We start from the raw sequence: 421,223 nt of genomic DNA on the forward strand, positions 1-421,223 counted from the left end.
ATTGCGAAAGTGGGTTCTGGCAATGATTCTGGTCGAACCCAACTCGGCAAAACGTCTTGGTTTCAGGGCATTCGCGGCCGTTTTTGCCAAGTTCTGGGGCTACCCTCTGCTTCTAGCTGCTTCACGTCAACAGGCAATGGAGATGGCAAGAGAACTGCTTGCAAAGGATAGAAAGTCATCTCATTGATGGCCCATCCTGGCATCCGCTTGCTCACGCTGTGCGCTTCGATCACCCGGCCAAATCCAAGGCAAAAAAAGCCTGCATCTCTGCAGGCTTTTCTCTATCTGACTCCACGACCTGGACTCGAACCAGGGACCCAATGATTAACAGTCATTTGCTACCGATTGGTCGCAACGGGCCCACGGAAAACGTGCTGGAGACACTGAAACGCTGCACAGCGTGAGTACATGAATGCGTCACGCCAGGAGAGTTAGTCGGGGTGGGTTGGGTTGTCAAAGCGTGGCAAAACAATGACCTGTAGGAAAAGGAGGCGCCCTTTGTCAGCATTCACCCGGCAATCCTGCAAAAATCTGGCAATGCAATTCATTCGGGTCTCAGCCCCCCCTAAGCAATCCGTTTGTCCCATGGGTGCCTATCGTCCTGGTTCGACGGTCACCGCATAGGCTGAGGAGGGTTCAACCGTGTGTCGAGAGCAAACCGCTCTTGGCTGATCAATTCGAATAAATCGTTCGCTGCAGAGGGATTCATCAGCACATTCCAGCTATGCCGGGAAACGGCTGAAGGAATCAACACGAAGGGATGCTCTGCTAAGAGGCTGTCACCAAACTGCTGCTGACCTCGCCCGGGTGAACCCGGGAACAGCCAGTTTGCGTTAGGTACCGAGTCAGGCATGACCCGATGGACGAGCTTGAAGTCCTTGACCCGGGCACACGTGAGTACATGCGCAATCGTGTCCAGTGCCTGAAAACCTTTGTGCACGGCCACCTCAAGGATCGCAGTAGACGGATCTGCGGAGCAGTACACCGCTTTGATACCTTTAGAGTTCCACCGGCCGCCAGCGATTTCAGCCCCAATACCGGACGACCAAGTGGATGCATGCTTCTCTTGATCCAATCGCCACAAATACAACTCACCATTCCCTGGCACTATCGTCATCAGGAATACACCCCGTATTCCATGCGGGTCAGAAAGTCCTCTACCAACTCAAATCCCATCTGAGTCGTCAGCAGATCCAGAGGCGTCTTTCCCTCGAGCCCCATAGCAGGAGAGGTCATCCAGTTGAGCGCCTGCTGGCGATCTCCCAACACCTCCTCTGCCTTACTCAATACGCTAGCCAGACGCCACGTGCTGTTGGTCTGCTCAGCCGTCAGGGGTTCAGGTTTTTTGATACGCCGCTGCACCGTTCGATCCGAAAGCCCGAGCACCTTAGAGAACACATGGTGATCTCGTAGTTGGCTGTATGACTGAACAAACGCAATCACCAGCTCTGACGGAAACCCCTTCTCCATCATGGAATGAAGCTCAAACGCACTCGTAACCTTGAGTTTTTTGCCTTCGCCAAACAGCAGCTGTAGCGGCCGCGCTGGATCGTATGTTGTCGCTTGTAGGCTTTTGCTTGCAGGAATCATGGTCGCCCTCCTCTGCCATATGGCCAAAATATATCGCCAGATGGCAGAGAAAGCCAACCTATCCGACGATGGGTATTTTTCGCCTATCGCACACTGAAACTGGCAGATTGAAAAGAGGCATTTTCTGCAAGTCCAATTCAAGCTAGGTGAGCATTGTCTGTCATACGTCATGCCTGGAAAGTTAGTCGGGTTAGGTTGACTTGGCTTGTCAAAGCGGCGCAGAGCAATGACCTGTAGGAAAAGGAGGTGCCCTCTGTCAGCTACCGAGTAACCTTTATGCCTGACTTAACTTCCTGACCAGCGTAGCCGCCATTAGCTTCAATGTTCTGCTCTCTACCTCAAACTCCTCATCTAGAGCGCGTATGACCTGCGCCCTGTCAAGAATGTAGCCAGCCAAAAAAACTGATTCAATTGATTCAATTGCATGAATGACAACCGACTCCTCTTCAGCTTTTAGAAGCGCTAGCAAAACGCGCAAAGCCCGCTCATCATCCGAGTCACCGAGAGACTCCGCGCACCGACCTCGCCAGACTTCAGACTTCGCCAGAAAAATAGATTCAAGTTCGTTCCAGCTTGAATTATCAAACTGAGAGATCTTGGAGGCCGCGGTATCAATTCCTACATCCGACCAGTAATCTTCTGAACTTATTGAATCCAGCAAAAATTCATAGTCCTTCAACATACTACACCTATCAGAATTCGTCGGATCCGGAGCCGTGCATCGAAAACAATCGCAGTGACTTTAGGATAATTCGCCAGAACTTGCCCCTTGCTTCACGCAATCGCTGAGCTTACATGAGCGTCGCCGGTTTCTACAGCGACACTAGAAAATCCTTCCAACCTCGTAAAGCCTTTTCGAAGTCGTCCAAGCTAATGGTGATTGAGAAATCTTCATCATAAAGCGAATAGATTTTCACTCCATCTTTCGATATATGAGCAGCCCAAGCATCACGAGCCCATTCCGTAAAGACTTTCTCGTCGCGTCTCACTGCCAATAGTCTATTCACCCCTTCATCCAACCAAGGAATGGTTTCGTTAAAAGGCACTCCGCCATTGTCGATCAATAAGCATGCGAGAAGATCTACACCATCAACTCTCACCACATCAGTGCCGCACCGAGGACTTGAGACTTCGGCTGACTCTTTCATATAAAAACGAATGTTCATTTTAGCCCTCACTCCAATGGATGAAAGGTGCATGGGCAGGACCTGTCCACGGTGAGTGAGCAAAGAGGTCGGATTAACTTAGTCAGAAATTTAAATCCGCCCCCTTTTTTGTCCTTTTCGAAACACATCGTTGATACGGGAGAAACTATCGAACCGAGCATGATGCTGGATATCGAATCCATACATCTAGATCGCCGGCCTGCGCCATGCAGTAGCATCGACATTACTGTTCGTACCAACTTTAACAAATGCCTAACAATCGAAGATCCTCAACAAGGTCTGCTGCCTCTTCCGGAGGCAGCTCTTTCAGCATAGAGGAAAGGTCAATCTGCTCGATCAGCTTTAAGGCAGCATCCATATGATATTTCTTGACACTCTCGGAAGATCGACCCGCAGAAAGAACAAGGGCTAATATTTCAAGCATCAACTTCTCAACTGGTAGATCGAAGGAATTTTCGAGTTCGCTATAGGCAAAGCCTACCTCGCTTTCACCTTCGACCCAAGCACTTCGATGCCTAAGCTTTACTCGGCAGTAACTGTAGTAGCTGCCCAAAAACCAAGCCCTGATTTCAGCGTAAGTCACTCTTTCTTCCATCACGGAGTTTTCCTTGGCGGACGCAACCTGACGCCCTGATTATCGAAAATATTCACAGTTACATTAGGATACTTCGCCCTGATCAGGGACAGATTGGGGATACAGGTCTGAGAAATGATCTCGTCAGGCCGAGTCTCATTGCTCGTGATCAACTGATAGGTACCGCCAGGCGCTTCATACGCCAGGTTGTAAAACGAGGACAACGACGGCTGATTATCAAGATCGATGAACAGGGTACGAACACCTGCATCGGCGCAGAACGCGCCCAGATTGGCGCCAACCGTGGTCTTACCCGGTCCGCCTTTGGTTGAAACGACTGCAGCGACTTTCATGGGGCTTACCTCTGAATCGTAGGATTAAGAGACGTCTTCATGCCTGCCACGCTGTGCGCTTCGATCACCTCGGCCAAATCCAAGGCAAAAAAAAGCCTGCATCTCTGCAGGCTTTTCTCTATCTGGCTCCACGACCTGGACTCGAACCAGGGACCCAATGATTAACAGTCATTTGCTCTACCAACTGAGCTATCGCGGAATGCGCCGTATGTTACTGATTAAAAAGAAGAAGTCAAGCATTCAGTGCGAACGTACCGGATGATCGGTTGTGAGTGGCTGTTCCTTGGCCAAATCCAGCCAGGCCCGCGCGGCGGGTGGCAGGTGGGCGCTGGCGCGCCAGGCCAGGGCGATGTGCCAGTCGGTGTGGGGTTCGTCCAGCGGGATCAGGGCGATGCCGGTGTGTTGATGCTTGTGCGCCAGCATGCGCGGCAGGAAGGCGACGCCCAGGCCGGCCGAGACCAGGTCGACGATAAAGTCGATCTGCCCGCTGCGGGCCGCGACCCGAGGGGTCACGCCTTTGCGTTCGCACGCGGCGAGGATCTTGGCGTTGAGGGCGAAGCCGGCTTCGAACAGGATGAACGGCGAGTCCGCCAGGTCGTTGAAGTCGATGCGCGTGTTTTGCGCCAGAGGGTGCTCCACGGGTAGCACGGCCATCAACGGTTCGTTGCGTACGGGCTGGTAGTCGAAACCTTCGTCCATCGGCAGCAGTAGCGCCGCCAGGTCGACCTCCCCCGCTTCCAGGCAGTCGCGCAGTTTTTTGCTGCCGTATTCGGTGAGTTCGATCTCGATGTCCGGATAGCGGCGGCGGTAGGTCGCAAACATCGCTGCAAACAACACACCGCAGCCCACTGGCGGCAAGCCGATACGCAGTACGCCGCGCTTGAGGCCGCGCAAGTCGTTGATCTCGGCCAGCAGGTCATTGTGCTCGGCAAGCAGCACCTGGGCGCGGCGGTAGGTCATTTCGCCAGCGGCGGTGAGTTCGTTCTTATGCCCGAGGCGATTGAGCAGCGGCATACCCAGTTCATCCTCCAGGGTCTTGACCGCCTTGCTCACCGTGGATTGGGTCAGGGACACAACCTCAGCCGCCTGGGAGAAACCGCCCTGGCGCACCACTTCGACAAAGGTGCGCAGTGTTCTGAGGTTCATCAGTATTCCTTTAGCGACTGAATGCTAGTTGAAAAAGTTGTTTTTATCATGCCAGAGCTTTGCTTATCGTGAACCCCCTTTGACCTGTGGAGTTTACGCTGATGATCATTTCGTCCGCTTCCGATTACCGTGAAGCCGCCCGACGCAAGCTGCCGCGCTTTCTGTTCGATTACATCGACGGTGGCGCCAACGCTGAGCACACGATGCGCGCCAACGGCACGGACTTGGCCGACATCAGCCTGCGCCAGCGCATCCTGCGTAATGTCGACAACCTGAGCCTGAAAAGCACGCTGTTCGGCCAGGAATTGGCGCTGCCGGTGATCCTCAGCCCGGTTGGCCTGACCGGCATGTATGCGCGTCGCGGTGAAGTGCAGGCGGCCAAGGCGGCGGCGAACAAAGGTATTCCGTTCTGCCTGTCGACAGTGTCGGTGTGCCCGATTGAAGAGGTCGCGTCGCAAAGCCCACAGGCGATCTGGTTCCAACTCTATGTGCTCAAGGACCGCGGTTTCATGCGCAATGCCCTGGAGCGTGCGCAAGCCGCCGGGGTCACGACGCTGGTATTCACCGTCGATATGCCCACGCCGGGTTCGCGTTACCGCGATGCGCACTCGGGCATGTCCGGGCCGTTCGCCGCTTCGCGCCGCATACTGCAAGCCGTGACCAAGCCGCAATGGGCCGTCGATGTCGGGTTGATGGGGCGCCCCCATGACCTGGGCAACATCTCCAAATACCTCGGCAAACCCACGCACCTGGAAGACTACATCGGCTGGCTGGCCAACAATTTCGATCCGTCGATCAGTTGGAAAGACCTGGAGTGGATCCGAGAATTCTGGAAAGGCCCGATGATCATCAAGGGCATCCTCGACCCGCAAGACGCCAAGGACGCCGTGAGTTTCGGCGCCGACGGCATCGTGGTCTCCAACCACGGCGGCCGGCAGTTGGATGGCGTGTTGTCCACTGCCAGGGCATTGCCGCCGATTGCCGAAGTGGTCGGTGACGATCTGACGGTGCTGGTGGACTCGGGTGTGCGCTCCGGGCTCGACGTGGTACGTATGCTCGCCTTGGGCGCCAAGGCGTGCCTGCTGGGACGTTCGACCGCCTATGCGCTGGCCGCCGAGGGTCAGCATGGCGTGGAAAACCTGCTGGATATCTTCGCCAAGGAAATGCGCGTGGCCATGACCCTGACCGGTGTGACCTCGATCGATCAGATCGACCGTACAACGCTGGTTAACCCATAGCCAAATAAATGGCGTCACTGGGCACCGTTGCACGTTGGCTTTATTGACAGCCATTTGATTTAAAAGGACTTTTATAAAAACAAAGGATTTGGCATGAATCTCGCTCTAACTTGTCTCAAGCAGGTTAGGCGATGACAAGACGTGTGGCAGTGCCCAGGGGTTATAACCCACTGCAAAGCGGTCTAAACTGTTTCCAATGTTTTACGGAACTGAGGGAACAGTACGACGCATGGCACTCGCCGCTCTTATCGAGCCTGTAAGACAGTTCTGCGCTTAGAGGCTGATAGTTTATGAAAACACCGACCCATACCAACGCAATTGACTTCGACAGTGCCAAATTGCAACGCCTGGGTTTCGGTCAACCGTCCTCCCTGCCACGACGCCCCACCACAGTCGCGCAGCTGCGCCAGCAGTTGAGCATGCACTTGCAGACCAGCCTGGAACCGGAGCGGATCCTCGGCCTGTTTTTCCGCGAAATCCAACGCCTGGTCCCCCTGGACGCCCTGCAATATCACCACCAGGCCAGCGACCTGCGCCTGGAATTTGGCCATCGCGGCCATCACTCGGTGAGCTACACACTGAGCCATGAAGGCGAGCACCTGGGCGAGTTGGTGTTCCGCCGCAACCAGCGCCTGCTGGAAGACGAACTGAGCCAGCTCGAATCCTTGCTGGCTACCCTGCTCTACCCGATGCGCAATGCCCTGCTCTATCGCGCGGCCACCCGCAGCGCGCTGCGCGATCCGTTGACGCAAACCGGTAACCGCATCGCCATGGACCAGACCCTGCAACGGGAAATCGACATGGCGCGCCGGCATTTGAACCCACTGTCGCTGCTGATGCTGGACATCGATCACTTCAAGGTCATCAACGACACCCATGGCCATACGGCCGGCGACAGCGTGTTGCGCACCGTGGCCCAGGCCCTCAAGAGCCAGTTGCGTAACGTCGATATGGTGTTCAGGTTTGGCGGGGAAGAGTTTCTGATCCTGCTGTCCAACACCGGCCGGGATGCGGCGGCGCTGGTCGGCGAACGCCTGCGCAAGGCGGCACAAGCCCACGACTATTGGGCGGATGGGACAAGAATCGAACTGACCGTGAGCCTCGGTTGCTCGACCCTACTGGCCGCAGAATCGGCCGACAGCCTACTGCGCCGGGCCGACAGCGCCTTGTACGTGGCCAAGCGCGAAGGCCGCAACCGCTTGGCAATGGCGGGGTAAGCACCCCGCCATCACGTGTTACATCACGCCTCGCTGGCGACGCGCATCGGGCGCTCACGCACGGCCGCAGGCGCTTTCTCTTTCTCCAGGTGCATGCAGCTTTCCAGGAACAGATACATGTAGTCGTAGCTCTTGCATACGGCTTGGCGCAGCTCGACCTGCAAGGCCTTGCTCGGATTCATCCCGGCCAGGGTGCAGATGATTTCCAGTGCTTCCCACGGGTGGGCATCGTCGTACTGGGCATGCATCTTCAGCCACTTCATCGCACGCTTGCGTTCTTCTTCGGGGAAGGCCGCCGCGTAGACACCTGTGGAACACACCACGGCCGACCACTCCCCCGTCGCCCCTTCGATTGCATAGTTGGTCGCGGCCACGGCCACGATCAGCGAATCGGCCGAGCTGGTGTGCCAGCACCAATGGCTGAGCGCATGCAATTCAGGCGGCACGTTCTGCGCCTGCAACTCCTCGAGGCTGACCCCATGGGCACGCGCCCAATGCACCCAATAATCGGCGTGGTTCAACTCGACGCGAATATTGCGCATCAGCCAACGTCGCGCCATATCCTCCCCAGGATGGCGGGCAAACTTGGTCTTGGTGAGGTTCTGTGCCATGTACAACGCAAACTGTTCAACCACCGGCCAGCCACCGATCAGGTAGTGGCGCATGGTCTTGGCGCTGAGCGTGTTGTCACGCATGCGCTGGTACAGTTCGTGCTCGACAACTCGGCGCTTGCTCTCGCTACAGTCCTGGATCAATTGCTGTGCCCAGGCTGGGTAACTTGAGGCTTCCATTAGCGGGCCGGTTCTGTTGAATGTGTCGATCACTATAAGGCTCCTTTTTAGTGTGATAGTACAGACCAGCGTATGTTTCAGCGGAATGTGCCGGGCGCCCTGAATAACAGGGGCTGCGGTCGCACAGGTCGACACTGCAAGCTATCAAAGGTAAACAATTGCGGGCGTTCTATCAGGTAGCCCTGAGCGTAATCCACACCAATCTCAAGCAACGCCTGTTCGATGTGCGGTGTTTCAACAAACTCGGCAATTGTGCGCTTACCCATGACGTGGCCGATGTGATTGATCACTTCGACCATGGCGCGGTTAATCGGGTCGTCCAGCATATCCTTTACGAAACTTCCATCGATCTTCAGGAAGTCTACAGGTAAATGTTTGAGATAAGCGAATGAGGACATTCCGGCACAAAAGTCGTCGAGCGAGAAATGACAACCTAAGGCTTTGAGTTCATTAATAAAGCGAATTGCACTGCCCAGGTTGGCGATAGCACTGGTTTCGGTTATTTCAAAACAGATCATCGCCGGCGGTATACCGTAGCTATTGAATTTCTCACGTAAAAAACCGAGGAAGTCGTCATCGCCGATGGTAATACCCGACAGATTGATCGCACACATCGCCATGGGCAGGCCCGGCCGCTCGCGCATGCAGTCGGCGATGATCTTGAACACATTATCCACCACCCAACGGTCCAACGAGGTCATCAAGCCATAGCGCTCGGCGGCCGGGATAAAACTGTCGGGCAAGATGATGCGACCGCCTTCGTCATGCAGGCGCAGGAGGATTTCAATATGCCCGGTGCCGCCATCGGTATACCCCAGGGGCGCGATTTCCTGGGCGTACAAGCAAAACCGGTTTTCCTCCAGGGCCATGTGCAAGCGCTGCACCCAGGCCATCTCGCCAAACCGCAGGGACAGTTCCGAATCGTCGGCATGATAGACCTGCACCCGGTTGCGGCCCTTTTCCTTGGCCATGTAGCAGGCCATGTCCGCCGCCCGCAGTGACGTCTCCAGGGTGGTCGGGACCTGGGAGATATGCACCAGGCCAATGCTGACGGTGGTCATGAACGGCCGGCCCTTCCACACAAAATGCAGGCTTTGCACGGTATGGCGCAGGCTCTCGGCGATTTTCTCCGCCACCGGCGCCGGGCAGTTTTCCAGCAGGATGCCGAACTCGTCGCCGCCCAGGCGCGCCAGGGTGTCGCCGTCGCGCAGGTCCGATTGCAGCAGCGCGCAGATGTGCCGCAGCAGTTCATCGCCCGCCGCGTGGCCGCAGGTGTCGTTGACCAGCTTGAACTGGTCCAGATCGAGGAACATCAACGCATGCCGTGGGTTCTGCTGGCGCCCCACGTGATGCAGCACCTGCTCCAGCCGGAACTCGAATTCGCGACGGTTGGCCAGGCCGGTCAACGCATCGTGGGTGGCCTGCCACGACAGGTTGGCAATGTACTGGCGCTCCTGGGTCATGTCGTGCAGCACCAGCACCGCCCCGCTGACCTTGCCGGCACTGCAGATCGGCGCCCCCACCAGCGTCACCGAAACCGTACTGCCGTCCAGGCGCTGGATCAGCTTGGAATGCTCGCTGCCACCACTGAGCCGGCCCTTGATGATGTGATCGATCAGGGTAAAACCGTCGGGCTCGGCGTTTTCGTCGAGCAGTTTGAACAACGCGGCCAGGGGCAGGCCCTGGGCCTGGGCGGACTTCCAGTGGGTCAACGCCTCGGCCGCCGGGTTCATGTAGGCAATGGCGCCATCGACGTCGGTGGTGATCACCCCATCGCCAATAGACTCCAGGGTGATCTGCGCACGCTCCTTTTCCGCCTGCAAGGCGTCGGCGAACGCATGACGCTGGGCCAGCAGTTTGTGGGTGCGCAACAGCGCCAGCACGATCAGGCCCAGGGCGGTCGCCAGGTTCGTGATCAGCAGCAGGCGCAGAATCATCCGCGAACCTTCGCCCAAGGCGTCGCTGAAGGCCTTGGCGGCCGGCGTCACGCCTTCATTGATCGCAGTGATGCGTGCCTTCCATTGCCGCACGTCGTTGCCGCTGACGTGGTCGGCGCGGATCGCGCGGTGCATTTCCTGGGCCAGGTCATCCAGTTGCAGCAGGTAGCCGTCGCCGACCGTCCACAGCTCGATGGCTTTTTCCAGGTAGCTGAAATGGCGGAAGTTGAGGTACAGCCAGATCAGGCTGGAGACATCGTCGGGATGGTTACCGCCCTTGAGGATGCCCTGGCGGGCGGCGGCGATGTCGGGAGCGGGTTGGTCGAGGGCGATGCGCAGTTCATGCCCGCCCTGGGGCACGGCGATGGCTTGCTGGTACTTGAGGTAGGTGGTTTCGTCGCGGTTGTCGGCGTAGAGGGTCAGGTAATAGATGGCATCTTTCTGGCCCTTGGACCACAAGCTTTCGCCTGCCACGTAGCCGCGCACGGCCGAAAGCACGTAGAGACTGACGCAGCCTAACAATGCCTGGAACAGCACGACGGCGATAAAGGGCCACACAATGCCCAACAGCCGAGGCGTTCCGAGAGTCCGCTTTTGCTTCATGAAGTCCCTTGCACATGCACCGCTGGATACGCACGCGAAAAACCGCTTCCGATAGCTCAGCCTAGGCTAAATCAACGCACTTGTTGCAAGTGTCCATAAAGTTTTGCGTACAGCCCACCGTCGGCGATCAGTTGTTGATGATCACCATCCTCGGCAATGTGCCCGCCGTCAAACACCAAGACCCGGTCTGCCTGCTTAACCGCCGACAGACGGTGGGCGATGATCAGTGTAGTACGCCCGCTGAGAAACCGCGCCAGCGCCTGGTGCAGGTTGTACTCGGTGGCGGCGTCGAGGGCGGAAGTCGCTTCGTCGAGGATCACCACCTTCGGCTCGGCCAGGACCATCCGCGCAATCGCCAGGCGTTGCCGCTGGCCGCCGGAAAACCGCACCCCGGAACGCCCCACCACACTGTCCAGGCCCATCGGCAGTGCCTTGACGGTAGCATCCAGCTGGGCAATTTCCAGGGCCTGCCAGCAGGCCTGGTCGCTGCGGGTGCGCCCCATGGTCAGGTTGGCGCGCACGGTGTCGTTGAACAACGCCGGGTGTTGCAGCACCACGGCGACGTTCTCGCGGATGGTCTCCAGGCCGATTTCCTGCTGGGTCGCACCGCCGAAGCGGATGCTGCCCGCCTGCGGCGTGTACAACCCCAGCAGCAACTGCACCAGGGTGCTCTTGCCGCCACCGCTGGCGCCGACGATCGCGACCTTCTCGCCCGGCGCAATGGCCAGGTTCAGTTGGTCGAGCACCAGGTCTTCGCCATAGCCGAAATTGAGCCCGCGGACTTCGATACCGACCGTTTCCCGCCCGCTGAACGGGTCTTCGCCGCCGGCGTATTGCGGCTCGTCGGCCCGTGCCAGTAGCTCGTTGATCCGCGTCAGCGCGCCGCCCGCCGCGTAATAGGCGTATTGCAGGTTAAGCAGTTGCTCCACCGGGCCGATCATGAACCACAGGTAGCTGAACACCGCGAGCATCTGGCCGATGGACAGGTCGGAAAACAGCACGGTGAGCATCGCCGCCGCGCGGAAGATGTCGATGCCGAACTGGAACAGCAAGCCACTGGCGCGGCTGGACGCATCGGTTTTCCACTGCGAGTGCACCGCATAGTCACGCACTTCCTGGGCGCGCTGGCCCAGGCGGCCGAGGAAAAACCCCTGGCGGTTGCCGGCGCGCACTTCCTGGATCGCATCCAGGGTTTCGGTCAGGGCCTGGGTGAACCGCGAGGTGCTGTCGTTCTCGAGTTTCTTCAGGTGTTTGACCCGTTTGCCCAACTGCACCGTGGCGTAGATCACCAACGGGTTGAACAGCAGGATCAGCAGCGCCAGCTGCCAATGCATCCACACCAGGATCGCCGACGTGCCCACCAGGGTGAGCATCGCCACGAGGAAACGGCTGAGGGTTTCACCGACGAATTTGTCCAGGGTGTCCAGATCGGTGACCAAATGGGTGGTGACCGTGCCGCTGCCCAGGCTTTCGTATTCCCCCAGGGAAATGCGCTTGAGCCGTTCGATCAAGCGCACGCGGATGCGGTACACGATGTCCTTGGCCAGCCGCGCAAACAGCCGCGCCTGCACCACGTTGAACACCAGCGCGCCGCAGCGCAGGAACAACGTCACCAGCAGCATCAGGCCGATATAACCGGCGGCTTTCTGCCAGCCCAACGGCAGCGCGTGGTTCATCACCTTGAGCGCGGCGTCGCCGTGGCCGAGCAGCACTTCATCGACCAGCAGCGGCAACAGCAGCGGGATAGGCACGCTGCACAGGGTCGCCAGGACGGCGACGCCATTGGCGATCCACAGGGATTTCTTGTGACGCAGGGCCAGGCGGCGGATCTCCGCCCAGGTCAGTCGATCAGTGCGCTGGGCCGGTTCATGCACAGGTGGCTCGCTCCAGCCATCGGCCCAGTAGCGGCGACAGCTCGGCCAGCGGCTGGTAGCCGTTGGTCAGCAAAGCCAGCTGGCCATTGCGCTCGGCCAGCAGCGTCGGAAAACCGGCGATGCCCAGGTCCTGCACCCAGGTGAAATCGGCAGCCGTGGCCGCGTGCTGCTCGGCACGGTCGAAGGCACCGGCAAACTCGATACGCGGGATGCCCGCCTGTTCGGCCAGCTCCACCAGCACGCTGGCGAGGGTCACGTCGCGGCCCTCGACATAAAACGCGCGCTGGATCAGCCCCAGCAATGTCCATGCACAATCCGGCGCCAGGCTGCGCGCGGTGACGATGGCGCGACACGCAGGCTCCGTGTCATACACAAAACCGTCGGGCAACGCGCCTTCGCGCTTGAACGGCTGGCCGGTAGCGTCGGTCACCGCCTGCCAGTGTTCGAGGATGTAGCGCCGCGTGGTCGGCTCCAGCGCCGCACCGCTGCCGGTGCGCAAGCCGCCCACCACCAGGTGCAGTTCCACACCGGCGGCCCGGGCCTGCCCCACCAAGGCTTCGGCTACCGGGGCAAACCCCCAGCACCAGGAACACATCGGGTCCATTACATAGAGCAAGCGCGCGGACATGGCTCAGGCCTCGGAAGGGGATTGCTTGTAGTTGAAGCCAATCGGGTGCGGCATATTGCGGGCCTTGGCCAGCTCGATCTGCTTCTGCCGGTCGATCGCGCTACGGCGGGTCTTCTCCGGCAGCTTGTCCCAGCAATGCGGGCAGCTGATGCCAGCCACGTAGTGCTCGGACGCGCGGTCTTCGACACTCACGGGTGTGCGGCAGGCATGACATTGATCGTAGTCGCCTTCGCTCAAGTCGTGGCGCACAGTCACGCGATTATCGAAAACAAAGCAGTCGCCCTGCCACTTGGTTTCGGCCTGCGGCACCTCTTCGAGGTACTTCAGGATGCCGCCCTTGAGGTGATACACCTCATCGAAGCCTTCGCTGAGCATGTAGCTGGAGGCCTTTTCGCAACGAATACCGCCGGTGCAGAACATGGCGACTTTCTTGTGCTTGGCCGGGTCGAAGTTGGCTTTGATATACTCGGGAAATTCGCGAAAACTGGTGGTTTTCGGGTCGATTGCGCCTTCAAAGGTGCCGATCGACACTTCGTAGTCGTTGCGGGTGTCGATCAACAGCACTTCCGGGTCGCTGATCAACGCGTTCCAGTCCTGCGGATCCACGTAGGTGCCGACCTTCTTGTTCGGGTCGACGCCTTCGACGCCCAGGGTCACGATCTCTTTCTTGAGCTTGACCTTGGTGCGGTAGAACGGCTGGTCGTCGCAGTAGGATTCTTTGTGGTCGATGTCGACCATGCGCGGGTCGTTCTTCAGCCAGGCCATCAGGCCATCAATGCCTTCGCGGCTACCGGAAACGGTGCCGTTGATGCCTTCTTCGGCGATCAGCAAGGTGCCTTTGATGCCGTTGTCGACCATCGCCTGCAGCAGTGGCTCGCGCAGGGCGACGTAATCTTCGAGGGTGACGAACTTATACAGTGCCGCCACGACAATCGGTTGAGTCACGGGTGTTCTCTCCAGGTGGCTACCCTCGTAAAGGGTGAACCGGATGCAAAAAAAAACGCGCCGACTGAGCGGCGCGTTGCGGATTCTAACAAATGCCCGGTGTCAGAGACACCCGATCATCAATCATGCCCGCCGGCGCAGGTCGGCGAGGCCGGGGCTGCGTCGATTTTCGCCCATTCTTCAGGCGTGTAGGTATGCAGCGCCAGCGCATGAAACTCGCTCATCAGGTCACCCAGGGTGGCGTAGACCTTCTGGTGGCGCTTGACGCGGTTAAGCCCCTCGAACTGTGGACTGACCAGCACGGCCTTGAAGTGGGTCTGCAACCCACGGCTGTGCATGTGGCTTTCATCCAGCACGCTCAAGTGGTCCGGGCCCAGGGCGGCGAGCGCCGTTTCGATACGCTGTTGCATGGTCATTCCTGCTTACTTCTTCTTGGCCGGTGCGGCGGCTTTCGGCGCCAGCTCGTTGGTCATGTCGTCCAACAGCTTGTTCACCACCGGCACGGCGCTTTCCAGCTTGGCCTGGGTCATCTGGGCCGATTGTTGGGTCAGTTGCGGCATTTTTTCGAGGACTTTCTTGCCCAATGGCGATTGGTAGAAAGCCACCAGGTCCTTGAGTTCGGATTCGCTGAAGTTGGTGGTGTAGAGCTTGACCATGTCCGGTTTCAGCTTGTCCCAGCCAATGGCCTTGTCCAGGGCGGCGTTGGCCTTGGCCTGGTAGCTGTCCAGCACGGACTGCTTGGCGGCAGGTGCCTTGGTCTGTTCGAAACGCTGGGCGAACATTTGCTGCACTTGCATGTACACCGGGGTACCCAGCTTGTCGGCGTGGGCCAGGGTAAGGAAGGCTTCGGCACTGGCGTTGTGGCTGGCGGTATCGGCAAAAACCTGGCCGCTGGCGCAAACCAGAGCAACCGCGGTACAGATGGCACGAAGACGAGTCATCGAGTTTCCTTTTCTAGCAGGCGAGGTAAGACCCCAAGGGCGCCCATTCTGCGCCTAAAAAACCTCGCGGCTCAACCCCGGGCCTTGCCGGGCAAGGATTCTGCGCGGATGAATCCGATGAAAAGTCTTTTAGGGAACCCCACCGGCCGATCACGGCCTAAACTGCGCAAACCGATCTCAAGGAGTGTGCCCGATGAGCCGTATCGAAACCGACAGCCTGGGAGACGTAGAAGTCCCGGATGACGCTTACTGGGGCGCGCAGACCCAACGTTCACTGGTGAATTTCGCCATCGGCGAGCAACGCATGCCGCTGGCGGTGTTGCACGCCCTGGCGCTGATCAAGAAGGCCGCCGCGCGGGTCAACGACCGTAACGGCGACCTGCCCGCCGACATCGCCCGCCTGATCGAACAGGCCGCCGACGAAGTCCTCGCAGGCAGGCACGACGACCAGTTCCCGCTGGTGGTCTGGCAGACCGGCAGCGGCACCCAGAGCAACATGAATGCCAATGAAGTCATCGCGGGCCGCGCCAATGAGCTGTCGGGCAAAACCCGTGGCGGCAAGAGCCCGGTGCATCCCAACGACCATGTGAACCGCTCCCAGAGCTCCAACGATTGCTTTCCCACGGCGATGAGCATTGCGGCGGTCCAGGCGATACACCAACGCTTGCTGCCAGCCATTGCCGCACTCTCCGGTGGCCTGGCCGAACAGGCTGCACGGCATATGAAGCTGGTGAAGACCGGCCGTACCCACATGATGGATGCCACGCCGATCACCTTCGGCCAGGAGCTCTCGGCGTTTATCGCCCAGCTCGACTACGCCGAACGCGCCGTGCGCAGCGCCCTGCCCGCGGTGTGCGAGTTGGCCCAGGGTGGCACGGCGGTGGGCACCGGGCTGAATGCGCCCCATGGCTTTGGCGAGGCGATTGCCTCCGAGCTGGCGGCGTTGTCCGGGCTCCCTTTCGTCACCGCGCCGAACAAGTTTGCCGCCCTCTCCGGCCATGAGCCGCTGGTGACCCTGCACGGCGCTCTGAAAACCCTCGCGGTGGCGTTGATGAAAATCGCCAACGACCTGCGCCTGCTGGGCTCCGGCCCGCGTGCCGGGTTTGCCGAGGTCAAGTTGCCCGCCAACGAGCCTGGCAGTTCGATCATGCCGGGCAAGGTCAACCCGACCCAGTGCGAAGCCCTGTCGATGCTGGCCTGCCAGGTGCTGGGCAATGACGTGACCATCGGCCTCGCCGCCAGCCAGGGTCACTTGCAGTTGAACGTGTACAAACCGGTGATCATCCACAACCTGCTGGAGTCGATCCGTCTGCTGGCCGACGGCTGCAACAACTTCCAGGAGCATTGCGTGGCTGGGCTTGCGCCCGACGCCGGGCAAATGGCCGAACACCTGGAGCGCGGGCTGATGCTGGTGACAGCGCTCAACCCGCATATCGGCTACGACAAATCGGCCGAAATCGCCAAGAAAGCCTACGCCGAAGGGCTGACGCTACGGGAAGCCGCCCTGGCGCTGGGCTACCTCACCGATGCCGAGTTCGATCTGTGGGTGCGCCCGGAAAACATGCTGGGAGCCTAAGACGCCATGCGCAACCGCCGGGCCTTGAGCCCGGCCATCAATGAAGGCGCCAGCGCCACGGTCGCCGAGCCCAGCACCACCACCAACGCCCCGGCATACCCCAGGGCGTTGATCTCTTCGGCCTGCACATAATCCGGCCACCACCACGCTGCCACCGCCACCGCAACAAAAGTCACCAACGGCGTGAGCGCCAGAGTCGCACTGACCCGCGAGGCTTCCCAGTGCGCCAATGCTTCGGCAAACGCACCGTACGCCACCAGGGTATTCATGCAGCACGCCAGCAACAGCCATGCTTGCAGCGGGCTCAGGTCCAAGGCTTCCAACGGGTGTGCCCACGGCGTAAGCAACACGGCGCAACACAGGTAGATCACCATCATCACTTGCAGCGAATTCCATGCGGTGAGCAATTGCTTCTGGCCCAAGGCGTAGAACACCCAAATGGTGGTGGCCAGCAGAACGGTCAGAACGCCCGCCGTGTAATCGCCAAGGGACGTCAGCAACTCCTCCAGGCGTTGATTGAAGAACAAACCAAAGCCACAGATCAGCACGATCAGGCCGAGCACTTGGCCCAGGCTGAAGCGCTCCTTGAACACAAACACACTGGCGACCATCAAAAAGATCGGGCCCATCTGCACCACCAATTGCGCGGTGCCGGGGCTGAGCAGTTGCAGGCCCACCAGGTACAACACGTAGTTGCCCACCAGGCCACACACGGCCATGCCCACCAGCCAGCCGCCCTTGGGGCCGAGCACCTTGTGGCTGGGCAGGCGCTTGGTCAGTGCGAGGTAGAAGAACAGACACCCACCGGCAACGGTGAGGCGAAACCACGTGACGGTGATCGGGTCCATCACCTGCAGCACCTGCTTGAGTTTGATCGGCAGGATGCCCCACAGGAACGCGGTCAGCAGGGTCAACAGAAAGCCATAGACCCAGCGGCCGGAAGAGATGTGCATGAGTGCCCCAGAAGCCAGAGGAAGTGGAGCCGCATTCTAGGGGCAAGAACACGACTCGCGATACGCTGCAGTTCAAATGTGGGAGCGGGCTTGCTCGCGAATGCAGGGTGTCAGTCGCTGCATGTATTGGCTGACACACCGCATTCGCGAGCAAGCCCGCTCCCACAATTTGATCCGGTACCTTCAGTAGCTTTAGCGTACGGCTTCGAACAGGCCGGTGGCCCCCATGCCGCCGCCCACGCACATGGTGACGATGCCGTAACGCAGGTTGCGCCGTTGCAGTTCACGCACCAGATGCCCCACCTGCCGCGAACCGGTCATGCCGAACGGATGCCCGATGGAGATCGAACCGCCGTTGACGTTGTACTTCGCGTTATCGATTTCCAACCGATTGCGCGCATACAAACACTGGGACGCAAACGCTTCATTCAACTCCCACAGATCGATGTCCGCCACCTGCAAACCCTTGGCCTTGAGCAACTTGGGCACCGAGAACACCGGGCCGATGCCCATTTCGTCCGGCTCACAACCGGCCACGGTAAAACCACGGAAAAACGCCTTGGGTTTGAGCCCCAGTTCCAGGGCTTTTTCCAGGCTCATCACCAGGGTCATCGACGCACCGTCGGACAACTGCGACGAGTTACCCGCCGTCACCGAACCGTCGTCGGCAAACACCGGCTTCAAGCCTTGCAGGCTGGCCAAGGTGGTATCGGGGCGGTTGCAATCGTCGCGGTCGACCACACCGTCGAGGATCTGCACCGCACCGGTGTTCTTGTCCTCGACCTTGTACTTGACCGCCATCGGCACGATCTCATCGTCGAACAAACCATCGGCCTGGGCCTGGGCCGTGCGCTGCTGGCTTTGCAGGGCGTACAGGTCCTGCTCTTCACGGCTGACGTTGTAGCGACGGGCGACGATCTCGGCGGTCTGGCCCATGGGGAAATAGATACCCGGCACCTGCTCTTTGAGCAGCGGGTTGATCAGGTTGTCGGTGTTGACGCTTTTCATGGTCAGGCTGATGGACTCGACGCCACCGGCAACGATGATGTCGCTGCACCCCGAAGCAATCTGGTTGGCCGCAATCGCAATCGCCTGCAAGCCCGACGAGCAGAAACGATTGAGGGTCATCCCCGCCGTGCCGGTGCCCAGTTGCGACAATACCGCCACGTTGCGCCCGATGTTGTAGCCCTGGGCGCCCTCGTTGGAACCCGCGCCAACGATGCAATCTTCCACGGTGGCCGGGTCGATGCCGTTGCGGCTGAGCAGCGCGTTGACGCAATGGGCCGCCATGTCATCGGGGCGGGTCTGGTTGAACTTGCCGCGAAAGGATTTGGCCAGGCCGGTTCGCACGCTGTCGACGATCACTACTTCACGCATGGGCTACCTCGATCTTGTCGTTGTTGGGAGATGGATCGAGCATAGATCCAGCTGATTCCAACCGCGACGATCATTCACCCGGCGTATGCAAAAGCATGGAGACAAAAATCATCCCCTGCTGAACTGCCATCCCCGTAGTGAGCGGGCTTGCCCCGCGCCGGGTGGCGAAGCCGCCCAAAATCGATCCGCCGCGGTGTATCAGGAAGACCGAGGTGCCTGGGTTTGGGGCGGCTTCGCCACCCGGCGCGGGGCAAGCCCGCTCACTACAACAGGCAAGGTGGGGGCCCGTCACGAGTCGGTTATTTGTGTTTCTTTTTGGCGTGCTTATCGGACTTGGCAAACGCCTCCTCCAGCGCCAGGTTGATGGTGCGCAGCACCTTGACCCGCGCCCAGCGTTTGTCGTTGGCCTCCACCAGCGTCCAGGGCGATACTTCAGTGCTGGTGCGGTCGACCATATCGCCGACGGCCCCACGGTAGTCATCCCATTTGTCACGGTTGCGCCAGTCGTCGTCGGTGATCTTGAAGCGCTTGAACGGGATTTCCTCGCGGGCCTGGAAGCGCTCCAACTGAGTGTCCTTGTCGATCGCCAGCCAGAACTTGACCACGATCACCCCCGCGTCGCGCAGTTGCTCTTCAAAGTCATTGATTTCGCCATAGGCGCGCATCCAGTCGGCGGAGGTGCAGAAGCCTTCAATACGCTCCACCAGCACGCGGCCGTACCACGAGCGATCGAACACGGTGAACATGCCGCGCGCCGGGATCTTCTGCCAGAAGCGCCACAGGTACGGTTGGGCGCGTTCGTCCTCACTCGGCGCGGCGATCGGCACGATGTGGTACTGGCGCGGGTCGAGCGCGGCCGCGACACGGCGGATCGCCCCGCCCTTGCCGGCCGCATCGTTGCCTTCAAACACCGTGACCAGCGCGTGCTTGCGCATGCGTTTGTCGCGCATCAGGCCGGAGAGCCGCGCCTGCTCGGTGATCAGCTGTTCTTCGTAATCGTCCTTTTCCAGGCGCTGGCTCAGGTCGAGGCTGTCGAGCAGGCTTTTCTTGTCCACCGACGCAATCAACGGCGCCGGGTTCATGCCGCTGGCCTTGCCCTTGGGCAGCTTCAGGGCGTTCTGGATGCCTTCGAGCAGCAGCTTGCCCACGGTGAGGCTGCGGTAATTGGCGTCGACACCTTCGATCACATGCCACGGCGCATAGTCGCGGCTGGTGCGGCGCAGCACGCGCTCGCCAAAGTGCACGAACTTGTCGTAGGTCTCGGACTGCTGCCAGTCCAGCGGGCTGATGCGCCAGCTGTGCAGCGGGTCGTCGGCCAGGGCCTTGAGCCGTGCCTTCATCTGCTTCTTGGAGAGGTGGAACCAGAACTTGAAGATCAGCGCGCCTTCATCGCAGAGCATTTTTTCCAGGCGTTCGGCGCCGGCGATGGCCTGGTCCAGGCGGGCGTCCTTGATCTGCCCGTGCACCCGGCCTTGCAGCATCTGGCTGTACCAGTTGCCAAAGAACACGCCCATGCGCCCCTTGGCCGGCAACTGTCGCCAGTAGCGCCAGGCCGGTGGGCGGGCCAGTTCTTCATCGGTCTGCTGGTCGAAGGTGCGCACCTCGATCAGGCGCGGGTCCATCCATTCGTTCAGCAGCTTGACGGTCTCTCCCTTGCCGGCGCCTTCGATGCCATTGATCAGGATGATCACCGGGAAGCGCTTTTGCTGTTGCAGCTCGTACTGCACCTCCAACAAGGCTTCGCGCAGGGCGGGCACTTCGGCGTCGTAGGTGTCTTTGTCGATGGCGTGACCGATTTCGGCGGATTCGAACATGGGCAGCTCCGTTTCAAGATGGCTCAAGACTAGCGGATTGGGCAGCAACACGCGGGAGGAAATTCCACCGGCGCTTGCCGTGGGTCAATTCATTCCCCATTGATCGGCTAGAATGACGGCCTTGTGTTTACCGAGCCGCCCATGAACCCCATCACCCACGCCCAGCTCGACTGGGACGAACAAGGTCGCCCGCACTCGCGGGTCTTCGACGACGTGTACTTCTCCGACCAGTCGGGCCTTGAAGAAACCCGCTATGTGTTCCTCGAACAGAACCGCTTGCAGGAACGCTTTGCGGCCTTGCCGGTGGGTGGGCGGTTGGTGATTGGCGAAACCGGCTTCGGCACGGGCCTGAATTTCCTGTGCGCCTGGCAGCTGTTCGAACAGCACGCGGTGGCCGGGGCGCGGCTGCATTTTGTCAGCGTGGAAAAATACCCGCTGAGCCACGCCGACCTGCAACGCGCCCTCGCCCTCTGGCCTGAGTTGCAGCCGTTCGCCGAGCAACTGCTCCAGCAGTACGTCGCCATCCACCAGGGTTTCCAGCGCCTGGTGCTGGACAACGGCCGCGTGACCCTGACCCTGTTGATCGGCGACGTACTGGAGCAATTGCCGCAACTGGATGCGCAGGTCGATGCATGGTTTCTCGACGGCTTCGCACCAGCGAAGAACCCCGAGATGTGGACCGCCGAGCTGTTTGCCGAACTGGCACGCCTGGCCGCGCCGGGCTCGACCATCAGCACCTTCACCAGCACCGGCTGGGTGCGACGACTGATCAACGCCGCCGGGTTCAAGATGAAGCGCACGCCGGGCATCGGCCATAAGTGGGAGATCCTGCGCGGCGAGTTTCTCGGCTGGCCCGAAACTGCCCCGCCGCCCACCCGCGCCAAACCCTGGTTCGCCCGCCCTGCGCCCGTGGAAGGCGAACGCAAGGCCCTGGTCATCGGCGGCGGCCTGGCCGGTTGCGCCACGGCTGCCAGCCTGGCCGCGCGGGGTTGGCAAGTAAGCCTGCTGGAGCGGCATGCCGCCCTCGCCCAGGAAGCCTCGGGCAACCCCCAGGGCGTGCTTTACCTCAAGCTCTCGGCCCATGGCACCGCGTTGTCGCAAATGATCGTCGCCGGTTTCGGCCACACGCGCCGCCTGCTGGAGCACTTGCATCGCGGCGTGGACTGGGACGGCTGCGGTGTATTGCAACTGGCCTTCGACACCAAGGAAGCCCAGCGCCAGGCACAGCTTGCGCAAGCCTTCGCGCCAGACCTGTTGCACCTGCTTGACCGCGACCAGGCGCAAGCCAGAGCCGGTATTGCGCTGGAACACGGTGGCTTGTTTTTCCCCGAAGGCGGTTGGGTACACCCCCCCGCGCTATGCGAATGGCAAGCCAGCCAAACCGGCATTACGGTGCTGCCCCACACCCATGTGCTCGACCTGCGCCGCGTCGACGATCACTGGCAAGCCTGGGACGGTGAACACCTGCTGGCCAGCGCCCCCGTGGTGGTCCTGGCCGGCGCCGCCGAGGTCCAGCGTTTTGCCGACCTGCCCCTCAAACGCATTCGCGGGCAGATCACGCGTCTGCCACAGACTGCCGAGAGCCAGGCCCTGAGCACCGTGGTGTGTGCCGAAGGTTACGTCGCCCCGCCGCGCCTGGGCGAACACACCCTGGGGGCCAGCTTCGACTTCAAGAACGCAGACCTCACCCCCACGGCTGCCGACCACGCCGGCAACCTGACGATGCTGCACGACATCTCCACCGATCTGGCCCAGCGCCTGCACGCCGACACGCTCGACCCCAGCGTATTGCAAGGCCGCGCTGCGTTCCGCTGCACCAGCCCGGATTACTTGCCGATTGTCGGGCCGCTGGCCGACAGCATGGCGTTCAACCAGGCCTACGCAGTATTGCGCAAGGACGCACGCAGCGTTCCGGACACACCCTGCCCTTGGCTCGACGGCTTGTACGTCAACAGCGGCCACGGCTCCCGCGGCCTGATCACCGCACCACTGTCTGCCGAGCTGCTCGCGGCCTGGCTCGATGACGAACCCTTGCCCGTGCCCCGCAGCGTAGCTGACGCCTGCCACCCCAATCGGTTTGCCGTGCGCGGGCTGGTGCGCAGCAACGCGAACAAGGCCTGACTAGATGCAGCCCTTCAGTTCGCCTTGCTTCAAGGCGTCCAGGGTCAAGCGCTCCAGCTCGGCGTTCTCGGCTTTCTCCTGCTCATGGAGAATGATGTTCCTCTGCTCGCGGTAGCTGCTGTCGTCCATCGTAAGGCTCATTCAAGCCCTCGAACCTGGCCCCATGGGTGCACTTGATAATCCCTGTGCATCCCCCTGCCCTGCGGCCCGCGCAGTCTCGAAGGGCGGGCAGGCGCGGGCCAGGCCAGCAGACTTATAACTTATTGATCTAAAACTCCCACCATAGCCCCGTGTCAGTTTCTGGGTACGCGCCCTCCGGGCGTATTGAGTGTTTCCCCCTCCCCAACGGAAAAACCGGTAAGGAATTTATGTGCGGATTAGCTGGCGAGCTACGTTTTGATCAACAACCTGCCGACCTGGCAGCGATAGAACGCATCACCCATCACCTGGCCCCCCGTGGCCCCGACGCCTGGGGCTTCCACGCTCAGGGGCCGATTGCCCTGGGCCACCGACGCCTGAAAATCATGGACCTGTCGGACGGCTCGGCCCAACCGATGGTCGACGCCCACTTGGGTCTGTCCCTGGCCTTCAACGGCGCGATCTACAACTTCCCGGAACTCAGAGAAGAGCTGGCAGCCCTGGGCTACGCCTTCCATTCCGACGGCGACACCGAAGTGCTGCTCAAGGGCTATCACGCCTGGGGCGAGGCGCTGCTGCCCAAGCTCAACGGCATGTTTGCCTTCGCCATCTGGGAGCGCGACACCCAGCGCCTGTTTATCGCCCGTGACCGTCTCGGCGTGAAGCCGCTGTACCTGTCGCGCACCGGCCAGCGCCTGCGCTTTGCCTCGGCGCTGCCAGCGCTGCTCAAAGGCGGCGACATCAACCCGATCCTCGATCCGGTAGCGCTCAACCACTACCTGAACTTTCACGCCGTGGTACCGGCGCCGCGTACCTTGCTGGCGGGCATTGAAAAATTGCCGCCCGCAAGTTGGATGCGCATCCACGCCAACGGCACCACTGAACAGAAAGTCTGGTGGACCTTGCCCTACGGCCCACATAGCGATGAGCAAAACCTGACGCTGCAAGACTGGACCGACCGCGTCCTCGACAGCACCCGCGAAGCCGTGGCCATTCGCCAACGTGCCGCCGTGGATGTGGGTGTGCTGCTCTCCGGTGGCGTCGACTCGAGCATGCTCGTCGGCCTGCTGCGTGAAGCCGGGGTAAAGGACTTGTCGACCTTCTCCATCGGTTTTGAAGACGCCGGCGGCGAGGCTGGCAACGAATTCCAGTATTCGGACCTGATCGCTAAGCACTACGGCACCCGTCACCACCAACTGCGCATCGCCGAAAGCGAGATCATCGAACAACTGCCGGCGGCGTTCCGCGCCATGAGCGAGCCGATGGTCAGCCACGACTGCATCGCCTTCTACCTGCTGTCGCGGGAAGTGGCCAAGCATTGCAAGGTGGTGCAAAGCGGCCAGGGCGCCGATGAGTTGTTCGCCGGCTACCACTGGTATCCGCAGGTGGATGGTGCAAGTGACCCTTACGCCGCCTATCGCGAAGCGTTTTTCGACCGCAGCTACGACGACTATGCGGCCACCGTCGCGCCGCAATGGTTGACCGCCAATGACGCCGCCGGCGACTTCGTACGCGAACATTTCGCCATGCCCGGCGCGACTGCCGCCGTGGACAAGGCCTTGCGCCTGGACAGCACGGTGATGCTGGTGGACGACCCGGTCAAACGCGTCGACAACATGACCATGGCCTGGGGCCTGGAAGCCCGTACACCGTTCCTCGACTACCGCCTGGTGGAGCTGTCGGCCCGTGTGCCCGGCAAGTTCAAGCTGCCCGACGGCGGCAAGCAAGTGCTGAAGGAAGCCGCGCGCCGAGTGATTCCAAGTGAGGTCATCGACCGCAAGAAAGGCTACTTCCCCGTCCCTGGCCTCAAGCATTTGCAAGGCGACACCCTGAACTGGGTACGCGACCTGCTGCTGGACCCCAGCCAGGATCGTGGCCTGTTCAACCCGGCCATGCTCGACCGCCTGCTCACCGACCCGCAGGGCCAACTGACCCCGTTGCGCGGCTCCAAGCTCTGGCAACTGGCGGCGCTGAACCTGTGGCTCAGCGAACAAGGAATCTGATTGATGAAACCTCATGCAGCGGCTTACAACCAACGCCTACTGAGGGGCCAGGCGCCATCCTACGAGCGCCTGCAAGCCCGACTGGCCGAAGATGGCAGCCCGCAGAGCCCTGACCCCATCGCCGTGCATTGCGGCTGGGGGCGCCTGTTGATCGGGCACACCTTTGCCGACCCGTCGAGCCTGGCCCTGGAGTTGCTCAATGAGCAGGCCGGCGAACGGGACATCGCCCTGTACGTGGCTGCGCCCCAGCAGATCCTCGGCATCGATCCGCAGCAGCTGTTCCTCGACCCGTCTGACACCCTGCGCCTGTGGTTCACCGACTATCGCCCGGCGACCCGTGTGTTTCGCGGCTTTCGCATCCGCCGCGTGCAGAGCGACGCCGATTGGGAGGCGGTCAACCAGTTATACCAAGGGCGCGGCATGTTGCCCGTCGACCCCGACCGCCTGACGCCGCGCCATCAAGGTGGCCCGGTGTATTGGCTGGCAGAGGATGAAGACAGCGGCGCGGTGATCGGCAGCGTGATGGGCCTCAATCACCAGAAGGCGTTTCACGACCCGGAGAACGGCTCCAGCCTGTGGTGCCTGGCAGTCGACCCGCGCTGCACGCGCCCCGGCGTCGGCGAAGTGCTGGTGCGTCACTTGGTCGAGCATTTCATGAGCCGTGGCCTGAGCTACCTGGACCTGTCGGTATTGCACGACAACCGCCAGGCCAAGAACCTCTACGCCAAACTGGGCTTTCGCGCGCTGACCACCTTTGCGATCAAGCGCAAGAACGGCATCAACCAGCCGCTGTTCCTCGGCCCTGGTCCGCAGGCCGGCTTCAATCCGTATGCGCGGATCATTGTCGAAGAGGCGCATCGACGCGGCATCGACGTGCAGGTGGATGACGCCGATGCAGGCTTGTTCACCTTGAGCCACGGCGGTCGCCGCGTACGTTGCCGCGAGTCGTTGAGCGACTTGACCAGCGCCATCAGCATGACCCTGTGCCAGGACAAGAGCCTGACCCACAAGGTGCTCAAGGCCGCCGGCCTGCAACTACCGTCGCAACAATTGGCGGGCAGCGCCGATGACAACCTGGAATTCCTCGACGAACACCTGCGCGTCGTGGTCAAGCCGCTGGATGGCGAGCAGGGCCAGGGCGTGGCGGTGGATTTGCAGACCATCGAGCAAGTGCAGCAGGCGATCGAAGCGGCGCAGCGGTTCGACAGCCGCGTGCTGCTGGAAAGCTTTCACGAGGGCTTGGACCTGCGCATCCTGGTGATCGGCTTTGAAGTAGTCGCCGCCGCGATCCGTCGCCCGGCTGAAGTGACCGGCGATGGGCATCACAGCATCGGTGCGTTGATCGAAGCGCAAAGCCGTCGCCGCCAGGCCGCCACGGACGGCGAAAGCAAAATCCCCATGGACGCCGAAACCGAACGCACCCTGCACGCCGCCGGCTACGACTACAACAGCATCCTGCCACGCGGCCAGACCCTGGCCGTGCGCCGCACCGCCAATCTGCACACCGGCGGTTGCCTGGAGGACGTCACTGCAATCCTGCACCCCACGCTGGTGGACGCCGCCGTGCGTGCCGCCCGCGCCCTCGACATCCCCATGGTGGGCCTGGACCTGATGGTGCCCGCCGCCGACCAGCCCGAGTACGTGTTTATCGAAGCCAATGAACGGGCCGGGCTGGCCAATCATGAACCACAACCGACGGCTGAGCGGTTTGTGGATTTGTTGTTTCCGCACAGTTAGCTGATGGCTTGAGAGGTGCATTGCCTGACCTGGCGCCTTCGCGAGCAAGCCCGCTCCCACATTTAGACCGCATTCCCCTGTGGGCGCGGGCGTGCTCGCGAAGGCACTGGCACAAGCACCACCTGACCATAAGCACAGAGGAGTCTTTATGAGCCGAACCATCCCCGAGCCGGACCTGAACTACCTGCAAAAAGTCCTACTGGAAATGCTCGCCATCCCCAGCCCCACCGGGTTCACCGACACCATCGTGCGCTACGTCGCCGAGCGCCTGGAAGAGTTGGGTATCCCGTTCGAAATGACCCGGCGCGGCACGATCCGCGCCACCCTCAAGGGCCAGAAAAACAGCCCCGACCGCGCGGTGTCCGCGCATTTGGACACCATCGGCGCCGCCGTGCGGGCGATCAAGGACAACGGGCGCCTGACCCTCGCGCCAGTAGGCTGCTGGTCGAGCCGCTTTGCCGAAGGTAGCCGTGTGAGCCTGTTCACCGACAATGGCGTGATCCGTGGCAGCGTGTTGCCGTTGATGGCCTCCGGGCATGCGTTCAACACCGCCGTAGATGAAATGCCGGTGAGCTGGGACCACGTGGAGTTGCGCCTCGACGCCTACTGCGCCACCCGTGCCGATTGTGACTCCCTGGGCATCAGCGTCGGCGACTACGTGGCCTTCGACCCGCTGCCCGAATTCACCGAGAGCGGGCATATCAGCGCCCGCCACCTCGACGACAAAGCCGGCGTGGCCGCCCTGCTCGCCGCACTCAAGGCCATCGTCGACAGTGGCGAGCCGTTGCTGATCGACTGCCACCCGCTGTTCACCATCACCGAAGAGACCGGCAGCGGTGCGGCCGCCGCCCTGCCCTGGGATGTCAGCGAGTTTGTCGGCATCGACATTGCCCCCGTCGCCCCCGGCCAGCATTCCAGCGAGCATGCGGTCAGCGTGGCGATGCAGGATTCCGGCGGGCCGTACGACTATCACCTGTCGCGGCACCTGCTGCGGCTGGCAGCGGACAACGATCTGCCGGTGCGCCGCGACCTGTTCCGCTACTACTTCAGTGATGCGCACTCGGCCGTGACCGCCGGCCACGACATCCGCACCGCCCTGTTGGCGTTTGGTTGCGATGCGACCCACGGCTACGAACGCACCCACATCGACAGCCTGGCGGCGTTGAGTCGCCTGCTGGGCGCGTACATCCTCAGCCCGCCGGTGTTCGCCAGCGACGCGCAACCGGCCCAGGGTTCACTGGATCGGTTCAGTCACCAGCTGGAACATGAAACGCAAATGGAGAGCGACACGCGGGTGCCGTCGGTGGACAGCCTGGTCGGTCAGAAATCCTGAGACTGGCAACCTGGGTCCCGGCGCAGTAGCATCGCCGGGATTCTCCAGCCGAGGCTTGTATGCTGATTCCCTACGACGCACTTGAAGTCGACACCCTGACCCGCCTCATTGAAGATTTCGTCACCCGTGACGGCACCGACAATGGCGACGACACGCCCCTGGAAACCCGCGTATTACGCGTGCGCCAAGCGCTGACCAAAGGCCAGGCGCTGATCGTGTTCGACCCGGAAAGCGAGCAATGTCAGTTGATGCTCAAGCACGACGTGCCCAAGCATCTGTTCGACTGAGAAGGTTATGGGTTGCTAACGGCGGGGGTTTCTGTGGCTTGGCGTTCGAGGATTTTCTGATACACCTCGGCACGATGCACATTGACCCCCACCGGCGCCTGGACGCCGAATTTCACCTGTGAGCCATTCAACTCGACGATGTGCAAGGCGATGTCATCGCCGATGGAGATGATTTCGCCTACAGCGCGGCTTAGTACCAGCATGGCGGTTGTCCTTTGAGAGTGACAGGACCTTGACCATGCGCGCTTGCAAGGGAGTGCAGCAATGGCTCGCGGCAAAATCAGGCGAGACCTACATCAACAGGTAATTTTACTGACAGACCACGGCTAAAAATGTGGGAACGGGCTTGCTCGCGAATGCGGTATATCAGCTACACATTCAGCGACTGACACTCCACTTTCGCGAGCAAGCCCGCTCCCACACAAGCCCGCTCCACATTTACATCAGGGCTGCGCTCAGGCTTTGGTGGCTTGCGCCTTGGCGCGCATCTTGTCGGCCATGGTGGTCATTTCGTCATACAGCAACTGCGGGTTCTTCTGCTTCAACGCCCAGGCCATCCGCCCCTGTTCGTGGGGCAAGATCATGAATTCGCCTTCAGCCACACGCTGGTAGATGTAATCGGCAATGTCCGCCGCCGAAATCGGCGAGCTTTCGAGCAGTTTGCCTACCTGGGCCTTCATCGCCGGGGTCGGGCCACGGAACGAGTCCAACAGGTTGGTCTGGAAGAACGACGGGCACACCACATGCACCCCGACGTCCTGTTGCTTGAGCTCCACCAGCAGGCTTTCCGACAACGCCACCACACCGGCCTTGGCCACGTTGTAGTTGCTCATGGCCGGACCCTGCATCAGCGCGGCCATCGAAGCGATATTGATGATGCGGCCCTTGCTCTTTTCCAGCAGCGGCAGGAACGCCTTGCAGCCCTTGACCACGCCCATCAGGTTGATTGCGATCTGCCAGTCCCAGTCCTCCAGGGACAGTTCGGCGAAGAACCCGCCCGAGGCCACACCGGCATTGTTGACGATCACATCGATGCCGCCGAGCTTGACTTCGCAAGCCTGGGCGAACGCGGTGAGCTGGCTGTAGTCGCGCACGTCGCAGCGTTGCACGAAGCCGTCGCCACCCGCCTCGCGCACCAGCTTGAGGGTTTCCTGCAAGCCCGGTTCGCTGACATCCGACAAGGCCAGCTGCCAGCCCTCGCGAGCCCAGCGCAGAGCGATTTCACGACCCAAGCCGGACCCGGCGCCAGTGATCATCATGCGATTTTGCATAGGAAGTAGCCTTGTGGTTCACGGAAGAAGTGATCGGCAGTGTAGCGAAGGTTATTCCTGCACCCACGCACCATCAGATTGATGAATGCCCCAGGCAAACCCACGGCCGGGTCGGAGCCTGGACGCAGGGGTAAGTTCAATCTTTTTCAACTAAGTCGATGGTTTAAAAGAAATAAGCAAGTTTGCGAAAAGCTTTAAAAAAACTTGGAATTTTCCGCGCAACAACACAGTCGGAGTTGTTAAGGCGCCTGCAATTAAACGTGCAAGCCTATCGCTCAATAACCAGAAGGAAGTAACCCATGAGCCTTATTCTGATCATCATCCTGATCCTCCTGCTGGTCGGCGGCCTGCCGGTATTCCCGCACTCCCGCAATTGGGGTTATGGCCCGTCGGGTATCCTCGGCGTCGTCCTGGTAGTGTTGCTGGTGCTGTTGTTACTCGGCCGGATATAAACACCAGGCAAAAAAAAGAGGCCCTCTAGAGGGCCTCTTTTTTATTGCCGGTTAGTTAGTCCGGTTTGCCATCCACCACGCCGGCGGTGTTATCCAACAGGCTCTTGGTGGCGGTCTGCAGGAACGACTCAAGTTTCTGCTTGAGTGCGGCCTCGTCCGGCGAATCGGGAATCACTTTACCAGTCGGCTCGGCGCCCAGTTCGTATTCCCACAGCTTCGGTGGCATTTCCTTGGGCAGTACCAGGATGCGGTCTGCGGTGACCAGGGCCACGGTCTGATCGCTGCCCGACGGCTTGATCACGCCGAAGCCCTTGTCGCCTTCCGGCAGGTTCAGCAGGTCACGGCCCCAGCACTGGTGCAGGGTGTCGCCACCCAGGCGGCCCATGATGGTCGGCACGATGTCGATCTGGGTACCCACGGTGTGGTCACGCTCGCCGAACTTTTCCTGCACGCCCGGTGCGATCATCAGCATCGGCACGTTGAAGCGGCCCAGGTCCATCTCGGTGATCTGCTGTTCGTTGCCGAAGCCGTGGTCGCCCACGATGACGAACAGGGTTTCCTTGAAGTACGGCTCCTTGCGGGCCTTCTCGAAGAACTGGCCCAGGGCCCAGTCGGAGTAGCGCATGGCCGTCAAATGCTCGTTGAGGCTGCCACGGTCGGTGACCTTCTCGACCGGCAATGGGGTCGGCAATGCGTACGGCGTGTGGTTGGACAGGGTTTGCAGCAGGGCATAGAACGGCTTGCCGCCTTCGCGGGCTTTCAACTCTTCCAGGCCACGGTTGAACATGTCCTGGTCGGACACGCCCCACGTCGGGTCGGAGAACACCGGGTTGACGAAGTCGTTACGGCCGATGAAGTTGGTCATGCCCTGGTTGCTGAAGAAACCCGACTGGTTGTCCCAGGCGAAATCGCCGTTGTAGACATACACGTCGTCAAACTTGCGCGCGCTGAGCAGCTGCGGCAGGCCCGACAGCTTGTGGCTGCCTTCCGGGGTCTGCATCAGGTATTCGAAGCCCGGCAGGTTCGGGAAGCAGGCCATGGTGGCAAACATACCCTGGTGGGTGTGGGTGCCGTTGGAGAAGAAACGGTCGAACAGCAGGCCTTCCTTGGACAGTTTGTCGAAGTACGGCGTGATGTTGCCCGGACGGCCCAGGGCGCCCACCGAGTGACCGGCGAAGCTTTCCATCAGGATCACGACCACGTTCTTGATCGGCAGCGTCTTCTCGGCCGGTGGCGTGTAGTCGCGGCGCACGGCAGCGGTGTCGGTATCCACCAGTTTTTCCTGCGGCAGTACCAGCATATCGCGCACGGTCTGGGTCGCCAGCGGCTGGTCCAGGGTGGCCTTCCAGATATTCGAACGCTCTTCGGAGAAGCGCGACTTGGCCGCCGCGATCAGCGACAACGTGCCGTTGAGGCCCAGTTGGTTGGCGAAGTTGGAGTCGGTGGTGTACACGTCACCCCAACGCAGCGGCGGGCCCTGGCGCAGGGTGCCGCGGGCGGCGACCACGGCGATCAACAGGCAGACCACGAACACCGCGATGCGGCTGTACCACGGCGCCACCTGGCGGGTGCCGATGCTGCCGCCGCTGAATGGGCCGCGTGGGCGTGTCGCACGGTCGGCGCCTTTGAAGGCGATGCTCAGGATCAGCGTGCCCACGGCCCAGGCCAACAGGTAGCGCACCACCGGGAAACCGTACCAGAGCATGCTCATCACGGTTTTCGGGTCTTCCTTCACGTACTGGAAGACCAGGCCGTTGAGGCGCTGGTGGAACTCGCGGTAGAAGTCCATTTCCATCAGGCCGAGGAACAGCGCGATGCTCGACGCCACCGTCAGCCAGAACCGGAAGAACCCGCGCGCGGCCATGGCCCGTACGCTGAACAATGCCAGCAGCAGCGGGATGATCAGGTAGACCACCAGGCGGATGTCCAGGCGCAGGCCATTACCGAACGCTTCGAGGAAGGTCGAGGCCGGTGTGTCGAGGATCATCTCGCGGTTGTACACCAGCAGCGCCAGGCGCAGCAGCGAGAACATCACCATCATGACCAGTGCGCAGAGCAGCGTGTACGCCAGATGGGATTTGACGGTCGGTTGCAGCAGGCGAGTTGAAGCTCGCTGCTGATTCAGGGCGTCCGGGTTTGCCATGTCGTTTCAGGACCCATTGGAAGTTTAAGTGGCTGGATAATGCAGTGGCGCGAATGGTGCCCGATCAACAGCAGCAAGGCTATTAATTACTGAGCGCGCGCACCTGCTCCACCGTGACGGCACTTGAGATAGAGCCCCGGCGGGAAGGAAATCTGGCGAATTGTCTTGGATGGAATGTGAAAATTGTGTGTAGCGAATATTTCGATACACAAATCTCATGACTGCACTGAAACTATTGTGGGAACGGGCTTGCTCGCGGATACGGCGTGTCAGTCACAGATGCTTGGACTGGCACACCCCATTCGCGAGCAAGCCCGCCCCCACATCGACGCTGCTTGCTCTAGATCCTTTGAGTGATCAGATCCGCACGTTGCCCCGTGGCCCGGCGATGGCCCAGATGATCAAGCCCAGTACCGGCAACAACAGGATCAACAGAATCCACAGCACTTTGGCACCGGTGCTCGCGCCGCTTTTGAACACGTTGATGATCGCCCAGATGTCCAGCGCAAGGATGATCAGCCCGATCAAGCCATTAAAAGTGGAACCCATGGTGTCGCTCCTTAAGTGAGGGCATGCACTTGTAGGATAGTCAGCCCTGCCGGGGGTTCCGTTTTATTTCAGACGTGTAGGGCGATTCGTAGAGCTTCCAGCGAAGGCTCGGCCTTGATGCCGACTTCGGCACACAGTTCCAGCACGCGCGGCAGGTCGTTGCCGTACACCAGCACCGCCTGGATCTCGTCATCCAGCAATTCGCTGAAGTTGAGCAGCACGTAGCCACCGTCTTGTGGGCTCAGGGCGCTCATCTGGATCTGGATGCGGTTCAGTGCGGTCAGGGCTTCAGTCTTGGCCAGTTGCTTGGGCTTGAGGTTGAACGCCACGCCCGGGCCGAACGAGGCGACGATCTGCGCGAACAGGTCACCATAGGTGTCGGCCTGGAACAGCACGGTGTCCGGCAGGCTGCCGACCACAACCCATTCACCCAGTGGGATCGGGAAGCTGTCGTCGTAGTTGATGTCCGGATTGGCCGCCAGAAACGCCGCCGGGTCCGCGTAGGCCTGGGCCGCTTCGTCGGCGATACGTGCCACCTCGTCCTCGCCCATGACGCCGGCGCTGATTTTACTGATGAGTTCGACGAGGGCGGTTTTCATGGCAATGGTCCTGTGGCGGGCGGGTTTTCGAGGGCGCGTAGCCTACACCAGTTTCTGCAAGCGCGCCGCCGTATCCACCGCGCCCATGGTGTGCGCCGCCGCCAGTGCGGTGGCGCCCTGGGCGTCAGTGGCCTGGGGGTTGGCGCCCTGGCCGAGCAGGTAGTCGAGCATTTCGACGCGGTTGAACATCGCCGCCAGCATCAACGCGGTACGCCCATCGGCAGACGCCGCATCCACCGGCGCGCCGCCTTCGATCAGCGCCTTGACCACGTCCAGGTTGCCCTTGAACGCGGCGCCGGCAATCGGCAGTTGGTTCTTGTCGTTGGGGATCTGCGGGTCGGCCTTGAATTCCAGCAGCACTTTTACCGCTTCGGCATGGCCGTGGTACGCCGCGAGCATCAACAAGGTGTCACCATTGTGGTTGCGCAGGTTGGCCGGCAGGCCCTTGGCCAGCAGCGCGGCGAGCATCGCGGCGTCGCCCCGGCGCGCGACATCGAAGACCTGCTCGGCAAATTCGGCGGCTTCGGTTTCGGTCATTTGTTTGGACATGTGAGGGGCTCCTTGTCTGATGCTGTATAGGGCGCCAGTGTCGCTACGGAGTTCCTCACTGTCATGGTTTTTTTGCCAAAAGCCGCCATAGGCAGAATCAATAACGCGGCTTTTAATAACGGAAGTGGCCGCCCTGGATCTGCGCCAATAACTGCCCGGTCACCGGCACATAGCAGTCGGAGCCCGGCAACCAGGCGTAGACCGGGTCGTTTCCGGCTTTGTCCGGGTCGAACGCCTCCTCCTTGAGCTTGACCTTCTGGTACTTGAAGGTCCCGGTGGTCTCCATCTTCACCTTGATCCGCAGGAACAGCGGCACCGCATAGTGCGGCAACTGGCCGTGGGCGAATTGCAGCAACTCGCGCATGTCCAGCGAAGCCAGCGACTCACTCGGGGTAATCGCAACCATGCCTGCGCGGCCGTTGGTGTTTTCGATCTCCACCCCGTAGGCCACCACCTCGGCGATCTGCGGGTGTTGCAGCAGGATGTTCTCGACCTCGGTGGTGGAGACATTCTCGCCCTTCCAGCGATAGGTGTCCCCCAGGCGATCGACAAACTGCGCATGGCCAAAGCCGATGCTGCGCAGCAAATCGCCGGTATTGAAGTAACGGTCACCCTTCTCGAACACGTCGGTGAGGATTACCTTGCGGTTCTTTTCCGGGTCGGTGTAGCCATCGAACGGGGATTTTTCATCGATGCGCGCCAGCAACAGGCCCTGCCCGCCCGTCTGCACCTTGCGCATAAAGCCATCGCTGCCACGCAACGGCTCACCGCTGTCGTGGGCGTAGTCCACCAGCGCCCAGTGTTGCAGGCAAAAGCCGATGGTGTTGTCGAAATTCAGTACGTTGGTGAAGCCGATGTTACCGTCGCTGGCGGCATACAACTCGCAGATATGCTCGACGCCATAGCGCTGTTTGAACTGCGCCCACACGCCGGGACGCAGGCCGTTGCCGACCATCTTGGTCACGCGGTTGTCGCGGTCGTTTGCGCTGGCAGGCTGGTCGAGCAGGTAGCGGCACAACTCGCCGACATACCCCAAGGTGGTTGCGTTGAACTTGCGCACATCGTCCCAGAACTGGCTGGCGCTGAATTTGCGCCGGATGGCGAAACCCGACGCGCCGACAATCGCCGAGCCCCAGCACACACACAGGCCGGTGGCGTGATACAGCGGCAAGGTGCAATAGAGGACGTCGTCCGGGCCCATGTCCAGGGCAATGCTGCCGAAACTGACGGCGGTCTTGGTCCAGCGCCCGTGCTTCATGATGCCGGCCTTGGGCAGGCCCGTGGTGCCGGAAGTGTAGATATAGAAGCAGGGGTCATTGAAAAAGATCTGCGCGGTGCTGGCCGGGTTGCCCTCCGGGCTCTCGGCGCTGGCGGCCAGCAGGTCGACATAACCCGCGGGCAGCGCACTCGAGGCCTGATCGGCGACAAACCAGGTGCGCTCGACCGGGATCGCCACCTGTTCACGCACCGCGTCATAGGGCCCTACCAATTCCGCCCCCACCACAATCGCCACCGGCCTCACCAGGTTCAGGCTGTGCACCAGCGCGGCCTGGGTCTGCGCGGTATTCAGCATCGCGCAGACACCGCCGATCTTGGCCACGGCCAGCACGTTCAGCAGCAATTCGGGACGGTTTTCGATAAACAGCGCCACCACGTCACCCTTGCGGATGCCTTGGGCCTGCAGGTGATGAGCGATACGGTTGGCGCGGCGGTTGGTTTCGCGGTAGCTGAGCACCTGATCGCCGTACAACAACGCGATGCCGTCCGGATTGCGCAAGGTGGCCTGCTCGAAGTGCCAGCCCAGGCCGCAGGGCTGCGCCGGGTCGGTGACGTTGGCGGCACGCATGCCACGCAGGACCCGCGGCAAGGCGCGAACAATGGCCGGCACCTTACGCAGCAGCATGCCCCAACTGATCATGTCGTTTTGCGGGTGGCTCATGGAGGAACGTCCTTTTTCTTATTGTTCGTATGCGTTGCAGGAAAATACGTCAGCCGTTCTGGCGCTGTACACGCGGGATTTGAAAAGTTTTGTATCCCATCGGGCGGGGCATGGAAAAAAGGAATTTAGCGACGCGCAGGCAGTCTTTAAACATATCGGCACGCCAAACCACCCCCCTGAGCAGCGCAAAATGCAGGATGCATGATGGCCATTCATGCAAATTGCACGAAAACGAAAATTTCCATTTTTTGTATCTCGTTGATTTATAACGATATTTTTCAATATCACTAGATGGCACAATCACTGCACCTATCACTCCATGCTTGCCAACTTGAGCCAACGGAGCTGATAGACATGAGCCTGATCCAAGATAAATTCGCTTCAGTATTCTCCAACTACGACGTCACCACTCAGCCACGTCCCGACGGCGGCATCCTGTTGACCCTACGCAACAGCGAAGGCAAGCAGGTCAAGCGCTCGATCTCTTACCAGCAATTGCACACCGCCGACCAACTGACGTGGGTGATCAGCGCGATTCGCCGCGACCTGGCCGAACAAGCCAGCGATCTGCCGCAGATTTCCATGCTGCAAAGCCAGAACCGCTTTGCCTTGCCGACCTATCACTCAGCCTGAGTGACAGGTACAAAAAGGCCGCGACGCCCCCAGGTGTCGCGGCCTTTTTTTTCGGTTCAGCACAGCCCTTGGCGTGCCGCTGCATTCAGCGCCTGTACGCGGTTGTTGACGTCCAGCTTGCCGTAGATATTGCGCAGGTGGAACTTGACCGTGGCTTGAGAGGTGCTGCGAATCTGGCTGATCTCCCAGACGGTCTTGCCCTCCGAAGCCCATCGCAGGATGACCCGCTCCGTGGGCGTCAAGGGCTTGCCGGACAAGTTCAGACGTCTTCTCACAGCGGTGGGCACGGAATACGGCAACGATTCCTCGGGGACGCTCATGGGGTGCTCTCCTTTTTATTAGCTGATGCTCCATCACCCTTCGGATTGCTCCTATTGACAGGCGATATAAACATTGAGGCCGGAGAGCGTTACATAACGAATAGTATTAGTGCGTAGGGTCAACAATAAACATCCGAACCCTACAACTAAATAAGGCACTTCCCACAGAAACTTCCACCTTGCCAGGGTTGAACATTCAAGGATTAGTGCTTAGTCATCCAAACCGGGAAACCGTCGGGCAATGTCATCGCCGCTGAACTCGGGGACCCGGACGGTCGTTGCATTGAACAAACGCAGTGCCACTACGTGCGGGTTCTCCCCCATGTCAAACCAATGTGGCAATCCGGCCGGGACGACCAGCAGGTCGTTTTTCTCACAACGCACGGCGTACACGTAGTCGCCAATGTGCAGGCTAAACAAGCCTTGGCCGGCGAGGAAAAAACACGCGGCGTCTTCACTGTAACGATGCTCATCGAGGAACTGCGCACGCAGCTGCGCCTTTTGCGGATGATCGCCGCTGACACTGAACACTTGTGCGCCGGCATAACCCGAAGCGTCGATCTGCGCCTGGTACGCCGCGATCATTTGCGCGTCGCTGGCGCCCTTTTCGATAGGGCTCGGCTGCCAACGCTCGAAACGTACGCCATGCTCGGCCAACGTCGCCGCGATGTCATCGAGGTGGGTCAGGACTTTGTTCGGGGTATCCGGCGAAGCAACGTGGTAGACGGCGACATAACTCATTGCACGGTTCCTTTGTTGGGCTCTTGCAATCGAAGGCCAATGATAATGGCGGCGGCCAGCGCCGCGATGCTGGCAATACTAAAGGTCAGGGTCGGCCCCAACAGGTTCCAGCTGTAGCCGGAGTACAACGCGCCCAGCGCGCCGCCGGTGCCAGCCAGTGCGGCGTACAGCGCCTGGCCCTGGCCTTGTTGTTTGGCGCCGAAGCTGCGTTGCACAAAGGCAATCGCCGCCGCATGAAAGCTGCCGAAGGTGGCGGCATGCATCACCTGCGCCAGCAACAGCACCCAGAAAAATTCGGCAAACGTGCCCAGGAGCAACCAGCGCAGCGCCGCCAACAAAAAGCTCGCCAGCAGCACCCGACGGATGGAAAAGCGCATGAGGATGCGGCTCATGCCCAGGAACATCAGCACCTCAGCCACTACGCCCAACGCCCACAGCAGGCCGATCACACCACGGGCGTAGCCCAAATGTTCAAGGTGCAGCGTAAGAAAGGTGTAGTACGGGCCATGGCTCATTTGCATCAGCGCCACGCAGGCATAAAACGCCAGCACGCCGGGGCTGCGCAATTGCTTGAGAAAACCATCGCCAGCCAAGCGGTTGCCGTGGCTGGCGGGTTGCGCGTTCGGCACCCACAGGCTGGCGCCGATGATGCCGACCATGATCACCACGACCACCACCGGGTAAATGTCCAGGCTCAGCCAGTCGAACAGGCGCCCCATGATGACCACGGTGAGGATAAAGCCGATGGAACCCCACAGGCGGATCTGGCTGTAGCGCGCGGTCTGTTGTTGCAGGTGGGCCAGGGTGATCACTTCAAACTGCGGCAGCACCGCATGCCAGAAGAAGGCGTGCAGAGCCATAACCAGGGCCAGCCAGGCGTAGGTCTTGCTGACGAAGATCAGCGAAAAACTGATAAGGGTGCACACCGCGCCGAACCGCACGATGGCCAGGCGCCGCCCGGTGTAGTCGCCGAGCCAGCCCCACAGGTTGGGCGCCACGCAGCGCATCAACATGGGGATGGCCACCAGCTCGCCGATGCGCGCGCTGGTGAATCCCAGGTGGTCGAAGTACAGGGCCAGGAAGGGCGCGGTCGCCCCCAGCAGGGCGAAATAGAACAGGTAGAAGCTGGAGAGGCGCCAGTAGGGGAGCGTCATGTCTGTTGGGGTTGGGGCTGCTTCGCAGCCCACAGAGAGCAAGCTCCCTCGCCGCAACAGGCTGTCACAGTTGGCCCAGCACCGGGGTGTCGACGCGGACGTCGGCGTTTTGCCCACGATTGCGCAGCAGGTGGTCCATCAGCACGATGGCCATCATGGCTTCGGCAATCGGCGTGGCACGGATGCCGACGCACGGGTCATGACGCCCCTTGGTGATCACGTCCACCGGGTTGCCGTGCACGTCAATGGAACGGCCCGGCGTGGTGATGCTCGACGTGGCCTTCAGCGCCAGGTGCGCCACGATCGGCTGGCCGGACGAAATGCCACCGAGGATGCCGCCGGCATTGTTGCTGAGGAAACCTTGCGGGGTCAGCTCGTCACGGTGCTCGGTGCCGCGCTGGGACACGCAGGCAAAGCCGGCGCCGATTTCCACGCCTTTCACGGCGTTGATGCTCATCAGCGCATGGGCCAGTTCGGCGTCGAGGCGGTCGAAGATCGGCTCGCCCAGGCCCGGTTTCACGCCCTCGGCAACCACGGTGATCTTGGCGCCGACCGAATCCTGGTCGCGGCGCAACTGGTCCATGTAGGCTTCCAGTTCCGGCACCTTGTCCGGGTCGGGGCTGAAGAAGGCGTTGTCTTCGACGCTGTCCCAGGTCTTGAACGGGATCTCGATCGGGCCCAGCTGGCTCATGTAGCCACGGATCACGATGCCTTGGGTGGCCAGGTATTTCTTGGCAATGGCACCCGCGGCCACGCGCATCGCGGTTTCGCGCGCCGAGCTGCGGCCGCCGCCACGGTAGTCGCGCTCGCCGTATTTGTGGTGGTAGGTGTAGTCGGCGTGGGCCGGGCGGAACAGGTCCTTGATCGCCGAGTAGTCCTTGGACTTCTGGTCGGTGTTGCGGATCAACAGGCCGATGGCGCACCCGGTGGTACGGCCTTCGAACACGCCGGAGAGGATCTCGACTTCGTCCGGCTCCTGGCGCTGGGTGGTGTGGCGGCTGGTGCCGGGCTTGCGGCGGTCGAGGTCACGCTGCAGGTCTTCCAGGGACAGCTCGAGGCCGGGCGGGCAGCCGTCGACAATGGCGACCAACGCCGGGCCATGGCTTTCGCCCGCGGTGGTGACAGTGAACAGCTTGCCGAAGGTATTGCCGGACATGCAGGGCGCTCCGTGAAATCAGTTGTAATCACTCAGGGGTGATAACCAAGCGCGCCAGTATACGCGGGCCAACCGACTAGTTCATCCTCGAAACCTTCCGGGTAGACATTGGTCGAACCGGCACCTCCTACGATGATGGCGCGATGATGCTTCGAGTTTTACTGCTGACCCTCACCCTGTTTACCGCCGTGGCCCACGCCGCCTCCCCCGTGGTGCTGCAACGGCCGATCAGCCTGGACACCGGCAGCGGCGAGCTGTTTGGTTCATTGCTGCTGCCCCAATCCGACAAACCGGTGCCAGTGGTGCTGATCATCGCCGGTTCCGGCCCCACCGACCGCAATGGCAACAGCGCCGACGGCGCCCGCAACGACAGCCTCAAGCGCCTGGCCTGGGTACTGGCGCGGCATAACATCGCCAGCGTGCGCTACGACAAGCGCGGCGTCGCCGCCAGCCTGGCCGCCACCCCCGACGAACGCAACCTGACCCTCGACGCCTACGTGGCCGACGCCGTGGCCTGGGGCAAGCGGCTCAAGGCCGACCCGCGCATGGGTCCGCTGGTCGTGCTGGGGCATAGCGAAGGTGCATTGGTCGCGGCCCTCGCCGCGCCGCAGCTGGAACCGGCGGGAGTGATTTCGTTGTCCGGCAGTGCAAGGCCAGTCGATCAGGTGATCCGCCAACAGTTGGCCGATCACCTGCCCCCTGCCCTGCTGCTACGCAGCAATCAAATCCTCGACCACCTCAAGGCCGGCCAGGTGGATGCGGACGTACCGGACCCGTTGCAAGGTATTTTCCGACCGAGTGTGCAACCGTATCTGATCAGCCTGTTCCGCGCCGACCCATCGGCCGCCTTTGCCAGACTGGATATGCCGGCGCTGATCATCCAGGGCACCAACGACATCCAGGTAGGCGTGGCGGATGCCCGGCAACTGAAGCAGGCCAAGCCCGACGCGCAGCTCGTGCTGATTGAGGGCATGAACCACGTGATGCGCATCGTGCCCAACGACGTGAAGCAGCAATTGGCCTCCTACAACAACCCGCAATTACCCCTCGCCGCCGAGCTGGGCAACCGCGTGGTGCGCTTTATCGCCGGACTTCAGCCCCGTTAAGCGACAATTTGCCTCCAGTCCTGCAGAACGCGGCCGATAAGCGGGTGTCGACCGCAAAAAGACTGTCGACTAGCAGGGCTTGGACAGGATCGCGCCGCATGACAACCACAGAAGCAACACCGGAACCCACCGCCGACACCAAGGCTGAAAACACCGAGGCCGTCGACGCGGCGCCCCTGCCGTGGGCGGATGTTCAGGCCGAGCATTTCAAGATGCTGCGCCTCGCGCCCCTGGCCACCGACCGTGCCACCGGCGTGCGGCCGCTGCGTTTCGTGCAGTTTGGCTATGCCGAGCGCAATGACGCGCACCACAGCCTGTTGCGCATGGTCATCCAGTTGCCGGGGCAACGGGTGCGCCGCGAGCAGAATCACCTGGATGTGTGGGTTGATCACGATAAACACCGCGTGCACTTCGGCCCGGGCAACAGCCTCGAAATCGAACCGCCCAACCGCGGCCTGGGGCGCTTCCTGGTGGCCCAAGGGGCGGCGTGGGCGAAGAAACGATGGGCCAGCTACCGCATCGACGGCGTTGACCTGTCCAACAAGGACGCGCTGAACGAAGCCACGCGCCTGCGTCGCGACCACTTCCTGCGGGTCCACGGTTTTGATGTGGCCTACGCCGATGTGCAGCACCTCAAGGGCAACGTGCAGCCGGGCAAGGTCGGCGATGTGCTGGAGAGCTGGAACACCGAGAAGGTGCAGTTCGTCGAGATCCTTGAAGCGGCGCAGATGCTGCAACAGGCCGAGCAGAACCTGGCGGAGCAGGAAATCAAGCTGCGCAAGGAAGAGGAAAAGGTCACCAAGTTCAAGCGCGAAGACAGCGGGCTGCGCTTTACCATTACCTGCCTGGTGGCGTTTACCGTGTTCCAGGCGGGGCTGCTGATCTGGATTGCCACGCACCGCTGACAGCGGGGTGAAATGCAATCAACCTGTGGAAACGGGCTTGTGTGGGAGCGGGCTTGCTCGCGAAAGCCGTAGATCAGCCAATACATCCGATGACTGGTCCACCGCATTCGCGAGCAAGCCCGCTCCCACACTGACCCTGTTCCTACAGGGATAGACGGGTCAGACCCTGGCGGCAAACACCGCCTGATGCTGGCGGCACTGCTCCGCCGTCAACATGAACACCCCGTGCCCACCGCGCTGGAAGTCCAGCCAGGCAAAGTCGACTTCCGGGTACAACGCCTCGACATGCACCTGGCTATTGCCCACTTCAACGATCAACAGGCCCTTCTCGGTCAGATGATCCGCCGCCTCGGCCAGCATGCGCCGCACCAGGTTCAAACCATCGTCACCGCAGGCCAGGCCCAACTCAGGCTCGTGCTGGTATTCGTCGGGCATGTCGGCGAAGTCTTCAGCGTCCACATACGGCGGGTTCGACACGATCAGATCAAAGCGCTGGCCCGGCAGGCCGTCGAAACCGTCACCCTGCACGGTGTAGACGCGCTCATCGACGCCATGGCGCTCGATATTCTGGTTGGCCACTTCCAGCGCTTCGAAGGACAGGTCAGCCAGTACCACTTCGGCGTCCTGGAACTCGTAAGCACAGGCGATACCGATGCAACCGGACCCCGTGCACAGGTCGAGAATGCGTGCCGGCGCCTGGGCCAGCCAGGGTTCGAAACGGTTTTCGATCAGCTCGCCAATGGGTGAGCGCGGGATCAGCACGCGCTCATCGACGATAAACGACATGCCGCAGAACCACGCCTCCTTCAACAGGTAGGCGGTAGGAACACGCTCGTGGATACGGCGATGCAGCAAGCGCTGCACATGGGAGACTTCCTCTTCTTCGAGATTGCAGTCCAGGTAGCTGTCGGCAATTTCCCACGGCAAATTCAAGGCACCAAGCACCAATTGGCGGGCTTCGTCCCAGGCATTGTCGGTGCCATGGCCAAAAAACAGGTCTTCCCCATGGAAACGGCTGACAGCCCAACGGATGTGGTCGCGCAAGGTGCGCAGGCGGGAAGTGATCACGGGGGCAGACTCCTGGAAAAAACGACTGGCGATTCTAGCAGCCTTCGCCTGTACCGACGATGTACGAAACGCCGCCGCCATCCGTCGGATTTCATCCAAATTGCCATCATTGCGTTAAACAAGCCCACCTCTTGACATCGCTGCACGTCAACAACGGCGTACCTTACGATGGTAGCGATTCACAGAACCGCTCAGCCAGTGGACAATGTCGCAAAAGCCCCCCTCACAGGAGCCCCAGAATGTCCGTTCCAAAGACGATGTTTCAACTCAGCGGTCGCGGTTACGCAGCAGCCAATCTCAACCATGCGACCCTCGTGATCATCGACGCCCAGAAGGAATACCTCAGCGGCCCGCTCGCCCTCTCGGGCATGGACGCCGCGGTCGACAACATCAAGCAACTGGTTGCAGCGGCGCGCCACGCCGGGCGCCCGATTGTGCATGTGCGTCACCTGGGCACCGTCGGCGGCCTGTTCGACCCTCAGGGCGAGCGCGGCGAGTTCATTCCTGGCCTTGAGCCAGTGGGCGACGAAACCATCATCGGCAAGCTGCTACCCAGCGCCTTCCACGGCACCGGCCTGGAAAAACACCTGCAAGACCTGGGGTCCCTGGACTTGATCGTGGCCGGTTTCATGAGCCACTCCAGCGTCAGCACCACCGTGCGCGCCGCCAAGAACCTGGGCTTTCGCTGCACCCTGGTGGAAGATGCCTGCGCCACCCGCGACCTGCCCTACAAAGGTGGCATCCTGAGCGCCGAACACGTGCAGCAAACCGAAATGGCCATCATGGCCGACAACTTCGCCACCCTCGCGTTGACCAAAGATCTGATCTGATCGTCCTGCCGGTGAGCGGTGTGTTTATGGCCCCGCTCATCCACAAAGCCTTCTCATTTGGCGCATTTAGCCCTCCCCCCGGAACAACCTGTGTATTGTCCGGTCGAAGGGCCGATACCCTGGAGGAAAGGTCGGAATGAAGATATCCGATGGTTTTGATGCTCGTCGCTTGCGCCCCAAGGGCCCGAGCAACTGGCGTCTGCGCCTGGTGGCGGGCTTTGCTGCGCTGCTGGCGATCGTAGGTCTGTTGTTGGCCGGTGCTGGTGGCGCCGGTTTATTTGGCCACTCACCGGCCCTTGGCGAACTGAATGCCAGCCCCGGCGGCTCGGCAATTCTGCTGGGGACCGGGCTGCTGGTACTGTGGTTGGGAGTGTGGTTGTGGCGACGCAGCCGTCGGAAAATGCGTCAACCGTTGTCGCTGAACATCTCCGCACACCTGATGAAAAAGCACGACTGATGGCGCTTGGATAGCGTTTCCTGCGCCCTGGCCGCCGCGATTTAGGTAAACTGCCCGCCCTTCGCGGAGGCTGACATGCAAGACGACGATTTTTCCCTGTTCAAAAACGAGCTGCGCGGCGTCAAGCCGATCAAGCACGACCGTGCCGACACCGGCAAACCCAAGGCCGACCGCGCGCAGATCGCCAAGCTGCGCCAGGCCGCGACCGTGCGCACCGATGCCACCACCGTGGATGGCCTGTCGGACCAGTTCGTGATCGATGTCGGCCCCGAAGACGAACTGATGTGGGCCCGCGACGGCGTGCAGGAAAGCCAGATGCGCAAGCTCAAGGTCGGGCAGATCCCCTTCGAAGGCAGCCTCGACCTGCACGGCATGACCGTGGAGAAAGCCCGCGAAACCCTCTGGGCCTTCCTCGCCGAAGCGACCAAATTCGAAATCCGCTGCGTGCGCGTCACCCACGGCAAGGCCGTGCGGCTCGATGGCAAGCGCCCGATGATCAAAAGCCACGTCAACACCTGGCTGCGCCAGCATGCCCAAGTGCTCGGCTTCACCTCATGCCAGGCCCGCCACGGTGGGGCCGGTGCGGTGTATGTGATGCTCAAGCGCACCATGATGGAAGGGCGTGACGAGTAACCGGTGCCATCGTCAGGCTTGCAGCGTTGTGTCCGCCACCGTAACCTTGCGCTTTGCAAAAATCCCACAGGTAGTTTCATGTCCCTGGAACAGAATTACACCGCGATCCTCGGCCAACTCGGCGAGGACGTTTCCCGCGAGGGCCTGCTCGACACGCCAAAGCGTGCCGCCAAGGCGATGCAGTACCTCTGCCGCGGTTATGAGCAGACCCTGGAAGAAGTCACCAACGGTGCCTTGTTCAGCTCTGACAACAGCGAAATGGTGCTGGTCAAGGACATCGAGTTGTACTCGTTGTGCGAACACCACCTGCTGCCGTTCATCGGCAAGGCCCACGTCGCGTATATCCCGAGCGGCAAAGTGCTGGGCCTGTCGAAGGTCGCGCGGATTGTCGACATGTACGCGCGCCGCCTGCAGATCCAGGAAAACCTCAGCCGCCAGATCGCCGATGCGGTGATGCAAGTCACCGGCGCCCTGGGCGTGGCCGTGGTGATCGAGGCCAAGCACATGTGCATGATGATGCGCGGTGTGGAGAAACAGAATTCGTCGATGATCACTTCGGTGATGCTGGGTGAGTTCCGCGAAAACGCGGCGACCCGCAGCGAATTCCTCAGCCTGATCAAGTAAACGGCTGGGTAGGAAAAAACCGGCGTTCATCGTCGGTTTTTTTTCGCCTGCAGAAATCAGGTAAGCTGCGGCCCCTTCTTCATGGGCAAGAGGTTTCAGCCATGTTCGTCAAAGCACTTCGTGTGGGCCTCGGCCACATCATCATCGCGGGCGACTTTCTAACGCGCCCAAGCAAAAAGCAGCGTTCGGCCGAGCAACAGGCTCAGGTCAACGCAGCGGCCAAGGAGTTGACGCTGTATCAGTTCCACGCCTGCCCGTTCTGCGTGAAGACCCGCCGCACCCTGCACCGCCTGAATGTGCCGGTGGCGTTGAAGGACGCGAAAAACAACGAACAGGACCGCCAGACCCTGCTGGAGCAAGGCGGCAAGATCAAGGTGCCGTGCCTGCGCATTGAAGAACATGGCCAGGTCACGTGGATGTATGACTCCAAGGTGATCATTGATTACCTGGACAAGCGCTTCGCCGCTATCTAACAGGCTGGCACAGATCAAAATGTGGGAGCGGGCTCATGTGGGAGCGGGCTTGCTCGCGAATACGGTGTATCAGCCATAGATGTATCAACTGATCCACCGCCTTCGCGAGCAAGCCCGCTCCCACACAAGCCCGCTCCCACATTTAGTTCGGTGTTATCAGATCAAGATCAAGCAGCGCCGAGCCCAGGCACTTGCCATGGGCATCCAACGCCAGCGAGCGGGTTACACCGCCGCGCAAGATCCCCGGCAACACAAAGTTCAGCGCCTGCACATTCGGCAACTCATAACGCCGCACCGGCGCCGCACCCGGCGGCAGCAACCCTGCAAAGAACTGCGCCACGCGCTCAGCCGTCAGCTGCTCACAGAGCAGCGGATAATCCTCGGCCCGATACGCAATGATCGAAATGTTCGACGTGTCGCCCTTATCCCCGGTGCGGGAATGGGCCAGTCTCTGCAACTTCATGCTTCAATCCTCGGGTTGACTGCGTCACGGGGCAGCAGCAGCGACGCCACCGCCACCACTTGCCGCACACTTTTGCTCGCGCCACCGCCGCCGGACGGGCCGTTGGTGTAGAGGGTTTCCACTTCATTACCGACCCGCACCGCTTCGCTGCGCGCCTCACAGCGGGCGGCCACGCGCAGGCGCACCTCCCAAGGCTCGACGCTGCTGCGCGGGCCGTGCAGCGAGTCCATGCCGATCAGCTCGGCGCGTACGTCCTGCATCTTTACGCCCATCAACTCCAGGCGCTTGAGGACGACAGCCCGAGCCAACTCTGCACGTGCGACCGCGCCAGGGCCGCCGTAGGACATCTGCCCTTCGCCAATCCAACCGTCCAGATAGCCGACGCTGACTTTCAATTGCTCGGGACGCGCGCGGCCACCGGCGCCCTGGGCACGCACGCGGTCAACGCCCTCCTCGACAAACCCCACCCGGGAAAAATCCGCGGTCACATCCGGCGTCAGGTATGCCGCCGGGTCATGCACTTCATAGATCAATTGTTCGGTGCAGGTGGCGCGGCTGACCCGCCCACCGGAGCCGCCAACCTTGGTGATCACTGCTTCACCGTCCGCATCGATCTCGGCCAACGGGAAACCCAGGCGCGCCAGGTCGTCCACATCCTTGAAGCCCGGATCGGCAAAATACCCGCCGCTGACTTGCCCGGCACACTCCAGCAAATGCCCGACCAGGGTGCCGCGCCCCAGGCGTTGCCAATCGTCCGCGGCCCAGCCGAATTCGAACATCTGCGGCGCCAGGAACAGCGACGGGTCGGCCACACGCCCGGTGATCACCACATCGGCCTCGGCACGCAGCGCATCCAGGATGCCTTCGACGCCCAGGTAGGCATTCGCGGAGATCAGCCGATCGCCCAAGGCACCAACCGTCTGGCCGTTATCCAGCAAAGAACCGGGCAGCAACACGTCCAACACGTCGTCGCCAACCACGGCGACCACCTTGAGTTCCAGGCCCAGCTCGCGGGCAATACGCCGCACTTCAAGCGCCGCGGACACGGGATTGGCAGCGCCCATATTGGTGATCACCCGCAGGCGACGCCCGCTCTTGTCGCCGACAAACGGCAACACGCGACGCATGCGCTCACTCAACAGCGGGTCATAACCGCCTTCGGGGTCGCTGATCCGCGCTTGTTGCGCCAGGGCGATGGTGCGTTCGGCCAGGCACTCGAATACCAGGTAATCCAGGTCGCCCTGCTCGGCCAACTCGACGGCAGGTTCGATACGGTCGCCGGAATAGCCGGCGCCGGAACCGATGCGCAAGGTTTTCATCTCAAATCACTCCCAGGAGCAGCGCAGTCAGGGTCATCAACACCGACGCGGCAAACAGAAACGGAATGGTGAAGCGCTGGTGATCGGCCAATTCGATCTTGCACAGGCCCACCAACAGGAAGGTCGCGGGGGTCAGCGGGCTGACCGGGAAGCCGGTGGTATGCACACCAAGCAATGAGGCCTGGGCCACTTGCAGCGGGTCGACGCCCAGGGCCTTGCCCACTTCGGCGATCACCGGCATCACGCCGAAATAGTAGGAATCGGGGTCAAACAGCATGCTCAACGGCATGGAGATGAAACCGACCACGGCCGGGATCAACTTGCCGTGGCCCGCCGGAATCTGCGCCACCGCCACTTCGGCAATCGCCTTGAGCATGCCGGTGCCTTGCATGATGCCGGTGAACACCCCGGCGGCGAGCAGGATGCTGGCCATGGTCAGCGCGGTCTTGGCATGCGCATCGATACGGGCGCGCTGGGCGTCCACGTTCGGGTAGTTGATGCACAGCGCCACCACGGTGCCGAGCATGAACATCACCACCGGATCGACCCAGCCGGCGATCATCACCACCATCACCAGCACGGTGAGCATCAGGTTGACCCAGAACAGACGCGGGCGGCGCAGCTTGATGTCATCCTCGCTGAGCACCCGTTGCGGCATGGCATCGACGCGGGTGCCGGCGCCCAGGCCCAGGCGTTTTTCTTCCCGGCGGCCGAGCCACCAGGCACAGGCGAACACAAAGATCAGGCCGACGATCTGCACCGGGATCAGCGGCTGGAACAGGTCCGCGACGGGCACATGCAAAGCAGCGGACGAGCGCAGCACCGGGCCGGTCCAGGGCAGGAAGTTGACCCCGGCAGCCATCGCGCAAACACAGGCGAGAATACGTTTATCGATGCCCAGCCGCGTATACAGCGGCAGCATCGCCGGTACCGTCACCAGGAAGGTCACCGCGCCGGAACCGTCCAGATGCACCAATAAAGCGAGGGTCGCGGTGCCGACGACAATCCGCGTAGGACGTGTGCCGACGGTGCGCAGGATGCGGTCGATGATCGGGTCAAGCATGCCGGCGTCGGTCATGATCCCGAAAAACAGGATCGCAAACACAAACATGCCCACCACGGGGGCGACGTTCTTGATACCGGTAATGATGAAGGCACTGGTTTGCAGGCCGAACCCACCGAGCAGTGCGGCAATGATCGGCAAGGCGATCAGGGCCACCAGTGGCGAGAGGCGTTTGCTCATGACGGCAGCGAGCAGGCACAGGATGGTAATGACACCCAGGGTAGCGAGCATGGGTTACTCCAGAGCGGCCTTGTTGGCCGGTTATTGTTTTCCCTGGAGTATTGGAAGCAGGTTAGTCTTTGTAAATTGGAATATTCAGCCGAGCACATTCGGAAAAACAAAATGAAGAACAGTATCCAACATATTCAAGCGTTCCTCGCGGTGGCCCGCACCGGCAGCTTTACCAAGGCGGCCAACGAGCTGCACCTGTCACCGTCGGCGCTGACCGTGCAGGTGCAACAGCTGGAAGACTGGCTCGGCGTCGCCCTGCTCGACCGCAGCCCGCGTCACGTGAGCATCACGGCCGCCGGCGAGGAAGCGCGCGGACCGATGGAAAAGCTGCTGCTGGACCTGGATAACATCGTCACCGGCTCCCGCGACCTTGCCGCCCTGCGCCGAGGCGTGGTCACCATCGCCGCCCTGCCCTCCGTCTGCGCTGGCGCCCTGCCGCCAGTGCTGCGCCTGTTTCGCGAGCGGTTTGCCGGGATCGAAGTGCGCCTGCATGACCTGGTGGCCCATCGCATTCATGCCCAGGTGCGCTCCGGCGAGGTGGATTTCGGCATCGGCGTGCGCGCGCGACTCAGCCACGGCCTAGCGTTCGTCCCCGTCCTGAATGATCGTTTGTGTGCCTTTGTGCCGCTGGATCATCCCCTCACCCGCCATCGCCAGCTGACCCTGGAGCAACTGGCGGACCAACCGATCATCCTCACCGGCCGCGACAGCAGCGTGCGTGAGCAGGTAGACGCGTTGTTCGATGAAACGCGGCTGACGATGAACGCGGGAATGGAGGCCAACTACATGTCGACGGTGTTGGCGCTGGTGCGCCAGGGGTTGGGGATCAGCGTGCTGCCGGAGTCGGCGGCGGACAGCCTGGAGGGGTTGAAGCGGATCAACATCGATCATCCTGGGGTGAATCGGGAGATCGGCTTGATCAGTCGCAGCGGGATCGGTTTGAGCCCTGCGGCACGGCGCTGTTTCGATATGCTCAATGAAACATTACCTGACACACCGCAGAGCTAAATGTGGGAGCGGGCTTGCTCGCGAATGCGGTGTATCAGTGACAGATATAGTGCCTGACACTCCGCTTTCGCGAGCAAGCCCGCTCCCACATTTTTACCTCATTGTCAGTCCAGCATCGTCACATGTCTTGGATGGCTGGCCACTCGCGCCAGCCACGCCTGCACCGCCGGATACGGCGTCAGATCAAACCCACCCTCATGCGCCACATGCGTGTAGGCATACAACGCAATATCGGCAATCGAATACTGCTCACCCACCAGGTACGGCGTGGCTTGCAACTGCCGCTCCATAACCTTCAACGCTTTGTGGCCGCGCTTGTGGCAGGTTTTGTATTCCTCCAGGCGATCCTCCGGCATGTTCAGGTAGAACTGGATAAACCGCGCCACCGCGATGTACGGCTCATGGCTGTACTGCTCGAAAAACTGCCACTGCAACACCTGGGTGCGCAAACGCGGTTCCGTCGGCAGGAATTCGCTGCCGTCGGCGAGGAAGTTGAGGATCGCGTTGGATTCCCACAGGCAGGTGCCGTCTTCCAGTTCCAGTACCGGGATCTTGCCGTTGGGGTTCTTGGCCAGGAACTCAGCGGTCTGGGTATCGCCGTTGAGGATGTCCACATCGATCCATTGGTACGGGAGGCCCAACAGGTTGAGCATCAATTTGATCTTGTAGCAGTTGCCCGATTTGTAATCGCCATAAACCTTGTACATGGGGCTCCCCTTATGCCGCTTGCGCGTGCTGTGCTTGACGGACCACCGCGGCCAGGCGCTTGAGGCCTTCATCCAGGCGGGCCGGGTCGATATGGCTGAAATTGAGGCGCAATGAACCCAGGTGTTGGTCGGGCTCGGAGAAGAACGGTTCACCGGGCATGAACGCGACGTCCTGATCCAACGCTTGCGCCAACAAGGTGCGGGTGTCGAGCGGCTGTTTCAAGGTCAGCCAGAAGAATAATCCGCCCTGGGGCACTTGCCAGTCGGCGAGGTCGGCGAAATGGCGCTCCAGCGCAGCCTGGAAAGCGTCGCGGCGCTCGCGGTAGAAACTGCGCAGTTGCTCCAGATGCTGCTGGTATTTTGGCGTGCCGATCCACTGCATCGCCTGCCATTGGCCGACGCGGTTGGTGTGCAGGTCGGCCGACTGCTTGAGCTTGAGCAGGTGCGGGAACAGGTCCGGGCTGGCGATCAGGTAACCGACACGCAGGCCCGGCAACAGGGTCTTGGACACGGTGCCGGTGTAGATCCAACTGGCTTTTTTCAGGCGCCCGACGATGGGTTTGGCGCTGCCGCCGTCGAAGCTCAGTTCGCGGTACGGCTCGTCTTCGATCAGGGTCACACCGAACTCATCGAGCAACGCGGCGACCGCTTCGCGCTTGGCTTCGCTGTAGCGTACGGCCGACGGGTTCTGGAAGGTCGGGATCAGGTAGATGAACGCCGGACGATGGCGTTCGAGGTTGGCGCGCAGGGTGCTCAAGTCGGGGCCGTCGGCTTCCAACGGGACGCTGAGGCAGTCGGCGCCGAACAGCTGGAAGATCTGCAACGCGGCCAGGTAGGTCGGGCCCTCCAACAGGATCGGTGTGCCTTTGTCGATGTACAACTTGGCCGCCAGGTCCAGGGTTTGCTGCGAGCCGCTGACCACCAGCACCTGGCTGGCCTGGCACGGCACGCCCAAGGCCCGTGCTTGGGCGGCGAGCAATTCACGCAGCTGCGGTTCGCCTTCGCTCATGCCGTATTGGCCAATGTTCGACGGCATGTCATCCCAGTTCAGCGCCGGCAGCATGGCTTCGGCCGGCAGGCCACCGGCGAACGACATTACTTGCGGGCGCTGGGCTGCCGCGAGGATTTCACGGATCAAGGAGCTTTTGAGGCGCGTAACACGTTCAGAGAAGGCCATGGGGTCACCGGTAGCGAAGACTGTGGGAAATACGTCAAACTGGTTGACCGAAATTACGACAGCGCCCACGGATACGTCAATATGCTTGACCTTAAAAACCCCACCGCCCAGCAGGAAGCCATGCAAGCGTTCTTCTTCGGTTACCAGGCGTTTACCGCCAAGGCCGACGAAATGCTCGAACGCCGGGGCCTGAGCCGGGTGCACCAGCGCATTGTGTTTTTTATCGCGCGTTACCCGACCTTGAGCGTGAAAGAACTGCTGGAACTGCTCGGCGTGAGCAAACAGGCGCTGAACATGCCGCTGCGCCAATTGCAGGAAATGCACCTGGTGCACAGCGTTGCGTCCGCGACCGACAAGCGCAAACGCTTGCTGGAATTGAGCGAGGAAGGCCTGCGTTTCGAGCAGTCGTTGCGCCGCGAACAGGTGAAGCTGCTGCAACGCGCGTTCAGTGAAGCCGGTGAAGAAGCGGTGGCCGGATGGTTGGCCGTAAACCAGGCATTGAGTGCGGCGAACTAGCCCAGCGCAAAGCTATTCGAAAACATTATTTGCTTTCTTTGTATACAAAAGCATAATTCGCCTCGTGCGAGTTCCTGACCTATCGGTCAACAAAACCCGCCAGTACCTCAAAGCGCTGTTGCCCACATCTGTGACCGGCGCTGGAAATAACAATAAAACTCTTGAGGAGTACTCGCTGTGGATAGCCGCAAATCCGAAGCCCCTACGCTGGACGTCGCCCCGCCCACCAACAGCTGGCTAGAACGCCTGTTCAAACTCAGCTTGCATGGCACCACAGTGAGGACCGAGTTGATCGCCGGTCTCACCACCTTCATCACCATGGCCTACATCATCTTCGTCAACCCCAACATCATGGCCGACGCCGGCATCGACCATGGCGCGGCATTTGTCGCCACCTGCATCGCCGCCGCGCTCGGTTGCCTGTTGATGGGCCTGTACGCGAACTGGCCGGTAGGCCTGGCGCCGGGCATGGGCTTGAATGCGTTTTTCACCTACACCGTGGTCGGCACCATGGGCTACACCTGGGAAACCGCGCTGGGTGCGGTGTTTATCTCGGGCGTGCTGTTCATGGGCCTGACGCTGTCGCGGGTGCGTGAGTGGCTGCTCAACAGCATCCCTGTGAGCCTGCGCCACGCCATGGGTGCCGGTGTCGGGCTGTTCCTCGGGGTGATCGGCCTGAAAACCGCCGGGATCATCGTCGACAGCCCGGCCACGCTGATCAAGCTCGGCTCGCTGCACGAACCGGCACCGCTACTGGCGGCCGTGTGTTTCCTGCTGATCGCGATCCTCAGCTACCACCGCGTGTTCGGCGCAATCCTGATCAGCATCATCGCCGTGACCCTGGCCGGTTGGGGCCTGGGCCTGGTGCATTACAACGGCATGATCTCCACCCCACCGAGCCTGGCGCCGACCTGGATGGCCATGGACGTAAAAGGTGTATTCAATGTCAGCATGATTAGCGTTGTATTTGCCTTTCTTTTTGTACACATGTTCGACACTGCAGGTACACTGATGGGCGTCGCGCAACGCGCCGGACTGGTCAATGCCGATGGCAAGATCGATAACCTGTCCCGTGCGCTGAAAGCCGACAGTGCGTCCAGCGTGTTTGGCGCCATGGTCGGTGTGCCGCCGGTGACCAGCTACGTGGAAAGTGCCGCCGGTGTTGCCGCGGGAGGCCGAACCGGGCTGACCGCCGTGACCGTGGGCATCCTGTTTGTGGCAGCGATGTTTTTCGCGCCACTGGCCGGCATGATTCCCGCGTATGCCACCGCCGGTGCGCTGATCTACGTGGCGATGCTGATGATGGCGAGCATGGCCCATATCAATTGGGACGAAGCCACCGACAGCATTCCGGCGATTGTCACGGCGATCATGATGCCGCTGACCTTCTCGGTGGCCGACGGCATCGCCCTGGGCTTTATCACGTACGTGGCGCTCAAGGCGGGCACCGGCAAGTACCGCGAGATTTCCGTCAGCCTGTGGGTGCTGTGCGCGATCTTTATTGCCAAATTCATATTTCTATAAAAGGAACACATGATGAACCTGGAAACCTGGCTACTGTTCAGCGGCGCGGCATTGGTGGTGATCCTGATCCCGGGGCCGCTGTCACTGTTGATGATCAGCAACAGTCTGAACTACGGCCTGCGCCGTTCGTATCCAGCGTTTCTCGGTGGGGTGTTTGCCTCGATCTGCCTGCTCAGCGCCTCGGCCCTGGGGCTGGGCGCGCTGTTGCTGGCCTCCGAGCAACTGTTCAGCGCCCTGAAGATCGTCGGCGCGGCGTACCTGTTCTACCTCGCCTGGCAGAGCTGGCAGCAGTCGCGGCAACCGGCCCAGGGTGCCGAAGTACCGCAACTGGCCGCCGTACCGCGCTTTCGCACACTGTTCGGGCGTGCCTTTGTGCTGGGCGCCAGCAACCCAAAGGACATCCTGTTCTTCGCCGCGTTCCTGCCGCAATTTCTCAGCAGCCAGCAGCCGTTCCTGCCACAGCTGCTGATCATGATTGCCACCTGGACCCTGCTCGACCTGCTCTGCAAGCTGGCCTACGGTCTCGGCGCACACGGAGCGGCCCGGTATCTGCGCAGCGGCAGCGGCCAGGGCTGGTTCAACCGGGTCAGTGCCGCTTTTTTTGGTAGCGCGGGCGTTGCTGCCTTGCTCCGGGCATAACGTTGCCGAACCGGACGAAATACACCGAAGGGTCACGCCTGGGCGTCCATTGCACACCGGCAATGATCTTCACCAGGCGCCCTTCTCTCATCGCCGCAGCGATCGGCGCATGGGCAGCAGCGATGGGTGTGGTGAAAAATCGTTGCCGGAACCATTCATCGGTCATTTGAATGCCCACGCGGGCCTTTAGATCCAGCGAGCTGCCACTCGACCAGCGCGTCATGACGAAATACACCGTGTCGGATTGTGGGTGCGTGCAGTAGAAATCCGATGCCAGCAAGGCGCCGGGACGTTTTTCCACCCTGTGCAAACTGAACCCCATCTGCTCAAGGTGCCTTCGAACCTGGCCCTGGGCCAAGTGACGTCGCTCGCTCAGATTGTGCTGCGTCGCGACTTGCAATGAAGCCTCGGGGGCCTGTGGCAAATGGAAGTCCAGGCGATCAAACCCTGGGGTCAGGCCTTCGTCGCCAATGAAGATACTGGTTCTGGTCGAGCTCTCGATGGGTCGCAACAGCCTCAACAAATCGTCCGTCTGCCCAACGGCCGACGGGGCCAGCCATTTGTCGAGTGTCGCCCTGAGATCGAACCACTGGGTGGCGGTCAGCGTGCTGCGGCTGGAGTCCGACAGATGCAGCAGACGCTCCAGCAGAAAATGCCGACTGCCACGGGTCATCAAGGGAAAGGCCCGGTTCAACGACGCCGACACCGGTTCCGTAAACAACCCTTGATGCAACGTCCACACGCCATTGGCCCCCAGGGTCGCCGGGATCGGTTGGTGTGCAATGCCGGGCCCGGTCCAGTAGTACACGTCGATCGAGGCCGGGTGGACCACGGCATGGTTGGGCGTGATGAACACCAGGCGCTGCGACACCCCCTCCTGCGCCTCGGGCAATAGCCGGTAATAACGAGTTCCCAGCCTCAACACGCTGAAGGCCTGGTCGGGCGTCGCGCTGGACACGGTAAAGATATTTCTTGGCGGGGTTGCTTCAACCAACGTCATTTCCGTCACGAACCCCCACGCCTGCCAACCGCCAGGCGCCTCTGGCGATTGACGTATCACTTGTTCCAGCAACGCTTGCGCGGGTCGGGCCCATTCAGTGGCAGCCGAAGACGAAGCCCAAGGTCGCCACGGGGCTGCACTGGGGCCTGGCTGCGGCTGCGGCGCATCGGCGCCCAGCAGCCACTCTCGCGGCTCATCGATGTACAGGATCAATTCATCCTGGCCGTCAGCTTGCTGGTTTCTGAAACGCAGCACCTGCTCATCCTTGCGCCGGTAGACCGGGTAGCGCTCGCTATCGATAACCACAAACTGCTCACCGTCCGTGATGTAGCTGCCTCTGTTCCCCGGGCCGTGCAACCGCAGCGCATCACTGGGCAAGCCATCTTTCCTGTAACGCTCCAACAGCTTCAGCGGCCTGGGCATTGATCGCTTCAGGCCCGTCAGTGCCGGGCGCTGCGAAAAGCGCACCATGGCATTGCGCATCGTCGCCCGTGCGGTCGCGGAGCCGGCGCTGGACAACCCCTTGGGGCCAGGCACCAATGCCGTCAGCACATCGACAAAGGCGATCAACGTCAAAAAGGCCACGTCCACCGCCACCTTGGGATCGCCACTGTGGTGATAGTGCCGTGCGGCCAGCAGCAGCTCGTACACACTGATCCCTACGCCAATCAACGGAATAAACGACAGTACACCGCGCACCAGCGCCGAGCGCTGCTCACCCAGGCGCCGCTCGCGATACTCCGCCAAGGCCTGGGCGGAGCGGGCACTGGCCTGGCTACGATGCTGGATTTCAAACAACCGCGCATGTACCAGCAGCGCCACTGCATGGCTGTGGTCAGTGACGGCGATGTCCAGCCAACGTGGCGCAACCGCCTGGATCTGCTCGCGAATCTGCGCCTCGATCTCCTCCGGCAACACGGACGCCACGCGATGCTGCACCTTGAACGAACGCACAAATCGGGCAACGGCCTCGCCTATCGTCAAGATAAAAAGGCCCTTCATGCGCAATCGCCTAAAGGTGCCCCGCGCCGATTCGGTTGACGGCGGCGCCCCGGGATAACTGGCCAACGCCTCGTGCGCCCAGCCAGGTGCAACCTGGCGCGCCAGCACCTTGATCGGCGCGGGCAAAGCACAGTCGCGGTTGAGGCTGTCCCTCATGGCATCCCAGTCCGGGTATTCGCTGATCACTGGAAACCCCTGCGCCGCCGGCCAATACACCACGCAGCGTTGCGATACCCGGTCAAACAACACCAGCATCCCGGCAATGTGCCGGTCATGCTCAAGGGTGTAGCCCACCAACCGGACGAAACACAGTTGCACGCAATGACCGTTGCGCGTCAGGTCGTCGGGGACGCGGGCGGCGATGGCGGTATTGAACAGACTGCGCCCCTGGGGGCTCAGGCCTTGCTGTTCGGCCGAAAACAGCTGCCATCGTGCGTGCTGCCGAACGACCCGGTAGCTGAGTGCAGGGCAAAGGCCAGGGTTGTCCGACTCCGGGTAAAACACCTGGCGGATGCGTGCTTCGTAATGCCCGCCGATGTCCAGGGCGGACAGGGTCTTGATCAGGTAGCGCACGCTCAGGCGGTCTTTCCAGGCGGGGTCCAGATAGCGGGCACGGTTCAGCCGCCACTCGGTCCATGGCGCCTGGGGGTCAAGGTTATGCAGGGCCAATTGCAGCAGGCTGTAGGTGCTGCGTTGCACGCTCACGACCTTTTTCACGTGCCGGTCACCCACCGCGCACTGGCTCGACAAGCCACAAAAATGCGCGCTGACATCGTCGGGAATATCGAACAATGGGCGGTCGACATCCAGTTGCGGATAGAAGCCATCCAGGGTCAGCTGTGCGATCAGTCGCTCGCGGGCAAAATCTTCCAACTCTGGCAGCAGGCTCCAGAGTTTTTCCTCAAACGCCACGGCGCTGGTCAGGTAGTGGTTTTGCAAATGCCGGTAGCGCTGGCGCAGGGTTGCGGTGGCGGTGCCGAGCCATGCCGGCAGTTTTTTCGCCTGTGTCGCGGCAACGCGCAACAACTGTACATTGGCCAATGCCAGCATTCGGGCGTCGTCCACCGGCACCTGCACATGTTCGCGCAGCTCATCGGCCAGCAACAGCCGAGCCAGGGCGGGGTCGCTGACCTCGCTGTACAGCCGGACCTTGTCATCGAGTTGCGCGGCGAGCCGGGCATACAGTTTGACCAGCCCATTGAAGCCTTCATGCAGGACATTGCCCGTGACCGGCGCGTAGGTCACTTCCACCCCCGCTGCGCGCAGGGCACGCTGATCCCGCGCAACGCTGCACCACAACGGCGATCGGTCAGGGCTTTGCAGGCTGGCCTGCAGGCTGTGGCTCAAGTCAGCCAGGCAATTGAACGCCGACATCCCACCGTGCGCACCGCCCACCACCAGCAATACCGGCTGTTGCCGCGTGGGACGGCTGTGCCCCTTGCGCGTGGTCACCACAAACACATCGTGCAACGGCACGCCGCGGTCTGCTTCGCGCCCCACTCGGATACGCAACACACACGCGTCACTGTCGGTGCGTTGGCCGGCCAGGGGAGTCTCCAGCACATCGACGAGGCACTGCTGATGCGCCGCACTGATCAGTTGTGCACGTCGCAGCAACTCGGCTTCGGCAAGCAGCGCCTGGCGCCGGGCCTCAAGCATCAGGGTCGCCCGCTTGCGGGTGCCGTCCGGGCGCTCCAGCCAGAATGCGGGGTCGAAAGCACGCTCGGGCGCAACCTCGGCCCACTGCCGCACGCGTTCGCGCTGCACCTGCCAGCGCGCTTGCAGGGCCACAAATGCCAGATAGGGTTCCGTGTCTTTTGCCAGGTCCTGGCTATCGAGCAACGCGAACAGGCCTTTTTCATGACGGCGCACCCGGTGTTCGCGAGCGGCCAGTGAAAGCCCCGGGCTAAAGCGCCCCAACATGACCTGCGCCGCCTGCCGCTGCCCGTCCCATTTCAACAAGGCCGCCATTGACGGCACCAGGCGCGGCTCGCCCACCAAGTGCTTGCGGGCCTTTTCGATCTGGACAAGAAAGCGACGGGGCTGGGGCGGTGCTTGCCCAGATGCGGCGACCGCGCGGTGATTGATCGTCAGGGCGCATGCCAGCTCGTTGTGCCACTGCCCGTCCAGCAGCGCCAATGCACTGTGGGCCAACGCGTCGTCATGCACGATCGGGCCCTGTTCAAGGACGGCGTCGCGCCGCCGCAGCGCCAGGCACTGCCACAACAGGGTGAACAAGCGCCCCTGCAGCAACGCCCCCACTCCTTGCTGCATCTGCGTCCAGGACTGATATTCATAAAACCCACGCGCCAGGCCGGGCAGATAGGCGACGTGCAGCGATCCCCGTGAAACATACAGCGCCCCCGGAACCGCCAGCGCCGCCTGGTTGGTCCCCGGCCAGAACAACTGACGTACCTGCATCCCCGTCCATTCGCCACCGGCAAGCCGCCGCGCCTGGGGGGTGGGCGCGTCCGCCAATTGCCGGACCATGGCAAACGCCGGTTCCGACAACTCATACAACTGACACGCGATAAACGCCTGGTCGGCAAACTGCGCCGCATACAACTGCACCCAACGCTCGCGCCGCGTAAGCCAGGAACCATAGGCCAGGCGACTCCAGTACGCCGCCACGCCCTGGTGGAACCGTTCCAGCAAACCCAACGCCTTGACCTTCTCCAGTACCTGGAAGGGGGTATAGGGCAGTTTTCTCGCGCTGTCGTCCTTGACGCTCAACTGGGTGAATTGGTTGATATTGGCCGGTATGAATGGATCGACCAGCAAGGCCAATGCACGCTCGGTGAGGCTATTGACCTGGCCCGGCTCGGTAAACAAGAGGTGATCGGGGTTCAGGGCGAAGGCATCCTGCAATGCCATCCGCACCATCCGTGAAATACGCGGCGCACGCGCGATCAAGCGCTTGAGCCCTTTGCCGGTTGCGGCGCAGCGCGCCTGGGCCGCGTGCAACTGATTGATCAGCCTGCCGGGCTCGCCAACGGCATTGATCCGCCGGGTCAGCAGCGTCTGAACATATTCTTCAGGTTGAGCGTCGATAAGGTTGCTCATGGCTGGCTCCTGTCCACACAAAAGCCCAGCCTAAGCAGCTTGCTGCGCGCAGTGCTTTACATACTTGCCGCGCCTTTGAGCAGACGAAAAAAAGCCCGCAGTGTGGGCGGGCAAAAAACCAACGAAGAGCTTTGGGGGTGTGAAGCGAGGTGACGCTAGCTACCGCGATAGGTGGAGTAGCTATAGGGCGAAATCAGCAGCGGGACATGGTAGTGATCCTGTTCGGCGCTGATGCCGAAGCGCAGCACCACCACGTCTAAAAAGGCCGGTTCCGGCAATGGCACGCCACGGGCGCGATAGTAGTCGCCGGCGTTGAATTGCAGTTGGTACACACCGCTGCGGTAGTCGTCGCCTTGCAGCAGAGGTGCGTCGCAGCGGCCGTCGCTGTTGGTCAAGGTAGTGGCGACCAGTTCCAGCTGCGCGCCTTCGACGCGGTACAGCTCAACCTTGATCGCGCTGCCGGGGCAACCGTGTGCGGCATCCAAAACGTGTGTGGTCAAACGTCCCATGGCGTCTACGCGCCTCCCGAAGTCAGTAGAAGAGAGATCCGCACTTTTTCAGGGCAGCGAAAAAGCCGGCGATGACTGATTAAGACACTTTTCAAAAAAATTGTACACAATAAAAATCACAAACCTTGCGATCCACCCGCGCTCATTGCTTGTGCAGGCGATTGACCTGTGATCCTTGCTTTTAAACGACCTTTTGTCCATTAGCTGACCAACTGGGCAAGTTTCTTGCTACACCCTTTACACAGAGGCCTGCGGAAAAAATGCAGAAATGTAGGCTTACAAAGTGACAGATAAGTTGTATACAATCACTCATCGCTGTGACGCCACCCAGTCATTTCGCTGCCCGGCCGCCACATGAATGATCACGAACAAGAAGGAAGACTGCAGTGAGCGCTGACTACCCACGCGACCTGATCGGTTACGGCAGTAACCCTCCTCACCCCCACTGGCCGGGCAAGGCACGCATTGCGTTGTCTTTCGTACTCAACTACGAGGAAGGCGGTGAGCGCAACATTTTGCACGGCGACAAGGAGTCCGAAGCGTTCCTCTCGGAAATGGTCTCGGCCCAGCCGCTGCAAGGCGCACGCAACATGAGCATGGAGTCGCTGTACGAATACGGCAGCCGTGCCGGCGTATGGCGCATCCTCAAGCTGTTCAAAGAATTCGATATTCCGCTGACCATCTTCGCCGTGGCCATGGCCGCCCAGCGTCACCCGGATGTAATCCGCGCGATGGTCGAGGCCGGCCACGAAATCTGCAGCCACGGCTACCGCTGGATCGACTACCAGTACATGGACGAGGCCCAGGAGCGCGAGCACATGCTCGAAGCGATCCGCATCCTCACCGAACTGACCGGCGAACGCCCGCTGGGCTGGTACACCGGGCGCACCGGCCCGAACACACGCCGGCTGGTGATGGAGGAAGGCGGCTTCCTCTACGACTGCGACACGTACGACGACGACCTGCCCTATTGGGAACCAAGCAACCCCACCGGCAAGCCGCACCTGGTGATCCCCTATACCCTCGACACCAACGACATGCGCTTCACCCAGGTGCAGGGTTTCAACAAGGGCGATGACTTCTTCGAATACCTCAAGGACGCGTTCGACGTGCTCTACGCCGAAGGCTTGGATGCCCCGAAGATGCTCTCCATCGGCCTGCATTGCCGCCTGATCGGCCGTCCTGCCCGCCTGGCCGCGTTGAAGCGCTTTATCGAATACGTCAAAGGTCACGAACAGGTGTGGTTCACCCGCCGCGTCGATATTGCCCGCCACTGGCATGAAACCCACCCGTTCAAGGGAGCGGCCAAATGACTGCGTTCAAGACCCTGAAACCCTCGACCCTGAGCCGCGACGCATTCGTCGAGGCCTTCGCCGACATCTACGAACATTCGCCATGGGTGGCCGAAAAGGCCTTCGACCTGGGCCAGGACCCTTCGATCGACGAGATCGAAACCCTGCACCAGCGCATGAGCGACATCCTGTTGAGCGCCGATCATGCCAGCCAGCTGGCCCTGATCAACGCTCACCCGGACCTGGCCGGCAAAGCCGCCGTCCAGGGCCAACTGACCCAAGCCAGCACCGATGAGCAAGCTGGCGCGGGGATTCACCAATGCACGGCCGAAGAGTTTTCTCGCTTCACCGAGCTGAACGACGCCTACAAGGCCAAGTTCAAGTTTCCCTTCATCATGGCGGTAAAAGGCAGCAACCGGCACCAGATCCTGGCCGCGTTCGAAACGCGCATTCACAACTCGGTGCAAGCCGAGTTCCAATGCGCTTTGGCCGAGATCAACAAGATCGCGTTGTTCCGTTTACTGACCCTTTAAAGCAACCCTGGCCCGAGCGCTCATGACGCCCAGGGCCGGGCAAGCATCCCAAGCCACTCTATCTAAGGCAGACAAGAAGAATGAAAGCTTACGCCGTACCTTTCGAGAAGTTCGTCAACCTGGCCGACGCCCGCCTGGGCACCAAGATCATCTCCGTGACCGATGACTGGTTCGCCGACGCCAACCGCCTGTTCCAGCCGACCCCGGCCGTGTGGAAGGAGGGCGTTTTCGATGACAACGGCAAGTGGATGGACGGCTGGGAGTCACGCCGCAAGCGCTTCGAAGGCTACGACAGCGCGGTGATCCGCCTGGGCGTGCCGGGCTCGATCAAGGGCGTGGACATCGACACTTCATTCTTCACCGGCAACTTCCCGCCATCGGCCTCCCTGGAAGCCTGCTTCCTCGCCTCGGGCGAGCCAGACGCCAACACCCAGTGGGTGGAAGTGCTGTCGGCCGTCGAGCTGCAAGGCAACAGCCACCACTACCACGAGATCAGCAACGACCAGGCGTTCAGCCACCTGCGTTTCAACATCTACCCGGATGGTGGCGTGGCCCGTCTGCGCGTGTACGGCGTGCCGTTCCGCGACTGGTCGTCGGTAGGCGACAACGAACAGGTCGACCTGGCTGCCGCCCTCAACGGTGGTCGTGCCCTGGCCTGCTCCGATGAACACTTCGGCCGCATGAGCAACATCCTCAACCCGGGCCGTGGCATCAACATGGGCGACGGCTGGGAAACCGCACGTCGTCGTACGCCAGGCAATGACTGGGTCATCGTCGCGCTGGGCCATCCGGGCGAGATCGAGAAAATCATCGTCGACACCCTGCACTTCAAGGGCAACTACCCGGACACCTGCTCCATCCAGGGCGCGTTCGTGAAAGGCGGCACCGACAGCCAGATCGAAACCCAATCGCTGTTCTGGCGCGAACTGCTGCCGGCGCAGAAGCTGGAAATGCACGCTGAACACAGCTTCGCTGAGCAGATCAAGGCACTGGGCCCGATTACCCACATCCGCCTGAATGTGTTCCCGGATGGTGGCGTGAGCCGCCTGCGCGTTCTCGGCAAGGTCGCTAAATAAGCGGTGAGTCCATTCGCGAGCAAGCCCGCTCCCACATTTGAAATGCATTCCCCTGTGGGAGCGGGCTTGCCCGCGATGGCGGCAGAACAAACAACACAACATTCGGATAAGAAGACAGCCATGCGCACATTAGTGATCGAACCCCTGACCAAAGAAGCCTTCGCCCCTTTCGGAGACGTTATCGAAACCTCTGGCCGCGACCACTTCATGATCAACAACGGGTCGACCATGCGCTTTCACAAATTGGCCACGGTCGAAACCGCTGCGCCGGAAGACCACGCCATCATCAGCATCTTCCGCGCCGACGCGCAGGACATGCCGCTGACCGTGTGCATGCTGGAACGACACCCGCTGGGCAGCCAGGCTTTCATTCCGCTGCTCGGCAACCCCTTTCTGATCGTGGTCGCGCCACTTGGCGATGAACCTGTATCGGGCTTGGTCCGCGCCTTCGTCACCAACGGCAGGCAGGGCATTAATTACCATCGCGGCGTCTGGCACCACCCGGTGCTGACGATCGAAAAGCGGGATGACTTCCTGGTGGTTGATCGCAGTGGCACAGGCAATAACTGCGATGAGCATTTTTTCAAAGAGGATGAGCGGTTGATCCTCGCCCCCCACCAATAAGAGAAGGCTTGATCACCCGACAACAAGGGTGACAGGCGAGAGGTAAAGACTGTGGAAGCACATCTGTTGGAATGGCTGAACCTTAGCGTGCGCTGGGTTCACATGATCACTGGCGTCGCGTGGATCGGCGCTTCTTTCTACTTCGTCTGGCTGGAAAACAACCTCAATCGCGTCAACCCCAAGAACGGCCTGGCCGGTGACTTGTGGGCGATCCACGGTGGCGGCATCTACCACCTGGAAAAATACAAACTGGCCCCACCGACCATGCCGGACAACCTGCACTGGTTCAAATGGGAAGCCTATTTCACCTGGATGTCGGGCGTCGCGCTGCTGTGCGTGGTGTTCTACCTCAACCCGACGCTGTACCTGCTTGCCCCCGGCAGCAGCCTCAGCGGCACCGAAGGCGTATTGCTGGGCATCGGCTCACTGTTCGCCGGCTGGTTCATCTACTCCTTCCTCTGCGACTCGGCCCTGGGCAAACGCCCTGCCCTGCTCGGCTTCATCCTGTTTGTGCTGTTGATTGCAGCGGCCTATGGCTTCAGCAAGGTGTTCAGCGGCCGTGGCGCCTACCTGCACGTGGGTGCAATCATCGGCACCATCATGGTCGGCAACGTGTTCCGCATTATCATGCCGGCGCAACGCGCCTTGGTAGCGGCCATCGCCGAGAACCGCACGCCGGACCCGGCACTGCCGGCCAAGGGCCTGCTGCGTTCGCGTCACAACAACTACTTCACCTTGCCGGTGCTGTTCATCATGATCAGCAACCACTTCCCGAGCACCTACGGCAGCCAATACAACTGGCTGATCCTGGCGGGTATCGCGGTGGCGGCGGTGTTGGTGCGGCACTACTTCAACACCCGGCATGACAGCCAGAAGTACGCGTGGACCCTGCCGGTCGGCGCATTGGCGATGATCAGCCTGGCGTACGTGACCGGTCCCAAGCCGGTGGCTGAAGTCGCCAAAGCCCCCGCGGCCATCGAGTACCAGCCATTGCCGGAAACGGCGTTGGGCGGTGGCTTGAAACCCGCTGCGCCCGCCCCTGCTCCTGCTGCCGAACCGGCACCCGCCCAGGCCACGATTGATTTCGACAAGGTCCACGGGGTGATCCAGGAACGCTGCGCCGTGTGCCATTCGGCCAAGCCCACCAGCCCGCTGTTCAGCACCGCACCGGCGGGGGTGATGTTTGATACGCCAGCACAGATCCAGCAGCAGGCCGCGCGCATCCAAGCGCAGGCCGTGGCCAGCCAGATCATGCCGCTGGGCAACATCACCCAGATGACCCAGCAGGAGCGGGATTTGATTGGCACCTGGATCAATCAGGGGGCTCGCACAAATTAACTGATTGATGCAAATCCAAATGTGGGAGCGGGCTTGCTCGCGAAAACGGTGTGTCATTCAACCAAGCATTGACTGAACGACCGCATTCGCGAGCAAGCCCGCTCCCACAGGGGATTGGCAGTGTTTGAAAGATCGCGCTCCAAATGGCAATTGAATGCCAAACAACACAACAATAAAAAAGATCCGAGGTGTTGCATGACCGAGTTAGCCGAACCGCAGATTCCTGCCGCACCCGCCATGGTGCGGCTGCCCCTCTTGCAACTGATTCTGGTAGGCCTGCAACACGTCTTGCTGATGTACGGCGGCGCCGTCGCCGTCCCCCTGATCATTGGCCAGGCCGCCGGGCTGAGCCGTGAAGAAATCGCCTTCCTGATCAACGCCGACCTGCTGGTGGCCGGTATCGCCACCATGGTGCAGTCGTTCGGCATCGGCCCGGTGGGCATCCGCATGCCCGTGATGATGGGCGCCAGTTTCGCCGCCGTCGGCAGCATGGTCGCCATGGCCGGCATGCCCGGTATCGGCCTGCAGGGGATCTTTGGCGCGACCATCGCCGCCGGGTTCTTTGGCATGATCATCGCGCCGTTCATGTCCAAGGTCGTACGCTTTTTCCCGCCATTGGTCACCGGCACCGTCATCACGGCGATCGGCCTGTCGTTGTTTCCGGTGGCCGTGAACTGGGCCGGTGGCGGCAGTGCGGCGGCCACCTTCGGCTCGCCGATCTACCTGGCGATTGCTGCGCTGGTGCTGGGTACCATCCTGCTGATCAACCGCTTCATGCGCGGCTTCTGGGTGAATATCTCGGTGCTGATTGGCATGGGCCTGGGCTACATGCTGTGCGGCCTGCTCGGCATGGTCGACCTCAGCGGCCTGGCCCAGGCGCCGTGGGTGCAGGTGGTCACGCCGCTGCATTTCGGCATGCCCAGGTTCGAGCTGGCACCGATCCTGTCGATGTGCCTGGTGGTGGTGATCATCTTTGTCGAATCCACCGGGATGTTCCTGGCGCTGGGCAAGATCACCGGTCAGGACGTCACCCCGAAGATGCTGCGCCGTGGCCTGTTGTGTGATGCCGGTGCGTCATTTTTTGCCGGGTTCTTCAACACGTTTACCCACTCCTCCTTCGCGCAGAACATCGGCCTGGTGCAGATGACCGGCGTGCGTTGCCGCTCGGTGACGATCATGGCCGGGGCCTTCCTGATTGTGCTCAGCCTGCTGCCCAAGGCTGCATACCTGGTGGCGTCGATCCCGCCGGCGGTACTGGGCGGCGCGGCAATTGCGATGTTCGGCATGGTCGCGGCCACCGGGATCAAGATCCTCCAGGAAGCCGACATCGCCGACCGGCGCAACCAGTTGCTGGTGGCGGTGAGCATCGGCATGGGCCTGATCCCGGTGGTGCGTCCCGAGTTTTTCGCGCAACTGCCGCTGTGGATGAGCCCGATTACCCACAGTGGCATTGCCATGGCCACCCTCAGCGCGTTGTCGCTGAACATCCTGTTCAACATCCTCGGCGGTGCTGAACGACCTGCTGTCGAGCATGCCCACACCTGAGGCATGCCCCATCGTCGCCCGGTGCGCGCTGTAACGGCGCACTTGAGCGCAGACGTGGGAGCCAGTATTCTCCGCGCCCGCTTAAATCGACGGTTTCTTACCGCCTTGGCGCGGCTTTTGCTGTAGCAATAAAGCTGACCAATCAGACGAGTTTTTCAGCGAATCCAAAGGCGCCACACCAGAGCGCCCCTTAGAAAAAAACATAAAACCTTAACTCGGGAGCACCGAATGAAACCTATGTTCAAAGGCCTGATGCTGGCGGGATCGCTGCTGGCCGGTGGCCAAGCCATGGCCGGCGATTTGTTGCAGTGGCAGAACAACAGCCTGACCTACCTGTGGGGCAAGAACTTCACCGTCAACCCGCAGATCCAGCAGACCGTCACGTTCGAACATGCCGACGCGTGGAAATACGGCGACAACTTCCTGTTCGTCGACCGCATCTTTTACAACGGCAAGGAAGACGGCAACGTCGGCCCGAGCACCTACTACGGCGAGATCAGCCCACGCTTGTCGTTCGGCAAGATCTTTGACCAGGACCTGTCCTTCGGCCCGATCAAGGATGTGCTGCTGGCCTTCACCTACGAGTTCGGCGAAGGCGACAACGAGTCGTACCTGCTCGGCCCAGGCTTCGACCTGAACGTGCCGGGCTTCGACTACTTCCAGCTGAACTTCTACCAGCGCCAGACCGAAGGCAATCGCGCGGGTGACGGCGTTTGGCAGATCACCCCGGTGTGGGCATACACCATCCCGGTGGGCAACTCCGACGTGCTGATCGACGGTTTCATGGACTGGGTGGTGGACAACGACAAGAACGCCCGCGGCACTTACCACGCCAACCTGCACTTCAACCCGCAGGTCAAATATGACCTGGGCAAGGCGATGAACTGGGGCGCGAAGCAGTTGTATGTCGGTTTCGAATACGACTACTGGAAGAACAAGTACGGGATCGAAGATTCCGGTGCGTTCAAGACCAACCAGGACACCGCGAGCTTCCTGGTCAAGTACCACTTTTAACTGGCGGTGCCAGTCTCCTGTGGGAGCTGGCTTGTGTGGGAGCGGGCTTGCTCGCGAATGCGGTAGGTCAGTCGAAATACCTGTGACTGACACACCGTCTTCGCGAGCAAGCCCGCTCCCACCCCAACCCTGCCCACATTCAGTCTGGTGTGAGGCCCAAAAACTTCGACAGTTCCTCGCGCTTGGCCAACGCATCCTGGCGCCCCAACTCGATCAATTCGCTGCAATACCCCGCCTCGAACAGCAAGTAGCTCAACACGCCTGCCCCGCTCGTCTTGGTCGCCCCCGGCCCACGCAAGAACAATCGCAACGCCGCCGGCAACTCCTGGCGATGCCGTGCCGCGATTTCATCAATCGGCTGGCTCGGCGCGATCACCAGCACCTCCACCGGCGCCAAGCCCCGGGCCGCGCTGTCGGCCGGCTGGAAATGACTGAACTGGTTAAGGCGTTCGAGCAATTCGATGTCGCTTTCCAGGCTGTCAATGAACGTGCTGTTGAGCATATGCCCGCCGATCTGCGCCAGGGTCGGCTGCTGGCCGGTGAAGGTACGCTGCACCGCCGGCTCGTTGCCGCGCGGGTTGCCGCTGACACCGACCACCAGCACGCGGCTGGCGCCCAGGTGCAGCGCCGGGCTGATGGGCGCGGATTGGCGCACGGCGCCGTCACCGAAATATTCCTCGTCGAGTTTGACCGGGGCGAACAACAGCGGGATCGCCGAGCTGGCCAGCAAGTGCTCTACGGACAGCTGGGTGGGCACGCCGATACGTCGGTGGCGCAACCAGGCATCAATGGTGCCGCCGCCCTGATAGAAGGTCACCGCTTGCCCGGATTCGTAGCCAAACGCCGTGATCGCCACGGCATGCAGGTGTTTGTTGCGGATGGCTTCGTCGATGCCGGCCAGGTGCAGCTTGTCCTTGAGCAGCGCCTTGAGCGGCGTACTGTTGAGCAGCGCTACCGGCACTTGCGCGCCCAGCCCCAGCAGGCTGTGAATAAAGAAGCGGCTCGCCTGGCGAATCACCCCCGGCCAGTCACTGCGCAACACCAGATGGCTGCGAAAGCCCTGCCAGAAGGCGGTCAGGCGTTGGATCGCCGCAGTGAAGTCCATGGCGCCACTGGCCAGGCTCACCGCATTGATCGCCCCGGCCGAGGTGCCGACAATCACCGGGAACGGATTGGGCGCCCCCGGCGGCAACAGCTCGGCAATCGCCGCCAATACCCCTACCTGATACGCCGCTCGCGCCCCGCCGCCGGAAAGAATCAAGCCTGTAACCGGTTCAGCTGGGCGCATCGCGTCACTCCATGTGGGGAAAGGTCAGTCTTATTTTGTGGCGAGGGCGCTTGCTCCGTCGCCACAAGTGCTCTCACGTCTTATCGACGGCGTTTTTCGTACAGCTTCGGCTCACCCGGCGGACGACTCTTGAACCGACGGTGGGTCCACAGGTACTGCTCGGGGCATTGGCGTACCGAGGCTTCGACCCACTGGTTGATACGCAGGCAATCGGCTTCATCGCTTTCACCCGGGAAGTCGGTCAACGGCGGATGGATCACCAGTCGGTAACCGCTGCCATCGGCCAGGCGCTCCTGGGTGAATGGCACCACCAGCGCCTTGCCCAGCTTGGCGAATTTGCTGGTGGCCGGCACGGTAGCGGCCTGGATGCCGAACAGCGGCACAAAGATGCTTTGCTTGGCGCCGTAGTCCTGGTCTGGCGCATACCAGATGGCACGGCCGGCGCGCAGCAGCTTGAGCATGCCGCGCACGTCTTCACGTTCGATGGCCAGCGAGTCGAGGTTGTGACGCTCGCGGCCACGGCGCTGGATAAAGTCGAACATCGGGTTGCCGTGTTCGCGGTACATGCCATCAATGGTGTGCTTCTGCCCCAGCAGCGCGGCGCCGATTTCCAGGGTGGTGAAGTGCAGGGCCATGAGGATCACGCCCTTGCCGTCCAGTTGGGCTTGCTTGAGATGCTCCAGCCCTTCGACATGGGCCAGGCGCGCCAGGCGCTGGCGCGACCACCACCAGCTCATGGCCATTTCAAAAAAGGCGATGCCGGTGGAGGCGAAGTTTTCCTTGAGCAACTGCTTACGCTCTTTGGCGGACTTTTCCGGAAAGCACAGTTCCAGGTTTCGCGCGGCGATACGGCGACGTTCGCCGGCCACACGGTACATTCCCGCACCCAGAATGCGACCAATGGTCAGCAGCGCACGGTACGGCAATTGGGTGACCAGCCACAGCAGGCCGAGCCCCAGCCATAACAGCCAGAAACGGGGGTGAAAAAATACAGCTCGAAAACGCGGGCGATCCATTACAGATTCCGGTAAAGACAGGGCCGCGCATTCTACAACGGTTCGACTCGGCTTGCGGCCAGTGGATGTTCTCGTTATAAGTCTCGACACTTTTCGTGACAAGCCGCTTTATGCCGACCATGAGCCAAACCGAACCGCTAGACCAAGATCCCGTGTTCCAGCTGAAAGGCAGCATGCTCGCCATCACCGTGCTGGAACTGGCGCGCAACGACCTCGACGCCCTGGACCGCCAGCTCGCCGCCAAGGTCGCCATGGCGCCGAACTTTTTCAACAATGCCCCGCTGGTGCTGGCCCTGGACAAACTCCCGGCCGGCCAGGGCGTTATCGATTTGCCCGGCCTGATGCGCGTGTGCCGCTCCCATGGCCTACGCACCCTGGCGATCCGTGCCAGCCGCATCGAAGACATTGCCGCAGCCATCGCCATTGAACTGCCAGTACTGCCACCGTCCGGCGCACGGGAGCGTCCGCTGGAACCATTGGTCAGTGAAGAGAAGAAAAAACCGGAAAAACCGCCAGAGCCGACGATCAAGCCTACAAAGATCATCACCTCGCCCGTACGGGGCGGGCAGCAGATTTACGCCGAGGGCAGCGACCTTGTGGTGATCGCTTCGGTCAGTCCCGGGGCGGAACTTCTCGCCGATGGCAACATCCATGTATACGGCCCGATGCGCGGCCGTGCCCTGGCCGGCATCAAGGGTGATACCAAGGCCCGGATTTTTTGCCAGCAGTTGACCGCTGAGCTAGTGTCCATCGCGGGCCGGTACAAGGTTTCCGAAGATTTGCGCCGCGATCCACTGTGGGGGGCCGGGGTGCAGGTCAGCCTGTCGGGCGATGTGTTGAACATCATCCGGCTTTAACGGATACTGCCGCATTTTCCAAGCATCTCTAGACTCTGATAGCACAGCGAAACCGGCAATACTTGTGTAGGAACATCTGAAGGCTGGCGTTTTTCGTACGCCAACCCGTCTTTTCCCTACAAAGGCTGTCCGCCTGCGGCGAGTTCCAAGAGATGTTTTTCAGGGACTGAAAAGTCCTTTTTCCTTAGGGGTGAAACACCTTGGCCAAGATTCTCGTGGTTACATCCGGCAAGGGTGGTGTGGGTAAGACCACCACCAGCGCCGCTATCGGTACCGGCCTCGCTTTGCGCGGCCACAAGACAGTCATCGTCGACTTCGACGTCGGTTTGCGTAACCTCGACCTGATCATGGGCTGCGAACGCCGCGTGGTGTATGACTTCGTCAACGTGGTCAACGGTGAAGCCAACCTGCAACAGGCCCTGATCAAGGACAAGCGCCTTGAGAACCTGTACGTACTGGCCGCCAGCCAGACCCGTGACAAAGATGCGTTGACCAAGGAAGGCGTAGGCAAAGTCCTCGCTGAACTGAAGGAAACCTTCGAATACGTGGTCTGCGACTCCCCGGCCGGCATCGAGACCGGTGCTCACCTGGCGATGTACTTCGCCGATGAAGCCATCGTGGTGACCAACCCGGAAGTCTCCTCGGTACGTGACTCGGACCGCATGCTCGGCCTGCTGGCCAGCAAGTCCCAGCGCGCCGAGAAGGGTGAAGACCCGATCAAGGAACACCTGCTGCTGACCCGCTACAACCCTGAGCGCGTCAACAATGGCGAAATGCTCGGCGTTGAAGACGTCAAGGACATCCTCGCCGTGACCCTGCTGGGCGTGATCCCGGAATCCCAGGCCGTGCTGAAAGCGTCCAACCAAGGTGTGCCGGTCATCCTCGATGACCAGAGCGACGCAGGCCAGGCTTACAGTGACGCGGTTGATCGCTTGCTCGGCAAGACCGTGGAACATCGCTTCCTCGATGTAAAGAAGAAGGGATTCTTCGAGCGTATCTTTGGAGGCAACTAAACAATGAAATTTCTCGACTTCTTTCGCGCCAACAAAAAGCCAAGTACCGCGTCGGTAGCGAAAGAGCGTCTACAGATCATCGTGGCGCACGAACGCGGCCAACGCAGCACGCCGGACTACCTGCCAGCCTTGCAGAAGGAACTGGTGGAGGTGATCCGCAAGTACGTCAACATCGGCAACGACGACGTGCATGTCGCCCTGGAAAACGACGGCAGCTGCTCGATTCTGGAACTCAATATCACCCTGCCTGATCGTTAATCGACAAGGCGGTCGCCACGGCGGCTCGCACACCTTGATCCCGTTTCGGGAACCGGGTGGGCGAGCCGCCGTTGGCGTTTGTTACGAGGCTGTTTAATGCCGCTGTCCAATATCCATATCCTCCATCAGGACGACGCTGTCCTGGTGGTGAACAAGCCGACCCTGCTGCTCTCGGTGCCCGGCCGCGCCGACGACAACAAGGACTGCCTGATCACCCGCCTGCAGGAAAACGGTTACCCCGAAGCCCGCATCGTCCATCGACTGGACTGGGAAACCTCGGGCATCATCCTGCTGGCTCGCGACGCCGACACGCACCGCGAACTGTCCCGCCAGTTTCACGACCGTGAAACCGAAAAGGCCTACACCGCCCTGGCCTGGGGCCAACCGGAACTGGACAGCGGCAGCATCGACCTGCCGTTGCGCTACGACCCGCCGACCAAGCCGCGCCATGTGGTCGACCACGAGTTCGGCAAGCACGCGCTGACCTTCTGGAAAGTGCTGGAGCGTTGTGGCGACTGGTGCCGCGTGGAGCTGACGCCGATTACCGGGCGCTCGCACCAGTTGCGTGTGCATATGCTGTCGATCGGGCATCCGCTGTTGGGGGATGGCCTGTACGCCCACGAACAAGCCCTGGCCGCCTGGCCACGCCTGTGCCTGCACGCCAGCATGCTCAGCTTCACCCATCCGCAAAGCGGCGAGCGTTTGCGCTTCGAGTGCCCTGCACCGTTCTAAAGCTGGCAATACAATCAAAATGTAGGAGCGGGCTTGTGTGGGAGCGGGCTTGCTCGCGAAGGCGGCCTGTCAGTACCAAAAATGTTGACTGACACACCGCATTCGCGAGCAAGCCCGCTCCCACATTTGTTCTGTGCACTTTTCGCCACCGACGGTAAACTCCGCGCATTGCTGTCTGGAGCTATTTATGCGCGAAGCGTTGAATCAAGGCCTGATCGACTTCCTCAAGGCCTCCCCTACTCCTTTTCATGCCACTGCCGCCCTGGCCCAACGCCTGGAGGCCGCCGGTTACCAGCGTCTCGACGAGCGCGAAACCTGGGCCACTGAAGCCAACGGTCGCTACTACGTGACCCGTAACGACTCTTCAATCATCGCCTTCAAACTCGGCCGTCACTCGCCGTTGCAAGGCGGGATCCGCCTGGTCGGCGCCCACACCGACAGCCCGTGCCTGCGGGTCAAGCCCCAGCCCGAGCTGCAACGCCAGGGTTTCTGGCAGCTGGGTGTGGAAGTCTACGGCGGCGCGCTGCTGGCGCCGTGGTTCGACCGCGACCTGTCCCTGGCCGGCCGCGTGACCTTCCGCCGCGACGGCAGGGTCGAAAGCCAGCTGATCGACTTCAAGCTGCCCATCGCCATCATCCCCAACCTGGCCATTCACCTGAACCGTGAAGCCAACCAGGGCTGGGCGATCAATGCCCAGACCGAACTGCCGCCGATCCTCGCGCAATTTGCCGGTGACGAACGCGTGGACTTCCGCGCCGTGCTCACCGAACAACTGGCCCGCGAACATGGCCTGAACGCCGACGTGGTGCTCGACTACGAGCTGAGCTTCTACGACACCCAGAGCGCAGCGGTGATTGGCCTGAACGGCGACTTCATCGCCGGCGCACGCCTGGACAACCTGCTGTCGTGCTACGCCGGCCTGCAAGCCTTGCTCACCAGCGACAGCGATGAAACCTGCGTGCTGGTGTGCAACGACCACGAAGAAGTCGGCTCCTGTTCCGCCTGTGGTGCCGATGGCCCGATGCTGGAACAGACCCTGCGCCGCCTGCTGCCGGAAGGTGATGAATTCGTACGCACCATTCAGAAATCCCTACTGGTATCGGCGGACAATGCCCACGGCGTACACCCGAACTACGCCGACAAGCACGACGCCAACCACGGCCCCAAGCTCAACGCCGGGCCCGTGATCAAGGTCAACAGCAACCAGCGCTACGCCACCAACAGCGAAACGGCCGGGTTCTTCCGCCACCTGTGCATGGCCGAGGAAGTGCCGGTGCAGAGCTTCGTGGTGCGCAGCGACATGGGGTGTGGCTCGACCATCGGCCCGATCACCGCCAGCCACCTGGGCGTGCGCACCGTGGACATCGGCTTGCCGACGTTTGCCATGCACTCCATTCGCGAGCTGTGCGGCAGCCATGACCTGGCACACCTGGTGAAAGTGCTCGGCGCGTTCTACGCGAGCCACGACCTGCCCTGAGACCGAGGTGCGGCCATCGCAGGCAAGCCAGCTCCCACATTTTGATTTGTGAACACATTCAAATGTGGGAGCTGGCTTGCCTGCGATGGGGCAATGTCAAACACCCCAATGCTATCTGACACACATCAACGCCATTTCCCGTATTCCGACCTAGACTTGTCACTATTCCCACTCCGACAAGGCCGTCGCACCATGATCTCCATGTCCTCCTTCCACGCCATGCTTATCCCGATCCTCATCGGCATGATCATGCTGGCTGTTGGCTTCAACTTTCGCGACAAACCCCTCGGCGTGTTCGGCATGTGGATCGGCATGCTGCTGATCCTGGGCACCGTGGTGTACAAAATCCTCGCCAAACTGGCCGAATGACCCCTTCACTCGTACACTCGGTCGATCCGTCGCTTTCAAGGTTGACCGCCTCGTGCTCTCCCGCCTGTTTGCCCTACCCTGCTACCTGCTGATCGCCCTGCTCACCCTGCTGCCGCTCGCGCCCGCCCACGCCGTGGGTTTGCCCGGCCTGCTCGGCAGCGGCAACAAGACCCAACCCCAGGCCGAAGTGCCGTTGGGGCAGTCGTTGGACGAGGTGATCAAGACCCTGGAAAACGATCAGCAGCGTACCCAGCTGCTGAGCGACCTGAAAAAGCTGCGTGCCGCTACGCAAAAAGCCCAACCGGCCGCCGAAGAGGGGGTGCTGGGTCTGATCGGCGGCACCCTGGCCAGCCTCGAAGCACAGTTTTCCGGGGACGACAGCCCGCTGGGGCGTTGGTCGAATGAGATCGACCAGGCCAAGGACGAGCTCAGTGCCCTGATCCTGCCGGCCAACGAATGGCTGCCAATCATTTTCGGCTTTGCCCTGATCCTCGCGCTGTGGAGCCTGCTGGCCTACGCGCTGATCTGGCTGAGCCACCGCGTGCGCGAACGTTTCGGCCTGCCCGAAGAACTGCCGCAACACCCGCGCACCTGGGACATGGTGCGCTTCGCCCTGCGCAAACTCGGGCCGTGGATGATCGCCCTGGTGATCACGGTGTACCTGAGCTACGCGCTGCCGTCGTCCCTGGGCAAATCCCTGGCGATGGTGTTGGCGTACGCGCTGGTGGTCGGCACCTGCTTTTCGGCGATCTGCGTGATTGCCTTCTCGGTGCTCGACGGCCCCCATCGCCATCGCGCGCTGTATATCCTGCGCCACCAGGCGTTCCGCCCGTTGTGGTGGATCGGCAGCTTTGCCGCGTTTGGTGAAGCCTTGAGCGACCCGCGCCTGGTCCAGGCCCTGGGCCAGCACTTGTCCCACACCGCCGCGACCGTGGCCAATGTAATGGCGGCGCTGTCCACTGGTGTGTTCATCCTGCGTTTCCGCCGGCCAATTGCCCACCTGATCCGCAACCAGCCGCTGTCGCGCCGCCTTACGCGCCGCGCCCTGAGCGACACCATCGAAATCATCGGTTCGTTCTGGTACATCCCGGCCTTGCTGCTGGTGGGTATCTCGCTGTTCGCCACTTTTGTTTCGGCCGGCGACACCAGTACCGCCCTGCGCCAATCCCTGTTGTGCACGGTTTTGCTGGTGTTGTGCATGGTGATCAACGGCCTGGTGCGCCGCCATGCACTCAAGCCGCACCGTGGGCACAAGCGTCATGCGTTGTATTCCGAACGGCTGAAGAGCTTTTTCTACACACTGGCCCACCTGGTAGTGTGGCTGGCCTTTATCGAATTGGGCCTGCGGGTGTGGGGCCTGTCGCTGATTCGCTTTACCGAGGGCGACGGCCATGAAGTCAGCGTCAAGCTGTTCGGCCTGGCCGGGACCTTGCTGTTTGCCTGGCTGATCTGGATCCTCAGCGACACCGCGATCCACCACGCCCTCACCCGCTCGCGCAAAGGCCTGGCCAATGCGCGCGCGCAAACCATGATGCCGTTGATCCGCAATGTGCTGTTCGTGACCATCTTTATCATCGCCGCCATCGTCGCCCTGGCGAACATGGGGATGAACGTCACGCCGCTGCTGGCCGGTGCCGGTGTGATCGGCCTGGCGATCGGTTTTGGCGCACAGTCGCTGGTGGCGGACTTGATCACCGGCTTGTTCATCATCATCGAGGACTCCCTGGCCATCGATGACTACGTGGACGTCGGCGGCCACCTCGGCACCGTCGAAGGCCTGACCATCCGCACCGTGCGCCTGCGCGACATCGACGGCATCGTGCACACCATCCCGTTCAGCGAGATCAAGAGCATCAAGAACTACTCACGGGAGTTCGGCTACGCGATCTTCCGGGTAGCGATTCCGTACAACATGGAAATCGACGACGCGATCAAGCTGATACGCGATGTCGGCCAGAAAATACGCAATGACCCGTTGCAGCGTCGCAACATCTGGTCGCCGCTGGAGATTCAAGGGGTGGAGAGTTTCGAGTCGGGCAGCGCGATCCTGCGCGCACGCTTCAAGACGGCGCCGATCAAGCAATGGGAAGTGTCGCGGGCGTTCAACCTGTCGTTGAAGCGGCATCTGGATGAGGCAGGGCTGGACCTGGCCACACCGCGCCTGAGCGTGCAAGTAGTCACCACCACACCACCCCAGTAGTGAGCGGGCTCGCCCGCGCTGGGGGGCGAAGCCGCCCCAAACCCTACCGACACGGTTTGACGGGATAACGCGGTGCCTGGATTTGGGGCGGCTGCGCCACCCAGCGCGGGCAAGCCCGCTCACTACAGTCAGGCGAGGGCGGTGCCGTCCATTTTCTGGCGCAGGCTCAGTGGACGCATATCGGTCCAGGTTTCTTCGATATAGGCCAGGCATTCTTTCTTCAAGCCGCTCTTGCCCACGGTGCGCCAGCCTTCCGGCACAGCCTTGTAGTCGGGCCAGATGGAATACTGCTCTTCATGGTTGACCACTACCTGAAACAGGATGTCGTCGCGGTCAAATACTGAGGTCATTGCTGTTCTCCATCGCTCAAAGGCCGGCTGCGCACCGTGCGCAGCGCTCATATCTGTAGAAACGTACCAAGCCGCCAAAAAATTAGAGGCTGGCGACCGCTGCCGCGACGGCGCGGCCGAAGCGTTCGGCGACGCGGTCGACTTCAGCCGCGGTGATCACCAGCGGCGGCAGGAAGCGCACCACGCTGCCATGGCGGCCGCCCAGTTCCAGGATCAGCCCGCGCTTGAGGCATTCGCGCTGCACCAGCGGCGCCAGTTGGCGATGCACCGGCGGGTGCCCCTGAATATCCGGGGTGCCATCCGGGTCGACCAACTCCACGCCAAGCATCAACCCACGCCCACGAATGTCGCCCAGGTGCGGGAAATCGCGCTGCAGGATGCGCAGGTGTTCACCCAGGCGCTCGCCCATGGCCGCCGCATGACCGGCCAGGTCGTGTTCCTTGAGGTAGCGCATCACCGCCGAGCCGGCCGCCATCGCCATCTGGTTGCCACGGAACGTGCCGGCATGGGCGCCCGGCAGCCAGGTGTCGAGCCAATCGCGATACACCACCACGGCCAGCGGCAGGCTGCCGCCGATAGCCTTGGACATCACCACCACGTCCGGAAGGATGCCGGCGTGCTCGAAGGCAAACATCTTGCCGGTACGACCGAATCCGCTCTGGATTTCATCGACGATCAACGCCACGCCCGCCTGTTCGGTGATACGGCGCAGGCCGCGCAACCAGTCGAGGTCGGCCGGGATCACGCCGCCCTCGCCCTGCACCACTTCGACGATCACCGCCGCCGGTAGCGTTACGCCTGCTTCCGGGTCATTCAACAGGTTTTCCAGATAATGCAGGTTGACCCGCACGCCTTCGGCACCGCCGAGGCCGAACGGGCATCGGTAGTCGTAAGGAAACGGCAGAAATTGCACGCCACTGCTGAGCAACGCGCCCAAGGGTTTTTTCGGCCCCAGGCTACCCATCAGGCTCAGTGCGCCCTGGCTCATGCCGTGATAGCCGCCCTGGAACGACAGCACCGTGCTGCGCCCGGTGGCGGTACGCACCAGTTTCAATGCGGCTTCTACCGCATCGGTGCCGGTCGGGCCGCAGAACTGGATCTTCGCCTGCCGCGCCAGCTCTGGCGGCAACAGGCCGAACAGGTCCTGTACAAACTGATCCTTGACCGGCGTGGTCAGGTCGAGTGTATGCAGCGGCAGCTCATCGCTGAGCACTTGCTGAATGGCGGCGATCACCACCGGGTGGTTATGCCCCAGCGCCAGGGTGCCGGCACCCGCCAGGCAGTCGATGAAACTGCGACCTTCCACGTCTTCCACGTAGATGCCCTTGGCGCGTTTGAGCGCCAGGGGGATGCGCCGTGGGTAGCTGCGGGCGTTGGACTCCTGCTGGCGCTGGCGGGCCAGCAGCGGGTTTTCGTCAAACTGGTACAGCGTTTCGTGAAGCTGGGTGTCTTCGATATGGCTGATAGCGACGGACATTGCTCGATCCCTCATCTGATTCCTGTTCTGGAAACGCACCAGCGTGGAAAGGATTTAGGCCGCACGGTCGCTAACTGATGGATGCACCTCCTACCTCTCGACCAGGCATAAGGTCACAGGCCTCGGTACTTTTCATTCAGGGCATACAGGATCGCGCAGGTCTGCGCATCGAGAAAACCGCAATAATCCCGCGGCCGAAAGTGCATCTGGAACGCTCGCGTGCGCTGTTCAAACGCTCGCCGATTCTGCGCAGGCTTGTACCCATAACGCTGAAACGCCCGCTCGACCTCAACCTCCGGCGGCAAACCAAGGCAAAACCGGCGCTGATACATCGCACGGGTGGCGTCATCGAACCAGGCGCCTACGCCCGCCTCGTGCAAACGCTGCCACGGCAGACGCGGGCCGGGGTCGCTCTTGCGCCAATAGGCCACATCGGAGTGCCCAAGGACCTCGCTCGGGCCGATCTGCGGGTGGCGCGCCAGGATGTCCCGTGCCAGTGCAATCAGCACTTCGACCTGCTCCTCAGGGTACGTCGGGAAGGTAAACACCCCGGCGTCATCCCGTGCCAGGTTGACCAGTTCGATGCCGATCGCGCGGCTGTTGAGGTTGTCCTGCCCGCCCCAGTGGCTGACCCCGGCATGCCAGGCGCGCTTGCCTTCATCGACCAGGCGGAACGCGCGCAATTCGTCATACCCGGCGGCGCGGTAGCTCGGCTCATCCGGGTCGGGCACCAGGTAGTGCGCGCTGACGCCATCCTGGGTGAGGGCGCGCAGGGATGCGCCGAAGGGGGCGGCGGTGTAATGCAGGATCAACTGGCGCACAGGCTCGCCATTGCGTTCGTTGAAATCCTTGGCTGGGAAACTGGTATCGATCACCAACATAAGAGCTGTCCTTTTCAATCCAGGCCGAGTCGTTCGGCCCGTTCAAGCGCAAAAAACCAACGCCATCCTGAAGGGTTCACCTTCAGGCGGGCGGTAACTATGTGGCGCTTGAAAGAAAAAGATCAGTGCCGCAGCGGCATGCCCAGGTCGACGCGCAGGCCATCGGCCTGGCTGTCGAATTTCAACGAGCACGAGCAGCGCTGCACAATCGCTTGCACGATCGCCAGGCCCAGGCCGCAACCTTCGCTGCTGCCGTTGCGCCAGAAGCGTTGGGTCAGGTATTGCAGGTCTTCACTGGAGATCTGCTGGCCATGGTCACGTACGCGAAATACCACATGGTCGGCGTCGGTGAACACGCGCAGTTCCACCCGGGTGTGCGCCGGGGTATGGCGCAAGGCGTTGTCCAGCAGGTTGCGCAGGGCCGCAACGGCCAGGCCCACGGGCATTTCTACCGGGGTGGTACGCAGGTTGTCCGCCAGGATCAGGTCGATACGCCCGTTATCGCCGGCGTTGGCGTCCTGGATCGCCAACCGCGCCACTTCCTCGGCGCTGGACTGCAAACCATCGTCAAACGACAAACTGCCTTCGACCCGTGCCAGCAGCAGCAATTGTTCCAGGGTGCGATGCAGGCGGTCGGCGCCCTCTTCGGCGTGGGCCAGGGACTGGTCGCGGGCCGCGCCGTCGGTCATGCGCGCCACTTGCAGGTGGGTCTTGATCGCCGTCAGCGGGCTGCGCAGCTCATGGGCAGCATCGCCGGTGAGCCGACGTTCGCGCTCGATGGTCTTGGCGATGCGCTGCAACAGTTGGTTCTGGGTGTCGAGCAGCGGCTTGAGTTCACTGGGCAACGGGTGGATCTGCAACGGTTCGAGGGAGTCGGCGCTGCGCCGCATCAGCGCGTCACGCATGCGGTTGAGCGGCAGCAGGCTCTGGCCGATGCCCAGCCACAACAGGCACAGGCAACCGAGCATCGCCACGCCCACCGGCACCGACGCGGCGAGCAGGATCGACAGGTTCAGCGCCTCGCGCTCCACCTGGCGGTCGGCGGTGGTGATCAACAAATCGCCCCGGGACAGGGTAAAACTGCGCCAATTCACGCCATCGATCACCTGGTCGCGAAAACCGCTTTTGCGCGACTCCAGGCCTTCGTCCGGCGTTGCGTGGCTGCGCGCCAGGACTTCGCCGCGCAAGGAACTGACCTGACAGGCCATGCCCCCCGGCACATTCAGTTGCTGCGCGCTGAAATGCGCACCGCCGCTCATGCTGGCCAGGCCCGGCATCTGCTCGGTCAGCCCGGCGACCATGCGCGCCGATGCCACCAGGCGCTGGTCGAGGGAAAACATCATCTGGTTGCGCAAGTCGTTGAGCATCCACGCTGCCGCCAGGGCCCAGATCAGCACAAAGGCGGCGCCAAGCTTGAACGTCAGGCGCAGGCGCAGGCTTTTCACGACGCGTTCTCTCCGTCATCCGCCGGGCCCAGGCGGTAGCCAAGGCCGCGCACGGTCTCGACGATGCCGTTGCCCAATTTGCGCCGCAGGTGGTGGATGTGCACGTTCAACGCGTTGCTTTCCAGCTCGTCGTTGAAACCGTAGACGCTGTCCTTGAGTTGCTCGCTGGACAGCACGCGGCCCTTGTTGTGCAGCAGCGCCTGCAACAGCGCCTGTTCGCGGCGGGACAGGTCCACCGGCTGGCCGCCGAGGAAGGTTTCGCGGCTGCTCGGGTCGTAGGCCAGGCGTCCGTGTTCGATCAGGTTGACGCTGCGCCCCGCCACCCGGCGCAACAGGGTTTGCAGGCGTGCGGCCAATTCGCGCAGGTCGAAGGGCTTGAGCAGGTAGTCGTCGGCACCGGCTTGCAGGCCGTCGACGCGATTGGTCACAGAATCCCGTGCCGTGAGGATCAGCACCGGAATCTCCAGGCCCTGGCTGCGCTGCTGCTGCAACAACTTGAGGCCATCTTCATCGGGCAGGCCAAGGTCGAGCACCATGATGTCGAAGGTCGCCGCCTTGAGCATCGCCCGCGCAGCCGCCGCCGTGCCCACGCGCTCGACCGTGAAGCCCTGGGCGGTGAGGCCGGCCACGATGCCGCTGGCGATCAGTTCATCGTCTTCGCAGACCAGTACGTGCATGCTGAACCCTTCATAAAAGATGGGGGAGATTAAAGGTGCCACGGATTAAGCGCAGATTATGCCGTGAAAAGAGGCGCGCTCAGACACTCCCTACACTCTAGAATAGCGCCGGTTAATCATCGGTTAATCAACGCCACACATTGTGTGCCTCACTTGCATCGAACTAAGGCTTGACCATGCGGCATCTGTTTATCTTTCTGCTGGTGTTGTTCGCGGGGTTCGCCCAGGCCGCGCCGGGCAATCCGTTTGAGACAAAACCCGACTTCCTCCCGGTGGGCAAGGCCTTCGCCTTTACCTCCGAGCGCCTGGAAAGCGGCGAAACCCAGCTGTATTGGCAGATTGCCGACGGTTACTACCTGTACCAGCAGCGCATGAAATTCGACGGCCTGGCCGAGAAACCCGTGCTGCCCCAGGGTGAAGCCCATAGCGATGAGTTCTTCGGCGAGCAGCAAGTGTATCGCCAGGGGCTGGAAGTGAAGATCCCCGCCGGTGTCACCGGCAAGGTCAAGCTGGGCTGGCAGGGTTGCGCCGATGCGGGCCTGTGTTATCCGCCGCAGTCAATGACGGTGGACCTGGGTGGCAACCCGGCCGTGGCCGCCACCGCCGAAGCCAGCGACCAAAGCCTGGCCAGTGGCCTGCAACAACGCAGCCTGGGTTGGAGCCTGCTGGTGTTCTTTGGCCTGGGCCTGCTGCTGGCATTCGCCCCGTGTTCGTTGCCGATGCTGCCGATCCTCGCCGGGCTGGTAGTCGGCAGTGGCGCCAGCCCGCGTCGCGGCTTTGCCTTGGCCAGCAGCTACGTGGTGTGCATGGCGCTGGTGTACGCGGCGCTGGGCGTGTTGGCGGCGCTGGCCGGCGGCAACCTTGCCGCACTGCTGCAAACCCCGTGGATTCTCGGCAGTTTCGCCGCGTTGTTCGTGTTCCTCGCCCTGCCGATGTTCGGCTTCTTTGAACTGCAACTGCCCGCCTTCCTGCGTGACCGCCTGGACACCGTCAGCCGCCAGCAAAGCGGCGGCAGCCTGGTCGGCGCCGGGGTGCTCGGCGCGCTGTCCGGCCTGCTCGTCGGCCCGTGCATGACCGCCCCGCTGGCCGGTGCCCTGCTGTATATCGCCCAGAGCGGCAACGCGCTGCACGGCGGCCTGATCCTGTTCGCCATGGGCATTGGCATCGGCATTCCGTTGTTGCTGCTGGTGACCGTGGGCAATCGCTTCCTGCCCAAGCCGGGCAGTTGGATGAGCGTGCTCAAGGGTATCTTCGGCTTCCTGTTCCTCGGCACCGCCGTGCTGATGATTCGCCCGGTGGTCGATGAAAGCCTGTGGATCGGCCTGTGGGGCGCACTGGCGTTGATCATGGCCTATTGCGGCTGGACCCTGGCCCACGAATACGGCCTGACCGCCAAGGTGTTCGGCTCCGGCTCCCTGGTGTTGGGCCTGTGGGGGGCGGTGCTGGTGGTGGGCGCGGCCGGTGGCGGCGACGACCTGTGGCAACCGTTGAAGGTCTACGGCGGTTCACAGACGGCTGCCGCGCCGACGGCCCACGACGCCTTCATGACCATCAACGACCCCGCCGTGCTGCAAACCCAACTCGACAGCGCCAAGGCCCAGGGCCAATGGGTGCTGGTGGACTACTACGCCGACTGGTGCGTGTCGTGCAAGATCATGGAAAAACAGGTGTTCGGCAAACCCGAAGTCCTCGACGCCCTGAAAGACGTGCGCCTGCTGCGCCTGGACGTCACCGCCGACAACGCCGCCAGCCGCGAACTGCTCGGCCGCTACAAAGTCCCCGGCCCGCCGAGCTTCGTATGGATCGGCCCGGACGGTGAAGAGCGCCGCGCCCAACGCATCACCGGCGAAGTGGATGCCGCCGGCTTCCTGCAACGCTGGACGCAAACCCGGGACGCGCGCTGATGCTGACCCTGACCATTGGCACCTTTGCCATCGCCCTGAATCACCTGCTGCTGATCAGCGCGCTGATTTTCGCCACCCTGGTGGGCTGGCGCGTGGCCAAGCGTGGCGGCGAGAACCCGGAATCGGTGCTGTTCAGCCTGTTCCTGCTGGGGATGCTCGCGGCGCGGGTCAGCTTTGTGTTGATGTACTGGAACGACTACAGCAACGACTGGCTGCAAATGGTCGACGTGCGCGACGGCGGCTTCCTCGCCTGGCCCGGCGTGATCGCCCTGGTCCTCGGCGCCCTGGCCTATGGCTGGCGCCGCCCGCCCCTGCGCAAGCCACTCGCCGCCGGGGTGGTTACCGGCCTGGTGTTCTGGGGGCTGGCCAGCCTGTCCCTGAGCCTGTACGACAAAGGCGTGCAACTGCCGGACATCGCCTTGCGCAATGCCAACGGTGAAACCGTGCAACTGGCCGACTACAAAGGCGGCCCATTGGTGATCAACCTGTGGGCCACCTGGTGCCCACCGTGCCGCCGGGAAATGCCGGTGCTCGAACGCGCCCAGCGCCAACGCCCCGACGTGACCTTTCTGTTCGTCAACCAGGCCGAAAGCATGCAAAGCGTCAGCACCTTCCTCGCCACCCAGGGCCTGACCCTCGACAATATGCTGTTCGACGCCAGTGGCCGCCTCGGCCAGGCCGTGGGCTCCATGGCCCTACCGACCACGTTGTTCTACCAGGCCGACGGGCGCCTGATCCACAGCCACCTGGGCGAACTGTCCCAGGCCAGCCTGGCCCGTTCGCTCGAAGCCTTCGACACTGCCCCAACAAGGAAACCCACATGCCAAGCCTCCGCCACCTGCTGACCCTGCTGCCACTGACGCTGGCGGCTACCCTGGCCCACGCCGAAGACTGGCCCGCGCCGATCAAACAGATCGAGGCCAAGGGTGCCAAGATCATCGGCAAATTCGACGCCCCCAGCGGCCTCACCGGCTACGCCGCGCAATACCAGAACCGTGGCATGGCCCTGTACCTGACTGCCGACGGCAAAAGCGTGCTCGCCGGCAACCTGTATGACGCCCAAGGCAACGACTTGAGCAGCGCACCGCTGGAGAAGCTGGTGTACGCACCGATGGCCAAGGAAGTCTGGGCCAAGATGGAAAAAAGCAGCTGGATCCAGGACGGCGACGTCAAGGCGCCACGCATCGTCTACCTGTTCAGCGACCCCAACTGCCCCTACTGCAACATGTTCTGGGAACAGGCGCGGCCATGGGTGAAGGCCGGCAAGGTGCAGTTGCGCCACATCATGGTGGGCATCATCCGCGAAGACAGCGCGGCCAAATCCGCCGCATTGTTCGCCGCCAAAGACCCGCAAAAGGCGTTGCAAGAACACGAAGCCGCCGGCAAGGGCAGCAAGTTGCAGGCACTGGCGAAGATCCCGGCGGATATTGAAGCCAAGCTGGATGGGAATATGAAGCTGATGGATGAGCTGGAATTGTCGGCGACGCCGGCGATTTTCTATCTGGATGACAAAGGTGGGTTGCAGCAACAGCAGGGGGCGCCGTCGCCGGAGAAGTTGGTGAGGATTCTTGGCCCGCAGTGATTTTCAGTGATAAAGGTGACCATTCAAATGCATGGGCACCTTTATCGAGCCCCAGTCCTACGTCAGATAGAAAGTAAACGTATCAATCATCAGCCAGTCTTTGACGCTAGTTTCTAAACTAATTGTTGAGAAGCTCGTGTTCAAGGGAGCGGAGAAATCGATCCAATGAACATCTGATCCGCCCTCGTTTGTGCCGCGTAGCACCCTTCTCCCTACTGAGAAATGACTGCTGTCGAAAAACTCCATCGTAAAGAAACCATCAAGCCATACCAGCGAAAAGGTTACGCGTCGACACGAGAATTTTAAATCCAACTCTATATGCTGAGGGCCACTGTGCAGGTAACCGAACATAAAACCAGGGCCCGACGTGGAGGATGGGTTATGCATAATACCGGACTCACCGGGACCACTTATGTGCCTGATGGTCATGCGTGGAGTTTCAAGACTGCCGCCAGCAGTCATCATTTGAGGATTGGGTACATCACGAACATCGAAGTTCTCATAGAGAATTAAAGCTGGCGTAACCATTCTCAGCATCCGCTTTGGACATACCACATTCTCATTTGAACTACCGTCCGTTGCGACGCTGAATGTGAGGGACAAGTTGGTTGTGTCCTTTAGCTTATCCAACTCGGATCGCAGTACAGGAGCCGCCACCCCTGCAGTCAGCTCTGGCGACGTAATGGTTCTGGCCGAGTACACATTAAACGAGTAGGCTTTGCCGTTTTTGTCCGTACCCTCCGCTCGTAACCAGCACTTCTGCCCTGCCCGCAGAAACCACATCGGATCTTCGAGAGAATTGGCATCCCCGGTAAATGTCCTCAGGTCCAGAACGGCGTTCTGAGTCCTGGGTGGCGTCGCCTCCAGCACGTTCGGCGTTTCCAGGCGCACAGGCAAACTGACGCTCAAGTTCAACGGCAGTGAGGTCTGCACCTTGCATGCAGTGGTGACCGTGTAAGTGATCTGCACCACTTTCCCCATACTCTCGATCACGGCTTCCGACGGCAGAAGGAAGATGACCGGCCCCGAAGCGCTGCCGGATTGGGAAGCCAGAGGCCAACACGCTCCATCAGCCTTTTTCCAGCAGACGCTGATGGTGTGCTTGGGGTTCATGCCGACGTAATTCACTTCAACGTGTACGCCATTGCGCCCATTGTAAGCAGTCAAGTTGGAGCCCACCGCCTCTGTAACGTTGGGCTCAAGCAACACCAGCGGCTCTTGCTCGATAGTGAACGTCTGCGAAGGAAACTCAATGGCGGTCGCCCGATTGCATTTGCCATCAAAACCCACTGCGAAATGCAGTTGGAATTCGCTGCAATCCGCCAGTTTTTTCAACTCACCGCGTGAGATGGGGGCATCCACCCCCCTCTGCACCCAATCTGCGGTAAGGGGCTTACCCGCCAATACGTCGAACTCATGGATGTTGCCATTCTCAAGCTCACCGGTTACCCACATCCAGCAGCATTGACCCACGGCGGCGTAGTCAAAGAGAGGAACGATACCTGTGCCGTCACCAATGAATGTGCTCAGATCCACCGTACTCGCGGTTGCTTGCTCAATGCCCGGGTGTGGAAGCTGTGGCGCCAGTACGTCGATATGGCGCAGCGGCGAAGGTTGCGGTGCGTAATCATTGAATTGGAGGGTATAGCCCAGTCTCAGCGTCTTATGGAATAGCGCAGCAAAGACCTCGGGAGGAACCTCAAATGACAAGCTGCTTTCGCCCGCGCTTACGTGCTGACAACCAAGCGATATAGGTCCATAGTCGCCCCCTTCAGCCCGAGCGCAAACAAGATCGCCTTTAGTCATGCCCTCATAATTGACAATCGCATGTCCGCCGTTGACCGTGTTGGTTGGGTTGACCTCCCAATGCCCGGGACGCAGCTCGACCGACTCTCGCAGATTTGGAGGGTTCAGTTCCTGGTACGGGTCCACCTGCAGCAGTGTGGTGGTACGCAAGTGGAAATCCTGGGCGTTGATAGGCAGTGGATTTTCAAGAACAGGGTCGCCTGGCTCAGGGAATACAGGCTGGCTTCTATCCCAGATGACACCTAAGTGGGCCGTCAGCGCCGAGTAGTCATCCAGCCTGGACATCCATGGGCGTGAAAGAGGAAACCTGAAGACATATCCCGCATGAGCCTCATGGGGCTGTACCACATAATCCAGCGCAACCCAGATGAAGCGGTACGGCGCGACGTGCTGGTTGCCGGCGACGGTAATAAACAACCGTTGCCCTGCATAGATAAGGGGCCAGGCCTCGACTTCGATGGTTTCATTACCAGTGAAACTCTGCATCCTCAGCCACAATGTGTTCCATTCATTCTTGGCGTGCGTATACACCGGCCTCGATACAACCAGATCCTCCTCCCGCAACAACTGAACTTCCAGCTCCAGCACGTGGGAAGCCTCCTCCTTGCCCCCCACCATAGCCGTGTACCACATCTGCACCGTGTGTCCGATCATCAAACTGACTGACTGCGCAGAAATCGGAACGACATCATCGCCGTCATCCACAGAAACGGGCTCGAATGCAGGCTCGGCCTGATCCTTGATAGCGATAAAAAATGTGCAGCCCGTGGCACCCGCAGGCAGCGTCAACTTGGCCTGCGTCCCGTCAATCGCATCCATGGGGTACAGCACGCTGTTATTGGCTGCGAACTCGACAACAGGAACGGGGAATTGTGCCTTGGGCCCTTTCGGCGAGCGCGGTGGAGTGCTGGCCGGTTGAAGAGATGAGGTATTTTCAGGGATCGGTTTTTTAGCCACGATAAGACTCCTGTCAAGCGTTAGATCACCGTCATAGCTGGCCATATCGGCCAGAGCCTTCGGTGATCTAACGCTTGGATCAGGAGCTTTGCCTACTGTCAGATCTGACAGTTCGGACTAGCGGCCCGCTCAAATCCCTTCCAACTGCGCCATCAAATCACTCAACCGATCCACCTTCTCGGCGCTGACCTCATTGGCCGCCAACCCATCGATATACTCGGCCAACTCCGCCACCGTGCTGCACTCGAACATCGCCCGCAACGGCACATCACGCTGCAAGCTCTTTTGCACCCGCGAGGCAATCTGCGTGGCCAGCAACGAGTGCCCGCCCAGTTCGAAGAAGTTATCCTGCACCCCTACCCGCTCAACCTTCAGCACCTCGGCCCAGATCGCAGCCAGGGTGGTTTCCAGCGGGTTGCGCGGCGCCAGGTAATCCTGGCTCTGGAGCTGGCCGATTTCGAGCAAAGGCAACGCCTTGCGGTCGAGTTTGCCGTTGGCATTCAACGGCAGACGCTCAAGCCACAGCCAGTGCAGCGGCACCATGTATTCCGGCAGTTCGGCGCGCAGGCGTTGCTTGATGCGGTCCAGGCGTTCGCTCGGGTTGAGGGTTTCATTGGCAGCGACCAGATAGCCAACCAGGTGTTTGCCGTTGACGCCGTTCTGCACGCCAACCGCCCCGTCGCGCACTTCCGGTTGCTCGTGCAGGCGTGCTTCGATTTCACCGAGTTCGATGCGGTAGCCGCGAATCTTCACCTGATGGTCGATACGCCCGACGTACTCCAGCACGCCATCGCTGCGCCGACGCGCCAAGTCGCCGGTGCGATACAGACGCTCGCCCGGTGCACCAAACGGATTCGGCACAAACACCGGCGCGGTGCGCAGCGGGTCGCTGACGTAACCACGCCCGACGCCCGTACCAGCTACGCACAACTCGCCGACCGCGCCTTGCGGCACCAGCTCCAGCGCACCGTCCAGCAGGTACAAACGGTTGTTGTCGGTCGGTGTGCCAATCGGCAGGTAAGTGCCACGGGTCGAGGCCAGGTCGACGCGGAAGAACGCCACGTCATCCGAACATTCCGCCGGGCCATAGGCGTTCACCAGGCCGATCCCGGGGTAACGCTGCAACCACTGATGCGCCAGTTCCGGTGGCATCGCTTCGCCGGTCGGCAGCATCCAACGCAGGCCGTCGAGGTGGATGCGATCCTGGGCGAGCATGCCCTGGATCAATGACGGCACGCTCTCCAGCACCGTGATGCCTTGCACCTGGACATGCTCGAGCAAGCCTTGCGGATCATGGGCCAGGGCGTTCGGCACGATGTCCACCCGTGCGCCAACCAGTGGCGCGGCGAGGAACTGCCAGACGGAAATATCGAAACTTTGCGAGGCGGTCTGGGCGATCACATCCGCGTCGCTCAGGTTCAGGTACGGCACCTTGCTCAACTGGTTGTTGAGCATGCCGCGCTGTTCGACCATCACGCCCTTGGGCAGCCCGGTGGAACCCGAGGTGTAGATCACGTAGGCGAGGTTGTCCGGGCCGCTGTAGACCCCAGGGTTGGCACCGCGAGCCGGCACTTCTTGCCACACCAGCAACTGGCAGTCGAAGCCTTCGAGCAATTCGATGGCCTGCTCGCGGCACGCCTCGCTGCACACCAGCAATGGCGTACGACTCCGCTCGATAATGCTGCGCAACCGCTGGCTCGGCAGGCCCGGGTCCAACGGCAGGTAACCGGCACCGGCCTTGAAGCTGCCGATGATCATGCCCAGCAGATCCAAGTTGCGCTCGCCGAGCAAGGCAACCGGTTGATCAAGGCCGACACCGGCTTCGATCAACGCATGGCCCAGGCCGTTGCTGCGCCGGTTCAGCTCGTCATAGCTCCAGTGCTGGTCCAGGCAACTGGCGGCGACTCGCTGTGGATGCGCCGCCACCTGGGCTTCGAACAGCTCCACGTAGCTGCTTTCCAGCGGGTAGTCGTGGCCGCTCTGATTGCAGCCCTCCAGCAAAAACTCACGCTCCTGCTCGCCAATCAGCGGCAAGTCGGCCATGTCGCCATGGAAGCCCTGCACCAGCGCCAGCAACAGACGCTTGAACTCGCCGAGCATGCCTTGCACGGTGGTTTCGTCGAAGTAACGCTGGTCATAGGACAGGTGCAAGCCCAGGTCATCGCCCGGATAACACACCGCCGTCAGTGGGAAGTTGGTGTGGGTGCGGCCGGAGTCCGAGGTGGCATTCAGGCTTTGCGCACGGTCCAGCACCGAGACTTCCACCGGCGCGTTTTCGAACACGAACAGGCTGTCGAACAGCGGCTGGCCCTTGGGTAGTTCGCTGTGTTCCTGGATCGTCACCAGCGGCAGGTATTCGTACTCGCGCAGTTGCATATTGCTGTCGAGCAGGCCGTTCAACCATTGGCGCACGCTGCACGGCTGACCGTCCTCGGGCAGCTTCACCCGCAGCGCGATGCTGTTGATGAACAGGCCGACGGTGCGCTGCATCTCGGGCATTTCTACCGGGCGACCGGCCACGGTGACGCCGAACAACACGTCGCGCTCGCCGCTCAAACGCCGCAGTACCAAAGCCCATGCGGCCTGGGCAAAGGTGTTGACGGTCAGTTGATGGGCCTGGGCCAGCTCACGCAATTGCGCCCCATCGCGGGCATCCAGACGGGTGTAGCAATCCCCCACCACCATGCCGCCGTGGCCCGCGTGGTCACGCATAAAGGGGCGGTCGCTCGGGATCGGCGTGGTGCGTTCAAAACCTTGCAGGTTCTGCTGCCACCACTGGCGTGCCTCGTCGAGGTTCTGGCGTTGCAGCCAGGCGATGTAGTCGCGATAACGCGGCGGCGCCGCCAGTTGCGCCTCGCGGCCTTCGCCGAGGGCCATGTAAATGTCGAAGAAGTCGTTCATCAGCAGCGACCGGCACCACGCATCGATCAGGATGTGGTGGTTGCTCATCATGAACCAGTAGTGCTCGGCGCCGACGCGGATCAAACGCAGGTGGAACGGCGCCTGGTTGAGCAGATCGAAACCGGCTTCGCGCTCGGCCTTGAGCAAGGCTTGCAGGCGCGGTTCCTGCTCTTCTTGAGGAGCGTTGCTCCAATCCAGGTATTCAATCGGCGTGCTGCCCGGCTTGTGGATCACTTGCAACATGTCTTCGCCGACGTTCCAACAGAACGACGCACGCAAGGCTTCGTGACGGGCGATCACTGCCTGCCAGGCCTGGGCGAAACGCTCGGGGTCCAGGGCACTGTTGATGCGGTAGCGATCCTGCATGTAGTACAGGCCGGTGCCCGGCTCCAGCAGGGTATGCAGCAACAGGCCCTCCTGCATCGGCGTCAGCGGGTAGACGTCTTCGATGACGCTGGCCGGTACGGGCAAGGCATCCAGTTGCACCTGGGTCAGCTGTGCCAGTGGGAAATCGGACGGCGTGAGGCCGCCGGCATCGTCCTTGAGGCAGTGGGCGATCAGGCTGTGCAGTTCGGCGAGGTAGGCGTCGGCCAGTTCGTGGATGGTTTGCGGGGCGTGGCGTTCGCGGCTGAAGGTCCAGCGCAACACCAGTTCACCACCGTACACCTGGCTGTCGACGCTCAGTGCGTTGGGCAGCGGCGCGTCCGGGTCGTGGGCGAGGCCGGCGGATTCGTCCAGCGGGTGGAACAGCGCATCGCTGCCAAAGCTCTGGTCGAACTGGCCAAGGTAGTTGAAGGTGATCTCGGCGCTCGGCAGTGCCGCCAGGGTCTGCTGGGTCACGTCGTCCGCGAGATAGCGCAACACGCCATAACCCAGGCCTTTGTGCGGCACGCCGCGCAGTTGCTCCTTGATCGCCTTGATCGAGGCGCCCTGCCCGGCGGCTTCTTCGATGTGCAGCGGGGTCAGGCGCAGCGGGTAGGCGCTGGTGAACCAGCCGACGCTGCGGGTCAGGTCGATGTCGTCGAACAGGCTTTCGCGGCCGTGGCCTTCCAATTGGATCAGCGCCGAAGCATGCCCGCTCCAGCGGCACAGCACGCGGGCCAGGGCGGTCAGCAGCAAGTCATTGACCTGGGTGCGGTAGGCGCTTGGCGCCTGTTGCAGCAACTGGCGGGTGCGCTCGGCATCCAGGCGCACGCTGACGGTCTCGGCATCGCGATGGCGCAGGCTGCCGTGTGGACGGTCCACCGGCAAGCTCACCGCGGGCCCGGCCAACTGCGCCTGCCACACGCCCAATTCTTCGCGCAGGGATTCGCTGCCGGCATACGCCTGCAAACGTGCTGCCCAATCACGCAACGCGCTGGTCTTGGCCGGCAGGCTGACGGACTGGCCGTCGCTCAACTGGCGATAGACGTTTTGCAGGTCTTCGAGCAAGACACGCCACGACACGCCGTCCACCACCAGGTGATGGATCGCGATCAGCAGGCGTTGTTGCCCCTCGGGGCCGTCCACCAGCAAGGCACGCAGCAACGGGCCGTGTTCCAGGTCGAGGCTGCGCTGGGTGTCGGTGAACAGCGCGGTGCAATCTCTCATGTCGCGCACTTGCTCCTGCATCAGCACACCGCCTTTAGGCACTGCCAAGTGCTCGGCGTGCCACTGCGCATCGCGCTGGGTGAAGCTCAGACGCAGTGCATCGTGGTGCTCCAGCACCGCCAGCAGCGCTTGCTCCAGGCGATGTGGATCGAGCAACTGCAGCGGCTGGAGCAGCAGCGCCTGGTTCCAGTGCTGGCGCTGGGCAATCTCGGTATCGAAGAACCAGTGCTGGATCGGCGTAAGGCCCGAGCTGCCGACCAACACGCCCTGCTCCGCGGTGACCTGTTCGGAGCGGGTGGCGACGGCGGCGAGGGTTTGCACGGTCTGGTGCTGGAACAGGTCCCGCGGGCTGAAATGAATCCCGGCCTGGCGCGCACGGCTGACCACCTGGATCGACAGAATCGAGTCGCCACCCAGCTCAAAGAAGTTATCGTCGAGGCCGACCTGCTGCACGTTCAACACTGCGCACCAGATCGCCGCCAAGGTGCTTTCCAGTTCGTTGCGCGGCGCCACGTACTCTTGACGATTGGCCTGCGGGTCCGGTTGCGGCAAGGCGCGGCGGTCGAGTTTGCCGTTGGCGGTCAGCGGCATGCTGTCGAGCACAATCAGGTGCGCGGGCACCATGTAGTCCGGCAGTTGCGCTTTCAGATGGGCCTTGAGTGCTTCGCGCAATGGGGCGTGGTCGGCATCGCTGACCAGATACGCCACCAGCTGCTTGCCGCTTGGCGCGTCCAGCGCCAGCACCACCGCTTCGCGCACCGCGTCGTGTTCCAGCAGGCGGGTTTCGATCTCGCCCAGTTCAATGCGAAAGCCACGGATCTTCACCTGATGGTCGATACGCCCCAGGTACTCGGCCAAACCGTCGGCGCGCTGACGCACCAGGTCGCCAGTGCGGTACAGACGCCCGCCATTGCCGGCAAACGGATCGGCGACAAAACGCTCCGCCGTCATCCCCGCACGCTGGTGATACCCCTGGGCCAAGCCTGCGCCGCCAACATACAGCTCGCCAGTCGCGCCTTGCGGCACCAGGGCCAGGTCGGCGTCGAGAATGTACGCCACGCGCTCGCCGATAATGCTGCCGATCGGCACGCTGGCGGCGCCCTCTTCCAATTGCTCGGGGGCGAGGCTGGCCAGCGGCATGACCACGGTTTCAGTCGGGCCGTAGGCGTTGAAGAACACCTCGGGCTGGAACGCCGCGCGGATCCGCTGCAAGTGTTCGCCGGTCAGCGCCTCGCCGCCGGTGATGCACATGCGCACCGGCAAGGTCTGCTGCTGGGTCGCCAGCCACTGCGCCAACTGGCTGCCGTAGCTTGGGGTGAAGCCGAGGATACTGATGCGATGGGTGCGGATCAGCGCGCAGATTTCTTGCGCGTCCCACTGCCCTTGCGCCCGCAACACCACCTGCGCACCACTGAGCAACGGTACCAACAGGCGCTCGGTGGCGGCGTCGAAGTTGATCGAATAGAAGTGCAGCTCGCAGTCATCCGCGCGCATGCCGAAACGTTCGATCACCGCCTGGCAATGCATGGCGATTTCGCCGTGGGCCACCACCACGCCTTTGGGTTTGCCGGTGGAGCCGGAGGTGTAGATCAGGTACGCCTGATGCTGCGCCAGGCTGAGCAACGGCAGCTCGTCCACCGGGTAGTTGCCAAGCACTGGCAGGTCATCTTCCAGGCACCAGCAGGCCACCGTCGCCGGCAGTTCACCGAGGGCTTCGAACATCGCTGTGTCACTGAGCAGCAGGCCGATGTCGCTGTCTTCGATCATGTAGTGCAGGCGGTCCAGCGGGTATTCCGGGTCCAGCGGCACGTAGGCGCCGCCGGCCTTGAGGATCGCCAACAGGCCGATGACCATTTCCAGGGATCGCGGCAACGCCAGGCCGACCCGCACCTGCGGGCCGACGCCACGCTCGCGCAGCATCCAGGCCAGGCGGTTGGCGCGCTCGTTGAGTTCGCGGTAGCTGAGGGTCGCACCGGCAAAGGTCAGCGCCGGCGCATCACCGCGGGCCAGCGCCTGCTGGCTGAACAACTGATGGATGCACTGGTCGAGACGGTGTTCGCCCGGCTCGCTGCCCAGGCTGTGCTGCAAGGCGCGCTGCTCATCGCGGCTGAGCAACGGCAGTTCGCTCAGCCGCTGCAGCGGGTCGGCGATCAACGCTTCGAGCAGGTTGCGCCAATGTTCGGCCATGCGCGCAATGCGCGGCTCGTCGAACAAATCGGTGCTGTAGGTCAGGCAGCAGCCCAGGCGATGGTCAAGATCGGTGACTTCCAGGTTGAGGTCGAACTTGGTCGCCCGTGCATCGTTGGCCAGGTACTCGACGGTCATGCCGGCGAGTTCGCGGCTCTGCTGGAATTCCCAGCGCTGCACGTTGCACATCACCTGGAACAACGGGTTGTACGCCGCACTGCGCGGCGGTTGCAGGGCTTCCACCAGGTGGTCGAACGGCAGGTCCTGGTGGGATTGGCCTTCGATCACGGTGTGGCGCACCTGCTCAAACAGCTCGGCGACATTCATCTGCCCGCTGAGTTGGCAACGCAGCACCTGGGTGTTGAGGAACGCGCCGATCAGCCCTTCGCTTTCCGGGCGGATGCGGTTGGCCACGGGGGCGCCGATGCGCAGGTCGGTCTGGCCGCTGTAGCGGTAGAGCAGCACGGCGAGGGTGGCGGTCATGGTCATGAACAGGGTCAGGCCGCGTTCGGCATTGAACGTGCGAACGCGGGCAGCCAAGTCGTCGCTCAAGTCGAAGCGGTACAGCTCGCCCTGGTGGCTTTGCACCGGCGGACGTGGACGGTCGCCGGGCAGTTCGAGCAGCGGGTGTTCGCTGCCCAGTTGCGCGGTCCAGTAGTCCAGTTGGCGCTGGCGTTCGCCGGACTCCAGCCACTGGCGCTGCCACACGCTGTAGTCGAGGTACTGCACCGGCAACGGTGCCAGCGGCGAGGTACGCTCGTCGATGAACGCCTCGTACAGCGCGCTGAGTTCACGGGCAAAGATGTCCATGGCCCAGCCTTCGGTGACGATGTGGTGCAGGGTCAGTACCAGGTAGTGCTCACGCTCGCCGGCCTTGACCACACAGGCGCGCAGCAACGGGCCGGTTTCCAGGTTGAACGGGGTGTGGGCTTCGTGATCCGCCAGTTGCTGCAAACGTTGCTGGCGTTCGCTCTCGTCCAGCGCCGAGAAGTCCTGCCAGCCCATGCGCAGGCCGGTCTGCGCCGAGACTTTTTGATAAGCCACGCCGTCGACACTCGGGAAGGTGGTGCGCAGGGTTTCGTGACGCATGATCAAGGCCTGCAACGCCGCCTCGAAACGCCCCACATCCAGCACACCGCGCAAGCGCGCCATGCCGCCGACGTTGTAGGCCGGGCTGTCCGGTTCCATCTGCCAGAGGAACCACATGCGCTGCTGGGAATAGGACAGCGGCACGGGTTGGCTGCGGTCGACCTGGGCGATGGCGGTCTGTTGGTTGCGCTGCCCCGAGGCCTGGATCAAGCCGACCTGCTCGGCAAACGCGCCCAGCTCGCTGGCTTCGAACAAGGTCCGCAGCGGCAACTCGACGTCACAAGCCTGGCGGGTGCGCGAGATGATCTGTGTGGCCAGCAACGAGTGCCCGCCGAGGGCGAAGAAATCATCGCGCAGGCCAAAGCGTGGCACGCCGAGCACCTCGCGCCAGATCGCGGCGATCTGCTGTTGCAGCGGCGTTTGAGGTTCGACATGTTCGCGGGTTTGCCACACCGGCTCCGGCAAGGCACGGCGCTCGAGTTTGCCGCTGGGGCTCAGGGGCATGGCATCCAGGCGCATCAACAGCGCAGGCACCATGTACTCCGGCAACTCGGCGGCCAAGGCGCTTTTCACGTCCTCTTCGTCCAATGCGGTGTGGGCGGTGTAGTAGCCGATCAACTGCGCGTCACGCACCAGCACCACGGCTTGGGCGATGCCCTCAAGGGCGAGCAGGCGCGCTTCGATTTCTTCCGGTTCCACGCGAAAGCCGCGCAGCTTGACCTGCTGATCGAGGCGGCCGAGGTAGTCGAGCACACCGTCGGCGCTCCAGCGCACACGGTCACCCGTGCGATACAAGCGTGCGCCCGCCTCGCCCAGCGGGTCGGCGATAAACCGCTCGGCGGTCAAACCGGCACGCCCGAGATAACCGCGCGCCAGGCCGATGCCGCCGATGCACAGCTCGCCCGGCACGCCGACCGGCAGCAGGTTCAGGTGTTCGTCGAGCACACGGCAGATCACATTGCCCAACGGCCGACCAATCGGCGAACGCTCGCCGTCTTCGGCGTGGCAATGCCAGTGGGTCACGTTGATCGCGGTTTCGGTCGGGCCATAACGGTTGTGCAATTGCACCGCCGGCAACTGCGCCAACACGCGGTTGCGCAGCTCGGCGGGCAACGCCTCGCCACCGGAGAACAGGCGACGCAGGCTGGTGCATTCGGCTGCCAGCGGTTCGTCGATAAACAGCTGCAACAACGGCGGCACAAAGTGCAGCGTGGTCACGCCGTGTTGCTGCACCAACTGCGCGATGCGGTGCGGATCGCGATGCTCGCCGGGGCCGGCCAGCACCAGGCGGCAGCCGCTGATCAGCGGCCAGAAGCATTCCCACACCGACACGTCGAAACTGATCGGCGCCTTTTGCATCAGCACGTCGGTTGGGTTCAGTCGGTAAGTCGCCTGCATCCACTGCAAGCGCTCGGCCAGGGCTGCATGGGTGTTGCCCACGCCCTTGGGCTGGCCGGTGGAGCCGGAGGTGTAGATCACGTAGGCGAGGTTGTCACCGTGCAGGTGCAGGCCCGGCGGCTGGGTCGGCCAGCTGTCGAGGTGCAGGCTGTCCATGGCGATCACACTGACGCCGTCCGCCGTGGGCAGTTGTTCCAGCAGTGAGGTTTGGGTCAGCAGCAGTTCAACGCCGCTGTCGTTGAGCATGTAGGCCAGGCGCTCGGCGGGGTAATCCGGGTCCAGCGGCACGTAGGCGCCGCCGGCCTTGATGATCGCCAACAGGCCGATCAGCAGTTGCGGCGAACGCTCGGCGGCGATGGCCACGCACACGTCCGGGCCGACGCCTTTGTCGCGCAGGTAGTGGGCCAGGCGGTTGGCCTGGGTGTGCAGTTGGGCAAAGGTCAAGGTGCCGCCCTGCCACACCAGTGCGGTGTTGTCCGAGGTCTGCGCGTTGAGCAATTCGGGCAGCCACTGTTGGGCAGGTGTGCACGGCGCGGTGCCCCACGGCTGGAGTTCGGCTTGCAGCAGTTGCAGATCGCCGATGGCTTGATGCGGTTGTTCGCAGGCGGCCTGCAGCAGGTGGGTGAAGTGCTCGGCCAGGCGCTGGATGGTCGCGGTATCGAACAGCTCGTCGGCGTAGTCGAACGACAGGCTCAGGCGCCCGTTGCGGTCTTCTTCGCTGTGCAGTTGCAGGTCGAACTTGGCTTCGCGGCTATGCCACGGCAACTCATCGGCAAGCATCCCCGGCAGGCGGCGCAAGGCGCTGAGGTCGCGTTGCTGATGGTTGAACATGACCTGGAACAGGCCTTGTTCGCGGGCCTGGGGGAAGGCTTCGAGCAACTGTTCGAAAGGCAGGTCCTGATGGGCCTGGGCGCCCAACGTCGTCTGGCGGGTTGCGGCCAACAACTGGTTGAACGGCAGGCGCCCGTCCAGTTCGGCGCGCAACACCAACGTGTTGATGAAGAAGCCGATCAGGCCCTGGGTTTCCTGGCGCGGGCGGTTGGCGCTGGGCACGCCGATACGGATGTCGCGCTGGCCGCTGTAGCGGTAGAGCAACGTCTGGAACGCCGCGAGCAGCAGCATGAACGGCGTCGACTCATGGGCTTGGGCGGTCTGGCGGATCGCCGCACTGAGGCGGGCATCCAGGCGCACGCTGTGGCGCGAAGCGCTGTGCAGGTGTTGCGCCGAGCGCGGGTGGTCGGTGGCCAGGCCGAGCGGCGGATGCTCGTCGCCGAGCTGGGCTTTCCAGTACGCCAGTTGACGCTGGCCTTCCCCTTCGGCCAGCCATTGGCGCTGCCAGCTGCCGTAGTCGGCGTATTGCAGCGCCAGGGGCGGCAGCTCCAGGGCCTGGCCTTGGGCGGCGGCGGCGTACAGGCGTGAGAACTCGTCGATGAGGATATTCAGCGACCAGCCGTCCGCGATGATGTGGTGCAGCGTCACCAACAACTGGTGATCTTCATCGTCCAGACGCACCAGGGTGACCCACAGCAGCGGGCCTTGTTCCAGGTCGAACTGGGTGCGTGCTTCGTCCTCGCGCAGCTGCCGGGCACGGGCTTCGCGGTCGGCGGCGGGCAGGTCGCTGAGGTCGATGATTTGCAGGTCGAACGCCGTGTTTTTATCGACACGCTGGAAGGCTTGGCCGTCGCGTTCGTAGAAGCGCGTGCGCAGGGCTTCGTGGCGCTGGATCAGGTGTTCGAAGCTGGCGCGCACGGCGTCTTCATCCAGCTCGCCACGCAAACGCAAGGCGCCGGGGATGGTGTAAGCGCTGCTCTGCGGGTCGAGTTGCCAAGTGATCCACAGGCGGTTTTGCGCCAGGGACTGCGGCAGCTCGTCCTGGCGTGACAGAGCGTGGATGGCGCCTTGGGCGACGCCGCCGTCCTGCTGCAATTGCGCAACGCTGGCGGCAAAGGTCGAGAGTGTCGGCGCTTCGAACAGCAGGCGCAGGTTCAGCTCCAGGCCGAGGGTTTCGCGCAGCCGGGCAACCACTTGGGTGGCGGTGATGGAGTTGCCGCCGAGCAGAAAGAAGTGGTCATCGGCGGCAACGCTGGCCAGTTGCAGCTGCTCGCACCAGATCGCGGCGATCTGGTGTTGCAGGTCGGATTCCAGCGCCGTAGTGCTGACTGAGGCGCCCGCGTCGGGGAACTGCGCGTAGCTGTCGAGGCTGCCATCGGCATGGCGCAGGCCACACGCGGCACGTTGCACCTTGCCGCTGGAGGTCTTGGGCAAGGCGCCGGGGTTGAGCAACACCACCACGCTTGGCGCTTCTTGATAGGCCTCGGCGACGGCTTGGCGGATCGCCTTGATCAGCGCTGCGGGCGGCAGGATCTTCTGCACGCTGCGGCTGATTTCCGCCGCGATGCCGATGCCTTCCAGGCCACCGTCATTCACCGCGAACGCCGCAACCCGCCCCTTGCGCACCACTTCCACCTCGCGCTCGATGGTTTGTTCGATGTCCTGGGGGTACAGGTTGTGGCCACGCACGATCAGCAGGTCTTTGAGGCGCCCGGTGATGTACACCTCGCCAGAACGGATAAAGCCCAGGTCGCCGGTGCGCAGCCAGGTACGGCCGTTGTGTTGGACGAAGGTGTTGGTGCTGGCTTCGGGGTTGCGCCAGTAACCGTGGGCGATGCTCGGGCCGCTGGCCCAGAGTTCGCCGACGCTGTTGTCCGGCAGTTCGACGAGGGTGTGCGGGTCGGCGATCAGCACCGCGTGCTCCGGTTGGCTGGTGCCGCAGCTCATGATCGCCCTGCCCTGCCCCGGCTCGGCGCGGTTGGCGGCCAGCGCTTGCTCGTCGACGTGCAGCGCGGGGATGCCACGGCCACGGCTGCCGCCGGCGACAAACAAGGTCGCTTCGGCCAGGCCGTAGGAGGCGAAGAAATTGTCCGCACTGAAACCGCACACCGCGAACTTCTCGGCGAAGCGTTCCAGGGTGTCGAGGCGGATCGGCTCGGAGCCGGAATAGGCCACGCGCCACTTGCTCAAATCCAGGCGTTCCAGGGCCGACTCGCTGACCCGTTCGCTGCACAGGCGATAAGCGAAATCCGGGCCGCCGCTGATGGTGCCGCCGTATTCGCTGATCGCTTCAAGCCAACGCAACGGCCGCCCCAGGAAGTACGCCGGCGACATCAGCACGCACGGCACGCCGCTGAAAATCGGTTGCAGCAGGCCGCCGATCAGGCCCATGTCGTGGTACAGCGGCAGCCAGCTGACGATCACGTCGTCGGGGTTGAGGTCGATGCCAAAACCACGGCGGATCAACACCTCGTTGGCGACCAGGTTGCCGTGGCTGACTTGCACGCCCTTGGGCAATGCGGTGGAACCGGAGGTGTATTGCAGGAAGGCGATGTCGTCTGATTGCAGGTCGACGGCGCTCCAGCGGTCGGCGAGCGTTGCCTCCAGGGTGTCGACGCTCAACACCGGCGGCGCGTTTTCGATCTGAGCCAGGCCGTCGCCGAGGCTGGCGATGGTCAGCAGCAGGCGCGGTTCGGCATCGCTGATGATCGACAGCAGGCGCTCCTGATGATGGCGACGGGTCGACTCCGGCGGATAGGCCGGCACCGCGATCACTCCGGCGTACAGGCAGGCAAAAAACGCCGCGACGTAGTCCGGGCCGCTGGGGAACAACAGCACCGCGCGGTCGCCCGGTTCGGCATTGGCCTGCAAGGCGGCGGCGATGGTACGTGCGCGCCTGTCGAGGTCGCGGTAACTGAGCACGACGCTGTGCTCGGCGGACTCGGCGAGGAAGCGCAGGGCAACCTGGTCCGGGGTCTGCGCGGCGCGGCGTTGAAGGGACTGGACCAAAGTGCGGGGGAGTTCGAAGGCGTCCATCATGGGGTTCCTGCCTGGAATCGGCTTACGGGAAATTCGGGAAGTCGGGTGCGTTCAGCCAGCGATCAATTGCCGCGCCGCGCCATTGCGCCAGCGGGCCAGGTGTTCGTCGGCGTAACGGCGGATGCAACGCAGCACGGCGCTTTCGTGCTGCACGAGGAAGAAGTGGTGGCCGTCAAACATGTCCAGGGAGAAGCCGCTGGCGGCGTCGTCCTGCCAGTCGAGCAGTTGATCGGCGCGCACGCTGTCTTGCTTGCCGCCGAACACGTGGATGGGCATGCGCAGCGGCGCGCGTCGGCCGTAGCTGAAACTGCCGCAGAGCAGAAAATCCGCCCGCAGGATCGGTAGCATCAACGCCATCAATTCGGGGTTGGCCAAGGCTTCTTCGGCGGTGCCTTGCAGCTCGCGCAGGCGGGCGATCAGTTGCTCATCGGTCTTCTCGATGGCGTACTCGCTGACGTCACGCCGCGCCGGGCCGGCGGTGCCGGAGGCGAACAGCGCAAGGGGCGCAGGCAGGTTGCGGGCGCTGAGCGCGTGGGCCAGTTCGAATGCCAGCAGGCCGCCGAGGCTGTGGCCGAACAAAGCGTAGGGACCGTTCAGGTCGCGCCCGATTTCCTCGGCGAGCTGCGCGGCCAGGGCCTGGATGTCGCGCTGCAACGGCTCGTCCATGCGCATGCCGCGCCCGGGCAATTCCAGCGGACAGACCTGCAACCAGTCCGGCAAAGACCGCCGCCAGCGGGCGTAGACCATGGCGCTGGCGCCCGAATAGGGCAGGCAAAACAGGCGCAGGCGCGTCGGCGTACTCATCTGGCGAGCACTCCACACTGAAACACGCTGTGTGCACGATAAAAACCCATTTCGCCCTCCTGCGGGTGCTGATCCTTGGCCGTTTTACGAACGGACCTGTCACCCATGAGAACGGACGGAGCCGGCAAATAATTAGTCGCAGGCTTTGCGCCAGACGTGCTTCACATCGAACCAGAAAGCATAAGATTAGTTCGCCTTCTCATTTGACAATCATTATCATTCAGCATAATTTGTTGCCCGATGTGTAGGAGGCCTCAGCAAGGACGCCCTCCCCTAACCTCTTTGCGACAAGGTGATTTTCCATGACGGAACAAGTATCCACAGGCAGGTGCGACTCACCCCTTCTACAGGCATTTGTCGACAATCGACTGATCCTGGTGAAGATCGCGGCACGTATTACCGGGTGCCGTTCCCGTGCCGAAGACGTAGTGCAGGATGCCTACTTCCGACTGCAATCGGCGCCGACGATCACGTCATCGTTCAAGGCCCAATTGAGTTACCTGTTTCAAATCGTGCGTAACCTGGCGATCGATCACTATCGCAAGCAGGCCCTGGAGCTCAAGTACTCCGGGACAGAAGAGGAAGGCTTGAATGTGGTTATTCACGGCGCTTCACCGGAGACGTCCCACATCAACTTCAACACCCTGGAAAACATCGCCGACGCGTTGACGGAGTTGCCCCAGCGCACCCGCTACGCATTCGAGATGTACCGCTTGCACGGCGTGCCGCAAAAAGACATCGCCAAGGAACTCGGCGTGTCGCCGACGTTGGTGAACTTCATGATCCGTGATGCGCTGGTGCACTGCCGCAAGGTGTCGGGCAGCCATAGCGATACGTTTGCACGGCGGGTCTGAACACAGCACAAAACTGACTGTGTGGGCTTTTGTGGGGGTTGCTGGGGAGTGAGTGCTCGGCTGCAGATCCCAGGCACTGCCAATCCCCTGTGGGAGCTGTCGAGCTTTAGCGAGGCTGCGAAGGCGGCGGCATTGCTGGTAGAGGTGTTGGCTGAACCACGGCTTTCGCGGGCAAGCCCGCTCCCACATGTTGGTCCGCGTTGCGCCTGTCAGGGCATCGGCATCACATCGATGCGATAGGGCTCGAATATTTTCAGCATCTGCCCACTATCGCGCAAACGCTTGAGCAACTCGGCAAACGCCTGCGCCGTAATCGGCGCTTTCGGCCGCAGCAACGCATAGTGGTGATACACCTGGTCAATGCGTTGCGAAACCAGGAACTGCCCGGCCATCTGTGCATTGCGCACCATGAAATCGCTCAGGTACGAACGGGTCACCAAGGCAATATCGGCACGCCCGCGTGCAACCATCAGCAGGTTGCTGTCATGGGAATAGGTCAACGTCGCGTTGAAGTGTTCGACCAGGTACTTGGGGTCGGGGTTGAAGTTGGCGAAGGCATAGTGATAACCACTGAACACCGCCAAACGTTTGCCATCCAGGTCGGTGAAATAGCTTTGGTCGCGTGCAGGCAGGCGTTGAGCGACGAACACTTCGGCGTCTTCCAGCCCCATGTCGACGCTGGTGTGGGCAATCTTCTGCCAGCCCCAGTCGGGGTTTTCGAAGATCGCCATGTCGACCCGGCCCTGCTCGAAATCACGGAAGCGCCGCGGAATGGAGGTGGGTACCAGCACGAACTGGTAGTCGGTTTGCGACGTGTTCAAGGCCTCCACCAGTTGCGGCAGCAGCCCGGTGTCGGCGCCTTGCTCAGGGCGTACGGTGTAGGGCGGAAAGTGTGCCGCGCCGATCCTCACCAATTGCGCAGCCGAAGCCGGCACCCAACATGCGGTGCCCAGTGCCAATAAAGTAACTCCTGCAGCCAGCCGCCATGGCGAAAACATTGAGGCACGCACCGTTTCATACTGTGATGGCGATAAGCTAGGCGTTTTTGTCGAGGGAGACAACTTTCCACCGCCAAATTAATAGCTTGCGCCTCAATCGGCCTTCAGAACCATCAGCAGCGCTTGCTCGGCCAATTGCTCCAGGGTCAGGCTGCCCTCGGCGCGAAACCAGGTGGTGGTCCAGGACAAGGCCCCGGTCAAAAAGCGCCGGGTGATAAACACATCGCCCCTGATGTAGCCAGCCGCCTTGGCCTCGCCGAGGACCTGCAACCACAGGGCTTCATACACGTCGCGCAGCGCCAGCACCTGGGCCTGGCCTTCGGCAGACAGCGAACGCCACTCGTACACCAACACCGCCATGGCCTCGCCGCTGCCGCCCATGATCGACTGCAATTCACAGCGGATCAGCGCCAGCACGCGTTCGCGCACCGTGCTCGCTTCTTCCAGCGAAGCGCGCATCATCGCCGTGTTGTAGTGGATGGTTTCTTCCATCACCGCGCGCAGGATCTCGTCCTTGCTCTTGAAGTGATGAAAAATGCTGCCGGACTGGATGCCCACGGCACTTGCCAGGTCACGCACGGTGGTGCGCTCAAAGCCTTTGTTGCGAAACAGGTGCGCCGCGGTTTGCAGCAACTTGCCCCGAGCACTGTCGGGGTCGGTCAACTGGCCGGCGTCGACCATGGTGCGCATCACCCCCAGGGCTTTGTGCTCATCCATGCCTCTCTCCTCTACTTCTACTGACGTCTTGGCCGGCAATTTAGGCCGTGGCCGCTACCCAAGCAAGCGCTTGGGCAAAATCTATGTCCAGAGTTTACAAACCAAGCGCTTGCTTGGTAGTCTCGGCAACAGCCATCAGAGGAAGGATTTCTCATGAGTGACACGGTTCGTATCGGCTGCGCCAGCGCCTTCTGGGGCGACACCTGCACCGCCGCCGCCCAACTGGTGCATGGCGGTGCGCTGGATTACCTGGTGTTCGACTACCTGGCGGAAGTCACGATGTCGATTCTTGCCGGAGCGCGGATGAAAGATCCCCAGGCCGGCTATGCCACGGATTTTGTCGAGGTGCTCACACCACTGCTGGCAGACATCCAGCGCCAGGGTATCCGCGTGATCAGCAACGCCGGCGGCATCCATCCCCAAGCCTGCGCCGCCGCCCTGCAAGCGGCCTGCGACAAGGCCGGCATCGCGTTGAAAATCGCCGTGCTGCTGGGCGACGACCTGCAACCCCAACTCAAAAAACTCGAAAACATCACCGACATGTTCGACGGCACGCCCCTGCCCCCCGTGTGCGTGTCCGCCAACGCCTACCTCGGCGCGCCCGGCATAACCCAAGCACTGGGGTTGGGCGCAGACATCATCATCACCGGCCGCGTGGTCGACAGCGCCGTGGTCAGCGCGGCACTGGTGCATGCCTTCAACTGGTCATGGCACGACTACGACCGCCTCGCCCAAGCCGCGCTGGCCGGGCACATCATCGAATGCGGCGCACAGTGCACCGGCGGTAACTTCACCGATTGGCGCGATGTGCCGGACTACGCACACATCGGGTTCCCCATCGTCGAGGTCAGCGCCGACGGTCAGTTCACGGTGAGCAAAGTCGAGGGCACCGGCGGCCTGATCAGCGAACTGAGCGTGGCCGAACAACTGCTGTATGAGATTGGCGACCCACGCGCCTATTTACTCCCGGATGTGATCTGCGACTTCAGCCAGGTCACCTTGCAGCAACAGGGTGGCAACCGCGTGCGCCTGCTCGGCGCCAAGGGCCTGCCGCCCACCGACAGATACAAGGTCAGCGCCACCTGGCCGGACGGCTTCCGTTGCACCGCCAGTTGCCTGATCGCCGGGATCGACGCCGTGGCCAAGGCCGAGCGGGTCAGCCAGGCGATCATCGACAAGACCGCCGAACTGTTCCGCCAACGCGGCTGGGCGCCGTATACCGAGGTGAACATCGAACTGCTCGGCAGCGAAGCCACCTACGGCCCCCACGCCAGGCGCCACGACTGCCGCGAAGTGGTAGTGAAACTGGCGGTGCGTCACCCCAGCAAACAGGCGCTGGTGCTGTTCGCCCGCGAGATTGCCCAGGCCGCCACCGGCATGGCGCCGGGGTTGACCGGGATCGTCGGCGGACGGCCGACGGTGTATCCGCTGATCCGCTTGTTTTCGTTCCTGGTGGATAAATCCGTGTGCGCGCCGCTGATCGATTTCCAGGGCCAGCGTCACAACGTTGAACTGCCCGCCGCCACCCGCCCCTGCACACCCACCGCAGCGGTTGCGCCCCCCAAACCCGAGGGCCAGGCCGACGCGAGCGTGCCGCTGGTCAAACTCGCCGTGGCGCGCTCGGGGGACAAGGGCAACCACAGCAATATCGGCGTGATCGCCCGTGCGCCCGAGTACCTGCCGTGGATCGCCGAAGCGCTGACCCCCGAGGTGATCGTCGAGTGGATGGGCCACGTGCTCGACCCACAGCGCGGCCGCGTTCAACGCTGGTATCTGCCGGGCAGCCACAGCCTCAATTTCCTGCTGGAAAACGCCCTGGGCGGCGGCGGTATCGCCAGCCTGCGCATCGACCCGCAAGGCAAGGCCTTCGCCCAGCAACTGCTGGAAATCCCCATCGCCGTGCCGCAACACCTAGCTGACCAACTCAACTGACAGGAGCGTGGCCATGGCCTTCGATTCGATCTTCAAAGCCGACCTGTTCCAGGGGCACACCGTGATAGTCACCGGGGGTGGCAGCGGCATCGGTCGTTGCACCGCCCATGAGCTGGCGGCGCTCGGTGCGCGGGTGATCCTGGTGGGACGCAAGCCCGAGAAGCTGGAAAAAGTCGCGGCAGAAATTGCCGAAGACGGCGGCAACGCCCATTGGCTGGCCTGCGATATTCGCGATGAAGAGGCGGTGAAGTCGCTGGTCGCGCAGGTCCTCAAGGAGCACGGGGCGATCCACGGCCTGGTGAACAACGCTGGCGGCCAATACCCGTCGCCGTTGGCTTCGATCAACCAGAAAGGCTTCGAAACCGTGCTGCGCACCAACCTCGTCGGCGGCTTCCTGATGGCCCGGGAAGTGTTCAACCAATCCATGAGCAAACAGGGCGGCGCCATCGTCAACATGCTCGCCGACATGTGGGGCGGCATGCCCGGCATGGGCCACTCGGGCGCGGCGCGCGCCGGCATGGACAACTTCACCAAGACGGCCGCCTTCGAGTGGGGCTGCGCCGGGGTGCGGGTCAACGCCGTGGCGCCGGGGTGGATTGCGTCCAGCGGCATGGACACCTACGAAGGTGCATTCAAGGCGGTGATCCCGACCCTGGGCGAACATGTGCCGCTCAAGCGCATCGGCACCGAATCGGAAGTCAGCGCGGCCATCGTGTTCCTGCTCAGCCCCGCCGCTGCCTTTATCAGCGGCAGCACCCTGCGCATCGACGGTGCCGCGAGCCTGGGCAGCCGCGCCTGGCCATTGCACAAGGCGCAACCGCCGAGCGAGCCGTTCAACGGCTTCCACCGCGCGTATTTGCCCGATGTGCTCAAGGCGGAGCAATAAACCATGCCAGTGCTTGAATCCTTGATCGACCCCCACAGCGCCCAGTTCGCGCAGAACCGTGAAGCCATGCTGGTGGGCATCCAGCACCTGCGCCAATTGGAGCAGAACCTGCTGAACAAGGCCGAAGAGGCCAGGCCCAAGTTCGACAAGCGCGGGCAACTGCTGCCCCGTGAGCGCCTCAATCTGCTGCTGGACCCGGGCGCGCCGTTCCTCGAACTCGCCAGCCTGGCCGGCTACAAGCTGCACGACGACAAGGACGGCAGTGCCGCCGGCGGTGGCTTGATCGCCGGTATCGGCTACGTCAGTGGCGTGCGCATGCTGGTGGTGGCCAACAACAGCGCGATCAAGGGCGGCACGATTTCCCCCACGGGGCTGAAAAAATCCCTGCGCCTGCAACAGATCGCCATGGAAAACAAACTGCCGGTGGTGACCCTGGCCGAGAGCGGCGGTGCCAACCTCAACTATGCCGCCGAAATTTTCGTCGAAGGCGCGCGCAGCTTTGCCAACCAGGCGCGCATGTCAGCCATGGGCTTGCCGCAGATCACCGTGGTGCACGGTTCGGCCACGGCGGGCGGGGCGTATCAGCCGGGGTTGTCGGATTACGTGGTGGTGGTGCGCGGCAAGGCCAAGCTGTTCCTCGCCGGGCCGCCGTTGCTCAAGGCGGCCACCGGCGAAGTCGCCACCGATGAGGAACTGGGCGGTGCCGAAATGCACGCCCAAATCGCCGGCACCGCGGAATACCTGGCGGAAAACGATGCCGATGGCGTGCGCATCGTGCGTGAGATCGTCAGCGCTTTGCCATGGAATGATCAACTGCCGCAGGTGCCCAAGCGCGCCTACGACGAACCGCTCTACCCCATCGAAGAGCTGCTGGGCCTGATCCCGGACGACCCGAAAAAACCCTACGACGTGCGCGAGGTCCTCGCGCGCCTGGCCGACGCGTCGCGCTTGCTCGAATTCAAAGGCGAGTTCGATGCCCACACCGTCTGCGGCCACCTGCACATCCAGGGCCGCGCCGTCGGCGTGATCGGCAACAACGGCCCGATCACGCCAAAAGGCGCGAGCAAGGCTGCGCAATTTATCCAGCTGTGCGACCAGAGCCGCACGCCACTGCTGTTCCTGCACAACACTACCGGTTTCATGGTCGGCACCGAATCCGAACAGCAAGGGGTGATCAAGCACGGCGCGAAGATGATCCAGGCGGTGGCGAATGCGCGAGTGCCTAAACTGACGATTGTGCTCGGCGGCTCCTACGGCGCCGGCAACTATGCCATGTGCGGCCGTGGCCTGGACCCGCGCTTCATCTTCGCCTGGCCCAACAGCCGCACGGCGGTGATGGGCGGCGCGCAGGCGGGCAAGGTGCTGCGGATCGTCACCGAGGCCAAGCAATTGAAAGACGGCCTGGTGCCCGATCCCAAGGTGCTGGACATGCTGGAGCAAGTCACCGCGCAGAAGCTCGACAGCCAGTCCACCGCCCTCTACGGCAGTGCCAATCTGTGGGACGACGGGCTGATCGACCCCCGGGATACACGGACCCTGCTCGGCTTTCTGCTGGACCTTTGCCACGAGGCCCAGATGCGTGAACTGCAACCCAATACCTTCGGCGTAGCGCGCTTCTAGGAGAACAATAAAAATGCTTTTTACCCAGGAACATCAGGAACTGCGCCGCACCGTGCGCGCCTTCGTCGACCGCGAGATCAACCCCTATGTGGATGAATGGGAAAAAGCCGGGCGCTTTCCCATCCACGAGATCTTCCGCAAGGCCGGCGACCTCGGCCTGCTGGGCATTTCCAAGCCGGAACAATTCGGCGGCATGGGCCTGGACTACAGCTACTCCATCGTCGCCGCCGAAGAATTCGGCAGCATCCGCTGCGGCGGCATCCCCATGGCCATCGGCGTGCAGACCGACATGTGCACCCCCGCCCTCGCCCGCTTCGGCAGCGATGAACTGCGCGACGAGTTCCTGCGCCCGGCCATCAGTGGCGAGCAGGTCGGCTGCATCGGCGTGTCGGAAGTGGGTGCCGGTTCAGATGTGGCGGGGCTCAAGACCCATGCGCGCAAGGACGGCGACGACTACGTGATCAACGGCAGCAAAATGTGGATCACCAACTCGCCCAGCGCCGACTTTATCTGCCTGCTGGCCAACACCTCCGACGACAAGCCGCACATCAACAAATCGCTGATCATGGTGCCGATGAACACACCGGGGATCAGCGTCAGCCAGCCCCTGGAAAAGCTCGGCATGCGCAGCTCCGAGACCGCCCAGGTGTTCTTCGACAATGTGCGCATACCACAGCGCAACCGCATCGGCCACGAAGGCGCGGGCTTCATGATGCAGATGTTGCAGTTCCAGGAAGAACGCCTGTTCGGCGCGGCCAACATGATCAAGGGCCTGGAGTACTGCATCGACAGCACCATCGAGTACTGCAAGGAACGCCAGACCTTTGGCAAGGCGCTGATCGACAACCAGGTCATCCACTTTCGCCTGGCCGAACTGGCCACCGAAATCGAATGCCTGCGCGCGCTGGTCTACCAGGCCACCGAGCAATACATCAAAGGCCAGGACGTCACGCGCCTGGCGTCCATGGCCAAGCTCAAGGCCGGGCGCCTGGGGCGTGAAGTCAGCGACAGCTGCCTGCAATACTGGGGCGGCATGGGCTTTATGTGGGACAACCCGGTGGCGCGCGCCTATCGCGATGTGCGGCTGGTGTCGATTGGCGGCGGCGCCGACGAAATCATGCTGGGCATCATCTGCAAACTGATGGGCACCTTGCCGGGGAAAAAACCATGAATACCCTGTTGCTGGAATCACACAACGGTGTGCTGCACATCACCCTCAACCGCCCGCAATCGCGCAATGCGATGAGCCTGGAGATGGTCAACGAACTGCATGCCGTGTTGGCACAGCTGGATGGCCACACCCGGGCGCTGGTGATCAGCGGCGCCGGTGGGCATTTTTGCGCCGGCGCGGATGTGAAGGACCTGGCCGCCGCGGGCAGTGATTTGCAGGCGCTGAACCGGGCGTTCGGCACCTTGCTGCAAGCCGTCGAAGCCGTGCCGCAGGTGGTGATCGTAGTGCTGCAAGGCGCGGTGCTCGGCGGTGGCTTTGGCTTGGCCTGTGTGAGCGACATCGCGTTGGCTGATCATCAGGCGCAGTTCGGCTTGCCGGAGACAGGCCTGGGGTTGCTGCCGGCGCAGATTGCGCCGTTTGTGGTCAAGCGTATCGGCCTGACCCAGGCACGGCGGCTGGCGCTGACGGCAGCGCGGTTCGATGGGGTGGAGGCGCAGCGATTAGGCGTGGTGCACTTTACCGAGCGCGATCCCCAGGCATTGGCCGAGCGCCTGGATGAGGTGTTGGGCCAGGTGTTGCGCTGCGCGCCGGGGGCGAATGGGCGGACCAAGGCGTTGTTGTTGGCCAGTGTGGATGAGCCGCTGGAACGTGTGCTGGATCGCGGGGCGCAGTGGTTTGCCGAAGCGGTGCGCGGGGAGGAAGGAATTGAGGGGACGCGGGCGTTTGTGCAAAAGCGCAAGCCTGGGTGGTGCGAATGACGCCTTCGCGAGCAAGCCCGCTCCCAGATTTTGAAATGCGTTCCACCTGTGGGAGCGGGCTTGCTCGCGATGAGGCCCGAACCAACACCCCATCAGCCGAGGGATAACCCCATGCCCACATTCAGCAAAATTCTCATCGCCAACCGTGGCGAAATCGCCTGCCGCATCCAGCGCACCGCCCAAGCCCTGGGCTATCGCACCGTGGCCGTCTACAGCGACGCCGACGCCGACGCCCTGCATGTGCAGATGGCCGATGAAGCGGTGCCTATCGGCCCCGCGCCCGTGCAGCAGTCCTACCTGAATACGGCGGCGATTCTCGCAGCGGCTCGAATAACCGGCGCCGATGCGATCCACCCCGGCTATGGTTTCCTCTCGGAAAACCCCGACTTCGCCCGCGCCTGTCTGGCGGCCGGCCTGACCTTCATCGGCCCCAGCGCCGAGGCCATCGAGCTGATGGGCAGCAAGCGTCGGTCCAAACTTGCCATGCTCGACGCCGGTGTGCCGTGCATCGCAGGTTACCAGGGCAGTGCCCAGGACGACGCCACCCTGCAACGCGAAGCCGAGCGCGTCGGCTACCCGCTGATGATCAAGGCCAGCGCCGGCGGTGGCGGGCGCGGCATGCGCCTGGTGCACAGTGCCGAGACGTTGCTGGAGAACCTCCATACCGCACGCTCCGAAGCCAGCAACGCCTTTGGCAGCGACGAACTGATCCTCGAACAGGCACTGATCGAGCCGCGCCACGTCGAGATCCAGCTGTTCGGCGATAGCCACGGCCACTTGATCTACCTGGGTGAACGCGACTGTTCGATCCAGCGCCGCCACCAGAAAGTCATCGAAGAAGCGCCCTGCCCGGTGATGACGCCCGACCTGCGCCACGCCATGGGCGAAGCCGCGCTGAAAGCCGGGCGCGCGGTGAATTACGTGGGTGCCGGCACTGTGGAGTTCCTGCTCGACCGCAATGGCCGGTTCTACTTCCTGGAAATGAACACCCGCCTGCAAGTGGAGCACCCGGTCACCGAGCTGATCACCGGCCTCGATCTGGTCGACTGGCAATTGCAGATCGCCGCCGGCCAGCCACTGCCGCTGACGCAACAGCAGGTGAGCCTGACCGGCCACGCCATGGAAGTGCGCCTGTATGCCGAAGACCCGACCCAGGGCTTCCTGCCGCAAACCGGCGAAGTGCTGCGCTGGACGCCAGCAGCGGGGGTACGTATCGATCACGGCGTCAGCGAAGGCCAGCGCATCAGCCCGTTCTACGATCCGATGCTGGGCAAAATCATCGCCCACGGCGCCACTCGCGAAGAAGCACGGCGCAAGCTGCTGCGGGCGGTGGAAGACACGCTGTTGCTCGGCGTGACCACCAATCAGCGGTTACTGGTGGCGTTGCTCAGGCATCCGGATTTTATCGGCGGCGATTTCAGCACCGGTTTTATCGCCGAACACTTCAACGACATCGCGCAACCGCCCGTATCAGCCGAACAACTCGCCCTGGCCGCCGCGCTGTTCTATCAGCACAGCGCCGAGCGGCATCCCCCGGGCCTGGCGGGCTGGCGTAACAACGTCGGTGTGCCGGGCACTTACCGCCTGGAGGTCAACGACACGCTGCATAGCGTCAGCGTTGCCCCGCTGGCGCTGACCAGCGACGGCCGCCACGTCAGCGCCGTACTCAACGGCATCCGCCGACGCATCGCCTACCACCTCGACGGCGACCAACTGTGGCTGCCGGGCCTGAGCGTGACCAACCGCACCCAGCAAGTCGCCCGCCGCCAGGCCGACGCGCGCAGCGGCACGGTCAAGGCGCCGATGGATGGGGCCATTGTCGATGTACGCGTCTGCGCCGGTGACAGCGTCAGCAAAGGCCAACTGTTGCTGGTACTCGAAGCGATGAAAATGGAGCATCCACTGCTGGCCGGCATCGACGGGGTGATCAAGGATGTGCAGGTGATCGCCGGCGATCAGGTGCGCAACCGCCAGGTATTGCTGGAGATCGAATAACGCCTAGGCGGAACTACGCGGCCGGGCTACGCTCTATCCCCATCAAGAAGGGAAGAGACGGGAACCTGCACGATGCCTCATTGGCTTGTTATTGACCTTGAAGCCACCACGGATGACGGCGGCTGGCCCGTGACAGAGATGGAAGTCATCGAGATCGGCGCGAGCCTGGTGAACCGCCAGGGCCGCGAACTGGATCACTTCCAGCGCTTTGTGCGGCCCCTGCGCCGGCCCTTGCTGACGCCCTTCTGCCGCCAGCTGACCCACATCACCCAGGCCAATATCGACGGCGCCGCGCCGATCACCGAGGTGTGGCCGCTGTTCGAGCGCTGGCTGGCCCAGCATCAGGCGCGCCTGGAAGGTTGGAGCAGTTGGGGTGACTACGACCGCAAGCAACTGGAGCTGGAATGGCAGCGCCATGGCCTGGCCAGCGCACTGGCGCAAACGCCCCATGTGAACCTCAAGCAACGCTTCGCCAAGGCCCGGCGGCTGGACAAGCCGCTGGGGCTCAACGGCGCACTGCAATTGGCGGGGATGCAGTTCCAGGGTCAGCAACATCGGGCCCTGGAGGATGCGCGTAACACGGCACGCCTGCTGCCGCTGATTTTGCCGGTCTAGGCAGCTCCCCTGCCCTTGGGCATACTGGCCGACCTTTCCAGACCCTTTTTCCGAGGATTCACCCATGTTTAAAGTCAACGAGTACTTCGACGGCACCGTCAAGTCGATCGCTTTCGGCACCGCAGAAGGTCCGGCGACCATCGGCGTGATGGCCCCGGGTGAATACGAATTCGGCACCGCCCAAGCGGAAATCATGCACGTGGTGTCCGGCGCGCTGACCGTCAAGCTGCCTGAAGCCGGCGAGTGGGAAACCTTCGCCGCCGGCAGCCAGTTCAACGTACCGGCCAACAGCAAGTTCCAGCTGAAAGTCGCCGTAGACACTGCTTACCTGTGCGAATACCGCGGCTAAGCCGTCGCGTGCGGAAAAAAAAGCCCGTCTCGCAGGAGACGGGCTTTTTTTATTCCAGGATCGTTACCGGCATCCCGACGGCCAGTTGGCCGATGCCATCGTTGACCAGGTTCTGCCCGAAGATCGCGCCGTTCTCGGTCTTGCGATAGGTCTCCAGGGTGGCGAAGGGTTCACGGTCGGCGCTGCGCTCGCCGGTCTGCGGGTCGATGGTGGTGAGGATGCAACGTGAGCAGGGCTTGACCGCACGAAACTCCACATCGCCGATGCGCAGGCGTTTCCAACCGTCTTCGGCAAAGGCCGCGCTGCCTTCGATCACCAGGTTGGGGCGAAAACGCAGCATTTCCATGGGACGGCCGATGCGTTGCGACAGGTCGTCCAGGGACGCCTGGCCGATCACCAGCAACGGGTAACCATCGGCGAACGCGACCTGGTCATCGTCCTTGCCGTAACCCGCTTCGGTGGTGCGGGCGCGTTCCAGGGGGATCTGTACCAGGCGTGTGGGCTTGCCGATAAAACGGCTGACCCAGGCCGCCGCGGCATCACCCGCATCCGGCACGCGCAGGGTGTCGCGCCAGATGGTCACGCCGCGCAACTCGGCGTCGCTGCCGGGCAGCGTCACGTCCAGCGCGGGGTGGCCGGGTGAGCTGAGGGTCAGGCCACCGGCGCTGTTCCACAGAGCCGACAGCTGGCTCATCTTCGCCACCGCCCGCTGGGTGAGGAAACGCCCGCTGGCCTCGTCCACCAGCATCCAGCGTCGGTCGCCGTCCAGCCCGAGTTTATCCAGGCCGATCTGTTGCAAGACCTCGGCCTTGCCGGACTTCAAGGGGTAACGGTACAACGCGCTGAGACGAAGCATGGGCCTGCGTTCCTTGGGACGAAAGCCACTACCCTATCCCAATCCCCACCTCCTGGCACCTTGTGCTGAACCTGTGGCGACAGAGCTTGCGCCCTCGCCTCAGGTCAAACGGGCGCTTCGTCCAGCATCAGGCGCTGACGCACGACGTCCACCAACTTGTCGGGCTGGAATTTGGACAGGAAGTTGTCGCAGCCGACCTTCTTCACCATCGATTCGTTGAAACTGCCCGACAGTGAGGTGTGCAACACCACGTAAAGACTGCGCAGACGTGGGTCATTGCGGATCTCGGTGGTGAGGCGATAACCGTCCATCTCGGGCATTTCAGCGTCGGTGAAGATCATCAGCAGCTTGTCGGTCATCACATGGCCGGCGTCGGCCCAGGCCTTGAGCATGTTCAACGCCTTGAGGCCGTCACTGGCGATGTGCATCTTCACACCCAGTTGGCCGAGGGTATCGCGCAGTTGCGACAGGGCCACGTTGGAGTCATCCACCAGCAGCACTTCGCGGCCACGTGCACGCTCCAGCACCGGGTCTTCGAGTTTTTCCCGCGAGACCTTGGCGTTGTACGGCACGATTTCGGCCAGGACTTTTTCCACGTCGATGATTTCCACCAACTGGTCGTCAACCTTGCTGATGGCCGTGAGGTAATGCTGGCGCCCGGCGCTGGTCGGCGGTGGCAGGATGGCTTCCCAGTTCATGTTGACGATGCGGTCCACGCCGCCCACCAGGAACGCCTGCACCGAGCGGTTGTACTCGGTGACAATGATGGTGCTGTTCGGACCCGGCACCAATGGACGCATGCCGATGGCCTGGGACAGGTCGATCACCGGCAACGTCTGGCCGCGCAGGTTGACCACGCCGCAGACAAACGGATGGCGCTGGGGCATCAGGGTCAACTTGGGCAATTGCAGGACTTCCTGCACCTTGAACACGTTGATTGCGAACAGTTGCCGCCCGGCCAGGCGAAACATGAGGATCTCCAGACGATTCTCACCGACCAGTTGCGTACGTTGATCTACCGTGTCGAGAATGCCGGCCATTAAAAGCTCCTGATGCGCTAAGGGTTTGTGTAGCTCACTTATGGCTGTTTATCGGCGGCGACCGCCAGATCTTGACCCCGTTAAAATGCCACGTAATTTAATTGATGTCACACTGACATCATGCTTTACTGGCCTGACGCTTCATATGGCAATTTTGCGACCCGCGGCGACACTCAAACCGACGCAAGGTTCCGTCATATAAGGGATTCCCCTATACGCAATCAGGCCCAACCTGATATTCGCAATATCTAATAGCCATTAATGTGACGCCATTCTCACTTGCATGAATGGAGTCAGGCTTTTGTTTGCTATGCCAAGCCCCCCGCCCACGGGTCTTCCAGACATTTACATGCTGGCAACCAAAGCCGCGCAAACGCCGCCAATGATGTGGGCAATGCGCGGTTTTTGTGTGCATTCAAATAAACGTCCTACTAAAAGTTCAGACGCCCCCTACAGACCCAAGTCATATTTCAGCGCTAGTTTTACGCCATTCACCCGATGCGGCATCTCATCGCCCGACCTTACGACCTTACGTTGTGGAGACTTGCATGATGAATAGCGCAAACGAATGGCAAACCGCACTTCCAGAGTTTCTGCTCGAAGCGGAAACACTGCTGGCCAAGTCGGAAGAATGCCTGAGCCACCTGCATCTGATCCGCAACGACAGCGATGCGATCGACTGCATGAAACTCAGCCTCACCAAACTAGCCGAAAAGGCCGATAGCCTGGCCCTGCAGGCCATCAGCGAATTCTCGCGGCACATCCAGTACCTGATCGCCAACGCCGTCAACCCGCTGCAACTGCATGATCAGGCCCTGGATGCGTTGCATGCCTGCCTGACGTTGTTGGCCTGGCAACTGGAGCTGATCGACACGCGTACCGGCGAACTGGGCCTGGACGAAAGCGAACAAACCACTTTGATTGCGACGGTGGCCTTGCAGATCCCGCAGAAAAACTTCGGCCATAAACCACAGCAGCGCCTGCATCACGCGTCATGACTGCATGCTGATTGGGTAAAGTTGTCGCTTTTAATCAATGACTTATCCAAAAACGACAACATTAACTAATACGCGACGTGCACTTATATCCCGGCAAAATAACGCCGGTTATAAGCACACGCTTATACAGCGCGAGCGGCGATATATAACCTTCGTTGCTAAAGTGACGTTTGGCGACCAACGGTAATCAAAGTGTTACCATGCAGCCCTCGAAGTGACTCAACTTCATGATGCATAAAAACTGAAAAAGCATCCGCTATGTACGCCAGCCTCAAGTCACTCCTCGCCAAATCCATTTCCCGCAGTCAGGCACGCCGCATCATTCTCGCGTTGTGCCTGTGTTCGCTGCTGATCAGCCTCTGGGCCTACAGCCGCTCTGCGCCGGTGCCGCTGGCGCTGCTCCTGCTCAACCTGAGCACCTTGAGCATCGTTGCCCTGCAACAGTGGTCCTCGCGTAAATCCATCAAGTTCCAACCCCAGGAACTGGCGGACCGCCTGCTGCAAGTCCAGGAAAACGAACGCCACCGCCTCAGCCGTGAACTGCACGACGACATCGGCCAACTGCTGACCGCCGCCAAGCTGCAAAGCGAATGGCTGCAACGGCGCATGCCCCAAGAGCTGCAAGACCAATGCACGGTGCTGTGCAACACCCTGAGTGAAACCCTGGCGAAAGTGCGCGATGTGTCCGCCATCCTCAACCCGCGCCAGCTGGCGAGCCTGGGCCTGGAAGCGAGCCTGCGCGCGCACCTGCTCAAGACCCTGGAAAACACCCCCATCCACTGGAGCCTGGAGTGCCAGCAACGGCTCACCGGCATCCCCGAAGAAATGGCCGTGGCCGCGTTTCGCATCACCCAGGAAGCGGTGACCAACATGTTGCGCCACGCCCAGGCGCGCAACCTGCGGGTGCGCCTGCAACGCTTGCCGGAAGGCCTGTCGCTGAGCATCTGCGATGATGGCCAGGGTTTTTCGCCCGCCTCCAACCCCGGCCTGGAAGGGCAACGGGGCATGGCCGGGATGGCCGAGCGCATCGATCAACTGGGGGGCACCTTGGCGGTGCTCAGCCAGCCAGGCTGCGGCACGCGGATCGACGCCCTTTTCCCCTGGGCACCCCGCGCCCTCGAACGGGCCAGCGCGCCTAAGGTGCTAGAGTGACGTGCAATTTACTGCTGGTGGATGATCACGCGCTGATCCGCGCTGGCGTGCGCGCGCTGATCATGGATATACCCGGCTATGCGGTGGTCGGCGAGGCTGGCGACGGCGCGCAGTTGCTGGCGCAGTTCGACGCGCTGCAACCGGACATCGTGCTGCTCGACCTGTCGATGAAGCACATGGGCGGCCTGGACGCGTTGCAGCAGCTCAAGCGCGCCCATCCCAAGTGCAAGGTGTTGATCCTGTCGATGCACACCGACCCGGAGCTGATCATGCGCGCCCTGGAGTCTGGCGCCCACGGCTACCTGCTCAAGGACACCAGCGCCAGCGAGCTGGAACACGCCCTGCTGGCGCTGCGCAACAACGAACGCTACCTGAGCCCGGCAATTGCCCATACGGTGATCAACCAGGCGCTGGTGCGCAGCCAGGCGCCCGCCGCGGCCATCGCCCACAGTCATAACCTCACGGCGCGTCAGTTGGAGATTTTGCGTTTGATCGTGCGCGGCAAGTCCACCCGGGAGATCGCCCACGGCCTGGGATTGAGCATCAAGACCGTGGAGGCGCACCGTTCGCAGATCATGAAGCGCCTGCAGATTTTCGACGTGGCGGGCCTGGTGTTATTCGCGGTGCGCGAGCAAATCATCAGCCTCGACGACTAGCGGCGAACCCACCGGCAGGTGCACGCGCAAGGCCTTGGGCAGTGCACTGAAACGCAAGTCGTCGCCCTTGAGCGGCTCGCCGTCGAGGTTGATATACAACCCGTCGGCCACCTTGATCTCGACCCACGGCAACCGCGCCCGTACGAAGATATTGTCCAGACCGCCGTCGGTCATCAGGGTCAGCAACGTGCCGACCACTTCCTGGGGTGCCGGCAGGATGCTGATGTCGAGCAGCCCATCGTCGGCCATTGCCCCCGGGCACAGTACATGCCCACCGCCCGCCTGGCGACCGTTGCCGATGCCCAGCGCGAGCAGGTCGCCCTTCCAGTGGAAGCCCGGCCCTTCCAGTTCGCCATAGGCCGCCTTCAGCTCGCTGAAGCGCGTCAGCCCGGTGAACAGATAGGCGGCGCCGCCCAGCACTTTTTTCAAGTCTTCGGAGGTGTTGGCGGTGACCTGGCTGCCGAAGCCGCCGGTGGCCATGTTCAGGAAGATCTGTTCGCCGGCCTGGCCGAGGTCGATGGCCTTGGGCGGCACGTCCAACAGGGCCAGGGCCTCGGCTGGCGCCAGCGGCACACCGGCGGCGCGGGCGAAGTCATTGGCGGTACCCAGGGGCATCAGCACCAGGCTCGCGTCGGTCTTGGCCTGGGCCATGGCTTCGGCGACATCGCGCAAGGTGCCGTCACCGCCGCCGGCGATCAGGTGGGTGTAGCCCGCGTCCAGCGCCTCATGCACCAGGCGCCTGGCGTCGCCGCCCTCCCACGTGACGCGCACCGCCAACTCCCAGCCCTGCTCACGCCGAGCCAGCACCGCGGCGCGCACGTCCTCGTTGAGGGCTTGCTTGCCGTGAAGGATCAACAGTGCCTTGGGGCTGGTCATAGCGGGCTTACTCCTGGATTCAAAGGTGCATGAAGGATGTGGACCTTTGGCAACCGGAAAAAAGCCATCGGCGAGGCAAATTAATCTGCCGCCCTAGAAATTATCCATCGCGTTGCACATCGGGACTTTGCCCACCGGGGTCGGTTCGATCCGCAGCCATTGCTTGCCGTCCACCGGCAACTCGTCGAGCAGGATCGAACAATCTGCCGACATGGACGCCTGCACCATGTAGTCACGCCCTGGCTTGGGGACAAAGGTCATGGTCTTGGCGCACTGGCGAGGGTATTGCAGCCGGCCCAGATAATGGAACGCGATGGGTTTGTTCGCCGGCACCACCAACTCCGACGTGACCGCACCGGCCCACGAGTAGATCGGCCCGGGCATGCCGAGGTTTTCGCCATTGTGATCGGGAAAACCGGCTTTCACCGACGCCATCACCCCGGCGCCCGGTACGTTCCAGTCCAGGCAATCACGCCCAGGCACGGCGCGCACCAGGCCGTCGGTGACAATGCGCACCCGCGCAGTCTCGCCGCTTTGCGGCGGTACATAGCCGGTGGACAACGAACGGATGTTCGCCACCTGGCCGCAGCCGCTTAGCGCGAACAACACAACAGCAATAACGCTTGGATACTTCATCAGCACATCCTTGTAGTGAGCGGGCTTGCCCCGCGCTGGTTGCGAAGCCGCCCCAAAACCTGGCGACACGGTTTAACAGGATAAACGCGGTGTATGGATTGGGGCGGCTTTGCCACCCAGCGCGGCAATCCCGCTCACTACTGGGGCTGGCGGCAGTTCTGGTTGACCGACAGGTGCGGCGCCGGTTCGTAGCTCACGCGCTGCAAGCCGTCGGCGCCCTGGAACAGGAAGTACTTGGCGCGGCAATCCTTGAACATCGGCGAATAGCCCTCGGCGCGAAAGCCCTGGCCATCGACTTGCTTGGTCACGGTGTTGTTACGGCTGACCACGGCGAGCACCTTCTGGTAGCTGTCACCCATGTTCACTCCTGGCTCGCCAGTGACGGCGGCCGACGAGGCGCAACCGCCCAGGGTGGTTGCCGCCAGCACCAATGCGGCGCCGTACAGTCCTTTGCGTAGATCGATCATTCCTTGGTTCCTTTTAGTGATGGATTAGCGGCGGCCTTCGCACACCGGCGATTCGCCGATGCGGCCTTCCTTGCACAGGTCCAGGTTGTCCTTGCGGGTAAAACCTGCATCCTTCATGCAGTAGAAGCGCGTCAGCACCACATCAATTGGCGACTTGTCTCCCACACCATCAAGGTTGGTGTACCCGCAAGCACGCATTGCGTCGTCGACGCCCTGCTGGGAGACCCCCTTCTTTTTCCATTGGGTGTAGGACCCAGGCGGAGGCTGGAAGGGCGTACACGCGCCGAGTGCCAAAAGGCACAGACTCAACATAACGGTAATCTTGAACATATTCGGATTCCTCATGATTGCGGGACCTTGACGAACTCTGGCTTGCCCGTGGGGGAGTGGTTCCAGTATTTGCGGCACGCTTCTCCGCCATTGGCGTAGCAGTTATGCACGGTGTTCTCAGCACCAAATACCTTCAACCACTCCCACAAGCGATTACTGCCATCGGGAATGTTGCCGCCAGTCCCCGGGTTGAACCCTACGCCCGGTGTGCGGGCAACGGGGTCGAAGTCATGGTTCTGATACTGCAAGATCAACCCGTCGCGCTGTTCCGCCGAGGTGATTTTTGTACGGTCCTGCAATATCCCCAATAGCGTATCGGCCTTTTTCACCCCATACGCCGCCCCGAAGAAGTTCATCGATGTATCACCCAACAGCCCAACGTTCGCTTGATCACGTACCAACGACTCCATGGCATTGCCCGTGGTCATGGTGCCACGGCTATGCCCGTCGATATGCAACCCGCTCTGACCGAACTGGACCATGTATTCCTTGGTCTGCACCGTCGCGTTGGACAGGCCCCAGAAATCGTTTTCCAGGTTCTTCTGATACGCCGCGATCATCAACTCCGACGTGAAGTTGTTGGCCTTCTCGAAATGGATCAGATACTGCGGCCCAGTGTCGGCCGAACTGTGTTGCTCGGCATATTTGGCGGCACCGTCGGCGTCGTTGAAAATGCCGTTGTTGGCGATATGTACCTTGCCGTCCGGGCCAGGCTTGAGGTGCTGCTTTTCTTCGTCGCTCAACTCGCGGTACTGAACCTTCTTGCCATCGAGCAGCAGCGCCTTGCCATTCTCATCCTTCAACACCTCATACACCCGCGCCTTCTCAAGGAAGATCTTGCGATACGCCTCATCCGCCAGCAACGACACCTGGTTGTAGAACTCACGCTTGATCTCCTGCTCAGCCTCGACCTTGCGCCCCATTTCCGCCACGTCCAGACGCTCCACGGCAGCATGGGCAGCCTCGGTATTGCGGTTGAGGTTGGCAATCGTCTGGTCGACGCTCATGCCGGCGACCACGCGCTGGCGCTCGGCATTGGTGATGACCAGGGTGCCGGCGCTGATGGCGCTGCGGGTGTCGCTGGCGGCGGAGTCGGAGTCCGAGCCGTTGGCGAGGCTGTTGGCGAGCAGCGCCTTGGCCGTGCCGAGCTTGCCGTCGAGCATGTCCGAACTGAGCTCCACCCCTGACGTCTTGACGCTGGCTTCGGAGGTGTTGTGGATGTCGGCCACGGTCAGCGTACCGGTGGTCAGGCTGTTCTTGCCGTCGGCGATGGCCTTGTCGGTGCTGGAAATCACGCCGCCCTTGAGGCCGGTGTTGCCGCGTACGTTGAGGTCGAAACCACCGTCGCCGGCGCGAATGCCCGATTGCTCGATGACGCTGGCAAAGTTGGACTTCTGCTTGGTGTTGCTCGAACTGAAGCTGGCCGTCGCCGCGCCGGCGCAGACCGGCGGAATGCAGATGCTGATGCCGGCACTCATGCTCTTCTGCTCGGAGGCAAATGTGCTGGTGTCTTGCAGGCTCTCGATATTCAAGTCGCCGCCGACGTCGGCCTTGACCTTGTCAGCCGAGACCACCGCACCGCGCAGGGTGGTGTCCTTGCCGGAGATCAGGCTGGCCTGGTTGCCCGCTGTCACGTGGGTGTTGCTCCAGACCAGGTCGTTGCCATCGGCATTGCCGCGGCTCTGGGAGGCGGAAGCGTTGAAGCTCAGGCCGTTTTTCTCGCTGCCGAAAGAGATACCAATCCCCAGGCTGCCGTTCACGCTTTTGTTGGTGCTGTGCTGCTCGATGGTGTTCTGCGCACCCGCCAGCAGGATATTGCCGTCGGCCTTGAGCAACGCATCGTTGCCTGCAGTGATCTGGCTGCCCTGCACGGTCAGGTCGTTGTTGCGCTTGCCGCCCGTGGCCACAATCGACACATCGTGCCCCGCCGCCACCGTCGAGCCGGCCGCTGTGTTGGAAGTCTGCTCGCTTTTGTTCTCGCTCTTGTTCATGCCCAGGGCGATGCTCAAGTTGATCCCGCCCGCCGCTGCCGGGTCGGCCATCACTTGGGTATGGGCTTCGCTGGCGGCCCAGGCGGTGTTCAGCGCGGCGAGGGCTTTCATGCGCTTGTCGTCGGTGCGCTCGGCGGCCTTGTTCATGCGCTGGCCGGTTTGCACCGCGTTCACGATGGGGTTGGTCAGGGTCAGGCTCACGCCGGTCTGCTTGAAGCGCTGCTCCTGTTGCTGCGCGGCGAGATTGCGCGCTTCGAGGATATTGACCTCGGATGCGTCAATCGACACATCGCCCTTGGGCGCACTCACATTGCTGCCAACCTGGCGGTATTCGCCGCCCGCGCTGATCAGCACATTGCCGTCGGTGGACCCGACGCTGCTGGCGGCGGCCGTGGTCTGCTGGCTGCTGTCCTTGTTGGTCTGCTGCTGCGAGCCGATGGTGACGGCAATCGCGCCACCGCTGAACATGCCGCTGGTCTTCACGTCCTTGGTGTGTTTTTCGTCGAGGGTCTCAGTGGCCGCCAACACCTTGATGTCATTGCCCGCCACCAGCGCCGTGCCCGAGGTCGAGACCACGTTGCTGCCGGTGAGGGTGATGTTGTTGCCCGCCTGCATCACCGTCTGCTCGCCGCTGAACGTCGAGCCTTGCGCGGTGGTCTGGGCCACCGTGTCGCGGGTGGTGGTGGTCTTGCTGGAGAACATGCCGTTGCTGCCCTTGACCTTGTGCGCCTCGTCCGCACTGTTGAAGCGCTCGCTGGCCTCGACGTTGATGTCGCGCAGCGCGCTCACCGACACCGCGCCGGCGTCACTGTTGACCAGCGCACCGCGTGCCTGCACGTCACGCCCGGCGCCCAGGCGAATGTCGCCGTTGGCTTGTACCGAACTGCCGACCTCATTGCGCCCGGCTTCCTTGCGCCAGTTGTCGCCGTCCCACTGGTTGGCCTGGGTATAGGACTCTTTGACCGTGCTCAAGGTGATGTCGTTGCCCGCCACCAGCGCGGTCTTGCCGCCGACACCCGTGTTGCTGACCTGGGCCGCTTGCAGGTTGATGTCACGGCCCGCCGTGGCAATCAGGTTCGCCGCCGGGGCCGACACGTACAGCCCGGCCACCCGCGACAACGCGGTGCGGATGCCCTGCTCGCTGGTGCTGTCGGTGGTGATCGAACGCACGTTGATGTCATTGCCGGCGCTCAACGCCAGGCGACTGTTGGCGCTGATCAGGCCACCGATGTTGTTCAGGTCCTGGCTGGCATTGAGCGACACGTCGTTGCCCTGGATGCGCCCGCCGAGGTTGTCGAGGTTCTGCACGCTGATGGTCACACCGTCGCGCCCGGCCAGGCTGCCCGAGTTGACCAGGTCACCGCGCACATCCAGGTTCAGGGTGCGCCCGGCCATCAACGCGCCCGAGCCATCCACATCGCCTTCGCGAACCCGCACATACACCTGCGGTACCAGCACCTGGCGCACTTCGCCGCTGGCCAGGGTGACGTCCTTGGACACCAGCCACACAATGTCGCTGGTCAACTGCGCCATTTGCTCGGCGGTCAGCGCCACGCCCGGGATCAGTTTCCACTGGTCGGCCAGAGTCACGGCGCTGTCGATCATGCCGCGGTATTGCGCTTCGTCGCTGGCATAGCCGTCGACAAACCGGCGCCCGGTGAGCTGCGCGACTTGTTCGCGGATCAGCTTCTGCTCGTAGAACCCGTCGCCCAGGCGTTGCTGGGTGCCCGCCGGGTCAAGGTTCAGGCGTTCGAGCATGTAGTCCGACGACAGCCACTTGCCGTAGTTGGCAAACCGCGGGTCGGTCTCCACCAGGTAACCGGCGGTGCTGTTCGGGTTGATCTGGTACAGGCTGCTGTTGGGCAGGTCCGGGTTGAAACCGCCGGTACGGATCTGCTCCACCGCGCCGGTTGCGTTCTGTTGGGTCAGCGCCTGCACCTGGCTGATCGGGCTGACCGCATAGGTGCGCCCGGCACCGGCCAGGTCACCTGTACCCGCCGCGCTGTCGGTGACCTTGGCCAGCACCAGCGCGCCGACCTGGGTGCCCGTGCCGTTGATGGCCGCGTACTCGGTAAAGACGGTCGGCGTCAGCGAGATCTGCTCGATCAACGGCGCCGGGGTATAGGCCGTGACGTTCAGGCCCTGGCGGTCACGGCCTTTGCGCTGGATGCGGTAGTAGCTGGACAAAGTGCCGCTGTCGGACGTGACTTTCTGGCCGCTCAATTCGGTGTTGATTACCGAACCGACGCTGGCGTTCAACGCCTGGCCGGCGATGATGCGGCTCTTGTCGTTGTACACCTGGTCGGCGATCAGGTTGATATTGCCGCCGGCGAGCATTTGCGCCGGGTCTGACGCGACGATCTGCGTCTGGGTGACGGTGCGGGTGTAGTCATAGCGGTTCCAGCGCGTGCCGTAGCCTTCCGGGGTGACGAGGTGCAGCACCTCGTCGTTGTACAGCGAGATCTGCCCCGGCAGGTAGCGGTTGGTCGAGCCCGACAGCAGGTATTCCTGCAACGCCTGGGTGGACACCTGCACCTGCTGGGTGGCGAAGTGTTCGTTGGTGTTGTTGATCTGCCTGGCGTTGACAGTCATGCTGCCCAGCGCTTCGACGGTGGCACTGGCGTTGTTCAACACCTGCGCCTGGCCGCTGGCCTGGTCGTTGGCATCCAGTGCACCGCCGATGAACAGGTTGCCGGTACTGAAGATCAGCCCGTGTTCACGGTTGTTGAGGACCTGCGCGCCGATGTCCAGGCGGTTGCGTGCGGCAATGGTCGCGGCCGATGCGCCTTCGAGGGTGTTGTTGAGCGTGCCGGCGGCAATCGCCAGTTGATCACCGTAGATGCGCCCGGTGCCAAGGTTGTTCAGGGTTGCGGTACCCAGGCGAGTGGTCTCGGCGTCGATCAGGCCACGGTTGTCCAGTTGTGTGGCCGCGTTGGCCTGCACGCTACGTGCGCTGATCACGCCAGCGGCGCCGTTGTCGATCACGTTGGCGTCGAGGCGCAGCAGGTTGCCCGCCTGCAAGGTGCCCACGTTGGTCAGCCGCCCGGCGGTCGCCAGTGCCACATTGCCGTTGGCCTGGAACAGGCCGCTGTTGATGAAGTCCTGGGTCAGGCGGAACGTCAGGTCGCCCAGGCTCAACACCTTGCCACTGCCGGTGTAGTTGGCACTGTCGATCAACAGCGATTGGCCGGCAATCAAGGTGCCTGCGCCATTGTTGATGACCTGGCGTTTTTGCGCGAGGTCGCGGTCGGCCACGGTCAGGTTGCTACCGGCCGAGAGAATCCCCTGTTCGTTGTCCAGGGTACCGCTGCCGGTGACGCTCAGGGTGGTGTCGGAAACAATCGAACCACTGCGATTGCTGACAGTGCCTGCATCCATCGCGACAGACTGGCCCTTGATGCCCTGGTTGGCGCCCTGGGTGCTGCTGTTATCCACGCTGGCGCTGCTCAGCAACAGATGCCCGTCGGCCCGCAACAGACCGGCCTGGTTACTCAGTTGCTGGGCGTAGACCTGCAAGGTGCTGGCGCTGCCGATAAAGCCACGGTCGTTGAGCAACTGCCCGGCGCGCACGGTGACGTCGCGCTGGCCGAGGATGCCGCCGGTGCTGCCCGAATCGCGGTTGGTCAGCAACTGGCCGTGGGTGTCCACCTTGAGGCTCGACTTGGCCTGCACGATGCCGCCGTCGTTGTTCAGCGCGCCGCTGTCGAGGGTCAGGGTGTCGCTGGCGTTGAGGGTGCCGCCGCTGTTGTCCAGCTGTTGGCCGTGGGTGTCGACGCGCAGTTGCGCGGCGGTGACCACGCCACCGCTATTGGTCAACCCTTGGGCGTTGACGGTCAATGCCTTGGTCGCCTCGAGGCGGCCGCCGGTGTTGTCGAGCGCTGTGGTGGTGCTGTTGAGCAGCAAATCGCCGGCCACCGAACCAAGCGTACCGCCCTGGTTCAATACGCTACCGGCGGTGACGGTCAGGTTTTGCGTGGCGGCGACGGTGCCCTTGGCGTTGTTCAACTGCGCGGCGTTGATACCCAGCGCGCCGCCTGCGGTGATCTGCCCGCTGCTGTTATCCAGGGTGCCGCCATCGAGGGTCAGTTGCGCGGCGGTCACCAGCTTGCCGTTCGCGTTGTCCAGGTGCTCGCGCGCAGTGACGGCCAGGTCGCCCTGCGCACCGGACTGCACCAGGCCGCCCCGGTTGCCCAGGGTGTTGGCACTCACGTCGAGGCGCCCGCCGCTGGCGAGGGTGCCGCCGGTGTTATCGAGGTTGCGCGTGACGGTCACACGCATGCCGCCGTTGCCGGTCTGGACCCATTTGCCGGCGGCGTTGGACAGGTCCAGCGCGGTAACGCTGATCTGCGCCGCGCCCACCTGGGCCGCATCGCTGAGCAAGCTCTGGTTGGCGTTGGCGGTCAGCGCCTGGCCTGCGGTGACGCGGCTGCGGCGCAGGTCCAGGTTGCCATTGGTGCTGGTCAGCTCGACGCTCTGGGCCGAGGTCTGGCTGTCGCTCAGGTCGACCTGGGCGGCGTTGGCGGTGAGTTTTTGTGCCGCGAGGTTCTGCCCCTTGGCCGTGATCGTGCCCGCCGAGGTCAGGGTCAGCGAGCCGCTGTTGCCCAGCTTGCCGGCACTGTCGACGCCCGCCGCCAGGGCCGAACCTGTGTGGCTGCGAATCGCTCCAGTGGCGCTCAGGCGTGCATTGCCTTGGGCCGACGCGATGCCTTTGTTGTCGATATCGGCGCCAGTGGTCAGCGCCAGGTTGCCCTGGGCGAACAGCGTGCCGCTGTTGTCGATGCCCTTGTCGGCCGTCGCCGTCAGGTCGGTGGCGCTGCTGATCTGGCCACGGTTTTCGATACGCCCGTCGCTGCTGATCACCACTTCACCGGCACTGGAGCCGATCTGCCCGGCGTTGCGCACGCCCACACCGGCGCCGTTGCCGACCAGGGTGATCTTTCCGGCATACATGCCGCCCAGCTGCGCCACGTCAATGGCCACTGCGGGCGTGTCTGCCGGCGGCTGGCCGCTGGTGCCGGTCTTGATGGTCAGGTCTTTCGACCAGATCCCGGCGTTCACCTCGACGGTGCGCGCGATGATCTCGGTGTAGTCGGCGCGGGTACTGTCCATGCCTGCGCCGCCGACCGTGACCTTGCCGCCCGAGACTTGATAGCCGCTGATCAAGCCATTCTCGAACTGCGCGCGCCCAGTGGTCAGCGTGGCGCGGTCGGCGTTGATAAAACCGCAGCCTTCACAGGTGATGCCCGACGGGTTGGCAATCACCACCTGGGCCTTGGAACCGGCAACTTCGACAAAGCCGCGCAACTGGCTCGGGTTGTTCGAATTGACCTCGTTGAGAATCACCCGTGCGCTGCCGTTGGCCAGCGCGCGGTTGCCTTCGATCCAGCCGCCCAGTTGAGTCTGGCTGTTGGTCGCGCCGTTGTTGAGGATCACCCCGCGCTTGTCCACATCGAACTGCGAATAGGTGTTGCGCGACACGCCCGCGCCGCTCGGCGCCGTAATGTTCACCACGGGCGCACCGTTACCGGCGGCGCCGATAGTCGGGCGCTGGCCCGCAGGCGCGGAGCCGTCCGCCACGACTTGAGCCTGGACGGGCGCGACCAGCGCGACCCAGCCCATGCCCAGCATCAGCGCAAAGCGCAGGGGCGTGAGCGTCGCCACCAGCGGGCCGGCCTGGGCCACGGCGCGTGTGGTGCCGGGGGCCTTGCAGGCACTCTTGACGTTCTCGGCCACCACCATCAGCAGGCCACGGGCGCGGTTGAAGACAACTCGAAATAGATGCTTGTTCATGCAAGTCCTTTGCGCGGTGGCTGATCAGAGCGCGTCGCTGGGTAACGGGTGAGTGGCAAACCAGGCTTGCGCCTCCAGGTCCAGGACGGCGATACCCTGGAAGTTCAAGACGCGCAAACCGCGCTCTTCGCCTTTGTGGTGCAGCGCGCGGAACACCTTCGTGGGCCACAGACGCCGCAGCAGCAAGCGGCTGATCCGCCGGGTATGGCCGAACGGCGCAACCCAGTCGTTGACCCACAACCGATCGCCGCTGTCCCAGTCTTCTGCCGGCAGGCACACCGCCGGTGCACGCAGGTAGCGCGCCTCGGCCTCGGCACTGAGGTTGAGCCATGACAGGAAAAACACCGGCCGCCCTTCCTCACTGATCAAGATGAACTGACGCCGCTTGATCGCCGGCAACAACAGGCTCGACAGGCTGTGCAACGGCGCATCGCGATGGGCTGCCGAGTGCATCCACAGCCACACCGCCGAGCCCAGCACCTGGGCTTCGTCGATGGCGCTGTCGGCGCGCTCGGGGGCGAGCACCTCCAGGGTGTCGTGGCGCATGCTGGGCTCCTTCAAAACGACCAGTTGGCGCTGAAGCCACTGGTCACGTCGGCGGTCTGGAAACCCTTGGGTTTTTCCAGGGGTTTGCCGGTGTAGATGTCATAGGAAAACTGCTTGTAGCCGCCGCGCAGGCCCACCACCGCACCAGCCAGGCGTCGGCCCGCGAGCTGCTGGGTGGAATGCCCGCCGACTTCGCCGTAGTCCACGCCCAGGTACAGCTCCTGGCCGGTGTTGGCCAGGCTCAGGCCCAGGTCGTTACTGAACGTCCAGCCGCGTTCGGCCGACAGGATCTGCTCGCCGTCAAAGCCGCGCACGGTGTAGCGCCCGCCAATCGAAAAGCGGTCCTGAGGGATCAGCGGCGTGCGGTTCCACTGCCCGCGCCAGCCCGCGACGTAACGCAGGCGTTGATCGGCCAGGGTGAACGGCACCTGCAATTGCGCGTTGGCGCTGATGATCTGCGAGCGCGAGGTGCCTTCGCCGGTTTCTTCTTCGGGGGCACGCAGTGCATCGCGGGCGCCGGTGCCACGGCGATAACCCACGCCAAGGTCGAGGGTGCTGGCGCCGATGAATTCACGGTGATTGATCCCGGCCTGCCAACCGGCCATGCGCCGCCGTTGCGATTCGATTTCGGTGTCTTCGACGTAGTTGCTGGAGGTGCGGCTCCAGCCGCCGACCGACACGGTGGTCTTGCGCACTGCGTCGCGGTAGATCACCCGTGACAGTTGCACCTCGTTGGTCCGGCTGCGGCCACTGTAGGAATAGGCCTGGTTCACCCCGGCGATCGTCTGGTGGTAGTCGTATTCGCTGGACGTCAGGCTCAACTGCCAATAGTCGTAGGGCACCGAGTAGTGCACGGTGTGGCCCTTCGAGCCGCGATCGCCGCTCTGACCGCCGCCCAGGTCGTGGTTGAAGCTGATGTAGAACAGGTCGTTGAGGCTCGCCAGGTTATCCAGCGACAGGGCGACGTTGCCCTGGTATTTGCCGGTCTGTTTGCTGCCGGAGTCGTCCACCGACAGGCTGACGCGCACCGGAATCGCCTGCTTCCAGGCAATCACCACATCGCTCTCCCCTGGCTGTGCGTCCGCGCCTTCGGCCGGCGTGATCTGCACGTCGGCTTCGGCGGTGGGCACGCGCTTGAAGTTTTCCAGCGCCTGTTCGATGTCGCGCAGGTTGAGCACATCGCCAGGCGACGCGGGCATGGCGTTCCAGTAGTTGGCGCGGCTGGAGGTGCCGGGGGCGAAACGGATGTGCTTGATGCGCCCCGGCACCAGCACCAACGCCAGCGTGCCCTGGTTCAAGTCCTGGGCCTGGGCGAGGACGCGGGTGGTGATGAAGCCCTTGGCGATGATCGCGTTCTGGATGCGTTTCATCGTCAGGTTGATACCGGCAGAGCCGATGCATTGGCCCAGCACCGGATCGTCGCTCGGGTTGGCGGCACGCAAGGCCCACTGGAAATCTTCGGACTGCTCGCCGGTGAGGACCACGCGCTCGATCTTGAAGCACGGCGTTTCATTGCGCGGCAGACGCAGGGTACCGGTGCTGTCTTGCGGGGCTTCGAGACGCACGTCGGGGGACGGCTCCAACTGCTCGCGCTGGGCACGTTCACGTTGTTGCTGCAGGAGCAATTGCTGGGCAGGCACTTGGGGTTCAGCCGCGAGTGCCGCCGCGCTGGTTAGAAAACCGACAAGGGAGCAGGTGGCGACGCAAGACTGCAGCAAAACAGAGGGTTTTGTTCTAGGTAGAGCGTCGAAAGACATTTCGCATCCTTGTGAGTGAAACTTCCTACATGCGCAGGTTGGTCACCACAAAGACATAAAAGTGCCATCGGGATGTATGGCCTTGTGACACATTTCGCAAAAACGGGGGGGTGGGAAAGGCTTGGATTTTAGTGTTGAAGGCTCTATCTCGAGGCCTAGAGCTGATTTCTCCAGACTCGACAAAAATTCAACTTTTGTACAGTTTCATATCCCCATCTACAGTAGCCGTCACAGGTCGCGGCACCACGGACGACCTGATACACCGCGGCGGCCCGTTTGGGGCGGCTTCGCCACCCAGCGCGGGCAAGCCCGCTCACTACGGTTGGGATGAAACCAAGGATCAGTTCTTGTGCAACTTGCTCATCAACTGCGCCTCGGCCTGGGTCAGACCGCAAGACTGGGTCAGCTCATCCACCGTCGCGCCCATGCCCACCAGCTTCGCCGCCTGGGCAAACGACAGGCTCGACGGATCACGCTGTTCGATCTGCGCCAGCTTGTCCGGCAACGGTGCGAGGATCGCGCGCAATTCATGCACCTCGTCCCCGACCCGCACCGCACTTTGCTGGAAGTGATCGACACGCTTGGCCAACTCGACCACACGCCGGTCGCGCACGGCGTCGCGCTCGGCCTGTTGCAGGGCCACTTCCCGTTGCTGGCGCAAATAGCGCAGCAGGAAGGCCAACGTCCCGACCCACAACAGGGCCAGGACGATCACCGCCGCTTCAAGAAACAATCAGATGTTCTCCAGATCCGACCATTCTTCTTCGCTCATCATCTTGTCCAGCTCAACCAGAATCAGCAGTTCGCCGTTCTTGTTGCACACGCCCTGGATGAACTTGGCAGACTCTTCGTTACCGACGTTCGGCGCGGTTTCCACTTCCGATTGGCGCAGGTAAACCACTTCGGCCACGCTGTCGACCATGATCCCGACCACTTGCTTGTCGGCTTCGATGATGACGATACGGGTGTTGTCGTTGACTTCGGTCGGCACCAGACCAAAACGCTGGCGGGTGTCGATCACCGTCACCACGTTGCCGCGCAGGTTGATGATGCCCAGCACGTAGCTCGGCGCACCCGGTACCGGCGCGATCTCGGTGTAGCGCAGCACTTCCTGCACGCGCATTACGTTGATGCCATAGGACTCGTTGTCCAGCTTGAAGGTTACCCATTGCAGGATCGGATCATCCAAACCTTGTGCGGACGCTGACTTGTTGTTCATACCCCTGACCCCTTCAAATGCCGTTGAAACGGCGTGTGTACTTCGTTGGCCGCACTTGCGCGCGGCCCTTATTGTTCAATCAACTGCGTGTGTTACCGGGCATCGACTTGACGGCCCCACTGGCGATCAGCTCGGCCAATTCGGACACGTCGAGCAATGCGCACATGTGTTCGATCACGGTGCCCGCCAGCCAAGGCCGCTGGCCCCGGTGGCTGCGCCATTTGATTTCGTTCGGGTCCAGGCGCAACGAGCGGCTGACTTGATGCACCGCCAGCCCCCACTCGTAGCCCTGCACCGAGATCACGTATTGCAAACCCTGGCGGAAGTCGTCGCGGTAGCGGTCGGGCATCACCCAGCGCGCTGTGTCGAGCACCTTGAGGTTGCCGGCCTGGCTGGGCAGGATGCCGAGGAACCACTCCGGTTGCCCGAACAATGGCGTCAACTCCTGGCCTTCCAGGGAGTAGATCGAGCCCAGGCACACCAGCGGCACCGCCAGGGTCAAGCCGGCGACGTCGAACAGCAGGCACTCGAACGGCTCGGCAGCCCAGCTTGGGCGACCATCGCCAGTGACCGGCGGTGGCGTGATGCTCGGCGGCAGGTGCACTTCGACCACCGGCTCGACCACCACCGGGGCGACCACCACGGGCTCAAATGGCGCTACAACCGGGGCAACGTGGGCATCACGGGCTTGTTCTTCGAGCACTGCCAACTGGAATTCATCCAGCGTGCTTTCTGGCTCAAGCACCAGAATCGGCTCGGGCAACTCTTCGGCGGTCGCCTCCTGCAGCAGGGCATCCAGGTAGGATTCCAGTGCCAGTTGCGGCCGGGTCTTAAGTTCGACAGGACGGTTCATCAAGCCACCTGCGCCACAAGTTGCTGGGACAACAGGTGCTTGAGCAGCGCGCGGTAGGCCATCACGCCACGGCTCTTGCCGTCGAACTGTGACGGCGTGAGGCCGGCGCGGCTGGCGTCACGCAGGCGCGTGTCCACCGGGATATAGCCGTTCCAGATGGTGTCCGGGTAGGCATCGCGCAATACGCGCAAGGTGCCGAGGGACGCCTGGGTACGGCGGTCGAACAAGGTCGGCACGATGCTGTACGGCAGCGCCTGCTTGCGCGAGCGGTTGATCATCGCCAGGGTGCTGACCATGCGTTCCAGGCCTTTGACCGCCAGGTGCTCGGTCTGTACCGGGATCACCAGTTGCTGGCTGGCCGCCAAGGCGTTGACCATCAGCACGCCGAGCAACGGCGGGCTGTCGATGATGGCGTAGTCGAAGTCCTGCCACAGCTGCGCCAAGGTCTTGGCGATCACCAGGCCCAGGCCGCTCTGCCCCGGCGACTGGCGCTCGAGGGTGGCCAGCGCGGTGCTCGACGGCAACAGGGAAATGCTGTCGTTGCTGGTGGGCAGCAGCAGTTGCCCCGGCAGGTCGGCCGGCACACTGCCTTTATGCAGGAACAGGTCGTAGCAGCTGTGTTCCAGCGCATCCGGGTCGTAGCCGAAGTAGCTGGTCATCGAGCCGTGGGGGTCGAGGTCGACCACGACCACACGCTTGCCCGCCTCGGCCAGCAAGCCGGCTAAAGCGATGGAGGTGGTGGTCTTGCCGACTCCACCTTTTTGATTGGCAACTGCCCAGACTCTCATTCGGTTGGTTCCTCCCGGTGGGCACAGGCGCGACCGAGACATTGCATAGGTTATTGAGCCGGTGACGGAGAATTGACGGAGCTCTGACGCACCGGCGGCTTTGCAGGGGCCGGTGCAGTTTGTGTGCCAGCCCGCTTCAAGGCCGCATCCGGTGTTGCATTGGCGGTGCCGGTGCCGGTCAGGCTGCGGCGCACATCCAGGTTGCGGGATACCACCAGCACTACCCGGCGGTTCTTGGCGCGGCCTTCTACCGTGGCGTTATTCGCCACTGGCTGGAACTCACCATACCCCACCGACGCCAGGCGTCCGGGGTTCACCCCCTGCATCGCGAGCATGCGCACGATGCTCGACGCCCGCGCCGAGGACAGCTCCCAGTTGGTCGGGTACTGCGCGGTGCTGATCGGGAAATTATCGGTAAAGCCCTCGACGTGGATCGGGTTCTCGAACGGTTTGAGGATCGCCGCGACCTTGTCGATGATGGTGAACGCCTGGTCGCTGGGCAGCGCATCGGCACTGGCGAACAGCAGGCTGGAATTGAGTTCGATCTCGACCCACAACTCATTGCCGCGCACGGTCATCTGGTTGGAACTGATCAGGTCGCCAAAGGCGGCGCTGATGTCGTCGGCGATGCTCTTGAGTGGATCACTGGTGCCACCGACGCCGGCGGCGGTTTCGTCGCTGTCGTTGACCAGCGGCTTGGCCGGGGTCACGGTCCTGGGCCGCTCTTCGCCAATGGGAATCGGCTTGAGGGCGCGATCGGCATCATTGAACACCCCGATCAGCGCCTGGGAAATGACTTTGTACTTGCCTTCGTTGATCGACGAGATGGAGTACATCACCACGAAAAACGCGAACAGCAAGGTGATGAAGTCCGCGTAGGACACCAGCCAACGTTCGTGGTTGACGTGTTCTTCAGGCTCGCGACGGCGACGGCTCACTGGCAGTTACCTCTCTGAACACACAATTCCCTGTGGCTGGCGAGCGTGTTGTGGTGGTGACGGGCGAGCTTGCTCGCTCGCCACCAAAGGCCAGTGCGCCACAGATCGATAACCATCGCCATCAGTCCATGAAGCCCTGGAGCTTCAATTCGATGGAGCGTGGGTTTTCCCCCTCGGCAATCGACAGGATGCCTTCGAGCAACATCTCGCGATAACGCGACTGGCGCTGGGCAATGGACTTGAGCTTGCTCGCCACCGGCAGCAACACCAGGTTGGCGCTGGCCACGCCGTAGATGGTGGCGACGAACGCCACGGCAATCCCGCTGCCCAGTTGCGACGGATCGGCGAGGTTGCCCATCACGTGGATCAGGCCCATCACCGCACCGATGATGCCGATGGTCGGCGCGTAGCCGCCCATGCTTTCAAAGACTTTGGCGGCATTGATGTCACGGCTCTCCTGGGTGTAGAAATCCACCTCCAGGATGCTGCGGATCGCTTCCGGTTCGGCGCCGTCCACCAGCAATTGCAGGCCTTTGCGCGCATAGCTGTCGGGCTCGGCATCGGCCACGCCTTCCAGGCCCAGCAGGCCTTCCTTGCGGGCGGTGAGGCTCCAGTTGACCACGCGGTCGATGCCGCCGGCCAGGTCGACGCGCGGCGGAAAAATGATCCACACCAAGATCTGCATGGCGCGCTTGAACGAGCTCAACGGCGACTGCAACAACGCGGCGCCCACGGTGCCGCCAATCACGATCAACGCAGCCGGACCGTTGGCGAGGGCGCCGAGGTGGCCGCCTTCGAGGTAGTTGCCGCCGATGATTGCGACAAACGCCATGGTGATGCCGATCAGGCTCAACACATCCATTAGAGGCAGGCCTCCACCAGATGCTTGCCGATGTCGTCCAGGCTGTACACGGCGTCGGCCAGCTCAGCCTTGACGATGGCCATGGGCATGCCATAGATCACGCAGCTGGCTTCGTCCTGCGCCCAGATCGCGCTGCCGCCCTGCTTGAGCAGGCGCGCGCCTTCACGGCCGTCGGCGCCCATGCCGGTGAGGACCACCGCCAGAACTTTGTCGCCGTAGGACTTGGCAGCCGAACCGAAGGTGATGTCCACACAGGGTTTGTAGTTCAGGCGCTCGTCGCCCGGCAGGATTTTGATCGCACCGCGCCCGTCCACCATCATCTGCTTGCCACCGGGCGCCAGCAGCGCCAGGCCAGGACGCAGGATGTCGCCATCCTCGGCTTCCTTGACGCTGATGCGGCACAGCTTGTCCAAGCGTTCGGCGAACGCCTTGGTGAAGGCCGCTGGCATGTGTTGGATCAACACAATCGGCGCCGGGAAGTTGGCCGGCAACTGCGTCAACACGCGCTGCAAGGCCACCGGGCCGCCGGTGGAGGTGCCGATAGCGACCAGCTTGTAGGCTTTGCGTTTCGGCGCTGGCGAGTGCGCCGTGGCGGCCGCAGCACGCGTCGGTGCTGTCAGCGCAGGCCGGGCAACCGGAGCGGGTGCCGGGCGGCCGAACGTGCTCGCCGATGCGGCAGCCGCCGGTGTCGGCGCAGGCGCGGGGGCCGGTGCGCTGAACAGGCTGCGACGGTTGCTGCGGGAAATACTGTGGACTTTCTCGCACAGCAGTTGCTTGACCTTCTCGGGGTTGCGCGAGATGTCTTCGAAATTCTTCGGCAGGAAGTCCACCGCACCAGCGTCCAGCGCATCGAGGGTTACCCGGGCGCCTTCGTGCGTCAGCGAGGAGAACATCAATACCGGGGTCGGGCAGCGTTGCATGATGTGTCGAACTGCCGTGATGCCATCCATCATCGGCATCTCGTAGTCCATGGTGATCACGTCCGGCTTCAACGCAATGGCTTGATCAATCGCCTCTTTGCCGTTGGTGGCCGTGCCGACCACCTGGATGCTTGGATCGGCGGAAAGAATTTCCGAGACGCGGCGGCGGAAGAAACCCGAATCGTCCACCACCAGGACCTTGACTGCCATAAACACTCCGTTAGGCGGGGCGGGCGAACCGCCCTACCCCACCAGAATCAAATACGCCGAGCGGCGTAACGCTTGAGCATGCTCGGAACATCGAGAATCAGCGCGATCCGACCGTCACCGGTGATGGTCGCACCCGACATGCCCGGGGTTCCCTGCAGCATTTTGCCCAAAGGCTTGATCACCACTTCTTCCTGGCCAACCAGTTGATCGACGACAAAGCCGATACGCTGGGTGCCCACGGAAAGAATCACCACATGGCCTTCGCGCTGCTCTTCATGGGCAGCCGAAGCCACCAGCCAGCGCTTGAGGTAGAACAGTGGCAACGCCTTGTCACGCACGATCACCACTTCCTGGCCGTCGACCACGTTGGTGCGCGACAGGTCGAGGTGGAAGATCTCGTTGACGTTGACCAGCGGGAAGGCGAACGCCTGGTTGCCCAGCATCACCATCAGGGTCGGCATGATCGCCAAGGTCAACGGCACCTTGATCACGATCTTCGAACCCTGGCCCTTGGTCGAGTAGATATTGATCGAGCCGTTGAGCTGGCTGATCTTGGTCTTCACCACGTCCATGCCGACGCCACGGCCGGACACGTCGGAGATCTCGGTCTTGGTCGAGAAGCCCGGGGCGAAGATCAGGTTGTAGCACTCGGTGTCGGTCAGGCGGTCGGCGGCGTCCTTGTCCATCACGCCACGCTTGACCGCGATATTGCGCAGGATGGTCGGGTCCATGCCTTTGCCGTCATCGGTAATCGACAGCAGGATATGGTCGCCTTCTTGCTCCGCCGCCAGGATCACCTTGCCGCCACGGGACTTGCCCGAGGCTTCGCGTTCTTCCGGGGTTTCCACGCCGTGGTCGACGGCGTTGCGCACCAAGTGGACCAGCGGGTCGGCCAGGGCCTCGACAAGGTTTTTGTCGAGGTCGGTTTCTTCACCCACCAGTTCCAGGTTGATTTCTTTCTTGAGCTGGCGCGCGAGGTCGCGAACCAGGCGCGGGAAGCGACCGAAGACTTTCTTGATCGGCTGCATCCGCGTTTTCATCACGGCGGTTTGCAGGTCGGCGGTGACCACGTCGAGGTTCGACACGGCCTTCTGCATGGCCTCATCGCCGCTGTTCAGGCCCAGGCGCACCAGGCGGTTACGCACCAGCACCAGTTCGCCGACCATGTTCATGATGTCGTCCAGGCGTGCGGTATCAACCCGCACGGTGGTTTCGGCTTCACTGGCAGGCTTTTCAGCGCCAGCCGGTGCAGGTGCCGCGGCACGTGCTGGGGCAGCGGCGGCGGGCGCCGCAGCAGGCGCGGGAGCCGGTTTGGCGGCTGCCGGAGTCGCAGCTTTCGCCGCCGCTGCTGGCGCCGGCGTGGCGACCTTGGCCGTCGCGCCCACTTCGGTGAACTTGCCTTTGCCGTGCAGTTCGTCCAGCAACGACTCGAACTCGTGATCGGAGATCAGTCCGTCGCCGGCAGGTGCGGCAGGTGCAGCAGGCGTGGCAGCCGCCGCGGTTGGCGCGGTGGCTGCGACGGCGGGCAAGGCGTCGGCTGCAAACGTGCCCTTGCCATGCAGTTGGTCGAGCAACGCTTCAAATTCGTCGTCGGTGATGTCGGTGCTGGTCGAGGCGGCTGGCGCTTCGGTAGGCGTTTCGGTCGGCGCGGCAGGTGCCACCGCGTCGGCGGCGAACTGGCCTTTGCCGTGCAACTGGTCGAGCAGCGATTCGAACTCAGCGTCGGTAATGTCTTCGCCCGTCGGCGCCGCAACGGGCGCTGCCGGAGCTTCAGCCTCGGCCTTGACCGCGCTGAGGGAGTTGAGCAGTTGCTCGAACTCGCTGTCGGTCACGTCCGCTTCGGGCTCTGCCACAGGTTCCGGCACAGCTTCAGCCACCGGTGCCACCGACATGTCGGCAGGCTCGGCATAGCGCGCCAGGGCGGCCAGCAGTTCCGGCGTGGCTGCGGTGATCGGGGCACGTTCACGCACTTGGCTGAACATGCCGTTGACCGCATCCAGTGCTTCGAGAATCACGTCCATCAACTCCGAGTCGACGTGCCGCTCACCCTTGCGCAGGATGTCGAACACGTTCTCGGCGATGTGGCAGCACTCCACCAGCTCATGGAGCTGGAGGAAGCCGGCGCCCCCTTTTACAGTATGAAAACCGCGAAAAATTGCATTGAGCAGGTTCGCATCATCCGGTCGGCTTTCCAGCTCGACCAGTTGCTCGGACAACTGCTCTAAAATTTCGCCGGCCTCTACAAGGAAATCCTGAAGGATCTCTTCATCGGCGCCGAAGCTCATGTGGGTGCTCCTTAGAAGCCTAAACTGGATAACAGGTCATCGACATCATCTTGACCCGATACAACGTCTTCACGTTTATCGGCATGAATCTGCGGACCTTCACCCTTGGCGAGATGTTTTTGTGGATCTTTTTCCGAGAGGATCGCTTCGCGGTCATGTTCGATGCCGGCAAAACGGTCAACCTGGCCTGCCATGAGCACCAATTTGAGCAAATTGCTTTCCACTTCGGTGACCAATTGGGTCACACGCTTGATCACCTGACCGGTGAGGTCCTGGTAATCCTGGGCCAGCAGAATGTCATTGAGGTTGCTGGAAACCATGCGGTTTTCCTGCTCACTGCGTGACAGGAAACCTTCGACCCGACGTGCCAACTCACGAAACTCTTCGGCCCCGACTTCGCGGCGCATGAAGCGACCCCAGTCGTGGCTCAAGGCCTGGGCTTCGGTGGCCATGCCGTTGACCAGAGGCGTGGCGTTTTCCACCAGGTCCATGGTGCGGTTGGCCGCCGCCTCAGTCAGCCTGACCACATAGGACAGGCGCTCGGTGGCATCGGTGATCTGCGAGATCTCTTCGGCCTGGGGCATGTGCGGGTCGATCTGGAAATTGACGATCGCACTATGCAGCTCACGCGTGAGCTTGCCCACTTCCTGGTACAGGCCGCGGTCACGGGTCTGGTTGAGCTCATGGATCAACTGCACCGCGTCGCCGAACTGGCCTCTCTCAAGGCAGTCGACCAACTGGTGAGCATGCTTTTTCAGGGTCGACTCGAAGTCTCCCTGTGATGTTTCTTTATGCTCCATAGCTCCCCCGCGATGGCATTAGCCGTGGATGCGTTCGAAGATTTTTTCGATCTTCTCTTTCAAGGCCAATGCAGTGAAAGGTTTGACCACGTAACCGTTTACCCCGGCTTGGGCGGCTTCGATGATCTGTTCACGCTTGGCTTCGGCGGTCACCATCAGCACGGGCAGGCCGCGCAGCTTTTCGTCGGCACGCACGTGACGCAGCAGGTCGATACCGGTCATGCCCGGCATGTTCCAGTCGGTTACCAGAAAGTCGATGCTCCCGCTGTTGAGGATCGGAATCGCCGTAAGGCCGTCATCCGCCTCGACCGTGTTTGTGAACCCAAGGTCACGCAACAGGTTTTTAATGATCCGCCGCATCGTTGAGAAGTCATCAACGATGAGGATTTTCATGTTCTTGTCCAATTCGACCTCCAAGCAGTCTTAAACGCGCCCAGCACCTGGACGCGCCATTTCAATCAACAGGCGTTACACAAAAAGGACTGCCCAGGGCACCACGGCGCAAAACCGCAAAAGCGTCACGCCTTCACGGTCTCGTCTGCAGTGTCCCCACACTGCCTGTCAGCGCGCGCGCCACTCTCCCAACCGCCCCCGCAAGCGGGCTGCGCACTGGCTATGCAGCTGGCTGACACGCGATTCGCTGACCCCCAGGACCTCACCGATTTCCTTGAGGTTCAGCTCTTCGTCGTAGTACAGCGCCAACACCAGTCGCTCACGCTCCGGCAAATTGGCAATCGCGTCCGCCAACGCGCCCTGGAAGCGTTCATCCTCCAGGTCGCGCGACGGCTCAAGATGTGCACTCGCGCCGTCCTCGTGCAGCCCTTCGTGTTCGCCGTCCTGTAGCAGGTCGTCGAAGCTGAACAGGCGGCTGCCCAAGGTATCGTTCAAAATCCCGTAATAATCGTCGAGACTCAATTGGAGTTCGGCCGCAACTTCGTGATCTTTAGCGTCGCGACCGGTTTTTGCTTCAATTGCGCGAATTGCGTCACTGACCATGCGCGTATTGCGGTGTACCGACCGCGGCGCCCAATCACCTTTACGCACCTCATCGAGCATCGCGCCACGGATACGGATGCCCGCGTACGTCTCGAAACTGGCACCCTTGCTCGCATCGTATTTGGTCGACACTTCAAGCAGGCCGATCATGCCGGCCTGGATCAAGTCTTCGACCTGCACACTCGCCGGCAGGCGCGCCAGCAGGTGATAGGCGATGCGCTTGACCAGCGGCGCATAGCGCTCGATCAATTCGCCCTGGCTGTCACGTGCCGACTTCTTGTAAAGGTTGTAGCCGCTGGATGTCATAGCACAGGTCCCGCGCTCGTCTGATGCACCAATCGCTCGACGAAAAACTCCAGATGCCCCCGGGGATTGGCGGGCAATGGCCAAGTATCGACCTTCTGAGCAATAGCCTTGAACGCCAGTGCGCACTTCGAACGAGGGAACGCTTCATAGACCGCACGCTGCTTTTGCACGGCCTTGCGCACACACTCGTCATAGGGAACTGCGCCTACGTATTGTAAGGCGACATCGAGAAAGCGATCCGTGACCTTGGTCAACTTGGCGAACAGGTTGCGCCCTTCCTGCGGGCTCTGGGCCATGTTGGCCAGGACGCGGAAGCGGTTCATGCCGTAGTCACGGTTAAGCAATTTGATCAGGGCGTAGGCATCGGTGATCGAGGTGGGTTCATCGCAGACCACCAGCAAGACTTCCTGCGCGGCGCGCACGAAGCTGACCACCGACTCGCCGATCCCGGCGGCGGTGTCGATCACCAGCACGTCGAGGTTGTCGCCAATGTCGCTGAACGCCTGGATCAGGCCGGCATGCTGCGCCGGGCTCAAGTGCACCATGCTCTGGGTGCCGGAGGCAGCCGGTACGATGCGGATCCCGCCAGGACCCTGGAGCAGCACATCACGCAGCTCGCAGCGGCCCTCGATCACATCGGCGAGGGTGTGTTTGGGCGTCAGCCCCAGCAGAACGTCGACATTCGCCAGACCCAGGTCAGCATCCAGCAACATGACCCGACGGCCAAGCTCTGCCAGGGCCAGGGACAAATTCACTGACACGTTAGTTTTCCCGACGCCACCTTTGCCGCCGGTCACCGCGATCACCTGTACGGGATGCATGCTGCCCATTTTATTTCTTTACCTTGTCTTGCTTAGACGCAGGCTACATGGCTTGGCCGCGTGAATCGCTTGCAGACCAACGATGTAGATACATTTCACGGTGTTCGCCCTGCCCTCAACCCACCCGCTTTGCCGGGTTGTGGTAGAGGTCGGCGAACATATCGGCCATCGCTTCCTCGCTAGGCTCTTCTTGCATTTGCACGCTGACAGCGCGGCTGACCAACTGATGACGGCGCGGCAGATGCAAATCATCCGGGATCCGCGGCCCGTCGGTCAGGTAGGCGACCGGTAATTCATGGCTGATCGCCAGGCTCAATACTTCGCCCAGGCTCGCCGTCTCATCCAGTTTAGTCAGGATGCAGCCGGCCAGGCCGCAACGTTTGTAGCTGTGGTATGCAGCGGTAAGAACCTGTTTCTGGCTGGTGGTTGCAAGCACCAGGTAATTTTTCGACTTGATGCCACGCCCGGCCAGGCTTTCCAGTTGCATGCGCAGCGCCGGATCGCTGGCCTGCAGGCCGGCGGTGTCGATCAGCACCACGCGCTTGCGCAGCAGCGGATCGAGGGCGTTGGCCAGGGACTGGCCCGGGTCGACGTGGGTCACCGACACATTGAGGATACGGCCCAGGGTCTTGAGCTGCTCCTGGGCGCCGATGCGGTAGCTGTCCATGCTCACCAGCGCGATGTTGTGCGCGCCGTACTTGAGCACATAACGCGCGGCCAGCTTGGCCAGTGTGGTGGTCTTGCCCATGCCGGCAGGGCCGACCATGGCGATCACACCGCCCTCTTCCAGGGGCTCGATTTCCGGGGTGACGATCATCCGCGCCAGGTGCGCCAGCAGCATGCGCCAGGCCTGGCGAGGCTCGTCGATTTCGGTGGTCAGTGCCAGCAGGTCGCGGGACAACGGGCCGGACAGGCCGATGCGTTGCAGGCGGCGCCACAGGTTGGCCTGGGCCGGCTTGCTGCCTTGCAACTGTGTCCACGCCAGGGAGCCCAGCTGCACTTCCAGCAGCTCACGCAGGCCATTGAGTTCAAAGCGCATCGAGTCAAACACACGCTGGTCGACTGCGCCCGCCGGTGGCGGCGCTGCAGGACGCGGTGGTTCGGTGAAGGTGGGCTCAACCAAGGGCTCCGCAGCGGTCAACGGCAGGCCGGCGAACAACTGGCGATTGGTGGTGGCATCGCTGTCGCCGCGCATGCTCAGTTCGGCCTGGGCCGACACAATGCGCGAGGCGGTCTTGCGCAGCTCGTCTTCGAGTTCCATGTTCGGCACACGCGGCGCCAGCGCCGAAGGCGTGTAATCCAGGGCAGCCGTCAGCTCGACACCGCCGGCAATACGACGGTTACCGATAATCGCGGCATCGGCGCCCAGCTCATCACGCACCAGTTTCATGGCCTGACGCATATCGGCGGCGAAAAAACGCTTCACTTGCATAACCCACTACCTCAGCCGTTGGGCCCTACTGTCGCGACGATAGTCACTTGCTTGTTGTCAGGAATTTCCTGATAAGCCAAAACGTGCAAATTCGGAACTGCCAGGCGTCCAAACCGCGACAACATCGCCCGGACGGGGCCGGCCACCAGCAGAATCACCGGATGGCCCTGCATTTCCTGGCGTTGTGCGGCGTCGATCAACGAACGCTGCAGTTTTTCAGCCATGCTTGGCTCCAGCAGAACGCCCTCTTCCTGGCCTTGTCCTGCCTTCTGAATACTATTGAGCAATATTTGTTCCAACCTTGGCTCCAAGGTGATCACAGGCAGCTCAGACTCAGTCCCTACAATGCTTTGCACGATGGCGCGAGACAATCCGACACGCACCGCCGCCACCAGCGCGGCGGTATCTTGACTCTTGGCGGCATTGTTGGCGATGGCCTCGGCGATGCTGCGAATGTCGCGCACCGGCACCTGTTCGGCCAGCAGCGCCTGCAACACCTTGAGCAACTGCGACAGCGACAGCACGCCCGGCACCAGCTCTTCGGCGAGTTTTGGCGAAGCCTTGGCCAGCAAACCCATCAATTGCTGGACTTCCTCGTGGCCGATCAGCTCGTGGGAGTGCTTGTACAAGATCTGGTTAAGGTGGGTGGCGACCACGGTGCTGGCGTCAACCACGGTGTAGCCCAGGGACTGCGCCTGGCTGCGCTGGCTGATTTCGATCCACACCGCTTCCAGGCCAAAAGCCGGATCTTTGGCGGTAATGCCGTTGAGGCTGCCGAATACCTGGCCGGGGTTGATCGCCAACTCGCGGTCCGGGTAGATCTCGGCTTCGGCGAGGATCACGCCCATCAGGGTCAGGCGGTAGGCACTGGGGGCCAGGTCGAGGTTGTCGCGGATGTGCACGGTGGGCATCAGGAAGCCCAGGTCCTGGGACAATTTCTTGCGCACGCCCTTGATCCGCGCCAGCAGCTGGCCGCCCTGGTTGCGGTCCACCAGCGGGATCAGGCGGTAGCCGACTTCCAGGCCGATCATGTCGATCGGGGTCACGTCGTCCCAGCCCAGCTCCTTGGTTTCCGAGGCGCGGGCCGGGGACGGCAGCAGTTCCTGCTGGCGCGCCACCTCTTGCAGGGCCTGGACCTTGACCGCATTTTGCTTTCTCCAGAACAGGTACGCCGCGCCGCCTGCCAGGGCCGCCATGCTCAGGAACGATACGTGGGGCATGCCCGGCACGATGCCCATGATCGCCATGATGCCCGCCGCCACGGCCAGGGCCTTGGGCGAGGCAAACATCTGCCGGCTGATCTGCTTGCCCATGTCTTCGGAGCCCGAGGCACGGGTCACCATGATCGCGGCAGCTGTGGATAACAACAGTGATGGCAATTGCGCCACTAAACCGTCACCGATGGTCAGCAAGGCGTACACCTTGCCCGCATCGCCAAAGGTCATGCCGTGCTGGAAGATACCGACGGCCATGCCACCGATCAGGTTGATGAACAGAATCAGCAGGCCGGCGATGGCGTCACCGCGCACGAACTTGCTGGCACCGTCCATGGAACCGTAGAACTCGGCTTCCTGGGCGACTTCCAGGCGGCGCGTCTTGGCTTGGTTCTGGTCGATCAGGCCGGCGTTGAGGTCGGCGTCGATCGCCATCTGCTTGCCGGGCATCGCATCGAGGGTGAACCGTGCGCTCACCTCGGAAATCCGCCCGGCACCCTTGGTCACCACGACGAAGTTGATGATCATCAGAATCGCGAACACCACGATACCGACCACGTAGTTACCGCCGATCACCACCTCACCAAAGGCCTGGATCACCTTGCCGGCGGCGGCGTGGCCGTCCTGGCCGTGAAGCATCACCACGCGGGTCGACGCCACGTTGAGCGCCAGGCGCAACAGGGTTGCCACCAGCAGGATCGTGGGGAATACCGCGAAATCCAACGGCCGCAGCGCGTATACGCAGACCAGCAGGACCACGACGGACAGGGCGATGTTGAAGGTGAAGAACACGTCCAGCAGGAACGGCGGCATCGGCAACATCATCATTGCCAGCATCACCAGTAACAGCAACGGCACACCCAGATTGCCCCGCGACAGGTCAGTCAGGGTGCCACGGGCCGTGCTGAACATTTGAGAGCGATCTACCACCGGTATTCCTCGTGTTCCTTGAAGCAAAGTTTTGACGCCAGGAGGCGACTTGAAGGCGGTATTGCAAGAAGCCTTCCAACTTTTACCCAAGTCAGACGAGGAGCGTTTTTTTACACGACCCGTACGTTTGCAGCCTGCGGTCCTTTTTGTCCGGGCGTTATCTCGAACTCGACCTTTTGCCCTTCAGCAAGGCTCTTGAATCCGCTGGCCTCGATCGCCGAATAGTGGACAAAAACATCCGTACCATCTTCCTGCTGGATAAACCCAAAGCCCTTTTCCGCGTTGAACCACTTCACCGTGCCTGTCGCCATTGCCGCTCTCCCGACATCTCATTCAAAAACCCGAGATCAGTGTGACGCTGACTGCAAAGATGCCCCGGGGACGATGAATCCTGCCAAATCGCACCCGCTGCCCAACCTTGAGCCGAACCCCGGCCGAGCTGGTGAGGTCTACCCGCACCTGCTCACTCCCGCCATCCATTGCGATGACCCCTTCCCCTGTCTCACTGCTGTAAAACCTGACGGTTCCGGTCACCCACTTCATTGCTGCCTCGCTGCTTGTTCCTACACGCAGTTTCTGCTGCCATGGAAACGCGGGACGCGCAGGCTGGCTACTGTCAGAGTTGACAGGTCAGCAAGGATTTACGACGAACGGTATGCATGCGATTTCCGTAGTGAGCGGGCTTGCCTGCGCTGGGTGGCGAAGCCGCCCCAAACGGGACGCCGCGATGTTTCAGGAAGGCCGAGGTGTCGGGATTTAGGGCGGCTTCGCCGCCCAGCGCGGGGCAAGCCCGCTCACTACAGGGTAAGGGGAATATCAGGAGTCGCGGCGTAAATCCGGGGGAATCGGCAGGTCCTTGAGCGGATCAGGCCGCTTGCCTTTGCCCGCGCGGTATTGGCGGATCTGATAGACATAGGCCAACACCTGCGCCACCGCCAGGTAAAGCCCGGCCGGGATTTCCTGGTCGAGGTCGGTGGAGTAGAAGATCGACCGCGCCAGTGCCGGCGACTCCAGCAGCAGGATGTCGTTGGCCACGGCGATTTCGCGGATTTTCAGTGCGGTAAAGTCACTGCCCTTGGCCAACAGCATCGGCGCGCCGCCTTTCTCCGGGTCGTACTTGAGCGCCACGGCGTAGTGGGTCGGGTTGGTGATGATCACGTCGGCGTCGGGCACCGAGGCCATCATCTTGCGCTGGGACATTTCCCGCTGCAGTTGGCGGATGCGCTGTTTGACCTCGGGACGCCCTTCCTGGTCCTTGTGTTCATCGCGCACTTCCTGCTTGGTCATCAGCAGTTTCTTGTGGCTTTCCCACAACTGGATCGGCGCATCCACGGCAGCAATGATGATCAGCCCGGCGGCCATCCACAGCGCGCTCCACCCCACCACCTGCACGCTGTGGATGATCGCCGACTCCAGCGGCTCGTGGGCGATGCGCAGCAGGTCGTCGATGTCAGAGGTCAATACCATCAGCGCGACGAACAGGATCAGGATGAATTTGGCCAAGGCCTTGAGCAACTCCACCAGCGCCTTGGCCGAGAACATGCGCTTGAGCCCGGCAGCGGGGTTCATGCGGCTGAATTTGGGCGCCATGCTGCCGGCCGCGAACAGCCAGCCGCCAAGGGCGACCGGGCCGATCAGCGCGGCCAACAGCAAGGTGATCAGGATCGGCTGCACCGCCAGAATCGCGATCTTGCCCGAATGCAGCAGGTACTGGCCCATCGCGCCAGGGTTCAGCAGCACTTCGCGGGGCAAGCTGAAGTTGTGTTTCATCAACTCCATCAAGTCCAGCGCCAGGCCACCGCCGTAGATCAGCAGGGCGCCGGCGCCGGCCATCATGGTCGCGACGGTATTCAGCTCTTTCGAGCGGGCGATCTCGCCCTTTTCCCTGGAGTCCTTTTTGCGTTTCTCCGTGGGGTCTTCTGTCTTGTCCTGACCGCTCTCGCTCTCGGCCATGGCTCAGCGCGCCCGTGCCAGATCACGTAAGAACTGCAAGGCGTCGGACGCCAGCGGTTGATACTGATTGAGAATGTCGGCCAGGCCGATCCAGAAAATCCCCATGCCCAACACCAGGGTCAACGGGAAACCAATCGAGAAAATGTTCAGTTGCGGCGCCGCGCGGGTCATCACGCCAAACGCGATGTTGACCACCAGCAGCGCAGTGATCGCGGGCAACACCAGCAGCAGCGAGGCGCCCAGCACCCAACCGAGACGCCCGACCATCTCCCAGAAATGGTTGACCACCAGCCCCGAGCCCACCGGCAAGGTGGTGAAGCTCTCCGTCAACACTTCGAACGCCACCAGGTGGCCGTTCATGGCAAGGAACAACAAGGTCACCAGCATGGTCAGGAATTGCCCGATCACCGCTGCCGACACGCCGTTGGTGGGGTCGACCATGGACGCGAAGCCCATGCCCATCTGGATCGAGATGATTTGCCCGGCAATCACAAACGCCTGGAAGAACAGTTGCAGGGAGAAGCCCAGCATGGCGCCGATCAGCACCTGCTCGGCGATCAACAGCAAGGCGCTGAGATCGAGCGCATTCACAGGTGGCATCGGCGGCAAGCCGGGGACCAGCACCACGGTGATCGCCACCGCGAAATACAGGCGCACCCGGCGCGGCACCAGGGTCGTGCCGAACACCGGCATGGCCATCAACATCGCCGTCACGCGAAACAGCGGCAGGATGAAGGACGCCACCCAGGTACTGATCTGGGTGTCGGTCAATGCCAGCAAAGATTGCATCGGCTCAGCCGATCAACTGCGGAATACTGCCGTACAACTGCAGGATGTATTCCATGAAGGTTTGCACCAGCCACGGGCCGGCGACGATCAGGGTGATCAGCATCACCAGCAGGCGCGGCAGGAAGCTCAAGGTCTGTTCGTTGATCTGGGTCGCGGCCTGGAACATCGCCACCAATAGGCCCACCAACAGGCTTGGCACCACCAGCACAGCAACCATCATGGTGGTCAGCCACAGCGCTTCACGGAACAGGTCAACGGCGACTTCTGGCGTCATGGCGCTATACCCCTCCGAAACTGCCGGCGAGCGTGCCGATAATCAGCGCCCAGCCGTCCACCAGCACAAACAGCATGATTTTGAACGGCAACGAGATGATCAGCGGCGACAGCATCATCATCCCCATGGCCATCAGCACGCTCGCCACCACCAGGTCGATGATCAGGAACGGGATAAAGATCATGAAGCCGATCTGGAACGCGGTCTTCAATTCGGAGGTGACGAACGCCGGCACCAGGATGGTCAACGGCGCCTGGTCCGGGGTGGCGATGTCGGTGCGCTTGGACAGGCGCATGAACAGCTCCAGGTCGCTGGAGCGGGTCTGCGACAGCATGAAGTCCTTGATCGGCCCCTGGGCCTTGTCGATCGCGACTTGGGCAGTGATGGTTTCGGCGAGGTAAGGCTGCAGGGCTTGCTGGTTCACCTTGTCGAACACCGGCGCCATGATGAACATCGTCAGGAACAGGGCCATGCCGGTGAGGATCTGGTTCGACGGCGTCTGCTGCAAGCCGAGGGCCTGGCGCAGGATCGAGAACACGATGATGATCCGCGTGAAGCTGGTCATCAGCATGACAAACGCCGGGATGAAACTCAGCGCAGTCATGATCAGCAGGATCTGCAGGCTGACCGAATATTCCTGGGCGCCGGCGGCGTTGGTGCCCAGGGTAATCGCCGGGATCGACAACGGGTCGGCGGCGAACGCCAGTGGCGCAGCCAGCAACAGCATGAGCGTCAAGAAAACGCGCATTACTTCTTATCCTTCTGATCCTTGCCCAACAACTCCATCAGGCGCTGGGCGAATTCTGGCGTGGCGGACTGGGTCTGATCCACGTTGACGGGCGTCTTGAGCACATGCAGCGGGGTGATGCGGCCGGGGGTGAGGCCGAGCAGGATCTGCTCCTCCCCCACCTGCACCAGCACCAGCCGATCACGCGGGCCGAGGGCGCGCGAGCCGATCAGTTCGATCACCTGGGCGTTGCCCGGGCCGACGTTCTGCACGCGGCGCATCAGCCAGGCGAGCACGAAGATCAAGCCGACCACCAGCAACAGGCCCAGCACCAGTTGGGTCAACTGGCCACCGACGCCACTGCCGACCGGTGCCGCCGCGGCCTGGGCCACGGGCTCCGCCGCCAACACACTCAACGGCAGCGCGAGCAACAGTCCGAGCATCAGCCGCTTCATATCAGCGCAACTTCTTGATGCGTTCGCTCGGGCTGATCACGTCGGTCAGGCGGATGCCGAACTTTTCGTTGACCACCACCACTTCGCCGTGGGCGATCAGGGTGCCATTGACCAGTACGTCCAGCGGCTCACCGGCCAGGCGATCGAGCTCGATCACCGAACCCTGGTTGAGTTGCAACAGGTTGCGGATGTTGATGTCGGTGCTGCCGACTTCCATGGAGATCGACACCGGGATGTCGAGGATCACGTCCAGGTTCGGGCCATCGAGGCTCACCGGCTCGTGGTTCTTCGGCACGCTGCCGAATTCTTCCATCTGCAAGCGGTTGCCGGCCGGCGCGGTGGCGGCGTCAGCGGCCAGCAGCGCGTCGATGTCGTCCTGGCCGACTTCGCCAGTTTCTTCCAGGGCCGCAGCCCATTCGTCAGCCAGGGCCTGGTCTTCGGCGGAAGTGTTTTCGTGTTCGGTAGCCATTACATGTCCTCGGCGGAGCAAGCATTCATAAATTAGGGTTGGATCAGCGACGGTTGATCGGCTCGATCACTTGCAGTGCCAGGTTGCCCTTGTGGGAACCGAGCTTGACCTTGAATGACGGCACGCCATTGGCGCGCATGATCATTTCTTCCGGCAATTCCACAGGGATCACATCACCCGGCTGCATGTGCAGGATGTCCCGCAGGCGCAATTGGCGACGGGCCACGGTGGCGCTGAGCGGCACGTCCACATCCAGCAGGTCTTCGCGCAGGGCCTTGACCCAGCGCTCGTCCTGGTCGTCCAGGTCGGACTGGAAACCGGCGTCGAGCATCTCGCGCACCGGCTCGATCATCGAGTACGGCATGGTCACGTGCAGGTCGCCGCCACCGCCATCGAGTTCGATGTGGAACGTGGACACCACAATGGCTTCGCTGGGGCCGACGATGTTGGCCATGGCCGGGTTCACTTCCGAGTTGATGTACTCGAAATTGACTTCCATGATCGCCTGCCAGGCTTCCTTCAAGTCGATGAAGGCTTGCTCCAGCACCATGCGCACCACCCGCAGTTCGGTGGGGGTGAATTCACGGCCTTCGATCTTGGCGTGACGGCCGTCGCCGCCGAAGAAGTTGTCCACCAACTTGAACACCAGCTTGGCGTCAAGGATGAACAGCGCAGTGCCGCGCAGCGGCTTGATCTTGACCAGGTTGAGGCTGGTGGGCACGTACAGCGAGTGCACGTATTCACCGAACTTCATCACCTGCACGCCACCGACCGCCACGTCCGCCGAGCGGCGCAGCATGTTGAACATGCTGATGCGGGTGTAACGGGCGAAACGTTCGTTGATCATCTCCAGGGTCGGCATACGTCCACGGACGATGCGATCCTGGCTGGTCAGGTCATAACTTTTGACGCTGCCGGGTTCGGCAGCCATTTCGGTCTGCACCAGACCATCGTCGACGCCATGCAGCAGTGCGTCGATTTCATCCTGGGACAGCAGGTCTTGCACGGCCATGTCGTGATCCTACTGCAATACGAAGTTAGTGAAGAGCGCCTGCTCGATCACGACTTTGCCGAGCTCTTTCTGGGCCACTTCCTGCACGCTGGCAGTGACCTTCTGGCGCAGCATTTCCTGGCCGACCGGGGTGGCCAGGGCATCGAAGCTCTGCCCGGAGAACAGCATCACCAGGTTGTTGCGGATCACCGGCATGTGCACCTTGAGGGCTTCCAGGTCAGCCTGGTTGCGCGCGAGCAAGGTGATGCTCACTTGCAGGTAGCGCTGGCGGCCGTTCTGATTGAAGTTGGCGACAAAGGCCGGGAGCATCGGCTCGAAGATTGCCGGTTGCTTGACGTTGCTGGCGGTTTCAGCCGCAGGCGCCGGTTTGCTCGCGCTGCTGTGCATGATGTACCAGGTGCCACCCACCGAGGCGCCAATGGCCAGGATCAGGCCCACGACAATCATCAGGATAAGCTTGAGCTTGCCTTTGCCTGCGGGTGGTTTTGCTGCGTCGTCGCTCTTCGCCATGCCAATAATCCGTCACTATTCGGGGATTCATAGATCTACGGAAAGGCAAGAGCAAGTGTTATGCCAGAGTTGTCTGGTAATTGGGCAGAGCCAGCACCACCAATCAAATGTGGGAGCGGGCTTGCTCGCGAATGCGGTGTGTCAGTGACAGATGTATTGACTGACACACCGCATTCGCGAGCAAGCCCGCTCCCACATTTTGTCCCGCGACAGGTTCAGGTCAGGCGTAGTAGTCGACGGCGCTGGAGCCGATGACGTTGGAGATCACAGGCGTCACTGCTTCAGCCACTTCGGCATGGGCAGTGCTGTCGCCACTGTCACCACGTCCGCTGCTACTGATGCCCCGCGCCTGATTCTGCTGTTGCTGCTGCTCCTGGCCACGGGACTGGTCCGACACGTTCACATCCACCTGCCCCATGCCCTGCTGGGCAAACATCTCACGCAAGCGCCCGGATTGGCTTTCCAGCGCCTCGCGCACCACCGCATGGCCGCTCATGAAGCTGACCTGGGCTTGCTGGTCCGCCGTCATATTGACTTTGATGTCCAGGCGCCCGAGTTCGGCCGGTTGCAGTTGGATCTCCGCCGACTTGAGGTTGGCGCTGGACAGGTACATCACGCGGTTGACCACTTCCTCGGTCCAGCCGCTCTGGTGCATGGCCAGCGGTGCGTTGATCACCGGCGGCAGGGCGTTTGCGGTTTTCGGCGTGGCGGCCTGGGTCAAGGCAGCCAGGCGATTGGCGAAGTCATCGACGCGGGTGTCGCTGCTGGCGCCCTTGAGGTCTTTGAGGCCGTCTTCGATCAGCCCGCCGAAGGCTTTGTCACCGCCCTGGTCAGTGCTGTCCTTGGCGGCTTGCTGGTCGACCATATTGGCCAGGCCGGCACTGAAATTCTGAGCGGCGGTCGGCTGGTCCAGGTCCGGCGGCGGCGCGCTTTTCTGGGGGGCCTGGCTACTGGCGGAGACGTGACCGCCCTGCTCCATCGCCAGGCGCACGGCCGGCATTGCGTCGAGAGGGTCGCTGGCAGGGTCGAACGCTGGCGCCTTGACCTCATCGGTCACGGCAAGCGGTGCTGCGGCCACGGGCTGGGCCTTTTCATCAACCACAGGCGCGACGGTTGCCGGAGCCACCGGCACTGGCACTGGCACGGCGACTGGCGTGACCGTCGCCACCAACGCCGGGTCTACGACCGGGTCAACCACCGGCTGTTGCACCAGGCTTGGGTCGGCGGGCTTGTCGTCATCACTCTTGCTGGCGCTGTCATCAGCCTTGGCCGGCGGGTTGGCAGGCAAAGGATTGCCGCTATCGGCAACTGCCGGTGTGCTGGCGGCAGGCTTGTCGCCGCCGGCCGCAGGCTTGGCGCTGCTGTCGGCAGACTTGTCACGGCTGGTTTTCGACGGGGTATCGTCGGCCTTTGCCACAGGTTTGGAACCCTGATTGGCGAACACCTGAGCAAAGCCGGCGCCCTTGTCACGCGGCTCCGCAGCCGCTGCCGGCGGGTTGGCGGCAGGCGCTTGAGGCTTGGCCGCAGGGGCAGCCTGAAGAAGCGAATTAGGGGCGACTGGCATAGGTAAAGGTCTCCACTGCATGAGGGTCGGGGATGCAGTATCTGGAGGTAGAGCAAGAGTCGGGCCAGGTTGCCGAGCGCAGCTGAAAAATGTGGGAGAGGGCCCGTTCCCACATTTGGATCTTCATATCTCTATCAGCACATCAGAGCTGGAAGCGCTGGCGCTCCGATTCGTACAGCGGGCGCACCAAGGCAAACTCATGATCAATCTGATCCACCAGAACCCCCAGGTCAGCGCCAGGCGCTTGCGCAGACTCAGCCTCCAGCCGCTGGCACAACTGCGCCAACCGCACCGCACCGAGGTTGCCGCTGCTGCCCTTGAAGCTATGGGCGATACGCCCCAGCGCCTTGGCGTCATCGCGCGCCTTGCGCAAGGCTTCGACGCGTTTTTGCGAATCATCGAGGAAGGTATCCAACAGCCTGGGGTACTCGCCCTCCATGACTTCCTGCAAACCCGACAGCACGTCGGGGTCCAGATGAATCTCAGCCACTTGTTCGCTCCTTGATCAAGAATCGGCGGATTATGCCTGAGCCGGCCATGAAAACTCCACGCAGACACTGCGCCCGCCATCGGACCAGCGCACATCGCCGCTCAATTGACGGACCAGATTCAAGCCGCGACCGGACAGCCGATCAACGTCCAGGGGCCGCGCCAACACTTGATCCACGTCAAACCCGGCGCCACTGTCTTCGATGCGCAAGGACAGCTGCCCGCCGCCTAGCGTCGGCACCACCTGCACATGCACGCGCACATAGCCACTACTGAGCTGCGCCAGCCGCTCGTTGCGCTGGCGGTAGTAGTCGGCAAAACCGTGCACGTCGCGCTTGAGACGCGAGTCCAGGCCCAGCACGCCATGCTCCAGGGCGTTGGAGTACAACTCGGCCATCACGCTGTACAGCGCCCCGCTCTGCTCGCGCAGGCCATGGACCTCCAGCAGCAGCTGCAACAGGTAGGGCAAGGGGTTGTAACGCTTGAGGGTTTCGGCGCGGAACTCGAAACTCACCGACCAATCCAGCGGGCACGACTGGCCACTATCGGTATACAGCGGCCCCGTCGCACGCAGGGATGGCCCATCTTGCAGGGTAATTTCCACCATGCTCACATCGTCGCGCGCCTCACCGCGAAACGCGGCCAAGGCCTGCTCGATCTCTTCAAACAGCCGGTCGGGCTCGCGATTGGCGGCGAATACCTGATGTAAACGTTCGACGCCAAACAGCTGATCAGCGGTGTCAGCCGTGTCGAGTACGCCATCGGAGAGCAAAAACACCCGGTCACCCAGGGCCATCGGCCAGACTTCGGTGCTGTCGTCAAACGCCTCGGCCGACAACACGCCCAACGGCAAATGCCGCGGCTCCAGCGCCGTACGCTTGCCGCTGGCGACTTCATGTACATAACCTTCGGGCATGCCACCGTTCCACACCTCCACCGCACGCCGCTGGGCGCTCAGGCACAACAGGGTGGCGCAACAGAACATGTCCACCGGCAGGATGCGTTTAAGCTTGACGTTCATTTCCCGCAGGATCTGGGCCAAGCCGTAGCCCTTGGCGGTCATGCCGTAGAACACCTCCGCCAGGGGCATGGCGCCGACCGCCGCCGGCAGGCCGTGGCCGGTAAAGTCGCCGAGCAGCACATGCATATCGCCCGACGGCGTATACGCGGCCAGCAGCAGGTCACCGTTGAACAACGCATAGGGCGATTGCAGGTAGCGGATATTCGGCGCGGCGTTGATACAGCCCGAATGTGCGACTTTGTCGAACACCGCCTTGGCCACCCGCTGCTCGTGCACCAGGTAGTCGTGGTGCCTGGCGATCAGGTCGCGTTGCTGCAGTACCGTGGCCTGCAAACGGCGCAGGCGGTCCATGGCGTTGATCTTCGCCGCCAGGATCAGTTGGTTGTAGGGCTTGGCCAGGAAGTCATCACCGCCGGCATCCAGGCACTGGGCCAGGGCCGCGCTCTCGCGCAGGGAGGTCAGGAAGATGATCGGCACCAGCGCCTCACCGGCCAGTTGCTTGATCTGGCGCGCGGCTTCAAAACCGTCCATCACTGGCATCAGCGCGTCCATCAACACCAGTTGCGGGCGTTCGCGGGCAAACACCTGCACGGCATCGAGGCCGTTGCTGGCCGTGAGCACGCGGTGCCCCTGGCGCTTGACGATGGTCGACAACAACAGCACGTCGGCGGCGCTGTCTTCGGCAATCAGCACCGTCAACGGCTCCAGCACGGGGGCCAGGCCGCTCAACTGATGTCGAACAGTTTGTCGAAGTTGGAGATGGCGAGGATCTTGCGCACATCGGAGTTGCTGTTGACCACCTGCACTTCCGAGTTGTCACCGCCGGCATGATCGCGCAGCAGCAGGAGCATGCCCAGGGCCGAGCTGTCCATGTAGGTGGTTTCCTTGAGGTCCACGACGTACAGCTCGGGCACCTTGTAGAAACGCTCATAGGCATCACGAAACACTTGGTGGCTGCCAAAATCGAAACGACCTCGGATCGCGATCGTCAACTTCTTCCCATCCAGGGATACTTCGGACTCGACTGACATGTGACTGCTTCCTTGTCATAGGCGGTAGACAAAGGTTTAGCAGCTGAAGTGAATAGCAGCAACACAGCAGTTCAAATGTGGGAGCGGGCTTGCTCGCGAATGCGCTGGATCAGTCAATGAATTTTCCAACTGATACACCGCATTCGCGAGCAAGCCCGCTCCCACACAAGCCCTCATCCACATTCAGTATTGCGACGGGCGGGGCAGGCGCTGGGAGAGTTCATCCAGCAGCTTTTGCTCGCGCTTGTCTTCCAGCGCCCGCGCTTCGTCGATATAGCGCTGCACCAATTTGCGCAAGCCCTCGACCCGCGCATAGGCCTGCTGCCAGCTGTCGCGGGCCTTTTCGAAGTTGTTCTGGTGCCAGAGCAGGCTTTGGCGCTGCTGGTCGACGGCGGTCTCCAGCTGGTTGAGGAAGCCCTGGTAGCCCATCAACCACTGGCCCGACACACCTTGGGTCCCGCGCTCGATCCACTGCTGCTGGTACTCGCTGCGAAAGCGCTCCAGGTCGCCCAGCTTGCTTTCCGCCAGGCGCACCTGGCCCTGGAAATAGCCCAGACGTTGCACGGCGGTTTTTTCGGCCTTTTCGGCCATGTCCACCACCGGCGCCAGGCGTGAAGAGCGCGTACTGGCCATGGCTTAGCCGCCTGGCGCCGGGGCGAAGATCGAGCCCAGGTGCGCTTCGCTTTCACCCATGCTGATCTTGTCGTTGAGACCCTGGCGCAGGTAGGTCACCAGCTGCGGTTGCAGGGCAATCGCCAGATCGGTGTCACGGTCGCCACCGGCCACATAGGCACCGACGCTGATCAAGTCGCGGCTCTGCTGATAACGCGACCACAACTGCTTGAACTGTTGTGCGCGGGCCATATGCTGCGGCGTGACCACCGATGGCATCACCCGGCTGATGGACGCTTCGATGTCGATGGCCGGGTAGTGCCCCTCCTCCGCCAGGCGCCGCGACAGCACGATGTGGCCGTCAAGCACGCCCCGCGCCGAGTCGGCGATGGGGTCCTGCTGGTCATCGCCTTCGGACAACACCGTATAAAACGCAGTGATCGAGCCGCCACCGGCCTCGGCATTACCGGCACGCTCCACCAGTTTCGGCAGCTTGGCGAACACCGACGGCGGATAGCCCTTGGTCGCCGGCGGCTCGCCGATGGCCAGGGCGATTTCCCGCTGGGCCTGGGCGAAACGGGTAAGCGAGTCCATCAGCAACAGGACGTTCTTGCCCTTGTCGCGAAAATATTCGGCGATGCGCGTGCAATACATCGCGGCGCGCAAACGCATCAACGGCGCATCGTCCGCCGGGGAGGCGACCACCACCGAACGCTTGAGGCCTTCTTCGCCAAGGCTGTGCTCGATGAACTCCTTCACCTCGCGCCCCCGCTCGCCGATCAGCCCGACCACGATGATGTCGGCCTCGGTAAACCGGGTCATCATGCCCAGCAATACCGATTTACCCACACCCGTACCGGCAAACAGGCCCAGACGCTGGCCGCGCCCGACCGTCAATAATCCGTTGATGCTGCGAATGCCCACGTCCAGCGGCTGGCTGATCGGGTTGCGCTTGAGCGGGTTGATCGTCGGGCCGTCCATCGGCACCCAGTCTTCGGCCTTCATGCCACCCTTGCCGTCCAGCGCACGACCGGCGCCGTCGAGTACGCGGCCGAGCATGCTGATGCCCATCGGCAGGCGGCCGGTGTCGGCCAGGGGCACCACGCGGGCGCCGGGGGCAATACCGGCCAGGCTGCCAACGGGCATCAGGAAAATCTTGCTGCCGGAAAAGCCCATCACCTCGGCTTCAACCTGCACCGGGTGGTAGCTGTCGTCGTTGATCACCAGGCAGCGACTGCCCATGGCGGCACGCAGGCCTTCGGCTTCGAGGGTCAGGCCGACCATGCGCAACAGGCGCCCTTCGAGGATCGGTTGGCCGGGCAACTCGGTGGCCTCGGTGTAACCACTCAGGCGCTTGGCGAAGCTGGTGCGATCAAGGCGCATCGGGGGCGTCCAGGTCAACGCTCAGGTCGGGTTCGGCGGGGTTGAGCACCTGCTCGTGGGCTTGATCGAGCAGCTTGGCCATGATCTGGCTGACGCGCGTCTCCACGGTGGCGTCGATGCGGCTGTGCTCGGTCTCGACCCGGCAGCCACCGGGCTGCAACGCCGCATCTTCAACGATGCGCCAGGTTTCCTCATGGCGCTCGCGCAGGGCTTTGACCTGCTCGAAATCCTGCGGGTTGATGTACAGACGCACATTGCCGACGCCCAGAGGCAGCAGCTTGAGAGCTTCGCGCATGACGCTTTCGATTTGGCTGGAGTCGAGCACCAGTTCGCGCTGGATCACCTGGCGCGCAATGTGCTCCACCAGGCCGACCATGGTTTTTTCGATCTGCGAATCCTGCTCGGCAATCGGGTCGAACAACCCGACCATCAAGCGCTCCAGGCTGGAAAGCTTGACGGCCAGCGCAGCCTCGGCCTCCTGGCGCACCTTGAGCGTGGTGGCGCGAAAGCCGTCCTTTTCCCCGGCGGCAAAGCCTTCGTTGTAGGCTTCCTGGCGGATGCTTTCCAACTCTTCGAGGGTCAGTGGCTGGACTTCCTCCAGCGGCACTTCTTCCATTTCCGCCGGCACTTCGGGTTCCGGCTCGGGCTCGGGTTGCGGCACATGCGGATCGAAGCTGGGCAGCGACCAGATGTCGAACCCGCCGACATCCCGTGCGCGAATCAGATCGCTGGGTGCCTCATCTTTGTTCGACATCAGGGGCGCCTTAGATCATTTCTTCGCCGCCCTTCCCGCCGAGAACGATTTCTCCGGCTTCGGCCATACGGCGGGCAATGGTGAGGATTTCTTTCTGTGCGGTTTCCACGTCGCTGACGCGCACCGGGCCCTTGGCTTCGAGGTCGTCGCGCAACAGTTCGGAGGCACGCTTGGACATGTTCTTGAAGATCTTCTCTTTGACGCCTTCGTCCGAGCCCTTGAGGGCCAGCACCAGCACGTCGGAGGAGACTTCGCGCAGCAACGCCTGGATGCCACGGTCGTCGACATCGGAGAGGTTGTTGAACACGAACATGAGGTCTTCGATCTGGCCGGACAGGGTGTCGTCGATCTCGCGGATCGAGTCCATCAACTGGCCTTCGACCGAGCTGTCGAGGAAGTTCATGATGTCGGCGGCACGCTTGATACCACCCAGGGTGGTGCGCGCGGCGTTGGAGTTGCCGGAGAACTGCTTCTCCAGGATGGTGTTCAATTCTTTCAAGGCCGCCGGCTGCACAGTGTTCAGCGACGACACGCGCAGGATGATGTCCAGGCGCACTTTATGGTCGAAGTGGCCAAGCACTTCACCGGCCTGGTCCGGGTCGAGATACGCGACGACGATGGCCTGGATCTGCGGGTGCTCGAAGCGGATCACGTCGGCGACGGCGCGCGGTTCCATCCACTTGAGGCTGTCGAGACCACTGGTGTTGCCACCCAGCAGGATGCGATCGATCAGGCCGTTGGCCTTGTCTTCGCCCAAGGCCGAGGTGAGCATCTTGCGGATGTAGCTGTCGGAGCCGACGCCCAGGCTGGTCTGGTCGCCGACGATCTCGACGAACTCGCTCATCACCTGCTCGACTTGCTCGCGGTGCACATTGCGCATCTGCGCCATGGCCACGCCAACCCGCTGGACCTCTTTGGGGCCCATGTGGCGCAGCACTTGGGCGGCGTCGGTTTCACCGAGGGACAGCAGCAGCACGGCGGCTTTGTCGACCTTGGTCAGTTTGGCAACAGCGGCTCGATTATCACTCATCTGCGTTGATCCACTCTTTCACGACCTGGGCCACACGACCCGGGTCTTCTGCTACCAGACTTTTGATTGCGTTCAGCTGAGCGTCGTAACCTTCGCTCGGGCTTGGCAACAGGATGCTTTGCGGGCCGCCGAGGCTGACGCGGTCGTTGGCCAGTTCGCCATCCAGGCCGCCCATGCCACCCAACTCCACGTCGCCGCCACCAAAGGCCGCCAGTTGTTTCTTGCTGCCATTGCCGGTGATGTTGTTGAGCACCGGGCGCAGCACGCCGAACACCAGTACCAGGATGAACAACACACCCAACACTTGCTTGACGATGTCCCAGAACCACGGCTGCGTATAGAACGCCGCTTCGGCAATCACTTCGCCACGCTCGGCGGAGAACGGCATGTTGATCACGCTGACGCTGTCGCCACGGCTTGCGTCAAAACCGACCGCGTCCTGCACCAGGCGGGTGAAACGCGCCAATTCATCGGCGCCCCATGGGGCACGGGTAATGGTGCCGTCAGCGGCATTGACCTTGACCTGGTCATCGACCACCACCGACACCGACAGGCGATTGACGCGGCCCTGCTGTTGCTTGGTGTGGCTGATGGAACGGTCGAGCTCGAAGTTCTTGGTGGACTGGTTACGCTTGTCCGCCGGGTACGGTGCGAGCATTGGCTGGCCGGTGGCCGGGTCCATGATCTGCTGGCCGTTGGCGTCCAACAGCGGTTGGCCCGGGGCGATGGCGCCTGCGGTGGCTGCGGCGCCGCCGGTGGTTTGCGGGGCCGAGGCCGGGGTTGGTGGCTGGTTGCTCAGGGCACCCGGCACACCTTGCGGGCCACTGCTGGCGGTGCGTTGTTCGCTGGTGGACTGCTCGCTGCGCAGCGCCGGCTGGTCCGGGTTGAATTGTTCGGAAGTCGACTCGACGGCACTGAAGTCCACATCGGCTGACACTTCAGCCTTGTAGCGGTCGTTGCCCAGCACAGGTTGCAGGATGTTGTGCACACGCTGGGTGAGCATGCTTTCCATGCGGCGGCTGTAGTCGAACTGCTTGCCTGCCTGGGTCAGTGCCGAGTTTTCGGCCATGTCCGACAGCAGGTTGCCCTTCTGGTCGACCACGGTGATTTGCGACTTGCTCAGCTCGGGAACGCTGGTGGCCACCAGGTTGATGATCGCCAGCACCTGGCCAGGCTCCAGGGAGCGGCCGGAGAACAGCTCCACCAGGACCGAGGCGCTTGGCTTGCGTTCGTCACGTACAAACACCGAGCTCTTCGGGATGGCCAAGTGCACGCGGGCGCCCTTGACGTTGTTCAGGCTGGAGATGGTGCGGGCCAGCTCGCCTTCCAGGCCACGACGGTAGCGGGTGGCTTCCATGAACTGGGAAGTGCCCAGGCCCTGGTCTTTGTCGAGAATTTCAAAACCGATGTTGGCGTCGGACGGCGTCACGCCGGCAGCGGCGAGCTTCATGCGCGCACGGGCCACGTCGTCGGCCTTGACCAGCAAGGCGCCGGAATTGGGCTCGACGGTGTAGGCGATGTCGGCGGCGGCGAGGGTTTCCATGATCTGCTTGGAGTCCATGCCCGCCAGGCTGCCGTACAACGGCCGGTAATCCGGTTGCTGCGACCACAGCACCACGGCAAAACCAATCGCCACGCTGGCAGCCAGGCCGACCATCAGGCCTACCTGACGCAGCATGGTCATTTCGGAGAGGTTTTCCAGGAACGACAGGCCAAACAGCGGCGGTTTGCCGTCTGCCTTGGCGGGTGCGTTGTCCACGACTGCTTCTGCCATGACTTAAATCTCGTCCTTAAACCGGCATCTGCATGATGTCTTGATAAGCCTGAACCAGCTTGTTACGCACCTGGGTCAACGCCTGGAACGACACGCTGGCTTTTTGCGAGGCGACCATCACATCGGTGAGGTCCACGCCGCTTTTGCCGATTTCGAACGCGCTCGCCAATTGGTTGGACGCTTGTTGGGTGTCACTGACTTTATTGATTGCCGAACCGAGCATGTCGGCGAAACTGCTTTGGCCCAATTCCGGCGCTGGCGCGACGGATTTCGGTTGAGCCATGGCATCCATTTGCATGGAGCGCATATCCAACATCAACCGATTGAACTCAATACCCTGGCTCATGACCTTCTCTCTCCGACAACCCGCATTTTTTTTGACACTACGCCGCAATTACCAAGGGAAGTAGCAACAAGGGTGCCAGCTCTGTATCGATTCGTAAGAAAAGGCGACAAACCTTGTCGGTCTTAATACCGACTAGGTGGCAAACAGATAAGCTTCCACATCCATCCCCGCATCGCGCATTTGCGCCAGCTTGTAGCGCAGGGTGCGCGGGCTGATGCCCAGGCGTTCGGCAGCCTCTTTGCGCCGGCCGCGCTCGGCGCGCAGGGTGTCGATGATCATCTGAAATTCGCGGCGGCGCAGGTCGTCGCCCAACGCTCCGGCAGACTCGGCCTCGGCCACCACTGGCGCGGGCGCCAAGGTCGGCAGTGGCGCGGCACCGCTGCCCATGGCCAGGCAGAAATCCTGGGGTTGGATCAGGCCGCCCTGTTGCAGGATCAGCGCGCGCTGGATCGCGTTATCCAACTCGCGCACGTTGCCGGGCCACGGGTAGGCGATCAGGCAGGCCTGGGCCTCGGCCGACAAGCGCGCCTGGGCGTGCTTCATTTTTTTGACGTGGTTATTCAGCAGGCGCTCAGCCAGCGGCACGATGTCGGCCGGGCGTTCACGCAGCGGGCGCCAGGCCAGGGGGAACACCGAGAGCCGGTAGAACAGGTCTTCACGGAAGCGCCCCGCCGCCACTTCACCCGCCAGGTCGCGGTTGGTGGTGGCGACCACGCGAATATCCAATTGGATCGGCTTGCGCGCGCCGACCCGCTCCACCTCGCGCTCCTGTAGCACCCGCAGCAATTTGGCTTGCAGACCCAGGGGCATTTCGGAGATTTCATCGAGCAGGATGGTGCCGCCGTCGGCCTGTTCGAACTTGCCGGCCTGGGCCGCGATGGCGCCGGTAAATGAGCCTTTTTCGTGGCCGAACAGGGTGGCTTCAAGCATGTTGTCCGGGATCGCCGCGCAGTTGATCGCAATGAACGGCTGGCTGGCGCGTCTGGATTGCTGGTGGATGTAGCGCGCCAGCACTTCCTTGCCGGTGCCGGACTCGCCGGAGATCAGCACTGTGGAATCGCTGCGCGCGACACGGGCCGCCAGTTCCAGCAACTGGGCGCTGGCCGGCTCGAAGGCAATCGGGCCTTCGCCGTCGCTGGCCGAGATCATCCCAAGGGCATGGCGCGCGACCAGGTCGATCAAGGCCTTCGGCTCAAAAGGCTTGACCAGATAGTCTGCCGCCCCCTGACGCATGGCATCCACCGCGCGCTCTACCGCGCCGTGGGCGGTCATCAGCAACACTGGCAGCTGTGGCTGGCGCGCGCGCAGCAGGCCGAGCAATTGGTGACCATCCATGCCAGGCATGTTGACGTCGCTGACCACCAAGCTGAAGGACTCCTGCTCTACCGCCTCCAAGGCTTCCTCGGCCGAGCCGACCGCCCGATAGTCATGGCCCGCCAACAGCAGCGTGTCAGCCAGTGCTTCACGCAGGGCGCGGTCGTCTTCTACCAATAAAACCTTGATTGCCATGTTCGTTTACTCCGTGCTTGCCACGCCTGAAAACAGCGGCAAGGTCATCAATGCACAGGTGCCACGCCCCACACGGGAACGCAGCTGCAATTCTCCCTGATGGGCGCGTGCCACGGCCTTGACCACGGTCAGGCCGAGGCCCGTTCCGTTGGTCTTGGTGGTGAAAAAGGGTTCGCCCAGGCGCCGCAGTACCTGCGGGTCGATGCCGCTGCCACTGTCGCTGATGCACAGGCGCAGGGTTTGTTCGCGGCAGTACAGGTGAATCTTCAGGCGTGCGCCGGGGGCGCTGGCCTGGGTGGCGTTTTCGATCAGGTTGAGCAGCGCGCCGACCAGGGTGTCGCGATTGCACAGCAGTTCGCCGAGGTGGCTGTCGCACTGCCAGCGCACCTGGACGTCCTGGATATGGGTACTCGCAGCCGCTTGCAGGGCACGCATCAGCTCGGCCGGGGTGATGCGGTCGGTGAGCGGCAACTCGCCACGGGCGAACACCAGCATGTCGCGCACTTGGTGTTCCAACTCGTGCAGGCGCTCCTTGAGACGCCCGGCAAACCGCTGCTGGGTCTGTGGTGGCAATTGCTCATCAGTCAAATGACTGGCGTAGATCAACGCGGCCGACAGGGGCGTACGGATCTGATGCGCCAAAGAAGCGACCATCCGCCCTAGCGACGACAAACGCTCATGCCGCGCCAACTGGTCTTGCAGGTGACGGGTTTCGGTCAGGTCGTTGAGCAGCACCAACTGGCCGGGCTCGGCATCCAGGGAGCGGGTGGCGATGGACAGGCGGCGCCCGTCTTTCAGGGAGATTTCATGGCCATCGTCTTCACGCGGGGCGAAACAGCGGGTGATGACGTGGCGCCACAGCTCGCCTTCCAGTGGCAGGCCGAGCAGGTCGCAGGCGGCCGGGTTGGCCTCGCGCACGCGGCCGTCTTCGTCGATGACGATCACGCCACCAGGCAACAGCGACAACAGGTTTTGCAGACGGTTGGCCAGGCGCTCTTTTTCGGCCAGCTCTTGCATGCGCTGGGCGCTGACCACTTCCAGCTCGCCCTTGAGCTCGGACACCCGGGCTTCAAGCAGGCTGTAGGAGTCCGTCAGTTGGCTGGACATCTGATTGAACAGCGAAAAGGCCTGTTCCAGGCCATTGCGACTGAGCTGCTCGGCGTCAGGCACCGAAGATAGTTGGGCGGCGTGGGGCATCATGCTCTCTCGCTTGGCTGACCGTCAGTTAAACGGAACGTTGCGAGGGCTGTAGCAATACTTGTGCCGAAAAAAAACCGCTGATTAATCAGCGGCTTGGAAAACAGGCGTCAATCATCCGCCTGTTCATCACCTTCTCGACGGCTCATGCCGTACTTGCGCATCTTCTCCACCAGGGTGGTACGGCGGATACGCAAGCGCTCGGCGGCGCGGGCGACGATGCCGTTGGCGTCGTCCAGGGCCTGTTGGATCAGGCCTTGTTCCAGGTTGCCGAGGTAATCCTTCAGGTCGAGGCCTTCCGGCGGCAGCATGGCGGTGGAACCGAAGTCCGGGGTATGGCCGTTGATGGCTACACGCTCTTCCATGTCGCTGCGCAGGCTGTCGAGTTGCTCGTCTTCGTCGTCGACGTAGCGGAATTTCTTCGGCAACTCGACCACGCCGATCACACCGTAGGGATGCATGATCGCCATGCGCTCGACCAGGTTGGCCAGCTCCCGCACGTTGCCCGGCCAGCCGTGGCGGCACAGGGACATGATCGCCGCGGAGTTGAACCGGATCGAGCCGCGCTTTTCGTGCTCCATGCGCGAGATCAGTTCGTTCATCAGCAGCGGGATGTCTTCGACGCGCTCGCGCAGCGGGGCCATCTCGATCGGGAAGACGTTGAGGCGGTAGTACAGGTCTTCGCGGAAGCTGCCGACCTCGATCATGCTTTCGAGGTTCTTGTGGGTCGCCGCGATGATGCGCACATCGACGCTCTGGGTCTTGTTGCTGCCCACGCGCTCGAAGGTGCGCTCCTGCAACACGCGCAGCAGCTTGACCTGCATCGGCAGCGGCATGTCGCCGATTTCATCGAGGAACAGGGTGCCGCCGTTGGCCAGCTCGAAACGCCCGGCACGGCTGGTGATCGCCCCGGTAAAGGCGCCCTTCTCGTGGCCGAACAATTCGCTTTCGAGCAGCTCTGCCGGGATCGCCCCGCAGTTGACCGGCACAAAGGGCCCGTCACGACGCTTGGAGTGGTAGTGCAGGTTGCGCGCCACCACTTCCTTGCCAGTGCCCGACTCGCCGAGGATCAGCACGCTGGCGTCGGTATCGGCCACTTGCTGCATCATCTGGCGCACGTGCTGGATCGCACGGCTGGTGCCGACCAGGCTGCGGAACAGGTTGGGTTCACGGTGGCGACCGCGCTCGCGGGCCTGGTCGTACATCTCGCGATAGACCTGGGCGCGGTGCAGGGAATCAAGCAATTTGCTGTAGCTGGGCGGCATTTCCAGGGAGGAAAGTACCCGGCGACGCTGGTCTTCGGGCAGGTCGACGGGAGAAATTTCGCCAATTAGCAAAACTGGAAGGAACTCATCCCAGGTGGACAGTGTCTTTAACAAGCCCAAAACAGCGCCAGGAGCGTTTACCGTCCCGATCAGCACACAAATGACTTCACGGCTCGATGACAATGAGCTGACCGCCTGCTGCCAGTCATGGCTGCCGCAGGGCAGATTTTCTTCGCCAAGAAAATTCAAAATCACCGCTAAATCGCGGCGGCGGACGCTATCGTCATCAATCAGCAGAATTTTGGTTTCACGCCACATGCAATAGCAACTTCCCTAGTAAAACTTCCTGCCCAAGAATGAGGGCAATCAAGACGCTTGTACGATTTTGTACCTTACTAGACGTCTGAAATCTGAAAACAGCACTAGTTAAGTCAAAAATGCTGGCACAGTCAAATATATGACGCACCGTTCGGACCAACTGACGCTATTCAGCCGAACAGATGGTAAACCTTTGACGCATTTTTAGCTTGGTTGATCTGCGACATCTCTTCAAAAATCGCCTGTCTTTCGCCCGTCGTCACTTCCAGCAACTGCTGATATACCGCCAGCAGACTTTCGAGTTTTTCGCGCAACATGCTCTCGTCTTCCGGCGCTTCGCTGAGCGCCTCATCGATCACACTGCGGCAACCCAGATCGAGCTCGCCAATGGCGTCCCAATTGCGCTCCGCCAGCGCGCCCATCAGCGCCTCGCGAGTTTCATCAATGCGTTGCAGTGCATGGCTCATGACGTGATCCTCAAGGCCCTCAGGCCTTATTCAGCGGCGGCCTGCGGCGCGCCAATAGCATCCCAGCCTTCTTTTACGGTAATCAGCAAACGGGCGACTTCGTCGATCATGTCCGCATCGTTATGCAGGTTCGCTTCCATCAGACGGTTGGTCATGTAGGCGTACAGGCTTTCCAACTGCTGGACGTAAGCCGGGTTGTCACTTTTCTGGGCGTCGAGCCCATCACGCAGGCCGATCACGATGTCGATGGCCTTGCCGAGCATCAAACCCTTTGCCGCGATGTCACCACGTGCCAACGCGCCTTTGGCCTGGGCCATGCGGTCGAGCCCACCTTCCATCAGCATCTGCACCAGACGATGAGGGCTGGCTTCGGAGATCTGAGCATGGGAATTGACCTTCTGGTATTGGCGAAGGGCTCTCATGGGATTCATGTTTCTACCTCGTGACGGGCGACAGCGGAAAGTGGTTGAGTAACCAATATGTCGACTGGCTCGCAAAAAGCTTTAGCGCCAGTCGTCTCTCGATAAAAAAGGCCAGGCAGGTCGCCTGGCCTTTTTTTATGACGCGGGATCAACTATTGGTCTTTACGTTGTTCAGCGCATTGAGCGTGGTCATGACACTGGTGCTTTGCTGGCGCAATTGGGCGACCAGGGTGTCCATGGCGTTGTATTTGGCCGACAGGCTGTTGGTGAGCAAGGTCATGCGCTCGTCCAGGGTGGACTGCTCCTTGGTCAGGTCCTTGAGCGTGTCCGACAAGGAGGTCGAACGCGTCGCCAGGATGCCGGTGCTGGCCTTGGCGAAATCGTCGGTGGCGCTTTTCATCCGCGCCAGCATGCCGTCCTTGCCGGAGAACATGCTGTTGATGTCAGCCGCGTTGGTTTTAACCGCTGCATCCCACTTCTTGTCATCGATCGTCAGCAGGCCAGTGGTCGAACTGGTGCTCACGCCAAATTGTGCCAGGGACTTCAACGCCCCTGTGCCCGACAGCGTGTTGAACTCGTTGCGAATCGCGCTCTGCAGGGAGCGCATGGTCGAGTCGCCCGTCAGCGTTGCCGCCGTGGTGCTACCGTCCAGGTTCTTGGTGACCTTGGTTTCGGCGTTCATCGCAGTGATCAAGGCGTTATAGGTATCAATGAAACCCTTGACCCCGGACTTGAGCGCCGTGGTGTTGGTGCTCACCGTGATCAGCGTGGCGTTTCTCACCGGGTTATCACTGACATCACCTGCCGTCTTGAGCGCCGAAACCGACACCAGCTTGATGTTCACACCACTGAGTGCCCCTTCAATGTTGTTGGTCTTGGACACCGAAGAAACACCATCGATGCTGTACAACGCATCCTTGGGCTCATCAACGACACTAGCCCCGACATCCAATCCCGAATCACCCGAAAGCGTCAGGTCAGAGCCCGTACCCATCTTGGTCGACGTCAGGATCAACCGGGAACCATTGGAGTCGGTCTGGATGTTGGCGCTCAATCCCGACGTACCAAACTGGGTGTTGATCGAATCCCGCACCTGCTGCAAGGTCGCACCGGCCGGGATATTCAAGTCATAGTTTTTGCTGGACTGGGTAATCGTCAGCGTCGTCGACTTGTTGGTGGCATTCACCACCGAAGAAGTACCACCGGAAAAATTGGCACTCGACAGCTTCGACGCCTGGGCCAATTGGTTGACGATCAGTCGGAAGCTACCTGTCGAGGCGGTATTGCTGGAGGTCATGGTCGCGACTTTTTCATCCGAGGACGAACCGGTCAGGCCGGTAAAGCTGCTGTCCTTGGCCATCGTGTCGAGCGCACCACGAAACGCGTCCAGCGCCGCTTGAATCTTGCCGATCGAAGACAGCGTGGTGGTCGCTTTCGCTGATGCGGTATTGATCTGCGTCTGCTTGGGCACCTTTTCGGCGTTCACCAAGGACGTCACGATCGCCTGCGTATCGATATTGGAACCGATACCACTTACCGTTGAACCCGCCATCTTCGTATCTCCTGTTCGGTGGCTGCCGTTATCTTGACTTATTGCGCCTCAAGACCTGACAACAACAAGTTTCATGCCAGCTCAGGCCTTGTCGTCGAACAACAAGCTGCTGGCGCTGGAAAGGCTCTGTGCCAGTTTCAATGCCGTTTCCGACGGAATCTGGCGAATCACTTCACCACTGTCGGTGGCGATGACCTTGACCACCACGCGATGGGTGGAGTCATCAATGGAAAAATCCAGGCTGCGCTGGGCAGCTTGAACGAATTCTCGAATATCGGTTACTGCTTGTTCCAGGTCGGCACGCTCAGGCTGTTTTGCTGTGGCGGCGGCTTCCTGGGCTTTTGGAACGGCTTTATCAGTCACTACCTGGGCAGATGCGCTTAGGGGTGCAACCGGCGGATAAGACTGGTTCAGCTTTACACTCATGTCCATGTCCAATCTCCTCTAAACCGAAAAAACGGAAGGGCACGTAGACGCACCCTTCCGTTAGTTACCAAGCGCTGGGATTACTGAAGCAGCTTCAGTACAGCGGATGGCAGCTGGTTAGCCTGCGACAGGATCGCGGTGGAAGCCGACTGCAGGGTTTGTTGCTTGGTCAGTTCGGCGGTTTCGGAAGCGAAGTCGACGTCCTGAACGGTGGAACGTGCAGCGGTGGAGTTCTTCTGAATGTTCTGCAGGTTGTCTGCAGTGGTAGTCAGACGGTTCTGAGTAGCACCCAGGCCCGAACGAACGCCGTCGATGGTGCCGATGGCCTTGTCGATAACAGCCAGCGCGTTTTGAGCGTTGGTAGAGTCGGTCACGTCGGTGTTAGAGATGGTGGTCTTGGTCGACGAAACGGTAGCAGCCGCGAACAAGTCCGATACACCAGTACCAGCGTCGCTCAGGGAGTAGCCTTTAGCCGAATCCAGGGAAACCTCACCGGTCACAACGATTGCAGCAGCACCCAGAGCAGCCGGGGTGGCGAATGCGCCAGCGCCGTCTTTAGCGCCAACCAGGATGTTGGTCTGGGCGTTGGCATCAGCACCCGAGAACGACAGGTTTTCGCCGGAATCCGACTTAACCGACAGGGTTTTGTTGGATTCGTCGTAGTTAACGCTGATGCCCAGTTTGGCAGCGTTCGATTTCAGCTGGTCAGCCAGGCCGGCCAGGTCCTTCACGCCGACGAAATCAACAGCATTACCGCTACCTACAGCCAGTTTGAAGTTCGACGGAGTGGCAGCGCCTACATCCAGTTTGACTTCAGTGCTGGCGGTAGCGGTCAGGCCACCGATCGAACCGTTCAGGCCCGCAGCGATGTCTTTAGCCGAAGCGCCTGCAGCGTAGTTTACGGTTTTGGTCTGACCGTTGCCGGTAACAGTGATGGCGCCGCCAGCCAGGCCAGTGGCGCTAGGTACGATGGCCTTGGTTTTGATCTGCTGCGAACCAATGTTGTTGGCTGCAACGTTTTCCAGGCTCAGGTTGATGGTTTCGTTAGCGTTGGCGCCAACCTGGATGGCTTTGGTACCGTACGAACCGTCCAGCAGCTTCTGGCCACCGAAAGTAGTGGTTTGCGAGATACGGGTCAGTTCCGAAGTCAGAGCCTGGTATTCGTCGTTGTTCGACTTACGGTCGTCAGCGCTCAGGGAACCGGTAGCGGAGGACAGAGCCAGGGTACGCATTTTTTGCAGGATGTCGGTCGAAGCCTGCATCGCGCCTTCAGCGGTCTGAGCGATGGAGATACCATCGTTCACGTTTTTTACTGCTTGGCCCAGGCCGTTGATTTGGCTGGTCAGGCGGTTAGCGATCTGCAGGCCTGCAGCGTCGTCTTTAGCGCTGTTGATACGCAGGCCGGAAGACAGGCGCTGCATGGAGGTGGCCAGGGCGCCGCCGGCTTTGTTCAGGTTGCCCTGAGTAGTGATCGAAGCAATGTTGGTGTTTACTGTTAAAGCCATGACGAAATCCTCGTTGGATGGATACTGCGGCTTCCGGCCCTGGCAACCGCCGGGTGTGGCCTGAGAACCTACGTAATAGTTATCGTCGTGCTGGGCAGTTGCTTGAGGATTTTTTTTGATTTTTTTGCTGGCGACGTGCCACCCCTTGCAATTCAAGGGCTTACGCAGGCAAAAAACCCCGAATTCATTGGCTTTTCTGGCGCCAAATAAAAAACGCCGATGATCTTTCGATCATCGGCGTTTTTTTGTGCTACGCGTTAAAGGCTCACGGACGATGCAGAATCGCCGAACCCCACGACAGGCCCACTCCAAAACCGCTGATGGCCACGCGCTTCCAGGTCGCATCCATCACGTGCTTTTCCAGCAGCAATGGAATGCTCGACGACACGGTGTTGCCGGTCTCGACCATGTCCTTGATGAACTTGTCCACCGGCGCATCTTCAAACCGACGCGCCACGGCATCGACAATCGCCGCACTGCCCTGGTGGATGCAGAACGCATCGATGTCGTCCGCTTGCAGATCCGACTCATTGAGCAGCTCGTGCAGATGCGCAGGCACTTTAAGCAGGGCAAAGTTGAACACCTGGCGACCGTTCATGAAGAACACACCGTCGCTGACCTTCAGGTGCGGCGCGCCGGAACCGTCGGTGCCGAACTTGGACTTGCCCAGCAGCCAGGACGCGTCTTCGCCCATCCAGGTCGCGGTGGCAGCGTCACCGAACAGCATGGTGGTGTTGCGGTCTTCCGGATCAACGATCTTCGAATACGGGTCGGCGGTGATCAGCAGGCCGTTTTTCAGGCCAGTGGCTTCCATGAAGCCCTTCATCGCGTAGATGCCGTAGACGTAGCCGGAGCAGCCCAGGGAAATATCGAACGCCGCGACGTGAGTCGGCAAGCCGAGCTTGTCCTGGACGATGGCGGCCGTGTGGGGCAAACCCTCTTCATCACCGTTCTGGGTGACGACGATCAGCGCGTCGATGGACTCACGCTTCAAATCGGGGTTATTGGCAAACAAAGCGTTGACCGCCTCGACACACAGATCGGAGGTTTCCTGCGCGGCTTCCTTGCGCGGCAGGAACGCCGAACCGATCTTGCCAATGATGAACTCTTCATCCTTGGCGAATTTGGCACCCTGGGCGTAGTTATCGATCCCGTCGGCCGGCACGTAACTGGCGATGCTTTTTATGCCAATCATTGTGGCTTCCCAATACTAAATAGCTGGAGATCACCCCGCGAGTCGCCTCGCCGGGTGCTGACAATAAAGGGGGCAACCCCGCAAAAAACTCGCTGAAAGCCGCTGCGCAAGGACTCTGAGACGACTTATCCTTTTCACACGATACAGTGAAGATGCGCTTTATGACTCACAGGTCACTCAATTCTGTGTGGTTTATGCAAAACCTTCAAACAATTAAACCGCGTAAACGACAACGGCCCAGCCTGTTTCCAGGCTGGGCCGCTGGGGATGACGCCGTTTACATCTTGTTGAACAGGCTCAACTGCGAGACTTTCACAAATGCCAGCTGCGAGGCTTCGAGCATGGTTTGCTGCAAGGTCAGGTTGATCGCGGCCTCACCCATATCGACGTTGGCCAGGGCACTCATAGTGCTGGTATTGGCCAGGCCGACACTGGTGTTTTCGCTGGACTGCACATTCAGCGCATTCTGCCGCGCACCGATGGAACCACGCACGTTATCCACCTGGTCGGTTGAGCTGGTCAGGTTACTGACGGCAGCGTTCAAGGCGTCCTGCAGCTTGACCCGTGCACCGGGAATTCCATCCGCCGGTTGCTCCAGAGCAATGCGCAGCTGACTCAAGGTATCGAGGGCGCTCTGGGTTTTGTGGGTACTGGCACCGACCGAAAACTGATCGCCGACGTTCGGCGCACCGCTCAGGCTGAACGTAACGCCCGCCGCCGTGATCGTCGGGCTCGGCGTGGCGGTCGCATCGATGACACCCGAATCAATCGCCTTGCTGTTGGGGGTGTAGGGCTGCGAAAACACCTCGTAGGCGTTCGGATCGGTATCGCTGAACTTGATCAGCACGCCACTGTTGGCCGGGAAGGTGCTGGCGTACTTGGCCGGGCTACTGACCGTGGCATTGGTCAGTTGCGTCGGCGACGTGTTACTCGCGGTGCGGGCGACGTTGAACGTGTCCGGCTTGGCCGAGAGCGTGAACTCACGCCCCTTGACCATCGCATCGGCATCCGGCCCGGTGGCCTTGTCGGTCAGGTCGACACTGATGTCGAACTTGACCCCACGCAGGTTGACGCTGGCACTGCCCTCCTTGGTAGAGTCGAACGTCCCGTTGCCCGGAAGCTGCGAGGTAATGTCGTTGCCGCCTTTATCCGTCACCACATACTGGGTGCTGCTGGTGAAGGTCAGCTTGTAAGGCTGGCCGTCGGCGTACGACTTGTTGTATTCAATACCCGACGTCACCAGGCCCGCCGAAATGGCGACCTTGTGATCGTCCACTTGCGACGGAGTGGTCGCGGGCGGCACGGGTGCAGGCGTGGTGTACGTGGACTTCGTGCGGCTGTTGTTGACCGCGCCTTCCAGGATCGTCTTGCCCGTATCGCCGGTGCGTACGGTCAGCGTCTCGGACACTTGCAGGCTCAGCTCATTTTCGTCGCCCTGATAGTTGTAAGTACCATCATTGTTGCGCGAATACGGCGGCGTGTCGGTCTTGGAGCCGGAGAACAGGTATTTGCCCGCCGCGTCCTTGCTGTTGAGCAAGCCCAGCAACTGATCCTCAAGAGCACCCACTTCAACGGAAATGGATTTGCGGTCCGCATCGCTGGTCACGCCACCGGCCTTCAAGGCCAACTGGCTGGCCGCCTGGAGGGTGGTGTTGATCGCATCCAGCACGCTTTCTTGGTTGGTCAGCGAACTCTGGATATTGGTGATGTTGCCGCTGTACTGCGCCAGCATGTCTTTCTGTTGTTGCAGCATCAGCAAACGCTGCGCGGCAACCGGATCATCGGCGGCGGTCTGCACACGCACGCCTGAACTCGCCTGCTGCTGCGCCTTGACCACGCTGGAATAGTTATCCGTATAGCGAGTCGCGCTGGTGTCGAAATACTGCTGTGTCGAAATGCGCATCGTCCCAGGCTCCCTTAAAGACTATTGATCAGCGTGCTGAAGGTTTCTTGCGCGGCCTTGATGATCTGCGACGACGCGGTGTAGTACTGCTGAAACTTGATCATGTCGCCCGCCTCTTCATCCAGGTTGACCTGGGACACCGAGTTGCGCGCATTTTTGTTGGCCGTCAGCAGCGCGTTGGTCGCGGTGGTGTCGGTGGTGGCCGCGGCCGCCTTGGCGCCGACGGTGGACACCAGCTTGCTGTTGGCCCCCACCAGGCTGGTGCCACCGCTGCCATCAGCGGCTGTACCGACGGTCGCCTTGGTCTGCAGGTCCAGCAGTTTCTGGGCGTTGCGGTTGTCGGAAACGCCCGTGGCATTGAACGAAAACGAGGTGCTGTCACCGTCGGTCGGCGAGCCGCCTACCGTGGTGTCGAAGCTGAAGCTCTTGGCCGGGCTCACCAGCGTGCCATCCGCAGCGCGCATCGGCACGTTGATGGTGATCTTGTTGGCCTGCCCCGGGACGATGCTGCCGGAGCCGATCGGATCGCCCTGGGCGTTATTGATCGTGTAGCTCTGGGTGCCATCGGCCGCCGGTTTGCCAAAGACCATTTTCACTGGCATCGAGTGCTCGATACCCACTTGCAACTGCGCGGTCGCGGCACCGCCGGCGATGTCCAGAGGCACCGTCAGGGTTGGCGGCGTGAAGGTGCCGGTGCCCTGGTTGGTCTTGCTGCCCTCGCCGGACAATGGCGCGGCAAAGGCAATCTTGCTCGGGTCGGTAAGGACCGTGCCGATTTCCTTGGCGCCGTTGGCGGTCGGGCTGACCTTGAAGCTGTCGCCCGGCTGCATGGTGCCGGTCTTGAGGGTCAAGGCGAAACCGTCGATCACCGGCGCCGGCTGGGTCGGGTCCAGGGTGAAGTTACCCATGGCCTTGCCATCGGAACGCACCACGCTGTACTTGTCGGCTGCGGTGAAGGTCACCTTGTAATCGAAGTTGGTCAGCTTGCTGCTGTCCTTGATCGTCACGTTCAGGCCACCGTCGCCGGTGTTGGACGCCGATGCGACACTGCGCTGGGCAATCGAGGCGACACTGTTGATGTCCTTGAACATCGCGGCACCGAACTCGCCGTTGAGGTCCAGGCCCTGGCCCAACTGGCTGTTGATCACGTCGGACGTCACCGTGGCGATGCGGCCCAGGTCATTGATGGCCGGCGTCAACACGTCGCTGCGATACCGCAGCAGGCCGCCGATGCTGCCACCACTGATCACGTTGCCCAGGTCGACCTTGGTGTTGCCGGCCATGTTCAACTGGATCGTGTATTGGCTTGCATCGCTGTCGCTCGGCACGGCGGAGATAGTGTTGGACTGGTCGCCCATCACCAGCGATTGGCCAGTGCCGGTGCTGACGCTGAACACGCCGTTCTTCTCGCTGGCGGTCACGCCGATCAGCTCATTGAGCGAGCGCACGGCTTCGGCACGCGCGTCCAGCAGGTTGGCCGGGGTAACGTTGCTCGAACCCTGAACCTGGTTGATCTGTTTGTTGAGGGACGCAATCGACGAGGTCAGCTGGTTGACCTGATCGCTCATGGAAGTCAACTGACCGTTGATGGTCTCTTTCTGCGTGCTCAACTGGGTGGAAATCGCGTTGAAACGGTTGGTCAGGGTCTGCGCATTGGTCAGCAGGATCTGGCGCGCCGACGCATCGCTCGGGTTCGCCGAAGCCGTCTGCACCGCGGCGAAGAACGAACTGAGCACAGCGGACATGCCGGTGGTCTTGTCCGACAGGGTCTTGTCGACCGCACTTACCTGGTCCAGGTAGGCCTTGGCATCGCTGTTGAGCGAGGTGCTGTTCTGGTAGGCCGCGTCGAGGTATTCGTTATACACCCGGCGCACGTCGGCCAGGGTGGTGCCGCTGCCGATGAACACGCCGCCGTAAGGGTTGGACGCGTTGGCGCTCTGGGTAGTCTGCTGACGCGAATAGCCCGAGGTATTGGCGTTGGCAATGTTATTACTCAAGACCGACAACGATCCTTGAGCGGCATTGAGCCCTGACATCCCGATACTGAGCAAACTCATGGTTCAGACCTTATAAATGTGTGGTTGCGCCAGCGGCAGCGTAATTCTGGTAACTGTTCATCGTTTTGGCGATCTGCGAAATCTTGCTGGCATAGGCCGGGTCGGTTGCGTAACCGGCTTTTTGCAACTCGCGTACAAACTGTTCGGGGTTATCGGCCGATTTCACAACTTCTTTATAGCGATCATTGCTTTGCAGCAAGGTCACGAGGTCGTGGAAGCTGTCCTGGTACGAGGCGTAGGAACGGAACTGCGCCGTTTCCTTGACCATCGCGCCATCGCGGAACTCGCTGGTGATCGCACGGGCCTGACCGCCCTGCCAGCTCTGGCCGGCCTTGATGCCAAACAGGTTGTGGCTGCTGCTGCCGTCTTCGGCACGCATTACCGATTTGCCCCAGCCGGTTTCCAGGGCGGCCTGGGCCACCAGGTACTTCGGATCGACGCCAATCCGCGCAGCGGCGGCCTTGGCCATCGGCAACATGGTGGCGACGAACTCATCCTGGGAACTGAAGGCTTTTTTCGCTGGCGCCAGCGGCGGCTGGGCGATGGCGCGGCTGTAGATCTGCATGCGATCGCTGGGCACGGCAAAGCTGCGCGTGGTGCTGTTGACCACATTGTCATCGGCAGCGCTGTTACGCAGCGGTGCCGCCTTGGCGACCGTGGTGTCGGTGCTGGGCACGATGCCGGCCAGCAGGCGGTCGGTGAGTTTGCTCGGCAAGGCGATGCGGCGCTGGTTCATCAACTCCATATCGTTGACGTGAGCGCTGGCAGTGCCTTCGGGCACCGCGACGCGATAGGCCCACAATGGACGCTGGCCATTGGAGCGACCGAGCGCACCGTCGGCCTGGGTACCGGCGCCAATTTCCGTCGGCACATCGACCTTCTTCACCGGCTCTGCCGCCGCCGGGCCCTGCAAGGTAGCCGCCTGGGCGTCCACCGGCTTGTTCTTCTGCATCTGGCGCATCAGCACATCGGCCAGGCCGATACCACCGCCTTCGCGGGACATCGACACCGCCAACTGCTGGTCGTACATTTCCTGATACTGCTTGGCCGCCGGCGTGTTCATCGGGTTGTCCTTGCCCAACGCCTCGGTGGCCGAACGCATGGACTTGAGCATTTCGCTGACGAACAACGACTCAAACTCCTGCGCCACCTTGCGCATGTTGCCTTCGCTGTTCTTGTCGGCGCCGACCTTGAGCTGGTTAAGCCTGCCCAAGTCGGAATAAGACCCCGAGTCCGCCGTGCTGCTGATCCCGCTCTTGCGCATATCCATGGCCATGGCCTCAGATCACGATCAGGTCGGCTTGCAAGGCGCCGGCCTGTTTCAATGCTTCAAGGATCGCCATCAAGTCGCCGGGCGCTGCGCCCACCTGGTTCACCGCACGGACAATCTCATCCAGGGTGGTGCCGGGGCCGAATTTGAACATCGGCTTGGCTTCTTGCTGAGCGTTGACACGCGAGCGCGGCACCACTGCCGTCTGGCCGTTGGACAACGGCCCAGGCTGGCTGACGATCGGGTCTTCGGTGATGGTCACGGTCAGGCTGCCGTGGGTCACCGCCGCCGGCGAAACCTTGACGTTCTGGCCGATCACGATGGTGCCGGTGCGCGAGTTGATGATGACTTTGGCCACCGCCTGGCCCGGGTCGACTTCAAGGTTTTCCAGGATCGACAGGTAGTCCACCCGCTGGCTTGGGTCCAGCGGCGCGGTCACGCGGATCGAGCCGCCGTCGATGGCCTGGGCCACGCCAGGGCCGAGCATGTCGTTGATCTTGTCGACCACACGCTTGGCGGTGGTGAAGTCGGAACGGTTGAGGTTCAGGGTCAGGCTATTGCCCTGGTTGAAGCCGCTCGGCACGGTGCGTTCCACCGTGGCGCCGCCAGGAATCCGCCCGGCCGACGGCACGTTGACGGTGATCTTCGAACCGTCGCGACCTTCGGCGTCAAACCCGCCCACCACCAGGTTGCCCTGGGCAATGGCGTAGACGTTGCCGTCGATACCTTTGAGCGGCGTCATCAACAGGGTGCCGCCACGCAGGCTTTTCGAGTTACCGATGGACGACACGGTGATGTCCACCACCTGACCAGGCTTGGAGAACGCCGGCAGGTCGGCACTGATCGACACGGCCGCGACGTTTTTCAGTTGCACGTTGCCCGAACCCGCCGGCACCTTGATGCCGAACTGCGAGAGCATGTTATTGAAGGTCTGCAAGGTGAACGGGGTCTGGGTGGTCTGGTCACCCGTACCGTTGAGCCCCACCACCAGGCCGTAACCGATCAACTGGTTGGAACGCACGCCGGAGATGCTCGCGATGTCTTTCAGGCGCTCGGCCTGGGCGACGGCGCTCAGGGACAGCAAGAGTGCCGCTGCCATCAGCTGTTTGAGGTTCAAAGTCATCACCTAGAAAGGGAACAGCGGGCTAAGGAAGAAACGGTCGAACCAGCCCGGCTGACTTGCATCCGCAAACGAACCCGTACCCGAGTAGGTAATGCGTGCATCGGCAATCCGTGTGGACGGCACAGTGTTGTCGGTGGAGATGTCATCGGCACGGACCATGCCGGCAATGCGCACCAGCTCGTCACCGGTGTTGAGGGTCATCCACTTTTCACCGCGTACGGCGATGATGCCGTTGGGCAGCACATCGGCCACGGTGACGGTGATCGAACCGGTCAGGCTGTTGCCCTGCCCCGCCGAACTCTTGCCGTTGGTGGCGCGATCACCGCTGTAGCCGGCGCTCAGGCTCAGGTCGCCATCGCCCAGCGGGTTGTTGGTGTTCGGCACGGCGCCAAACAACGAGGTCAGGCCGATACCGGTCTTGCTGGTCTTGCCCACCTGGGAGTTGGCATTCTTGCTGGCCTGGGTCTTCTCGTTCAGGGTGATGGTGATGATGTCACCGACCCGGAACGCCTTGCGGTCGCTGTACAGGTTCTGTTCGAAACCGGCCTGGTAGATCGAGCCATTGTTGGCCGCCGCCGGCAGCGGCGTGCGTGGCAACACCGGCGCGTAGTACGGGTCATTGGGTTTTGGCGTTGGGGCGACACAGCCCGCGAGCACGGTGATCCCACTCAATGCCAGAACAGAAACGTAGCGATTCATGACCCTTACCTCACGGTGTTGCAGGCGCCCTCAAGAGCGCCCCATAGACTTGATTACAGATTCTGCGTGACAAACGAGAGCATCTGGTCGGCGGTGGAAATCACCTTGGAGTTCATCTCGTAGGCGCGCTGGGTGGTGATCATGTTGACCATCTCCTCAACCGTGCTCACGTTGGAGGTTTCCAGGGTGCTTTGCAGCGTGGTGCCGAAACCGTTCAGGCCAGGGGTGCCGATTTGCGGCGCGCCGCTGGAGGCGGTTTCGAGGAACAGGTTGTTGCCCATGGCTTGCAGACCGGCCGGGTTGATGAAGTCGGCGGTTTGCAGGTTGCCGATCACTTGCGACGCCGGGTTGCCGGCTACGGTGATCGACACGGTGCCGTCGTTGCCGACGGTGAAGGTCTTGGCATCTGCTGGCACGACAACCGCAGGCTCCAGGGCGAAACCGTTGGCGGTCACGATCTGGCCGTTGGAATCCAGGTGGAAAGTACCGTCGCGGGTGTAGGAGGTAGTGCCATCCGGTTGCAGGATCTGGAAGAAACCACGGCCGTTGATCGCCATGTCCAGCGGCTGGCCGGTCTGTTGCAGGTTACCGGCACTGAAGTTCTTCTGCGTGCCGACGATCTGCACACCGGTACCCAGTTGCAGGCCCGATGGCAGTTCGCTGTCCTGGGTCGACTGGGCGCCCGGCTGCTTCTTGATCTGGTAGAGCAGGTCCTGGAACTCGGCGCGGTCACGCTTGAAACCCGTGGTCGACACGTTCGCCAGGTTGTTGGAGATGGTGGTCAGGTTGGTGTCCTGGGCGGACAGACCGGTTTTGGCAACCCATAGAGCCGGAAGCATGCTGTTCTCCTCTGTGCGCCTGTTTGTTGGCGCGGCGTGGCAAATTAATTAGTGGGCTGCAATCAGCTCATCTGCATGACGCGAGTCATGGCCTGGTCGTCTTCTTTGGCGCTGTTCATCATCTTGATGTGCAGCTCGAACTGCTTGGAAAGCGCGAGCACTGCGGTCATTTCTTCCACCGCATTGACGTTGCTGGCCTGCAAGAAGCCCGAGGTCAGCTTGACGCCCGCATCGGCCTGGGCCGGCTGGCCATCCTTGGTGTGGATGGTGCCGTCGAGGCCTTTGGTCATATTCTTCAGGTCAGGCTGGACCAGCTTGATCCGGTCCACTTCAGCCATGACGCGCGGGCCTTCGCCCATGGCGCGAATGCTGATGGTGCCGTCGGCGCCCACTTCGATTTTTTGCTGGGGTGGCACGGCAATCGGGCCACCGTTGCCCATGATCGGCATGCCGTTGCCGGCACGCAGCACGCCCAACGCATCGACGTTCATGCTTGCGCTGCGCACGTAGGCCTCGCTGCCGTCAGGGGTTTGCACGGCCATCCAGCCGTCGCCGCTGACGGCCACGTCGAGGTCACGGCCGGTTTCGATCATCGCGCCAGGGGTGAAGTCGGTGGCCGGGCGTTCGGTCAGGGCAAACGCCCGCGCCGGAAAGCTGTCACCAAACACCGGCATCGAACGCGCCTGTTCCAGGTCGCGTTGGAAACCATTGGTGGAAATGTTCGCCAGGTTGTTGGCATGGGCCTTCTGCGCCAGAGCATTCTGGCTGGCGCCGGTCATTGCCACATAAAGGTACTTGTCCACGCTCTATCCTCTTTCTGACGGACGCTTGCCGCCCACCGCTGTACTGATGAGGCTTAAGCAATTTGCGAACCAACTTTCAAAACCGCCGGAAAACCCAATGGATACGGGGCATCGATGGCTTGACGCCGTCGAGACGGCCGGCAGGCGAGTCGAAAAAACGGCGGTGTCATGCCGCTTACGGCAAAGACCGGCGATGGCGGTGACCCGCATCACAGGCACAAGGTGCTGGCCCTGCGCCCTGCGCCCCCCCTTGCCCATTCGTTTAAATGTAACCGCGGCCTCTTGAAATAAAACGCTGCACTCACGCCATTTATCATTTCAAAATTCACGCACTGCGCGCCAACCGCAACACCTCGCGCGCCACCCAATTAGTTAACGCGTGTGTTTTAACTTGAAGTTTTAAAAAAAGCCTGACGACCAACTACTTGAAGATTACTCCGACATACATTTACAAATACTCAACAATACCAACTTGTCGCCCCACCCTTACTTACGCAACTCTCGCACCTCGCAGAACTGCACTCACCAATCAACTTTGACTGAATGACTCTGCGACCTACATTCTTATCAATAAAAGGCCAGTAACATGTTTAGAACCAACGACGCATACACGACTTACTTCAGAGACCCCACCTCCCTATATGAACGGGACCGAGAGTATGAATCACGCCCCTCCCGGCGTCCGCCTGCCGAACCCCACTATCACCGCTGCAATCACGACCATCGAGCCGACTTTAATCGTCCGGGCTCCCGCAGGGATTTTGACTACCGCTCCGACCGCAGGCTCCCCGACGCCCGCCGCGACTGGGACTACCGCCCCGACCGGGGATTCCCCGACACCCGCCGCGACCGGGACTACCGCCCTGACCGCGGATTCCCAGACGCCCGCCGCGACTGGGCCTACCGGCCTGACCGTGGATTCCCCGAGACCCGCCGCGACTGGGACTATCGTCCTGACCGTGGATTCCCCGACGCCCGCCGCAACTGGGACTACAACCCCGACGGTGGACGCCCCGACGCCCGCCGGGATTGGGATGTGCGCTCGGATTTCAAACCAAGCCCACCACAGGGAAACCCCACAGTGGGCGCACTGCGCCAACTCCTCGACAGCTTGCCAGACCACAGGGTACAGACCGACCGTGGTATCACGGCCAATGACATCCGCGCGGGTAAATTCGGAACGCTTTCGCCGCAAGCCATCAAAGAGCTTGAAAAGTTGGATAAAAATCAGGACTACCGCCTGATAACACTGGACAGTCCCTCAAGTACAGCATCGGCCTGGATACCCACTAACAGCGACACCCCTGTATTAATCCAGGCAATGGCAAGTGAAGGCCCTCTGACTCACGACAGCATTCATCCACTGTGGCGACTCCCGAAAATAATGTCTGCGCCGATAAAGTCCATTAATGAGGGAATAACCTCCGACGCCTTGAAAGCCGGCGAATATGGTGCCCTGCACCCGGAAGTCAAAAAAAGTCTCGACGCACTGGAACAAGATAAAAGTTACACGCTGACTTCATTCCCGAAACATAACGATAACAGCGAGACGCTGCTCGCCTGGGTGGAAAAAGGCAACGGAAAAATCATACCCATTGGTACTGAGGAGGATCGACCGTCCTGACAGCCTTCACCGCAACTTGGGCCGAACACTGCGCCATTCAGTGCAGTGTTCGGCCTATGAATGTACAGGGCACTATTTGCTCACGCCAAAGTCCCGCAACTTATTGGCAATCGTGGTATGAGAAACCCCCAGGCGCTTGCCCAGTTGTCGGCTGCTGGGGTGTTCTGCATAGAGTGCTTCCAACACCGCCTTCTCAAACCGCCCGACAATTTCGTCCAAACCACCCTCCAGGGAAAAATCGCCAAGGGGTTGACGCACACCATAGTCCGGCAAGCGAATATGCTCAGCCTTGACCGTACCGCCATCACACAACGACACCGCCTGGAACAGCACGTTTTCCAGCTGCCGCACGTTGCCCGGCCAGTGGTAATGGCTGAGGCGCTCCATGGCCGCCGGCGCCAGCTTGGGCAGCGGGCAACCAATCTGGCGGCTGGCCTGGTCGAGGAAGTGATCAACCAATGGTGCCAAGCCATCCAGGCATTCGCGCAGCGGCGGGATATGCAGCGACAGCACGTTGAGCCGGTGGTAAAGGTCCTGGCGGAATTCACCACGGGCGCAGAGTTCCGACAAGTCCACTTGAGTCGCGCAGATCACCCGCACATCCAAGTAGACCTCTTCATCACTGCCCACACGCCGGAAGCAACCGTCCTGCAGGAAGCGCAGCAACTTCACCTGCAAGCGCGCACTCATTTCCCCGACACCATCGAGAAACAACGTCCCCCCCGCCGTCAGCTCCAGCAGCCCCAGCTTGCCTTCGGCCCGTGCGCCTTCAAATGCACCTGGGCCGTAACCGAACAATTCGGTCTCGGCCATCGACTCCGGCAAACCCGCGCAGTTGAGTGCCATCAACGGCGACTGCCCACGCGGGCTGGCCAGGTGGCAGGCACGTGCGAGCAATTCCTTGCCGGTGCCGGTTTCGCCTTCTATTAATAGCGGCGCATCCAGCGGTGCCATGCGCCGGGCCTCGCGGACCACGGCGGCCATGACCTTGGAGCTTTGGAAGATACTGTCGAAACCGCGCAGCTCCTGCTTGCGCACGTTATAGATGCGCTCACCGACCCGATCGGCGCGGTGCAGGGTCAACACGGCACCGGCCATGGCTTCGCTGTCATCGTGCTCGGAAGATTGCAGCGGCGCGATGTCCGCCAAAAACACGTCGCCCTTGACCTTGACCCGCAGCCCGTTGATCCGCGACTTGCTCGCACGCACCAGTTCCGGCAAGTCGAAATCCTCGGCGTAACGCGACAATGGAATGCCCGGCACCTCATCCACCCGCACGCCCAGCAACTGCGCCGCAGCGCGGTTGGCGGCGACGATGGAGCCGCCCATGTCGATGGACAGCACCGGGAACTCCAGGGCGCCAAGCAGCGCATTGAGCTCCATATGCCGACGTTCGCTGGGCATCAGCCCTACCCTTTTCACACCAAACACCCCGGCAATCGCCTCGAATTGCGGGCGCAAGGCCTGGAACTGCATGTTCACCAGGTTCGGGCAGAACAGATAGATGGCGTTGCCATGCTCACCGCCCACCTCGCCTTTGGCGACGTTGACGCCGTACTCCACCAGCAGGTTGAGGATGTCCCGCAAGATGCCGATGCGGTTCTGGCAGTGCACTTTGATACGCATGAAAAGACCCGAAAGGTGGGAAGGCGCCGCGTCTTTTTGTCGCTGAGCGCAGATAGTCGTCAAGATTATGTGACAGCTTGTGAGCTTTTCCCAGCCCAATGCAGCGCCAGACGCCACAAGCGTAACGATTACTTTACGAAAACCAGGGCATTTTCCTACACACCCTCGTCAGAGGCGGATGGATTCTTGCCCACGCCGGGTTATCAATAGAGGCACAGCAGGACATAACAAGAACGAATGCCTAGCAGGAGAGCCGTATGAAGCAGACGCAGTACGTGGCCCGCGAGCCCGATGCGCAAGGTTTTATCCACTACCCGCCGGAAGAACACGCGGTGTGGAACACCCTGATCACGCGCCAGTTGAAAGTGATCGAGGGTCGCGCCTGCCAGGAATACCTGGACGGCATCGACAAGCTCGGCCTGCCCCTGGACCGTATCCCGCAGTTGGGCGAGGTCAACAAAGTGCTGGCCGAGACCACCGGCTGGCAAGTCGCCCGCGTGCCGGCACTGATCCCCTTCCAGACCTTCTTCGAATTGCTCGCCAGCAAACAGTTTCCGGTGGCGACGTTCATCCGTACCCGTGAAGAGCTGGACTACCTGCAAGAACCGGATATTTTCCACGAGATCTTCGGCCACTGCCCGCTGCTGACCAACCCCTGGTTCGCCGAATTCACCCACACCTATGGCAAGCTCGGCCTCGCGGCCACCAAGGAGCAACGGGTGTACCTGGCGCGGCTGTACTGGATGACCATCGAGTTCGGCCTGGTCGATACGCCCGCCGGCCTGCGCATCTACGGTGGCGGCATTTTGTCGTCGCCCAAGGAGACGGTGTACAGCCTGTCGTCCGAACCCGAGCACCAGGCCTTCGATCCGCTGGAAGCGATGCGCACGCCGTATCGCATCGACATCCTGCAACCGCTGTACTTCGTATTGCCCGAGCTCAAGCGCCTGTTCGAAGTCGCGCAGGAGGACATCATGGGCATGGTCGAGCGCGGCATGCAGCTGGGTCTGCACGCGCCCAAGTTCCCGCCCAAACCCAAAGCCGCCTAAACCTCGGTTTTTTGCGCCAGGTGAGTCTGTTCCCTGGCCCCGCGTTGCTTTAGGGTGACGCCACTGACCTTCAAATACTCGAATTCAGGACACTTTCACATGACCACCTTGAACCAAGCCCACTGCGAAGCCTGCCGCGCCGACGCCCCGCAAGTCAGCGACGAAGAACTGCCGGTGCTGATCAAGCAGATCCCCGACTGGAATATCGAAGTGCGCGACGGCGTGATGCAGTTGGAAAAGGTCTTCCTGTTCAAGAACTTCAAATTCGCCCTGGCCTTCACCAACGCCATGGGTGAAATATCGGAAGCCGAAGGCCACCACCCAGGCCTGCTCACCGAGTGGGGCAAAGTCACCGTGACCTGGTGGAGCCACTCCATCAAGGGCCTGCACCGCAACGACTTCATCATGGCCGCGCGCACCGACGAAGTGGCCAAGGACGCCGAGGGCCGCAAGTAATGCATTTTGATGCGATTGACCGCGTGCCCGGCGACCCGATCCTTGGGCTGATGGACCTGTATGCCCAGGACAGCAACCCGCACAAATTCGACCTCGGCGTAGGTGTGTATAAAGACGACCAGGGCCTGACGCCGATTCCCCACTCGGTAAAACTCGCCGAACAGCGCCTGGTGGACACGCAAACCACCAAGACCTACATCGGCGGCCACGGCAATGCCGCCTTCGGCACGTTGATCAGCCAACTGGTGCTCGGCAGCGACTCCACGCTGATCCACGCCCGCCGCGCCGGCGCTACCCAGACCCCGGGCGGCACCGGTGCCCTGCGCCTGAGCGCCGACTTCATCGCTCACAGCCTGCCTGGCCGTGGCGTGTGGTTGAGCAACCCGACCTGGCCGATCCACGAAAGTATCTTCGCCAAGGCCGGGCTCAAGGTCAGCCACTACCCCTACGTGGGCGCGGACAATCGCCTGGATGTGGCAGCGATGCTCGCGACCCTCGCCACCATCCCCCACGGTGATGTGGTGCTGCTGCACGCGTGCTGCCATAACCCGACGGGGTTCGACCTGTCCCAGGATGACTGGCGCCAGGTGTTGCAGATCGTGCGCGAACGCCGGTTACTGCCCCTGATCGACTTCGCCTACCAGGGCTTTGGCGATGGCCTGGAGCAAGACGCCTGGGCGGTGCGATTGTTTGCCGCCGAGCTGCCGGAAGTGTTGATCACCAGTTCCTGCTCGAAAAACTTCGGCCTGTACAGCGACCGTGTCGGCGCGCTGATCGTGTGCGCGGCGGATGCCGAAAAGCTGACGGATGTGCGCAGCCAACTGGCGAATATCGCGCGCAACCTGTGGTCGACACCACCGGATCACGGTGCCGCGGTGGTCGCGACCATCCTCGGTGATGCTGGCCTGAAACAGCAGTGGAGCGAAGAAGTCGAAGCCATGCGTTCACGGATCGCGCACCTGCGCTCCGGCTTGGTCGAGGCCTTGGCCCCCCATGGTCTGGCCGAGCGTTTTGCTCATATTGGTGCGCAGCGCGGAATGTTTTCCTACACCGGTTTGAGTGCCGAGCAGGTCAAGCAGCTGCGCGAGAAGCACAGCGTGTATATGGTCAATTCGGGGCGGGCCAACGTTGCCGGGATTGATGCGACGCGCTTGGCGCTGCTTGCCAAAGCGATCGCCGACGTTTCCAACTGACAAAACCCGGAGCTGGCCTGTGTGGGAGCTGGCTTGTGTGGGAGCTGGCTTGCCTGCGATAGCGGTGTGTCAGCCCCACATTTTTCACTGATAGACAGCTATCGCAGGCAAGCCAGCTCCCACATTTGGACCGAGGACAACCTTTCAGCCAGCAACCATTTCGGCCTTGAGCTGCGCCTCTTTGGCCTGCGCATCCGCCAACCGATACAACTCGATCTGCCCATCCCAGTGCTCGATCAGCGCCGTGCACGACTCCACCCAATCCCCGCAATTGAGGTAGTCCACCTCGCCCACCTTGCGAATCTCCGCATGGTGGATATGCCCGCACACTACCCCGTGCAACTCACGCTTGGTGACCTCATGGGCGATGGCTTCTTCGAAATCGCTGATGAAGTTCACGGCCGTCTTCACCTTGTGCTTCAAATACGCCGACAGCGACCAGTAACCGTAGCCATACCGCGCGCGCCAGTGATTGAGCCAGCGGTTCAGCGTGAGGGTGAATTCGTAGGCCGAATCGCCAAGGAACGCCAGCCAGCGGTGATAACGGGTGATCACGTCAAACTGGTCACCGTGGATCACCAGCAGATGGCGACCGTCGGCCGTCACGTGCACCGCTTCGTCGACCAACTGGATATTGCCCAGGATCAGCTTCGAATAACGGCGCAGGAATTCGTCATGGTTGCCGGTGACGTAGATCACTTCAGTGCCACGCTTGGCCATGGTCAGCAGGCGACGGATCACATTGGTGTGAGCCTGGGGCCAATACATGCCGCCGCGCAGTTTCCAGCCATCGATAATGTCGCCCACCAGGTAGATTTTGTCGGCCTGGTAGCCCTTGAGGAATTGCGACAGATGTTCGGCCTGGCAATCCCGGGTGCCCAGGTGCACGTCGGAAATCCACAGGGTACGCACCCGTTGCTTGCGGCTGGGCTTGATCAACTCGGCACTGGTCATGGGTGTCCCTCGACGGTGTTTTCGCGAGCTTGCGCCAGGGCGATTAATAGCCCATGACAACTGTGCGTCAGTCTGATGACAGCGCCCGTAAGCCGCGAAGCGTTGTAGACTGCGACAGCCTGCCCCAGGAGACCGCGATGAGACCGATCCTCACGCTACGCCATTACACCACCGCCCCGATTGCCCACAGCCACGAGCATGCGCAACTGGTGTTCGGCCTGTCCGGGCACCTGGATTTCGAGGTCGATGGCCGTGGCAGCCAGGTGCGGGAAAGCAGCGTGATGGTGCTGCCCTACGACGCCCACCACGCCTGCGACAGCCGCGACGGCAGCCGCTGCCTGGTGCTGGACGTGCCCACCGAACACTGGGTGCTGCAATCCTTGGGCGAGCACGCCGACGCCAGCCGCCGTCTGCTCGATCAACCGGCGCGCCTGGCCTTGGACGCCCGGCAACACCAACTGGTGCAATGGCTGGCCCGCAGTCCGGTGGACGACCCGCTGATCGTGCAGCAAGGCGCGGTGTTGCTGCTGGCCAGTCTCAATCATCCCCAGGAGCAGCCGCTGGCGGGCAAGCGCTTGCCGTATGCCGCGTTCAATGCGCACATCGAACGCCATGTCGCCCATCCCTTGCAGGTCGCCGACCTCGCGCGCATCGCCGACCTGTCGGTGCCGCGCCTGCATGCGCGGTTCGTGGCCGAATGCGGGCAGACGCCCATGGACTACATCCGCAGCCGACGCCTGCAACTGGCCCTCGGTTTGCTGCGAAGTACCCCGCTGCCCATCGGCGAAATCGCCGAGCGAGTCGGCTACAGCTCGCAAAGCGCGTTTGCCGCCGCGATGCTGCGCGAGTTTGGCGCTTCGCCAGGCGCGCTGCGACGTTCAGCGTAGAAGAGTCCTGCGCTAAAAATCGCGAGTCGTACGACAGACACCCACGCCTGCAACCCCCTAGACTGGGCTTCTGTCACCTCGTTGTTTCAAGGATCGCAATGACTCCCCGTTCAGCCCTCGGCGCCCTGCATATCGGCGCATTGATGTTTGGCCTCACCGGCGTATTCGGCAAGCTGGCGGCGGCGTCGCCGGCCATTATCGTGTTTGGTCGCGCCGCGTTCGCCGTGCTGGCCCTGGCGGTGTTCGCGCGTTTCGCCAGCAATGCCCCCTGGAAACACCTGGAAAGCCGCGACTGGCGCCGGCTGCTGGTCAGCGGCGTATTGCTGGCGGCGCATTGGGTGACGTTCTTCATGGCGGTCAAGGTCGCCGGCGTGGCCGTTGCCACGCTGGGCTTTACCGCGTTCCCGGCGTTTACCGTGATCCTCGAAGGGCTGATCTTCCGTGAACGCATCCGCGCCAACGAAGTGCTGCTGGTGGTGCTGGTCAGCATCGGCCTGGTGTTGGTCACGCCAGACTTCAACCTCGCCAGCGCGGCCACCGGCGGCTTGCTCTGGGGCATCGCGTCGGGGCTGCTGTTTTCCCTGCTGTCGCTGAACAACCGCGCCAGCTCCGGACGGATTCCGGCGGTGCAGGCGGCGCTGTGCCAGAACGTGGTGGTCGCCGCCCTGCTCTTGCCCGTGGCGGCGCCTGGTCTGGCGGACGTGCGGGGCATTGATTGGCTGTGGATCGGCCTGCTCGGGGTGTTCTGCACCGGCCTGGCCCACAGCCTGTTTGTCGCCAGCCTCGCGGTGATCAAGGCGCGCACCGCGTCGGTGGTGTTCGCCATGGAACCGGTCTATGGCATCACCGTGGCCTGGCTGCTGTTCGCCGAAACCCCGACCTTACGCATGTTGCTCGGTGGCCTGCTGATCATCGTCGCCATTGTGCTGTCGGGGCTGATGGGCAGTGCGAGCCAGGCCAAACAGCCCGCGACAACGGCCTGATCTATACTTTAAACATCCGCAACAGCCAGTAGTCGTTCAACGGGTACCCGACAGCTCGATGACAGCCCTGGTGTTTTCCGAAGTTGCTGCAAGCGAGTGGTCACCCCATTAACGCGATGCAGGAGCTTTACCATGGAAATGCTCATCAACTTGTTGGTTCAAATCATCAGCGGCGCAGTCGGTGGCAACATCGCCGGCATGACCAAACAAAGTATGGGGACCGGGCTCAACACCTTTCTCGGCGGTATTGGCGGATTGGTACTGGGCCAGATTGTTTCGGCACTCACCGGCACCGCCGGCACCGAAGCACTGGATGTGGCAGCGGTCGGCAGCAATATCGTCGGCGGTGGCGTCGGCGGGCTTGTGCTGACGTGGGTCATCGGCTTCATCAAGCAAAAGCTCGACGCCAAATAGGTGCCCGGCCACCGCCCTCAGGGGCGGCGGCCTTTACGACGTGCGGTCGTTGTGCCCGAGGTCGCGTTGCGGGTCGATCCTGTCGCGCACGCGCTGCTTGAGCACCTTGGCTTCGGGGAAACCGCCATCAAGCTTGCGCTCCCAGATCTGCACGCCGTCGCAGGTGATGCGAAATGCGCCACCTGTGGCCGGCTCCAGCGCCACCCTGCCCAAGTCATCGGCGAACGTGCTCAACAGTTCCTGGGCCAGCCACGCGGCGCGCAACAGCCACTGGCATTGGGTGCAATAGGTGATGACGATCTCGGGTTTGCGCGTGGACATTGTTTGACAGGCTCCTGGCGTAACGGGCTTGGGGGTTCGGGTGGCTATAATACCGGCCTTTATCGCCCAGCCCCGAGATTCACGATGCGCCGCCTGTTGTCCTGCCTACTGCTGTGCCTGCTCCCCCTCCTCGCCCAAGCCGTTGAAAGCCCACGCCCGAAAATCGGCCTGGTGCTCTCCGGCGGCGCCGCCCGAGGCCTGTCGCATATCGGCGTGCTCAAGGCCCTGGAAGAACAGGGCATCCAGATCGATGCCATTGCCGGCACCAGCATGGGCGCGGTGATCGGCGGGCTGTACGCCTCCGGCTACAAGATCGACGAGCTGGAAAAGCTCGCGCTGAGCATCGACTGGCAACAGGCCCTGTCCGACGCGCCGCCACGGGAAGACGTGCCGTTCCGGCGCAAGCAGGATGACCGCGATTTCCTGATCAAACAGAAACTCAGCTTTCGCGACGACGGCAGCCTGGGCTTGCCACTGGGTGTGATCCAGGGCCAGAACCTGGCGTTGCTGCTGGAAAGCATGTTCGCCCACGCCAGCAACACGCGAAATTTCGACAAGCTGCCGATCCCGTTTCGTGCCGTAGCCACCGACATCACCACCGGGGAAAAGGTGGTATTTCGCAAGGGCCATCTGCCCCAGGTGATCCGCGCCAGCATGTCGATCCCGGCGGTGTTCGCCCCGGTGGAACTGGACGGCCGACTGCTGGTGGACGGCGGCATGACCGACAATATCCCGCTGGATGTGGCGCGGGAGATGGGCGTGGATATCGCCATCGTGGTGGACATCGGCACCCCGCTACGTTCGCGCAAACAACTGGCAACGGTGGTGGACGTACTCAACCAATCCATCACCCTGATGACCCGGCGCAATTCCGAAGAACAGCTCAAGGACCTGCACCCCAAGGACGTGCTGATCCAGCCGCCCCTGGCCGCCTACGGCGTGACCGACTTCGGCCGCGCCAAGGACATGATCGACGCCGGCTACCGCGCCACCCGCGCCCTCGACTTACGCCTGGCGCACCTGCGTCCCGCCGCCCCCATCGACGCGCAATTGATCGCTGCACGCACGCCGGGCGAGCGCACGCCAGTGATTACCGCGATCAACGTGGAAAACGACTCCAAGGTCAGCGACGACGTGATCCGCTACTACATTCGCCAACCCTTGGGCGAACCGCTCAACCTGGGGCGCCTGCAAACCGACATGGGCACCTTGTACGGCCTGGATTACTTCGAGCAAGTGCAATATCGCGTGGTGAAAAAGGGCCAGGACAACACCTTGGTAATCAGCGCACGGGGCAAGCGCGCCGGCACCGACTACCTGCGCCTGGGCCTGAACCTGTCGGACGACATGCGCGGCGACAGCGCCTTCAACCTCGGCGCCAGCTACCGCATGAACGGCATCAACCGCCTCGGCGCCGAATGGCTGACGCGCGTGCAGATCGGTGATCGCCAGGAGCTGTACAGCGAGTTCTATCAACCACTGGATACCGGTTCACGCTACTTCGTCGCACCCTACATCAGCGCCCAGGCGCAGAACGTGGAATTGATCCTGGACAACGACCCTATCTCCGAATACCGCCTGGAACGCTACGGCTTTGGCTTGAACCTGGGACGCCAGATCGGCAACAGCGGCGAAATCCGCTTTGGCGTCGGCGAAGCCTGGGGCAAGGCGGATGTGCGCATCGGCGACCGCGACCTGCCGAGCGTGAGCTTCAGCGAAGGCTTCTATGAGCTGAAGTACTCCTTCGACTCCCTGGATAACGTGTACTTCCCCCATACCGGCGAAGACATCGGCCTGGCCTACCGGGAATTCGAACCGGGGCTCGGCTCGGACCAGCGCTACCGCCAGTGGGAGTTCAAGCTGGACAAGGCCATGAGCAGCGGCCCGGACACCCTGATCCTGGGCGGGCGCTACGGGCGTACGCTGGATAAATCCGACGTGGTGATTTCCAGCTTCCTGCTGGGTGGGGCGCGACAGTTGTCGGGGTTTCGCGAAGATGCCATCTCGGGACAGAACATCAGCCTGATGCGCGCGGTGTATTACCGCCGGCTGACACCGCGCTCGTACTTGCCGCTGGATTTCCCACTGTACCTGGGTGCGTCAGTGGAGCGCGGTCGGGCGTGGAACAACGACAACGAGTTCGACAGTGGGTATATCAACGCGGCGAGCGTTTTCCTGGGCTTCGATACGCCGTTGGGGCCGCTGAATTTCAGCTATGGGTTCAATGATGACAATCAGAAGGCGGTGTACCTGAACCTGGGCCAAACCTTCTAGAAAGCCGAACACAAAACCAAATGTGGGAGCGGGCTTGCCCGCGAAGGCGGTGGATCAGCCAATGAATCTGTTGACTGACACACCACATTCGCGAGCAAGCCCGCTCCCACAGTTTGATCTTAGTCGTATCCGCAATCAGGACTTTTCCAGGTTCGCCAGGATGTGCCCGTGCACCCGCATGCACACGCGCATATCCTCTTCATCCACGCCTACAAACAGCTCACGGCGCAGTTGCGTGGCAATTGTCTCGATCTGGTCGATCAACGGGCGCGCGGTATCACACAGCAGGATGCGCTTGGCACGGCGGTCTTCGACCACCGCCTGGCGTTGCACCAGGCCTTGGCTTTCCAGGCTGTCGAGCAGCCTGGCCAAGGTTGGCCCTTCTACGCCGACACTTTGTGCGAGCTCACGCTGGGTAGGGGCTTCTTCGAACCGGGCCAGGTGCAACAGCACCAGCCAGCGTGCCTGGGACAACCCCAGCCCCGCCAGACGGCGATCCAGTTCGGCGCGCCAACCTCGGGACATTTGCGCCAACTGCATGCCAAAGCGGTGTTGATCGGTTAACGGCATAAAAAACTCATGGTTTAGACTGAAAATAAAGTGTGGCTAATTATTAGTCAGCTAAGCATGAGCCCTGCCAACAGGCAAGAGGTGCTATGTACTGATTCGTTACATTGTCGTAATTGGCACACTAAATTTCGAATTCAGACTGCAAAGCGGCACGCACGCAGTACAAAACCCCTTCAGGCACACGCCCGGTGAACAACGGCGCGATCTCCGCCACAGGTGGCAATTCGCCCTCTCCGTCAAGGAACGCGTCCTGGATTTCGCCGAGCAGATCCTCCGGCAGATCAAGTGCCTGTTCCAGCGACAGCTGCTGGGCGCCAATGGACTCCGCCAAAAGGGTGTAGACGTTCTTCTCCGAACATTGCAACTGGCCGGCGATCTGGATCGGCGTCATGCCGGCGCGCGCCAGGCTGATCAGTTCGTGGCGAATATCCGCGACTTCCTTCGGCGCTTCGGCCTGGCCACCGAGCACTTCGAGAAACGCCTGCCCATAACGCTCCAGCTTGCGCGCACCCACGCCACTGACCCGGGCCATTTGCGCCATCGTTGTCGGCTGCTCGCGCAGCATCTCCAGCAAGGTGGAGTCGGGGAAGATAACGTACGGCGGCACGCTGTGTTCCTGGGCCAATTTGCGCCGCAGGGTGCGCAAGGCTTCCCACTGTTCACGCTCTTCGCCACGCACCAGTTGGCTGGCCTGGCTGGTGCTGGTCTTCGCAGTGGTTTGCGGCTTGAGGTCGCGGCGCAATTCAAGGCTGACTTCGCCCTTGAGCAGCGGCCGGCAACTGTCATTCAAGCGCAGGCCGCCATAGCCCTCGATGTCGATGTCCACCAGGCCACGCGCGACCATCTGCCGGAACAGCGAGCGCCACTCCCCTTCGGCGCGGGCCTTGCCAACGCCATAGACCGAGAGTTTTTCATGACCGAAGCTGCGGACCTTTTCGTTGTCCTTGCCCAGCAGCACATCCACCAAATGGCCGACGCCATAACGCTGGCCGGTGCGATAGATGGCGGACAAGCCCTGGCGTGCCGGCTCGGTGGCATCCCAGGTCTGCACGCCATCGGTGCAGTTGTCACAATGGCCACAGGGCTCGGGCATGTCTTCGTCGAAATAGGCGAGCAACGTCTGGCGGCGGCAGCGGGTTTCTTCACACAGCGAGAGCATGGCGTCGAGCTTGTGCTGTTCCAGGCGTTTGTGACGCTCGTCGCCTTCGGAGTTTTGCAGCATCTGCTTGAGCATCACCACGTCTTGCAGGCCGTAGACCATCCACGCATCCGCCGGCAGGCCGTCACGGCCCGCACGACCGGTTTCCTGGTAGTACGCCTCAAGGGACTTGGGCAGGTCCATGTGTGCCACAAAGCGCACGTTGGATTTGTCGATCCCCATGCCAAACGCGATGGTAGCAACCATGATCAGGCCTTCCTCGTTGAGGAAGCGCTTTTGGTGCGCCGAGCGCGTTTCGTTGGGCAGGCCGGCGTGGTACGGCAACGCCGGGTAGCCCTGCTCGCAGAGGAACGCCGCGACTTCATCGACCTTCTTGCGCGACAGGCAATAGACGATGCCCGCATCGCTGCGCCGCTCGGAGAGGAACGCGAGCAGCTGCTTGCGCGGCTGCTCCTTGGGCACGATGCGGTAGAAAATATTCGGGCGGTCGAAGCTCGACAGGAAGCGCTCGGCGTTCTGCAAATGCAGGCGCTCGACGATTTCTTCGCGGGTGCGTTTGTCGGCAGTGGCGGTCAGGGCGATACGCGGCACATCGGGAAACAGCTCGGCCAACTGGCCCAGTTGCAGGTATTCGCGCCGGAAATCGTGGCCCCATTGCGATACGCAGTGGGCTTCATCGATGGCGAACAGGGCGATTTCCAGGCTCTGCAGGAACGCCAGCATGCGCGGCTGTACCAGGCGCTCGGGCGCCAGATAGAGCATCTTCACCTCACCGCGCTTGATCCGCGCGGCCAGGTCGCGCTGCTGTTCGGCGCTGAGGGTGGAGTTCAAGGACGCTGCGGCGACGCCCAGTTCTTCCAGGGTCGCAACCTGGTCGTCCATCAACGCGATCAGCGGCGACACCACCACCGCCAGCCCGTTGCGCAACAGCGCCGGCACCTGGAAGCACAACGACTTGCCGCCGCCGGTAGGCATCAGTACCAGGGCATCACCGCCACTGGCCACGCGCTCAATGATCGCACCCTGGCGGCCACGAAAACTGTCGTAGCCGAAGATGTCCTTGAGGACGCGTTGAGCCTGCTCGAGCATGTAAAACTCCAAAATATCGCCGAAATCCCTCTGTACAGGCTGGCCGAAAAAATCCGTCCTCACGGGAAATAATCCGTAAGCGAAGTTTTCGCGGGTTGGCGCTTGGCCTGCAGGGGCATCACAAAACGCGGCAGTATACCCGAGCGACACCCGGCAAAGGGCGCGGCTGACGAATAGCGGCCGCGATCTAATCTGCCATGCGGCTGGCCTGGGCGCTCAAGAAAGCCTAGAATTCAGCATCGTTTATTCCCAAGGTAGTCCTTCAATGTCCTTCGCTGAGCAACTAACCCGCCTGCAAGCCTTCCTCGACGCCGATGAGCTGCATGACGAGGCGCTGGACTACGTGGCCGCCCACGGCTACCTGACCGCCCTGTCCATCTGTGCCGAGCCTGTTCCTGATCGTGAATGGATCGACGCCCTGTTCGCCGAAGAGCCGCACTACGCCGACGCCGCCCAGCGCGAAGAAATCGAATCGACCCTGATCGCCCTCAAAGCCCACATCGGTCGCCAACTGGCCTCCGACGAGGAATTCGAGCTGCCGTGCGACCTGGACCTGGGCGAAGAGCCGGACGACTCCGACTTGCGCGGCTGGTGCATCGGCTTCATGGAAGGCGTGTTCCTGCGCGAAGCCGCCTGGTTCGAAACCGCCGAGGAAGAAGTCAGCGAGATGCTGCTGCCGATCATGGTCGGTTCGGGCCTGTTCGACGACCAGCCAGAGTTCGCCGACATCGCCTCCGACGCCAACCTGATGGACGACATGATCGTACAGATCCCGGAAGCCCTGACCGCCCTGTACCTGCTGTGCAACGCCCCTGACGAAAAACCGGCGATCCTCAAGCCACGTCACCACTGAGTCGTTTGCCCGTGACACCCATGGGCAATCGCTCGCCTCTCCTGCGTTACGTGCTGCTGGCCATCGGCTGGCTGAGCGTAGCGCTGGGGGTGATTGGCATTTTCCTGCCGGTGTTGCCAACCACGCCCTTCCTGCTCCTCGCCGCCGCCTGCTTCGCCCGCAGCTCTCCGCGCTTCTACCACTGGCTGGTGGAACACCCGCGCCTGGGCCCGTGGATTCGCGATTACCTGGACGGCAACGGCATCCCCCTCAAAGGCAAGGTCTACGCCATCGGTTTGATGTGGCTGAGTATCGGCCTGTCCTGCTATCTGGTACCTCTACCGTGGGCACGCGGCTTCATGCTGACCAGTGCCGTGCTGGTGTCGATCTACATCCTGCGCCAGAAAACCCTGCCGCCGCGCTAGACACACCCTGCGACATTCTCCCTCACACGACCTTGGTCGACACTGACTAACCCCATGCATCATGCGAGACTGTCCAACCGGGCCTGAAATGCCCGGGCGTTCTTATGCTCGGAGTTACCATGACGCTGTCCAGCGGGCTGATCGCCGCCGTTGCCCTGGCCTATATGGCCATTATGTTCGCCATCGCCTTTTATGGTGACCGCCGCCGTGCGCCGCTGCCGCCCCGCATGCGTGCCTGGGTGTACAGCCTGTCGCTGGCAGTCTACTGCACCAGTTGGACCTTCTTTGGCTCCGTAGGGCAAGCTGCCGAACAGTTGTGGGCGTTTTTACCGATCTACCTGGGACCGGTGCTGCTACTGGTGCTGGCACCTTGGGTGCTGCAAAAGATGATCCTGATCAGCAAGCAGGAAAACATCACCTCCATCGCCGACTTTATCGCCGCACGCTACGGCAAATCCCAATCCCTGGCCGTGGTGGTGGCGCTGATCTGCCTGGTCGGCGTACTGCCCTATATCGCCCTGCAACTCAAAGGCATTGTGTTGGGGGTGAACCTGCTGATCGGCGCAGGCGCCGACACCACCGGCACCCGCGCCCAGGACACGGCGCTGATCGTGTCACTGGTTCTGGCCCTGTTCACCATCGTCTTCGGCACCCGCAACCTCGACGCCACCGAGCACCACCGTGGCATGGTGCTGGCGATTGCATTTGAGTCGCTGGTCAAGCTGTTCGCCTTTCTCGCGGTCGGCGCGTTTGTGACCTACGGCCTGTATGACGGTTTCGGCGACCTGTTCAGCCAGGCGATGCTTGCACCGCGCCTCGACGAATACTGGAAAGAGACAGTCAACTGGCCGTCGATGGTGGTGCAGACCGGCGTGGCCATGATGGCGATCATCTGCCTGCCCCGGCAGTTCCATGTGACGGTGGTGGAGAACATCGACCCGCAGGACCTGCGCCTGGCCAAATGGGTATTCCCCGCCTACCTGATCCTCGCCGCACTGTTCGTCGTCCCTATCGCCCTCGGCGGCAAGATGCTGTTGCCCGGTTCGGTATTGCCGGATTCCTATGTAATCAGCCTGCCCATGGCCGAAGCGCATCCGGCCCTCGCCGTGCTGGCGTTTATCGGCGGCGCCTCGGCAGCCACCGGCATGGTGATCGTGGCGAGCATCGCCCTGTCGACCATGGTCTCCAACGACATGTTGCTACCCTGGCTATTGCGCCGTTCCAGCGCCGAGCGGCCGTTCGAAGTGTTCCGGCACTGGATGCTCTCGGTACGCCGGGTCAGCATCGTGATCATCCTTCTGCTGGCCTACGTGAGCTATCGCTTGCTGGGCTCCACCGCGAGCCTGGCGACCATCGGCCAGATCGCCTTTGCCGCCGTGACCCAACTGGCACCGGCGATGCTGGGTGCGTTGTATTGGAAGCAGGCCAACCGGCGCGGCGTGTTTGCCGGCTTGGCGGCGGGGACTTTCCTGTGGTTCTACACCCTGGTCCTACCTGTGACGGCGAAAAGTCTCGGCTGGTCGCTAAGTCTTTTCCCTGGCCTGACGTGGATGCACTCCCATCCGTTTGGCTTGTCCGTGACCTCATTGACCCTGGGCACCGTGTTCTCCCTGGCAGGCAACTTCACGCTGTTCGTGTGGGTGTCGATGCTGTCGCGCACACGAGTGTCCGAGCACTGGCAGGCCGGGCGTTTTATCGGCCAGGAAATCAGCCAGCGCGCCAACGCACGCTCGATGCTGTCGGTACAGATCAGCGACCTGCTCAGCCTGGCCGCACGTTTTGTCGGTGAAGAACGCGCCCAGCAGAGTTTCATCCGCTTCGCCTATCGCCAGGGCAAAGGTTTCAACCCCAACCAGAACGCCGACAACGATTGGATCGCCCACACCGAACGCCTGCTGGCCGGTGTGCTCGGCGCTTCGTCGACACGTGCTGTAGTAAAAGCCGCGATTGAAGGTCGGGAAATGCAACTGGAGGACGTCGTACGTATCGCCGACGAAGCCTCCGAGGTGCTGCAATTCAACCGGGCCCTGCTGCAAGGTGCGATTGAAAACATTACCCAGGGCATCAGCGTGGTGGACCAGTCTCTCAAGTTGGTGGCGTGGAACCGACGCTACCTGGAGCTGTTCAACTACCCGGAAGGCCTGATCAGCGTCGGCCGGCCGATTGCCGACATCATCCGTTACAACGCCGAGCGCGGCCTGTGCGGGCCGGGTGAGGCCGAAGTCCATGTGGCGCGTCGCCTGCACTGGATGCGCCAGGGCCGCGCGCACACCTCAGAGCGCTTGTTCCCCAACGGGCGGGTGATCGAGCTGATCGGCAACCCGATGCCGGGTGGTGGTTTCGTCATGAGCTTCACCGACATCACCGCGTTCCGCGAAGCCGAGCAAGCGCTCACTGAGGCCAACGAGGGCCTTGAGCAGCGGGTGACCGAGCGCACCCATGAACTGTCGCAGCTCAACGTGGCACTCACTGACGCCAAGGGCGTGGCCGAATCCGCCAGCCAGTCGAAGACCCGTTTCCTCGCGGCGGTCAGCCATGACCTGATGCAACCACTCAACGCCGCCCGGCTGTTTTCCGCAGCGCTGTCACATCAGAACGACGGCATGTCCAGTGAAGCCCGGCAATTGGTGCAGCATCTGGACAGTTCGCTGCGTTCCGCCGAGGACCTGATCAGCGACCTGCTGGACATCTCGCGCCTGGAAAACGGCAAGATCAACCCGCAGCGCCAACCCTTTGCACTCAATGAGCTGTTCGACACCCTCGGCGCCGAGTTCAAGGCCCTGGCCCAGGAACAAGGCTTGCGCTTTCGCGTGCGCGGCAGCCGTTTGCGGGTGGACAGCGACATCAAGCTGCTGCGGCGAATCTTGCAGAATTTTCTCACCAACGCCTTCCGCTATGCCGACGGCCCGGTGCTGCTTGGCGTACGTCGCCGCGAGGGCGAGTTATGCCTGGAAGTCTGGGACCGTGGCCCCGGCATTCCACTGGATAAACAGAAGGTGATCTTCGAAGAGTTCAAGCGTCTCGACAGCCACCAGACCCGCGCGGAAAAGGGCCTGGGCCTGGGCCTGGCAATTGCCGATGGCTTGTGCCGCGTACTGGGCCACCCGTTGCGCGTGCGCTCCTGGCCGGGCAAGGGCAGTGTGTTCAGCGTCAGTGTGCCATTGGCGCGCAACCAGGCCAGCCCACGGGTGTTGGCGACACCGGAGAACGGCCAGCCGCTGAGTGGCGCGCAAGTGCTGTGCGTGGACAACGAAGAGAGCATCCTGATCGGCATGCGCAGCCTGCTGAGTCGTTGGGGCTGCGAAGTGTGGACGGCTACCGACCAGGCGCAATGCGCGGCACTGCTGGCAGACGGCGTGCGTCCGCAACTGGCCTTGGTGGATTACCACCTGGACCATGGCGAAACCGGCACCGAGTTGATGGGTTGGTTGCGCGCGCAATTGGCCGAGCCGATTCCCGGCGTGGTGATCAGCGCCGATGGCCGTCCGGAGATGGTGGCCGAGGTGCACGCGGCCGGGCTGGATTACCTGGCCAAGCCGGTGAAGCCGGCGGCGTTGCGCGCGTTGCTGAGTAGGCATTTGCCACTGTAGCCAGGCCGTGCTCGATCTGAATTGTGGGCGGGGTTTATGTGGGAGCGGGCTTGCTCGCGAAGGCGGTGGCTCAGTCAATTATTCGGTGACTGACACTCCGCCTTCGCGAGCAAGCCCGCTCCCACAGATGCGTCCTGTGTTTATTCAGGCAGATGGGCAACGCCATCGGAATCGGTCATTGCCCGTTCCAGCAGGTCGGCAGGGAGACTTTTGCTGGCACGCGCACCGAGCAACTTTAACTGCTCGGTACGGCTGACCAGATTTCCGCGGCCATCTGTAAGCTTGTTCCGCGCCGAGCTGTAAGCCTTATCCAACTGCTGCAGACGATTGCCTACTTCATCCAGGTCCTGGATAAACAACACGAACTTGTCGTACAGCCAACCGGCACGCTCGGCGATTTCACGGGCGTTCTGGCTCTGACGCTCCTGCTTCCACAAGCTGTCGATCACCCGCAAGGTGGCGAGCAAAGTGGTCGGGCTGACGATCACGATATGGCGGTCGAACGCTTCCTGGAACAGGTTCGGTTCAGCCTGCAGCGCGGCGGAAAACGCCGCCTCGATCGGCACGAACAACAACACGAAATCCAGGCTATGCAAGCCTTCGAGGCGCTTGTAATCCTTGCCGGCCAAGCCTTTGACGTGATTGCGCAGGGACAATACGTGTTGCTTGAGCGCCGCTTGACCGATCACTTCATCGTCCGCGCCGACATACTGTTGATAGGCGGTCAGGCTGACCTTCGAGTCGACCACCACCTGCTTGTCGCCGGGCAACATGATCAACACGTCGGGCTGGAAGCGCTCACCGTCCGGGCCCTTGAGGCTGACCTGAGTCTGGTATTCACGGCCCTTCTCCAGGCCAGCGTGTTCCAGCACCCGCTCAAGGATCAGTTCGCCCCAATTGCCCTGGGTTTTCTGGCCCTTGAGGGCGCGGGTCAGATTGGTGGCCTCGTCCGACAGACGCAGGTTCAGTTGCTGTAGGCGCTCCAGTTCCTTGGCCAGGGAAAAGCGCTCGCGGGCTTCATTCTGATAGCTTTCTTCCACACGTTTTTCGAAGGATTGAATGCGTTCCTTCAACGGGTCGAGCAACTGGCCGAGGCGTTCCTGGCTGGTCTCGGCAAAGCGCTGTTCGCGCTCATCGAAAATTTTGCCGGCCAGTTCGGCGAACTGCGCACGCAGCTCGTCACGCGAACCTTGCAGGTCAGTGAGGCGTTGCTGGTGGCTGTCCTGTTGCTCGCGCAACTCGGCGCGCAAGGCCGCCGACAGCGCATCGAGGCGGCGTAGCTCGGTGTCCTTGGCGTTGCGGTCGAGGTTCCAGGCGTGGGCGGCGTCGCGGGCATTGTCGCGGTCGATCTGCAACAGTTCGACCTCACGGCGCAAGGCGGCCAAGTCAGCTTGCTTGGCGGCGTTGGCGTGGCTCAGGTCGCTGATTTCGTCGCGACTGGCGTCCAGTTGAGCCGCCAGGCCTTCCTGGGCCAGTTGCGCAGTCGCCAGGCGCTCTTCGAGCAGCTCCCAGCCGGTGGTGCGGGCGGTCAGCCGCCGTTGAAGTTGCCAGCACACGGCCAACAGAGGCAACGCGGCGCCAGCAAGGCCCAGGGCAACACTGGTCCAGTCAAAAACCATAGCCATTTCTGCCATTACCGAAAAAGAGCAAGGTTAACGGAGCACAGGGTCTGACGACAGCTCAGTCTTCGACCTGGCCGAGTTCGCGTTGGGCGCGACGATCACCGGCGCGGGCAGCCTGGCGCAATAGGTCATGGCCGATGCGGCGGTCGCGGGCGTTACCGCATTCACGGCACATCAGCTGGCCCAGGCGGCTCTGGGCGGCCACCACGCCATCACGGGCAGGCTGCTTGAGCAAGCGCCCGGCGAAGTGTTTGACGTTGGTGCTGTGCCCCAGGCGCGGGCTGTCGAGCAGCCACAAGGCAACCTTCAAGGAGAAACGCTTGGGTGCGGTAACAGTCTGGGGAGTGTCGGTAACAGAAGGTGATACTGAGCGAAACTTCATAAAGCACTGTGGGGCAGATCGGAAGGCGCGCCACTCTACTCTTTTTTTCGTACAGGTAAAGCTGAAAAATCTCAGCACGCCCGTTCTAGAGCAAGCGCTAGGGACAATCCACAGAAGCTGTGGATAACTCAGTGGACAACCCCCCTTTAACCCGCGCAAAGGCCCGTGGAACGGGGGCCGCAGTCAAACTGACGATTTTTTCACCAATTAAAAAAAGCGAGATTTTTCATTGACTTAAATTTCCATTGCAGGCTAAAGGCGGCCCTGCGAAGGAGTTGACAGGTTGGTTACACACTCCGCAACTAATGTGCACAAGTCCCGATCAGACGGTTATATCGGCGGCTTTTTTTGCTGCGACTTCTACGAAAAACGTTACCGGCGAGTCGCGCGGGAGGACTTTTCAAATCGATACGGGCTGGCCACACTGCTCTACCCATAACGCAAGCGTGCACCGCCGATGAAAGGAATTCTGTTATTCGCACTCCTGCTGCTCGCAATCTGCGCAACCGCCCTGGGCATCAACGCGGCCCTGCCCGCGCCTGACGGCGCGTTGTTTGCCATCGCCATCCTGCTGTCGGCCGCCTTTACTGCCGTAAGCCTGTGCATCGAGTTGGGTGACGGCAGGATCAACGACATGCGCGACGTGATGCAAGTGATTGAAGCCGGCCAGTCCTGGCGCCTGACCCTGGCGGCCTACGCCTTGGGTTGCTCCCTGGCCGCAGCCGCTACGGTGCTGATCTATCGCAGCCTGATAGGGGGTTGATTGAAGTTTTTTGGCTAGCACACTTTCTTTCCTTGTTTCAATCCGTTACTATCCGCGGCGTTAGTACCAAGCTGAAAGTCAATTCTGGTCGAACAACTCCCCCGAACAACGCGGGACCGACCACCTCGATGGTTTCCAGGTATCACTTGCGACGACACCGCCTTTGAACAAGCAAAGGGTGCCGCGAAGTTTCAATACTCTGACCGAACCAACCTGCAAATTGATCAGGATCTTCACCCTGGGCCCAGAACCTTTGCCCCTGTTGTGTTGCCTGCCCTCCTAAGTACCTACCTGCCAGCCCAAGCGCGCCTAACTTATTAGCGCTTCAAACTGGCTGCTTTGTTCCAGTCGGGTTCTTCGTTTGATCAATGGTGATCAACGTTACTGGAACGTTTTAACGTTGCACGGTTCTTATCCGTGTCATTTGTAGGAACACCAATAATATGAACGCTCAAATCCATACTCAGGATGCCATTCGCACCCTCACCAACGCTTTTGCACCAATGAATTGCCTGATCATGGCTGCTCGCAAAGGCTGCTTCAGCTTCACCCTGGTCAACGAACACGGCATCGCTCGTCACAGCGAACGCCTGTACCCCGATCAATACTCCAGCGCCGAGCCGCTGCAGGCCGTGATCGAGCGTACCCGTCAGGCACTGACTGCCTGATCGACCCGAGTCGCTGAAACACAAAAAACCCTGTTTAAAACACAGGGTTTTTTATTGTCTTGAATGTGTAGATTCAGCTTTTTTACTAAGTTCAAATAGATATAAACGATATAACTAAATGAATAAGATGTTTTAAAAACAGTCCTTTACATCATGAATATGACACTACACTTCAACTCAAGCGGCATGATCCGCTTCCGGCGAGCCTGAGATCCGATCCACCGCTGCCAAGCCCCCACCTCTCAGGCCTCGTCGACCACTTCCGTCACGGATTGAGGCTTGTATGGGTATCGCTGCCAGCGAATTGTGTCGTTATGTGATCCGGCCAACGTTGATGTACCTGGGCCGCCACAACCAGACAGCTGAAGCCCTGCTGCTGGGCATCGCGGCCAGCCAGTCGGAACTCGGCTCCGCCTTGCACGACCGGCGCGGCCATGGCCTGTACAGCATCACCGAACCTCGCCATCGCGCCCTGTGGGACAACTACCTGGCGCTGGACCCCGAACGCGCCAGCCTGGTACGCGGCTTGGCCAGCCAACATGCCTTTCTCAGTGCTCCCCAACTGGAACTCACCGTAAACCTGCGTTACGCCACCGCCATTGCCTGGCTATTGGTGGAACAACATCACCCCGCCCTGCCCCCTCCCGGCGATGTTTTAGCCATGGCACGTATCTGGAAAGAAATATTTCATCCCCAAGGACGGCTGCGCGATTTCACGCAAACCTGGCAAACCTGTGTTTCACCCATGAATCACGCGGTTTGCTGACCGGGCGATTTGCAAGATTCGCCAAAAACCCCGAATTTTGGTCGGATTGTCCTACAAAACCGCTCTATCTCCTGCATTACAGCCTATAGCGCGATGTGAGATTTATTGATACTTTCCGCAGCGGTGATCACCACGGAGTTCTAATAATGAAAAAAGTAATGCTCAAGACCACACTTAGCCTCGCCGTTGCCATGGCATCCTCCCAACTGTTCGCAAGCGGTTTCGCACTCAACGAACAGAGCGTCAGCGGGATGGGTACGGGTTTCGCAGGTCGCTCCTCTTCTGCCGATGATGCAAGCACTGTCTACGGTAACCCTGCCGGTATGTCCCGCCTGAATGGCCAGCAAGTCACCGGTGGTGTTGCGGCTATCGATGCGTCGACCAATATCAAGGATACGGGTGGCGTTTCCAGCGGCTCCAACAAAGGTGACATGGTTCCATTCACCGCCGTACCTTTCGGTTTCTACACCAACAAACTCAACGATCAGTGGGCTGTCGGCTTCGGCGTGTACGCACCGTTCGGCCTGGTCACCGACTATGAAAACGGCTTCCAGGGCCGTGGCTTCGGCAGCAAGAGCGAAGTGAAGGTGATGACCTTCCAGCCAACTGTCAGCTATGCCTTCAACGACCGCGTGTCCATCGGTTTCGGTCCGACCATCAACCGGATCTCCGGGGTACTGGAATCGGAAAAAACCCTTAACGCGACACTTCCCGACACCAACGTCAAGATCAAGGGTGACGACACCGCGCTGGGCTTCAACATCGGCGTGCTGGTCCAGGCGACCGATACCACCCGCGTCGGCCTGACCTACCACTCCAAGGTCAACTACAAGCTGGAAGGCCACACCACCGTCAGCGGCCCAGCGCAGACTCAAGGCTTCCTGCGTAACAACCGTTACGACGCCTCGCTGAAAATCGAGACTCCGGAATCCTACGACCTGTCGGTCACTCAAGACCTGACTGACGCCTGGAAACTCTACGCCGGTACCACCTGGACTCGCTGGAGCCGCCTGAAAGAGATCACCGTCAACAACGAAGGCGTGACCGGAGCCAACGGCGGCATTCTCGCCCCGAGCCGAATCAGCAGCATCACCGAGAAACAAGACTGGCACGACACCTGGGCTTACGCCGTGGGCACCTCGTACCAGCTGACCAAGCAGGTTGTGCTGCGTACCGGCCTGACCTTCGACCAGTCGCCAACCAACAACCAGGATCGCTCGCCACGTATCCCTACCGGCGACCGGACGATTTTCAGCGTTGGCCTGGGCTACGCAGTCATGGACAACATGACCATCGACCTGGCGTATTCCTACCTGAAGGAAGAGGACGTGAAGGTGAACAACACCGCCGCGCCGTCGAGCTACCGCGCCAAGTATGAAAACAGTGCCAACGGTTTCGGCCTGGGCATGACTTACAAGTTCTGATTCAGAACCGCGTAAAAAAGCCCCGCTCTCCTGCAAAGGAGGCGGGGCTTTTTAATGGCTGACGATCAGGGCTTCGAAGCCAACGCCTTCTCCACCGCTTCGATCAGATCCGGGCTGTCCGGCTTGGTCAGGCTGGAGAAATCAGCAATCACCTTGCCCTGGCGGTCGACCACATACTTGTAGAAATTCCACTTCGGCGCATTACTCTGCTGCGCCAATACCTTGAACAAATGCACCGCATCCGGCCCCTTGACCTTCTGCGGTTCGGTCATGGTGAAGGTCACGCCGTAATTCACGTAGCAGACCTTGGCAGTCTCCTCGCCGGTCTTGGCCTCTTGCTTGAAGTCATCTGAAGGCACACCGATCACTTCCAGCCCTTGATCCTTGTAACGTTGATACAAGGCTTCGAGGCCTTTGAACTGCGGGGCGAACCCACAGAAGCTCGCGGTATTGACGATCACCAGGGGCTTGCCAGCAAAACGCTGGCACAAGTCGATGGATTCCTTGGCCCGCAGCTTGGGCAATTGGCCCTCCAGCAACGGCGGGCAATCGGCGGCCATTGCGGCACTGCCAATCGCCATCAGCACGGGTACAGCGAGCCAGCGCATATGCATGTCGTGTGTCCTTGAAAAAGTCAGAGTCCGAACTTAACAGATCGACATACCCAGTTGCATCAACGCCAGGCCACCGTGCTGCCAACCCCACCAGGCGAGCAGCGTCAGGACCAACCCCGCCGCGATCAGCAACCCCCTTGCCGCTATGCTCATGCCGCCTCCATCTGCGCCTGCAAACGTGCCACCGGCCGCTCGCGCACGGGCCAATTCAATGCCGCCGCGAGCAGGCTCAACGCGATTGCGTCCTGCCAGATCAAATCGTAGTTACCGGTTCGATCATAGACCACCCCGCCCAGCCAACCACCAAGGAAGGAACCGATCTGATGGAACAGGAACACAATCCCGCCAAGCATCGAGAGATTTCGTACGCCAAACAGCGTCGCGACCGTGCCGTTGGTCAGCGGCACGGTGGACAGCCACAACAAGCCCATCGCCATGCCGAACAGGTAGGCGCTGACCTGGGTCACCGGCGCCCACAGGAACAAGACGATGACCACGGCGCGCAGCAGATACAACGCGGTCAACAAGCGCGGTTTGGACATACGCCCACCGAGCCAGCCAGCGGTGTAGGTGCCGATGATATTGAACAGGCCAATCAACGCCAGCACCGTGGTACCTGTGGTTGCAGGCAGATGTTGGTCCACCAGGTAGGCCGGCAGATGCACGCCGATAAACACCACCTGGAAGCCGCAGACGAAAAAACCAAACGCCAGCAGCCAGAACCCTGAGTGGCCGCACGCTTCTTTCAACGCTTCACCCAAGGTTTGCTGACCAGCCATCGACGGCAGCGGGCGATCCTTGAGCATGCCGACCAGCGGCAGAATCAACGCCACCATCAGGCCCAACGCCAGCAATGCAGCGGACCAACCCAACCAACTGATCAAGCCCAAAGTGCCTGGCACCATGGCGAACTGGCCAAACGAACCGGCCGCGCTCGCGATCCCCATCGCCATACTGCGCTTTTCCGGCGCGACGGCACGGCCAACCACGCCGAGAATCACCGAAAATGAGGTGCCGGACAGGCCGATACCAATCAGCAAGCCTGCACTGAGGGATAACGACCACGCCGAGTCGGACAAGCCCATGAATACCAGGCCCACGGCGTACAGCACCCCGCCGACAAACACCACTTTGGTCGCACCGAAACGGTCCGCCAACGCACCGGCAAACGGCTGCGCCAGGCCCCACACCAGATTCTGCAAGGCGATAGCCAGGGCGAAGGTGCCGCGCCCCCAACCGAATTCGGCGCTCATCGGCGCCAGGAACAGGCCGAAGCCATGCCGCACGCCCAAGGACAACGCCAGGATCAGCGCACTCCCCACAAGGATCCAACCACTGGTGCGCCACATCGAGGTCATTTCTTATTCTCCGTTCACGGGTATATACCCGCTTGTATTGGAACAAACCTGCCGTCAGGCGAGTTCGTCCAGCAAGGCCAACAAGGTTTCGCGTTTATCTGCGCCGAGTTGATCGATCAATTTCTGCTGTGCTGCTTCCCACGCCGGTAACGCCGCGGCCAATCGTTGCGCACCGGCCTCGGTCAACAGCACCAGGCGGTTGCGCAGGTCATTGCCTTCCACCAGTTGCACCAGGCCTTCGCCTTCCAGCACCCGCAGGTTGCGCCCCAAGGTGCTGCGGTCCAGACCCATGGCTTCCGCCAGGCTGGAAATGCTCGGTTGATCCAGACGCTGCAAGTTGCACAGCAAAGAATACTGGGCAACGTTGATCCCGAAGCCGTCGAGAGCGCCGTCGTAATGCCTGCTGACGCCACGGGCGGCACGTCGCAGGTTGGTGCATAAACATTGGGAGGCAAGCATGGAACGTGTATATACCCGCGATTAAGGATTTGCAAGAAAGTGTTACAGCGCTAAACCGACCAGAACCGCGACTTCCAGCAGTTCCAGCAAGGCCCCGGCAGTGTCGCCCGTGGTGCCACTGAGGCGCTTGACCATCAGGTGGCGCAAACCGACAAAACATAGCGCCGCGAGCAGCACAGCGATCCCGCCGCTGAAACCACCGATCAGCAGGCACGCCAGGCCACTGAGGATCAGCACCTGTTGGGCCACAACTCTCGGTAAATGATCCGACAGCGCCTGCCCCAACCCGCCGGCACGCACGTAGCGCGTGGTCAAGAACAAGCCCAGCATCGATGCGCGCCCGATCAATGGCGCCAGGATCAGCGCTACGCCGTTATGCTGTTCGATCAACGCCACCAGCGCGGTGAACTTGAGCAGCAGCACCAGCCCCAGCGTGACCACGGCAATCGGCCCACTGCGCGGGTCCTTCATGATGGTCAGCGTGCGCTCGCGGTCGCCGAAGCCACCAAGCCAGGCGTCGGCGCTGTCGGCCAGGCCATCGAGGTGCAAGCCGCCACTGAGCAACACCCAGGCGGTCAGCAACAACGCGGCATGCAGCAACAACGGGGCGCCCATCAACAACGCGTTCAAGCCCCACAACAGCGAGCCGAACAACAGGCCGACCAGCGGATAAAACAGCAACGAGCGTCCCAGCTCCTGCGGCTGTGGCATGCCCGGTAGGCGAATCGGCAAGCTACTGAGAAATTGCAGGGCGATCCAGAACGGCAACATCGTCAGATTCCTTCCTTCAGCACGCCGTCAGCCGCGACCTGCAGATTGAACAGCGCGCCATGGCCGACTTCGACATTCAGCAATTGCTCACGGGGCAAGCCCCGCGCCCGCGCCAGCAACAAGCGCATCACGCCGCCGTGACTGACCAACAACACCCGCTCACCGGCGTGCGCTTGCTGCAAGCGTGCGACGGCAGCGAGAACGCGGTCGGAAAAGTCGCTGACCGCCTCACCCTCAGGCGGTGTAAAGCTGTAGGGATCTGCCCAGAACAAGCCGAGCGCTTCGGCGTCGGTCTCCATCAGCGCCGCAGCACTTTGGCCTTCCCAGGCGCCGAAGTGCAGCTCTTGCAGATCCGGCTCCAGGCTGACCGGCACCTGCAGCTGAGCGCCCAACTCTTCGGCAAAACGTGCGCAACGCTGCAAAGGCGAGCTGACCAGCCGATGCCACGGCCCCTGGGCCACCACGGCGGCGCGCATCTGTTCCCAGCCCTTGGCGGTCAGCGCGTCGTCCAGGCTGCCGCGCAGGCCGCCGCCCAGCTCGGTCTCGCCGTGGCGCAACAGGTCCAGGTGCAAAGTCATGCCGGGCGGTCTGCCACGGCGGCTTCGGCGAAGGTGGCCATCTGGCCGTGCAAGGCACACGCCAGGCGCAACAATGGCACCGCCAGGGCCGCGCCGCTACCTTCGCCCAGGCGCAGGCCGAGCTCCAGCAGCGGCTGTGCGTCGAGGTTTTGCAGCACGAGACGATGGCCTGGCTCGGCGCCCCGGTGGCCGAACACCAGCCATTCGCGGCAGCCCGGGTTCAGGCGTGTGGCCACCAGTGCGGCGACGCTGCAGATAAACCCGTCCACCAGCACCACGATGCCTTCCTGGGCGCAGGCCAGGTAAGCGCCGACCAGTGCGGCAACTTCAAAGCCGCCGAGATTGAACAGGGTGTGCAACGCGTCATCGCGCTGCCCGGCGTGCAACGCCAGTGCCCGCTCGATCACCGCAACCTTGTGACTGACGCCTTGGGCATTCAAGCCGGTGCCCGGCCCCGTCAGATCGCTGACCGGGCAATCGAGCAACGCACACGCCAGCGCACTGGCGGCAGTGGTGTTGCCGATGCCCATCTCACCGCCGATAAACAACTGCGCACCGCTCGCCAGCGCGCGACGCGCACTGTCACGACCGGCTTGCAACGCCAACCGCCCCTGGGCTCCAGTCATCGCCGGGCCGTTGACGAAGTTGGCGGTGCCCGCGCCGATGTTCAGGTGACGTACCCCAGGCAGATTCAGCGACGGCGTGACCGTGCCGAGGTCGATCACTTCCAACTGCGCGTCCAACTGCCGCGCCAGTACGCTGATAGCAGCACCGCCGGTGACAAAGTTATGCAGCATCTGCCCGGTGACTTCCTGGGGAAACGCCGACACGCCTTCGGCGACCACACCATGATCACCGGCAAAGATCGCGATCCACAGTTGATCTACCGAAGGTTTGACCTGCCCCTGCAAGCCGGCCAATTGCACGGCCAACGCTTCCAGCTGGCCAAGGGAACCCGCCGGTTTGGTCAGTTGCTGCTGGCGCGCCAAGGCTTGTTCGTACGCCGCAGTGTCAATCGCCTTACATGGGTTGAGCCACCAGATGTCAGTCATAACGCAGTACCTTTCAAAGTCAGGGGCAGGCCGGCAACCGTCAGGACAACACGCTGACAACGCTCAGCCAAAGCTTGATGCAGCCAACCGGCTTCATCCACATAGCGGCGAGTCAATTCGCCCAGCGGCACGACACCGAGGCCGGTCTCGTTGCTGACAAAAATGATTTCACCCGGCAGCGCGGCCAGGGTTTCCAGCAGTTGATCGCGCTCGAACCCCAGGCGCTGGGGGTCTTCGAGCATCAGCAGGTTGGTCAGCCACAGCGTCAGGCAATCCACCAACAGGCAGCGCCCGACGGCGGCGTTTTCGCGCAGGACACGGGCCAGTTCGACGGGTTCTTCGATCAGCCCCCAGTGGTCGGGGCGACGCTGGCGATGCAGGGCGATGCGTTCGTTCATCTCACCGTCCAGCGGCTGGCTGGTGGCGATGTAGATGACCGGCAACGCGCTGTCGCTGGCGAGCTTTTCGGCGAGACGGCTTTTGCCGGAGCGGGCGCCGCCGAGGATCAGTTGCAGCATAAGGTCACACCTTCCTGTGGGAGCAGTGCAGCAGTTGAAACCCACATACAGTTAAATCCCACACAGCGTGCGCAGCAATTCAGTGTCCAGGTGGTTCTCCACCAAGTCCGCCAAGCGCTCGATGTCACGCTCGCGCAACGCGTGGTAATCCACGCTTTGCACATCCTGCAAGCCCGCCCAGCGCAGCAACGCGCTGCACGCGGCCGGGGTTTCGAACAGGCCGTGAAGGTAGGTGCCGAGGATCTGCCCGTCCGCACTCTGGGCGCCGTCGCTGCGCCCGTCATCCAACAACACGGCGGCGTTCGCCAGCGCGCTGCCGGAAGTCACGCCCGCATGGATCTCATACCCGCTGACCTCGGCGTTTTCCAACAGCAGGCGCCCGCGCACGTTGCGCAACTGCTTTTCTTCTTCCAGCGTGGTGCTGAAGGCCAGCAGCCCCAAGCCATGGCTGGAGCCCGACGGCCCTTCCAGGCCCAACGGGTCGTGAACCTGCTCGCCGAGCATCTGCAAGCCGCCGCAAATGCCAAGCACTTTGCCGCCATAGCGCAAATGTCGCGCCACGGCGCTGTCCCAGCCGTTGGCACGCAAGTAGGCCAGGTCGCTGCGCACGCTTTTCGAGCCCGGCAGGATGATCAGGTCGGCAGGCGGAATCGGCTGGCCCGACCCGACAAATTGCAAATCCACCTGGGGATGCAGGCGCAGCGGGTCGAAATCCGTGTGGTTGCTGATGCGCGGCAACACCGGCACCACCACCTTGAGCGCTTGGGCGGCCTTGTCGATCTGGCGCTTGTCGATGCCGTCTTCGGCTTCCAGGTGCAGGTCCATCACGTAGGGCAGTACGCCCACCACAGGCTTGCCGGTGCGCGCTTGCAGCCAATCCAGGCCGGGTTGCAACAACGCAATATCGCCGCGAAAACGGTTGATGATGAAGCCTTTGACCCGCGCCTGTTCGCTCGGCGACAGCAATTCCAGGGTGCCGACCAGGTGCGCGAATACGCCGCCACGATTGATGTCGGCGATCAGCAGCACCGGGCAATCCACGGCTTCGGCGAAGCCCATGTTGGCGATGTCGTTGGCGCGCAGGTTGATCTCCGCCGGGGAGCCCGCGCCCTCCACCATCACCACCGGATAGGCATCGCTCAGGCGTGCATGGGAGGCCAGCACGGCTTGCATCGCGATGGCTTTGTAATCGTGATAGGCCACGGCGTTCATACTGGTGACGGCACGGCCGTGGATGATCACCTGGGAACCGGTGTCACTGTTGGGCTTGAGCAGCACCGGGTTCATGTCGGTATGGGGCGCCAGGTTGGCGGCCTGGGCCTGCACGGCTTGGGCGCGGCCGATCTCGCCACCTTCGGCCGTCACGGCGCTGTTGAGGGCCATGTTCTGCGGCTTGAACGGCGCCACGGCCACGCCCTGGCGGACCAGCCAACGGCACAGCGCGGTGACCAGGGTGCTCTTGCCGGCATCGGAGGTGGTGCCTTGCACCATCAGCGTACTCATGCAGCGTCCTTGTAGGCCGTCAGCGCTTCGTCAAGGCGCAGCCAATCGGTGGCGCTATCAGGCAAGCCAAAACGCAGGCTGCTGTCGTGAACGAACAGGCGCAGCAAGATGCCGCGCTGGGCCATGAATTCGTGCATGCGCTCGGCATGCGGGGTGATCAGCCATTGGAACAAGGCACAGCCGCCGTGGGGTTGGAAGCCGTGGCGCTCAAGCAGGTCGAACAGCCGCTGGCTGGCCTCGATACAGCGCTCGCGCTGGCGCGTGTGCCCGGCCGTATCCGCCAGGCAGACTTGGCCCAGCACGCGGGTGGGGCCGCTGACGGCCCAGGGTCCCACCTGTTCGGCAAGCAGCCTGAGCAACTTGCGCTCGGCCAGGACAAAACCGAGGCGCACACCGGCCAGTCCAAAGAACTTGCCGAACGAGCGCAACACAATCAACCCGACCTGATGGGCCTGGCTCGCCAGGCTCAGGTGCGGCGTGACGTCCATGAAGGCTTCATCCACCACCAGCCATCCGCCCCGCTGCGCCAGCCGCGCGTGCCAGTCCAGCAGGCGTTGCGGACTCAGGCTGAGGCCGGTGGGATTGTTCGGGTTGACCACCACCAGCACGTCGAGGTTGTCGAGAAAGAAGTCGACTTCCTGCTCCAGCACTTCGCGCACCACATAACCGGCGCGGCGCCAGGCTTCGGCGTGTTCGGCATAGCACGGCGACAGGACGCCGACCTTGCCCGCCCGCCGCAAGCGCGGCAACAGTTGGATCGCCGCCTGGGAGCCCGGCACCGGCAGCAAATGGGCGGCGCCGTAATATTCGCTGGCGGCGCGTTCCAGGCCGTCGTCGGTTTCCGGCAAGCGTGCCCAGGCCCGCAGCGGAATTTCCGGGATCGCCCACGGCCACGGCGCGAGGCCGCTGGACAGGTCGAGCCAATCGGCCTCGGCAATCCCGTATTGAATCGCTGCCTTGCGCAGCCGGCCACCGTGCTCAAGCATAGAATTGCGCCCCCGCGCATAGGATCAGCAGCCACAACCATACGCCGCGCTGCACCAGTTGCCAGCCTCGGTCGATGGAGTCCGCATCCGCCGCCGGGCCTTCGCCCAGTTGCGGGCGTTGATGTACTTCGCCGTGATAAATCGCGGCACCGCCCAATTCGACACCCAGCGCACCAGCGCCGGCCGCCATCACCGGGCCGGCGTTGGGGCTGTCCCACGTCGGGCCCTGGGTACGCCAGCACTTCAACGCCAGGCGGGTTTTGCCCAGCAGCGCGTAGGTCAATGCCACCAGGCGCGCAGGAATATAGTTCAGAACGTCGTCGATCTTGGCCGCCGCCCAACCGAAACGCTCGAAGCGTTCGTTGCGATAGCCCCACATGGCGTCGAGGGTGTTGCTCAGGCGGTACAGCACCACGCCCGGCACACCGGCAACGACAAACCAGAACAGCGCGGCGAATACCGCGTCGCTGCCGTTCTCCAGTACCGACTCGGTGGCGGCGCGGGCGACTTCGGTACGGTCCAGTTCGCTGGTCTGACGGCTGACAAGGTAACTCACACGCTTTCGCGCTTCGTCCAGGTCATCACTGCGCAGCGCCTGGGCGACCGGGATCACATGCTCGCCAAGGCTGCGCATGCCGAGGGCGCAGTACAACGCCAGGATCTCCAAGATCCAGCCGATATACGGTGCCCACGACAAAGCGGTGGCCAGCAGGGTCAACGGCACCACGGCGATAAACCACGCGGTCACGCCATGGCTGCGCCAGCCCCGGCCACCGCTGTTGAAGCGTTGCTCGATGCGCCCGGCGAAATTGCCGAACGCCACCAGCGGATGCCAGCGCCTGGGTTCGCCCAGCAGCGCATCCAGCGCGACTGCGGCGACACACAGCAAGGCCACACTCATTGACTCACTCCCCAAGAATTTTCGTACAGCATGTCACTCAGCGGCCGCGGCTCGGTCCAGCCTTCGAGTTGCAACATCGGTGCCGGGTAGAACGCAGCGACCGGGCCCAGGCACAGCACAGCCAGGGGTTTGGCGCCGGGCGGCAGGCCCAGCAGGTCGGCCAGGGCCTGGGGCTCGAACAGCGAGACCCAGCCCATGCCCAGGCCTTCGACGCGGGCAGCCAGCCACAGGTTCTGGATTGCACAGGACAGCGAGGCCATGTCCATTTCCGGCAAGGTGCGACGACCGAAGATGTGGCGCTCGCGGTCGTCCATCAGCGCTGCTACCAATACCTCGGCGCAATCGTGGATGCCTTCGACCTTGAGCTTCATGAATTCGTCGGAGCGCTCGCCCAGGGCTTCGGCGGTGCGGATGCGTTCTTCTTCCACCAGTTGCTGGATTTGCCCACGCAGTTGGCGGTCACTGATACGGATGAAGCGCCAGGGTTGCATCAGGCCGACGCTGGGCGCCTGGTGTGCGGCCTGGAGCAGGCGCTGCAGCAGTTCAGGCGCGACGGTGCCGCCGCTGAAGTGGCGCATGTCGCGGCGTTCGGCGATGGCGCGGTAGACGGCCTGGCGGTCGGCCTCAGGGAAGGCGTTGTCGGTCATGGCCTCTTCGCGGGCAAGCCCGCTCCCACATTGGATTGGGTTTCGACGTGATCCCCTGTGGGAGCTGGCTTGCCTGCGATGGCACCCTCCCGGTCTGGCGCAAACAGTGCCGCCACCGCCGCCGGATTCGACGGAAAGTAAAAGTGCACGTAGGAAGCCGTCATCCGCCCCTGTCGGAAAACCGCCTCGGCACCACGCCCACCGTTGGGGCTCACGCCACGGGCAATCGGCGTGCAGTCGGTGCTGGTCAGGGAGTGGTGATAGGTGTGACCGCGCAATGTGCCTTCCGGCAGTTCGACATTTTGCAGGGCCAGGGCGGCCAGTTTCTTTTGCATCACGGCATCGCCCTGCAGCAGACCGAGCAACTCGGCACGCTGGCCGTCGACATCGGTGAGCGAGTCCAGCAGGTACAACATGCCGCCGCACTCGGCGAGCAGCGGTTTGCCAGCAGCGTGATGAGCACGGATCGCATCGAGCATCGCGGTGTTTTCCGACAGCGCCTGGTGATGCAATTCCGGGTAACCACCCGGCAGATACAGACTGTCGGCGTCAGGCAATTCGCGGTCATGGATCGGCGAGAAGAAGTGCAATTCGGCGCCCATCGCCCGCAACAGGTCGAGGCTGGCGCCGTAGGTGAAGGCGAAGGCTTCGTCGCGAGCCACGGCAATGCGCACGCCGTTGAGCAACGGCTCGGCCTCAATGATCTGCGGCGCAGCGAACGTCACCGGCGGCGGCAATGCGACTTCGCAACTGCTGCCCAGGGCTTGGGCGGCGGCATCGAGGCGCAGGTCGAGGTCATTCAGTTCGCTGGCTTGTACCAGGCCCAGGTGGCGGCTGGGCAATTCGATGCCGGTCTCGCGGGACAGCGCGCCGTACCAGCGCAGGCCCTCGGTCAGACTGCCTTCGAGCAATTGTGCGTGGCGCAGTGTGCCTACGCGGTTGGCCAGCACGCCGGCGAACGGCAGGTCCGGCTGATAACGCGCCAGGCCCAGCGCGAGGGCGCCGAAGGTCTGGGCCATGGCGGTGCCGTCGATCACACCGAGCACCGGCACGCCAAAGTGGCGCGCCAGGTCAGCGCTGGATGGCGTGCCGTCGAACAGGCCCATCACGCCTTCAATGAGGATCAGGTCAGCCTCGCCGGCGGCTTCCCACAACAGGCGACGACTTTCCTGCTCTCCCACCATCCACATGTCCAATTGATACACCGGCGCACCACTGGCGCGCTCGTGGATCATCGGGTCGAGAAAGTCCGGCCCGCATTTGAACACGCGCACCTTGCGTCCCAGGTTGCGGTGCAAACGGGCGAGCGCGGCGGTGACGGTGGTTTTGCCCTGGCCGGACGCCGGTGCGGCGATCAAGACGGCCGGGCAATGACGGGGCTGATTCAAAGTTCGACGCCCTTCTGTGCCTTGATACCGGCCTGGAACGCGTGCTTGAGCATGCCCATTTCGGTGACGGTGTCGCCCATTTCGATCAGCTCGGGCTTGGCGCCACGGCCGGTGACCACCACGTGTTGCATCGGCGGACGGGCTTGCAGGTCGCTGAGCACTTGGTCCAGATCGAGGTAGCCGTGTTTGAGGGCGATGTTCAGTTCGTCAAGGACGACAAGGCCGATGGCGGGATCTTGCAGCAGCTCGCGGGACACCGCCCAGGCGGCTTCGGCGGCGGCGATGTCACGTTGGCGGTCCTGGGTTTCCCAGGTGAAGCCTTCGCCCATGACGTGAAAACGCACTTGCTCAGGGAAGCGGCGGAAGAACAGCTCTTCGCCCGTGCTGTTGCGCCCCTTGATGAACTGCACCACACCGCACTGCATGCCGTGGCCCATGGCCCGAGCCAGCATGCCGAACGCAGAACTGCTCTTGCCTTTGCCGTTGCCGGTGAGCACCAGCAGCAAACCGCATTCGTTGGGCGAGTTGGCGATGCGCTCGTCGATCACGGCTTTTTTGCGCAGCATGCGCGCCAGGTGGCGTTCGTCGCGTTCAGGGGAATCGGTCATGGCAGCTCTCCGTTGGGGCTGGACAAAAAACGGCGGGCAGGAAAAAGACAAAACAGACAGCCAAGCATCGCCCACCGTGATGCTGTTGGATGTTTCAGGCCGGTCTCCGGGCTCATGAGTGGCGATCGCCGACGCTGCGCCTTCCCATATCGCGGGGCGATACAGTGGCAGAAAGCAGGGTCTTGACTCATTTACCGTTGCGGGGGCAGCGCCGGGATCGCGGCAGCACTGTGTACAAGTGCGCTCACTCACCGGCTTCCCTGTTTCACTCGGTCGACCCGTGGGTCACAGAGCACCTGGAACAAGTCGCGAAGGGTAGAGGGTTGGGGGTGGAGCGTCAATTAAAGCCGGCTTCGCACTTGAACCATCGGACCGCTGCATGCCTCTACCCTTGCAGGTACCCAGGAGAAAAACATGCACAAGACCCGACTTGCCCTACTGATCATGTTCGCAGGCGCCCTCGCCGCCTGCGGTGAAAGTTCGACCTTGCAAGTGTCTGACGGAACCGGGCCTTCCCCTAAGCTACCGGAGCCGAACAAGACCCTGATCCCCACGGTAAACATCGCGCCAGCCATCGGCTGGCCTGCGGGTGCGAAGCCAACTCCCGCCGCGGGCACCCAGGTGGCGGCGTTTGCCGAGGGCCTGGACCACCCGCGCTGGCTGTATGTGCTGCCCAATGGCGACGTACTGGTGGCAGAAACCAATGCGCCGCCCAAACCCGATGACTCAAAGGGCATTCGTGGCTGGGTGATGGAAAAGGTCATGGGCCGAGCCGGTGCGGGCGTGCCTAGCCCGAACCGCATCACGTTGCTGCGCGATGCCGACCACGATGGCATCGCCGAGACCCGGACAGTATTTCTTGAAAACCTCAATTCGCCCTTCGGCATGACCCTGGTGGGCAATGATCTGTATGTGGCGGACTCGGACAAGCTGCTGCGCTTCCCCTACCAACCGGGAGCAACCGCGATCAAGGCAGCCGGTACCAAGGTGGTCGACCTACCCGGCGGCAGCATCAACCACCACTGGACCAAGAACGTGGTGGCGAGCAAAGACGGCCGCAAGCTGTACGTAAGCGTAGGCTCCAACAGCAACGTTGGTGAAAACGGCCTACAGGCAGAAGAAGGCCGGGCGGCGATCTGGGAAGTGGACCGCGCCAGCGGCCAGCACCGCATTTTCGCCTCGGGCCTGCGCAACCCTAACGGCATGGCCTGGGAACCACAAAGCGGCAAGCTGTGGACGGCGGTGAACGAGCGCGATGAAATCGGTAGCGACCTGGTGCCGGACTACATCACCTCGGTTCAGGATGGCGCCTTCTATGGCTGGCCGTTCAGCTACTACGGGCAGCATGTGGATGTGCGAGTCAATCCGCAAAACCTCGACCTGGTGGCCAAGGCGATTGCACCAGACTACGCCGTAGGCCCGCATACCGCCTCGCTGGGACTGACGTTTGCCGAGAACAGCAAATTGCCCGCCCCTTTCACGAATGGCGCATTCATCGGCCAGCATGGTTCGTGGAATCGCAAGCCCCACAGTGGTTACAAGGTGATCTTCGTACCGTTCGAGGCTGGCCAGCCCAAGGGACAGCCGGTGGATGTGCTGACCGGGTTCCTCGACAAAGACGAGAAAGCCATGGGCCGGCCGGTGGGCGTGGTGATTGATCAGCAGGGGGGGTTGCTGGTGGCGGATGACGTGGGAAATAAGGTGTGGCGGGTTTCAGCAGCTAAGTAGATAGGCTTCAGACCACCACAAAACCCATGTGGGAGCGGGCTTGCTCGCGAAGGCGGTGTGTCAGTCACAGATGTGTGGTCTGATCCGGCGCCTTCGCGAGCAAGCCCGCTCCCACACTCAGATCTCTGTCAGCTCAGGGATTACGTGCCAGACTCCCTGGCAACACGCGCTTGGCGCTCAGGTAAGCATTCTGCCAATACGCCTTGGACAAGGTGTCCAGCTTCACCGTGCCGCCGGTTTGCGGCGCGTGGACGAAGCGGCCCTCGCCCACGTAGATGCCGGCGTGACTGACCTGTGAGCCGCCGCCGGTGGCAAAGAACAGCAGGTCACCGGTTTGCAGGTTCTCTTCACTCACATCCTGGGCGCGCATCACGATCAGTTCGCGGGTGGTGCGTGGCAGGGAGATGCCGGCCGCATCGCGGTAGACAAAACCGATCAGGCCGCTGCAATCAAAGCCTGAGTCCGGCGTGTTGCCGCCCCAGCGATAAGGCGTACCGACCAGGCCGAGCGCGCGAAAGAGTACGTCTTCGGCGACAGGCGAGAAATTCTGGGTGGAATAGTTGAACACCGGCTTGGGCTTCACCGCTACGGGAGCGGGCGGTGGACGGCTGGCGCAGGCGCTGAGGAGCGCGGCGCAAACAATAAGAATCAGGCGGGCCGAGGTCGACATGTGCAGAACAATCCTGGTCTGGATGCGGCTTTCGCTGCCGAACGCTGAAAACCAGAACGCGCAAGCAGAGCTCGCGCGTACGGTTTCCAACAATATCCAGGGATTCTAGCGCTTACACGTCAAACTTCAAGTATCACTTTAAGTTTACTTGCTAGCGGTAACCGTCGTCGGGGCCATGGCGAGTGCACGCTTGGCTTCGATGAAGGTTTTGCTCCAGTAGCTATCGCCCAGGTTGTCGACTCGGACACCGCCACTGCGACGGCTGCTGGAGTGGATAAACTGGTTGTCGCCCAGGTAGATACCGGCATGGCTTACGCGACCACGGCCAGCAGTACTAAAGAAAAGCAGATCACCGGGCTTGAGGTTGTTGCGTGCGACCAACGGTGCATTCACGTTGATCATTTCGCGAGTGGAGCGCGGCAGGTTCATGCCAGCTTCTTCACGAAACAGGTAGCCGATGAAGCCGCTGCAGTCGAAACCGGCTTCAGAGGTACCACCGAAACGGTAACGTGTACCGATCAGGGACATGCCGCGTTCGAGAATGCTGTCGGCCAGGACTGGAAGCTGGTAAGGCTTGTTGCCGGAGAAGGCGCCCAGTTCCTTTTCAGTCGCCAGCTCTTCTTCATAAACAGAAGCAGACTGTGCAGCGACGAATTTTGCCTGATTTTGAACCTGCGGTTTTTGCTGCTCGGCCACCTGTTGAGGGTGGGAGGCGCAACCAAACAACAGGGTAACGAGTGCGAGAGGCACGAGGGGTGCGAAGCGATTTAGCATGGGCACGACCGTGGCTGATGTGTAAAGAAGCCGAGACTATGCCCGCTATCAGATCGATTTGCAAATTCAATCGTGATCTATGTGACTTCTTGTTTGGACGATGACATCTAAGCCCTTAACACCCTATGCAACCGATTTGCGTGGCCAACCCGGCCCAAACGCAGGTTTTCTGGCGCCTGGAATTTGCCGAAAGCCCCGAAAACAAAGGGCTGGCTACCAGCCGAGGGTTTCCTTGAGGAAAGGAATCGTCAGCTTGCGCTGGGCTTGCAGAGAGGCCTGATCGAGCTGTTCGAGCAAATCGAACAACGCGCTCATGCTGCGGGTGCCGCGGGTCAGAATGAAGTGCCCGACCTCATCGGTGAGGTGCAAACCGCGACGGGAGGCACGCAATTGCAGGGCACGCAATTTGTCTTCGTCAGACAGGGGACGCATCTGGAAGATCAGCGCCAGGGTCAGGCGAGATTTGAGATCCGCCAGCTTGACCGGCAGTTCCCGCGGCGAAGCGGATGCAGCGATCAGCAAGCGCCGGCCGCTGTCACGCAAACGGTTGAACAGATGAAACAACGCCTCTTCCCACTCCGCCTTGCCGGCGATGGCCTGCAGATCGTCCAGGCAGACCAGCTCATATTGCTCGAGGTGGTCGAAGATACCGATACCGCGATCCATCAACTCGGCCAACGGCAAATAAACCGCCGGCTCGCCCATCTGTTCAAAACGCAAACACGCGGCCTGCAACAGGTGAGTACGCCCTACGCCGTGCTTGCCCCACAGATAGATCAGGCTTTCGGTCCACCCGGCGTCGGCTTCGCAGAGCCGCTCGACATAGCCGAGTGCAGCGGCATTGGCGCCTGGGTAGTAGTTGATAAAGGTGGCGTCGTCACGCAGACGCACACCCAAGGGCAGCTGAATCGGTTTCATGCTGACTGAACGGCTCCAAACGAACCGCTAGTGGCCTCTGTGTAAAGTTTGCAAAGTTTATACCCGTGACGCCGGGCGCACAATGCAGCAGACCACAAGCAAAATCAAAGGTTTGCGTTAACTTACCGGTTTTGCGCGGATTGTTTGACGCCCCACCCCCAGAAACAACAAACCCGACCAAGGCCGGGTTTGTGACGCAACGTTTACAGATCAGGGTCTTCGACCCCCGTGTACACATCCGAATCCTTGTACAAGTCATGCACATGGCGCACCAGCACCATGATCACCGCCGCCACCGGCAACGCCAGCAGGATGCCAGTAAAGCCGAACAGCTCTCCGCCCGCCAGGATCGCAAAGATCACCGCCACCGGGTGCAGACCGATCCGATCCCCCACCAACAACGGCGTGAGCACCATGCCTTCGAGCGCCTGGCCGACCATGAACACCGCGACAATCCCGAGCATCGGGTACAGGTCGCCACCAAACTGGAACAACCCGGCCACCAGCGCCGCGCCGATACCAATCACAAAGCCCATGTACGGCACGATGGCCGCCAGGCCGGCGATCAGGCCAATCAACAAGCCCAGTTCCAGGCCGATCGCCATCAGGCCGGCAGCATAGATAACCCCCAGGGCCAGCATCACCAGCAACTGACCGCGCACAAACGCACCCAGCACCTCATGACACTCCTCCGCCAGCGAGACGATGCGCTCTTCACGGTTGCGCGGCAGCAGGCTGCGGATCTTGGCCATCATGATGTCCCAGTCGCGCAGCAGGTAGAACGCCACCACCGGGATCAGCACCAGATTGGTCAACCAGCCGATCAGCGCCAGGCTGGACGCCGTGGCCTGGCTGAGTACGACGCCGACAATGTCGGTGGTCTGCCCCATATGCTCGCTGATCGCGGCCTTGACCTTGTCGAACTTCCAGAACCCATCCGCCAGCCCCAGCTTGGCCTGGGCCCACGGCATCGCCGTGTGCTGCAGCCAATCCAGCATCTGCGGGGCCAGTTCATAGAGGCGGAACAATTGCTTGGCCAACATCGGCACCAGCACCAGCACCAGCGCCGTGATGATCAGGGTGAACAAGGCGAAAACCGTCACCACGCCCCAGGTCCGTGACAAGCCGACCTTCTCCAGGCGATCCACCACCGGATCAAACAGGTAGGCCAGCAGCAACGCAACCAGGAACGGCGTCAGGATCGAATGCAGCAAGAAAACAAACGCGCACAGCAGGACCAGCCCACCAAGCCACACCCAACGACGCGTATCCGCCATAAACCACTCCATTGCTTCTATATAAGGAAGAACTGTTACCAACGAAACCGCAGTTGCGCCGCAGGCGTTGCTGCCGCCGGTGCTTCACCAGGCCCAACCTCCTGCAACTTGGCCAGGCCCAACTGGGTACGCAATTGATCGACACTGCCGTTGACGCGATAGACGATGCGGTCGCCATCCACAGACTGCGGCTGGCCACCAAACGGCTCGAGCAGATGCCCCAGGGCGGCATAGCGCTCCAGGTTCATGCCTTGTACTTCGAGCAACTGCTCGCTGCTTACCCCGGCCTTGACCGCAAAGCGCGGTGCCAGCTTCTGGCTGACCGCCAGCATGACGGCATCGGCCACCGCGCCCGTATCGGCGCCTTGGACGCTGCCCTGCTCGCTCTTGTCGCCCAGCCACAAGCGCCACTTGGCCTGCCACTGGTTGCCTTCCTGGCGCGCATGCACGGCCAACAGGGCATCCGCGCCGTAGCGCTCGGAGGCGGCGCGCAGTGGCGTGGCGTCGGCGCTTTCCAGGTTGGGCGCGGTGGCCACCACCTGCTCTTCCAAGTCACCCAGCGGCAGCCGCAACGGCAGCCCACGGTGCTGTGCCGCGCGACGCAATGCCTGGGCGACGCTTTGGCCATCACCGACCAGACTGCTGCCTTCGGTAGAGTCATTCAGCCACCAGCCAAGGATCGACGGCCGGTTGCTGCCCCAGATCGACAGACCCGCATCACGCAAGGCGCGGTCGGTGCTGACCGGGTCAAAATCCACTTGCAGGCTTTCCGGCGGGCCGGCGTCGTAGCCGTATTGCGTGATGATTTGCTGCGGGTCCTTGCGAACCGCCGCCAGGCCCGGGCCATCGGCGGCCTTGGCGTCGCCGGTCAGGCGGATCACCAGGGTTTGCACGGCACGCTGGGTCGCCTGGTCGCGCTCTTGCGGCGACTGGCTACTGACGGGTTCGAGCACTTGATACAGGCCATTGAGGGTTTCGGCATGACTCGCCAGGCTGACCAACGACAAGCAGCCTACAAAGAAGAATTTACACAGACGCATGGAAGATTCCCGAACAACAAATTTAGCGGCTGGAACAGACCGCGTGAATTCGGCTTACCAGGGCTGTGACCACAGCGGCTGGCAAAACATTCACGGGTATCGGTAAGTTTTCGTACTGTCATAACGATAGCGGGTTCAAGGCTATACCTTAATACGTACCAAAGCAGACCGGATTAGCATTTTTTTAACCCATATGCCTCTGCCCGTCGGCCCGAGGATGGCCGCTGCCCCTCAAGCCTGATAAAATCGCGCGCCTTCGCAGACCGTCAACGGCGTGGCCTTTATAAAAGCCCCCGCCCGCTCGGTCGTTACCCCTGAATCCCCCCTAAAGGCCTGGATCATGAGCAAGCAACCCTCCCTGAGCTACAAGGACGCCGGTGTAGACATCGACGCCGGTGAAGCATTGGTCGAACGCATCAAGAGCGTCGCCAAGCGCACTGCGCGCCCCGAAGTCATGGGCGGCCTGGGCGGTTTCGGCGCCCTCTGCGAGATCCCGGCCGGCTACAAACAGCCAGTGCTGGTCTCCGGCACCGACGGCGTGGGCACCAAGCTGCGCCTGGCACTGAACCTGAACAAGCACGACAGCATCGGCATCGACCTGGTGGCCATGTGCGTCAACGACCTGGTGGTGTGCGGCGCCGAGCCGTTGTTCTTCCTGGACTACTACGCCACCGGCAAGCTCAACGTCGAGACCGCCACCCAGGTTGTGACCGGCATTGGCGCCGGTTGCGAACTGTCGGGTTGCTCCCTGGTCGGCGGCGAAACCGCTGAAATGCCAGGCATGTACGAAGGCGAAGACTACGACCTGGCCGGCTTCTGCGTCGGTGTGGTCGAGAAAGCCGAGATCATCGACGGCTCCAAGGTTGCCGCCGGTGACGCCCTGCTCGCCCTGCCATCGTCCGGCCCGCACTCCAACGGCTACTCGCTGATCCGCAAGATCATCGAAGTGTCCGGCGCCGACATCGAAAACATCCAGCTCGACGGCAAACCGCTGACCGACCTGCTGATGGCCCCGACCCGCATCTACGTCAAGCCACTGCTCAAGCTGATCAAGGACACTGGCGCCGTCAAGGCCATGGCCCACATCACGGGTGGCGGCCTGCTGGACAACATCCCGCGCGTGCTGCCAAAAGGCGCCCAGGCGATTGTCGACGTGGCCAGCTGGCAGCGTCCTGCAGTCTTCGACTGGCTGCAAGAGAAAGGCAACGTCAACGAAAACGAAATGCACCGCGTGCTGAACTGCGGCGTCGGCATGGTCATCTGCGTGGCCCAAGAGCACGTTGAAACCGCGTTGAACGTACTGCGTGAAGCGGGCGAACAGCCTTGGGTCATCGGTCAGATCGCCACCGCACCGGAAGGCGCGGCCCAGGTTGAACTGAAGAACCTCAAGGCTCATTGATGTCCCAGACCTGTGATGTCGTGGTGCTGCTCTCCGGCACCGGCAGTAACTTGCAGGCCCTGATCGACAGCACGCGCACCGGCGACAGCCCGGTGCGCATCGCTGCGGTGATCTCCAACCGCAGCGACGCGTTCGGCCTGCAACGCGCCAGCGACGCGGGTATCGCCACCCGCTCCCTGGATCACAAGGCCTTCGAAGGCCGCGAAGCCTTCGATGCCGCCTTGGTCGAACTGATCGACGCCTTCAATCCCAAACTCGTGGTCCTCGCCGGTTTCATGCGCATCCTCAGCGCTGATTTCGTGCGGCACTACGCTGGGCGCCTGCTCAACATCCACCCTTCCCTCCTGCCTAAATACAAAGGCATGCACACGCACCAGCGGGCGCTCGACGCCGGCGACAGCGAGCATGGCTGCAGCGTGCACTTCGTCACCGAGGAACTCGATGGCGGGCCTCTGGTCGTACAGGCAGTGGTTCCGGTAGAGTCGGATGACTCAGCGCAGAGCCTTGCGCAACGGGTTCACGCCCAGGAACACAGGATTTACCCGCTGGCAGTGCGCTGGTTTGCCGAGGGGCGGTTGATTCTTGGTGAGCAGGGTGCATTATTGGACGGTCAGTTACTCGCGGCCAGCGGCCACTTGATTCGAACCTAGGAGATTTTATGCGTCGCGCCTTGCTCTTCGCTTTTGCTCTGTTTGCCTTGCCTGCGGTGCAAGCGGCAGACCTTCACCCTTTCTCCGTTAGCTACACCGCCGACTGGAAACAGTTGCCCATGAGTGGTTCGGCTGAACGCAGCCTGGCCAAGAATGGCGACGGCACCTGGACCTTGAACTTCAAGGCTTCCATGATGATCGCCAGCCTCACCGAAACCAGCGTGATCCTGTTTGACAAGGACACCCTGCAACCGAAGAGCTACATCTTCGAACGCGGTGGGCTGGGCAAAGCCAAGAAGATCAACCTGGACTTCGATCAAACCGCCAAGAAAGTCACCGGTTTTGAAAACAAAGACCCGGTCAACGTGGCCCTGCAAAGCGGCATGCTCGACAAGTCGACCTACCAGTTGGCCCTGCAGCGCGACGTTGCCGCTGGCAAGAAAAGCATGAGCTACAACGTGGTCGAAGGCACCGACGTCGACACCTACGACTTCCGCGTGATCGGCCCGGAAAAGGTCCAGACCAAGGTCGGCTCCATCGACGCGATCAAGGTTGAGCGCGTGCGTGACCCAACCCAAAGCAAGCGCATCACCCAGATGTGGTTTGCCAAGGACCAGGGCGGCATCCTGGTTGCCCTGCGTCAGGTCGAGACTGACGGCAAGGAATACAACATCATGCTGCAAGACGGTACGGTTGACGGCAAGGCTGTCAAAGGTAGCTGATCGGCTGATGAGTCAAAAAAAGAGCCTCGCTGACTGCGGGGCTTTTTTTTGCCTGCGGATTCTATATAGAGGCTTGTGCAGTCATCGCAGGCAAGCCAGCTCCCACATTTGAAATGCATTCCCCTGTGGGAGCGGGCTTGCCTGCGATGGCGATAGCGGGCTCTCAACATGAAACTTCTGTCATAAAACTCCAGCACCCATACCGCAAACCCCCACTCCTCAAGGCCTGCAGCACTGTTGCAGTTCCTGCAATGAATTGTTGCGCGAAAAGTCGGTTTACTTAGCAAGCTAACAAAACATATAACAAAGGCCTGCGACGACTTGCCGCAGACCCACCAGAGATTGGAGCAAGCAGATGACTGTAAAAGTAACTGAACGCGACGATGCACATATGTCCCATGAAGCGCTGGGCCATGGGATTCACATCTGGGATGTACACCAACAAGACCTGCTGGTCGGCATGTTTCACAACGAGAGTGACGCTCACAATTATAAGAACGAGCTCGAGTCGCTTGAGATGAAACGCCAGGCAGAAAGCTCCTGAGTATCGAAATCCTATAGGTGCTCCAGCCCACGCAGCCGGAGTACCTATCAACAAAAACCCCGCCTTTTGAGCGGGGTTTGTTGTTTCTACAGCCTTACCACATCAGATCATCCGGGATCTGGTAGGCCGCGTATGGATCATCCTCGTCCGGCACCTGGCTTTCGGTGAGGATGTTGAGCTGCACGATGCGCTCTGGCGCACGCTCCTGGATCTTCAGCGCCGCTTCACGCGGGATCACCTCGTAACCACCACCGTGATGCACGATCGCCAGGGAGCCGTTGCTCAGCTTGTTGCGCATCAACGTGTTGACCGACAGGCGCTTGACCTTCTTGTCATCCACGAAGTTGTAGTAATCCTCGGTGGTCAGCTTGGGCAGGCGCGAGGTCTCGATCAGTTGCTTGACCTGGGCCGTGCGGGCCTTGGCCTCGGCTTTTTCCTGCTGCTGGCGATTGAGTTCCTGATCGCGCTTGACCTTCTCGGCCTTCGCTTCGGCAGCCAGGCGGGCCTGGGTGTCGTCGGCCTCGATCTGGCCCTTGTGGACCAGGCGCTGCTGCTTCTGTTTCTCTTTGCCGACCTGCTTGGCCTGCTTTTGGTTGACCAGACCTGCTTTGAGCAACTGATCGCGAAGGGAAATGCTCATGGTGCTTACTCACTTAGGCAGCCGCTCAACCGCAGCTGGACATGTTCTTTTCCTGGCGTTTGGCTTCACCCCACAGGGCGTCCAACTCTTCGAGGGTGCAATCTTCTATGGATTGATGCGTATCGCGCAATGCCTGTTCGATAAATCGGAAACGTCGTTCGAACTTGGCATTGGCGCCACGCAGCGCGGTTTCCGGGTCGACCTTGAGGTGACGGGCCAGGTTGACCGCGGCAAATAGCAGGTCGCCAACTTCATCGGCGATGGCGGCGGGGTCGTTGTCAGCCATGGCTTCGAGTACTTCATCCAGCTCTTCGCGGACGTTGTCCACCACCGGCAAGGCGGATGGCCAGTCAAAACCGACCTGGCTGGCGCGCTTTTGCAACTTGGCGGCACGAGACAAGGATGGCAGCGCCGTGGGTACGTCATCGAGCAAGGACAGTTGCTCCGGTGCGCAGGACTTTTGCGCACGCTCCTCGGCCTTGATCTGCTCCCAACGGTGCTTGACCTGCTCTTCGTTCAACCGGGGGGTATCCAGCGGTGCGTACAGATCGCCGCTGGGGAACACGTGGGGATGACGACGGATCAGCTTGCGCGTGATGCTGTCGATCACGCCGGCAAATTCGAAACGCCCTTCTTCCCGGGCCAGCTGGCTGTAATACACCACCTGGAACAACAGGTCGCCGAGCTCGCCTTGCAAGTGATCGAAGTCACCGCGCTCGATGGCATCGGCGACTTCGTAGGCTTCTTCAAGGGTATGCGGGACGATGGTGGCGTAGGTTTGCTTGATGTCCCACGGGCAGCCGTATTGCGGGTCGCGCAGGCGGTTCATCAGGTGCAGCAGGTCATCTAGTGAATACATCAGTTTCTGTCCGATCAAGTGGGCACGCAGAAGATCAAATGTGGGAGCGGGCTTGCTCGCGAATGCGTAGTGTCAGCCAATGAATCTGGCACTGACACACCGTATTCGCGAGCAAGCCCGCTCCCACAAAAGCCCTCCCACATGTTAGCCCGCGTTCATCCAGCTAATCATGGCGTACGGTTACGCCGCGTCTCGATGATGTTCGGCAACTGGGAAATCCGCCCCAGCAACCGCCCCAACGCGTCCAGGCCCGGGATCTCGATGGTCAAGGACATCAACGCGGTGTTGTCCTCTTTGTTCGAGCGGGTGTTGACCGCCAGCACGTTGATCCGCTCGTTGAGCAGCACTTGCGACACGTCCCGCAGCAGACCGGAACGGTCGTAGGCACGGATGACGATGTCCACCGGATAGGTAAGCACCGGCACCGGGCCCCAGCTGACCTGAATGATCCGCTCCGGCTCACGCCCGCCCAGTTGCAGCACCGAAGCGCAGTCCTGGCGGTGAATGCTCACGCCACGGCCCTGGGTGATGTAGCCGACGATCGCGTCGCCCGGCAACGGCTGGCAGCAGCCGGCCATTTGCGTCATCAGATTGCCCACGCCCTGGATCTGGATGTCGCCGCGTTTGCCCGGCTTGTAGCCGGTGGCTTTGCGCGGGATCAACTCCAACTGCTCGCTGCCGCGCTCCGGTTCGACCAGTTGTTGCGCCAGGTTGACCAGTTGCGCCAGGCGCAGGTCGCCGGCACCGAGGGCGGCGAACATGTCTTCGGCGATCTTCATGTTGGCCTTTTCGGCCAGCTTGTCGAAGTCCACCTGCGGCAGGCCCAGGCGGGCCAGTTCGCGTTCGAGCAGGGTCTTGCCGGCGGCGACGTTCTGGTCGCGCGCCTGCAACTTGAACCAGTGCACGATCTTCGCCCGCGCCCGCGACGTGGTGATGTAGCCCAGGTTCGGGTTCAGCCAGTCGCGGCTCGGCGTGCCGTGCTTGCTGGTGATGATCTCGACCTGTTCACCGGTTTGCAGGCTGTAGTTGAGCGGCACGATGCGCCCGTTGATCTTGGCGCCCCGGCAGTTGTGGCCGATCTCGGTGTGTACGCGGTAAGCGAAGTCCAGCGGCGTGGCGCCCTTGGGCAGGTCGATGGCATGGCCGTCAGGGGTAAAGATGTAGACCCGGTCCGGCTCGATGTCCACGCGCAACTGTTCGGCGAGGCCGCCGATGTCGCCGAGTTCTTCGTGCCATTCCAGGACTTGGCGCAGCCAGGAGATTTTCTCTTCGTACTGGTTGGACCCGGCCTTGACGTCGGTGCCCTTGTAGCGCCAGTGCGCACACACGCCCAACTCGGCCTCTTCGTGCATGGCGTGGGTGCGGATCTGCACTTCCAGCACCTTGCCCTCAGGGCCGATCACGGCGGTGTGCAGCGAGCGGTAGCCGTTTTCCTTGGGGTTGGCGATGTAGTCGTCAAACTCCTTGGGAATATGCCGCCACAGGGTGTGGACAATGCCCAGCGCGGTGTAGCAGTCGCGCATTTCCGGCACCAGCACACGCACGGCGCGCACATCGTAGATCTGGCTGAAGGCCAGGCCCTTGCGCTGCATTTTGCGCCAGATGGAATAGATGTGCTTGGCGCGGCCGCTGATGTCGGCATCGACGCCGGTAGCCTGCAACTCGGAGCGCAGCTGGTTCATCACATCAGTGATAAAGCGCTCACGGTCCAGCCGCCGCTCGTGCAGCAGCGTGGCGATCTGTTTGTATTGATCGGGTTCGAGGTAGCGGAAGGACAAGTCCTCCAGCTCCCACTTGATATGGCCGATGCCCAGGCGGTGTGCCAGCGGCGCGTAGATGTCGAACACCTCGCGGGCCACACGGTTGCGTTTTTCGTCGTCGGCGGTCTTCACCGCCCGGATCGCGCAGGTGCGTTCGGCCAGCTTGATCAGGGCGACGCGCACGTCATCGACCATCGCCACCAGCATCTTGCGCAGGTTTTCCACCTGGCCCTGGGTGCCCAGCACCATCGACTGGCGCGGGCTGAGGCTGGCGCTGATGGCGGCCATGCGCAGCACGCCGTCGATCAGCTTGGCCACCACGGCGCCGAAACGCTGGCTGACCAGCGGCAACGCGATATGCCCTTCACGCACGCCGCGATAGAGCACGGCGGCGATCAGCGAATCCTGGTCCAGCTTGAGATCGGCAAGGATCTCGGCGATCTCGAGCCCGGTGCGAAAGCTCGAAGTGCCTTCGGCCCACAGGTTCTTGGCCGCATTGTCTTGTTGCTCAGACTCGCGAGCGAACTCGCAGGCTGCCTTCAAGGCTTCACGGTCCAGTGCCGGGTCGACACTGACGGCATGATCCAGCCATGCCTCGAGATTGATACTGCCGTCGGTGTTGATCGGCTGGTGTGCTCTCACCTGTACCATCTTGCTTACCTTCCCTACGACGCACCTCTGATGCGCCAAAATCATCGCCGACTTTACTGCGAACTCCGTGGCAGATCACAGGCCCTGGAGAACGCAGGCCAGTCGGATTAAACGGGCATCCTAGCCCGCTTCAAATAACGCCATGGCCTCGACATGCGCTGTCTGCGGAAACATGTCGAGGATCCCGGCACGTTTTAGCCGGTAGCCTTGCTTGACCAACTCAACCGTGTCCCGCGCCAGCGTCGCCGGGTTGCAGGACACATACACCAGGCGCTTGGCCCCCAGAGTGGCGAGCTTGCGCACAACCTCTTGGGCACCATCGCGGGGTGGGTCCAAGAGTACCGCAGAAAAGCCCTGTTTGGCCCATTCTGCGTCAGTCAAAGGCTGGGACAAATCGGCCTGAAAAAACTGCGCATTATGCAAATTGTTGCTGACGGCATTAAGCGCCGCCCGATCCACCATGGTCTGCACGCCCTCCACCGCGACCACTTCGCGTACTTGTCTGGCCAGTGGCAGGGCAAAGTTGCCCAGGCCACAAAACAGGTCCAATACGCGTTCGTCAGGCTGTGGGGCCAGCCATTCCAGGGCCTGGGCCACCATCGCCGCGTTGACAGCGGCGTTGACTTGCACGAAGTCGCCGGGACGGTAGGCCAGTTCCAGGCCCCACTGCTCCAGCTGAAAACCCAACGCGGCATCGGCATCCACCGGCTCCGGCTGGCCCTCGCCATGCAGCCACAACTGGGCTTGATGGAACGCGCAGAATTCTTTCAATACCAGCAGGTCCGCGTCCGACAATGGCGCCATATGCCGCAGCAGCACGGCGACGGATGTACCGCTGAACAGCTCCACATGCCCCAGGGCCTGGGGTTTGCTCAGGCGGCGCAGCATGTTCGGCAGACGCTGCATGATCGGCTGCAAGGCCTGTACCAGCACCGGGCAATCATCGATGGCGACGATGTCCTGGCTGGCCACGGCACGCAAACCCACTTCGAGTTTTTTCGCCTTGGCATCCCAACGCACCGCTACACGGGCACGGCGACGGTAGCCAAATTCCGGACCGCTCAAAGGTGCGGCCCACTCCTGCGGTTCGACACCCGCCACGCGGGACAGTTGCTCGGCGAGCATGCGCTGTTTCAGGGCAAGTTGTTCGCCATGGGGCAAGTGCTGCACGCTGCAACCGCCACAGCGGCCAACGTGGGCACACGGCGCCGGGCGGCGCAGTTCGCTGGCCTTGAACACCCGCTCGGTGCGCGCCTCGACCACTTTGCCGTGGGCCCCCAACACCCGCGCTTCGACTTCTTCACCGGCCAGCGCACCGTTCACGAACCAGGTGCGGCCTTCGAAGAACACGATGCCACGGCCATCGTTGGCCAGGCGCTCGATGGTCAGGCGTTGTTTCTTGCCCACTGGAATCTGCGGGGCCCGGCTGCCACCCGTCGGTTGGAAGCGCAGGCCTCTCTCGTGCTTGGCCATCAGTTGGGTTCGTCGAAAATGCCGGTCGACAAGTAACGGTCGCCACGGTCACAGATGATCGCGACGATCACCGCGTTTTCCACTTCTTGGGACAAGCGCAACATACCCGCCACGGCGCCACCGGAGGACACGCCGCAGAAGATGCCTTCTTCACGGGCCAGGCGCCGGGTGGTGTCTTCGGCTTCACGCTGGGCCATGTCGATGATGCGGTCCACGCGCGTCGCGTTGTAGATCTTCGGCAGATACTCTTCGGGCCAGCGGCGGATACCCGGGATGGCTGCGCCTTCCATCGGTTGCAGGCCGACGATCTGGATCGCCGGGTTCTGCTCCTTGAGGTAGCGCGAGTTGCCCATGATGGTGCCGGTGGTGCCCATGGAACTGACGAAATGGGTGATGGTGCCCCCGGTCTGGCGCCAGATTTCCGGGCCGGTGCTGGTGTAGTGCGCCTCGGGGTTGTCGCCATTGGCGAACTGGTCCAGCACCAGGCCACGGCCTTCGGCGGCCATGCGCTCGGCGAGGTCGCGGGCGCCTTCCATGCCTTCTTCCTGGGTCACCAGCACCAACTGGGCGCCGTAGGCGGTCATCGCCGCCTTGCGCTCGGCGCTGCCGTTGTCGGGCATGATCAGGATCATCTTGTAACCCTTGATCGCGGCGGCCATGGCCAGGGCGATCCCGGTGTTACCCGAGGTGGCTTCGATCAGGGTGTCGCCGGGCTTGATCTGCCCGCGCAACTCGGCGCGGGTGATCATCGACAGCGCCGGGCGGTCCTTCACGGAGCCGGCCGGGTTGTTCCCTTCGAGCTTGAGCAACAGGGTATTGCTGGTTTCTCCCGCCATGCGTTGCAAGCGGACCAGGGGCGTGTTGCCGACGCAATCGGCAATTGTAGGGTACTGCAAGGTCATGGCGTATTCGCAATCCAGACTGCGGGGGCGGACATCATACCGGGAAAGCCCGGCGGGCCATATCACGCAAAGTAAGGTACTTATTGCTGATAGGTATAAGCAGCATCGGCGGCACCTGTGAAGTTGGCCCACTCACCTTCTGTCAACGCCAGAAACAAGCGGTCCTCATCGACTGAGCGCCGGTTGGACAGGTCATTGGCCAACGCCAGGTAGGCCCCATCGCTCAGCTCTGCACGGTTGACTCTGTCCAAGGCGTCCTCCAGCGCCTGATCGTAATGCCCCAGCGTGGCTTGAAGACGCACCTGATACTTGGCTTGCAGGAACTGCCGCCAATACGTCTTCTCAATCAGCCACCCAGGCCAGTCCAACCTCGTCTCGCCCGCCAGGATGCCGTTAAGCATCGCGGCAACGCTCTCGGGGCTGGGGGTGCCCAACGTCCGATCCAGCCGTTGATCGAAGCCCAGCGGGAGGTCCAGGGCCGCGGACAAGGCAATTCGGTAAGCCAGTATGCGTGTGCCCGCCAGCTCCGGCGTCTGATGCGGTTCGAACAAAAGCACAGCGTTCGTGATGGCCGCCAAGCGGCTGCTGGCCCGCAAACAATTGAGCAGCGGCATCCCATCGCCGTCGCCCCCGGTGAGCAGTTCGAACATTCTGAATTTGAGCTCCAAATTGTTGAGCGACACCATGCAACCGTTCACGCCAGCGCTCATGTCGTACGGATGCTCGAACAGGATCGTCGCCAGTTGCGGGGTGTTGGCAGCCCCTTCGATCAAGCGCCAGACTCTGCCGGTGAGGTCTTCTCTCAGGGCTCGATAACCCGCGGCAACAAACTTGGGATCAGCGGCAACACGCTCGATCAGCGTGAAAAAACGCGCAAAAATCTCCCGCCCCTGCAAGTCCTGCCAAAGCGCGAGGTGCGACGGTACGTCCCTGACCGCCAGCACCGCCAGCCAGCGGTCGGGGCCGGCAGTGACGGGAATATCATGCGGGTGCAATCCGAAATGAATGCCAGAACGCCCCGGTTGCTCGCGATAAACACGAAGCATCTGAAGCGTGCCCTGCGACAAGGGGTTGCCGGACAGGTCCATGGCGCGATGGACATCCGCGTAGATAAACAGGTCAGACCGAGTCAGCACTTGGATGCGGTTGTTTGCGAGGTCAAACACCTCCAGCCATTTCAGGGTGACAGCCCCCTTGGGCAGGCTTTCCAACTGAGTGTTGCGCAGGTTCAGATAGCGCAGGTGTTTCAAACCCGCCAAGTTCAGTCGCTGCCCTTGGCGAAGGGGGTTCGAGGACAAATCCAACACGCGCAATTGCGTCAGCTCACTCAGCCGGATCACATCGCCCAGCCTGAACTTGAGTCGATTGCTACCCAGGTACAAGGCCCTCAGCCGCGGGACCTCGGAAAGCCCCGGCGGCATCTGCTCGAACCTGTTGTCGCTCAGGTAAAGCCGCGTCACCCCCGGGAAACAGCGCAGGAAACGCGTAGGCAATTGAGACAGCTGGTTTTGCTTCAGGCTCAATACCTCCACGTGCCCGAAATGCGCGCCCAACGTGGGCAAATCGGTCAGGTCCAGGCCATCGAGATTCAGTTCCTTGACCATGGCCGTCCCGTGACTGGAGGCCTCCCTGGCCCAACATCGCTGGATACGTACAACCGCCTGCGCCCGGGCCTCCCGCGCAGGGCCGGTCGCCCCATGAAGCCATTGCCCCAGCGCAACGTTCATCGCCTCACGTTCGTTGTAGAGATAGTCGATCATCCCATCGCGTTCTCGAACCGAGTCGCCCGCGTCCCGCCACAGCTGTAGAACCTCGTCGTCGGTTCTCGCCGGATACAACGCGCGCAAGCGCGCCACCTGGGCGCGCTCCATCGGCCTCAATCCTCTACCACTCAGCGGATAAGCGATGCGCCCATCCGCAACACGCTGTGGCGGATGGAAATGCGGACGGCGCCCCACACGCCTCTGGGTCTCGGCAAACTCCCATATGCGTTGCAAACGCCAACGCACCTGCTCGAGCAATTCCCCCTCCCCGGCGCCCTGGGTGAACCCCAATGACTGCCGCTCGGCCAGCGGCAGCGCGGCCAGTAACACCTCAAGGAATGGACCCGGGCGTCCCACTGGCTGTCGCCGCCCGTTTGCCTGGGGGAGATAGGCCTGATACTGGTGGGATACCCGCTCCACCATGCACTTGAGCGCCGCATCGAACGGGCCGACGCTGGTCTGCATAAAACCGCCTTGCCAGACTTCAACCCGAAGGTGCGCCGGCCAACCGTCTATTTGCGCCAATGCATGCAGGAGCGCGGTCGCACTGTCCTCGTCGGCGCTGGCCGGCAGGTGCGCGCTCTCCAGAATCCTGGTTTTGCGCAGGTATTGCACCCACCATCGGACCGCCGAGGTCAGCGTCAACGGGACCACCCCGCTCTCCAGGCTGCGGCGCTCGGCCGGGGTGACAGCGCGCACCAGGTCTTCGGCGACCCGGTTGGTCAAATCGGGGTAGTCACGCTGCAGTACTTGCGCCAGCGGGTCATTGGAATGCCGGCGATCAGGGCATAACGCCTCGAAGAACAGGTGTTCCATCTGCGGCTTGTCCAGCGCCACTTTTGCCTCCAGCACGGTGATCTGATCGGAATGCGCGACGTCCTTGCGCCCCACCAGTGCATCGGCGCGATCGGCACCGACTTCGCCCAGCATCCGTTCGAAAAAAGCCGCACCAACGTCCATACCGGCCTTGACCCGCTGATGGACCGTGAAGCGCTCAAGGGTATCCAGCAGGACGGCGGGGGGAAGCTCATTGCGTACATGCACCCGGCGCAGCATGTCTGTTGTCACCCCGCTGATCCGCAGCACCTGCTCAATCGCATCCGGCCCCAGCGCACGGGCCAACGGCCCCAGTCGATAAAACGGTCGTTGGCCGTCCCAAGTCAGCGGGTCTTCCCATTCATGGCGCCACGCACCAGCGCCGTTATGGGTGAGGGCCGGGGCGTAAGCGTCGTTCAACGAGGGGTGCTGGATGCGCCACGGCTGTGCCGGGTCCGCTTGGGCCACCTTGAAACAGTCGCCTTCGATAAACAGGTAGCGCGCCGAGCCGAGGGCATACAGGCCCAGCGCGTCGGGTTCGGCGCCGATGCGTGAAGTATCGTCGCTACGGGCGTACGCCGCGATCTCACGTCGATACGGATAGAACGTGCCGTCGGGCGCACGATTGCGCACCAGCGCCTGGGCGACTTGATGACGCAGATCGCCGATGGCCTGCGCCGCCGAGAGCCCCAGGCGGGCACGGTCTTGCTCAGACAACTGGCTCACGATGAGGGCATAGAAGCTGTCGGCGCCAGTGAACATCTCGCCGCTGCGGTGCGCCTGTACGTCATACGCCGCGAACCGCCCCAGGCGATGATCGATCACGACCAGGGTTCGATCTTGAGTGCCCTTGGAAACATAAGGCACCGGCTGCTTGGCCCAGCTGACGACCAGTGCTCGCCCGAGCCCATCACTCAACACGCCATGGGCATACGCGGCCGCCCAATTCTGGGTTTGCCGGTCAAAGCGGCGGCGGTGGAACAGGCCATCGACAATGGCCTCCCGACGCGCTCCCCGACGGGCCGCGCGCAAGGCGTCATACAGCGCTTCAGGCTGCAATTGCGAAGTCAGCAACTGCATCTGTTGGTGTGCCGACAACGGATGTTCGCGCAGCACCTCAAGCAAGCGCGCCAGGCTCACCTGTGGGTGCAGTGCCTGCAATTGCGCAACCACCGCCGGCATAGACAACTCGTGGCCGACGCGATCAGGCAACAATTGCCGCACGCCCCTGCTGGCCGCCTTGGCCGTCGAGCGACTCGCCCCGGCAAAGCGCGTCAGTGCCTCAAACAACTCGATGCTCAAGGTCTTGGCCAGCGCCGCCAGTTGCTGGCGAATCAGCGGTGCGCCCGCGGCAAAAACTGTCGGCATCAGCGCGGCGATGGCATTCGGCAGATGCACGACGCGACGGTTCGTGGGCCCATAGGCGAATTGATAGTTTTCCAGGGCGATGACGGTGACCGTTTCTGTCGGCGGCCCCATCGTATTGGCGCTGTAGCGTCGCAGCTCCAGGCCTTGCTGATTGGCAATGCTCAACGCGGTGTTTGCCGGCCAGTCCGCCAACTGGGTGAGCAGCGGCGCCATGACCTCAACAGCACCGACGGGCGCAGGGTGATCGGGATTGGCGCCCTGGCTTACCCAGTCGATCAACCGGTCAGTGTTGAAACGCTGCACCGCCTCAACCAGTGACGCCGAAGGCGGCGCGCCCTCCCACACTTGGTTCAGGGCAGCATGCGAGGTGGCACTTGAATCGAGCACGGCGTCCAGCGCACGGGAAGGCACATCCTTCGCGCCGAGCATTCGTTCGAGCAACTGCGGGCCCGTCGGGCGCTGAGGGTCGATGACCGTGTGCGACCGCGAGAGTTGCTGATAAAGACGCTGATGCCGACGCTGCGCGGTGAACGCCAGCCGGGTATGCATGCGGCCGCTGATCAATAAATCGGCCAGATCGACAAATGCCTGCAGCAGTTCGCCTGGCCGCCCCTGCAACGCCTGATGGCCCCCGCCGATCAAGCCCTGGGTCAACGCGACGAACATGCCAAACGCGCGTGCCCGCCCCAGCCCGGTGGGTGCTCCCGGCACCGGAATCAACAACAGGTTGAGGATTTCATTGAGCAAGGCCTGGAACACCTCGATCACGCTCGGCATCAACCCCGGCATCTCGTTGGCCAGTTCTTGCAGGTTGGCGCGGCAACGCTTGATGTAGAAGGCACTCAAGCTGACCACGGGCACCTTCTGCACCGGGGTGCGCACACTGCCAATGCTCTGGGCCTTGTCGAGCGAGGGAATGGACTGCGCCAATGTGTAAAGCAGGTGGGCGACGTCATTGAGGCCCTGGGGGCGGACAGAAGCGTTGGCAAGCTGCTTTACGCGTGCACAGTCACGCAGTGACATCATCTGATACAGCCAATCGACCTCGCCTCTGCGGTAGAAACCCTGGAAGGCGACGTGAAATTCCTCACAGGCTTCGCGGTGGCTGGCATGGTGACGCAACGAGCCACCAGGACGATTCGGGAAGAAGCTGAAGGCGCCCCGGCAACCACTGACGGAAAACACGATATGGGGAATGCTCAGGCTGTCGCCGGGGGGCGGGCCGACGTATTGCCCGGTGAACCCCAGGGATTGCGGCAACCAACTGAGGTTGTCCACCCCATGGGGGATAAACAGCAGCATTTCCTCAACGTTCTCCCAGCGCGCCCCTCCCACCAACGCTTGCTTCACGGCCCGATAACACGCCCTGTCCACCCGGCTTGCGGCAGTGGTTCTCAGGGCCTCGATCAGCGCGAATTCGAACTCAGCCGCGGCCAGTGCCATGACCCGCCCGCCCAACTCGGCGGAGGCCGACAGTGCCTGATCCAGACGCGCCTTGAGTTGCCCGCCGAGATCCAGCCTGCGCACCAGCGTTATGAAATCAGCCGCGTTGGCATTGATACCCTCGTCAAGAAAGCTGGCGTCAGCCAACCCCGTGCGGCCGGGATAACTCCAGCCGGTCAGCCCGTCGTAGTTAATGCACGCGGCGTCCCACAGCGTGAGGCTGGCGGTTTTTATCACATCGCCATCGGCGCCACGGCGAACACGATTGGCCGATTGAAGGTAACGCGTATGGATCTGTGCAACTTTTGGGTCGATGTCCTGACCCGTCAGGGATTTCAGGCCTTGGCGCAGCGACGCCAGGGCCTGTTGCTCGAAAGCCAGGGTCAGTTCATGAATGCCTTGTTCCAGTGCGTATTGCGCAGAAACCCACGCCCGTTGCAGACGTACGTATTCAAACCGCTCGTCGTCGTTGAGTTCACCGAGAAAGGCATCGAACTTTACCCGGTATCCGTCCAGGGCCTGCAAGGCAGACCACTGCGCACGCGACATCAGCGGCCCGGGATGCTGCGCCATAAACGCGGCCAACGTGTCAGGGGAATTCGGTTCAGCCATAGGTACGCTCCTTAAATGAACGAGCCTACCCAGTCGCCATCAGCCGCTCCGGTAGCTATGTAGCGCCACGCATCAAGCGTGGTTTTTGGCGAAGACCAAAGGCCCCATCGCGGCGATCTGCCCTTCGATCAACGCCTCGAACGGCTGGAGCAACGGCTCGAACGAGGTCGGCGCCTCCAGCACCTGCAAGGCCTGCACAATCGCCTCGACCGTCGACAACGCCCCCGGTCCCGGCGCCTTGCGCAGCCGATAACGGGAGACGGCGCCTTCGGCCAGGCTCACCCTGGGCAACGCCGCCAGCAACGGGTTGAGGTGCAACAGTTTGCGCGCCTTGCGCCAGGTGCCGTCAGGCACCACCAGCAACAACGGCTGATCGTCAGGTGTATACCCTTGCAATGGCTGGGCATCGTCGCCGGGGAACAACAACCGCGCCTGATAACCCGGCGGGTTCAACAACGCCGGCAAATCAGCAAACACCTCGCCCACCACCAACTGCGCATTGTTCAGCCCCAACGCCGCCAACCGTGCCGTGTTGAGTGCGTGGTTGACCTCGCTCGGGTGCTGCAACAGCAACACCCGGGTGCGGCTGTCGAGGCTGGGTATCAGTGGGCACAGGCAATGGGCCAGAGGCCTGAGGCAACGGGAGCATTGGGGTCTGGACATGGTTTCAGGCCTGGTTGAGCTGGGTTTTGAGCAAGTCGCGAAAGGTCTGGATCAGGGGCTCACGGCTGCGACCTCGGCGCATGATCATCGAGAACGGCGCCTGGTAGCCGAAGGTCGCCGGCAGCAAGACGCGCAAGTCGCCCTTGTCGGCCCAGGCCTGGGCGTAGTGTTCGGGCAGGTAGCCGATGTAGGCACCGGACAGCACCAGGATCAGTTGCGCCTCCATACTTTCCACCGTGGCGGCGCTGTGCTTGAAGCCGTGGCGCGCCAGTTCCGCCTGGCTCCAGTAGCCGCGCCCGACCATGCGCTGCTGGGTGATCACCTGCTCGGGGATGCGCCGCTCGTTGAACAACGGGTGGCGGGTGCTGCAATACAACCAGTGCTGTTCGCGGTACAGCGGCATGTAGATCAGCCCGCTCATGCGGTTGGAGAAGGCGCCGATGGCCAGGTCGAGACGGTTGTCCTGCACGCCCAGTTGCAGTTCGTAAGGGCTCATTACCGACAAATGCAGGTGCACCGCCGGGTGTTCGAGGCTGTAGGCGCCGATGACTTCGGCGAACGGCAAGGCTTTGTCGCTGACGGTGGAGTCAAGCACGCCGAGCTTGAGGGTACCGCGCAACTCGCCTTTCAACGCCGCGGCGTACTGCTCGAAGCCTTCCAACTCGCCGAGCAGGCGCAGGGTTTCCTGATGGAACAGCTCGCCCTTGCTGGTCAGGCTGAACCCGCCCCGCCCACGGTGGCACAACACCAGACCCAGCGCCGACTCCAGCTGGCTCATATAGGTGCTGATGGCCGACGTGGACAGGTTGAGCTCGTGCTGGGCACTGGCGAACCCCTGGTGGCGTACGACGCTGACGAAGATGCGCAAGAGTTTCAGGTCGGGCAAGGCGTTGGCCATGGGGTCTCCGAAGGCACACACATAATCCTGTGGGAGCGAAGTTTACCTCAGGGATTAGTTTAGAAAAATCTGAACTAAGTATTTGCCCCTGCCGATTCTTTCGCCTCGGGGTATTTCGCAGAATCGGCCTCCAATAAACACAACAACGATGAGGCACTCCCGTGGACAAGATTTTCCACCAACCACTGGGCGGCAACGAAATGCCGCGCTTTGCCGGCATCGCCACCATGATGCGACTTCCCCACCTGCAAACCGCCAAGGGCCTGGACGCCGCCTTTATCGGCGTGCCCCTGGACATCGGCACCTCGCTGCGCGCCGGCACCCGTTTCGGGCCACGCGAAATCCGCGCCGAATCGGTGATGATCCGCCCCTACAACATGGCCACTGGCGCGGCACCGTTCGACTCGCTGTCGGTGGCCGACATCGGCGACGTGGCGATCAACACCTTCAACCTGCTCGACGCCGTACGCATCATCGAAGAAGCCTACGACGAGATCCTCGAACACAATGTGATCCCCATGACCCTGGGCGGTGACCACACCATCACCCTGCCGATCCTGCGGGCGATCCACAAGAAACACGGCAAGGTCGGGCTGGTGCACATCGATGCCCACGCCGATGTGAACGACCATATGTTCGGCGAGAAAATCGCCCACGGCACCACCTTCCGCCGCGCCGTGGAGGAAGGTTTGCTTGATTGCGACCGCGTGGTGCAGATCGGCCTGCGCGCCCAGGGCTACACCGCCGAAGACTTCAACTGGAGCCGCAAGCAGGGCTTTCGTGTGGTCCAGGCCGAAGAATGCTGGCACCACTCCCTTGCGCCGTTGATGGCCGAAGTGCGGGAAAAAGTCGGCGGCGGCCCGGTGTACCTGAGCTTTGACATCGACGGCATCGACCCGGCCTGGGCACCGGGCACCGGCACCCCGGAAATCGGCGGGCTGACCACCATCCAGGCCATCGAGATCATCCGCGGCTGCCAGGGCCTCGACCTGATTGGTTGTGACCTGGTAGAAGTTTCGCCGCCCTACGACACCACCGGCAACACCTCACTGCTCGGCGCCAACCTGCTGTACGAGATGCTCTGCGTACTGCCTGGCGTGGCGCACCGCTGATGAGCACGCGCGAGGTGCTGCAAGCCGCCGCCGACCTGGTGGCGGCCTTCGCCCGCAATGACCGCGCCGCCTACTTCGGCGCGTTCACGGCCGATGCCAGCTTTGTGTTCTACACCCTGCCCCAGCCACTGCTCAGTCGCGACGCCTACCAGGCGTTGTGGAACAGCTGGCGCCGGGACGAGGGCTTCGAAGTGCTCTCCTGCACGTCGAGCAACGCCGTGGTCAGCCTGCAAGGTGACGTGGCGATTTTTATGCATGACGTGGCCACCGAGCTGCGCATGAACGGGGAGCAATTTTTTAGCCAGGAACGCGAGACCATTGTCTTCAAACGGCAAGGGAATCGCACAGAACAAAAACAAGGCCTGTGGCTGGCCTGTCACGAACATTTGTCCGCTATGCCGGAAGGGCTGCCGCCCCCTTAGCCAATGTGATCGGAGCTGATCATGAATAATAAAAACAACGATAAAAGTATTCGCAAGATAGAAACCAACGGGGTCGAGCAGATCCCGGACCATGAACGTACCGCCGGGCCCAAGGATCTGTTCCGCCTGATCTTCGGCGGTGCCAATACCTTTGCCACCGCCGTGCTGGGTTCCTTTCCCGTGCTGTTCGGCCTGTCGTTCCAGGCCGGGGTGTGGGCGATTGTGCTCGGCGTGCTGGTGGGGGCGCTGATCCTGGCGCCCATGGGCCTGTTCGGGCCGATCAACGGCACCAACAACGCGGTGTCGTCCGGTGCGCACTTCGGCGTGCACGGGCGGATTGTCGGCTCGTTTCTGTCACTGCTGACGGCGATTGCCTTCTTCTCACTGTCGGTGTGGAGTTCAGGCGATGCGCTGGTGGGTGGTGCGAAACGTCTGGTAGGCCTACCGGAAACCGACCTGACCCTGGGCCTGGCCTACGGCGTATTCGCGATCCTGGTGCTGACCGTGTGCATCTACGGCTTTCGCTTCATGCTGTGGGTCAACCGCATCGCGGTGTGGGCGGCGAGCCTCCTGTTTTTACTCGGGATCTTCGCCTTCGCGCCGACCTTCGACAGCCACTTCACCGGCACCGTCGCCATGGGCCAGAGCGGCTTCTGGGCGGCGTTTATCGGCGCGGCGCTGGTGGCCATGAGCAACCCGATTTCCTTCGGCGCGTTCCTCGGGGACTGGTCGCGTTACATCCCGCGTGAGACGCCGAAAATGCGCATCATGCTGGCCGTGGTCCTGGCCCAGATCGCCACATTGATCCCGTTCCTGTTCGGCCTGGCCACCGCGACCATCGTGGCAGTCAAGGCACCGGACTACATCGCGGCCAACAACTACGTCGGCGGTTTGCTCGCGGTGGCGCCGAGCTGGTTCTTCCTGCCGGTGTGCCTGATTGCGGTGATCGGCGGCATGTCCACCGGCACCACATCGCTGTATGGCACGGGGTTGGACATGTCCAGTGTGTTCCCGCGCCTGCTGTCGCGGGTCAAGGCGACCCTGCTGATTGGGCTGATGTCGATTGCCTTCATCTTTATCGGACGTTTCGCCGCCAACCTGGTGCAGAGCGTGTCGACCTTCGCCGTGCTGATCATCACCTGCACCACACCGTGGATGGTGATGATGATCATCGGCCTGATCGTGCGTCGCGGCTTCTATTGCCCGGATGACTTGCAAGTGTTCACCCGTGGTGAAAGTGGCGGCCGCTACTGGTTCAGCCATGGCTGGAACTGGCGCGGGCTGGGGGCCTGGATTCCGAGTGCGCTGGTGGGCCTGTGCTTCGTCAACCTGCCGGGGCAGTTCGTTGGGCCGCTGGGCAACCTGGCCGATGGCATCGACATCAGTCTGCCGGTGACGCTGGGGCTGGCGTCGGTGGTGTACCTGACCTTGCTGCGTGTGTTTCCTGAGCCGGCTGCGGTGTATGGGCCGGCCTTTGTGGCGAGGGAACTTGCTCCCGCCGGGGTGCGAAGCGGCCCTAAAACAGCAGCCTCCAGCTTCGCAGGCGAGCGGGAACAAGCGCCCTCGCCACACCAAGCTTCGTCATCACAATAAGAAATCGGAGAATCGCCGTCATGGCTTTGGATTTATTCGTCGTACTCATCTACGCCGCCGGCATGCTCGTGCTCGGCTATTACGGCATGCGTCGCGCCAAGACCCACGAAGACTACCTGGTGGCCGGCCGCAACCTCGGCCCGTCGCTGTACATGGGCACCATGGCCGCCACCGTGTTGGGCGGTGCCTCCACCGTCGGCACCGTGCGCCTGGGCTATGTGCATGGTATTTCCGGCTTCTGGCTGTGCGCCGCATTGGGCATGGGGATCATTGCGCTGAACCTGTTCCTCGCCAAGCCGCTGCTCAAGCTGAAGATCTTCACCGTCACCCAGGTGTTGGAAAAACGCTACAACCCCATGGCCCGCCAAGCGAGCGCGGTGATCATGCTGGCCTACGCGCTGATGATTGGCGTGACCTCGATCCTGGCCATCGGCACCGTGCTGCAAGTGCTGTTCGGCCTGCCGTTCTGGATCTCGGTGCTGCTCGGCGGTGGCGTGGTGGTGGTGTACTCGACCATTGGCGGCATGTGGTCGCTGACCCTCACCGACATCGTGCAGTTCGTGATCAAGACCGTCGGCCTGATGTTTATCCTGCTGCCGATCTGCCTGTACCGCGTCGGCGGCTGGGATGAACTGGTGGCCAAACTGCCCGCGTCCAACTTCAGCTTCACCGCGATTGGCTGGGACACGATCATCACCTACTTCATGATCTACTTTTTCGGCATCCTGATCGGCCAGGACATCTGGCAGCGCGTGTTCACCGCCCGCGACGAAAAGGTCGCCAAGTACGCCGGCACTTTCGCCGGTTTCTACTGCATCCTCTACGGCCTGGCCTGTGCGTTGATCGGCATGGCTGCCCATGTGCTGATCCCGGACCTGGACAACGTGAACAACGCGTTTGCCGCTATCGTCAAAGTCTCGCTGCCCGATGGCATCCGTGGCCTGGTGATCGCTGCGGCACTGGCCGCCATGATGTCCACCGCCAGTGCCGGCTTGCTGGCCGCCTCCACCGTTCTGACCGAAGACCTGCTGCCACGCCTGCGTGGCGGTAAACAGTCGAGCCTGGCGATCAACCGTTTGTTCACGATGCTGACCGGTGTTGCCGTGCTGGGTATCGCGCTGGTGGTGAATGATGTGATCAGCGCGCTGACCCTGGCCTACAACCTGTTGGTGGGCGGTATGTTGATCCCGCTGATCGGGGCGATTTTCTGGAAGCGTGCGACCACCTCCGGCGCGATCACCTCGATGACCCTGGGCTTTGTGACGGCGCTGGTGTTCATGTTCAAGGATGGCCTGGATGCGAACACGCCGATCTACTACAGCCTGGCGATAGGGCTGGTGAGTTTTGTACTGGTCAGTGTGCTGTCGCGCAAGCCACAGGCAGCAACGGCGCGCGCGGTGTGATGCGCAACCGGTTTTAGAGCGGTTTCTTCAGCGGGCACGACGTCGGATGTCGTGCCCGTTTTTTTTTACCTGCAACGGGCGCCTTGTGGTCGACCAGCGTTTATCTGCGACGCGGCCGGCGCTGCTCATCATCCGTGCGGATCGGCACCGGCTGCAGGGGCGGCTCGATCAGGCCCAGTGCAACACCGAGGTCATGGAGCCAGTTTTGAATTTTCTCTTTCATGGTTGCCCCCTTTGAGGGTAATGCGGGTCGGCGGTCAATTCTTTCGCCTCTTCCTACAGGATAGTAGCCCTAAGTCCTACGCATTGCTTGTACGAAACCACAACGAACTATTACTGAATTCATCGAAATCCTGACGAATCGCTCAAGCACTTGCGCGTGTGTCTTGCTCGAGCCCGACCTTGCCTTCTTGCTGCAGGTCGATCCATGCATTGAGGTTAGCGCCGAGCATACCCTTTCGCCACATCAGCCAGGTGGTCGCAGTGGCAAAATGCCCTGTCAGCGGATGAACGGACACGCTGTCCTTGCCCGGCAGGCTGTCGAGCATGGATTCGGACATCAGCGCCACCCCCGAACCGGCGATCACACAGGCCAGCATGCCCTGATAGGACTCGATCTCGATTGCCCGCCCCATGGCTACGTGTTCGTGGGAAAACCACGTTTCCAGCCGTGTGCGATAGGCGCAACTACGTCGGAAGGTGAACACCGCACGCCCCGCCACATCCTGCGGCCCACGCACAGGTGGGTGGTCAGCCTCGCAAATCAACACCAAGCGTTCTTCGCACAGGGCCACACCTTCCAGACTCGCGATGGTAATTGGGCCGTCCACAAAGGCGGCATCCAGGCGACCGGTAATCAACCCTTCGAGCAACTCACCGCTGGGCGCCGATTGCACCTGAAGGTTCACCATCGGATACGCCTTGTGATAGCGGGCCAACAGCTTAGGCAAATGCACCGCCGCCGTGCTGTACATGCTGCCCAGCACAAAGTCGCCGGCCGGTTGTCCGCCCTGGACCGCGCCGTGAGCTTCGTCATGCAGCGCGAGCAGACGAGTGCTGTAGTCCAGCAGCACCTTACCCGCAGGAGAAAGTTGCAAGCGCTGGCGTTCTCGCACGAACAGTTCAACGCCGAGTTGCTCCTCCATCTGCTTGAGCCGCGTCGACAGGTTCGACGGCACACGGTGCAGGCGCTCAGCTGCGCGGGTGATGGAGCCCTCCTCTGCCACCGCCTGGAAAATGCGCAATTGACTGAACTCCATACCTTTCTCCAAAACTGAACAAGTTACTCACTATTATTCAATTTTACAGAAAGTCAATGCGCTTTAGGCTGAAGATCACTCGCTAACCCGCAGGAACACAGCATGTCAGCCCGCCCCCGCCTACTCGCCAGCTTTATCGCCTTGATGATAGCCATGGGCATTGGCCGCTTCGCCCTCACCCCACAAATGCCGCACCTGCTGAGTGAGGGGCAGATCGACCTGACCGGCGCCGGCCTGATCGCTGCTGCCAATTACCTGGGCTATTTCGTCGGCGCGGTGGATTCGATCTTCGCCCGCAGCCATCACCACGTACGCGGCCGCCTGTATGGCGGGCTGTGGCTGTGCGTGCTGCTGACACTTGCGTCGTACTGGGCCCACGGTTTCTGGCCGCACGTGTTGTTGCGCTTCGGCACCGGCGTTGCGAGCGCCTGGGCGCTGGTGATGATCACCAGCCTGAGCCAACCCCTGGCGCTTGCCGCTGGCCAGCCGCGCCTGGGGGCGTTGGTATTTGCCGGTCCGGGATTGGGGATCTTGCTGACGGGCTTGCTGGCACTGGTCTCGAACCTGCTGGGACAGGATAGCGCCACCTTGTGGCTGGTGTATGGGGCCGTGGCGCTGGTGATGTTGCTCGCCGTGCTGCCCTACCTGCCCCGGCCGACAGCCAACTCTGCACCCACTGCCAGTGCTGGCCGCAACCAGAGCATCGCCCACTTGGGCTGGATCTACTTTCTGTTCGGCTTGGGCTACATCATCCCGGCGACCTTTCTGTCACAGATGGCCAGTGCGCAGTTCAGCGGCGCCTGGCAGGCCGATCTGTTCTGGCCGTGTTTCGGCCTGGCAGCAGCGCTAGGCGTGGTTGTCGCCAGCCTGCGCCGCAAGGACCCGAACACCACGCGGCGCTGGCTGATGACCACGCTGTGGCTACAGGGTGCCGGTGTGTTCGCCTGCTTGCTGGGCAATGGCTGGGGGCTGGCGCTGGGCGTGTCGCTGTGTGGTGCACCGTTCCTGGCGTGTATGCAATTGGTAATGGCGCGCTTGAGAGAAATCGCGCCCCACGGCTACCAGCGCAGCACCGGTTTGCTGACTGCCAGCTTTGCCATGGGCCAGTTGAGCGGGCCGTTGCTGGCTTCAGTGAGCAGTCATCTGAGCGGCGGCCTGCACCCGGCGTTGGTGATCGCCGGATGCGGCCTGCTGGTGGCAGGTGCGCTGCTCAGCCGGCAACCAGGGGTACAGGCACACGAAGCTGTTCACGACGCGCCAGCACCAGGAAGAACAGCCCACCCAGGAAGCACCCGGTGAACCAGGCGAAATTGGCCATGCCTTGCAACGCCGGGGTGAAGGTGATCGCGACACCGACCAATGTCGCCGGCACCAGCGCCTTGACCGCCGTCCAGTTCACGCCGCCATCGAAGTAATAACGACCGCCTGGGCTGTCGTCGAACAGCGCATCCACGTCGATCTGCTGCTTTTTGATCAGGTAGAAGTCCACCAGCAGGATGCCGAACAACGGCCCGATAAACGCAGCGAGGATGTCCAGGGTGTAGTGGATCATCAGCGGGTTGTTGAACAGGTTCCACGGGGTAATGAAGATCGATGCGACGGCGGCGATCATGCCACCGGCGCGCCAGCTGATTTTGCTCGGCGCGACGTTGGCGAAATCGAACGCCGGGGAAACAAAATTGGCAACAATATTGATACCGATGGTGGCGGTCACAAAGGCAAAGGCGCCGAGCAGCACGGCCATGCTGTTATCGATGCGCGACACGGTGGCAATCGGGTCGTGGAGCATTTCACCGAACACCGGCAAAGTGCCCGAGACGATCACCACGGTGACCAGCGAGAACGCCAGGAAATTTACCGGCAGCCCCCAGAAATTGCCGCGTCGCACGTCGTGCATGCTGCGGCAGTAGCGACTGAAATCGCCGAAGTTCAACGTCGGGCCGGAGAAGTACGACACCACCAACGCCGTTGCCACGATCACCTGACCAAATGCCTGCCAGCCCGACAGGGATTTTTCCGACAGGGTGAAGCTGATATTCGCCCAGCCCGCCTTCCACACGATCCACCCCGCCAGGGCAAACATCACCGCATACACCACCGGCCCGGCCCAATCGATAAAGCGGCGGATGGACTCCATGCCGGCCCAGAACACCGCCGCTTGCAGCACCCACAAGCTTAGGAAACCAAACCAGCCGAGGTAGGACAGGCCCGCAAAATGCGGCTCTGCATACACCGCCATTTGTGGGAAAAAGCGCAGCACCACGATGATCAGGGCGCTGGAAGCCAGATAGGTCTGAATCCCGTACCAGGCCACGGCAATCAAGCCACGAATCACCGCAGGAATATTCGCGCCAAACACCCCAAAGGCCAGTCGGCAAATTACCGGATACGGTACGGCGGCTTGCTGGCTCGGCTTGGCCACCAGGTTGGCGATCAACTGCACGATGCCGATACCGGCGAGCAAGGCGATCAATACCTGCCAACTGGCCAGCCCCAGGGCGAACAGGCTGGCGGCGAACACATAGCCGCCGACGCTGTGCACGTCGCTCATCCAGAACGCGAAAATGTTGTACCAGGTCCACTTCTGCGGCAGTGGGCCCAGGTCCTGGTTGTACAGGCGCGGGCTGTAGCCTTTGGGCAATTGTTCGGTCATCGCTGGGCTCCTCGTAATACCGGCCTGCGCTGCCGTAGCACTGTGCATACGGTAGGCGGCATGGTTTGTATACGAAGCAGTCAGCAGAATGCGTGCCAATGGCACACAATCCCCAGCGAATCACGCCCCAAACAGCTTGACCAATGATGGGATGCGGGGACTTCGCTCAGCAACGGTGCACAAAAATCCTGTACACAATCACTGGCGCACCCGATCTGCACACAAATACCCAAGCGTGCAGCATGCCGCCGTCAGGCAGGTGCCCCAGGCCATGTCCATCAGCGCCAGCCCGCCAGACCAGCCGTGCAGCGTGGCCCAGTTGCTCAGGTCATAAGTGCCGTAGGCGACCAGGCCCAACAAGGCCCCCAGACGCGCCGCACGCTGCCAACTCGCGCTGGGCAAGACGACAAACACCACGCAGCCGAGGACATACAGGAGATAGAAGAGTACTGCGGGCACTAACCGTGGCTGATCAAGCATCAGCGGGCCCAGCAGGGATTTGTAGGTCGGGCCCATGAGGACGCCGAGCCAGAGACCGTCAAGCACCAGGAACGCGAGCAAGGTGCCGAGGTAGGCGAATACTGATTTTTTGGACATGACACACCTCTGGCAGAAGACAGCCTGTCGTGGCGAGGCCACCACCTCCCTCGCCACCACAAGCCCTTTCATACAAAGAGGAACGTCGATCAGCTTAGTTCAATGCGATCCGCATGAATCACGATCTGGCCCTGCTTGTAGAGGGCACCAATAGCCTTCTTGAAGTTGCCCTTGCTCACGCCGAACAAGTTGCTGATCACCGCCGGGTCGCTTTTGTCGCTGACCGGCAAGGTGCCGTTGTTTTCACGCAACTTGGCGAGGATCTTGGAGTTCAGGCTGGAGGCCGCTTCCTGGCCCACCGGCTGCAGGCTCAGGCTGATGTTGCCATCGGCGCGGATCTCTTTGATAAAGCCTTTTTCTTCCTTGCCCGGACGCAGGAACTTGAACACTTCGTTCTTGTGGATCAGACCCCAGTGCTTGTTGTTGATGATCGCCTTGAAGCCCATGTCGGTGGCTTCGGCCACCAGCAGATTGACTTCCTGGCCCACCTCGTAGTTGGCCGGCGTCTTGTCCAGGTAGCGATCCAGGCGTGCAGTGGCGGTGATGCGCTTGGTGTGTTTGTCGAGGTAGACGTGCACCACGCAATATTCACCGGCGGTCATCTGGCGCTTTTCTTCCGAATACGGCAGCAACAGATCCTTGGGCAGACCCCAATCGAGGAAGACGCCGATACTGTTGACTTCGACGACTTTCAAACTGGCAAATTCGCCCACTTGAACTTTCGGTTTTTCAGTGGTGGCGATAAGTTTGTCATCGCTGTCCAGATAAATGAAAACGTTCAGCCAATCTTCATCTTCACTGGGAATATCTTTGGGGATATACCGATTAGGCAAGAGGATTTCACCGTCTTGCGCACCATCCAGGTACAAACCAAAGTTAGTGTGTTTAACCACTTGCAAGCTGTTGTAGCGCCCGACTAAAGCCATTTCCAATACCCTCGTTACGTGGGCGGCATTCTACCCGAGTTGTGCCCGCCACGCGCGCGCGCCTGAAAAATCGAGGGCTGGCGTGGCGCGGTGGTGGCAGCGCCCCGCTCGTCTGATCATTGCGCTGAATTTCACTGGTGCACATGCCACTCACCACCCAATGGTTTCGAGTTAAAACAGTAAGTTAGGGGCTTATTTCAAGGATAAACTTTGCTTATTTCCTGGCGCAGCACTTATTCCCGGAGGATATTTACCAAGCAATTGTCAAGTATTTCCTGTACGATGCCTGGCCAAGTTAATTTTCTACAGGTTAGTGGCCGCCATGCGTGTAAAAGCATCCAACAGCAAAGCAAAGCCAGCTCCCGCCGTTGAAACCAGCGAATCGATCAACAACCAGATTGCTGCATTCCTCAAGTCCGGTGGCGAAATCCAGCAAATTGCCAAGGGCGTGAGCGGCCAGACTTTCGGCCCGTCCAAGCAGATCAGCCTGGGTAAAAAGTAATACCGCGCAACACACCTGGTCCCTAAGCGCCTTGCCATCAAGGCGCTAGGACTAGAGCCCGAAGCACCCTCCCGACACATCCAACATTGCGTCAATCGACGAACGGGGCTCAACCCCGCGCATTCGCCGGTATGCTTGCACACGTCTAGCACGGGCATCTGCCCGATTTTCCCCCGGTTACTGCTCCTCGCTTTTCATGGAGTGAAGCATGTTCAAAGCGTGCATTTTCCTGCTCACTGCCCTGGCAGCCAGCCCCCTCGCCCAAGCGCAGATCTTTCAGCGCGAATTGGGCGACTTCGACCTGAAATTGGGCACCACACCCAGCCGCAGCATGGCCCAAGGCCTGGTCAAACCGACGTCTCCGGGCAGCGACTCATTCCACGGCGGCCTCGACCTGAGCCACGACAGCGGCCTGTACTTCGGCCAATTCTCCCCCAGCATGGGCCTGTCGCCGGACAGCACCCTCGAAGTCGACTCCTACATGGGCTTCAAGCACCCGTTCGACCAGACCCTGGGCTACGAAGTCGGCCTGATCCACTACAGCTATCCCAAGCTAAGCCCTCTCGACAGCCAAGAGTTCTACGGCGGCCTGAACCTGCTGGGCAATCGCTTCGGCGCCTCCTTCAGCAACGACCCGGACCGCCAGGACAGCACCCTGTTCGCCGACCTCAGTGGCACCCAACCGTTCGGCATCGGCGTCAGCCTGAAATACACCACTCATCAGTTGGGCACCCCGGCCTCCGTCGACGGTGGCTCCATCAGCAGCTTCAGTGATTGGTCGGTGCAATTCTCCCGACAGTGGATGGGCGTTGACCTGAACCTGATCTACAGCGACTCCAGCCTCAGCGGCAGCAATTGCTCGGCCTACTCCGGACACAACTCGCAATGCGATGGCCTGTTGACGTTGAAGGCAGTGCGGTCGTTTTATTGATGGGCTGAACTGTTGCATCCCATGCGGGTTCACATACCTCAATCCCTCGCGCGAAAGGACCCGCCCATGCTGCAACGGCTCAAACTCCTGACGGTGCTGCTGACCCTAAGCCTGGTGCTGGCCGGCTGCAATCGCGTCGGCCTGGCCTACCGCAACCTCGATGTGATCATCCCCTGGACCCTCAACGACTACCTGGACATGAATGCCGGGCAGAAGAGCTGGTTCAACGACACCCTCAAGGAACACCTGGCCTGGCACTGCAGCACACAACTGCCGGGCTACCTCGACTGGCTCGACCGCCTGCAACAGATGGCCGACAACCATCAGGTCAGCGATGCCGCGCTGCAAGCGCGAACCGCCGAAGCCAAGCAGGCCATCACTCAAATCGCGCGGCAGATCACCCCGTCGGCCATCGAGTTGCTGCAAGGCCTGGACGACCAGCAGGTGCGGGACATGAACGCGGCCCTGGCCAAGGACCTGCGCAAACGCCAGGACGAGTACCTCAAACCGCCACTGGCCGAGCAAATCAAGGACCGTGCCGAGCGCATGAACAAACGCCTGGATGCCTGGATCGGCCCGCTCAGTGCCAGCCAGCAGGCGCGCGTCAGCGCCTGGTCCAGCGCGCTGGGCGAACAGAACCAGGCCTGGATCGGCAACCGCGCCCAGTGGCAGGCGCAGTTCAGCGCCGCCGTGAGGCAACGCCACAGCGCCGGCTTCGCGCCGAAGATCGAGCAACTACTGGTGGACCGCGAAAGCCTGTGGACCCCGCAATACAGTGCCGCTTACGCACAAACGGAGGCCGAGGCCCGCAGCCTGATTGTCGACGTGATGGCCGAGACCACGGTGCAACAACGCCAGAAACTCATACAGAAAATCGCCAAGGTGCGCAGCGACTTGCAGGCACTCAAATGCCTGCAAAGCGCAAAAGGTTAATCCGGCGCCAAGGTGCCCAGCCAGGCGACCAACCCGAGGATCAACACCACGGCGCCAAACTCCACCGCGATGCTGCGGCGCAATGCCCGGGTCGCCGTCGCGTTGTCGCCTGAGGCCAGGGACCGCTGCAACCATGGCGTCAGATGAAAGCGATTGAGCGCCGCCAATCCCAGCATCAAGCCGAACACCGCCAACTTGAGGCCCAACAACAGTGCATAAAGCCCTTCGCTGAGCCCGTCCGGATTCAGCCCGACCACCAGCAGGTAATTGGTCACGCCCGTCACGATCAGCACCGCGACAAACCCCATGCCGACCCGCTCGAAGCCCACCAACGCCTGCGCCAACGCCTCGACATGCGGTGCGCCGGGTAACGACGGGCGCATCAACAACAGCCCGAACGCAGCCAGCGCCCCGACCCAACCCGCCGCCGCCAGCAAATGCGCAATGTCGCTGACCAGATGCCACACCCCCAGCGCGCCCTCGTGCATCACCCCATGCCCGGCCCATGCCAGCGTCACCAGTGCGACGCCGCCGCACAACGTGGCCAGCCGGGGGCTGAGCAGCACCACGACCAGCGCCACAAGACGCAGGCACCACGTCCATCCCAGTTCGGTGTGCGCCAGCATCATCTGCACATGCGGCCACAGCGTTTGCCAGTCCTCGGCACCACTCATGGCTTGGGTCATGGACACCATCGACAGCACCGACAGCAGCACTCCCAGGCTCGCCATCCACCGCAGCAGCCGCCTCACATCCAATCGGCAGTGCCTTGCGTAGAGGCCAAACAAACCCAGGCCAAACACCAGCATCAAGTCCAGGTACAGCACAAACCGCAACAACACCGGGATCATTTCACTCATGGCTGGACGCTGAACACCACGTTGCCGAGGATCGGATGCGTATCCGACGACACCGCACGCCAGTCCACCCGGTAGGTGCCGGGCGCCAACAGCGAAGCGGGCTTGATCAACATCACCTTCGGGTCGCTACTGGCCGCGACACTGGCTTTGACCGGCATCGGCGCATGGGTCATGCCGGGCATTGCAGTCATGCTCAGCTTGGCCCCGGAAAACTGCGTCAGCAGGTTTTCCGAGAAGTGCAGCTCAATCACCGCCGGCGCGGCGCCCTGGGCACCGTCCGCGGGGATGGAGGACAACAGTTTAGGGTGCGCCGAGAGCGTAAAACTGGCGCCCCATCCGACCGACAGCACAGCGCCCACCAACAGCGTTTTCAACATCGACATGCAAGGCTCCAAGCCGCTCATGGCGGCAAGTTATAAGAAGAGTGAACGTCAGAACCACAGGCGCACGCCGACTACCCAGCGCAGTTGGCTGACGTCCTCGCCGTCTTCCCGGGTGTATTGCGCGGTCTGGCCATAGCGGCGGTTCCAGGTGACGCCCACGTAGGGCGCGAATTCACGTCGCACTTCGTAGCGCAGCCTCAGGCCCAGCTCGCTGTCCGACAGCCCCGAGCCGACGCCGCGCTGCGGATCGTTGCGTCCATACAGATTGAGTTCGGCGGTGGGCTGCAGAATCAGCCGGTTGCTCAGCAGAATGTCGTAGTCACCTTCCAGGCGTGCGGCGGTGTGGCCGGATTCACCGACAAACAGCGTCGCTTCGGCCTCGAAGCCGTACAGCGCCATGCCCTGCACGCCAAAGGCGGCCCAGGTTTGGCCGTCGCCGGGTTTGAAATCCTGGCGTACGCCGCCGACCAAGTCCCACCATGGGTTGATGGCATGCCCCCACAGGGCCTGGGCCTCGGCACTTTCCGTGCGCCCGGCACTGCGCTCACCCTCGCTACGCAACCACAGGCGGTCGATGTCACCGCCGACCCAACCCTTGATGTCCCAGTTCAGAACACCGTCACCCTCGCCGCCCTGCCATTCCAACTGGTTGACCAGCAACATCGAATGCACGGCGCTGTCGTGCACCATATGCCCGCCCGGCACGTTGTACACCGCCGCGCGGTCTGCGTCGGTCAACGGCGGGATCGGCGTGCGGCTCTCGGTGAGAGCCGGGGAGGCAGGGCTCATGCCCTGAAACTCGTCCGCCAACGCCAGCGGGCCAAACGTCAGTGCGATGAACCCAGAGGCCATCCAGGCACTTCTATTCACATGCTTATTCATGCACGCGCACCTCACGAAACATGCCCATCTCCATGTGGTACAGCAGGTGGCAGTGATAAGCCCATCGGCCCAGCGCATCTGCCGTCACGCGGTAGCTGCGCCGCGACCCCGGCGGCATGTCGATGGTGTGTTTGCGCACCTGGAACTGGCCGTTCTCGTCCTCCAGGTCGCTCCACAGGCCGTGCAGGTGGATCGGATGGCTCATCATGGTGTCGTTGACCAACACCAGCCGCACCCGCTCGCCGTAGGTCAATGCCAGAGGCTCGGCATCGGAAAATTTCACGCCATTGAACGACCAGGCGAACTTCTCCATGTGCCCGGTCAGATGCAACTCGATCGTGCGGCTGGGATCGCGGCCGTCGGGGTCTTCGAAGGTGCTGCGCAGGTCGGCGTAGGTCAGCACGCGCCGGCCGTTGTTGCGCAGGCCGATGCCGGGGTCGTCGAGCTTGGGCAGCGGGTTCATGGCCTGCATGTCCACCAGCGGGTTATTGCGTTCGCTGGCCGGGTGGCTCTGCATCGCCATGGCACTGTGGTCCATGCCGGCCATCTGCGGCATATCGGCCATGGCGCCGTGGTCCATGCCACCCATGCCCATGTCGTCCATGGTGATCCAGGGGCGCGGCTCCAACGTCGGCACTGGCGCCGTGGCGCCAGCCTGGCGGGCCAGCGTGCCGCGGGCGAAACCGCTGCGGTCCATCGACTGCGCAAACACCGTGTAAGCCTGCGCCGTAGGCTCGACCAGCACGTCGAACGTCTCGGCGACGGCAATGCGAAACTCATCGACCCTGACCGGCGTCACCGGTTGGCCATCGGCGGCAATCACGGTCATTTTCAACCCCGGGATGCGCACATCGAAGTAGCTCATGGCCGAGCCGTTGATAAAGCGCAGGCGAACCGTCTCGCCCGCCTCGAACAACCCGGTCCAGTTGCGCTCGGGCGGCTGGCCATTGAGCAGGTAGGTGTAGGTCTCGCCGCTGACGTCGGCCAGGTCCGTGGGGTTCATCTTCATCTGCGCCCACATCAGGCGGTCGGCGGCCGTGGCTTTCCAGCCCTGCGCCCCCACATCGCGGACAAAATCGCCGACGGTGGGTTTGTGCAGGTTGTAGTAATCGGACTGCTTCTTGAGGGTTTTCATCAGGGCGACGGGATCTTCGTCGGTCCAATCCGAGAGCATCACCACATAGTCACGCTGCACCGTGAACGGCTCGGGTTCACGGGGATCGATCACCAGCGGGCCATACACGCCCTGCTGTTCCTGAAGCCCGGAATGGCTGTGATACCAGTAGGTGCCGTGCTGCTTGAGGGTGAACTGGTAGACAAACACCCCGCCCGGCTCGATGCCCTCGAAGCTCAGGCCAGGCACGCCGTCCATGGTCGAGGGCAGCAGGATGCCGTGCCAGTGGATCGAGGTCGGCTCGGCCAGGCGGTTTTTCACGCGCAGGGTCACGGTGTCGCCTTCGCGCCAGCGCAGCAACGGGCCGGGCAGGCTGCCATTGATGGTCAGCGCGGTGCGGTTGCGGCCGGTGAGGTTGACCGGGGTCTGGTCGATGAACAACTCAAACTCGGTGCCTGCCAGCACAGTAGGCTGGCCGGGACTGGTGAGGGCCCAGACCGGGCTGCGCCAGAGCCCGAGCCCGCCAAGCAAGCCGCCGGCGGCGAGGCCTTTGACAAAGGTGCGTCGTGAGGGGGTGAAGTGCATGCCGATTCAAGTCCGTCAGTTGAATGGCCGCAGATTAGGCAGGGATGGCTGTCAGCCACCTTAGCGCCAGATTACTGATCTGACAGGTTCGCCCGGCGCCGCAGCGGGCGCCGGGACGTGAAGGGTCTCAGGCGATCTGGGCTTTTGCGGCCACCTCGGCAAATGTCGCAGGGTCCAGCGCGTCGGCCTGCTCATCCAGCACCTGGCGCGGGTGGTCGTTGCCCGGGATCGAGCTGTCGATCAGCGCCAGCAATTGGGCACCCAGCGGGGTGAGAATGAAGTTCTCGCCGTTGCCGCCCTCCTCCTCAGGCCGCGATTCAATAAAGCCGCGCTTGAACAACAGCGCTTCATAATCCGCAGCAGTCTTTTTCAACGCATCCAGATTGCCGGTGGACTCGCCTGCCGTAGCCTTCTCGGCGGCCTCTTGTTCAGCGTATTTGCGCGGCGCGAAGCTGCCTTCGCCGTTCTGTACTTCATGCAACAGGCGTTCGATCAGATCCCAGTTGTAAGTCGTCATCCCTATTCCTCCTGCAGGCCGACGGAAAAGTGGCCCGATACGCGGTGGACAGGCCTCGGTAAGCGCCGTTCAGTCCAGCCGACGAAGCTGCATAACCGGCGGACATAAAAAAACCGGACAATCGTCCGGTTCTTTCACATCACCCCTGCCTTACTCGGCAGCCGGTGCTTCTGGCTTGCGGCGCTTGAGCGGCGCCATGCCGTCCTTGCTGACGAGCGACAGGTTGTCGGTCTTCGGCCGGTTGGCGATCTTGCGCTTGGTCGGCGACTTGGCACCGGTTTTCTTTTTGTCACCCTTGGCGTCGGTCTTTTTCTTCTTCACGCCAACGGCCTTGCCCGACGCCTTGACCTTCTTCGGCCCGGTGTAGGTGCCTTTGACTTCCTTGATGGTGCGGCGCTCGAACGACTGCTTGAGGTAGCGTTCGATGCTCGACATCAGGTTCCAGTCGCCGTGGCAGATCAGCGAGATGGCCAGGCCATCGTTGCCGGCACGCCCGGTACGGCCGATACGGTGCACGTATTCGTCGCCGCTGCGGGGCATGTCGAAGTTGATCACCAGGTCCAGGCCATCCACGTCGAGGCCACGGGCAGCAACGTCGGTGGCCACGAGGATCTTCACGCCGCCGGCCTTGAGGCGGTCGATGGCCAGCTTGCGGTCCTTCTGGTCTTTCTCGCCGTGCAGCACGAACGCCTTGTAATCCTGGGCAACCAGGCGACCGTAGATGCGGTCGGCGGCAGCGCGGGTGTTGGTGAACACGATGGCCTTCTGATAGGTCTCGTTGGCCAACAGCCAGTTGAGGATCTGCTCTTTGTGCACGTTGTGGTCGGCGGTGACGATCTGCTGGCGCGTAGTCGCGTTCAGGTCGCTGACGTTGTTGACCTGCAAGTGCTCAGGGTTGTTCAGCACCTTGGCGACCATGTCGCGCAGGGTCGAACCGCCGGTGGTGGCGGAGAACAGCATGGTCTGCTGGCGGTTGACGCACTCGCCCACCAGACGCTGCACGTCGTCGGCAAAGCCCATGTCGAGCATGCGGTCGGCTTCGTCCAGCACCAGTACTTCGACTTCCTTGAGGTCAAGGTTGCCGGCGTTGAGTTGCTCGATCATGCGGCCCGGGGTGCCGATCAGGATGTCCGGCACCTTGCGCAGCATGGCGGCCTGCACCTTGAAGTCTTCGCCGCCGGTAATGATGCCGGACTTGATGAAGGTGAACTGCGAGAAGCGCTCCACTTCCTTCAGGGTCTGCTGGGCCAACTCGCGGGTCGGCAGCAGGATCAGGGTCTTGATGCTCACGCGGACCTTGGCCGGGCCGATCAGGCGGTTCAGCACCGGCAGGACAAAAGCCGCGGTCTTGCCGCTGCCGGTTTGAGCTGTCACCCGCAGGTCACGCCCTTCGAGCGCGAGCGGGATGGCCGCTGCTTGCACAGGCGTTGGCTCGACAAATTTAAGCTCGGCCACGGCTTTGAGCAGGCGTTCGTGCAGGGCGAATTGGGAAAACACGGGTGCTACCTCGAAGAAATACAAAATATCAGCTGCATAGGGTAACGGTTTCGGGCGTCCAAACCGAGTTTCTTTACGCGAACGGTGCTAATCAGCCACTTTTTTGTCAGGACTTTTGTCCGTGACGCCAACTTTGTAGCACTTCAATGCTCTAATCGCCCCGTCTTGTCCCACAGAAGAATCGGTTTCACCCATGGATATAAAACAGCTCTGGCTCAACGTCCAAGACCTTTGGGGCGCCCTCGATGAACACCCGTTGCTGCACGCCAGCCTCGGCCTTCTGGTGTTGCTGGTGGTGGCGCTCTTGCTCGGACGGATGGCGCGCTACCTGATCCTGCACACCATCAAGTTGCTTGGCCGGCAACCGGCCCTGCACTGGCTCAATGACCTGCGACACAACAAAGTCTTCCACCGCCTGGCGCAGATGACGCCATCACTGGTGATCCAGTTCGGCCTGTATCTGGTGCCGGACCTGAGCAAGACCGCGATCCTGTTCATCGGCAACGTGGCCCTGGCGATCAGCATCCTGTTCCTGACGCTGGCCATGAGCGCCCTGCTCAACGCCCTGCTGGACATCTACGCGCGCACCGAACATGCGCGCACCCGCTCGATCAAGGGCTACGTGCAACTGGCGAAAATGGTTCTGTATGTGTTTGGCGCGATCATCATCGTCGCCACCCTGATCGACCGTTCGCCGCTATTGCTGCTGTCGGGCCTGGGTGCGATGTCGGCGGTGATCCTGTTGGTGTACAAGGACACCCTGCTGTCGTTCGTCGCCAGCGTGCAACTGACCAGCAACGACATGCTGCGGGTCGGCGACTGGATCGAAATGCCTCAGGTCGGCGCCGATGGCGATGTGGTGGACATCACCCTGCACACGGTCAAGGTGCAGAACTTCGACAAGACCATCGTCTCCATCCCCACCTGGCGCCTGATGTCCGAGTCGTTCAAGAACTGGCGCGGCATGCAGGCCTCGGGCGGGCGACGGATCAAGCGCAGCCTGTTTATCGACGCCAGTGGCGTGCGCTTCCTGCGCGACGATGAAGAGGTACGCATGACCCAGGTGCACCTGCTCACCGACTACATCGGGCGCAAGCAGGCCGAGCTCAAGGCGTGGAACGAAGCCCAGGGCCACAGTGCGCAACTGTCGGCCAACCGGCGGCGCATGACCAACCTCGGCACCTTTCGCGCCTACGCCCTGGCCTATCTGAAAAGCCACCCGGACATCCAGCCGAACATGACCTGCATGGTGCGCCAGATGCAAACCACCGCCCAGGGTGTGCCGCTGGAGATCTACTGCTTCACGCGCACCACGGCGTGGGCGGATTACGAGCGGATCCAAGGGGATATTTTTGATTATCTGCTGGCGGTGTTGCCGGAGTTTGGCTTGAGCCTGTATCAGCAGCCGAGTGGCAATGACTTGCGGGCGGGTGTGTTGCCGGCGGTGCTGGGGGCCAGTCACCTGCCGGCGGTGTAAACCGCCGCCAATGTGAGGGGGCGGTGCGACAATTCGGCTTGCCCCCCGGCAACTTTAACTTATCTAGGCAGCCCAGCGGGCACCGATCACTTCAAACAGCAAGTCCAGCTCGAAGTCTTGCGGCGTTACTTTGTTATTGCTGATCCAGTCAAATAAGTAGGCGACCTGTTGTCGATTTTTCTTGTCCATCTGCCAAAGGCAATCAAAGTTAAACCCGCCATAAGTATCAGAGTCGTACCAAGCCATCAGAAAAGCGGCAACGGGTTCTGCATCAGAAGTGCCGTCCAGCGCTAAAACGACAAGCGCCCTGATGACATGTAAAACATCATCATTGACATCAACCTTCGGCACAGGAACTGGCCTGCCATAGTGGTTCATTTTTATTTGTTTCCTTCACTCTCTAAACCACCGTGCGAGTAAAAGAGCAGACAATCATCTGCCCTTTTAACGCCGCACGACAAAGCACTTTGTCCGTCACACTCAGGGTCATACGTGGGACATCAGCGCGAACGATCAGGTACGAAAGCGTCCCACAAGCCCGCTCAGTTGCGCGGCCAACTGCGACAGCTCATTGCTTGCCGCGCTGGTCTGCAAGGCGCCCGCTGCCGATTGCGCAGACAGGTCGCGGATTGCCACCAGGTTGCTGTCCACTTCACGGGCGACCTGGGCCTGCTCTTCGGCTGCACTGGCAATCACCAGATTGCGCTCATTGATCTGGCCGATGGCCGCAAAAATGTCCTCCAGCACCGCCCCTGACGCCTGGGTGATCTCCAGTGTGCCCAGGGCACGCGCGGTGCTGCTGCGCATCGAGTCCACCGCCTGTTCGGCCGTGCTCTGCACGCTGGCAATCATCTGTTCGATCTCGCGGGTCGACTCCTGAGTGCGGTAGGCAAGGGTGCGTACCTCGTCGGCCACGACCGCAAATCCGCGACCGGCTTCACCCGCTCGGGCTGCCTCGATCGCTGCGTTGAGGGCCAGCAGGTTGGTCTGCTCCGAGACGGCGCGTATCACGTCCAGCACCTTGCCGATGTTGCGCACTTTGTCAGCCAGCTCGCGGATCTGCTCGGCGCTGCCCTGAATCTCGGCGGTCATCGATTGCGTACCGCTGATGTTCTCGCGTACTTGCTGGCGGCTTTTTTCCGACAGCGTATTGGACGCCGTCGCCGCTTGTGATGTGGACACTGCGTTGCGCGCCACTTCTTCGACCGCACTGGTCATCTGGTTAACGGCAGTAGCGGCCTGCTCCAATTGCATGTCCTGCTGCTGGAGGCCGCGGTTGCTTTCTTCGGTCACGGCATTGAGTTCTTCCGCGGCTGAGGCCAACTGCATGGCTGAATCAGCGATCTGGATCAGTGTTTCGCGCTGGCTGGCCTGCATGCGTTGGAGTTCAACGAACAACTCGCCAATTTCGTTGCGCCCAGGCGAGACAACCTCGCGAGTCAGGTCGCCCCCGGCGATGCGCTTGAAGTGCTCACCCGCCGCGCGCAATGGACGCAGGACCGTGCCCGAGATAAATACCCAGCAGACAACGGCGAGGGCCAGGGTCAGCAGGATCAAGGCGACGGCCAGGGTTTGCGCAGTTTGCAGCCGCGCAGCCGCCTCCAAGTTGATCTCCTGTGCACGGGCATCCAATGCGCCGACCAGCTTCACGCGAATCTCCTGAAGCTTGGTCATGCCGTTGCCAGCAGCGATGTTGACTTGAAAATACTGTTCTGGGGAACGCGCGCGCGTGGCAGCGCGCTGACCGACGATGGCCTGGCCGTACTCGGTAAACGCCCCTTTGAGATCTTCGGCCAAGGCGTTCAACTGCGTATCACGCAAGTCTTTGGTAGAAACGTCCAGCTTGGCGATTGCTTCATTCCAGATAGCCTCGCTGCGCACCAAGCGTGCCTCTGCTTCGTCGAAACGCCCGCCGGTTGTCTCAATAAACGCCGAGGACACATTGGCGCTGGTGCGGATGGCCAGCAGTAACGCGTTGTTGATGCCGTCGATTTGTCGTGAAGTACGACTCAACTCGTCAATCTGATTGTGACTGCTCACCGCCGACCACCAACTGTTCAGCGTCGAAAACAGCAATGCAACAATGAATAGCAGTAGCACCCCAATCATGCCGGTACGTATTTTCAGATGGGCAAACATTGCAGCACTCCTCACAAGCCAGACTAATTAACAGTGACATTAATATCGGCGTTGTTTCAGGAGCTTAAGTAACAGAAGTCCGAACTGGTTCGATTACCGAACGGTAGATGTGCAATCTTGGAACATTACTTCACAGCCCCCAACCGACTGATCCACACCGCCCCCAAAATCACCAACCCACCCAACGCCAAGCGCCCCAGCGGCTCATGCTGGTTCCAGATCAGCAAATTCAGCAGCAACCCCACCGGCACATGCAGGTTGTTCATCACCGCCAGCGTGCCGCCCTGCACCAGGCAGGCGCCCTTGTTCCACCAGTACATGCCCAGTGCCGTACTGACCAACCCCAGGAATAACAGCACGCCCCATTGCAACGGTGCATCGGGCAGGAAGTTGGCCTTGCCGAACAGCAGGAACGCCGGCAACACCACCAGCAATGCGCCCACATAGAAGAAACCGAAACGCCGGTAATGCGGCAGGTCGCTCGGGTAGCGCTGGACCAGATGCTTGTACATCACCTGCCCGGCGGCATAGGTGAAGTTGGCCAGTTGCAGCAGCAGGAAGCCACCCAGGAAGTGCGGGGTGATCTGGTCGAAGCGAATCACCGCCGCGCCCGCCACCGCCACCAGTGCGGCGACCAGCGCCCAGGGGTTGAAGCGGCGGTTGAGGGCGTCTTCGATCAGGGTCACGTGCAACGGCGTGAGGATGGTGAACAGCAGCACCTCCGGCACCGTGAGCACGCGAAAGCTCAGGTACAGGCACACGTAGGTCACGCCAAATTGCAGCGCGCCAATCACCAGCATGCCGCGCATGAAGGCCGGTTCCACCGAACGCCAGCGGGTCAGCGGGATAAACACCAGGCCGGCCAGCAACACGCGCACCAGCACGGCGAAGTAGCTGTCGACGTGACCGGCGAGGTACTCGCCGATCAAGCTGAAGGAAAATGCCTGAATCAGGGTGACAACCAGTAGATAGCCCATGCGCGCCTCGCTTCGAATGGGCGGGACATTAAAGGTTTTCGGCGCTTGACGAAACTCAGGGCAAAAAAAACCCGACCTCGCTAAAGCGGCAGTCGGGCAGGAGCACTCAGGAGCAAAAAGTGCAAAGGGAGGTTCATTACGCGTACTTGAAGGGTTTGCGTGGCACTAGATAAACACCGCGCGATTATCTGACGATTAAAGGATCAGGCGACCTGTGCCAACAGCGCCTTGGCGTGGTTGATGCCCTTTTCCTGGAAGTCACCGCTCAGGTTCACGCCTTCGGCATGAATGAAAGTCACGTCGTGGATGCCGATAAAGCCCATGACCTGGCGCAGGTACGGTTCCTGGTGATCCGACGTGGCGCCGGTGTGGATGCCGCCGCGGGCGGTCAACACGATGGCGCGCTTGCCAATGAGCAAGCCCTGCGGGCCGGTGGCGGTGTATTTGAACGTCACACCGGCGCGCAGCACGTGGTCCAGCCAGGCCTTGAGGGTGCTGGGGATGGCGAAGTTGTACATCGGCGCGGCCATCACCAGCACGTCGGCGGCGAGCAACTCATCGGTCAATGCGTTGGAGCGGTCGAGGCTGGCTTGTTCGCTGGCGCTACGCTGATCTGCAGGTTTCATCCAACCGCCCAGCAGGTCGGCATCCAGGTGTGGCAACGGGTTGAGGGCCACGTCACGGACGGTGATCCGGTCCGCCGGGTGGGCGGCCTGCCATTGGCTGATGAACTGCTGGGTCAGCTGGCGGGAGATCGAGCCTTGCTGGCGGGCGCTGCTTTCGATGATCAGAACGTTGGACATGGCTGCGTAGGCTCCATCTGTAAATGCTGTAAGTCGATGGAGTGGAGATTAAACAGAGCCAATTCGATAAAAAAGCGCAAAAAACTGCTATAACCCATCTATAAATTTGTTTATAAGCGGAGTATTCCTCTGGAGATGCTCCGCTGTCGGGTTATTTCGGGCTGCAAGCCAGGGCAATGCGCATCTTGATGATGGCGCGGTTGAACTTGACGGTGGTGTTGGTGCTTTTACCTGCCGGCACCGTGACCTTGCGATTGCGCGGCGCTTCCGGGCCGTTGGTGAAGGTTACCGAACACACTGCATCGTTGGTGCCGTAGTTATTCAGGCGGATCGAACTGATGTCACCGTCCACATCGGAGGCGGTGTAATCAATGCTCACGCCGTCGATCTTTTTCGTCACGTCGATGGAATAGGCAAACGCGCTCAGCGGCAGCAGCGCCAGCAACACACAACAGAATTTTCTCATTCGGTGGTCTCCAATAAGGACCGCCAGCTTAGGACAAGAGGAACCCATCTTGAAAGCGCCCCGCGTTACCCTCGATCAATGGCGCACGCTGCAGGCCGTGGTCGACCACGGCGGCTTCGCCCAGGCGGCTGAAGCGCTGCACCGTTCGCAGTCCTCGGTGAGCTACACCGTGGCCCGCATGCAAGATCAGCTTGGCGTGCCGCTGTTGCGCATCGACGGGCGCAAGGCCGTGCTCACCGACGCCGGCGAAGTGCTGTTACGCCGCTCGCGGCAACTGGTGAAGAATGCCAGCCAGCTGGAAGACCTCGCACACCATATGGAACAGGGCTGGGAAGCCGAAGTGCGCCTGGTGGTGGACGCCGCCTACCCGAATGCACGCCTGGTGCGCGCCCTCTCGGCCTTTATGCCGCAGAGCCGTGGCTGCCGCGTGCGCCTGCGCGAGGAGGTGCTGTCCGGCGTGGAAGAGTTGTTGATCGAAGGCGTGGCTGACCTGGCGATCTGCGGTTTCAGTATCCCCGGTTACCTGGGCACGGAAATGAGCGACGTGGAATTTGTCGCCGTGGCCCACCCCGAACACGCTCTGCACCGCATGAACCGCGAACTGAGCTTCCAGGACCTGGAAAGCCAGATGCAGGTGGTGATCCGCGACTCCGGCCGCCAGCAACCGCGCGATGTAGGCTGGCTCGGCGCCGAGCAGCGCTGGACCGTCGGCAGCCTGGCCACCGCCGCATCATTCGTGGGCAGTGGCCTGGGCTTTGCCTGGTTGCCCCGGCACATGATCGAACGCGAACTCACCGAGGGCGTGCTCAAGCAGCTACCCTTGGAACAGGGCGGCAGCCGTCACCCCACGTTCTACCTCTACTCGAACAAGGACAAACCCCTGGGGCCCGCGACGCAGATCCTCGTGGAACTGCTGCGTACCTTTGACACCGCCCCGTTGGACGCGCCTTTCGCCGCCCCCCAGCAAGCCTGAAACGGAGTTCACCCATGGCCTGGTTCGACCACGAGGGATGCAGCCTGCACTACGAGGAATACGGCCACGGCACCCCGCTGATCCTGATCCACGGCCTGGGCTCCAGCAGCCAGGATTGGGAACTGCAGATTCCAGTGCTGGCCAGGCATTACCGCCTGATCGTGGTAGACGTGCGAGGTCATGGCCGCTCGGATAAACCCCGTGAGCGCTACAGCATCCGGGGTTTCACTGACGACCTGATTGCCTTGTTCGAGCACCTGAGCCTACCGCCGGCCCACGTGGTGGGCTTGTCCATGGGCGGCATGATCGCCTTCCAACTGGCGGTGGACGAACCGGCCCTGCTCAAGAGCCTGTGCATCGTCAACAGCGCGCCCGAAGTGAAAGTTCGCAGCGCCGACGATTACTGGCAGTGGGCCAAGCGCTGGAGCCTGGCGCGGTTGCTGAGCCTGTCCACGATCGGCAAGGCGTTGGGCGAGCGGCTGTTCCCCAAACCGGCGCAGGCCGGCCTGCGTCGCAAGATGGCCGAACGCTGGGCAAAAAACGACAAACGTGCTTATCTCGCCAGCTTCGATGCAATTGTGGGCTGGGGGGTGCAGGAACATCTTTCCCGAATTACCTGTCCTACGCTGGTCATCAGCGCCGACCACGACTACACCCCCGTGGCGCAGAAACAAAACTATGTAAAACTGCTGCCCGATGCGCGACTGGTGGTGATCGAAGATTCCCGTCATGCCACGCCACTGGATCAACCCGAAGTCTTTAACGCTACCTTGCTCGATTTTCTAAAGACAGTCGAAACCACTACCCAGGATCACTGACCCATGCTGAAAAAAATCGCCTTCTTTGCCGGTTCCGTTCTATTCGCTGCCAACCTGATGGCGGCCGAGGCTGCCAAGGTGCCCCGCGTCGAAATCATCACCACCAACGGCAACATCGAAATCGAACTGGACCCGGTCAAGGCGCCGATCAGTACCAAGAACTTCCTGGCCTACGTGGACAAGGGTTTCTACACCAACACGATTTTCCACCGCGTGATCCCGGGTTTCATGATCCAGGGCGGCGGGTTCACCCCGCAGATGTCGCAAAAGCCGACCGAAGCGCCGATCCGCAACGAAGCCAGCAACGGCCTGCATAACGTGCGCGGCACCTTGTCCATGGCCCGCACCAACGACCCGAACTCGGCCACCAGCCAGTTCTTCATCAACGTTGCCGACAATGCGTTCCTCGATCCGGGCCGTGACGCCGGTTACGCGGTGTTCGCCAAGGTGGTCAAGGGCATGGACGTGGTCGATGTCATCGTCAACTCCCAGACCACCACCAAGCAGGGCATGCAGAACGTGCCAATCGATCCTGTCCTGATCAAGTCGGCCAAGCGCATCGACTGAGGTCCGCAGGAGGTTCCGCGCGTGGCCCACAAGGCCGCGCGCGCATTTGAAAGGAGAGCCCGCCCTGCGGGCGTCATACCTAATGCTCTATCGTCGTTTTGAACAACTGATCGATATTTTCCGCGACGCGCCCAGCGACGCCCCACCCGATAAAGTCCTGCCCTTCTACCTCTATTACCTGCGCCAGGTCTGGCCGCATTTCGCCGCCTTGCTGGTGGTGGGCCTGATCGGTGCGCTGATCGAAGTCGCGCTGTTCAGCTACCTGAGCCGCATCATCGACCTGGCCCAGGGCACACCGCCCGCGAATTTCTTCCAAGTGCACAGCACCGAGCTGATCTGGATGGCCGTGGTCGCCCTGCTGCTGCGCCCGATCTTCGGCGCCCTGCATGACCTGCTGGTGCACCAGACCATCAGCCCCGGCATGACCAGCCTGATCCGCTGGCAGAACCACAGCTACGTGCTCAAGCAGAGCCTGAATTTCTTCCAGAACGACTTCGCCGGGCGCATCGCCCAGCGCATCATGCAAACCGGCAACTCCCTGCGCGACTCCGCCGTGGCCGCCGTGGACGCGATCTGGCACGTGGCGATCTACGCCATCAGTTCCCTGGTGCTGTTTGCCGAGGCCGACTGGCGCCTGATGATCCCGCTGGTGACCTGGATCATCTGCTACAGCCTGGCGCTGCGTTACTTCGTGCCACGGGTGAAGGAACGCTCGGTGATTTCCTCCGAGGCGCGCTCCAAGTTGATGGGCCGCATCGTCGACGGCTACACCAACATCACCACCTTGAAACTGTTCGCCCATACCCAATACGAGCAGCAGTACGCCAAGGAAGCGATCATCGAGCAGACCGAAAAGACCCAACTGGCCAGCCGTGTCGTCACCAGCATGGATATCGTGATCACCACCATGAACGGCCTGCTGATCGTCACCACCACCGGCCTGGCCTTGTGGTTGTGGACGCAGTCGCTGATCTCGGTGGGCGCCATCGCGCTGGCCACCGGCCTGGTGATCCGTATCGTCAACATGTCCGGTTGGATCATGTGGGTGGTCAACGGCATTTTCGAAAACATCGGCATGGTGCAGGACGGTTTGAAAACCATCGCCCAGCCGCTGGCGGTGATCGACCGCGAGAACGCCCCGCGCCTGACGGTGCCCCACGGCGAAGTGCGCTTCGAGCACGTGGATTTCCACTACGGCAAGAAGAGCGGGATCATTGGCGGGCTGAACCTGGAGATCAAGGCCGGCGAGAAAATCGGCCTGATCGGCCCGTCCGGCGCGGGCAAGTCGACCCTGGTCAACCTGCTGCTGCGCCTGTATGACCTGCAAGGCGGGCGCATCCTGATCGACGGGCAGAACATCGCCGACGTGGCCCAGGAATCCCTGCGTGCGCAGATCGGCATGATCACCCAGGACACCTCGTTGCTGCACCGTTCGATCCGCGACAACTTGCTGTACGGCAAGCCGGACGCCACCGACGAAGAACTCTGGGCGGCGGTGCACAAGGCGCGTGCCGATGAGTTCATCCCGTTGCTGTCGGACTCCGAAGGCCGCACCGGGCTGGATGCCCATGTGGGCGAACGCGGGGTGAAACTCTCCGGTGGGCAGCGCCAGCGCATCGCGATTGCCCGCGTGCTGCTCAAGGACGCGCCGATCCTGATCATGGACGAAGCGACCTCGGCACTGGACTCGGAAGTGGAAGCGGCGATCCAGGAAAGCCTGGAAACCCTGATGCAGGGCAAGACCGTGATCGCGATTGCCCACCGCCTGTCCACCATTGCGCGGATGGACCGCCTGGTGGTGCTGGAGAAAGGCCAGATCGCCGAGACGGGCAGCCATGCCGAGTTGCTGGCCCATGGCGGGCTGTATGCGCGGCTGTGGCAGCACCAGACCGGCGGCTTTGTCGGCATCGACTAATAATCTACCGCTCAAACACAATTCAACCTGTGGGAGCGGGCTTGTGTGGGAGCAAGCCCGCTCCCACATTTGATCAGTGCCAGACGCCATGTTTCATGGGGCCCTTCCCCATTTGGGCACTGGATTTGTGCCACAACCCTGCTGTAATCAACGCAGTGCCCAGACGGGCGCTGTAGTCAATGCAGGGAGCATCACTGTTTTACTGATTCGGTAGAGCGATCTATCAAGGACGTGCTGCATGTCTTTGTTCAAACGTTCAATCACTGAGGGGTTGGGTACGTTTTGGCTGGTGTTGGGCGGTTGCGGGAGTGCGGTATTGGCCGCAGCGTTCCCGGCAGTCGGGATTGGTTTGCTGGGGGTGTCCCTGGCGTTCGGGTTGACGGTGCTGACCATGGCGTTTGCCATCGGACATATCAGCGGTTGTCACCTCAACCCAGCGGTGTCGGTGGGGCTGGTCGTGGGCGGGAGGTTTGCGGCCAGGGAGTTGCCGGCGTACATCGTCGCCCAGGTCGTCGGCGGCACGGTTGCCGCCGCATTGTTGTACTTCATTGCCAGTGGCAAACCCGGCTTCGAACTGGCCTCGGGCCTGGCGTCGAACGGTTATGGCGAGCATTCGCCCGGCGGTTATTCGATGGCGGCGGGGTTTGTGACCGAGGTGGTGATGACCGCGATGTTCGTGCTGATCATCCTCGGCGCCACCGACCACCGCGCCCCGAAGGGCCTCGCGCCAATCGCCATCGGCCTGGCCTTGACGCTGATCCACCTGATCTCCATTCCCGTGACCAACACCTCGGTCAACCCCGCTCGCAGTACGGGGCCAGCCTTGATCGTTGGCGGGTGGGCGATCCAGCAATTGTGGATGTTCTGGCTCGCGCCGATCCTCGGGGCGGTGGTGGGCGGTTTTACCTATCGCTGGCTGGGCAAGGAGGAACCGGCCTGAAGCAATGCGGTATCAGCCCTGCCGGCAATAGGCAGGGCTTTCCCGCACGGCTGTAGTGAGCGGGCTTGCCCCGCGCTGGGTGGCGAAGCCGCCCCAAATCCAGACACCGCAGTCTTGCTGATACACCGCAGCGTACCGTTTGGGGCGGCTGCGCCCCCCAGCGCGGGCAAGCCCGCTCACTACGAGGTTAGGGCTGGCGGTATGGCAATGCGGTTCGCGCCTCTTCGGCATAGGCCACGATCCCTACACGTTCACGCTCCAGGAAATCCTCTACGGCCGTCTTCAACCCCGCGTGCCGCAAGTAATGCCACGACCGCGTGATCACCGGCTCAAACCCGCGAATCAACTTGTGTTCGCCCTGCGCGCCAGCATCGAAACGTTGCACGCCGTGGGCGATGGCGTAGTCCATGCCCTGGTAGAAACAGGTTTCGAAATGCAGGCGGTCGAATTCCGCCAGGCAGCCCCAGTAACGGCCGTAGAAACTGTCGCCACCGATCAGGCTGAACGCCATGGCCACCGGCCGTGTGCCTTGTTTGGCCAGCACCACGCGAATCGCTGCGGGCATGCGTTCGGCGAGCAGGCTGAAAAACTCGCGGGTCAGATACGGCGATTGGCGGCGCACCGCGTAGGTGTTGGCGTAGCAGGCGTAGACAAAATCCCACTGCGCCTCGCTCAGCTCATGGCCTTGCAGCCATTCGAAGTCGATGCCCTGCCCGGCCACTTGCTCACGCTCCTTGCGCATCTGTTTACGCTTGCGCGAGCTGAGGGCGTCGAGGAAGTCCTGGAAGTCGCGGTAGCCACGGTTCTGCCAGTGGAATTGACAGCCCAGGCGCTGCAGCCAGCCCGGTTGCTGCGCCAACGCCGCATCGGCCAGATCGTCGGTGAAGTTGACGTGGGCGCTGGAGAGCCCTTCGATTTCCAGGTAGCCCGGCAGGCTCTTGAGCAGCTCGAAACCGTCCTCGGCACTCGCCGCCAGCAAACGTGGCCCGCTGACCGGGCTGAACGGCACGGCCGTCAGCAACTTGGGGTAGTACTCGATACCGGCCCGTTCACAGGCGTCCGCCCAGCCATGGTCAAACACGTACTCGCCATAGGAGTGCCACTTGCGATAACAGGGCAGCGCCGCCACCAGCCGCTCGCCTTCCCAGTGCAGCAGATGCTCCGGTTGCCACCCCGAATGCGGGCCGACACTGCCACTGTCCTCCAGCGCACTCAGGAACGCGTGCCGCACAAACGGCTGGGCGTCCGCCACGAGTGCATCCCAGGTCTGTGGGGCGATTTCGGACAGGCTGATCAGACGTTGCAGCGGCATCGGCATCCTCATTTCTTGGGGGTGTGAAAGCCTCGCGAGTATCGCTTATCGGCGGCTTTCGCACACCCTCGAATCGCCGGACAAGGCTCTAAACCAATAGTTCCCAGCATGAATAATTTGTCATCTAGATGACATCACTTCGCCACTGCGCCGTCATAAACGATCGCGATACTGACGCCTGTTTTTAGAGCGCCTGGTGCTACCAGGCGGCATTTTTTCCGTCCGTCATTGGTCGGTTGTGTCCTGGATGGTTTGCCATCCCTCCTCACTTTCGGAGATTGATATGCGTCTTGCTTCCACTAAAACTGCGGCGATCCTGTGCGGTGGCCTGTTGCTGGCCCTGAGCGTACCGGCCAGCGCTGCAGTCGACGCTAAATTGCTCGACATGCTCAAGGCCAACGGCCAGATCACCAACGCCCAATACAGCGAACTGCAAGCTGAGCTGGCACGGGATCAGAAAGAACAGCAGATCGCACGGCAAGCTCAACAAGAGACCAACGAACAGATCGCGGCCACCGCGAAAAAAACCAACGAACTGAGCAGCTTCGACCAGAAGCTGGCCTGGGCGGCCAAGACTCAGTTCAAGGGTGACGTACGTTTCCGTCAGGAAACCGTGAAAATCCAGGGTGAATCCAACAACGGCGGCCGTGACAAGGATCGCCAGCGCATCCGTGCCCGCCTCGGCGCCTACACCGAGATCAACTCGCAAGTCGACACCGGTATCCGCATTGCCACAGGTAGCAGCGACGACGCGCGCTCCACCAACCAGGATCAGGACAACTACTTCGACAAGAAGTCGATCTGGCTGGACCTCGGCTACATCGACTACCACCCGGACCAGATCAAGAACCTGCACGTCATCGGCGGCAAGATGCTGCAACCGTGGGTCAACATGGGCGACGTGATCTGGGATAGCGACATCAACCCAGAAGGCCTGGCAGTCACCTACAAATACCCACTGGGCAGCAGCGCCGAGCTGTTCGGCAGCCTCGGCAACTACAACCTCAAGGACAACGTCGACGGCGACGGCGTGCAATTCCGCCACGACCTGCGCCTGACCTCCGGCCAGCTGGGGACGCGCTTCTCGGTCACCGACAACCTGAAAATGACCCTGGGCGGCAGCGTCTACGCCTACCAGAATGACAAGGACAGCCGTTGCACAACCACCACCACGCCTTGCGCGCTGGCGGTCAACGGTAACTCGGCCGACAACCAGTTCCGTCTGTATGAAGGTTTCGCCCAAGCCGACATCGGCGGCCTGGCAGTGCCTCTGGCGTTCTACGGCCAGTACGTGAAAAACAACGACGCCGTGACCGACCAGGACACCGCCTGGCTGATCGGCGCCAAGTCCAAGGTGTTCGGTTTCAACCTGGACTACAACTATCGCGACACTCAACGTAACGCTGTAGTGGGTGCCTTCACCGACTCGGACTTCGCCAACGGCACCACGGGTTCGCGCGGTCACAAAATGAAGGTCAGCTATGACATCGACAAGAACTTCGCACTCGGTGCCACGTACTTCCTGACCAAGGCCGACTACGCCAGCCGAACCCAGCGTGACGCCAACACCAACACCCTGCAGCTGGACGCAGAAGCCAAGTTCTAAGAGTCAGTGTTACGAGCCTTGGGCCAGGACGGCCCAAGGTGGCTGCAACAGTCTCTCGTGGTCGGATCGGTCCCCATCATCCGTCCGCTCCCGCCACGCGAGCCTGCCTACTCCCCGCCTTTCTGATCCTTGAGCCGTTCGGCAGCCAATTGCTGCGCCAAGGCATCCACATCCCCTACCGGCTCTTGCGGCAGCAGCTTCAGCGTAGCCTGCATCAAACGCATCTGGCGGATAAACCGTCGGCAGTTCGGGCAGAACATCAAGTGATGACGCACCAGCAGGCGCTCGCGAAAGGTCAATTGCCCATCAAGATAGTCACTGGACCGCGCCACTTGTTCTTTACAGGTCAGCATTCGCCCGTTTCCTCAAAATGCTCCACCGTGGCGAAGACTTTAAGCCGTGCCCGATGCAGCAGCACACGGACATTGGAGAGTGAGAGCGTCAGAAGATTACAGATCTCTTCCAACTCCAGGCCCTGGCGCTCACGCAGTACCAGCACGCTGCTCTGCAACTCCGACAGGCTCGACAAGGTGTGCTCCAGGCAGTCGCGCAGTTCGCCTTCGGTGAGCAAGGCTTCCGGGGTGTCCTGGTGCCAGGCATAGGGGGCGACGGCCCAGTGGCCATCGTCCGGGGTGAAGCGGTCATCGCCGATGGTGCCATGGGGTGACGGCAGGTCGTCGAGTAGCACTTCACGGCGGTTCTGCTTGTAGCGTCCCTTGGCGGCGTTGGCGGTGATGGTCAACAGCCAGGTCTTGAGGCTGGAGCGCCCTTCGAACCTGGACAGGTTGCGGACCACCGACAGCCAGGCGTCCTGCACGATTTCATCGGCATGGCGCTGGCCGACGATCGCATAGGCCACCGCGCGCATGGCGCTCTGGTAGGTGCTGACCAATTCCTTGTAGGCCCGCTGCTCACCCTTGAGCAGGCGTTCAAGCAGATCCGCGTCGTCGGCTGCTGCCATGGGCTACCTCAATTTCACTTTGAACATGCGATCACTGTGGAAGCCAGCTCCCACCCATTGACCGCGCACACCCCACCGATCAGCGTTTACGCAGGATCACGCTGCCGATCGAGTAGCCTGCGCCAAACGAGCTGAGCACCGCCACGGAGCCCTTGGGCAAATCGTCCTGGTAAGTATGGAACGCAATCACCGAACCCGCCGAACTGGTATTGGCGTAGGTGTCGAGGATCACCGGCGCTTCTTCCACCGTGGCTTCGCGGCCCAGCAGTTTCTTCACGATCAGGTGGTTCATGCTCAGGTTGGCCTGATGCAGCCAGAAACGCTTCACATCGGCGACGTTCAACTGGTTTTCCGCCAGGTGCACACCAATCAGCTCGGCCACCATCGGGCACACATCACGGAAGACCTTGCGGCCTTCCTGCACGAACAGTTTGTCGGGCGCGCCGATGCCCTCTTCCGCCGCGCGGTTGAGGAAGCCGAAGTTGTTGCGGATGTTATTGGAGAACTTGGTCAGCAGCTTGGTGCTGACCACGTCGAACTGGTGCTCGGAGGTCGCCAGGTCGGCACGTTCGAGGACGACGGCGGTGGCCGCATCACCAAAGATGAAGTGGCTGTCGCGGTCACGGAAATTCAAGTGACCGGTGCAGACTTCCGGGTTGACCATCAGGATCGCCCGGGCCTGGCCCAGTTGGATGCTGTTGGCAGCGTTCTGGATGCCGAACGTGGCCGAGGAGCACGCCACGTTCATGTCAAAGCCGAAACCTTCGATACCCAGGGCTTCCTGGACTTCAATGGCAATGGCCGGATAGGCGCGTTGCAGGTTGGAACAGGCGACGATTACGCCGTCGATGTCAGCGGCAGTCTTGCCAGCACGCTGCAGGGCTTGTTCGGCGGCGCCGATGGCCATCTGGCAGAGCACCGACCATTCGTCGTTACTGCGCTCGGGCAGGCGCGGGGTCATGCGCTGCGGGTCGAGAATGCCTTCCTTGTCCATCACGAAACGGCTCTTGATGCCCGAGGCTTTTTCGATGAAGGCTGCACTGGACTCGGTCAGCGCCTGAACTTCACCGCGCTCGATGGCGGCGGCGTTGTCGGTGTTGAAGTGCTGGACGTAGGTATTGAAAGACTGCACCAGCTCTTCGTTGGAGATGCTGTTGGCCGGGGTGTACAGGCCAGTGCCGCTGATGACGACGTTATGCACGGTCGTTCCTCTAAATCTGTCAGGCAGGGAATGTTGGTACCTTCGTACCAAACTGTAAGTAGTCCGAATCCGCCCAGCGGACATCAAACTGGCATCGCTTTATTCCATCGCGCCGTGGCTGCAACCGCCAGCCTGTAACGACGATCCCGGCATTTATAGGCGCGAAGTTTGCCACAACCCTCGGAGTTTGGCGCTATCTGCGCACAAACACCGTTTTCCCTTGGAATGCTCCCATAGGGGGGGTTGTGTTGGCTTTCAGGGCTCTACCTGGCTCCATTGCTTGCTCAGGCGCTTGTCGGAAATCGGCACCTTGGTGCCCAACTGCTGGCCAAACAACGACACCCGGTACTCTTCCAACCACCAGCGGTAGAGCTCCAGTTGAGGATCGCGCTTGCCTTCCTGGGCGTGTTTTTTCAGGCGATTCTCGTACTGCGCCCACAAACCGGCCAACTCGCCACTCCAGACCCGATCCTTCTGTACCTGGCTCGGCAGTTTCTCCAGGCGCAGCTCGATGGCCTTGAGATAGCGTGGCAGTTCCTTGAACCACCGCGCCGGGGTTTCCCGTACAAAACCGGGATACACCAGGTTGCCCAGTTGCTGCTTGATGTCATTCAGGGCCACGGCCTGAGCCAGGTCGATCTTGCCTTTGAAACGTTTTTGCAGTGCGTGCCAGAGCTTCAGAACCTCCAGGGTCAAGCGTGCCAGGCGTTCGGCATGCTCGGTCCAACTGCCGCGCTTGCGCTCGGCCAAGGCGGCCAAACCCGCGCCGTCACGCGGCAGGCTGGTTTCGCCTTCGAGCACGCAGGTGTCGAGGCTGGCCAGCAGGATGTCTTCCACCAGTGCATCGATACGCCCCAGTTCGCGGTACATCAACCCCAACTCAGTCAGGCCGGGCAATTTGCCGCGCAGGAATTTGGCCGGTTCCGCCAGTTGCTGCATCAGCAAACGCTGCAAGGCGCGGCGATGTTGGAATTCAGCTTCGGCGGCCGTGGAAAAACGCCCTTCCTTGACCGTACCGTTTTCTTCCACCAGCGCCGGATAAACCGTCATCGACAGGCCGGCGATCTTTTGCTGGGTCTTCTGCGCCACCGCCGCGAACACCTTGGCCTCTACCGGCTGTTGGCTTTTCGCGGTTTGCGGCACCGCCAGCGCGGCCTGGCTGGCTTCGGCGAAGCGTGCGGTCAGCTCGGCCAGGTCGCGGCCTTCGCCGAGGAACTTGCCTTGGCCATCGACCACTTCCAGGTTCATCTTCAGATGGTTGTCCACCTGCTGCGCCGCCTCGGCCCAGGCTTCATCGCTGACGCGGGCACCGGTCATGCGCAGCAACTCACGGCCGAGCGCCTGGGGCAGCGAGCCCTGGCCGAATTCGATGCGTTGCAGCGCCGCCTTGACGAAGTCCGGCACCGGCACGAAGTTCTTGCGCAGCGCCTTTGGCAGGTTGCGCACCAGGGCGATGCATTTGGCCTCGATCAGCCCCGGCACCAGCCATTCCAGGCGTTCCGGCGGCAACGCCGGCAACAGCGGCGCGGGCACGCGCAGGGTTACGCCGTCGCGGGGGTGGTTGGGTTCGAAGTGGTAACTCAAGGCCAGGGCCAGGTCGCCCAGGTGCAGGGTGTCCGGGTAATGCGCGGCGGTGACCTCACTGGCCTCGCGGGCCAGCACGTCTTCTTCGCGCATGATCAACAGCTGCGGGTCTTTCTGGCTGTGGATCTTGTACCAGCTGTCAAACGTCGCAGTCTGGTGGATCTCTGCCGGCAAGCGCGCATCGTAGAAGGCATACAGCGTTTCCTCGTCGGCGAGGATGTCACGACGGCGCGCCTTGGCTTCCAGCTCATCGAGCTGTTCCAGCAGTTGCTGGTTGGCGGTCAGGCACTTGGCCCGCGACTGGATCTCGCCACGCACCAAGCCTTCGCGGATAAACAACTCACGGGACACCACCGGGTCAATCGGCCCGTAATGCACCGGCCGGCGCCCGACCACGATCAGCCCGAACAGGGTGATCTGCTCGAACGCCACCACCTGGCCGCGCTTTTTCTCCCAATGCGGTTCGAAGTGGTTCTTCTTGATCAGGTGCCCGGCCAGCGGCTCGATCCAGTCGGCATCGATCTTGGCAACCATGCGCGCATACAGCTTGGTGGTTTCCACCAATTCGGCGGTCATCAGCCATTGCGGGCGCTTCTTGCCGATGCCCGATGACGGGTGAATCCAGAAGCGCCGCTGGCGCGCACCGAGGTAATCGCCGTCTTCGGTTTTCTGGCCGATCTGGCTGAGCAGGCCGGACAGCACCGCCTTGTGCAGTTTGGGGAAATCCGCCGGCTCTTTATTGATCGTCAGCTGCATGTCGCGACAGATCAGGCTGAGCTGGCGGTGGGAATCGCGCCATTCGCGCAGGCGCAGGTAGTTGAGGAAGTTCTTGCGGCACCAGTTACGCAAAGGGCTGGCGGTGAGTGCCTGGCGCTGCTCTTCAAAACCGCGCCACAGATTGACCAACCCGGCGAAGTCCGAATCCGCATCTTTCCACTGGGCGTGGGCCTGGTCGGCGGCCTGTTGACGCTCCGGCGGGCGCTCGCGCGGGTCCTGGATCGACATGGCGCTGGCGACGATCAGCACTTCCTGCAAACTGCCGAGCTTGGCCGCTTCCAGCAGCATGCGGCCCATGCGCGGGTCCACCGGCAGGCGCGCCAGTTGGCGGCCCAACGGCGTGAGCTGGCTATTGCGGTCCACCGCCGAGAGCTCTTGCAGCAGGTTGAAACCGTCGCTGATGGCCTTGCCGTCCGGCGGCTCGATAAACGGGAAGTCGGTGATTTCGCCGAGGCGCAGGTGCAGCATCTGCAGGATCACGGCGGCGAGGTTGGTACGCAGGATTTCCGGGTCGGTAAATTCCGGACGCCCGATAAAATCCTCTTCACTGTACAAGCGGATGCAGATGCCCGGCTCGACCCGGCCGCAACGACCTTTACGCTGGTTGGCGCTGGCCTGGGAAATCGCTTCGATCGGCAGGCGTTGCACCTTGGCACGGTAGCTGTAGCGGCTGATGCGCGCGGTGCCGCTGTCGATCACATAACGGATGCCCGGTACGGTCAGCGAGGTTTCCGCGACGTTGGTTGCCAGCACCACACGACGGCCTGGATGGGACTGGAAAATCCGCTGCTGCTCGGCCGGTGACAGGCGCGCATACAGCGGCAGGATTTCGGTGTGCTTGAGCTGGGCCTTGCGCAGCATTTCGGCGGCATCGCGGATCTCGCGCTCACCCGGCAGGAACACCAGCACATCGCCCGGGCTGCGCCGTTCGCTGCGCTCGTAGGCGGCGATTTCATCCAGGGTGGCCAGGATCGCCTGGTCGACGGTGAGGTCATCCTCGACGCGGTTGCCCTCCTCGTCCTGCTCCAGGGTCAGCGGGCGATACCAGGTGTCCACCGGGAAAGTGCGACCCGAGACTTCGACGATCGGGGCATCGTCGAAGTGCTTGGAGAAACGCTCCAGGTCAATGGTCGCCGAGGTGATGATGACCTTCAGGTCCGGGCGGCGCGGCAGCAGGGTTTTCAGGTAGCCCAGCAGGAAGTCGATGTTAAGGCTGCGTTCGTGGGCTTCGTCGACGATGATCGTGTCGTAGCGCTCGAGGTAGCGGTCGTTCTGGGTTTCTGCCAGCAGGATGCCGTCGGTCATCAGCTTGATCAGGGTGTTGGAATCGCTCTGGTCTTCAAAGCGCACCTGATAACCGACCAGCGCGCCCAATGGCGTGGCCAACTCTTCGGCGACCCGGCTGGCCACGCTGCGTGCGGCGATCCGGCGGGGCTGGGTGTGACCAATGAGACCGAACTGGCCACGACCGATTTCCAGGCAGATCTTCGGCAACTGGGTGGTCTTGCCCGAGCCGGTTTCGCCGGCAATGATCAGCACCTGATGCTGGTTCAGCGCTTCTTTGATTTCATCGCGCTTGGCCGCAATCGGCAGGCTGTCGTCATAACGAATCACCGGCAGGCTGGCGCGCCGCGCCGTGACCTGGGCACAGGACGCCTGCATGCGCACGACCCACTGCGCCAACTTGTCCTCGTCGGGCTTTTTGCGCAGCTCAAGCAACTGCCGACGCAAACGGTGGCGGTCGGCAAGCATGGCGTGGTCGAGGGTTTTGAGCAGTTGGTCGATAGTGGGCGCTTGGTCAGTCATCTGGGTGGTAAAGGTCTTCGGGATGGGGCAGGCATGACCTGCACAGCGGTGGACGGATAAGACGAGTTGGCGATTGTCGCAGATTTCGACGGTTCTGAAGACGGCCCGTCAAAAGCAACGGGACTTTCGCTCATGCCGTGGCGAAATTAACTACAGCGGATCAACACTCTCCCCCACACGTTTCTAGCGAAAATCCGATTTGTGACGGGTGACGCAAGCGCTCCAATGAGCTGGCCAGTCCTGACTGGCTGTTCATTAACGCCGACTCAGAACGGAGCTCCTATGCCAATCGACTCATCCACTGCCACCCCCCATCTACCTTCTTATGCAGACGCGATGCGTGCGCAGCCTCGATCGGCTGACTCGCTGCCACCGCCAGCCTATGAATTCCCGCCCAGCTATACAAAAAACGCCAGTGAGCAGCCTGCGAACCGCCACGCCTCATCTACGCCAACCACCAACCTGACAGCGAGCCGAATCAGCAGTCAACCCAGCGCGCAAGCCATGCGCGGGATGAACGCACTGAGTGGATTCTCCCGCTGACTGGCCACGTACACGCGCCCTCTCACCACGTACAGGACATGAAATCGTTATGCCCATTGACTCCAATAGCTATGCCTACAGCAATAGTGGTAACAACCACAATTACGCCAACAAATATCAGTCCATCGCGCCTGAGACCTCGACATCGCACAGTTCCTGGCATAACCCGGAACCCCGCGAGCGCTCATCCAGTACCTATTCAAGCGCCAGCTCATCGCAACCACTGCTCAACCAAACACCCAGTTCATCATTGAGTGCCACCCAAAAAACCAATGTCCAGGCACTCACCCATCAGCACAGCGTCCTGTCGACGCTTCCTGAACAGTTTCCGACGTCTGCAATCCCTAAAGAAAGCTATAACAAGGCCCTGAACCTGACGGAAAAACGCATCACCCAGGAACAGAACCCTCCATCCAGCAGGAACCCAGTGACCCAGTACAAACACCGCCAGGAGGTCAAGAAAACAGACAAAGAGCTGGGGAACGAGATGAAAAATCTCTACAAACAAGCTAGAGATGTTCAGACAAACGGCACCAACCAGACCGACAAAAACCGCGCGTCCAACCACTCGGACTCACTGTTGGCGCTAGGCAACGGCCAGCCTTGGCTGAAAGATGTGCGCAAGGAAAACAGAAAAGCGGAAGGCGTCTAATGCCTTGTCGATCAGACCCGGCCTGATCGACACCTTCGCATTGCCTGGCGTATGACGGGCTTTAGTCGGCCGTTCGACCGGTGCGTCGGTAAGGGAAAACATCAATAACCTTACCGGCGCGAATCGCCTCTTGCAGCCCCTTCCAATAATCGGCGTTGTACAACTCGCCGTGCAATTCATTGAACAACTTGCGCTGGCCCGCATCGGCAAACAGAAACGGCGGGAATTCTTCGGGAAACACATCCAGCGGGCCAATGGAGTACCAGGGCTCGGAGGCCATTTCATCCTCGGGGGTGCGCGGCGCGGGGATGTGGCGGAAGTTGGCCTCGGTCAGAAAGCAGATTTCGTCGTAGTCATAGAACACCACGCGGCCGTGGCGGGTGACGCCGAAATTCTTGAGCAACATGTCACCCGGAAAAATATTCGCCGCCGCCAATTGCTTGATGGCCAGGCCATAGTCTTCCAGGGCCTCGCGCACTTGGGCGGGGTTGGCGTGGTCGAGGTAGAGATTGAGCGGGGTCATGCGCCGTTCGGTCCAGCAGTGGCGGATCAGCACCGTGTCACCTTCGACTTCGACGGTGCCGGCGGCGACTTCAAGCAATTCGGCCAGGCACTCGGGCTCGAATTTGCTCAGGGGGAAGCGAAAGTCGGCGAACTCCTGGGTGTCGGCCATGCGCCCGACGCGGTCGACGCTTTTGACCAGCCGGTACTTCTCGATCACGGTGGCGCGGTTGACGTTTTTCGACGGCGAAAAGCGGTCCTTGATGATCTTGAACACGGTGTTGAAGCCCGGCAGCGTGAACACGCTCATGACCATGCCGCGCACGCCGGGGGCCATGATGAACTGGTCGTCGGTGGTCGCCAGGTGGTTGATCAGCGCGCGGTAGAACTCCGACTTGCCGTGTTTGTAGAAGCCGATGGAGGTGTACAGCTCGGCGATATGCTTGCCCGGCAGGATGCGCCGCAGAAAGCCGATGAATTCCGCCGGCACCGGAACATCGACCATGAAGTAGGAACGGGTAAACGAAAAGATGATCGACACGTCGGCTTCGTCGGTGATCAACGCGTCGATCTGGATGCCCTGCCCTTCACGGTGCAGCAGCGGGATCACCAACGGCCATTGTTCGTCGCGGGTATAGATGCGTCCTACGAGGTACGCGCCTTTATTGCGGTAGAGCACCGAGGAAAACAGCTCGACCTTGAGGTCCGGGTCCTTGCACACCCAGTCCGGCAGGTTCTCGCGCAATTGCGCTTCGAGGCGGCGCAGGTCGGCGGGCAGGTCGGCGTAAGGCTCGCTGAAGCGGTAGTCGGCAAAGATCTGTCCAAGCATCCCGGCGATGTTGCCCGCCGGCAGGTAGTTGCGGGTTTGCGCCGCACGCGCCCGGCGCAGGCTGGGCCGGGTGGTGTGGATGAACATGCAGCCGTCGCTGATCAAGTCGTGGCTGAACAGGCCGCAGAAAATCGAGTTGTACCAGGTCTCGGACAGCTCATCGTCGAAACGCAGGTCGATCAGGCCGATGTAAGCGTTTTTCACCAACGGCCACAGGCCTACGTCCAACAGCTCGTCTTCGCTGAAGCTGGCGCGCAGGCGCGTGGTCACTTCACTGACCTTTTCTTCATACAGGTTGATACGCGCCGCCGACGCCGCCTGCCCCAGCTGCCACTGGGCCTTTTCGAAACGCTCGCGGGCGCCATCGGTGATCTGGCGGAAGTGCTCGCGGTAATCGTCAAAGCCATCGAGGATCATGCGGGCGATGGCAAGGGCGGGCGTCGGTTGCGACATGCGGGAAACCTCTACGGGAATCTGGAAGCCCTGAGCTTAGCCAGTGTAGGAAGGCAGGAGAAGGAGGTTTTTTCGCGCACGGTTGTACAACTTGGTGCACTTCGTACATTTACTTTCAATTTTCATAAGTCGACCAGCCGGTCAATAAATGCACCAAAACGTCGCAGTGGATTTTTCCGCACGCCTGAAACGCCGTGGCTTGGCGGGTTGGCCGTGAAAAACAGCGCATGTCACTCAAGCGCAGTGATGTGTAACCGCATCGATGCAACGTAAGGGAAACCCTGATTACCTCATTAGTGGCACTTTGATATACAGCGCGCCCCTCCCCACCCTAACAAGGTCAAAAGACCGACCCGGGGACAGGTTCTAATCGCCTAAGGAGCATTGAGATGTCATTGAGGAATATGCGGATCGGCGTGCGTGCCAGTCTGAGTTTTGGGGTTCTGGCCAGCCTGCTGGTGATTGTCGGCCTGTTTGGCCTGGGGCAGATGGCCAAGCTGCGCGAAAGCGCGCTGATCATCGAGCAATCGTGGATGCCGAGCATCGAGAATATCCACGACAGCGCCGCCTACGTCGCCAGCATCCGCCTGGAAACCTTGCGCCTGGCGACCACTGATGAGTCGCGGATTCGCGACAACAGCAAAAGCCTGATCACCCGCCAGCGCAGCGAACTGCAAACCTTGCTGGAACATCACGAGACCTTGCTCAGCAACGATCAAGAGCGCGAGTTGCTCAAGCAGCTCAAGGTCAATGTGAACAGCTACCTCAACCTGGTCGGGCAGATCGTCACGCTGGTGGACGGCGACCAGCAACAAGACGCCATCGACCTGCTCAACACGCGCCTGGCGCCCCAGGGCGTGGTCCTCGGCAAAAGCCTGGAAAGCCTGATTACCTTTAACCAGAGCGGCGTCGAGTCGGCGGTGGATGCGGCCGCGCGCACGTACTCGAGCGCGCTGTGGGTGGTCGGCCTGATCATCGTGTTTGCGTTGATCGCGACCTTGGCGCTGGCCTGGCTGCTGACACGCAGCATCACCGCCCCCATCAGCCAGGCACTGACGGTGGCGCGCACCATCGCCGCCGGAGACTTGAGCCAGCCGATCACTGTGCAAGGCCATGACGAACCGGCGCAATTGCTCGGCGCCCTGGCCGGCATGCAGGCCGAGTTGCAGGCCACCATCCGAGGCATCAGCGAATCGGCGCAACAACTGGCCTCCGCCGCGGAAGAGATGAGCTCGGTGATGGAACAGAGCACCCGTGGCCTGCAAGCGCAGAACGATGAAATCGAACAGGCCGCCACCGCCGTCACCCAGATGAGCGCGGCGGTGGACGAAGTGGCGGGCAATGCGGTGTCCAGCGCCGAGGCGTCGAAGGCGTCCGACGAAGACAGCAAGCACGGCCACTACCAGATCAGCGAAACCATCAGTTCGATCCAGAACCTGGTGGACGAAGTGCTCGGCGCCTCGAACAAGGCCGAAGGCCTGGCGGTACAGGCCCAGGACATCAGCAAGGTGCTGGAAGTGATCCGTGGCATCGCCGGGCAAACCAACCTGCTGGCCCTCAACGCGGCGATTGAAGCCGCCCGCGCGGGCGAGGCCGGCCGTGGTTTTGCAGTGGTCGCCGACGAGGTGCGCTCGCTGGCGCAACGCACCCAGGACTCCACCGAAGAAATCGAGCAGATGATCAACGGTATCCAGCAAGGCACCCAGGACACCGTCGGCGCGCTGAACAGCAGCGCGGAGCACGCCGGCCAGACCTTGCAGCGGGCCAACAGCGCCGGCAGCGCCCTGGAAAAGATCACCGCGGCCATTTCGCAGATCAGCCAGCGCAACCTGGTGATCGCCAGCGCCGCCGAACAGCAGGCACTGGTGGCCCGCGAAGTCGACCGCAGCCTGGTTAACATTCGCGACCTGTCCACCCAGACCGCCGCCGGAGCGACCCAGACCTCGGCCGCCAGCCAGGAACTGTCGCGCCTGGCGGTGGACCTCAATGGGTTGGTCACACGGTTTGTCCTGTGATCCGCGCAGGGCTCGTGCAACACTCGGCGCCTGATTGATGTAGGAGTGTTCTGTGAGACCTGTCGACACCGTATACCTGCTGGGGCTCGCTGCCATTTGGGGCGCGAGTTTCCTGTTTATGCGCATCATCGCACCGGAACTCGGGGCAGTGCCGACCGCGTTTTTCCGCGTGTCGATTGCCGCCGCCGGCTTGCTGGCGATGCTCGCGGTAATGCGCGTGAAGTGGGATTTCCAGGGCAAGTTCAAGACCGTCCTGCTGCTGGGGGTCATCAACTCGGGCATCCCGGCGACCATGTATTCGGTGGCGGCCCAGGTGCTGCCAGCGGGTTACTCGGCAATCTTCAACGCCACCACGCCGTTGATGGGCGTGTTGATCGGCGGGTTGTTTTTCAGTGAACGCCTGACGCCGTCGAAACTCGCCGGGGTCAGCCTGGGCCTGCTGGGCGTCGGCGTACTGACCCGCGCGGGGCCGGTGGCGTTTGACCTGGAATTGTTGATGGGCGCGCTGGCCTGCCTGGTGGCCACCACCTGTTATGGCTTTGCCGGGTTCCTCGCACGGCGCTGGCTGGATCAACGCGGCGGGCTGGACAGTCGCCTGTCGGCCTTGGGCAGTATGCTCGGCGCCACCCTGTTTCTGCTGCCGCTGTTCGCCTACAGCGCCATCAACCATCCGCCCGCGAGCTGGGGTGGCTGGCCGGTGTGGGGGTCGTTGCTGGGGTTGGGGCTGGTGTGTACGGCGCTGGCCTACGTCCTGTACTTCCGCTTGCTGACGGCCATCGGGCCGGTGAAGTCGATGACCACGACCTTTCTGATCCCGCCATTTGGGGTGTTGTGGGGCGCGCTGTTGTTGGGCGAGCCGTTGTCGATGGCCCATGTGTATGGCGCAGTGTTGATTGCCGGAGCGCTATGGCTAGTCCTACGCCGCCCAAACCTGTCGTGAGCGGGATTGCCCGCGCTGGGGGGCGCAGCCGCCCCAAATCCAACCGCCTGCGTCTTACTGATACACCGAGGTGCCTGGGTTTAGGGCGGCTGCGCCACCCAGCGCGGGCAAGCCCGTTCACTACAGGTTGTCGGGGAAGGCCGGGGCGTGGAGGAGTTTTCATCTGGCACCTGTAGGACGGCCGCTATAATGCCGCCCAGATTTTTCCAAGGATTCCCCATGCTCGCATTGCCCTGGCTGTACCTGGCACTTCTTTCCATTGGCTATGGCCTGGCCCTGATCTACGGGCAATTGGGCGTGCTGGCCGGGGTGTCGGTGGCCCTGTTGTTGCTGGCCGGCTACGCGGTACGCCAGCAACGCACGCCATGGGCACGTTACCTGGGCCACGGTTTGTTTATCGTGCTGGCCTTGAGCCTGGCGCTGCACTGGTTGCCGGGTTTCTACAACGGCCGCGGCATTGACCCGCAGCGGTTGACCCCGGATGCAGTGCCCTTCTCGATGTACCTGAACCAGGACAAACCGCTGATCGGCTTCTGGCTGCTGCTGGCCTGCCCGTGGATCGTGGCGCGTCGTTCGTTGCGCCTGTCGATCTGCGTCGCAGCACTGGCCCTGACCCTCACGGCTGTTGCCGCGCTGGGTGGCGCGGCGTTGCTGGGCATGATCAGCTGGGCGCCAAAATGGCCGGAGCAGGCGTGGCTGTGGGTGCTGAACAACCTGCTGCTGGTCACGCTGGTCGAAGAAGCGCTGTTCCGTGGCTACATCCAGGGCGGCTTGAGCCAGCGCTTCAAACAGCTGCCCTACGGCGACAACCTCGCACTGCTGCTGGCCTCGCTGTTGTTCGGCCTGGTGCACCTGGGCGCGGGCTGGCAGTGGGTGCTGCTGGCCAGCATCGCCGGGGCCGGTTATGGCCTGGCGTATCGCTTTGGCGGGTTGGGCGCAGCGGTAGCGACGCACTTTGGCTTGAACCTGCTTCACTTCGGTTTGTTTACGTACCCGATGCTGGCCGGTTGATTGTTGCAAAAATAAGTTAAATAAACCCCTGCCCGTGCCGATACCCATTGAAAGCCTTGCGGATTGAACAATCATGCGTAATAACCAACCCGTTACCCAGCGCGAACGTACCTTCCCCGCTCAGCAACGGTTGATCTCCACCACAGACGCCAAGGGTGTGATCACCTACTGCAACGACGCATTTGTCGAAATCAGTGGGTTCACCCGTGACGAACTGCTGCGCGCACCGCACAACCTGGTGCGTCACCCGGATGTACCGGCGGCTGTGTTCGCGCATATGTGGTCCACGCTCAAACAAGGCTTGCCATGGATGGGCATTGTCAAGAACCGCTGCAAGACCGGGGATCACTACTGGGTTAACGCCTACGTGACGCCAGTCTTCGACGGCAACCAGGTGGTCGGCTACGAATCGGTGCGCATCAAGCCCACCGCCGAGCAGATCCGCCGGGCCGAAGCGCTCTATCAACGCATCAACCAAGGCAAGTCGGCCGTTCCCCAGCGGGACAAGTGGCTGCCGGTGTTGCAGGACTGGGTGCCGTTTATCCTGGTCAGCCAACTGAGCTTCATGATCGGTGCGTCGCTCAACTCCCACTGGGGCTTCGCCCTGGCAGCGGGCTTGTCGGTGCCGCTCGGCCTGCTGGGCCTGAGCTGGCAGCAGCGCGGCCTCAAGCGTTTGCTGCGCCTGGCCGAGCAGACCACCTCCGACCCGTTGATCGCGCAGATGTACACCGACAGCCGTGGCGCACAGGCGCGATTGGAGATGTCGATCCTCAGCCAGGAAGCCCGTCTGAAGACGTGCCTGACACGCTTGCAGGACACTGCCGAGCACCTCAACGACCAGGCAGCGCAGTCCAACACCCTGGCGCACAACAGCTCCAGCGGCCTGGAACGCCAGCGCGTGGAGACCGAACAGGTGGCCACCGCGGTCAACCAGATGGCGGCAACCACCCAGGAAGTCGCCAGCCACGTGCAGCGCACCGCCGATGCGACCCAGGAGGCCAATCGCCTGACCGGTCGTGGCCGCGACATCGCCGGGGAAACCCGCGAGGCGATTCAGCGCCTGTCGGTGGCCGTTGGCGAGACCGGCGTGACCGTCACCCAACTGGCCAAGGACAGCGATGAAATCGGCGGCGTGGTCGACGTGATCAAAGGCATCGCCGACCAGACCAACCTGCTGGCGCTCAACGCCGCCATCGAAGCGGCACGTGCCGGTGAGATGGGCCGTGGTTTTGCGGTGGTCGCCGACGAGGTGCGCCAACTGGCCCAGCGTACGGCCGAGTCCACCGGGCAGATCCATACCTTGATCGCCAAGCTGCAGCAGACTGCCGCCGCCGCCGTCCAGACCATGGACGCCGGGCATCGCCAGGCCGAAGAAGGCGTGGCGCGGGTAATGGAAGCGGATCAGGCGTTGGTGGGTATCAGTGAGGCGGTGGCGCATATCACCGATATGACCACCCAGATTGCGGCGGCAACCGAGGAGCAAAGCTCGGTGGCGGAAGAGATCAGCCGCAATATCAGCACGATCGCGCTGTTGGCGGATCAGACGTCGGAGCAGGCGTTGAATTCGGCGCAGTTGAGTGAAGAGCTGACGCATACGGCGAATACCCAGTATTCGCTGGTGGAGCGGTTCAACCGGTAAACCGCTTTCGCGAGCAAGCCCGCTCCCACATTCGACTGCATTCCAAGGGATGTACACGGTTAAATGTGGGAGCGGGCTTGCTCGCGAAGAGGCCCTAGCAGCCGCCGAGAAACCCAGCCACTTTCAGCGCCGCAGCGGCCAGATGCTGCTCATGACTGAACCCCGAAGCCTTCAACGGCTTCAAGTCATGATCCCCCGCCACCAGCCACATCACCTCGATGTTCGGCGACAACACATAGCCTTCCACCGCCGCCCGATTCCCCAGGGCATCGCGCTCGCCCTGCACGATCAATGTCGGCGTCTTCAACCCCGCCAGATGCTCGACCCGAGGTTTCTCCGGCTTGCCCACCGCATAGAACGGATAACCCAGGCACACCAGCCCATCAGCGCCCAGTTCATCCGCCAACAGACTGGCCATGCGCCCGCCCATGGACTTGCCGCCCACCGCCAGCTTCCCAGCGACATGACGTCGCACCTCGGCATACACCTCCCGCCAGGCGTCCAGCAGTTTCGGCGCCGGATTCGGTGGGCGTTTACCGCCGTCCACACGGCGCTGGGCCATGTAGGGGAACTCGAAGCGCAACACGTTCACACCGTGCCCGGCAAGGCGTGCAGCCATGTCGCCCATGAAGGATGAGTCCATCGGTGCACCGGCGCCGTGGGCCAGGATCAACGTCACAGGCGTATGTCCTGCAACGTTCGACGCGACATCCCACAGCCATCCGCGTTCCCGCACACACTGCGCCCATTGATCCCCGTCAATACTGGCCTTGTGCTCTTTGCCCATGCTTGCCTCGCTATTTAGTCTGCCTATAACTCCAGCCCAAGTGCTGCATTTGCTTGGGTTGAACCGTGGATGGGGAACCATGAACACTACTTTAAGTACCGCCTATAACTACAAGGTGGTCCGCCAATTCGCCATTATGACGGTGGTGTGGGGCATCGTCGGCATGGGGCTCGGGGTTTTTCTCGCCGCCCAATTGGTCTGGCCTGCTCTGAACTTCGATCTGCCGTGGACCAGCTTCGGCCGCCTGCGCCCGCTGCACACCAACGCGGTGATCTTCGCGTTTGGTGGCTGCGCGCTGTTCGCCAGCTCCTTCTACTCGGTGCAACGCACCTGCCAGACCCAGCTGTTCGCGCCGAAAATCGCCGCGTTCTGCTTCTGGGGCTGGCAGTTGGTCATCCTGCTGGCCGCGATCACCTTGCCGCTGGGCTACACCAGCTCCAAGGAATACGCCGAGCTGGAATGGCCGATCGACATTCTCATCACCATCGTCTGGGTGGCCTACGCCATCGTGTTCTTCGGCACAGTGATGAAGCGCAACACCAAGCATATCTATGTCGGTAACTGGTTCTTCGGTGCGTTCATCATCACCGTGGCGATCCTGCATATCGTCAACAACCTGGAAATCCCGGTCAGCCTGACCAAGTCCTACTCCCTCTACGGTGGTGCGACGGATGCCATGGTGCAGTGGTGGTACGGGCACAACGCGGTAGGTTTCTTCCTCACCGCCGGTTTCCTGGGGATGATGTACTACTTCGTGCCGAAACAGGCCGAGCGTCCGGTGTATTCCTATCGCTTGTCCATCGTGCACTTCTGGGCACTGATCACCCTGTACATCTGGGCCGGTCCTCACCACTTGCACTACACCGCGCTGCCGGACTGGGCACAGTCCCTGGGCATGGTGATGTCGCTGGTGCTGCTGGCTCCGAGCTGGGGCGGCATGATCAACGGCATGATGACCTTGTCGGGCGCCTGGCATAAGTTGCGCAGCGACCCGATCCTGCGCTTCCTGGTGGTATCGCTGGCGTTCTACGGCATGTCGACGTTTGAAGGCCCGATGATGGCGATCAAGACCGTGAACGCCCTCTCCCACTACACCGACTGGACCATCGGCCACGTACACGCGGGTGCCCTCGGCTGGGTAGCGATGATCTCCATCGGCGCGCTGTACCACATGATCCCGAAAATCTTCGGCCGCGAGCAGATGTACAGCCTCGGCCTGATCAACGCGCACTTCTGGCTGGCCACCATCGGCACCGTGCTCTACATCGCCTCGATGTGGGTCAACGGCATCGCCCAGGGCCTGATGTGGCGTGCGGTCAACGAAGACGGCACCTTGACCTACTCCTTCGTCGAAACCCTGGTGGCCAGCCACCCAGGCTTCATCGTGCGGTTGGTGGGCGGTGCAGTATTCCTCACCGGCATGTTGCTGATGGCTTACAACACGTGGCGCACCGTGCGTTCGCCACAGCCTGTCGAAGCCGCCACCACTGCGCAGCTGGCCTGAGGAGTCTGTGATGAAACACGAAACGATTGAAAAGAACGTCGGCATCCTGATGCTGCTGATGGTGCTGGCCGTGAGTATCGGCGGCCTGACCCAGATCGTCCCGCTGTTCTTCCAGGACGTCACCAACAAGCCGGTGGAGGGCATGAAGCCCTACACCGCGCTGCAACTGGAAGGCCGTGACATCTACATCCGTGAAGGCTGCGTACAGTGCCACTCGCAGATGATCCGTCCGTTCCGCGCCGAAACCGAACGCTACGGCCACTACTCGGTCGCTGGCGAAAGCGTGTGGGACCACCCGTTCCTGTGGGGCTCCAAGCGTACCGGGCCGGACCTGGCACGTGTCGGCGCACGCTACTCGGACGACTGGCATCGCGCGCACTTGTACAACCCGCGCAACGTGGTGCCTGAGTCGAAAATGCCGGCCTACCCGTGGTTGGTCACAGCCCCGGTCGACAGCAGCCACACCGAGAAAAAGTTGAGCGTGATGCGCACCCTCGGCGTGCCGTACACCGACGACGACATCAGCGGCGCAGTCGCCAGCCTCAAGGGCAAGACCGAGATGGACGCGCTGGTTTCGTACCTGCAAGTGCTCGGCACTGCCATCAAGAGCAAGAGGTGAGCCATGGGATTTGAATTCGATGCGGGCACCATCCGCGGCCTTGGCACGCTGGTCGTCGCCATCGCCTTTATCGGCCTGTCGCTGTGGGTGTTCAACAACCGGCGCAATGCGGAATTCGAGCAGGCGCGCCTGCTGCCGTTCGCCGATGAACCCTCTCCATCCGACGCTCAAGAAGAGCCTGCAATAAGGAGCACCCGGCCATGACCCTATTTTGGAGTACATGGATCTGCGTACTGACCCTGGGTAGCCTGATCGGCCTGACCTGGCTGTTGATCGGCACCCGCAAGGGCGAGACCAAGGGCAGCGTCGACCAGACCATGGGCCACGCCTTCGACGGGATCGAGGAATACGACAACCCGCTGCCCCAGTGGTGGTTCATGTTGTTCGCCGGCACCCTGGTGTTTGCGGTCGGCTACCTGATCCTCTACCCGGGCCTGGGCAACTGGAAAGGCGTATTGCCAGGCTACGAGGACGGCTGGACCCAGAACAAGGAATGGGACAAGGAAATGGCCAAGGCCGACGCCAAGTTCGGGCCGATCTTCGCCAAATTCGCAGCCATGCCCGTGGAAGAAGTCGCCAAAGACCCGCAAGCGTTGAAAATGGGCGGCCGCCTGTTTGCCTCCAACTGCGCGGTGTGCCACGGCTCGGACGCCAAGGGCGCATACGGTTTCCCGAACCTGGCGGACAACATCTGGCGCTGGGGCGGTTCGGCCGAGGCGATCAAGACCACCATCCTCAACGGTCGCCACGCGGCGATGCCGGCCTGGGGTGAAATCCTCGGCGAAGACGGTGTGAAAAACGTGGCCGCCTATGTCCGTCACGACCTGGCCAAACTGCCATTGCCGGCCGACAGCACCGCCGACCTGGCCGCCGGCCAAGCCGCGTTCAACACCACCTGCGTGGCCTGCCACGGTCCGCAAGGCCACGGCATGGAAGCCATGGGTGCGCCGAACCTGACCGAGCCTGCCGGTTTCATCTACGGCACCAGCCTGGCGCAGTTGCAGCAGACCATCCGTCACGGCCGTCAAGGCCAGATGCCGGCGCAGGATGTGCTGCAAGGCAACGATAAGGTGCACTTGTTGGCGGCGTATGTTTACAGCTTGTCCCATGGGGAGCAGAAGGCTGCGCAGTAACCAGACTTCGTAAACCCTTGAAGCCCCGCCCGGTGTAAACCGGACGGGGCTTTTTTGTGGGGCTGGCTTGCTGCTCGCACTGGCAAAGTAGCAACGTAACATCGGGCTTTCACTCGCTGCGTCCTCGCGACCTTTTGTCACACCCCCTCCAAAGCACAACTTTCCCCTCTTGCCATTCGGGTCTACGCTTCCCCACAGCGGACCGGTTCTGGCGTACGCGACGACTCCCGTCGCGAGCCGAAAAAATTCCTGTCCACTTGATCAGCTTTTGAATTCCGATTTTATCCTTACGCAAAACAGGGAAAGGGCGCAGAATCTGGCGTGGAACGCCTTGACCCAGGTCAGCGTTGCGTTGCATTGGCCTCTCGCTTTCTACATACTTGCGGCCGATTTTTACCTATAAAAAAACCTAAACCGTGGAACCTTAGAATGAGCACAGCAATCAGTCCGACTGCTTATAACTATAAGGTAGTCCGCCAGTTCGCCATCATGACGGTGGTCTGGGGGATCCTTGGCATGGGGCTCGGGGTCTTCATCGCCTCGCAACTGGTCTGGCCGGAATTGAACTTCGGCTTGCCCTGGACGACCTTCGGTCGCCTGCGCCCGCTGCACACCAACCTGGTGATCTTCGCCTTCGGTGGATGTGCGTTGTTTGCCACCTCCTACTATGTCGTGCAGCGAACCTGCCAGACGCGACTGATCTCCGATGGCCTCGCCGCGTTCACCTTCTGGGGATGGCAAGCGGTGATCGTCGGGGCCGGCATCACCTTGCCGCTGGGCTACACCACCACCAAGGAATACGCTGAGCTGGAATGGCCCATCGCCATTTTGCTCGCGATCGTGTGGGTGATCTACGCGGTGGTGTTCTTCGGCACCATCACCAAGCGCAAGACCAAGCACATCTATGTGGGTAACTGGTTCTACGGCGCCTTCATCCTGGTCACGGCGATGCTGCACATCGTCAACCACGCCTCCTTGCCGGTCAGCCTGTTCAAGTCCTACTCGGCCTACGCCGGGGCGACGGACGCGATGATCCAGTGGTGGTACGGGCACAACGCGGTCGGTTTTTTCCTGACCACCGGTTTCCTGGGGATGATGTACTACTTCGTGCCGAAACAGGCCGAACGTCCTATTTACTCGTACCGCCTGTCCATCGTGCACTTCTGGGCGCTGATCACCCTGTACATCTGGGCCGGCCCGCACCACTTGCACTACACCGCGTTGCCGGACTGGGCGCAGTCCCTGGGCATGGCGATGTCGATCATCCTGCTGGCACCCAGCTGGGGCGGCATGATCAACGGCATGATGACCCTGTCGGGCGCCTGGCATAAATTGCGCACCGACCCGATCCTGCGTTTCCTCGTGGTGTCGCTGGCGTTCTACGGCATGTCGACCTTCGAAGGGCCGATGATGGCGATCAAGACCGTCAACTCGCTCTCCCACTACACCGACTGGACCATCGGCCACGTACACGCCGGCGCCCTTGGTTGGGTGGCGATGATCTCCATCGGCGCGCTGTACCACATGATCCCGAAAATCTTCGGCCGTGCGCAGATGCACAGCGTCGGGCTGATCAACACGCACTTCTGGCTCGCCACCATCGGCACCGTGCTCTACATCGCCTCGATGTGGGTCAACGGCATCACCCAGGGCCTGATGTGGCGTGCGATCAATGATGACGGCACCCTCACCTACTCCTTCGTCGAAGCCCTGCAAGCCAGCCACCCGGGCTACATCGTCCGTGCCCTGGGCGGCGCGTTCTTTGCCACCGGCATGCTGTTCATGGCCTACAACGTCTGGCGCACCGTGCGTGCTTCCGACCCTGCAGAAGCCGAAGCAGCCGCCAAGATCGTCGTTGTGGGAGCCCACTGATGAAGCATGAAGTAGTCGAGAAGAATATCGGCCTGCTGGCCTTCTTCATGGTCATCGCCGTGAGCATCGGCGGCCTGACCCAGATCGTTCCACTGTTTTTCCAGGACGTCACCAACAAGCCGGTCGAAGGCATGAAGCCGCGTACCGCCCTTGAACTGGAAGGCCGCGACGTCTACATCGCCAACGGTTGTGTCGGCTGCCACTCGCAGATGATCCGCCCGTTCCGCGCCGAAACCGAACGCTACGGCCACTACTCGGTCGCCGGCGAAAGCGTGTGGGACCACCCGTTCCTGTGGGGCTCCAAGCGCACCGGGCCGGACCTGGCGCGTGTCGGCGGGCGTTACTCCGATGACTGGCAGCGTGCGCACTTGTACAACCCGCGCAACGTAGTGCCTGAATCGAAAATGCCGGCGTACCCGTTCCTCGTGGAAAACAAGCTCGACGGCAAGGACACCGCGAAGAAGATGGAAGTCTTGCGCACCCTGGGCGTGCCCTACACCGACGAAGACATCGCCGGTGCAGCCGCAGCCGTGAAGGGCAAGACCGAAATGGACGCATTGGTGGCCTACCTGCAAGGCCTTGGCACCATCATCAAAAGCAAACGGTGACCTTCATGGATATCGGGATGATTCGAGGCCTGGGCACCGTCGTGGTGATGGTGGCCTTTATCGGCCTGGCGCTGTGGGTGTTCAGCCCCCGCCGCAAGTCGGAGTTTGACGACGCGACCATGCTGCCCTTTGCGGATGATCCCGAAGCCATCAAGCACGTCGAGCAAGCTTCTAGGAGTAACAAAGAATGACTACGTTCTGGAGTCTGTACGTCACAGTCCTCAGCCTGGGAACCATCTTCGCCCTGACCTGGCTGTTGCTGTCGACCCGCAGGGGGCAGCGCGCCGAACAAACCGACGAGACCGTCGGCCACTCGTTCGACGGCATCGAGGAATACGACAACCCACTGCCGAAATGGTGGTTCATGCTGTTCGTCGGCACCATCATCTTCGCCCTCGGTTACCTGGCGCTGTACCCCGGCCTGGGCAACTGGAAAGGCCTGCTGCCGGGCTACGCCTACCTCGACAACGACAAGCAAACCCCCTTCGCCAACGGCCAGGCCGGCTGGACCGGCGTGCACGAATGGGAAAAGGAAATGGCCAAGTCGGACGCCAAGTTCGGGCCGATCTTCGCCAAATTCGCGTCGATGCCGATTGAAGAAGTGGCCAAGGACCCGCAAGCCCTGAAGATGGGCGGCCGTTTGTTCGCCTCCAACTGCTCGGTGTGCCACGGTTCCGATGCCAAGGGCGCCTATGGCTTCCCCAACCTGACCGACGCCGACTGGCGCTGGGGCGGCGAGCCGGCAACGATCAAGGAAACCATCATGAAAGGCCGCCACGCGATCATGCCGGCCTGGGCCGAAGTGATTGGCGAGCAAGGCGTGGCCGACGTGGCCGGTTTTGTACTGACCAACCTCGATGGCCGCAAACTGCCGGAAGGCGCCAAGGCCGACGTGGCCAACGGCGAGAAACTCTTCGCCACCAACTGCGTCGCCTGCCACGGCCCGGCCGGTAAAGGCACACCAGCCATGGGCGCGCCGGACCTGACTCACCCTGGCGCGTTCATCTACGGTTCGAGCTTCGCCCAACTGCAACAGACCATCCGTTACGGCCGTCAGGGCCAGATGCCTGCGCAGGAACAACTGCAAGGCAACGACAAGGTGCACTTGCTGGCGGCGTATGTTTACAGCCTGTCCCATGGCAACAAGAAGGCTGAGGAGCAGTAACGCCGCTCACCACCTTTGAAAACCCTGAAAAACCGGTGTGGGAGCGGGCTTGCCCGCGAATGCGATAGTCCAGGCACAGAGGTGTCGACTGATACACCGCATTCGCGGGCAAGCCCGCTCCCACATCAGCTTCATCACATCAGATCGCTGGTTTTTGAAGGCCGAGCCCGCCAAAACCGACCATACTTGCCAAGTCAATTGATCCAGATCACGTACACCATCAATTGATTTCCCCCAACGCGACCAAAGGTCGCACCCTTTGCGCACCATCGGGGGCGTATCATTAGGCCACTGCAACACCCTTAATTTGACCCCGGCCGGCACGTACTGACCGAGGCAAATCTCCACCGCCGTGGGATGCAATGATGAGCGACCAGATACCGGTACATGACGTTACCCCCCCTGCCAAAACCGTCGATCTCTACGCCTCGCGAGAGAAAATCTACACCCGCGCCTTCACTGGCCTGTTCCGCAATCTGCGCATGCTCGGCGGCGCGGGATTGTTCCTGCTCTACTTCGGCACCGTGTGGCTGAACTGGGGTGGCCACCAGGCTGTGTGGTGGAACCTGCCGGAACGTAAATTCTTTATTTTTGGCGCCACCTTCTGGCCCCAGGACTTCATCCTGCTTTCGGGCATTCTGATCGTTGCGGCCTTTGGCCTGTTCTTTATCACCGTCTACGCCGGGCGCGTGTGGTGCGGGTATACCTGCCCGCAAAGCGTGTGGACGTGGATTTTCATGTGGTGCGAAAAGGTCACCGAAGGCGACCGCAACCAGCGCATCAAGCTCGACAAGGCACCGATGGGCGCCAACAAGTTCCTGCGCAAATTCAGCAAGCACACGCTGTGGCTGCTGATCGGCTTTGTCACTGGCATGACCTTTGTCGGCTACTTCTCGCCGATCCGCGAGCTGGTGATCGACTTCTTCACCGGCCAGGCCGATGGCTGGTCGTATTTCTGGGTTGGCTTTTTCACCCTCGCCACCTACGGCAACGCCGGCTGGCTGCGCGAGCAGGTGTGCATCTACATGTGTCCGTACGCGCGCTTCCAGAGCGTGATGTTCGATAAAGACACCCTGATCGTTTCCTACGACCCGCGCCGTGGCGAACTACGCGGCCCACGTAAAAAAGGCAGCGACTACAAGGCCCAGGGCCTGGGCGATTGCATCGATTGCACGATGTGCGTGCAGGTGTGCCCGACCGGGATCGACATCCGCGACGGCCTGCAGATCGAATGCATCGGTTGCGCCGCATGCATCGACGCCTGCGACAACATCATGGACAAGATGGACTACCCGCGCGGCCTGATCAGCTACACCACCGAGCACAACCTGTCCGGGCAGAAGACCCACAAACTGCGCCCCCGCCTGATCGGCTACGCGCTGGTATTGCTGGCAATGATCGGCCTGCTGGTCGCCGCCTTCTTCATGCGTTCGCTGGTCGGTTTCGACGTGAGCAAGGACCGTGTGCTGTACCGCGAAAACGCCGAAGGCCGCATCGAAAACGTCTACAGCCTGAAGATCATGAACAAGGACCAGCGCGACCACACCTACGTGCTCGACGCCGCCGGCCTGCCGGACCTGAAGCTGCAAGGCCGCCGCGAGATCAAGGTGGCTGCGGGCGACATCATCAGCATGCCGGTAGAGCTGTCGAGTGCGCCGGAGCAATTGCCGTCCAGCACCAACGAGGTCAAATTCATCCTCACCGATGCCGACGACCCCGACGTGCGAATTGAAGCCAAGAGCCGGTTCATTGGCCCACAAGTCCGTTAAGTTAAATAGAGAGCAGAACAATGCCCGTAGCGACTGCCACAAGCCCTTGGTACAAGCACCTCTGGCCCTGGATCATCATTGCCATCCTGGCCTGCTCGGTGACTTTGACCTTGTCCATGGTGACCATCGCGGTGAACAACCCGGATAACCTGGTCAACGACAACTACTACGAGGCAGGCAAAGGCATCAACCGTTCCCTCGACCGCGAACTGCTGGCCCAGACCCTGCAACTGCGCGCCAAGGTGCACCTGGATGAGCTGACCGGCGAAGTCGACGTGCACCTGACCGGCAACAGCAACCCGGCCAACCTGGAACTCAACCTGATTTCCCCGACCCAACCGGAGAAGGACCGCAAGATCAACCTGGCCCGCAGCGCCAGCGAACCCGGCCGCTATATCGGCCAGGTCACCGACAAGGTCGAAGGCCGCCGTTTCGTCGAACTGCTTGGAGTGGAAGGCGACCGCACCTGGCGCATGTTCGAAGAGGAGCAGGTCAGCCACGACAAGGATTTGCTGTTGGGGGATGAGCCGCTGCAAGGTGCCGAAGACCTGAAAAAGTAATAAGCCTGCGCTTCGCGCTTCGCGAGCAAGCCCGCTCCCACAGGAGACCGCGATCCCATGTGGGAGCGGGCTTGCTCGCGAAGAGGCCCTAACAGCCACTACAGATTCCAGCCCATGACCACCCCTTGCTACCACTGCGCCCTGCCCGTCCCCTCCGGCAGCCGGTTCACCGCCGAAATCCTCGGCGAACGCCGCGAACTCTGCTGCCCGGGTTGCCAGGCGGTGGCCGAAGCCATCGTCGCCGGTGGCCTGGAAAGCTACTACCAGCACCGCAGCGAAGCCTCGGCCAACCCTGAGGCGCTGCCGGTGCAATTGGTGGACGAACTGGCGCTGTATGACCGCGCCGACGTGCAAAAACCCTTCGTCCACCACAGTGGCGAACTCGCCGAAACCACCCTATTGATGGAAGGCATCAGTTGCGCCGCCTGCGGCTGGCTGATCGAAAAACACCTGCGCAACCTGCCCGCCGTGGCCGAGGCGCGCCTGAACCTGTCCAACCATCGCCTGCACGTGCGCTGGGCCGATGGGCAATTGCCGTTGAGCCAATTGCTCAGCGAGTTGCGCCATATCGGTTACGCCGCCCACCCCTATCAGGCCGACCGTGCCGCCGAGCAACTGGCCAACGAAAACCGCCTGGCCCTGCGCCAGCTCGGCGTCGCTGGATTGCTGTGGTTCCAGGCGATGATGGCAACCATGGCCACCTGGCCGGAATTCAACATCGACCTGAGCGCGGAGCTGCACGTTATCCTGCGCTGGGTGGCGATGTTTCTGACAACCCCCATCGTGTTCTACAGCTGCGCGCCATTCTTCAAGGGCGCCCTGCGCGACTTGCGCACCCGCCACCTGACCATGGATGTGTCGGTGTCCCTGGCAATTGGCGGGGCCTATCTGGCGGGGATCTGGACCGCGATCACCGGCGTCGGCGAGCTCTACTTTGATGCCGTGGGCATGTTTGCCCTGTTCCTGCTGGCCGGCCGTTACCTGGAGCGGCGCGCGCGGGAACGCACGGCGGCGGCCACCGCGCAGTTGGTCAACCTGCTGCCCGCCTCGTGCCTGCGCCTCAAGGCCGATGGCCAGAGCGAACGCATCCTGCTGCGTGAATTGGCCGTGGGTGACCGCGTGCTGGTGCATCCCGGCGCGGTGTTGCCGGCGGATGGGGTGATCCTCGACGGTCAATCGAGCATCGACGAGTCCCTGCTCACCGGCGAATACCTGCCACAACCACGCCAGGTCGGCGATGCGGTCACCGCCGGTACGCTGAATGTCGAAGGCGCGCTGAGCGTCGAAGTGCGCGCCCTGGGCCACGACACCCGCCTGTCCGCCATCGTGCGTCTGCTGGAACGGGCCCAGGCCGAGAAGCCGCGCCTGGCCGAAATCGCCGACCGCGCCGCGCAGTGGTTTCTGCTGTGCTCGCTGATTGCCGCTGGCGTGATCGGCCTGGTGTGGTGGCAACTGGATTCGTCGCGGGCGTTCTGGATCGTGCTGGCGATGCTGGTCGCCACCTGCCCGTGCGCCTTGTCCCTGGCCACGCCGACCGCCCTCACCGCCGCCACCGGCACCCTGCACAAACTCGGGCTGCTGCTGACCCGCGGCCATGTGTTGGAAGGCCTGAACCAGATCGACACGGTGATTTTCGACAAGACCGGCACCCTCACCGAAGGGCGCCTGGCACTGCGCGCGATCCGCCCGTTGAGCGCACTGAACAGCGACGACTGCCTGAGCCTCGCCGCCGCCCTCGAAAACCGCTCCGAACACCCGATCGCCCGTGCCTTTGGCCGCGCACCGCTGGCTGCCGACGAAGTGCTCAGCTCCCCCGGCCTTGGCCTGGAAGGCCACGTGGGCGAGCGCCAGTTGCGCATCGGCCAGCCGGCCTTTGTGTGTGCACTGAGCGGCTGTGCGATCCCGACGCCCCCCGACGAAGCCGGCCAATGGCTGCTGCTGGGCGATACCCAGGGTGCCCTCGCCTGGTTCGTCCTCGATGACCGTTTGCGCAGCGACGCCCCGGCGCTTTTGGCGGCGTGCAAGGCCCGCGGCTGGCGTACGCTGCTGCTGTCGGGGGACAGCTCGCCGATGGTCGCCAGCGTCGCCGCCGAGCTGGGTATCGACGAAGCCCACGGCGGCCTGCGCCCCGACGACAAGCTGCACATGCTGCAACAGTTGCACCAGCAGGGCCGCAAGGTGCTGATGCTCGGCGACGGGGTCAACGATGTACCCGTGCTCGCCGCCGCCGACATCAGCGTGGCCATGGGTTCAGCCACCGACCTGGCGAAAACCAGCGCCGATGCAGTGTTACTGTCCAACCGCCTGGACGCGCTGGTGCACGCCTTCAGCTTGGCGCGGCGCACCCGTCGGGTCATCATTGAAAACCTGTTGTGGGCGGGCTTGTACAATGGCCTTATGCTGCCGTTTGCCGCCCTGGGTTGGATCACACCGATTTGGGCTGCGGTCGGCATGTCCCTCAGTTCATTGACCGTGGTGCTCAACGCCCTGCGCCTGACTCGTCAACCGAGCGCGCCGGCCGCCAACGCCCCTTTAGTCACCCGTCCGCTGCCGGCGTGAGCCGCGCGAACATGGAGTACACATGCCAGCTCTCTACGTGATGATTCCGGCGGCGCTGCTGTTGGTAGGCGTGGCCATCTACATCTTCTTCTGGGCGGTGGACAGCGGCCAGTACGACGACCTCGACGGCCCGGCCCACAGCGTACTGTTCGACGATCAGGACCCGAACCACCTGGCCGCCGTCGACGAAGCCAACCACCCCGAACAACCACCGAAAGACCCACCCCATGCTTGAACTGGCGCCATTGCTGGTCTCCGCGCTGATCCTCGGCCTGCTGGGCGGCGGCCATTGCCTGGGCATGTGCGGCGGGCTGATGGGCGCGTTGACCCTGGCGATCCCCAAGGAACAACGCAGCCGCCGCTTTCGCCTGCTGCTGGCGTACAACCTGGGGCGCATCCTCAGCTATGCCACCGCCGGTTTGTTGATCGGCCTGGCGGGCTGGGCCGTGGCCAACAGCCCGGCGGCAATGTTCATGCGCGTGCTCGCCGGGCTGCTGCTGATCTGCATGGGGCTGTACCTGGCCGGTTGGTGGAGCGGCCTGACCCGCATCGAGAGCCTCGGACGCGGCCTGTGGCGGCATATCCAGCCGATTGCCAACCGTTTGCTGCCGGTGTCCAGCCTGCCACGTGCGTTGCTGTTGGGCGCGCTGTGGGGCTGGTTGCCGTGCGGGTTGGTCTACAGCACCTTGCTGTGGGCGGCGAGCCAGGGCAATGCGCTCGACAGCGCAGCGCTGATGCTCGCGTTTGGCCTGGGCACCTGGCCGGTGCTGCTGGCCACCGGGCTGGCGGCGGAGCGGGTGACCGCGTTATTGCGCAAGCGCAGCGTGCGCATGGCGGGTGGTGTGCTGGTCATGCTCTTCGGGATCTGGACGCTGCCCGGCCCGCATCAGCACCTGTTGATGGGCCACTGAATCGCTCTGTGGCATAGCGCCGCTGCCTGTTGATGCAAATCAAGGTGCCCTCCCTGCAACGCCCCTAGACTCGGCCCATTAGCCTATCCGGGGGAACGCCCGCATGCTCGACGCCATTCGTTGGGACACTGATCTGATTCATCGCTACGACTTGGCGGGGCCGCGCTACACGTCCTACCCCACCGCCGTACAATTCGACAGCCAGGTCGGCACCTTCGACCTGCTCCACGCCCTGCGCGACAGCCGCAAGGCCGCGCGACCGCTGTCGCTGTACGTGCACGTGCCATTCTGCGCGAACATTTGCTACTACTGCGCCTGCAACAAGGTCATCACCAAGGATCGCGGGCGCGCCCAAGGCTACTTGCAGCGTCTGGAGCAAGAGATCCAGTTGATGGCCTGCCATCTCGACCCGAAACAGCCAGTGGAGCAACTGCACTTCGGCGGCGGCACCCCGACGTTTCTCAGCCACGATGAACTGCGCCAGGTCATGGCCAGCCTGCGCCGCCACTTCAATTTGCTCGGCGACGATTCCGGCGACTACGGCATCGAGATCGACCCACGCGAAGCCGACTGGGCCACCATGGGCCTGCTGCGTGAGCTGGGCTTCAACCGTGTGAGCATCGGCTTGCAAGACCTCGACCCCGAGGTGCAGCGCGCGGTCAATCGCCTGCAAAGCCTGGAAGAAACCCGCGCAGTCATCGATGCGGCGCGCACCCTGCAATTTCGCTCGATCAATATCGACCTGATCTACGGCCTGCCCAAGCAAACGCCGATCAACTTCGCGCGCACCGTGGAAGAAGTGATCAAGTTGCAACCCGATCGTCTGTCGGTGTTCAACTACGCCCACTTGCCGGAACGCTTCATGCCGCAGCGGCGGATCAACACCGACGACCTGCCCTCCCCGGCGGAAAAACTGCTGATGCTGCAAACCACCATCGAGCAACTGACCCAGGCCGGCTATCGCTACATCGGCATGGACCACTTCGCCCTGCCGGATGACGAATTGGCCATCGCCCAGGAAGAAGGCACCCTGCAACGCAACTTCCAGGGCTACACCACCCACGGCCATTGCGACCTGATCGGCCTGGGCGTGTCGGCCATCAGCCAGATCGGCGACCTGTATTGCCAGAACAGCAGCGACCTCAACGCCTACCAGAACACCCTGGCCGGCGCGCAACTGGCCACCAGCCGTGGCTTGGTGTGCACCACGGACGATCGTTTGCGGCGGGAAGTGATCCAGCAGTTGATCTGCAATTTCAGCCTGGCATTCGACAAGGTCGAACAGACCTTCAATATCGATTTTCGCGGCTATTTCGACGAGATCTGGCCGCAACTCGAAGCCATGGCGGCAGACGGCCTGATCGAACTCGATGCCCAGGGCATCCGGGTGTTGCCAGCCGGGCGGTTGTTGGTGCGGTCGGTGTGCATGGTGTTCGATGCGTACCTGGAGCACCAGAACCGGCAGCGGTTCTCCCGGGTGATCTGATCAACTCGACAACGCGAGGACTTTTCCGACGTCTTCCGAGCTCATGCCTTTCATCGCCTTGGCCAGGGACACCTGGGCGGTGACGAGCCCGGCCTGCAAGGAGCTGATGGCGGTTTGCAGGTTGGCGGTCTTCATCTGCCGTTCCTCTGCCGTCAGGCTTTGGTCCATGGCGATGGCTTGCAGCTCGGCCATCTTTTCCTCGAGCTGCTGCTTGATCTGGCGGATCATCTTCAGGATCTGTTTGACGTTATCGTCCAGGCCGCTGTCGTCGATGTCCGAATCGGGGCTTTTTGCCGCAGCCGCCTTGAATGCATCCGAGGAAATCGTCACCTTGACGCCTTCGGCCGCTGGCAACGCGGCGGTGTCCTTATCCTCGACCGCAGCGGCCGGCTGCGCGTCCGGCACCGTCGGCAGGCGGAGCTGGGGGTTATTGACCGCGAAAACAATCATGGGCTGAGCTCCTGCTCGTAAAAACACGTCCTTGTATCGGCCTCGATACAAAAAGCTTTATACCTTTGCCGGTTTTTTGTACAGGCTGGCCTCCTTGCCCCCCAGTGCGTTACCCTTACGTCTTATGTGTGTTTCCCCACAAGGATTTAATAAATGTCCGAGCCAGTAAAACTGCGCGCTCACAGCCAGGCTCATTGCAAGGATTGCAGCCTGGCCCCCCTCTGCTTGCCACTTTCGCTGAATTTGGAAGACATGGATGCGTTGGACGACATCGTAAAACGTGGCCGCCCGCTGAAAAAAGGCGAGTTCCTGTTTCGCCAGGGCGACGGGTTCGATTCCGTTTATGCAGTACGTTCGGGTGCCTTGAAGACGTTCAGCCTGAGCGACAGCGGCGAAGAGCAGATCACCGGTTTCCATCTGCCGAGCGAGTTGGTGGGGCTGTCGGGCATGGACACCGAGATTCACCCGGTGTCGGCCCAGGCGCTGGAGACGACGTCGGTGTGCGAAATTCCCTTCGAACGCCTGGACGAACTGGCCCTGCAACTGCCGCAACTGCGCCGTCAGTTGATGCGTGTGATGAGCCGCGAGATTCGTGACGACCAGCAGATGATGCTGCTGTTGTCGAAGAAAACCGCCGACGAGCGTATCGCCACCTTCCTGGTCAACTTGTCCGCGCGCTTCCGTGCCCGTGGTTTTTCGGCCAACCAGTTCCGCTTGAGCATGTCGCGCAACGAAATCGGCAACTACCTGGGCCTCGCGGTGGAAACCGTGTCCCGCGTGTTCACCCGCTTCCAGCAGAACGAACTGATCGCGGCCGAGGGCAAGGAAGTGCACATTCTCGACCCGATCCAACTGTGCGCACTGGCCGGCGGTTCGCTCGAAGGTTAAGCGAAAGGCTGATCCAGACACCTGTGGCCGCGCCAATCGGCGAGGCCGCAGGTATACTTCGAGTCCGTTTCCAGCCCCAGGACTCTTCGACGATGACCTTCGATTCGTTCGACATCAAATCCCTGATCCGCCCTGTCATCGACTTCCCCAAGCCTGGGGTGATCTTTCGTGACATCACGCCCCTGTTCCAGTCGCCCCGCGCCCTGCGCCTGGTGGCCGACAGCTTTGCCCACCGCTACGTCGAAGCCGACTTCAGCCACATCGGCGCCATGGATGCCCGCGGCTTCCTGATTGGCTCGATCATCGCCTACCAACTGAACAAACCGCTGATCCTGTTCCGCAAGCAAGGCAAATTGCCGGCGGACGTGCTGGCCGAGGGTTACCAGACCGAATACGGCGAAGCGTTCCTGGAAGTGCATGCCGACAGCCTGTGCGAAGGCGACTCGGTGCTGATGTTCGATGACCTGATCGCCACCGGCGGTACGCTGATCGCAGCGGCCAACCTGGTGCGGCGCATGGGCGCGAAGATCTTTGAAGCGGCGGCGATTATCGATTTGCCCGAGCTGGGTGGCTCGCAGCGTTTGGAAGATATGGGGATTCCGACGTTTTGTTTGACGCAGTTTGCCCTGACTGAAAGGTAAGGGTTGCCTGGGCTGACGCCATCGCGGGCAAGCCCGCTCCCACATTTTGATGTGTGAACACCGTCAAATGTGGGAGCTGGCTTGCCTGCGATGAGGCCCTAAAAAACAACACGCCACTTAAAGCCCCATCTGCTTGCTGATGATCTCGTTCATCACCTCCCGCGTCCCCCCACCAATCGACAAGATGCGATTGTCCCGATACAGCCGCTCCACCAGGCTGCCGCGCATATAGCCCTGCCCACCCAGAATCTGCACCGCGTCATAAGTGACCCGGTCCGCCGTGTCGGTCGCCAGGTTCTTGGCCATGGATATCTCCTTGATCACACTCTTGCCCGCAGCCATCTTCGCCGCCTGGCGATAGGTGAACTCCCGTGAGACTTCCACCGCCGTGGCCATTTCCGCCAGGCGATGCTTGAGCACCTGGAACTTGCCGATGGGCTTGCCAAACGCCTCGCGCTGGGTCGCCCAGTTGAGGCTTTCCTCCAGGGCCAGCTGCGCTGTCATGTTGGCCATCAAGGCCAAGGCCAGGCGTTCACTCTGGAAGTTGCCCATGATGCAGGCAAACCCCATGTTCTCGGCGCCGATCAGATTGCCTACGGGCACATGACAATCGTCGAAGAACAATTCGGCAGTGTCCGACGCCCACCAGCCCATTTTCTTCAGGGGCTGGCCGACGGTGAAACCCGGAGTGTGTTTTTCGATGAGCAGCAGGCTGATGCCGCCAAAACCCGGCCCGCCGGTGCGCACGGCGACCGTGTAGAAGTCGGCGCGCACGCCGCTGGTGATAAAGGTCTTGCTGCCGCTGACCCGGTAGCAATCGCCCTCGCGGATGGCGCGGGTTTGCAGGTTGGCCACGTCGGAGCCGCCGCCCGGTTCGGTGACGGCCAGGGCGATGATTTTGTCGCCCGACAGTACTTGCGGCGCCACACGCTCGCGCACTTCGGGCCGCGCCCATTTGACCACCGGCGGCAAGCCGATATCCAACGAACCGAGCCCGGCCACGACCCCGGCAGAGCCACAGCGCATCAATTCCTCACTGGCCGCGACCTTGGCAAACAGATCTCCGGCATGACTGCCGCCGAGGTCTTCCGGGTAGCCAATCCCCAGGATCCCCGCCGCACCGGCCTTGAGGTACAGCTCACGGGGAAAGCTCTCGGCCTCCTCCCACTGCTCGATGCCCGGCAACATCTCGCGCTCGACGAAACGGCGCACGCTGTCGCGGATCAACTGGTGGCTGGGGTCGAAGTAGTCCTGATAGGCAGACATCGGCAAGCTCCACGGTGAGGTGGAGGGAAATTACCAAGCGCTTGCTTGGTTAGCAAGCCGGGCGCAAACCTCACCCTCAACACAAAACCAATGTGGGAGCAGCTCTGTGTGGGAGCGGGCTTGCTCGCGAACGCGGTGAATCAGTCAATAAATCTGGCGACTGACACACTGTATTCGCGAGCAAGCCCGCTCCCACATTTAGTTTTGCAATGTGGCTTAGAGCGCGATCGGCTTGCGACCTGCAAAGGAGTGCGCCAGCGTGCCGCCGTCCACCAACTCCAACTCCCCACCCAGCGGCACGCCATGGGCGATGCGCGAGGTGATCAGGCCTTTGTTGGTCAGCAGTTGCGCGATGTAATGCGCCGTCGCCTCACCTTCCACTGTCGGGTTGGTGGCCAGGATCACCTCGGTAAAGGTGCCCTGCTCTTCAATGCGCGCCACCAGTTGCGGAATGCCGATCGCTTCCGGCCCAAGGCCGTCCAGCGGCGACAGGTGGCCCTTGAGCACAAAGTAGCGCCCGCGATAGCCGGTCTGCTCCACCGCGTACACATCCATCGGCCCTTCCACCACGCACAGCAGCGTGTCGTCGCGGCGCGGGTCGGCGCATTGCGGGCAGAGGTCTTCTTCGGTGAGGGTGCGGCACAGGCGGCAGTGGCCTACGCCGGTCATGGCCTGGCTCAGGGCCTGGGCCAACCGGGTACCGCCGCTGCGATCACGCTCCAGCAGTTGCAGCGCCATGCGCTGGGCGGTTTTCTGGCCGACGCCGGGCAAGGTGCGCAGGGCGTCGATCAGTTGGCGAATCAGGGGGCTGAAGCTCATGGGCGAAGGGTCCGACAAAACGACGAGACGCGGTTTATACCCGCGCCCCGGATTAGCGTCAAATGCTCAATCCTGTGCGACGCGCACCACCAACTTGCCGAAGTTGCGTCCTTCGAGCAAACCGATAAAGGCTTCAGGCGCCTGCTCCAGGCCGTCGACTACGTCTTCGCGGAACTTGATCTTGCCATCCCGCACCCACGGCGCCATCGCGCTGAGGAATTCGGGCTGGCGGTCGCCGTAGTCGTCAAACACGATAAAACCCTGGATACGCACGCGCTTGGTCAGCAAGGTGCGTTGCAGCGCAGGCAAGCGGTCGGGGCCCGTGGGCGGCTGATGGACGTTGTAGCCGGCGATCAGCCCGCACAGCGGGATGCGTGCCTTGGGGTTGAGCAGCGGCAGCACCGCATCGAAGACTTTGCCGCCGACGTTTTCGAAGTAAATGTCCACGCCTTTGAAGCAGGCTTGCGCCAGTTCATCGGCGAACGCCTCGCTTTTGTGGTCGATGCACGCATCAAAACCCAGCTCATCCACCACATAACGGCATTTGTCGGCGCCACCGGCAATCCCGACCACACGCAAGCCCTTGAGCTTGGCCACCTGCCCTACCACCGAACCCACCGCACCGGACGCGGCTGCCACCACCAGGGTTTCGCCGGCCTTGGGCTGGCCGATGTCCATCAGGCCCATGTAGGCGGTCATGCCCGGCATGCCGAGGACCCCCAAGGCCATGGAGGGGCTGGGGAGCCCATTGGGCACCGGGATCAGATTGCGCCCGTCGGAAATGCCATGGCTCTGCCAGCCCGTGGCACCGACCACCAGATCACCCACCTCGAATTTCGGGTTGCGCGACTGTTCGATACGGCTGACAGCACCACCGGTCATCACCTCGTCGATTTCCACCGGCGCGGCGTAGGACGGCGCGTCGCTCATACGTCCGCGCATGTAAGGGTCGAGGGACAGGTACAGCGTCTTCAGCAAGACTTGGCCGTCTGCCAGCTCCGGCAAGGCCACGCGCTCCATGCGGAAGTTTTCCGGGGTCGGCGCGCCCACGGGGCGTGAGACCAGCACAATGCGCTGGTTCAGAATGGGTTGTTGTGGCATCTGGGGCTCCTTTCGCGAATCCATCGGTATAGGGTGCAGACCGTATTGGGGGTGCCTGGGTTCGATCGGATCGACACAAACAAAAATGCCAGGCACAAGGCCTGGCATTGGAGTCTAGCTAACGATCGCCGATCAGAACGGCAGCTTCATGCCCGGTGGCAGTTGCATGCCCGCGGTCACACCGCCCATTTTTTCCTGGCTGTTGGCTTCGATCTTGCGCACGGCGTCGTTGACGGCCGCGGCGAACAGCGCTTCGAGCATTTCCAGGTCGTCTTCGCCGACACCTGGCAATACGCTCGGGTCGATGCTCACGCGCTTGATGTCGTGACGACCGGTCATCACCACGCTGACCATATCGCCACCGGCTTTACCGGTGACTTCGGCGTTGGCCAGTTCTTCCTGCATCTTGGCCATTTTTTCCTGCATCTGCTGCGCCTGCTTCATCAGGCCGGCCATGCCACCTTTCATCATGGGAATCACCTCAAAAGTACGTGGATCAATTAGTAGCCCGGTTTCATGACGCTTGGGGCACCGGGGCTTCGACAGGTTCAATAGTATCGTGACGGACGACCGCCCCGAACTGTTGCATCATTTGCTGGATGAGCGGATCGCCGTGGATCGAGTCCTCGGCCTCACGCTGGCGGTTGATTCGCCGACGGGTCGCGGCCTGGGCCGGGGTTTCCTGCTCGGGCTTGATCAGCTCGATGGCGATGGTCAGCGTGCGCTCATGGTACTGGTTCAGCGCGTCATTCAGGCGACGTTGCTGGGTGGCGTTGAACAGGGCGCTGTGGGCCGGGTCCAGGTGCAACAGCCAGTGGTCGCCTTCGATGGAGATCAATGTGCAGTTGGCGGCGATGCTGCCGGTCATGCCAGAGATCGGCAGTTTCGGGAACAATTCCAGCCATTGCAAGGCCAGGCCGGTGGCCGGCGCCGCAGCTGGCTCAGCCTCGGGCTCGGGGGCCGGCTCGGCGGTGTGTTCGCTGGCCAGATCGTCCAGGTAGCTGTAGGCCGAATCCATGTCCGGCTCGATGTAGTCTTCGTCCAGCGGCGGCTCGTCGTCGAGGTCGATGCCGGGAACGGACGCCTCCACCTGGGCGACGGTGGGCTCGGGCACCGGCGCGGACACCCACTCCGGAGCGTCCAACACAACGCTGTCCGGGGTCGGCGTAGGCATCGGCGTCAGCTCGGGCTGCTCGCCGGTGGTTTCCAGCACGGGCTCCACGACGGGTTGCTGCTCGACTTCGGCCTCGGCCTCGGCGTCTACCGGGTCGTTCCACGGCAGGTCGACGACAGCTTGCGGCTCGACAACGGGTGCAGGCTCGGGCTCGGGCTCGGGCTCTGCCACAGGCACCGGTTCAGGCGCTGGCGCGGGAACCGGCGCAGCAGCCACTGGCGCAACCACCGCCGCGCCAGCCACTGGTTTGGCGGAATCAACTGTGGCCTGGCTGATCCCCACTGGCTTTAGCGGCTGTCTCGGCGCATCGGTCGAATCAGCAGGCCGGAAGGCCAGCATGCGCAGCAGGACCATCTCGAAGCCGCCACGCGGGTCCGGTGCCAGGGGCAAGTCCCGGCGGCCGATCAGGCCCATCTGGTAGTAGAACTGCACGTCTTCGGCCGGCAACGCCTGGGCCAGGGCCAGCACGCGGTCGCGGTCGCCATGGCCGTTGTCGACCCCCTCGGGCAGGGCCTGGGCGATGGCGACGCGATGCAGCACGTTGAGGATTTCCGAAAGCACGCCGTTCCAGTCCGGGCCTTGCTCCGACAGATGACGCACGGCTTCGAGCAGCGCCTTGGCGTCGCCTTCGATCAATGCGTGCAGCACGTCGAAAACCTGGCCATGGTCGAGGGTGCCGAGCATGGCGCGCACATCGGCGGCCATGACCTTGCCTTCACCAAAGGCAATGGCCTGGTCGGTGAGGCTCATGGCATCCCGCATCGAGCCATCGGCGGCGCGGCCGAGCAGCCACAGTGCGTCGTCTTCGAACGGCACGTTCTCGACACCCAGCACGTGGGTCAAATGCTCGACCACCCGCTCGGGGGTCATGTTTTTCAGGGAGAACTGCAGGCACCGCGACAGAATCGTTGCAGGAAGTTTCTGTGGATCGGTAGTGGCCAGGATGAATTTGACGTAGGGCGGCGGCTCTTCCAGGGTTTTCAACAAGGCGTTGAAGGAGTGGCTGGACAGCATGTGCACTTCGTCGATCAGGTAGACCTTGAAGCGGCCACGGCTCGGCGCGTACTGCACGTTGTCGAGCAGCTCGCGGGTGTCTTCGACCTTGGTGCGGCTCGCGGCGTCGATCTCGATCAGGTCGACGAAACGCCCTTCGTCGATTTCCCGGCACACCGAGCAGGTGCCGCAGGGCGTCGAAGTGATACCGGTTTCACAGTTCAGGCATTTGGCGATGATGCGCGCGATGGTGGTCTTGCCCACCCCACGGGTGCCGGTGAACAGGTAGGCGTGGTGCAGCCGCTGGCTGTCCAAGGCATTGATCAGAGCCTTGAGCACATGGGTCTGGCCGACCATTTCGCGGAACGAGCGCGGACGCCATTTACGTGCAAGAACCTGATAACTCATCGAAAACCGTCGCAACTGGGAAACAGAAGCCGGTAATGCTAGCGGAGCAAGGGGGAAATTGCATCCGGCACGCTTGCCTAATCTGACTAAGCTCTTGTGACTGGCCCTATAAAGGCCTGAACCCGGAGAGCATATGCGCGCAGTCCTGGGCATTTTATGGATGATTGCCACGGCCAGCCTTGCAGCGCCTGCACCGCTGCGCTTCTCGGTTTCCGACAGTTGGGCGATGCCCATGGTGCAACTGGAGGATGGCCGTCCCGCGCAGGGTATTTTGTATGACCTGATGTCGAGCCTGGCCACCCAGGTCGGGCAGCCGGCGCAGTTCCACGTACTGGCGCGGGCGCGCATCGCCCCCGCCATGGAGCATGGCGAGATAGATGTGCGCTGTTATGTCGCCCAGGCTTGGGTCGACGATATGCCCGGCGACTACCTCTGGAGCGTTCCGCTGTTTGTGCAGCGCAACCTGCTGGTCAGCGCCCATGTACCCGCGCAGACGGTGCAACTGGACAAACTGGCCCCGCAGTTGATCGGCACAGTGCTGAGCTATCGCTACACCGCCCTCGACCCGCTGTTTGCCAGCGGCCAACTCATGCGTGACGACGCCCGCAGCGAAGAACAGGTGCTGCACAAGCTGGTGGCCGGTCGCTTCAAATATGCGGTCATCAATGAGTGGATACTCGAACGCTTCAACCAGAACCTGGCACCCGGCCAGCGCTTGCATAAAGTCGCGGTGATCGAGGAGCAGAGCCTGGGGTGCACGGTGCGCAATGACCCGAACGTGCCGGTGCAACAAATTTTGCGCACCTTGCTGCGGATGAAAATGTCCGGCGAGATCGATGACATCATCCAGCTGTACACCGGGGAGCGCGCACCCAACGCCCCTCAAGACTGATCGCCGCCACACTGGCCAACACGATCACCCCGCCCAGCACCACTGGCAGGGCAATCCGTTCGCCAAGCAGCGTCGCGGCCATCAGCATGGCCACGGGCGGAATCAAGTACATCGCCACCGACGCCCGGCTGACCTCGACGTGTTTCAACACATACGCCCAGGCCAGGTACGCCAGGGCGCTGGGGAAAATCCCCAACACCAGCACCGCGAGGTTTTCCGCCAATGGCGCCTGCACCACCGCAGCCGGCAGGCCGGGCAGGTTGCTACACAACATCAGAGTGCCCGCCCACACCATGTAGCACGCCATGGTCAGCGGGCTGTAGCGGTGGGCAAAGTGCTTCTGGATGGCGAAGTACACACTCCACGACAGCGCCGCCACCAGGATCAACAAGCCACGCGGGTCGATGTCACCCACACCCTGATCACCCCAGGCCACCACCAGCACGCCCGCCAGCCCCAGCAGCACGCACCCCCAACGCCAAGCGCTGACGCCCTCCTTCAGGCAGAAAAACGCGATCAATACACTGAACAACGGCGCCGACTGCGCCAGCACGCTGGACGCCGCCGCCGTGACGAATTGCTGCCCATAGTTGAGGCTGGTGTGATGCAGGAATACGCCGAAAAAACCCAGCACCAGCAACCACGGCAGATCGCACAGGCGCGGCCGGCCGATGCCCATTACCAGCGCCACGCCGCCCATGAACACTGACGCAATCAGAAACCGCAGCAAGGCCAATTGCCCGGGGCTGTAGCTGTGCAGCCCCATGTGCACGCCAATTGGCGAATAGGCCCAACAGAGGATGACGCTGGCAACCACTAGCGTAAGCTTGACGGGTGACGGGGAATTCATCGAAGGCATCCAGAAACAGAGAAGGAATGCCGTCAGTCTTGGCCCCGGTAATCCGTAGGACAATTAAGCGTTTCTGACTTCTGCAATCACTGGAACTGAGCAATGGAACTGGCCCAACTGAAAATGGTGCGAGCCGTCGCGCAAACCGGCAGCGTGGCCCAGGCTGCCGTGCAGTTGCATTGCGTGCCGTCCAACATCACCACGCGCATCAAGCAACTGGAAAGCGAGTTGGGCACGCCGCTGTTTATCCGTGCCGGGCGCGGGCTGGTCATCAGCGCCGCCGGGGAGATTTTCCTGGAGTACTGCGAGCGCATCCTGGCCTTGGTGGACGAATCCAAACGCGCCGTGGACGCCAACGCCATCCCCCGTGGCACCCTGCGCATCGGCGCGGTGGAGTCCAGTGCCAGCGGGCGTCTGCCTCCATTGCTCGCGGAATATCACCGACGCTACCCGCAGGTCTGCCTGGAACTGGTAACCGGCGCCTGGGGCCAGTTGCTCGACGACCTGCAACACCACCGTCTGGATGTGGCGCTGGTGGCCAGTGGCGGCAAGCGCGCCAAGCTCGAACACTGCGTGGTCTACAGTGAGCGCCTGGTGTTGATCGCCAGCGCGGCAAGCGCACCGATCCACAGCGCCGCCGACCTGGCTGGGCGCACCTTGCTGGTGTGGCCGCCCGGCTGCCCCTACCGTGCAGCGCTGGAAAACTGGGTCAAGCCTCAGGATTTCAGACCGAACATTGCCAGCTATGCCAGTTGGGGCACGATCATTGGTTGCGTAAGCGCGGGGATTGGCGTGGCATTGGCGCCGGAAGGCATCCTGGCGCGGTATGAGCAGGCCAATCAGCTGGCGTCGTATCGGTTTGACGAGTGGCAGACGGTGGACAATCTATTGTTCTGGAACAAGGACACCCAGCGGCATCTGGCCAGGGATGCGTTTGCCGGGTTACTTCGCGAGACCTTTGGTTGACACATGCCCCTGTCGGAGCGGGCTTGTGTGGGAGCGGGCGCGCTCCCACATTTTTGCGGTGTGTTGTTGAGATCAGCTTTTCGGAGGTGCCAGGCGCGCGTACTGATCCGCGCTGATCCAGCCAATAAACGAACGATTCTGGGCATTGATGAACTCGACCTGGGCCCAGCCATCCTTGAACGCCAGCACGCCAACCACATCATCCTTGACGATATACGGACGCTTGGCCACCTTGGCGCCCGGGGTTTTCAGCAGGTAGGCCTTGTCGGCGGACACCGTCACCAGGCCAATCCACTGCTTGTTGGCGGTCTGGGTCAGGTCCAGGCCAGTGGCAATCTCTGGCATCAACACGCTCATGCAGCCGGGGTGCTGGCGACCCTGCTCAACGGTCAGGGTCACGCCGTCGGAGGACGGACTCACACTGCCTGGGTAGGCATCGTCGAGCCAGGTGGTCAGTGCATTCGCCTTGCCCTGCAGGTAAAAGGCGCAACTGCGGGTCACACCCTCGCCCAGTTCTTCGGCGTAGAAGCCCTCTACCTGATGCTCTGGCGTCACCGCCAGCATCAAACCTTCGTACTTGCCCGAATGCAACGCGGGCGCACCGGCAAACGCAGGCGCCACGACACACAACGACAACACACTCATCGCCAGAAAACGGGTCATCTTATTTCTTCCCTTCAAGTGCGTTGTAGGCTTTCTCAATAAGCTGGTCATAGATGCCGTAATCCTTGCCGTTATAGTTGCGCGCCATACCGGCGAAATCCTTGTCTTTCATGGCTTTCATCAACGCCGGGCTCTGGCTGCAAAAACCCAGGAACGCCTTTAGTTGGCTGCCGGCATTAATCTTTAATGCCGCAGCGAATTCAAACACAGTCTTGTAACCACACGCCGCAAAGTTGAACCCCATCACCTGAAACATGCCCCAGGATGCGGACATCAGCGCCGCTTCCTGATCCAGGGCAAAGGCGGTGGCCATGGTTTCCCAGGCCTTGACCTGATCCTTGTTATTGACCTGCCACTGCGGCCCGGCCTTTCTCACATAGGGGTATGACAGCAGCGGGTGCGCCTGGTCGTAGATGTGCTTGGTGTACTTGCGAAACAGGTGCCCTTCAAAGGCGATCACCGGCAACTTGGCCGGGCCAAAGCCCGAGCGCCCGCCGGATTCAACCGTGGCGAAAGCCTTGATGATATTCACCGAAATACCGTTACCCAACTGGGTGGCGGCGTTCTTGAAATCCGTTTCACTGAGGGTCATGCCCCCGTCGCACGTGGCCTGGAGCATCAACTGGCGGTTGCGCCGCTCAGCCTCGATCATCGCCCGCATGCGATCCAGGTACACATTGACCGTGGCCTGCACCGCATCGCCCTGGTTGTTGCCGAACACGTTGAGAAAGCTCGGGATGCGCAGGGTTGGATAGGCTTTGACCGGCACCTTCACTGCTTCCTCGATCAGGCTGTTGAACGTACGGCCGGTGGGGTCGATCACCCCGTCGGGATGCGCATACTTGAGATGACGGAACTGATACTGGCTGATGCACTGCACCAACTGGCCGTCGCACTTGCCGTTCTCGGCCAGCGGAAAACCCAGTTTGGGGATGATCAGATTGAATAAATACTGGATGCACTGCACATCGGCGGGCAAGTTACGGGCTTTGCCGGGAGCGCCTACCGAAGCACTGATAAGACGGGGCAACCCTTGCAGGCTTTTCATCACAGACATCCTTGTTAGTTAAAGAAGTGATAGCACTTCAATATCAAATTCGCGCCATTGTCATATTCTGAAACAAGTCGCCGGCGGAAACTAACAAGGTGGTTTTGGCTTGTAAAGTGGGGGTATTGAAAGTTGTGAAACAGCCGTCATGTGCTGCGCAATAAACCTGGCAGATGACTGAATAAAAGAATTTTTGATTTGAAGCAGAAGAGGTACTGCGGGGAAGAGCGTTATGGAGGCAACCCCACCAGCCACACCCCGGCACACAATGTTCCCGCTGTGGCTGCTGCCTTCCGGCTCTGACCAGGTTCACGGGTAATCGTTGCGGGGGGACCGATGGGGTCACCATAACGACGCCTGCCTCTCGGCAAGCGGGGCCATTGTACCGATCTCATCGGAAGTTACAACCGTTGGTGCTGGAATAAAAACATCTGGCGGTTCAAGCACTTGCCCACGGCCTCAGCCAGTACATCGCCCCCTGTGGGAGCTGGCTTGCCTGCGATGCAGGCACCTCGGTGTATCAGTTGGACCTAGGTGATGCTATCGCAGGCAAGCCAGCTCCCACAGAAAAGCCATTTCACTGGGCCTGTAGGACCTCATCCGCCCGGCCGCCCTCCTCCTGGATCACCAAGTGAATGAAGTGCAACTTGGCGATCACCGCCGGTGGCAGTACAAACGGATAGAAATCCGGCTGGCCCATGCTGCGCGACAGCTCGTTGAGCATGCCGGCCAGTTCGATCCACGCGTTGACGAATGACAGGAATGCCGGGCCGCCCGGGTGCTCGGGATCGTAGAGGGTGCTGAGGGGGAACGGCTGGTAATCCAGGTCCATCTCGCGCGCGCTCATGCCGAAGCCCAGCGCGGTGTCGACGGCGTCCATCATGTGCAGGTAATGCGCCCAGGTTTCGGCCCAGTCTTCCCAGGGGTGCATGGTCGCGTAGGCGCTGACGCAGGCCTGCTGCCAGTCGGGACGTGGGCCCTGCTGATAGTGCTGATCGAGGGCATCGGCATAACTGGCGCGTTCGTCGCCGAACAGTTGGCGAAACGGCTCGATCCAGTGGCTGTCGGCAATCAGCCGGTCCCAGTAGTAATGCCCCACCTCATGGCGAAAATGCCCGAGCAAGGTGCGGTAAGGTTCGCGCATCTGTACGCGAACTTTCTCACGATGGGCGTCGTCGGCTTCCTTGATGTCCAGGGTGATCAGGCCGCTGGCATGGCCGGTCATGGGCGCGTTGCCTTCCAGGTCGATGCCGATGAAATCGAAGGCCAGGCCGGTGTCTTCGTCGACGCTTTTGGGCACGACCTGCAAACCCAGGCTGATGAGTTGCGCCACCAGGCGACGCTTGGCGGTCTCCACTTTGCGCCAGCGTTCGGGGTTTTCCGGGATCGACAGGTCGGGAATGGTGCGATTGAGGCTGCACGCCACGCACAGCGCCGCAGTGCTGTGGGCCGGGATCAGCCAGTTGCAGGCGGCCGGGGTGTCGAGGTTGGCGCAACGACGAAAGGCGCCCGCTTCCAGGTTGCCGTCCTGCTGCCAGGTGCCTTCGACAGGACCGGGCTGCAGGGAGGCCAAGCGACCTTGCTGGGGCTGATAACCCAACAGCGCCTGGCAGGCCAGGCACTGGCTGTTGCGAAAGAACAAGGATTGGCCGCAGCGGCACTGCCATACCTTGGCGTTGCGCGTGGTATCGGCCACGAACGGTGCGGCAATGCGCGAACTGAGTTGTTCGAAGTAGCGGAACATGGCGTCTCTCCCTGGGTGACAGAGACTAGATCATTTCCCCCCCAAGATCGTTCCACATCGTTGTAGTGAGCGGGCTTGCCCCGCGCTGGGGGGGGCGCAGCCGCCCCAAACGGTCCACCGCGGTATTTCAGGAAGAACGCGGTGCCTGGATTTGGGGCGGCTTCGCCACCCAGCGCGGGGCAAGCCCGCTCACTACAATGAGTCCGTCCATCAAAGCGAACCAGCCCAGCACAGCAAGTCCGCCAATCACGGCGAACCAGCGCAGTACAGCAAGCATTCCCGTTACAAAGCGCTATCAGAGCGTGATGTGGTGCTTGGCCAGGAAGGCAATAAAGGCCTCTTCATCCAGCACCTTCAGGCCCAGCTCGCTGGCCTTGGCCAGTTTTGAACCGGCGCCCGGCCCGGCGACCACGCAATGGGTTTTCGCCGAAACGGAACCCGCCACCTTGGCGCCGAGGCTTTCCAGCTTGTCCTTGGCGACGTCACGGCTCATCAGCTCCAGGGAACCGGTGAGTACCCAGGTGTGACCGGCTTCGGGCAAGCCTTCGACGACTTTCTTTTCGCTGTCCCAGTGCATGCCAAAGTCCTTGAGCTGCTGCTCAATGGCCAGGGCACGGCGGGCGTTGTCGGGGTTATCAAAAAACTCGCGCACCGCCTTGGCCTGCTTCTCGGGTAGCGCCTGGCGCATGTCCAGCCAATCGGCGTTGATCACGCCTTGCAGGCTGCCGAACTTGTCTGCCAGTTTCTGCGCAGCACCCGGGCCGACGCTGGGCACGTGCAGCTTGTCGAGCAAACCGCCCAAGGTCGCGCTGGCGGCGAACTCGGCGCTCAGGTCGCCTTGATCCTGCAATTGCAGGCCGCACTCGTCCGGCGACAGCAACGCGCCGATCACGTCCTGGTTATGGCTGTCTTCAAAGAAGCTGTGGATCTCGTGCGCCACTTCCAACCCCACATCCGGCAAGTACGTCAGCACTTCCGGCAAGGCCTTCTGCACCCGCTCCAGGGAAGCCAGGGAGCGCGCCAGCACCTTGGCGGTCTCCTCGCCCACGTCCGGAATCCCCAGGGCATAGATAAAGCGCGCCAGGGTCGGAGTCTTGCTGTTTTCGATGGCGGTGATCAGCTTCTTGCTGGAAATGTCGGCGAAGCCTTCCAGGTCGATGATCTGCTCGTACTTGAGCTTGTAGAGGTCAGCCGGCGAGCCGATGAGCTTTTCATCCACCAGTTGCTCGATGGTCTTGTCGCCCAGGCCGTCGATGTCCATGGCCCGGCGCGAGACAAAATGGATGATCGCTTGCTTGAGCTGCGCCCCACACGCCAGGCGGCCGACGCAGCGGTACACCGCGCCTTCACTGACAGTTTCCTTGCCCTTGCTGCGCTTGACCAACTGGGTGCGCTCCACATGGGAACCGCACACCGGGCAGCTCTCGGGGATCGGCACCGCACGGGCGTGTTCCGGACGACGCTCGAGCACCACGGAGACGACCTGCGGGATCACATCACCGGCGCGGCGGATGATCACCGTGTCGCCGATCATGACGCCCAGGCGTGCCACTTCATCCATGTTGTGCAAGGTGGCGTTGGACACGGTGACACCCGCGACCTTGACCGGCTTCAAGCGCGCCACCGGGGTGACGGCACCCGTGCGGCCGACCTGGAATTCCACGTCGAGCAGTTCAGTCAACTCTTCCGTGGCCGGGAATTTATGCGCGATGGCCCAGCGCGGTTCGCGGGCGCGAAAGCCCAGTTCACGCTGGTAGGCAATGCTGTTGACCTTGAATACCACACCGTCGATTTCATACGGCAGGCTGCTGCGCCGCTCGCCGATGTCGCGGTAATACTCCAGGCAATCCTGGATGCCCTTGGCCAGTTTCAGCTCATGGCTGATGGGCATGCCCCACTTCTGCAACTGTTGCAGGTTGCCGATGTGGGTATCGCTGAGATCGGTGGTCACGCCGTAGCAGCAGAACTCCAGCGGGCGGCTCGCGGTGACCTTCGAATCCAACTGACGCAGGCTGCCGGCGGCGGCGTTGCGCGGGTTGGCGAAGGTCTTGCCGCCGATTTCCAGTTGCGCGGCGTTGAGCCGTTCGAAACCGGCCTTGGACATGAACACTTCGCCGCGCACTTCGAGGGTCGCCGGCCAACCGCTGCCGTGCAGCTTCAGCGGGATATTGCGCACGGTGCGCACGTTCACGCTGATGTCTTCGCCGGTAGTGCCGTCGCCACGGGTGGCGCCGCGCACCAGTTCGCCATCCTGATACACCAGGCTGACCGCCAGGCCATCGAGCTTGGGCTCACAGCTGTATTCCACCGCTGCACCACCGCCAAACAGATCGCCGGTGGGCAAGTCGAGCCCTTCGGTCACGCGGCGATCGAACTCGAGCATGGTGGTTTCATCGAATGCGTTGCCGAGACTGAGCATCGGCACGTCATGCTTGACCTGGGTGAACGCCGACAACGCCGCACTGCCCACCCGCTGTGTCGGCGAATCCCGCGTGACCAACTCCGGGTGCTCGGCCTCCAGGGCCTTGAGCTCGTGGAACAAGCGATCGTACTCGGCGTCCGGAATGCTCGGCTCGTCGAGGACGTGGTAGCGGTAGTTGTGCTGATCCAGTTCAGCGCGCAGTTCGAGGATGCGGGTGTGGGCGGCGGTCATCGGTGTTCTCTCATAAAGCAAAAGAGCAGCCGTAGCTGCTCAAATGTTGGTGCGCTTATTCTACTCAGCGTTTTTGTGTCAGGGCGCGACGCTCGAACTCGACGATGCGCTGACGGTAGTGTTCGATGGTCTGGGCGGTCAGGACGCTGCGTTGATCATCCTTCAGTTCGCCGTTCAGTTCCTGGGACAGCTTGCGCGCCGCAGCCACCATGACGTCGAACGCTTGTTTCGGGTGACGCGGGCCTGGCAGGCCGAGGAAGAAGCTCACCGCCGGGGTGCTGAACAGGTCGATGTCGTCCAGGTCGAAGGTGCCGGGCTTGACCGCGTTGGCCATGGAGAACAGCACTTCGCCGTTACCGGCCATGCTTTCGTGACGGTGGAAAATATCCATCTCGCCAAACCGCAGGCCGCTTTCGAGGATGTTCTGCAACAGCGCCGGGCCTTTGAAACCTGCAGCGTCGCGGCAGATCACGCTGATCACCAAGACTTCTTCGGCAGCCGGCTGGTCGTTGACCGATTGGCGCGCAGCAGTCTTGCCGACATTCTCATCGGGGAAATCATCATCGCGGCTGCTGAAGCTCGGGCCTTCATCGACGTCGAGGTTCAGGTCGCCCTGATGCGGCTCGGCCACGGCGGCGCTGGCACGCTTGCCACGCTTGGGCGACGGCTCGCGGGCTTCACGCAGCGGCGCGCTCATCGACGGCAGGTCATGCTCGTCCAGTTGCGGTTCTTTATGGGTATCCAGCACACGGGGCGGCCCCAGCAGCTCGGCGCCGCCGTCGTCGTCAGGCAAGTTGGACAGGTTGCGGTCCAGACGGAACTTGAGCTTGCCCTTGCCACCGCGCATGCGGCGCCAGCCATCAAAAAGAATACCGGCAATGACAATAATGCCGATGACGATCAGCCACTCGCGCAGACCGATTTCCATGTAATCCCGTGCCTCTAATAAAAAATGCTGAAAAATAAGGGGTTTAGCACCGTGCAAACCGCTTTAAAACGTGGCGCCAACTCTATGTTCTGACTGACGTTTTGCCCACGCATACGAAAAATTGACATTAAATTAGCACAGTTGGCGAAAGATGTATTGGATTGGCATCTTCGCTCAGCAATGGCATTTTCGTACGTTGACGCCAACTGTGAGCTACAAGCTGCAAGTTATAAGCTGCAAGCTCAAGCCAACTCACTTGCAGCTTGCAGCTTATAGCTAAAAACTGCGCCGCTAGGCGTCCACCATCGCCATCGCTTCTTCCACATCCACCGCAACCAGTCGCGAACACCCAGGCTCGTGCATCGTCACACCCATCAATTGATCCGCCATTTCCATGGCGATCTTGTTGTGGGTGATATAGATGAACTGCACGGTCTGGGACATCTCTTTAACCAGTCGCGCGTAACGTCCAACGTTAGCGTCATCCAATGGCGCGTCAACTTCGTCGAGCATGCAGAACGGCGCCGGGTTCAACTTGAAGATGGCAAATACCAGGGCCAATGCGGTCAGGGCTTTTTCGCCGCCGGACAACAAATGGATGGTGCTGTTCTTCTTGCCCGGAGGCCGCGCCATGATCGTTACCCCTGTATCGAGTAGATCTTCGCCCGTCAGTTCCAAGTAAGCGCTGCCACCGCCGAAAACTTTCGGAAATAACGCCTGTAAACCGCTATTAATCTGATCAAAGGTATCTTTGAAGCGGTTGCGGGTTTCCTTGTCGATCTTGCGGATCACGTTTTCCAGGGTGTCCAGGGCCTCGACCAAGTCGGCGTCCTGCGCGTCCAGATAACGTTTACGCTCGGATTGTTGCTGGTATTCGTCGATGGCCGCGAGGTTGATCGCGCCAAGGCGCTGGATACGCGCGGCAATCCGCTCCAGTTCTTCCTCGGCGTCTTTCTCGTTGGCCTGGGTGGTCAACGTGTTGAGCACGCCGTGCAGGTCGTAGCCATCTTCAAGCAGCTGGTCTTGCAGGGTCTTGCGGCGCACGGTCAGGGCTTGCCATTCCATGCGCTGTTGTTCGAGTTGGCCACGGATCAACTGGGATTGCTGCTCGGCCTGGGTGCGGCGCTTTTCAGCGTCGCGCAGTTCGCGGTCGGCGTCTTCCAGGGCGATCTGCGCGGTCTTGAGTTCTTCGTCGACGGTCATGCGCTTGTCGAGCAATTCTTCGAGCTTGAGGCGCAACTCTTCCAGCGGCGCCTCGCCCTCTTCCAGGTTGAGGCTCAGTTGCTCGCGCTTTTCGGTGAGGCGTTCGGATTGCATCTCCAGACGCTCAAGGGCCTGGGCGGTGGACGCGTGCTGAGCTTTGAGCGAGCCCAACCGTACCGCCAACTGGTGCGCATGATCCTTGTGCTGGCGGGCCTCCTGACGCACACGGTCGAGGCGTTCGCGCAGGCTGTCACGCTGGGCCAGCAGCAGTTCGCGCTGTTCGGTGTCGAGGGCCATACTGTCGAGGGCTTCCTGCAACTGCAGGCGCGCTTCGCCGATCTGTTCGTGTTCCAGGGCGCGCTGCTCGCCCATTTCCGCAACCTCTTCGTCGAGGCGGGTGCGGCGCAGGGTCAGTTGCTCGACCTTGGCTTTGCTCGCGGACAGCTGGGCTTTCAGCTCGCCTTGCTGGCGCGCTTCGTCCTGCAACAGACGGCGCAGGTGTTCGCGGCCGGTCTCTTGCTGGCGCTGGGTGGCGCGCAGGGTTTGCAGTTGGGTTTCCAGGCTTTCCAGGGTGGCTTCGCGCTCTTCACGCTCGGCGATCAGGTTGACGATTTCCTGGCCACGGGCCAATACACCACTTTCCGCTTCACTGGCGCGGCGCACCCGCAGAAAGTGCCGGCCGACCCAATAGCCGTCACGGCTGATCAGGCTTTCACCGGCCGCCAGTTGACCACGTTGGGCCAGAGCCTGCTCCAGAGAATCCACCGGCTTGACCTGGCCCAGCCAGGGCGACAGATCAATCGCCGCTTCAACTTTATCCAACAGACTGCCCGGCACCCGCGTGCCATCCGCCGCCGGGCTGAGCAAACGCAGATCGCCCTGGGCAAACCCGGCCAGGTCAAAGCCGCCAAAATCATCCACCAGCACCGCTTGCAGGTCGGCGCCGAGTACGGTTTCCACCGCCAGCTCCCAGCCCGCTTCCACTTTCAGGCCTTCCGCCAGGCGCGGGCGTTCGGCCAGATGCTGATCGCGCAGCCATTCGGCGGTGCCGGTGCCCGGGTCCAAGGCGGCTTGCTGCAAGGCTTCAAGGGACGCCAAGCGCCCATTGAGCCGCTGCAAATCGCCCTGGGCCTGCTGTTGCGCCTGGGTCGCCTGTTGCAACTGCTGGCGCAACTGCTCCAGGCGCTCCACTTGTTGTTCTTCGCTGGCCTCCAGCTCTTCCAGGGTCATTTCGCTTTCGGCCAGTTGCTCGCTCAGCTCCATGATCGCCGCGTCTTCCGGGTCGGCCGACAGCAACGCACGCTCTTCCTGCATCCGGCGCTGGCGCTCGGCCAAGCGCTCCATGCTGGTTTCCAGTTGCTGGATGCGCGACTGCTGCACCTCGGCCTGGCGGCGTGGTTCGGCGGATTGCAGGTTGAACGTGTCCCACTGCTCCTGCCAGCCATGCATGGTGCTTTCGGATTCTTCCAGGGCGGCGGCGGCCTCTTCGGCGGCGGCGCTGGTGACTTCCTGCTCGGGGGTGAGCATGTCCAGCTCTTCGCCAAGGGTCAGTAGCAAGGTGCGGTCGTGGCCCAGGTGGGACTCGGTCTCCAGGCGCGCGCGTTCGGCTTCCTTGAGATCATCCTGCAACTGGCGCAAACGCTGCTGGCCGTGCTGGATGCTCTGCTCGACGCGGGCAATATCGCCGCCCACCGAATAGAAGCGGCCCTGCACCAGATTGAAGCGCTCGGACAAATCATGGTGCCCGTCGCGCAGGCGCTCGATGCTGGCGTCGGCGTTGCGCTGCTCGGCCACCAGGGCTTCAAAGCTGATTTCCTGGGTGCCGATAATGGCTTCGCGCTGGCCGACCTGCTCGTTCAACGCCTGCCAGCGCAGGGCCGACAGTTGCGCCTTGAGCTGGCGTTCCTCGCCCTTGTATTCCTGATACTTCTCGGCGGCCTGGGCCTGGCGGTGCAGGCGCTCCAACTGGCGCTCCAGCTCTTCACGCAGGTCGGTGAGACGGGCGAGGTTCTCGTGGGTACGGCGGATACGGTTTTCGGTCTCGCGGCGGCGCTCCTTGTACTTGGAGATGCCGGCCGCTTCCTCGATAAAGTTGCGCAGGTCTTCGGGCTTGGCTTCGATCAGCTTGGAGATCATGCCCTGTTCGATGATCGAGTAGCTGCGCGGCCCCAGGCCGGTGCCGAGGAAAATATCGGTGATGTCCCGACGGCGACACTTGGTGCCGTTGAGGAAATAACTGTTCTGGCTGTCGCGGGTCACTTTGCGGCGGATCGAGATTTCGGCGTAGGCCGCGTACTCGCCAATCAACGTGCCATCGGAGTTGTCGAACACCAGTTCGATACTGGCCTGGCTCACGGGCTTGCGGCTGGTGGAGCCGTTGAAGATGACGTCGGTCATCGACTCGCCGCGCAGGTTCTTGGCCGAGCTCTCGCCCATCACCCAGCGGACGGCGTCGATGATGTTCGACTTGCCGCAACCATTGGGCCCGACCACCGCCGCCATGTTACTGGGGAAGTTCACCGTGGTCGGGTCGACGAAGGATTTGAACCCCGCCAGTTTGATGCACTTGAGCCGCACGTTTAGGCGTCCGCCAACGCAGCGATGACCAGCGAGCAACTGCGTTCGCCGTAGGCCGACAACACCAGGCGGATCTGCGCCAGGTCACGGGCGAGTACGGCGGCGAGCAGTTGCTCGAACAGCACCAGGTATTCGCTCATGGACGCCTTGCGTTGATCCAGCGCCAGGTAATACGCGCGGTTCATCGCCGGTTGCAGGTTCTCGACGGTTTCCTGCAGGTACGGGTTGTTGGCGAAGGGGTACGCGGCGCGCATCACGTTGAAGCTTTCTTCGACGAAGGCGCGGATGTCCTGGCGCTCGAAATTGGTCACCAGGCGCTGCTGGATCTGCACGAACGGCGCCATGTCGGCCTGGGTCTGCCAACCTTGGGCGACCGCATTGCCGAGCAGGATGTACAACTCGCCCATCAGCGTGCACAGGCTCTGCACCTTGTGCGCGGTGAGTTCGGTGACGTGGGCGCCACGGCGCGGCAGGATCGCGATGAGGTGGCGGCGTTCGAGGATCAACAAGGCTTCGCGCACGGAACCACGGCTGACATTGAGGGCCAGCGTGACCTTTTGCTCCTGGATGCGCTCCCCAGGCTTGAGTTCGCCGCGAATGATGCGTTCGGCGAGGTGGTGAGCGATTTGCTCGGCGAGACTGTCCGGCGCCTTGAACGTCATGTTTTCCCTTCAAAATCTTCTATCGATACAAGCGCGGCAGTGTAGCGCATTGGCCCGCTGATGGCGCTACGCCCACCGTGGCGAATTTGGCACGGAATAAGCAAAGCTGAAAACTCAAAAGCCCCTGAAAACGCCGGTTCCAGAAGACTGGACCATAATTGAAAGTGTTGCGATCGCATTTTCTTGACCTCCTGGTCAGAAATTCGTTGACCGAAAAGTCAGAGATGACTAGATTCGGCGCAAAGCGGTTAACAACAATAATGAGTCTGCGAGGCCTTCCGTGATCCAGTTTTTACTCAACCAGGAACTCCGTAGCGAGCACGCCCTGGACCCCAATCTCACCGTGCTCAACTATCTGCGCGAGCATCTGGGCAAGCCCGGCACCAAGGAAGGCTGCGCCAGCGGCGACTGCGGTGCGTGCACCGTGGTGGTCGGCGAACTGCACACCGACGCCCAGGGCGCCGAGCAGATCCGTTATCGCAGCCTCAACTCGTGCCTGACCTTCGTGTCGTCGCTGCACGGCAAACAACTGATCAGCGTCGAAGACCTCAAGCACCAGGGCCAACTGCACAGCGTGCAACAGGCGATGGTCGAGTGCCACGGCTCGCAGTGCGGCTTTTGCACCCCTGGTTTCGTGATGTCGCTGTTCGCCCTGCAAAAGAACAGCGACGCCCCCGACAGCCAAAAAGCCCATGAAGCCCTGGCCGGCAACCTGTGCCGCTGCACCGGCTATCGCCCGATCCTCGCCGCTGCCGAACAGGCCTGCTGCAACAAACCCCTGGATCAGTTCGACAGCCGAGAAGCCCAGACCATCGCGCGCCTCAAAGCCATTGCGCCGACCCAGACCGGCGAACTCAACAGCGGCGACAAACGCTGCCTGGTGCCGCTGACCGTCGCCGACCTGGCCGACCTCTACGATTCCTACCCGCAAGCGCGTCTGTTGGCTGGCGGCACCGACCTGGCCCTGGAAGTCACGCAGTTTCACCGCACCCTGCCAGTGATGATCTACGTCGGCAACATCGAAGAGATGAAGCGCATCGAAGACTTCGATGACCGCCTGGAAATCGGCGCCGCCACTGCCCTCTCTGATTGCTACACCGCGCTGCACCAGGCCTACCCGGACTTCGGTGAACTGCTGCAGCGCTTTGCCTCCTTGCAGATCCGCAACCAGGGCACCCTCGGTGGCAACATTGGCAACGCCTCGCCGATTGGCGATTCGCCGCCGCTGCTGATCGCCCTCGGCGCGCAGATCGTGCTGTGCAAGGGCAACACCCGTCGCACCCTGGCGCTGGAAGACTATTTCATCGACTACCGCGTCACCGCCCGTCAGGACAGCGAATTCATCGAAAAAATCATCGTACCCAAGGGCCATGCACTGTTTCGCGCCTACAAGGTGTCCAAGCGCCTGGACGATGATATTTCCGCGGTCTGCGCCGCGTTCAACCTGAAGATCGACAACGGTGTGGTGCGTGAAGCCCGCGTGGCGTTCGGTGGCATGGCCGCCACGCCCAAACGCGCCAAAAGCTGCGAAGCCGCGTTGCTCGGCGCCACCTGGAACAGCGCCACCGTCGAGAACGCCTGCGCCGCCCTGGCCGAGGATTTCACCCCGCTGTCGGACTTCCGCGCCAGTAAGGAATACCGCCTGCTCAGCGCACAGAACCTGCTGCGCAAATACTTCATCGAGCTGCAAACGCCGCACATCGAGACTCGGGTGACCGCTTATGTCTAACCATCACGCCGTCGTTAAAACCCAGGCCGAACTGGCCGAGTTGTTCGCCCAGGACCTCACCACCGGAGTCGGCCGCAGCGTCAAGCATGACAGCGCCGCCAAGCACGTCAGCGGCGAAGCGCAGTACATCGATGACCGCCTGGAATTCCCCAACCAGTTGCACCTGTATGCGCGCATGTCCGACCGCGCCCACGCGAAAATCCTCAGCATCGACACCGCCCCCTGCTATGCCTTCGAAGGCGTGCGTATCGTCATCACCCACGAAGACGTGCCAGGCCTGAAAGACATCGGCCCGCTGCTGCCCGGCGACCCGTTGCTGGCCATCGACACGGTGCAGTTCGTCGGCCAGGTCGTACTCGCCGTCGCCGCGCGTGATCTGGAAACCGCGCGCAAAGCCGCGATGGCTGCGGTGATCGAATACGAAGACCTGGAGCCGGTACTGGATGTGGTCGAGGCCTTCCGCAACAAGCACTTTGTGCTCGACAGCCACACCCACCAACGGGGTGATTCGGCAGGCGCGCTGGCGTCGGCCAAAAACCGTATCCAGGGCACCCTGCATATCGGCGGCCAGGAACACTTCTACCTGGAGACGCAAATCTCCTCGGTAATGCCCACCGAAGACGGCGGCATGATCGTCTACTGCTCCACGCAGAACCCCACCGAAGTGCAGAAACTGGTGGCCGAAGTGCTGGACGTGTCGATGAACAAGATCGTGGTCGACATGCGCCGCATGGGCGGTGGTTTCGGCGGCAAGGAAACCCAGGCCGCCAGCCCCGCGTGCCTGTGCGCGGTGGTCGCGCGCCTCACCGGCCAGCCGACCAAGATGCGCCTGCCGCGTGTCGAAGACATGCTGATGACCGGCAAGCGCCACCCCTTCTATATCGAATACGACGTGGGCTTTGACGACAGCGGCCGCCTGCACGGGGTCAACCTGGACCTGGCCGGCAACTGCGGCTGCTCGCCGGACTTGTCCAACTCGATTGTCGACCGTGCGATGTTCCACGCCGACAACGCCTATTACCTGGGCGACGCCACCGTCAACGGCCATCGCTGCAAGACCAACACCGCGTCCAACACCGCGTATCGCGGCTTCGGCGGCCCGCAAGGCATGGTCGCCATCGAGGAAGTGATGGACGCCATCGCGCGCCATCTAGCCCTCGATCCGCTGGCGGTGCGCAAGGCCAACTACTACGGCAAGACCGAGCGCAACGTCACCCACTACTACCAGACCGTCGAACACAACCTGCTCGAAGAGATGACCGCCGAACTGGAGGCCAGCAGCCAATACGCCGAGCGCCGCGAAGCGATACGCCTGTACAACGCCCATAGCCCGATCCTGAAAAAAGGCCTGGCGCTGACCCCGGTGAAGTTCGGCATTTCGTTTACCGCCAGTTTCCTCAACCAGGCCGGTGCGCTGATCCATATCTACACGGACGGCAGCATCCACCTGAACCACGGCGGCACCGAAATGGGCCAGGGCTTGAACACCAAGGTCGCGCAAGTGGTGGCCGAAGTGTTCCAGGTGGAAATCGACCGCGTGCAGATCACCGCCACCAACACCGACAAAGTGCCCAACACCTCGCCGACTGCCGCCTCCAGCGGTGCCGACCTGAATGGCAAGGCCGCGCAGAACGCCGCCGAAACCATCAAGCAACGCCTGGTGGAGTTTGCTGCGCGCAAGTACGACGTCAGTGAAGCGGACGTGGCGTTCCACAACGGCCATGTGCGCGTGCGTGAGCAGATCCTGACCTTCGAAGCGCTGATCCAGCAGGCGTATTTCGCCCAGGTTTCGCTGTCGAGTACCGGGTTCTACAAAACCCCGAAAATCTTCTACGACCGCAGCCAGTCACGCGGCCGGCCGTTCTACTACTTCGCCTTCGGCGCGGCGTGCTGCGAAGTGATCGTCGATACCCTGACCGGCGAATACAAGATGCTGCGCACCGACATCCTCCACGACGTGGGCGCCTCGCTGAACCCGGCCATCGACATCGGCCAGGTCGAAGGCGGGTTTATCCAGGGCATGGGCTGGCTGACCATGGAAGAGTTGGTGTGGAACAACAAGGGCAAGCTGATGACCAACGGTCCGGCCAGCTACAAGATCCCGGCGGTGGCGGACATGCCGCTGGACCTGCGGGTCAAGCTGGTGGAAAACCGCAAGAACCCGGAAGACACGGTGTTCCATTCCAAGGCTGTGGGCGAACCGCCGTTCATGCTCGGGATTGCCTCGTGGTGCGCGATCAAGGATGCGGTGGCGAGCCTGGCGGATTACCGGCATCAGCCAAAGATCGATGCCCCGGCGACGCCGGAGCGGGTGCTGTGGGGCTGTGAGCAGATGCGGCAGTTGACGGCGGCGAAGGTGGCTGAGGCTGATACCGAGATGGCTTCGCTTTAGACCCAAGCGCGGCCTTCGCGAGCAAGCCCGCTCCCACATTTGGAATGCAATCCCCTGTGGGAGCGGGCTTGCTCGCGAAGACGGACGAACTGACAACAGAAATGTTGAGGTAGACATGAACAACTGGATCAGCGCCCTCGCCCACCTGCAAACCAGCGGCGAACCCTGCGTGCTCGTGACCATCATCGAAGAACTCGGCTCCACACCACGCAATGCCGGTTCCAAGATGGTGATCAGCGCCGCCCAGACCTTCGACACCATCGGCGGCGGGCACCTGGAATACAAGGCGATGCAGATCGCCCGGGACATGCTCGTGCGTGGCCAGCAGAACACCCATCTGGAGCGCTTCAGCCTCGGCGCCAGCCTGGGCCAGTGCTGCGGCGGCGTGACGGTGCTGCTGTTCGAACCCATGGGCCAGGTGCAGGCACAGATCGCGGTGTTTGGCGCCGGCCACGTCGGCCGCGCGCTGGTGCCGTTGCTGGCGAGCCTGCCGTGCCGGGTGCGCTGGATCGATTCGCGTGAACTGGAGTTTCCGGAACATATCCCCCAGGGCGTGCGTAAAATCGTCAGCGAAGAGCCGGTCGACGAAATTGCCGACCTGCCAGCGGGCAGTTACTGCATCGTCATGACCCACAATCACGCGCTGGACCTGGAACTCACCGCCGCCCTGCTCAAACGCAACGACTTCGCCTACTTCGGCCTGATCGGCTCGAAGACCAAACGCGTCAAGTTCGAACACCGCCTGCGTGAGCGCGGCTTCGACGCCGCGCAATTGCAACGCATGCGCTGCCCCATGGGCCTCAGCGAGGTAAAGGGCAAATTGCCGGTAGAGATCGCCATCTCCATCGCCGGCGAGATCATCGCCACCTATAACGCCAATTTCGGCCAGCACACCGCCAGCGCCGAACCCATTGCCAAACTGCTGCCGGCTTCACGCCGCAGCCAAGCCATTTGAATTGAGATAACCATGCCTTTGACTCGCAAAGCCTACCGTGCCGCCATTCTGCACAGCATCGCCGACCCCGCCGAAGTTGGCATCGAAGCCTCCTACGAGTATTTCGAAGATGGCCTACTGGTGATTGAGAACGGTCAGATCAGCGCTGTTGGCCATGCGCAGGACCTGCTGCCGACCCTACCTTCCGACATCGACATCACCCACTACCAGGATGCGCTGATCACCCCCGGCCTGATCGACACCCACATCCACCTGCCGCAAACCGGCATGGTCGGCGCCTACGGCGAGCAGTTGCTGGACTGGCTCAACACCTACACCTTCCCGTGTGAAAGCCAATTCGCCGACAAGGCCCACGCCGAGGAAGTCGCCGACATCTTCATCAAGGAACTCCTACGCAACGGCACCACCACTGCGCTGGTGTTCGGCAGCGTGCATCCGCAGTCGGTGAATGCGTTCTTTGAAGCAGCGGAAAAACTCGACCTGCGCATGATCGCCGGCAAGGTGATGATGGACCGCAATGCCCCGGACTACCTGACCGACACCGCCGAAACCGGCTACCAGCAAAGCAAGGCGCTGATCGAGCGCTGGCACGGCAAGGGCCGCCTGCACTACGCCGTGACGCCACGCTTCGCACCGACCAGCACGCCGGAACAACTGGCGCTGGCCGGGCAACTGCTGGGGGAATACCCGGACCTGTACATGCAGACTCACATCAGTGAGAACAAGCAGGAAATCGAGTGGGTAAAAGAGCTGTTCCCCGAGCGAAACGGCTACCTGGATGTGTACGACCATTACCAGCTGCTCGGCGAGCGCTCGGTGTTTGCCCACGGTGTGCACCTGTGTGATGACGAGTGCGCGCGGTTGGCGGAGACCGGTTCGGCGGTGGCGTTCTGCCCGACGTCGAACCTGTTCCTCGGCAGTGGTTTGTTCAACCTGCCGATGGCGGAAAAACACAAATTGAATGTAGGACTGGGCACGGACGTGGGCGGCGGCACCAGCTTCTCGTTGCTGCAAACCTTGAACGAAGCCTACAAGGTCATGCAGTTGCAGGGCGCGCGATTGAGCCCGTTCAAGTCGCTGTATCTCGCCACATTGGGCGGCGCACGGGCGCTGCGCCTGGAAGACAAGATCGGTACGTTGCAGCCGGGCACGGATGCGGATTTCCTGGTGCTGGACTACAACGCCACGCCGCTGCTGAGCTATCGCTTGAAACAGGCCAATGACATTGCCGAGACGTTGTTTGTGCTGATGACGCTTGGGGATGATCGGACGGTGTTGCAGACCTATGCGGCCGGGCAATTGGTACACCAACGCTAATCCAGCAAACACCACAAAACCAATGTGGGAGCGGGCTTGCTCGCGAATGCGGTATGTCAGTCACAGATGTTTCGACTGATCCACCGCATTCGCGAGCAAGCCCGCTCCCACATTTTTTGTCCCCGGTGATTCAGGGAAATTACAGTTTTACTGAAGAGCGCCCCGGTTTCTTGGTCTGCAACAGGTGCGAAAACACCGCATGCAAATCATCCGACGCACTTTCCTCATCAAGGTTGAGCTTGCTGTCGATGTGATCCATGTGATGCATCATCAGGTCCACGGCCAACGCCGCGTCCCGCGCTTCGATCGCATCGATCAACTGGGTGTGTTCATCGTAGGAGCAGTGCGAGCGGTTGCCGCTTTCGTACTGGGCGATGATCAATGACGTCTGGGACACCAGGCTGCGCTGGAAGCTGATCAGCGGCGCGTTTTTCGCCGCCTCGGCCAGCTTGAGGTGGAATTCGCCGGAGAGACGGATACCCGCCCCACGGTCGCCACGGGAAAAGCTGTCGCGCTCGTCGTTGACCATCTGGCGCAGTTCGGCCAATTGTTCGGCAGTGGCGTGCTGGACCGCCAACTCGGTAATCGCGCGTTCTACCAGACGCCGCGCCATAAATACCTGGCGGGCCTCTTCCACACTCGGGCTGGCAACCACTGCACCGCGGTTGGGCCGCAGCAGCACCACGCCTTCATGGGCCAGGCGCGACAGGGCGCGACGAATGATGGTGCGGCTGACGCCGAAGATTTCGCCCAGTGCCTCTTCGCTCAATTTGGTGCCGGGTGCCAGGCGTTGTTCGAGGATCGCCTCGAAGATATGCGCGTAGACAATATCGTCCTGGGTTCCGCTGCGACCGGCCTTGCCAGCTCGCGGTTGTTTCTTGAGAGGTTGCAACTGTTCGTTCATGGGCACTCGGGTCGGGAGAACGGCGGCGAAATAACGGTAATACGGCAACAGCGTGTTGCTGGCAAGTATCACCTAAAAACAGCGCACATTGTACACAACCGATTGCGCCAACACACTGTACGGCTGTTTGCGGTCTCGGCTGTATTGCAATGAGTGGTTACGTTTGAGTTTAGGCTTGAATCAGCAATTTCTCTGGTTAAAGGAACACCTTTCTATGTCCGAAGCCGCCCAAGCGCCGCTGCGCCCGCTGGCCGACACCTCTGCATCGGCGATCGTCGCCGGTTTCATCGCCATGATGACTGGCTATACCAGCTCCCTGGTGCTGATGTTCCAGGCCGGCCAGGCCGCCGGTTTGACCACGGCGCAGATTTCCTCGTGGATCTGGGCGATTTCCATCGGCATGGCGGTGTGCAGCATCGGCCTGTCCTTGCGCTATCGCACGCCGATCACCATTGCCTGGTCGACACCCGGCGCCGCGTTGCTGATCACCAGCCTGGGTGGAGTGAGTTACGGCGAGGCCATCGGTGCCTACATCACCTGCGCGGTGCTGGTGACGATCTGTGGGTTGACCGGCAGTTTTGAAAAACTCGTCAAGCGCATCCCGGCGTCGCTGGCTGCGGCCTTGCTGGCGGGGATCCTGTTCAAGATCGGCAGCGAGATTTTTGTCGCCGCGCAACACCGCACCGGCCTGGTGCTGGGGATGTTTTTCACCTACCTGATCATCAAGCGCCTGTCGCCGCGTTATGCGGTGTTGGCTGCGCTGGTGCTCGGCACGCTGCTGTCGGGGTGGATGGGCCTGTTGGATTTCAGCGGCTTCCACCTGGAAGTGGCGACGCCGGTATGGACCACCCCGCACTTCTCCCTGGCGGCGACCATCAGCATCGGCATCCCGCTGTTCGTGGTGGCGATGACCTCGCAAAACATGCCCGGCGTGGCCGTCTTGCGGGCAGATGGCTACAACGTTCCAGCCTCGCCGCTGATCACCGCTACGGGCCTCGCATCCCTGGTACTGTCGCCTTTCGGTTCCCACGGCATCAACCTGGCCGCGATCAGCGCGGCGATCTGCACCGGGCCTCACGCCCATGAAGACCGTAACAAGCGCTACACGGCGGCGGTCTGGTGCGGGGTGTTCTACGGGATTGCCGGGGTGTTTGGCGCGACGCTGGCGGCACTGTTCGCCGCATTGCCCAAGGAACTGGTGCTGTCGATCGCGGCGTTGGCATTGTTTGGCTCGATCATCAATGGCCTGAGCATCGCCATGAACGAGCCGAAGGAGCGGGAAGCGGCGTTGATCACCTTTATGGTCACTGCGTCAGGCTTGACGCTGTTTTCCATCGGGTCGGCGTTCTGGGGGATTGTCGCGGGGGTGTTGACGCTGTTGATTCTGAATGGGCGCAAGGCATAAAAAAACGGCGACCCTCAGGTCGCCGTTTTTTTCAGTATCACTTAGCCGCGTTGATCGGCTTTTCCGGATACCACACGTCCAGCAACGGGCTGACTTCAGCCTTGGTCAGCTCGGAACGGGTTTTCAGCCAGGCTTCAACGGCAGCACGCTGCTCTTCGGAGACCGAGCCACGCTTCTGCAAGCAAACCAGACCGAAGTCATCGCCGCCAACATAGCCCAGACCGTTGGCTTCCATGGCTTCTTTGATGAATGCTTCGAGGAAAGCGTCGATAGCTTCTTCACTCAGGCCTTCGTTGAAGTCCAGGTTCAGTTCGAAACCCAGCTCTTGAAATTCATCAACGCACAGTTTTTTGCGCAGACGCTGGGAACGGTTAGTCGCCATTGGAACAATCCTCTTAAGTAATAACGGGCGGCACTTTAGCAGTTTAAGGCGGCGATTGCCCGACTCTCTGGGACGGGCGGCAAATTGCCTGCAAAAAAACGCCGATTTCCAGCTATCGTTCAGCTACAACAGGCCCCACCTTGGGGCATAATGCCGACACTTTCATGACCAATGAGGGATTTTCTGTCTATACCCCTCGCCTTTTTCACCCTTCTCAGCAGTAGGGTTTTATTCTTTATGATCAAATCTTTTCGTCCATTGCTCCTTGCCGGTCTGCTCTTGCCATTGGCCTTCTGCGTCCGCGCCGCCCCCGTCAACAACAGCCTGCCGCCGAATGTCCAACAGGCGCTGTCCAAAGCCAAACTGCAAAACAATGCACTGTCCCTGGTAATGATCCCCCTGAACGGCCCGGGCACGCCTACCGTCTTCAACGCCGATGTCTCGGTCAACCCGGCCTCCACCATGAAGCTGGTCACCACCTACGCGGCTCTGGAAATGCTGGGGCCCAACCACCAGTGGAAAACCGAGTTCTACACCGACGGTACCCTCAGCGGTGGCGTGTTGCACGGCAACCTGTACCTCAAGGGCGGCGGTGATCCCAAGCTGAACATGGAAAAACTCTGGCTGCTGATGCGCGACCTGCGCGCCAACGGTGTGCAGCAAGTCACCGGCGACCTGGTGCTGGACCGTGCCTTCTTCAAACAGCCGCTCTTGCCCGAGTTCAATGACGATGGCAACGACGAGAACAAGCCGTTCCTGGTCAAGCCCGACGCCCTGCTGGTCAACCTCAAGGCCCTGCGTTTTGTGACCCGCAATGATTCGGGGCGGGTGATCGTCTCGGTCGAGCCGCCAATTGCCAGCATCCGCATCGACAATCAGGTCAAGGTGTCCAACGCCAAGCAATGCACTGGCGATGTGCGCTACAACCCGGTAACGGCCGCCGATGGCAGCGTGACGGTGACCGTCAGCGGCCAGTTGGCCGATGGCTGCAGCTCGCAGACGTACCTGTCGCTGCTCGACCATGCCACCTACACCGCCGGCGCCGTGCGGGCGATCTGGCAGGAGCTGGGCGGTTCCATCCTGGGCCGCGACATTCAGGCACCAGTGCCCAAGGATGCCAAGGTACTGGCTCGGGCGTTCTCGCCGGACCTGGCGGAAATCATCCGCGACATCAACAAATACAGTAACAACACCATGGCCCAGCAGTTGTTCCTGAGCCTGGGCGCGCAGTTCCGCAACGATGCCGACGGTGACGACGCCAAAGCCGGCCAGCGTGTCGTGCGCCAATGGTTGGCGAAAAAGGGCATCACCGCGCCGCACCTGGTGATGGAGAACGGCTCCGGCCTGTCCCGTGCCGAACGTGTCAGCGCCCGCGAGATGGCCGCCATGTTGCAAGCGGCATGGAAAAGCCCCTACGCGGCGGAGTACATCAGCTCACTGCCGATTGCCGGCACCGACGGCACCATGCGTAAACGCCTGAAGACCACCGCGATGCGCGGCGAGGCCCACGTCAAGACCGGTACCTTGAACACCGTGCGCGCCATCGCCGGATTCAGCCGCGACAACAACGGCAATACCTGGGCGGTGGTGGCAATCCTCAACGATCCGAAGCCGTGGGGGGCATCGTCGGTGCTGGATCAGGTGTTGCTGGACCTGTACCGCCAGCCGAAGGCGGTGGCGGCCGCGCCAGTCCTTTAATCTGTAGGAGCGGGCTTGCGGCGGTCTCACGTACGCAAGCCTTCAACCTCCACCCGGTCCCTGCCCGCCTGCTTGGCGACATACACCGCCGAGTCCGCCCGCAACAGCAAGCCATCGATGCCTTCATCCACCCGCCAACTGGCCACACCAAAGCTGGCAGTGACAATGCCCACCGGCTCCATCGGCGCATTGCGCAACGACTGCCACAATTCCATCGCCAGGCTGTAGGCCTGCTTGCCGTCGGTGTTGGGGCACAGCACCATGAACTCTTCACCGCCCAGACGGCAGAACACGTCGGTACGCCGCAGGCGCACGCTGATGCGCCTGCACAGCTCCTGCAACACCCCATCGCCCACGCCGTGGCCATGCTGGTCGTTGATCCGCTTGAAGTGGTCAATATCCAGCATGATCAACGACAGCGAACCGCAGACGCGGTTGAGTCGTAACATCTCGGCCTTGAGGCGGTCCTGGAAATAGCGGCGGTTGTGGATGCCAGTCAGAGAGTCGGTGATGGAGAGCGCGCGCAGCTCTTCCTCGACCCGTTTCAGATCGGAAATATCCGACACGTAGCCATGCCACAAGGTGCCGCCTCCCGGTAATTCTTCCGGCGTGGCTTCGCCGCGAATCCAGCGCAGGCCGCGTTGCGGCAACTGCACACGGTACTCTTCACGCCAATGGCTCAACTGCAACGCAGATAGACGAATCGATGCCCGCACCCGCTCCACATCCAGGGGATGAATGCGCTCAAGCACCCGGCTGGCGTCCTGTTGCAACGTGCCTGGCTCGATTTCATAAATATCGCGCATGCCATCGCTGGCGTAGATGAAACGCCACTTTTCGTGGGCTTCGAGGGTGAACTGGAAGATCCCGCCGGGCACGTGGGCACTGAGTTTCTTGAGCAGGCGGTCCCGCGCGGCCAGGGCCTCGTAGGCGCGCTTTTGCTCGGTGATGTCAAGGTAGATCGCCAAGTGCCCGACCCACAAGCCATGGTCATCAAGCAATACGGTGGCCAGCATATTCACGGTCAGTTGGCTGCCGTCCCGGCGCTTGAGGGTCCACTCCCGAGCCTCGTGCTGGTGGTCGGGGCGCTCCACCAGCATCGCCTGGCTTGGCGGAATCCGTTTGCCCATGGCCATGCTCAGCGTGGCGGCGCGGGCATCGAGCTCCGATTCCAGGTGCAGGCTGTCCAGGGTCAAGCGCCCCAACACATCCTCGGACTTGAACCCCAGCATCTGCTCGGCCCCCGCATTGAAGGTGTTGATCACGCCGCGCAGGTCGGTAGCAATGATTGCGACTTGGGTCGCCGCATTCAGCACGCTGCGCAGTTGCCCATGGGCGCCGCGCAACTCCAGCTCTCGCACACGCAACTGCTCGGTGCGTTGCTCGACCAGTTTCAGCGCGCGCTGGCGCTGGCTGACCAACACATACAGCAACGCGCTGAGCAACAGGCTAAGCAGCCCGCCCATGGTCAGGATCGTACTCATCGAGGAATGGTTGGCCTGGTCGAACACCTGGCTCGGACGCAGGTTCAAGGCATACACATGATCCCCCAGGCTCAGCCGGCGTGCGGCCACCAGGTCGCTGCTGCCCGGCGCATTGCTGGACTCATACAGTGCGCGCTTGCGGATGTCGGACGTGTCGATGATCTGCATGACCAGGTTGTCACGGTTCGGCTTGGGCAAACCGTCGGCCACCAATTGCCGCATGCTGATCACCGCCATCACATAGCCGTAGGGCTCAGCCTGGGATTGTTGGGTTTCGGGCAGCTTACTCACGGGTGCCACCAGCAAGACGCCGGCGGCGTAGGCTGGTTCGACGCCGACCAGTTGCATGGGTTGCGACACGGCCAGCTTGCCCGTCTTCAACGCGCGCTCAAGAACTGAACGCCGCAGCGGCTGGGCCAGCAAGTCAAAGCCCAGGGGCGAGCCGAGCAGGCTCTGGGTCTGGCTGTAGAGCACCGGCACGTATTCATCGCGCTCGGGCGCCGACGCCAGCTCTCCTTGGGCATTCAGCTCACGAATGCTGAACGGCTCACCGCGCTGGCGCGACACGTCCTCTTCAAACGCACTGCGCTGGTCGCGAAACACCCGTGGCGCCCAGGCATAAGCACGGGTCCGCAACAGCAGGGGCTGGGCAAAACCATCGAATTCTTCGCGGGAAACCTCGCCGGAGTTGACGAAAAAACGCCGCAGGCTGCCCAGGCGTTGCTCCTGGTCCTCGAAGCGCTCTTGCAGGCGGGTGTAGCGTTCATTGACCAGCAGTTGAAAGCGTTGGCGCACCTGCTGCTCGTAGAGGTCGGAGGCGGCCCAGGCGATGATCAACGTCAGCGCGCCACCGGCCAGGAACACCATCAACGCCACCAGCCAAGCCGATGCCTGCTCACTGATAAAACCTAGGATTTTCGGGCGAACAGCTTGCAACGGCATAGGCAACACTCACAACGCCAGCGTGCGGGGGGTGTCACTTTGGCTAGGCATTAAGTTATAGCCATCGGCCCTGTATTTGACCAGCGCAAAAAAGCCGCAAGCCCGGAAAAATCCAGGCTTGCGGCTTTTTTTAGGAGCGATCAGCGTGCAGTGATTTTCCACGCCCGGTGAATCTTCGCGTTGCGCGCGAAATCCGGGTCAATGGTCTTGTCACTGATCTCTTCGACCGCATAGCGCTCGCTGAGGTTGTCCTCCAGCGCGAACTTGCGGAAGTTGTTCGAGAAATACAGCACGCCACCCGGTGCCAGGCGGGCCATGGCCAGGTCAAGCAACTGCACGTGGTCACGCTGCACGTCGAAGATGCCTTCCATGCGCTTGGAGTTGGAGAAGGTCGGCGGGTCGATGAAGATCAGGTCGAACTCATCACGACTGGCTTCCAGCCACGCCATCACATCGCCCTGCTCCAGCCGGTTCTTGTCGGAGAAACCGTTGAGGGAGAAGTTGCGACGCGCCCAGTCCAGGTAAGTCTTGGACAAATCGACACTGGTGGTGCTGCGTGCGCCGCCCTTGGCTGCGTGCACACTCGCGGTAGCGGTGTAGCAATACAGGTTGAGGAAACGCTTGCCGGCCGCTTCTTTCTGGATACGCATGCGCATCGGACGGTGGTCGAGGAACAGGCCGGTGTCGAGGTAGTCGGTGAGGTTGACCAGCAACTTCACGCCGCCTTCGCTGACCTCAGTGAACTTGCCCTGGGCGCTCTGGCGCTCGTACTGCTTGGTGCCACTCTGGCGCTCGCGGCGCTTGACGACGACGCGGCTCTTGTCGATGTTCAGCGCCTGGGGAATCGCGGCCAGGGCATCAAACATGCGGGCGGAGGCTTTTTCCGGGTCGATGGACTTCGGTGCGGCGTATTCCTGCACATGCACCCAATCGTGGTACAGGTCGATGGCCATGGAATATTCCGGCATGTCGGCGTCGTACACGCGGTAGCAATCCACGCCTTCGCGCTTGGCCCACTTGCCCAGCAGCTTGAGGTTCTTTTGCAGGCGATTGGCGAACATCTGCCCGCCTTCACTCAGGCGTGCCTGTTCAACCACCGGAGCCGGGGCGGGCTTGATCGGGTTGCCGTTCTTGTTGTACTGGCGCTCTTGCGGCTCGACCGGGGCTTGATCGTAAGCGGCTTGCTCACGTTCCGCCTGGCGTTGCTCTGGCGTGCGACGCTCGCCGGTGACGAACTGGTCGGGGTTGACCTTGATCAGCAGCAATTTGCACGGCAACGCACCGTTCCAGAACGAATACTGCTTGTGGCTGCGGATGCCCATGCGCTTGCCCAGGTCCGGCGCGCCGGTGAACACCGCCGCTTCCCAGCCCATGCACGCCTGGCGCAGGCGCTCGCCGAGGTTCTGGTAGAGGTACAACAGGCTGGCTTCGTCACCCAGACGCTCGCCGTACGGCGGGTTGCAGATGACCAGGCCTTTCTGGTTCTGGTCCGGGCGCGGCTCGAACGTGCCGACTTCGCCCTGGTACACCTTGATCCAATGGCTCAGGCCCGCGCGTTCGATGTTGTTGCGCGCAGGTTGGATCAGGCGCGGGTCGGCTTCATAGCCACGAATCCACAACGGCGGTTTGTTCATGCCGATCGCGGCACGTTCCGACGCTTCGGCGTGAAGTTTCTTCCACAAAGCCGGGACGTGACCGAGCCAGGTGGTGAAGCCCCACAACTCACGGTTCAGGTTCGGTGCCATGTCGGCAGCGATCATCGCGCCTTCCACCAGGAAGGTACCCACGCCGCACATCGGGTCAGTCAGCGCGCCGCCTTCGGCAGCGATGCGCGGCCAGCCGGCACGGATCAGCACGGCTGCCGCGAGGTTTTCCTTCAACGGTGCTGCACCCTGCTGCAGACGGTAGCCGCGCTGGTGCAGGCTGTGGCCGGAGAGGTCGAGGGACAGAATGGCTTCGCCACGGTCCAGGCGCAGGTGGATGCGCAGGTCCGGGTTGATCTTGTCGATGGACGGACGTTCGCCGGTCGGGGTGCGCAGCTTGTCGACAATCGCATCCTTGACCTTCAGCGCGCCGAAGTGGGTGTTGTCGATGCCCGAGCCATGGCCGCTGAATTCCACGGCCAAGGTGCCGTCCGGCACCATGTGATCGGCCCATTCGATGTCCAGCACGCCGTGGTAGAGGTCTTCGGCGTCCTTCATCGGGAAGCGCTTGAGCACCAACAACACGCGGTTGGCCAGGCGCGACCAGAGGCACAGGCGGTAGGCGGTTTCCATGTCGGCCATGCCGCGCACGGCCGAGGTGTGCTCGCGGGCTTCCTCAAGGCCAAGCCCGATGGCTTCCTCGATCAGCAGGCCTTCGAGGCCCTTGGGGCAAGTGAGGAAGAGTTCAAAACGGTCCGACATGGGGCATTCCAGGCTTTTCAGCAATAAATGAACGGGCGACGCATCGCCGGCTCGGTTTTCAATCAAGCACTTTTCTTGAAGAGTGCTCGCGTGGCACGAATGTGCCGTCCCACCCCGCCTGCAGGCCCTTTGGGCGTTGAGTGACGGGGCAGATCGATAAAGTGCAGCAACAAAAGGAAATATTCCGACCCTTCGTCGAATAATAACCGACTGCAACGGGCGGGCATTCTCACTAAAGGATTAAACCCATCCTCTTTGCAGGGTGCATCATAGCTGGGTTTGCCAGACAAATGGGGCGAAAAGCCAGCCCAGCTTATGGCTATAGCATCGTTATCGTTACGTGCTTATGACAAAACGATCATTGAATCCATGTGACCTATTGGTTAGAACTCAACACAGGTTGGCGCCGTAACGACGCCGACACATAGGCTCGCCACGCCGGCAGCGAGCCCACCAACGGCAGAAAAACTCTGCCCGGCTCCCAACGGGGCCGAAGGATATCAAGACAGTCAACAAGTGAGGGAAACACCCTATGAGAAGACTTAAGCGTGATCCGTTGGAAAGAGCGTTTTTACGCGGATATCAATATGGCGTTCATGGCAAATCCCGTGAGCTTTGCCCATTTACTCTACCGTCGGTACGCCAAGCCTGGATCAACGGCTGGCGAGAAGGACGCGGCGACAACTGGGACGGTATGACTGGCACTGCGGGAATCCACAGACTCAACGAACTTCACGCCGTCGGCTAATAAGGGCATTCAATTCCGACACACACTGTTGAAGCGATAACGACTTAACCATGCACGTCCTATCCGGGCGGCGGGCTTCGGCCCAGGGGGCTCCTTTATGGAGCCCTTTTTAATGGGCGCTTGTCAGGCCTTTGGCAGTGCGGCGATGGCATCCACCGCCTGGCGGATCAGCGCCGGGCCCTTGTAGATGAACCCGGAGTACAACTGCACCAGGCTGGCGCCGGCAGCGATCTTCTCGGCCGCATGCTTGCCTTCGGTGATACCGCCCGCGGCGATGATCGGCAAGCGCCCGGCCAGTTCGGCGGCCAACACCTTGACGATATGGGTGCTCTGCTCACGCACCGGCGCACCTGACAGGCCACCCGCTTCGTCGCCATGGGCAAGGCCTTCGACACCGACACGACTGAGGGTGGTGTTGGTGGCAATCACTGCATCCATACCCGAATCCACCAGGGCCTGGGCCACCAGTACGGTTTCTTCGTCGCTCATGTCCGGGGCAATCTTGATCGCCAACGGCACGCGCTTGCCATGGCGTACGGCCAGGTCTTCCTGGCGCTGGCGCAGGGCTTCAAGCAATTGCTTGAGGGAGTCACCGAACTGCAGGCTGCGCAGGCCCGGGGTATTGGGTGAGCTGACGTTGACCGTGACGTAGCTGGCATGGGCGTAGACCTTGTCCAGGCAGATCAGGTAGTCATCCACCGCACGTTCCACCGGCGTGTCGAAGTTCTTGCCGATATTGATGCCGAGGATGCCCTTGTACTTCGCCGCCTGAACCCGCGACAGCAGGTTATCGACCCCCAGGTTGTTGAACCCCATGCGGTTGATGATCGCCTCGGCTTCCGGCAAGCGGAAGATGCGCGGCTTGGGGTTGCCCGGCTGCGGACGCGGGGTCACGGTGCCGATTTCGACAAAACCGAAACCCAGTTGCGCGAAGCCGTCGATGGCCGCGCCGTTCTTGTCCAGGCCAGCCGCCAGCCCGACCGGGTTGGGGAAATCCAGCCCCATTACCGACACCGGCATCTTTGCCGGCGCCTTGCATACCAGGCCATTGAGCCCCAGGCGGCCACCGGCACCGATCAGGTCCAGGGACAGATCGTGGGAAGTTTCCGGAGAGAGTTTGAACAACAGCTGGCGGGCCAGGGTATACATGGGCGGGCTAGACTCGGATGGCGGCGAAAGGTGACGGCGATTATAGCCGCGGTGGCGCGCTGCATGCGAGGCGTGCCGCCCAATCATCAGCTGCGATTGGCGACCAGTTCCTCATAACGCGCCCAGATCTTCTGCGCATACTGCATCCGTAGCGCATCACGCTTGGGGCCGGAGCCTACACCGACGTTATAGGAACCCACGGCGGTCCAGTTGTAGCCAAAGCGCTGAATAAACTCGGAAAGAATCGAAGCCGCTACCTCTATCGACAGACACGGCTCGCTCAACAGCCTCTCTTCGGTAATGCCCTGGTTGAGCAATCGCGGCAAATGAATGCTGTTGATCTGCATCAGGCCGATGTCTCGCGTGCCATTACGATTGGCGGTGTTGATCGCGCTGGCGCGGTAGCCTGACTCTACTGCCGCGATGGCCTGCAGCAACTCCGGCTCAATGTCGTAGCGGCTGGCCACTTCGTCCCAGCAGTACGCCAGTGCCGGGGTGCTGCCCATCAATAGGCTCAGCAACAACCCTTTGCTCCACACCTTAACCATTGCTCACCTGCCCACACACCGAACACACATACGCGACCGGCGCGGGATCATCCGCCCCGGTCCGCACCTCGCAGGTAAAGCGATAGCCCCTGCCATAGATCGTCTTGATAAAGCCCTTGTCGCCCTTCAAGTGCTTGCGCAGCGAGTAGATGCAACGCGTCAGTGATTCCTCGGCCACCTCGCCACGAGGCCAGGCCAGCTCCAGCAAACGATCCTTGGTCATCAGCGTGCCGGCCGAGGCCAGCAGCAACCGCAAGACCTGCCCCTCTTTGGGCGGCAACTGAATGTCCACCTCCCCGCTGGTCAAACGGCCATCGCCATGCAAGGTCCAGCGGGCAAAGACGAGGGGCGCCGTCGATTCATCAATCGCGACAGCCATACGTACCTCTGCATCCAACTACTGACATTGAGTTCCCTATTTTCCTGTACCGACTCACCCACCAACCGCATGACTATAAAAAACCGTCCTACACCTCGCGCCAGGACAAAACCCATTCATCCCGCGATTTTCGGAAGCGTGCCTTAGGACAATTCCTTGCGCGGCCCTACCGACCTAGCCACTCCTGGTAGATCTCATGCAGCTCAACCCCTAACCGATCCTCCAACTGCACCAGCTCGCCCAACGCCATTAAATGGCCGTTAACCCGAACTTCGACGCAGCGGGTGATGCCCGGTGCCAAGGGCAGCACCTTCCCCACGTCAAACGCCGCCAGACGCTTGCGACTGATCAGTTGCTCCTGCAGAAGTATTTCCAGGTGCATGGGAAAACGCCTATTCATTGAGAAATTTCGCGACCCGGCCGCATAAATGCACGTTGCACACGCTTGGACTGCTCGGCACTCAGCAGCGGTGGCACAGCATTGTCGGCCTGCCACAACGCGGCATCATCCGGCGGTTTGAAGACATCCAACTCCGCCACCCACTTCTTGATCAGTGTCACCTGGGCGGGCTTGCCCTTGATCAGCAAGCTGTTGGTATCGGGGTAGGCAATCAGCGCAAGACGGGCGTCAGCCGGCGCGCCCTTGCGCTCCTTGGCGAGGCGGGCCTCGATCAGCGAAACCATCCCCGGCACCGTAATCGTGTTTGCGCCCGCCCCGTAACTGCGATCCGCCACGTCACGGTTGAACACCTGCACCACACCAAACGCCGCTGCGGGCTCGGCTGGTTTGCGGTCCATCAGTTGTGCCAGGCGCAGTACCCGGTCCACATAGCTTGGCGGGCCCGACACATAGAACGTACGCGCTCCGCTTGCACGCAGCGGATAACGCGATTCATCAAGCCCGGCACGCCCCATCAGGCTGCGCAGCCGAGCGACGGAAATGTAGCGGAGCGCCACCGCCGAGCTGCGCGCTTCACCAGCGTCATAGAGGTACACCACGCGCCCGTGGCTGTACCAGATCAACCCTTCGCGCTCGGCCAGCAGTTCCAGAACCTGTTGCGGGGTCTCGAAATCGAATACGCCACTGACCTGCCGGCGAGCGGCTTGAGGACTGACCACCACCGGCAAACCCAGGGGCACGGAAAGCGCAGTAAAAAACCTGCGCAGGCTTTGATCCTGCGCCAGATAGAGCTCACCCCGGGCAAACGAGGAGCCCAGCAACAACGCAACGCACAACAACCAGTTGCACAGCCGGTGGCGGGTCATGCTTGCACGGGAATCAGTCTGCACCTTGGGGTTTCCTGGGCGGCCGGGCGTAAAGAAACGGCCATACTGAAAGGCACTCAGCTTTCAATCTTGACGGAAAGCTGACGGCAAGTGACCTCCACCGCCCCGTGGCATGTGCATTGCTTTGCACTGTGCATCAGAGCGCGCGCCAACGAAGGCGCAGGCTTACGGACAAAGGCGTCGTTACCTTGCAAGGGCCTCTACCGCCACCCGAGGGAACGACGCTTTTTTTTGAGAGAAAAGGCAGGTGTTGATGAACGAACCGGCAGACTACAGCCCGACCCGCAATGCGCTGGCCTGGGTCAATGGCAGTGACGCCCCGGAAAGAAGCAGCCTGGACCTCGGCTTCATGGCCTTGAGCGATTGCGCCTCGCTGGTCGTCGCCGCCACCCAGGGCTTCGCCCAACCTTATGGCCTGACACTCAACCTCAAGCGCCAGGCGTCCTGGGCCAACCTGCGCGACAAACTGGTCAGCGGTGAACTCGACGCCGCCCACAGCCTGTATGGGCTGATCTACGCGGTGCACCTGGGCATCGGCGGCGTTGCGCCGACCGACATGGCGGTGCTGATGGGCCTGAACCAGAACGGCCAGAGCATCAACCTGTCCCACGGCCTGCAACAGCAAGGAGTGGTCACTCCTGAGGCGCTGGATCGCCACGTGCACCAAAGCCGCACAAAACTGACCTTTGCCCAGACGTTTCCCACAGGCACCCACGCCATGTGGCTGTATTACTGGCTGGCGAGCCAGGGCATTCATCCGCTACGGGATGTCGATAGCGTTGTAGTCCCTCCGCCGCAAATGGTCGCGCATCTGCAAGCCGGGCGTATCGACGGTTTCTGTGTCGGCGAACCCTGGTCCGCCAGCGCGGTGAAGCAGAACCAGGGCTTTACGATGGCGACTACCCAGGCGATCTGGCCGGATCATCCGGAAAAAGTCCTTGGCTGCACCCAGGCGTTCGTCGACCAATACCCCAACACCGCTCGCGTACTGGTGATGGCGATCCTCGAAGCCAGCCGCTTCATTGAACAAAGCCAGGAAAACCGCCGATCCACCGCGCAATTGCTCAGCGCCCGCGACTACCTTGACGCGCCGCTCGACTGCATCGAACCGCGCCTGCTCGGCACCTACGACGACGGCCTCGGCAACCACTGGCAAGACCCCCATGCCCTGCGTTTTTTTGCCGAAGGCGCGGTAAACCTGCCGTATCTCTCCGACGGCATGTGGTTCATGACTCAATTCCGTCGCTGGGGCCTGTTGCGCGACGACCCGGACTATCTGGATGTTGCCCGCCAGGTCCAGCAACTAGCGCTCTATCGCGACGCCGCCAGCGCCGTTGGCCTCAGCACGACAGCCGCGGACATGCGCAGCAGCCAACTGATCGACGGCAAGATCTGGGACGGCCGTGACCCCGCCGCCTACGCGCGCAGTTTCCGCCTGCACGCAATGACCGATCCCACAAGCCGCCAGGCCTTGCGCTGACAGGAAGAACGATATGCTGCGAATCCTGTTGATCAACGACACCCCGCGTAAGGTCGGCCGACTCAAGGCCGCGCTGATCGAGGCCGGTTTCGAGGTGATCGATGAGTCAGGCCTGACCATCGACCTGCCCGCGCGCGTCGAAACGGTGCGTCCGGACGTGATCCTGATCGATACCGAGTCACCCGGGCGCGATGTGATGGAACAAGTGGTGCTGGTCAGCCGCGACCAGCCCCGGCCCATTGTGATGTTTACCGACGAACATGACCCAGATGTGATGCGCCAGGCGATCAAGTCCGGCGTCAGCGCCTACATCGTCGAAGGCATCCAGGCCCAACGCCTGCAACCGATCCTCGACGTGGCCATGGCACGCTTCGAGAGTGACCAGGCCCTGCGCGCCCAGCTGCAGGCCCGCGACCAGCAGTTGGCCGAGCGCAAGCGCATCGAACTGGCCAAGGGCATGCTGATGAAAATGAAGGCCTGCAATGAAGAAGAGGCCTACACCCTGATGCGCCGCCAGGCCATGAGTCGCCAGCAGAAACTGATCCAGGTGGCGGAGCAGATTATCGCCATGAGCGAGTTGCTCCGCTGATCTGGCGCAGCTCTTGCTAAAGGATCTTCACAGGTAGCCAACGGCGGTTGCCCCTCCACGACAAAGACGTCGCACATCCGGTTTGCCCCTCGCGAACCCGGTGGCGGCGTTTTTGCGTTTTGGCCCCAGTGCATGGGGCCGGTGGGGCGGCCTTAGCCGGCTGTTCCATCACCAGGCCTTCTTACAAGACTACCAACCGTTGAGGTGCGTGATGAAATCAAGCTTCTGGAAATCCGGGCACACCCCGACCCTGTTTGCCGCATTCCTGTATTTCGATTTGAGCTTCATGGTCTGGTATCTGTTGGGCCCGCTGGCGATTCAGATTGCCGCCGACCTGCACCTGACCACTCAACAGCGTGGCCTGATGGTCGCGACGCCGATCCTCGCCGGCGCGGTGCTGCGCTTTTTGATGGGCATGCTGGCCGACAAGCTGTCACCCAAGACCGCCGGGCTGATCGGCCAGGTGATCGTGATCGCGGCGTTATTAGGCGCCTGGAAACTCGGTATCCACAGCTACGAACAAGCCCTGTTGCTGGGCGTGTTCCTCGGCATGGCCGGCGCATCCTTTGCGGTCGCACTGCCATTGGCGTCCCAGTGGTATCCCGCCGAACATCAAGGCAAAGCCATGGGCATTGCGGGCGCAGGCAACTCCGGCACCGTGTTTGCGGCGTTGCTGGCGCCAGTGTTGGCAGCCGCGTTTGGCTGGAGCAATGTGTTCGGTTTTGCGCTGATCCCATTGACCCTGACCCTGATCGTGTTCGCCTGGCTCGCCCGTAATGCTCCCGAACGGCCGAAAGCCAAATCCATGGCCGACTACTTCAAGGCCCTGGGCGACCGTGACAGCTGGTGGTTCATGTTTTTCTACAGCGTGACCTTCGGCGGCTTTATCGGCCTGGCCAGTGCCCTGCCCGGCTATTTTAACGACCAGTACGGCCTGAGCCCGGTGACCGCTGGCTACTACACCGCCGCCTGCGTGTTCGGCGGCAGCCTGATGCGCCCGCTGGGCGGCGCCCTGGCCGACCGTTTCGGCGGGATTCGTACCCTGCTCGGTATGTACGGCGTGGCGGCGGTGTGCATCGCGGCGGTGGGTTTCAACCTGCCGAGTTCCTACGCGGCACTGGCACTTTTCGTCTGCACCATGCTCGGTCTTGGTGCCGGTAATGGCGCGGTATTCCAGTTGGTGCCGCAACGTTTTCGCCGTGAAATCGGCGTGATGACCGGCCTGATCGGCATGGCCGGCGGTATCGGCGGCTTTGCCCTGGCGGCAGGAATGGGCGCGATCAAACAGAGCACCGGCAGCTATCAATTGGCCTTGTGGCTGTTCGCTAGCCTGGGCGTGCTGGCCTGGTTCGGCCTGCACGGCGTGAAGCGTCGCTGGCGCACCACCTGGGGCTCGGCCGCCGTGACGGCCGCGCGCGTCTGATGAGCCTGCAACTGAGCATCGCCCACGCCAGCGCCATCGGCCCACGCCCGGAAAACCAGGACGCGCTGCGGGTGGTCACGCCCGTGGCCGAACTGGCCGCAAGCAAAGGTTACCTGTGCGCCCTGGCCGACGGCGTCAGCCAATGCGCCGACGGCGGCCTGGCGGCACGCTCGACCTTGCAGGCACTGGCCCTGGACTACTATGCCACGCCGCAAACCTGGGGCGTGGCCCAGGCGCTCGAACGCTTGCTGCTCGCGCAGAACCGCTGGCTGCAAGCCAATGGCGGCGGCCAGCCACTGCTGACCACCCTCAGCGCCCTGGTGTTTCGCGGCCAGCGTTTCACCCTGGCGCATGTCGGCGATTGCCGGGTGTATCGCTGGCTGGATGGCGAGTTGCAACGCATCAGCGACGACCATGTGTGGGAGCAACCGGGCATGCAGCATGTGCTCAAGCGCGCCCTCGGCCTGGATCAACACCTGGTGCTGGACTTTCTCGACGGCGAATTGCGCCAAGGCGAGTGCTTCCTGCTGCTCAGCGACGGCGTGTGGGCCACCCTTGCCGAGCACAGCATCAGCGCGATCCTGCGTGAGCAAACCGACCTCGAACTGGCGGTCAACACCCTGGTCAATGCCGCACACCTGGCCGGCAGCCAGGACAACGCCAGTGCCCTGCTGGTGCGTATCGACACGCTCGGCGCCGCGACCCTCGGCGACGCGCTGGTGCAGTTACAGCAATGGCCGCTGCCGCCGCCACTGAAAACCGGTCAATCCTTCGAGGGCTGGCAGGTAGAAGGTGTGCTGGCACACAGTCGACAGTCATTGCTGTACCGGGTACGCGATGCCCAGCAGCAGCCATGGCTGCTGAAAACCCTGCCCCTCAACCGCGACGACGACAGCGACGCGGGGCAGGCCTTGCTGTCGGAGGAGTGGTTCCTGCGCCGGGTAGCCGGGCGCGCGTTTCCTGAAGTCCACGCCGCCAGCGCGCGTCAGCATTTGTACTATGTGATGCGCGAATATCCGGGGAGAACCCTGGCACAACTGTTCCAGCAACAAGGCCCATTGCCCCTGGCGCAATGGCTGTCCATCGCCGAGCGGTTGGTACGCGCGGTGGGCATGCTGCATCGGCGGCAGATCCTGCACCGCGACATAAAACCGGAGAACCTGTTGCAGGGGGACGACGGTGAGTTGCGCGTGCTGGATTTCGGCCTGGCCTACTGCCCGGGGCTCTCCGAAGACCGCGCGCACCTGCTGCCCGGCACCCCGAGTTTTATCGCGCCCGAGGCTTTCAGTGGAGAACGTCCTACGGCCCAACAGGATTTGTACAGTGTCGGCGTGACGCTGTATTACCTGCTGACCGGGCACTATCCCTACGGAGAAATCGAAGCGTTCCAACGGCCGCGCTTCACCCAACCCGTCAGCGCCAGCCGGTATCGCCCCGACCTGCCGGAGTGGCTGCCCCTGAGCCTGGGACGGGCGGTGGCCTCGCAACCCACACAACGGTATGAAACCGCTGAAGAGTGGCTGCGCGACCTGGAACAGGCCGACCGCCGCGAATTGAGCGTGCACCCAAGGCCGCTGCTGGAGCGCGAACCGCTCAAGGTCTGGCAAACCCTGGCCGCCATGTCTTTGCTGCTCAATCTGGTGCTGCTGTACTGGCTGCTGCACCACTAGAGGGCAAATAGCTCTGCGACATCGGGCCCAAACCCAATAAATCCGGGCATCTGCCAACTTGGCACAACCGCTGCATTAGCTCTTTCAACAACAGACATATAGCCGCCCCTTCAACGACGAAGGGTCGCGCTTCCCGAGAGAACGGGACCAGGACAAAGGCGTCCTCGCTAGGTAACTAGCGGGGACGCCTTTTTTTGTTTGCGCGTGATTTGTCGAGCCATTGCGGAGAACGACATGAAAAAACTCAAATTAGTGATGATCGGCAACGGCATGGCCGGGGTTCGCACCCTTGAAGAATTGCTCAAGCTGAGCAGCGACCTGTACGACATCACCGTGTTCGGCGCCGAGCCGCACACCAACTACAACCGCATCCTGCTGTCGCCGGTGCTGGCCGGTGAACAGACCTTTGAAGAGATCGTGCTCAACGACCTCAGCTGGTATCTGGACAACAACATCAAGTTGCTGCTGAACCGTAAAGTGGTGCAGATCGACCGCGTCAAACGCATCGTCATCGCCGAAGACGGCAGCGAAGCCGAATACGATCGCCTGCTGATCGCCACCGGCTCTACCCCGTTTATCCTGCCGATCCCCGGCAATACCTTGCAGGGCGTGATCGGCTACCGCGACATCGCCGACACCCAGGCCATGATCGACACCGCCAAGACTCATAAGCACGCGGTGGTCATCGGCGGCGGCCTGCTCGGCCTGGAAGCCGCCAACGGCCTGATGCTGCGCGGTATGCACGTGACCGTGGTGCATATCGGCGAATGGCTGCTGGAGCGACAACTGGACAAGACCAGCGGCCAACTGCTGCAAACCGAACTGGAAAGCCGAGGCCTGGTGTTTCGCCTGTGTGAACAGACCCAGGCGCTGCATGATGCCGGCAATGGTCGCGTCGGCTCGGTGCAGTTCAAGAACGGCGACATAATCCCCGCGGATTTGGTGGTGATGGCCGCCGGCATTCGCCCCAACACCGAACTCGCGGAAAAATCCGGTATCCCGTGCAACCGTGGGATTCTGGTCAACGACACCCTGCAAACCTACGACCCACGCATCTACGCGATCGGCGAATGCGCCAGCCATCGCGGGATCGCCTACGGCCTGGTGGCGCCCTTGTTCGAACAGGCCAAAGTCTGCGCCAACCATTTGGCCCAACTGGGTTTTGCCACCTACAAAGGCTCGGTGACTTCGACCAAGTTGAAAGTGACCGGTATCGACCTGTTTTCGGCCGGGGACTTCATGGGCGGCGAAGGCACCGAGACCATCACCCTCTCCGACCCGATTGGCGGCGTGTACAAGAAGCTGGTGATCAAGGACGACATCCTGGTCGGCGCCTGCCTGTACGGCGACACCGCCGACGGTGGTTGGTATTTCCGCCAGATCCGTGAGAACCACGCCATCGGCGAGATCCGCGACCACCTGATGTTCGGCGAAAACGCCTTGGGTGACGTAGGCCATCAAGGCCAGGACAAGGCCATGAGCATGGCCGACAACGCCGAGGTCTGCGGCTGCAACGGCGTGTGCAAGGGCACCATCGTCAAGGCGATCCAGGAACAGGGCTTGTTCAGTGTCGATGAGGTGAAAAAACACACCAAGGCCGCCAGTTCTTGCGGTTCCTGCGTCGGCTTGGTCGAGCAGATCCTGATCAACACCGTGGGCGGTGCGGCCGATGTCAAACCGAAAAGCGAAAAAGCCATCTGCGGTTGCAGCGACCTCAACCACGGGCAAATCCGCCAGGCCATCCGCGACCAGCACTTGCTGACCATCGCCGGCACCATGAGCTACCTGAACTGGCGCACGCCCAACGGCTGCGCCACCTGCCGCCCGGCGCTGAACTACTACCTGATTTCCACCTGGCCCGGCGAGGCCAAGGATGATCCGCAATCGCGCCTGATCAACGAACGCGCCCACGCCAACATTCAGAAAGACGGCACCTACTCCGTAGTCCCCCGGATGTGGGGCGGTGTGACCAATCCTGGGGAACTGCGCCGCATCGCCGATGTGGCCGACAAATACAACGTGCCAATGGTCAAGGTCACCGGCGGTCAGCGCATCGACCTGCTCGGTATCAAGAAGCAGGACCTGCCGGGGGTGTGGAAAGACCTCGACATGCCATCCGGCCATGCCTACGGCAAGTCCATCCGCACTGTAAAAACCTGCGTGGGCAGCGAGTTCTGCCGCTTCGGCACGCAAAACTCCACGCAACTGGGCATCGAGCTTGAGCACGACCTGTTCAATATGTGGTCGCCGCACAAGGTCAAGCTGGCGGTGTCCGGCTGCCCACGCAATTGCTCGGAAGCCGGCATCAAGGACGTGGGAATCATCGGCGTCGATTCCGGCTGGGAGATGTACATCGGCGGCAACGGTGGGATCAAGACCGAGGTGGCGGAGTTCTTCGTCAAGCTGAAAACCGCTGAAGAAGTGCGTGAGTACAACGGCGCCTTCCTACAGCTGTACCGCGAAGAAGCCTTCTACCTTGAGCGCACCGTGCACTACCTGCAACGGGTCGGCATGGAGCACATCAAGAAAGCCGTACTCGAAGACCCCGCCCGCCGCCAAGCCCTCAACGAGCGCCTGCAGTTCTCGCTGTCGTTCGAACAAGATCCGTGGAAAGAGCGCCTGGAACAGCCCCTGCTGAAAAAAGAATTTGATGTGATCCCCGTCCAACAACTGGAGGTGCCGGCATGAACTGGCTGAATATCTGCGCCCTCGACGAAATCAACGTGCTGGGCTCGCGCATCATCCAAGGCCCCAAGGGCGACATCGCGATTTTTCGTACCAGTGATGATGAAGTCTTCGCCCTTGACGACCGCTGCCCACACAAGGGCGGCCCGTTGTCCCAAGGCTTGATCTACGGCAAGCGCGTGGCCTGCCCGCTGCACAACTGGCAGATCGACCTGGCGTCCGGCGAAGCCCAGGCACCAGACGTCGGTTGCGCCCACCATCACCCGGCCCGTGTGGAAAACGGCCGGGTGCTGCTGGCCCTGCGGGACGCCGTGTGATGAACCGCCAGACCACCGCGTCCACCTGCTGCTATTGCGGGGTGGGGTGCGGCGTGTTGATCGAACATGACGGCGCGCAAATCCTGGGGGTGACGGGCGACCCGAGCCACCCGGCCAACTTCGGCAAATTGTGCAGCAAGGGCTCCAGCCTGCACCTGACCGGCGACATATCCGCCCGCGCCTTGTACCCGGAGCTGCGCCTGGGCAAAGGCCTGGCGCGCTCGCGCACCGACTGGGATACCGCGCTGGAACACGCCGCCAACGTGTTCGCCGACACCCTCGCCGAACACGGGCCGGACAGCGTGGCCTTCTACATCTCCGGGCAACTGCTGACCGAGGACTACTACAGTTTCAACAAACTCGCCCGCGCCCTGGTGGGTACCAACAACATCGATAGCAACTCGCGGCTGTGCATGTCCTCGGCGGTGGTCGGCTACAAGCGCAGCCTGGGTGCCGATGCGCCGCCTTGCAGTTATGAGGACCTGGAAAACAGCGACTGCGTGATGATCGTTGGCAGCAATATGGCCTACGCCCACCCGGTATTGTTCCGACGTCTTGAAGAGGCCAAGGCACGCCGCCCCCAAATGAAAGTGCTGGTGATCGATCCACGCCGTACGGACACTTGCGACTTGGCTGACCTGCACCTGGCGATTCTGCCGGGCACCGATGTGGCGTTGTTCCATGGGATCTTGCATTTGCTGCTGTGGGAAGACTGGATCGACCGCGCGTTTATCCAGGCGCATACCGAGGGCTTGGCCGAGCTCAAGCGCTTGGTGCACGACTACACGCCGCAGATGGTCACACAGTTGTGCGGGATCAGCGTCGAGCAGCTGCGCTTGTGTGCCGAGTGGGTGGGCACCTCCAGCAGTTTCCTGTCGCTGTGGTGCATGGGGCTTAATCAGTCCACCGCCGGCAGCGCAAAAAACAGCGCGCTGATCAATCTGCACCTGGCCACCGGCACCATCGGCCGACCAGGCTGTGGGCCGTTTTCCCTGACCGGTCAGCCGAATGCCATGGGCGGGCGCGAAACCGGCAGTTTGTCGAATTTGCTGCCGGGGCACCGTGAGGCAGCGAACCCAGAGCATCGCGCACAGGTTGCGGCGTATTGGGGGGTTGAGTCGTTGCCGGCGGCTACCGGGCTGACCGCTGTCGAACTGTTCAAGCAGATGCAGGCCGGCAAGATCAAGGCGGTGTGGATCGCCTGCACCAACCCGGCGCAATCGCTGCCGGACCAGAACAGCGTGCGCGCGGCGTTGGCGGCTTGTCCCTTTGTGGTGTTGCAGGAGGCGTTTCGGACGACGGAAACCGCAGCCTTTGCCGACCTGTTGTTGCCCGCCGCCAGTTGGGGGGAGAAGGAAGGCACGGTGACCAACTCCGAACGGCGCATTTCCCACGTTCGCCGAGCTATCGCCCCACCGGGAGAAGCGCGGCCGGATTGGGCAATTACCGTAGATTTCGCACAGCGTCTGGAACGTCGCTTGCGTCCAGGGCGCGACAGTCTGTTTGCGTTCGAGCAGCCTGCGCAGGTTTTTGACGAATACAAACTGCTGACCCAGGAGCGTGACCTCGACCTGTCAGGCATCAGCCACGCCCTGCTCGACAAGATCGGGCCACAACAATGGCCGTTTCCGAAAGGGGCACAGGCCGGCACGCCACGCCTGTATAGCGATGGCCGCTTCCCCACCGCCAGCGGGCGCGCGCAGTTTGTCGCCGACCCGTATCGCGCAGCCAAGGAACAGCGCGATGCACGCTTCCCCCTGACCCTGATCACCGGCCGCCTGCGCGACCAGTGGCACGGCATGAGCCGCACCGGCACTGCCGCGCAGTTGTTCGGGCACGTCAGCGAGGCATTGCTGAGCCTGCATCCGGACGAAATGCGCCGTCATCGCGTGAAAGACGGTGATCTGGTCAACCTGAAAAGCCGTCGCGGGCAAGTGATCGTGGCCGTCAGCGCGGACGACAGTGTGCGCCCGGGCCAGGCGTTCCTGCCGATGCATTGGGGGGATCGGTTTCTCAAGGGCGGCGTGAACGCACTCACCCAGCCGGCATTCGATCCGTTGTCGAAACAGCCGGAACTCAAGCACAGCGGGGTGCGCCTGGAGACCGTGCACCTGCCTTGGCAGCTGTTCGCCCTGATCGAGGGCGATGTGCAGCAACACTTTGAAGCCTTGCGCCCGCTGTGCGAGGGCTTTGCCTACGTGAGCCTGAGCCTGGCCGGGCGCGAGCGCCCTGCCCTGCTGGTGCGGGCCGCACACAGCGAGGCGCCCGACCTGCAACTGCTGACGCGTATCGACCAATTGCTGGGCCTGAATGACGGGCCGGTGATGGCCTATGACGACCCGCGCCGCTCGATTGGCAAGCGGGTGAAAATCGAAAAAGGCCGTATCACGGCGCTGCGCCTCGCCGGGGAAACCTTGGCGCGGCACTGGCTGCAAAGCCTGTGGCTGGAGGGGCGTACAGACGATCAACTGCGCCGCTGGTTGTTGGCGCCCCTCAGCGCCCCGCCGGGGGGTGCGGCGGCCAGCAGCAAGATCCTGTGCAACTGCAAAAACGTCAGCGAGAACGCTGTGTGCAGCGCCATTGGCCGGGGCCTGGATCTGGATGGGTTGAAGCGGGAGTTGGGTTGCGGCACGCAATGCGGCTCCTGTGTCCCGGAAATCAAACGTTTATTGGCGAGCAACCTGCAGCCAATCGCAATCAGTGTGTGAGGGCAACGACATGAGCGCAAAAGTCTGGCTGGTGGGCGCAGGCCCCGGTGATCCGGAACTGCTGACCCTCAAGGCGGTAAGGGCCCTGCATGGGGCCGATGTGGTACTGATTGATGACTTGGTCAATCCGGCGGTGCTGGAACACTGCGCGAGTGCGCGGGTGATCACGGTAGGAAAGCGCGGTGGTTGTCGCTCGACGCCGCAGGATTTCATCCACCGCCTGATGCTGCGTTATGCGCGCCAGGGTAAGTGCGTGGTACGGCTCAAGGGCGGCGATCCGTGCATTTTCGGGCGGGGCGGCGAAGAAGCCATGTGGCTGCATGAGCGCGGGATCGAGGTGGAGTTGGTCAACGGAATTACCGCGGGCCTGGCGGGGGCGACGAATTGCGCGATCCCCCTGACGTTGCGCGGTGTCAGCCGTGGTGTAACCCTGGTCACGGCGCATACCCAGGACGACAGCAGCCTGAATTGGCGTGCATTGGCCGAAAGCGGGACGACGTTGGTGGTGTACATGGGGGTGGCGAAGCTGGAGGAGATTCGCCAACAACTGCTGGAGGGCGGCATGGCGGCGGATATGCCGGTGGCGATGATCGAAAACGCTTCGTTGCCTCACCAGCGCGAATGCCGCAGTGCGCTGTCGCGGATGCATGAGGACGCCCAGGCGTTTGCCTTGAAGAGCCCGGCCATCCTGGTGATTGGCAAGGTCGCGGCCAATGGGCAAGCCGCTTATGTAGCGGCAGCGGCCAGCGCCTGAGGCAAATTGCAGGCGAAAAAAAGCCCGGCCTGAGCCGGGCTTTTTTCTACCACTCAGTAATTACTGAGCTTGGGCTTCAACCGACGCTTCTACGCGACGGTTAACAGCACGACCAGCTTCAGTTGCGTTGTCAGCAACTGGGCGGGATTCGCCGTAACCTACGGAAGTTACGCGGTTGGCAGCAACGCCGTCTTTAACCAGGACTTGCTTAACAGCGTCAGCACGACGCTGGGACAGCTTCTGGTTGTAAGCGTCTGGACCTACGGAGTCAGTGTGACCAGCCACTTCTACGTGGGTAGCTGGGTACTGCTTCATGAAGTCAGCCAGGTTTTTCACGTCGCCGTAGCTGTTAGGCTTAACAACGGCCTTGTCGAAGTCGAACTTAACGTCCAGCTCAACACGAACAACCTGAGCAACTGGAGCTTCTGGCTCTGGGGTTGGCTCTGGAGCTGGTGCTGGGGTAGGAGCCGGAGCTACTGCGCCAGCGTTGCCGCCGAAGTTCACACCCAGGCCAACCAGTGCGGAGTAATCCCACTTGCCGTTGTCCATAGCGTAGTCAGCTTCAACACCAGCACGAGCGTACAGGTTGTCGGTGAAGTAGTACTTCACGCCAGTACCAACGATAGCCAGGGTCGACTGATCGCGACCGCTGTGGCCGTCAGCTTTGACGTTGCCACGGCTCTGGTGACCGAAACCACCTTCTACGTATGGACGCAGGCTGTCTACGCCAGCTTGACCGAAGTGATACTGGGCAACCAGGCTGCCGGTATCGCCTTTGATTTTCTGGTTACCAGTACCGTCGTTCGAACGGGTGTGGTTGGTTTTGTCGTAGGACAGGTTCAACGACAGGTCGTCGGTCAGGAAGTAACCAATGCGAGCGCCTGGGTTGAAGCCGTCTTCGATGTGCTTAACGCTATCGTTGAATTGCTTCTTGTAGAACAGCTCGCCTTCAACTGCGCCTTGGCCTTGTGCCAGTGCGCCGAAAGAAGAAGCGGCAATAAGAGTACCAATGGCCAAGCCCAAGGTGTTTTTCAGTTTCATCCGTTAAATCCCCATCTGGTGATTGTAAAGCAGTCCCACAAACCGGGGGACAACTCGGCGACAAGTCTAACAGAACTTGCCTACACGTAAGAGATATTTGCCACGCACTAAGTTTCAGTCTCGCCCGCAAATTTCTCACGTAATTTATCTAGAGCACGTTTGTAACGCATTTTTGTAGCACTCAAACCCATGTGCATGATGTCAGCGATTTCCTGAAACTCGAGCTCTGCGACAAATCGTAGCACCAGAATTTCCCGGTCAATCGGGTTCACATACACCAACCAACGATCGAGTCCGCCCTTCTCCTCGGGTGCCGGCGTCTTCTCTTCAGACGCTTCCTCAAGGGGGTCCAGACTCAACGCGTCCATCAAGCGACGCTTTCGTCGTTCCTTGCGATACTGCGTGATGCACTCGTTGTACGTGATGCTATAGAGCCATGTCTTGAACTTCGATTTCCCCTCGAAGTTCTTCAAGCCGTACAGCACCTTGAGCATCACTTCCTGACAGACATCATCCGCATCTCTATCGTTCCCTAAATACCTTGAACAAACGTTGAACAGAGTGCGTTGATATCTGCGCATCAATTCTTCGTACGCGCGAGTTACGTGAAACAGCTCCGTGTGCGAGCGCGCGACCAACTCCTCATCAGAGAGCTCACGGGGGTCATAGCGCGTGGACAGCGTTTGGGCTTTATTCAAAACAAGTCGTGCCGACAGTCAGGTCAATGTCCGCTACAGCCCGGTCACCCGGGTTTGCGGCGGCGTACATTAGCAGGGTTTGCCGGATTAGCGGCTACTGACCTGCTGCTCCAGGAGAATCCGATTGGACAACGACACGAGGTCGCCGTCGTCGGTCAGCACTGTCGTCTTGACAGTACCGATCTCCTCGATTTGCCCTTCGACCTCGCCCACACGCACCTGTTGCCCCACCTGATACAGCTCACGCACATAGATTCCCGCAAGAATCTGGCCGGCAATTTCCCGGCTTCCGAGGCCCATGGCCAGTGCAACGGCCAGACCAACGGTAATCAAAACGATCACAATCACGTGGTTGAGCAGGTCAGTCTTGACCTCCAACTGGCTGATCGCGACCGAAATACTGATGATGATCACCAGCCCCTGGGCAATTCGCCCGAGGCCTGCGGCATAGTCCAGCCCCACGCCTTCCGCGGCGCCGCGCACCAGGCCGTTGGCCAATTGCGCCAGCAGAACGCCTACCAGCAGCACCAACGCGCCGCCGAAAACCTTCGGCAAATACAGCGCCAGCATGTCGAGCGTAGCTGAAACTCGCTCAAGTCCAAGGGATTGAGCCGCAGAAACCAGAAAAATCAGCAATACGAACCAGTAGACGATCTTGCCGATCAGCGTGGAGATCGGCACTTGCAGCCCGGCACGGCCCAGCAACTTGGTCAGGCCGGTGCCGGCCATCAGGCGATCAAGGCCCAGTTTGGCGAGCAATTTGGACAGCAGGGTGTCGAGCAGCTTGGCCACGACAAAGCCCAGCAACACCAGTACCAGAGCACCAAACAGGTTGGGAATGAAGTTCGCCACCTTGGTCCACAACGCGGTCATCGCGGTGACCAGGCTCTGGGTCCAGAGATCAAGTTCCATATTCAATCAGCCTTATCAGCAGTGCGAGCAAGAGATCTACGACGGGAAACCGGCGATACGTGGGCCGAACCATTGTTCAGGGCCATCATCAACGCCGGCAGCCAACGACCGAGCAGACCGAACAAATCACCCGCCCCTACCTGACGGTTGGCGGTTTTCAGCACGCGACCCAGGCAGGCATCGTCATCCCGGTTGGATGGCGAAGCATTGAGCATGTCACGCAAAGACTGTTCGAACGGATCGTGCATAAAGACCTCTCGCAAGTGTTTTAAAAGACGAGGGTAAAATTCTTGGGGTCACATAGGACCCTTCCTACGTTCAGCTCATATTCAGCTCAAACCCAGCGCAATCGTCGAAATAGCCACCATTGTCCCAGCGCAACCGCCACCATCATCAGGCAGGCAATCACGAATCCGTAGGGGCTGGCGGAGAACGGAATCCCGCCCACATTGATACCCAGCAAACCGGTGAGAAAACTCATCGGCAGGAAGATCCCGGTGATGATACCGAAGCGATACATGGTGCGGTTCATGCGCACGCTCAAACGCCGGTCTTCGGCCTCCAGCACAAGCCCCACGCGCTCCCGAGCCAATTCGAGCTCTTCCAGGTAACGCGTCAGACTGTTGTTCAATTCGTTCCAGTAATCGGCATCGTCGTCACAGAACCACGGCAATTTGATCCGCGTCAGCTGGGCAAAAATGTCGCGCTGCGGGGCGAGGAATCGCTTGAGCCCGGCCGCTCGCCGACGGATCTGCAAAACGCTGCCATGTTCCGGGGTATACCGTTCGTCGGTATCGAGTTTTTCTTCCTCGGTATCGACGATTTCAGACAGGTCGGTGACCAGATCCTGCACTTTATTGGTCAGGTACTGCGCCATATAAAGGATAAGTTCTGACGCCGTTTTAGGACCTTTGCCATCCGCCAACTGCACCAACAGCTCATCGGTGGCACGCAACGGTCGCAGGCGCAGGGAAATCACCCGGTTGGCCGCAGCAAAGATACGTACCGAGACCATGTCCTCCGGCTCGGCGCCGGGGTTGAGGTTGACCCCGCGCAGGAACAGCAACAGCTGCGCATCCGGCAGTGGCAACAGGCGCGGGCGGGTGTTTTCCTCCAGCAGCAGGTCGCAGGCGAATTCACTCAGGCCACTGGATTTGCGCAGCCAGGTCTGCGTTTGGGGATGGCTGCGATCCCAGTGCAGCCACAGGCTTTCCTGGGGCTGCAGTTGCAAATCGTCAAGCTCAGTCCGGGCAATCGAACGCGCACCGCCTTTACCGTCCAGCACCAGGGCATGCACCAGCCCCCATTGCGCGTTTTCTTCCTCGAACATCCTCACCCCTGTCGGCTATTGCAGTTTATTCAGGCATTTTCAGCGGGCTTGGCGAGACAATCACGCCATTGTTGTCGGCGTAGATGTACTCACCCGGACGGAACGTCACCCCGGCAAACGTCACCACCACGTTCAGGTCGCCGATCCCGCGCTTGTCGGTCTTCATCGGATGGCTGGCCAGGGCCTGCACCCCCAGGTCGGTCTGCGCGATGACATCGACATCACGGATGCAACCGTAGATCACCAGGCCTTCCCAACCGTTTTTCGCGGCTTTCTCGGCGATCATGTCGCCCAGCAAGGCGCGGCGCAGGGAACCACCACCGTCAACCACCAACACCTTGCCAGCGCCCGGCTGGTCGGCTTGTTCCTTGACCAGCGAGTTGTCCTCGAAGCACTTGATGGTGACGATCTCACCGCCAAAGGAATCTCGGCCACCGAAGTTGCTGAACATCGGCTCGACGACCTGCACCAGGTCCGGGTAGGCATCGCACAGGTCGGGGGTCACGTAATGGTTCATCGAAAAAATTCCTTTCTGCCAAAGAAGTGTCTTTCAAGGAAGTACCGGTCGAAACAGGCGCAGAACATCCCACTCGCTTCGCCGCAACGCAATAGCCACTGCGCGACTGAATATGACCAGAAGCGTTCAGCGCGTCATATCTTAGCCGCAACCGCAAAGGAGCGAAACGCCCGTGGCTGAGCGCTCCATCAAACCTTAGTCGCAGGCTCGACCGAGGCACCGGGCAAAGGTGTGAGCGGATCCTTCAGCCATTGCGTCATCAACGGCCACACTTCAGCCTGCGCCGCTTTGCTGACCAGCATCTCTACGTGCCCGAAATCCCCGCTGAAACCCTGCTGGCGTCCCAGGCACAGGTACTGGCGATGCTCAGAACCCACCTGTTCGAACAGCTTGCGGCAGGCCCAGTCCGGGTCTTGATGATCGCCGGCGGCGCTCACCGCCAACAGCGGCACATCGACCTCGGCCAAACCTTTCCACCAATCATTCTTACCCTCGCCAAAACGGCCAAACAGGCCATTCCAGCGCATGGCTTCGATCAGCACGCCCGCCGGCTCATCCTCTGGGCCGCGCTTGTAGCGTGAGCCGGAAATCCCGCCGATGCGTTTCAACAGCACGCGCCCCGTCCACTCCACCGGCGGCAGCTTCAACGGCCAGTGCGTGCGACTGACCTGACAGCCAAACAATGCCGCAGAAGCCACCGCCGGTGCCCCCAGATACTCGCCCCCCAGGGCCGCAGCCAAGGTCGTGGCGCCCAGGGAATGGCCGATCCAGTGCGGAACCTGCGCACTTTGCTCACGTACAAACGCGCCAATGGCCGGCAAATCGTAACGCGCATAGTCGGCGACGCGGTTGCGCGTGTAGTCATGGTTGCGCTTGGACAAGCCATGACCGCGCATTTCCGGGATCCATACATCAAACCCCTGGCGCGCCAGGTAGGCCCCCAGACCGAGCCCCTTGGGCGAATACCAGAAGCGTCGGTTGGAAAAACTGCCATGCAATAAAATAACGGGAATGCCCCGGTTTTGCGGGACATCCGCCAGGCCCAAACGGGTAACCGCGAGCTCGACGGTGCCGTCGGGACTGTTACCGGGTTTGAGTCGGTAGACATCTTCACTCAGGTCGCCACGACGTTCAGCGCTGATCAGGGCGACAGGAAACAGGTTGCTACTGCTTTGCATAATGCTCTTGCACAAAAAAGGGCGGCGTCCGCGGGGATTGCCGCCCTGTACAGATAAGAATGCCGGTCACCCGCGACAGGTGACCGGCACTTTTGACGTATCGACCTTAGGCGGACGCTTGGCCTTCCGCCAGGAAGAACCAGGTTTCAAGCACGGAATCGGGGTTCAGCGAGACGCTTTCGATGCCCTGCTCCATCAGCCAGCGGGCCAGATCCGGATGGTCGGAAGGGCCTTGGCCGCAGATGCCGATGTACTTGCCAGCCTTGTTACAGGCCTGGATGGCGTTGGACAGCAGCTTCTTGACCGCAGGATTTCGCTCGTCGAACAGGTGCGCGATGATCCCGGAGTCGCGGTCCAGGCCCAGGGTCAGCTGGGTCAGGTCGTTGGAACCGATGGAGAAGCCGTCGAAGTACTCCAGGAACTCTTCGGCCAGGATGGCGTTGGACGGCAGTTCGCACATCATGATCACGCGCAGGCCGTTATCGCCACGGGACAGGCCGTTTTCAGCCAGCAGGTCGACAACCTGGCTCGCTTCGCCCAGGGTACGCACGAACGGCACCATGATCTCGACGTTGGTCAGGCCCATCTCGTTGCGCACACGCTTGAGGGCGCGGCATTCGAGCTCGAAGCAGTCACGGAACGCTTCGCTGATGTAACGCGAGGCGCCACGGAAACCCAGCATCGGGTTTTCTTCTTCCGGCTCGTAGAGCTTGCCGCCGATCAGGTTGGCGTATTCGTTGGACTTGAAGTCCGACAGGCGCACGATGACCTTTTTCGGGTAGAACGCCGCCGCCAGGGTGCTGATGCCTTCCACCAGTTTCTCGACGTAGAAGCCCACCGGGTCGTTGTAGCCGGCGATGCGTTTGTCGACGCTTTCCTTGATGTCCAGCGGCAGGCCGTCGTAGTTCAACAGGGCCTTGGGGTGCACGCCGATCATGCGGTTGATGATGAACTCCAGGCGGGCCAGGCCCACACCGGCGTTCGGCAGTTGCGCGAAATCGAAGGCACGGTCCGGGTTGCCGACGTTCATCATGATCTTGAACGGCAGGTCTGGCATGGCATCGATGGAGTTTTGCTTGATGTCGAAGCCCAGTTCACCTTCAAAGATGAAACCGGTATCGCCTTCGGCGCAGGAAACCGTCACGCCCTGGCCGTCTTTCAACAGCTGGGTAGCGTTACCGCAACCCACCACCGCAGGAATCCCCAGCTCACGGGCGATGATCGCCGCGTGGCAAGTCCGCCCGCCACGGTTGGTGACGATCGCGCTGGCGCGCTTCATCACCGGTTCCCAATCCGGGTCGGTCATGTCGGAGACCAGTACGTCACCTGGCTGGACTTTATCCATTTCGGACACGTCCTTGATGATCCGCACCTTGCCGGCGCCGATACGCTGGCCGATGGCACGGCCTTCCACCAGCACGGTGCCGGTTTCTTTCAGCAGGTAGCGTTCCATGACGTTGGCCGAAGTGCGGCTCTTCACGGTTTCCGGACGGGCCTGCACGATGTACAGCTTGCCGTCGTCGCCGTCTTTGGCCCACTCGATGTCCATCGGGCACTTGTAGTGCTTTTCGATGATCATCGCTTGTTTGGCCAATTCGCTGACTTCAGCGTCGGTCAGGCAGAAACGCGCGCGCTCGGCCTTGTCGACATCAACGGTCTTGACCGAGCGACCGGCCTTGGCCTCGTCGCCGTAGATCATCTTGATGGCCTTGCTGCCCAGGTTACGGCGCAGGATGGCCGGGCGACCCGCTTCGAGGGTGCCCTTGTGTACGTAGAATTCGTCCGGGTTTACCGCGCCTTGTACGACGGTTTCGCCCAGGCCGTAGGCGCCGGTGATAAACACCACATCACGGAAGCCGGATTCGGTGTCCAGGGTGAACATTACGCCGGCGGTGCCGGTTTCCGAACGCACCATGCGCTGCACACCGGCAGACAGGGCCACCAGCTTGTGGTCGAAACCTTGGTGTACGCGGTAGGAAATGGCGCGGTCGTTGAACAGCGAGGCGAAGACTTCCTTGGCCGCGCGGATCACGTTTTCCACGCCGCGGATGTTCAGGAAGGTTTCCTGCTGACCGGCGAAGGAGGCGTCCGGCAAGTCTTCGGCAGTGGCCGAGGAGCGCACGGCGACGGCCATGTCCGGGTTGCCCGCCGACAGGGCGGCGAAGGCGGTGCGGATTTCCGCGTTGAGCTTCTCGGGGAACTCGGCTTCCATGATCCACTGGCGGATCTGGCTGCCGGTCTTGGCCAGGGCGTTGACGTCGTCGACGTCCAGTGCGTCCAGCGCGGCGTGGATCTGAGCATTGAGGCCGCTCAGTTCGAGGAAATCGCGGTAAGCCTGGGCCGTGGTGGCAAAACCACCGGGCACCGATACACCAGCGCCTGCAAGATTACTGATCATCTCGCCGAGGGATGCGTTCTTGCCCCCTACGTGCTCTACATCATGGACGCCGAGCTTATCGAGGGAAACTACGTACTCTACCAAGGTGATCTCTCCACTAACTGTGTTGGAAAAGCTCAGGACGCGGGCTGCTCAGTAGGAGCTTTCGCCGGCGTTTGTGGCCTGGACCTGGAAAATAAGTGAGAATGCGGCCCACTGTGGGACGGCAAAATCGCGCCTATCATATCCAAGATTCGTCATCAGCTTAAGGCCCAGGGCTCAAATGAAACGATCTGCTTTCTTTATCTCCGACGGCACCGGCATCACAGCCGAAACATTGGGTCAAAGCCTGCTCGCGCAGTTCGAAAACATTACCTTCGCCAAATTCACGCGGCCTTATATCGACAGCGTGGAAAAAGCGCGGGCCATGGTACAACAAATCAATCTGGCGGCTGAAAAAGACGGCTTTCGGCCGATCATTTTCGACACGATCGTCAATCAAGACATCCGTGAGATCCTTGCGACCTCGAATGGTTTCATGATCGACATCTTCTCGACCTTCCTGGCGCCCCTGGAACAAGAGCTGAGTGAACACTCCTCGTACTCTGTAGGAAAGTCCCATTCCATTGGCCATAACTCCAACTATATGGAGCGTATCGAGGCGGTGAACTTCGCCCTCGACAATGACGACGGCGCCCGCACGCACTACTACGACAAGGCCGACCTGATCCTGGTGGGCGTATCGCGCTGCGGCAAGACCCCGACCTGCCTGTACATGGCCATGCAATTCGGTATCCGCGCGGCCAACTACCCGCTGACCGAGGACGACATGGAACACCTGACGCTGCCTGCGGCCTTGCGTTCGCACCGGCACAAGCTGTTCGGCCTGACCATCGACCCGGACCGCCTTACCTCGATCCGCAACGAGCGCAAGCCCAATAGCCGTTACTCCAGCTATGCGCAGTGCGAATTCGAGGTGCGTGAAGTGGAAAATCTGTTCCGCCGCGAGAATATTGCGCACATCAATTCCACGCATTTCTCGGTGGAAGAGATTTCAGCGAAGATTCTGGTCGAAAAAGGCGTAGAGCGCCGATTCAAGTAACCCCGAAGCCTGTAGTGAGCGGGCTTGCCCCGCGCTGGGCGGCGCAGCCGCCCCAATCCCAGGCACCTCGGTCTCCCTGAAACACCGCGGCGGCCTTATTGGGGCGGCTTTGCCCCCCCAGCGCGGGCAAGCCCGCTCACTACAATTGAAATCGTCCGCCGCCCTGCCCCAGCGCGGTCGCCAGCGCATCAAACCCGGCCAACAGCAACTGATCATCCCCCGACGTATTGCAGATACTCGCCCGAATAAACTGCGGCACCGCCGTCTGCCCCACGGCAAACGCCTCGGCGGTGGCGATCAGGTAATTGTTCTGTTTGAGCTCGGCTTCGATTTCCGACGCGCGCCACGGCTCCGGGACTTCAATCCAGAAGTGCGGGCTGTTGAGGTGCGTGCGGTATTCAAGACCGGCCAACAACCCTTGCACCAAGGCTTTGCGGCGACTGATCTCATTGATCTGCTGGCGCAGCAGGTATTCGGCGGTGCCGTTTTCGATCCACTGTGTCGCCAGTTCCAGCGTCACCGGCGTGGCCATCCAGCAGGTCGAGCGCAGCGCCGCCGAGATGCGGCTGACCAAGGCCGGTGGTGCATGCACATAGCCCACGCGCAAACCGGCAGACACTGCCTTGCTCAAGCTGCTGATCAAAATCGTACGCTCAGGCGCGAAATAGCTGAGGGGCGGTGGACGATCCTCCACCAGCACGCCGTGGGCTTCATCTTCAAGAATCAGTAGATTGTGTTCCCGACAGACCCGGGCCAAGGCTTCGCGGCGCGGAATCGAAAGTACTGCAGTGGTCGGGTTCTGAATGGTCGGCGTGCAATACAACGCCGAAACCCGGTGGTTACGACAGACTTCATCCAACGCCCCCGGCAGCACGCCTTCCTCATCCATCTCCAGGCCGATCAGGCGCACGCCCAACATGCGCGCCGCCGTGATCAACCCTGGATAGGTCAGTTGCTCGGTGACCACCGTATCGCCGGCGCGCAGCAACGCCATCATGGCGCAGAGCAAACCGTGCTGGCCGCCGTTGACGCAGATGACCTGCTCGGGAATCGGATGAAAATCGCGCTGTACCAGCCATTGCGCACCCGCCTCGCGATAACGCGGCAGCCCGGCGTCGGGCGTGTAGGCACTGATGTCCTGGAGGAACTTGGCGTTGGTCGCCAGGGTTTGCAGGCTCTGGGCCAGGAAGGCCGTTTCCTGCCCTGGGATATGCATGTTGCGGCTCATGTCGAAGTACTGGCGCGGCTCCTCGCTGAAGTTGCGAAAGCCTTCATCGCGCTGGCGCTCCATCCCACGCTTGCGCACGAAAGTTCCATCCCCAACCCGCGCCACCACCAACCCCAGGCGTTCCAACTCGCCGTAAGCCCGGCTGATGGTGCCGATGGTCACCCCCAGATTGTCGGAAAGCACCCGATGAGGCGGTAGCTTTCGTCCTGGTTCAATCAGCCCTTCAAGGATGCCCCGTTCCATGACATCGGACAGGCGCTTGTACTTCACGCCCTGACCGCTGGACAACCCCTCACGCATAATTGACACCATGTCAATATTTGTTTTGACAGCCATCTTTCGCCCTAATAGTGTGCTTTTACGGGTTCAATCACCGGATGAAACAACTCAATACACAGTCAATATAGAGTTCAATTCCGGCTCATGGAAGTAATAAACGATGCCAATGTCCGCCGTTCTCGAAAACACTGAAAAAACCAAATCCCAGAAACAATGGCTGGCCGGCCTGGTCACCAGCGTGATGTTCCTGATCGTGTGCCTGAGCTGGGGCACCACCTGGCTGGGCATCAAGATCGCCGTGGAGAGCGTGCCACCGCTGACGTCCGCCGGCCTGCGCTTCCTGATCGCCTTCCCGCTGTTCCTGTGTTTTGCCATGGTGCGCCGTGAGCCGATCCTGTTTCCCCGGGAAAGCCGCTGGTTCTTCGTGTTCGTGACGCTTTCCTACTTCAGTGTTCCTTATTACCTGCTCAACTACGGCGAGATGCATGTCTCGTCCGGGCTTACCGCCCTGCTGTTCAGTTGCATGCCGGTGTTCATCCTGATTTTCTCCGCGCTGTTCCTGCGCGAGCGCATCTACTTCTCCCAGGTGGTCGGCATCGGCATCGGTTTCGGCAGCCTCTACATGATCATCAAGAGCCAGGGCCTGCACCTGGACCACGCCGAGTTTCTCGGGGTACTGGCCATTCTGAGCGCCGCGATCATGCACGCCTTGTGCTACGTCATTACCAAGCAAAAAGGCAGCGCCATCAGCGTGATCACCTACAACACCCTGCCCATCGGCATTGCCGGGCTGATGCTGTTCGTGGCGGGCCTGTGGTTTGAAACGCCGACCTTCGAGGCCATCACCCTGCGCTCCTGGAGCGCGTTGTTCTACCTGGGGCTGGTGGCCTCGGTCGGCGGGTTCATCGTGTACTTCATGCTGCTCAAGCGCTTGAGCCCGATCATCCTGTCGTTCGTGTTCATCATCTTTCCGGTGTTCGCGGTGATCATCGGCGCCTGGTACGAAGGCATGGCGATTTCCCGCGACCTGATGCTGTACTCGGCCATCCTGCTGGCCGGCTTTGCGATCACCAAGTTGCCGATTGAAAAACTCCTGGCCAAGAAAAATTGAGCTTGCGGCCCCATCAACATCAACCACGCGAGAGAAACATGGACGTCCTCCGCCCAAAAGCCCTGGAACAGATCTACGCCCACGCCAGCTCCAGCTATCCCGAGGAATGCTGTGGCTTCGTCTTCGCCGACGGCAGTGTGCACCTGGGCAGCAATATCCAGAACGAGCTGCACCGCAAGACCCCCCAGATGTACCCGCGCACCGCCGCCAACGGCTACACCTTCTCGGTGGCCGACACCCTACTGATGAACAAGGCGTCTCGCGGCAATAACCCAGTGGTGGTGATCTATCACTCCCACCCCGACGTAGGCGCCTACTTCAGTGACGAAGACCAGGACAAGGCGCTGTTCATGGGCGAACCGATCTTCCCTGTGAGTTATCTGGTGGTCGACGTTCGCCAGGGCCACGCCCTGGGCTCAAAACTGTTTGCCTGGGATGGCAAGCATTTCGCCCTCAACCCTTTCAACGACCTGCACACGGAGTTGTCCATGAACGCTGTCTCTTTCCCCGACATTCTGGTTCGCGTAGCCAAGCTGCCGGAATCGACCCTTGAAGGCACCGGATCGACATTGCGCGAAGTCATTGAAAACCTCTGCATCAACCACCCGCAACTGCGCCCGCACCTGTTCCACGAGAAGAACAACCAGCTCAAGGAGCACTTCCTGTTTACCGCCGAGGAAGAACTGGTGGGCGCCGATGATCGCCTCCCGGAAAAGGCCAGGATCGAAGTGCTGCTCGCCACTTCTGGCGGCATCGATGTCGACACGCTGAGCAATGAAGAGGTGCAGCGCTATGTGCGCCACATCACCCTGCCGGGCGTTGGCCGCGAAGGCCAGTTGAACCTCAAGAAAGCCAAGGTGCTGATCATCGGCACCGGCGGCCTGGGCTCGCCCATCAGCCTGTACCTGGCGGCAGCCGGCATCGGCACTCTGGGGCTGGTGGATTTCGATGTGGTGGAAAGCAGCAACCTGCAACGCCAGATCGTCCACGGCAACAGCACGTTGGGCCTGCCCAAGGTCGAGTCCGCCAAGCAGCGCCTGCAAGACCTCAACCGCCACATCCAGATCAATGCCCATGACACCGCCCTGAATGCCGACAACGCCCTGGAACTGGTGGGCGCCTACGATCTGGTGATCGACGGCACCGACAATTTCGACACCCGCTACCTGGTCAACGACGCCTGCGTCCAGCTTGGCAAACCCCTGGTGTACGGCGCCATCTACCGCTTCGACGGGCAGATCAGCGTGCTCAACTATAAAGGTGGGCCGTGCTACCGCTGCCTGTTCCCCCAGGCTCCGCCCGCCGAACTGGCGCCCAATTGCAGCGCCGGCGGGGTCATCGGCGTGCTGCCCGGCGTGGTCGGGATGATCCAGGCCACCGAAGCGATCAAATTGCTGATCGGCATCGGCGAACCCCTGTCCGGCCGCCTGATGCGCTTCGATGCGCTGGCGATGAAGTTCAGCGAGATCCGCTTCAAGCGCCGCGCCGACTGCCCGTGCTGCTCGGACCTGCGCCACAGCCAGACCCAGGCGCCAGCGGTCTGCGCCGACGCCGTGCCAAGCCAGCCGTCGCTGGCCGCAGAACGCTACATCAAGCCCCGCGTCCTCAAGCAACTGCTCGAACACCACCACAGCGCCGATGTGCTGCTGGACGTGCGTGACGCCAGCGAACTGGAAGTGTGCAAACTACCAGGCGTGGTGCACATTCCCCTGGCCGAACTGGACAGGCAACTCGACAGCCTCAGCCGCGACAATACCCACTACCTGATCTGCTACGCCGGCACCCGCGCCGAACAAGCTGCCACGACCCTGCTGGCGGCCGGTTTCGCCAATACCAAGGTCTTGCAGGGCGGGATGAAACACTGGGTGCGCGACGTCGAACCCGACATGCCGTTGTATTGAGCCGGGGATCGACTGATGCTGCATGACTCCATCCTCGACGTGATCGGCCACACGCCCATCGTGCGTCTGGCGCAGTTTTCCGAAGACCTCGGCATCGAGGTCTACGCCAAGCTCGAATCCCTCAACCCCGGCGGCAGCCACAAGGCGCGCATCGCCCTGGGCATGATCCTCGACGCCGAACGGCGTGGCGTGCTGATCCGCAACGCCGGGCAAACCATCATCGAGCCCAGTGGCGGCAACACCGGCATTGGCCTGGTAATGGCCGGCAATGTGCTGGGCTACAAAGTGGTGCTGGTGATCCCCGATAACTACAGCCCGGAAAAACAGAAGTTGCTGCGCCTCTACGGGGCCAAGGTGGTGCTGTCGGACAGCCGCCTGGGCAACAACTCCCATGGCGAGAAGTGCCTGGAAATGCAGCTGGAAAACCCCAGCTACGTGATGCTCAACCAGCAGCGCAATGGTGCCAATCCGCAAACCCACCGCGAGACCACCGCGCCGGAGATCCTGCGTGCCTTCGGTGACCTGCGCGTGGACTACTTCGTCAGCGGCATCGGCACCGGCGGCCATATCACCGGCATCGGCGAAACCCTCAAGGCCACATGGCCGCAGCTGCGGGTGATGGGCGTGGAGCCGGAAGAATGCGACCTGCTGAAAAACCAGCACGCACCGCACCATATCCAGGGCCTGTCGATAGGCCTGATTCCGAGCATTCTCAACCTCGACGTACTGGACGGCATGCTCAAGGTGTCGCGCCAGGAGTGCATCGACATGATGAAACGCATCATGCGCACGGACGCCATCAGCCTGGGCCTGTCCTCGGCGGCCAATATGGTCGCCATCGCCAGGCTTGCCCCGGAACTGCCCACCGAAACGGTGGTACTGACCATGGTCTACGACAATGCCGACAGCTACCTGCCCAGTTTCGAATAAACGGTTTCCCAACCATCCAGAATGTGGGGGTGCCTCCATGGGGGGCTTTATTGACATGCAACAGCTGCACGATGAGTTGCTCACCCACCTCATCAAGACCCTTACGCCAACGCAGATGAAGCAGCTGGAACCGCACCTGGCGCCCTTGGTGCAGAACGCCGCCCAGGCCGTGGCCGAAGACCTGATCGCCTACGCCTACCGTGACCCGGCGTCGCGCGGGCGCGGCGAACTGATCCTGGAGTCCTACGCCTCGTTCAAGGCCGTGCTGTTCTATCGCCTGGCGCACCTGGTGTGGAATTTCCCGGACCAGACCAACGGCGTGTTTTCACGCATTGCCCTCAAGCTCAGCAACCAGGGCAAGATCCTCTCCGGCGCCGAGATCCACCCGGCCGCGCGCATCGGCCGGCGCTTTGTGCTCGACCATGGCTACGGCACCGTGATCGGCGAGACCTGCGAGATCGGCAACGACTGCTACATCCTGTGCGGCGTGACCCTCGGTGCCCGTGGCATTGCCAACAACCCGGACGGCAAGCGCCACCCGCGCCTGGGCAACAACGTCGAGATCGGCTCCGGCGCACGCGTGCTGGGTTATGTGCTGATCGGCGACGACGTGTTCATCAGCCCCTCCTGCGTGATCACCCAGGACGTGCCGGCGGGCACCAAGGTCAAGGTGGTGAACCAGGTGCAATTGCAAAAAAACGACGAGTCGGACCATAGCAACTACCTCGGGGCCTTCGCCCTCGACGAGCGCCTGCACGTGGTCGGCGAGATCAATGCCAACCACAAGGTCACCGTGCTGGACGCCGACTTTCACCCCTTGCAGGGGTTGTTGCTCGAACCCACGGTGAAAGAACGCCATCACCTGCAGTTCCGCCTGCACCGCATCGACTCGGACGGCTACCTGCCGCGCCTGCCGCTGAACCTCAAGGTCTGCGGCCCGGAATTTGAAATCACCCTGCTATCCCCCCCTGGCTTGAGCGCAATGGTGCGTCATTTATTGCAAGCCAGCCCACTGATCGTCCGAGGTTGAACATGTCCGTGCACACCATGGAAACCCTGGCGCTGTTTGACAGCGCGCCCTACCAGAACGCATTCAGCGCCCGGGTGATTGCCGTCAGCGAACACGGCATTGCCCTGGAACACACGTTGTTCTACCCCACCGGCGGCGGGCAACCGGGCGACACCGGCCACTTAACCCTGGCGGACGGCACGCGGGTCGAGGTGGTCGGTACGGTACGCGACCCGGTGCTGCGTTCGATCATCTGGCACCAGGTGGAACACTGCCCCGAACAATTGACCGCCGGTGTGCAAGTCGACGCCGGCCTCGATTGGGAGCGACGCTACCAGCACATGAAGATGCACACCTGCCTGCACCTGTTGTGCTCGCTGATCGATGCCCCCGTGACCGGCTGCAGCATCAGCGCCGACAAAGGCCGCCTGGACTTCGACCTGCCGGAAATGACCCTCGACAAAGACAGCCTCACCCGCGACCTCAATGCGCTGATCGAACAGGCCCACACGGTAAAGGCCCTGGCGATGCCCGCCTCGGAATACGCCACCCTGCTGCAGATCACCCGCACCCAGGCGGTCGCGCCGCCAGTGATCCAGGGCTCGGTGCGCATCATTGAAATCGCCGGCATCGACATCCAGCCCTGCGGCGGCACCCACGTGATCAACACCGAGGAAATCGGCCGGGTGTTCTGCGAGAAGATCGAGAAGAAGAGCAAACACAACCGGCGGGTGATCCTGCGCTTCGAGTAATGGCCACGCGGCTGGGGAGCCAACCCCCCGGCCGCTTTTCGTACAGCGAACTGACAGGAAATTTATCCGCCTTGTAACATTCAGAAACGTAGAATCTCGCCAGCAGGTCATCGTCCTGATGCACTGCCACCTGACTCTCGGAGAAAGAGCGCCCGCCCCTTCTCGCGGGGTCTTTCGAACAGAAGCCAAGCTCACCCCACCGCTCCCCTGAACCTGAACGCTGCAGGAATGACTGCCTATGAATAAAGTGCTCCGTCACTACATACCAGCATCCACCATGCGCTTGCTGCCCAACCGTTGGGATTTGGTCGCCCTGCCGCTGGTGATCGGCTTTCTGCTGTTTTTTTCCATCACTGCGCGGGAAACCTGGGCCCCCATCGAGACGCTGCAGAGCGAGGTCATTTCCCTCGACCCCGCCAACCTGCCGGAATATGCGATGCGCACCACCCTGCGCATGCTCGCGGCGATGGTCGCGGCGCTGATCTTCACCCTGCTCTACGGCACCCTGGCCGCCAAAAGCCGGCGCGCCGAAAAACTGCTGGTGCCCGTGCTCGACATCCTGCAATCGGTGCCGGTGCTCGGTTACATCTCGTTTACCGTGACCTTCTTCCTGCTGCTGTTTCCCGGCCGCGTACTGGGCGCAGAGTTCGCGGCGATCTTCGCGATCTTCACCAGCCAGGCCTGGAACATGACGTTCAGCTTCTACCAGTCGCTGCGCATGCTGCCCCATGACCTGGTGGAAGTGTCCACCAACCTGCGGCTGTCCGGCTGGCAACGCTTCTGGAAGCTCGACGTGCCGTTCGCCATGCCGGGGCTGGTGTGGAACATGATGATGAGCATGTCCGGCGGCTGGTTTTTCGTGGTCGCCTCCGAAGCCATCACCGTCGGCGACAAGACCATCACCCTGCCCGGCATCGGTTCGTACCTGGCCTTGGCCATTGCCCAGAAAGACCTGCATGCCGTGGGCTATGTGATCCTGGCGATGATCGCGGTGATCCTGATCTACGACCAGTTCCTGTTCCGTCCACTGATGGCCTGGGCCGACAAGTTCCGCATGGAAACCACCGCCTCCCAGGGCGCTGCGCCGCAATCCTGGGTGTTGAACCTGATCCAGCGCACGCGCATGGTCCAACGCATCCTGCGCCCCATCACCCGCGCCATCGGCCGCATCGGCAACAAACCCTTCAGGCTCGCTGGCGGCGCGTTCAAGGCATTGCCGAGCGAATCGTCGGCAGCGTCCAAGGTGATCGATTGGGTATGGGGCGGGTTGATTGGCCTGCTCACGGCCTACGCGCTGTACCACATCGTGCAGTACGTCGGCACCGAAGTGACCTTCGCCGAGGTCGGCCATGTCTTCGTGCTCGGTTTGATCACCCTGCTGCGAGTGACCGGCCTGATCCTGATTGCCTCGCTGATCTGGGTGCCGCTGGGCGTGATGATCGGCCTGCGTCCGCGCCTGGCGCAAAAGATCCAGCCCGTGGCGCAGTTCCTCGCGGCGTTTCCGGCGAACCTGCTGTTCCCGGTGTTCGTCATTGTGATCCTGCACTACCACCTCAACCCGGACATCTGGCTCAGCCCGCTGATCGTCCTGGGCACCCAGTGGTACATCCTGTTCAACGTGGTGGCCGGTGCCAGCGCGTTTCCCAATGACTACAAGGAAGCCGCCGCCAACTTCCGCATTCGCGGCTGGCTGTGGTGGCGCAAGGTGATGCTGCCGGGCATTTTCCCGTACTACGTCACCGGCGCGATTACCGCATCGGGTGGCGCATGGAACGCCAGCATCGTTTCCGAGTATGTGTCCTGGGGCCAGGACAATGTGGTCGCCCACGGCCTTGGCGCCTACATTGCACAAACCACCGCGGCGGGCGACTTCCCGAAAATCGCCCTGGGCGTGGTGGTGATGTCGATCTTTGTGGTGGTCTTCAACCGTGCGGTCTGGCGCCCGATGTACGCCATGGCTGAGAACAAACTGCGTCTGAATTGAGGGGCAATTTGCCGAGATGAGTACCTATACCGAACACACTGCCGACACCCCGCAAATCTACTCGCTGAAAAATGTGAACCGGGTGTTCGGCAAAGGCAAGGACGAGCTGCAAGTGCTCAGCGGCGTGGACCTGAACCTGCACGAAGGCGAGATCGTCGGCATGCTCGGCCGTTCCGGTTCCGGCAAGTCGACCTTGCTGCGCATTATTGCCGGGCTGATCCAGCCGTCGTCGGGCGACGTGCGCTACCACGGCGTACCGCTGACCGGCCCGGCCGAAGGCGTGGCCATGGTGTTCCAGACCTTTGCCCTGTTCCCGTGGCTGACCGTGCTGGAAAACGTCGAGGCCGGCCTGCAAGCCTTGCAGGTCGAACGCAAGGAAGCCCGCCGCCGTGCCCTGGCCGCCATCGACCTGATCGGCCTGGACGGTTTTGAAAACGCCTACCCCCGCGAATTGTCCGGCGGCATGCGCCAGCGCGTCGGGTTCGCCCGTGGGCTGGTGGTCAACCCGACCCTGCTGCTGATGGACGAACCCTTCTCCGCCCTCGACGTGCTCACCGCCGAAACCCTGCGCACCGACTTGCTGGAGCTGTGGAGTGGCAAGCAATTACCGATCAAATCGATCCTGATCGTGACCCACAACATCGAAGAAGCGGTGTTGATGTGCGACCGCATCCTGGTGCTGTCCTCCAACCCCGGCCGGGTGGTCGCCGAGATCAAGGTGCCGTTTGCCCACCCACGCAACCGCCTGGACCCGACGTTCCGGCAAATGGTCGATGACATCTACGCGCTGATGACCGACCGACGCAGCGCCGATGCCAGCGCCGGCAAGCCGGAGTTGAAGATGAGCAGCCTGCTGCCGGAAGTCTCCACCAACCTGATGGCCGGCCTGATCGAAACCCTGGCCGCCGAGCCCTACAACGGCCACGCGGGCTTGCCCACCGTGGCCGAGCGGCGCTTGCTGGAAGTCGACGACCTGTTCCCGGTGGCCGAGATGCTCGAGCATTTGGGCTTCGCCGAACTCAAGGGCGCCGACATCACCCTCACCGACGCCGGCAAACTGTTTGCCGACTACGGCACCCAGGAACGCAAGACCCTGTTCGCCGAGCACCTGATCCAGCACGTACCGCTGGCCGCGCGCATTCACCAGGTACTGCTCGAACGCAGCGGGCACCGCGCGCCACGGGTGCGTTTCGAGCAGGAGCTGGAAGACTCGATGACCGAAGCCTTCGTGGAAAAGACCCTGGAAAGCGTGGTGGCGTGGGGGCGGTATGCGGAGATCTTTTCGTATGACGACCACACCGAGACATTCAGCCTGGAGGACGTTGAAGGCAGTATGTAGTTAGTCAGGACCAACACAGTTCCAAATGTGGGAGCGGGCTTGCTCGCGAAAGCGGTGTTTCAGCCAGCACAGGTAGCGACTGACACTCCGCTTTCGCGAGCAAGCCCGCTCCCACACAAGCTCACTTCGACATTGAATCTCTGGTGTTTTCAGATTACGAACAGGTCCAAGAAGCGATTGACCGGCGTGGCCTCAAGCTTCGCCTGATCCTTGCACAACGCAAAAATCTCCCCGCTGCGCTGCGCGGTAAACCGCGTGGCCAGGTTGGCCTTGAACTTGTCTTCCAGCAATGCAATACCCTCCACCCGACGACGGCGATGACCAATCGGGTATTCCACCGCCACCTGCTCGGTGCTGGAGCCGTCCGTGAAAAACACCTGCACCGCGTTGGCAATTGAGCGTTTGTCGGCTTCCAGGTATTCGCGGCTGTAGCGCGGGTCTTCGACGATGACCATCTTGTCGCGCAACGCGTCGATGATCGGGTGCGCGGCGTGGAATTCATCTTCGTACTGCTCGGCCACCAAATTGCCAAACGCCAGCGGCACGGCGGTCATGTATTGCAGGCAGTGGTCACGGTCGGCAGCGTTGGCCAGTTGGCCGACCTTGGAGATGATGCGGATCGCCGATTCATGGGTGGTGATCACGATGCGCTCGATTTCATGCAGGCGATCCTTGACCAACGGGTGCAAGGTCACGGCGGCTTCGCAGGCGGTTTGCGCGTGGAATTCGGCGGGGAAGCTGATCTTGAACAGCACGTTTTCCATCACGTACGTGCCGTAGGGCTGGGACAGGCTGAATGCGCGTTTGTCTTCGGGCTTGAGGGCCAGGTCCTTGTTGGTGTGGCTGAACAGCACGTCGTAGAAACCCCATTGCGGCGCGCTCAAGACGCCGGGGATGCCCATCTCGCCACGCAGGGCGATGTCGGCCAGCCGCACACCGCGACTCGACGCATCCCCCGCCGCCCAGGACTTGCGCGAACCCGCGTTCGGCGCGTGCCGATAGGTGCGCAGCGCCTGCCCATCGACAAACGCGTGGGACAGCGCGGCAAGCAACTGCTCGCGACTGGCCCCCATCAGCTTGGCGGTCACCGCCGTGGAGGCAACTTTCACTAACAGCACATGGTCGAGGCCGACACGATTGAACGAGTTTTCCAGGGCAATCACTCCCTGAATCTCATGGGCCATGATCATCGCTTCGAGTACCGCACGCACAGTCAGCGGCGCCTCGCCGTTGGCCACGCGTTTTTGTGAGAGGTGATCGGCCACGGCCAGGATGCCACCGAGGTTATCCGAAGGGTGGCCCCATTCAGCAGCGAGCCAGGTGTCGTTGTAGTCAAGCCAACGCACGATGCAGCCGATGTCCCACGCGGCCTTGACCGGGTCCAAGCGGAACGAGGTGCCCGGCACCCGTGCACCGAACGGCACCACCGTGCCCTCGACAATCGGCCCCAGGTGCTTGGTGCACTCGGGGAAACGCAGGGCCAGCAGGCCGCACCCCAGGGTGTCCATCAGGCAGTTGCGGGCGGTGTCCAGGGCGGCCTGGGAATCGATCCGGTAGTTGAGGACGTAGTCGGCGATGTCCTGCAGGACCTGGTCGTAGTCGGGGCGGTTGTTCTGGTCGACATTGGCGCTCATGGCAGTGCTCCAAGAAAGGGTTGGGGTTAGTCCTCGGGCTCACGGTTGTTGAAAGCAGGTCTTGAATGCCTGCCTTGGAATAAAAACTCTACGTAGGTAGTCCCCTGTGGGAGCGGGCTTGCCCGCGATGGCGGTGTTTCAGTCGATACAGACTTCACTGACCCACCGCCTTCGCGAGCAAGCCCGCTCCCACACAAGCCCTATCCCACATTAGGGATGGGTGTTGGGCTTAGAAGGCGTCGCCGGGGATGCGCACGAAGCCTTCCATCAATACCCGCGCACTGCGGCTCATGATGGCTTTTTTCACTACCCACTCACCGTCCACCTGACTGGCTTCGGCGCCCACCCGCAACGTGCCCGACGGATGCCCGAAGCGCACCGCATTGCGCTCCACGCCACCCGCAGCGAGGTTGACCAGCGTGCCGGAAATCGCCGCCGCCGTGCCAATCGCCACCGCCGCCGTGCCCATCATCGCGTGGTGCAACTTGCCCATGGACAGTGCACGCACCAGCAAATCCACATCGCCGGCCTTGATCGCCTTGCCGCTCGAGGCCACGTAGTCCGCAGGCTTGGCCACAAATGCGATCTTCGGTGTGTGCTGGCGCCGGGCCGCTTCATCCAGTTGCTTGATCAGGCCCATACGCAGCGCGCCGTAGGCGCGAACGGTTTCGAACATCGCCAAGGCTTTCGGGTCGCTGTTGATCGCGCCTTGCAGTTCGGTGCCGGTGTAGCCGAGGTCTTCGGCGTTGATGAAGATCGTCGGGATGCCGGCGTTGATCAGCGTCGCCTTGAAGGTGCCGACACCCGGCACCTCGAGGTCGTCGATCAGGTTGCCGGTGGGGAACATCGAACCGCCGCCGCCCTCTTCGTCCGCCGCCGGGTCCATGAACTCCAACTGCACTTCGGCGGCCGGGAAGGTCACGCCATCCAGCTCGAAGTCACCGGTTTCCTGCACGGCGCCGTCGGTGATCGGCACGTGGGCAATGATGGTCTTGCCGATATTGGCCTGCCACACACGCACCACGGCCACGCCGTTGCGGGGCACGCGGGCCGGGTCGACCAGCCCCGCGCTGACGGCAAACGAACCGACCGCCGCCGACAGGTTGCCGCAGTTGCCGCTCCAATCCACGAACGGCTTGTCGATGGACACCTGGCCGAACAGGTAATCCACGTCGTGCTCGGCGCGGGTGCTTTTGGCGAGGATCACGGTTTTGCTGGTGCTCGACGTGGCGCCGCCCATGCCGTCGATTTGCTTGTCATAGGGGTCGGGGCTGCCGATCACCCGCAGCAGCAGGGCGTCGCGTGCAGCGCCCGGCACCTGCGCCGCTTCGGGCAGGTCCGTGAGGCTGAAAAACACGCCTTTGCTGGTGCCGCCACGCATGTAGGTGGCGGGGATCTTGATTTGCGCTACGTGTGCCATGGTTCCCCCTCAGGCCGTTGCCGCCGATTCCAGGAAGTCCTGGGCAAAACGCTGCAAAACGCCACCCGCTTCGTAGATCGACACTTCTTCGGCGGTGTCGAGGCGGCAGGTCACCGGCACTTCGACACGTTCGCCATTCTTGCGGTTGATCACCAGGGTCAGCGTGGCACGCGGGGTGCGTGCGCCGACCACGTCATAGGTTTCGCTGCCATCGATCTGCAACGTATGACGGTCGGTGCCCGGCAGGAACTCCAGCGGCAACACGCCCATGCCCACCAGGTTGGTGCGGTGGATGCGCTCGAAACCTTCGGCGGCGATCGCTTCCACACCGGCCAGGCGCACGCCCTTGGCCGCCCAGTCGCGGGACGAGCCCTGGCCGTAGTCGGCGCCGGCAATGATGATCAGCGGCTGCTTGCGTTCCATGTAGGTTTCGATGGCTTCCCACATCCGCGTGACCTGGCCTTCCGGCTCGATCCGCGCCAGGGAGCCCTGCTTGACCTTGCCGTTTTCCACCACCATTTCGTTGAACAGTTTCGGGTTGGCAAAGGTCGCGCGCTGCGCGGTCAAGTGGTCGCCGCGATGGGTCGCGTAGGAGTTGAAGTCGACTTCCGGCAAGCCCATTTTCGCCAGGTATTCACCGGCGGCGCTGTCGAGCATGATCGCGTTGGACGGCGACAGGTGGTCGGTGGTGATGTTGTCCGGCAGCACCGCCAGCGGGCGCATGCCCTTGAGCGGACGGGCGCCGGCCAGCGCGCCTTCCCAGTAAGGCGGGCGACGGATATAGGTGCTTTGCGGACGCCAGTCGTACAGCGGCGCGACTTTGGGGCCGGTGTCTTCATGGATCGCGAACATCGGGATGTAGACCTTGCGGAACTGCTCCGGCTTGACCGAGGCCTTGACCACCGCGTCGATTTCTTCGTCGCTCGGCCAGATGTCTTGCAGGCGGATTTCCTGGCCGTTGGCGTCGACGCCGAGCACGTCTTTTTCAATGTCGAAACGGATGGTGCCAGCAATCGCGTAGGCCACCACCAACGGCGGCGAGGCGAGGAATGCTTGCTTGGCGTACGGGTGAATGCGCCCGTCAAAGTTGCGGTTACCCGACAGCACGGCGGTGGCGTACAAATCGCGGTCGATGATTTCCTGCTGGATCACCGGATCGAGCGCGCCGGACATGCCGTTGCACGTGGTGCAGGCAAACGCCACCACGCCAAAGCCGAGTTGTTCCAGTTCATGATCCAGGCCGGCGTCTTCCAGGTACATGGCCACGGTTTTCGAACCTGGCGCCAAGGAGGATTTGACCCACGGTTTGCGCGTCAGCCCCAGTTTGTTGGCATTGCGTGCCAGAAGGCCTGCGGCAATCACGTTGCGCGGGTTGCTGGTGTTGGTGCAACTGGTGATGGCCGCAATGATCACCGCGCCGTCGGGCATCTGGCCGGGCACGTCTTCCCATTGGCCACTGATGCCTTTGGCGGCCAGGTCGCTGGTCGCCACGCGCGCATGGGGGTTGCTCGGGCCTGCCATGTTGCGCACTACGCTGGACAGGTCGAACGTCAGGCCGCGCTCGTATTGCGCGCTTTTGAGGTCATCGGCCCACAGGCCGGTGTGACGTGCATATTGCTCCACCAGCGCGACCTGTTCGTCTTCGCGGCCGGTGAGTTTCAGGTAGGCGATGGTTTGCTGATCGATATAGAACATCGCCGCCGTGGCCCCGTATTCCGGGGCCATGTTGGAGATGGTCGCACGGTCGCCGAGGGTCAGGGCCGAAGCACCTTCGCCAAAGAACTCCAGCCACGCGCCCACCACTTTCTGTTTGCGCAGGAACTCGGTCAGCGCCAGCACCATGTCGGTGGCGGTGATGCCCGGTTGCAGCTTGCCCGTCAGCTCGACACCGACGCTTTCCGGCAGGCGCATCCACGAGGCGCGGCCGAGCATCACGCTTTCGGCTTCGAGGCCGCCGACGCCGATGGCGATCACGCCCAACGCGTCCACGTGCGGGGTGTGGCTGTCGGTGCCGACACAGGTATCCGGGAAGGCCACGCCGTCACGCACCTGGATCACCGGGGACATTTTCTCCAGGTTGATCTGGTGCATGATGCCGTTGCCCGGCGGAATCACGTCGACGTTCTTGAAGGCTTTCTTGGTCCACTCGATAAAGTGGAAGCGGTCTTCGTTGCGCCGGTCTTCGATGGCGCGGTTCTTCTCGAACGCGTCCGGATCAAAACCACCGGCTTCGACGGCCAGGGAGTGGTCGACGATCAATTGCGTCGGCACCACCGGGTTGACCTGCGCCGGGTCGCCGCCTTGCTGGGCGATGGCGTCGCGCAGGCCGGCGAGGTCGACCAGGGCGGTCTGGCCGAGGATGTCATGGCACACCACACGGGCCGGGAACCACGGGAAGTCGAGGTCACGCTTGCGCTCGATCAGTTGGCGCAGGGACGCATTGAGGGTGGCCGGGTCACAGCGACGCACGAGGTTTTCGGCGAGCACGCGGGAGGTGTAGGGCAAGGTGGCGTAGGCACCGGGGGTGATGGCCTCGACAGCCGCGCGGGCGTCGAAGAAATCCAGGCGGCTGCCGGGGAGCGGTTTGCGAAATTCAGTGTTCATCGTCAGGACTCGGTCACGGTAGTTGCAAAAGGAAGACCTGTGCCTATCCAGAATTGAAATGCGATCCCAGTGTGGGAGCGGGCTTGCTCGCGAAAGCGGTGTGTCATTCAACACACCTGCGACCGAGACACCGCTTTCGCGAGCAAGCCCGCTCCCACATTTGATCCGGTTTCCAATTCAGGGTCGCCGGTCTTCTTACTCAGCGACGTTCGATTGCCACGAACTTGCGCTGTTCTACGCCGATGTACTCGGCGCTTGGACGGATGATGCGGTTGTTGGCACGCTGCTCGAACACATGCGCAGCCCAGCCGGTCAGGCGCGAGCAGACAAAGATCGGCGTGAACAGCTTTGTCGGGATACCCATGAAGTGGTACGCCGAGGCATGGTAGAAGTCGGCGTTGGGGAACAGCTTCTTCTGCTCCCACATGGTCTTGTCGATGGCTTCGGACACCGGGAACAACACGGTGTCGCCCACTTCGTCAGCAAGCTTTTTCGCCCAGCCCTTGATCACTTCATTGCGCGGGTCGTTGTCTTTGTAGATCGCGTGGCCAAAGCCCATGATCTTGTCCTTGCGCGCCAGCATGCCGAGGGTGCCTTCGACCGCTTCTTCAGCGGACGAGAACCGCTCGATCATTTCCATCGCCGCTTCGTTGGCACCGCCATGCAGCGGGCCGCGCAGGGAGCCGATGGCGGCGGTGACGCAGGAATACAAGTCCGACAGGGTCGACGCACACACCCGGGCGGTGAAGGTCGAGGCGTTGAATTCGTGTTCGGCATAGAGGATCAGCGACACATTCATCACCTTGACGTGCAGCTCGCTCGGCTTCTTGCCGTGCAACAGGTGCAGGAAATGCCCGCCAATGCTTGGCTCGTCGGTCACGCAGTCGATGCGCTGGCCGTCGTGGCTGAAGCGATACCAGTAGCACATGATCGCCGGGAAGGCGGCGAGCAGGCGGTCGGTGACGTCGCGTTGCACGCTGAAGTCGGTTTCCGGCTCGATGTTGCCCAGGAACGAGCAACCCGTGCGCATCACGTCCATCGGGTGGGCGTCGGCGGGGATGCGTTCCAGCACTTCCTTCAGGGCTTGGGGCAGGTCGCGCAGCTTGCTCAGCTTGGCACTGTAGGCGGCCAGTTCGGCCTTGCTCGGCAGTTCACCGTACAGCAGCAGGTAGGCGACTTCTTCAAACTGCGCATCGGCGGCCAGTTCGCGCACGTCGTAGCCGCGATAGGTCAGGCCGGCACCGGCCTGGCCCACGGTGGACAGTGCGGTCTGCCCGGCCACCTGGCCACGCAGGCCGGCGCCGCTCAGTACTTTTGCTTCAGCCATGTCTGTTCTCCAATCTTGTACTTATAGGGAGTCGCGTGTGGAGCTGGGTTCGTGTGGGAGCGGGCTTGCTCGCGAAGACGGTGTGTCAGTCACAGCAATTACAGCTGATACACCGCTTTCGCGAGCAAGCCCGCTCCCACACAAGCCTGCTCCCACAAAATCACTTTTTCGCAGCAAACAACGCGTCGAGCTTCTGCTCGAAGGTGTGGTAGTCGATGCGGTCGTACAGTTCCATGCGGGTTTGCATGGTGTCGATCACGTTCTGTTGGGTGCCGTCGCGACGGATCGCGGTGTATACATTCTCGGCGGCCTTGTTCATGGCGCGGAATGCCGAGAGCGGGTACAGCACGATGGAAACATCGGCAGATTTCAACTGTTCGGTGGTGTACAGCGGCGTGGCACCGAATTCGGTGATGTTGGCCAGGATCGGGGCTTTCACACGGGCGGCGAACAGCTTGTACATCTCCAGTTCCGTGATGGCTTCAGGGAAGACCATGTCGGCGCCGGCCTCGATGCAGGCGGCGGCACGCTCAAGGGCGGACTCCAGGCCTTCCACCGCGAGGGCGTCGGTGCGCGCCATGATCACGAAGCTGTCATCGGTGCGCGCATCCACGGCGGCCTTGATGCGGTCGACCATTTCCTGCTGGGACACGATTTCCTTGTTCGGGCGGTGGCCGCAGCGCTTGGCACCGACCTGGTCTTCGATGTGGATGGCGGCAGCGCCGAACTTGATCATCGACTTGACCGTACGCGCCACGTTGAACGCCGAGGAGCCGAAACCGGTGTCCACGTCCACCAGCAGCGGCAGATCACACACGTCGGTGATGCGGCGCACGTCGGTGAGCACGTCATCCAGGCCGGTGATGCCCAGGTCCGGCACCCCTAGGGAACCTGCCGCAACCCCGCCACCCGACAGGTAAATGGCCTTGAATCCGGCGCGCTTGGCCAGCAGCGCGTGGTTGGCATTGATCGCGCCAACCACTTGCAGCGGGTGCTCACTGGCGACGGCGTCACGGAAACGCTGGCCTGGGGTGCTCTTGTTATTGGAACTCATCATTCACCTCGTGATTGGGCTGCGCCGTCGGGGAAGTGACGGGCAATGTTGCGTTTGGATGCGCCGATGTGGCGGCGCATCAACAGTTCGGCCAGTTCACCGTCGCGATCGGCAATCGCGTCCAGAATCCGGTGGTGTTCGGCAAAGGCCTGGCGTGGACGATTGGGTGTGGCGGAGAACTGGATGCGGTACATGCGCACCAACTGGTACAGCTCGCCGCAGAGCATTTGCGTGAGGGTGCGGTTGCCGGCGCCCTGGATGATCCGGTAGTGGAAGTCGAAATCGCCTTCCTGCTGGTAGTAGCCGACGCCAGCCTGGAATGCGGCGTCGCGTTCGTGGGTATGCAGCACTTGGCGCAGTTCTTCGATTTCGGCGTCGGTCATGCGCTCGGCCGCCAGGCGGCAGGCCATGCCTTCGAGGGATTCGCGGATTTCATAGAGTTCGATCAACTCGGCGTGGCTCAACGACACCACCCGCGCGCCAACATGCGGTATGCGCACCAGCAGGCGCTGGCCTTCCAGGCGGTGGATCGCCTCACGCAGCGGGCCACGGCTGATGCCGTAGGTGCGCGCCAGCTCCGGCTCGGAGATCTTGCTGCCGGGGGCAATCTCGCCCTTGACGATGGCGGCCTGGATACGGCGGAAGACGTTCTCAGACATGGTCTGGGATTCGTCCGTTGTCGCCACCGAGGCTTCCGCTTGATCCAGCATATTGTCGACACCTTTAAAATCAATGTGGCAAAAACTAGCCAATCAAGCCTGGATAGTCAAAGAATAAATCCACATTGTCGACAATCGTCTAATAACCCCCTTCACACTTGATAAGGGCATGGCCGCCTGCCAGCGCTGGCGCCAAAAAAGCATCATGTTAGAATGCCCGCCGCTTTTGCCTGACATCACCTGATGAAAAGGCGCACGAGGGAGTTTGCGCAGCAATGCCAGTCGCCTTGAATTGAACATCGCACTGTACAGCCTCGGGATTTATGAGACTCAAGCCCTTCCTTCTATTGATCAGCCTCTTGACCCTACCAAGCCTTGGCGTTGCCGCCGAGAAGACTGTGTATGGCCTGAACGAATACGCCAAGCTGGCGGGTATCGACCTCGAAGTCGCCGCCAAACTCGACACCGGTGCCAAGACCGCCTCCCTCAGTGCCCGCGACATCAAGCGCTTCAAGCGCAATGGTGAATCCTGGGTACGCTTCTACCTGGCCATCGACACCGCCCATTCCCACCCCATCGAACTGCCCTTGGCCCGCGTCAGCAAGATCAAGCGCCGCGCCGGTGACTACGACCCCGATGAGGACAAGAAATACACCGCCCGTCCGGTGATTGCCCTCGACGTCTGCATGGGCAACGCTTTACGCAGCATCGAAGTGAACTTGACTGACCGTAGCGCATTCCAATACCCGCTGCTGATCGGCTCCGAAGCCTTGAAACGCTTTGATGCGCTGGTCGACCCCAGTCTTAAATACGCAGCAGGCAAACCCGCCTGCGCCGCCGACGCTTATACCGCCGAGTAAACCGAATGCGCTCTCTGACCCTGCACCTGAAAATCCTGATCACCATCCTGGTGGTGTTGGGTATTTCGGTCACCGCCTACCAGATTTTCGTGCTGGGGATCCCCGTTACCGAGGACGCCACCGACGACTTGTGGAATATCGACGCCAAGGTCGAGTTCGTCGCCAACCCGAAGGACCCGGTGAAGATCCAAATGTTCGTGCCGCCGCTGAGCCGCGACTTCGTCAGCCTCAACGAGAGCTTCATCTCGAACAACTACGGGGTCAGCGTCAACCGCATCGACGGCAACCGCAAGGTGACCTGGTCGGCGCGCCGCGCCAAAGGCAACCAGACCCTGTATTACCGCCTGGTGCTGACCAAGCGTTACAGCGGTGAAAAGGTCAAGATCAAGGGCCCGACCTTCCGCGACAGCATCGCCGTGGAAGGCCCGGAAAAAATCGCCGCCGAAGCCCTGTTGGCGCCGATCCGCCAGCACTCGGCCGACGTCGAGACCTTCATCACCGAAGCCATCAAACGCACCAACAACCTCAACGACGACAACGTGAAGCTGCTGCTGGCGGGCGACCCGTCGACGCCGCACAAGGCCAAGATCGTCGAGTTGCTGCTGTCCATCGCCCACGTGCCGGTGGAAAAAGTCCACACCATCCGCCTCGTCGCCGACCAACCGCAAACCCCGGAGCTGTGGCTGCGCAGTTTCAACGGCAATGACTGGCTGTACTTCAACCCGGAAACCGGCGAACAAGGCCTGCCCGCCGACCGCCTGCTGTGGTGGACTGGCGATGAAAACCTGATCACAGTGGATGGCGGCAAGAAAGCCATGGTGACCTTCAGCCTGAACAACAGCGAGATGAACGCGATTCGCCTGGCCAAGCTGACGGACGAAAACACCGACGCCAACTTCCTCGAATACTCGTTGTACGGCCTGCCGCTGCAAACCCAGCAGACCTTCATGATCATGGTGATGATCCCGATCGGCGTGCTGGTGATCCTGATCCTGCGCAACCTGATCGGCTTGCAGACGCTGGGCACCTTCACCCCGGTGCTGATCGCCCTGGCCTTCCGCGAGACGCAGTTGGGCTTCGGGATTGTGCTGTTCACGATTATCACGGCGCTGGGGCTTTCGTTGCGCTCCTACCTGGAGCATTTGAAGTTGCAGATGCTGCCGAGGCTGTCGGTGGTGCTGACCTTCGTGGTGGTGCTGATCGCCGCCATCAGCCTGTTCAGCCACAAGCTGGGCCTGGAGCGCGGCTTGTCGGTGGCGCTGTTCCCTATGGTGATCCTGACCATGACCATCGAACGCCTGTCGATCACCTGGGAGGAACGCGGCGCCAACCATGCGCTGAAAGTGGCGATCGGCACGTTGTTCGCCGCGTCCCTGGCGCACCTGATCATGAGCGTGCCGGAACTGGTTTACTTCGTGTTTACCTTCCCGGCGATCCTGTTGATCCTGGTGGGCTTCATGCTGGCCATGGGGCGTTATCGCGGCTACCGCCTGACCGAGCTGGTGCGTTTCAAGGCGTTCTTGAAGGCTGACCAGTAATGTTCGGTTTCTGGAAGACCTGGAAAGCCCTCGAAGCGCGGGGAATCATGGGCATCAACCGGCGTAATGCCGACTACGTGCTCAAGTACAACAAGCGCAGCCTGTACCCGATCGTGGATGACAAGATCATCACCAAGGAACGGGCGATTGCCGCTGGCATCCACGTGCCGCAAATGTACGGAGTGATCTCCACCGAGAAGGAAATCGACAAGCTCGACGAGATCATCGGTGGGCGCAGCGACTTCGTGATCAAGCCGGCCCAGGGCGCCGGCGGTGATGGCATCCTGGTGGTGGCGGACCGCTTCGAGGGCCGCTATCGCACGGTGTCGGGCAAGATCATCAGCCATGAAGAAATCGAGCATCAGATCTCCAGCATCCTCACCGGCCTGTATTCCCTGGGCGGCCACCGTGACCGCGCGCTGATCGAGTACCGCGTGGTACCCGACCAGATCTTCAAGAGCATCAGCTACGAAGGCGTGCCGGACATCCGCATCATTGTGCTGATGGGTTACCCGGTGATGGCCATGTTGCGCCTGCCGACACGCCAGTCCGGCGGCAAGGCCAACCTGCACCAGGGCGCCATCGGCGTGGGCGTCGACCTGGCCACCGGCCTGACCCTGCGGGGCACCTGGCTGAACAACATCATCACCAAACACCCCGACACCACCAACGCGGTGGACGGCGTGCAACTGCCCAACTGGGACGGTTTCATGAAGCTCGCGGCCGGTTGCTACGAGCTGTGCGGGCTGGGTTATATCGGCGTGGACATGGTGCTCGACCAGGAAAAAGGCCCGCTGATCCTGGAACTGAATGCGCGGCCGGGGCTGAATATCCAGATCGCCAACGACTGCGGGCTGACCCTGCGCACCCACGCGGTGGAAGCACGGTTGGAGGAGCTGAAAGCGGCTGGCGTGAGCGAAACTCCGGAAGAACGGGTGAAATTTGTGCAGGAAATGTTTGGGCATATTCCGCCGGTTGAAGGTTGATCCGGCCCTCAAACTGTCTATCCCCGACATCCCCTCTAGGAGCTAGTCCTACAGGGGACTACAATGCCCTCCCCCGCGCCCATGGCTGATCCACCCCGCATGTCGACCTGTTCTGTACACCCGCTGCCCTACCGGACCAACCCCGTCGAGTATTTCGCAGCGATTCGCCATGCGCCTGGCGCGGTGCTGCTGGACAGCGGCCGCCCGGCTGCCGAGCGTGGCCGCTATGACCTGCTCAGCGCCTGGCCTGTAGAGACATTGACGGTATCGCCTGACGAAAACGGTAGTGATTTCCTGCAACGCCTGCGGGAAAACCTGGCGCAGCTAGGTGAGGCGGATTTGCCGGCCGGTTATGCACTGCCGTTTGCCGGCGGCTTGATCGGCTACCTGAGCTATGACTTTGGCCGGCACCTTGAGCAGATGCCCCATCTGGCAGCCGACGATTTACACCTGCCGGATGCGCGTTTTGGGCTGTACGCCTGGGCGCTGATCAGTGATCACCAGGCGCAGACCAGCCAATTGGTGTTTCATCCGACACTGCCCGCCAATGAGCGGCAACGGCTGATCGCGCTGTTCAGCGCTGAAGCCAGCGACATACCGGTGCCTTTCAAGCTTCAAGGCCCCATGGCCCCCGACCTCACCGCCGAGGCCTATCGACAGGCCATCGTGCGGATTCAGGACTACATCCAGGCCGGCGACTGCTACCAGGTCAACTTTGCCCAGCGCTTTCGCGCGCCGTGCAGCGGGGACCCGTGGGTCGCCTACTGCGCCCTGCGCGCAGCCTGCCCTACGCCTTTCTCCGGGTTCCAGAGCCTGCCCGATGACGGCGCCGTGCTGAGCCTGTCGCCGGAACGCTTCGTGCACATCAGCGAACGCCGCGTTGAAACCCGCCCGATCAAAGGCACCCGCCCCCGTGGCCTGACGCCAGAAGAAGACGCCGCCAACGCCGCCGAACTGCTGACCAGCCCCAAGGATCGCGCCGAAAACCTGATGATCGTCGACCTGCTGCGCAACGACCTCGGCCGCACCTGCCGCACCGGCTCGGTGAGCGTGCCGGAACTGTTCAGCCTGGAAAGCTACCCCAACGTGCACCATCTGGTCAGCAGCGTTGTCGGCACCCTGGCCGATGACAAGGACGCCCTCGACTTGATCGCCGGCAGCTTCCCCGGCGGCTCCATCACCGGCGCACCGAAGATCCGCGCGATGCAGATCATCGACGAGCTTGAACCTACAAGGCGCGGTTTGTACTGCGGCTCGTTGGTGTACCTGGACGTGCGTGGCGAGATGGACAGTTCCATCGCCATCCGCAGCTTGCTGGTCAAGGACGGGCAGGTTTGTTGCTGGGGCGGCGGCGGGATTGTCGCGGACTCGGAATGGGAGGCGGAGTACCAGGAGTCGCTGACGAAGGTGCGGGTGTTGTTGGAGACACTGGACGGTTTGTAGTGACTGGGCTGGCCTCTTCGCAGGCAAGCCAGCTCCCACACTTGACCGAGTTCCATCATGAGAATGCAGTCAAATGTGGGAGCGGGCTTGCCCGCGAAGAGGCCAGCCGCCGCGCTGAAAGCCTTACAGGCTCAACGACCGATTCGACGCTTTGATAAATTCCAGCTTCAAATCCTCAAACGTGTGCACCGCCGGGAACTGCGGGAACTCGCGGATCACATTCTCCGGCGCATGGAACAGGATCCCACGGTCGGCCTCGCCCAACATGGTGGTGTCATTGTAGGAATCGCCCGCAGCAATCACCCGGTAGTACAGGCTTTTGAACGCCAGTACTGACTGACGCTTGGGGTCTTTCTGGCGCAGTTGGTAACTCACCACGCGGTCGGTTTCGTCGGTGATCAGACGGTGGCACAGCAGTGTCGGGAAGCCCAGTTGGCGCATCAGCGGCTGGGAGAATTCATAGAAGGTGTCCGACAGAATCACCACCTGGAAGCGTTCGCGCAGCCAGTTGACGAACTCGATCGCGCCGTCCAGCGGCTTGAGGGTGGCAATCACTTCCTGGATGTCGGCGAGCTTGAGCCCATGTTCGTCAAGAATGCGCAGGCGCTGCTTCATCAGCACGTCGTAGTCGGGAATGTCACGGGTGGTGGCCCGCAGGGATTCAATACCGGTTTTTTCGGCGAAGGCGATCCAGATTTCCGGAACCAGCACCCCTTCCAGGTCGAGACAGGCAATTTCCACAAGACACTCCTATTTATATTGTTGACGTTGAGCGAGCAAAAGGACTGCCGAACTCTAGCGATTCAAGCTCGCGGCCGCAACGCAGGGCGGATTTTGATACCATCGCCCACCTATAGAGCGCTTAGCGCCACTGACCTTGTAGGAACCGTGCTGATGAACCAAGCCTTCGACGTCGCTGAACTCGCCGCGACTTATGCCAACAAGTCCGCCCAGGACATTCTCAAACTGGCGTTCAGCCAGTTCGGCGATGACCTGTGGATTTCCTTCAGCGGTGCCGAGGACGTGGTGCTGGTGGACATGGCCTGGAAGCTGAACAAGAACGTCAAGGTGTTCAGCCTCGACACCGGCCGCCTGCACCCGGAGACCTACCGGTTCATCGAGCAGGTGCGTGAGTTCTACAAAATCGACATCGAGCTGATCTCGCCGGACCAGACCAAGCTGGAACCCTTCGTCAAGGAGAAGGGCCTGTTCAGCTTCTACAAGGACGGTCATGGCGAATGCTGCGGCGTGCGCAAGATCGAGCCCCTGCGCCGCAAACTGTCCGGTGTCAGCGCCTGGGCTACCGGCCAGCGCCGCGACCAGAGCCCAGGCACCCGCAGCCAGGTAGCGGCGCTGGAAATCGACTCGGCGTTCTCCACGCCAGAGCGCACGCTGTACAAGTTCAACCCCCTGGCACAGATGACCAGCGAAGAGATCTGGGGCTACATCCGCATGCTGGAACTGCCGTACAACAGCCTGCATGAGCGTGGCTTTATCAGCATCGGCTGCGAGCCGTGCACCCGCCCGGTGTTGCCGAACCAGCATGAGCGCGAAGGGCGTTGGTGGTGGGAGGAAGCGACGCAGAAGGAATGTGGGCTGCATGCGGGGAACATCATCAGCAAGGCTTGAGGCTGATGCAGTAAACAATCTGGAATGAGCTTATGTGGGAGCGGGCTTGCTCGCGAATGCGGTGTATCAGTGATGAATGTATCAACTGACACTCCGCATTCGCGAGCAAGCCCGCTCCCACATTTGTTTTGTATTAGCCATTAGAGATGTACACACACGTGTAACTATCGGTGCCATTTATGTGTGCAATTTTTGCTTGTACGCACCAATACGTAACACCTCTTCCCGCCCATCTTTCCCGTTCGTGAATCGCCCTCTTCCCGCCAAAAAATAAATAGCTGTTCAATCGGTCAATTTATATTTCTTGTAATTCAGTCATTTATTTATCCCACCTACAAAAACGAAATTACCTACAGTTTTCATAGATCGAAAACTGGCACGCATGTGGCTTAAGGTGAAAAGCGCTTTGTATACAATAAATACAAAACCTACATACACTTTGCCATCTGCGGCTCTCCTGCGGATGTGCTGGAGCCTGCCGGAATGCGTACAAGTCTCTCGAATAACATCGCACTGGATCTGCCCTCCGCCCTCCACCCCGCGGCCGTCGACCCTGGCCCGCTGGTGCTGAGCCCGCGCCTGCACAACAAGGACCTGGCGCCCACCAAAGTCGAAGGGCGACGCTGGGGGCGCTACAGCATCTTTGCGCTATGGACCAACGACGTGCACAACATCGCCAACTATTCATTCGCCATTGGCTTATATGCACTGGGCCTGGGCGGCTGGCAGATATTGCTGTCCCTCGGCATTGGCGCTGCGCTGGTGTATTTCTTCATGAACTTGTCGGGTTACATGGGGCAGAAGACCGGCGTGCCGTTCCCGGTGATCAGCCGCATCAGTTTCGGTATTCATGGCGCACAGATTCCGGCGTTGATCCGCGCCGTCATCGCCATTGCCTGGTTTGGTATCCAGACCTACCTGGCCTCGGTGGTTTTCCGCGTGCTGCTGACCGCCATTCATCCAGGCTTTGCCGACTATGACCACGACTCGATCCTCGGTCTGTCCTCCCTGGGCTGGGCGTGTTTTGTGGCGATCTGGCTGGTGCAACTGGTGATCCTGGCCTACGGCATGGAAATGGTGCGCCGCTACGAAGGCTTCGCCGGGCCGGTGATTTTGCTGACCGTGGCCGCGCTGGCCGGTTGGATGTATTTCCAGACCGGCGGCAGCATCGCCTGGTCGATCCGCGAGCCGCTCAGCGGTGGTGAGATGTGGCGCAATATCTTCGCGGGCGGCGCGCTGTGGCTGTCGATCTACGGCACGCTGATCCTCAACTTCTGCGACTTCGCCCGCTCCTCGCCCTGCCGCAAGACCATCCAGGTCGGCAACTTCTGGGGCCTGCCGGTGAACATCCTGGTGTTTGCCGCGATCACCGTGCTGCTGTGCGGCGGGCAATTCCAACTCAACGGCCGGGTAATCGAAAGCCCGACCGAAATCATCGCCGCCATCCCGAACACCTTCTTCCTGGTCCTGGGTTGCCTGGCGTTCCTGATCGTCACCGTGGCGGTGAATATCATGGCCAACTTTGTCGCGCCGGCCTTTGTATTGAGCAACCTGGCGCCCAAGTACCTGAACTTCCGTCGTGCCGGGTTGATCAGCGCCACCGTGGCCGTACTGATCCTGCCGTGGAACCTCTACAACAGCCCGCTGGTGATCGTGTACTTCCTGTCGGGCCTGGGCGCGCTGCTGGGGCCGTTGTACGGGGTGATCATGGTCGATTACTGGCTGATCCGTAAAAGCCGGGTAGATGTGCTGCAACTGTATAGCGAAGACCCGAATGGCGCTTATTACTACAGCCGCGGGGTCAATCTGCGTGCCGTAGCGGCATTTGTTCCTGCGGCAGTGATCGCCATTCTCCTGGCCCTGCTGCCCGGTTTCGCCAGCGTGTCACCGTTCTCCTGGATGTTTGGCGCCGGTATTGCAGGGTTGCTCTACCTGCTGATCGCCAAGCGCCAGCCGTTCTACGCCGATGTCAGTGGCGAAAGCATTGCCGTCGATAACGTCAGCCATTAATCAAGGACATTCCATGCGCATCCTCGTGGTCAACGTCAACACCACCGAATCCATCACCGAAACCATCGCCCAGCAGGCACGCGCCGTGGCCGCGCCGGGCACCGAGATTGTCGGGCTCACGCCTTACTTCGGCGCGGAATCGGTGGAGGGCAACTTTGAAAGCTACCTGGCGGCCATCGCGGTGATGGACCGGGTGATGGCCTACGACCAACCGTTCGATGCGGTGATTCAGGCCGGCTATGGCGAACACGGCCGCGAAGGCTTGCAGGAATTGTTGAACGTGCCGGTGGTGGACATCACCGAAGCCGCCGCCAGTACCGCGATGTTCCTCGGCCATGCCTACTCGGTGGTGACCACTCTCGACCGCACTGTGCCGCTGATCGAAGACCGCCTGAAACTCGCAGGGCTCTACCAGCGTTGCGCTTCGGTACGCGCCAGCGGCATGGCGGTGCTGGAGCTGGAAGAAGACCCGTTGGCCGCGATGGAAGCCATCGTGCGCCAGGCGGAACTGGCCATTCGCGAGGACAAGGCCGAGGTGATCTGCCTGGGTTGCGGTGGCATGGCCGGGCTGGATGAGCAGATCCGCCAGCGCACCGGCGTGCCGGTGGTGGATGGGGTGACAGCGGCGGTGACGATTGCCGAGTCGCTGGTACGACTGGGGTTGTCGACGTCGAAGATCAGGACCTATGCGACCCCCAGGCCAAAGAAGGTCATCGGTTGGCCGGGCCAGTTCGGCCGGTAGACCGAGCTGCCTGCATCGCCGACAAGCCCGGCTCCCACAGTTGATCGCAGTGCAACTGTGAAATGCATTCTCCTGTGGGAGCTGGCTTGCCTGCGATGCAGGCGACTCGGTCCACCAGGAGGATCAAACCGCACTGAAGCGCTGCCCCAACTGCTGCTCGGCAAACTGCTCGATAATGAAATCTACAAATGCGCGAGTCTTGCCAGGCAGCAGCTTATGTTCGGCGTAGTAGATGGAGATGTTGCCGTCGTCGACGTACCAGTCGGGCAGCACCCGCACCACCGCGCCGCTGTCCAGAAACGGCACAGCCATGGGCATACTCACCAAGGCAATGCCCAGACCCTGGGCGCTGGCGCAGCAGGCGGCCTCGGAGTCGCTCATGGTCATGCTCGGCTTGAGCACCAACGGCCGGTGCTCACGCTCGATACTGGTCAATTGCCAGGAACGTATGCGCCCGGTCTGCGGTGAGCGGATCAGGATGCCGAGGCAGCGCGACAAATCCTCGGGCGCCCGCACAGGCGGGCGTTGTGCCAAGTAATCCGGCGCGGCCACCAGCACCCGATGCGCGGGCGTGAGTTTGCGTGCCACCACACCTTGGGGCAGTTCAAAACCGCCGCCGATGGCCGCATCGAAGCCTTGGCCGATCAGGTCGACCTGGCGGTTATCGAAATGCCAGTCCGGGCTTATGTCCGGGAAGCGCGCCATGAACGCGCCCAACAGCGGCACCACGTAGCGGTTGCCAAACACCGTGCCCATACTGACCTTGAGCGTGCCCACCGGCCGCCCTTCGGCGCTGGCCAGGTTGGCCACGGCGTTCTGGATGGTGGTGAGGCTGCCGCTGACTTCTTCAAGGAACAGCTTGCCGGCTTCGGTCAGGGTCAGGCGGCGGGTGCTGCGCTGGAACAGGCGCACACCAAGGCGCGCTTCCAGCTTGGCGACGCTTTTGCCCACCGCCGCCGGTGTCAGGCTCAGGTGCCGCGCCGCCTCGGCAAAACTGCCGCCTTCGGCGCTGCGCACAAAGCATTCGATACTGCCAAAGCTTTCCATATCGCCACACTCTAAACTTTTGGTTTACACAGACTATAGCAATCACGGTCTACCGATAGGTGTGGGTGAGGTCGATACTCGGCTCCAACAACAAGGCATCCCGCCTTGAACAGCTAGGAGATCGACATGACCACACACAACCTCAGCGGCAAAGTCGCCTTGATTCAAGGCGGTTCCCGCGGCATCGGCGCCGCCATCGTCAAGCGCCTGGCGGCGCAAGGTGCAGCGGTTGCCTTTACTTACGTGAGCTCGGCCGCCAAGGCTGAAGAATTACAGAACAGCGTGATCAGCGAAGGTGGCAAGGCCTTGGCGATCCACGCCGACAGCGCCGATGCCGCAGCGATCCGCAACGCGGTCAACGCCACCGTCGAAGCCTTTGGCCGCCTGGACATCCTGGTGAACAACGCCGGCGTCCTGGCCATCGCGCCGCTGGAAACGTTCAAACTGGAAGACTTCGACCAGACCCTGGCGATCAACGTGCGCAGCGTGTTTATTGCGACCCAGGAAGCGGCCAAGCATATGGGAGACGGCGGCCGGGTGATCAATATCGGCAGTACCAACGCCGAGCGCATGCCCTTTGGCGGCGGTGGCCCGTATGCGATGAGCAAGGCGGCGCTGGTGGGCTTGACCAAAGGCCTGGCACGGGATCTGGGGCCGCGCGGGATTACCATCAACAACGTGCAGCCTGGGCCGGTGGATACCGACATGAACCCGGCGAACAGTGATTTTGCCGAGAGCTTGATCGGGCTGATGGCGGTGGGGCGGTATGGGCATGTGGAGGAGATTGCCAGTTTTGTGGCGTACCTCGCCGGGCCGGAAGCCGGTTATATCACTGGGGCGAGCCTGACCATCGATGGAGGTTTCAGCGCCTAGTTTGCTGGAACACTGCAAAACCCAATGTGGGAGCGGGCTTGCTCGCGAAAGCGGTGGATCAGTCGATCAATCTGTTGATTGACACTGCGCTTTCGCGAGCAAGCCCGCTCCCACAGTTTTTACCGCGTTTATTCAGCGGATGGGCGGCAAGCCGTAAGCCGCCAGGTCAAAGTCCGCAAGTCTGCGGATGATCTGGTCGGCATGCTGGTACTTGCTGTCGGCCATGGCCTCATCCGGCACGGCGATGGCGGTCATGTTCGCAGCCTTGGCGGCGGTCACGCCGAACGGCGAATCTTCGAACACCAGGCAGTCCTCGGGTGCAATGCCCAGGCGGCGGGCGGCGGTGAGGAAGATGTCGGGCGCAGGTTTGGCGGCGCCGACTTCCGGGTCGTCAGCGGTGACGATGGTGTCGAACAGGCCAAACCACTCGCGGTGCAACGTAGTCTTGTGGCCAAACGAATTGCGCGACGAACTGGTGCCCACGGCAATCGGAATGTCATGCGCCTTCAAGTGGCGCACCAGCGCTTCGGCCCCGGGCATGCCTAGGGCGGTGGGGAAACGCTCGCTCATCAAGGGCTCGCGGACCCGCAAAAACTCCGCTGGGGTAATCGGCAGATCCAGCGCCTTGACCACGTAGTCGGCCAGGTCCTGGGCACCACGCCCGATGATGTGCTGCTTGATCCCCCAGTCATAGGTGCGGCCGTAGCGTTCAGCGATGATCTGCGTGACTTCGGTGTAGATGCCTTCTGTATCCAGCAACAACCCGTCCATATCGAAAATCACGGCCTTGATCGGGACAGCGGTACGCGGTGCATTCATCACTACAGAACCTTGGGAGCGGAGGACTAAAAGGATTCAGCACAATAACGGCCACCCTTGCCGCCAGGCAACCCTTTAGACTGTGCGCCCTTTCTTTTGAAGTGCCCGCGATGTTCTACCGTCTCGCCGCCGACAGCCTGGTGCTGTTTCACCTCAGCTTTATCCTGTTCGTGCTGTTCGGTGGGTTGCTCGCCCTCAAGTGGCGCCGCGTGATCTGGCTGCACTTGCCTGCCGTGGCCTGGGGTATCGCGGTTGAGCTGCTGCACCTGCCCTGCCCGCTGACCCGCTGGGAAAACCTGTTTCGCCACCTCGCCGGGCAGGATGGTTATGGCGGCGGGTTTATCGAGCATTACATCCTCACACTGATCTACCCCGCCGGGCTGACGCCGGATATTCAACTGGCGCTGGGCGCGGTGGTGGTCGCGATCAACGTCGCGGTGTACGGCTGGCTGATCCGACGTTACGTACAGGCTTGAGACAGCTTCGCTGGTGAAGAATCAGACGCCCTTAGTCCCTTCATAGACGCTCCCATGTCCGAAGCCTTCGAAGTCCCCAGCCCCCACGAAAAACACATCGAACACACCACCGAACATGCCCACGCCCGCGGGGACAATTTCGCCAGCCGCATCGCCGTGATGACGGCCCTCATGGCCACCCTCGGCGCCATGCTCAGTTACCAGGCCGGCTCCACCGAAAGCGAAGCGGCGATGGACAAAAACAACGCCGCCATCATCAAGACCGAAGCCGCCAACCAATGGAACTACTACCAGGCCAAATCCAGCCGACAGAACCTGGCGGAACTGGCCACCCACATTCCCGGCGTGGACGCGGCGCATTACAAGGACGAGATCGAGCGCTACAAAAGCCAGAAGGAAGACGTGCGCAAGCAAGCCGAGAAGCTTGAGGCCACCTCGAAGGAATGGGATGAAAAGTCGGAACAGGCGCTGCACCAGCACCACCGCTGGGCCCAGGCGATGACCGCGATTCAGATCGCGATTTCGCTGGCGGCGATTACGTTATTGACGAGGAAGGAGTGGTTGAAGCGCATGTCGTATGCGGCGGCGGGCGTGGCGGTCGTGCTCGGCAGCCTCGCATGGCTGCACATCTGACACCCCGCCAACCCCATGCGGGAGCTGGCTTGTGTGGGAGCTGGCTTGCCTGCGATGACGGTGGGTCAGCCCCCACAATTTGCGCTGTCACTACACCACCCCATCGCTATATAGTAAAAAGCATAACGACAAACCGACACAAGCCGAGGAACCGCTGGTGACCGCACAACCCAAGGAAGCCGTGGGCGCCGCCTACAACATAGAATCCATGCGCTACGCCCAGGCCATGACCTGGCAAGCCATCGAACAACTCGCCCAACGCATCCGCCCCGGCATGCTTGAATCCCAAGCCCGCGAACTGGGCAAGCACGTCCTCGCCGATCTCGACATGCAACGCATCTGGCACCCGCTGCTGGTGCGCTTTGGCGCCAATACCCTCAAGGCATTCAACCAGCGCTCCGAAGGTGACCCGGTGCTGGGCGAAGACGACATCTTCTTTATCGACATGGGCGCCGTGTGGCAAGGCCACGAAGGTGATGCCGGCGCCACGTTCGCCACCGGCAACGACCCGGAAATGATTGCCTGCGCCAGCGCGGCCAAGGAACTCTTCGACCGCGTGCAGGCACGCTGGAAAAACGAGCAGGTCGTCGGCCTCGAGCTGTACCGCTACGCCGAAGCACAAGCCCAGGCCATGGGCTGGCAATTGAACCTCGACATCAAGGGCCACCGCGTCAGCGACTTCCCCCACGCCATCCACCGTGGCGGCGACCTTGGCGACTTCGAGCACTACCCGAATGCCGGGTTGTGGATCCTCGAAATCCAGATCGCCCACCCGAGCAAACCCTACGGCGCCTTCTACGAAGACTTGCTCGCCTGACGCGTAAAGGACGCAGCCTGGTTCACGTGCGGGCATGAATAAAGCCCCATAAGTCGTATCATGGGGCCTACTTTCGAGGACGCCCCATGAACCTCAGCATCGTTTACGCCCTGGCCGCCGCCGCCCTCTTCGGCGCCAGCACCCCACTCGCCAAAAGCCTCGGCCTGGGCCTCTCGCCCCTACTGCTTGCCGGCCTGCTCTACCTCGGCAGCGGCGTCGGACTCGCCAGCGTGCGGCTGATCCGTGATCGCGGCTGGAAACCCAGCGGCCTGAGCCCAGCAGAATGGCCCTGGCTACTCGGTGCCATTGCATTCGGCGGCATCCTCGGCCCGGTTGCGCTGATGTTCGGCCTCACCCGCACCTCTGGCGCGACGGCCTCCCTGATGCTCAACCTCGAGTCAGTCCTGACCGCGCTGATCGCCTGGCTGGTGTTCAGAGAAAACGCAGACCGCCGCATCGTCCTCGGCATGTTTGCCATCGTACTGGGTGGCCTGGCGCTATCCGGCGCAGGCGATGGCGGCGACCAGCAGGATTGGACCGGGCCGTTCGCGGTGGCACTGGCGTGTTTGTGCTGGGGGATTGATAACAATCTGACACGCAAGGTCTCCGCGTCTGACGCCGTGTTCATCGCCGGCACCAAAGGGCTGATGGCCGGATTGGTCAATTGCAGCCTGGCGGTTTATCTCGGCGCACAGATGCCGGGCTTGGCGCAGCTGACGCCGATCCTGTTGGTGGGGTTCCTGGGTTACGGCATCAGCCTGGTCCTGTTTGTCCTGGCCCTGCGCGGGCTCGGCAGTGCGCGGACCGGCGCTTACTTTTCCACGGCACCGTTCCTCGGCGCGGCGACAGCGCTGCTGGTGCTGGGGGAATCGGTGACACTGGCGTTCTGGGCAGCATCGGCACTGATGGCCATCGGCGTGTGGCTACACCTGACGGAGCGGCACGCCCATGACCATCAACATGAGGCAATGGAACACGGGCACCGCCACGTGCATGACGAGCATCACCAGCACGAACACGACTTTGAATGGGACCCGGCAGTGCCGCATAACCATGTGCATATCCACAGCCCGGTGCGGCATAGTCACGCGCATTTTCCGGATGTGCATCATCGACATAGGCATTGAGGCGCCTTGGCCCCTGCAAAGCCAGCCCCAATGACAAAACAAGGACGTATACCCGTGAGAGCTTCACTCATTGCTTCATTTGGATTGGCCTGGCTGATTCACGCACCACTGTCCTTCGCGGATAACATCAATGGCAAGAACCTCTATTCACAACGCTGCGCCATGTGTCACGGAGCAGATCTCAAGGCCACGGGGCCCCTGGCCAATAAGAGCAATCCTCCTACCCCGGACCTGACAACACGCGCATTCAAGAAACGCATGAGCGACTACCCGGGCGTCATTGTGTCTTCGGTCATACTTCGGCCCAATGGAGACCTGATTCCAAGGACGCTACGGGAGAATGGCATGAAGGTGCCGCCGCACGCTTGGAGTGTTCAGGATTTTCGCGATTTGAATGAGTATATGAGTGGTGTGATTGCGAAGGGGCGATGAGTTTTGGAGCAAGAGGCGGCTGTCTCGGCCGCCTCACTCAGGCTTGCTGACCCGTGTGCCCCCGATGCACATACTCCCACCCCAAACACGCAAGCCCCACATGCTTGGGGATCAAAGCGGCGCCACTGCTATACGCGGTGATGGTCCGTCGAGAGAAACCCAACTCCACCGCCGCAGCGGAAAGCGACAGGTTGTTACTAAGCATCCACGCTCTGAAATCCTGCGTAAGCATGACCTCACCCGACTGCTCCAATGCCAGGCGATGCAGCGTGACGGCTGACAGTTCAAGGTCATTGCCCCATGTCACGTCAAAGCCCCATTCGCCGACTTTCACTTGGCCGAAGAGAGCTAAATCCAAAAGCGGCTTGAGGATGGGGAAAGTATTTATATGATCGGTGAGATCGACGGTGTGCCGCTTGCCGTTATTCCACTCAATCTCAAGAGCCTGCTTGCCGGCAACGGGTTGCACAGCAGAGATGCGAAGCTTGCTGGTCATAAGTCAGTTCCTCGGGCTTTGTTCATCCCATACGCGCCTAAGCTTTTAATGGAGTAAAGGCGGCTGACTTCAAACTCATCGACCAAAATCAGCAATTTGCGCAACGCCTTACAAAGCTCTCGGAAGAGCCGCTCTGCCACTTCAAAATCACCAAGCCTATAGTCGCTCGGTCGCGCAAATGGCGACCGGGTTTGGCGACCCGAATACAAGAATGGGTGGCAAATATCCCTCTGATCGAACGGACTTGACCCATGAACCCATACATAGCACTTACCAGCAACGACACCGCCACTCCTGCACTTTTTGTCGATTCCACTGCACCTCTCGACATCCTCCTGGACGCTGCAACCTATCGAATCCGCGCCGTAACCCAAGTTCTTGAAAATCTTGCCCTGAGAGGCGAGGTCAGCAGTGATGCCGTCGTGCTTAGCGACTTTGCATTGCTCTGCGCAATTCCGTTACGCGACGGGTGCGATTTGCTGGATGTCATTGGACAGCGCATGGATACGACGCACGCGTAATCCAAAAGACGTAAATTTTCAGACTCCAGAAATCACAAAACCCCTGGTTTCTCTCGAAACCAGGGGTTTTGTTTACATCGAATGTGGCGGTGAAGGAGAGATTCGAAACTACCCGTTCGCGGTTTTCGAAACCGAGGCCCCCGGCTTATAAGGGCTGCAGCCCGTTATGACCTGCCAATTACTAAATTACCCTTTTCCCACCCCTCGCCTGGAAAAAAGCCATCCGCCCATCGTTTCAGAGATTTTTTCCACACACTCCGGATTGGCAATAACAGCCGGAAATTGATGGCGATGCTGTGCAGTGCCTAAAAATGCTGGAAACCTCGACAGGCTGGGCCTCACAGTCGTTTTTGCGTAGGGTTCGATAGCGGCTGGTTGAGCCCTGACATGAACGGTTCCAAAAATGAAAACACCGTATTCAGCACGTTTTCACAACTAGAGCCCCCGTAAACGGGGCACCTCATCTGCGTGACCACTCCCCTGCCACCCCGTGACGTATGTGCAAGGCCACTGATCTTTTTTGCAAAGCGTTACACTCCGTGCAATTGCGAAGCATCCCCCAGAGCCCGCAGCGGGCTTGGGCCGGGGCAACGTTTGCACCCCACTACCTGTTTGCACAAAAAAGGGAAACAAAGCCCATCGGAGGGAGGGGGATAAGTGTTTTTTCATCTGTTTTTTCTTTGAAGGGATGATTTTTCGGAAAGCCGTTTGTATACCCGAGAACTCCGCTTAGACAACGCACCAAGTGTAATCTTAAGCCTCATCTAAGACAAAGGTCGGATAGAGCTAGAGGGCCCTGCACGAACGCTCCCGTGTGTCTCCAACAACGTCCCTAAAAATTTATTAACGGATCTTTGGCAAAGATAAAACGTTGTACAGCGAGCACGGCGTACACCAAAGCCCTTTATAACTTTAGAAAAAAGAGCCACCTTAATTATTAACCAACATAGAGACACATCAAAGAAGGGTGAAATGACAGAATTCCTATATCGCTTTAGGTCAGCTGAGCGACTTCCTGGAAACAGCAAAAGCACTGGAGAGCTTGAAGGACAATACATTTATTTTGCTTCACCCGAACAACTAAACGACCCTTTGGAAGGATATCGCGAGCTTTATTTTTCAGGAGATAAAATCGTATGAAACAGTCTTTTCAAGTATTATATTCGCTGCTTAGCACTCAGAACTGTTCAATACCTTGTAGGTCGAGACATTTCAGACATACCCTTTCCAGTTATTCAATCACTAAAACAGTTACCTCAGATATTTCCGAAAAAGCAAATAAAATATCATGCCTTTTCCTAAACAACAACACAATTAAACTTATGGAGCACCTTTCTAAATCAGAAAGAAGAGTAACAAAGCATGAACTCCTCATTCATCTAAGATCTATACATCTCTATGCACTCCATCTAGTCACACTTGCCCCTGCCTGGGATGCGTTGCAGAAGATCAACGCACTGAACCGGAAAAGAAGGAGGAAACCGTTGATATTGTTGAGCGAGACAACAAGACGGTGCGACAACACAAACTGCACTTCGTCTTCCTAAACACGAAAAGCGGCCTGCCGCACGTCAGCGACTTCGTGGTACGTGGTAGGCTTTTCAAGACTCATTTGCTTGCGGCCGGGGTTCGCTATCGTGGGCCTGGCCAGTGCAGGCACACTTATGCCAGTCAGCTGCTAACTACAGGGATAGCGTCGATAGACTAGATAGCCGAACAAATGGGAAATACCAACGGGAACATGATCCGTCAGCATTACGGGACGTGGATCAATGAAGATGGGCCGGTTGTTGTCGGCATGTTGCAGTTGGCATTGCAACTATAACGGATGATGCTAGTGCACTTAAGTAAAACGAGTGCAGCATTACGGATAGCCCACAGCATCGTCCTCTCAGAACCCAACCTAACAAACTTTTGCGAAGAAAAACGTCCTATTCAAGAAATGCGCCCTATCGTAAGGGCGCACTACTAAAGATTTAAAAATCTATCGAAACCTTGAGAATAAGTTTGGAAAATCTTCAGGCTCCAGCTCAATGACTTGCGCACCACGCCTTGTAAAGTATTTCTTTTTATAGAGCGATGGCTGTTGCTGCCCTTCTACCTCAAGGACAAAAACTGTTTTATCAAAATAACTTACACATTTCATATGCGTACCAACATATGACTTCAATGGTTCAGAAAGCTCTGAGCGATTAATGCGATCAGTTATCATTTGAAACAGCTGATCTAAATTCTTACCTAGACACTTGGCCTCATGCTCAACACCTGTAACATGAAACTCTCCAAACAACAGTGGCTCAACACCAAAGAGTTTACCTACACGTAACGCAGTTGGAGCGTTATCAGCAACACCTACAACCACATATCCTTTGTGCCCCTTCTGAATATTTGCAATCGCAGCACAGGTTTCCAAAATCTTGTCAAAAGATCCATCATCAAACTTAGGGCTTTCAGAAAGCTCCAAAAAGCCTTGCTTAAAGTCAAACGCAGCTTGCTCAGTTTTAGAGTTCGTAAGCAAATTCTGTAGTTTGGTCACCCAGTGAACTTTCGCAGGATCCGGATTCGAATCAGCTTCAAAGTACTGCTGAATAATACCAATAACAGTATTTACCGCTGCGGCTCTATTTTCAGCCCCCCAGCGACCACCCTCTTGAATTACAATATTTTTACCTTTATTCGTTAAAGCAACGATTACACCAGCCCTATCAGCTACCACCATGCCCTTTCTGACGATTAGGTCATGCATTGCCAAGAACACAGCTTGAAAATATCGAGGAATAGGATTCCCTACTCCGGTGCCAGGGAATAACAGCTGGTAGAAAGACACCCCTGCCTGAACCAGCATTAATACAAGAGCATCATGGGTGCGCTGATAATCAAGATCTACTAAATCAGGATTTCGACGCCGAATAGCCTGATCCATGGATCGAAACCTATCAAGACTCCCACCTTCAAGGGGGACTCTGGCACCATAATAATCATCAAACAACTCAGTCCTAGACGCGACCGGCCCATCAGATACCATATAGGCAATCACGTCAGCAACAAGCTCCTCATCTCGACTTTGTCGAAGATGATCTTTTGTTAAGATCCCGTGATACACCCAAAAGACATTATCTGCATTAATCCCGTAAGAAAGTTCTCTATTAGTGATGCTAATTTTTTTCATTTCATTCAAAAAGAGCGAAACGCCGTTAGAAGTATCACCGCGAATCCTTGAAGACACCACGCGGACGCAATCAGCGAAAGCGTTCGTAGCACCTGCCACCCTTAACTCTTGACGAGACAGTTGACGGCCGCCCGAATTAATCCGCCTAAACACCTCATCAACTGACTCTCCATCAGCAAACTCGTAAATAGAAAGTGGAACGGGATAGGCCGCTATCGAAAGGCATTTTTCCCGCGACATTAATGGAGTACGCTGTACCAAGACACCTCGATCCAGCATATCCTTTGTTGTAGCAAATGTATTCAAATCAAAAAAAGTATCATCGACAGCAAAGTCATTACTAATAAATGACGTAATTGCATCCATGCGCTGCATGCCATCAATGATTTCCAAATGGCCCGCTGGATTATCTTGCGGATCCGCAAGCAAGATAATCGGTACAGGAAACCCGCTAATTATGGAATCAATGAAATTTTGCTTTTCTTCGATGGTCCAGATCAGCTTCCGCTGATAGCGCCGATTCACGACGTACTTTCTATCTACATAGTTTATGTAAATACGCTCAACCTGCTCGCCCCTAACGATTAGCTCTTGCTGTGGTGAAGCCATACCAACCTCCAGTAAATTTAGATTCCTTTCGAAGCTCACTACATTTTGTAAGAACAGCAGTAGGAGCACGGTCTACCACCTACATATCCAACCGTACACAAATGACACGCCAAACACACCAGCACGCACCTAGCCAAATTCAGGGAGCCGTCACATTGTGTGTTTCTCATCACCCGAAGCGTTGATTCTACCGAAAGTCAACCGTGGTCAAAAATGAACGAGCACTGATCCGACACCATCATGCACGAACGCCACCTGGATCGACACATTGAGGCGCAACTAGGTCAATCAAATGACTCCCTTAAACGTCTGCCAGTCCCATATCAGTCCCATATAGCCATTTCTCAGACGCCAAAAACCACAAACCCCCGACTTTCTCTAGGAAAATCAGGGGTTTGTGTTTACTTAATGTGGCGGTGAAGGAGAGATTCGAACTCTCGATACAATTTCTTGTATACACACTTTCCAGGCGTGCTCCTTAAGCCACTCGGACACTTCACCGTATCTCGTCAAACCAGTTCAGTCTGTCGAGGCGCGCTAATGTAGTCGAAAGCCTTTCCGATGGCAAAGGTTTTTTTCAGAATTTTCATGCGCTTAGCGGGATATGCCATTGCATGCCCGGCAAGGGGTGGTGTTTCTGCCATTCTCAGGCACCGTCGGCGGGTGTCTGGGGCGGCTGTTGTGCCCCGCCCTAGGCCGTCCGCCGCTGGGTGAGCGGGAAAAGTCTGACTGGGTAGTCAGTCATGGCGCTTTACCGGGGCGGGTGGGGTGGGTAACGTTTGGGGATGCGTTTCTATAAACAGCCTATCTATAACAAGTCATACAAGGAACCGCGTCATGAGTGAGTTGATTGCTTACCACCTCGAAGACGGTATCGCGACCCTGACGTTGAGCAACGGCAAGGTGAATGCCATTTCTCCGGATGTGGTCAGTGCGTTTAATGCGGCACTGGATCAGGCCGAGAAGGATCGGGCAGTGGTGATCATCACCGGGACGCCGGGGATTTTGTCGGGTGGTTATGATTTGAAGGTGATGACGGCCGGCCCTAAAGAAGCCATCGGTCTGGTGACGTCGGGCTCGACGTTGGCGCGGCGTCTGTTGTCGCATCCGTTCCCGGTGATCGTGGCGTGCCCTGGGCATGCGGTGGCCAAGGGCGCGTTCCTGCTGTTGTCGGCGGATTATCGGATTGGGGTCGAGGGCCCGTTCAGCATTGGCCTGAATGAAGTGGCGATCGGCATGACCATGCACCACGCCGGGATCGAGCTGGCGCGGGATCGCCTGCGCAAGTCGGCGTTTCATCGCTCGGTGATCAATGCCGAGATGTTTGACCCGCAAGGCGCATTGCAGGCTGGCTTCCTGGACAAGGTGGTGGCGCCTGAAGAGCTGCACGCTGCCGCCCTGGAAGCGGCACGGCAGTTGAAGAAGATCAACATGAACGCCCACAAGCACACCAAGTTGAAGGTGCGTAAGGCGCTGCTGGACGCCCTGGATGACGCCATCATCCAGGATCAGGGCCACATCCTGAGTTAAGCCTTACATCCGCCACACTAGAGCCCGACCTTGAGTCGGGCTTTTTCTTACAAACAAACTCGAAACGTCCCTAGCCGCTCTAGGCGGCCGTTGCTGGTACATGTTGAAACATGTACTTAAACATCGCCTATCTCCTACCTCTACAGGGGTAATTGCCGAATACAGTGCACATCCGTACACTGCGCCACCTTTTGTCCCGATAGGCTGTGTCGATGCTTTTTCTGCTGCGTATGTTGTTGATGGGCCTGCATTTTATGCTCGCCGGTGTGCTGGGCGTGCTCGTCGGGATCTGCCGACCGTTCAACCCGGACAACAGTCGCGTGTGCGCACGTTTATACGCACTGCCGGCCATGTGGATTCTGGGGCTGAACCTCAAGGCCGACGTGGACTCGTTGCGAAACAAGCCCAGCGGCTGTGTGATCATCGCCAACCATCAGTCCAACTATGACCTGTTTGTGTTTGGCAACGTGGTGCCCCATCGCACTGTGTGTATCGCCAAGAAAAGCCTGAAATGGGTGCCGTTGTTCGGCCAGTTGTTCTGGCTGGCGGGCAATGTGCTGATCGACCGGGGCAACGCGCACAAGGCGCGCCGGGCGATGCTCACCACCACCGATACGCTGCAACACAAGGACACGTCGATCTGGGTGTTCCCGGAAGGCACGCGCAACCTGGGCAAGGGTTTGCTGCCGTTCAAGAAGGGCGCGTTCCATATGGCGATTGCCGCCGGTGTGCCGATCGTGCAGGTGTGCGTGAACAATTACGTCACGCAGATGCGCCTGAATCGCTGGAACAGTGGTGATGTGCTCATACGCTCGTTGCCGCCGATTCCTACGGTTGGCATGACGGTGGATGACGTGCCGAGGTTGATGCAGGCGTGTCAGGTGCAGATGGAGGCTTGTATTGCGCAGATGGATCTTGAGTGGGTGCGGGGGTGAGGATGTCTTGGGAGCGCTTCGCGCCCCAGCGCGAGCAAGCTCGCTCATTACAGGCTTGTGTTCCCACAATGGAACGCCTTTCGGGCTAAGCTGCCCAACACCTGTCCTCCTAATAAGAAGTGATCAGCACCATGGGTAGAGTTGTTGCGGCCGCTGTCTACAGCGCCGGTAAGAAAGTTACTGACATTACCCTCGACGAAGGCGCGGCCTGGGCCGCCAAACCCGGCCACTTTGTCTGGATCGGCCTGGAAGAACCCAACGCCCAGGAGCTGGCCAACCTGCAACGCCAGTTCAACCTGCATGAACTGGCCATCGAAGACGCCCTGGAAAAACACAGCCGGCCGAAGCTGGAGACGTTCGGCGATGCACTGTTTATCGTCACGTACTCGCCGGTGCGCGAGAACGGCAAGCTGGTGTTTATCGAAACCCATATCTTTGCCGGTAACGGCTACATCATCACGGCACGCAACGGTCATTCGGCGTCCTACGGCTTTGTGCGCCAACGTTGTGAGGCGCGGCCGTTGCTGCTGGAACACGGGGAAGATTTCGTACTGTATGCGCTGCTGGATTTCGTCACCGAGAACTACCAGCCCGTGAGCGAAGCGATCCATGCCGAGATCGATGAGTTGGAGCGTAACGTGCTGTGCAGTTCTTTGAATGAGCGCGACATCCAGAACCTTCACGGCCTGCGGCGCGACGTGCTGCGGCTCAAGCGCTATGTGGCGCCGATGGTGGAGATCAGCCAGGAACTGCAGAAGCTGAGCTTCCCGTTCATCGACAAGAATATGCGCCCGTATTTCCGTGACGTGCAGATCCACGTGACACGGCAGATGGAAGACCTCACCACCCTGCGCGACATCGCCAGCCAGACCATCGAGATCGGTGTGTTGCTGGAGGCGTCACGCCAGAGTGTGGTGCAGCGCAAGTTCGCCGCGTGGGCGGCGATCCTCGCGTTCCCCACGGCGGTGGCGGGGATTTATGGGATGAACTTCCAGAACATGCCCGAGCTGCAATGGCACTACGGCTATTTTGCGGTGCTCGGGTTTATCGCACTGGGTTGCACCGGCTTGTGGGCCAGCTTCAAACGTTCGGGCTGGCTTTAAGCCGCTGCGTCAGGCTTGTGCGCGACAAAACGCATCATCCACTCCGCCACGGTCACGCCGTGGTGGTCATGTTCCAGGCTGGCCACGCCGCTGTTGTAGATTTTTTCACCGAGGTTCTGCTGGCGAATATCCAGCAAGGCGCGGGAGTAATCGTGGATGAATTCCGGGTGGCCCTGGAAGCACAGCACCTGGTCGTTGATGTGGTACGCGGCAAACGGGCAGAAATCGCTGGAGGCGATGACGGTGGCGTTTTCCGGTAGCGCGGTGACTTGGTCCTGGTGGCTGATCAGCAGCGTCAGCTCTTCCACCCGTGGGCTCATCCACGGCGCCTTGGCGGCCATCTTGTAGTTGTGGATGCCCACACCCCAGCCCTGGCTTGCGCGCTCACTCTTGCCGCCCAGCAATAGCGCCAGCAGTTGGTGGCCAAAGCAGATGCCCAGCAATTTGTCGCCACGCTCATAGCGGTTGAGCAGGTACGCCCGCAGCCTCTCGATCCAAGGGTCGGTGCCGAAGGAGTCAGCCTTGCTGCCGGTGACGAGGTAAGCGTCGAACTGCTCGCTGTCGTCCGGGTATTCGCCGTTCATCACGTTGTACACGACGAACTCGGCCGCAATCGGCTGCTGGGAAAACAGACGCTGGAACATCTGCCCATACCCCTGATATTGATCCACCAACTCCGGGCGCAGGACATCGGTTTCCAGAATGCAGACGCGTAGCGACATAAAAAATACCTGACACGGTGATGGGAATAATGCACACCCAAGCCTGCCTCGAAACCCACCTGCAAAGCAAGTCCCTCTCTCACAGTCTGAGCCGTGTGAACGCCTAGAAAGATGCGCCCTGCGCGGCTTTTTCCAGCAGCAACGCCGGTGGCGTGAAGCGCTCGCCATACTGCTGCGCCAGGTAGCGGGCGCGGGCGATGAAATCGTTCAAGCCATACTGATTGATAAACTGCAACGCGCCGCCAGTCCACGCGGCAAAGCCGATGCCGAAGATCGAACCGACGTTGGCATCCGCCGTCGACCGCAATACACCCTCCTCCACGCAGCGCACGGTTTCGATGGCCTGGATGAACAGCAGGCGGTCGCGCACATCCTGCGGCGAGATGCGTTGGTCGGGCCGTTCAAAGCGGCTTTTGAGCTCCGGCCACAGGAATTTCTGCGCGCCGCTCGGATACTCGTAAAACCCGCCACCCGCCGCCTTGCCCCCGCGTTTGTATTCGTTAACCAACAGATCAATCACCAACGTCGCCGGGTGCTGCGGCACAGCCTTGCCTTCTACGAGCAGATCCTTGGCCGCCTGCTGTCGGATATGGCTCATCAGGCTGAGGGATACTTCATCCGACACCGCCAACGGCCCCACGGGCATGCCGGCCTTGCGCGCTTCGGTCTCGATCATCGGCGCCGCCACGCCTTCGCCGAGCATGGCAATACCTTCGTTGGTAAAGGTGCCGAACACCCGGGAAGTGAAAAAACCGCGACTGTCGTTGACCACGATCGGGGTTTTCTTGATTTGCAGTACGAAGTCGAAACCTCGGGCCAGGGTTTCGTCCGAGGTGTGGACGCCCTTGATGATTTCCACCAGGGGCATCTTGTCCACCGGGCTGAAGAAATGCAGGCCGATGAACTTGCCTTCGTCCGGCACCGCCGTGGCCAGCCCGCTGATCGGCAAGGTCGAGGTGTTGGAGGCGATCACCGCGTCGGCCCCCACCACGCGCTGGGCGGCGGCGGACACCTTGGCCTTGAGTTCGCGGTCTTCGAACACTGCCTCGATGATCAAATCGCAGCCCGCCAGGTCGGCGTCCGAGTCCGTAGGATGAATGCGCGCCAGGGTGGTTTCCCGCTGTTCGACGCTCAATTGCCCACGGCTGACTTTCTTGTCGAGCAACGCCGCCGAGTGCGCCTTGCCCTTTTCGGCGGCCGCCGGATTGATGTCCTTGAGCACCACCTCGATACCCGCGCAGGCACTCGCATAGGCGATGCCCGCGCCCATCATGCCCGCGCCGAGCACCCCGACTTTGCGCGTGACGTACGGCGCAAAACCGTGGGGACGGGAGCTGCCCGCATTGATCTCGTTGAGCTGGAACCAGAACGTGCCGATCATGTTTTTCGCCACTTGCCCGGTGACCAGCTCGGTGAAGTAGCGGGTTTCGATCAGGTGCGCGGTGTCGAAATCGACCTGGGCGCCCTCAACGGCGGCACACAGGATCTTCTCCGGTGCCGGGAAACAGCCCTGGGTTTTGCTGCGCAAGATCGACGGGGCGATTGCCAGCATCTGCGCCACTTTCGGGTTCGACGGCGTGCCACCGGGGAGCTGATAGCCCTTGTTGTCCCACGGCTGCCGGGCCTCGGGGTTGGCAAGAATCCAGGCGCGGGACTTGGCCAGCAGCTCATCGCGATCCGCCGCCAGCTCGTTGATCAAACCGGCCTGCAACGCCGGTTGCGGGCGGATTTTTTTGCCCTCCAGCAAGTACGGCAAGGCCTTTTCCAGGCCCAGCATGCGCACCATGCGCACCACCCCGCCGCCACCCGGCAGCAGGCCCAAGGTCACCTCCGGCAGGCCGAGCTGCACGGATTTGTCGTCCAGCGCGACCCGGTAATGACACGCCAGGCAAATCTCCCAGCCGCCGCCCAGGGCGGCGCCGTTGATCGCGGCCACCACCGGCTTGCCAAGGGTTTCCAGGCGGCGCAGTTGCGCCTTGAGCAGCAACACGCCGTCATGGAAATCCTTGGCCTGGGCCTTGTCGACCCTGATCAGTTCATTGAGGTCGCCGCCGGCGAAAAAGGTCTTTTTCGCCGAGGTGATGACCACGCCGGCCAGCGTGTCTATCTCCGCCTCCAGACGCGCAACGCTGGCCGCCATGGCCTCGCGGTACGCGCCATTCATGGTGTTGGCGCTCTGGCCGGGCATGTCGAGGGTCAGCACCACGATCTGGTCTTGGCCTTTTTCGTAACGAATGGCTTGGGTCATGCTGGATTCCTTGGGCTCAGAGCCGTTCGATGATGGTGGCGATACCCATGCCGCCGCCGACACACAGGGTGGCCAGGCCGTAACGCTGCTGGCGTGCTTCCAGTTCGTCGAGCAAGGTGCCGAGGATGGCGCAGCCGGTGGCGCCCAACGGGTGGCCCATGGCGATGGAGCCGCCGTTGACGTTGACCCGGGCGGCGTCGATACGCATGTCCTTGATGAATTTGAGCACCACAGAAGCAAACGCTTCGTTGACCTCGAACAGGTCGATGTCCTCGACGCGCAAGCCGGCCTTGGCCAGGGCCTTGCGTGTCGCCGGCGCGGGGCCGGTGAGCATGATGGTCGGGTCGGTGCTTGTCACCGCCGTGGCGACAATGCGCGCCCGCGGTTGCAGGCGCAGCTCGCGGCCCTTGGCCTCGGAGCCGATCAACATCAACGCGGCCCCATCGACAATCCCGGAACTGTTGCCCGGTGTGTGTACGTGCTGGATGCGTTCGACATGGCTGTAGACCCGCAGCGCCGTGGCATCAAAGCCCATCTGCCCGATCATCTCGAAGCTCGGCTTGAGCTTGCCCAGCCCTTCGAGCGTGGAATCACCACGGATGAATTCATCGTGGTCCAGCAGCACGATGCCGTTCTGGTCCTGCACCGCGACCAGCGACTTGTTGAAGGAACCGTCGGCACGCGCCCTCGCCGCTTTCTGCTGCGAGTGTAGGGCAAAGGCGTCGACATCCTGGCGTGTGAAGCCTTCCAGGGTGGCGATCAGGTCCGCGCCGATACCTTGCGGGGTGAAATGGCTGTGCAGGTTGGTGTGCGGGTCCAGCACCCAGGCGCCGCCATCGCTGCCCATGGGCACGCGGGACATGGACTCGACGCCGCCGACCACCACCAGGTCTTCAAAACCGGAACGCACTTTCATCGCGCCGAGGTTCACCGCTTCCAGGCCCGAGGCGCAGAAGCGGTTGACCTGTACGCCGGCGACGCTGACGTCCCAGTCCGCCACCAACGCGGCGGTCTTGGCGATGTCGGCGCCCTGGTCGCCCACCGGGGTCACACAGCCCAGCACGATGTCATCCACCTGCTGGGTGTCGAGGTCGTTGCGCCGGGCCAGTGCGGTGAGCAAGCCGGCCACCAGGGTCACCGGCTTGACGCTGTACAAGGCGCCGTCAGCCTTGCCTTTGCCCCGGGGCGTGCGTATCGCATCAAAGATCAAAGCTTGGGTCATGACGTCCTCGAACCGCTGTGCCTGTGTGCCCCTACCTTAGGCCCGATTGACACGGTTTCAATGACGGATGCGCTCATTGCTTTTGACCCCCTCGCTCGGACGAACGGTAGGTCGCCGGGGCAATCCGCTGATTAATCGTTTTAGCTGTCTAGCCAACGGTCTGGCGCCAAGATGGCGTTAGGCCTCATGCCGTTTTTAGCGCGAATGCTGATGAGCTGATATGAAATGGATCTAAGCCACGCAGAACGAGGGCTCTAAGGTTGAATCAGTAGGAGGTTGCTGCCGGGTTTTGCTGGAGCAGCTGTAAGAAAAGCGACACGTCATACCGTCATACTGCGATAAAACGGCACGTATTTGACGCTCAGGAATAACAAAAAAAGGCAGTCAGCCATGTTCAAGCACTCGAAAGTACGTCAGGCGGGACTTATTCTGTTCGCCACCACACTGATTCTGATCCTACCCAATCTGACCAAGATCATTGGGTAACCCTTAAACACCCGCACTGCGCGTATACACAGCATCAGGACTGCAGTTTTTGGCAGCACCTGCCGGGACATTGCCAATAGCAATCCTGTTGCAGGGGCTGTCTTTTTGCCTGGATTTTTCCGGTATCGTGAGCGCCATCGCCACTTTGCAGCAGGCCTTTCTCTTGAAATCGATCCTTGCCCTCCTCGCCCTGTTCATGGCCCTGCCGGTCACGGCGGCGCAATTGACCATCGACCTGGACCATGCCAGCAAGACCTGGCAGACCGCCGAATTGCTCAAACACCCGGCGGTCAAAACAATTCAGATCATCGATGACGTTTCCTACAAGCGCACCATGACTTATCGCGCGGTGCCGCTGGCAGCACTCCTACCGGGCCTCACAGCACAGAGCCATCTGCAAGCGGTTGCCCTGGACGGGTTTGCCGCCGAACTCACGGCCGCGCCCTTGCTGGCAACCCACGGCGCCCGCGCCTGGCTGGCGGTGGAGGACCCGGCGCAGCCATGGCCGGCGCTGGCGGATGGCAAACCGAGTGCCGGGCCGTTCTATCTGGTGTGGACCGACCCGCAAGCCGGGCATATCAGCCCGGAACAGTGGCCGTTCCAGATCTGCGCGATCAAGCAGTTGAAGACCGTTGCAGAGCGTTTTCCGGCACTGTTGCCGGCCTCGGAACTGGCCGCCGATGATCCGATCAACCAGGGCTTTGCGTTGTTCCAGAAAAACTGCCTGGCGTGCCATCGGCTCAATGGTGCCGGGGACGCGCAGGTGGGGCCGGATCTGAACATTCCCTACAACCCCACGGAATATTTCAGCGGTGACTTTCTCAAGCGCTATATCCGTGACCCGCAAAGCCTGAGGCACTGGCCACAGGCGAAGATGCCGGGGTTTGCGGCCGGTGTGTTGCCGGACCGCGAGTTGGATTTGTTGGTGGGATATTTGAAGCACATGGCGGGGCGTAAACAACAACCCTAAGTACAACTTATATCAACTGTGGGAGCTGGCTTGCCTGCGATAGCGGACTGTCAGCCAATCCATGTCTAGCTGAACCACCGCCATCGCAGGCAAGCCAGCTCCCACCGTTGATCGTCTTCGCCTACTGTTGCTGCACAGCAATCATCGGCGTCGGCGCCACGAACACCTTGGCATGCATCTGCTCATGCCCACCGCCACGGCGCATGCCGCGTACCGGGCAGGCGTCGAGGTAATCCAGGCCCACCGCCAACTTCAGGTGCCGCTCGGGCCGCGCCAGTTGGTTGGTCACGTCAAAGCTGTACCACGCGTCATCCAGCCAGGCTTCGGCCCAGGCATGGCTGGCCAGGTGCGCACTGTCTTCGCTGTACAAATATCCCGACACATACCGCGCCGGAATCCCCAGGCTGCGGGCGCAGGCGAGGAACGCATGGGCGTGGTCCTGGCATACGCCAGCACGGCCGGCGAAAGCTTCGGCGGCGCTGGTGTCGACTTCGGTGGCGCCGGGTGTGTAGACCATTGAGTGGTTGAGGGCGTGCATCAAGTCGATCAGCGCGTTGCGGTCGCGGCGTTGATGGCAGTGTTGCAGGGCAAACCCGCGCAGGGCCTCGTCAGGCTCGGTCAGGCGCGTACTGCGCAGGAACGGGAACGCCGATTGGCTCTCGTGTTCGGCCTCGCTCAGTTCGTCGATGTCTACCTGGCCACGGGCACCGATGATGATGGCGTCATGGGGCTCGTCCAGGGTCAGCACATGCAGGATGTTGCCGAATGGGTCCACTTGCGCACGTACCGGGCGCGGCAGGTCGAGCTGCCAACTGATGACGTTCTGGCGCTCGCTGTCGTGGGGCGTAAGGCGCAGGTACTGAATGCTGGCGCGAACCTGGTCTTCATAGTGGTAGGTGGTTTCGTGGCTGATGGAGAGTCTCATGCGGCCTCCAGGTAGGAGCTGTAGATGGCGTCGCCCAACTGGCGCACCAGGGGGATAAAGTCGGTCAGCCAGGCGTGCAGGCCTTCCTCGAGGATTTCATCAATGGCGGTAAAACGCAGGCGCGCATCCATCTCGGCGGCCAGGCGCTGGGCCGGGCGGCCGTTGAGGCCGGGCAGGCTGGCGAGGATCTGGTCGATCTCTTCGCTGCAGGCGCGCAATGAACGTGGCACATCGGCGCGCAGCAACAACAATTCGGCGACTTGTCGTGCGCCTGGCGCATCGCGATAGATCTCGGTGTAGGCCTCGAACGACGACAGCGCACGCAGCAAGGCGCTCCATTGATAGTAGGCGTGGGCCGTACCGTCGGTGACCGCTGCAGCCTGGTCGCCGGCCATTTCATAACGTGCGTCGAGCAGGCGCAGGGTGTTGTCGGCGCGCTCGATAAACGTACCCAGGCGGATAAAACGAAAGGCGTCATTGCGCATGATGGTGCCGTAGGTTGCGCCCCGGAACAGGTGGGAACGCTCCTTGACCCATTCACAGAAGCGGCTCATGCCATAACGGCTCAGGCCCTGCTGGGCAATGTCGCGAATATCCAGCCAGGTGGCGTTGATGTTTTCCCACATGTCGGCGGTAATTCGCCCACGCACCGCATGGGCACTGGCCCGCGCAGCGCCGAGGCAGCTGTAGATGCTGGCCGGGTTGGCCGCGTCCAGGGCAAAGAAGTGCAGCAGGTGTTCGGCGTGCAGCTCAGCGTGGCGCTCGCGGTAGTCATCCAGGGTGCCGGTAATCAACAGCGGCATGGCCAGTTCATGCAGGCCATCACCGCGCCCGTCCTGGGGCATCAGCGACAGCGAATAGCTGACATCGAGCATGCGCGCGAGGTTTTCCGCGCGCTCCAGGTAGCGCGACATCCAATACAAATCCGAGGCAGTTCTACTCAACATGGCATCAGTCCTCTACCACCCAGGTGTCTTTGGTACCACCGCCCTGGGACGAATTAACCACCAGCGAACCCTCACGCAGCGCCACGCGGGTCAAACCGCCAGGCACTACACGGGTTTCCTTGCCGGACAGGACGAACGGACGCAGGTCGATATGGCGTGGCGCGATGCCGTTTTCGACAAAGGTCGGGCACGTCGATAAACACAGGGTTGGCTGCGCGATATAGGCGTGGGGCTTGGCCTTGATACGTACACGGAAGGCCTCGATTTGCGCTGCGGTGGAGGCAGGGCCGACCAGCATGCCGTAGCCACCGGAGCCTTGGGTTTCCTTCACGACCAGATCCGGCAGGTTGGCCAGGACGTGGGACAGTTCGTCGGGCTTACGGCACTGGAAGGTAGGAACGTTGTTGAGGATCGGTTCTTCGTCCAGGTAAAAACGGATCATATCGGTGACGAATGGGTACACCGACTTGTCATCCGCCACCCCAGTGCCGATGGCATTCGCCAGCACGACATTGCCGGAGCGGTACGCGGCCAGCAGGCCGGGCACGCCGAGCATGGAGTCCGGATTGAACGCCAGCGGGTCGAGGAAGGCGTCGTCGAGGCGGCGGTAGATCACGTCCACGGCCTTGGGGCCATCGGTGGTGCGCATGAACACGCGGTCATCGCGTACGAACAGGTCGGCACCTTCCACCAGTTCCACGCCCATTTCCCGGGCCAGGAAGGCATGTTCGAAAAACGCGCTGTTGAAGCGCCCGGGGGTCAACACCACCACGCTGGGGTTATCCAGGGGGCTGGAGCTTTTCAGGGTGTCGAGCAACAGGTTGGGGTAATGGTCGATGGGCGCGATGCGTTGGGCGGCGAACAGCTCGGGGAACAGGCGCATCATCATCTTGCGGTCTTCGAGCATATAACTGACGCCGCTCGGTGTGCGCAGGTTGTCTTCCAGCACGTAGTAGGTGCCGTCGCCATCACGCACGAGATCGACCCCGGAGATGTGGGAATACAGGTCGCGGTGCAGGTCCAGGCCCTGCATTGCCAACTGGTATTGCTCGTTGGCCAGCACCTGCTCGGCGGGGATGATCCCGGCCTTGATGATGCGCTGATCGTGGTACAGGTCGGCGAGAAACATGTTCAGCGCTTTGACCCGCTGGATGCAGCCACGCTCGACAACCCGCCATTCGCTGGCCGGGATGCTGCGCGGGATGGTGTCGAAGGGAATCAACCGCTCGGTGCCCTGCTCGTCACCGTAGAGGGTGAAGGTGATGCCGGCGCGGTGAAACAGCAAATCGGCTTCACGCCGGCGCTGGGCCAACAGATCATCTGGGGTTTCGGCCAACCAGCGGGCGAACTCGCGGTAATGAGGCCGGACCTGGCCTGCCCCATCGTACATTTCATCGTAATAAGTGCGGATCATGCCGAACTCCTTGTCACCCGGGCGCTAGAACCATCGCAAGGCCCGTGCCAGCGGCATAAACACTTAAAAATCAGTGAGTTGAATTAAAGCAAGGACACAAGCGCACCGTCCTGGTGCAGCCAGATGCCCGCCGTCCCGTCGCGCGCTTCATCGCAATGCGGGCTTTGACTATCAGCAGCATAGCCAGAGTTGATTTCACTGCCCGGCCAAGCCTGCGGATAATCGCCCCATCTGCTGAACACGCTCCTTCAGCACACCGCTCTTCCCTTTAGGCCACCCTTCTTGGGTGGCTTTTTTTTTGGTGCTGAAAAATGGCGCACAAGTTCAGAATAGTTGTCCCACGCCACAAACAAAATCGGCCGACCCAAAGGTCAGCCGATACGCTGCGTTTTTTCATACAACTACATGGGTAACCCACGCACCTCCTGCTTGACGCCCCATCCTTCGATAATCCCGCCCAGAGGCTCTACCACCGCCCCAAAGTCCTGTTCGAAGTCTCCTATACCGTCGTAGGTGGCAAACATGATTTTGCTCAGTTCCAGATACCAGGCGCCATCGTCGCGCGCACTGACCTGGGCATTCAGGGATTCCCCACGAAACTCACCCGCAGCCCTGCGCGCACGTTCCTCATCCGGGAAAATGGCGTAGAACTCAATGGGGTGGAAACGCGAGAAGTCGAAGCCGCCTTCTTTCATGCGGCGCAGAACGTTGGTGCTGATGTCTTCTTGATAGGCTGTGCTCATGAAAAGTGCTCCTCTGACCGATGGATAGACTTTCCGTGCTTCCCGAGGCCCACGCCGTACTGGCGCATGGACTACGGCGATGACAACACCGCTGGAAAACAAGCATGTAGCTGACAAGACCAGACCTTAGCGATTCATTCGCTGATCTCGCTTGCAGAGTAGCGCGAAGCTTTGACCACCACCAGAGGCACTTTAGTGGCAACCACGCAATGTTCAGGCGGCGGGCAAAATGTCGAGGATTTGAATACTGTTCTGGTCTTTGAGGATTTTCACCGTGGGCTCAGACTGGCGCCCCTCAAGGTCATTGAGGTCGAGTTCGGCGGCGACCGGCAGCAGCTTGTTGCGGATCATGTGCGCAGCTTCTTCAAGGCTGGGCTTTTTATTGCAGGTGAACTGCTCCACCGAAGTCTCGCCGTGATCATCAACGAAGGTAATGTTCCACGTTTGCATCGGTGCCTCCTCGATAAAGCCCATGTGTGGGCTCACATCCATCTGGACCTTGAGGGATCGCCAAACGTTCCACTCAAGGCTGGAGGCACCGGATCAGTTGCGCTTACTTCTCGGCGTGGTCCTTGAGGGCTTTCAAGGTGTTGAACGGCGCATCCACCACGAATTTGTTGGCCAACCACGATGGCACGCTGCCGCCTGGCTCGGTGTGCACCTGGTAAGTGACTTCGGTCAGGTTGTCGCCTTTGGGCACCAGTTTCCAGAAGCCCTCGACCTGGGCCACACGCACATAGCCTTTGACTTCCGGCTGGTAGGTCGGCACTTCCAGCAGCTTGCGCGTCAGGGTGCCGTCAGCGGCCTTGGAGGTGGTGATCTCCAGGATGGAGTCACGGTCGGTCACCGGGAACGGAGCCTTGAACTGGGTGTAGGTCCAGCTCTTGTCGCCTTCCTGCTTGAGCAGTTTTTGCGATTTGCACTCGTGAATCCAGGCACAGGCACCCGCGACGTCTTCTTGCAGTGCCTGGATCTTGGCCACCGGCGCCTTGATCGTGGTCACACCGCGATAGGCCTTGTACTTGGAGCCGGCCACTTCGCTCAAGGACACCTTGATCCCGTCTTCATCTTTGGCGACCTGCCAATCCTCAGCCTGGGCCGTAGCAGCAAACAACACCGTAAACCCGCACAGCACAGCCATTCGTTTCAGCGAACCCATTGTTGTATTCCTTATTGTTGAAGTTCCGATAGTAAAGCCCATCAAGCCGCCGTCATCTGCTCCCACCAACCGATCAAGCGGATCGCATCGGCCTGGTCGGTACCGCAGACCTCGATGTCCGCCTTGAAATCACTGCATACCGCCGGCCGCTCCGGCTGCCCGAACAGCAGGCACAGTTGTTCGACCGACAGGTGCAGGCAGCGTTCGCCTGCCGGTTTGCCTTGTGGCATTCCCGGTAATGGCGAACTGATGGAGGGGGCGATGCAGCACGCGCCACAGCCTTCACGGCAATTCATGACAGGCAGGTCCTCGACGACTCAATGTGGATGGCCGGGCTAGAGTACGCCCTTAAACAGCCGTTTTAAAATGGTCTAACAGGGGTTTTTCGCAGAAAACAAAAATGACTGACCAGTCTCCGACACATGGTCGAAGAGCCACGTCACGTTTGCAGGAAAAGTTTACTGCTTGAATTCGAATTCCAACGCTGCGCCTTCAACGTCACGCCGCTCTTCGTTGCGCAGTTGCAGCTTCATCTCATTGCTGAGCAGGCGACCGTTGATCTGGAAGGCGCTGTTGCCTGCCGGTTTCTCGCCAAACATCGGCGGCAGCAGGGGCACGCTCTGGGGCTTGGGCATGGTGCCGATGGGTTGCAAGTGCCTGACCATGTCCGAAGGCAGGGACAGGTCCAACTGTGCCGGTGGCAATTTGGTCTGGGTAATTTCCTGGGACGACTTCGACTTGCTTGTCGTACGCTTTTTCACCGCAGCGGCTTTTTTCTTGGCCTCAACGGCCTTTTTGGCTGGGGCCTTCTGCGTGGCGCCGGCGGTGACCTTGCCCTGGGTCACAGGTGCTGCCGCCAGCACTGTGCTGACGTTACACAGGCTTAACAGGCCAATCACCAAGGCAGTGCGAAAAATACAGGTCATATCGCCTACAGCATTAACGGCAGAGGGCCATATGCTCGCTTGTTGTGGGCAGCATGACAAGCGCGGTGATTGGCCGGCGGCCGGTCATGTCCCTGTTCCCGGGCTCAAAAGCCGGCGGCGGTTTCCTGGCAAAGTTGGCTGGCGAGCATCCCCAACGTCATCAGCGCCCGCTCTGCCTCGCGGTTCCACGCTGTGCCGCAATTGAGACGGATACAGTGGTTGAACTGCTCGGTGTTACTGAAGATCAGCCCCGGCGCAATGCTGATGCCTTGTTGCAAGGCGCGTACGTGCAGTTCCTGGGTATTGACCCGTCCCGGCAAACTGACCCACAGGATAAAACCACCACTGGGACGGGTCATCTGCGTGCCTTCGGGGAAGTACTGCTGCACGGCGAGCTGGAAGGCGTTGAGGTTCTTGCGGTACTCCTGGCGGATGTAACGCAGGTGGCGATCATAGCCCCCGTTCTCCAGATACGCGGCAACGCCCATCTGCGTGACGCTGCACGCCGAATGGGTGCTGAACATCTGCAGGCGCTGGATTTCCTGCTGGTACTTGCCGGCAATCATCCAACCGATCCGCACGCCGGGTGACAGGGTCTTGGAGAAGCTCGAGCAATAGATCACCCGGTCCAGGCGGTCGTAGGCCTTGAGGGCCTTGGTGCGACCGACTTCAAACATCAATTCGCCGTAAATGTCGTCCTCGACGATCTGAATATCGAAATCCGACGCCAGGCGCAGCAACTGTTTTTGCCGTTCCTCGGGCATGGTGCCACCGAGGGGATTGCTCAGGCGCGTGGTCAGCACCAGGGCCTTGATCGACCATTGGTTGGCCGCCAGTTGCAAGGCTTCCAGGCTCATGCCGGAGGCTGGATCACTGGGGATCTCGATGACCTTGAGGCCAAGCAGATCAGCCAGTTGCAGCAAGCCGTAATACGTCGGCGATTCGGCGGCGATCAGGTCGCCAGGCCGGGTCAGCACGCGCAGCGACATCTGCAGCGCATCGACGCAGCCATGGGTGATCACCACTTCGGACGGGTCGACCACCACGCCCGCATCGCGCATGCGGATCGCCACCTGGCGGCGCAGCGGCTCGAAACCAGGGCTGAACATATAGCTGAACGCCCGTGGGCTCTGGAAGCGCGTGACCTTGGCCAACTGCTGGTGCAACGCGCGCACCGGCAAGTAATCGACACTCGGCACGGCGGCGCCCAACGGGAACACCCCTTCGCGGCGCGATTCGACCAATACCTGTTGGATAATGCTACTGCGGGTGACCAACCCTGGGCGCTCGACGCGGGCGATGTCTGGCGTTGGCGCGGTGAGCGCCGGCGTCTGGTGCACGTAGTAGCCCGACTGCGGGCGTGCGCGGATCAGCCCCTGGTCTTCCAGGTTGGCATAGGCCTGCAACACCGTGGCGTGGCTGACGTTGAGCTGGGAGCTCATCTTGCGCACCGAAGGCACGCGCTCGCCCGGTTGATAGACGCCGCGCCGGATGTCCTCGGCCAGTTGCTGGGCGATACGTTGGTAAAGCAACAGATTGGTCATGACGCAGCACTCGATTTCACGGGTATTTTATTTTTGTGTGAAACATACCGGCACAGTTTAAAAGTGTACGGGGACAGTTGCCACAATAGTCGAGCGCGGGCGGGAGTGACAGTAAAAACTGTAAGGGTGCTCAAGAGCCTTTTAGGTGTACACCAAACAAAATGTGGGAGCGGGCTTGCCCGCGATAGGGGTGTATCAGCAGAAACAACTCTGGCTGACCCACCGCAATCGCGGGCAAGCTGAACTGGTCAAGTAATCTTGGACACCGATTAAGGTTTCACGCCGCCAACTTCTCCCTGGCGACTGGTGACCGATAGTCGTTGTAGCTATGCGGCCTGGTGATGTTGTAGCGCGATACATAGCGCTG

General features: G+C 61.5%; 368 protein-coding genes, 3 tRNA genes, 1 other RNA gene, 2 pseudogenes and 1 riboswitch (1 of these 375 running past the window's edge). Of the genes and pseudogenes, 152 read left to right on the forward strand and 222 right to left on the reverse strand.

Annotated elements, in window-relative coordinates; genetic code table 11:
* Positions 1-187, forward strand: the 3' portion of a protein-coding gene (locus tag IB241_RS03010) for a hypothetical protein (RefSeq protein ID WP_192296891.1). Its footprint begins 215 nt before the window's first position; only the last 187 of its 402 coding nucleotides appear in the window; its start codon lies off the left edge, out of view; the stop codon is at positions 185-187.
* Between the two features lie 102 nt (positions 188-289).
* Here IB241_RS03010 and IB241_RS03015 read toward each other — a convergent pair.
* From IB241_RS03015 to IB241_RS03055, 9 genes and pseudogenes are all read right to left on the reverse strand, one after another.
* Positions 290-359 (reverse strand) — tRNA-Asn (locus tag IB241_RS03015).
* A 254-nt stretch (positions 360-613) separates the two neighbouring features.
* The gene (locus IB241_RS03020; protein WP_192296892.1) at positions 614-1,117 is read right to left on the reverse strand and encodes an RES family NAD+ phosphorylase; all 504 of its coding nucleotides are present in this window, start codon (positions 1,115-1,117) and stop codon (positions 614-616) included.
* Complete coding sequence (locus tag IB241_RS03025; RefSeq protein ID WP_192296893.1) at positions 1,117-1,590, reverse strand: antitoxin Xre/MbcA/ParS toxin-binding domain-containing protein; 474 nt, start codon at positions 1,588-1,590, stop codon at positions 1,117-1,119. Before IB241_RS03025 ends, IB241_RS03020 begins: the two co-directional genes overlap by 1 nt.
* Before the next feature lie 274 nt (positions 1,591-1,864).
* Entirely contained in the window at positions 1,865-2,272 is a 408-nt protein-coding gene (locus IB241_RS03030; RefSeq protein ID WP_192296894.1) for a HEAT repeat domain-containing protein, read from the reverse strand.
* A 130-nt stretch (positions 2,273-2,402) separates the two neighbouring features.
* Positions 2,403-2,756 carry a hypothetical protein gene (locus IB241_RS03035; RefSeq protein ID WP_225595212.1) on the reverse strand — a complete coding sequence of 118 codons (354 nt, stop codon included), beginning with the start codon at positions 2,754-2,756 and terminating at the stop codon, positions 2,403-2,405.
* A 241-nt stretch (positions 2,757-2,997) separates the two neighbouring features.
* Positions 2,998-3,351 carry an Imm2 family immunity protein gene (gene imm2 / locus IB241_RS03040; protein ID WP_225595246.1) on the reverse strand — a complete coding sequence of 118 codons (354 nt, stop codon included), beginning with the start codon at positions 3,349-3,351 and terminating at the stop codon, positions 2,998-3,000.
* Positions 3,352-3,416: 65 nt separating this feature from the next.
* Positions 3,417-3,683, reverse strand: a pseudogene (locus IB241_RS03045) (ParA family protein); the annotation flags it as partial.
* A gap of 123 nt (positions 3,684-3,806) precedes the next feature.
* A tRNA-Asn gene (locus IB241_RS03050) sits at positions 3,807-3,882 on the reverse strand.
* Between the two features lie 41 nt (positions 3,883-3,923).
* Positions 3,924-4,829 carry a LysR family transcriptional regulator gene (locus IB241_RS03055; protein WP_192296896.1) on the reverse strand — a complete coding sequence of 302 codons (906 nt, stop codon included), beginning with the start codon at positions 4,827-4,829 and terminating at the stop codon, positions 3,924-3,926.
* A gap of 101 nt (positions 4,830-4,930) precedes the next feature.
* Between IB241_RS03055 and lldD the strand changes: the two genes are divergently transcribed.
* Together lldD and IB241_RS03065 are read left to right on the forward strand one after the other, a co-directional pair.
* Positions 4,931-6,067: an FMN-dependent L-lactate dehydrogenase LldD gene (gene lldD, locus IB241_RS03060; RefSeq protein ID WP_192296897.1), complete on the forward strand. Its 1,137-nt coding sequence runs from the start codon at positions 4,931-4,933 to the stop codon at positions 6,065-6,067.
* A 290-nt stretch (positions 6,068-6,357) separates the two neighbouring features.
* Complete coding sequence (locus IB241_RS03065) at positions 6,358-7,284, forward strand: GGDEF domain-containing protein (protein WP_192296898.1); 927 nt, start codon at positions 6,358-6,360, stop codon at positions 7,282-7,284.
* A 23-nt stretch (positions 7,285-7,307) separates the two neighbouring features.
* Here IB241_RS03065 and IB241_RS03070 read toward each other — a convergent pair whose 3' ends face one another.
* The 7 genes from IB241_RS03070 to IB241_RS03100 form a co-directional block, all read right to left on the reverse strand.
* Positions 7,308-8,075, reverse strand: a complete 768-nt coding sequence (locus IB241_RS03070; RefSeq protein ID WP_225595247.1) for an iron-containing redox enzyme family protein — start codon at positions 8,073-8,075, stop codon at positions 7,308-7,310.
* Positions 8,076-8,152: 77 nt separating this feature from the next.
* On the reverse strand, positions 8,153-10,615 hold the full coding sequence (locus tag IB241_RS03075; RefSeq protein WP_192296900.1) for an EAL domain-containing protein: 2,463 nt from the start codon (positions 10,613-10,615) through the stop codon (positions 8,153-8,155).
* Positions 10,616-10,686: 71 nt separating this feature from the next.
* Positions 10,687-12,489: an ABC transporter ATP-binding protein gene (locus IB241_RS03080; RefSeq protein ID WP_192296901.1), complete on the reverse strand. Its 1,803-nt coding sequence runs from the start codon at positions 12,487-12,489 to the stop codon at positions 10,687-10,689.
* Entirely contained in the window at positions 12,482-13,084 is a 603-nt protein-coding gene (locus tag IB241_RS03085; RefSeq protein WP_192297236.1) for a DsbA family protein, read from the reverse strand. The genes IB241_RS03080 and IB241_RS03085 overlap by 8 nt, the downstream gene beginning before the upstream one ends.
* Positions 13,085-13,120: 36 nt before the next feature.
* Entirely contained in the window at positions 13,121-14,062 is a 942-nt protein-coding gene (locus tag IB241_RS03090; protein ID WP_192296902.1) for a rhodanese-related sulfurtransferase, read from the reverse strand.
* Between the two features lie 119 nt (positions 14,063-14,181).
* Positions 14,182-14,478, reverse strand: coding sequence for a BolA family protein (locus IB241_RS03095; protein ID WP_192296903.1), 297 nt, complete (start codon positions 14,476-14,478; stop codon positions 14,182-14,184).
* A gap of 6 nt (positions 14,479-14,484) precedes the next feature.
* Positions 14,485-15,003 carry a DUF2059 domain-containing protein gene (locus IB241_RS03100; RefSeq protein ID WP_192296904.1) on the reverse strand — a complete coding sequence of 173 codons (519 nt, stop codon included), beginning with the start codon at positions 15,001-15,003 and terminating at the stop codon, positions 14,485-14,487.
* Positions 15,004-15,196: 193 nt separating this feature from the next.
* On the opposite strand from IB241_RS03100, the gene IB241_RS03105 reads away from it, so the two are divergent.
* Positions 15,197-16,579, forward strand: a complete 1,383-nt coding sequence (locus IB241_RS03105) for a class II fumarate hydratase (RefSeq protein ID WP_192296905.1) — start codon at positions 15,197-15,199, stop codon at positions 16,577-16,579.
* Here the strand turns inward: IB241_RS03105 and IB241_RS03110 are convergent.
* The 3 genes from IB241_RS03110 to pap all read right to left on the reverse strand — a co-directional run bounded on the left by IB241_RS03110 (position 16,576) and on the right by pap (position 20,723).
* Positions 16,576-17,532 (reverse strand): DMT family transporter, encoded by a 957-nt coding sequence (locus IB241_RS03110; RefSeq protein WP_192296906.1) that lies wholly within the window; start codon positions 17,530-17,532, stop codon positions 16,576-16,578. The genes IB241_RS03105 and IB241_RS03110 overlap by 4 nt on opposite strands.
* Positions 17,533-17,724: 192 nt before the next feature.
* Positions 17,725-18,909, reverse strand: a complete 1,185-nt coding sequence (locus IB241_RS03115; RefSeq protein ID WP_192296907.1) for a thiolase family protein — start codon at positions 18,907-18,909, stop codon at positions 17,725-17,727.
* Between the two features lie 299 nt (positions 18,910-19,208).
* Positions 19,209-20,723 (reverse strand): polyphosphate:AMP phosphotransferase, encoded by a 1,515-nt coding sequence (gene pap / locus IB241_RS03120; protein ID WP_192296908.1) that lies wholly within the window; start codon positions 20,721-20,723, stop codon positions 19,209-19,211.
* A 141-nt stretch (positions 20,724-20,864) separates the two neighbouring features.
* Here pap and mnmC point away from each other — a divergent pair, with 141 nt between their 5' ends.
* On the forward strand, positions 20,865-22,844 hold the full coding sequence (gene mnmC, locus IB241_RS03125; protein ID WP_192296909.1) for a bifunctional tRNA (5-methylaminomethyl-2-thiouridine)(34)-methyltransferase MnmD/FAD-dependent 5-carboxymethylaminomethyl-2-thiouridine(34) oxidoreductase MnmC: 1,980 nt from the start codon (positions 20,865-20,867) through the stop codon (positions 22,842-22,844).
* On the opposite strand, the gene IB241_RS03130 is transcribed toward mnmC, so the two are convergent.
* On the reverse strand, positions 22,845-22,985 hold the full coding sequence (locus IB241_RS03130; protein WP_192296910.1) for a hypothetical protein: 141 nt from the start codon (positions 22,983-22,985) through the stop codon (positions 22,845-22,847). It lies immediately after the preceding gene.
* Between the two features lie 227 nt (positions 22,986-23,212).
* On the opposite strand from IB241_RS03130, the gene IB241_RS03135 reads away from it, so the two are divergent.
* The 4 genes from IB241_RS03135 (at position 23,213) to IB241_RS03150 (ending at position 28,342) form a co-directional block, all read left to right on the forward strand.
* On the forward strand, positions 23,213-24,985 hold the full coding sequence (locus tag IB241_RS03135; RefSeq protein ID WP_192296911.1) for an N-acetylglutaminylglutamine amidotransferase: 1,773 nt from the start codon (positions 23,213-23,215) through the stop codon (positions 24,983-24,985).
* Positions 24,986-24,988: 3 nt separating this feature from the next.
* Positions 24,989-26,722 (forward strand): N-acetylglutaminylglutamine synthetase, encoded by a 1,734-nt coding sequence (gene ngg / locus IB241_RS03140; RefSeq protein WP_192296912.1) that lies wholly within the window; start codon positions 24,989-24,991, stop codon positions 26,720-26,722.
* Between the two features lie 148 nt (positions 26,723-26,870).
* A complete protein-coding gene (locus IB241_RS03145) occupies positions 26,871-28,055 on the forward strand; it encodes an osmoprotectant NAGGN system M42 family peptidase (RefSeq protein ID WP_192296913.1) in 1,185 nt (394 codons plus the stop codon).
* A gap of 59 nt (positions 28,056-28,114) precedes the next feature.
* Positions 28,115-28,342 (forward strand): YheU family protein, encoded by a 228-nt coding sequence (locus IB241_RS03150; RefSeq protein WP_003192759.1) that lies wholly within the window; start codon positions 28,115-28,117, stop codon positions 28,340-28,342.
* A 5-nt stretch (positions 28,343-28,347) separates the two neighbouring features.
* Here IB241_RS03150 and csrA read toward each other — a convergent pair whose 3' ends face one another.
* Entirely contained in the window at positions 28,348-28,545 is a 198-nt protein-coding gene (csrA, locus tag IB241_RS03155) for a carbon storage regulator CsrA (protein ID WP_192296914.1), read from the reverse strand.
* A 252-nt stretch (positions 28,546-28,797) separates the two neighbouring features.
* Positions 28,798-29,613, reverse strand: coding sequence for an SDR family oxidoreductase (locus IB241_RS03160; RefSeq protein WP_192296915.1), 816 nt, complete (start codon positions 29,611-29,613; stop codon positions 28,798-28,800).
* A 299-nt stretch (positions 29,614-29,912) separates the two neighbouring features.
* Here IB241_RS03160 and IB241_RS03165 point away from each other — a divergent pair, with 299 nt between their 5' ends.
* A complete protein-coding gene (locus IB241_RS03165; RefSeq protein WP_015885095.1) occupies positions 29,913-30,065 on the forward strand; it encodes a DUF3309 family protein in 153 nt (50 codons plus the stop codon).
* A 55-nt stretch (positions 30,066-30,120) separates the two neighbouring features.
* Here IB241_RS03165 and IB241_RS03170 read toward each other — a convergent pair whose 3' ends face one another.
* From IB241_RS03170 to IB241_RS03190, 5 genes are all read right to left on the reverse strand, one after another.
* Positions 30,121-32,208, reverse strand: a complete 2,088-nt coding sequence (locus tag IB241_RS03170) for an LTA synthase family protein (protein ID WP_192296916.1) — start codon at positions 32,206-32,208, stop codon at positions 30,121-30,123.
* 357 nt (positions 32,209-32,565) lie between these two features.
* Positions 32,566-32,757, reverse strand: coding sequence for a PLDc N-terminal domain-containing protein (locus tag IB241_RS03175; protein WP_003172956.1), 192 nt, complete (start codon positions 32,755-32,757; stop codon positions 32,566-32,568).
* Positions 32,758-32,825: 68 nt separating this feature from the next.
* Positions 32,826-33,356, reverse strand: coding sequence for a hypothetical protein (locus tag IB241_RS03180; protein WP_192296917.1), 531 nt, complete (start codon positions 33,354-33,356; stop codon positions 32,826-32,828).
* A gap of 42 nt (positions 33,357-33,398) precedes the next feature.
* Positions 33,399-33,905 (reverse strand): ankyrin repeat domain-containing protein, encoded by a 507-nt coding sequence (locus IB241_RS03185; RefSeq protein ID WP_192296918.1) that lies wholly within the window; start codon positions 33,903-33,905, stop codon positions 33,399-33,401.
* Positions 33,906-34,017: 112 nt separating this feature from the next.
* Entirely contained in the window at positions 34,018-35,844 is a 1,827-nt protein-coding gene (locus tag IB241_RS03190; protein ID WP_192296919.1) for a long-chain-acyl-CoA synthetase, read from the reverse strand.
* Here IB241_RS03190 and IB241_RS03195 point away from each other — a divergent pair.
* Positions 35,843-36,049, forward strand: coding sequence for a hypothetical protein (locus IB241_RS03195; RefSeq protein WP_192296920.1), 207 nt, complete (start codon positions 35,843-35,845; stop codon positions 36,047-36,049). The genes IB241_RS03190 and IB241_RS03195 overlap by 2 nt on opposite strands.
* A gap of 149 nt (positions 36,050-36,198) precedes the next feature.
* A complete protein-coding gene (locus tag IB241_RS03200; protein ID WP_010208870.1) occupies positions 36,199-36,477 on the forward strand; it encodes a DUF3509 domain-containing protein in 279 nt (92 codons plus the stop codon).
* A gap of 56 nt (positions 36,478-36,533) precedes the next feature.
* Here IB241_RS03200 and IB241_RS03205 read toward each other — a convergent pair whose 3' ends face one another.
* From IB241_RS03205 to aroC, 4 genes are all read right to left on the reverse strand, one after another.
* Entirely contained in the window at positions 36,534-36,797 is a 264-nt protein-coding gene (locus IB241_RS03205) for a response regulator transcription factor (RefSeq protein WP_192296921.1), read from the reverse strand.
* 210 nt (positions 36,798-37,007) lie between these two features.
* On the reverse strand, positions 37,008-37,538 hold the full coding sequence (locus IB241_RS03210; RefSeq protein WP_192296922.1) for a 1,2-dihydroxy-3-keto-5-methylthiopentene dioxygenase: 531 nt from the start codon (positions 37,536-37,538) through the stop codon (positions 37,008-37,010).
* The gene (locus IB241_RS03215; protein WP_192296923.1) at positions 37,535-38,692 is read right to left on the reverse strand and encodes an MFS transporter; all 1,158 of its coding nucleotides are present in this window, start codon (positions 38,690-38,692) and stop codon (positions 37,535-37,537) included. Before IB241_RS03215 ends, IB241_RS03210 begins: the two co-directional genes overlap by 4 nt.
* A 64-nt stretch (positions 38,693-38,756) precedes the next feature.
* Positions 38,757-39,848 (reverse strand): chorismate synthase, encoded by a 1,092-nt coding sequence (gene aroC / locus IB241_RS03220; protein WP_192296924.1) that lies wholly within the window; start codon positions 39,846-39,848, stop codon positions 38,757-38,759.
* A 143-nt stretch (positions 39,849-39,991) separates the two neighbouring features.
* On the opposite strand from aroC, the gene IB241_RS03225 reads away from it, so the two are divergent.
* Both IB241_RS03225 and IB241_RS03230 read left to right on the forward strand, forming a co-directional pair.
* On the forward strand, positions 39,992-40,954 hold the full coding sequence (locus IB241_RS03225; RefSeq protein ID WP_192296925.1) for an alpha/beta hydrolase: 963 nt from the start codon (positions 39,992-39,994) through the stop codon (positions 40,952-40,954).
* 98 nt (positions 40,955-41,052) lie between these two features.
* Positions 41,053-41,859 (forward strand): hypothetical protein, encoded by an 807-nt coding sequence (locus IB241_RS03230; protein ID WP_192296926.1) that lies wholly within the window; start codon positions 41,053-41,055, stop codon positions 41,857-41,859.
* A 159-nt stretch (positions 41,860-42,018) separates the two neighbouring features.
* On the opposite strand, the gene prmB is transcribed toward IB241_RS03230, so the two are convergent.
* Positions 42,019-42,927, reverse strand: coding sequence for a 50S ribosomal protein L3 N(5)-glutamine methyltransferase (prmB, locus tag IB241_RS03235; RefSeq protein ID WP_192296927.1), 909 nt, complete (start codon positions 42,925-42,927; stop codon positions 42,019-42,021).
* A gap of 239 nt (positions 42,928-43,166) precedes the next feature.
* Between prmB and IB241_RS03240 the strand changes: the two genes are divergently transcribed.
* The 5 genes from IB241_RS03240 to IB241_RS03260 all read left to right on the forward strand — a co-directional run bounded on the left by IB241_RS03240 (position 43,167) and on the right by IB241_RS03260 (position 45,944).
* Positions 43,167-43,757, forward strand: coding sequence for a cysteine hydrolase family protein (locus IB241_RS03240; RefSeq protein WP_192296928.1), 591 nt, complete (start codon positions 43,167-43,169; stop codon positions 43,755-43,757).
* 136 nt (positions 43,758-43,893) lie between these two features.
* Complete coding sequence (locus tag IB241_RS03245) at positions 43,894-44,214, forward strand: hypothetical protein (protein ID WP_192296929.1); 321 nt, start codon at positions 43,894-43,896, stop codon at positions 44,212-44,214.
* Between the two features lie 75 nt (positions 44,215-44,289).
* Positions 44,290-44,847 carry a Smr/MutS family protein gene (locus IB241_RS03250; RefSeq protein WP_032888029.1) on the forward strand — a complete coding sequence of 186 codons (558 nt, stop codon included), beginning with the start codon at positions 44,290-44,292 and terminating at the stop codon, positions 44,845-44,847.
* A gap of 78 nt (positions 44,848-44,925) precedes the next feature.
* On the forward strand, positions 44,926-45,471 hold the full coding sequence (gene folE, locus IB241_RS03255; protein WP_003442011.1) for a GTP cyclohydrolase I FolE: 546 nt from the start codon (positions 44,926-44,928) through the stop codon (positions 45,469-45,471).
* 101 nt (positions 45,472-45,572) lie between these two features.
* Positions 45,573-45,944: a glutathione S-transferase N-terminal domain-containing protein gene (locus tag IB241_RS03260; RefSeq protein ID WP_192296930.1), complete on the forward strand. Its 372-nt coding sequence runs from the start codon at positions 45,573-45,575 to the stop codon at positions 45,942-45,944.
* A 142-nt stretch (positions 45,945-46,086) separates the two neighbouring features.
* On the opposite strand, the gene IB241_RS03265 is transcribed toward IB241_RS03260, so the two are convergent.
* Genes IB241_RS03265 through IB241_RS03275 form a run of 3 tightly spaced genes read right to left on the reverse strand, consistent with a single transcriptional unit; the run spans position 46,087 to position 49,020 of the window.
* Positions 46,087-46,407 (reverse strand): hypothetical protein, encoded by a 321-nt coding sequence (locus tag IB241_RS03265; protein WP_192296931.1) that lies wholly within the window; start codon positions 46,405-46,407, stop codon positions 46,087-46,089.
* Positions 46,404-47,726, reverse strand: coding sequence for an acyclic terpene utilization AtuA family protein (locus IB241_RS03270; protein ID WP_192296932.1), 1,323 nt, complete (start codon positions 47,724-47,726; stop codon positions 46,404-46,406). The genes IB241_RS03265 and IB241_RS03270 overlap by 4 nt, the downstream gene beginning before the upstream one ends.
* Before the next feature lies 1 nt (position 47,727).
* Positions 47,728-49,020 carry a CitMHS family transporter gene (locus IB241_RS03275; RefSeq protein ID WP_192296933.1) on the reverse strand — a complete coding sequence of 431 codons (1,293 nt, stop codon included), beginning with the start codon at positions 49,018-49,020 and terminating at the stop codon, positions 47,728-47,730.
* Positions 49,021-49,131: 111 nt separating this feature from the next.
* Between IB241_RS03275 and IB241_RS03280 the strand changes: the two genes are divergently transcribed.
* Complete coding sequence (locus tag IB241_RS03280) at positions 49,132-50,028, forward strand: LysR family transcriptional regulator (protein WP_192296934.1); 897 nt, start codon at positions 49,132-49,134, stop codon at positions 50,026-50,028.
* A 104-nt stretch (positions 50,029-50,132) separates the two neighbouring features.
* Here IB241_RS03280 and IB241_RS03285 read toward each other — a convergent pair whose 3' ends face one another.
* Complete coding sequence (locus IB241_RS03285) at positions 50,133-50,735, reverse strand: glutathione S-transferase family protein (RefSeq protein WP_192296935.1); 603 nt, start codon at positions 50,733-50,735, stop codon at positions 50,133-50,135.
* Between the two features lie 10 nt (positions 50,736-50,745).
* Entirely contained in the window at positions 50,746-51,912 is a 1,167-nt protein-coding gene (locus IB241_RS03290) for a PLP-dependent aminotransferase family protein (RefSeq protein WP_192296936.1), read from the reverse strand.
* Between the two features lie 81 nt (positions 51,913-51,993).
* Here IB241_RS03290 and IB241_RS03295 point away from each other — a divergent pair, with 81 nt between their 5' ends.
* From IB241_RS03295 to IB241_RS03305, 3 genes are all read left to right on the forward strand, one after another.
* Complete coding sequence (locus IB241_RS03295) at positions 51,994-52,428, forward strand: MarR family winged helix-turn-helix transcriptional regulator (protein WP_192296937.1); 435 nt, start codon at positions 51,994-51,996, stop codon at positions 52,426-52,428.
* A 177-nt stretch (positions 52,429-52,605) separates the two neighbouring features.
* Complete coding sequence (locus IB241_RS03300) at positions 52,606-53,952, forward strand: NCS2 family permease (RefSeq protein WP_192296938.1); 1,347 nt, start codon at positions 52,606-52,608, stop codon at positions 53,950-53,952.
* A gap of 12 nt (positions 53,953-53,964) precedes the next feature.
* Positions 53,965-54,591, forward strand: a complete 627-nt coding sequence (locus tag IB241_RS03305) for a LysE family translocator (protein ID WP_124529494.1) — start codon at positions 53,965-53,967, stop codon at positions 54,589-54,591.
* Here IB241_RS03305 and IB241_RS03310 read toward each other — a convergent pair.
* Both IB241_RS03310 and uraH read right to left on the reverse strand, forming a co-directional pair.
* Positions 54,539-59,656, reverse strand: coding sequence for a dermonecrotic toxin domain-containing protein (locus tag IB241_RS03310; protein ID WP_192296939.1), 5,118 nt, complete (start codon positions 59,654-59,656; stop codon positions 54,539-54,541). The genes IB241_RS03305 and IB241_RS03310 overlap by 53 nt on opposite strands.
* A gap of 155 nt (positions 59,657-59,811) precedes the next feature.
* Entirely contained in the window at positions 59,812-60,165 is a 354-nt protein-coding gene (uraH, locus tag IB241_RS03315; RefSeq protein WP_192296940.1) for a hydroxyisourate hydrolase, read from the reverse strand.
* A 386-nt stretch (positions 60,166-60,551) separates the two neighbouring features.
* Here uraH and puuE point away from each other — a divergent pair, with 386 nt between their 5' ends.
* From puuE to IB241_RS03350, 7 genes are all read left to right on the forward strand, one after another.
* A complete protein-coding gene (gene puuE / locus IB241_RS03320) occupies positions 60,552-61,478 on the forward strand; it encodes an allantoinase PuuE (RefSeq protein ID WP_192296941.1) in 927 nt (308 codons plus the stop codon).
* Entirely contained in the window at positions 61,475-61,990 is a 516-nt protein-coding gene (uraD, locus tag IB241_RS03325; protein ID WP_192296942.1) for a 2-oxo-4-hydroxy-4-carboxy-5-ureidoimidazoline decarboxylase, read from the forward strand. Before puuE ends, uraD begins: the two co-directional genes overlap by 4 nt.
* Positions 61,991-62,070: 80 nt before the next feature.
* Positions 62,071-63,066: an allantoicase gene (gene alc, locus IB241_RS03330; protein ID WP_192296943.1), complete on the forward strand. Its 996-nt coding sequence runs from the start codon at positions 62,071-62,073 to the stop codon at positions 63,064-63,066.
* A 120-nt stretch (positions 63,067-63,186) separates the two neighbouring features.
* On the forward strand, positions 63,187-63,690 hold the full coding sequence (locus IB241_RS03335; protein WP_192296944.1) for an ureidoglycolate lyase: 504 nt from the start codon (positions 63,187-63,189) through the stop codon (positions 63,688-63,690).
* 51 nt (positions 63,691-63,741) lie between these two features.
* The gene (locus tag IB241_RS03340) at positions 63,742-65,028 is read left to right on the forward strand and encodes a urate hydroxylase PuuD (protein ID WP_192296945.1); all 1,287 of its coding nucleotides are present in this window, start codon (positions 63,742-63,744) and stop codon (positions 65,026-65,028) included.
* A gap of 195 nt (positions 65,029-65,223) precedes the next feature.
* The gene (locus IB241_RS03345) at positions 65,224-66,573 is read left to right on the forward strand and encodes a nucleobase:cation symporter-2 family protein (RefSeq protein WP_192296946.1); all 1,350 of its coding nucleotides are present in this window, start codon (positions 65,224-65,226) and stop codon (positions 66,571-66,573) included.
* 228 nt (positions 66,574-66,801) lie between these two features.
* The gene (locus IB241_RS03350) at positions 66,802-67,587 is read left to right on the forward strand and encodes an outer membrane protein OmpK (protein ID WP_192296947.1); all 786 of its coding nucleotides are present in this window, start codon (positions 66,802-66,804) and stop codon (positions 67,585-67,587) included.
* Positions 67,588-67,726: 139 nt separating this feature from the next.
* On the opposite strand, the gene IB241_RS03355 is transcribed toward IB241_RS03350, so the two are convergent.
* Positions 67,727-68,875: a patatin-like phospholipase family protein gene (locus tag IB241_RS03355; RefSeq protein ID WP_192296948.1), complete on the reverse strand. Its 1,149-nt coding sequence runs from the start codon at positions 68,873-68,875 to the stop codon at positions 67,727-67,729.
* Between the two features lie 80 nt (positions 68,876-68,955).
* Positions 68,956-69,891: a lipid A biosynthesis lauroyl acyltransferase gene (locus tag IB241_RS03360; protein ID WP_192296949.1), complete on the reverse strand. Its 936-nt coding sequence runs from the start codon at positions 69,889-69,891 to the stop codon at positions 68,956-68,958.
* A gap of 119 nt (positions 69,892-70,010) precedes the next feature.
* Here IB241_RS03360 and minC point away from each other — a divergent pair, with 119 nt between their 5' ends.
* The 7 genes from minC (at position 70,011) to IB241_RS03395 (ending at position 76,797) form a co-directional block, all read left to right on the forward strand.
* Positions 70,011-70,748: a septum site-determining protein MinC gene (gene minC, locus IB241_RS03365; RefSeq protein WP_192297237.1), complete on the forward strand. Its 738-nt coding sequence runs from the start codon at positions 70,011-70,013 to the stop codon at positions 70,746-70,748.
* A 200-nt stretch (positions 70,749-70,948) separates the two neighbouring features.
* The gene (gene minD, locus IB241_RS03370) at positions 70,949-71,761 is read left to right on the forward strand and encodes a septum site-determining protein MinD (RefSeq protein WP_192296950.1); all 813 of its coding nucleotides are present in this window, start codon (positions 70,949-70,951) and stop codon (positions 71,759-71,761) included.
* Between the two features lie 3 nt (positions 71,762-71,764).
* The gene (gene minE / locus IB241_RS03375; RefSeq protein ID WP_003175252.1) at positions 71,765-72,019 is read left to right on the forward strand and encodes a cell division topological specificity factor MinE; all 255 of its coding nucleotides are present in this window, start codon (positions 71,765-71,767) and stop codon (positions 72,017-72,019) included.
* A 96-nt stretch (positions 72,020-72,115) separates the two neighbouring features.
* Complete coding sequence (locus IB241_RS03380) at positions 72,116-72,751, forward strand: RluA family pseudouridine synthase (protein ID WP_005789965.1); 636 nt, start codon at positions 72,116-72,118, stop codon at positions 72,749-72,751.
* A 187-nt stretch (positions 72,752-72,938) separates the two neighbouring features.
* On the forward strand, positions 72,939-74,228 hold the full coding sequence (locus IB241_RS03385) for a M18 family aminopeptidase (protein ID WP_192296951.1): 1,290 nt from the start codon (positions 72,939-72,941) through the stop codon (positions 74,226-74,228).
* Positions 74,229-74,420: 192 nt separating this feature from the next.
* Complete coding sequence (locus IB241_RS03390; RefSeq protein ID WP_010208820.1) at positions 74,421-74,597, forward strand: hypothetical protein; 177 nt, start codon at positions 74,421-74,423, stop codon at positions 74,595-74,597.
* Positions 74,598-74,649: 52 nt separating this feature from the next.
* The gene (locus IB241_RS03395) at positions 74,650-76,797 is read left to right on the forward strand and encodes a mechanosensitive ion channel family protein (protein WP_192296952.1); all 2,148 of its coding nucleotides are present in this window, start codon (positions 74,650-74,652) and stop codon (positions 76,795-76,797) included.
* A 128-nt stretch (positions 76,798-76,925) separates the two neighbouring features.
* On the opposite strand, the gene IB241_RS03400 is transcribed toward IB241_RS03395, so the two are convergent.
* From IB241_RS03400 to IB241_RS03420, 5 genes are all read right to left on the reverse strand, one after another.
* Positions 76,926-77,147: an MbtH family protein gene (locus IB241_RS03400; protein WP_192296953.1), complete on the reverse strand. Its 222-nt coding sequence runs from the start codon at positions 77,145-77,147 to the stop codon at positions 76,926-76,928.
* Between the two features lie 82 nt (positions 77,148-77,229).
* Positions 77,230-78,624 carry an aspartate aminotransferase family protein gene (locus IB241_RS03405; protein WP_192296954.1) on the reverse strand — a complete coding sequence of 465 codons (1,395 nt, stop codon included), beginning with the start codon at positions 78,622-78,624 and terminating at the stop codon, positions 77,230-77,232.
* A gap of 113 nt (positions 78,625-78,737) precedes the next feature.
* Positions 78,738-79,505: an N-acetylmuramoyl-L-alanine amidase gene (locus IB241_RS03410; protein WP_192296955.1), complete on the reverse strand. Its 768-nt coding sequence runs from the start codon at positions 79,503-79,505 to the stop codon at positions 78,738-78,740.
* A gap of 122 nt (positions 79,506-79,627) precedes the next feature.
* Positions 79,628-80,950, reverse strand: a complete 1,323-nt coding sequence (locus IB241_RS03415; protein ID WP_192296956.1) for an ATP-binding protein — start codon at positions 80,948-80,950, stop codon at positions 79,628-79,630.
* Positions 80,947-81,627 (reverse strand): response regulator, encoded by a 681-nt coding sequence (locus tag IB241_RS03420; protein ID WP_192296957.1) that lies wholly within the window; start codon positions 81,625-81,627, stop codon positions 80,947-80,949. The genes IB241_RS03415 and IB241_RS03420 overlap by 4 nt, the downstream gene beginning before the upstream one ends.
* A gap of 176 nt (positions 81,628-81,803) precedes the next feature.
* On the opposite strand from IB241_RS03420, the gene dsbD reads away from it, so the two are divergent.
* The 3 genes from dsbD to dsbG are packed head-to-tail and all read left to right on the forward strand — an operon-like array spanning position 81,804 to position 85,113.
* A complete protein-coding gene (dsbD, locus tag IB241_RS03425; RefSeq protein ID WP_192296958.1) occupies positions 81,804-83,531 on the forward strand; it encodes a protein-disulfide reductase DsbD in 1,728 nt (575 codons plus the stop codon).
* Positions 83,531-84,376, forward strand: a complete 846-nt coding sequence (locus IB241_RS03430) for a TlpA disulfide reductase family protein (RefSeq protein ID WP_192296959.1) — start codon at positions 83,531-83,533, stop codon at positions 84,374-84,376. Before dsbD ends, IB241_RS03430 begins: the two co-directional genes overlap by 1 nt.
* The gene (gene dsbG / locus IB241_RS03435; RefSeq protein WP_192296960.1) at positions 84,352-85,113 is read left to right on the forward strand and encodes a thiol:disulfide interchange protein DsbG; all 762 of its coding nucleotides are present in this window, start codon (positions 84,352-84,354) and stop codon (positions 85,111-85,113) included. Before IB241_RS03430 ends, dsbG begins: the two co-directional genes overlap by 25 nt.
* 57 nt (positions 85,114-85,170) lie before the next feature.
* Here the strand turns inward: dsbG and IB241_RS03440 are convergent, their stop codons facing one another.
* From IB241_RS03440 to IB241_RS03450, 3 genes are all read right to left on the reverse strand, one after another.
* The gene (locus tag IB241_RS03440; protein WP_192296961.1) at positions 85,171-87,876 is read right to left on the reverse strand and encodes a hypothetical protein; all 2,706 of its coding nucleotides are present in this window, start codon (positions 87,874-87,876) and stop codon (positions 85,171-85,173) included.
* 129 nt (positions 87,877-88,005) lie between these two features.
* Positions 88,006-100,911, reverse strand: a complete 12,906-nt coding sequence (locus tag IB241_RS03445) for a non-ribosomal peptide synthetase (protein ID WP_192296962.1) — start codon at positions 100,909-100,911, stop codon at positions 88,006-88,008.
* Positions 100,912-100,962: 51 nt separating this feature from the next.
* Positions 100,963-101,715 (reverse strand): thioesterase II family protein, encoded by a 753-nt coding sequence (locus tag IB241_RS03450; RefSeq protein WP_192296963.1) that lies wholly within the window; start codon positions 101,713-101,715, stop codon positions 100,963-100,965.
* A gap of 302 nt (positions 101,716-102,017) precedes the next feature.
* Here IB241_RS03450 and IB241_RS03455 point away from each other — a divergent pair, with 302 nt between their 5' ends.
* Positions 102,018-102,569, forward strand: a complete 552-nt coding sequence (locus IB241_RS03455; RefSeq protein ID WP_005789991.1) for an RNA polymerase factor sigma-70 — start codon at positions 102,018-102,020, stop codon at positions 102,567-102,569.
* Positions 102,570-102,778: 209 nt separating this feature from the next.
* On the opposite strand, the gene IB241_RS03460 is transcribed toward IB241_RS03455, so the two are convergent.
* A complete protein-coding gene (locus tag IB241_RS03460) occupies positions 102,779-103,567 on the reverse strand; it encodes a substrate-binding periplasmic protein (protein WP_192296964.1) in 789 nt (262 codons plus the stop codon).
* Between the two features lie 93 nt (positions 103,568-103,660).
* Entirely contained in the window at positions 103,661-104,284 is a 624-nt protein-coding gene (locus IB241_RS03465; protein WP_192296965.1) for a TetR/AcrR family transcriptional regulator, read from the reverse strand.
* Between the two features lie 153 nt (positions 104,285-104,437).
* Between IB241_RS03465 and IB241_RS03470 the strand changes: the two genes are divergently transcribed.
* The 8 genes from IB241_RS03470 (at position 104,438) to IB241_RS03505 (ending at position 113,610) form a co-directional block, all read left to right on the forward strand.
* Positions 104,438-106,216, forward strand: a complete 1,779-nt coding sequence (locus IB241_RS03470) for an acyclic terpene utilization AtuA family protein (RefSeq protein WP_192296966.1) — start codon at positions 104,438-104,440, stop codon at positions 106,214-106,216.
* A 13-nt stretch (positions 106,217-106,229) separates the two neighbouring features.
* The gene (locus IB241_RS03475) at positions 106,230-107,102 is read left to right on the forward strand and encodes an SDR family oxidoreductase (protein WP_192296967.1); all 873 of its coding nucleotides are present in this window, start codon (positions 106,230-106,232) and stop codon (positions 107,100-107,102) included.
* Between the two features lie 3 nt (positions 107,103-107,105).
* Positions 107,106-108,722 carry a geranyl-CoA carboxylase subunit beta gene (gene atuC / locus IB241_RS03480; protein ID WP_192296968.1) on the forward strand — a complete coding sequence of 539 codons (1,617 nt, stop codon included), beginning with the start codon at positions 107,106-107,108 and terminating at the stop codon, positions 108,720-108,722.
* A gap of 13 nt (positions 108,723-108,735) precedes the next feature.
* Complete coding sequence (atuD, locus tag IB241_RS03485) at positions 108,736-109,893, forward strand: citronellyl-CoA dehydrogenase (RefSeq protein ID WP_192296969.1); 1,158 nt, start codon at positions 108,736-108,738, stop codon at positions 109,891-109,893.
* On the forward strand, positions 109,890-110,651 hold the full coding sequence (locus IB241_RS03490) for an enoyl-CoA hydratase/isomerase family protein (protein ID WP_192296970.1): 762 nt from the start codon (positions 109,890-109,892) through the stop codon (positions 110,649-110,651). The genes atuD and IB241_RS03490 overlap by 4 nt, the downstream gene beginning before the upstream one ends.
* Before the next feature lie 111 nt (positions 110,652-110,762).
* On the forward strand, positions 110,763-112,646 hold the full coding sequence (locus IB241_RS03495; protein ID WP_192296971.1) for an acetyl/propionyl/methylcrotonyl-CoA carboxylase subunit alpha: 1,884 nt from the start codon (positions 110,763-110,765) through the stop codon (positions 112,644-112,646).
* Between the two features lie 72 nt (positions 112,647-112,718).
* Positions 112,719-113,261 carry an exonuclease domain-containing protein gene (locus tag IB241_RS03500; RefSeq protein WP_192296972.1) on the forward strand — a complete coding sequence of 181 codons (543 nt, stop codon included), beginning with the start codon at positions 112,719-112,721 and terminating at the stop codon, positions 113,259-113,261.
* A 64-nt stretch (positions 113,262-113,325) separates the two neighbouring features.
* Positions 113,326-113,610, forward strand: a complete 285-nt coding sequence (locus IB241_RS03505) for a pyrimidine/purine nucleoside phosphorylase (RefSeq protein WP_192296973.1) — start codon at positions 113,326-113,328, stop codon at positions 113,608-113,610.
* A gap of 49 nt (positions 113,611-113,659) precedes the next feature.
* Here the strand turns inward: IB241_RS03505 and IB241_RS03510 are convergent, their stop codons facing one another.
* The gene (locus IB241_RS03510) at positions 113,660-114,466 is read right to left on the reverse strand and encodes an MOSC domain-containing protein (RefSeq protein WP_192296974.1); all 807 of its coding nucleotides are present in this window, start codon (positions 114,464-114,466) and stop codon (positions 113,660-113,662) included.
* Between the two features lie 104 nt (positions 114,467-114,570).
* Positions 114,571-115,506: a chemotaxis protein CheV gene (locus IB241_RS03515; RefSeq protein ID WP_192296975.1), complete on the reverse strand. Its 936-nt coding sequence runs from the start codon at positions 115,504-115,506 to the stop codon at positions 114,571-114,573.
* A 548-nt stretch (positions 115,507-116,054) separates the two neighbouring features.
* Between IB241_RS03515 and IB241_RS03520 the strand changes: the two genes are divergently transcribed.
* The 3 genes from IB241_RS03520 (at position 116,055) to IB241_RS03530 (ending at position 118,312) form a co-directional block, all read left to right on the forward strand.
* Positions 116,055-116,504 (forward strand): hypothetical protein, encoded by a 450-nt coding sequence (locus IB241_RS03520; protein WP_192296976.1) that lies wholly within the window; start codon positions 116,055-116,057, stop codon positions 116,502-116,504.
* Between the two features lie 258 nt (positions 116,505-116,762).
* The gene (locus IB241_RS03525; RefSeq protein ID WP_192296977.1) at positions 116,763-117,656 is read left to right on the forward strand and encodes a sensor histidine kinase; all 894 of its coding nucleotides are present in this window, start codon (positions 116,763-116,765) and stop codon (positions 117,654-117,656) included.
* Complete coding sequence (locus IB241_RS03530) at positions 117,653-118,312, forward strand: response regulator (RefSeq protein WP_192296978.1); 660 nt, start codon at positions 117,653-117,655, stop codon at positions 118,310-118,312. The genes IB241_RS03525 and IB241_RS03530 overlap by 4 nt, the downstream gene beginning before the upstream one ends.
* Here the strand turns inward: IB241_RS03530 and yegS are convergent.
* From yegS to IB241_RS03815, 56 genes are all read right to left on the reverse strand, one after another.
* Complete coding sequence (yegS, locus tag IB241_RS03535) at positions 118,271-119,188, reverse strand: lipid kinase YegS (RefSeq protein ID WP_192296979.1); 918 nt, start codon at positions 119,186-119,188, stop codon at positions 118,271-118,273. The two genes, IB241_RS03530 and yegS, sit on opposite strands and share 42 nt — an antisense overlap.
* A 93-nt stretch (positions 119,189-119,281) precedes the next feature.
* Positions 119,282-119,824: a hypothetical protein gene (locus IB241_RS03540; protein WP_192296980.1), complete on the reverse strand. Its 543-nt coding sequence runs from the start codon at positions 119,822-119,824 to the stop codon at positions 119,282-119,284.
* Between the two features lie 137 nt (positions 119,825-119,961).
* Positions 119,962-120,291, reverse strand: a complete 330-nt coding sequence (locus tag IB241_RS03545) for a hypothetical protein (protein WP_192296981.1) — start codon at positions 120,289-120,291, stop codon at positions 119,962-119,964.
* 24 nt (positions 120,292-120,315) lie between these two features.
* A complete protein-coding gene (locus IB241_RS03550; protein WP_192296982.1) occupies positions 120,316-120,621 on the reverse strand; it encodes a hypothetical protein in 306 nt (101 codons plus the stop codon).
* An 11-nt stretch (positions 120,622-120,632) separates the two neighbouring features.
* Entirely contained in the window at positions 120,633-128,402 is a 7,770-nt protein-coding gene (locus tag IB241_RS03555; protein ID WP_192296983.1) for a hemagglutinin repeat-containing protein, read from the reverse strand.
* A gap of 24 nt (positions 128,403-128,426) precedes the next feature.
* The gene (locus IB241_RS03560) at positions 128,427-128,948 is read right to left on the reverse strand and encodes a toxin-activating lysine-acyltransferase (protein ID WP_192296984.1); all 522 of its coding nucleotides are present in this window, start codon (positions 128,946-128,948) and stop codon (positions 128,427-128,429) included.
* Between the two features lie 11 nt (positions 128,949-128,959).
* A complete protein-coding gene (locus IB241_RS03565; protein WP_318652580.1) occupies positions 128,960-130,588 on the reverse strand; it encodes a ShlB/FhaC/HecB family hemolysin secretion/activation protein in 1,629 nt (542 codons plus the stop codon).
* A gap of 457 nt (positions 130,589-131,045) precedes the next feature.
* Positions 131,046-131,438, reverse strand: coding sequence for a DUF2802 domain-containing protein (locus tag IB241_RS03570; protein ID WP_192296986.1), 393 nt, complete (start codon positions 131,436-131,438; stop codon positions 131,046-131,048).
* The gene (locus IB241_RS03575) at positions 131,439-131,924 is read right to left on the reverse strand and encodes a chemotaxis protein CheW (RefSeq protein WP_017735234.1); all 486 of its coding nucleotides are present in this window, start codon (positions 131,922-131,924) and stop codon (positions 131,439-131,441) included.
* A gap of 79 nt (positions 131,925-132,003) precedes the next feature.
* On the reverse strand, positions 132,004-132,777 hold the full coding sequence (locus IB241_RS03580) for a CheW domain-containing protein (RefSeq protein ID WP_192296987.1): 774 nt from the start codon (positions 132,775-132,777) through the stop codon (positions 132,004-132,006).
* Positions 132,777-133,565 carry a ParA family protein gene (locus IB241_RS03585; protein WP_192296988.1) on the reverse strand — a complete coding sequence of 263 codons (789 nt, stop codon included), beginning with the start codon at positions 133,563-133,565 and terminating at the stop codon, positions 132,777-132,779. Before IB241_RS03585 ends, IB241_RS03580 begins: the two co-directional genes overlap by 1 nt.
* Positions 133,566-133,615: 50 nt before the next feature.
* A complete protein-coding gene (gene motD, locus IB241_RS03590) occupies positions 133,616-134,503 on the reverse strand; it encodes a flagellar motor protein MotD (RefSeq protein ID WP_192296989.1) in 888 nt (295 codons plus the stop codon).
* A gap of 121 nt (positions 134,504-134,624) precedes the next feature.
* Positions 134,625-135,365: a flagellar motor protein gene (locus tag IB241_RS03595; RefSeq protein ID WP_192296990.1), complete on the reverse strand. Its 741-nt coding sequence runs from the start codon at positions 135,363-135,365 to the stop codon at positions 134,625-134,627.
* Complete coding sequence (locus tag IB241_RS03600; RefSeq protein WP_192296991.1) at positions 135,365-136,495, reverse strand: protein-glutamate methylesterase/protein-glutamine glutaminase; 1,131 nt, start codon at positions 136,493-136,495, stop codon at positions 135,365-135,367. The genes IB241_RS03595 and IB241_RS03600 overlap by 1 nt, the downstream gene beginning before the upstream one ends.
* A gap of 47 nt (positions 136,496-136,542) precedes the next feature.
* Entirely contained in the window at positions 136,543-138,780 is a 2,238-nt protein-coding gene (locus tag IB241_RS03605; protein WP_192296992.1) for a chemotaxis protein CheA, read from the reverse strand.
* Between the two features lie 11 nt (positions 138,781-138,791).
* Positions 138,792-139,580, reverse strand: coding sequence for a protein phosphatase CheZ (locus tag IB241_RS03610; RefSeq protein ID WP_192296993.1), 789 nt, complete (start codon positions 139,578-139,580; stop codon positions 138,792-138,794).
* 18 nt (positions 139,581-139,598) lie between these two features.
* Entirely contained in the window at positions 139,599-139,973 is a 375-nt protein-coding gene (locus IB241_RS03615; RefSeq protein ID WP_192296994.1) for a chemotaxis response regulator CheY, read from the reverse strand.
* 168 nt (positions 139,974-140,141) lie between these two features.
* Positions 140,142-140,882, reverse strand: a complete 741-nt coding sequence (gene fliA / locus IB241_RS03620; RefSeq protein WP_065909829.1) for an RNA polymerase sigma factor FliA — start codon at positions 140,880-140,882, stop codon at positions 140,142-140,144.
* Positions 140,879-141,712 (reverse strand): flagellar synthesis regulator FleN, encoded by an 834-nt coding sequence (fleN, locus tag IB241_RS03625; RefSeq protein ID WP_003192912.1) that lies wholly within the window; start codon positions 141,710-141,712, stop codon positions 140,879-140,881. The genes fliA and fleN overlap by 4 nt, the downstream gene beginning before the upstream one ends.
* A 106-nt stretch (positions 141,713-141,818) precedes the next feature.
* The gene (gene flhF / locus IB241_RS03630; protein WP_192296995.1) at positions 141,819-143,135 is read right to left on the reverse strand and encodes a flagellar biosynthesis protein FlhF; all 1,317 of its coding nucleotides are present in this window, start codon (positions 143,133-143,135) and stop codon (positions 141,819-141,821) included.
* Positions 143,136-143,146: 11 nt separating this feature from the next.
* Positions 143,147-145,261, reverse strand: a complete 2,115-nt coding sequence (flhA, locus tag IB241_RS03635) for a flagellar biosynthesis protein FlhA (protein ID WP_192296996.1) — start codon at positions 145,259-145,261, stop codon at positions 143,147-143,149.
* A 128-nt stretch (positions 145,262-145,389) separates the two neighbouring features.
* The gene (locus IB241_RS03640) at positions 145,390-145,590 is read right to left on the reverse strand and encodes a cold-shock protein (RefSeq protein WP_192296997.1); all 201 of its coding nucleotides are present in this window, start codon (positions 145,588-145,590) and stop codon (positions 145,390-145,392) included.
* A gap of 505 nt (positions 145,591-146,095) precedes the next feature.
* Positions 146,096-147,232 (reverse strand): flagellar biosynthesis protein FlhB, encoded by a 1,137-nt coding sequence (gene flhB / locus IB241_RS03650; protein WP_192296999.1) that lies wholly within the window; start codon positions 147,230-147,232, stop codon positions 146,096-146,098.
* Positions 147,233-147,235: 3 nt separating this feature from the next.
* On the reverse strand, positions 147,236-148,021 hold the full coding sequence (gene fliR / locus IB241_RS03655) for a flagellar biosynthetic protein FliR (protein WP_192297000.1): 786 nt from the start codon (positions 148,019-148,021) through the stop codon (positions 147,236-147,238).
* Positions 148,022-148,025: 4 nt separating this feature from the next.
* Complete coding sequence (gene fliQ / locus IB241_RS03660) at positions 148,026-148,295, reverse strand: flagellar biosynthesis protein FliQ (protein ID WP_003214552.1); 270 nt, start codon at positions 148,293-148,295, stop codon at positions 148,026-148,028.
* A 4-nt stretch (positions 148,296-148,299) separates the two neighbouring features.
* Complete coding sequence (gene fliP, locus IB241_RS03665; RefSeq protein ID WP_192297001.1) at positions 148,300-149,043, reverse strand: flagellar type III secretion system pore protein FliP; 744 nt, start codon at positions 149,041-149,043, stop codon at positions 148,300-148,302.
* The gene (gene fliO, locus IB241_RS03670; RefSeq protein ID WP_192297002.1) at positions 149,043-149,477 is read right to left on the reverse strand and encodes a flagellar biosynthetic protein FliO; all 435 of its coding nucleotides are present in this window, start codon (positions 149,475-149,477) and stop codon (positions 149,043-149,045) included. Before fliO ends, fliP begins: the two co-directional genes overlap by 1 nt.
* Before the next feature lies 1 nt (position 149,478).
* Complete coding sequence (fliN, locus tag IB241_RS03675; RefSeq protein ID WP_192297003.1) at positions 149,479-149,946, reverse strand: flagellar motor switch protein FliN; 468 nt, start codon at positions 149,944-149,946, stop codon at positions 149,479-149,481.
* 43 nt (positions 149,947-149,989) lie between these two features.
* Positions 149,990-150,958, reverse strand: a complete 969-nt coding sequence (fliM, locus tag IB241_RS03680; RefSeq protein ID WP_017735217.1) for a flagellar motor switch protein FliM — start codon at positions 150,956-150,958, stop codon at positions 149,990-149,992.
* Positions 150,959-150,967: 9 nt separating this feature from the next.
* Entirely contained in the window at positions 150,968-151,468 is a 501-nt protein-coding gene (gene fliL, locus IB241_RS03685) for a flagellar basal body-associated protein FliL (RefSeq protein ID WP_192297004.1), read from the reverse strand.
* Positions 151,469-151,688: 220 nt separating this feature from the next.
* Positions 151,689-153,032: a flagellar hook-length control protein FliK gene (locus tag IB241_RS03690; RefSeq protein WP_192297005.1), complete on the reverse strand. Its 1,344-nt coding sequence runs from the start codon at positions 153,030-153,032 to the stop codon at positions 151,689-151,691.
* Between the two features lie 142 nt (positions 153,033-153,174).
* Entirely contained in the window at positions 153,175-153,522 is a 348-nt protein-coding gene (locus tag IB241_RS03695) for an Hpt domain-containing protein (protein WP_192297006.1), read from the reverse strand.
* A gap of 30 nt (positions 153,523-153,552) precedes the next feature.
* A complete protein-coding gene (locus IB241_RS03700) occupies positions 153,553-155,271 on the reverse strand; it encodes a fused response regulator/phosphatase (protein ID WP_192297007.1) in 1,719 nt (572 codons plus the stop codon).
* Entirely contained in the window at positions 155,268-155,573 is a 306-nt protein-coding gene (locus tag IB241_RS03705) for an STAS domain-containing protein (RefSeq protein WP_192297008.1), read from the reverse strand. Before IB241_RS03705 ends, IB241_RS03700 begins: the two co-directional genes overlap by 4 nt.
* Positions 155,574-155,756: 183 nt before the next feature.
* Entirely contained in the window at positions 155,757-156,206 is a 450-nt protein-coding gene (gene fliJ, locus IB241_RS03710) for a flagellar export protein FliJ (protein ID WP_192297009.1), read from the reverse strand.
* 3 nt (positions 156,207-156,209) lie between these two features.
* Positions 156,210-157,568, reverse strand: coding sequence for a flagellar protein export ATPase FliI (fliI, locus tag IB241_RS03715; RefSeq protein ID WP_192297010.1), 1,359 nt, complete (start codon positions 157,566-157,568; stop codon positions 156,210-156,212).
* Positions 157,558-158,322: a flagellar assembly protein FliH gene (fliH, locus tag IB241_RS03720; RefSeq protein WP_192297011.1), complete on the reverse strand. Its 765-nt coding sequence runs from the start codon at positions 158,320-158,322 to the stop codon at positions 157,558-157,560. The genes fliI and fliH overlap by 11 nt, the downstream gene beginning before the upstream one ends.
* 10 nt (positions 158,323-158,332) lie before the next feature.
* Positions 158,333-159,352: a flagellar motor switch protein FliG gene (gene fliG / locus IB241_RS03725; RefSeq protein ID WP_017735208.1), complete on the reverse strand. Its 1,020-nt coding sequence runs from the start codon at positions 159,350-159,352 to the stop codon at positions 158,333-158,335.
* The gene (gene fliF, locus IB241_RS03730) at positions 159,345-161,126 is read right to left on the reverse strand and encodes a flagellar basal-body MS-ring/collar protein FliF (protein ID WP_192297012.1); all 1,782 of its coding nucleotides are present in this window, start codon (positions 161,124-161,126) and stop codon (positions 159,345-159,347) included. Before fliF ends, fliG begins: the two co-directional genes overlap by 8 nt.
* A gap of 16 nt (positions 161,127-161,142) precedes the next feature.
* The gene (fliE, locus tag IB241_RS03735; RefSeq protein ID WP_192297013.1) at positions 161,143-161,472 is read right to left on the reverse strand and encodes a flagellar hook-basal body complex protein FliE; all 330 of its coding nucleotides are present in this window, start codon (positions 161,470-161,472) and stop codon (positions 161,143-161,145) included.
* A gap of 132 nt (positions 161,473-161,604) precedes the next feature.
* Positions 161,605-162,981 (reverse strand): sigma-54-dependent transcriptional regulator, encoded by a 1,377-nt coding sequence (locus tag IB241_RS03740; protein WP_192297014.1) that lies wholly within the window; start codon positions 162,979-162,981, stop codon positions 161,605-161,607.
* 6 nt (positions 162,982-162,987) lie between these two features.
* The gene (locus tag IB241_RS03745; protein ID WP_192297015.1) at positions 162,988-164,178 is read right to left on the reverse strand and encodes a sensor histidine kinase; all 1,191 of its coding nucleotides are present in this window, start codon (positions 164,176-164,178) and stop codon (positions 162,988-162,990) included.
* Positions 164,179-164,288: 110 nt separating this feature from the next.
* Positions 164,289-165,761, reverse strand: coding sequence for a sigma-54 dependent transcriptional regulator (locus IB241_RS03750; RefSeq protein WP_192297016.1), 1,473 nt, complete (start codon positions 165,759-165,761; stop codon positions 164,289-164,291).
* Positions 165,762-165,931: 170 nt separating this feature from the next.
* A complete protein-coding gene (locus IB241_RS03755; RefSeq protein WP_192297017.1) occupies positions 165,932-166,228 on the reverse strand; it encodes a flagellar protein FliT in 297 nt (98 codons plus the stop codon).
* Positions 166,229-166,254: 26 nt separating this feature from the next.
* Positions 166,255-166,659 carry a flagellar export chaperone FliS gene (gene fliS, locus IB241_RS03760; protein WP_192297018.1) on the reverse strand — a complete coding sequence of 135 codons (405 nt, stop codon included), beginning with the start codon at positions 166,657-166,659 and terminating at the stop codon, positions 166,255-166,257.
* A 139-nt stretch (positions 166,660-166,798) separates the two neighbouring features.
* Entirely contained in the window at positions 166,799-168,202 is a 1,404-nt protein-coding gene (gene fliD, locus IB241_RS03765) for a flagellar filament capping protein FliD (protein WP_192297019.1), read from the reverse strand.
* Positions 168,203-168,283: 81 nt separating this feature from the next.
* The gene (locus IB241_RS03770; protein ID WP_192297020.1) at positions 168,284-168,634 is read right to left on the reverse strand and encodes a flagellar protein FlaG; all 351 of its coding nucleotides are present in this window, start codon (positions 168,632-168,634) and stop codon (positions 168,284-168,286) included.
* A 74-nt stretch (positions 168,635-168,708) separates the two neighbouring features.
* Complete coding sequence (locus IB241_RS03775) at positions 168,709-170,133, reverse strand: flagellin (RefSeq protein ID WP_192297021.1); 1,425 nt, start codon at positions 170,131-170,133, stop codon at positions 168,709-168,711.
* Between the two features lie 265 nt (positions 170,134-170,398).
* Entirely contained in the window at positions 170,399-171,328 is a 930-nt protein-coding gene (locus tag IB241_RS03780; RefSeq protein WP_192297022.1) for a ketoacyl-ACP synthase III, read from the reverse strand.
* Between the two features lie 277 nt (positions 171,329-171,605).
* On the reverse strand, positions 171,606-173,231 hold the full coding sequence (locus IB241_RS03785) for a flagellar hook-associated protein 3 (RefSeq protein ID WP_192297023.1): 1,626 nt from the start codon (positions 173,229-173,231) through the stop codon (positions 171,606-171,608).
* Between the two features lie 14 nt (positions 173,232-173,245).
* Positions 173,246-175,288, reverse strand: coding sequence for a flagellar hook-associated protein FlgK (flgK, locus tag IB241_RS03790; RefSeq protein ID WP_192297024.1), 2,043 nt, complete (start codon positions 175,286-175,288; stop codon positions 173,246-173,248).
* Positions 175,289-175,298: 10 nt separating this feature from the next.
* Positions 175,299-176,564 (reverse strand): flagellar assembly peptidoglycan hydrolase FlgJ, encoded by a 1,266-nt coding sequence (gene flgJ, locus IB241_RS03795; protein ID WP_192297025.1) that lies wholly within the window; start codon positions 176,562-176,564, stop codon positions 175,299-175,301.
* 4 nt (positions 176,565-176,568) lie between these two features.
* Positions 176,569-177,681, reverse strand: coding sequence for a flagellar basal body P-ring protein FlgI (locus tag IB241_RS03800; RefSeq protein WP_370694869.1), 1,113 nt, complete (start codon positions 177,679-177,681; stop codon positions 176,569-176,571).
* Between the two features lie 3 nt (positions 177,682-177,684).
* Positions 177,685-178,380, reverse strand: a complete 696-nt coding sequence (flgH, locus tag IB241_RS03805; protein WP_192297026.1) for a flagellar basal body L-ring protein FlgH — start codon at positions 178,378-178,380, stop codon at positions 177,685-177,687.
* Between the two features lie 53 nt (positions 178,381-178,433).
* Positions 178,434-179,219, reverse strand: coding sequence for a flagellar basal-body rod protein FlgG (flgG, locus tag IB241_RS03810; RefSeq protein WP_005790105.1), 786 nt, complete (start codon positions 179,217-179,219; stop codon positions 178,434-178,436).
* A gap of 62 nt (positions 179,220-179,281) precedes the next feature.
* Positions 179,282-180,022, reverse strand: a complete 741-nt coding sequence (locus IB241_RS03815) for a flagellar basal body rod protein FlgF (RefSeq protein WP_192297027.1) — start codon at positions 180,020-180,022, stop codon at positions 179,282-179,284.
* A 586-nt stretch (positions 180,023-180,608) separates the two neighbouring features.
* On the opposite strand from IB241_RS03815, the gene IB241_RS03820 reads away from it, so the two are divergent.
* Entirely contained in the window at positions 180,609-181,646 is a 1,038-nt protein-coding gene (locus tag IB241_RS03820; protein ID WP_192297028.1) for a hypothetical protein, read from the forward strand.
* 72 nt (positions 181,647-181,718) lie between these two features.
* On the opposite strand, the gene IB241_RS03825 is transcribed toward IB241_RS03820, so the two are convergent.
* Positions 181,719-183,272: a sigma-54-dependent transcriptional regulator gene (locus tag IB241_RS03825; protein WP_192297029.1), complete on the reverse strand. Its 1,554-nt coding sequence runs from the start codon at positions 183,270-183,272 to the stop codon at positions 181,719-181,721.
* 257 nt (positions 183,273-183,529) lie between these two features.
* On the opposite strand from IB241_RS03825, the gene phhA reads away from it, so the two are divergent.
* The 3 genes from phhA to IB241_RS03840 all read left to right on the forward strand — a co-directional run bounded on the left by phhA (position 183,530) and on the right by IB241_RS03840 (position 185,970).
* Positions 183,530-184,321: a phenylalanine 4-monooxygenase gene (phhA, locus tag IB241_RS03830; protein WP_192297030.1), complete on the forward strand. Its 792-nt coding sequence runs from the start codon at positions 183,530-183,532 to the stop codon at positions 184,319-184,321.
* A 99-nt stretch (positions 184,322-184,420) separates the two neighbouring features.
* A complete protein-coding gene (locus IB241_RS03835) occupies positions 184,421-184,777 on the forward strand; it encodes a 4a-hydroxytetrahydrobiopterin dehydratase (RefSeq protein ID WP_017134918.1) in 357 nt (118 codons plus the stop codon).
* Positions 184,777-185,970 carry an amino acid aminotransferase gene (locus IB241_RS03840; RefSeq protein WP_192297031.1) on the forward strand — a complete coding sequence of 398 codons (1,194 nt, stop codon included), beginning with the start codon at positions 184,777-184,779 and terminating at the stop codon, positions 185,968-185,970. Before IB241_RS03835 ends, IB241_RS03840 begins: the two co-directional genes overlap by 1 nt.
* Before the next feature lie 144 nt (positions 185,971-186,114).
* Here the strand turns inward: IB241_RS03840 and IB241_RS03845 are convergent, their stop codons facing one another.
* The gene (locus IB241_RS03845; protein ID WP_192297032.1) at positions 186,115-186,924 is read right to left on the reverse strand and encodes a UDP-2,3-diacylglucosamine diphosphatase; all 810 of its coding nucleotides are present in this window, start codon (positions 186,922-186,924) and stop codon (positions 186,115-186,117) included.
* Between the two features lie 137 nt (positions 186,925-187,061).
* Between IB241_RS03845 and IB241_RS03850 the strand changes: the two genes are divergently transcribed.
* The 3 genes from IB241_RS03850 to IB241_RS03860 all read left to right on the forward strand — a co-directional run bounded on the left by IB241_RS03850 (position 187,062) and on the right by IB241_RS03860 (position 189,208).
* A complete protein-coding gene (locus tag IB241_RS03850; protein ID WP_192297033.1) occupies positions 187,062-187,811 on the forward strand; it encodes an AraC family transcriptional regulator in 750 nt (249 codons plus the stop codon).
* A gap of 98 nt (positions 187,812-187,909) precedes the next feature.
* Positions 187,910-188,794, forward strand: a complete 885-nt coding sequence (locus IB241_RS03855; protein ID WP_192297034.1) for a DMT family transporter — start codon at positions 187,910-187,912, stop codon at positions 188,792-188,794.
* A gap of 132 nt (positions 188,795-188,926) precedes the next feature.
* On the forward strand, positions 188,927-189,208 hold the full coding sequence (locus IB241_RS03860) for a hypothetical protein (protein ID WP_192297035.1): 282 nt from the start codon (positions 188,927-188,929) through the stop codon (positions 189,206-189,208).
* 33 nt (positions 189,209-189,241) lie between these two features.
* Here the strand turns inward: IB241_RS03860 and IB241_RS03865 are convergent, their stop codons facing one another.
* Complete coding sequence (locus IB241_RS03865) at positions 189,242-189,529, reverse strand: SelT/SelW/SelH family protein (protein ID WP_192297036.1); 288 nt, start codon at positions 189,527-189,529, stop codon at positions 189,242-189,244.
* Positions 189,530-189,613: 84 nt separating this feature from the next.
* Between IB241_RS03865 and IB241_RS03870 the strand changes: the two genes are divergently transcribed.
* Positions 189,614-191,803 carry a patatin-like phospholipase family protein gene (locus tag IB241_RS03870; protein WP_192297037.1) on the forward strand — a complete coding sequence of 730 codons (2,190 nt, stop codon included), beginning with the start codon at positions 189,614-189,616 and terminating at the stop codon, positions 191,801-191,803.
* Between the two features lie 135 nt (positions 191,804-191,938).
* Here the strand turns inward: IB241_RS03870 and IB241_RS03875 are convergent, their stop codons facing one another.
* Together IB241_RS03875 and recQ are read right to left on the reverse strand one after the other, a co-directional pair.
* Positions 191,939-192,373 (reverse strand): MarR family transcriptional regulator, encoded by a 435-nt coding sequence (locus IB241_RS03875; protein WP_192297038.1) that lies wholly within the window; start codon positions 192,371-192,373, stop codon positions 191,939-191,941.
* A gap of 121 nt (positions 192,374-192,494) precedes the next feature.
* Positions 192,495-194,621 (reverse strand): DNA helicase RecQ, encoded by a 2,127-nt coding sequence (gene recQ / locus IB241_RS03880; protein WP_192297039.1) that lies wholly within the window; start codon positions 194,619-194,621, stop codon positions 192,495-192,497.
* 265 nt (positions 194,622-194,886) lie between these two features.
* Between recQ and IB241_RS03885 the strand changes: the two genes are divergently transcribed.
* From IB241_RS03885 to IB241_RS03895, 3 genes are all read left to right on the forward strand, one after another.
* Entirely contained in the window at positions 194,887-195,474 is a 588-nt protein-coding gene (locus IB241_RS03885) for a YecA family protein (protein ID WP_192297040.1), read from the forward strand.
* A 20-nt stretch (positions 195,475-195,494) separates the two neighbouring features.
* Positions 195,495-195,878: a YbaN family protein gene (locus IB241_RS03890; protein ID WP_192297041.1), complete on the forward strand. Its 384-nt coding sequence runs from the start codon at positions 195,495-195,497 to the stop codon at positions 195,876-195,878.
* A gap of 119 nt (positions 195,879-195,997) precedes the next feature.
* Positions 195,998-199,468: a PAS domain-containing hybrid sensor histidine kinase/response regulator gene (locus IB241_RS03895; protein ID WP_192297042.1), complete on the forward strand. Its 3,471-nt coding sequence runs from the start codon at positions 195,998-196,000 to the stop codon at positions 199,466-199,468.
* A gap of 140 nt (positions 199,469-199,608) precedes the next feature.
* Here IB241_RS03895 and rmuC read toward each other — a convergent pair whose 3' ends face one another.
* Entirely contained in the window at positions 199,609-201,087 is a 1,479-nt protein-coding gene (rmuC, locus tag IB241_RS03900) for a DNA recombination protein RmuC (protein WP_412547860.1), read from the reverse strand.
* Between the two features lie 61 nt (positions 201,088-201,148).
* Complete coding sequence (locus IB241_RS03905) at positions 201,149-201,472, reverse strand: sel1 repeat family protein (RefSeq protein WP_192297043.1); 324 nt, start codon at positions 201,470-201,472, stop codon at positions 201,149-201,151.
* Between the two features lie 457 nt (positions 201,473-201,929).
* On the opposite strand from IB241_RS03905, the gene IB241_RS03910 reads away from it, so the two are divergent.
* From IB241_RS03910 to IB241_RS03925, 4 genes are all read left to right on the forward strand, one after another.
* Positions 201,930-202,235 carry a hypothetical protein gene (locus IB241_RS03910; protein ID WP_192297044.1) on the forward strand — a complete coding sequence of 102 codons (306 nt, stop codon included), beginning with the start codon at positions 201,930-201,932 and terminating at the stop codon, positions 202,233-202,235.
* A gap of 443 nt (positions 202,236-202,678) precedes the next feature.
* Positions 202,679-202,903: a hypothetical protein gene (locus IB241_RS03915; RefSeq protein WP_005790139.1), complete on the forward strand. Its 225-nt coding sequence runs from the start codon at positions 202,679-202,681 to the stop codon at positions 202,901-202,903.
* 283 nt (positions 202,904-203,186) lie between these two features.
* On the forward strand, positions 203,187-203,669 hold the full coding sequence (locus IB241_RS03920) for a hypothetical protein (protein ID WP_192297045.1): 483 nt from the start codon (positions 203,187-203,189) through the stop codon (positions 203,667-203,669).
* A 146-nt stretch (positions 203,670-203,815) separates the two neighbouring features.
* A complete protein-coding gene (locus IB241_RS03925) occupies positions 203,816-205,093 on the forward strand; it encodes an OmpP1/FadL family transporter (RefSeq protein WP_192297046.1) in 1,278 nt (425 codons plus the stop codon).
* Positions 205,094-205,158: 65 nt separating this feature from the next.
* Here IB241_RS03925 and IB241_RS03930 read toward each other — a convergent pair whose 3' ends face one another.
* From IB241_RS03930 to cobO, 13 genes are all read right to left on the reverse strand, one after another.
* Complete coding sequence (locus IB241_RS03930) at positions 205,159-205,707, reverse strand: glutathione peroxidase (RefSeq protein WP_192297047.1); 549 nt, start codon at positions 205,705-205,707, stop codon at positions 205,159-205,161.
* 149 nt (positions 205,708-205,856) lie between these two features.
* Positions 205,857-207,056, reverse strand: a complete 1,200-nt coding sequence (locus IB241_RS03935) for an MFS transporter (RefSeq protein ID WP_192297239.1) — start codon at positions 207,054-207,056, stop codon at positions 205,857-205,859.
* A gap of 63 nt (positions 207,057-207,119) precedes the next feature.
* Positions 207,120-207,524: a MarR family winged helix-turn-helix transcriptional regulator gene (locus tag IB241_RS03940; RefSeq protein WP_192297048.1), complete on the reverse strand. Its 405-nt coding sequence runs from the start codon at positions 207,522-207,524 to the stop codon at positions 207,120-207,122.
* Positions 207,525-207,566: 42 nt separating this feature from the next.
* Positions 207,567-208,295, reverse strand: a complete 729-nt coding sequence (locus IB241_RS03945) for an adenosylcobinamide-GDP ribazoletransferase (protein WP_192297049.1) — start codon at positions 208,293-208,295, stop codon at positions 207,567-207,569.
* Positions 208,296-208,297: 2 nt separating this feature from the next.
* Positions 208,298-208,873 (reverse strand): alpha-ribazole phosphatase family protein, encoded by a 576-nt coding sequence (cobC, locus tag IB241_RS03950; RefSeq protein ID WP_192297050.1) that lies wholly within the window; start codon positions 208,871-208,873, stop codon positions 208,298-208,300.
* On the reverse strand, positions 208,870-209,925 hold the full coding sequence (gene cobT, locus IB241_RS03955) for a nicotinate-nucleotide--dimethylbenzimidazole phosphoribosyltransferase (protein ID WP_192297051.1): 1,056 nt from the start codon (positions 209,923-209,925) through the stop codon (positions 208,870-208,872). The genes cobC and cobT overlap by 4 nt, the downstream gene beginning before the upstream one ends.
* Positions 209,922-210,443 (reverse strand): bifunctional adenosylcobinamide kinase/adenosylcobinamide-phosphate guanylyltransferase, encoded by a 522-nt coding sequence (gene cobU / locus IB241_RS03960; protein WP_192297052.1) that lies wholly within the window; start codon positions 210,441-210,443, stop codon positions 209,922-209,924. The genes cobT and cobU overlap by 4 nt, the downstream gene beginning before the upstream one ends.
* 51 nt (positions 210,444-210,494) lie before the next feature.
* Positions 210,495-211,946, reverse strand: a complete 1,452-nt coding sequence (locus tag IB241_RS03965) for a cobyric acid synthase (RefSeq protein ID WP_192297053.1) — start codon at positions 211,944-211,946, stop codon at positions 210,495-210,497.
* Entirely contained in the window at positions 211,943-212,932 is a 990-nt protein-coding gene (cobD, locus tag IB241_RS03970; RefSeq protein WP_192297054.1) for a threonine-phosphate decarboxylase CobD, read from the reverse strand. Before cobD ends, IB241_RS03965 begins: the two co-directional genes overlap by 4 nt.
* Complete coding sequence (gene cbiB, locus IB241_RS03975; protein ID WP_192297055.1) at positions 212,925-213,833, reverse strand: adenosylcobinamide-phosphate synthase CbiB; 909 nt, start codon at positions 213,831-213,833, stop codon at positions 212,925-212,927. Before cbiB ends, cobD begins: the two co-directional genes overlap by 8 nt.
* Positions 213,830-214,480, reverse strand: a complete 651-nt coding sequence (bluB, locus tag IB241_RS03980) for a 5,6-dimethylbenzimidazole synthase (protein ID WP_192297056.1) — start codon at positions 214,478-214,480, stop codon at positions 213,830-213,832. Before bluB ends, cbiB begins: the two co-directional genes overlap by 4 nt.
* Positions 214,477-215,868: a cobyrinate a,c-diamide synthase gene (locus IB241_RS03985; protein WP_192297057.1), complete on the reverse strand. Its 1,392-nt coding sequence runs from the start codon at positions 215,866-215,868 to the stop codon at positions 214,477-214,479. The genes bluB and IB241_RS03985 overlap by 4 nt, the downstream gene beginning before the upstream one ends.
* The gene (gene cobO / locus IB241_RS03990) at positions 215,865-216,476 is read right to left on the reverse strand and encodes a cob(I)yrinic acid a,c-diamide adenosyltransferase (RefSeq protein WP_192297058.1); all 612 of its coding nucleotides are present in this window, start codon (positions 216,474-216,476) and stop codon (positions 215,865-215,867) included. The genes IB241_RS03985 and cobO overlap by 4 nt, the downstream gene beginning before the upstream one ends.
* 79 nt (positions 216,477-216,555) lie before the next feature.
* A riboswitch (cobalamin riboswitch) is annotated at positions 216,556-216,791 on the reverse strand.
* A 99-nt stretch (positions 216,792-216,890) separates the two neighbouring features.
* Here cobO and IB241_RS03995 point away from each other — a divergent pair.
* Positions 216,891-218,204, forward strand: a complete 1,314-nt coding sequence (locus IB241_RS03995; protein ID WP_192297059.1) for a PQQ-dependent sugar dehydrogenase — start codon at positions 216,891-216,893, stop codon at positions 218,202-218,204.
* A gap of 133 nt (positions 218,205-218,337) precedes the next feature.
* On the opposite strand, the gene IB241_RS04000 is transcribed toward IB241_RS03995, so the two are convergent.
* The 5 genes from IB241_RS04000 to IB241_RS04020 form a co-directional block, all read right to left on the reverse strand.
* Positions 218,338-218,874: a C40 family peptidase gene (locus tag IB241_RS04000; RefSeq protein ID WP_192297060.1), complete on the reverse strand. Its 537-nt coding sequence runs from the start codon at positions 218,872-218,874 to the stop codon at positions 218,338-218,340.
* Positions 218,875-219,018: 144 nt separating this feature from the next.
* Positions 219,019-219,648, reverse strand: a complete 630-nt coding sequence (locus tag IB241_RS04005) for a C40 family peptidase (RefSeq protein WP_192297061.1) — start codon at positions 219,646-219,648, stop codon at positions 219,019-219,021.
* 213 nt (positions 219,649-219,861) lie between these two features.
* A complete protein-coding gene (gene hda / locus IB241_RS04010) occupies positions 219,862-220,566 on the reverse strand; it encodes a DnaA regulatory inactivator Hda (RefSeq protein ID WP_192297062.1) in 705 nt (234 codons plus the stop codon).
* 203 nt (positions 220,567-220,769) lie between these two features.
* Positions 220,770-221,843 (reverse strand): AI-2E family transporter, encoded by a 1,074-nt coding sequence (locus tag IB241_RS04015; protein WP_192297063.1) that lies wholly within the window; start codon positions 221,841-221,843, stop codon positions 220,770-220,772.
* A 35-nt stretch (positions 221,844-221,878) separates the two neighbouring features.
* The gene (locus tag IB241_RS04020) at positions 221,879-222,883 is read right to left on the reverse strand and encodes a DUF2066 domain-containing protein (RefSeq protein WP_192297064.1); all 1,005 of its coding nucleotides are present in this window, start codon (positions 222,881-222,883) and stop codon (positions 221,879-221,881) included.
* 340 nt (positions 222,884-223,223) lie between these two features.
* On the opposite strand from IB241_RS04020, the gene purM reads away from it, so the two are divergent.
* The 4 genes from purM to IB241_RS04040 all read left to right on the forward strand — a co-directional run bounded on the left by purM (position 223,224) and on the right by IB241_RS04040 (position 226,198).
* On the forward strand, positions 223,224-224,282 hold the full coding sequence (purM, locus tag IB241_RS04025) for a phosphoribosylformylglycinamidine cyclo-ligase (protein ID WP_192297065.1): 1,059 nt from the start codon (positions 223,224-223,226) through the stop codon (positions 224,280-224,282).
* Complete coding sequence (gene purN, locus IB241_RS04030; RefSeq protein WP_192297066.1) at positions 224,282-224,932, forward strand: phosphoribosylglycinamide formyltransferase; 651 nt, start codon at positions 224,282-224,284, stop codon at positions 224,930-224,932. The genes purM and purN overlap by 1 nt, the downstream gene beginning before the upstream one ends.
* Positions 224,933-224,940: 8 nt before the next feature.
* Entirely contained in the window at positions 224,941-225,654 is a 714-nt protein-coding gene (locus IB241_RS04035; protein ID WP_192297067.1) for a DUF3108 domain-containing protein, read from the forward strand.
* A gap of 355 nt (positions 225,655-226,009) precedes the next feature.
* Entirely contained in the window at positions 226,010-226,198 is a 189-nt protein-coding gene (locus IB241_RS04040) for a hypothetical protein (protein ID WP_017734626.1), read from the forward strand.
* A 94-nt stretch (positions 226,199-226,292) separates the two neighbouring features.
* Here IB241_RS04040 and IB241_RS04045 read toward each other — a convergent pair whose 3' ends face one another.
* The 8 genes from IB241_RS04045 to IB241_RS04080 all read right to left on the reverse strand — a co-directional run bounded on the left by IB241_RS04045 (position 226,293) and on the right by IB241_RS04080 (position 240,046).
* On the reverse strand, positions 226,293-226,838 hold the full coding sequence (locus IB241_RS04045) for a DUF2058 domain-containing protein (RefSeq protein WP_105694808.1): 546 nt from the start codon (positions 226,836-226,838) through the stop codon (positions 226,293-226,295).
* 25 nt (positions 226,839-226,863) lie between these two features.
* Positions 226,864-227,697 carry a nucleoside triphosphate pyrophosphohydrolase gene (mazG, locus tag IB241_RS04050; RefSeq protein ID WP_192297068.1) on the reverse strand — a complete coding sequence of 278 codons (834 nt, stop codon included), beginning with the start codon at positions 227,695-227,697 and terminating at the stop codon, positions 226,864-226,866.
* A 167-nt stretch (positions 227,698-227,864) separates the two neighbouring features.
* A complete protein-coding gene (relA, locus tag IB241_RS04055; protein ID WP_192297069.1) occupies positions 227,865-230,108 on the reverse strand; it encodes a GTP diphosphokinase in 2,244 nt (747 codons plus the stop codon).
* Between the two features lie 120 nt (positions 230,109-230,228).
* Entirely contained in the window at positions 230,229-231,581 is a 1,353-nt protein-coding gene (rlmD, locus tag IB241_RS04060; protein ID WP_192297070.1) for a 23S rRNA (uracil(1939)-C(5))-methyltransferase RlmD, read from the reverse strand.
* Complete coding sequence (gene cysM, locus IB241_RS04065) at positions 231,581-232,483, reverse strand: cysteine synthase CysM (protein ID WP_192297071.1); 903 nt, start codon at positions 232,481-232,483, stop codon at positions 231,581-231,583. Before cysM ends, rlmD begins: the two co-directional genes overlap by 1 nt.
* Positions 232,484-232,563: 80 nt before the next feature.
* Positions 232,564-238,485 (reverse strand): NEL-type E3 ubiquitin ligase domain-containing protein, encoded by a 5,922-nt coding sequence (locus IB241_RS04070; protein ID WP_192297072.1) that lies wholly within the window; start codon positions 238,483-238,485, stop codon positions 232,564-232,566.
* Positions 238,486-238,557: 72 nt separating this feature from the next.
* Positions 238,558-239,148 carry a tRNA-uridine aminocarboxypropyltransferase gene (locus IB241_RS04075; protein WP_192297073.1) on the reverse strand — a complete coding sequence of 197 codons (591 nt, stop codon included), beginning with the start codon at positions 239,146-239,148 and terminating at the stop codon, positions 238,558-238,560.
* A gap of 4 nt (positions 239,149-239,152) precedes the next feature.
* Entirely contained in the window at positions 239,153-240,046 is an 894-nt protein-coding gene (locus IB241_RS04080) for a LysR family transcriptional regulator (protein ID WP_003193084.1), read from the reverse strand.
* Positions 240,047-240,207: 161 nt separating this feature from the next.
* On the opposite strand from IB241_RS04080, the gene speB reads away from it, so the two are divergent.
* The 4 genes from speB to IB241_RS04100 are packed head-to-tail and all read left to right on the forward strand — an operon-like array spanning position 240,208 to position 244,576.
* Positions 240,208-241,158 (forward strand): agmatinase, encoded by a 951-nt coding sequence (gene speB, locus IB241_RS04085; protein ID WP_003175388.1) that lies wholly within the window; start codon positions 240,208-240,210, stop codon positions 241,156-241,158.
* Positions 241,158-241,580 carry a YybH family protein gene (locus IB241_RS04090; protein ID WP_192297074.1) on the forward strand — a complete coding sequence of 141 codons (423 nt, stop codon included), beginning with the start codon at positions 241,158-241,160 and terminating at the stop codon, positions 241,578-241,580. Before speB ends, IB241_RS04090 begins: the two co-directional genes overlap by 1 nt.
* Positions 241,581-241,601: 21 nt before the next feature.
* Positions 241,602-243,173, forward strand: coding sequence for a purine-cytosine permease family protein (locus tag IB241_RS04095; RefSeq protein WP_192297075.1), 1,572 nt, complete (start codon positions 241,602-241,604; stop codon positions 243,171-243,173).
* A gap of 20 nt (positions 243,174-243,193) precedes the next feature.
* On the forward strand, positions 243,194-244,576 hold the full coding sequence (locus IB241_RS04100; RefSeq protein ID WP_192297076.1) for a sodium:solute symporter: 1,383 nt from the start codon (positions 243,194-243,196) through the stop codon (positions 244,574-244,576).
* 100 nt (positions 244,577-244,676) lie between these two features.
* Here the strand turns inward: IB241_RS04100 and IB241_RS27665 are convergent, their stop codons facing one another.
* Both IB241_RS27665 and ptrR read right to left on the reverse strand, forming a co-directional pair.
* On the reverse strand, positions 244,677-244,799 hold the full coding sequence (locus IB241_RS27665; RefSeq protein ID WP_003193089.1) for a PA1414 family protein: 123 nt from the start codon (positions 244,797-244,799) through the stop codon (positions 244,677-244,679).
* A gap of 142 nt (positions 244,800-244,941) precedes the next feature.
* Complete coding sequence (gene ptrR / locus IB241_RS04105; RefSeq protein WP_192297077.1) at positions 244,942-245,835, reverse strand: putrescine utilization regulator PtrR; 894 nt, start codon at positions 245,833-245,835, stop codon at positions 244,942-244,944.
* A 102-nt stretch (positions 245,836-245,937) separates the two neighbouring features.
* On the opposite strand from ptrR, the gene IB241_RS04110 reads away from it, so the two are divergent.
* A complete protein-coding gene (locus IB241_RS04110) occupies positions 245,938-247,134 on the forward strand; it encodes an MFS transporter (RefSeq protein WP_192297078.1) in 1,197 nt (398 codons plus the stop codon).
* On the opposite strand, the gene IB241_RS04115 is transcribed toward IB241_RS04110, so the two are convergent.
* The 3 genes from IB241_RS04115 to IB241_RS04125 all read right to left on the reverse strand — a co-directional run bounded on the left by IB241_RS04115 (position 247,046) and on the right by IB241_RS04125 (position 250,011).
* On the reverse strand, positions 247,046-248,488 hold the full coding sequence (locus IB241_RS04115) for an NCS1 family nucleobase:cation symporter-1 (RefSeq protein WP_192297079.1): 1,443 nt from the start codon (positions 248,486-248,488) through the stop codon (positions 247,046-247,048). The two genes, IB241_RS04110 and IB241_RS04115, sit on opposite strands and share 89 nt — an antisense overlap.
* A gap of 198 nt (positions 248,489-248,686) precedes the next feature.
* Positions 248,687-249,085 carry a DUF2177 family protein gene (locus IB241_RS04120; RefSeq protein WP_192297080.1) on the reverse strand — a complete coding sequence of 133 codons (399 nt, stop codon included), beginning with the start codon at positions 249,083-249,085 and terminating at the stop codon, positions 248,687-248,689.
* Positions 249,086-249,174: 89 nt separating this feature from the next.
* Positions 249,175-250,011 (reverse strand): S1 RNA-binding domain-containing protein, encoded by an 837-nt coding sequence (locus IB241_RS04125; RefSeq protein WP_192297081.1) that lies wholly within the window; start codon positions 250,009-250,011, stop codon positions 249,175-249,177.
* A gap of 322 nt (positions 250,012-250,333) precedes the next feature.
* Between IB241_RS04125 and IB241_RS04130 the strand changes: the two genes are divergently transcribed.
* The 3 genes from IB241_RS04130 (at position 250,334) to IB241_RS04140 (ending at position 252,377) form a co-directional block, all read left to right on the forward strand.
* On the forward strand, positions 250,334-250,513 hold the full coding sequence (locus IB241_RS04130) for a hypothetical protein (protein WP_017527541.1): 180 nt from the start codon (positions 250,334-250,336) through the stop codon (positions 250,511-250,513).
* 208 nt (positions 250,514-250,721) lie between these two features.
* Positions 250,722-251,444: a TorF family putative porin gene (locus IB241_RS04135; protein WP_192297082.1), complete on the forward strand. Its 723-nt coding sequence runs from the start codon at positions 250,722-250,724 to the stop codon at positions 251,442-251,444.
* A 66-nt stretch (positions 251,445-251,510) separates the two neighbouring features.
* Positions 251,511-252,377, forward strand: coding sequence for a DUF6279 family lipoprotein (locus IB241_RS04140; protein WP_192297083.1), 867 nt, complete (start codon positions 251,511-251,513; stop codon positions 252,375-252,377).
* Here IB241_RS04140 and copD read toward each other — a convergent pair.
* From copD to IB241_RS04170, 6 genes are all read right to left on the reverse strand, one after another.
* The gene (copD, locus tag IB241_RS04145) at positions 252,374-253,237 is read right to left on the reverse strand and encodes a copper homeostasis membrane protein CopD (protein ID WP_192297084.1); all 864 of its coding nucleotides are present in this window, start codon (positions 253,235-253,237) and stop codon (positions 252,374-252,376) included. The genes IB241_RS04140 and copD overlap by 4 nt on opposite strands.
* Positions 253,234-253,620: a copper homeostasis periplasmic binding protein CopC gene (gene copC, locus IB241_RS04150; RefSeq protein WP_192297085.1), complete on the reverse strand. Its 387-nt coding sequence runs from the start codon at positions 253,618-253,620 to the stop codon at positions 253,234-253,236. The genes copD and copC overlap by 4 nt, the downstream gene beginning before the upstream one ends.
* 48 nt (positions 253,621-253,668) lie before the next feature.
* Positions 253,669-254,472 (reverse strand): copper resistance protein B, encoded by an 804-nt coding sequence (locus tag IB241_RS04155; RefSeq protein ID WP_225595266.1) that lies wholly within the window; start codon positions 254,470-254,472, stop codon positions 253,669-253,671.
* Between the two features lie 22 nt (positions 254,473-254,494).
* Complete coding sequence (locus IB241_RS04160) at positions 254,495-256,201, reverse strand: copper resistance system multicopper oxidase (protein ID WP_192297087.1); 1,707 nt, start codon at positions 256,199-256,201, stop codon at positions 254,495-254,497.
* Between the two features lie 127 nt (positions 256,202-256,328).
* Entirely contained in the window at positions 256,329-256,718 is a 390-nt protein-coding gene (locus IB241_RS04165; protein WP_192297088.1) for a transcriptional regulator, read from the reverse strand.
* Positions 256,719-256,868: 150 nt separating this feature from the next.
* The gene (locus IB241_RS04170; RefSeq protein WP_135288619.1) at positions 256,869-258,215 is read right to left on the reverse strand and encodes a DEAD/DEAH box helicase; all 1,347 of its coding nucleotides are present in this window, start codon (positions 258,213-258,215) and stop codon (positions 256,869-256,871) included.
* Between the two features lie 193 nt (positions 258,216-258,408).
* On the opposite strand from IB241_RS04170, the gene IB241_RS04175 reads away from it, so the two are divergent.
* On the forward strand, positions 258,409-259,692 hold the full coding sequence (locus IB241_RS04175; RefSeq protein ID WP_192297089.1) for a mechanosensitive ion channel family protein: 1,284 nt from the start codon (positions 258,409-258,411) through the stop codon (positions 259,690-259,692).
* Between the two features lie 63 nt (positions 259,693-259,755).
* Here IB241_RS04175 and IB241_RS04180 read toward each other — a convergent pair whose 3' ends face one another.
* The 5 genes from IB241_RS04180 to IB241_RS04200 all read right to left on the reverse strand — a co-directional run bounded on the left by IB241_RS04180 (position 259,756) and on the right by IB241_RS04200 (position 264,077).
* Positions 259,756-260,070 (reverse strand): hypothetical protein, encoded by a 315-nt coding sequence (locus tag IB241_RS04180; RefSeq protein WP_192297090.1) that lies wholly within the window; start codon positions 260,068-260,070, stop codon positions 259,756-259,758.
* Positions 260,071-260,205: 135 nt separating this feature from the next.
* Positions 260,206-261,831, reverse strand: coding sequence for a methyl-accepting chemotaxis protein (locus IB241_RS04185; protein WP_192297091.1), 1,626 nt, complete (start codon positions 261,829-261,831; stop codon positions 260,206-260,208).
* Between the two features lie 125 nt (positions 261,832-261,956).
* A complete protein-coding gene (locus IB241_RS04190) occupies positions 261,957-262,808 on the reverse strand; it encodes a carboxylate/amino acid/amine transporter (RefSeq protein ID WP_192297092.1) in 852 nt (283 codons plus the stop codon).
* 203 nt (positions 262,809-263,011) lie between these two features.
* Entirely contained in the window at positions 263,012-263,611 is a 600-nt protein-coding gene (locus IB241_RS04195; protein WP_192297093.1) for an FMN-dependent NADH-azoreductase, read from the reverse strand.
* A gap of 151 nt (positions 263,612-263,762) precedes the next feature.
* Positions 263,763-264,077, reverse strand: a complete 315-nt coding sequence (locus IB241_RS04200; protein ID WP_192297094.1) for a 3-phosphoglycerate kinase — start codon at positions 264,075-264,077, stop codon at positions 263,763-263,765.
* Positions 264,078-264,126: 49 nt separating this feature from the next.
* Here IB241_RS04200 and IB241_RS04205 point away from each other — a divergent pair, with 49 nt between their 5' ends.
* The 5 genes from IB241_RS04205 (at position 264,127) to aqpZ (ending at position 269,290) form a co-directional block, all read left to right on the forward strand.
* Positions 264,127-265,050: a LysR family transcriptional regulator gene (locus IB241_RS04205; protein WP_192297095.1), complete on the forward strand. Its 924-nt coding sequence runs from the start codon at positions 264,127-264,129 to the stop codon at positions 265,048-265,050.
* A gap of 14 nt (positions 265,051-265,064) precedes the next feature.
* Entirely contained in the window at positions 265,065-265,868 is an 804-nt protein-coding gene (locus IB241_RS04210) for an alpha/beta fold hydrolase (protein WP_192297096.1), read from the forward strand.
* 3 nt (positions 265,869-265,871) lie between these two features.
* Positions 265,872-266,435 carry a peptidylprolyl isomerase gene (locus IB241_RS04215; protein WP_192297097.1) on the forward strand — a complete coding sequence of 188 codons (564 nt, stop codon included), beginning with the start codon at positions 265,872-265,874 and terminating at the stop codon, positions 266,433-266,435.
* An 82-nt stretch (positions 266,436-266,517) separates the two neighbouring features.
* Positions 266,518-268,350: an ABC transporter ATP-binding protein gene (locus tag IB241_RS04220; protein ID WP_192297098.1), complete on the forward strand. Its 1,833-nt coding sequence runs from the start codon at positions 266,518-266,520 to the stop codon at positions 268,348-268,350.
* Between the two features lie 238 nt (positions 268,351-268,588).
* Positions 268,589-269,290 carry an aquaporin Z gene (gene aqpZ, locus IB241_RS04225; RefSeq protein ID WP_192297099.1) on the forward strand — a complete coding sequence of 234 codons (702 nt, stop codon included), beginning with the start codon at positions 268,589-268,591 and terminating at the stop codon, positions 269,288-269,290.
* Positions 269,291-269,477: 187 nt separating this feature from the next.
* Here the strand turns inward: aqpZ and IB241_RS04230 are convergent, their stop codons facing one another.
* Positions 269,478-270,602: a GNAT family N-acetyltransferase gene (locus IB241_RS04230; RefSeq protein WP_192297100.1), complete on the reverse strand. Its 1,125-nt coding sequence runs from the start codon at positions 270,600-270,602 to the stop codon at positions 269,478-269,480.
* A gap of 283 nt (positions 270,603-270,885) precedes the next feature.
* On the opposite strand from IB241_RS04230, the gene IB241_RS04235 reads away from it, so the two are divergent.
* Positions 270,886-272,208 carry a putative porin gene (locus tag IB241_RS04235; protein ID WP_192297101.1) on the forward strand — a complete coding sequence of 441 codons (1,323 nt, stop codon included), beginning with the start codon at positions 270,886-270,888 and terminating at the stop codon, positions 272,206-272,208.
* Between the two features lie 107 nt (positions 272,209-272,315).
* On the opposite strand, the gene IB241_RS04240 is transcribed toward IB241_RS04235, so the two are convergent.
* The 4 genes from IB241_RS04240 to hrpA form a co-directional block, all read right to left on the reverse strand.
* Complete coding sequence (locus IB241_RS04240; protein ID WP_192297102.1) at positions 272,316-272,561, reverse strand: anti-sigma factor family protein; 246 nt, start codon at positions 272,559-272,561, stop codon at positions 272,316-272,318.
* Positions 272,555-273,169, reverse strand: a complete 615-nt coding sequence (locus IB241_RS04245; protein ID WP_192297103.1) for an RNA polymerase sigma factor — start codon at positions 273,167-273,169, stop codon at positions 272,555-272,557. The genes IB241_RS04240 and IB241_RS04245 overlap by 7 nt, the downstream gene beginning before the upstream one ends.
* A gap of 79 nt (positions 273,170-273,248) precedes the next feature.
* Positions 273,249-274,370 (reverse strand): beta-ketoacyl-ACP synthase III, encoded by a 1,122-nt coding sequence (locus IB241_RS04250; RefSeq protein ID WP_192297104.1) that lies wholly within the window; start codon positions 274,368-274,370, stop codon positions 273,249-273,251.
* Between the two features lie 255 nt (positions 274,371-274,625).
* Positions 274,626-278,537 carry an ATP-dependent RNA helicase HrpA gene (hrpA, locus tag IB241_RS04255; protein ID WP_192297105.1) on the reverse strand — a complete coding sequence of 1,304 codons (3,912 nt, stop codon included), beginning with the start codon at positions 278,535-278,537 and terminating at the stop codon, positions 274,626-274,628.
* 592 nt (positions 278,538-279,129) lie between these two features.
* On the opposite strand from hrpA, the gene IB241_RS04260 reads away from it, so the two are divergent.
* A complete protein-coding gene (locus IB241_RS04260; RefSeq protein ID WP_192297106.1) occupies positions 279,130-279,732 on the forward strand; it encodes a hypothetical protein in 603 nt (200 codons plus the stop codon).
* A gap of 61 nt (positions 279,733-279,793) precedes the next feature.
* Here IB241_RS04260 and aceK read toward each other — a convergent pair whose 3' ends face one another.
* The gene (aceK, locus tag IB241_RS04265) at positions 279,794-281,515 is read right to left on the reverse strand and encodes a bifunctional isocitrate dehydrogenase kinase/phosphatase (RefSeq protein WP_192297107.1); all 1,722 of its coding nucleotides are present in this window, start codon (positions 281,513-281,515) and stop codon (positions 279,794-279,796) included.
* Positions 281,516-281,919: 404 nt separating this feature from the next.
* On the opposite strand from aceK, the gene IB241_RS04270 reads away from it, so the two are divergent.
* From IB241_RS04270 to IB241_RS04285, 4 genes are all read left to right on the forward strand, one after another.
* A complete protein-coding gene (locus IB241_RS04270) occupies positions 281,920-283,530 on the forward strand; it encodes a methyl-accepting chemotaxis protein (protein WP_412547861.1) in 1,611 nt (536 codons plus the stop codon).
* A gap of 52 nt (positions 283,531-283,582) precedes the next feature.
* Positions 283,583-284,470 (forward strand): DMT family transporter, encoded by an 888-nt coding sequence (locus IB241_RS04275; RefSeq protein ID WP_192297109.1) that lies wholly within the window; start codon positions 283,583-283,585, stop codon positions 284,468-284,470.
* 219 nt (positions 284,471-284,689) lie between these two features.
* On the forward strand, positions 284,690-285,481 hold the full coding sequence (locus IB241_RS04280) for a CPBP family intramembrane glutamic endopeptidase (protein WP_192297110.1): 792 nt from the start codon (positions 284,690-284,692) through the stop codon (positions 285,479-285,481).
* 73 nt (positions 285,482-285,554) lie between these two features.
* Positions 285,555-287,120: a methyl-accepting chemotaxis protein gene (locus IB241_RS04285; protein WP_192297111.1), complete on the forward strand. Its 1,566-nt coding sequence runs from the start codon at positions 285,555-285,557 to the stop codon at positions 287,118-287,120.
* A 94-nt stretch (positions 287,121-287,214) separates the two neighbouring features.
* On the opposite strand, the gene IB241_RS04290 is transcribed toward IB241_RS04285, so the two are convergent.
* Entirely contained in the window at positions 287,215-287,907 is a 693-nt protein-coding gene (locus IB241_RS04290; protein WP_192297112.1) for an alpha/beta family hydrolase, read from the reverse strand.
* 79 nt (positions 287,908-287,986) lie between these two features.
* Here IB241_RS04290 and ccoN (IB241_RS04295) point away from each other — a divergent pair, with 79 nt between their 5' ends.
* The 14 genes from ccoN (IB241_RS04295) to hemN all read left to right on the forward strand — a co-directional run bounded on the left by ccoN (IB241_RS04295) (position 287,987) and on the right by hemN (position 302,093).
* Positions 287,987-289,411 carry a cytochrome-c oxidase, cbb3-type subunit I gene (gene ccoN, locus IB241_RS04295; RefSeq protein WP_192297113.1) on the forward strand — a complete coding sequence of 475 codons (1,425 nt, stop codon included), beginning with the start codon at positions 287,987-287,989 and terminating at the stop codon, positions 289,409-289,411.
* A gap of 10 nt (positions 289,412-289,421) precedes the next feature.
* Entirely contained in the window at positions 289,422-290,030 is a 609-nt protein-coding gene (gene ccoO / locus IB241_RS04300; protein WP_192297114.1) for a cytochrome-c oxidase, cbb3-type subunit II, read from the forward strand.
* 3 nt (positions 290,031-290,033) lie between these two features.
* Complete coding sequence (locus IB241_RS04305; protein WP_010208563.1) at positions 290,034-290,234, forward strand: cbb3-type cytochrome oxidase subunit 3; 201 nt, start codon at positions 290,034-290,036, stop codon at positions 290,232-290,234.
* Positions 290,231-291,163: a cytochrome-c oxidase, cbb3-type subunit III gene (gene ccoP, locus IB241_RS04310; protein WP_192297115.1), complete on the forward strand. Its 933-nt coding sequence runs from the start codon at positions 290,231-290,233 to the stop codon at positions 291,161-291,163. Before IB241_RS04305 ends, ccoP (IB241_RS04310) begins: the two co-directional genes overlap by 4 nt.
* Positions 291,164-291,592: 429 nt before the next feature.
* Entirely contained in the window at positions 291,593-293,035 is a 1,443-nt protein-coding gene (ccoN, locus tag IB241_RS04315; RefSeq protein WP_192297116.1) for a cytochrome-c oxidase, cbb3-type subunit I, read from the forward strand.
* Entirely contained in the window at positions 293,035-293,643 is a 609-nt protein-coding gene (ccoO, locus tag IB241_RS04320) for a cytochrome-c oxidase, cbb3-type subunit II (protein ID WP_003193167.1), read from the forward strand. Before ccoN (IB241_RS04315) ends, ccoO (IB241_RS04320) begins: the two co-directional genes overlap by 1 nt.
* Positions 293,644-293,648: 5 nt before the next feature.
* Entirely contained in the window at positions 293,649-293,834 is a 186-nt protein-coding gene (locus IB241_RS04325; RefSeq protein ID WP_003193169.1) for a CcoQ/FixQ family Cbb3-type cytochrome c oxidase assembly chaperone, read from the forward strand.
* Positions 293,831-294,808, forward strand: coding sequence for a cytochrome-c oxidase, cbb3-type subunit III (gene ccoP, locus IB241_RS04330; protein ID WP_192297117.1), 978 nt, complete (start codon positions 293,831-293,833; stop codon positions 294,806-294,808). Before IB241_RS04325 ends, ccoP (IB241_RS04330) begins: the two co-directional genes overlap by 4 nt.
* A gap of 365 nt (positions 294,809-295,173) precedes the next feature.
* Entirely contained in the window at positions 295,174-296,577 is a 1,404-nt protein-coding gene (gene ccoG, locus IB241_RS04335; protein WP_192297118.1) for a cytochrome c oxidase accessory protein CcoG, read from the forward strand.
* Positions 296,578-296,597: 20 nt separating this feature from the next.
* On the forward strand, positions 296,598-297,137 hold the full coding sequence (locus IB241_RS04340; protein ID WP_192297119.1) for a FixH family protein: 540 nt from the start codon (positions 296,598-296,600) through the stop codon (positions 297,135-297,137).
* Between the two features lie 114 nt (positions 297,138-297,251).
* Positions 297,252-299,696 (forward strand): heavy metal translocating P-type ATPase, encoded by a 2,445-nt coding sequence (locus tag IB241_RS04345; RefSeq protein ID WP_192297120.1) that lies wholly within the window; start codon positions 297,252-297,254, stop codon positions 299,694-299,696.
* 22 nt (positions 299,697-299,718) lie between these two features.
* The gene (gene ccoS, locus IB241_RS04350; protein WP_192297121.1) at positions 299,719-299,931 is read left to right on the forward strand and encodes a cbb3-type cytochrome oxidase assembly protein CcoS; all 213 of its coding nucleotides are present in this window, start codon (positions 299,719-299,721) and stop codon (positions 299,929-299,931) included.
* A complete protein-coding gene (locus tag IB241_RS04355) occupies positions 299,924-300,607 on the forward strand; it encodes a sulfite exporter TauE/SafE family protein (protein ID WP_192297122.1) in 684 nt (227 codons plus the stop codon). The genes ccoS and IB241_RS04355 overlap by 8 nt, the downstream gene beginning before the upstream one ends.
* Before the next feature lie 103 nt (positions 300,608-300,710).
* Positions 300,711-302,093 carry an oxygen-independent coproporphyrinogen III oxidase gene (gene hemN, locus IB241_RS04360; RefSeq protein ID WP_192297123.1) on the forward strand — a complete coding sequence of 461 codons (1,383 nt, stop codon included), beginning with the start codon at positions 300,711-300,713 and terminating at the stop codon, positions 302,091-302,093.
* Here hemN and IB241_RS04365 read toward each other — a convergent pair whose 3' ends face one another.
* Entirely contained in the window at positions 302,094-302,543 is a 450-nt protein-coding gene (locus IB241_RS04365; protein ID WP_192297124.1) for a hypothetical protein, read from the reverse strand.
* A gap of 153 nt (positions 302,544-302,696) precedes the next feature.
* Here IB241_RS04365 and fnr point away from each other — a divergent pair, with 153 nt between their 5' ends.
* Together fnr and IB241_RS04375 are read left to right on the forward strand one after the other, a co-directional pair.
* Complete coding sequence (fnr, locus tag IB241_RS04370) at positions 302,697-303,431, forward strand: fumarate/nitrate reduction transcriptional regulator Fnr (protein ID WP_192297125.1); 735 nt, start codon at positions 302,697-302,699, stop codon at positions 303,429-303,431.
* Between the two features lie 92 nt (positions 303,432-303,523).
* Entirely contained in the window at positions 303,524-304,072 is a 549-nt protein-coding gene (locus IB241_RS04375) for an adenine phosphoribosyltransferase (protein WP_192297126.1), read from the forward strand.
* Positions 304,073-304,189: 117 nt separating this feature from the next.
* Here IB241_RS04375 and IB241_RS04380 read toward each other — a convergent pair whose 3' ends face one another.
* The 5 genes from IB241_RS04380 to dnaX all read right to left on the reverse strand — a co-directional run bounded on the left by IB241_RS04380 (position 304,190) and on the right by dnaX (position 309,833).
* Positions 304,190-305,338, reverse strand: a complete 1,149-nt coding sequence (locus IB241_RS04380) for an acyl-CoA dehydrogenase family protein (RefSeq protein ID WP_192297127.1) — start codon at positions 305,336-305,338, stop codon at positions 304,190-304,192.
* 216 nt (positions 305,339-305,554) lie between these two features.
* Positions 305,555-306,157: a recombination mediator RecR gene (gene recR, locus IB241_RS04385; RefSeq protein ID WP_192297128.1), complete on the reverse strand. Its 603-nt coding sequence runs from the start codon at positions 306,155-306,157 to the stop codon at positions 305,555-305,557.
* Positions 306,158-306,223: 66 nt separating this feature from the next.
* Complete coding sequence (locus IB241_RS04390; protein ID WP_192297129.1) at positions 306,224-307,258, reverse strand: NADP-dependent oxidoreductase; 1,035 nt, start codon at positions 307,256-307,258, stop codon at positions 306,224-306,226.
* Between the two features lie 132 nt (positions 307,259-307,390).
* Positions 307,391-307,729, reverse strand: a complete 339-nt coding sequence (locus IB241_RS04395; protein WP_003175481.1) for a YbaB/EbfC family nucleoid-associated protein — start codon at positions 307,727-307,729, stop codon at positions 307,391-307,393.
* Between the two features lie 43 nt (positions 307,730-307,772).
* Positions 307,773-309,833 (reverse strand): DNA polymerase III subunit gamma/tau, encoded by a 2,061-nt coding sequence (dnaX, locus tag IB241_RS04400; RefSeq protein ID WP_192297130.1) that lies wholly within the window; start codon positions 309,831-309,833, stop codon positions 307,773-307,775.
* A 133-nt stretch (positions 309,834-309,966) separates the two neighbouring features.
* Here dnaX and IB241_RS04405 point away from each other — a divergent pair, with 133 nt between their 5' ends.
* Entirely contained in the window at positions 309,967-310,725 is a 759-nt protein-coding gene (locus IB241_RS04405) for a substrate-binding periplasmic protein (protein WP_192297131.1), read from the forward strand.
* Here IB241_RS04405 and IB241_RS04410 read toward each other — a convergent pair.
* Positions 310,676-311,575, reverse strand: a complete 900-nt coding sequence (locus IB241_RS04410) for a DMT family transporter (protein ID WP_192297132.1) — start codon at positions 311,573-311,575, stop codon at positions 310,676-310,678. The genes IB241_RS04405 and IB241_RS04410 overlap by 50 nt on opposite strands.
* Before the next feature lie 102 nt (positions 311,576-311,677).
* Between IB241_RS04410 and IB241_RS04415 the strand changes: the two genes are divergently transcribed.
* Complete coding sequence (locus IB241_RS04415) at positions 311,678-312,541, forward strand: LysR family transcriptional regulator (RefSeq protein ID WP_192297133.1); 864 nt, start codon at positions 311,678-311,680, stop codon at positions 312,539-312,541.
* A gap of 72 nt (positions 312,542-312,613) precedes the next feature.
* On the opposite strand, the gene IB241_RS04420 is transcribed toward IB241_RS04415, so the two are convergent.
* The 8 genes from IB241_RS04420 to IB241_RS04455 form a co-directional block, all read right to left on the reverse strand.
* Positions 312,614-313,204 carry a hypothetical protein gene (locus IB241_RS04420; protein ID WP_192297134.1) on the reverse strand — a complete coding sequence of 197 codons (591 nt, stop codon included), beginning with the start codon at positions 313,202-313,204 and terminating at the stop codon, positions 312,614-312,616.
* Between the two features lies 1 nt (position 313,205).
* Entirely contained in the window at positions 313,206-314,252 is a 1,047-nt protein-coding gene (locus IB241_RS04425; protein ID WP_192297135.1) for an N-acetylmuramidase family protein, read from the reverse strand.
* A gap of 242 nt (positions 314,253-314,494) precedes the next feature.
* Positions 314,495-314,591: signal recognition particle sRNA small type (gene ffs, locus IB241_RS04430), an RNA gene on the reverse strand.
* A gap of 238 nt (positions 314,592-314,829) precedes the next feature.
* Complete coding sequence (locus IB241_RS04435; protein ID WP_192297136.1) at positions 314,830-315,996, reverse strand: putative zinc-binding metallopeptidase; 1,167 nt, start codon at positions 315,994-315,996, stop codon at positions 314,830-314,832.
* 295 nt (positions 315,997-316,291) lie between these two features.
* The gene (gene ligA, locus IB241_RS04440) at positions 316,292-318,649 is read right to left on the reverse strand and encodes an NAD-dependent DNA ligase LigA (protein ID WP_192297137.1); all 2,358 of its coding nucleotides are present in this window, start codon (positions 318,647-318,649) and stop codon (positions 316,292-316,294) included.
* A gap of 64 nt (positions 318,650-318,713) precedes the next feature.
* Positions 318,714-319,577 carry a cell division protein ZipA gene (gene zipA, locus IB241_RS04445; RefSeq protein WP_192297138.1) on the reverse strand — a complete coding sequence of 288 codons (864 nt, stop codon included), beginning with the start codon at positions 319,575-319,577 and terminating at the stop codon, positions 318,714-318,716.
* A gap of 291 nt (positions 319,578-319,868) precedes the next feature.
* Complete coding sequence (gene smc, locus IB241_RS04450; protein WP_192297139.1) at positions 319,869-323,357, reverse strand: chromosome segregation protein SMC; 3,489 nt, start codon at positions 323,355-323,357, stop codon at positions 319,869-319,871.
* 2 nt (positions 323,358-323,359) lie between these two features.
* Positions 323,360-324,019, reverse strand: coding sequence for a GntR family transcriptional regulator (locus IB241_RS04455; protein WP_192297140.1), 660 nt, complete (start codon positions 324,017-324,019; stop codon positions 323,360-323,362).
* Positions 324,020-324,299: 280 nt separating this feature from the next.
* Between IB241_RS04455 and xdhA the strand changes: the two genes are divergently transcribed.
* From xdhA to guaD, 4 genes are all read left to right on the forward strand, one after another.
* The gene (xdhA, locus tag IB241_RS04460) at positions 324,300-325,748 is read left to right on the forward strand and encodes a xanthine dehydrogenase small subunit (protein WP_192297141.1); all 1,449 of its coding nucleotides are present in this window, start codon (positions 324,300-324,302) and stop codon (positions 325,746-325,748) included.
* Complete coding sequence (xdhB, locus tag IB241_RS04465) at positions 325,741-328,140, forward strand: xanthine dehydrogenase molybdopterin binding subunit (RefSeq protein WP_192297142.1); 2,400 nt, start codon at positions 325,741-325,743, stop codon at positions 328,138-328,140. The genes xdhA and xdhB overlap by 8 nt, the downstream gene beginning before the upstream one ends.
* 115 nt (positions 328,141-328,255) lie before the next feature.
* Positions 328,256-329,095 (forward strand): xanthine dehydrogenase accessory protein XdhC, encoded by an 840-nt coding sequence (xdhC, locus tag IB241_RS04470; protein WP_192297143.1) that lies wholly within the window; start codon positions 328,256-328,258, stop codon positions 329,093-329,095.
* Positions 329,096-329,107: 12 nt separating this feature from the next.
* Complete coding sequence (guaD, locus tag IB241_RS04475; RefSeq protein ID WP_192297144.1) at positions 329,108-330,412, forward strand: guanine deaminase; 1,305 nt, start codon at positions 329,108-329,110, stop codon at positions 330,410-330,412.
* A 139-nt stretch (positions 330,413-330,551) separates the two neighbouring features.
* Here guaD and IB241_RS04480 read toward each other — a convergent pair whose 3' ends face one another.
* Positions 330,552-331,316, reverse strand: a complete 765-nt coding sequence (locus IB241_RS04480; RefSeq protein ID WP_192297145.1) for a GntR family transcriptional regulator — start codon at positions 331,314-331,316, stop codon at positions 330,552-330,554.
* Between the two features lie 214 nt (positions 331,317-331,530).
* Here IB241_RS04480 and IB241_RS04485 point away from each other — a divergent pair, with 214 nt between their 5' ends.
* Positions 331,531-332,721, forward strand: coding sequence for a benzoate/H(+) symporter BenE family transporter (locus IB241_RS04485; protein ID WP_192297146.1), 1,191 nt, complete (start codon positions 331,531-331,533; stop codon positions 332,719-332,721).
* A gap of 37 nt (positions 332,722-332,758) precedes the next feature.
* Here IB241_RS04485 and IB241_RS04490 read toward each other — a convergent pair whose 3' ends face one another.
* Positions 332,759-333,103: a YggL family protein gene (locus IB241_RS04490; protein WP_016979277.1), complete on the reverse strand. Its 345-nt coding sequence runs from the start codon at positions 333,101-333,103 to the stop codon at positions 332,759-332,761.
* A 237-nt stretch (positions 333,104-333,340) separates the two neighbouring features.
* Between IB241_RS04490 and dacB the strand changes: the two genes are divergently transcribed.
* Positions 333,341-334,801: a D-alanyl-D-alanine carboxypeptidase/D-alanyl-D-alanine-endopeptidase gene (gene dacB / locus IB241_RS04495; RefSeq protein ID WP_192297147.1), complete on the forward strand. Its 1,461-nt coding sequence runs from the start codon at positions 333,341-333,343 to the stop codon at positions 334,799-334,801.
* 26 nt (positions 334,802-334,827) lie between these two features.
* Here the strand turns inward: dacB and IB241_RS04500 are convergent, their stop codons facing one another.
* Positions 334,828-337,227, reverse strand: coding sequence for a diguanylate cyclase (locus IB241_RS04500; protein ID WP_192297148.1), 2,400 nt, complete (start codon positions 337,225-337,227; stop codon positions 334,828-334,830).
* A 140-nt stretch (positions 337,228-337,367) separates the two neighbouring features.
* Complete coding sequence (gene rlmKL, locus IB241_RS04505; RefSeq protein ID WP_192297149.1) at positions 337,368-339,632, reverse strand: bifunctional 23S rRNA (guanine(2069)-N(7))-methyltransferase RlmK/23S rRNA (guanine(2445)-N(2))-methyltransferase RlmL; 2,265 nt, start codon at positions 339,630-339,632, stop codon at positions 337,368-337,370.
* A gap of 532 nt (positions 339,633-340,164) precedes the next feature.
* Here rlmKL and rmf point away from each other — a divergent pair.
* Entirely contained in the window at positions 340,165-340,380 is a 216-nt protein-coding gene (rmf, locus tag IB241_RS04510) for a ribosome modulation factor (protein WP_002553055.1), read from the forward strand.
* A 123-nt stretch (positions 340,381-340,503) separates the two neighbouring features.
* Here rmf and IB241_RS04515 read toward each other — a convergent pair whose 3' ends face one another.
* From IB241_RS04515 to IB241_RS04535, 5 genes are all read right to left on the reverse strand, one after another.
* Positions 340,504-341,529, reverse strand: coding sequence for a quinone-dependent dihydroorotate dehydrogenase (locus IB241_RS04515; RefSeq protein ID WP_192297150.1), 1,026 nt, complete (start codon positions 341,527-341,529; stop codon positions 340,504-340,506).
* An 86-nt stretch (positions 341,530-341,615) separates the two neighbouring features.
* Positions 341,616-342,077: a transglycosylase SLT domain-containing protein gene (locus IB241_RS04520; RefSeq protein WP_192297151.1), complete on the reverse strand. Its 462-nt coding sequence runs from the start codon at positions 342,075-342,077 to the stop codon at positions 341,616-341,618.
* Complete coding sequence (locus tag IB241_RS04525) at positions 342,070-342,456, reverse strand: winged helix-turn-helix domain-containing protein (protein ID WP_192297152.1); 387 nt, start codon at positions 342,454-342,456, stop codon at positions 342,070-342,072. Before IB241_RS04525 ends, IB241_RS04520 begins: the two co-directional genes overlap by 8 nt.
* Positions 342,457-342,622: 166 nt before the next feature.
* Positions 342,623-342,838 carry a FliM/FliN family flagellar motor switch protein gene (locus tag IB241_RS04530; protein WP_192297153.1) on the reverse strand — a complete coding sequence of 72 codons (216 nt, stop codon included), beginning with the start codon at positions 342,836-342,838 and terminating at the stop codon, positions 342,623-342,625.
* Between the two features lie 14 nt (positions 342,839-342,852).
* Positions 342,853-343,746 carry a secretin N-terminal domain-containing protein gene (locus IB241_RS04535; protein ID WP_318652581.1) on the reverse strand — a complete coding sequence of 298 codons (894 nt, stop codon included), beginning with the start codon at positions 343,744-343,746 and terminating at the stop codon, positions 342,853-342,855.
* Positions 343,747-343,996: 250 nt separating this feature from the next.
* Here IB241_RS04535 and IB241_RS04540 point away from each other — a divergent pair, with 250 nt between their 5' ends.
* The 8 genes from IB241_RS04540 (at position 343,997) to cobA (ending at position 355,369) form a co-directional block, all read left to right on the forward strand.
* Complete coding sequence (locus IB241_RS04540; RefSeq protein WP_192297154.1) at positions 343,997-345,223, forward strand: CmpA/NrtA family ABC transporter substrate-binding protein; 1,227 nt, start codon at positions 343,997-343,999, stop codon at positions 345,221-345,223.
* A 13-nt stretch (positions 345,224-345,236) separates the two neighbouring features.
* Positions 345,237-345,812 carry an ANTAR domain-containing response regulator gene (locus IB241_RS04545; RefSeq protein ID WP_192297155.1) on the forward strand — a complete coding sequence of 192 codons (576 nt, stop codon included), beginning with the start codon at positions 345,237-345,239 and terminating at the stop codon, positions 345,810-345,812.
* Between the two features lie 211 nt (positions 345,813-346,023).
* Entirely contained in the window at positions 346,024-347,235 is a 1,212-nt protein-coding gene (locus tag IB241_RS04550) for a nitrate/nitrite transporter (RefSeq protein WP_192297156.1), read from the forward strand.
* On the forward strand, positions 347,235-348,905 hold the full coding sequence (locus tag IB241_RS04555; RefSeq protein WP_192297157.1) for a bifunctional protein-serine/threonine kinase/phosphatase: 1,671 nt from the start codon (positions 347,235-347,237) through the stop codon (positions 348,903-348,905). Before IB241_RS04550 ends, IB241_RS04555 begins: the two co-directional genes overlap by 1 nt.
* A gap of 234 nt (positions 348,906-349,139) precedes the next feature.
* Positions 349,140-351,593: a nitrite reductase large subunit NirB gene (nirB, locus tag IB241_RS04560; protein WP_192297158.1), complete on the forward strand. Its 2,454-nt coding sequence runs from the start codon at positions 349,140-349,142 to the stop codon at positions 351,591-351,593.
* Complete coding sequence (gene nirD, locus IB241_RS04565; protein WP_192297159.1) at positions 351,590-351,907, forward strand: nitrite reductase small subunit NirD; 318 nt, start codon at positions 351,590-351,592, stop codon at positions 351,905-351,907. The genes nirB and nirD overlap by 4 nt, the downstream gene beginning before the upstream one ends.
* Positions 351,907-354,615: a nitrate reductase gene (locus IB241_RS04570; protein ID WP_192297160.1), complete on the forward strand. Its 2,709-nt coding sequence runs from the start codon at positions 351,907-351,909 to the stop codon at positions 354,613-354,615. Before nirD ends, IB241_RS04570 begins: the two co-directional genes overlap by 1 nt.
* A gap of 10 nt (positions 354,616-354,625) precedes the next feature.
* Complete coding sequence (gene cobA, locus IB241_RS04575; RefSeq protein ID WP_192297161.1) at positions 354,626-355,369, forward strand: uroporphyrinogen-III C-methyltransferase; 744 nt, start codon at positions 354,626-354,628, stop codon at positions 355,367-355,369.
* A gap of 60 nt (positions 355,370-355,429) precedes the next feature.
* On the opposite strand, the gene IB241_RS04580 is transcribed toward cobA, so the two are convergent.
* From IB241_RS04580 to ppsA, 8 genes are all read right to left on the reverse strand, one after another.
* Complete coding sequence (locus IB241_RS04580; protein ID WP_192297162.1) at positions 355,430-356,410, reverse strand: OmpA family protein; 981 nt, start codon at positions 356,408-356,410, stop codon at positions 355,430-355,432.
* Between the two features lie 107 nt (positions 356,411-356,517).
* Positions 356,518-357,108: an RNA polymerase sigma factor SigX gene (gene sigX / locus IB241_RS04585; protein ID WP_122485727.1), complete on the reverse strand. Its 591-nt coding sequence runs from the start codon at positions 357,106-357,108 to the stop codon at positions 356,518-356,520.
* A gap of 87 nt (positions 357,109-357,195) precedes the next feature.
* Positions 357,196-358,020, reverse strand: coding sequence for a mechanosensitive ion channel family protein (locus IB241_RS04590; RefSeq protein WP_003175519.1), 825 nt, complete (start codon positions 358,018-358,020; stop codon positions 357,196-357,198).
* 2 nt (positions 358,021-358,022) lie between these two features.
* The gene (locus IB241_RS04595) at positions 358,023-358,268 is read right to left on the reverse strand and encodes a CrfX protein (RefSeq protein WP_192297163.1); all 246 of its coding nucleotides are present in this window, start codon (positions 358,266-358,268) and stop codon (positions 358,023-358,025) included.
* Between the two features lie 86 nt (positions 358,269-358,354).
* Positions 358,355-359,350, reverse strand: coding sequence for a zinc transporter ZntB (locus tag IB241_RS04600; protein WP_192297164.1), 996 nt, complete (start codon positions 359,348-359,350; stop codon positions 358,355-358,357).
* 25 nt (positions 359,351-359,375) lie between these two features.
* On the reverse strand, positions 359,376-359,867 hold the full coding sequence (rraA, locus tag IB241_RS04605; protein ID WP_032887592.1) for a ribonuclease E activity regulator RraA: 492 nt from the start codon (positions 359,865-359,867) through the stop codon (positions 359,376-359,378).
* Positions 359,868-360,055: 188 nt separating this feature from the next.
* Positions 360,056-361,045: an alpha/beta fold hydrolase gene (locus IB241_RS04610; RefSeq protein ID WP_192297165.1), complete on the reverse strand. Its 990-nt coding sequence runs from the start codon at positions 361,043-361,045 to the stop codon at positions 360,056-360,058.
* A 106-nt stretch (positions 361,046-361,151) separates the two neighbouring features.
* The gene (gene ppsA, locus IB241_RS04615) at positions 361,152-363,527 is read right to left on the reverse strand and encodes a phosphoenolpyruvate synthase (protein WP_192297166.1); all 2,376 of its coding nucleotides are present in this window, start codon (positions 363,525-363,527) and stop codon (positions 361,152-361,154) included.
* A gap of 178 nt (positions 363,528-363,705) precedes the next feature.
* Between ppsA and IB241_RS04620 the strand changes: the two genes are divergently transcribed.
* Entirely contained in the window at positions 363,706-364,524 is an 819-nt protein-coding gene (locus IB241_RS04620; protein ID WP_192297167.1) for a pyruvate, water dikinase regulatory protein, read from the forward strand.
* 139 nt (positions 364,525-364,663) lie between these two features.
* Here the strand turns inward: IB241_RS04620 and IB241_RS04625 are convergent, their stop codons facing one another.
* Complete coding sequence (locus IB241_RS04625; protein ID WP_192297168.1) at positions 364,664-366,088, reverse strand: PLP-dependent aminotransferase family protein; 1,425 nt, start codon at positions 366,086-366,088, stop codon at positions 364,664-364,666.
* A gap of 160 nt (positions 366,089-366,248) precedes the next feature.
* Between IB241_RS04625 and IB241_RS04630 the strand changes: the two genes are divergently transcribed.
* The 7 genes from IB241_RS04630 (at position 366,249) to IB241_RS04660 (ending at position 375,057) form a co-directional block, all read left to right on the forward strand.
* Complete coding sequence (locus tag IB241_RS04630; protein ID WP_192297241.1) at positions 366,249-367,142, forward strand: DMT family transporter; 894 nt, start codon at positions 366,249-366,251, stop codon at positions 367,140-367,142.
* A gap of 38 nt (positions 367,143-367,180) precedes the next feature.
* The gene (moeB, locus tag IB241_RS04635) at positions 367,181-369,043 is read left to right on the forward strand and encodes a molybdopterin-synthase adenylyltransferase MoeB (protein ID WP_192297169.1); all 1,863 of its coding nucleotides are present in this window, start codon (positions 367,181-367,183) and stop codon (positions 369,041-369,043) included.
* A 15-nt stretch (positions 369,044-369,058) separates the two neighbouring features.
* Positions 369,059-369,973: a PLP-dependent cysteine synthase family protein gene (locus tag IB241_RS04640; RefSeq protein WP_192297170.1), complete on the forward strand. Its 915-nt coding sequence runs from the start codon at positions 369,059-369,061 to the stop codon at positions 369,971-369,973.
* Positions 369,974-370,010: 37 nt separating this feature from the next.
* Positions 370,011-371,003, forward strand: coding sequence for a serine O-acetyltransferase (locus IB241_RS04645; RefSeq protein WP_192297171.1), 993 nt, complete (start codon positions 370,011-370,013; stop codon positions 371,001-371,003).
* A 2-nt stretch (positions 371,004-371,005) separates the two neighbouring features.
* Positions 371,006-371,734, forward strand: a complete 729-nt coding sequence (locus IB241_RS04650; RefSeq protein ID WP_192297172.1) for an alanyl-tRNA editing protein — start codon at positions 371,006-371,008, stop codon at positions 371,732-371,734.
* Positions 371,735-371,972: 238 nt separating this feature from the next.
* Positions 371,973-373,718 (forward strand): ABC transporter permease, encoded by a 1,746-nt coding sequence (locus IB241_RS04655; RefSeq protein ID WP_192297173.1) that lies wholly within the window; start codon positions 371,973-371,975, stop codon positions 373,716-373,718.
* 16 nt (positions 373,719-373,734) lie between these two features.
* Positions 373,735-375,057, forward strand: a complete 1,323-nt coding sequence (locus tag IB241_RS04660; RefSeq protein ID WP_192297174.1) for an AAA-associated domain-containing protein — start codon at positions 373,735-373,737, stop codon at positions 375,055-375,057.
* Positions 375,058-375,206: 149 nt separating this feature from the next.
* On the opposite strand, the gene prpD is transcribed toward IB241_RS04660, so the two are convergent.
* From prpD to IB241_RS04690, 6 genes are all read right to left on the reverse strand, one after another.
* On the reverse strand, positions 375,207-376,691 hold the full coding sequence (gene prpD, locus IB241_RS04665; RefSeq protein WP_192297175.1) for a 2-methylcitrate dehydratase: 1,485 nt from the start codon (positions 376,689-376,691) through the stop codon (positions 375,207-375,209).
* Positions 376,692-376,920: 229 nt separating this feature from the next.
* Entirely contained in the window at positions 376,921-378,111 is a 1,191-nt protein-coding gene (prpF, locus tag IB241_RS04670) for a 2-methylaconitate cis-trans isomerase PrpF (RefSeq protein ID WP_192297176.1), read from the reverse strand.
* 9 nt (positions 378,112-378,120) lie between these two features.
* Entirely contained in the window at positions 378,121-380,715 is a 2,595-nt protein-coding gene (gene acnD, locus IB241_RS04675; protein ID WP_192297177.1) for a Fe/S-dependent 2-methylisocitrate dehydratase AcnD, read from the reverse strand.
* A gap of 199 nt (positions 380,716-380,914) precedes the next feature.
* Positions 380,915-382,042: a 2-methylcitrate synthase gene (prpC, locus tag IB241_RS04680; protein WP_192297178.1), complete on the reverse strand. Its 1,128-nt coding sequence runs from the start codon at positions 382,040-382,042 to the stop codon at positions 380,915-380,917.
* 160 nt (positions 382,043-382,202) lie between these two features.
* Positions 382,203-383,096, reverse strand: coding sequence for a methylisocitrate lyase (gene prpB, locus IB241_RS04685; RefSeq protein WP_027603670.1), 894 nt, complete (start codon positions 383,094-383,096; stop codon positions 382,203-382,205).
* Complete coding sequence (locus tag IB241_RS04690) at positions 383,096-383,806, reverse strand: GntR family transcriptional regulator (RefSeq protein ID WP_192297179.1); 711 nt, start codon at positions 383,804-383,806, stop codon at positions 383,096-383,098. The genes prpB and IB241_RS04690 overlap by 1 nt, the downstream gene beginning before the upstream one ends.
* A 272-nt stretch (positions 383,807-384,078) precedes the next feature.
* Here IB241_RS04690 and IB241_RS04695 point away from each other — a divergent pair, with 272 nt between their 5' ends.
* The 4 genes from IB241_RS04695 (at position 384,079) to pabB (ending at position 388,582) form a co-directional block, all read left to right on the forward strand.
* Positions 384,079-384,615 carry an ATP-dependent zinc protease gene (locus IB241_RS04695; protein WP_192297180.1) on the forward strand — a complete coding sequence of 179 codons (537 nt, stop codon included), beginning with the start codon at positions 384,079-384,081 and terminating at the stop codon, positions 384,613-384,615.
* 5 nt (positions 384,616-384,620) lie between these two features.
* Complete coding sequence (locus IB241_RS04700) at positions 384,621-386,153, forward strand: inactive transglutaminase family protein (protein WP_192297181.1); 1,533 nt, start codon at positions 384,621-384,623, stop codon at positions 386,151-386,153.
* Positions 386,153-387,139, forward strand: coding sequence for an alpha-L-glutamate ligase-like protein (locus tag IB241_RS04705; protein WP_192297182.1), 987 nt, complete (start codon positions 386,153-386,155; stop codon positions 387,137-387,139). Before IB241_RS04700 ends, IB241_RS04705 begins: the two co-directional genes overlap by 1 nt.
* A 99-nt stretch (positions 387,140-387,238) precedes the next feature.
* Positions 387,239-388,582 carry an aminodeoxychorismate synthase component I gene (gene pabB / locus IB241_RS04710; RefSeq protein ID WP_192297183.1) on the forward strand — a complete coding sequence of 448 codons (1,344 nt, stop codon included), beginning with the start codon at positions 387,239-387,241 and terminating at the stop codon, positions 388,580-388,582.
* Between the two features lie 123 nt (positions 388,583-388,705).
* Here the strand turns inward: pabB and thrH are convergent, their stop codons facing one another.
* Positions 388,706-389,323: a bifunctional phosphoserine phosphatase/homoserine phosphotransferase ThrH gene (gene thrH / locus IB241_RS04715; protein ID WP_192297184.1), complete on the reverse strand. Its 618-nt coding sequence runs from the start codon at positions 389,321-389,323 to the stop codon at positions 388,706-388,708.
* 153 nt (positions 389,324-389,476) lie between these two features.
* Between thrH and IB241_RS04720 the strand changes: the two genes are divergently transcribed.
* The 3 genes from IB241_RS04720 to IB241_RS04730 all read left to right on the forward strand — a co-directional run bounded on the left by IB241_RS04720 (position 389,477) and on the right by IB241_RS04730 (position 392,963).
* On the forward strand, positions 389,477-390,211 hold the full coding sequence (locus tag IB241_RS04720; RefSeq protein WP_105522965.1) for a phosphoadenylyl-sulfate reductase: 735 nt from the start codon (positions 389,477-389,479) through the stop codon (positions 390,209-390,211).
* A 483-nt stretch (positions 390,212-390,694) separates the two neighbouring features.
* Complete coding sequence (locus IB241_RS04725; RefSeq protein WP_192297185.1) at positions 390,695-392,221, forward strand: NCS1 family nucleobase:cation symporter-1; 1,527 nt, start codon at positions 390,695-390,697, stop codon at positions 392,219-392,221.
* Between the two features lie 13 nt (positions 392,222-392,234).
* Positions 392,235-392,963: an aspartate/glutamate racemase family protein gene (locus tag IB241_RS04730; RefSeq protein ID WP_065873911.1), complete on the forward strand. Its 729-nt coding sequence runs from the start codon at positions 392,235-392,237 to the stop codon at positions 392,961-392,963.
* A 123-nt stretch (positions 392,964-393,086) separates the two neighbouring features.
* Here IB241_RS04730 and IB241_RS04735 read toward each other — a convergent pair whose 3' ends face one another.
* Positions 393,087-394,010, reverse strand: a complete 924-nt coding sequence (locus tag IB241_RS04735) for a LysR family transcriptional regulator (protein WP_192297186.1) — start codon at positions 394,008-394,010, stop codon at positions 393,087-393,089.
* Between the two features lie 126 nt (positions 394,011-394,136).
* Between IB241_RS04735 and IB241_RS04740 the strand changes: the two genes are divergently transcribed.
* Positions 394,137-394,883, forward strand: coding sequence for a 3-oxoacyl-ACP reductase family protein (locus IB241_RS04740; protein ID WP_192297187.1), 747 nt, complete (start codon positions 394,137-394,139; stop codon positions 394,881-394,883).
* Between the two features lie 132 nt (positions 394,884-395,015).
* On the opposite strand, the gene IB241_RS04745 is transcribed toward IB241_RS04740, so the two are convergent.
* Entirely contained in the window at positions 395,016-395,702 is a 687-nt protein-coding gene (locus IB241_RS04745; protein ID WP_192297188.1) for an HAD-IA family hydrolase, read from the reverse strand.
* A gap of 110 nt (positions 395,703-395,812) precedes the next feature.
* On the opposite strand from IB241_RS04745, the gene IB241_RS04750 reads away from it, so the two are divergent.
* The 5 genes from IB241_RS04750 to IB241_RS04770 all read left to right on the forward strand — a co-directional run bounded on the left by IB241_RS04750 (position 395,813) and on the right by IB241_RS04770 (position 399,187).
* Positions 395,813-396,178, forward strand: a complete 366-nt coding sequence (locus IB241_RS04750; protein WP_192297189.1) for a DUF2784 domain-containing protein — start codon at positions 395,813-395,815, stop codon at positions 396,176-396,178.
* A gap of 54 nt (positions 396,179-396,232) precedes the next feature.
* Positions 396,233-396,811 carry a DUF4337 domain-containing protein gene (locus IB241_RS04755; RefSeq protein ID WP_192297190.1) on the forward strand — a complete coding sequence of 193 codons (579 nt, stop codon included), beginning with the start codon at positions 396,233-396,235 and terminating at the stop codon, positions 396,809-396,811.
* A gap of 157 nt (positions 396,812-396,968) precedes the next feature.
* Positions 396,969-397,628 carry a M24 family metallopeptidase gene (locus tag IB241_RS04760; protein WP_192297191.1) on the forward strand — a complete coding sequence of 220 codons (660 nt, stop codon included), beginning with the start codon at positions 396,969-396,971 and terminating at the stop codon, positions 397,626-397,628.
* Between the two features lie 86 nt (positions 397,629-397,714).
* The gene (locus tag IB241_RS04765; RefSeq protein ID WP_192297192.1) at positions 397,715-398,755 is read left to right on the forward strand and encodes a DMT family transporter; all 1,041 of its coding nucleotides are present in this window, start codon (positions 397,715-397,717) and stop codon (positions 398,753-398,755) included.
* 30 nt (positions 398,756-398,785) lie between these two features.
* Positions 398,786-399,187 (forward strand): c-type cytochrome, encoded by a 402-nt coding sequence (locus IB241_RS04770; protein WP_192297193.1) that lies wholly within the window; start codon positions 398,786-398,788, stop codon positions 399,185-399,187.
* Positions 399,188-399,224: 37 nt separating this feature from the next.
* Here the strand turns inward: IB241_RS04770 and IB241_RS04775 are convergent, their stop codons facing one another.
* Positions 399,225-399,683, reverse strand: coding sequence for a DUF2442 domain-containing protein (locus IB241_RS04775; protein ID WP_192297194.1), 459 nt, complete (start codon positions 399,681-399,683; stop codon positions 399,225-399,227).
* 251 nt (positions 399,684-399,934) lie between these two features.
* On the opposite strand from IB241_RS04775, the gene IB241_RS04780 reads away from it, so the two are divergent.
* Both IB241_RS04780 and IB241_RS27485 read left to right on the forward strand, forming a co-directional pair.
* A complete protein-coding gene (locus IB241_RS04780; protein WP_192297195.1) occupies positions 399,935-400,204 on the forward strand; it encodes a short-chain dehydrogenase in 270 nt (89 codons plus the stop codon).
* Between the two features lie 1,418 nt (positions 400,205-401,622).
* Positions 401,623-402,029, forward strand: a pseudogene (locus tag IB241_RS27485) (site-specific integrase); the annotation flags it as partial.
* A gap of 159 nt (positions 402,030-402,188) precedes the next feature.
* On the opposite strand, the gene IB241_RS04785 reads toward IB241_RS27485, so the two are convergent.
* Together IB241_RS04785 and IB241_RS04790 are read right to left on the reverse strand one after the other, a co-directional pair.
* Entirely contained in the window at positions 402,189-404,051 is a 1,863-nt protein-coding gene (locus IB241_RS04785) for a DUF262 domain-containing protein (protein ID WP_318652582.1), read from the reverse strand.
* A gap of 342 nt (positions 404,052-404,393) precedes the next feature.
* A tRNA-Ser gene (locus IB241_RS04790) sits at positions 404,394-404,483 on the reverse strand.
* A 336-nt stretch (positions 404,484-404,819) separates the two neighbouring features.
* On the opposite strand from IB241_RS04790, the gene IB241_RS04795 reads away from it, so the two are divergent.
* The 3 genes from IB241_RS04795 (at position 404,820) to IB241_RS04805 (ending at position 407,550) form a co-directional block, all read left to right on the forward strand.
* Positions 404,820-405,512, forward strand: coding sequence for a crotonase/enoyl-CoA hydratase family protein (locus tag IB241_RS04795; RefSeq protein ID WP_192297196.1), 693 nt, complete (start codon positions 404,820-404,822; stop codon positions 405,510-405,512).
* 212 nt (positions 405,513-405,724) lie between these two features.
* Positions 405,725-406,447 carry a lysophospholipid acyltransferase family protein gene (locus IB241_RS04800; protein WP_192297197.1) on the forward strand — a complete coding sequence of 241 codons (723 nt, stop codon included), beginning with the start codon at positions 405,725-405,727 and terminating at the stop codon, positions 406,445-406,447.
* 131 nt (positions 406,448-406,578) lie between these two features.
* On the forward strand, positions 406,579-407,550 hold the full coding sequence (locus IB241_RS04805; RefSeq protein ID WP_192297198.1) for a magnesium and cobalt transport protein CorA: 972 nt from the start codon (positions 406,579-406,581) through the stop codon (positions 407,548-407,550).
* Here the strand turns inward: IB241_RS04805 and IB241_RS04810 are convergent.
* From IB241_RS04810 to IB241_RS04820, 3 genes are all read right to left on the reverse strand, one after another.
* A complete protein-coding gene (locus IB241_RS04810) occupies positions 407,547-408,272 on the reverse strand; it encodes an amidotransferase (protein WP_192297199.1) in 726 nt (241 codons plus the stop codon). The genes IB241_RS04805 and IB241_RS04810 overlap by 4 nt on opposite strands.
* Before the next feature lie 103 nt (positions 408,273-408,375).
* Positions 408,376-410,520, reverse strand: a complete 2,145-nt coding sequence (locus tag IB241_RS04815) for a 3-hydroxyacyl-CoA dehydrogenase NAD-binding domain-containing protein (RefSeq protein WP_192297200.1) — start codon at positions 410,518-410,520, stop codon at positions 408,376-408,378.
* A gap of 16 nt (positions 410,521-410,536) precedes the next feature.
* Positions 410,537-411,742, reverse strand: a complete 1,206-nt coding sequence (locus tag IB241_RS04820) for an acetyl-CoA C-acetyltransferase (RefSeq protein ID WP_192297201.1) — start codon at positions 411,740-411,742, stop codon at positions 410,537-410,539.
* A gap of 649 nt (positions 411,743-412,391) precedes the next feature.
* On the opposite strand from IB241_RS04820, the gene IB241_RS04825 reads away from it, so the two are divergent.
* The gene (locus IB241_RS04825; protein WP_192297243.1) at positions 412,392-413,198 is read left to right on the forward strand and encodes a c-type cytochrome; all 807 of its coding nucleotides are present in this window, start codon (positions 412,392-412,394) and stop codon (positions 413,196-413,198) included.
* A 121-nt stretch (positions 413,199-413,319) separates the two neighbouring features.
* Here the strand turns inward: IB241_RS04825 and IB241_RS04830 are convergent, their stop codons facing one another.
* The 9 genes from IB241_RS04830 to IB241_RS04870 form a co-directional block, all read right to left on the reverse strand.
* Complete coding sequence (locus IB241_RS04830; protein WP_192297202.1) at positions 413,320-414,123, reverse strand: transglutaminase family protein; 804 nt, start codon at positions 414,121-414,123, stop codon at positions 413,320-413,322.
* Entirely contained in the window at positions 414,120-415,070 is a 951-nt protein-coding gene (locus tag IB241_RS04835; RefSeq protein ID WP_192297203.1) for an alpha-E domain-containing protein, read from the reverse strand. Before IB241_RS04835 ends, IB241_RS04830 begins: the two co-directional genes overlap by 4 nt.
* A gap of 4 nt (positions 415,071-415,074) precedes the next feature.
* Complete coding sequence (locus tag IB241_RS04840) at positions 415,075-416,484, reverse strand: circularly permuted type 2 ATP-grasp protein (RefSeq protein WP_192297204.1); 1,410 nt, start codon at positions 416,482-416,484, stop codon at positions 415,075-415,077.
* A 401-nt stretch (positions 416,485-416,885) separates the two neighbouring features.
* The gene (locus IB241_RS04845) at positions 416,886-417,227 is read right to left on the reverse strand and encodes a ribonuclease E inhibitor RraB (protein WP_025854181.1); all 342 of its coding nucleotides are present in this window, start codon (positions 417,225-417,227) and stop codon (positions 416,886-416,888) included.
* Between the two features lie 213 nt (positions 417,228-417,440).
* A complete protein-coding gene (locus tag IB241_RS04850) occupies positions 417,441-417,677 on the reverse strand; it encodes a hypothetical protein (RefSeq protein ID WP_192297244.1) in 237 nt (78 codons plus the stop codon).
* Positions 417,678-417,780: 103 nt separating this feature from the next.
* Complete coding sequence (locus IB241_RS04855; RefSeq protein ID WP_192297205.1) at positions 417,781-418,386, reverse strand: START domain-containing protein; 606 nt, start codon at positions 418,384-418,386, stop codon at positions 417,781-417,783.
* Between the two features lie 41 nt (positions 418,387-418,427).
* The gene (locus IB241_RS04860) at positions 418,428-418,682 is read right to left on the reverse strand and encodes a YkgJ family cysteine cluster protein (protein ID WP_015885398.1); all 255 of its coding nucleotides are present in this window, start codon (positions 418,680-418,682) and stop codon (positions 418,428-418,430) included.
* A gap of 162 nt (positions 418,683-418,844) precedes the next feature.
* Positions 418,845-419,312 (reverse strand): translation initiation factor 2, encoded by a 468-nt coding sequence (locus tag IB241_RS04865; protein WP_192297206.1) that lies wholly within the window; start codon positions 419,310-419,312, stop codon positions 418,845-418,847.
* A 104-nt stretch (positions 419,313-419,416) separates the two neighbouring features.
* A complete protein-coding gene (locus tag IB241_RS04870) occupies positions 419,417-420,856 on the reverse strand; it encodes a PLP-dependent aminotransferase family protein (RefSeq protein ID WP_192297207.1) in 1,440 nt (479 codons plus the stop codon).
* Positions 420,857-421,223: the final 367 nt, after the last annotated feature.

Origin of the sequence: Pseudomonas sp. PDM05 (genome assembly GCF_014851685.1) — a bacterium.
GTDB lineage: Bacteria > Pseudomonadota > Gammaproteobacteria > Pseudomonadales > Pseudomonadaceae > Aquipseudomonas.

Bases quoted from the DNA above. Each gene is read 5' to 3' on its own strand.
- IB241_RS03820 (WP_192297028.1), top strand. From the start codon at position 180,609: ATGTTTAGAACCAACGACGCATACACGACTTACTTCAGAGACCCCACC.
- IB241_RS03280 (WP_192296934.1), top strand. From the start codon at position 49,132: ATGAAGAACAGTATCCAACATATTCAAGCGTTCCTCGCGGTGGCCCGC.
- IB241_RS04115 (WP_192297079.1), bottom strand. From the start codon at position 248,488: ATGACCGAACAATTGCCCAAAGGCTACAGCCCGCGCCTGTACAACCAG.
- IB241_RS03595 (WP_192296990.1), bottom strand. From the start codon at position 135,365: ATGGATGTGTTGAGCCTGATCGGCATCACCATGGCGTTTGTCGCAATC.
- IB241_RS03510 (WP_192296974.1), bottom strand. From the start codon at position 114,466: ATGCTTCGTCTCAGCGCGTTGTACCGTTACCCCTTGAAGTCCGGCAAG.
- IB241_RS03640 (WP_192296997.1), bottom strand. From the start codon at position 145,590: ATGGCGACAGGCACGGTGAAGTGGTTCAACGCGGAAAAGGGCTTTGGG.
- mnmC (WP_192296909.1), top strand. From the start codon at position 20,865: ATGAACCCCATCACCCACGCCCAGCTCGACTGGGACGAACAAGGTCGC.
- IB241_RS04705 (WP_192297182.1), top strand. From the start codon at position 386,153: ATGTTCGGTTTCTGGAAGACCTGGAAAGCCCTCGAAGCGCGGGGAATC.
- atuD (WP_192296969.1), top strand. From the start codon at position 108,736: ATGCTTTTTACCCAGGAACATCAGGAACTGCGCCGCACCGTGCGCGCC.
- IB241_RS03115 (WP_192296907.1), bottom strand. From the start codon at position 18,909: ATGCGTGAAGTAGTGATCGTCGACAGCGTGCGAACCGGCCTGGCCAAA.
- fliQ (WP_003214552.1), bottom strand. From the start codon at position 148,295: ATGACGCCAGAAGTCGCCGTTGACCTGTTCCGTGAAGCGCTGTGGCTG.
- folE (WP_003442011.1), top strand. From the start codon at position 44,926: ATGTCCCTGGAACAGAATTACACCGCGATCCTCGGCCAACTCGGCGAG.
- IB241_RS03560 (WP_192296984.1), bottom strand. From the start codon at position 128,948: ATGCGCCACGACACCCTGGAGGTGCTCGCCCCCGAGCGCGCCGACAGC.
- IB241_RS04305 (WP_010208563.1), top strand. From the start codon at position 290,034: ATGGGATTTGAATTCGATGCGGGCACCATCCGCGGCCTTGGCACGCTG.
- IB241_RS03940 (WP_192297048.1), bottom strand. From the start codon at position 207,524: ATGCTTGCCTCCCAATGTTTATGCACCAACCTGCGACGTGCCGCCCGT.
- IB241_RS03965 (WP_192297053.1), bottom strand. From the start codon at position 211,946: ATGAGTACGCTGATGGTGCAAGGCACCACCTCCGATGCCGGCAAGAGC.
- IB241_RS03610 (WP_192296993.1), bottom strand. From the start codon at position 139,580: ATGGAGCATAAAGAAACATCACAGGGAGACTTCGAGTCGACCCTGAAA.
- IB241_RS04820 (WP_192297201.1), bottom strand. From the start codon at position 411,742: ATGACCCAAGCTTTGATCTTTGATGCGATACGCACGCCCCGGGGCAAA.
- IB241_RS04740 (WP_192297187.1), top strand. From the start codon at position 394,137: ATGACCACACACAACCTCAGCGGCAAAGTCGCCTTGATTCAAGGCGGT.
- fleN (WP_003192912.1), bottom strand. From the start codon at position 141,712: ATGGGCAGCATGCATCCCGTACAGGTGATCGCGGTGACCGGCGGCAAA.
- IB241_RS03275 (WP_192296933.1), bottom strand. From the start codon at position 49,020: ATGCTCGCTACCCTGGGTGTCATTACCATCCTGTGCCTGCTCGCTGCC.
- IB241_RS04530 (WP_192297153.1), bottom strand. From the start codon at position 342,838: ATGCACCTGGAAATACTTCTGCAGGAGCAACTGATCAGTCGCAAGCGT.
- fliG (WP_017735208.1), bottom strand. From the start codon at position 159,352: ATGAGTGATAATCGAGCCGCTGTTGCCAAACTGACCAAGGTCGACAAA.
- IB241_RS04245 (WP_192297103.1), bottom strand. From the start codon at position 273,169: ATGGCAGCAGCCGACGACGCGGATCTGCTTGAACGCCTGCTCAAGGGT.
- IB241_RS04545 (WP_192297155.1), top strand. From the start codon at position 345,237: ATGCTGCGAATCCTGTTGATCAACGACACCCCGCGTAAGGTCGGCCGA.
- csrA (WP_192296914.1), bottom strand. From the start codon at position 28,545: ATGCTGGTACTAAGCCGCGCTGTAGGCGAAATCATCTCCATCGGCGAT.
- fliE (WP_192297013.1), bottom strand. From the start codon at position 161,472: ATGAGCCAGGGTATTGAGTTCAATCGGTTGATGTTGGATATGCGCTCC.
- atuC (WP_192296968.1), top strand. From the start codon at position 107,106: ATGCCAGTGCTTGAATCCTTGATCGACCCCCACAGCGCCCAGTTCGCG.
- ligA (WP_192297137.1), bottom strand. From the start codon at position 318,649: ATGACCGCCGCCCACACCCGCATCCTCGAACTGCGCGCTGAACTGGAT.
- aqpZ (WP_192297099.1), top strand. From the start codon at position 268,589: ATGTCTTTGTTCAAACGTTCAATCACTGAGGGGTTGGGTACGTTTTGG.
- fliO (WP_192297002.1), bottom strand. From the start codon at position 149,477: ATGAAGCGGCTGATGCTCGGACTGTTGCTCGCGCTGCCGTTGAGTGTG.
- IB241_RS03850 (WP_192297033.1), top strand. From the start codon at position 187,062: ATGAGACCGATCCTCACGCTACGCCATTACACCACCGCCCCGATTGCC.
- IB241_RS03265 (WP_192296931.1), bottom strand. From the start codon at position 46,407: ATGAAGTTGCAGAGACTGGCCCATTCCCGCACCGGGGATAAGGGCGAC.
- xdhB (WP_192297142.1), top strand. From the start codon at position 325,741: ATGTCTAACCATCACGCCGTCGTTAAAACCCAGGCCGAACTGGCCGAG.
- IB241_RS03430 (WP_192296959.1), top strand. From the start codon at position 83,531: ATGCTGACCCTGACCATTGGCACCTTTGCCATCGCCCTGAATCACCTG.
- IB241_RS03905 (WP_192297043.1), bottom strand. From the start codon at position 201,472: ATGAAGTTTCGCTCAGTATCACCTTCTGTTACCGACACTCCCCAGACT.
- IB241_RS03245 (WP_192296929.1), top strand. From the start codon at position 43,894: ATGAAGATATCCGATGGTTTTGATGCTCGTCGCTTGCGCCCCAAGGGC.
- IB241_RS03750 (WP_192297016.1), bottom strand. From the start codon at position 165,761: ATGTGGCGTGAAACCAAAATTCTGCTGATTGATGACGATAGCGTCCGC.
- IB241_RS04810 (WP_192297199.1), bottom strand. From the start codon at position 408,272: ATGTCGCTACGCGTCTGCATTCTGGAAACCGATGTCCTGCGCCCGGAG.
- ptrR (WP_192297077.1), bottom strand. From the start codon at position 245,835: ATGGAGTTCAGTCAATTGCGCATTTTCCAGGCGGTGGCAGAGGAGGGC.
- IB241_RS03445 (WP_192296962.1), bottom strand. From the start codon at position 100,911: ATGATGGACGCCTTCGAACTCCCCCGCACTTTGGTCCAGTCCCTTCAA.
- guaD (WP_192297144.1), top strand. From the start codon at position 329,108: ATGCCTTTGACTCGCAAAGCCTACCGTGCCGCCATTCTGCACAGCATC.
- IB241_RS03835 (WP_017134918.1), top strand. From the start codon at position 184,421: ATGACCACCTTGAACCAAGCCCACTGCGAAGCCTGCCGCGCCGACGCC.
- IB241_RS04610 (WP_192297165.1), bottom strand. From the start codon at position 361,045: ATGCAAAGCAGTAGCAACCTGTTTCCTGTCGCCCTGATCAGCGCTGAA.
- fliI (WP_192297010.1), bottom strand. From the start codon at position 157,568: ATGCGCCTTGATCGCACCAGCTTCGCCAAGCGCCTGAGTGGTTACACC.
- IB241_RS04095 (WP_192297075.1), top strand. From the start codon at position 241,602: ATGAATAATAAAAACAACGATAAAAGTATTCGCAAGATAGAAACCAAC.
- IB241_RS03825 (WP_192297029.1), bottom strand. From the start codon at position 183,272: ATGCGTATCAAAGTGCACTGCCAGAACCGCATCGGCATCTTGCGGGAC.
- IB241_RS03705 (WP_192297008.1), bottom strand. From the start codon at position 155,573: ATGTCAGTCGAGTCCGAAGTATCCCTGGATGGGAAGAAGTTGACGATC.
- flgG (WP_005790105.1), bottom strand. From the start codon at position 179,219: ATGCTTCCGGCTCTATGGGTTGCCAAAACCGGTCTGTCCGCCCAGGAC.
- IB241_RS03085 (WP_192297236.1), bottom strand. From the start codon at position 13,084: ATGTGTTCCTGGTGCTGGGGGTTTGCCCCGGTAGCCGAAGCCTTGGTG.
- alc (WP_192296943.1), top strand. From the start codon at position 62,071: ATGAAAGCTTACGCCGTACCTTTCGAGAAGTTCGTCAACCTGGCCGAC.
- IB241_RS04040 (WP_017734626.1), top strand. From the start codon at position 226,010: ATGACTGTAAAAGTAACTGAACGCGACGATGCACATATGTCCCATGAA.
- IB241_RS03450 (WP_192296963.1), bottom strand. From the start codon at position 101,715: ATGAGTACGCCGACGCGCCTGCGCCTGTTTTGCCTGCCCTATTCGGGC.
- nirD (WP_192297159.1), top strand. From the start codon at position 351,590: ATGAACTGGCTGAATATCTGCGCCCTCGACGAAATCAACGTGCTGGGC.
- IB241_RS04215 (WP_192297097.1), top strand. From the start codon at position 265,872: ATGCTGAAAAAAATCGCCTTCTTTGCCGGTTCCGTTCTATTCGCTGCC.
- IB241_RS03105 (WP_192296905.1), top strand. From the start codon at position 15,197: ATGAGCCGTATCGAAACCGACAGCCTGGGAGACGTAGAAGTCCCGGAT.
- pabB (WP_192297183.1), top strand. From the start codon at position 387,239: ATGTCGACCTGTTCTGTACACCCGCTGCCCTACCGGACCAACCCCGTC.
- fliR (WP_192297000.1), bottom strand. From the start codon at position 148,021: ATGCAATCTTTGCTGGCATTGACCGACACCCAGATCAGTACCTGGGTG.
- rmuC (WP_412547860.1), bottom strand. From the start codon at position 201,087: ATGGTTTTTGACTGGACCAGTGTTGCCCTGGGCCTTGCTGGCGCCGCG.
- IB241_RS04045 (WP_105694808.1), bottom strand. From the start codon at position 226,838: ATGAGCATTTCCCTTCGCGATCAGTTGCTCAAAGCAGGTCTGGTCAAC.
- IB241_RS03150 (WP_003192759.1), top strand. From the start codon at position 28,115: ATGCTGATTCCCTACGACGCACTTGAAGTCGACACCCTGACCCGCCTC.
- cobC (WP_192297050.1), bottom strand. From the start codon at position 208,873: ATGACTTTGCACCTGGACCTGTTGCGCCACGGCGAGACCGAGCTGGGC.
- ccoS (WP_192297121.1), top strand. From the start codon at position 299,719: ATGCCAGCTCTCTACGTGATGATTCCGGCGGCGCTGCTGTTGGTAGGC.
- IB241_RS04865 (WP_192297206.1), bottom strand. From the start codon at position 419,312: ATGACCTGTATTTTTCGCACTGCCTTGGTGATTGGCCTGTTAAGCCTG.
- IB241_RS03460 (WP_192296964.1), bottom strand. From the start codon at position 103,567: ATGTTTTCGCCATGGCGGCTGGCTGCAGGAGTTACTTTATTGGCACTG.
- IB241_RS03870 (WP_192297037.1), top strand. From the start codon at position 189,614: ATGCGCCGCCTGTTGTCCTGCCTACTGCTGTGCCTGCTCCCCCTCCTC.
- IB241_RS04155 (WP_225595266.1), bottom strand. From the start codon at position 254,472: ATGGCCTCTGGGTTCATCGCACTGACGTTTGGCCCGCTGGCGTTGGCG.
- IB241_RS04035 (WP_192297067.1), top strand. From the start codon at position 224,941: ATGCGTCGCGCCTTGCTCTTCGCTTTTGCTCTGTTTGCCTTGCCTGCG.
- IB241_RS03070 (WP_225595247.1), bottom strand. From the start codon at position 8,075: ATGGAAGCCTCAAGTTACCCAGCCTGGGCACAGCAATTGATCCAGGAC.
- IB241_RS04125 (WP_192297081.1), bottom strand. From the start codon at position 250,011: ATGGCTTTAGTCGGGCGCTACAACAGCTTGCAAGTGGTTAAACACACT.
- flhA (WP_192296996.1), bottom strand. From the start codon at position 145,261: ATGTTCAGCACGGCCCGTGGCACCCTGACTGACCTGTCGCGGGGCAAT.
- IB241_RS04550 (WP_192297156.1), top strand. From the start codon at position 346,024: ATGAAATCAAGCTTCTGGAAATCCGGGCACACCCCGACCCTGTTTGCC.
- fliD (WP_192297019.1), bottom strand. From the start codon at position 168,202: ATGGCGGGTTCAACGGTAAGTGGTATCGGTTCCAATATCGATACGCAG.
- IB241_RS04640 (WP_192297170.1), top strand. From the start codon at position 369,059: ATGCTGCATGACTCCATCCTCGACGTGATCGGCCACACGCCCATCGTG.
- IB241_RS04870 (WP_192297207.1), bottom strand. From the start codon at position 420,856: ATGACCAATCTGTTGCTTTACCAACGTATCGCCCAGCAACTGGCCGAG.
- IB241_RS04200 (WP_192297094.1), bottom strand. From the start codon at position 264,077: ATGAGAAAATTCTGTTGTGTGTTGCTGGCGCTGCTGCCGCTGAGCGCG.
- IB241_RS03495 (WP_192296971.1), top strand. From the start codon at position 110,763: ATGCCCACATTCAGCAAAATTCTCATCGCCAACCGTGGCGAAATCGCC.
- cobA (WP_192297161.1), top strand. From the start codon at position 354,626: ATGAGCGCAAAAGTCTGGCTGGTGGGCGCAGGCCCCGGTGATCCGGAA.
- IB241_RS03025 (WP_192296893.1), bottom strand. From the start codon at position 1,590: ATGATTCCTGCAAGCAAAAGCCTACAAGCGACAACATACGATCCAGCG.
- IB241_RS03800 (WP_370694869.1), bottom strand. From the start codon at position 177,681: ATGACTTTGAACCTCAAACAGCTGATGGCAGCGGCACTCTTGCTGTCC.
- IB241_RS04345 (WP_192297120.1), top strand. From the start codon at position 297,252: ATGACCACCCCTTGCTACCACTGCGCCCTGCCCGTCCCCTCCGGCAGC.
- IB241_RS04220 (WP_192297098.1), top strand. From the start codon at position 266,518: ATGCTCTATCGTCGTTTTGAACAACTGATCGATATTTTCCGCGACGCG.
- IB241_RS03875 (WP_192297038.1), bottom strand. From the start codon at position 192,373: ATGCCGTTAACCGATCAACACCGCTTTGGCATGCAGTTGGCGCAAATG.
- ngg (WP_192296912.1), top strand. From the start codon at position 24,989: ATGAAACCTCATGCAGCGGCTTACAACCAACGCCTACTGAGGGGCCAG.
- IB241_RS03240 (WP_192296928.1), top strand. From the start codon at position 43,167: ATGTCCGTTCCAAAGACGATGTTTCAACTCAGCGGTCGCGGTTACGCA.
- IB241_RS03420 (WP_192296957.1), bottom strand. From the start codon at position 81,627: ATGCACGTACTGGTCTGCGAAGACGATGAACTGATCGCCAGCGGCATC.
- IB241_RS03345 (WP_192296946.1), top strand. From the start codon at position 65,224: ATGACCGAGTTAGCCGAACCGCAGATTCCTGCCGCACCCGCCATGGTG.
- IB241_RS04120 (WP_192297080.1), bottom strand. From the start codon at position 249,085: ATGTCCAAAAAATCAGTATTCGCCTACCTCGGCACCTTGCTCGCGTTC.
- IB241_RS03210 (WP_192296922.1), bottom strand. From the start codon at position 37,538: ATGAGTTATGTCGCCGTCTACCACGTTGCTTCGCCGGATACCCCGAAC.
- fliP (WP_192297001.1), bottom strand. From the start codon at position 149,043: ATGCGCGTTTTCTTGACGCTCATGCTGTTGCTGGCTGCGCCACTGGCG.
- IB241_RS04655 (WP_192297173.1), top strand. From the start codon at position 371,973: ATGAATAAAGTGCTCCGTCACTACATACCAGCATCCACCATGCGCTTG.
- IB241_RS03290 (WP_192296936.1), bottom strand. From the start codon at position 51,912: ATGGCCTTCTCTGAACGTGTTACGCGCCTCAAAAGCTCCTTGATCCGT.
- IB241_RS04410 (WP_192297132.1), bottom strand. From the start codon at position 311,575: ATGAATTCCCCGTCACCCGTCAAGCTTACGCTAGTGGTTGCCAGCGTC.
- IB241_RS03615 (WP_192296994.1), bottom strand. From the start codon at position 139,973: ATGAAAATCCTCATCGTTGATGACTTCTCAACGATGCGGCGGATCATT.
- IB241_RS03690 (WP_192297005.1), bottom strand. From the start codon at position 153,032: ATGCCAGTCGCCCCTAATTCGCTTCTTCAGGCTGCCCCTGCGGCCAAG.
- fliS (WP_192297018.1), bottom strand. From the start codon at position 166,659: ATGAATCCCATGAGAGCCCTTCGCCAATACCAGAAGGTCAATTCCCAT.
- IB241_RS03475 (WP_192296967.1), top strand. From the start codon at position 106,230: ATGGCCTTCGATTCGATCTTCAAAGCCGACCTGTTCCAGGGGCACACC.
- IB241_RS04020 (WP_192297064.1), bottom strand. From the start codon at position 222,883: ATGCGTCTGTGTAAATTCTTCTTTGTAGGCTGCTTGTCGTTGGTCAGC.
- IB241_RS04340 (WP_192297119.1), top strand. From the start codon at position 296,598: ATGCCCGTAGCGACTGCCACAAGCCCTTGGTACAAGCACCTCTGGCCC.
- IB241_RS03995 (WP_192297059.1), top strand. From the start codon at position 216,891: ATGCACAAGACCCGACTTGCCCTACTGATCATGTTCGCAGGCGCCCTC.
- IB241_RS03740 (WP_192297014.1), bottom strand. From the start codon at position 162,981: ATGGCAATCAAGGTTTTATTGGTAGAAGACGACCGCGCCCTGCGTGAA.
- IB241_RS03065 (WP_192296898.1), top strand. From the start codon at position 6,358: ATGAAAACACCGACCCATACCAACGCAATTGACTTCGACAGTGCCAAA.
- ccoO (WP_192297114.1), top strand. From the start codon at position 289,422: ATGAAACACGAAACGATTGAAAAGAACGTCGGCATCCTGATGCTGCTG.
- IB241_RS04230 (WP_192297100.1), bottom strand. From the start codon at position 270,602: ATGCCGCTGCAACGTCTGATCAGCCTGTCCGAAATCGCCCCACAGACC.
- IB241_RS04285 (WP_192297111.1), top strand. From the start codon at position 285,555: ATGCGTAATAACCAACCCGTTACCCAGCGCGAACGTACCTTCCCCGCT.
- IB241_RS04650 (WP_192297172.1), top strand. From the start codon at position 371,006: ATGTCCGTGCACACCATGGAAACCCTGGCGCTGTTTGACAGCGCGCCC.
- IB241_RS04175 (WP_192297089.1), top strand. From the start codon at position 258,409: ATGGATATAAAACAGCTCTGGCTCAACGTCCAAGACCTTTGGGGCGCC.
- IB241_RS04395 (WP_003175481.1), bottom strand. From the start codon at position 307,729: ATGATGAAAGGTGGCATGGCCGGCCTGATGAAGCAGGCGCAGCAGATG.
- IB241_RS04540 (WP_192297154.1), top strand. From the start codon at position 343,997: ATGAACGAACCGGCAGACTACAGCCCGACCCGCAATGCGCTGGCCTGG.
- IB241_RS03360 (WP_192296949.1), bottom strand. From the start codon at position 69,891: ATGGATCGCCCGCGTTTTCGAGCTGTATTTTTTCACCCCCGTTTCTGG.
- dsbG (WP_192296960.1), top strand. From the start codon at position 84,352: ATGCCAAGCCTCCGCCACCTGCTGACCCTGCTGCCACTGACGCTGGCG.
- fliH (WP_192297011.1), bottom strand. From the start codon at position 158,322: ATGTCGAACAAAGATGAGGCACCCAGCGATCTGATTCGCGCACGGGAT.
- IB241_RS03775 (WP_192297021.1), bottom strand. From the start codon at position 170,133: ATGGCTTTAACAGTAAACACCAACATTGCTTCGATCACTACTCAGGGC.
- IB241_RS04775 (WP_192297194.1), bottom strand. From the start codon at position 399,683: ATGACCAGCAAGCTTCGCATCTCTGCTGTGCAACCCGTTGCCGGCAAG.
- IB241_RS04765 (WP_192297192.1), top strand. From the start codon at position 397,715: ATGAACCTCAGCATCGTTTACGCCCTGGCCGCCGCCGCCCTCTTCGGC.
- hda (WP_192297062.1), bottom strand. From the start codon at position 220,566: ATGAAACCGATTCAGCTGCCCTTGGGTGTGCGTCTGCGTGACGACGCC.
- rmf (WP_002553055.1), top strand. From the start codon at position 340,165: ATGAGAAGACTTAAGCGTGATCCGTTGGAAAGAGCGTTTTTACGCGGA.
- ccoO (WP_003193167.1), top strand. From the start codon at position 293,035: ATGAAGCATGAAGTAGTCGAGAAGAATATCGGCCTGCTGGCCTTCTTC.
- IB241_RS04070 (WP_192297072.1), bottom strand. From the start codon at position 238,485: ATGGCTGAACCGAATTCCCCTGACACGTTGGCCGCGTTTATGGCGCAG.
- prpC (WP_192297178.1), bottom strand. From the start codon at position 382,042: ATGGCTGAAGCAAAAGTACTGAGCGGCGCCGGCCTGCGTGGCCAGGTG.
- IB241_RS04795 (WP_192297196.1), top strand. From the start codon at position 404,820: ATGAGTGAGTTGATTGCTTACCACCTCGAAGACGGTATCGCGACCCTG.
- phhA (WP_192297030.1), top strand. From the start codon at position 183,530: ATGAAGCAGACGCAGTACGTGGCCCGCGAGCCCGATGCGCAAGGTTTT.
- IB241_RS04290 (WP_192297112.1), bottom strand. From the start codon at position 287,907: ATGGGCAAAGAGCACAAGGCCAGTATTGACGGGGATCAATGGGCGCAG.
- ccoN (WP_192297113.1), top strand. From the start codon at position 287,987: ATGAACACTACTTTAAGTACCGCCTATAACTACAAGGTGGTCCGCCAA.
- IB241_RS04100 (WP_192297076.1), top strand. From the start codon at position 243,194: ATGGCTTTGGATTTATTCGTCGTACTCATCTACGCCGCCGGCATGCTC.
- minC (WP_192297237.1), top strand. From the start codon at position 70,011: ATGAGCCAAACCGAACCGCTAGACCAAGATCCCGTGTTCCAGCTGAAA.
- IB241_RS03895 (WP_192297042.1), top strand. From the start codon at position 195,998: ATGACGCTGTCCAGCGGGCTGATCGCCGCCGTTGCCCTGGCCTATATG.
- fnr (WP_192297125.1), top strand. From the start codon at position 302,697: ATGTCCGAGCCAGTAAAACTGCGCGCTCACAGCCAGGCTCATTGCAAG.
- ccoP (WP_192297115.1), top strand. From the start codon at position 290,231: ATGACCCTATTTTGGAGTACATGGATCTGCGTACTGACCCTGGGTAGC.
- IB241_RS04390 (WP_192297129.1), bottom strand. From the start codon at position 307,258: ATGCCACAACAACCCATTCTGAACCAGCGCATTGTGCTGGTCTCACGC.
- IB241_RS04005 (WP_192297061.1), bottom strand. From the start codon at position 219,648: ATGCTAAATCGCTTCGCACCCCTCGTGCCTCTCGCACTCGTTACCCTG.
- IB241_RS03840 (WP_192297031.1), top strand. From the start codon at position 184,777: ATGCATTTTGATGCGATTGACCGCGTGCCCGGCGACCCGATCCTTGGG.
- uraD (WP_192296942.1), top strand. From the start codon at position 61,475: ATGACTGCGTTCAAGACCCTGAAACCCTCGACCCTGAGCCGCGACGCA.
- IB241_RS03605 (WP_192296992.1), bottom strand. From the start codon at position 138,780: ATGAGCTTCGGCGCCGATGAAGAGATCCTTCAGGATTTCCTTGTAGAG.
- IB241_RS03260 (WP_192296930.1), top strand. From the start codon at position 45,573: ATGTTCGTCAAAGCACTTCGTGTGGGCCTCGGCCACATCATCATCGCG.
- IB241_RS04840 (WP_192297204.1), bottom strand. From the start codon at position 416,484: ATGATCCGCACTTATTACGATGAAATGTACGATGGGGCAGGCCAGGTC.
- IB241_RS03520 (WP_192296976.1), top strand. From the start codon at position 116,055: ATGATGAATAGCGCAAACGAATGGCAAACCGCACTTCCAGAGTTTCTG.
- acnD (WP_192297177.1), bottom strand. From the start codon at position 380,715: ATGAACACTGAATTTCGCAAACCGCTCCCCGGCAGCCGCCTGGATTTC.
- IB241_RS03075 (WP_192296900.1), bottom strand. From the start codon at position 10,615: ATGAAGCAAAAGCGGACTCTCGGAACGCCTCGGCTGTTGGGCATTGTG.
- cobU (WP_192297052.1), bottom strand. From the start codon at position 210,443: ATGCTGCAACTGATCCTCGGCGGCGCCCGCTCCGGCAAAAGCCGTCTC.
- flhF (WP_192296995.1), bottom strand. From the start codon at position 143,135: ATGCAAGTGAAGCGTTTTTTCGCCGCCGATATGCGTCAGGCCATGAAA.
- relA (WP_192297069.1), bottom strand. From the start codon at position 230,108: ATGGTACAGGTGAGAGCACACCAGCCGATCAACACCGACGGCAGTATC.
- prpF (WP_192297176.1), bottom strand. From the start codon at position 378,111: ATGGCACACGTAGCGCAAATCAAGATCCCCGCCACCTACATGCGTGGC.
- IB241_RS03185 (WP_192296918.1), bottom strand. From the start codon at position 33,905: ATGTCCAAACAAATGACCGAAACCGAAGCCGCCGAATTTGCCGAGCAG.
- IB241_RS04425 (WP_192297135.1), bottom strand. From the start codon at position 314,252: ATGAAAAGCCTGCAAGGGTTGCCCCGTCTTATCAGTGCTTCGGTAGGC.
- IB241_RS03335 (WP_192296944.1), top strand. From the start codon at position 63,187: ATGCGCACATTAGTGATCGAACCCCTGACCAAAGAAGCCTTCGCCCCT.
- IB241_RS03515 (WP_192296975.1), bottom strand. From the start codon at position 115,506: ATGGCCGGCATTCTCGACACGGTAGATCAACGTACGCAACTGGTCGGT.
- fliF (WP_192297012.1), bottom strand. From the start codon at position 161,126: ATGGCAGAAGCAGTCGTGGACAACGCACCCGCCAAGGCAGACGGCAAA.
- IB241_RS03915 (WP_005790139.1), top strand. From the start codon at position 202,679: ATGAACGCTCAAATCCATACTCAGGATGCCATTCGCACCCTCACCAAC.
- IB241_RS04325 (WP_003193169.1), top strand. From the start codon at position 293,649: ATGGATATCGGGATGATTCGAGGCCTGGGCACCGTCGTGGTGATGGTG.
- IB241_RS04405 (WP_192297131.1), top strand. From the start codon at position 309,967: ATGCGCGCAGTCCTGGGCATTTTATGGATGATTGCCACGGCCAGCCTT.
- IB241_RS04730 (WP_065873911.1), top strand. From the start codon at position 392,235: ATGCGCATCCTCGTGGTCAACGTCAACACCACCGAATCCATCACCGAA.
- IB241_RS04700 (WP_192297181.1), top strand. From the start codon at position 384,621: ATGCGCTCTCTGACCCTGCACCTGAAAATCCTGATCACCATCCTGGTG.
- fliN (WP_192297003.1), bottom strand. From the start codon at position 149,946: ATGGCTACCGAACACGAAAACACTTCCGCCGAAGACCAGGCCCTGGCT.
- IB241_RS03845 (WP_192297032.1), bottom strand. From the start codon at position 186,924: ATGACCAGTGCCGAGTTGATCAAGCCCAGCCGCAAGCAACGGGTGCGT.
- IB241_RS03170 (WP_192296916.1), bottom strand. From the start codon at position 32,208: ATGGCAAACCCGGACGCCCTGAATCAGCAGCGAGCTTCAACTCGCCTG.
- rlmKL (WP_192297149.1), bottom strand. From the start codon at position 339,632: ATGTCGGACCGTTTTGAACTCTTCCTCACTTGCCCCAAGGGCCTCGAA.
- IB241_RS04180 (WP_192297090.1), bottom strand. From the start codon at position 260,070: ATGAACCACTATGGCAGGCCAGTTCCTGTGCCGAAGGTTGATGTCAAT.
- IB241_RS03135 (WP_192296911.1), top strand. From the start codon at position 23,213: ATGTGCGGATTAGCTGGCGAGCTACGTTTTGATCAACAACCTGCCGAC.
- ccoN (WP_192297116.1), top strand. From the start codon at position 291,593: ATGAGCACAGCAATCAGTCCGACTGCTTATAACTATAAGGTAGTCCGC.
- IB241_RS03580 (WP_192296987.1), bottom strand. From the start codon at position 132,777: ATGAACCGTCCTGTCGAACTTAAGACCCGGCCGCAACTGGCACTGGAA.
- IB241_RS03100 (WP_192296904.1), bottom strand. From the start codon at position 15,003: ATGACTCGTCTTCGTGCCATCTGTACCGCGGTTGCTCTGGTTTGCGCC.
- IB241_RS03285 (WP_192296935.1), bottom strand. From the start codon at position 50,735: ATGTACAAGGTTTATGGCGATTACAAATCGGGCAACTGCTACAAGATC.
- ccoP (WP_192297117.1), top strand. From the start codon at position 293,831: ATGACTACGTTCTGGAGTCTGTACGTCACAGTCCTCAGCCTGGGAACC.
- IB241_RS04365 (WP_192297124.1), bottom strand. From the start codon at position 302,543: ATGATTGTTTTCGCGGTCAATAACCCCCAGCTCCGCCTGCCGACGGTG.
- IB241_RS04580 (WP_192297162.1), bottom strand. From the start codon at position 356,410: ATGAAACTGAAAAACACCTTGGGCTTGGCCATTGGTACTCTTATTGCC.
- nirB (WP_192297158.1), top strand. From the start codon at position 349,140: ATGAAAAAACTCAAATTAGTGATGATCGGCAACGGCATGGCCGGGGTT.
- IB241_RS03295 (WP_192296937.1), top strand. From the start codon at position 51,994: ATGCTTGACCTTAAAAACCCCACCGCCCAGCAGGAAGCCATGCAAGCG.
- IB241_RS04620 (WP_192297167.1), top strand. From the start codon at position 363,706: ATGAAACGATCTGCTTTCTTTATCTCCGACGGCACCGGCATCACAGCC.
- IB241_RS04455 (WP_192297140.1), bottom strand. From the start codon at position 324,019: ATGACGTTCAAGGCGCCGGACAGTCTCGCCGAGCAAATCGCTCACCAC.
- IB241_RS04595 (WP_192297163.1), bottom strand. From the start codon at position 358,268: ATGCACGATCCGTTCGAACAGTCTTTGCGTGACATGCTCAATGCTTCG.
- IB241_RS03855 (WP_192297034.1), top strand. From the start codon at position 187,910: ATGACTCCCCGTTCAGCCCTCGGCGCCCTGCATATCGGCGCATTGATG.
- IB241_RS04525 (WP_192297152.1), bottom strand. From the start codon at position 342,456: ATGGCTGTCGCGATTGATGAATCGACGGCGCCCCTCGTCTTTGCCCGC.
- IB241_RS04185 (WP_192297091.1), bottom strand. From the start codon at position 261,831: ATGTTTGCCCATCTGAAAATACGTACCGGCATGATTGGGGTGCTACTG.
- IB241_RS03945 (WP_192297049.1), bottom strand. From the start codon at position 208,295: ATGTTGCCGTTCTGGATCGCCCTGCAATTTCTCAGTAGCTTGCCGATT.
- IB241_RS03020 (WP_192296892.1), bottom strand. From the start codon at position 1,117: ATGACGATAGTGCCAGGGAATGGTGAGTTGTATTTGTGGCGATTGGAT.
- IB241_RS04270 (WP_412547861.1), top strand. From the start codon at position 281,920: ATGCGGATCGGCGTGCGTGCCAGTCTGAGTTTTGGGGTTCTGGCCAGC.
- IB241_RS04800 (WP_192297197.1), top strand. From the start codon at position 405,725: ATGCTTTTTCTGCTGCGTATGTTGTTGATGGGCCTGCATTTTATGCTC.
- IB241_RS04850 (WP_192297244.1), bottom strand. From the start codon at position 417,677: ATGCAAACGTGGAACATTACCTTCGTTGATGATCACGGCGAGACTTCG.
- IB241_RS04415 (WP_192297133.1), top strand. From the start codon at position 311,678: ATGGAACTGGCCCAACTGAAAATGGTGCGAGCCGTCGCGCAAACCGGC.
- IB241_RS04695 (WP_192297180.1), top strand. From the start codon at position 384,079: ATGAGACTCAAGCCCTTCCTTCTATTGATCAGCCTCTTGACCCTACCA.
- IB241_RS03385 (WP_192296951.1), top strand. From the start codon at position 72,939: ATGCGCGAAGCGTTGAATCAAGGCCTGATCGACTTCCTCAAGGCCTCC.
- IB241_RS04555 (WP_192297157.1), top strand. From the start codon at position 347,235: ATGAGCCTGCAACTGAGCATCGCCCACGCCAGCGCCATCGGCCCACGC.
- IB241_RS04690 (WP_192297179.1), bottom strand. From the start codon at position 383,806: ATGCTGGATCAAGCGGAAGCCTCGGTGGCGACAACGGACGAATCCCAG.
- IB241_RS04420 (WP_192297134.1), bottom strand. From the start codon at position 313,204: ATGACCCGTTTTCTGGCGATGAGTGTGTTGTCGTTGTGTGTCGTGGCG.
- IB241_RS04190 (WP_192297092.1), bottom strand. From the start codon at position 262,808: ATGGGCTATCTACTGGTTGTCACCCTGATTCAGGCATTTTCCTTCAGC.
- yegS (WP_192296979.1), bottom strand. From the start codon at position 119,188: ATGACCAGCCCCAAGGCACTGTTGATCCTTCACGGCAAGCAAGCCCTC.
- aroC (WP_192296924.1), bottom strand. From the start codon at position 39,848: ATGTCCGGCAATACCTTCGGCAAGCTGTTCACTGTCACCACCGCGGGC.
- IB241_RS03405 (WP_192296954.1), bottom strand. From the start codon at position 78,624: ATGTCCGTCGCTATCAGCCATATCGAAGACACCCAGCTTCACGAAACG.
- IB241_RS04355 (WP_192297122.1), top strand. From the start codon at position 299,924: ATGCTTGAACTGGCGCCATTGCTGGTCTCCGCGCTGATCCTCGGCCTG.
- IB241_RS04815 (WP_192297200.1), bottom strand. From the start codon at position 410,520: ATGACCCAAGCCATTCGTTACGAAAAAGGCCAAGACCAGATCGTGGTG.
- IB241_RS04835 (WP_192297203.1), bottom strand. From the start codon at position 415,070: ATGTTGAGTAGAACTGCCTCGGATTTGTATTGGATGTCGCGCTACCTG.
- IB241_RS04000 (WP_192297060.1), bottom strand. From the start codon at position 218,874: ATGTCGACCTCGGCCCGCCTGATTCTTATTGTTTGCGCCGCGCTCCTC.
- IB241_RS03230 (WP_192296926.1), top strand. From the start codon at position 41,053: ATGACAACCACAGAAGCAACACCGGAACCCACCGCCGACACCAAGGCT.
- IB241_RS03110 (WP_192296906.1), bottom strand. From the start codon at position 17,532: ATGCACATCTCTTCCGGCCGCTGGGTCTATGGCTTTCTGTTGACCCTG.
- IB241_RS03525 (WP_192296977.1), top strand. From the start codon at position 116,763: ATGTACGCCAGCCTCAAGTCACTCCTCGCCAAATCCATTTCCCGCAGT.
- IB241_RS03600 (WP_192296991.1), bottom strand. From the start codon at position 136,495: ATGGCAGTCAAGGTCCTGGTGGTGGACGATTCGGGTTTCTTCCGCCGC.
- IB241_RS04210 (WP_192297096.1), top strand. From the start codon at position 265,065: ATGGCCTGGTTCGACCACGAGGGATGCAGCCTGCACTACGAGGAATAC.
- IB241_RS03390 (WP_010208820.1), top strand. From the start codon at position 74,421: ATGATCTCCATGTCCTCCTTCCACGCCATGCTTATCCCGATCCTCATC.
- recR (WP_192297128.1), bottom strand. From the start codon at position 306,157: ATGAGCTTCAGCCCCCTGATTCGCCAACTGATCGACGCCCTGCGCACC.
- IB241_RS03310 (WP_192296939.1), bottom strand. From the start codon at position 59,656: ATGAGCAACCTTATCGACGCTCAACCTGAAGAATATGTTCAGACGCTG.
- IB241_RS04805 (WP_192297198.1), top strand. From the start codon at position 406,579: ATGGGTAGAGTTGTTGCGGCCGCTGTCTACAGCGCCGGTAAGAAAGTT.
- fliL (WP_192297004.1), bottom strand. From the start codon at position 151,468: ATGGCGAAGAGCGACGACGCAGCAAAACCACCCGCAGGCAAAGGCAAG.
- prpD (WP_192297175.1), bottom strand. From the start codon at position 376,691: ATGAGCGCCAATGTCGACCAGAACAACCGCCCCGACTACGACCAGGTC.
- minE (WP_003175252.1), top strand. From the start codon at position 71,765: ATGAAATTTCTCGACTTCTTTCGCGCCAACAAAAAGCCAAGTACCGCG.
- cobD (WP_192297054.1), bottom strand. From the start codon at position 212,932: ATGCTTGAGCACGGTGGCCGGCTGCGCAAGGCAGCGATTCAATACGGG.
- IB241_RS04080 (WP_003193084.1), bottom strand. From the start codon at position 240,046: ATGGCCAACGCCTTGCCCGACCTGAAACTCTTGCGCATCTTCGTCAGC.
- IB241_RS04435 (WP_192297136.1), bottom strand. From the start codon at position 315,996: ATGTTCCGCTACTTCGAACAACTCAGTTCGCGCATTGCCGCACCGTTC.
- IB241_RS04480 (WP_192297145.1), bottom strand. From the start codon at position 331,316: ATGAACGAACAGTTGCAACCTCTCAAGAAACAACCGCGAGCTGGCAAG.
- IB241_RS04830 (WP_192297202.1), bottom strand. From the start codon at position 414,123: ATGAGACTCTCCATCAGCCACGAAACCACCTACCACTATGAAGACCAG.
- purN (WP_192297066.1), top strand. From the start codon at position 224,282: ATGTCCCAGACCTGTGATGTCGTGGTGCTGCTCTCCGGCACCGGCAGT.
- IB241_RS03785 (WP_192297023.1), bottom strand. From the start codon at position 173,231: ATGCGCATTTCGACACAGCAGTATTTCGACACCAGCGCGACTCGCTAT.
- recQ (WP_192297039.1), bottom strand. From the start codon at position 194,621: ATGCTCGAGCAGGCTCAACGCGTCCTCAAGGACATCTTCGGCTACGAC.
- cysM (WP_192297071.1), bottom strand. From the start codon at position 232,483: ATGACCTTGCAGTACCCTACAATTGCCGATTGCGTCGGCAACACGCCC.
- copC (WP_192297085.1), bottom strand. From the start codon at position 253,620: ATGTCGATGTTGAAAACGCTGTTGGTGGGCGCTGTGCTGTCGGTCGGA.
- rlmD (WP_192297070.1), bottom strand. From the start codon at position 231,581: ATGGCCAAGCACGAGAGAGGCCTGCGCTTCCAACCGACGGGTGGCAGC.
- IB241_RS04860 (WP_015885398.1), bottom strand. From the start codon at position 418,682: ATGAATTGCCGTGAAGGCTGTGGCGCGTGCTGCATCGCCCCCTCCATC.
- IB241_RS03355 (WP_192296948.1), bottom strand. From the start codon at position 68,875: ATGCGCCCAGCTGAACCGGTTACAGGCTTGATTCTTTCCGGCGGCGGG.
- IB241_RS04140 (WP_192297083.1), top strand. From the start codon at position 251,511: ATGCTGCAACGGCTCAAACTCCTGACGGTGCTGCTGACCCTAAGCCTG.
- IB241_RS03195 (WP_192296920.1), top strand. From the start codon at position 35,843: ATGGAGGAACGTCCTTTTTCTTATTGTTCGTATGCGTTGCAGGAAAAT.
- IB241_RS04845 (WP_025854181.1), bottom strand. From the start codon at position 417,227: ATGAGCACAGCCTATCAAGAAGACATCAGCACCAACGTTCTGCGCCGC.
- IB241_RS04280 (WP_192297110.1), top strand. From the start codon at position 284,690: ATGCTCGCATTGCCCTGGCTGTACCTGGCACTTCTTTCCATTGGCTAT.
- mazG (WP_192297068.1), bottom strand. From the start codon at position 227,697: ATGTATTCACTAGATGACCTGCTGCACCTGATGAACCGCCTGCGCGAC.
- IB241_RS04745 (WP_192297188.1), bottom strand. From the start codon at position 395,702: ATGAATGCACCGCGTACCGCTGTCCCGATCAAGGCCGTGATTTTCGAT.
- IB241_RS04660 (WP_192297174.1), top strand. From the start codon at position 373,735: ATGAGTACCTATACCGAACACACTGCCGACACCCCGCAAATCTACTCG.
- IB241_RS03770 (WP_192297020.1), bottom strand. From the start codon at position 168,634: ATGGACATGAGTGTAAAGCTGAACCAGTCTTATCCGCCGGTTGCACCC.
- IB241_RS03175 (WP_003172956.1), bottom strand. From the start codon at position 32,757: ATGGGTTCCACTTTTAATGGCTTGATCGGGCTGATCATCCTTGCGCTG.
- IB241_RS04375 (WP_192297126.1), top strand. From the start codon at position 303,524: ATGACCTTCGATTCGTTCGACATCAAATCCCTGATCCGCCCTGTCATC.
- IB241_RS03455 (WP_005789991.1), top strand. From the start codon at position 102,018: ATGACGGAACAAGTATCCACAGGCAGGTGCGACTCACCCCTTCTACAG.
- IB241_RS27665 (WP_003193089.1), bottom strand. From the start codon at position 244,799: ATGAAAGAGAAAATTCAAAACTGGCTCCATGACCTCGGTGTTGCACTG.
- hrpA (WP_192297105.1), bottom strand. From the start codon at position 278,537: ATGACTGACCAAGCGCCCACTATCGACCAACTGCTCAAAACCCTCGAC.
- IB241_RS03555 (WP_192296983.1), bottom strand. From the start codon at position 128,402: ATGAACAAGCATCTATTTCGAGTTGTCTTCAACCGCGCCCGTGGCCTG.
- IB241_RS04195 (WP_192297093.1), bottom strand. From the start codon at position 263,611: ATGTCCAACGTTCTGATCATCGAAAGCAGCGCCCGCCAGCAAGGCTCG.
- IB241_RS04015 (WP_192297063.1), bottom strand. From the start codon at position 221,843: ATGGCGGATACGCGTCGTTGGGTGTGGCTTGGTGGGCTGGTCCTGCTG.
- IB241_RS04235 (WP_192297101.1), top strand. From the start codon at position 270,886: ATGCGTCTTGCTTCCACTAAAACTGCGGCGATCCTGTGCGGTGGCCTG.
- IB241_RS03755 (WP_192297017.1), bottom strand. From the start codon at position 166,228: ATGAGCCATGCACTGCAACGCATTGATGAAACTCGCGAGGCGCTGATG.
- zipA (WP_192297138.1), bottom strand. From the start codon at position 319,577: ATGGAAATCGGTCTGCGCGAGTGGCTGATCGTCATCGGCATTATTGTC.
- IB241_RS04570 (WP_192297160.1), top strand. From the start codon at position 351,907: ATGAACCGCCAGACCACCGCGTCCACCTGCTGCTATTGCGGGGTGGGG.
- IB241_RS03500 (WP_192296972.1), top strand. From the start codon at position 112,719: ATGCCTCATTGGCTTGTTATTGACCTTGAAGCCACCACGGATGACGGC.
- IB241_RS03885 (WP_192297040.1), top strand. From the start codon at position 194,887: ATGTCCTTCGCTGAGCAACTAACCCGCCTGCAAGCCTTCCTCGACGCC.
- IB241_RS03865 (WP_192297036.1), bottom strand. From the start codon at position 189,529: ATGTCCACGCGCAAACCCGAGATCGTCATCACCTATTGCACCCAATGC.
- IB241_RS04090 (WP_192297074.1), top strand. From the start codon at position 241,158: ATGAGCACGCGCGAGGTGCTGCAAGCCGCCGCCGACCTGGTGGCGGCC.
- IB241_RS04130 (WP_017527541.1), top strand. From the start codon at position 250,334: ATGCGTGTAAAAGCATCCAACAGCAAAGCAAAGCCAGCTCCCGCCGTT.
- imm2 (WP_225595246.1), bottom strand. From the start codon at position 3,351: ATGGAAGAAAGAGTGACTTACGCTGAAATCAGGGCTTGGTTTTTGGGC.
- IB241_RS03505 (WP_192296973.1), top strand. From the start codon at position 113,326: ATGTTTAAAGTCAACGAGTACTTCGACGGCACCGTCAAGTCGATCGCT.
- xdhC (WP_192297143.1), top strand. From the start codon at position 328,256: ATGAACAACTGGATCAGCGCCCTCGCCCACCTGCAAACCAGCGGCGAA.
- IB241_RS04590 (WP_003175519.1), bottom strand. From the start codon at position 358,020: ATGGAACTTGATCTCTGGACCCAGAGCCTGGTCACCGCGATGACCGCG.
- IB241_RS04490 (WP_016979277.1), bottom strand. From the start codon at position 333,103: ATGGCGACTAACCGTTCCCAGCGTCTGCGCAAAAAACTGTGCGTTGAT.
- cobT (WP_192297051.1), bottom strand. From the start codon at position 209,925: ATGACTGACATCTGGTGGCTCAACCCATGTAAGGCGATTGACACTGCG.
- IB241_RS04380 (WP_192297127.1), bottom strand. From the start codon at position 305,338: ATGTCTGCCTATCAGGACTACTTCGACCCCAGCCACCAGTTGATCCGC.
- IB241_RS03130 (WP_192296910.1), bottom strand. From the start codon at position 22,985: ATGAGCCTTACGATGGACGACAGCAGCTACCGCGAGCAGAGGAACATC.
- IB241_RS04725 (WP_192297185.1), top strand. From the start codon at position 390,695: ATGCGTACAAGTCTCTCGAATAACATCGCACTGGATCTGCCCTCCGCC.
- IB241_RS03145 (WP_192296913.1), top strand. From the start codon at position 26,871: ATGAGCCGAACCATCCCCGAGCCGGACCTGAACTACCTGCAAAAAGTC.
- IB241_RS03585 (WP_192296988.1), bottom strand. From the start codon at position 133,565: ATGAGAGTCTGGGCAGTTGCCAATCAAAAAGGTGGAGTCGGCAAGACC.
- IB241_RS03055 (WP_192296896.1), bottom strand. From the start codon at position 4,829: ATGAACCTCAGAACACTGCGCACCTTTGTCGAAGTGGTGCGCCAGGGC.
- IB241_RS03920 (WP_192297045.1), top strand. From the start codon at position 203,187: ATGGGTATCGCTGCCAGCGAATTGTGTCGTTATGTGATCCGGCCAACG.
- flhB (WP_192296999.1), bottom strand. From the start codon at position 147,232: ATGGCCGAGAGCGAGAGCGGTCAGGACAAGACAGAAGACCCCACGGAG.
- IB241_RS03465 (WP_192296965.1), bottom strand. From the start codon at position 104,284: ATGGATGAGCACAAAGCCCTGGGGGTGATGCGCACCATGGTCGACGCC.
- IB241_RS03470 (WP_192296966.1), top strand. From the start codon at position 104,438: ATGAGTGACACGGTTCGTATCGGCTGCGCCAGCGCCTTCTGGGGCGAC.
- IB241_RS03935 (WP_192297239.1), bottom strand. From the start codon at position 207,056: ATGTGGCGCACCAGTGGTTGGATCCTTGTGGGGAGTGCGCTGATCCTG.
- IB241_RS03200 (WP_010208870.1), top strand. From the start codon at position 36,199: ATGAGCCTGATCCAAGATAAATTCGCTTCAGTATTCTCCAACTACGAC.
- IB241_RS03545 (WP_192296981.1), bottom strand. From the start codon at position 120,291: ATGATCGATCTACGCAAAGGACTGTACGGCGCCGCATTGGTGCTGGCG.
- fliA (WP_065909829.1), bottom strand. From the start codon at position 140,882: ATGACATCCAGCGGCTACAACCTTTACAAGAAGTCGGCACGTGACAGC.
- rraA (WP_032887592.1), bottom strand. From the start codon at position 359,867: ATGAACCATTACGTGACCCCCGACCTGTGCGATGCCTACCCGGACCTG.
- flgJ (WP_192297025.1), bottom strand. From the start codon at position 176,564: ATGGCCATGGATATGCGCAAGAGCGGGATCAGCAGCACGGCGGACTCG.
- aceK (WP_192297107.1), bottom strand. From the start codon at position 281,515: ATGTCGCAACCGACGCCCGCCCTTGCCATCGCCCGCATGATCCTCGAT.
- IB241_RS03575 (WP_017735234.1), bottom strand. From the start codon at position 131,924: ATGAACAACAAGTCAGCGTCCGCACAAGGTTTGGATGATCCGATCCTG.
- IB241_RS03540 (WP_192296980.1), bottom strand. From the start codon at position 119,824: ATGAAGTATCCAAGCGTTATTGCTGTTGTGTTGTTCGCGCTAAGCGGC.
- IB241_RS04515 (WP_192297150.1), bottom strand. From the start codon at position 341,529: ATGTATACCCTGGCCCGCCAGCTGTTGTTCAAACTCTCTCCGGAAACT.
- flgK (WP_192297024.1), bottom strand. From the start codon at position 175,288: ATGAGTTTGCTCAGTATCGGGATGTCAGGGCTCAATGCCGCTCAAGGA.
- IB241_RS04600 (WP_192297164.1), bottom strand. From the start codon at position 359,350: ATGTTCGAGGAAGAAAACGCGCAATGGGGGCTGGTGCATGCCCTGGTG.
- IB241_RS04720 (WP_105522965.1), top strand. From the start codon at position 389,477: ATGAACCAAGCCTTCGACGTCGCTGAACTCGCCGCGACTTATGCCAAC.
- IB241_RS03035 (WP_225595212.1), bottom strand. From the start codon at position 2,756: ATGAACATTCGTTTTTATATGAAAGAGTCAGCCGAAGTCTCAAGTCCT.
- IB241_RS04500 (WP_192297148.1), bottom strand. From the start codon at position 337,227: ATGCCGTTGCAAGCTGTTCGCCCGAAAATCCTAGGTTTTATCAGTGAG.
- IB241_RS03550 (WP_192296982.1), bottom strand. From the start codon at position 120,621: ATGTTCAAGATTACCGTTATGTTGAGTCTGTGCCTTTTGGCACTCGGC.
- IB241_RS04735 (WP_192297186.1), bottom strand. From the start codon at position 394,010: ATGGAAAGCTTTGGCAGTATCGAATGCTTTGTGCGCAGCGCCGAAGGC.
- fliJ (WP_192297009.1), bottom strand. From the start codon at position 156,206: ATGGCCAGTACGCGCTCTTCACGCCTGGCGCCGGTGGTGGACATGGCC.
- IB241_RS03780 (WP_192297022.1), bottom strand. From the start codon at position 171,328: ATGATTGGCATAAAAAGCATCGCCAGTTACGTGCCGGCCGACGGGATC.
- IB241_RS03890 (WP_192297041.1), top strand. From the start codon at position 195,495: ATGGGCAATCGCTCGCCTCTCCTGCGTTACGTGCTGCTGGCCATCGGC.
- fliM (WP_017735217.1), bottom strand. From the start codon at position 150,958: ATGGCCGTGCAAGACCTGCTGTCCCAGGATGAAATCGACGCACTGCTG.
- IB241_RS03380 (WP_005789965.1), top strand. From the start codon at position 72,116: ATGCCGCTGTCCAATATCCATATCCTCCATCAGGACGACGCTGTCCTG.
- moeB (WP_192297169.1), top strand. From the start codon at position 367,181: ATGGACGTCCTCCGCCCAAAAGCCCTGGAACAGATCTACGCCCACGCC.
- IB241_RS03095 (WP_192296903.1), bottom strand. From the start codon at position 14,478: ATGACCATGCAACAGCGTATCGAAACGGCGCTCGCCGCCCTGGGCCCG.
- IB241_RS03215 (WP_192296923.1), bottom strand. From the start codon at position 38,692: ATGACGCTCCCCTACTGGCGCCTCTCCAGCTTCTACCTGTTCTATTTC.
- cbiB (WP_192297055.1), bottom strand. From the start codon at position 213,833: ATGAGTGTGGCCTTGCTGTGTGTCGCCGCAGTCGCGCTGGATGCGCTG.
- IB241_RS03400 (WP_192296953.1), bottom strand. From the start codon at position 77,147: ATGACCTCAGTATTTGACCGCGACGACATCCTGTTTCAGGTAGTGGTC.
- IB241_RS04160 (WP_192297087.1), bottom strand. From the start codon at position 256,201: ATGCACTTCACCCCCTCACGACGCACCTTTGTCAAAGGCCTCGCCGCC.
- IB241_RS03925 (WP_192297046.1), top strand. From the start codon at position 203,816: ATGAAAAAAGTAATGCTCAAGACCACACTTAGCCTCGCCGTTGCCATG.
- IB241_RS03225 (WP_192296925.1), top strand. From the start codon at position 39,992: ATGATGCTTCGAGTTTTACTGCTGACCCTCACCCTGTTTACCGCCGTG.
- copD (WP_192297084.1), bottom strand. From the start codon at position 253,237: ATGAGTGAAATGATCCCGGTGTTGTTGCGGTTTGTGCTGTACCTGGAC.
- IB241_RS03860 (WP_192297035.1), top strand. From the start codon at position 188,927: ATGGAAATGCTCATCAACTTGTTGGTTCAAATCATCAGCGGCGCAGTC.
- IB241_RS03190 (WP_192296919.1), bottom strand. From the start codon at position 35,844: ATGAGCCACCCGCAAAACGACATGATCAGTTGGGGCATGCTGCTGCGT.
- IB241_RS03180 (WP_192296917.1), bottom strand. From the start codon at position 33,356: ATGAAAACCGCCCTCGTCGAACTCATCAGTAAAATCAGCGCCGGCGTC.
- IB241_RS04645 (WP_192297171.1), top strand. From the start codon at position 370,011: ATGGGGGGCTTTATTGACATGCAACAGCTGCACGATGAGTTGCTCACC.
- IB241_RS04855 (WP_192297205.1), bottom strand. From the start codon at position 418,386: ATGGGTTCGCTGAAACGAATGGCTGTGCTGTGCGGGTTTACGGTGTTG.
- IB241_RS04075 (WP_192297073.1), bottom strand. From the start codon at position 239,148: ATGTCCAGACCCCAATGCTCCCGTTGCCTCAGGCCTCTGGCCCATTGC.
- IB241_RS03745 (WP_192297015.1), bottom strand. From the start codon at position 164,178: ATGCCCCACGCCGCCCAACTATCTTCGGTGCCTGACGCCGAGCAGCTC.
- IB241_RS03250 (WP_032888029.1), top strand. From the start codon at position 44,290: ATGCAAGACGACGATTTTTCCCTGTTCAAAAACGAGCTGCGCGGCGTC.
- uraH (WP_192296940.1), bottom strand. From the start codon at position 60,165: ATGGGACGTTTGACCACACACGTTTTGGATGCCGCACACGGTTGCCCC.
- IB241_RS04755 (WP_192297190.1), top strand. From the start codon at position 396,233: ATGTCCGAAGCCTTCGAAGTCCCCAGCCCCCACGAAAAACACATCGAA.
- IB241_RS04240 (WP_192297102.1), bottom strand. From the start codon at position 272,561: ATGCTGACCTGTAAAGAACAAGTGGCGCGGTCCAGTGACTATCTTGAT.
- IB241_RS04625 (WP_192297168.1), bottom strand. From the start codon at position 366,088: ATGGCTGTCAAAACAAATATTGACATGGTGTCAATTATGCGTGAGGGG.
- IB241_RS04485 (WP_192297146.1), top strand. From the start codon at position 331,531: ATGTCCGAAGCCGCCCAAGCGCCGCTGCGCCCGCTGGCCGACACCTCT.
- IB241_RS04110 (WP_192297078.1), top strand. From the start codon at position 245,938: ATGTCAGCCCGCCCCCGCCTACTCGCCAGCTTTATCGCCTTGATGATA.
- IB241_RS03930 (WP_192297047.1), bottom strand. From the start codon at position 205,707: ATGCATATGCGCTGGCTCGCTGTACCCGTGCTGATGGCGATTGGCAGT.
- lldD (WP_192296897.1), top strand. From the start codon at position 4,931: ATGATCATTTCGTCCGCTTCCGATTACCGTGAAGCCGCCCGACGCAAG.
- pap (WP_192296908.1), bottom strand. From the start codon at position 20,723: ATGTTCGAATCCGCCGAAATCGGTCACGCCATCGACAAAGACACCTAC.
- IB241_RS03270 (WP_192296932.1), bottom strand. From the start codon at position 47,726: ATGAAAACCTTGCGCATCGGTTCCGGCGCCGGCTATTCCGGCGACCGT.
- IB241_RS03910 (WP_192297044.1), top strand. From the start codon at position 201,930: ATGAAAGGAATTCTGTTATTCGCACTCCTGCTGCTCGCAATCTGCGCA.
- cobO (WP_192297058.1), bottom strand. From the start codon at position 216,476: ATGACCGATTCCCCTGAACGCGACGAACGCCACCTGGCGCGCATGCTG.
- IB241_RS04260 (WP_192297106.1), top strand. From the start codon at position 279,130: ATGCCCATTGACTCCAATAGCTATGCCTACAGCAATAGTGGTAACAAC.
- IB241_RS04520 (WP_192297151.1), bottom strand. From the start codon at position 342,077: ATGGTTAAGGTGTGGAGCAAAGGGTTGTTGCTGAGCCTATTGATGGGC.
- IB241_RS03490 (WP_192296970.1), top strand. From the start codon at position 109,890: ATGAATACCCTGTTGCTGGAATCACACAACGGTGTGCTGCACATCACC.
- purM (WP_192297065.1), top strand. From the start codon at position 223,224: ATGAGCAAGCAACCCTCCCTGAGCTACAAGGACGCCGGTGTAGACATC.
- dnaX (WP_192297130.1), bottom strand. From the start codon at position 309,833: ATGAGTTATCAGGTTCTTGCACGTAAATGGCGTCCGCGCTCGTTCCGC.
- IB241_RS04750 (WP_192297189.1), top strand. From the start codon at position 395,813: ATGTTCTACCGTCTCGCCGCCGACAGCCTGGTGCTGTTTCACCTCAGC.
- IB241_RS04165 (WP_192297088.1), bottom strand. From the start codon at position 256,718: ATGACGACTTACAACTGGGATCTGATCGAACGCCTGTTGCATGAAGTA.
- hemN (WP_192297123.1), top strand. From the start codon at position 300,711: ATGCTCGACGCCATTCGTTGGGACACTGATCTGATTCATCGCTACGAC.
- IB241_RS04770 (WP_192297193.1), top strand. From the start codon at position 398,786: ATGACAAAACAAGGACGTATACCCGTGAGAGCTTCACTCATTGCTTCA.
- IB241_RS03205 (WP_192296921.1), bottom strand. From the start codon at position 36,797: ATGAGCGTCCCCGAGGAATCGTTGCCGTATTCCGTGCCCACCGCTGTG.
- IB241_RS03350 (WP_192296947.1), top strand. From the start codon at position 66,802: ATGAAACCTATGTTCAAAGGCCTGATGCTGGCGGGATCGCTGCTGGCC.
- flgH (WP_192297026.1), bottom strand. From the start codon at position 178,380: ATGAATCGCTACGTTTCTGTTCTGGCATTGAGTGGGATCACCGTGCTC.
- IB241_RS03305 (WP_124529494.1), top strand. From the start codon at position 53,965: ATGAACCTGGAAACCTGGCTACTGTTCAGCGGCGCGGCATTGGTGGTG.
- bluB (WP_192297056.1), bottom strand. From the start codon at position 214,480: ATGACCGACAACGCCTTCCCTGAGGCCGACCGCCAGGCCGTCTACCGC.
- IB241_RS04135 (WP_192297082.1), top strand. From the start codon at position 250,722: ATGTTCAAAGCGTGCATTTTCCTGCTCACTGCCCTGGCAGCCAGCCCC.
- ccoG (WP_192297118.1), top strand. From the start codon at position 295,174: ATGAGCGACCAGATACCGGTACATGACGTTACCCCCCCTGCCAAAACC.
- IB241_RS03030 (WP_192296894.1), bottom strand. From the start codon at position 2,272: ATGTTGAAGGACTATGAATTTTTGCTGGATTCAATAAGTTCAGAAGAT.
- dacB (WP_192297147.1), top strand. From the start codon at position 333,341: ATGATCAAATCTTTTCGTCCATTGCTCCTTGCCGGTCTGCTCTTGCCA.
- dsbD (WP_192296958.1), top strand. From the start codon at position 81,804: ATGCGGCATCTGTTTATCTTTCTGCTGGTGTTGTTCGCGGGGTTCGCC.
- IB241_RS04780 (WP_192297195.1), top strand. From the start codon at position 399,935: ATGAACCCATACATAGCACTTACCAGCAACGACACCGCCACTCCTGCA.
- IB241_RS03160 (WP_192296915.1), bottom strand. From the start codon at position 29,613: ATGCAAAATCGCATGATGATCACTGGCGCCGGGTCCGGCTTGGGTCGT.
- IB241_RS03410 (WP_192296955.1), bottom strand. From the start codon at position 79,505: ATGTTGGTGATCGATACCAGTTTCCCAGCCAAGGATTTCAACGAACGC.
- IB241_RS03165 (WP_015885095.1), top strand. From the start codon at position 29,913: ATGAGCCTTATTCTGATCATCATCCTGATCCTCCTGCTGGTCGGCGGC.
- prpB (WP_027603670.1), bottom strand. From the start codon at position 383,096: ATGAGTTCCAATAACAAGAGCACCCCAGGCCAGCGTTTCCGTGACGCC.